384 protein-coding genes, 5 tRNA genes, 8 pseudogenes and 1 riboswitch (1 of these 398 running past the window's edge) are annotated in these 444,142 nt (G+C 70.3%); of the genes and pseudogenes, 135 read left to right on the top strand and 262 right to left on the bottom strand.

All coding sequences use genetic code 11. The annotated features are described in order from the left end of the window. Positions 1 to 3 precede the first annotated feature (3 nt). From OHB13_RS27885 to thyX, 3 genes are all read right to left on the bottom strand, one after another. The gene (locus OHB13_RS27885) at positions 4 to 1,689 is read right to left on the bottom strand and encodes a ribonuclease J (RefSeq protein ID WP_328378865.1); all 1,686 of its coding nucleotides are present in this window, start codon (positions 1,687 to 1,689) and stop codon (positions 4 to 6) included. A 108-nt stretch (positions 1,690 to 1,797) separates the two neighbouring features. Beyond that, a complete protein-coding gene (gene dapA, locus OHB13_RS27880) occupies positions 1,798 to 2,697 on the bottom strand; it encodes a 4-hydroxy-tetrahydrodipicolinate synthase (protein ID WP_266852397.1) in 900 nt (299 codons plus the stop codon). 178 nt (positions 2,698 to 2,875) lie between these two features. Beyond that, entirely contained in the window at positions 2,876 to 3,616 is a 741-nt protein-coding gene (gene thyX, locus OHB13_RS27875; RefSeq protein ID WP_328378864.1) for an FAD-dependent thymidylate synthase, read from the bottom strand. A gap of 198 nt (positions 3,617 to 3,814) precedes the next feature. Between thyX and OHB13_RS27870 the strand changes: the two genes are divergently transcribed. Next, a complete protein-coding gene (locus OHB13_RS27870; RefSeq protein WP_328378863.1) occupies positions 3,815 to 4,054 on the top strand; it encodes a hypothetical protein in 240 nt (79 codons plus the stop codon). Positions 4,055 to 4,147: 93 nt separating this feature from the next. Beyond that, a complete protein-coding gene (locus tag OHB13_RS27865; RefSeq protein WP_328378862.1) occupies positions 4,148 to 4,708 on the top strand; it encodes a hypothetical protein in 561 nt (186 codons plus the stop codon). A gap of 59 nt (positions 4,709 to 4,767) precedes the next feature. On the opposite strand, the gene OHB13_RS27860 is transcribed toward OHB13_RS27865, so the two are convergent. The 5 genes from OHB13_RS27860 to rpsO form a co-directional block, all read right to left on the bottom strand. Continuing rightward, positions 4,768 to 5,220: a tetratricopeptide repeat protein gene (locus tag OHB13_RS27860; RefSeq protein WP_328378861.1), complete on the bottom strand. Its 453-nt coding sequence runs from the start codon at positions 5,218 to 5,220 to the stop codon at positions 4,768 to 4,770. 4 nt (positions 5,221 to 5,224) lie between these two features. After that, positions 5,225 to 5,980: a 4-hydroxy-tetrahydrodipicolinate reductase gene (gene dapB / locus OHB13_RS27855; RefSeq protein WP_328378860.1), complete on the bottom strand. Its 756-nt coding sequence runs from the start codon at positions 5,978 to 5,980 to the stop codon at positions 5,225 to 5,227. A gap of 66 nt (positions 5,981 to 6,046) precedes the next feature. Then, positions 6,047 to 7,471, bottom strand: a complete 1,425-nt coding sequence (locus OHB13_RS27850; RefSeq protein ID WP_266852403.1) for a M16 family metallopeptidase — start codon at positions 7,469 to 7,471, stop codon at positions 6,047 to 6,049. Next, entirely contained in the window at positions 7,468 to 9,681 is a 2,214-nt protein-coding gene (locus tag OHB13_RS27845; protein ID WP_266860655.1) for a polyribonucleotide nucleotidyltransferase, read from the bottom strand. Before OHB13_RS27845 ends, OHB13_RS27850 begins: the two co-directional genes overlap by 4 nt. 328 nt (positions 9,682 to 10,009) lie before the next feature. After that, complete coding sequence (gene rpsO, locus OHB13_RS27840) at positions 10,010 to 10,300, bottom strand: 30S ribosomal protein S15 (RefSeq protein ID WP_250297433.1); 291 nt, start codon at positions 10,298 to 10,300, stop codon at positions 10,010 to 10,012. Between the two features lie 313 nt (positions 10,301 to 10,613). On the opposite strand from rpsO, the gene ctaD reads away from it, so the two are divergent. The 10 genes and pseudogenes from ctaD (at position 10,614) to OHB13_RS27795 (ending at position 23,010) form a co-directional block, all read left to right on the top strand. Then, the gene (gene ctaD, locus OHB13_RS27835) at positions 10,614 to 12,344 is read left to right on the top strand and encodes an aa3-type cytochrome oxidase subunit I (RefSeq protein ID WP_266852404.1); all 1,731 of its coding nucleotides are present in this window, start codon (positions 10,614 to 10,616) and stop codon (positions 12,342 to 12,344) included. 58 nt (positions 12,345 to 12,402) lie between these two features. Continuing rightward, entirely contained in the window at positions 12,403 to 12,744 is a 342-nt protein-coding gene (locus OHB13_RS27830; RefSeq protein WP_328378859.1) for a hypothetical protein, read from the top strand. A gap of 120 nt (positions 12,745 to 12,864) precedes the next feature. Next, a complete protein-coding gene (locus OHB13_RS27825; protein WP_266852406.1) occupies positions 12,865 to 13,161 on the top strand; it encodes a DUF397 domain-containing protein in 297 nt (98 codons plus the stop codon). 312 nt (positions 13,162 to 13,473) lie between these two features. Beyond that, a pseudogene (locus OHB13_RS38800) lies at positions 13,474 to 13,596 on the top strand (SCO5717 family growth-regulating ATPase); the annotation flags it as partial. Between the two features lie 144 nt (positions 13,597 to 13,740). After that, on the top strand, positions 13,741 to 16,872 hold the full coding sequence (locus OHB13_RS27820; RefSeq protein ID WP_443063007.1) for an AAA family ATPase: 3,132 nt from the start codon (positions 13,741 to 13,743) through the stop codon (positions 16,870 to 16,872). 177 nt (positions 16,873 to 17,049) lie between these two features. Next, positions 17,050 to 18,978, top strand: coding sequence for an ABC transporter substrate-binding protein (locus tag OHB13_RS27815; protein WP_328378857.1), 1,929 nt, complete (start codon positions 17,050 to 17,052; stop codon positions 18,976 to 18,978). Positions 18,979 to 18,981: 3 nt separating this feature from the next. Further along, positions 18,982 to 20,052 carry an ABC transporter permease gene (locus OHB13_RS27810; protein WP_266852409.1) on the top strand — a complete coding sequence of 357 codons (1,071 nt, stop codon included), beginning with the start codon at positions 18,982 to 18,984 and terminating at the stop codon, positions 20,050 to 20,052. Further along, complete coding sequence (locus tag OHB13_RS27805) at positions 20,049 to 20,954, top strand: ABC transporter permease (RefSeq protein WP_266852410.1); 906 nt, start codon at positions 20,049 to 20,051, stop codon at positions 20,952 to 20,954. The genes OHB13_RS27810 and OHB13_RS27805 overlap by 4 nt, the downstream gene beginning before the upstream one ends. Beyond that, the gene (locus OHB13_RS27800; protein ID WP_405756099.1) at positions 20,900 to 22,009 is read left to right on the top strand and encodes an ABC transporter ATP-binding protein; all 1,110 of its coding nucleotides are present in this window, start codon (positions 20,900 to 20,902) and stop codon (positions 22,007 to 22,009) included. Before OHB13_RS27805 ends, OHB13_RS27800 begins: the two co-directional genes overlap by 55 nt. Then, complete coding sequence (locus OHB13_RS27795; protein WP_328378855.1) at positions 22,006 to 23,010, top strand: ABC transporter ATP-binding protein; 1,005 nt, start codon at positions 22,006 to 22,008, stop codon at positions 23,008 to 23,010. Before OHB13_RS27800 ends, OHB13_RS27795 begins: the two co-directional genes overlap by 4 nt. A gap of 150 nt (positions 23,011 to 23,160) precedes the next feature. On the opposite strand, the gene OHB13_RS27790 is transcribed toward OHB13_RS27795, so the two are convergent. Beyond that, the gene (locus tag OHB13_RS27790; RefSeq protein ID WP_328378854.1) at positions 23,161 to 24,345 is read right to left on the bottom strand and encodes an MFS transporter; all 1,185 of its coding nucleotides are present in this window, start codon (positions 24,343 to 24,345) and stop codon (positions 23,161 to 23,163) included. Between the two features lie 59 nt (positions 24,346 to 24,404). On the opposite strand from OHB13_RS27790, the gene OHB13_RS27785 reads away from it, so the two are divergent. Then, positions 24,405 to 25,370: an ArsR/SmtB family transcription factor gene (locus OHB13_RS27785; RefSeq protein WP_328378853.1), complete on the top strand. Its 966-nt coding sequence runs from the start codon at positions 24,405 to 24,407 to the stop codon at positions 25,368 to 25,370. A gap of 26 nt (positions 25,371 to 25,396) precedes the next feature. Here the strand turns inward: OHB13_RS27785 and OHB13_RS27780 are convergent, their stop codons facing one another. The 9 genes from OHB13_RS27780 to rimP all read right to left on the bottom strand — a co-directional run bounded on the left by OHB13_RS27780 (position 25,397) and on the right by rimP (position 37,159). Then, the gene (locus OHB13_RS27780) at positions 25,397 to 26,350 is read right to left on the bottom strand and encodes a bifunctional riboflavin kinase/FAD synthetase (RefSeq protein WP_266852414.1); all 954 of its coding nucleotides are present in this window, start codon (positions 26,348 to 26,350) and stop codon (positions 25,397 to 25,399) included. Between the two features lie 48 nt (positions 26,351 to 26,398). Next, complete coding sequence (locus tag OHB13_RS27775) at positions 26,399 to 29,920, bottom strand: serine protease (protein ID WP_328380408.1); 3,522 nt, start codon at positions 29,918 to 29,920, stop codon at positions 26,399 to 26,401. Positions 29,921 to 30,142: 222 nt separating this feature from the next. Next, positions 30,143 to 31,042: a tRNA pseudouridine(55) synthase TruB gene (gene truB / locus OHB13_RS27770; RefSeq protein ID WP_266852415.1), complete on the bottom strand. Its 900-nt coding sequence runs from the start codon at positions 31,040 to 31,042 to the stop codon at positions 30,143 to 30,145. Beyond that, a complete protein-coding gene (gene rbfA / locus OHB13_RS27765; RefSeq protein ID WP_328378852.1) occupies positions 31,039 to 31,518 on the bottom strand; it encodes a 30S ribosome-binding factor RbfA in 480 nt (159 codons plus the stop codon). Before rbfA ends, truB begins: the two co-directional genes overlap by 4 nt. A 26-nt stretch (positions 31,519 to 31,544) precedes the next feature. Further along, positions 31,545 to 31,841, bottom strand: coding sequence for a DUF503 domain-containing protein (locus tag OHB13_RS27760; RefSeq protein ID WP_266852417.1), 297 nt, complete (start codon positions 31,839 to 31,841; stop codon positions 31,545 to 31,547). Positions 31,842 to 31,996: 155 nt separating this feature from the next. Next, entirely contained in the window at positions 31,997 to 35,098 is a 3,102-nt protein-coding gene (gene infB / locus OHB13_RS27755; RefSeq protein ID WP_328378851.1) for a translation initiation factor IF-2, read from the bottom strand. Between the two features lie 147 nt (positions 35,099 to 35,245). Beyond that, complete coding sequence (locus OHB13_RS27750) at positions 35,246 to 35,524, bottom strand: YlxR family protein (protein WP_266852421.1); 279 nt, start codon at positions 35,522 to 35,524, stop codon at positions 35,246 to 35,248. Positions 35,525 to 35,645: 121 nt separating this feature from the next. Next, a complete protein-coding gene (gene nusA, locus OHB13_RS27745; RefSeq protein WP_266852423.1) occupies positions 35,646 to 36,659 on the bottom strand; it encodes a transcription termination factor NusA in 1,014 nt (337 codons plus the stop codon). Positions 36,660 to 36,661: 2 nt separating this feature from the next. Then, entirely contained in the window at positions 36,662 to 37,159 is a 498-nt protein-coding gene (gene rimP, locus OHB13_RS27740) for a ribosome maturation factor RimP (RefSeq protein WP_266852425.1), read from the bottom strand. 181 nt (positions 37,160 to 37,340) lie between these two features. On the opposite strand from rimP, the gene OHB13_RS27735 reads away from it, so the two are divergent. Genes OHB13_RS27735 through OHB13_RS27725 form a run of 3 tightly spaced genes read left to right on the top strand, consistent with a single transcriptional unit; the run spans position 37,341 to position 39,210 of the window. Then, a complete protein-coding gene (locus OHB13_RS27735; protein WP_328378850.1) occupies positions 37,341 to 37,859 on the top strand; it encodes a hypothetical protein in 519 nt (172 codons plus the stop codon). Further along, positions 37,859 to 38,311, top strand: a complete 453-nt coding sequence (locus OHB13_RS27730) for a ferritin-like domain-containing protein (protein WP_266852427.1) — start codon at positions 37,859 to 37,861, stop codon at positions 38,309 to 38,311. Before OHB13_RS27735 ends, OHB13_RS27730 begins: the two co-directional genes overlap by 1 nt. Next, on the top strand, positions 38,308 to 39,210 hold the full coding sequence (locus OHB13_RS27725; protein ID WP_328378849.1) for an aminoglycoside phosphotransferase family protein: 903 nt from the start codon (positions 38,308 to 38,310) through the stop codon (positions 39,208 to 39,210). The genes OHB13_RS27730 and OHB13_RS27725 overlap by 4 nt, the downstream gene beginning before the upstream one ends. Positions 39,211 to 39,308: 98 nt before the next feature. Here OHB13_RS27725 and OHB13_RS27720 read toward each other — a convergent pair whose 3' ends face one another. The 11 genes from OHB13_RS27720 to OHB13_RS27670 all read right to left on the bottom strand — a co-directional run bounded on the left by OHB13_RS27720 (position 39,309) and on the right by OHB13_RS27670 (position 56,125). Continuing rightward, entirely contained in the window at positions 39,309 to 41,003 is a 1,695-nt protein-coding gene (locus OHB13_RS27720; protein ID WP_328378848.1) for a proline--tRNA ligase, read from the bottom strand. Between the two features lie 69 nt (positions 41,004 to 41,072). Continuing rightward, positions 41,073 to 41,654 (bottom strand): GNAT family N-acetyltransferase, encoded by a 582-nt coding sequence (locus tag OHB13_RS27715; RefSeq protein WP_328378847.1) that lies wholly within the window; start codon positions 41,652 to 41,654, stop codon positions 41,073 to 41,075. A gap of 30 nt (positions 41,655 to 41,684) precedes the next feature. Beyond that, on the bottom strand, positions 41,685 to 42,530 hold the full coding sequence (locus tag OHB13_RS27710) for a GNAT family N-acetyltransferase (protein WP_328378846.1): 846 nt from the start codon (positions 42,528 to 42,530) through the stop codon (positions 41,685 to 41,687). A gap of 297 nt (positions 42,531 to 42,827) precedes the next feature. Then, positions 42,828 to 43,982 carry a flavodoxin-dependent (E)-4-hydroxy-3-methylbut-2-enyl-diphosphate synthase gene (gene ispG, locus OHB13_RS27705; RefSeq protein WP_266852437.1) on the bottom strand — a complete coding sequence of 385 codons (1,155 nt, stop codon included), beginning with the start codon at positions 43,980 to 43,982 and terminating at the stop codon, positions 42,828 to 42,830. 163 nt (positions 43,983 to 44,145) lie between these two features. After that, positions 44,146 to 45,450, bottom strand: a complete 1,305-nt coding sequence (locus OHB13_RS27700) for a M50 family metallopeptidase (RefSeq protein ID WP_328378845.1) — start codon at positions 45,448 to 45,450, stop codon at positions 44,146 to 44,148. Beyond that, positions 45,447 to 46,706: a 1-deoxy-D-xylulose-5-phosphate reductoisomerase gene (gene dxr, locus OHB13_RS27695; protein WP_266852441.1), complete on the bottom strand. Its 1,260-nt coding sequence runs from the start codon at positions 46,704 to 46,706 to the stop codon at positions 45,447 to 45,449. Before dxr ends, OHB13_RS27700 begins: the two co-directional genes overlap by 4 nt. A gap of 106 nt (positions 46,707 to 46,812) precedes the next feature. Further along, positions 46,813 to 48,075 (bottom strand): 3-phosphoshikimate 1-carboxyvinyltransferase, encoded by a 1,263-nt coding sequence (gene aroA, locus OHB13_RS27690; protein ID WP_328378844.1) that lies wholly within the window; start codon positions 48,073 to 48,075, stop codon positions 46,813 to 46,815. Between the two features lie 102 nt (positions 48,076 to 48,177). After that, positions 48,178 to 50,115 carry an acyl-CoA dehydrogenase family protein gene (locus tag OHB13_RS27685; protein ID WP_328378843.1) on the bottom strand — a complete coding sequence of 646 codons (1,938 nt, stop codon included), beginning with the start codon at positions 50,113 to 50,115 and terminating at the stop codon, positions 48,178 to 48,180. A 238-nt stretch (positions 50,116 to 50,353) separates the two neighbouring features. Then, positions 50,354 to 51,799, bottom strand: coding sequence for an aldehyde dehydrogenase family protein (locus OHB13_RS27680; RefSeq protein WP_266852447.1), 1,446 nt, complete (start codon positions 51,797 to 51,799; stop codon positions 50,354 to 50,356). Between the two features lie 257 nt (positions 51,800 to 52,056). Next, positions 52,057 to 53,643, bottom strand: coding sequence for a PucR family transcriptional regulator (locus OHB13_RS27675; RefSeq protein WP_328378842.1), 1,587 nt, complete (start codon positions 53,641 to 53,643; stop codon positions 52,057 to 52,059). 103 nt (positions 53,644 to 53,746) lie between these two features. Next, the gene (locus OHB13_RS27670; protein ID WP_328378841.1) at positions 53,747 to 56,125 is read right to left on the bottom strand and encodes an ATP/GTP-binding protein; all 2,379 of its coding nucleotides are present in this window, start codon (positions 56,123 to 56,125) and stop codon (positions 53,747 to 53,749) included. A gap of 222 nt (positions 56,126 to 56,347) precedes the next feature. On the opposite strand from OHB13_RS27670, the gene gabT reads away from it, so the two are divergent. After that, positions 56,348 to 57,679 (top strand): 4-aminobutyrate--2-oxoglutarate transaminase, encoded by a 1,332-nt coding sequence (gabT, locus tag OHB13_RS27665; protein ID WP_266852453.1) that lies wholly within the window; start codon positions 56,348 to 56,350, stop codon positions 57,677 to 57,679. Positions 57,680 to 58,021: 342 nt separating this feature from the next. Further along, positions 58,022 to 58,603 (top strand): phosphatase PAP2 family protein, encoded by a 582-nt coding sequence (locus tag OHB13_RS27660; protein WP_328378840.1) that lies wholly within the window; start codon positions 58,022 to 58,024, stop codon positions 58,601 to 58,603. Here OHB13_RS27660 and OHB13_RS27655 read toward each other — a convergent pair. From OHB13_RS27655 to OHB13_RS27620, 8 genes and pseudogenes are all read right to left on the bottom strand, one after another. Beyond that, a pseudogene (locus OHB13_RS27655) lies at positions 58,554 to 59,573 on the bottom strand (chitinase); the annotation flags it as partial. The gene OHB13_RS27660 and the pseudogene OHB13_RS27655 sit on opposite strands and share 50 nt — an antisense overlap. Before the next feature lie 212 nt (positions 59,574 to 59,785). Further along, positions 59,786 to 60,253: a hypothetical protein gene (locus OHB13_RS27650; RefSeq protein WP_266852457.1), complete on the bottom strand. Its 468-nt coding sequence runs from the start codon at positions 60,251 to 60,253 to the stop codon at positions 59,786 to 59,788. 150 nt (positions 60,254 to 60,403) lie between these two features. Continuing rightward, complete coding sequence (locus OHB13_RS27645) at positions 60,404 to 61,822, bottom strand: NAD(P)/FAD-dependent oxidoreductase (protein ID WP_328378839.1); 1,419 nt, start codon at positions 61,820 to 61,822, stop codon at positions 60,404 to 60,406. Positions 61,823 to 61,879: 57 nt separating this feature from the next. Then, positions 61,880 to 62,689 carry an ABC transporter permease gene (locus tag OHB13_RS27640; RefSeq protein ID WP_266852461.1) on the bottom strand — a complete coding sequence of 270 codons (810 nt, stop codon included), beginning with the start codon at positions 62,687 to 62,689 and terminating at the stop codon, positions 61,880 to 61,882. Then, positions 62,689 to 63,621 (bottom strand): ABC transporter permease, encoded by a 933-nt coding sequence (locus OHB13_RS27635; RefSeq protein ID WP_266852463.1) that lies wholly within the window; start codon positions 63,619 to 63,621, stop codon positions 62,689 to 62,691. The genes OHB13_RS27640 and OHB13_RS27635 overlap by 1 nt, the downstream gene beginning before the upstream one ends. Then, positions 63,618 to 64,772 (bottom strand): ABC transporter ATP-binding protein, encoded by a 1,155-nt coding sequence (locus OHB13_RS27630; protein WP_328378838.1) that lies wholly within the window; start codon positions 64,770 to 64,772, stop codon positions 63,618 to 63,620. Before OHB13_RS27630 ends, OHB13_RS27635 begins: the two co-directional genes overlap by 4 nt. Positions 64,773 to 64,856: 84 nt before the next feature. After that, entirely contained in the window at positions 64,857 to 66,104 is a 1,248-nt protein-coding gene (locus tag OHB13_RS27625) for an ABC transporter substrate-binding protein (RefSeq protein ID WP_266852467.1), read from the bottom strand. Positions 66,105 to 66,122: 18 nt separating this feature from the next. Further along, complete coding sequence (locus OHB13_RS27620; RefSeq protein ID WP_328380407.1) at positions 66,123 to 67,628, bottom strand: gamma-aminobutyraldehyde dehydrogenase; 1,506 nt, start codon at positions 67,626 to 67,628, stop codon at positions 66,123 to 66,125. Positions 67,629 to 67,804: 176 nt separating this feature from the next. Here OHB13_RS27620 and OHB13_RS27615 point away from each other — a divergent pair, with 176 nt between their 5' ends. Beyond that, positions 67,805 to 68,365, top strand: coding sequence for an NADAR family protein (locus tag OHB13_RS27615; RefSeq protein ID WP_328378837.1), 561 nt, complete (start codon positions 67,805 to 67,807; stop codon positions 68,363 to 68,365). Between the two features lie 164 nt (positions 68,366 to 68,529). Here the strand turns inward: OHB13_RS27615 and OHB13_RS27610 are convergent, their stop codons facing one another. Then, a complete protein-coding gene (locus tag OHB13_RS27610) occupies positions 68,530 to 69,381 on the bottom strand; it encodes a DUF4190 domain-containing protein (RefSeq protein WP_328378836.1) in 852 nt (283 codons plus the stop codon). Positions 69,382 to 69,489: 108 nt separating this feature from the next. Between OHB13_RS27610 and OHB13_RS27605 the strand changes: the two genes are divergently transcribed. After that, a complete protein-coding gene (locus OHB13_RS27605; RefSeq protein WP_328378835.1) occupies positions 69,490 to 70,515 on the top strand; it encodes an adenosine deaminase in 1,026 nt (341 codons plus the stop codon). A 33-nt stretch (positions 70,516 to 70,548) separates the two neighbouring features. Then, on the top strand, positions 70,549 to 71,247 hold the full coding sequence (locus OHB13_RS27600; protein ID WP_328378834.1) for a glycerophosphodiester phosphodiesterase: 699 nt from the start codon (positions 70,549 to 70,551) through the stop codon (positions 71,245 to 71,247). A 107-nt stretch (positions 71,248 to 71,354) separates the two neighbouring features. Here OHB13_RS27600 and OHB13_RS27595 read toward each other — a convergent pair whose 3' ends face one another. Next, entirely contained in the window at positions 71,355 to 72,533 is a 1,179-nt protein-coding gene (locus tag OHB13_RS27595; protein ID WP_266852477.1) for an ABC transporter substrate-binding protein, read from the bottom strand. 196 nt (positions 72,534 to 72,729) lie between these two features. After that, the gene (locus OHB13_RS27590) at positions 72,730 to 74,169 is read right to left on the bottom strand and encodes a gamma-aminobutyraldehyde dehydrogenase (RefSeq protein ID WP_328378833.1); all 1,440 of its coding nucleotides are present in this window, start codon (positions 74,167 to 74,169) and stop codon (positions 72,730 to 72,732) included. A gap of 261 nt (positions 74,170 to 74,430) precedes the next feature. Here OHB13_RS27590 and OHB13_RS27585 point away from each other — a divergent pair, with 261 nt between their 5' ends. The 5 genes from OHB13_RS27585 to OHB13_RS27565 all read left to right on the top strand — a co-directional run bounded on the left by OHB13_RS27585 (position 74,431) and on the right by OHB13_RS27565 (position 79,514). Beyond that, positions 74,431 to 74,934, top strand: a complete 504-nt coding sequence (locus OHB13_RS27585) for an Lrp/AsnC family transcriptional regulator (protein WP_266852481.1) — start codon at positions 74,431 to 74,433, stop codon at positions 74,932 to 74,934. A 2-nt stretch (positions 74,935 to 74,936) separates the two neighbouring features. Next, positions 74,937 to 76,298 (top strand): aspartate aminotransferase family protein, encoded by a 1,362-nt coding sequence (locus OHB13_RS27580; protein ID WP_266852483.1) that lies wholly within the window; start codon positions 74,937 to 74,939, stop codon positions 76,296 to 76,298. Between the two features lie 238 nt (positions 76,299 to 76,536). Beyond that, the gene (locus OHB13_RS27575) at positions 76,537 to 77,274 is read left to right on the top strand and encodes an ABC transporter ATP-binding protein (RefSeq protein WP_328378832.1); all 738 of its coding nucleotides are present in this window, start codon (positions 76,537 to 76,539) and stop codon (positions 77,272 to 77,274) included. Beyond that, positions 77,256 to 78,353 (top strand): hypothetical protein, encoded by a 1,098-nt coding sequence (locus OHB13_RS27570; protein WP_266852487.1) that lies wholly within the window; start codon positions 77,256 to 77,258, stop codon positions 78,351 to 78,353. Before OHB13_RS27575 ends, OHB13_RS27570 begins: the two co-directional genes overlap by 19 nt. A gap of 54 nt (positions 78,354 to 78,407) precedes the next feature. Continuing rightward, on the top strand, positions 78,408 to 79,514 hold the full coding sequence (locus OHB13_RS27565) for an LOG family protein (protein WP_266852489.1): 1,107 nt from the start codon (positions 78,408 to 78,410) through the stop codon (positions 79,512 to 79,514). 9 nt (positions 79,515 to 79,523) lie between these two features. Here the strand turns inward: OHB13_RS27565 and OHB13_RS27560 are convergent, their stop codons facing one another. The 11 genes from OHB13_RS27560 to rpsB all read right to left on the bottom strand — a co-directional run bounded on the left by OHB13_RS27560 (position 79,524) and on the right by rpsB (position 90,926). Next, the gene (locus OHB13_RS27560; RefSeq protein WP_266852491.1) at positions 79,524 to 80,003 is read right to left on the bottom strand and encodes an SRPBCC family protein; all 480 of its coding nucleotides are present in this window, start codon (positions 80,001 to 80,003) and stop codon (positions 79,524 to 79,526) included. 158 nt (positions 80,004 to 80,161) lie between these two features. Beyond that, positions 80,162 to 81,193 carry an ABC transporter ATP-binding protein gene (locus OHB13_RS27555; RefSeq protein ID WP_328378831.1) on the bottom strand — a complete coding sequence of 344 codons (1,032 nt, stop codon included), beginning with the start codon at positions 81,191 to 81,193 and terminating at the stop codon, positions 80,162 to 80,164. Then, positions 81,193 to 82,806 (bottom strand): ABC transporter permease, encoded by a 1,614-nt coding sequence (locus tag OHB13_RS27550; RefSeq protein ID WP_328380406.1) that lies wholly within the window; start codon positions 82,804 to 82,806, stop codon positions 81,193 to 81,195. Before OHB13_RS27550 ends, OHB13_RS27555 begins: the two co-directional genes overlap by 1 nt. Before the next feature lie 74 nt (positions 82,807 to 82,880). Further along, a complete protein-coding gene (locus tag OHB13_RS27545; RefSeq protein WP_443062973.1) occupies positions 82,881 to 84,005 on the bottom strand; it encodes a thiamine ABC transporter substrate-binding protein in 1,125 nt (374 codons plus the stop codon). A 248-nt stretch (positions 84,006 to 84,253) separates the two neighbouring features. Next, on the bottom strand, positions 84,254 to 85,360 hold the full coding sequence (rlmN, locus tag OHB13_RS27540) for a 23S rRNA (adenine(2503)-C(2))-methyltransferase RlmN (protein WP_328378830.1): 1,107 nt from the start codon (positions 85,358 to 85,360) through the stop codon (positions 84,254 to 84,256). Positions 85,361 to 85,484: 124 nt separating this feature from the next. Further along, positions 85,485 to 86,147 (bottom strand): histone deacetylase, encoded by a 663-nt coding sequence (locus tag OHB13_RS27535; RefSeq protein ID WP_328378829.1) that lies wholly within the window; start codon positions 86,145 to 86,147, stop codon positions 85,485 to 85,487. Between the two features lie 132 nt (positions 86,148 to 86,279). After that, positions 86,280 to 87,380 carry a phosphatidate cytidylyltransferase gene (locus tag OHB13_RS27530; protein WP_266852498.1) on the bottom strand — a complete coding sequence of 367 codons (1,101 nt, stop codon included), beginning with the start codon at positions 87,378 to 87,380 and terminating at the stop codon, positions 86,280 to 86,282. Beyond that, entirely contained in the window at positions 87,380 to 87,937 is a 558-nt protein-coding gene (gene frr / locus OHB13_RS27525) for a ribosome recycling factor (protein WP_164266826.1), read from the bottom strand. The genes OHB13_RS27530 and frr overlap by 1 nt, the downstream gene beginning before the upstream one ends. Before the next feature lie 183 nt (positions 87,938 to 88,120). Beyond that, the gene (gene pyrH / locus OHB13_RS27520) at positions 88,121 to 88,903 is read right to left on the bottom strand and encodes a UMP kinase (RefSeq protein WP_266852500.1); all 783 of its coding nucleotides are present in this window, start codon (positions 88,901 to 88,903) and stop codon (positions 88,121 to 88,123) included. A 157-nt stretch (positions 88,904 to 89,060) separates the two neighbouring features. Next, positions 89,061 to 89,897: a translation elongation factor Ts gene (gene tsf, locus OHB13_RS27515; RefSeq protein WP_266852502.1), complete on the bottom strand. Its 837-nt coding sequence runs from the start codon at positions 89,895 to 89,897 to the stop codon at positions 89,061 to 89,063. 93 nt (positions 89,898 to 89,990) lie between these two features. Continuing rightward, positions 89,991 to 90,926: a 30S ribosomal protein S2 gene (rpsB, locus tag OHB13_RS27510; protein WP_266852504.1), complete on the bottom strand. Its 936-nt coding sequence runs from the start codon at positions 90,924 to 90,926 to the stop codon at positions 89,991 to 89,993. 276 nt (positions 90,927 to 91,202) lie between these two features. On the opposite strand from rpsB, the pseudogene OHB13_RS38795 reads away from it, so the two are divergent. After that, positions 91,203 to 91,808: pseudogene (locus tag OHB13_RS38795) on the top strand (peptidoglycan DD-metalloendopeptidase family protein); the annotation flags it as partial. 240 nt (positions 91,809 to 92,048) lie between these two features. On the opposite strand, the gene OHB13_RS27500 reads toward OHB13_RS38795, so the two are convergent. From OHB13_RS27500 to proS, 18 genes are all read right to left on the bottom strand, one after another. Next, positions 92,049 to 92,606, bottom strand: coding sequence for a TetR/AcrR family transcriptional regulator (locus OHB13_RS27500; RefSeq protein WP_328380404.1), 558 nt, complete (start codon positions 92,604 to 92,606; stop codon positions 92,049 to 92,051). A 73-nt stretch (positions 92,607 to 92,679) separates the two neighbouring features. Next, entirely contained in the window at positions 92,680 to 93,516 is an 837-nt protein-coding gene (gene whiG, locus OHB13_RS27495) for an RNA polymerase sigma factor WhiG (protein WP_266852506.1), read from the bottom strand. A 208-nt stretch (positions 93,517 to 93,724) separates the two neighbouring features. Then, a complete protein-coding gene (gene dprA, locus OHB13_RS27490; protein WP_328378828.1) occupies positions 93,725 to 94,894 on the bottom strand; it encodes a DNA-processing protein DprA in 1,170 nt (389 codons plus the stop codon). Beyond that, entirely contained in the window at positions 94,891 to 96,507 is a 1,617-nt protein-coding gene (locus tag OHB13_RS27485) for a YifB family Mg chelatase-like AAA ATPase (RefSeq protein WP_328378827.1), read from the bottom strand. Before OHB13_RS27485 ends, dprA begins: the two co-directional genes overlap by 4 nt. After that, entirely contained in the window at positions 96,507 to 96,866 is a 360-nt protein-coding gene (locus tag OHB13_RS27480) for a YraN family protein (RefSeq protein ID WP_266852512.1), read from the bottom strand. The genes OHB13_RS27485 and OHB13_RS27480 overlap by 1 nt, the downstream gene beginning before the upstream one ends. Positions 96,867 to 96,950: 84 nt before the next feature. Further along, the gene (locus OHB13_RS27475; protein WP_003965949.1) at positions 96,951 to 97,259 is read right to left on the bottom strand and encodes a DUF2469 domain-containing protein; all 309 of its coding nucleotides are present in this window, start codon (positions 97,257 to 97,259) and stop codon (positions 96,951 to 96,953) included. 54 nt (positions 97,260 to 97,313) lie between these two features. Then, positions 97,314 to 97,802 (bottom strand): NUDIX hydrolase, encoded by a 489-nt coding sequence (locus tag OHB13_RS27470; protein ID WP_266852514.1) that lies wholly within the window; start codon positions 97,800 to 97,802, stop codon positions 97,314 to 97,316. After that, the gene (gene lepB, locus OHB13_RS27465) at positions 97,792 to 98,541 is read right to left on the bottom strand and encodes a signal peptidase I (RefSeq protein WP_328378826.1); all 750 of its coding nucleotides are present in this window, start codon (positions 98,539 to 98,541) and stop codon (positions 97,792 to 97,794) included. The genes OHB13_RS27470 and lepB (OHB13_RS27465) overlap by 11 nt, the downstream gene beginning before the upstream one ends. 45 nt (positions 98,542 to 98,586) lie before the next feature. After that, positions 98,587 to 99,585, bottom strand: a complete 999-nt coding sequence (lepB, locus tag OHB13_RS27460) for a signal peptidase I (RefSeq protein ID WP_328380403.1) — start codon at positions 99,583 to 99,585, stop codon at positions 98,587 to 98,589. Then, on the bottom strand, positions 99,500 to 100,570 hold the full coding sequence (gene lepB / locus OHB13_RS27455; RefSeq protein ID WP_328378825.1) for a signal peptidase I: 1,071 nt from the start codon (positions 100,568 to 100,570) through the stop codon (positions 99,500 to 99,502). Before lepB (OHB13_RS27455) ends, lepB (OHB13_RS27460) begins: the two co-directional genes overlap by 86 nt. Next, on the bottom strand, positions 100,563 to 101,330 hold the full coding sequence (lepB, locus tag OHB13_RS27450) for a signal peptidase I (protein WP_328378824.1): 768 nt from the start codon (positions 101,328 to 101,330) through the stop codon (positions 100,563 to 100,565). Before lepB (OHB13_RS27450) ends, lepB (OHB13_RS27455) begins: the two co-directional genes overlap by 8 nt. Before the next feature lie 33 nt (positions 101,331 to 101,363). Further along, entirely contained in the window at positions 101,364 to 101,714 is a 351-nt protein-coding gene (gene rplS / locus OHB13_RS27445) for a 50S ribosomal protein L19 (RefSeq protein WP_164265897.1), read from the bottom strand. A gap of 131 nt (positions 101,715 to 101,845) precedes the next feature. Then, positions 101,846 to 102,667, bottom strand: a complete 822-nt coding sequence (trmD, locus tag OHB13_RS27440; protein ID WP_328378823.1) for a tRNA (guanosine(37)-N1)-methyltransferase TrmD — start codon at positions 102,665 to 102,667, stop codon at positions 101,846 to 101,848. After that, a complete protein-coding gene (gene rimM, locus OHB13_RS27435) occupies positions 102,667 to 103,212 on the bottom strand; it encodes a ribosome maturation factor RimM (protein WP_266852525.1) in 546 nt (181 codons plus the stop codon). The genes trmD and rimM overlap by 1 nt, the downstream gene beginning before the upstream one ends. Positions 103,213 to 103,331: 119 nt before the next feature. Further along, a complete protein-coding gene (locus tag OHB13_RS27430; protein WP_164265900.1) occupies positions 103,332 to 103,571 on the bottom strand; it encodes an RNA-binding protein in 240 nt (79 codons plus the stop codon). Positions 103,572 to 103,573: 2 nt separating this feature from the next. Next, positions 103,574 to 104,020 carry a 30S ribosomal protein S16 gene (gene rpsP / locus OHB13_RS27425; RefSeq protein WP_266852527.1) on the bottom strand — a complete coding sequence of 149 codons (447 nt, stop codon included), beginning with the start codon at positions 104,018 to 104,020 and terminating at the stop codon, positions 103,574 to 103,576. A gap of 163 nt (positions 104,021 to 104,183) precedes the next feature. Next, positions 104,184 to 104,777, bottom strand: coding sequence for a hypothetical protein (locus OHB13_RS27420; protein WP_266852529.1), 594 nt, complete (start codon positions 104,775 to 104,777; stop codon positions 104,184 to 104,186). A 319-nt stretch (positions 104,778 to 105,096) separates the two neighbouring features. Beyond that, positions 105,097 to 106,542, bottom strand: a complete 1,446-nt coding sequence (gene proS / locus OHB13_RS27415) for a proline--tRNA ligase (protein ID WP_266852531.1) — start codon at positions 106,540 to 106,542, stop codon at positions 105,097 to 105,099. A gap of 220 nt (positions 106,543 to 106,762) precedes the next feature. Here proS and OHB13_RS27410 point away from each other — a divergent pair, with 220 nt between their 5' ends. Then, positions 106,763 to 107,605: a methyltransferase domain-containing protein gene (locus tag OHB13_RS27410; RefSeq protein ID WP_266852533.1), complete on the top strand. Its 843-nt coding sequence runs from the start codon at positions 106,763 to 106,765 to the stop codon at positions 107,603 to 107,605. A 114-nt stretch (positions 107,606 to 107,719) separates the two neighbouring features. Here the strand turns inward: OHB13_RS27410 and ffh are convergent, their stop codons facing one another. From ffh to nsdA, 5 genes are all read right to left on the bottom strand, one after another. Next, on the bottom strand, positions 107,720 to 109,264 hold the full coding sequence (ffh, locus tag OHB13_RS27405; protein WP_266852535.1) for a signal recognition particle protein: 1,545 nt from the start codon (positions 109,262 to 109,264) through the stop codon (positions 107,720 to 107,722). Positions 109,265 to 109,421: 157 nt separating this feature from the next. Next, entirely contained in the window at positions 109,422 to 111,869 is a 2,448-nt protein-coding gene (locus OHB13_RS27400; protein WP_328380402.1) for a [protein-PII] uridylyltransferase, read from the bottom strand. Between the two features lie 42 nt (positions 111,870 to 111,911). Beyond that, positions 111,912 to 112,250 carry a P-II family nitrogen regulator gene (locus OHB13_RS27395; RefSeq protein WP_327295004.1) on the bottom strand — a complete coding sequence of 113 codons (339 nt, stop codon included), beginning with the start codon at positions 112,248 to 112,250 and terminating at the stop codon, positions 111,912 to 111,914. Then, positions 112,247 to 113,635, bottom strand: a complete 1,389-nt coding sequence (locus OHB13_RS27390; RefSeq protein ID WP_328378822.1) for an ammonium transporter — start codon at positions 113,633 to 113,635, stop codon at positions 112,247 to 112,249. Before OHB13_RS27390 ends, OHB13_RS27395 begins: the two co-directional genes overlap by 4 nt. 393 nt (positions 113,636 to 114,028) lie before the next feature. Then, positions 114,029 to 115,504, bottom strand: a complete 1,476-nt coding sequence (nsdA, locus tag OHB13_RS27385) for a transcriptional repressor NsdA (protein ID WP_328378821.1) — start codon at positions 115,502 to 115,504, stop codon at positions 114,029 to 114,031. A gap of 428 nt (positions 115,505 to 115,932) precedes the next feature. Between nsdA and OHB13_RS27380 the strand changes: the two genes are divergently transcribed. Next, on the top strand, positions 115,933 to 116,589 hold the full coding sequence (locus OHB13_RS27380) for a bifunctional DNA primase/polymerase (RefSeq protein ID WP_328378820.1): 657 nt from the start codon (positions 115,933 to 115,935) through the stop codon (positions 116,587 to 116,589). Positions 116,590 to 116,806: 217 nt separating this feature from the next. Here OHB13_RS27380 and ftsY read toward each other — a convergent pair whose 3' ends face one another. After that, positions 116,807 to 118,027: a signal recognition particle-docking protein FtsY gene (ftsY, locus tag OHB13_RS27375; RefSeq protein WP_266852545.1), complete on the bottom strand. Its 1,221-nt coding sequence runs from the start codon at positions 118,025 to 118,027 to the stop codon at positions 116,807 to 116,809. Positions 118,028 to 118,220: 193 nt separating this feature from the next. On the opposite strand from ftsY, the gene OHB13_RS27370 reads away from it, so the two are divergent. Together OHB13_RS27370 and OHB13_RS27365 are read left to right on the top strand one after the other, a co-directional pair. Next, positions 118,221 to 119,690 (top strand): purine-cytosine permease family protein, encoded by a 1,470-nt coding sequence (locus tag OHB13_RS27370; protein WP_328378819.1) that lies wholly within the window; start codon positions 118,221 to 118,223, stop codon positions 119,688 to 119,690. 61 nt (positions 119,691 to 119,751) lie between these two features. Beyond that, complete coding sequence (locus tag OHB13_RS27365) at positions 119,752 to 120,732, top strand: LLM class flavin-dependent oxidoreductase (protein WP_266852549.1); 981 nt, start codon at positions 119,752 to 119,754, stop codon at positions 120,730 to 120,732. A 52-nt stretch (positions 120,733 to 120,784) separates the two neighbouring features. Here OHB13_RS27365 and OHB13_RS27360 read toward each other — a convergent pair whose 3' ends face one another. From OHB13_RS27360 to OHB13_RS27345, 4 genes are all read right to left on the bottom strand, one after another. Next, on the bottom strand, positions 120,785 to 122,203 hold the full coding sequence (locus OHB13_RS27360) for a sugar porter family MFS transporter (protein ID WP_328378818.1): 1,419 nt from the start codon (positions 122,201 to 122,203) through the stop codon (positions 120,785 to 120,787). Between the two features lie 147 nt (positions 122,204 to 122,350). Continuing rightward, entirely contained in the window at positions 122,351 to 126,169 is a 3,819-nt protein-coding gene (locus OHB13_RS27355) for an AAA family ATPase (RefSeq protein ID WP_328378817.1), read from the bottom strand. 233 nt (positions 126,170 to 126,402) lie between these two features. Then, complete coding sequence (locus OHB13_RS27350; RefSeq protein ID WP_164267867.1) at positions 126,403 to 126,618, bottom strand: hypothetical protein; 216 nt, start codon at positions 126,616 to 126,618, stop codon at positions 126,403 to 126,405. Between the two features lie 391 nt (positions 126,619 to 127,009). Further along, positions 127,010 to 127,291, bottom strand: coding sequence for an acylphosphatase (locus tag OHB13_RS27345; protein WP_266852558.1), 282 nt, complete (start codon positions 127,289 to 127,291; stop codon positions 127,010 to 127,012). A 133-nt stretch (positions 127,292 to 127,424) separates the two neighbouring features. Here OHB13_RS27345 and OHB13_RS27340 point away from each other — a divergent pair, with 133 nt between their 5' ends. Continuing rightward, a complete protein-coding gene (locus OHB13_RS27340; protein ID WP_328378816.1) occupies positions 127,425 to 128,312 on the top strand; it encodes a CAP domain-containing protein in 888 nt (295 codons plus the stop codon). A 69-nt stretch (positions 128,313 to 128,381) separates the two neighbouring features. Here the strand turns inward: OHB13_RS27340 and mutM are convergent, their stop codons facing one another. The 9 genes from mutM to OHB13_RS27295 form a co-directional block, all read right to left on the bottom strand. Beyond that, positions 128,382 to 129,296 carry a bifunctional DNA-formamidopyrimidine glycosylase/DNA-(apurinic or apyrimidinic site) lyase gene (mutM, locus tag OHB13_RS27335; protein ID WP_328378815.1) on the bottom strand — a complete coding sequence of 305 codons (915 nt, stop codon included), beginning with the start codon at positions 129,294 to 129,296 and terminating at the stop codon, positions 128,382 to 128,384. A gap of 130 nt (positions 129,297 to 129,426) precedes the next feature. After that, positions 129,427 to 130,230 carry a ribonuclease III gene (rnc, locus tag OHB13_RS27330; RefSeq protein WP_266852564.1) on the bottom strand — a complete coding sequence of 268 codons (804 nt, stop codon included), beginning with the start codon at positions 130,228 to 130,230 and terminating at the stop codon, positions 129,427 to 129,429. Between the two features lie 19 nt (positions 130,231 to 130,249). Further along, a complete protein-coding gene (rpmF, locus tag OHB13_RS27325) occupies positions 130,250 to 130,423 on the bottom strand; it encodes a 50S ribosomal protein L32 (protein WP_030753522.1) in 174 nt (57 codons plus the stop codon). Positions 130,424 to 130,425: 2 nt separating this feature from the next. Continuing rightward, positions 130,426 to 131,070 carry a YceD family protein gene (locus OHB13_RS27320; RefSeq protein ID WP_266860673.1) on the bottom strand — a complete coding sequence of 215 codons (645 nt, stop codon included), beginning with the start codon at positions 131,068 to 131,070 and terminating at the stop codon, positions 130,426 to 130,428. A 183-nt stretch (positions 131,071 to 131,253) separates the two neighbouring features. Then, entirely contained in the window at positions 131,254 to 132,363 is a 1,110-nt protein-coding gene (locus tag OHB13_RS27315) for an ATP synthase F0 subunit B (RefSeq protein ID WP_266860675.1), read from the bottom strand. Positions 132,364 to 132,482: 119 nt separating this feature from the next. Continuing rightward, positions 132,483 to 132,974, bottom strand: coding sequence for a pantetheine-phosphate adenylyltransferase (gene coaD, locus OHB13_RS27310; RefSeq protein WP_266860677.1), 492 nt, complete (start codon positions 132,972 to 132,974; stop codon positions 132,483 to 132,485). A 26-nt stretch (positions 132,975 to 133,000) separates the two neighbouring features. Continuing rightward, positions 133,001 to 133,585 carry a 16S rRNA (guanine(966)-N(2))-methyltransferase RsmD gene (rsmD, locus tag OHB13_RS27305; protein WP_328378814.1) on the bottom strand — a complete coding sequence of 195 codons (585 nt, stop codon included), beginning with the start codon at positions 133,583 to 133,585 and terminating at the stop codon, positions 133,001 to 133,003. Positions 133,586 to 133,678: 93 nt separating this feature from the next. Further along, positions 133,679 to 135,892, bottom strand: a complete 2,214-nt coding sequence (gene recG / locus OHB13_RS27300; protein WP_328378813.1) for an ATP-dependent DNA helicase RecG — start codon at positions 135,890 to 135,892, stop codon at positions 133,679 to 133,681. 161 nt (positions 135,893 to 136,053) lie between these two features. Beyond that, positions 136,054 to 137,760 (bottom strand): DAK2 domain-containing protein, encoded by a 1,707-nt coding sequence (locus tag OHB13_RS27295; RefSeq protein ID WP_328378812.1) that lies wholly within the window; start codon positions 137,758 to 137,760, stop codon positions 136,054 to 136,056. Positions 137,761 to 138,006: 246 nt separating this feature from the next. Here OHB13_RS27295 and rpmB point away from each other — a divergent pair, with 246 nt between their 5' ends. Continuing rightward, positions 138,007 to 138,192, top strand: coding sequence for a 50S ribosomal protein L28 (gene rpmB, locus OHB13_RS27290; RefSeq protein WP_015036441.1), 186 nt, complete (start codon positions 138,007 to 138,009; stop codon positions 138,190 to 138,192). 156 nt (positions 138,193 to 138,348) lie between these two features. Here the strand turns inward: rpmB and thiD are convergent, their stop codons facing one another. Further along, positions 138,349 to 139,140, bottom strand: a complete 792-nt coding sequence (thiD, locus tag OHB13_RS27285; protein ID WP_266852574.1) for a bifunctional hydroxymethylpyrimidine kinase/phosphomethylpyrimidine kinase — start codon at positions 139,138 to 139,140, stop codon at positions 138,349 to 138,351. Further along, on the bottom strand, positions 139,137 to 140,102 hold the full coding sequence (locus tag OHB13_RS27280) for a thiamine-phosphate kinase (protein WP_328378811.1): 966 nt from the start codon (positions 140,100 to 140,102) through the stop codon (positions 139,137 to 139,139). Before OHB13_RS27280 ends, thiD begins: the two co-directional genes overlap by 4 nt. A 283-nt stretch (positions 140,103 to 140,385) precedes the next feature. Between OHB13_RS27280 and OHB13_RS27275 the strand changes: the two genes are divergently transcribed. Then, on the top strand, positions 140,386 to 140,619 hold the full coding sequence (locus OHB13_RS27275; RefSeq protein WP_266852578.1) for an Lrp/AsnC family transcriptional regulator: 234 nt from the start codon (positions 140,386 to 140,388) through the stop codon (positions 140,617 to 140,619). A 19-nt stretch (positions 140,620 to 140,638) separates the two neighbouring features. Next, positions 140,639 to 141,109, top strand: a complete 471-nt coding sequence (locus tag OHB13_RS27270; protein ID WP_328378810.1) for a DUF3515 domain-containing protein — start codon at positions 140,639 to 140,641, stop codon at positions 141,107 to 141,109. A 19-nt stretch (positions 141,110 to 141,128) separates the two neighbouring features. Here the strand turns inward: OHB13_RS27270 and OHB13_RS27265 are convergent, their stop codons facing one another. Genes OHB13_RS27265 through OHB13_RS27255 form a run of 3 tightly spaced genes read right to left on the bottom strand, consistent with a single transcriptional unit; the run spans position 141,129 to position 144,077 of the window. After that, positions 141,129 to 142,292, bottom strand: coding sequence for a D-alanine--D-alanine ligase family protein (locus tag OHB13_RS27265; RefSeq protein WP_328378809.1), 1,164 nt, complete (start codon positions 142,290 to 142,292; stop codon positions 141,129 to 141,131). 34 nt (positions 142,293 to 142,326) lie between these two features. After that, on the bottom strand, positions 142,327 to 143,328 hold the full coding sequence (locus OHB13_RS27260) for an NAD(P)H-dependent glycerol-3-phosphate dehydrogenase (RefSeq protein ID WP_266852583.1): 1,002 nt from the start codon (positions 143,326 to 143,328) through the stop codon (positions 142,327 to 142,329). Beyond that, complete coding sequence (locus OHB13_RS27255) at positions 143,325 to 144,077, bottom strand: lysophospholipid acyltransferase family protein (protein WP_266852585.1); 753 nt, start codon at positions 144,075 to 144,077, stop codon at positions 143,325 to 143,327. The genes OHB13_RS27260 and OHB13_RS27255 overlap by 4 nt, the downstream gene beginning before the upstream one ends. 148 nt (positions 144,078 to 144,225) lie before the next feature. Between OHB13_RS27255 and cofC the strand changes: the two genes are divergently transcribed. After that, the gene (cofC, locus tag OHB13_RS27250; protein WP_266852587.1) at positions 144,226 to 144,921 is read left to right on the top strand and encodes a 2-phospho-L-lactate guanylyltransferase; all 696 of its coding nucleotides are present in this window, start codon (positions 144,226 to 144,228) and stop codon (positions 144,919 to 144,921) included. Between the two features lie 38 nt (positions 144,922 to 144,959). Beyond that, complete coding sequence (locus OHB13_RS27245) at positions 144,960 to 145,172, top strand: hypothetical protein (RefSeq protein ID WP_266852589.1); 213 nt, start codon at positions 144,960 to 144,962, stop codon at positions 145,170 to 145,172. An 82-nt stretch (positions 145,173 to 145,254) separates the two neighbouring features. Here OHB13_RS27245 and OHB13_RS27240 read toward each other — a convergent pair whose 3' ends face one another. From OHB13_RS27240 to leuC, 4 genes are all read right to left on the bottom strand, one after another. After that, complete coding sequence (locus OHB13_RS27240) at positions 145,255 to 145,914, bottom strand: HU family DNA-binding protein (RefSeq protein WP_328378808.1); 660 nt, start codon at positions 145,912 to 145,914, stop codon at positions 145,255 to 145,257. Positions 145,915 to 146,039: 125 nt separating this feature from the next. Then, on the bottom strand, positions 146,040 to 146,285 hold the full coding sequence (locus OHB13_RS27235) for a hypothetical protein (protein WP_266852593.1): 246 nt from the start codon (positions 146,283 to 146,285) through the stop codon (positions 146,040 to 146,042). Between the two features lie 104 nt (positions 146,286 to 146,389). Further along, entirely contained in the window at positions 146,390 to 146,983 is a 594-nt protein-coding gene (leuD, locus tag OHB13_RS27230) for a 3-isopropylmalate dehydratase small subunit (RefSeq protein ID WP_328378807.1), read from the bottom strand. Positions 146,984 to 146,988: 5 nt separating this feature from the next. Continuing rightward, the gene (gene leuC, locus OHB13_RS27225) at positions 146,989 to 148,413 is read right to left on the bottom strand and encodes a 3-isopropylmalate dehydratase large subunit (RefSeq protein WP_266852596.1); all 1,425 of its coding nucleotides are present in this window, start codon (positions 148,411 to 148,413) and stop codon (positions 146,989 to 146,991) included. A 171-nt stretch (positions 148,414 to 148,584) separates the two neighbouring features. On the opposite strand from leuC, the gene ndgR reads away from it, so the two are divergent. Beyond that, the gene (gene ndgR, locus OHB13_RS27220; RefSeq protein ID WP_164265352.1) at positions 148,585 to 149,301 is read left to right on the top strand and encodes an IclR family transcriptional regulator NdgR; all 717 of its coding nucleotides are present in this window, start codon (positions 148,585 to 148,587) and stop codon (positions 149,299 to 149,301) included. 138 nt (positions 149,302 to 149,439) lie between these two features. Here ndgR and OHB13_RS27215 read toward each other — a convergent pair whose 3' ends face one another. Next, complete coding sequence (locus tag OHB13_RS27215) at positions 149,440 to 149,955, bottom strand: DUF4188 domain-containing protein (protein ID WP_328378806.1); 516 nt, start codon at positions 149,953 to 149,955, stop codon at positions 149,440 to 149,442. 105 nt (positions 149,956 to 150,060) lie between these two features. On the opposite strand from OHB13_RS27215, the gene OHB13_RS27210 reads away from it, so the two are divergent. After that, on the top strand, positions 150,061 to 150,702 hold the full coding sequence (locus OHB13_RS27210; RefSeq protein ID WP_328378805.1) for a MerR family transcriptional regulator: 642 nt from the start codon (positions 150,061 to 150,063) through the stop codon (positions 150,700 to 150,702). Between the two features lie 117 nt (positions 150,703 to 150,819). Here OHB13_RS27210 and OHB13_RS27205 read toward each other — a convergent pair. The 9 genes from OHB13_RS27205 to OHB13_RS27165 all read right to left on the bottom strand — a co-directional run bounded on the left by OHB13_RS27205 (position 150,820) and on the right by OHB13_RS27165 (position 154,755). Further along, positions 150,820 to 150,892 (bottom strand) — tRNA-Glu (locus tag OHB13_RS27205). 57 nt (positions 150,893 to 150,949) lie between these two features. Next, positions 150,950 to 151,021 (bottom strand) — tRNA-Gln (locus tag OHB13_RS27200). An 8-nt stretch (positions 151,022 to 151,029) separates the two neighbouring features. Next, positions 151,030 to 151,102, bottom strand: a tRNA-Glu gene (locus OHB13_RS27195). 61 nt (positions 151,103 to 151,163) lie between these two features. After that, positions 151,164 to 151,236: transfer RNA gene (locus OHB13_RS27190), tRNA-Glu, on the bottom strand. A gap of 55 nt (positions 151,237 to 151,291) precedes the next feature. After that, positions 151,292 to 151,363, bottom strand: a tRNA-Gln gene (locus OHB13_RS27185). An 85-nt stretch (positions 151,364 to 151,448) separates the two neighbouring features. Beyond that, on the bottom strand, positions 151,449 to 152,168 hold the full coding sequence (locus tag OHB13_RS27180) for an HAD family hydrolase (protein ID WP_328378804.1): 720 nt from the start codon (positions 152,166 to 152,168) through the stop codon (positions 151,449 to 151,451). A gap of 9 nt (positions 152,169 to 152,177) precedes the next feature. After that, complete coding sequence (gene gltX, locus OHB13_RS27175; RefSeq protein ID WP_443062972.1) at positions 152,178 to 153,701, bottom strand: glutamate--tRNA ligase; 1,524 nt, start codon at positions 153,699 to 153,701, stop codon at positions 152,178 to 152,180. Then, positions 153,694 to 154,479 carry a fumarylacetoacetate hydrolase family protein gene (locus OHB13_RS27170; protein ID WP_266852605.1) on the bottom strand — a complete coding sequence of 262 codons (786 nt, stop codon included), beginning with the start codon at positions 154,477 to 154,479 and terminating at the stop codon, positions 153,694 to 153,696. Before OHB13_RS27170 ends, gltX begins: the two co-directional genes overlap by 8 nt. An 81-nt stretch (positions 154,480 to 154,560) precedes the next feature. Further along, positions 154,561 to 154,755, bottom strand: coding sequence for a hypothetical protein (locus OHB13_RS27165; protein ID WP_266852607.1), 195 nt, complete (start codon positions 154,753 to 154,755; stop codon positions 154,561 to 154,563). Between the two features lie 589 nt (positions 154,756 to 155,344). On the opposite strand from OHB13_RS27165, the gene OHB13_RS27160 reads away from it, so the two are divergent. The 8 genes from OHB13_RS27160 to OHB13_RS27125 all read left to right on the top strand — a co-directional run bounded on the left by OHB13_RS27160 (position 155,345) and on the right by OHB13_RS27125 (position 166,106). After that, positions 155,345 to 159,352 carry a nitrate- and nitrite sensing domain-containing protein gene (locus OHB13_RS27160; protein WP_443062971.1) on the top strand — a complete coding sequence of 1,336 codons (4,008 nt, stop codon included), beginning with the start codon at positions 155,345 to 155,347 and terminating at the stop codon, positions 159,350 to 159,352. 9 nt (positions 159,353 to 159,361) lie between these two features. Next, positions 159,362 to 159,775: a roadblock/LC7 domain-containing protein gene (locus OHB13_RS27155; RefSeq protein WP_164260060.1), complete on the top strand. Its 414-nt coding sequence runs from the start codon at positions 159,362 to 159,364 to the stop codon at positions 159,773 to 159,775. A 119-nt stretch (positions 159,776 to 159,894) separates the two neighbouring features. Then, on the top strand, positions 159,895 to 160,302 hold the full coding sequence (locus OHB13_RS27150) for a DUF742 domain-containing protein (protein ID WP_164259976.1): 408 nt from the start codon (positions 159,895 to 159,897) through the stop codon (positions 160,300 to 160,302). Then, positions 160,283 to 160,864, top strand: coding sequence for a GTP-binding protein (locus OHB13_RS27145; protein ID WP_164259978.1), 582 nt, complete (start codon positions 160,283 to 160,285; stop codon positions 160,862 to 160,864). Before OHB13_RS27150 ends, OHB13_RS27145 begins: the two co-directional genes overlap by 20 nt. Before the next feature lie 363 nt (positions 160,865 to 161,227). Further along, entirely contained in the window at positions 161,228 to 164,467 is a 3,240-nt protein-coding gene (locus OHB13_RS27140; protein ID WP_328378802.1) for a sensor histidine kinase, read from the top strand. Between the two features lie 10 nt (positions 164,468 to 164,477). Beyond that, a complete protein-coding gene (locus tag OHB13_RS27135; RefSeq protein WP_164260062.1) occupies positions 164,478 to 164,891 on the top strand; it encodes a roadblock/LC7 domain-containing protein in 414 nt (137 codons plus the stop codon). Positions 164,892 to 164,980: 89 nt separating this feature from the next. Next, positions 164,981 to 165,544, top strand: a complete 564-nt coding sequence (locus tag OHB13_RS27130) for a DUF742 domain-containing protein (RefSeq protein WP_266852614.1) — start codon at positions 164,981 to 164,983, stop codon at positions 165,542 to 165,544. Further along, entirely contained in the window at positions 165,525 to 166,106 is a 582-nt protein-coding gene (locus OHB13_RS27125) for a GTP-binding protein (RefSeq protein WP_014048542.1), read from the top strand. The genes OHB13_RS27130 and OHB13_RS27125 overlap by 20 nt, the downstream gene beginning before the upstream one ends. Before the next feature lie 102 nt (positions 166,107 to 166,208). On the opposite strand, the gene OHB13_RS27120 is transcribed toward OHB13_RS27125, so the two are convergent. The 5 genes from OHB13_RS27120 to OHB13_RS27100 form a co-directional block, all read right to left on the bottom strand. After that, positions 166,209 to 166,415 (bottom strand): acyl-CoA carboxylase subunit epsilon, encoded by a 207-nt coding sequence (locus OHB13_RS27120; protein WP_328378801.1) that lies wholly within the window; start codon positions 166,413 to 166,415, stop codon positions 166,209 to 166,211. Between the two features lie 55 nt (positions 166,416 to 166,470). Beyond that, on the bottom strand, positions 166,471 to 168,054 hold the full coding sequence (locus OHB13_RS27115) for an acyl-CoA carboxylase subunit beta (protein ID WP_266852618.1): 1,584 nt from the start codon (positions 168,052 to 168,054) through the stop codon (positions 166,471 to 166,473). Positions 168,055 to 168,272: 218 nt separating this feature from the next. Further along, positions 168,273 to 170,675 carry a polysaccharide lyase 8 family protein gene (locus OHB13_RS27110; protein ID WP_328378800.1) on the bottom strand — a complete coding sequence of 801 codons (2,403 nt, stop codon included), beginning with the start codon at positions 170,673 to 170,675 and terminating at the stop codon, positions 168,273 to 168,275. Positions 170,676 to 170,882: 207 nt separating this feature from the next. Continuing rightward, the gene (locus OHB13_RS27105; RefSeq protein WP_328378799.1) at positions 170,883 to 174,740 is read right to left on the bottom strand and encodes an endo-alpha-N-acetylgalactosaminidase family protein; all 3,858 of its coding nucleotides are present in this window, start codon (positions 174,738 to 174,740) and stop codon (positions 170,883 to 170,885) included. Positions 174,741 to 174,851: 111 nt separating this feature from the next. Then, positions 174,852 to 175,361: a hypothetical protein gene (locus tag OHB13_RS27100; protein WP_328378798.1), complete on the bottom strand. Its 510-nt coding sequence runs from the start codon at positions 175,359 to 175,361 to the stop codon at positions 174,852 to 174,854. A 384-nt stretch (positions 175,362 to 175,745) separates the two neighbouring features. Between OHB13_RS27100 and OHB13_RS27095 the strand changes: the two genes are divergently transcribed. Next, positions 175,746 to 176,354: a YceI family protein gene (locus OHB13_RS27095; protein WP_266852626.1), complete on the top strand. Its 609-nt coding sequence runs from the start codon at positions 175,746 to 175,748 to the stop codon at positions 176,352 to 176,354. Here OHB13_RS27095 and OHB13_RS27090 read toward each other — a convergent pair whose 3' ends face one another. Further along, on the bottom strand, positions 176,355 to 176,912 hold the full coding sequence (locus OHB13_RS27090) for a CGNR zinc finger domain-containing protein (RefSeq protein ID WP_328378797.1): 558 nt from the start codon (positions 176,910 to 176,912) through the stop codon (positions 176,355 to 176,357). Positions 176,913 to 176,950: 38 nt separating this feature from the next. On the opposite strand from OHB13_RS27090, the gene OHB13_RS27085 reads away from it, so the two are divergent. Beyond that, entirely contained in the window at positions 176,951 to 178,102 is a 1,152-nt protein-coding gene (locus tag OHB13_RS27085; protein WP_328378796.1) for an MFS transporter, read from the top strand. 5 nt (positions 178,103 to 178,107) lie between these two features. Here OHB13_RS27085 and OHB13_RS27080 read toward each other — a convergent pair whose 3' ends face one another. Next, positions 178,108 to 178,821, bottom strand: coding sequence for a TetR/AcrR family transcriptional regulator (locus tag OHB13_RS27080; protein ID WP_328378795.1), 714 nt, complete (start codon positions 178,819 to 178,821; stop codon positions 178,108 to 178,110). Between the two features lie 106 nt (positions 178,822 to 178,927). Here OHB13_RS27080 and OHB13_RS27075 point away from each other — a divergent pair, with 106 nt between their 5' ends. Beyond that, positions 178,928 to 179,665: an SDR family oxidoreductase gene (locus OHB13_RS27075; RefSeq protein ID WP_266852634.1), complete on the top strand. Its 738-nt coding sequence runs from the start codon at positions 178,928 to 178,930 to the stop codon at positions 179,663 to 179,665. An 84-nt stretch (positions 179,666 to 179,749) separates the two neighbouring features. Then, the gene (locus OHB13_RS27070) at positions 179,750 to 179,956 is read left to right on the top strand and encodes a 4-oxalocrotonate tautomerase family protein (RefSeq protein WP_266852636.1); all 207 of its coding nucleotides are present in this window, start codon (positions 179,750 to 179,752) and stop codon (positions 179,954 to 179,956) included. Between the two features lie 52 nt (positions 179,957 to 180,008). Here the strand turns inward: OHB13_RS27070 and OHB13_RS27065 are convergent, their stop codons facing one another. Further along, the gene (locus OHB13_RS27065; RefSeq protein WP_328378794.1) at positions 180,009 to 180,446 is read right to left on the bottom strand and encodes an ATP-binding protein; all 438 of its coding nucleotides are present in this window, start codon (positions 180,444 to 180,446) and stop codon (positions 180,009 to 180,011) included. A 111-nt stretch (positions 180,447 to 180,557) separates the two neighbouring features. On the opposite strand from OHB13_RS27065, the gene OHB13_RS27060 reads away from it, so the two are divergent. The 4 genes from OHB13_RS27060 to OHB13_RS27045 all read left to right on the top strand — a co-directional run bounded on the left by OHB13_RS27060 (position 180,558) and on the right by OHB13_RS27045 (position 183,745). Then, positions 180,558 to 181,379, top strand: coding sequence for a helix-turn-helix domain-containing protein (locus OHB13_RS27060; protein ID WP_328380400.1), 822 nt, complete (start codon positions 180,558 to 180,560; stop codon positions 181,377 to 181,379). Beyond that, the gene (locus tag OHB13_RS27055) at positions 181,379 to 181,606 is read left to right on the top strand and encodes a DUF397 domain-containing protein (RefSeq protein ID WP_328378793.1); all 228 of its coding nucleotides are present in this window, start codon (positions 181,379 to 181,381) and stop codon (positions 181,604 to 181,606) included. Before OHB13_RS27060 ends, OHB13_RS27055 begins: the two co-directional genes overlap by 1 nt. Before the next feature lie 65 nt (positions 181,607 to 181,671). Beyond that, positions 181,672 to 182,865 carry a phospholipase D-like domain-containing protein gene (locus OHB13_RS27050; RefSeq protein WP_328378792.1) on the top strand — a complete coding sequence of 398 codons (1,194 nt, stop codon included), beginning with the start codon at positions 181,672 to 181,674 and terminating at the stop codon, positions 182,863 to 182,865. A 178-nt stretch (positions 182,866 to 183,043) separates the two neighbouring features. Further along, positions 183,044 to 183,745 (top strand): hypothetical protein, encoded by a 702-nt coding sequence (locus OHB13_RS27045; protein ID WP_328378791.1) that lies wholly within the window; start codon positions 183,044 to 183,046, stop codon positions 183,743 to 183,745. A 150-nt stretch (positions 183,746 to 183,895) separates the two neighbouring features. Here the strand turns inward: OHB13_RS27045 and OHB13_RS27040 are convergent, their stop codons facing one another. Next, positions 183,896 to 185,344 (bottom strand): MFS transporter, encoded by a 1,449-nt coding sequence (locus tag OHB13_RS27040; RefSeq protein WP_328378790.1) that lies wholly within the window; start codon positions 185,342 to 185,344, stop codon positions 183,896 to 183,898. 414 nt (positions 185,345 to 185,758) lie between these two features. On the opposite strand from OHB13_RS27040, the gene OHB13_RS27035 reads away from it, so the two are divergent. From OHB13_RS27035 to OHB13_RS27020, 4 genes are all read left to right on the top strand, one after another. Beyond that, positions 185,759 to 186,505: a GntR family transcriptional regulator gene (locus OHB13_RS27035; protein ID WP_328378789.1), complete on the top strand. Its 747-nt coding sequence runs from the start codon at positions 185,759 to 185,761 to the stop codon at positions 186,503 to 186,505. A gap of 143 nt (positions 186,506 to 186,648) precedes the next feature. Further along, on the top strand, positions 186,649 to 187,836 hold the full coding sequence (locus OHB13_RS27030) for an adenosine deaminase (RefSeq protein ID WP_266852649.1): 1,188 nt from the start codon (positions 186,649 to 186,651) through the stop codon (positions 187,834 to 187,836). A 645-nt stretch (positions 187,837 to 188,481) separates the two neighbouring features. Beyond that, entirely contained in the window at positions 188,482 to 189,732 is a 1,251-nt protein-coding gene (locus OHB13_RS27025; RefSeq protein ID WP_328378788.1) for a globin domain-containing protein, read from the top strand. Continuing rightward, a complete protein-coding gene (locus OHB13_RS27020; RefSeq protein ID WP_401601690.1) occupies positions 189,729 to 190,556 on the top strand; it encodes a pyridoxamine 5'-phosphate oxidase family protein in 828 nt (275 codons plus the stop codon). Before OHB13_RS27025 ends, OHB13_RS27020 begins: the two co-directional genes overlap by 4 nt. 66 nt (positions 190,557 to 190,622) lie before the next feature. Here OHB13_RS27020 and cimA read toward each other — a convergent pair whose 3' ends face one another. From cimA to ureA, 6 genes and pseudogenes are all read right to left on the bottom strand, one after another. Next, positions 190,623 to 192,236: a citramalate synthase gene (gene cimA / locus OHB13_RS27015; RefSeq protein WP_328378787.1), complete on the bottom strand. Its 1,614-nt coding sequence runs from the start codon at positions 192,234 to 192,236 to the stop codon at positions 190,623 to 190,625. 450 nt (positions 192,237 to 192,686) lie between these two features. After that, positions 192,687 to 193,959 (bottom strand): annotated as a pseudogene (locus OHB13_RS27010) (MFS transporter); the annotation flags it as partial. Positions 193,960 to 194,056: 97 nt separating this feature from the next. Next, a complete protein-coding gene (locus OHB13_RS27005; RefSeq protein WP_266852656.1) occupies positions 194,057 to 194,668 on the bottom strand; it encodes a TetR/AcrR family transcriptional regulator in 612 nt (203 codons plus the stop codon). Between the two features lie 76 nt (positions 194,669 to 194,744). Further along, on the bottom strand, positions 194,745 to 195,758 hold the full coding sequence (locus OHB13_RS27000) for an agmatine deiminase family protein (RefSeq protein ID WP_328378786.1): 1,014 nt from the start codon (positions 195,756 to 195,758) through the stop codon (positions 194,745 to 194,747). 96 nt (positions 195,759 to 195,854) lie between these two features. Next, the gene (locus OHB13_RS26995; protein WP_266852660.1) at positions 195,855 to 197,519 is read right to left on the bottom strand and encodes an urease subunit alpha; all 1,665 of its coding nucleotides are present in this window, start codon (positions 197,517 to 197,519) and stop codon (positions 195,855 to 195,857) included. After that, positions 197,512 to 198,213 carry an urease subunit gamma gene (gene ureA / locus OHB13_RS26990; protein ID WP_328378785.1) on the bottom strand — a complete coding sequence of 234 codons (702 nt, stop codon included), beginning with the start codon at positions 198,211 to 198,213 and terminating at the stop codon, positions 197,512 to 197,514. The genes OHB13_RS26995 and ureA overlap by 8 nt, the downstream gene beginning before the upstream one ends. Before the next feature lie 161 nt (positions 198,214 to 198,374). On the opposite strand from ureA, the gene OHB13_RS26985 reads away from it, so the two are divergent. Next, positions 198,375 to 199,823: a cytosine permease gene (locus tag OHB13_RS26985; protein WP_328378784.1), complete on the top strand. Its 1,449-nt coding sequence runs from the start codon at positions 198,375 to 198,377 to the stop codon at positions 199,821 to 199,823. 11 nt (positions 199,824 to 199,834) lie between these two features. Further along, on the top strand, positions 199,835 to 201,046 hold the full coding sequence (locus OHB13_RS26980) for an amidase (protein ID WP_328378783.1): 1,212 nt from the start codon (positions 199,835 to 199,837) through the stop codon (positions 201,044 to 201,046). A 128-nt stretch (positions 201,047 to 201,174) separates the two neighbouring features. Here the strand turns inward: OHB13_RS26980 and OHB13_RS26975 are convergent, their stop codons facing one another. Together OHB13_RS26975 and OHB13_RS26970 are read right to left on the bottom strand one after the other, a co-directional pair. Beyond that, the gene (locus OHB13_RS26975; RefSeq protein WP_266852667.1) at positions 201,175 to 202,281 is read right to left on the bottom strand and encodes a branched-chain amino acid aminotransferase; all 1,107 of its coding nucleotides are present in this window, start codon (positions 202,279 to 202,281) and stop codon (positions 201,175 to 201,177) included. Between the two features lie 228 nt (positions 202,282 to 202,509). Beyond that, positions 202,510 to 203,550: a 3-isopropylmalate dehydrogenase gene (locus tag OHB13_RS26970; RefSeq protein ID WP_266852669.1), complete on the bottom strand. Its 1,041-nt coding sequence runs from the start codon at positions 203,548 to 203,550 to the stop codon at positions 202,510 to 202,512. 129 nt (positions 203,551 to 203,679) lie between these two features. On the opposite strand from OHB13_RS26970, the gene OHB13_RS26965 reads away from it, so the two are divergent. Beyond that, on the top strand, positions 203,680 to 205,260 hold the full coding sequence (locus tag OHB13_RS26965) for a purple acid phosphatase family protein (RefSeq protein ID WP_328378782.1): 1,581 nt from the start codon (positions 203,680 to 203,682) through the stop codon (positions 205,258 to 205,260). 117 nt (positions 205,261 to 205,377) lie between these two features. Here the strand turns inward: OHB13_RS26965 and OHB13_RS26960 are convergent, their stop codons facing one another. Further along, the gene (locus tag OHB13_RS26960; RefSeq protein ID WP_203599203.1) at positions 205,378 to 205,515 is read right to left on the bottom strand and encodes a hypothetical protein; all 138 of its coding nucleotides are present in this window, start codon (positions 205,513 to 205,515) and stop codon (positions 205,378 to 205,380) included. Between the two features lie 261 nt (positions 205,516 to 205,776). On the opposite strand from OHB13_RS26960, the pseudogene OHB13_RS26955 reads away from it, so the two are divergent. Then, positions 205,777 to 206,103: pseudogene (locus tag OHB13_RS26955) on the top strand (PadR family transcriptional regulator); the annotation flags it as partial. Positions 206,104 to 206,250: 147 nt separating this feature from the next. Here OHB13_RS26955 and OHB13_RS26950 read toward each other — a convergent pair. The 10 genes and pseudogenes from OHB13_RS26950 to OHB13_RS26905 form a co-directional block, all read right to left on the bottom strand. After that, positions 206,251 to 207,273, bottom strand: a complete 1,023-nt coding sequence (locus tag OHB13_RS26950; protein ID WP_328378781.1) for a hypothetical protein — start codon at positions 207,271 to 207,273, stop codon at positions 206,251 to 206,253. Beyond that, positions 207,264 to 207,941 carry a hypothetical protein gene (locus OHB13_RS26945; RefSeq protein WP_328378780.1) on the bottom strand — a complete coding sequence of 226 codons (678 nt, stop codon included), beginning with the start codon at positions 207,939 to 207,941 and terminating at the stop codon, positions 207,264 to 207,266. Before OHB13_RS26945 ends, OHB13_RS26950 begins: the two co-directional genes overlap by 10 nt. Positions 207,942 to 208,009: 68 nt before the next feature. Further along, a complete protein-coding gene (locus OHB13_RS26940) occupies positions 208,010 to 208,336 on the bottom strand; it encodes a hypothetical protein (protein WP_328378779.1) in 327 nt (108 codons plus the stop codon). Between the two features lie 28 nt (positions 208,337 to 208,364). Beyond that, positions 208,365 to 208,871, bottom strand: coding sequence for a hypothetical protein (locus tag OHB13_RS26935; protein WP_328378778.1), 507 nt, complete (start codon positions 208,869 to 208,871; stop codon positions 208,365 to 208,367). A 23-nt stretch (positions 208,872 to 208,894) separates the two neighbouring features. Further along, entirely contained in the window at positions 208,895 to 210,688 is a 1,794-nt protein-coding gene (locus OHB13_RS26930; RefSeq protein WP_328378777.1) for a hypothetical protein, read from the bottom strand. Between the two features lie 246 nt (positions 210,689 to 210,934). Beyond that, entirely contained in the window at positions 210,935 to 212,185 is a 1,251-nt protein-coding gene (locus OHB13_RS26925) for a hypothetical protein (protein WP_328378776.1), read from the bottom strand. 159 nt (positions 212,186 to 212,344) lie between these two features. Continuing rightward, positions 212,345 to 214,927, bottom strand: coding sequence for an NACHT domain-containing protein (locus tag OHB13_RS26920; RefSeq protein WP_401601656.1), 2,583 nt, complete (start codon positions 214,925 to 214,927; stop codon positions 212,345 to 212,347). A gap of 288 nt (positions 214,928 to 215,215) precedes the next feature. After that, positions 215,216 to 215,854, bottom strand: a pseudogene (locus OHB13_RS26915) (DUF4291 domain-containing protein); the annotation flags it as partial. 162 nt (positions 215,855 to 216,016) lie between these two features. Further along, a complete protein-coding gene (gene pruA, locus OHB13_RS26910; RefSeq protein WP_328378774.1) occupies positions 216,017 to 217,657 on the bottom strand; it encodes an L-glutamate gamma-semialdehyde dehydrogenase in 1,641 nt (546 codons plus the stop codon). A 48-nt stretch (positions 217,658 to 217,705) separates the two neighbouring features. After that, entirely contained in the window at positions 217,706 to 218,632 is a 927-nt protein-coding gene (locus OHB13_RS26905; RefSeq protein WP_266852716.1) for a proline dehydrogenase family protein, read from the bottom strand. 194 nt (positions 218,633 to 218,826) lie between these two features. On the opposite strand from OHB13_RS26905, the gene OHB13_RS26900 reads away from it, so the two are divergent. Then, positions 218,827 to 220,062, top strand: a complete 1,236-nt coding sequence (locus OHB13_RS26900) for a PucR family transcriptional regulator (RefSeq protein WP_328380398.1) — start codon at positions 218,827 to 218,829, stop codon at positions 220,060 to 220,062. Positions 220,063 to 220,094: 32 nt separating this feature from the next. Here OHB13_RS26900 and cynR read toward each other — a convergent pair whose 3' ends face one another. Continuing rightward, complete coding sequence (gene cynR, locus OHB13_RS26895) at positions 220,095 to 221,012, bottom strand: transcriptional regulator CynR (protein WP_328378773.1); 918 nt, start codon at positions 221,010 to 221,012, stop codon at positions 220,095 to 220,097. A gap of 191 nt (positions 221,013 to 221,203) precedes the next feature. Between cynR and OHB13_RS26890 the strand changes: the two genes are divergently transcribed. The 3 genes from OHB13_RS26890 to OHB13_RS26880 all read left to right on the top strand — a co-directional run bounded on the left by OHB13_RS26890 (position 221,204) and on the right by OHB13_RS26880 (position 223,004). Beyond that, positions 221,204 to 221,812, top strand: coding sequence for a carbonic anhydrase (locus OHB13_RS26890; RefSeq protein ID WP_328378772.1), 609 nt, complete (start codon positions 221,204 to 221,206; stop codon positions 221,810 to 221,812). A gap of 147 nt (positions 221,813 to 221,959) precedes the next feature. After that, positions 221,960 to 222,430 (top strand): cyanase, encoded by a 471-nt coding sequence (gene cynS / locus OHB13_RS26885; RefSeq protein WP_328378771.1) that lies wholly within the window; start codon positions 221,960 to 221,962, stop codon positions 222,428 to 222,430. 73 nt (positions 222,431 to 222,503) lie between these two features. Beyond that, positions 222,504 to 223,004, top strand: a complete 501-nt coding sequence (locus OHB13_RS26880; RefSeq protein ID WP_328378770.1) for a nucleoside deaminase — start codon at positions 222,504 to 222,506, stop codon at positions 223,002 to 223,004. Positions 223,005 to 223,116: 112 nt separating this feature from the next. On the opposite strand, the gene OHB13_RS26875 is transcribed toward OHB13_RS26880, so the two are convergent. The 7 genes from OHB13_RS26875 to OHB13_RS26845 form a co-directional block, all read right to left on the bottom strand. Next, positions 223,117 to 223,704 carry a TetR/AcrR family transcriptional regulator gene (locus OHB13_RS26875; protein ID WP_328378769.1) on the bottom strand — a complete coding sequence of 196 codons (588 nt, stop codon included), beginning with the start codon at positions 223,702 to 223,704 and terminating at the stop codon, positions 223,117 to 223,119. Between the two features lie 98 nt (positions 223,705 to 223,802). Further along, positions 223,803 to 225,395 carry a phosphoglycerate dehydrogenase gene (gene serA / locus OHB13_RS26870; RefSeq protein ID WP_328378768.1) on the bottom strand — a complete coding sequence of 531 codons (1,593 nt, stop codon included), beginning with the start codon at positions 225,393 to 225,395 and terminating at the stop codon, positions 223,803 to 223,805. 223 nt (positions 225,396 to 225,618) lie between these two features. Beyond that, complete coding sequence (gene ilvC, locus OHB13_RS26865) at positions 225,619 to 226,620, bottom strand: ketol-acid reductoisomerase (protein WP_327295079.1); 1,002 nt, start codon at positions 226,618 to 226,620, stop codon at positions 225,619 to 225,621. A gap of 152 nt (positions 226,621 to 226,772) precedes the next feature. Further along, positions 226,773 to 227,300: an acetolactate synthase small subunit gene (gene ilvN, locus OHB13_RS26860; RefSeq protein ID WP_266852732.1), complete on the bottom strand. Its 528-nt coding sequence runs from the start codon at positions 227,298 to 227,300 to the stop codon at positions 226,773 to 226,775. Between the two features lie 20 nt (positions 227,301 to 227,320). After that, positions 227,321 to 229,207: an acetolactate synthase large subunit gene (locus OHB13_RS26855; RefSeq protein ID WP_328378767.1), complete on the bottom strand. Its 1,887-nt coding sequence runs from the start codon at positions 229,205 to 229,207 to the stop codon at positions 227,321 to 227,323. A gap of 216 nt (positions 229,208 to 229,423) precedes the next feature. Further along, a complete protein-coding gene (locus OHB13_RS26850) occupies positions 229,424 to 232,276 on the bottom strand; it encodes a putative bifunctional diguanylate cyclase/phosphodiesterase (RefSeq protein WP_328380397.1) in 2,853 nt (950 codons plus the stop codon). 298 nt (positions 232,277 to 232,574) lie between these two features. Then, on the bottom strand, positions 232,575 to 233,513 hold the full coding sequence (locus OHB13_RS26845; RefSeq protein ID WP_328378766.1) for a 2-hydroxyacid dehydrogenase: 939 nt from the start codon (positions 233,511 to 233,513) through the stop codon (positions 232,575 to 232,577). Positions 233,514 to 233,559: 46 nt separating this feature from the next. On the opposite strand from OHB13_RS26845, the gene OHB13_RS26840 reads away from it, so the two are divergent. The 3 genes from OHB13_RS26840 (at position 233,560) to OHB13_RS26830 (ending at position 236,181) form a co-directional block, all read left to right on the top strand. Then, positions 233,560 to 234,552 (top strand): aldo/keto reductase, encoded by a 993-nt coding sequence (locus OHB13_RS26840; RefSeq protein ID WP_328378765.1) that lies wholly within the window; start codon positions 233,560 to 233,562, stop codon positions 234,550 to 234,552. 137 nt (positions 234,553 to 234,689) lie between these two features. Continuing rightward, the gene (locus OHB13_RS26835) at positions 234,690 to 235,886 is read left to right on the top strand and encodes a PQQ-dependent sugar dehydrogenase (RefSeq protein WP_443062970.1); all 1,197 of its coding nucleotides are present in this window, start codon (positions 234,690 to 234,692) and stop codon (positions 235,884 to 235,886) included. A gap of 67 nt (positions 235,887 to 235,953) precedes the next feature. Continuing rightward, on the top strand, positions 235,954 to 236,181 hold the full coding sequence (locus OHB13_RS26830; protein ID WP_328378763.1) for a DUF6191 domain-containing protein: 228 nt from the start codon (positions 235,954 to 235,956) through the stop codon (positions 236,179 to 236,181). 61 nt (positions 236,182 to 236,242) lie between these two features. On the opposite strand, the gene OHB13_RS26825 is transcribed toward OHB13_RS26830, so the two are convergent. The 5 genes from OHB13_RS26825 to OHB13_RS26805 all read right to left on the bottom strand — a co-directional run bounded on the left by OHB13_RS26825 (position 236,243) and on the right by OHB13_RS26805 (position 243,227). Then, complete coding sequence (locus tag OHB13_RS26825; RefSeq protein WP_328380396.1) at positions 236,243 to 239,341, bottom strand: helix-turn-helix transcriptional regulator; 3,099 nt, start codon at positions 239,339 to 239,341, stop codon at positions 236,243 to 236,245. A gap of 116 nt (positions 239,342 to 239,457) precedes the next feature. Further along, the gene (locus OHB13_RS26820; RefSeq protein WP_266852746.1) at positions 239,458 to 239,631 is read right to left on the bottom strand and encodes a hypothetical protein; all 174 of its coding nucleotides are present in this window, start codon (positions 239,629 to 239,631) and stop codon (positions 239,458 to 239,460) included. 209 nt (positions 239,632 to 239,840) lie between these two features. Continuing rightward, positions 239,841 to 240,452, bottom strand: coding sequence for a hypothetical protein (locus OHB13_RS26815; protein ID WP_266852748.1), 612 nt, complete (start codon positions 240,450 to 240,452; stop codon positions 239,841 to 239,843). A 35-nt stretch (positions 240,453 to 240,487) separates the two neighbouring features. Next, entirely contained in the window at positions 240,488 to 241,042 is a 555-nt protein-coding gene (locus OHB13_RS26810; RefSeq protein ID WP_266852750.1) for a GNAT family N-acetyltransferase, read from the bottom strand. Beyond that, entirely contained in the window at positions 241,020 to 243,227 is a 2,208-nt protein-coding gene (locus OHB13_RS26805) for an MMPL family transporter (protein ID WP_328378762.1), read from the bottom strand. The genes OHB13_RS26810 and OHB13_RS26805 overlap by 23 nt, the downstream gene beginning before the upstream one ends. A gap of 163 nt (positions 243,228 to 243,390) precedes the next feature. Between OHB13_RS26805 and OHB13_RS26800 the strand changes: the two genes are divergently transcribed. Then, the gene (locus tag OHB13_RS26800) at positions 243,391 to 243,777 is read left to right on the top strand and encodes an RNA-binding S4 domain-containing protein (RefSeq protein ID WP_266852754.1); all 387 of its coding nucleotides are present in this window, start codon (positions 243,391 to 243,393) and stop codon (positions 243,775 to 243,777) included. 72 nt (positions 243,778 to 243,849) lie between these two features. On the opposite strand, the gene OHB13_RS26795 is transcribed toward OHB13_RS26800, so the two are convergent. From OHB13_RS26795 to OHB13_RS26760, 8 genes are all read right to left on the bottom strand, one after another. Beyond that, positions 243,850 to 245,106: an SLC13 family permease gene (locus OHB13_RS26795; protein WP_328380395.1), complete on the bottom strand. Its 1,257-nt coding sequence runs from the start codon at positions 245,104 to 245,106 to the stop codon at positions 243,850 to 243,852. A 161-nt stretch (positions 245,107 to 245,267) separates the two neighbouring features. Continuing rightward, complete coding sequence (gene gatB / locus OHB13_RS26790) at positions 245,268 to 246,776, bottom strand: Asp-tRNA(Asn)/Glu-tRNA(Gln) amidotransferase subunit GatB (RefSeq protein ID WP_266852755.1); 1,509 nt, start codon at positions 246,774 to 246,776, stop codon at positions 245,268 to 245,270. 16 nt (positions 246,777 to 246,792) lie between these two features. Beyond that, positions 246,793 to 247,035, bottom strand: coding sequence for a hypothetical protein (locus OHB13_RS26785; RefSeq protein ID WP_266852757.1), 243 nt, complete (start codon positions 247,033 to 247,035; stop codon positions 246,793 to 246,795). Continuing rightward, the gene (gene gatA / locus OHB13_RS26780; RefSeq protein ID WP_328378761.1) at positions 247,032 to 248,540 is read right to left on the bottom strand and encodes an Asp-tRNA(Asn)/Glu-tRNA(Gln) amidotransferase subunit GatA; all 1,509 of its coding nucleotides are present in this window, start codon (positions 248,538 to 248,540) and stop codon (positions 247,032 to 247,034) included. Before gatA ends, OHB13_RS26785 begins: the two co-directional genes overlap by 4 nt. 3 nt (positions 248,541 to 248,543) lie before the next feature. Beyond that, positions 248,544 to 248,840: an Asp-tRNA(Asn)/Glu-tRNA(Gln) amidotransferase subunit GatC gene (gene gatC / locus OHB13_RS26775; protein ID WP_266852761.1), complete on the bottom strand. Its 297-nt coding sequence runs from the start codon at positions 248,838 to 248,840 to the stop codon at positions 248,544 to 248,546. A 316-nt stretch (positions 248,841 to 249,156) separates the two neighbouring features. Beyond that, positions 249,157 to 251,322: a putative bifunctional diguanylate cyclase/phosphodiesterase gene (locus OHB13_RS26770; RefSeq protein WP_328378760.1), complete on the bottom strand. Its 2,166-nt coding sequence runs from the start codon at positions 251,320 to 251,322 to the stop codon at positions 249,157 to 249,159. A gap of 294 nt (positions 251,323 to 251,616) precedes the next feature. Beyond that, positions 251,617 to 253,797, bottom strand: a complete 2,181-nt coding sequence (gene ligA, locus OHB13_RS26765) for an NAD-dependent DNA ligase LigA (RefSeq protein ID WP_328378759.1) — start codon at positions 253,795 to 253,797, stop codon at positions 251,617 to 251,619. Positions 253,798 to 253,830: 33 nt separating this feature from the next. Beyond that, entirely contained in the window at positions 253,831 to 254,835 is a 1,005-nt protein-coding gene (locus OHB13_RS26760) for a methionine synthase (RefSeq protein WP_266852766.1), read from the bottom strand. 98 nt (positions 254,836 to 254,933) lie between these two features. On the opposite strand from OHB13_RS26760, the gene OHB13_RS26755 reads away from it, so the two are divergent. Further along, positions 254,934 to 256,307, top strand: a complete 1,374-nt coding sequence (locus tag OHB13_RS26755; protein ID WP_328378758.1) for an outer membrane protein assembly factor BamB family protein — start codon at positions 254,934 to 254,936, stop codon at positions 256,305 to 256,307. 99 nt (positions 256,308 to 256,406) lie between these two features. Here the strand turns inward: OHB13_RS26755 and OHB13_RS26750 are convergent, their stop codons facing one another. Continuing rightward, positions 256,407 to 257,105, bottom strand: a complete 699-nt coding sequence (locus OHB13_RS26750) for an SDR family oxidoreductase (RefSeq protein WP_328378757.1) — start codon at positions 257,103 to 257,105, stop codon at positions 256,407 to 256,409. A gap of 7 nt (positions 257,106 to 257,112) precedes the next feature. After that, complete coding sequence (locus OHB13_RS26745; protein ID WP_266852771.1) at positions 257,113 to 257,652, bottom strand: TIGR00730 family Rossman fold protein; 540 nt, start codon at positions 257,650 to 257,652, stop codon at positions 257,113 to 257,115. A 61-nt stretch (positions 257,653 to 257,713) separates the two neighbouring features. Between OHB13_RS26745 and OHB13_RS26740 the strand changes: the two genes are divergently transcribed. Continuing rightward, positions 257,714 to 258,037, top strand: coding sequence for a DUF427 domain-containing protein (locus tag OHB13_RS26740; protein ID WP_266852773.1), 324 nt, complete (start codon positions 257,714 to 257,716; stop codon positions 258,035 to 258,037). A 125-nt stretch (positions 258,038 to 258,162) separates the two neighbouring features. On the opposite strand, the pseudogene mnmA reads toward OHB13_RS26740, so the two are convergent. Further along, positions 258,163 to 259,290 (bottom strand): annotated as a pseudogene (gene mnmA, locus OHB13_RS26735) (tRNA 2-thiouridine(34) synthase MnmA); the annotation flags it as partial. Positions 259,291 to 259,351: 61 nt separating this feature from the next. On the opposite strand from mnmA, the gene OHB13_RS26730 reads away from it, so the two are divergent. Beyond that, positions 259,352 to 260,002 (top strand): N-acetylmuramoyl-L-alanine amidase, encoded by a 651-nt coding sequence (locus OHB13_RS26730; RefSeq protein ID WP_328378755.1) that lies wholly within the window; start codon positions 259,352 to 259,354, stop codon positions 260,000 to 260,002. Between the two features lie 167 nt (positions 260,003 to 260,169). Here the strand turns inward: OHB13_RS26730 and OHB13_RS26725 are convergent, their stop codons facing one another. The 3 genes from OHB13_RS26725 to OHB13_RS26715 all read right to left on the bottom strand — a co-directional run bounded on the left by OHB13_RS26725 (position 260,170) and on the right by OHB13_RS26715 (position 261,907). Continuing rightward, on the bottom strand, positions 260,170 to 261,333 hold the full coding sequence (locus tag OHB13_RS26725; protein WP_328378754.1) for a cysteine desulfurase family protein: 1,164 nt from the start codon (positions 261,331 to 261,333) through the stop codon (positions 260,170 to 260,172). Between the two features lie 72 nt (positions 261,334 to 261,405). Further along, positions 261,406 to 261,684, bottom strand: coding sequence for a DUF4190 domain-containing protein (locus OHB13_RS26720; RefSeq protein ID WP_328378753.1), 279 nt, complete (start codon positions 261,682 to 261,684; stop codon positions 261,406 to 261,408). Between the two features lie 49 nt (positions 261,685 to 261,733). Next, positions 261,734 to 261,907 carry a hypothetical protein gene (locus tag OHB13_RS26715; protein WP_266852782.1) on the bottom strand — a complete coding sequence of 58 codons (174 nt, stop codon included), beginning with the start codon at positions 261,905 to 261,907 and terminating at the stop codon, positions 261,734 to 261,736. Positions 261,908 to 262,036: 129 nt separating this feature from the next. Between OHB13_RS26715 and OHB13_RS26710 the strand changes: the two genes are divergently transcribed. Continuing rightward, positions 262,037 to 262,663 carry a TetR family transcriptional regulator gene (locus OHB13_RS26710; protein ID WP_328378752.1) on the top strand — a complete coding sequence of 209 codons (627 nt, stop codon included), beginning with the start codon at positions 262,037 to 262,039 and terminating at the stop codon, positions 262,661 to 262,663. A gap of 173 nt (positions 262,664 to 262,836) precedes the next feature. Here OHB13_RS26710 and OHB13_RS26705 read toward each other — a convergent pair whose 3' ends face one another. The 11 genes from OHB13_RS26705 to OHB13_RS26655 form a co-directional block, all read right to left on the bottom strand. Beyond that, the gene (locus OHB13_RS26705) at positions 262,837 to 263,673 is read right to left on the bottom strand and encodes a thioesterase family protein (protein ID WP_328378751.1); all 837 of its coding nucleotides are present in this window, start codon (positions 263,671 to 263,673) and stop codon (positions 262,837 to 262,839) included. 23 nt (positions 263,674 to 263,696) lie between these two features. Next, positions 263,697 to 264,359, bottom strand: coding sequence for a trimeric intracellular cation channel family protein (locus OHB13_RS26700; RefSeq protein WP_328378750.1), 663 nt, complete (start codon positions 264,357 to 264,359; stop codon positions 263,697 to 263,699). 62 nt (positions 264,360 to 264,421) lie between these two features. Beyond that, the gene (locus tag OHB13_RS26695; RefSeq protein WP_328378749.1) at positions 264,422 to 265,813 is read right to left on the bottom strand and encodes a M1 family metallopeptidase; all 1,392 of its coding nucleotides are present in this window, start codon (positions 265,811 to 265,813) and stop codon (positions 264,422 to 264,424) included. A gap of 122 nt (positions 265,814 to 265,935) precedes the next feature. Continuing rightward, positions 265,936 to 267,378 (bottom strand): dipeptide ABC transporter ATP-binding protein, encoded by a 1,443-nt coding sequence (locus OHB13_RS26690; protein ID WP_328378748.1) that lies wholly within the window; start codon positions 267,376 to 267,378, stop codon positions 265,936 to 265,938. Continuing rightward, positions 267,375 to 268,469 carry an ABC transporter ATP-binding protein gene (locus OHB13_RS26685; protein ID WP_266852794.1) on the bottom strand — a complete coding sequence of 365 codons (1,095 nt, stop codon included), beginning with the start codon at positions 268,467 to 268,469 and terminating at the stop codon, positions 267,375 to 267,377. Before OHB13_RS26685 ends, OHB13_RS26690 begins: the two co-directional genes overlap by 4 nt. Further along, on the bottom strand, positions 268,466 to 269,476 hold the full coding sequence (locus OHB13_RS26680) for an ABC transporter permease (protein WP_266852796.1): 1,011 nt from the start codon (positions 269,474 to 269,476) through the stop codon (positions 268,466 to 268,468). The genes OHB13_RS26685 and OHB13_RS26680 overlap by 4 nt, the downstream gene beginning before the upstream one ends. A 94-nt stretch (positions 269,477 to 269,570) precedes the next feature. Continuing rightward, complete coding sequence (locus OHB13_RS26675; RefSeq protein WP_328378747.1) at positions 269,571 to 271,316, bottom strand: ABC transporter substrate-binding protein; 1,746 nt, start codon at positions 271,314 to 271,316, stop codon at positions 269,571 to 269,573. Between the two features lie 46 nt (positions 271,317 to 271,362). After that, positions 271,363 to 272,361, bottom strand: a complete 999-nt coding sequence (locus tag OHB13_RS26670; RefSeq protein ID WP_328378746.1) for an ABC transporter permease — start codon at positions 272,359 to 272,361, stop codon at positions 271,363 to 271,365. Positions 272,362 to 272,698: 337 nt separating this feature from the next. After that, entirely contained in the window at positions 272,699 to 273,469 is a 771-nt protein-coding gene (locus OHB13_RS26665) for an enhanced serine sensitivity protein SseB C-terminal domain-containing protein (RefSeq protein WP_328378745.1), read from the bottom strand. A 224-nt stretch (positions 273,470 to 273,693) separates the two neighbouring features. Next, the gene (locus OHB13_RS26660) at positions 273,694 to 274,443 is read right to left on the bottom strand and encodes an enhanced serine sensitivity protein SseB (RefSeq protein ID WP_328378744.1); all 750 of its coding nucleotides are present in this window, start codon (positions 274,441 to 274,443) and stop codon (positions 273,694 to 273,696) included. Between the two features lie 127 nt (positions 274,444 to 274,570). After that, positions 274,571 to 275,266, bottom strand: a complete 696-nt coding sequence (locus OHB13_RS26655; protein WP_328378743.1) for an ABC transporter ATP-binding protein — start codon at positions 275,264 to 275,266, stop codon at positions 274,571 to 274,573. Positions 275,267 to 275,412: 146 nt separating this feature from the next. After that, positions 275,413 to 275,508: riboswitch (glycine riboswitch) on the top strand. A gap of 140 nt (positions 275,509 to 275,648) precedes the next feature. Between OHB13_RS26655 and gcvT the strand changes: the two genes are divergently transcribed. From gcvT to OHB13_RS26635, 4 genes are all read left to right on the top strand, one after another. Further along, positions 275,649 to 276,764, top strand: coding sequence for a glycine cleavage system aminomethyltransferase GcvT (gcvT, locus tag OHB13_RS26650; RefSeq protein WP_328378742.1), 1,116 nt, complete (start codon positions 275,649 to 275,651; stop codon positions 276,762 to 276,764). 67 nt (positions 276,765 to 276,831) lie between these two features. After that, the gene (gene gcvH, locus OHB13_RS26645) at positions 276,832 to 277,212 is read left to right on the top strand and encodes a glycine cleavage system protein GcvH (RefSeq protein ID WP_266852807.1); all 381 of its coding nucleotides are present in this window, start codon (positions 276,832 to 276,834) and stop codon (positions 277,210 to 277,212) included. A 17-nt stretch (positions 277,213 to 277,229) separates the two neighbouring features. Next, positions 277,230 to 278,492: a serine hydroxymethyltransferase gene (glyA, locus tag OHB13_RS26640; RefSeq protein WP_266852809.1), complete on the top strand. Its 1,263-nt coding sequence runs from the start codon at positions 277,230 to 277,232 to the stop codon at positions 278,490 to 278,492. Positions 278,493 to 278,664: 172 nt separating this feature from the next. Next, a complete protein-coding gene (locus OHB13_RS26635) occupies positions 278,665 to 280,032 on the top strand; it encodes an L-serine ammonia-lyase (RefSeq protein WP_266852811.1) in 1,368 nt (455 codons plus the stop codon). Positions 280,033 to 280,060: 28 nt separating this feature from the next. Here OHB13_RS26635 and OHB13_RS26630 read toward each other — a convergent pair whose 3' ends face one another. The 3 genes from OHB13_RS26630 to OHB13_RS26620 form a co-directional block, all read right to left on the bottom strand. Next, on the bottom strand, positions 280,061 to 280,543 hold the full coding sequence (locus OHB13_RS26630; RefSeq protein WP_401601579.1) for a GtrA family protein: 483 nt from the start codon (positions 280,541 to 280,543) through the stop codon (positions 280,061 to 280,063). A 370-nt stretch (positions 280,544 to 280,913) separates the two neighbouring features. After that, positions 280,914 to 281,543 (bottom strand): dihydrofolate reductase family protein, encoded by a 630-nt coding sequence (locus tag OHB13_RS26625; protein ID WP_328378741.1) that lies wholly within the window; start codon positions 281,541 to 281,543, stop codon positions 280,914 to 280,916. A gap of 241 nt (positions 281,544 to 281,784) precedes the next feature. After that, positions 281,785 to 282,381, bottom strand: a complete 597-nt coding sequence (locus OHB13_RS26620) for a TetR family transcriptional regulator (RefSeq protein ID WP_328378740.1) — start codon at positions 282,379 to 282,381, stop codon at positions 281,785 to 281,787. Between the two features lie 55 nt (positions 282,382 to 282,436). On the opposite strand from OHB13_RS26620, the gene OHB13_RS26615 reads away from it, so the two are divergent. Continuing rightward, positions 282,437 to 283,660, top strand: coding sequence for a beta-ketoacyl-[acyl-carrier-protein] synthase family protein (locus OHB13_RS26615; RefSeq protein ID WP_328378739.1), 1,224 nt, complete (start codon positions 282,437 to 282,439; stop codon positions 283,658 to 283,660). Positions 283,661 to 283,741: 81 nt separating this feature from the next. Further along, the gene (locus OHB13_RS26610; protein WP_266860691.1) at positions 283,742 to 284,299 is read left to right on the top strand and encodes a glycoside hydrolase family 25 protein; all 558 of its coding nucleotides are present in this window, start codon (positions 283,742 to 283,744) and stop codon (positions 284,297 to 284,299) included. Positions 284,300 to 284,360: 61 nt separating this feature from the next. Here the strand turns inward: OHB13_RS26610 and OHB13_RS26605 are convergent, their stop codons facing one another. Together OHB13_RS26605 and OHB13_RS26600 are read right to left on the bottom strand one after the other, a co-directional pair. Then, positions 284,361 to 285,020 (bottom strand): NADPH-dependent F420 reductase, encoded by a 660-nt coding sequence (locus OHB13_RS26605; protein ID WP_266852819.1) that lies wholly within the window; start codon positions 285,018 to 285,020, stop codon positions 284,361 to 284,363. Positions 285,021 to 285,033: 13 nt separating this feature from the next. Continuing rightward, on the bottom strand, positions 285,034 to 285,180 hold the full coding sequence (locus OHB13_RS26600) for a hypothetical protein (RefSeq protein ID WP_328378738.1): 147 nt from the start codon (positions 285,178 to 285,180) through the stop codon (positions 285,034 to 285,036). A gap of 300 nt (positions 285,181 to 285,480) precedes the next feature. Here OHB13_RS26600 and OHB13_RS26595 point away from each other — a divergent pair, with 300 nt between their 5' ends. Further along, positions 285,481 to 286,701: a glycoside hydrolase family 64 protein gene (locus tag OHB13_RS26595; RefSeq protein ID WP_328378737.1), complete on the top strand. Its 1,221-nt coding sequence runs from the start codon at positions 285,481 to 285,483 to the stop codon at positions 286,699 to 286,701. Positions 286,702 to 286,790: 89 nt separating this feature from the next. Here the strand turns inward: OHB13_RS26595 and OHB13_RS26590 are convergent, their stop codons facing one another. Then, positions 286,791 to 287,003 (bottom strand): EF-hand domain-containing protein, encoded by a 213-nt coding sequence (locus tag OHB13_RS26590; RefSeq protein ID WP_266852822.1) that lies wholly within the window; start codon positions 287,001 to 287,003, stop codon positions 286,791 to 286,793. 64 nt (positions 287,004 to 287,067) lie between these two features. Further along, positions 287,068 to 287,991 carry a MerR family transcriptional regulator gene (locus tag OHB13_RS26585; protein ID WP_328378736.1) on the bottom strand — a complete coding sequence of 308 codons (924 nt, stop codon included), beginning with the start codon at positions 287,989 to 287,991 and terminating at the stop codon, positions 287,068 to 287,070. Between the two features lie 57 nt (positions 287,992 to 288,048). Between OHB13_RS26585 and OHB13_RS26580 the strand changes: the two genes are divergently transcribed. Then, complete coding sequence (locus OHB13_RS26580; protein ID WP_328378735.1) at positions 288,049 to 288,711, top strand: GNAT family N-acetyltransferase; 663 nt, start codon at positions 288,049 to 288,051, stop codon at positions 288,709 to 288,711. A gap of 53 nt (positions 288,712 to 288,764) precedes the next feature. On the opposite strand, the gene OHB13_RS26575 is transcribed toward OHB13_RS26580, so the two are convergent. The 6 genes from OHB13_RS26575 to OHB13_RS26550 form a co-directional block, all read right to left on the bottom strand. Further along, the gene (locus OHB13_RS26575) at positions 288,765 to 289,979 is read right to left on the bottom strand and encodes a YncE family protein (RefSeq protein ID WP_266852828.1); all 1,215 of its coding nucleotides are present in this window, start codon (positions 289,977 to 289,979) and stop codon (positions 288,765 to 288,767) included. Next, positions 289,976 to 290,776 (bottom strand): polysaccharide deacetylase family protein, encoded by an 801-nt coding sequence (locus OHB13_RS26570; RefSeq protein ID WP_328378734.1) that lies wholly within the window; start codon positions 290,774 to 290,776, stop codon positions 289,976 to 289,978. The genes OHB13_RS26575 and OHB13_RS26570 overlap by 4 nt, the downstream gene beginning before the upstream one ends. 308 nt (positions 290,777 to 291,084) lie before the next feature. Continuing rightward, a complete protein-coding gene (locus OHB13_RS26565; RefSeq protein WP_266852832.1) occupies positions 291,085 to 291,609 on the bottom strand; it encodes an ATP-binding protein in 525 nt (174 codons plus the stop codon). Positions 291,610 to 291,830: 221 nt separating this feature from the next. After that, positions 291,831 to 292,598 (bottom strand): enoyl-CoA hydratase/isomerase family protein, encoded by a 768-nt coding sequence (locus tag OHB13_RS26560; RefSeq protein ID WP_266852834.1) that lies wholly within the window; start codon positions 292,596 to 292,598, stop codon positions 291,831 to 291,833. A 161-nt stretch (positions 292,599 to 292,759) separates the two neighbouring features. After that, positions 292,760 to 294,016, bottom strand: a complete 1,257-nt coding sequence (locus tag OHB13_RS26555; RefSeq protein ID WP_328378733.1) for a L,D-transpeptidase — start codon at positions 294,014 to 294,016, stop codon at positions 292,760 to 292,762. A 206-nt stretch (positions 294,017 to 294,222) separates the two neighbouring features. Then, positions 294,223 to 295,425, bottom strand: coding sequence for a L,D-transpeptidase (locus tag OHB13_RS26550; protein WP_328378732.1), 1,203 nt, complete (start codon positions 295,423 to 295,425; stop codon positions 294,223 to 294,225). A 150-nt stretch (positions 295,426 to 295,575) separates the two neighbouring features. Here OHB13_RS26550 and glgX point away from each other — a divergent pair, with 150 nt between their 5' ends. Continuing rightward, entirely contained in the window at positions 295,576 to 297,861 is a 2,286-nt protein-coding gene (glgX, locus tag OHB13_RS26545; RefSeq protein ID WP_328378731.1) for a glycogen debranching protein GlgX, read from the top strand. 48 nt (positions 297,862 to 297,909) lie between these two features. Here glgX and OHB13_RS26540 read toward each other — a convergent pair whose 3' ends face one another. Genes OHB13_RS26540 through OHB13_RS26525 form a run of 4 tightly spaced genes read right to left on the bottom strand, consistent with a single transcriptional unit; the run spans position 297,910 to position 301,571 of the window. Beyond that, entirely contained in the window at positions 297,910 to 298,551 is a 642-nt protein-coding gene (locus OHB13_RS26540; RefSeq protein WP_266852841.1) for a response regulator, read from the bottom strand. Beyond that, positions 298,541 to 299,851, bottom strand: a complete 1,311-nt coding sequence (locus OHB13_RS26535) for a sensor histidine kinase (RefSeq protein WP_328378730.1) — start codon at positions 299,849 to 299,851, stop codon at positions 298,541 to 298,543. The genes OHB13_RS26540 and OHB13_RS26535 overlap by 11 nt, the downstream gene beginning before the upstream one ends. Before the next feature lie 35 nt (positions 299,852 to 299,886). Next, positions 299,887 to 300,672 (bottom strand): ABC transporter permease, encoded by a 786-nt coding sequence (locus OHB13_RS26530; RefSeq protein ID WP_266852845.1) that lies wholly within the window; start codon positions 300,670 to 300,672, stop codon positions 299,887 to 299,889. Continuing rightward, entirely contained in the window at positions 300,669 to 301,571 is a 903-nt protein-coding gene (locus OHB13_RS26525) for an ABC transporter ATP-binding protein (protein WP_266852847.1), read from the bottom strand. The genes OHB13_RS26530 and OHB13_RS26525 overlap by 4 nt, the downstream gene beginning before the upstream one ends. 184 nt (positions 301,572 to 301,755) lie before the next feature. Here OHB13_RS26525 and OHB13_RS26520 point away from each other — a divergent pair, with 184 nt between their 5' ends. The 3 genes from OHB13_RS26520 to OHB13_RS26510 all read left to right on the top strand — a co-directional run bounded on the left by OHB13_RS26520 (position 301,756) and on the right by OHB13_RS26510 (position 308,079). Beyond that, complete coding sequence (locus tag OHB13_RS26520) at positions 301,756 to 303,543, top strand: ABC transporter ATP-binding protein (RefSeq protein WP_328378729.1); 1,788 nt, start codon at positions 301,756 to 301,758, stop codon at positions 303,541 to 303,543. Next, positions 303,540 to 305,438, top strand: a complete 1,899-nt coding sequence (locus OHB13_RS26515; RefSeq protein WP_328378728.1) for an ABC transporter ATP-binding protein — start codon at positions 303,540 to 303,542, stop codon at positions 305,436 to 305,438. The genes OHB13_RS26520 and OHB13_RS26515 overlap by 4 nt, the downstream gene beginning before the upstream one ends. Positions 305,439 to 305,706: 268 nt before the next feature. Next, positions 305,707 to 308,079: a hypothetical protein gene (locus tag OHB13_RS26510; RefSeq protein ID WP_328378727.1), complete on the top strand. Its 2,373-nt coding sequence runs from the start codon at positions 305,707 to 305,709 to the stop codon at positions 308,077 to 308,079. 191 nt (positions 308,080 to 308,270) lie between these two features. Here the strand turns inward: OHB13_RS26510 and OHB13_RS26505 are convergent, their stop codons facing one another. The 8 genes from OHB13_RS26505 to OHB13_RS26470 all read right to left on the bottom strand — a co-directional run bounded on the left by OHB13_RS26505 (position 308,271) and on the right by OHB13_RS26470 (position 316,573). After that, positions 308,271 to 309,635: a TfuA-like protein gene (locus tag OHB13_RS26505; RefSeq protein WP_328378726.1), complete on the bottom strand. Its 1,365-nt coding sequence runs from the start codon at positions 309,633 to 309,635 to the stop codon at positions 308,271 to 308,273. A gap of 8 nt (positions 309,636 to 309,643) precedes the next feature. Further along, positions 309,644 to 310,900 (bottom strand): YcaO-like family protein, encoded by a 1,257-nt coding sequence (locus tag OHB13_RS26500; protein ID WP_328378725.1) that lies wholly within the window; start codon positions 310,898 to 310,900, stop codon positions 309,644 to 309,646. After that, entirely contained in the window at positions 310,897 to 311,586 is a 690-nt protein-coding gene (locus OHB13_RS26495; protein WP_328378724.1) for a nitroreductase family protein, read from the bottom strand. The genes OHB13_RS26500 and OHB13_RS26495 overlap by 4 nt, the downstream gene beginning before the upstream one ends. Beyond that, the gene (locus OHB13_RS26490) at positions 311,564 to 313,309 is read right to left on the bottom strand and encodes a TOMM precursor leader peptide-binding protein (RefSeq protein WP_328378723.1); all 1,746 of its coding nucleotides are present in this window, start codon (positions 313,307 to 313,309) and stop codon (positions 311,564 to 311,566) included. The genes OHB13_RS26495 and OHB13_RS26490 overlap by 23 nt, the downstream gene beginning before the upstream one ends. Then, on the bottom strand, positions 313,306 to 313,962 hold the full coding sequence (locus OHB13_RS26485; RefSeq protein ID WP_328378722.1) for a TOMM precursor leader peptide-binding protein: 657 nt from the start codon (positions 313,960 to 313,962) through the stop codon (positions 313,306 to 313,308). Before OHB13_RS26485 ends, OHB13_RS26490 begins: the two co-directional genes overlap by 4 nt. After that, positions 313,941 to 315,128 (bottom strand): YcaO-like family protein, encoded by a 1,188-nt coding sequence (locus tag OHB13_RS26480; protein ID WP_328378721.1) that lies wholly within the window; start codon positions 315,126 to 315,128, stop codon positions 313,941 to 313,943. Before OHB13_RS26480 ends, OHB13_RS26485 begins: the two co-directional genes overlap by 22 nt. 202 nt (positions 315,129 to 315,330) lie before the next feature. Then, a complete protein-coding gene (locus OHB13_RS26475) occupies positions 315,331 to 315,492 on the bottom strand; it encodes a hypothetical protein (RefSeq protein ID WP_266852864.1) in 162 nt (53 codons plus the stop codon). 232 nt (positions 315,493 to 315,724) lie between these two features. Next, on the bottom strand, positions 315,725 to 316,573 hold the full coding sequence (locus OHB13_RS26470) for a sulfurtransferase (RefSeq protein WP_328378720.1): 849 nt from the start codon (positions 316,571 to 316,573) through the stop codon (positions 315,725 to 315,727). A gap of 391 nt (positions 316,574 to 316,964) precedes the next feature. On the opposite strand from OHB13_RS26470, the gene OHB13_RS26465 reads away from it, so the two are divergent. The 3 genes from OHB13_RS26465 (at position 316,965) to OHB13_RS26455 (ending at position 321,610) form a co-directional block, all read left to right on the top strand. Beyond that, positions 316,965 to 318,995, top strand: a complete 2,031-nt coding sequence (locus OHB13_RS26465; RefSeq protein ID WP_328378719.1) for a M4 family metallopeptidase — start codon at positions 316,965 to 316,967, stop codon at positions 318,993 to 318,995. A gap of 189 nt (positions 318,996 to 319,184) precedes the next feature. Beyond that, the gene (locus tag OHB13_RS26460) at positions 319,185 to 320,816 is read left to right on the top strand and encodes a M4 family metallopeptidase (RefSeq protein WP_328378718.1); all 1,632 of its coding nucleotides are present in this window, start codon (positions 319,185 to 319,187) and stop codon (positions 320,814 to 320,816) included. Between the two features lie 116 nt (positions 320,817 to 320,932). Beyond that, positions 320,933 to 321,610: a response regulator transcription factor gene (locus OHB13_RS26455; RefSeq protein WP_328378717.1), complete on the top strand. Its 678-nt coding sequence runs from the start codon at positions 320,933 to 320,935 to the stop codon at positions 321,608 to 321,610. Here OHB13_RS26455 and murJ read toward each other — a convergent pair. After that, the gene (gene murJ, locus OHB13_RS26450) at positions 321,594 to 323,189 is read right to left on the bottom strand and encodes a murein biosynthesis integral membrane protein MurJ (protein WP_405756078.1); all 1,596 of its coding nucleotides are present in this window, start codon (positions 323,187 to 323,189) and stop codon (positions 321,594 to 321,596) included. The two genes, OHB13_RS26455 and murJ, sit on opposite strands and share 17 nt — an antisense overlap. 276 nt (positions 323,190 to 323,465) lie before the next feature. Between murJ and OHB13_RS26445 the strand changes: the two genes are divergently transcribed. Then, positions 323,466 to 324,797, top strand: a complete 1,332-nt coding sequence (locus tag OHB13_RS26445) for a sensor histidine kinase (RefSeq protein WP_328378716.1) — start codon at positions 323,466 to 323,468, stop codon at positions 324,795 to 324,797. Between the two features lie 114 nt (positions 324,798 to 324,911). Here OHB13_RS26445 and glgP read toward each other — a convergent pair whose 3' ends face one another. Beyond that, positions 324,912 to 327,539, bottom strand: a complete 2,628-nt coding sequence (gene glgP / locus OHB13_RS26440) for an alpha-glucan family phosphorylase (protein WP_328378715.1) — start codon at positions 327,537 to 327,539, stop codon at positions 324,912 to 324,914. A gap of 805 nt (positions 327,540 to 328,344) precedes the next feature. Here glgP and OHB13_RS26435 point away from each other — a divergent pair. From OHB13_RS26435 to glgB, 4 genes are all read left to right on the top strand, one after another. After that, positions 328,345 to 330,393, top strand: coding sequence for an alpha-1,4-glucan--maltose-1-phosphate maltosyltransferase (locus OHB13_RS26435; protein ID WP_328380393.1), 2,049 nt, complete (start codon positions 328,345 to 328,347; stop codon positions 330,391 to 330,393). After that, on the top strand, positions 330,390 to 332,096 hold the full coding sequence (treS, locus tag OHB13_RS26430) for a maltose alpha-D-glucosyltransferase (RefSeq protein ID WP_266852872.1): 1,707 nt from the start codon (positions 330,390 to 330,392) through the stop codon (positions 332,094 to 332,096). Before OHB13_RS26435 ends, treS begins: the two co-directional genes overlap by 4 nt. Positions 332,097 to 332,386: 290 nt before the next feature. Then, entirely contained in the window at positions 332,387 to 333,832 is a 1,446-nt protein-coding gene (locus tag OHB13_RS26425; RefSeq protein ID WP_328378714.1) for a maltokinase N-terminal cap-like domain-containing protein, read from the top strand. Continuing rightward, complete coding sequence (gene glgB / locus OHB13_RS26420) at positions 333,829 to 336,216, top strand: 1,4-alpha-glucan branching enzyme (protein WP_328378713.1); 2,388 nt, start codon at positions 333,829 to 333,831, stop codon at positions 336,214 to 336,216. Before OHB13_RS26425 ends, glgB begins: the two co-directional genes overlap by 4 nt. Before the next feature lie 118 nt (positions 336,217 to 336,334). On the opposite strand, the gene OHB13_RS26415 is transcribed toward glgB, so the two are convergent. From OHB13_RS26415 to OHB13_RS26400, 4 genes are all read right to left on the bottom strand, one after another. Then, on the bottom strand, positions 336,335 to 338,599 hold the full coding sequence (locus OHB13_RS26415) for a HelD family protein (RefSeq protein WP_328378712.1): 2,265 nt from the start codon (positions 338,597 to 338,599) through the stop codon (positions 336,335 to 336,337). Between the two features lie 184 nt (positions 338,600 to 338,783). Then, a complete protein-coding gene (gene trxA / locus OHB13_RS26410) occupies positions 338,784 to 339,116 on the bottom strand; it encodes a thioredoxin (protein ID WP_328378711.1) in 333 nt (110 codons plus the stop codon). Further along, positions 339,113 to 339,532: a MerR family transcriptional regulator gene (locus tag OHB13_RS26405; RefSeq protein WP_266852881.1), complete on the bottom strand. Its 420-nt coding sequence runs from the start codon at positions 339,530 to 339,532 to the stop codon at positions 339,113 to 339,115. The genes trxA and OHB13_RS26405 overlap by 4 nt, the downstream gene beginning before the upstream one ends. A gap of 62 nt (positions 339,533 to 339,594) precedes the next feature. Next, positions 339,595 to 341,187, bottom strand: coding sequence for an MFS transporter (locus OHB13_RS26400; protein WP_266852883.1), 1,593 nt, complete (start codon positions 341,185 to 341,187; stop codon positions 339,595 to 339,597). Positions 341,188 to 341,307: 120 nt separating this feature from the next. On the opposite strand from OHB13_RS26400, the gene OHB13_RS26395 reads away from it, so the two are divergent. Beyond that, positions 341,308 to 341,943, top strand: coding sequence for a TetR/AcrR family transcriptional regulator (locus tag OHB13_RS26395; protein ID WP_328378710.1), 636 nt, complete (start codon positions 341,308 to 341,310; stop codon positions 341,941 to 341,943). Positions 341,944 to 342,038: 95 nt separating this feature from the next. On the opposite strand, the gene OHB13_RS26390 is transcribed toward OHB13_RS26395, so the two are convergent. Then, positions 342,039 to 343,847 (bottom strand): DUF2207 family protein, encoded by a 1,809-nt coding sequence (locus OHB13_RS26390; RefSeq protein WP_328378709.1) that lies wholly within the window; start codon positions 343,845 to 343,847, stop codon positions 342,039 to 342,041. A 167-nt stretch (positions 343,848 to 344,014) separates the two neighbouring features. Beyond that, entirely contained in the window at positions 344,015 to 345,046 is a 1,032-nt protein-coding gene (locus OHB13_RS26385) for an alcohol dehydrogenase catalytic domain-containing protein (protein WP_266852886.1), read from the bottom strand. A 352-nt stretch (positions 345,047 to 345,398) separates the two neighbouring features. On the opposite strand from OHB13_RS26385, the gene OHB13_RS26380 reads away from it, so the two are divergent. Beyond that, positions 345,399 to 345,980 carry a DNA-3-methyladenine glycosylase I gene (locus OHB13_RS26380; protein WP_328378708.1) on the top strand — a complete coding sequence of 194 codons (582 nt, stop codon included), beginning with the start codon at positions 345,399 to 345,401 and terminating at the stop codon, positions 345,978 to 345,980. Positions 345,981 to 346,026: 46 nt separating this feature from the next. On the opposite strand, the gene OHB13_RS26375 is transcribed toward OHB13_RS26380, so the two are convergent. Continuing rightward, positions 346,027 to 347,478: a cation:dicarboxylate symporter family transporter gene (locus tag OHB13_RS26375; protein WP_266852890.1), complete on the bottom strand. Its 1,452-nt coding sequence runs from the start codon at positions 347,476 to 347,478 to the stop codon at positions 346,027 to 346,029. A gap of 95 nt (positions 347,479 to 347,573) precedes the next feature. Here OHB13_RS26375 and OHB13_RS26370 point away from each other — a divergent pair, with 95 nt between their 5' ends. From OHB13_RS26370 to OHB13_RS26345, 6 genes are all read left to right on the top strand, one after another. Beyond that, on the top strand, positions 347,574 to 349,151 hold the full coding sequence (locus tag OHB13_RS26370; protein WP_328378707.1) for a sensor histidine kinase: 1,578 nt from the start codon (positions 347,574 to 347,576) through the stop codon (positions 349,149 to 349,151). Positions 349,152 to 349,206: 55 nt separating this feature from the next. Beyond that, positions 349,207 to 349,881, top strand: a complete 675-nt coding sequence (locus tag OHB13_RS26365; protein ID WP_266852894.1) for a response regulator — start codon at positions 349,207 to 349,209, stop codon at positions 349,879 to 349,881. A 161-nt stretch (positions 349,882 to 350,042) separates the two neighbouring features. After that, positions 350,043 to 351,410: an extracellular solute-binding protein gene (locus tag OHB13_RS26360; protein WP_328378706.1), complete on the top strand. Its 1,368-nt coding sequence runs from the start codon at positions 350,043 to 350,045 to the stop codon at positions 351,408 to 351,410. Then, positions 351,407 to 352,360 carry a carbohydrate ABC transporter permease gene (locus OHB13_RS26355; protein WP_328378705.1) on the top strand — a complete coding sequence of 318 codons (954 nt, stop codon included), beginning with the start codon at positions 351,407 to 351,409 and terminating at the stop codon, positions 352,358 to 352,360. Before OHB13_RS26360 ends, OHB13_RS26355 begins: the two co-directional genes overlap by 4 nt. Then, complete coding sequence (locus OHB13_RS26350) at positions 352,360 to 353,205, top strand: carbohydrate ABC transporter permease (protein WP_266852900.1); 846 nt, start codon at positions 352,360 to 352,362, stop codon at positions 353,203 to 353,205. The genes OHB13_RS26355 and OHB13_RS26350 overlap by 1 nt, the downstream gene beginning before the upstream one ends. Before the next feature lie 108 nt (positions 353,206 to 353,313). Then, positions 353,314 to 353,988, top strand: coding sequence for a helix-turn-helix domain-containing protein (locus OHB13_RS26345; protein ID WP_328378704.1), 675 nt, complete (start codon positions 353,314 to 353,316; stop codon positions 353,986 to 353,988). A gap of 34 nt (positions 353,989 to 354,022) precedes the next feature. On the opposite strand, the gene OHB13_RS26340 is transcribed toward OHB13_RS26345, so the two are convergent. After that, on the bottom strand, positions 354,023 to 355,048 hold the full coding sequence (locus OHB13_RS26340; protein WP_266852903.1) for an ATP-dependent 6-phosphofructokinase: 1,026 nt from the start codon (positions 355,046 to 355,048) through the stop codon (positions 354,023 to 354,025). Positions 355,049 to 355,291: 243 nt separating this feature from the next. Between OHB13_RS26340 and pta the strand changes: the two genes are divergently transcribed. From pta to pyk, 3 genes are all read left to right on the top strand, one after another. Beyond that, positions 355,292 to 357,391: a phosphate acetyltransferase gene (gene pta, locus OHB13_RS26335; RefSeq protein ID WP_328378703.1), complete on the top strand. Its 2,100-nt coding sequence runs from the start codon at positions 355,292 to 355,294 to the stop codon at positions 357,389 to 357,391. Continuing rightward, complete coding sequence (locus OHB13_RS26330) at positions 357,388 to 358,593, top strand: acetate kinase (protein WP_328378702.1); 1,206 nt, start codon at positions 357,388 to 357,390, stop codon at positions 358,591 to 358,593. The genes pta and OHB13_RS26330 overlap by 4 nt, the downstream gene beginning before the upstream one ends. Positions 358,594 to 358,674: 81 nt before the next feature. Further along, positions 358,675 to 360,108: a pyruvate kinase gene (pyk, locus tag OHB13_RS26325; protein ID WP_266852908.1), complete on the top strand. Its 1,434-nt coding sequence runs from the start codon at positions 358,675 to 358,677 to the stop codon at positions 360,106 to 360,108. Positions 360,109 to 360,224: 116 nt separating this feature from the next. Here the strand turns inward: pyk and OHB13_RS26320 are convergent, their stop codons facing one another. Further along, positions 360,225 to 360,980: an AraC family transcriptional regulator gene (locus tag OHB13_RS26320; RefSeq protein ID WP_328380392.1), complete on the bottom strand. Its 756-nt coding sequence runs from the start codon at positions 360,978 to 360,980 to the stop codon at positions 360,225 to 360,227. A 77-nt stretch (positions 360,981 to 361,057) separates the two neighbouring features. Here OHB13_RS26320 and OHB13_RS26315 point away from each other — a divergent pair, with 77 nt between their 5' ends. Next, positions 361,058 to 361,912 carry an NAD(P)H-binding protein gene (locus tag OHB13_RS26315; protein ID WP_328378701.1) on the top strand — a complete coding sequence of 285 codons (855 nt, stop codon included), beginning with the start codon at positions 361,058 to 361,060 and terminating at the stop codon, positions 361,910 to 361,912. 72 nt (positions 361,913 to 361,984) lie between these two features. On the opposite strand, the gene OHB13_RS26310 is transcribed toward OHB13_RS26315, so the two are convergent. Continuing rightward, complete coding sequence (locus OHB13_RS26310) at positions 361,985 to 363,148, bottom strand: nuclear transport factor 2 family protein (RefSeq protein WP_328378700.1); 1,164 nt, start codon at positions 363,146 to 363,148, stop codon at positions 361,985 to 361,987. A gap of 122 nt (positions 363,149 to 363,270) precedes the next feature. Here OHB13_RS26310 and OHB13_RS26305 point away from each other — a divergent pair, with 122 nt between their 5' ends. Continuing rightward, the gene (locus tag OHB13_RS26305) at positions 363,271 to 364,161 is read left to right on the top strand and encodes a LysR family transcriptional regulator (protein WP_328378699.1); all 891 of its coding nucleotides are present in this window, start codon (positions 363,271 to 363,273) and stop codon (positions 364,159 to 364,161) included. A gap of 67 nt (positions 364,162 to 364,228) precedes the next feature. On the opposite strand, the gene OHB13_RS26300 is transcribed toward OHB13_RS26305, so the two are convergent. From OHB13_RS26300 to OHB13_RS26260, 9 genes are all read right to left on the bottom strand, one after another. After that, positions 364,229 to 364,807: a dihydrofolate reductase family protein gene (locus tag OHB13_RS26300; protein ID WP_328378698.1), complete on the bottom strand. Its 579-nt coding sequence runs from the start codon at positions 364,805 to 364,807 to the stop codon at positions 364,229 to 364,231. A 134-nt stretch (positions 364,808 to 364,941) separates the two neighbouring features. Then, positions 364,942 to 365,775: a hypothetical protein gene (locus tag OHB13_RS26295; RefSeq protein ID WP_328378697.1), complete on the bottom strand. Its 834-nt coding sequence runs from the start codon at positions 365,773 to 365,775 to the stop codon at positions 364,942 to 364,944. A 123-nt stretch (positions 365,776 to 365,898) separates the two neighbouring features. Then, positions 365,899 to 367,017 (bottom strand): zinc-dependent alcohol dehydrogenase, encoded by a 1,119-nt coding sequence (locus OHB13_RS26290; protein ID WP_266852920.1) that lies wholly within the window; start codon positions 367,015 to 367,017, stop codon positions 365,899 to 365,901. 54 nt (positions 367,018 to 367,071) lie between these two features. Continuing rightward, positions 367,072 to 367,869, bottom strand: a complete 798-nt coding sequence (locus OHB13_RS26285; RefSeq protein WP_328378696.1) for an SDR family NAD(P)-dependent oxidoreductase — start codon at positions 367,867 to 367,869, stop codon at positions 367,072 to 367,074. Beyond that, a complete protein-coding gene (locus OHB13_RS26280; protein ID WP_328378695.1) occupies positions 367,866 to 369,269 on the bottom strand; it encodes a sugar porter family MFS transporter in 1,404 nt (467 codons plus the stop codon). Before OHB13_RS26280 ends, OHB13_RS26285 begins: the two co-directional genes overlap by 4 nt. A gap of 640 nt (positions 369,270 to 369,909) precedes the next feature. Next, on the bottom strand, positions 369,910 to 371,286 hold the full coding sequence (locus OHB13_RS26275) for a hypothetical protein (protein ID WP_405753866.1): 1,377 nt from the start codon (positions 371,284 to 371,286) through the stop codon (positions 369,910 to 369,912). After that, positions 371,255 to 371,842 carry a DUF6114 domain-containing protein gene (locus tag OHB13_RS26270; RefSeq protein ID WP_266852925.1) on the bottom strand — a complete coding sequence of 196 codons (588 nt, stop codon included), beginning with the start codon at positions 371,840 to 371,842 and terminating at the stop codon, positions 371,255 to 371,257. Before OHB13_RS26270 ends, OHB13_RS26275 begins: the two co-directional genes overlap by 32 nt. Before the next feature lie 93 nt (positions 371,843 to 371,935). Beyond that, positions 371,936 to 372,580 (bottom strand): DUF6230 family protein, encoded by a 645-nt coding sequence (locus tag OHB13_RS26265; protein WP_266852927.1) that lies wholly within the window; start codon positions 372,578 to 372,580, stop codon positions 371,936 to 371,938. Between the two features lie 611 nt (positions 372,581 to 373,191). After that, positions 373,192 to 374,169, bottom strand: a complete 978-nt coding sequence (locus tag OHB13_RS26260; RefSeq protein ID WP_328378694.1) for a tetratricopeptide repeat protein — start codon at positions 374,167 to 374,169, stop codon at positions 373,192 to 373,194. Positions 374,170 to 374,563: 394 nt separating this feature from the next. Between OHB13_RS26260 and OHB13_RS26255 the strand changes: the two genes are divergently transcribed. After that, a complete protein-coding gene (locus OHB13_RS26255; protein ID WP_266852931.1) occupies positions 374,564 to 375,187 on the top strand; it encodes a TetR/AcrR family transcriptional regulator in 624 nt (207 codons plus the stop codon). A 100-nt stretch (positions 375,188 to 375,287) separates the two neighbouring features. Here the strand turns inward: OHB13_RS26255 and OHB13_RS26250 are convergent, their stop codons facing one another. Together OHB13_RS26250 and OHB13_RS26245 are read right to left on the bottom strand one after the other, a co-directional pair. Beyond that, entirely contained in the window at positions 375,288 to 376,295 is a 1,008-nt protein-coding gene (locus OHB13_RS26250) for a GDP-mannose 4,6-dehydratase (protein WP_328378693.1), read from the bottom strand. Then, entirely contained in the window at positions 376,292 to 377,440 is a 1,149-nt protein-coding gene (locus OHB13_RS26245) for a UDP-N-acetylglucosamine--N-acetylmuramyl-(pentapeptide) pyrophosphoryl-undecaprenol N-acetylglucosamine transferase (RefSeq protein ID WP_328378692.1), read from the bottom strand. The genes OHB13_RS26250 and OHB13_RS26245 overlap by 4 nt, the downstream gene beginning before the upstream one ends. A 64-nt stretch (positions 377,441 to 377,504) precedes the next feature. On the opposite strand from OHB13_RS26245, the gene OHB13_RS26240 reads away from it, so the two are divergent. Both OHB13_RS26240 and OHB13_RS26235 read left to right on the top strand, forming a co-directional pair. Beyond that, complete coding sequence (locus OHB13_RS26240) at positions 377,505 to 378,236, top strand: response regulator transcription factor (protein WP_328378691.1); 732 nt, start codon at positions 377,505 to 377,507, stop codon at positions 378,234 to 378,236. After that, positions 378,233 to 379,636, top strand: coding sequence for a sensor histidine kinase (locus OHB13_RS26235; protein ID WP_328378690.1), 1,404 nt, complete (start codon positions 378,233 to 378,235; stop codon positions 379,634 to 379,636). Before OHB13_RS26240 ends, OHB13_RS26235 begins: the two co-directional genes overlap by 4 nt. 19 nt (positions 379,637 to 379,655) lie before the next feature. Here the strand turns inward: OHB13_RS26235 and OHB13_RS26230 are convergent, their stop codons facing one another. From OHB13_RS26230 to OHB13_RS26195, 8 genes are all read right to left on the bottom strand, one after another. Beyond that, a complete protein-coding gene (locus OHB13_RS26230; RefSeq protein ID WP_266852941.1) occupies positions 379,656 to 380,513 on the bottom strand; it encodes an ABC transporter permease in 858 nt (285 codons plus the stop codon). Continuing rightward, positions 380,473 to 381,498 carry an ABC transporter ATP-binding protein gene (locus tag OHB13_RS26225; RefSeq protein ID WP_328378689.1) on the bottom strand — a complete coding sequence of 342 codons (1,026 nt, stop codon included), beginning with the start codon at positions 381,496 to 381,498 and terminating at the stop codon, positions 380,473 to 380,475. The genes OHB13_RS26230 and OHB13_RS26225 overlap by 41 nt, the downstream gene beginning before the upstream one ends. Beyond that, the gene (locus tag OHB13_RS26220) at positions 381,495 to 381,950 is read right to left on the bottom strand and encodes a MarR family winged helix-turn-helix transcriptional regulator (RefSeq protein ID WP_266852945.1); all 456 of its coding nucleotides are present in this window, start codon (positions 381,948 to 381,950) and stop codon (positions 381,495 to 381,497) included. Before OHB13_RS26220 ends, OHB13_RS26225 begins: the two co-directional genes overlap by 4 nt. Before the next feature lie 110 nt (positions 381,951 to 382,060). Beyond that, positions 382,061 to 383,761 carry an acyl-CoA mutase large subunit family protein gene (locus OHB13_RS26215; RefSeq protein WP_266852947.1) on the bottom strand — a complete coding sequence of 567 codons (1,701 nt, stop codon included), beginning with the start codon at positions 383,759 to 383,761 and terminating at the stop codon, positions 382,061 to 382,063. Between the two features lie 82 nt (positions 383,762 to 383,843). Beyond that, positions 383,844 to 384,182: a DUF3817 domain-containing protein gene (locus OHB13_RS26210; RefSeq protein ID WP_266852948.1), complete on the bottom strand. Its 339-nt coding sequence runs from the start codon at positions 384,180 to 384,182 to the stop codon at positions 383,844 to 383,846. Between the two features lie 155 nt (positions 384,183 to 384,337). Continuing rightward, entirely contained in the window at positions 384,338 to 384,844 is a 507-nt protein-coding gene (locus OHB13_RS26205; protein WP_266852950.1) for a MarR family winged helix-turn-helix transcriptional regulator, read from the bottom strand. Between the two features lie 97 nt (positions 384,845 to 384,941). Then, positions 384,942 to 385,235 (bottom strand): MTH1187 family thiamine-binding protein, encoded by a 294-nt coding sequence (locus OHB13_RS26200; RefSeq protein ID WP_328378688.1) that lies wholly within the window; start codon positions 385,233 to 385,235, stop codon positions 384,942 to 384,944. Beyond that, entirely contained in the window at positions 385,232 to 385,579 is a 348-nt protein-coding gene (locus OHB13_RS26195; protein WP_328378687.1) for a DUF3817 domain-containing protein, read from the bottom strand. Before OHB13_RS26195 ends, OHB13_RS26200 begins: the two co-directional genes overlap by 4 nt. A 159-nt stretch (positions 385,580 to 385,738) precedes the next feature. Here OHB13_RS26195 and OHB13_RS26190 point away from each other — a divergent pair, with 159 nt between their 5' ends. The 4 genes from OHB13_RS26190 (at position 385,739) to OHB13_RS26175 (ending at position 388,436) form a co-directional block, all read left to right on the top strand. After that, positions 385,739 to 386,377, top strand: a complete 639-nt coding sequence (locus OHB13_RS26190) for an AIM24 family protein (RefSeq protein ID WP_266852954.1) — start codon at positions 385,739 to 385,741, stop codon at positions 386,375 to 386,377. After that, entirely contained in the window at positions 386,377 to 387,027 is a 651-nt protein-coding gene (locus OHB13_RS26185) for an AIM24 family protein (RefSeq protein ID WP_266852956.1), read from the top strand. The genes OHB13_RS26190 and OHB13_RS26185 overlap by 1 nt, the downstream gene beginning before the upstream one ends. Next, on the top strand, positions 387,024 to 387,800 hold the full coding sequence (locus OHB13_RS26180) for an AIM24 family protein (protein ID WP_328378686.1): 777 nt from the start codon (positions 387,024 to 387,026) through the stop codon (positions 387,798 to 387,800). The genes OHB13_RS26185 and OHB13_RS26180 overlap by 4 nt, the downstream gene beginning before the upstream one ends. 162 nt (positions 387,801 to 387,962) lie before the next feature. Beyond that, positions 387,963 to 388,436: a MarR family winged helix-turn-helix transcriptional regulator gene (locus tag OHB13_RS26175; RefSeq protein ID WP_266852960.1), complete on the top strand. Its 474-nt coding sequence runs from the start codon at positions 387,963 to 387,965 to the stop codon at positions 388,434 to 388,436. Between the two features lie 9 nt (positions 388,437 to 388,445). Here the strand turns inward: OHB13_RS26175 and OHB13_RS26170 are convergent, their stop codons facing one another. Next, positions 388,446 to 389,327, bottom strand: coding sequence for a carbohydrate kinase family protein (locus tag OHB13_RS26170; protein ID WP_328378685.1), 882 nt, complete (start codon positions 389,325 to 389,327; stop codon positions 388,446 to 388,448). A gap of 220 nt (positions 389,328 to 389,547) precedes the next feature. Here OHB13_RS26170 and OHB13_RS26165 point away from each other — a divergent pair, with 220 nt between their 5' ends. The 7 genes from OHB13_RS26165 (at position 389,548) to OHB13_RS26135 (ending at position 395,665) form a co-directional block, all read left to right on the top strand. Then, entirely contained in the window at positions 389,548 to 390,300 is a 753-nt protein-coding gene (locus OHB13_RS26165; protein WP_266852963.1) for a GntR family transcriptional regulator, read from the top strand. Beyond that, on the top strand, positions 390,297 to 391,283 hold the full coding sequence (locus OHB13_RS26160; protein ID WP_328378684.1) for a carbohydrate kinase family protein: 987 nt from the start codon (positions 390,297 to 390,299) through the stop codon (positions 391,281 to 391,283). The genes OHB13_RS26165 and OHB13_RS26160 overlap by 4 nt, the downstream gene beginning before the upstream one ends. Then, on the top strand, positions 391,267 to 391,995 hold the full coding sequence (locus OHB13_RS26155; RefSeq protein ID WP_328378683.1) for a hypothetical protein: 729 nt from the start codon (positions 391,267 to 391,269) through the stop codon (positions 391,993 to 391,995). The genes OHB13_RS26160 and OHB13_RS26155 overlap by 17 nt, the downstream gene beginning before the upstream one ends. A 1-nt stretch (position 391,996) precedes the next feature. Continuing rightward, positions 391,997 to 392,311: a hypothetical protein gene (locus OHB13_RS26150; protein WP_328378682.1), complete on the top strand. Its 315-nt coding sequence runs from the start codon at positions 391,997 to 391,999 to the stop codon at positions 392,309 to 392,311. Positions 392,312 to 392,344: 33 nt separating this feature from the next. Further along, positions 392,345 to 393,229, top strand: a complete 885-nt coding sequence (locus OHB13_RS26145; RefSeq protein WP_266852971.1) for a BtpA/SgcQ family protein — start codon at positions 392,345 to 392,347, stop codon at positions 393,227 to 393,229. Between the two features lie 413 nt (positions 393,230 to 393,642). Then, positions 393,643 to 394,215 carry a TenA family protein gene (locus tag OHB13_RS26140; protein ID WP_266852973.1) on the top strand — a complete coding sequence of 191 codons (573 nt, stop codon included), beginning with the start codon at positions 393,643 to 393,645 and terminating at the stop codon, positions 394,213 to 394,215. 175 nt (positions 394,216 to 394,390) lie between these two features. Continuing rightward, positions 394,391 to 395,665, top strand: a complete 1,275-nt coding sequence (locus OHB13_RS26135) for an MFS transporter (protein WP_266852975.1) — start codon at positions 394,391 to 394,393, stop codon at positions 395,663 to 395,665. A gap of 54 nt (positions 395,666 to 395,719) precedes the next feature. On the opposite strand, the gene OHB13_RS26130 is transcribed toward OHB13_RS26135, so the two are convergent. Both OHB13_RS26130 and OHB13_RS26125 read right to left on the bottom strand, forming a co-directional pair. Next, positions 395,720 to 397,150 (bottom strand): sensor histidine kinase, encoded by a 1,431-nt coding sequence (locus OHB13_RS26130; protein WP_328378681.1) that lies wholly within the window; start codon positions 397,148 to 397,150, stop codon positions 395,720 to 395,722. Continuing rightward, positions 397,147 to 397,809 (bottom strand): response regulator transcription factor, encoded by a 663-nt coding sequence (locus OHB13_RS26125; protein WP_266852979.1) that lies wholly within the window; start codon positions 397,807 to 397,809, stop codon positions 397,147 to 397,149. The genes OHB13_RS26130 and OHB13_RS26125 overlap by 4 nt, the downstream gene beginning before the upstream one ends. Positions 397,810 to 397,943: 134 nt before the next feature. Between OHB13_RS26125 and OHB13_RS26120 the strand changes: the two genes are divergently transcribed. Next, a complete protein-coding gene (locus OHB13_RS26120) occupies positions 397,944 to 398,561 on the top strand; it encodes a PepSY domain-containing protein (protein ID WP_328378680.1) in 618 nt (205 codons plus the stop codon). On the opposite strand, the gene OHB13_RS26115 is transcribed toward OHB13_RS26120, so the two are convergent. The 3 genes and pseudogenes from OHB13_RS26115 to OHB13_RS26105 all read right to left on the bottom strand — a co-directional run bounded on the left by OHB13_RS26115 (position 398,497) and on the right by OHB13_RS26105 (position 402,292). After that, on the bottom strand, positions 398,497 to 399,780 hold the full coding sequence (locus tag OHB13_RS26115; protein ID WP_328378679.1) for an MFS transporter: 1,284 nt from the start codon (positions 399,778 to 399,780) through the stop codon (positions 398,497 to 398,499). The genes OHB13_RS26120 and OHB13_RS26115 overlap by 65 nt on opposite strands. A gap of 279 nt (positions 399,781 to 400,059) precedes the next feature. Beyond that, a pseudogene (meaB, locus tag OHB13_RS26110) lies at positions 400,060 to 401,010 on the bottom strand (methylmalonyl Co-A mutase-associated GTPase MeaB); the annotation flags it as partial. 82 nt (positions 401,011 to 401,092) lie between these two features. Then, the gene (locus OHB13_RS26105) at positions 401,093 to 402,292 is read right to left on the bottom strand and encodes an acetyl-CoA C-acetyltransferase (protein ID WP_266852984.1); all 1,200 of its coding nucleotides are present in this window, start codon (positions 402,290 to 402,292) and stop codon (positions 401,093 to 401,095) included. Between the two features lie 134 nt (positions 402,293 to 402,426). Here OHB13_RS26105 and mce point away from each other — a divergent pair, with 134 nt between their 5' ends. From mce to OHB13_RS26070, 7 genes are all read left to right on the top strand, one after another. Beyond that, positions 402,427 to 402,915, top strand: a complete 489-nt coding sequence (gene mce, locus OHB13_RS26100; protein WP_266852986.1) for a methylmalonyl-CoA epimerase — start codon at positions 402,427 to 402,429, stop codon at positions 402,913 to 402,915. A 177-nt stretch (positions 402,916 to 403,092) separates the two neighbouring features. Next, on the top strand, positions 403,093 to 406,812 hold the full coding sequence (scy, locus tag OHB13_RS26095; RefSeq protein WP_328378678.1) for a polarized growth protein Scy: 3,720 nt from the start codon (positions 403,093 to 403,095) through the stop codon (positions 406,810 to 406,812). A gap of 114 nt (positions 406,813 to 406,926) precedes the next feature. Beyond that, positions 406,927 to 407,865, top strand: a complete 939-nt coding sequence (locus OHB13_RS26090; protein ID WP_266852990.1) for a cellulose-binding protein — start codon at positions 406,927 to 406,929, stop codon at positions 407,863 to 407,865. A 240-nt stretch (positions 407,866 to 408,105) separates the two neighbouring features. After that, positions 408,106 to 409,131 carry an ABC transporter ATP-binding protein gene (locus OHB13_RS26085; RefSeq protein WP_328378677.1) on the top strand — a complete coding sequence of 342 codons (1,026 nt, stop codon included), beginning with the start codon at positions 408,106 to 408,108 and terminating at the stop codon, positions 409,129 to 409,131. Between the two features lie 2 nt (positions 409,132 to 409,133). After that, the gene (locus OHB13_RS26080) at positions 409,134 to 409,901 is read left to right on the top strand and encodes an ABC transporter permease subunit (RefSeq protein WP_328378676.1); all 768 of its coding nucleotides are present in this window, start codon (positions 409,134 to 409,136) and stop codon (positions 409,899 to 409,901) included. Between the two features lie 151 nt (positions 409,902 to 410,052). Next, positions 410,053 to 411,171 (top strand): ABC transporter ATP-binding protein, encoded by a 1,119-nt coding sequence (locus tag OHB13_RS26075; protein ID WP_328378675.1) that lies wholly within the window; start codon positions 410,053 to 410,055, stop codon positions 411,169 to 411,171. Beyond that, the gene (locus tag OHB13_RS26070) at positions 411,168 to 412,034 is read left to right on the top strand and encodes an ABC transporter permease subunit (protein WP_266852998.1); all 867 of its coding nucleotides are present in this window, start codon (positions 411,168 to 411,170) and stop codon (positions 412,032 to 412,034) included. The genes OHB13_RS26075 and OHB13_RS26070 overlap by 4 nt, the downstream gene beginning before the upstream one ends. Positions 412,035 to 412,061: 27 nt before the next feature. Here the strand turns inward: OHB13_RS26070 and OHB13_RS26065 are convergent, their stop codons facing one another. After that, a complete protein-coding gene (locus tag OHB13_RS26065; protein WP_266853000.1) occupies positions 412,062 to 412,394 on the bottom strand; it encodes an ATP/GTP-binding protein in 333 nt (110 codons plus the stop codon). Positions 412,395 to 412,775: 381 nt separating this feature from the next. Between OHB13_RS26065 and OHB13_RS26060 the strand changes: the two genes are divergently transcribed. Continuing rightward, positions 412,776 to 413,807 carry an LLM class flavin-dependent oxidoreductase gene (locus tag OHB13_RS26060; protein WP_328378674.1) on the top strand — a complete coding sequence of 344 codons (1,032 nt, stop codon included), beginning with the start codon at positions 412,776 to 412,778 and terminating at the stop codon, positions 413,805 to 413,807. Positions 413,808 to 413,879: 72 nt separating this feature from the next. On the opposite strand, the gene OHB13_RS26055 is transcribed toward OHB13_RS26060, so the two are convergent. After that, positions 413,880 to 414,272: an SCO5389 family protein gene (locus OHB13_RS26055; RefSeq protein ID WP_164267472.1), complete on the bottom strand. Its 393-nt coding sequence runs from the start codon at positions 414,270 to 414,272 to the stop codon at positions 413,880 to 413,882. A 213-nt stretch (positions 414,273 to 414,485) separates the two neighbouring features. Between OHB13_RS26055 and nucS the strand changes: the two genes are divergently transcribed. Further along, on the top strand, positions 414,486 to 415,157 hold the full coding sequence (gene nucS / locus OHB13_RS26050; RefSeq protein WP_164267471.1) for an endonuclease NucS: 672 nt from the start codon (positions 414,486 to 414,488) through the stop codon (positions 415,155 to 415,157). A 129-nt stretch (positions 415,158 to 415,286) separates the two neighbouring features. On the opposite strand, the gene OHB13_RS26045 is transcribed toward nucS, so the two are convergent. The 4 genes from OHB13_RS26045 to OHB13_RS26030 all read right to left on the bottom strand — a co-directional run bounded on the left by OHB13_RS26045 (position 415,287) and on the right by OHB13_RS26030 (position 420,168). Then, the gene (locus OHB13_RS26045) at positions 415,287 to 417,869 is read right to left on the bottom strand and encodes an ATP-binding protein (protein ID WP_328378673.1); all 2,583 of its coding nucleotides are present in this window, start codon (positions 417,867 to 417,869) and stop codon (positions 415,287 to 415,289) included. Positions 417,870 to 418,082: 213 nt separating this feature from the next. Further along, complete coding sequence (locus OHB13_RS26040) at positions 418,083 to 418,406, bottom strand: STAS domain-containing protein (protein ID WP_266853008.1); 324 nt, start codon at positions 418,404 to 418,406, stop codon at positions 418,083 to 418,085. Positions 418,407 to 418,553: 147 nt separating this feature from the next. Beyond that, positions 418,554 to 419,402 (bottom strand): 3-hydroxyacyl-CoA dehydrogenase family protein, encoded by an 849-nt coding sequence (locus OHB13_RS26035; RefSeq protein ID WP_266853010.1) that lies wholly within the window; start codon positions 419,400 to 419,402, stop codon positions 418,554 to 418,556. A gap of 130 nt (positions 419,403 to 419,532) precedes the next feature. Then, on the bottom strand, positions 419,533 to 420,168 hold the full coding sequence (locus tag OHB13_RS26030; RefSeq protein WP_266853011.1) for a TetR/AcrR family transcriptional regulator: 636 nt from the start codon (positions 420,166 to 420,168) through the stop codon (positions 419,533 to 419,535). A 101-nt stretch (positions 420,169 to 420,269) separates the two neighbouring features. Between OHB13_RS26030 and OHB13_RS26025 the strand changes: the two genes are divergently transcribed. The 3 genes from OHB13_RS26025 to OHB13_RS26015 are packed head-to-tail and all read left to right on the top strand — an operon-like array spanning position 420,270 to position 422,411. Then, positions 420,270 to 421,052 carry an ABC transporter ATP-binding protein gene (locus tag OHB13_RS26025; protein ID WP_328378672.1) on the top strand — a complete coding sequence of 261 codons (783 nt, stop codon included), beginning with the start codon at positions 420,270 to 420,272 and terminating at the stop codon, positions 421,050 to 421,052. Positions 421,053 to 421,064: 12 nt separating this feature from the next. Continuing rightward, complete coding sequence (locus tag OHB13_RS26020; protein ID WP_328378671.1) at positions 421,065 to 421,814, top strand: ABC transporter permease; 750 nt, start codon at positions 421,065 to 421,067, stop codon at positions 421,812 to 421,814. 24 nt (positions 421,815 to 421,838) lie between these two features. Further along, entirely contained in the window at positions 421,839 to 422,411 is a 573-nt protein-coding gene (locus tag OHB13_RS26015) for a cob(I)yrinic acid a,c-diamide adenosyltransferase (protein ID WP_328378670.1), read from the top strand. Between the two features lie 116 nt (positions 422,412 to 422,527). Here OHB13_RS26015 and OHB13_RS26010 read toward each other — a convergent pair whose 3' ends face one another. The 21 genes from OHB13_RS26010 to thrC all read right to left on the bottom strand — a co-directional run. Continuing rightward, a complete protein-coding gene (locus OHB13_RS26010; protein ID WP_266853019.1) occupies positions 422,528 to 422,974 on the bottom strand; it encodes a DUF2550 domain-containing protein in 447 nt (148 codons plus the stop codon). A 118-nt stretch (positions 422,975 to 423,092) separates the two neighbouring features. Beyond that, positions 423,093 to 423,467, bottom strand: a complete 375-nt coding sequence (locus OHB13_RS26005) for a F0F1 ATP synthase subunit epsilon (RefSeq protein WP_266853021.1) — start codon at positions 423,465 to 423,467, stop codon at positions 423,093 to 423,095. Positions 423,468 to 423,594: 127 nt separating this feature from the next. Further along, on the bottom strand, positions 423,595 to 425,049 hold the full coding sequence (atpD, locus tag OHB13_RS26000; protein WP_266853023.1) for a F0F1 ATP synthase subunit beta: 1,455 nt from the start codon (positions 425,047 to 425,049) through the stop codon (positions 423,595 to 423,597). Continuing rightward, complete coding sequence (locus OHB13_RS25995; RefSeq protein WP_266853025.1) at positions 425,049 to 425,966, bottom strand: F0F1 ATP synthase subunit gamma; 918 nt, start codon at positions 425,964 to 425,966, stop codon at positions 425,049 to 425,051. Before OHB13_RS25995 ends, atpD begins: the two co-directional genes overlap by 1 nt. A gap of 20 nt (positions 425,967 to 425,986) precedes the next feature. After that, complete coding sequence (atpA, locus tag OHB13_RS25990; RefSeq protein ID WP_266853027.1) at positions 425,987 to 427,582, bottom strand: F0F1 ATP synthase subunit alpha; 1,596 nt, start codon at positions 427,580 to 427,582, stop codon at positions 425,987 to 425,989. Positions 427,583 to 427,713: 131 nt separating this feature from the next. Next, positions 427,714 to 428,529: a F0F1 ATP synthase subunit delta gene (locus tag OHB13_RS25985; protein ID WP_266853029.1), complete on the bottom strand. Its 816-nt coding sequence runs from the start codon at positions 428,527 to 428,529 to the stop codon at positions 427,714 to 427,716. Continuing rightward, positions 428,526 to 429,071 carry a F0F1 ATP synthase subunit B gene (locus OHB13_RS25980; protein ID WP_266860699.1) on the bottom strand — a complete coding sequence of 182 codons (546 nt, stop codon included), beginning with the start codon at positions 429,069 to 429,071 and terminating at the stop codon, positions 428,526 to 428,528. Before OHB13_RS25980 ends, OHB13_RS25985 begins: the two co-directional genes overlap by 4 nt. Positions 429,072 to 429,116: 45 nt before the next feature. Then, positions 429,117 to 429,362: an ATP synthase F0 subunit C gene (gene atpE, locus OHB13_RS25975; RefSeq protein ID WP_266853030.1), complete on the bottom strand. Its 246-nt coding sequence runs from the start codon at positions 429,360 to 429,362 to the stop codon at positions 429,117 to 429,119. 73 nt (positions 429,363 to 429,435) lie between these two features. Further along, positions 429,436 to 430,242 (bottom strand): F0F1 ATP synthase subunit A, encoded by an 807-nt coding sequence (atpB, locus tag OHB13_RS25970; RefSeq protein ID WP_266853032.1) that lies wholly within the window; start codon positions 430,240 to 430,242, stop codon positions 429,436 to 429,438. A gap of 307 nt (positions 430,243 to 430,549) precedes the next feature. Beyond that, positions 430,550 to 430,993 carry a hypothetical protein gene (locus tag OHB13_RS25965; RefSeq protein WP_266853034.1) on the bottom strand — a complete coding sequence of 148 codons (444 nt, stop codon included), beginning with the start codon at positions 430,991 to 430,993 and terminating at the stop codon, positions 430,550 to 430,552. Positions 430,994 to 431,301: 308 nt separating this feature from the next. Beyond that, a complete protein-coding gene (locus tag OHB13_RS25960) occupies positions 431,302 to 432,684 on the bottom strand; it encodes an MraY family glycosyltransferase (protein ID WP_266853036.1) in 1,383 nt (460 codons plus the stop codon). A gap of 94 nt (positions 432,685 to 432,778) precedes the next feature. Further along, positions 432,779 to 434,035 carry a serine hydroxymethyltransferase gene (gene glyA, locus OHB13_RS25955; protein WP_266853038.1) on the bottom strand — a complete coding sequence of 419 codons (1,257 nt, stop codon included), beginning with the start codon at positions 434,033 to 434,035 and terminating at the stop codon, positions 432,779 to 432,781. Positions 434,036 to 434,144: 109 nt separating this feature from the next. Beyond that, positions 434,145 to 434,792: an arsenate reductase/protein-tyrosine-phosphatase family protein gene (locus tag OHB13_RS25950; RefSeq protein ID WP_266853040.1), complete on the bottom strand. Its 648-nt coding sequence runs from the start codon at positions 434,790 to 434,792 to the stop codon at positions 434,145 to 434,147. Next, the gene (locus tag OHB13_RS25945) at positions 434,789 to 435,436 is read right to left on the bottom strand and encodes an L-threonylcarbamoyladenylate synthase (RefSeq protein ID WP_266853042.1); all 648 of its coding nucleotides are present in this window, start codon (positions 435,434 to 435,436) and stop codon (positions 434,789 to 434,791) included. The genes OHB13_RS25950 and OHB13_RS25945 overlap by 4 nt, the downstream gene beginning before the upstream one ends. Before the next feature lie 65 nt (positions 435,437 to 435,501). Further along, entirely contained in the window at positions 435,502 to 436,347 is an 846-nt protein-coding gene (gene prmC, locus OHB13_RS25940) for a peptide chain release factor N(5)-glutamine methyltransferase (protein WP_266853044.1), read from the bottom strand. Between the two features lie 25 nt (positions 436,348 to 436,372). Then, on the bottom strand, positions 436,373 to 437,452 hold the full coding sequence (gene prfA, locus OHB13_RS25935) for a peptide chain release factor 1 (protein ID WP_328378669.1): 1,080 nt from the start codon (positions 437,450 to 437,452) through the stop codon (positions 436,373 to 436,375). Between the two features lie 106 nt (positions 437,453 to 437,558). Then, positions 437,559 to 437,786, bottom strand: a complete 228-nt coding sequence (gene rpmE, locus OHB13_RS25930) for a 50S ribosomal protein L31 (protein ID WP_266853047.1) — start codon at positions 437,784 to 437,786, stop codon at positions 437,559 to 437,561. Positions 437,787 to 437,967: 181 nt separating this feature from the next. Further along, positions 437,968 to 439,071, bottom strand: coding sequence for an LCP family protein (locus OHB13_RS25925; protein ID WP_328378668.1), 1,104 nt, complete (start codon positions 439,069 to 439,071; stop codon positions 437,968 to 437,970). 411 nt (positions 439,072 to 439,482) lie between these two features. Continuing rightward, the gene (gene rho, locus OHB13_RS25920; protein ID WP_328378667.1) at positions 439,483 to 441,582 is read right to left on the bottom strand and encodes a transcription termination factor Rho; all 2,100 of its coding nucleotides are present in this window, start codon (positions 441,580 to 441,582) and stop codon (positions 439,483 to 439,485) included. Between the two features lie 373 nt (positions 441,583 to 441,955). After that, positions 441,956 to 442,873 carry a homoserine kinase gene (gene thrB / locus OHB13_RS25915; protein ID WP_266853053.1) on the bottom strand — a complete coding sequence of 306 codons (918 nt, stop codon included), beginning with the start codon at positions 442,871 to 442,873 and terminating at the stop codon, positions 441,956 to 441,958. A 399-nt stretch (positions 442,874 to 443,272) separates the two neighbouring features. Further along, positions 443,273 to 444,142, bottom strand: partial view of a threonine synthase gene (gene thrC, locus OHB13_RS25910; RefSeq protein WP_266853055.1) — the 3' portion only. The gene runs 204 nt beyond the window's last position; the window shows 870 of its 1,074 coding nt (coding positions 205-1,074); the start codon falls outside the window, past its right edge — the gene reads right to left on this strand; it ends in the stop codon at positions 443,273 to 443,275.

The following is a 444,142-nucleotide window of genomic DNA, read 5'->3' as shown; positions in this document are numbered from 1 at the left end:
CTGTCAGACCTCGACGACGACGGGAAGGATCATCGGGCGCCTGCGATAGCCGTCCGAGACCCACTTGCCCACCGTGCGACGGATCAGCTGCTGGAGCTGATGCGGCTCCAGAACGCCGTCCTGGGCCGACTTGTTCAGGGCGTCCTCGATCTTCGGTACGACGGCACTGAACGCACCGTCGTCGATGCCGGAGCCCCTGGCCTGGATGTGGGGGCCGCCCACGATCTTGCCGCTGGAGCTGTCGACCACGATGAAGACAGAAATGATGCCCTCGTCGCCGAGGATGCGGCGGTCCTTGAGGTGGGTCTCGGTGACATCGCCGACCGAGAGGCCGTCGACGTACACATAGCCCGCTTGGACCTTGCCGACGATTCTCGCCTTGCCGTCGACCAGGTCGACCACGACGCCGTCCTCAGCGATGACGATGTGGTCCTTGGGAACACCCGTCTTCGCGCCGAGCTCGGCGTTGGCGCGCAGATGGCGCCATTCGCCGTGCACCGGCATCAGGTTCTTCGGGCGGCAGATGTTGTAGAAGTACAGCAGCTCGCCGGCCGACGCGTGGCCCGAGACGTGGACCTTGGCATTGCCCTTGTGGACGACGTCGGCTCCCCAGCGGGTGAGCCCGTTGATCACGCGGTAGACCGCGTTCTCGTTGCCCGGGATGAGCGACGAGGCCAGGATCACGGTGTCGCCCTGGACGATCCGGATCTGGTGGTCCCGGTTGGCCATCCGGGAAAGGGCGGCCATCGGCTCGCCCTGCGAGCCGGTGCAGACCAGCACGACCTCGTCGTCCGGAAGGTCGTCGAGCGTCTTGACGTCGACGACCAGACCCGCGGGGACCTTCAGATAGCCCAGGTCACGGGCGATACCCATGTTCCGGACCATCGACCGGCCGACGAACGCCACCCTTCGCCCGTACTCGTGCGCCGCGTCGAGGATCTGCTGGATGCGGTGCACATGGCTGGCGAAGCTGGCCACGATGATGCGCTTCTGGGCGTTGGCGAAGACCGTGCGCAGGACATTGGAGATGTCGCGCTCGGGCGGCACGAAGCCGGGGACCTCGGCGTTCGTCGAGTCCGAGAGGAGAAGGTCGATGCCCTCTTCGCTCAGCCGCGCGAAGGCGTGCAGGTCGGTGAGGCGGCCGTCCAGCGGCAGCTGGTCCATCTTGAAGTCGCCGGTGGCGACGGCCATGCCCGCCGGGGTGCGGATCGCGACCGCGAGGGCATCGGGAATGGAGTGGTTGACCGCGATGAACTCGCAGTCGAAGACCCCGATGCGCTCGCGCTGTCCCTCGGTGACTTCGAGGGTGTACGGGCGGATCCGGTGCTCCTGGAGCTTCGCCTCGATGAGCGCCAGCGTCAGCTTGGAGCCGATCAGCGGGATGTCCGGCTTCAGCCGGAGCAGATAGGGCACACCGCCGATGTGGTCCTCGTGGCCGTGCGTGAGCACGATGCCCTCGACGTCGTCGAGACGGTCCTTGATGGTGGTGAAATCGGGCAGGATCAGGTCGATGCCCGGCTGCTCCTCCTCGGGGAAGAGCACGCCGCAGTCGACGATCAGCAGCCGGCCTCCGTATTCGAAGACCGTCATGTTCCGGCCGATCTCGCCGAGACCGCCGAGCGGGGTGACGCGCAGGCCGTTCTTCGGAAGCTTCGGCGGTGCGCCGAGTTCAGGATGCGGATGACTCAAAAGACTCTCCTCACCACACACGCCACGTACCTGAGGCACGTGGCGCGCATGATTCGTGCACTTGCAGTTGTCAGAGTGATCTTGCGTATTCAGTTGTGAAGTCTGTGTTTAAAGTTCTACCCCGCCGGCGGCAAGATCGATCTTGAGCTGGGCCGTTTCCTCAGGGGCAAGTTCCACCAGAGGAAGCCGGAGCGGTCCGGCAGGCAGGCCCTGGAGGCCCAGCGCGGCCTTCGTCGTGATCACTCCCTGCGTCCGGAACATGCCGGTGAAGACGGGCAGCAGACGCTGGTGGATCTCGGTCGCCTTCTGGACGTCGCCCGCGAGGTACGCCTCCAGGAGGGCTCGCAGCTCAGGGGTGACGAGATGGCCGACGACGGAGACGAATCCGCACGCGCCCACCGAGAAGAGCGGCAGATTCAGCATGTCGTCGCCGGAGTACCAGGCCAGGCCGCTGCGCGCGATGGCCCAGCTGGCACGGCCGAGGTCGCCCTTGGCGTCCTTGTTGGCCACGATGCGCGGGTGCTCTGCCAGCCTGACGATCGTCTCGGTGTTGATCGGCACACCGCTGCGGCCCGGAATGTCGTACAGCATGACGGGCAGCCCGGTGGAGTCCGCGATGGCGGTGAAGTGCCGGAGCAGGCCTTCCTGCGGCGGCTTGTTGTAGTACGGCGTCACGGCGAGCAGGCCGTGCGCGCCCGCGGTCTCGGCCGCTCGGGCCAGCTCCAGGCTGTGCCGGGTGTCGTTGGTGCCTACACCCGCGATGACGTGAGCACGGTCTCCGACCGCTTCCCGTACCGCCCGCACGAGGTCGTTTTTCTCCGCGTCGCTGGTGGTCGGGGACTCGCCCGTGGTGCCGTTGACGACCAGGCCGTCATTGCCTGCTTCCACCAGATGGGTGGCAAGCCGCTGCGCGCCGTCGATGTCGAGCGCGCCGTCCGCCGTGAAGGGCGTGACCATGGCGGTGAGGACCCGCCCGAAGGGGGTCTGCGGAGTGGAGATCGGAGCCATGGGTACCACGCTACTCGCTGCTCAGTGCGGCGCGTCCCCTCGGGGGACGGGAGCTACGGAGCCCGGCACTGCCTGCTCGGGGGTTCAAGCAGTGCCGGGTCCGTTTGATCAGCCTAGATGAACTTCACCAAAGGGTGCAATCCGGACACCTCACGCGGCCCAGTCGCACATGCGTGCCCTATGGGGCGACCCGTCCGTTGGCATTGAAGGCCGCATGAGTCAGCGGCATGAGCTTGTTCCAGTGCTCTTCCATCTGCTCCCCGACCATCTCGATCTCCCGCTGCGGGAAGGACGGCGTCCGCGCCAGCTCGTGCTGCGTGCGCAGGCCGAGGAAGTGCATCAGCGACCGGGCATTGCACGTCGCGTACATCGACGAGAACAGGCCGACGGGCAGCACCGCCCTGGCCACCTCGCGGGCCACGCCGGCGGCCAACATCTCCTGGTAGGCGTCGTAGGCCTGCCGGTAGGAGTCCTCCATGACGCGACCGGTGAGCTCCTGCTGGGCCGCGGTGCCCTCGACGAACTCGTACTTGCCGGGACGGCCCTGCTGGACCAACTTGCGGGACTCGCCCGGTACGTAGAAGACCGGCTCCAGCTCCCTGTAGCGGCCGGATTCCTCGTTGTACGACCAGCCGACGCGGTGCCGCATGAACTCACGGAACACGAAGATCGGGGCGCTGATGAAGAAGGTCATCGAGTTGTGCTCGAAGGGACTGCCGTGCCGGTCCCGCATCAGATAGTTGATGAGCCCCTTGGAGCGCTCGGGGTCCTTCCGGAGCTCTTCGAGCGACTGCTCACCCGCCGTGGAGACTCGGGCCGCCCACAGCACGTCCGAATCGCTCGCGCTGTGCTTCACCAGCTCGACGGTGACGTCGCTGCGGAAGCTCGGCTTGGGGTCTGAGGTGGGAGTGTCACTCACCGGCGGGGTCCTTCCAGTTGCATCGCTCGGGCGGCGCCCACTCTACGGCGCGGCACCGACAACCAGGACCGGACGAACCGTCAGCAGAAAAGTTCTGCCCATTCGTGGAAATCGGGCACCGATCGGCCGCTCTGGACGTCTGAATCAGTGGAACCAGAGTGGAACCGAAAGTCTCGTGATCCAAGGAGAAGTGCCCCTATGTTCCGCCGGCGAGAGGCCGTCCCGTTCGCATTCGTCGCTGACGCAGACCGCTTCCGTAGCAACATCGAACCGCCGCCCCGTCAACGCCCCACCGCAACCCAGCTCGCCGGCCGTGCGCTCGTCGGCCTCACCGTCGTCGCAGGTATCGCGGGCTCGCTGCTGTTCGGTCTGCCTGCTCTGGCAGCCGATCAGACGCCCGCACAGACACATCAGTCCGAAGCAGCCCACGACCACTGACTCGTCCGGACCCCTGGGGTGGTCGGGCGATGATCTCATCGGTAGCCTCACCGGGCACAGCCAATCGAGCGTGCTTGTGAGTGAGGATCAGTCGTGCCCCTGCCTTTCCTGACGGCCGACCGCGCGTTTGACGCAGCCGCCGAGAATGCCGACGACGTCGCGCTGCCGTTCGACGACCACGACCAGTGGCGCCGCCCCTACCGCCCGGGGCCCTGGCGGGTCGGGGCGGCAGCCGTGTTGCTGCTGCTCGCCTCGTTCATCCTGCTGGCGGCGATGATCATCGCTTTCGCCGGCGCGGTGTCGGGTGCGGGCGTCACCCTCGCCCTCGGCCTCGTGGTCGTGGCCTGCGCCCTGCGGCTGCTGCGGATGGGCACCTGGGTGAGCAGGCACGGAGTGCGGCGGGTGGGCTTCTTCAAGACGGTCACCGTGCCGTGGGGCCGTACCGCGGCCGTACGCACGGTGCAGCAGCCGGTCCGCTGGCTGGGGCTGCCGCGCACGGTGCAGGGCGAGGCGCTCCTGCTCGTACAGCGCAGCGGTGAGCAGCTGCCGCCGCTGCTCACCGACCACAGTGCCGACTTCCTGGCACGCCACGAGGCCTTCGACCGCGCGGCGGACACGGTCGAGGCCTGGGGTGCGGAGTACCGGCTCGGCTGAGCGGGCCGCCGGGATCAGCAGCCCGGCCGGGCGGATGCCCCCGGCGACACGCAGGCCCGTCAGATACTGACGGGCCTGCCCGCATGCAGGGCGATGGCACGCTGCATGGCCTTGCGGGCGCGCGGGGTGTCCCTGGCGTCCTGGTAGGCGACCGCGAGGCGGAACCAGCAGCGCCAGTCGTCCGGGCTGTCCTCGGTCTCCTCCTTGCGGCGGACGAAGACCCGGTCGGCCGAGTCGCGGTCGATCCGGCCGCTGGGCGTACGCACCAACTCGTCGACGGGCAGGCCGCCTTCGGCGTCCAGTTCGGCGGCGAGCCGGTTGGCCCGCCGGACGAACTGGGTGTTCTTCCACAGGAACCAGATGCCGATCAGCGGCAGGATCAGCACGGCCACGCCGAAGGTGACCGTGAGCAGCGTGCCGTTCTCGATGAGCAGCACGCCCCGGCTGCCGACCAGGACGAAGTAGAAGACCAGGACGGCGGCCGTGACGAGGTAGGTGATCTTTGCGCGCATCGGGTCAGCTCAGATCGAGGAAGTGTTCCAGGCCGAAGGTGAGGCCGGGGGTGGTGACCACGCGGCGCGTGCCGAGCAGGATGCCCGGCATGAAGCTGCTGTGGTGCAGGGAGTCGTGCCGGATGGTGAGGGTCTCGCCCTCACCGCCCAGGAGCACCTCCTGGTGGGCCAGGAGGCCGCGCAGCCGTACGGAGTGCACCGGGACGCCGTCGACGTCGGCGCCGCGGGCACCGTCCAGTGCGGTGCTCGTGGCGTCCGGCTGCGGGGCGCAGCCGGCCATCTCCCGGGCGGCCGCGATGAGCTGAGCGGTGCGCTGCGCGGTGCCCGACGGGGCGTCCGCCTTGTTCGGGTGGTGCAGCTCGATCACTTCGACGGACTCGAAGAAGCGCGCTGCCGCCTGGGCGAACGTCATGGTGAGCACGGCACCGATGGAGAAGTTCGGGGCGATGAGGACGCCCGTCTCCGGGGAGGCGTCGAGCCAGGAGCGGAGCTGCGCGACGCGGTCGTCGGTCCAGCCCGTGGTGCCGACGACGCCGTGGATTCCGTTGCGTACGCAGAATTCCAGGTTGCTCATCACCGAGTCGGGATGCGTCAGGTCGATGGCCGCCTGGGCACCGGACACGGTGAGCGCGTCGAGCTCGTCGTCACGATCGAGGGCGGCGACCAGTTCCAGGTCGTCGGCGGCGTCGACGGCCCGTGCGGCTTCGGAGCCGATACGGCCCCGGGCGCCGAGGACCGCGACGCGCAGCTTGCTGCTCATGCTTGCTCTTCCTTCATCGCTCGCGTTTCACACGTCATGGCTGACGCGTTTCACAGACGGTTCGGCTCAGGAGACCGCTTCGTGGAGGCGGTCCGCCTGCTTGTCCTTCAGCGGCCCGATCACCGACAGCGAGGGGCGCTGTCCCAATATGTCGTGGGCGACCGCGCGGACTTCATCCGGGGTGACCGCGGTGATCCGCTCCAGCATCTCGTCGACCGACATCTGGGTGCCCCAGCACAGTTCGCTCTTGCCTATGCGGTTCATCAGCGCCCCGGTGTCCTCCATGCCGAGCACCGTGGAACCGGCGAGCTGGCCGACCGCGCGGCGGATCTCCTCGTCGGTCACCCCTTCGTTCGCGGCCCGGTCGAGCTCGTCCCGGCAGATCTTCAGGACGTCGTGGACCTGGTTGGGGCGGCAGCCCGCGTAGATGCCGAAGAGACCGCAGTCGGCGAAGCCCGAGGTGTACGAGTACACGCTGTAGGCGAGGCCGCGCTTCTCCCGTACCTCCTGGAAGAGGCGGGAGCTCATTCCGCCGCCGAGCGCGGTGTTGAGGACGCCGAGCGCCCACCGCCGGTCGTCGGTCCTGGCCAGGCCCGGCATCCCGAGGACGATGTGCGCCTGCTCGGTCTTGCGGTTCAGCAGGTCGACGCCGCCCGCGGAACGCAGGATGCGGGAGCCGGAGCGCGGGTCCACCGGTACGGCGTCGGTACGGGACAGCGCGCCCGCGCGCTCGAACGCCTCGCTGACCTGGCGTACCACCGTGTCGTGGTCGATGTTGCCGGCGGCGGCGACGACGAGGTGGGTCGGGTCGTAGTGCTTCTTGTAGAAGCGGGCGATCTGGCTGCGGCTGAGCCCGTTGACGGTGTCGACGGTGCCGAGGACCGGGCGGCCGAGCGGGGTGTCGCCGAACATCGTCTGTGCGAAGAGGTCGTGGACGACGTCGCCGGGGTCGTCCTCGGTCATCGCGATCTCTTCGAGGATGACGCCGCGCTCGGCCTCGACGTCCTCGGCGGTGATCAGCGAACCGGTCAGCATGTCGCAGACGACGTCTATGGCCAGCGGCAGATCACTGTCCAGGACCCGGGCGTAGTAGCAGGTGTACTCCTTCGCCGTGAAGGCGTTCATCTCGCCGCCGACCGCGTCGATCGTGGCGGAGATGTCGAGGGCGCTGCGCTTCTCGGTGCCCTTGAAGAGGAGGTGTTCCAGGTAGTGGGTGGCTCCGTTGAGGGACGGCGTCTCATCCCGGGATCCGACGTTCGCCCAGATCCCGAATGTCGCCGAGCGCACTGAGGGGACGGTCTCGGTGACGATGCGCAGACCGCCGGGGAGGACGGTCCTGCGGACCGTGTCGCTGGGTGCTCCGGCGTTGCTCACGTTTCCGTCCTTGAATGCACTGCTGCCGTTCTCGTCCGTGAGGTGGCTCTGGGTACGGGCGACGGCCCGCGCCTCCGATGAGGTGCGGGCCGTCGTCACGGAACTACGGGACGTCACTTGTCGGCGTCGTCCTTCTTCTCGTCTTCTTCGCCCTCGATGACGGGGACGAGGGAGAGCTTGCCGCGGGAGTCGATCTCGCCGATCTCGACCTGGACCTTGGAGCCGACCGCGAGCACGTCCTCGACGTTCTCCACGCGCTTGCCACCGGCGAGCTTGCGGATCTGCGAGATGTGCAGCAGGCCGTCCTTGCCCGGCATGAGCGACACGAACGCACCGAAGGTCGTGGTCTTGACGACCGTGCCCAGGTAACGCTCGCCGACCTCCGGCATGGTCGGGTTGGCGATCGAGTTGATCGTGGTGCGCGCGGCCTCGGCCTGCGAACCCTGCTGGGCACCGATGTAGATGGTGCCGTCGTCCTCGATCGTGATGTCGGCGCCGGTGTCCTCCTGGATCTGGTTGATCATCTTGCCCTTGGGGCCGATGACCTCACCGATCTTGTCCACCGGGATCTTGACGGTGATGATCCGCGGGGCGTTCGGGGACATCTCGTCCGGGACGTCGATGGCCTCGTTCATCACGTCGAGGATGTGGAGGCGTGCGTCACGGGCCTGCTTCAGCGCGGCGGCCAGGACCGAGGCGGGGATGCCGTCGAGCTTGGTGTCGAGCTGGAGCGCAGTCACGAACTGCTTGGTACCGGCGACCTTGAAGTCCATGTCGCCGTAGGCGTCCTCCGCACCGAGGATGTCGGTGAGGGCGACGTAGTGCGTCTTGCCGTCGATCTCCTGCGAGATGAGGCCCATGGCGATACCGGCGACGGCGGCCTTGAGGGGCACACCGGCGTTCAGCAGGGACATGGTGGAGGCGCAGACCGAGCCCATGGACGTCGAGCCGTTGGAGCCCAGCGCCTCGGAGACCTGGCGGATCGCGTACGGGAACTCCTCGCGCGTCGGCAGCACCGGCACGATGGCGCGCTCGGCGAGCGCTCCGTGGCCGATCTCGCGGCGCTTGGGCGAGCCCACGCGGCCGGTCTCACCGACGGAGTACGGCGGGAAGTTGTAGTTGTGCATGTAGCGCTTGCGGGTCACCGGGGAGAGGGTGTCCAGCTGCTGCTCCATGCGGAGCATGTTGAGGGTGGTGACGCCCAGGATCTGGGTCTCGCCACGCTCGAAGAGCGCCGAGCCGTGCACGCGCGGGATGGCCTCGACCTCGGCGGCGAGCGTACGGATGTCCGTGACGCCGCGGCCGTCGATGCGGACCTTGTCCTTGATGACGCGCTCACGCACGACGGACTTGGTCAGCGCGCGGTACGCGCCGGAGATCTCCTTCTCGCGGCCCTCGAACTTCGGGAGCAGCTTCTCGACGGCGATCTCCTTGACGCGGTCCAGCTCGGCCTCGCGCTCCTGCTTGCCGGCGATGGTGAGCGCCTTGGCGAGCTCGGTCCTGACCGCGGCGGTGAGCGCCTCCAGGACGTCGTCCTGGTAGTCGAGGAAGACCGGGAACTCGCCGGTGGGCTTGGCGGCCTTGGCGGCGAGGTCGGACTGGGCCTTGCAGAGCGCCTTGATGAAGGGCTTCGCGGCTTCGAGACCGGCGGCGACGACCTCTTCGGTCGGAGCCTCGGCGCCGTCCTTGACGAGCTGGATGGTCTTCTCGGTGGCCTCGGCCTCGACCATCATGATCGCGACGTCGCCGTCATCGAGCACGCGGCCCGCGACGACCATGTCGAAGACGGCGTCCTCAAGCTCGGTGTGCGTCGGGAAGGCGACCCACTGGCCCTTGATCAGAGCGACGCGGGTGCCGCCGATCGGGCCGGAGAAGGGCAGGCCGGCCAGCATCGTGGAGCAGGAGGCGGCGTTGATCGCGACCACGTCGTACAGGTGGTCGGGGTTGAGCGCCATGATCGTCTCGACGATCTGGATCTCGTTGCGCAGGCCCTTCTTGAAGGAGGGGCGCAGCGGCCGGTCGATCAGGCGGCAGGTGAGGATCGCGTCCTCGGAGGGGCGGCCCTCGCGGCGGAAGAAGGAGCCGGGGATCTTGCCGGCCGCGTACTGCCGCTCCTCGACGTCCACCGTGAGGGGGAAGAAGTCGAGCTGGTCCTTGGGCTTCTTGGAAGCGCTGGTGGCCGACAGCACCATGGTGTCGTCGTCCAGGTACGCCACGGCGGAGCCGGCGGCCTGCTTGGCCAGGCGGCCCGTCTCGAAGCGGATGGTGCGGGTGCCGAAGGTTCCGTTGTCAATAACGGCCTCGGCGTAGTGGGTCTCGTTCTCCACTAGCGTTTTCTCCATACTCGTCGTCTTTCGTCCCCCAGCCCGTGTGGCGGGGAACGGGGCGGAGAAGCGCTCCATGGTTGCGGGGCCGGTCTTCGATCGAAGCACCCGGGTGATGTTCCCGGGGGCCACTACCGAGGACCGGCGGCGGCTGGAGGGCGCTTCCCCTCGTTCGGTACTGCAGCATTCGGTACTGCGGTTCTACGTACTCGGTACTGCCGTGCACACCCAGGTTACTGAGCCAGGTCCGGGTTCCGCACGTACAGCGGCCGCACGTACGGCAAAGGGAGCGGTCCCCAGGAAATGGGGCCCGCTCCCTCGCACAACGTTCTTACTTGGCGCCGCCGGCCGCACCGCGGCGGATGCCGAGGCGGTCGACCAGCGCACGGAAGCGCTGGATGTCCTTCTTGGCCAGGTACTGGAGAAGGCGGCGACGCTGGCCGACCAGGATCAGCAGACCCCGGCGGGAGTGGTGGTCGTGCTTGTGCATCTTGAGGTGCTCAGTCAGGTCCGAGATGCGGCGCGAGAGCATGGCGACCTGAACCTCGGGGGAACCGGTGTCGCCTTCCTTCTGGCCGAACTCGGTCATGATCTGCTTCTTCGTAGCGGCGTCGAGCGACACGCGTACTCCTCGTGAGTCTTCAGGCCACCGAGTGCCCCAGGTCGAATACTCTGGGGAGCTTCCGTAACTCGGGAGGCGGGGATCCGCTGGGCGCAGCCTCCAGGTCATCCGGAGGCGCGTACACAGACGGCCGTCACACAGCGTATCAGCCTTTCCGAGTCGGCCGGCCCGGCCCCCGGGCCCCGTCCGTAGACCCGAACGGCTCAAGCCGCGCGCCACGCCACACCGCCTCAGAACCCTTCGGCGTGAGCTGCGCCATGCTCCTGTGCTGTCCAGCCCGTCAGGGCGCGACCACAGCAGCAGGAGCACCGCAGTGACGACGAGGGCCACCGAGGATTCACCCACGTCCGATGACGATTACGACAGCGAGGTACCGGTACGCCGCAGGCGTCCCGGAAGCATCATCGTCAGCTGGGCGACCACGACCGATCACAAGACGATCGGCACGATGTATCTGGCCACATCGTTCGCCTTTTTCTGCATCGGCGGCGTGATGGCGCTCCTGATGCGTGCCGAGCTGGCGCGGCCCGGTACGCAGATCGTGTCGAACGAGCAGTTCAACCAGGCGTTCACGATGCACGGCACGATCATGCTGCTGATGTTCGCGACGCCGCTCTTCATCGGCTTCACCAACTGGATCATGCCGTTGCAGATCGGGGCGCCCGATGTGGCGTTCCCCCGGCTGAACCTCTTCGCCTACTGGCTGTATCTGCTGGGCGCACTGATCGTGATGGGCGGCTTCCTCACCCCGGACGGGGCGGCCGACTTCGGCTGGTTCGCGTACTCGCCACTGACCAGCACGGTCCACTCCCCCGGGGTCGGCGCGGATCTGTGGATCATGGGGCTGGCCTTCCAGGGCTTCGGCACGATCCTCGGTTCGGTCAACTTCATCACCACGATCATCTGTATGCGCGCACCCGGCATGACGATGTTCCGTATGCCGATCTTCGTGTGGAACGCGCTGCTGACCGCCGTGCTCGTGCTGCTGGCCTTCCCCGTACTGGCCGCCGCGCTGCTCGTGCTGGAGGCGGACCGGAAGTTCGGCGCCCATGTCTTCGACGCGGCCAATGGCGGGGCCCTGCTGTGGCAGCACCTCTTCTGGTTCTTCGGGCATCCGGAGGTGTACATCATCGCGTTGCCGTTCTTCGGGATCGTCACCGAGATCATTCCGGTGTTCTCCCGCAAGCCGGTCTTCGGTTACATCGGCCTGGTCGGGGCCACGATCTCCATCGCCGGGCTCTCGGTGACGGTGTGGGCCCACCACATGTTCGTCACCGGCGGTGTCCTCCTGCCGTTCTTCTCCTTCATGACCTTCCTGATCGCGGTGCCGACCGGTGTGAAGTTCTTCAACTGGATCGGCACGATGTGGAAGGGATCGCTGTCCTTCGAGACACCGATGCTGTGGTCCATCGGCTTCCTGGTCACGTTCCTCTTCGGTGGTCTGACCGGTGTCATCCTGGCTTCGCCCCCGATGGACTTCCACGTGTCCGACTCGTACTTCGTGGTCGCGCACTTCCATTACGTGGTGTTCGGGACCGTGGTCTTCGCGATGTTCGCCGGCTTCTATTTCTGGTGGCCGAAGTTCACCGGCAAGATGCTGGACGAGCGGCTCGGCAAGATCAACTTCTGGACGCTGTTCGTGGGCTTCCACGGCACGTTCCTGGTACAGCACTGGCTGGGCGCCGAGGGTATGCCCCGGCGTTACGCGGACTACCTCGCCGCTGACGGCTTCACCACGCTGAACACCATTTCGAGCATCAGCTCCTTCCTGCTGGGGCTTTCGCTGCTGCCGTTCTTCTACAACGTCTGGAAGACGGCCAAGTACGGCAAGCCCGTCATGGTCGACGACCCTTGGGGCTACGGCCGTTCGCTCGAATGGGCGACGTCCTGCCCGCCGCCCCGGCACAACTTCACGACCCTCCCGAGGATCCGCTCCGAGGGCCCGGCGTTCGACCTCCACTACCCCGCGATCAACGCTCTCGAAGCTGCGGGGCACGCGGCGGCCTCCTCCCCCTCGTCAGCAACGGGCGCCGGAGACGAGTAGCCCGGCGGAGAAGAGCGGACGAGAAGAAGAGAAGCGGAAGCGACGGCGAGGAGAAGGCGTGGCAACCGACGAGGACACCGCGCGCGGTCTCGTGCGGATCGAGGGGTACCTGCTGTGGAGCGCGGAGCTGGAGGAGGCCCGACGGCAGGCGGCCCGCTTCGCGGGCCAGTTGCCCTGGCTGACCATCGCCCAGCGGGACGATGTGGAACGCGTCTACACGGCCGACCGGGTGGCCGTCTCCCGGGCCGTGCTCGTACGGATCTCCGACCGGGCGGCCGAACTGCGCGGCGAGTACACGGCGCGCTATGAGCAGTTGAAGCGGCGCTGTGTGTCGGTGACAGTGATGGCAGTCGGTGCGGTGAGCGGCACATATACGGCGATCACACTGCTCAGCCGGTGATCGCCCAGCACCCCTTTACCATCCCGGATCCACGTCGCCCGGAACCCATGAGCGGGACCGGTCCCGCCAAGTAGGGTGAGCGAACAGCTTGTTCGTACGTGGTGAAGGGACCGGGCAGCCATGGCTGACGCACACGACAAGGACCGCAAGGAACGCGAGAAGGAAGAGCTCTACGCCCTCGACATCTCCGGTGTCGAGTGGCAGGGCGCACCCGGCACCTCGGAGCACGAGGAGCGGGTCGAGATCGCGTACCTGCCGGACGGGGCCGTGGCCATGAGGTCGTCCATCGACCACGGAACAGTGCTGCGGTACACGGAAGCGGAATGGCGCGCCTTCGTGCTGGGCGCCCGCGACGGCGAATTCGACCTGGAGCCCGCACCGCACAACGGCGGAACCACGAGCGCCGCCGCGGAGTAGCGAGGGGCGCCGGGGCGACTGCGGCAGATCGATTTTGGGTGGATTTTGGCGCCTTCTTTCCGTTATCGCCGCTGCCTGGTGGCGTAACAGGGCATGATTCGGGCGCCCCTTGACGGAAAGGTCACGCCCGACGGTGCACTCCGTCATGCCGTCCCGGTACGAATGGTGATTAGGCTGGGACGGGGGCACGGGCCAGAACCCGCAAGCGGGGTGTTCGCGTCCTCACGGGGAGAGCCAGGCGGATCGGACGACAACGGTCGCCCCCCATCCACTACGGCACGAGGGTGCTAGAGCACACCAGCGGGAGGCATTGTGAACAGCGATCGGGACGAGATTCGCGGGGGACCGAACACACCCGTCGACGATCAGTCCGACGCGGATCCCGCCGAGACGGGTGAGTTCACCATCGACTACACCCCTCCCGCCTGGTACACGCAGAACGCTTCGGACGCTCAGGCAAAGGAGCCGGCACCGGCCACTCCGCCGCCCGCGCCCGCTCCGACTCCCCCGCCACCCGCTCCGCCAGTGCCTCAGACGCCTCCGGTGTCGCAGGTGCCCCCGGTGTCTCAGGTGCCTCCGGTGTCTCAGGTGCCTCCGGTGCAGCCCACCGGTCCGGTCGGTGGGCCTGCGGCTGTGCCGGGGCTGCCGCTGACCGGAGGATTCCAGCCGAACTGGGGCCCGACACCGGCCGCCGCGGAGAAGGACGAGCCGGAGACGGGAGCCGGACGTCCGGCGGAGCTGGGTGCCGACTCGGTGCCCGGAGCGGACCCGGTGTCCGAGCCCGAACAGGAGCCGGAGTACGGGGCGGAGCAGGTTCAGGAGTCGGAGCCGGAGTCCGAGCCAGTGTCGGTTCTGGCTTCCGAAGGTGAGCCGGCGGACGACGCCGATGCGGAATCCGGCCCGAAGCCATTCGGTGATTCCGCCGGTGATTCCGCGTCCGAGGCCGGAGATGAGCCTGAGCCCGCGTCCGAGCCCGTCGCGCCGGTCGTTCATGACCAGGAACCGGAACCGGTAGCAGCGGAACAGCCCCCGAAGGCTGTGCCCGAGAAGGCAGCCGAGTCGTTCGGTGGGGGTGAGGTGCGGAGCGCGGACACCATGAAGTTCTCCCCCGCCGCGCTGAAGCGTGAGTTCGAGAAGCTCGAAGCGGCCGCGAAGGCCGCGCGGGAGCGGCCCGAGGCCCCTCCGGCCCCCGAGCGGAAGAGCACCCCGCCCGCCCCCGCTCCGACGGCCGGAACGTCCGGTGGAGCCTCCGGTCCCTACCGGTCCGACGCGTTCGCGGATCTCGCCGCCTCGTTCGGCATGCCCGGTGCTCCGCGCGGCACTGACAGCCGGAGTGACTTCGGAGCAGAGTCCGGCGCGGAGTCCGGACCGGCGGCCGGATCCGTTGGAGAGCCCGCCGATGCCGTGCCCGTGCCCACCGACGCGGTCGCGGACGCGGTGCCGCCGCACGTTCCGGACGACCCGGAGCCGCAGGACGCGCCTCCGGCGGCGCCCGCCCAGCCCTGGGCGCCCGCGCCTTCCGCGTCGCCGCAGAGTGAACTGCCGCCGCTGCCGCCCGCGTTCCAGCCCGCCGCGCCGCCGCCCGCTCCGCAGTGGCCGGTCAGCACGCCGAGCGCCGAACAGTCGCAGCCGTACCCCGGGCCGCCCCAGCAGCAGCCGCAGCAGCCGGGTCCGCCGCCCGCGGTCGGTCCGGCGGCTCCCCCGGCCCAGCCGTCCTGGCCCGCGCAGAGCGCCGAGCCGGCCGGCGAGCAGGGTGGTTACGGCTTCCCGCTGCCCGCCGAGCCTGCCCCCCAGCAGGTACAGCAGCCACAGCAGCAGACGCCGGGCACGCCTCCCCCGGCTCAGGCTCCGCAGGGACAGGCCGGTTACGGATTCCCGCAGCCGGCCCCCAACCTGCCCGCACCCCAGCAGCCCCAGCCCGGTTACGGGTTCCCGCAGCAGCCCCGGCCCGCGGAGTCCGCGCAGCAGCCTCTGCCGCCGCAGGCACCTCAGAACCCCCAGGCCCCTCAGCCACCGCACAGCGGCTATGGGTTCCCGCAGCAGGCGCCGCAGGGACAGGCCGGTTACGGATTCCCGCAGCCGACTCCCCATCTCCCCGCACCGCAGCAGCCCCAGGCACAACAGCCACCGCAGCAGCACCCCGAATCCGGCTACGGCTTCCCGCAGCCCGGTGCCCCTGCCCCGAACCTGCCCGCGCAGCAGAACCCGCAGGCCCAGGACCCCCAGCAGGCACAGCAGCAGCCCGGCGCCCCCGTCGACCCCCGTACCGGAGCCGGCTGGCCGCAGCCCGTTGCCCATGATCAGCGGGAGCGTTCCGTTCCCGGTGCGCCGCTGGGGTACACGGCGGCCGTCGAGCTGTCGTCCGACCGGCTGATCCGCAACAAGCAGAAGACGAAGAGCAGTCGCAGCGGCCCGGCCGGTGCCTCGCGCTTCAAGATCGGTGGCAAGAAGGAGGAGGCCGAGCGGCAGCGCAAGCTCGAACTCATCCGGACGCCGGTCCTCTCCTGCTACCGGATCGCCGTCATCAGCCTCAAGGGCGGTGTCGGCAAGACCACCACGACGACCGCGCTGGGCGCCACGCTCGCGACCGAACGGCAGGACAAGATCCTGGCGATCGACGCCAACCCGGACGCGGGAACGCTCGGCAGGCGGGTGCGGCGTGAGACCGGGGCCACCATCCGTGACCTGGTCCAGGCGATCCCGTACCTCAACTCGTACATGGACATCCGCCGGTTCACCTCGCAGGCGCCCTCCGGGCTGGAGATCATCGCCAACGACGTGGACCCCGCCGTCTCCACCACGTTCAACGACGAGGACTACCGCCGGGCCATCGACGTCCTGGGCAAGCAGTACCCGGTCATCCTGACCGACTCCGGTACGGGTCTGCTCTACAGCGCGATGCGGGGCGTACTCGACCTCGCCGACCAGTTGATCATCGTCTCCACCCCGTCCGTCGACGGCGCGTCCAGCGCGAGCACCACGCTCGACTGGCTCTCGGCGCACGGCTATTCGGAGCTGGTCGCGCGGTCGCTCACGGTGATCTCCGGGGTCCGCGAGACCGGAAAGATGATCAAGGTCGATGACATCGTGCAGCACTTCGAGACCCGCTGCCGTGCGGTCGTCGTAGTGCCGTTCGACGAGCATCTGTCGGCGGGTGCCGAGGTCGACCTGGACATGATGCGGCCGAAGACCCGTGAGGCGTACTTCAACCTCTCCGCCCTGGTCGCCGAGGACTTCCAACGCGCCCAGCAGGCACAGGGGTTGTGGACCGGCAGCGGCCAGGCACCCCCTCCGCACATGGCCCCGCCGATGCCCGGCCAGCAGCAGCCCTATCCGCCCCAGGGCCCGCAGGCACCTCAGGGACCGCAAGGGCCGCAACAGCCCTACGGAGGTCAGCAGCCCCCGCAACAGCCCTATCCGCCGCAGCAACAGGGCTGGCAGCAGCAGCCGGTGCAGCCCGGCCAGCAGGGGCCGGGCCAGCAGGGACAGGGGCATCCCGGACAGCCGGTGCAGCCTCCCGCGCAGGGGCAGCCGTGGCAGCAGCAGCCGGGACAGCCGCTCCCCCAGCCGCAGCAGCAGGGCCCCTCGGATCAGCCCGGCCGGCCCGGCCAAGCAGGTCAGGCAGGTCAACCGGAATTGCAGGGGCCCGTGCCGCCCGCCGGGTGGCCTCCGCAGCAGCCCCCGCAGGCACCGCCGGCCCCTCAGCAGTAAGGCGATAAGGGTATAGACCACTGAAGGCCCACACCGTGCGAACGGTGTGGGCCTTCAGACATTTGTGCAGACCAGGCACGGTCTTGGCGACCGTTGACATGTCTAAACCAGCGCTGATAAACCTTCGCTTCACCAGCTGGCGACTCCATGATTCACCCTGACGCGAGGTCAACGCCCATGGACAGAAGAGTTCCGACCGGCACAATCCGGCACCGATCCCGTTCCCGTCTGCTTCTGGCCACCGGTGCGACCGCCTTCGCCCTGGTGGCCGCCGCCGCGACCCCGCTGAATCCTGCTCCCCAGCAGGCACACGCCGCAACAGCCAGGTCCACTTCCGCCGCTGACGCCGACTCAGGCTCCGGCTCCGGCTCCGGCTCCGGCTCCGGCTCCGGCTCAGGCTCCGGTGGCAAGAAGGTCCTCACCGTCGCCGTCAATCAGAGCGTCGACTCGATGAGTCCGTTCCTCGCCACGCGTCTGGTGTCCACCACCGCGCTGCGCCTGATGTACGACTACCTGACCAACTACGACGTCAAGGACGGCCACACCGTCCCGGGCCTCGCCACCGCGTGGAAGCCGTCGGCCGACAAGCTGACGTGGACCTTCACCATCCGTAAGAACTCCAAGTGGTCCGACGGGCAGCAGGCCACCGCCGACGACGCGGCCTGGACGTTCAACAAGATGATGACCGACGGCGCGGCCGCCACCGCCAACGGCAGCTTCACCGCGAACTTCAAGAAGGTCACGGCCCCCGATCCGCAGACGCTGGTCGTGCAGCTGAAGAAGCCTCAGGCCACGATGACAGCGCTCGACGTGCCGATCGTGCCGAAGCACGTCTGGGAGAAGGTCGGGGACTTCTCGAAGTTCAACAACGACAAGCAGTTCCCGGTCGTCGGCAACGGCCCCTTCATCCTCACCGACTACAAGGTCGACCAGTATCTGAAGTTCAAGCCGAACAAGACGTTCTGGCGGGGCGCCCCGAAGTTCGACGAGCTGGACTTCAAGTACTACAAGGACAACGACGCCGCCGTCGCCGCCCTGGAGAAGGGCGAGGTCTCCTTCGTCCAGGACCTCACACCTGCTCAGGCCGCAGCCCTGAAGACCGAGAAGAACATCAAGGTCAACGACGCCCCCGGCCGCCGCTTCTACGCGCTCGCCACCAACCCGGGCGCCAAGGCCAAGAACGGCCAGAAGATCGGCAACGGCAACCCGGCGCTGCTCGACCCCCGGGTCCGCCGGGCACTGTTCGCCGCGACCGACACCAAGACCATCATCGACAAGGTCTTCCAGGGCCATGCCGTCCAGGGCGCCGGCTACATCCCGCCGCGCTTCGCCGGCTACTTCTGGAAGCCGTCCGCGAGCCAGCAGGTCGCCTACGACCCGGCCAAGGCCGCAGCCCTGCTGGACCAGGCGGGCTACAAGAAGAACAGCGACGGAAAGCGCCTCGGCAAGAACGGCAAGCCGCTCAGCTTCCGGCTGCTCTGCCACGCCACCGACCCGAACGACAAGGCCATCGGCCAGTACATGAAGGAGTGGTGGGGCAAGCTGGGCATCGGGCTGCAGATGAGCTGTCTCGACAACGTCTCCGACCCCTGGCTGGCCGGCCAGTACGACCTGGCCTTCGACGGGTACTCGGTCAATCCCGACCCGGACTACGTCCTCTCCATCCACACCTGTGCGGCGCTGCCCGACACGCCCAAGGACACCGGTTCCACCGACAACTTCATCTGCGACAAGAAGTTCGACACCCTCTACGCCAAGCAGGCCGCCGAGTACAACCCGGCCAAGCGCGCCGATCTGGTGAAGCAGATGGAGTCACGGCTGTACGACACCGGGTACATGAATGTCATGGCCTATCCGAACGCGGTCGAGGCGTACCGTACCGACCAGATCAAGTCCATCGACACGATGCCCCAGGCAGCGGGCAACATCTGGGGCCAGGACGGCTACTGGAGCTGGTGGTCGGCGGTTCCCGCCGACCACAGCGCCTCGAAGTCGTCGGGTTCCTCGACGGGGCTCATCATCGGCATCGTGGCAGCAGTCATCGTCATCGGGCTCGGAGGCTTCGTCGCCCTGCGCCGCCGTTCCACCGCGGAAGACCGTGAATAACCCATGAGCGCTGCTAGCACCACTCCGCTCGCGGAGGGTGCGGCCGACGGCCCGGTCCAGGTCAAGACCGGGCCGTCCGGCCCCCGCACCCGTAACGCGACCGCGTATCTGCTGTACGTCGCGGGCAAGCTGGGCGGCGCGGCCGTCTCGCTGTTCGCTGTCCTGGTCACCAGCTTCTTCCTGTTCCGGATCATCCCGGGCGACCCCGTCCGTACGATGACGCACGGCCGTCCGGTCACCCATCAGCAGCTGCTCGCCCTGCGCAAGCAGCTGGGGCTCGATCTGCCGGTCTGGCACCAGTTCACCCAGTACTGCACCAAGGCGCTCAGCGGCGATCTGGGTACCTCGTACCAGTTCCACGCCCCCGTCGGTCAGCTGATCGCGCAGAAACTGCCCGCGACACTGCTGCTCACCGGCGTCGCCGTGGTGATCTACTCCGCGCTCGGCCTCTGGCTCGGCACCCGCTCCGCGTGGGGGCACGGCGGGCTCGGCGACAGGCTCTCGACCGGGGTGGCGCTGACTCTGTGGTCGGTGCCCGCCTTCTGGCTCGGGCTGCTGCTGATCATCGTGTTCTCGGTGGGTATCGGCCCGATCCCGGGGATGTTCCCGACCGGCGGCATGGAGTCCGGCGGTCTGTCGGGCTTCGCGTACGTCACCGATGTGGCGCATCACATGGTGCTGCCGGTCATCACCCTCGTCGCGGTCGGCTACGCGCAGACCCTCCTGGTGATGCGCTCCTCCCTGCTGGACGAGATGGGCAGCGACTATCTGACGACGGCGCGGGCCAAGGGGCTGCGCGACGTTCTCGTGCGCCGCCGGCACGCGGTGCCCAACGCCATGCTGCCGACCATGACCATGGTCTTCATCAACTTCGGGCATGTGGCGGCCGGTTCGATCCTGGTCGAGACGGTGTTCTCCTGGCCCGGCATCGGCGGTCTCTTCTACTCGGCGCTGAGCGTGCCCGATCTGCCGCTGGTGCAGGGGCTGTTCGTGGTCTTCGCGGGCGCGATGATCGTGATGAACCTGCTCGCCGATCTGCTCTATCCGCTGCTCGATCCCAGGGTGGGCCGATGACGACCGCACAACCGACGGCGGGCTCGCTCGCCCGGGCCCGGCAGCGCGACTCCCTGGCCCGCTTCTGGCAGCAGTACCGCACCCACCGGGCCGGGGTCTTCGGGCTGGCAGGTCTCGTCCTCATCGCGGCGATCGCGCTGGCCGCGCCGCTGCTGGTCGGCAGCGACGTGCAGAGTGTGACGAAGGCGCCCGGCACGGCGCTGGAGGATCCGAGCGGGAGGTTCCCCCTCGGCACCGACCAGTTCGGGCGGTCCGTGCTCGCCCTGCTGGTCTGGGGCGCCCGGATCTCGCTCACCGTGGGGCTGCTGGCCGCCGCTCTCTCGGTGGCCATCGGCACCCTGGTCGGGATCATCGCGGGCCACTTCGGCGGCTGGTTCGCGACGGTACTGATGCGGATCACCGACTGGTTCCTGGTGATGCCGACCCTGGTGCTGGCCATCGTGCTGGCGACCGTGCTCGACCACTCGGTCTGGACGGTGATCCTGGCGATCGGCGTCACCTCATGGCCGACCACGGCGCGGCTCGTACGGGCGCAGACCATCGCCGTGGAGTCCCGTCCGTACATCGAACGGGCCAGGGCGCTCGGCGGCGGCCACCGCCATGTGATGACCCGGCACGTGCTGCCCAACGTCACCCCGCTGGTACTCGCGCAGACCACGCTGGGCATCTCGGCCGCCATCCTCACCGAGGCGACCCTGGCCTTCCTCGGACTCGGCGACCCGACGGTGATCTCCTGGGGCGGCATGCTGCAGGATGCCCGCGAGGCGGGCGCGGTGTCCTCGGGGCACTTCTGGTATCTGGCGCCCCCCGGTATCGCCATCGCACTGGTGGCGCTCTCCTTCACCCTCTGCGGCCGCGCCGTGGAGGCCGTGCTCAACCCGAAGCTGGGGGTGGGACGTTGAGCCTCCTCGAAATCAAGGACCTGCACGTGACCTACGGGTCAGGGCCGGCCGCCGTGCCCGCCGTGCGCGGGGTGGACCTGACCGTCGGGGCCGGGCAGAAGCTCGGGATCGCCGGGGAGTCGGGGTGCGGGAAGTCGACTCTGGCGCTGGCGCTGCTGCGGCTGCTGCCCGCGTCGGCGACGCTGAGCGGCGAGATCCTGCTCGACGGCGAGGACGTCCTCACCATGAAGTGGGGGCGGCTGCGGGCCGTCCGCTGGGCGGGCGCCTCCATCGTCTTCCAGGGCGCGATGCACTCCCTCAACGCGGTGCACCGGATCGGCGACCAGATCGCGGAGCCGCTGCTCGTACACCACCAGGCGACCCCGGCCGCAGCTCGCGGGCGCGCCCGTGAGCTGCTGGAGCAGGTCGGGCTGCCCGCGGCGCGGGCCGATGCCTATCCTCACGAGCTCTCCGGCGGGCAGCGGCAGCGCGTGATGATCGCTATGGCGCTGGCATGCGGCCCGCAGGTGATCGTCGCCGACGAGCCGACCACCGCGCTGGACGTGATGATCCAGGCCCAGATCCTGCGGCTGATCGAGCAGTTGGTCACGGACCAGGACATCAGCCTGCTGATGATCAGCCACGATCTGGCGGTGCTCGCCGACACCTGCGACCGGCTGGCCGTGATGTACGCGGGCCGGGTGGTCGAGGAGGGACCGGCGCAGCAGGTGTTCACCGCTGCGGCGCACCCGTACGGCACCGCGCTGTCCGGGTCCTTCCCGCGCATCGGCGATCCCGCGTCCCGGCGTGCCCCGCGCGGACTGCCGGGTGACCCGCCGGACCCGGCCGCGCTGCCGTCGGGCTGTACGTTCCATCCGCGCTGCCCGGTGGCCCTGGACGAGTGCGCGACCAGCGAGCAGGAGCTGCGGGACGCCGGGCCGGGGCGGCAGGCGGCCTGTCTGCTCGTGAAGCCGGGCGCCGGCGCGGTCGCGGAGCCGGGTGACGGCGCGGTCGCCGGGCCGGGTGCCGGCACGATCGCGGAGCCCGGCGCCGAGGAAGCAAGGAGCACCTCATGACCACCCCTCCCCTGCTCAGCACCACCGCGCTGGAGGTCGCCTTCCCCGGCAGGCGCGGAGCCTCCCCGGCGCGCGCCGTCGACGGGGTGGACCTCCATATCGGGCCCGGCGAGATCGTGGCCCTGGTCGGCGAGTCGGGGTGCGGCAAGACGACGCTCGCCCGCACGCTGCTCGGACTCGTACGGCCGACGTCCGGTGAGGTCAGCTTCGCCGGCGAGCCGCTGGACCTCTCCGCCCGCGCCCTCAAGGCGTACCGCAAGCGCGTCCAGCTGGTGCTCCAGGACCCGAGCGGTTCGCTCAATCCCCGGCACACCGTGTACGAGGCGGTGGCCGAGGGCCTGCGGATCCACGGGTTCACGGGCGACGAGCGGGCCAAGGTGTCCGAGGCGCTGTCCCGGGCGGGGCTGCGGCCCCCCGAGCGGTTCTTCCTGAAGTATCCGCACGAGCTGTCGGGCGGTCAGCGCCAGCGGGTGGTGATCGCGGGGGCGCTGGTGCTCGATCCCGAACTGATCGTGGCGGACGAGCCGGTGGCGTCCCTGGACGCGTCGGTGCGCGGTGAGATCCTCGCTCTGCTGCTGCGGCTGCGGGACGAGCTGGGTCTCTCGGCCCTGGTCGTCACCCACGATCTGGGGCTCGCGTGGAATATCGCCGACCGGGTCGCGGTGATGTATCTCGGCCGGATCGTGGAGATGGGTGACGTCGACCGGATCCTCACGGCGCCCCAACACCCGTACACCCAGGCGCTGCTGTCGGTGATGCCGGACGCCCCGACCGATCCGGTGGTCCTCACCGGTGAGCCGCCGGACCCGTCCAGGGTGCCGTCCGGGTGCCGATTCCACGCCCGCTGCCACATCCTCGCCTCGGGCGAGGCGGAGCGTGCGGGGGTCGCCGACGCCTGCCGTACGAAGGACCTTCCGGTGCTGGCGGGCGGCGGGGCGGACGCGGTGGCGTGCCACTGGGCCGCGGCCTCGAAGACCGCGGGGCCGGTTCCGGCCTCCTGAGGCGGTGTCGCGGGGGCGGTAATTCCGGCGTGCCGCCGAGGTGAGCCCGGCAGGGTGCGGAGGTGTTGCGGCAGACCCCGACCCGGCCGGCACCGCCCGCGACCCGGCCGCATCCGGCGCGGACGTGCCCGCACGCCGACAGGTGACGTGTCAGGGAACTGGCACCGCGGTCGCCGGTGCCCGCGTCCGCAGCCCCGGTGTCAGGGCCAGCGTTACGGCGACGGACGCCGCGGCCATCACCGCCATGGCCGTCGCGGCGGAGGTGTGCTGGGCCACTGCGCCGGCCAGGGCGGCGCCCACGCCCTGGAGTGTGAGCATCCCCGAGGTGTGCAGACCGAGCGACTGGCCCTGGATGTCGTCCGGCGTCAGCTCCACCAGACGCTCCATCAGGACCAGGCTCGCCGCGTATCCGGCCGAGGCGAGCACGATGGCGGACACCGCGAGCGGCGGCCCCGGCCGGAGGGCGAACAGCAGATAGGGCGCGGCGAGCAGGAGCAGCAGCGGGGTGGCGAGCCGGGGCCGCCATCGGGGCGGCACGAACCGGCCGACGGCCACGTCCCCGGCCAGCATCCCGGACGCGGCGGCCGCGAGCAGCAGCCCCGCGTGCCCGGGCGCGTACGGCACGAAGACCGACTCGCAGCCCACGATCAGGCCGTTGGGCACCCAGAGCGCGAGGTAGACGTACCGGCGCGGCGCGGACGACCAGATGAGCCGGTTGACGCGCCAGGTCTCCCGGACCGATGGGCGGCCCGCCGACCGGGCCGGCCGGCTGCTGAGGCCGCCGAGCACGACGGCCGCGGCGGACAGGGCGAGAGCGGCGGCGACGAGGAGCGCGCCACGCGGGGACAGTGCGGCGACGAGCACACCGCCGACCGCGAACCCGGCGATCTGTGTGACCCCGGCCACCATGTTCAGCGCCGAACGCCCCAGGACGTACGCCTCCTTGGGGAGAATCTCGGCCAGCAGGCCGTACCGCACTCCGCCGCCCACCGAGCCCGCAAGACCGAGGCCGAACAGCACCGCGAAGGCGGCCCGGAGCGGCAGTCCCGGGAGCGCGAGGACGGCGGCGCCCGCGCCGGCGATCGCCGCGAGGACGGTCTCGGCGGCCCGGGGCGGCAGCCGGTCGGCGGCGGAGAGCAGCGCCACCGCGCCGAGTGCCTGGGCGAAGGAGCCGCCGAACATGCTCAGCGCGGCGAGCAGCGGTGAGTGGGTGGCTGAGTAGACCAGCGAGGCCAGTGCGATGCCGCTGACGGTCGACCCCACGCCCAGGAGCGAGACGGAGACGAAGAGGGGCGTGAACTCCGGTACTCCGAAGAGCTGTCGGTAGGTGCGCATGCGCCGGATTCTGACCGGGTGCCAGGGCCGGAGGTTAATGTTTCGCCGGGGGGCGAAACATGGGGCTGTGGGTCATCGACGCGGACACGCTGGCGCGCAGCCGGTTTGTGATCTCGCAGTTCAGCGAGGCTTTCGCCTGTCTGGTGATGCTGGAGTCCGGGCAGACCGGGCACCCCGGTGAGCAGTCCTGGCTGGCCGTGCACCGGCCCGCCTACCGGGAGTTGCTGGACGCCGACCCGGTGACCCGGCTGCTGGTACGGACGGGTCTGCGGCCGCACTGGATCGCCGACTTCCTGTCGCCCACGCCCCCGTCCGATGACGAGTCGGACTTCCACTGCGAGCTGGCCGGGGTCCGCGCCACCCCGCCGGCCGAGGCCCGCCACGACCTGGCCTTCGGGGCGGGCGGCCGGCTGCCCGCCGCCCTGCACCGGGACGATCTGCCGGACCGCGCGGCCGACCTGCTGGAGTGGGTGTGGACGGAGACCGTGCTGCCGTACTGGCCCCGGCGGCGGCGCCTCTTCGAGGCGGACATCCTGGCGCGCACCCGGCTGCTCACCAAGGGCGGCTGGGCGGCGGCGCTCGACGACATCCGGCCGGGGATGCGCTGGCTGGGCGAGGGGCGGCTGCGGGTCAACCACGGTGCCTATGAGCCGCAGGAGCTCTCGGGCGCGCAGCTGCTGTTCGTGCCGGCGAGCGGGCGCAGCGGCTGGGTCTCGTGGGAGAGGCCGCACCGCTTCTCCGCCGTCTACCCCTGTACGGGACAGCTGTCGGAACCGGAGCGGACAGCCGCACCCGACGCCCTCGGCAGGCTGCTGGGCAGCGGCCGGGCGGGTGTTCTGCTGCTGCTCGACACCCCCAAGAGCACCACGCAGCTGGTCGCGCTCTCGGGCCAGGCCCTGGGGTCGGTGGGCCGCCATCTCAAGGTCCTGCTGGACGCCGGTCTGGTGTTCAGGCGGCGGGCCGGGCGGTCGGTGCTCTACTGCCGGACGACGGCCGGGGATGTGCTGGTGGCGGCGGAGCGCTGAGCGCGCGCCCCGGCCGGGCGCCGCCGTCAGTGCGACTCGTACGCCTCGATCAGCGTCCGGCAGCGCTTCACATCGTCCGCCATCGCCACGAGCAGGGCGTCGATCGAGTCGAACTTCTCCATGCCGCGCACATAGGCGAGGAAGTCGACGGCGACGTGCATCCCGTACAGGTCGAGGCCGACGCGGTCGATGGCGTACGCCTCGACGGTGCGCTCGCTGCCGTCGAACTGGGGGTTGCTGCCCACCGAGATCGCCGCGGGCATCCGTTCGCCGTCTGCGGTCAGCCACCCCGCGTACACCCCGTCCACCGGGACCGCGGTGTGCGGCAGCGTCTCGACGTTCGCCGTGGGGAAGCCCAGCTCGCGGCCGCGCTGCGCGCCACGGACCACCACGCCCTCGACGCGGTGCGGGCGGCCCAGGATCTCGGCCGCGCCCGTCATGTCGCCCTCGGCGACCAGGCGGCGGGTCAGGGTGGACGAGAACGGCTCGCCGCCGCCCGCCTCCCCGCTCACCGAGAGGTCGATGATGTCGACCTCGTAGTCGTACGTCGCGCCCAGCTCGGCGAGGAAACCGACGTTTCCGGCCGCCTTGTGGCCGAAGCGGAAGTTGGGGCCCTCGATGACGGCGCGCGCATGCAACTTGTCGACCAGGACCTTCACGATGAAGTCGGCGGGCGACAGCTTCGAGAACTCGCTGGTGAAGGGGAGGATCAGCTGCGCGTCCACGCCCAGCTCCGCCATCAGTTCGGCGCGGCGGTGGTGCGGCGCGAGCAGCGGCGGGTGGCTGCCGGGGCGTACGACCTCGCTGGGGTGCGGGTCGAAGGTGACGACCACCGAGGGAACGCCCAGCTCACGCGCGCGCCGCACGGCCCGCCCGATGATCAGCTGATGGCCGCGGTGCACCCCGTCGTAGGAGCCGATGGTGACGACGCTGCGCCCCCAGTCCTGGGGAATGTCCTCCAAGCCACGCCAGCGCTGCACTGAGACCGCTCCTCGCCCGAACCCGTGTACATGATCAATGCCCTGCAGTTACGCAGGTCTAAGACTGCCATGTCCGGCGCTCGCGGCGTGCATCGGCATCGGGGCACCCGGCTTCCCGACCGTGCGGCGGGTGTCCGGGCCGACGACTGCGGCCCACTCCTGCGGCGCGCAGGCCAGCCAGTCGGCGAGCTGTCCGGCGAAGACGGGCCACTGTGTGGCCAGTTCGGCCAAGAGCCGGTCGAGGACGGCCGCTCCTTCGGGCGTACGGACCAGCAGCAGTCCGGCGCGGTGGACCAGATCGCGGGTCCGGGGCTCCGCGCGGCGGCCCGCACCCTGCGCCGCGGCCCGCACCAGGGCTTCAAGGGCGGCGAGTCCGTCCCTGGCCTCGTACCGCTCGTACTCCAGGAGTACGTCGAGCAGCTCGGCCCGCATCGCGCGCGATCCCTGGCCCCCCGGCGCGGCGAGCACCGGGGCGAGCGCCGCGCGCACGGAGCTCGGACGGCCCCGCAGCAGACTGGTGACCAGCGGGAAGATGACGGCGCGGGCGGCCGGGCCGTCCTCCAGGCGGCGGTCGACGAACGCGGCGGCATACCCGGCGCCCGCCGGGTGACGGTCGATGTACTCGTGGACGAGCGCGGCGGCGCGGCGGGCCGGGGCAGGGGTGCTGATCCCGGCGAGCGCGCTCAGCACCGGGCCCGCGCTGTCCGGCCGCGCCCGCAGGACGGCCTCGAAGGCGGCGAACACCGGCTCGGGATGGGTGGGCAGGGCGGCGGCGAGCGCCGCGGCGGGCAGCTGCGTCCCGCCGGACTCGAACAGGGCCAGGGCACGCGGCAGATGCCGGGCACGGGTGTGCGGGTCGCCGACGAGCAGGGCCAGTGCGGGGCCGTGCAGCGCACTGTCGCCGGGGCGGGAAAGCAGGGCCAGTGCGGCGTACCGCAGCAGCTCGCGGTCGGCGGCGGTCGTGGCGTGCACTGCGGCGCGCACGGCCTGGCGGGCTGCGGTCGCCCGGCGCTCGGGCCGGTCGTCGTGCGCCCAGCGGTCCACGGCACGGCAGAGCGCGGACGTCTCGTCCTCGGCGAGCGCGGCGAGCAGTTCGTCGGCGCGGGGGTGATCGGTGGCGGCGAGCGCTTCGGCGAGATCGTCGACGGCCAGCCCGCGCCGGGTGTACAGCAGCGCCTGTGCGGCCCCCGCGACGGTGGGCCGCAGCTCGGCGCTGTCGTCGGACGGCAGCAGCCGTTCGTCGCCGAACCAGAGGCACAGCAGCGGCTGTACGGTCCTGGGCTCGGCGGCGAGTCGCCGGGCTGCGGCGTCCAGATAGCGGTCGGCGGTCCGCGCGCCGGGGGCTCCGTCGGCGGGCACCAGCCGCCGCAGGAGGTCGATGCGCCGGCTCTCGCCGAGCCGCAGCCGCTCCCAGAACGCACTGTCGAAAGCGCGGAACCCGCCGAGGCCGCGCGGTCCGCCCGCGCGGACCGACAGGAGGGTGATCCGGTCGGCGAGCAGCCGCAGTACGCCGATGTACGGGCCGGCGTCGGGGACGCGGAGCAGCACATCGGCGAGCAGCCGCGCGGCCCACCACTCCGGGTCGGCGAGCGGCACGGACTCCGCCCCGGTGCCCGCCTCCCGGCTCGGTCGCGGCACGCGCGGCTCCGCGGGCACGTCCTGCATCCGGTCCAGCGCCTCGATCAACTCGCGCAGCCGGCGGCCCAGTTCGTGGTGGCCGTGCCGGCGCCCGAGCAGCAGCAGCGCCTGGACCACCGGCCCGGCCCGGTGCCGGGGCACGGTCGGCGGAGGCCGCACAGCGGCGGCGTCGGTGCGCTCCGGGAACCTGGTGGCGGTCCCGGGCGGTTCCGCCGCGCGGCGGTGCACCAGCGCGTACAGGGCGCCGTCCACGTCGAGGTGCTCGCCCTGCACCCAGTCGGCGAGCTCGCCGTGCGCGAAGCGGTATCCGGCGCCCGCCGGGGTGAGCAGCCCCTCGGTGAGCACGGCCGAAGCCCAGCCGGTACGCCACGGGAAGAGCTCCTCGAAGGAGGCCCGGTCCAGCTCGCCCTGCCCGGGGCCCAGGCAGCGCCGCGCCGCCTCGTGCACCCGGCCCGAGACCCCGGCGGCGAGGCGCCGCACCGCCGTGCCCCGGGGCGCGGGGCGCCGGTCGGCCGCGATCCGTACGGCGGTCCGCAGACAGAGCAGATCCAGGTACGCGGTGAACACGTCCTCACGGGCCGGCCTGCCGTCCACCCCGTCGGGGAGCGCGGCCCGCACCTCGGCGAGCATCCGGAGCGTGAGCGGATGGCCCGCGTCCTCCGGGGCGAGCATCTCCTCGGGGATGCCGTAGCCCTGCCGGGCCCGCTCCGCCTCGTGCGGCGGCAGATCCCCGATCCGCACGCAGTCCGCACCCCGGGGGCCGAGGAGCCCGGCCGCCTGCTCCCAGTACTCGGGACGGCAGGCGACCACCATCCGCACCCCGTGCGCGCCCAGCCAGCGCGTGGTGGCCGCGGCCCACTCCGGCAGCGCGCCGGCCGGCAACGGTGCCATCTCCTCCGGGCCGTCCAGCAGGATGAGCAGGGGCTGACCGGCGGCGGCCGCGAGGCGGGCGATCCGCTCCGGGGTGGCACGGTCCAGCCCGCCACTTCGATCGGCGCCCACGATCCGCCCGGCCTGCCGGACCGTACGGGCCACCGCGTCGGCGACCGAGACATCGGCGGCGCGCAGATCGGCGCCGCGCAGCCAGACCGTGGGGGCGGGCTGCGCGCCACGGGCCCGGCGGGCCGCGAGGGCGGTCAGCTCCGTCGTCCGTCCCGTGCCGGGGGCGCCGACCAGGCCGAGCACGGGTCCGCCGGCCGACTGGAAGGCGTCCAGCGGGGCGGCGATACCGGGCCGCTCGACCGGGTCGTGCCACAGCTCGGCGGAGCCGGCGGCGCCGACCGAGGTGGCGGTCAGCTCCAGGACGCCGGCGAGGTTGAGGTCCTGGCCGTAGCCGGGGACGGTCGCGGCGTTGCGCCGCAGCAGCGGGGCGAGCGCGGCGCCGCGCAGCGGAACAGCGAGGCCGGCCACCGGGTGGTCGCCCCGGAGGGCGGTGCCGACGACTCCGAGCACGGCACCGGTCGACGCGTCCACGACGGGCCCGCCGGCCGCCGCGCTGCCCGGCCGGAGCGCGTCGCTGCCCTGCGTGCCGAGCGCCAGTTCCAGGGCGGCGGCGAGCCGGTGGTGGCGGCCGTCCGCCGCGTAGGTCACCGCGGTCTCGCCCAGGACGCGCGCGGCGCGCCAGCCGAGTGCGGCGACGCGGACATAGGTGCCGGTGCCGACCGTGTCCCGGACGGCCAGCGGCAGGGGTGGTACGCCGAGGTCCTCGCCGCTGAGCAGGGCGAGGCCCAGTTCGGGCAGGGCGGTGATCGCTTCGGACCCGGCACGGCACGTCCGGCCGTCCGCTCCGTGCAGCACGGCTCCGGTGAGGCCGGCGACCACCTCATGGCTGGTCACCACCGTGCCCCGGTCGTCGGCGACGAAGCCGGTGCCCCTCTGCCGTCCCGCCGGATCGCAGATGCGTACCAGCGTCTCCCGGTCCCCGCTTCCCACCCCGCTTCCCATGGTCCGACCGTAGGCGCGCGGTGATCGCCGGGAGAAGGACACCGGCCGAAAGCGCCCCCTTGCGCTCCGGGCATTCACTCCGAGCGCCTGGCCGAACGAGTGAATCCCGGGGCCACGATGGACAGACCCCTTGCGAGGGGGATCGTGGAGCGGGCAAGCGGCCCTGCCCGCTCCACGGTGGGTCGGCCGAAGACGGGCCGGCCGAAGAGATCAGCCGAAGACGGCGAGGCTCTTCGCCTTGCCGTTCTCCTCCTCGACCAGGGCGAGAAGGCGATCGTCGGGACCGAAGGCGGCCACGGCCCCGGCCGGGTAGCCGGGCATGTCGAGACGGACGCCGTTGAGCAGCAGCCTGGCCCGCCTCTCGTCCACGTCCCAGCGGGGGAACGCGGCAGCTGCGGCGTCGGCGGCCGGCATGACGGTCAGCTCCTCCTGGAGCTGGTCCAGCGTCCGGGCCGTGTCGAGCCCGTACGGGCCGACCCGGGTCCGGCGCAGCGCCGTCAGATGGCCGCCGACCCCGGTGGCGGTGCCGAGGTCGCGGGCGATGGCGCGGATGTACGTACCGGAGGAGCAGACCACCGAGACGACCAGGTCGACGACGGGCGTCCCGTCATCGGCGACGGCCGGGCGGACGTCGTACACCCGGAACGAGGAGACCGTCACCGGGCGGGCCGGGATGTCGAACTCCTCGCCGCCGCGCACCCGCGCGTACGAACGCTTTCCGTCGATCTTGATGGCGCTGACCTTGGACGGCACCTGCATGATGGCGCCGGTCTGCTCGGCCACCCCGGCGTCGATGGCCTCACGGGTCACCGCAGATGCGTCGGTGGACGAGGTGATCTCGCCCTCGGCGTCGTCGGTGACGGTGTTCTGGCCGAGCCGGATGGTACCGAGGTACTCCTTCTCGGTCAGCGCCAGATGGCCGAGCATCTTGGTGGCCTTCTCGACGCCGAGGACGAGGACGCCCGTGGCCATCGGATCGAGGGTGCCCGCGTGGCCGACCCGGCGGGTCTTCGCGATCCCGCGCATCTTGGCCACGACGTCGTGCGAAGTGAAGCCGGACGGCTTGTCGACGATGACAAGGCCGTCCGGCACGGTGTTCTGCTGTGTCATGCGGAGGCGTTGTCCCCGTCGTCGTCGCTGGATCCGGCGGCCTCGTCGGTCTCGTCCTCCGGCTTGCGGTACGGGTCGGCGCCGCCGGCGTACGTGGCGCCGGACGACGCCTCGCGCACCTTGGCGTCCGACGCCCTGGCCCGGTCGAGGAGGTCCTCGATCGCCTTGGCGTTCTCCGGCAGGGCGTCCGCCACGAAGGCGAGGGTGGGGGTGAACTTCGTCCCCGCCGCGGCGCCGACCGCCGAGCGCAGGATGCCCTTGGCACTCTCCAGACCGGCTGCCGCGCTCGCCCTCTCCTCGTCGTCCCCGTAGACCGTGTAGAAGACCGTGGCCTCCCGCAGGTCACCGGTGACGCGGGTGTCCGTGATGGTCACGTGCGTGCCCAGCCGGGGGTCCTTGATGCCGCGCTGCAGTTTCTCGGCGACCACCTCCTGGATGAGGTCCGCCAGCTTCTTCGCCCGCGCGTTGTCGGCCACTGGTCCGTCTCCTTCTAGAGCCTTGCTCAATCGTCTTCGTCGCCGTGCAGCCGCCGTCGTACGGACAGCAGCTCCACCTCGGGCCGGGCGGCGACAAGCCGCTCGCACCGGTCGAGTACATCAGTGAGGTGCTCCGTCCCGCCGGACACCACAGCGAGGCCGATCCTGGCTCTGCGGTGCAGATCCTGGTCGCCGACCTCAGCCGCGCTCACCGCGAACTTGCGCTGGAGTTCGGCCACGATGGGCCGGACGACGGAGCGTTTCTCCTTCAGCGACCGTACGTCGCCGAGCAGGAGATCGAAGGACAGTGTCCCTACATACATGCATGTCCGGATGTCCCGCCGGTTCGGGGTCGCGCCCCGCCAACCGCTTGGCGGGGACATCCAGAACCGTACACGCAACGGCCGGGGCCGCTCGACGGATATAACTCCCGCCGAGCGGCCCCGACTGACGCTGCACGGATCAACCGCGATACGGATCAGCCGCGGGGCTTCTCGCGCATCTCGTACGTCGCGATGACGTCGTCGATCTTGATGTCGTTGAAGTTGCCGAGGTTGATACCACCCTCGAACCCTTCGCGGATCTCGGTGACGTCGTCCTTGAAGCGGCGCAGACCGGAGATGTTGAGGTTCTCCGCGATGACCTTGCCATCGCGCAGCAGGCGCGCCTTCGTGTTGCGCTTGACCTCGCCGGAGCGGACCAGCACACCGGCGATGTTGCCCAGCTTGGACGAGCGGAAGATCTCGCGGATCTCCGCCGTGCCGAGCTCGACCTCTTCGTACTCCGGCTTGAGCATGCCCTTGAGGGCCGCTTCGATCTCTTCGATCGCCTGGTAGATGACCGAGTAGTACCGGACGTCCACACCTTCGCGCTCGGCCATCTGCGCGGCACGCCCTGCGGCGCGCACGTTGAAGCCGATGACGATGGCGTCGGAGCCGGTCGCCAGGTCGATGTCCGACTCGGTGACCGCACCCACACCGCGGTGCAGGATCCGGATGTCGACCTCTTCGCCGACGTCGAGCTGGAGCAGCGAGGATTCGAGAGCCTCCACCGAACCGGACGCGTCGCCCTTGATGATGAGGTTGAGCTCCTGGACCAGACCGGCCTTGAGCGCCTCGTCCAGGTTCTCCAGGGAGAACCTGACGCCCTTGCGGGCGAAGTTGGCGTTGCGCTCACGGGCGGCACGCTTCTCGGCGATCTGACGGGCCGTACGGTCCTCGTCGACCACCAGGAAGTTGTCGCCGGCACCCGGGACGTTGGTGAGACCCAGTACGAGGACGGGGGTCGAGGGACCCGCTTCCTCAAGGTTGTTGCCGTTGTCGTCGAGCATCGCCCGGACCCGGCCGTACGCGTCGCCGACGACCATGGTGTCGCCGATGCGCAGCGTGCCGCGCTGGACCAGGACGGTCGAGACAGCACCGCGGCCCTTGTCCAGGTGGGACTCGATCGCAATACCCTGCGCGTCCTGCTCCGGGTTGGCCCGCAGGTCGAGCGAGGCGTCGGCGGTGAGGACGACGGCCTCCAGGAGGGAATCGATGTGGAGACCCTGCTTGGCGGAGATGTCGACGAACATCGTGTCGCCGCCGTACTCCTCGGCCACCAGACCGAACTCGGTGAGCTGACCGCGCACCTTGGTCGGGTCGGCACCCTCGACGTCGATCTTGTTGACCGCGACGACGATCGGCACACCGGCCGCCTTGACGTGGTTCAGCGCCTCGATCGTCTGGGGCATCACACCGTCGTTGGCCGCCACCACGAGGATCGCGATGTCGGTCGACTTCGCACCACGGGCACGCATGGCGGTGAACGCCTCGTGACCCGGGGTGTCGATGAAGGTGATACGGCGGTCCTCGCCGTTGACCTCGGAGGAGACCTGGTAGGCACCGATGTGCTGGGTGATGCCGCCGGCCTCGCCCGCGATGACGTTCGTCTTGCGGATCGCGTCGAGCAGCCGGGTCTTACCGTGGTCGACGTGACCCATGACGGTGACGACCGGCGGGCGCGAGACGAGAGCCTCTTCGCCGCCCTCGTCCTCGCCGAACTCGATGTCGAAGGACTCGAGCAGCTCGCGGTCCTCCTCCTCCGGGCTGACGATCTCCAGGACGTAGTTCATCTCGTCCGCGAGGAGCTTCAGCGTCTCGTCGGAGACGGACTGCGTGGCCGTGACCATCTCGCCGAGGTTCATCATCACGGCGACGAGCGACGCCGGGTTGGCGTTGATCTTCTCCGCGAAGTCGGTGAGGGAGGCACCGCGCGACAGCCGGACGGCCTGTCCGTTGCCGCGGGGCAGCATGACACCGCCCACCGACGGGGCCTGCATGGCCTCGTACTCCTGGCGCCTCTGCCTCTTCGACTTGCGGCCTCGGCGGGCGGGCCCGCCGGGACGGCCGAAGGCACCCTGTGTGCCACCGCGGCCACCGGGGCCGCCGGGACGGCCCGCGAAACCGGGACGTCCACCGAAGCCACCGCCGGGAGCACCGCCGCCGGGACGGCCGCCGAAGCCACCGCCGCCGCCGGGACGACCGCCGCCGCCGGGACCTGCCGGACGACCGGCGAAGCCGCCGCCGCCCGGACGGGCGCCGCCGCCGGGACGGCCTGCGCCGCCGCCGGGACCACGACCGCCACCGCCGGGACCGCCACCGGGACGGGGGCTGGCAGCCGGACGCTGCGGCATCATGCCGGGGTTGGGACGGTTACCGCCGGGGGCGCCGCCAGGCCGCGGGGCGCCGCCCTGCGGACGGGGCATACCACCGGGGCTGGGACGGGCGCCGCCCTGACCCTGGCCCTGGGGACGCGGAGCGCCACCGAGACCACCCTGCGGGCGCGGGCCGCCGGGGCGGTCCTGGCCGCCGCCGGGACGCGGGGCGCCACCGGGACGGGGTGCCTGCGGGCGGGCCATACCGGTGGAACCACCGGAGGTGAACGGGTTGTTGCCCGGACGGGGACCGGACGGACGGTTGCCGCCGGGGCGCGGGGCGCCCTGACCGGCCGGCCGTGCCGGACGCTCGCCACCGCGGCCACCGTCACGCTGACCGCCGGCCGGGGCCGGACGGGCGTTCGTGGGACGGGGGCCGGGGGTGGCACCCGAGGGACGCGGGGTCTGCGGCGCCGTCGGCTGGGCCGGTGCGGGCGCCGAGAACTCGGCTGCCGGGACCGGAGCCGCCGGAGCGGGCTTGGCCGCGGGCTTGGGGCCCGGACGCGGACCGGCCGGAGCCGGCGCCGATGGGGTGCTGGGGGCGCTGCTCTGCGGAGCCTCGGCGGCGGCCGGCTTGGGGGCCGGGGCACCGGGCTTCGGGGCAGCAGGACGGGCCGCGGCGGCCGGGGACGGCGCCGCGGGCGTGGAACCCGCACGGGGTGCGGGAGAGGGCGCGGCCTTGCGGGGCGCGCCGGGCTTGGCAGCGGACTTGCCGGCGTTGCCGCCGGGCCCCTGCAAAGCGTCAGTCAACTTGCGTACAACCGGCGCCTCGATCGTCGAGGACGCCGAACGTACGAATTCACCGAGTTCTTGGAGCTTGGCCATGACGACCTTGCTCTCAACTCCGAACTCCTTGGCGAGTTCGTATACCCGGACCTTAGCCACTTCGCTCCTTTTAGGTCCGGGTTACCGCCGGACCGTCGCTACTTCATGGGCGTACTCATCGCGTACTCATCGAGTGCTCATCGCAATCTCGACCTACTTCCAACTCGCGAGGTACCTGACCGCACGGGGACCCGTGCCGTTCACTTATTACGGTGCTGCCTGCCCGACATACTGGTTCAGTTCCGCGCTGTCGAGCGGACCCCTGACCTTGAAGGCCCTGGAGAACGCCCGCCGGCGGACCGCCAGGTCGAGGCAGACCGAGGCGGGGTGCAGATACGCACCCCGGCCGGGCAGCGTACCGCGCGGATCAGGGGCGCATTTGCCCTCAACCACGACGATGCGCAGCAGTTCGCTCTTGGCCGTCCGCTCCCGGCATCCCACGCAGGTTCGCTCAGGGCACGCTCGGTCGACTGTCCGGCCAGACACGTTTAAGTCTACCTCCCCGTAACGACCCCACCCGATTGGGGCAGGAATCGAACGGATGTTGTCTTGAAGTTCTCCGGAATCGTGCAGTTACGGTCCCGGCCGCGCAGCCGGGACCGGCGGCTCAGGCCTCGCCGTCCCGGCTGTCGGACGGACCGCCATCCGGCTCGGTGTCCGGGCGGATGTCGATGCGCCAGCCGGTCAGCCGGGCGGCGAGGCGGGCGTTCTGCCCCTCCTTGCCGATGGCCAGCGAGAGCTGGTAGTCCGGGACCGTGACCCGCGCCGAGCGGGCGGCGAGGTCGACGATCTCGACCTTGCTGACCCGGGCCGGCGAGAGCGCGCTGGCGACCATCTCGGCCGGATCGTCCGACCAGTCCACGATGTCGATCTTCTCGCCGAGCAGCTCGGCCATGACGTTGCGGACGCGGCTGCCCATCGGGCCGATGCAGGCGCCCTTCGGGTTGAGCCCCGACCGGGTCGACCGTACGGCGATCTTGCTCCGGTGACCGGCCTCGCGGGCGATGGCCTCGATGACGACCGAGCCGTCCGCGATCTCCGGGACCTCCAGCGCGAAGAGCTTCTTCACCAGGTTGGGGTGGGTACGGGAGAGGGTCACCGACGGGCCGCGGACGCCCTTGGCCACCCGGACCACGTATGTACGCAGCCGCAGCCCGTGCGAGTAGGTCTCCCCGGGCACCTGCTCCTGCACCGGCAGGATCGCTTCCAGCTTGCCGATGTCGACCAGCACGTTCCGCGGGTCCTTGCCCTGCTGGACGACCCCGGCGACGACATCGCCCTCGCGCCCGGCGTACTCGCCGAAGGTCAGATCGTCCTCCGCGTCCCGCAGCCGCTGCAGGATGACCTGCTTGGCCGTGGTCGCGGCGATCCGGCCGAAGTCGGACGGGGTGTCGTCGAACTCCCGGGCCTCCTGGCCCTCTTCGAGGTCGGCCGGGTCCTCTTTCGCCCAGACCGTCACATGACCGTTGTCGTGGTCGAGGCGCACGCGGGCGAGGCGGCGGCTTCCCTCCGTGCGGTGGTAGGCGATGAGGAGGGCCGACTCGATCGCCTCGACCAGCAGGTCGAAGGAAATCTCCTTCTCCTTCGCCAAGCCCTTCAGAAGCTTTACGTCGATGTCCATGGCTACGCCTCCTCTTCCTTCTTGTCCTTGCGGTTGAATTCCAGCTCCACACGTGCCTTGGCGATCTCCGCGAAGTCCACCCGGCGGGCGGTCGGCTTGCGCCCCTTCACGCCCGGCACTTCGAGGTCGAGGCCGTCGGCGTCCACCGCGAGGATGCGCGCGACCACCTCGTCGCCCCCGGTCAGCGTCAGCTTGGCCAGGCGGCCGGTGGCCCGTACGTAGTGGCGGTGCTCCGTCAGCGGACGGTCGGCGCCCGGCGAGCTGACTTCGAGTACGTACTCGCCGTCGCCCATCACGTCGCTCTCGTCGAGCTTCTCGGAGATGGCACGGCTCAGCTCGGCGCAGGTGTCGAGCTCGACGCCGTCGTCGGAGTCCACGGTGATCCTCAGTACGCCACGCCGGCCTGCCCGGGAGACTTCGATCTCTTCCAGATCCAGGTCCTTGGCGGCGACGAGCGGTTCCAGCAGCCCGCGCAGCCTCTCGCTCTGGGTGGTGCTCATCCGGGTGACTCCTCGGCCGCGTGTGCTGTTGTGGGATCGTCGCGTTTCTCGATCGCCGCGTGTCTGATCGTCGCGTGTCAGATCAAAGGGTATCCGGTCGCCAGGGGTGTTGCCGTCCTCGCTGTGTTGACCCGCAGGTACGCTCGCCTGCGCTGATCACTTCGGGCCGAGGGAGAGACACGTGCTGGGCACGGGGACCACACGCAGGAGTGTGCTGGGCGCGACGGCGGCTGCCGGCGCCGCACTCCTGACCGGCTGTTCGGAGCGGTCCGCCGCCCACCGTACACACGGCGCGGCCGCCCCCGGCACCGGGACGGTGCTCAGGCAGCGCTCCGCGCGGACCAGCGGCGCCCTGCTCGCGCTGTACGACGCGGTGCTCGCCCAGCACCGGGACGAGGCGACGGAGAAGCTGGCGGGCCCGCTGCGGGACGCCGTGGCGCTGCATGTGAAGGCGCTGGCACCGCCCGCCGGGGCCACGCCGTCCGGCGCCTCCCGCAAGGCGTCGCCCGCACCGGCGCCGCCCGCGGTGCCTGCCGACCGCAAGGCCGCTCTGAAGGCTCTCGCGGCGGCCGAGCGGCGGGCCACCGACGCCCACACCGCGGCACTCGCCGACGCCCCGCCGGAGCTGGCCAGGCTGCTGGCCTCGGTCGCGGCCGCTTCCGCCGTCCACGCGTATCTGCTGACCCAGGGGGACCACTGATGAGCGCACGCGAAGCGGCGCAGGCCGCACTGGCCGCCGAGCACGCGGCCGTGTACGGGTACGGCGTCGTCGGCGGCCGGGTCGCTCCGGCGCGCAGGACCGAGGCGCGCCAGGCGTACGACGCCCACCGCGCCCGGCGCGACGCGCTGGTCAGGACCGTGCAGGACCTGGGCGGGAAGCCGGTTGCGGCGTCGGCGGCCTACGCGCTGCCCTTCGAGGTGGCGGGGCAGGACGACGCGGTCCGGCTCGCCGCCGTTCTGGAGGACCGGGTGGCCGATGTCTACTCCGACCTGGTGCGGGCCGCACAGGGGCCGCTGCGGCACGAGGCGGCGCTGGCCCTGCGGGAGGCCGCCGTGCGGGCTGCACGGTGGCGCGGCGACGGCAGCGTAGCCTTTCCGGGGCTCGCCGAGCGGGCCGCAGGGGCTGCCGGAAAGGGAACCACGCACGCATGACTTTCGAACCGCCGCAGCGGCTTGTCCGGGCGCTCGGCGAGACGTACGGGGACGCCGCCGCCACCGACTGGCTCGGCCGGATTCAGACTGATATGCAAGGGGCCCTCGACGTACGGGAGTTGACTGCCGAGCGGGTGCAGGCCCCGGGCGGCCGGAGCGCCCTGATCGTGCTGGTGCGCCGCACCGACGGGACCCATGCGGTACTGAAACTGGCTCCGCCCTTCGCCCGGCCCGATCTGGAGCGGGCCGCACTGGCGCACTGGAACGGCTGGGGCGCCGCGCAGCTGCTCGACGACGCTTCCCCGGGCGACACCGCTCTGCTGCTGGAGCGTCTGCACCCCGAGGTCTCGCTGCACTCGCTCCCGGAGGCCAAGGCTCTGCTGGAGGCCGCGGGCACGGTGCGCAAGCTCTGGGTGGCGCCGCCGGACGGGCACGGTTTCGAGACGGTGGCCGAGCGGACCGCCCGGCAGGCCGAGGCGATGCGCGCGACGGCCGAGCCGCTGGTCGTCCCGCTGGTCGACGCGGCACTCACGGCACGCGACGAACTGCTCGCTCCGGCTCCCGAGAGCGTGCTGCTGCACGGCAATTTCCGCCAGAGCAAGGTGCTCGCGGGCGAGCGCAACCCGTGGCTCGCGGTGGGCCCCGACCCGGTGGTCGGCGAGCGGGCGTACGACCTGGCCCGGCTGGTGCGCGACCGGGTCGACGACCTGGTCGCCGCCGCTGTCGGCCCCTCCACGGTGCGGCGCCGGGTGAACCGGCTGGCGGACTCACTGGAGGTCGAGCACGCGCGGCTGCACGGCTGGACACTGTTCCGGGCGGTGGAGTCGGGGGTGCGAGCGGTCGCGGCGGGACGCCGGCAGGACGGGGAGCTGCTGCTGGAGTTCGCGGGCTGGCTCTGAGCCGCTCCGCCGGGCACGGGGCCGGGCGGGCCTGAGCTTCCGCCCCGGCCCGCCCGGTCCCGTACCTTCCAGCTGCTCGTCCTCAGAACTCCGGTGACTCAGCCGGCCAGCCGCTCGATCGCCTCGGCGACCGTGAGCTCCTCGCGCTCGCCGGTGCGCCGGTCCTTGAGTTCGAGGACGCCGTCCGCAGCCCGGCGGCCGGCGACCAGGATCTGCGGGACGCCGATCAGCTCGGAGTCGGTGAACTTCACCCCGGGAGAGACCCCGGCGCGGTCGTCGACCAGCACCCGTACACCGGCCGCACCCAGCTTCTCGGCGACGTCCAGGGCCAGTTCGGTCTGGAGTGCCTTGCCCGCGGCGACGACGTGCACGTCGGCCGGTGCGACCTCCTTGGACCAGCACAGCCCCTTGTCGTCCGCGGACTGCTCGGCGAGTGCCGCCACGGCGCGGGAGACGCCGATGCCGTACGAGCCCATGGTGACCCGGACCGGCTTGCCCTGCTGGCCCAGCACGTCGAGCTGGAAGGTGTCCGCGTACTTGCGGCCCAGCTGGAAGATGTGGCCGATCTCGATCGCACGGTCCAGCTTGAGACCCGTGCCGCAGGACGGGCAGGGGTCGCCCGGCTCGACGACCACCACGTCGAGGTAGTCGTCCACCTCGAAGTCGCGTCCGGCGACCACGTTGCGCGCGTGCTTGCCGGGCTTGTTGGCGCCGGTGATCCAGGCCGTACCGGCCGCGACCCGCGGATCGGCGATGTAGCGGACCTTTTCGAGACCCTGCGGGCCGACATAGCCGCGTACCAGGTCGGGGCGGTCCTCGAAGTCCTCGGCGGTGACCAGCTCGACCACGGCGGGGGCCAGGTGCTCGCCCAGCTTGCCGAGGTCCACCTCGCGGTGGCCGGGCACGCCGACGGCGACGATCTCGCCGTCGACCTTCACCAGGAGGTTCTTCAGGGTCGCGGACGCGGGTACGCCGAGGTGCGCGGCCAGCGTCTCGATCGTCGGGGTGTCGGGGGTGTCCAGCTCCTCGACGGCGCCGTGCTCGGTGGCGTCCACCGCGGGGGCGGTGAAGGTGACCGCCTCGGTGTTGGCCGCGTAGTCGCACTGCGGGCAGTCCACGAAGGTGTCCTCACCGGCGGCGGCCGGGGCCAGGAACTCCTCGGAGGCCGAGCCGCCCATGGCACCGGAGACGGCCGAGACGATCCGGTGGTCGAGACCGAGGCGCTCGAAGATCCTGATGTACGCCTCGCGGTGCAGCCGGTAGGACTCGGCCAGGCCCTCGTCCGTGGTGTCGAAGGAGTACGAGTCCTTCATCTGGAACTCACGGCCGCGCAGCACGCCGGAGCGCGGACGCGCCTCGTCCCGGTACTTCGTCTGGATCTGGTACAGCATCACCGGCAGGTCCTTGTAGGACGTGCACTGGTCCTTGACGGTCTGGGTGAAGATCTCCTCGTGCGTCGGGCCGAGGAGGTAGTCGGCGCCCTTGCGGTCCTTGAGGCGGAAGAGCAGGTCGCCGTACTCCTCCCAGCGGCCGGACGCCTCGTAGGGCTCCCTGGGCAGCAGCGCGGGGAGCAGGACCTCCTGCGCGCCGATGCCGTCCATCTCCTCGCGCACCACGCGGGAGACGTTGTCGAGGACCTTCTTGCCCAGCGGCAGCCAGGTCCAGATCCCGGCCGCGTTGCGGCGTACGTAACCGGCGCGGACCAGGAGCTTGTGGCTGAGCGTCTCCGCGTCCGCCGGGTCGTCGCGCAAGGTCTTGACCATCAACCGGGACATGCGCTGGACCTGGGCCATGGTGACTCTCCTGCTTGGCTGTGTTTTCCGGGGGACGCCCCCCGGACCCCCGTAAGTGATGTCAGGAGGTTAACCGGGCCCGGCGGGCGGGCGGAAATCGGTTGCGGGGGCGGGCCCGGGGCGGAGCAGCGGGAGCGGGGCGCCCATCACCGCGTACGGCATTCCCGCGCTGGGGAAGTGGACCTGCCGCGCGAGGTCCGTGTACCCCAGCGAGCGGTAGAGGCCGCGGGCCGGGGACTCCCGGTCGATGGCGGAGAGGATCGAGCGCGGTTCGGCGGCGCTGTCGGTGATCGCGGTGATCAGCGCGCGGCCGGTGCCCCGGCCCTGGAAGCCGGGGTGGACGTGCAGTTCGGTGATCACGAAGGAGTCGTCGAGCCAGAAGTCGGTGCCGGTGGAGCGCAGATACGGCTCGACCACCGTGGACCACCAGTGGGCGCGGCTGTTGGGCATCCCGTACACGAAGCCGACCAGGCTGCCGTCGGGCGCCGTCGCGCCGAGTGCGCGGGCGCCGGGGTTCTGTAGATGGCGCAGCACGATGTGGCGGCGTACGGCGACCTCCGCCTCGCTGAGGCCGAACGCGAGGGCCTGTACGGCCAGCGCTTCGTCCACTCGTCCGGCGAGATCGACCGGCCCGACCACTGCGTCATCCATGGTCGGCACCCTAACCTCAGAACTCCGGTGTCAGAACAGGACGCTCATGAAGGCCCCGACCTCACGGAAGCCGACCCTGCGGTAGGCAGCGCGCGCCGCGGAGTTGAAGTCGTTGACGTACAGGCTGACCACGGGGGCCACATCGGCGAGCGCGTAGCGCAGGACGGCGGCCATGCCCGTCTCGGAGAGACCGCGGCCGCGGAACTCGGGGGCGACCCAGACGCCCTGGATCTGGCAGGCCAGTGGAGTGGCGGCGCCGATCTCGGCCTTGAAGACGACCTGGCCGTTCTCGATCCGGGCGAAGGAGCGGCCGGAGCCGACGAGTTCGGCGACGCGTGCCTGGTAGAGCAGTCCGCCGTCCCCCGCCATCGGGGAGACCCCGACCTCCTCGGTGAACATGGCCACACAGGCGGGCATGATCACTTCCAGCTCGTCCTTGCGGATGCGGCGGACGAGCGGGTCGGGCGCGATGTCGGGCGAGGGCTGCTCGGTGACCATCATGGGCTGGTGGGCGCGGACGTCGCGGGCGGGGCCCCAGCTCGGTTCGAGCAGCCGCCACAGCAGCGCGGTGGACTCGGCGGGGCCCACGATGGAGGAGCAGCGGCGGCCGGCCCGGCGAGCGCGTTCGGCGAAGGCGCGTACGGCATCGGGGCCCGCGCAGATCGGGACGAGGTTGGCGCCGGAGTAGCAGAGCGAGCGGAGCCGGCCCCCGGTGTACCAGCCCCACATCTCGCCGCCGAGCCGCCACGGGTCGAGTCCGGCGACCTGGACGCGGGACGTCACGAAGGCGTTGACCACGGGATCGCTGTGCAGGATCTCAAGCGCCGCGTCGAGTTCGCCGGGTTCGAGGACCCGGGTGGTGGTCTGCGTCAACACAAGGGTCGCTCCAACGCTCCTTCGGGGCAATGTCACGGCATCGCGCTTCTTGCTAGCGTTGCAGCGCGTCTGTCCGGCGTCGGTCACGGCTTGACCGTCGCGTCACCGCGAGAAGCCCATCGGGGCGTAGTCACACGGTATGGCTATCTGCTGGTCTCCGAACTGTACCCGGAGATGGATCGCAGCACCGCTCGCGCGGGAGAGGCCCTGCCTGCGGAGGGTCCTGTCCCGCGCGCCGCCGGAGCGGTTCGGCCGACATGGTGGTTCAGCTCATGAGCGGCTCAGCCGGGAGAGCTATCAGCTGACGGAGACCGCGGGCTCGCCGGAGGCGATGCCGTCGCGTTCCATCTGCTCGGCGATCTTCATGGCCTCCTCGATGAGGGTCTCGACGATCTTCGACTCCGGGACGGTCTTGATGACCTCGCCCTTCACGAAGATCTGGCCCTTGCCGTTGCCGGACGCCACACCCAGATCGGCTTCGCGCGCCTCGCCCGGACCGTTGACGACACAGCCCATCACGGCGACGCGCAGCGGGACCTCCATGCCTTCGAGTCCGGCGGACACCTGGTCGGCCAGCTTGTACACGTCGACCTGGGCCCGGCCGCAGGAGGGGCAGGAGACGATCTCCAGGCGGCGCTGCCTGAGGTTGAGCGACTCCAGGATCTGGATGCCGACCTTGACCTCCTCGGCGGGCGGCGCCGAGAGCGAGACCCGGATGGTGTCGCCGATGCCCTCACTGAGCAGCGCGCCGAAGGCCACGGCGGACTTGATGGTCCCCTGGAAGGCCGGGCCCGCCTCGGTCACACCGAGGTGGAGCGGGTAGTCGGACTGTGCGGCCAGCTGCCGGTAGGCGTTGACCATGACCACCGGGTCGTTGTGCTTCACCGAGATCTTGATGTCGCGGAAACCGTGCTCCTCGAAGAGCGAGGCCTCCCACAGCGCCGACTCGACGAGCGCCTCGGGCGTCGCCTTGCCGTACTTCTTCAGCAGCCGCGCGTCCAGCGAGCCCGCGTTCACGCCGATCCGGATCGGCGTCCCGGCGTCGGAGGCCGCGAGCGCGATCTCCTTCACCTTGTCGTCGAACTGCTTGATGTTGCCCGGGTTCACCCGCACCGCGGCGCAGCCGGCGTCGATCGCCGCGAAGACGTACTTCGGCTGGAAGTGGATATCGGCGATGACCGGGATCTGCGACTTCTTCGCGATGGTCGCCAGCGCGTCCGCGTCGTCCTGCGTCGGGCACGCCACCCGCACGATCTGGCAGCCGGAAGCCGTCAGCTCCGCGATCTGCTGAAGCGTCGCCCCGATGTCGGAGGTCCGCGTCGTGGTCATCGACTGCACGGAGACGGGTGCGTCTCCTCCGACGGCCACCGTGCCGACCTGAATCTTGCGGCTGATCCTCCGGTCGGCGAGCTTGGTCGGAACGTCCGGCATTCCGAGAGAAATCGCAGTCATGCGCAGTGCATCCCCAAGGTGTGGATCGAGGTCCCGGAATCTACGGGCTTCGGCCACCGAGATTACGTCACCCGGGGCGGCACACGAACATCCGCGCTCATAAACCACCCAAAGGTGAGCGGCCGCACACCAAGGGTGCGCGGCCGCTGTTTTCCGGCTGTTCTCAGGTGATTTTGACCGGGTTGACGATGTCGGCCACCAGCACGAGCAGCGTGAAGCAGACGAAGACCCCGGCGACGACGTACGCGACGGGCATCAGCTTCGCGACATCGAACGGGCCCGGGTCGGGCCGCTTGAAGACCTTGGCCAGATTGCGCCGCAGTGCCTCCCACAGGGCCCCCGCGATGTGCCCGCCGTCCAGCGGCAGCAGCGGCAGCATGTTGAAGAGGAAGAGCGAGAGGTTGAAGCCGGCCAGCAGGAACAGCATCATCGCCAGCTGGTTCTGCGCGGGCACGTGCAGCGTCATGACCTCGCCGCCGATCCGGGCCGCGCCGACCACGCCGACCGGCGAGTCGGCCTTGCGCTGACCCCCGTCGAAGGCGGCGTTCCAGAGGTCCGGGATCTTGGACGGCAGGGCGACGATCGAGTCGACGCCGTTGCCCACCATGTCGCCCATCCGGCCCACCGACGCGCCGAAGGACAGCGGCTTGATCTCGGTCTGCGCGGCGAAGCCGAGGTAGCCGGCCGGTACGTACTTGTCGGGGACGACGTCCCCGTTCGAGTCCTTGCGGGCCACCATGTTCTTGGCGAGCTTGGCGTGCAGTGTCTGCTGCTTGCCGTCGCGTACGACGGTGATGGTGGCCGGGCCGATGGTGTCGCGGATGTGGTCGGACAGCTGGGCCCAGGTGGAGACCTTCGCACCGTCGAAGGCGACGATCTTGTCGCCCTCCTTCAGGCCCGCCGCCCTGGCGGGCGAGACCGGGTCGCCCTTCTCGCAGGTCTGGCGCTTCTCGCTCTGCGAGATGACGCACTTCTGCACGCCGGCCACCTGCGTGGTCTGCGTCTCGAAGCCGAAGGACATCGCGACGCCCATGAAGATCACGACCGCGAGGATCAGATTCATGAAGGGGCCCGCGAACATCACGATCACGCGCTTCCACGGCTTGCGGGTGTAGAACAGCCGCTCCTCGTCGCCCTCCTCCAGCTCCTCGAAGGCCGCGGACCGCGCGTCCTCGACCATGGAGCGCCAGGGGGAGGTGGACCGGGACTCGATCCTGCCGTCGGGTCCCGGCGGGAACATGCCGATCATGCGGATGTAGCCGCCGGCCGGGATCGCCTTGAAGCCGTACTCCGTGTCGCCCTTCTTCCGCGACCAGATGGTCGGGCCGAATCCGACCATGTACTGCGGGACGCGGATACCGAAGAGCTTCGCCGTCGAGAGGTGGCCCAGCTCGTGCCAGGCGATGGAGAAGAGCAGCCCGAAGACAAAGATGACGATCCCGATGACCGTCAACACGATCGTGGTCATGCGCGAGCCTCCGCTGTGGCCTTCTGGGCGAGTTCACGGGCCCGGGCGCGTGCCCAGGTCTCCGCTTGCAGGACGTCCGCGACCGTCAGAGAAGTTCCCGTACGGGGCTCGCCATGCTCGGCCACGACTGCCGTGACCGTATCCATAATCCCGTTGAAGGGCAGCTTTCCGGCCAGGAAGGCGTCGACGCACTCCTCGTTCGCCGCGTTGAAGACCGCGGGGGCCGTGCCGCCCAGGGCTCCGACATGCCGGGCAAGTCCGACGGACGGGAAGGCCTCGGTGTCCAGCGGGAAGAACTCCCAGCTGGACGCCTTCGTCCAGTCGAAGGCGGGAGCGGCGTCCGGGATCCGCTGCGGCCACCCGATGCCGACGGCGATCGGGCCGCTCATGTCGGGCGGTGTGGCCTGCGCGAGCGTCGAGCCGTCGGTGAACTCGACCATGGAGTGGACGTACGACTGGGGGTGCACGACGACCTCGATGCGGTCGAACGGGACGTCGTACAGCAGATGCGCCTCGATGACCTCAAGGCCCTTGTTGACCAGGGTCGCCGAGTTCACCGTGATGACGGGCCCCATGGCCCAGGTCGGGTGGGCCAGCGCCGCGTCGGGTGTGACGTCCGCCAGTTCGGCCCTGGTCCGGCCCCGGAAGGGTCCGCCGGACGCGGTGACGATCAGCTTGCGCACATCGGCGCGCTTGCCGGACGCCAGCGCCTGGAAGAGCGCGGCGTGCTCGGAGTCGACCGGGATGATCTGGCCGGGCTTCGCCAGCGCCTTCACCAGCGGGCCGCCGACGATCAGCGACTCCTTGTTGGCGAGGGCGAGCGTGCGGCCCGCGGTCAGGGCCGCGAGGGTGGGCGCGAGGCCGATCGAGCCGGTGATGCCGTTGAGCACGGTGTGGCAGTCGGACGCGGCGAGTTCGCTCGCGGCCTCGGGCCCCGCCAGGATCTCCGGGAGCGGCTCCGTGCCGTACTGCGCGCCCAGCGCCTCACGCAGCGCGGGCACGGCGTCCGCACGGGCGACAGCGACGGTACGGACACCGAGCCGGCGCGCCTGCTCGGCGAGCAGGGCGACCCGCCCGCCGGCGGCGGAGAGCGCCGTCACCCGGAAGCGGTCGGGGTTGCGCAGCACCAGGTCGATGGCCTGGGTGCCGATGGACCCGGTCGAGCCGAGGACGACGATGTCCCGGCGTCCTTCGACGGGGTCGAAGACGATGTGCGGGTCGGCGAGGATGGCAGGGCTGTCGCTCATGCCCCCCATTGTTGCCGCATAAGGCGGGCGTCAGGACAGTGAGCCCCGGTTCCGGCGCGCGGGAGTTGTCCGGGCGGTCGGGCCGTCGGTACCCCTCCGCCGCGGCGCGGGCGCTTCACCAGGAGCGCCGCAGCTCCGCGAAGGCCTCGTGGAAGCCGGGGAAGGTCTTCCGTACACAGCCGGGGTCGTCGAAGGTGATGCCGGGCGTGCGCAGGCCGGTGACCGCGAACGACATCACGATGCGGTGGTCGCCGTGCGTACGGATCCGGGCGGGCCGCGGCGTGCCCGGCCGGATCTCGATCCAGTCGGGTCCGGTGGCGGCCTCGATGCCGAGCGCGCGGAGGTTCTCCGCGCACGCCTCCAGCCGGTCGCACTCCTTCACCCGGGTGTTGCCGACGTCCTCGATCCGGACCGGCCCGGACGCGTAGGGGGCGATCGCGGCCAGGGTCGGCATGGTGTCGGAGATGTCACGCATGTTCACGGTGAGCCCGCCGAGCGTGCCGGGCCCGGTGACCGTGGTGCCGCTCGCGGTCGTACGGACGTCGGCGCCCATCCGGCCGAGCACCTCGACGAAGCGCAGATCGCCCTGGAGCGCGCCCGCGCCGAGGCCGGGCACGGTCACCGTGTGTCCGGTGACGGCGGCCGCGGCGAAGAAATAGCTGGCTGTGGAGGCGTCGGGCTCGATGGCGTACTCGGTGGCGCGGTAGCCGCCGGCCGGCACCGTGAACACGTTTCCCTCCCGGGCCACCGTGACGCCGAAGTCACGCATCATCGCGAGCGTGATGTCGATGTACGGGGCGGAGACGAGGTCCGTGACGGTGATGCGCAGCCCCGTCCGGGTGAGCGGGCCGAGCATCAGCAGCGCGGTGAGGTACTGCGACGACTGGCCCGCGTCCAGGGTCAGTTCGCCGCCTTCGATGCCGCGGGCCACGATCCGCAGCGGGTGGTGGCCCTCCGCCCCGTCGTGGCGGAGGTCGACGCCCAGCTCCTGGAGTGCGCGGGTGAGCGGGGCGAGCGGGCGGCGGCGCATCTGTTCCGACGCGTCGAAGCGGTACGTGCCTCCCCCTGCGCCCGAAGGGCCGGATATGTGCCCCCGGCCGGCGGCGGCGAGGGCGGGCAGGAAGCGGGCCGTGGTGGCGCCGTCCCGGCAGTAGACATCGGCGTCGGCGGCTCCGGGCCCGGCCGGGCGGCCCTCGACGCGCCAGGCGTCCGGACCGCGCTCCACCGCGTATCCGAGCCGGGTCAGGCCCTCGGCGAACCCCTCGGTGTCGTCGGAGACGAGGGGGCGCAGGAGCGTGGTGGTGCCGTCGGCCGCGGCGGCCAGGAACAGGGCGCGGGCGGTCACGGACTTGGAGCCGGGGATCTGGGTCACGGTCACGTGCGGACATTCTGCCGTGCGCACGTGACCGGGGTGGGGGCGGTCCACGATCCGGCCGTGGACCGCCCCGGCGCCCCTCACGGGCGCGGTGTGCCGCCCGGTTCAGCGGATGCGGCGGTGGACGTTGTCCGCGGTGGAGGGTCCCGGGGCCGCGTCGGCGATCCAGGGCCCTTCGCCCGAGGCGTCGACGATGCCCTGTTCCAGCCAGGTGTACGTCCCGGAGAGGACACCGGACACGACCTTGCGGTCCAGTTCGTCGGTGTTCGCCCAGAGCCGGCCGAAGAGCTCGTCGACGCGGATACGGGCCTGCTGACAGAAGGCGTCGGCCAGTTGGTACGCCTCCCGGCCGTGGTCGTCCGACGAGCGCAGCAGTTCGGCGCGTACGCACGCGGCGCTCATCGCGAAGAGCTCGGCGCCGATGTCGACGATGCGGCCCAGGAATCCCTGCTTCGTCTCCATCTTCCCCTGCCAGCGCGACATGGCGTAGAAGGTCGAGCGGGCCAGCTTCCGGGCGGAGCGCTCGACGTACCGCAGCTGGGCGGAGAGGTCAGGGTGCCCGTACGGATGGAACGCCGCGTAGCTGCCGGGCAGTTGTCCGGGGCCGGCGACGAGCTTCGGCAGCCAGCGGGCGTAGAACGCGGTGGCCTGCGCCCCCGCCTTCGCCTTGTCCTGCAGGGTGGTGTCGGGGTCGATCAGACCACCGGCGACGGAGAGATGGGCGTCGACGGCCTCCCGGGCGATCAGCAGGTGCATGATCTCCGTCGAGCCCTCGAAGATCCGGTTGATGCGCATGTCCCTGAGCATCTGCTCGGCGGGCACCGGCCGTTCGCCGCGGGCCGCCAGGGAGTCGGCCGTCTCGAAGCCGCGGCCGCCGCGGATCTGGACGAGTTCGTCGGCGATCAGCCAGCCCATCTCGGACCCGTACAGCTTGGCGAGCGCCGCCTCGATCCGGATGTCGTTGCGGTCCTCGTCGGCCATCTGGGAAGAGAGGTCCACGACCGCTTCGAGCGCGAAGGTGGTCGCGGCGATGAAGGAGATCTTGGCGCCGACGGCTTCGTGACGGCCGACGGGCCTGCCCCACTGCTCCCGCTCGCACGACCACTCGCGGGCGATTTTCAGACACCACTTGCCGGCGCCGACACACATCGCGGGCAGCGAGAGCCGACCGGTGTTGAGGGTGGTGAGGGCGATCTTGAGGCCGGCGCCCTCGGGTCCGATCCGATTCGCCGCCGGGACGCGGACCTGGTGGAAGCGGGTGACGCCGTTCTCCAGGCCGCGCAGCCCCATGAAGGCGTTGCGGTTCTCGACGGTGATGCCCGGCGAGTCGGCCTCGACGATGAAGGCGGTGATGCCGCCCTTGCTCTCCGCCGTCCTGGGCACCCGCGCCATCACGACGAGCAGGTCCGCGACGACGCCGTTGGTCGTCCAGAGCTTCACGCCGTCGAGGACGTACGAGTCACCCTCCCGGACCGCCGATGTGGCCAGCCGGGCAGGGTCGGAGCCGACGTCCGGCTCGGTGAGCAGGAAGGCCGAGATGTCGGTGCGGGCCAGCCGGGGCAGGAAGGTGTCCTTCTGCTCCTGGGTGCCGAACTGCTTCAGCGGCTGCGGGACCCCGATCGACTGGTGGGCCGAGAGCAGCGCGCCGACGGCCGGGCTGGCCGAACCGACAAGCGAGAGCGCCCTGTTGTAGTACACCTGGGTGAGGCCGAGGCCGCCGTACCTGGTGTCGATCTTCATGCCGAGCGCGCCGAGTTCCTTGAGCCCGTTGACCGTCTCGTCGGGGATCCGGGCCTCGCGCTCGATCAGCGCGCCGTCGATCCCGGTCTCGCAGAAGGCGCGCAGCTTCGCGAGGAAGGCCTCGCCGCGCCGGGCGTCCTCGGCGTCGGGCAGGGGATGCGGATGGATCAGATCGAGCCGGAAGCGGCCGAGGAACAGCTCCTTGGCGAAGCTCGGTTTCCGCCAGTCCTGTTCACGGGCGGCCTCGGCGACCTGGCGCGCCTCGCGCTCGGTGACCCTGGGCTTGTCGAGTGGTGCGGTCATGAGGGGTACTCCTCACCGCGGATGTCGGGTGGACACACCTGCCCGCAACGAGGCGGTGCTAGTCGTCGCTACTCTCCGTGTGTACCCCATTACCCGCACCACGGCCACCCCTCGCGTGCGTGAGGGGTGGCCGGCCGGGGGCGAGTGCGTCCGATCGGGTCGGATCGGTTCCGCCGGTCCGGATCAGCTCCGTGGGCCGATCCGGATCAGTCCGCCCGGTTCAGAGGGCGAGGCCCGTTCAGAGGGCGAGGCCCGTGAAGACCATGACCCGCTCGTAGGTGTAGTCCTCCATCGCGAAGCGCACGCCCTCACGGCCGACGCCGGACTGCTTGGCGCCGCCGTACGGCATCTGGTCCGCGCGGTACGAGGGCACGTCACCGACGATCACACCGCCGACCTCCAGAGCGCTGTGGGCGCGGAACGCCGTCTGCACGTCGTGCGTGAACACGCCCGCCTGCAGGCCGTACTTCGAGTCGTTGACGGCGGCGAACGCCTCCGCCTCGCCCTCGACCCTGGTGAGCGTCAGGACCGGGCCGAAGATCTCCTCGCAGGCGACCGTGGTGTCCGCGGGGACGTCGGCGAGCACGGTCGGCGCATAGCTGGCGCCGTCCCTGGAGCCGCCCGCGAGCAGCTTGGCGCCCGCCTGTACCGCCTCGTCGACCCAGGACTCGACCCGCCTGGCCGCGTCCTCGCTGACCAGCGGGCCGACGTCGGTGGCCGCGTCGGCGGGGTCGCCGGTGGCCTGCTGGGCGACGGCGTCGACGATCTTCGGGACGAGCCGGTCGTACACCGAGGCGTCGGCGATCACACGCTGGACCGAGATGCAGGACTGGCCGCCCTGGTAGTTCGAGAAGGTCGCGATGCGCGCGGCGGCCCAGTCGAGGTCCTTCTCGGACGCGTAGTCGGCGAGGACCACGGCAGCGCCGTTCCCGCCGAGCTCCAGGGTGATGTGCTTGCGCGGGACCGAGTCCATGATCGCGAAGCCGACCTTGTCGGAGCCGGTGAAGGAGATGACCGGGAGCCGCTCGTCCTGGACGAGGGCGGGCATCTTGTCGTTGGCGACCGGCAGGACCGACCAGGAGCCCGCGGGCAGCTCGGTCTCGGCCAGCAGCTCGCCGAGGATGAGACCCGAGAGCGGGGTCGCCGGGGCGGGCTTGAGGATGATCGGCGCGCCGACCGCGATGGCGGGGGCGATCTTGTGGGCGCAGAGGTTCAGCGGGAAGTTGAACGGCGCGACACCCAGGACCGCGCCGCGCGGGAAGCGGCGCGTCAGCGCGAGGCGGCCGGCGCCGCCCGCGTCGGTGTCGAGGCGCTGCGCCTCGCCGCCGTTGTAGCGGCGGGCCTCCTCGGCGGCGAACCGGAACACCGATACGGCGCGGCCGACTTCGCCGCGGGCCCACTTGATGGGCTTGCCGTTCTCGGCGGTGATCAGCTGCGCGATCTCCTCCGTGCGCTCGACCAGACGGCGGGAGACGTGGTCCAGGGCGGCGGCGCGGACGTGGGCGGGCGTCGCGGCGAACTCGTCCCGGACGGCGTGCGCGGCGGCGACGGCCTCCTCGACCTGGGCGTCGGTCGGGACGGCGACCGTACCGACGTGCCGGCCGTCCCAGGGGGAGGTGACATCGAAGGTGTCATCGCCGGTGGCCTGGCGGCCGGCGAGCCAGAAGGCGTGGGTGGAGGTCATGTGTTCCGGCCCTTCCGTGGTGTTGGTTGGTGTCCCCACGGTAGGGGTGCGGGGGCGGCGCTGTGTTTGTCCGGCGTGGAGTAGTGCCGGCCTCCGGTGTGCCGGAATGTCTGACGCTGAGCGGCGCGTTCCGGGCGGCGCCCCGGCGCACGACAGGGCGCGCTCCGGGAGCCGCCCCCGTACCGCAAACAGCGCGCGCTCCGGGCGCCGGTCCAGCCGCCCGTCCGGCAAGCCCGTGCGCCGCCCGGCCGCCCGTCTCAGGGCATGCTCGTGGCCTTCAGCGCCAGCCAGAGCTCCATCCGTACGTCCGGATCGTCCAGCGACCGCCCCAGGATCTCCTCCACCCGCCGCATCCGGTACCGCAGCGTGTGCCGGTGCACCCCCAGGTCCGCGGCGGCCGCGTCCCACTGGCCGTGGTGCGCGAGCCAGGCGCGCAGGGACGCCACGAGGTCGCCGCGGCCGGTCGCGTCGTGCTCGTGCAGCGGGCGCAGCATCCCGTCGGCGAAGGCCCGTACCGCGTCGTCGGCGAGCAGCGGCACCACGGATCCGGTGGCCAGTTCCTCGTGTTCGACCAGGACCCGGCCACGCCGGCGGGCGACCGAGAGCGCCTGTTCGGCCTGGCGGTACGCGGAGGCGGCGGCGATCGTGCCGGCCGGGGCGGACTGCCCGATGACGACCTGGTCGTCGTCGGCCGCGGAGCCCGCGGCGCCCGCGGGGTGCAGGGCCTCCGCCTGGGCCTGGCCGGCTTCGATCCGCTGGGCGTAGGCCGTGCAGGCCGTGACCGCGGCCCCGCCGTCGGTGGCGAGCACGACGAGACGCTCACCCTCGGGCACGACGAGCACCATCTCGCCCGCGCGGGAGGCACCGGCCTCCAGCGACTCGGCCAGTTCCTGGAGCGCGCCGGACGTGCCCTCGGCGATGAGCAGCCGGTACGGGGCGTCGAGCAGACCGTTGTAGAGGTCCCCCGCGACCGTGCGCGCGTGGTCGGGCTCCCCCGCGAGCAGCATCCGCAGCACGGCCGCGCCCAGCCGGTCCTCGGCCGCCCGCAGGGACCGGGAGCGTTCGGTGGTCAGGGTGAGCAGGGCGATGGCCGAGTGCACCGCGTACCGCTCGGCGGTGCCCAGCGGGGCGCCCGTGCCGACGGCCAGCGCGCCGTGCGGGCGGCGGCCGGTGCCGAGGGACTGGAGTTCCACGCGGTCGTCGGAACCGCCGACGACGGCGCTCGCGGGCGCCGGGCGCTCGCCGAGCCTGGCGACGTCCGATGTGAGCCGTGCGGCGCGGCGGGCGGCCCACTCGGGGGCGACGGCCACGACGGTGCCGGCCGCGTCGTACAGGGCGGCCCAGCCGTTGACGTGCGACGCGAGCCGCACCAGCAGGTCACCGGGGCCGTCGCCGCTCAGCGCGGCCCGGGTCAGCTCGCGCTGGGCCTCGAAACCCGCGGTGACCGAGCGGTACTGGTCGGCGGCGATGGCGGCCGACACCGCCTTGCTGATGGCCAGGAACGGCGTGCGCCGGGGCACCTCCAGGAGCGGCAGGCCCTCCTCCTCGGCAGCGGCGACCAGCATGGGCGGGATGTCCTCGTAGTGGACGCCGACGGCGAACCCGAGCCCGACGACTCCGGCCTTGGCGAGCCGCCGCACGTACCGCCGCATCGCCTCCTGGTCCCCGGTGTCCAGCGTCATCGCGGTGATGAGGAGGAGCTCGCCGCCCTCCATGTACGGGACGGGGTCGGCCAATTCGCTGACGTGGGCCCAGCGCACCGGCGTCTCCAGATGGCCCTCCCCCGCACGCACGGTGAGCTTGAGCGTGGAGTGGTGGACGAGCGAGGCAAGGGTGGGCGGCATGGGGGGACCGTAGGACCTTCGGCTGAAGAATGAGTGAGAACTACGCCGCCCCGTATGAACGGCTACACCAATTCTGCCAGGGCGTACGGGTCCCCGCGCCGGATCAGCCCCGCAGATCCACCAGAAGGGGCGGCGCGTGCTCGCCGCGCACCGTCCTCAGCGAGAGCACCGCGTGGCCCGCGGGCACCGAATGGGCCAGGTCGGAGGCCGACCAGCGCTCCCGTTCGACCCTCCGTACGGTGACCGCGTCCGTCGTCACCGCCTTTCCTGTGACGAGTTTGCGGAAGGAGTGGATCGCCCGGGTCAGCGGCTGGTCGGCGAAGACCGTGCGCTGAGTGACGTCCCTGGTCTCCACCCATTCGGTGCCCCAGGCCTCGGCGAAGGACCTGCCCTCCCAGGTGGTCACCCCGGAGAACGCCATCCGGCAGCCGACCGCGCCGAGCAGCGCGGTGTGCAGGTCGTCCGGGACGTCGCTCAGGCTGCGCAGGGCGAGGACGGCTCCGGCGTGCGCGGAGCGCAGCCGCTGGATGGAGCGGACCGAGTCCGCCGTGACGGTGCGGGTGGCGTCGTCGAGGACGAGGCAGGCGAAGAGCGAGCGGTCGGCGCGGGCCGCCGCGCTCGCGGTGAACTGGGCGAGGACGAGCCGGGCGAGGACCCGGGACGCCTCCGCGTGCGCCCGTTCCGGGAGGTCGATCCGGACCCGTACGGGGTGTTCGAGCGAGCGCAGCGAGAAGGGCCTCGACGTACCCGAGGTGTCGAAGAACCCCGCGAAGGCCGGCCGGTCGAGGGAGGCGACACGGTCGGCGAGCGCCGGGCCCGGGTCGCCCGGCGCCCCGGACTGCCGTGCGCGGGCGTCGAGTTCGCGCTGCAGGCCGAAGTGGCCGCCCGCGTCGAGCGCCTCGCGCAGGGTGGCCAGCGCGGCCGGCACCCCGTCGAGGAGTTCCCGCAGGTCGGGCACCGACGGGAAGCGGCCGTGGGCCGCCAGGTAGGGGCCGAGCAGCTGGGCGAGCGCGGTGGCCGCGCGCCGGCTGTCGACCTCGGGGAGGTCGCCGGTGAACGCCTCGGCGAGTACGGCGGCGGCCTCGTCGGGGTCGGTCGCACCGCCGTAGAGGTCGAAGTCATGGACGGACGAGGGGTCGCCGGGTTTGACCACGACGTCGTACGCGTCGTCGGGACCGAGCTGGGTGCCCGCCGCCGCCACCGCGATGACGGCGGCCTGGCCCGCGAGTGCCTGGAGGGCGAGGGACTCCACCACGGGCCGCACCAGGTCGCAGGTCTTGCCCGCGCCGGGCGGGCCGACGGCCAGCAGCGAGGTGCCGAGCAGTTCCGGTTCGAGCGCGAGACCGCTGCCGCGCCTGGCGTACGGGTTGCGCTCGCCGGGGTCGACCGTGCCGAGCCTGACCTGGCGCACGAACAGGTCGTGCCGCGCCGCGCGCACCGGCAGGTCGCGGGCGCCCGAGGGGTGCACGCACGCGGCGGCGCCGCTCCGGCGCACCGCTTCGGTGAAGGACCCGAGCCGGCCCGGGTCCGCCTGGACGGAGCGCCAGGCGCGCCGGACCCGGGTGTAGTCGACGTCGTTCATCCGCCCGGAGCGCACCTCGTCGGAGAGCCGGTCGGCGAGTTCGGTCAGCCCCTGGGCGCGCAGCTCGGGCCAGTCGGCGAGCGCGGGGGCCGAGGGGTCCTGGGCCGCTGTCCGACCGGTGTCCGCCGGCGCGTGCTCCTGCGGTGTGCGCTGCTGCGGCAGCTGTCCCGGGCGCAGCAGGGTGCGCCAGCGGCCGAGCCGGGCGAACGGCCAGACGACGGCCAGGGTGATCAGTCCGTACAGCGTGTACTGCATGGCGGCCGCCGCGAAGCGGTCGCCGCCACCGGCCAGCCAGGACTGCGGGAGCAGCCAGACGATCATGGTGAGCCCGGGCAGAGTGTCCGTCCAGACGAGAATGCAGACGAGGAGGGCGAGGGCGGCGGCGGCCGTCGCACGGGCACGCGGGCCGCGACCCTCGACGGCGCGCTCGAAGGCCCCGTGCCAGTTCCCGAGCCGACCGAAGCCGTAGAGGAGCACACACGCGATCAGAAAGCGGTAGACCCTCAGCGCGTTCTCGGCGCCCTGCGGAGCCGGTTCGCCCATCCGCTGGCGGCTCCACCAGTCCCCCGGTGTGAACAGTTCCAGCGGGACGCGCCAGTAGGGGATGTAGCCGTTGTTCCAGAGCGACCAGACCAGGATGCAGGCGAGCAGCGAGATGACCGCCCCGCTGAGCAGCGTGCGGCCGGGTACGTGCTGGGACTCCGGGGGGCGCTCGACATGGCCGTACGCCCAGACGCCCGGCCCTTCCCGGTGGCGCGGGGCCGCCAGCCAGTCGGTGAGCACCGGTCCTGTCGCAGGTGCGTAGCTGGGCGGTGGCGGGACGGCCGGCGGCCCGGCAGGGCGCGGCACGGGACCGGCCCCCCGGGTGCCGCGTGCGTCGTACGTACCTTCGGTGTCCATGACCCCTGCCCCCTGACCAGCCAGGTCTGCCCTGTGCGGTGCGCCTCGGTATCGCGCCTCAATCTAGTGCCACGTGCCCGCTACCGGGTGTCATCACGCTGCTATGTCCGTCGCGGACAACGACACACCCGGACCACTACCGAACGGAGCATGCCGCCCTCCGGGACGCACCCCTAGCCTGCTTGAGAGGAAGCGTCCGATTTCGTCCCACAGGAGTCCCCCATGACCGCTGTTCCGCAGGAGCGCCGCGTCGTCACCGCCATCCCCGGCCCGAAGTCGCAGGAGCTGCAGGCCCGTCGCAATGCGACGGTCGCCGCGGGTGTCGGCTCCGTGCTGCCGGTCTTCACGACCCGCGCGGGCGGCGGCATCATCGAGGACGTCGACGGCAACCGACTCATCGACTTCGGTTCCGGCATCGCCGTGACCTCCGTGGGCGCGTCCGCCGAGGCCGTCGTGCGCCGGGCGTCCGCGCAGCTCGCCGAGTTCACCCACAGCTGTTTCATGGTGACCCCGTACGAGGGGTACGTCGAGGTCTGTGAGGCGCTCGCCGAGCTGACGCCGGGCGACCACGCCAAGAAGTCGGCGCTCTTCAACTCCGGCGCCGAGGCCGTCGAGAACGCCGTGAAGATCGCCCGTGCGTACACCAAGCGCCAGGCCGTCGTGGTCTTCGACCACGGCTACCACGGCCGCACCAACCTCACGATGGCGCTGACCTCGAAGAACATGCCGTACAAGAACGGCTTCGGCCCGTTCGCGCCCGAGGTCTACCGGGTGCCCGTGGCGTACGGCTACCGCTGGCCGAGCGGCCCGGAGAACGCCGGTGCCGAGGCCTCCGCCCAGGCCATCGACATGATCAACAAGCAGATCGGCGCGGACAACGTCGCCGCGATCATCATCGAGCCGGTCCTCGGCGAGGGCGGCTTCATTGAGCCCGCCAAGGGCTTCCTGCCCGCCGTCGCGCAGTTCGCCAAGGACAACGGCATCGTCTTCGTGGCGGACGAGATCCAGTCCGGCTTCTGCCGCACCGGCCAGTGGTTCGCGTGTGAGGACGAGGGCATCGTCCCCGACCTGATCACCACCGCCAAGGGCATCGCGGGCGGTCTGCCGCTCTCCGCGGTGACCGGCCGCGCCGAGATCATGGACGCCGCGCACTCCGGCGGTCTCGGCGGTACATACGGCGGCAACCCGGTCGCCTGCGCCGGCGCGCTCGGCTCGATCGAGACGATGAAGGAGCTGGACCTCAACGCGAAGGCCCGGCGCATCGAGGAGATCATGAAGGCACGGCTGACGGCCGTCCAGGAGAAGTACGACATCGTCGGCGACATCCGGGGCCGTGGCGCGATGATCGCGGTCGAGCTGGTCAAGTCGGGCACGAAGGACCCCAACCCGGAGGCGACCGCCGCTCTGGCCAAGGCTTGCCACGCGGTGGGTCTGCTGGTCCTGACCTGCGGCACCTACGGCAACGTGCTGCGTTTCCTGCCCCCGCTGGTCATCGGCGAGGACCTGCTGAACGAGGGCCTGGACCTGCTGGAGCAGGCCTTCGCGGGCGTGTGACCTCCAGTAACGGTCGGGGCATGTGAAGAACGTGTGGGGGGGCGATGGCGGGATGCGATTCCAGCTGTCGGCCCCCTTTTCCCTGCCGTACGGTTCTGACAGATGAGAGAAACACCTCGCTCACGGATGACTGTGAGCGATCCCAGGCAAGGGCCTCCCCAGCTCGCGCCTGGTTGTGCCTTCGCGCACACCACCGGAGCTTCGGGCTCCGGGTCTCCTCACCGATCGGATGGCCGCCCGCCCCACACCCCCCGGGGCGCGCGGCACACCGGTCCAGGCGGCCGCCCCGGAACTACCCCCCCTGTTCCCGGGCGGCCGGCTACTCTCTCCCGGCTGCGACGCGTGCTGTTCTCCGCGCTCGGCTGCGTTCTCCTCTTCGCACTCATCACCTGGCAGGTCATGGCCCGCGGGCCGCTGCTGCGGCTGGATGTGCGCGTCGACCACCACATCGTCGGCACGGGCCCCGGATGGCTCAGCGGCGGACTCTCCGACCTGGGCAACACCGAGGTGGCCCTGCCGGTCCTGGTGCTGGCGATGGCGTACGCCCTGTGGCGGGGCAGCAGAAGGGACGTCCTGGTGGCCGCCCTGGCGATGGCCTCGGTGCCGGCCCTGGTGGTACCGCTGAAGCTCTGGACGGCACGGTCGGGGCCGCTCGACCCGTCCACCGGGTACTTCCCCTCGGGCCACTCGGCCACCGCGATGGTGGCGTACGGAGGGGCCGCGCTGCTCCTCATGCCGTACGTCCGGCGGAACTGGCCGGTGCCCGTCGCCGTAATCCTGACGGTGGCGACGGGCACCGGTCTTCTCCTGCACGGCTACCACTGGCCTCTCGACGTGCTGGCGAGCTGGCTGCTGTGCGGGGCCCTGCTGCTGGTCACTGCCAGCTGTATGCGTCGAAGTTCTTCGCAAACTCCTGATTGTTGAACAGGTCCCAGTTGACGGACCAGGCCATCAGCCCGCGCAGGCCCGGCCAGCTGCCGTGGGGGGTGTAGGAGCCGCAGCCGGTCTTCTTCGTCAGACAGTTGAGCGCCGCGTCCACATCGGCAGTCGAGGTGAAGCCGTTGCCCGCGTTCACCGAGGCCGGCAGGCCGATGGCCACCTGGTCGGGTCGGAGCGGGGCGAACATCTTCGTGGTGTCGCCCGCGACCGGGAAGCCGGTGAGCAGCATGTCCGTCATGGCGATGTGGAAATCGGCGCCGCCCATGGTGTGGTACTGGTTGTCGAGGCCCATGATCGGGCCCGAGTTGTAGTCCTGGACGTGCAGCAGCGTCAGGTCGTCGCGCAGGGCGTTGATCACCGGCAGATAGGCGCCGGCGCGCGGGTCCTGGCCGCCGAACGGGCCCGATCCGTAGAACTGGTACCCGAGCTGCACGAAGAAGGTCTCCGGCGCCATCGTCAGTACGAACGTGTCGCCGTACTTGGCCTTGAGCGTCTTCAGCGCGGAGATCAGATTGACGACGACCGGGGTGGTGGGGTTCCGGAAGTCCGTGTCGCCGGTGTCCAGGGAGAGCGAGTGGCCCTCGAAGTCGATGTCCAGGCCGTCCAGTCCGTACTCGTCGATGATCTTCGAGACGGAGGCGACGAAGGCGTCGCGGGCCGCCGTGGTGGTGAGCTGCACCTGGCCGTTCTGGCCGCCGATGGAGATCAGCACCTTCTTGCCGGCCGCCTGTTTGGCCTTGATCTCGGCCTTGAACTCGTCGGCCGACTCGACACCGGGACACTCACTGACCGGGCACAGGTTGAAGCGGATGTCGCCGGACGTGGGGGACGTCGGCTCGCCGAAGGCCAGGTCGATCACATCCCAGGAGTCGGGTACGTCGGCCAGCTTCGTGTAGCCGGAACCGTTGGCGAAGCTGGAGTGCAGATAGCCGACCAGGGCGTGCGCGGGCAGGCCGGCGGCCGCCGCTCCGGGGCCGGCGGCCTGGGAGGTCTGCGCCGTACCGGCGAGTGCGCTCAGCGCGAGTGCGGCCGTGGCGAGCATGGCTGAGCCGAGTCTTGGGCGTTTCACAACTGCCTCCGGACATGGGGGGATTGAGGTGCGAAGCGCGCCCAACATGGTCCAGACCAATTGGACTGTCAAGGCTTCACACACCCGCCGGCGGTGGTTCAGACCAGTCCGTCACCAATGTCGCCCGCCCGGAGCGCGGCGGCCTCGTGCATCGCCATCTCCAGCAGCGCCGGATCGGTGAGCGTCCCCTCGGCGTCCGGCGGGACGAGCCAGCGCACCCCGCCGGACGCCCGGCCGGGCTGCGGCACCACGATCCAGGTGCCGTTGCCGACGCCCCGCACGCCGGTGCCGATCCAGCGCGCGGCCGTTCCCGGCGGCACGAAGAAGCCCATGCTGGACTCCCCGAAATCCGCCAGCACCGGTCCCGGCCGGTCGATGAGACGGGACAGCACGTCCAGGGTCGGATAACCCAGCTCCCCGGGAACGATGAGCACATCCCAGCGCACCCCGGCGGGCAGGAGCGCCACCCCGTGCGGGTCGCGCTCCCACGCCCGCCGGCACGCGCCGGGATCCGGCGCCACCGAAGCGAGCCACTCCACTGCGGTCCTTGCCCCCGAGCCAGCCATCGCCCGGCCTCCATTCGTGTACGCGCGGTTTCCTGCGTGCACGGGGAGAGAGCGGGGGCGGGGCACTTCATGACGCGGGTTCGGACAATCAATCGCAGTGAACTGGGTCACAGTCCGGGCGGTCGGGCCGGGGCCGTGGGACCGGCCGGATCAGGAGTCGAATCCGAGGCCGAGCCGGTCCATCGACTTGAGCCAGAGATTGCGCCGGCCGCCGTTCTCGTCAGCCCGCGCCAGCGACCACTTCGTCAGCCCGATCCCCGCCCAGGCGAACGGCTCGGGCGGGAACGGCAGCGGCTTGCTCCGCACCATCTCCAGACGGGTGCGCTCCGTCTCGGCCCCCGAGAGGAGGTCGAGCATCACATCGCCGCCGAACCGGGTGGCTCCGACACCGAGACCGGTGAAGCCCGCCGCATAGGCGACACGGCCGCCGTGCGCCGTACCGAAGAAGGCCGAGAACCGCGAGCAGGTGTCGATCGCGCCGCCCCACGCATGGCTGAAGCGGACCCCTTCGAGCTGCGGGAAGCAGGTGAAGAAGTGCTCGGCGAGGGTCAGATAGGTGGCAGGGCGCTGGTCGAGTTCGGCGCTCAGCCTGCCGCCGTACGGATAGATCGCGTCGTAGCCGCCCCACAGGATGCGGTGGTCGGCGGTCAGCCGGAAGTAGTGGAACTGGTTGGCGCTGTCGCCGAGCCCCTGCCTGCCCCGCCAGCCGATCGACGCCAGCTGCTCGTCGGAGAGCGGCTCGGTCATCAGCGCGTAGTCGTAGACCGGGACGGTGTACGGGCGTACCCGCTTGACCAGCGAGGGGAAGATGTTCGTACCCAGCGCCACCTGCCCGGCGAAGACCCTGCCGTACGGGGTACGGACGGCCATCCCCGGTCCTGAGCGCACCAGGTCGAGACCTCGGGTGCGCTCGTACATCCGGACGCCGAGGTCCGCGCAGGCCCGCTTGAGCCCCCAGGCCAGCTTGGCCGGATGCAGCATCGCGACGCCGCGCCGGTCCCAGAGCCCGGCGAGGAAGGTCGGGGAGTCCACTTCGGCCCGCAGGGCGTCCTGGTCGAGGAACTCCAGTCCCTCGAAGCCGAGTTCGGCGGTCTCCCGGTGCCAGTCGCGCAGCTCGTCGGCCTGGTGCGGCCGGGTGGCGACGTCGATCTCGCCGGTGCGCTCGAAGTCGCAGTCGATCCCGTACCGGGCGACGGCGTCCTCGATAGCGTCGAGGTTGCGTGCGCCCAGCTGCTCCAGTTGCTTGATCTCGCCGGGCCAGCGTTCGAGACCGTTGGCCAGACCGTGGGTCAGCGATGCGGCGCAGAAGCCGCCGTTGCGGCCCGAGGCGGCCCAGCCCACCTCGTGGCCCTCGATGAGGACCACGTCGAGGCCGGGGTCGCGCTCCTTCGCGAGGAGTGCGGTCCACAGACCGCTGTAGCCGCCCCCCACCACGAGGAGGTCGCAGCTGACGTCCCCGGTGAGGGCCGGCAGGACGGCGGGCTTGCCGGGGTCCTCCAGCCAGAACGACACCGGCTCGGCGTCGGCGAGCGATGCGGCAAGGGCACGGGTCATGGCAGCTGGGGCCATGGGTTCCACTCCTTCGGGTCCTGCTCGGTGCGGGTCCTGCTCAGCACGCTGTGCTGTTCAGTGCGCTGTGCTGTTCTTCCGGCGGTTGCTGATGAGCTGGCCGCCGAGTACCACCAGCACCGCGATGACGAACATCGCCGTGCCGATGACGTTGATCTGTACAGGGGTACCGCGCTGCGCCGATCCCCAGACGTACATGGGGAAGGTCACGGTCGACCCCGCATTGAAGTTGGTGATGATGAAGTCGTCGAAGGACAGCGAGAAGGCGAGCAGCGCGCCCGCCGCGATCCCGGGTGACACGATCGGCAGGGTGACCCGCAGGAAGGTCTGCACCGGGCTCGCGTAGAGGTCGCGCGCGGCTTCTTCCAGCCGCGGGTCCATGGACATCACCCGGGCCTTGACGGCCGTGACCACGAAGCTCAGGCAGAACATGATGTGCGCGATGAGGATGGTCCAGAAGCCCAGCTGGGCACCCATGTTGAGGAACAGGGTGAGCAACGAGGCGGCCATCACGACCTCGGGCATGGCCATCGGCAGGAAGATCAGCGAGTTGATCGCGCCGCGCGCCCGGAACCGGTAGCGGACCAGCGCGAAGGCGATCATCGTGCCGAGCACGGTGGAGCCGATCGTGGCCCAGACGGCGATCTCCAGCGAGAGATTCAGCGAGCCGCAGATGTCGGCGACCCCGCAGGGGTCCTTCCAGGCGTCCAGCGAGAACCGCTGCCAGCTGATGTTGAAGCGCCCGTTGGGCTTGTTGAAGGAGAAGACCATCACGACGACGTTGGGCAGGATCAGATACGCGAGGGTGATCAGCCCGGCGACGGTGATGAGATTGCGGCGCAGCCACCGCGTGGAGTTCCTCAGCATCAGACCAGGTCCTCCGTGCCGGCTCGGCGGATGTAGACGGTGACCATGATCAGCACGATCGCCATGAGGATGAAGGAGAGCGCGGCCGCCGTCGGATAGTCGAGCACCCGCAGGAACTGCGACTGGATGACGCTGCCGACCATCTTGGTGTCGGTCGAGCCGAGCAGTTCGGAGTTGACGTAGTCACCGGCGGCCGGGATGAAGGTGAGCAGGGTGCCGGAGACGACGCCCGGCATGGAGAGCGGGAAGGTCACCTTGCGGAAGGTGGTGGCCGGGGTGGCGTAGAGGTCGCCCGCTGCTTCGTGCAGCCGTCCGTCGATCCGCTCCAGTGAGGTGTAGAGCGGCAGGATCATGAACGGCAGGAAGTTGTAGGTGAGTCCGCAGACCACGGCCATGGGGGTGGCCAGCACCCGGCTGCCGTCGGTCCAGCCGAGCCAGCTGGTCACGTCGAGGATGTGCAGGGTGTTCAGGACGCCCACGACCGGGCCGCCGTCGGCGAGGATCGTCTTCCAGGCGAGCGTGCGGATCAGGAAGCTGGTGAAGAACGGCGCGATGACCAGGATCAGCACCACATTGCGCCAGCGGCCCGCCTTGAAGGCGATGAGGTACGAGAGCGGGTAGCCGAGCAGCAGACAGAGGATCGTCGCCGTGCCCGCGTACAGCAGGGAGCGGATGAACTGCGGGTAGTACTCGTGCAGCGCGTCCCAGTACGTCTGGAAGTGCCAGGTGACCTGGAAGCCGTCCTCCAGCGAACCGGTCTGCACCGACGTCGACGCCTGGTAGATCATCGGCAGCGCGAAGAAGACCACCAGCCAGATGATGCCGGGCAGCAGCAGCCAGTACGGTACGAGCCGCTTGCGGACCGGGGGCTTGCGTACGGCGCCGGCCTCCTCCGCGGGGGCCTCGGCGAGCGGGGCCTCGGTGACGGTCACGCGGCCTCCTCCGTACCGGCGCCCGCCTTGCCGGCGTCGACCGCCTGGTCGGCGTCGAGGCCGAAGGAGTGCCCGGGGTTCCAGTGCAGGACGACGTCCGCGCCCGGCGAAAGACGGGAGTCGCGCTCGACGTTCTGTACGTAGACCTCAAGACCGGGGCAGACCGGGCTGTCGATGACGTACTGCGTGGAGACGCCGATGAAGCTGGAGTCCGCTATGCGTCCGCTGATGCGGTTGCGGCCGTCGGCTATCTCCGCCGCGTCGTCCGCGTGCACCAGGGCGATCTTCTCGGGCCGCACCCCGACGAGCAGCTTGTCACCGGCGCTGGTGGCGGCCTTGCACCGGTCGGCGGGCAGCCGGAGCTCGGCCCCCGACGCCAGGACGGTGATGTCGGCCCCTGCCTCGGCGACTTCGGCCTCGATGAGGTTCGAGGTGCCGAGGAAGTTCGCGACGAAGGTGGTGTTCGGATTCTCGTACAGCTCGGCGGGGGCGCCCAGTTGCTCGACCCGGCCGCCGTTCATCACCGCGACGGTGTCGGCCATGGTCATGGCCTCCTCCTGGTCGTGGGTGACATGGACGAAGGTGATGCCGACCTCGGTCTGGATGCGCTTGAGTTCCAGCTGCATCTGGCGGCGCAGCTTGAGGTCGAGAGCGCCGAGCGGCTCGTCGAGCAGCAGCACCTGCGGGTGGTTGATGAGCGCCCGTGCGACGGCGACGCGCTGCTGCTGGCCGCCGGAGAGCTGGTGCGGTTTGCGGTGCGCGAAGTCCCCGAGCTGGACGAGGTCGAGCATGTCGCCGACCTGCTTCTTGACGGACTTGATGCCGCGCCTGCGCAGCCCGAAGGCGATGTTCTCGGTCACGTCGAGGTGCGGGAAGAGCGCGTACGACTGGAAGACCGTGTTGACCGGGCGCTTGTACGGGGGCAGGTCGGTGACGTCCCGGTCGCCGAGCCGGACGATGCCGGTGGTCGGGTCCTCCAGGCCGGCGATCATCCGCAGGGTGGTGGTCTTCCCGCAGCCGGAGGCGCCGAGGAGCGCGAAGAAGGAGCCCTGCGGGACGGTCAGGTCCAGTGGGTGCACCGCGGTGAAGGACCCGTAGGTCTTGCTGATCCCGGCGAGGCGGACGTCGCCGCCTTCATTCGTCTGTGTCATGGATACGGTCCCGGGGGGTTCGTGGGAACAGAGGGAGAACTGAGGGAACAGAGGGAGAACTGGGGGTGGTCGCGCGGGCCGGGGTCAGGCCCCGATGAGCCGGGAGAACTTCTCCTCGTACGCCGCGTCCTCCTTGCTGGAGAGCGAGCGGAAGACGTGCGACCGGGCGGCCATCGCCTTGTCGGGGAGGATCAGCTGGTTGGCCGCCAGCTTGGGGTCGATCTTCGCGAGCTCCGGGCGGATACCGTCCACCGGGGAGAGGTAGTTGGTGTACGCGGTGAGCTTGGCGGCGACGGCGGGCTCGTAGTAGTAGTCCATCAGCCGCTCGGCGTTGGAGGTGTGGCGGGCCTTGGCCGGAACCAGCATGTTGTCGCTGGATGTCAGGTAACCGGCTGCGGGGATCGCGTACTTGACGTGCGGATTGTCGTTCTGGAGCTGGGTGATGTCACCGCCCCAGGCGACACAGGCCGCGATGTCGCCCTTGTCCAGGTCGCTGATGTAGTCGTTGCCGGTGAAGCGGCGTATCTGCTTGGTGTCGACGCCCTTCTGGAGACGGCCGATCGCGGCGTCGAAGTCGGCGTCGGTGACCTTCGCCGGGTCCTTGCCCATGTCGAGCAGCGTCATCCCGACCGAGTCGCGCATCTCCGAGAGGAAACCCACCCGCCCCTTGAGCTTGGGGTCGTCGAGGAGCTGGGTGATGGAGTCGACCTTGCGGCCGCCGGTCGCCTTCGTGTTGTAGGCGATGACGGTGGGGACACCGGCCCAGGGGTACGAGTAGACGCGGCCGGGGTCCCAGTCGGGGTTGCGGAACTGTTCGGAGAGGTTCGTGTACGCGTGCGGGAGCAGCGACGCGTCGAGCCGTTCCACCCAGCCGAACCGGATCAGCCTGGCGGCCAGCCAGTCGGTGAGGATGATGATGTCCCGTCCGGTGTCCTGGCCGGCCGCGAGCTGTGGCTTGATCTTGCCGAAGAACTCGACGTTGTCGTTGATGTCCTCGGTGTAGTTGACCTTGATCCCGGTGCGCTTGGTGAACGCCTCCAGGGTGGGCCGGTGCTTCCCGTCGTCGGAGACGTCCACGTACTCGGTCCAGTTGGAGAAGTTGATCACCTTCTCCTTGGCCGAGTGGTCGGTGGAGGCCGGGGCCCCGCCGTCGCGTTTGGCCGCGGGGATGCCGCAGCCGGTGAGAGCGGCGAGGCCACCGAGGGTGAGAGCGCCGGCGCCGGTGGCGCGCAGCAGCGACCTGCGGGCGACGGACCCCCCGCCGCGGGCCAGGGTGCGGCGCGCGGCGGCCAGCTGGGCCGGGGAGAGACGGTCTGGCTCGAACTGCTCCATGGGCTCGGTGCCCTTTCTTTATCGGTCCCCGAAGATCGTGCGGTGCCAGTCCTTGCGGGCCACCGCGGTGTTGTCGTACATGACGTGCTTGACCTGTGTGTACTCCTCGAACGAGTACACGGACATGTCCTTGCCGAAGCCGCTTGCCTTGTAACCGCCGTGCGGCATCTCGCTGATGATCGGAATGTGGTCGTTGACCCACACGCAGCCGGCCTGGATCTCGCGGGTCGCCCGGTTCGCCCGGAAGACGTCCCGGGTCCAGGCGGACGAGGCCAGTCCGTAGGGGGTGTCGTTGGCGAGGGCGATGCCCTCGTCGTCGGAGTCGAAGGGCAGGACGACCAGGACCGGGCCGAAGATCTCGGCCTGGACGATCTCGCTGTCCTGGGCGGCGTCGGCGATCAGGGTCGGCAGGTAGTAGGCGCCTTCGTTCTCGGGCGCCCGGCCGCCGGTGACCACGCGCGCGGTGTCCCTGGCCCGGTCCACGAAGGCCGCGACCCGGTCGCGCTGGGCGTAGCTGATCAGCGGGCCGATGTCGGTCGACTCGTCGAAGGGGTCGCCGAGGCGGAGGGTGCCCATCAGTTCGGCGACGCCCTCGACGAAGGCGTCGTACAGCGGGCGCTGGACATAGGCGCGGGTGGCGGCCGTGCAGTCCTGGCCGGTGTTGATGAGCGAGCCCGCGACCGCGCCGTGCACGGCGGCTTCCAGATCGGCGTCGTCGAAGACCAGGAAGGGGGCCTTGCCGCCGAGTTCGAGGTGGATCCGCTTGACGGTCGCGGTGGCGATCTCGGCGACGCGCTTGCCGACCGGCGTCGATCCGGTGAACGAGGTCATGACCACGTCCGGGTGGCCCACCAGGTGTTCGCCCGCCACGGCGCCGAGGCCGTTGACGATGTTGACGACCCCGTCGGGGATGCCCGCCTCGGTCGCGGCCTGCGCGAACATCAGCGAGGTGAGCGGGGTGATCTCGGCGGGCTTCAGCACGATGGTGTTGCCCGCCGCGATGGCCGGGAGGACCTTCCAGGCGGCCATCTGGAGCGGGTAGTTCCAGGGGGCGATGGAGCCGACGACGCCGATCGCCTCGCGACGGACGTACGAGGTGTGGTCGCCGCTGTACTCACCGGCCGACTGGCCCTGGAGGTGGCGGGCGGCGCCCGCGAAGAAGGAGGCGTTGTCGACGGTGCCCGGCACGTCGAACTCGCGGCTCAGCTTGATCGGCTTGCCGCACTGGAGGGATTCCGCGTACGCGAACTCCTCGGCGCGCTCGGCGAGAACGGCCGCGAAGCGGTGCAGCGCGTCGGAGCGCTCTCCCGGGGTGGCGCCGGACCAGCCGGGGAAGGCCGCGCGGGCCGCGGCGACTGCGGCGTCGACGTCGGCGGTGCCTGCGAGGGCGTAGCTGAGGACCACCTCACCGGTGGCGGGGTTCACGACGTCCTGGGTCCGCCCTGAGGTACCGGGGCGCAGCTGCCCGTCGATGTACTGTGCGCCGGCCGCGAAGCGGTCCCGCACCTGGAAGCTGTTGACCATCGTGCTCTCTCCGTAGCTCAAGCTCGAATTGAGTGCCGATCCTGGCAGAGCGATAGTTCATCAACAAGTGATTCCGTTGTTTCCTTTTGGTTACGCAACGGAATCGGTCGACCATGTGTCGCGTGGGCCGGAAAATCCACGACGGAGTGTCAGTGGCGGCTGCCAGACTCCCGTGCATGGAACGCATCGAGGCGCTGGCCAGGCAGGCGGGCAACGGGGAGCGGATCAAGTTCCTGCACTTCTGGGGGCACACCGCGCGGCGGGACGGCAGCATCGGGCCGAGCTGTCTGAGCCAGTGGTATCCGTCACCCTTCGTGGTCGACGGCGTGCGGTATGCCACGGCTGAGCACTGGATGATGGCGGCCAAGGCACGGCTCTTCGGCGACGCGGAGGCGGAGCAGGCCGCGCTGACGGCGACGAACCCCGCACTGGCCAAGAAGGCGGGGCGGCTGGTGCGCGGTTTCGACGACGGGACATGGCAGCGCGAGCGGTACGGGATCGTGGTCGAGGGCAGCGTGCACAAGTTCGGCGCGGACGCGGCGCTGCGCGAGTTTCTGCTGGCCACCGGGGACCGGGTACTGGTCGAGGCCAGCCCGATGGACCGGGTGTGGGGCATCGGGCTCGCGGCGGACGACGAGCGGGCCGGTCAGCCGGACCGCTGGCGCGGGCTCAATCTGCTGGGGTTCGCGCTGATGGACGCCAGGGAGCGGCTGCGTACGGCCGTCGCTGCGGGCTGACGCGCGGCCTGACGCTGCGGGCCGCCGGCCGGCAGCGGGGCTGCGTGCCGCCGTCGGCGCTGCCCGGGCGAGTGGGGCCGCCCGGGACAGATCTCAGTGCCCCGTGTCTCCGTGACCAGGTCCCGGTGGCCGTGTGTCAGTGGCCAGGCCTCAGTGACCAGGCCTCAGTGGTCGGCGCCGACGATCAGCGAGCTCGGGTAGGTGCTGCCGTCGCTGCCGTAGTCGGGGGTGGTGTGAGGGCTCTGCGAGATGCCCCAGATCACCACGCTGAGAAATGCGGCGCTGACCACGATGCCGATGGGTCCCAGGATGATCCCGGCCAGCGCCATCCCCCCGTTGTTCGCCTCACCGCGGTTGGCCCGCTTGCGGCCGAGGATGCCGAAGATCAGGGCGAGCGTCCCCAGGATGATGCCGAGCCCCCAGGCGCAGAAGATGACCACGCTGAGGATGCCGAGCACCAGCGCGGCCACCCCGTAACCGTTGGCGGGGGCCTGTTGCATGGTGTTCCAGCCACCCTGTCCGCCGTACCCCGGGTACCCGGGATAGCCGTAGGCGGCGGGTCCCTGCGGGCCGGGCGCGGCACCCGGATAGGACGGGTAGCCGTACAGCCCGGGGGCACCCTGCCCCGGCCCGTTCGGCGCGACCGGCGGGGGCGGTACGGATCCGGGGGGCGGATATCCGGGCGGCGCGAACCCCGGAGGCACGGAGCCCTGCGGCCCCGGGCCCGGCGCCTGCTGCCCGGCGCCCTGCTGACCGGAGCCGAACTGGCCGGGTCCCTGCTGCCCCGGGATGTGCGGGCCCGGCGTCTGCTGCCCTGGAGACGGCTGCACGGAGCCGGGCTGTCCGATGCCCCCGGCCCCCGGCAGGTCCGTGACTGTCTGCTGATCGTGCACCGGGCTGCTCGGCGCCTTCGGCTGGTCCGTCTGCTTGTCCAGCGGCACTTTCGGCCCGGGCGGCGCCCATGGGTCTCTCGGCGGCTCGGGGTCCCCCGAAGGGCGTGGTGCGTTGTCTGACATGGGCCTCCCCCATCCTCAGCTCGTCATGCTAGAGCCTGTGTGCGAGGCACGGTTCCCCGCCTACGATGTTCTCCGACCAGCAGAACTCGCCGTACCCGGAGGACCCCGATGCCCGACCTGCGCCCCTTCATCGCGGGACTGCCCAAGGCGGAACTGCATGTGCACCATGTCGGGTCCGCGTCGCCCCGCATCGTCGCCGAACTCGCCGCGCGCCACCCGGACTCCATAGTTCCGGCGGACCCCGAGGCGCTCGCCGACTACTTCACCTTCACTGACTTCGGGCACTTCATCCAGGTCTACCTCTCGGTGGTGGACCTGATCCGCACCCCCGAGGACGTACGGCTGCTGACCTTCGAGGTCGCACGGGACATGGCCCGCCAGAACATCCGGTACGCGGAGCTGACCATCACCCCGTTCTCCTCCACCCGCCGGGGCATCCCCGAGCAGGCCTTCATGGAGGCGATCGAGGACGCCCGCAAGGCGGCCGAGGCCGAACTCGGCACCGTAATGCGCTGGTGCTTCGACATCCCGGGCGAGGCCGGACTCGACTCGGCGGCCGAGACGACCCGGCTCGCACTCGATCTGCGTCCTGAGGGGCTTGTCTCCTTCGGACTCGGCGGTCCCGAGATCGGTGTGGCCCGCCCGCAGTTCAAGCCCTACTTCGACCGGGCCCGCGCGGCCGGACTGCACTCGGTGCCGCACGCCGGTGAGACGACCGGCCCGGAGACCGTCTGGGACGCGCTGCACCACCTGGGCGCCGAGCGCATCGGCCATGGCACCAGCTCGGTCCAGGACCCGAAGCTCCTCGCCCACCTGGCAGAACAGGGCATCGCGCTGGAGGTCTGCCCGACCTCCAACATCGCGACCCGGGCCGTCCGCACCCTCGATGAGCACCCGCTCAAGGAGATGGTGGACGCCGGGGTGCTGGTGACCATCAACAGCGACGACCCGCCGATGTTCGGCACCGATCTCAACAACGAGTACCTGGTCGCGGCCCGCCTGCTCGGGCTGGACGAGCGCGGCACCGCCGAGCTCGCGAAGAACGCCGTCACGGCGTCGTTCCTCGACGCGCCGGGCAAGGCGAAGCTGGCCGCCGAGATCGACTCGTACACCGCGGAGTGGCTCGCCCGGTAGCCGCCCGCGGCGGCGGTCGGCGAGGATGACCCCATGCGTACCGTCACTGCCGTGGGTCATCGCGGCGATCCCTACCTCTTCCGTGAGAACACCCTGCCGTCCGTCCGCTCGGCGCTCGAACGGGGCGCCGACGCGGTGGAGATCGACGTCCGGCTGACCCGGGACGGTGTGCCGGTCCTGCTGCACGACGCGACCCTGGAGCGGCTGTGGGGCCACGAACGGCCACTCTCCCGGGTCACGGCTGACGAGCTGCGCGGGCTGACGGCCGGCAGGGTGCCGACGCTCCGCGAAGCGCTGATGGCGGTCGGCAGCCACCGCCTCATGATCGATCTGCCGGGCGCCACTCCGGAGGCGGTGCGCACGGTCGTCGGTGTGGTCCACGAGTGCGGGGCGGGCGACCGTACGTACTACTGCGCGGGGCCCTCCACCATGCTGGCCGTGCGCGAGGCGGACCCGGCCGCCGAGATCGCCATGACCTGGACGACGCTCACCCCGCCGCGTCCCGCCCTGCTCGACACGGTGAAGCCCCGCTGGCTCAACTACCGCTTCGGGCTGCTGAGTCCGGAACTCTGCGAGCGCGTACACCGCGACGGGCTGCTGGTCTCCGCGTGGACCCCGGACACCGGGCGGTCGATGCGCCGGCTGATCGGCTTCGGCGTCGATTCGATCACCACCAACCGCATCGACGCCCTCCGCACGGTCCGCCGCCGGACGCGCACCGGGCGGCCCTGACCCCTACGGAACCCTCCCCCGGGGCACCGTACTGGCGATGCCGGGCCGTACGTTCCGGGAGCGGCCGCCGCACCACGTGCGAACCCCCTGCGACCTGAAGGGGCCGCCTACAGACCCACGATCTCGTTCCAGCGCTTCGCGTACTTGACCCGCTCCGCCGATGTGAGGTCCCGGGCGATGGCGAGGCGCTTGCGCATCTTGTCGTCGGGGAAGATCAGCGGGTCCTCGGCGAGGTCCGCCAGTTCCTTGTCCTTCGACGAGGCCAGCACCTCGCGTGCGGCGGGGACCGGACACACGTAGTTGACCCAGGCGGCCAGCTTCGCCGCCACCGCGGGCTCGTAGTAGTAGTCGATCAGCTTCTCGGCATTGGCTTTGTGACGCGCGAGGTTGGGGATCATCATGGACTCCGCCCACAGCTCGCCGCCCTCCTCGGGCACCACGAACTCGATGTCCGGGCTGTCGGCCTGGAGCTGGATCACATCGCCCGAGTACGCCTGGCAGGCGAGCACATCGCCGGTGGACAGGTCCTTGATGTAGTCGTTGCCGGTGAAGCGCCGGATCTGCTTCTGCCGTACGAGCTTCTCGACCTGGTCGCACATGGTGTCGAAGTCATGGGCGGTCCAGCGGGTGATGTCGGCGCCGTTGCCCTGCATGAGCAGGGCGAACGCCTCGTCGAGCCCGGAGAACAGGGTGACCTTGCCGCGCAGGTCGGGGGCCCAGAGGTCGCTCAGGTGCTTGATCTCGTGGCCGACCTTGCGCCGGTTGTACGCGATGCCGGTGATCCCGGACTGCCAGGGCACGCTCTGCTTGCGCCCCTTGTCGAAAGCGGGTGAGCGAAGCTGCGGGTCGAGGTACTTGGCGACGTTCGGCTGCTTGGCCCGGTCCATCTCCTCGACCCAGCCGAGCCGCACGAACCGGGCGGCCATCCAGTCGCTGATGACGATCAGGTCCCGGCCGGTCTGCTGGTGGTTCATCAGCGCCGGGCTGATCTTCCCGAAGAACTCGTCGTTGTCGTTGATCTCCTCGGTGTACGTGACCTTGATCCCGGTCCGCTTCTCGAAGGTGTCCAGCGTGGGCCGCTTGGACGGATCGTGGTCGTCGGTGTCGATGTAGAGCGGCCAGTTGGCGAAGACCAGGCTCCTGTCCTGCGCCGATGTGTCGCGTCCCGCCCGCTCCCCCGGCTTCACATACGCCGCGGGGACCCCGCATCCGGTGAGCGCGGCCAGCGCGCCCACCGCGCCGGAACCACGGAGGAGGGAACGCCGGGAAACACCAAGATCTGCCATGCGCCCACCTTCACCTCCGGCAGCGGCGGCGGGCAATGGACGCTGCGTACGGAGCACCGGCCCCGGCCGCGACACCTTGTCGGGGCCCGGCGCCCGAGGGACGTACGGACGCACGCCGCCCCCGCACGGCGGACCGTACGGGGGCGGCGCAAAAGGGACGGAACAGCGGCGGAACAGGCGGGGGAGGCGGGGGTGTTCAGCCGTCCAGCGACGTCATCACGTGCTTGATGCGCGTGTAGTCCTCGAAGCCGTAGGCCGAGAGGTCCTTGCCGTAGCCGGACTTCTTGAACCCGCCGTGCGGCATCTCGGCGACGAGCGGGATGTGGGTGTTGATCCACACACAGCCGAAGTCGAGGTTCTTGGACATCCGCATGGCGCGGGCGTGGTCCTTGGTCCACACCGAGGAAGCCAGCGCGTACTCCACGCCGTTGGCGTGCGCGAGGGCCTCCGCCTCGTCCTGGAACGACTGCACGGTGATGACCGGGCCGAAGACCTCCTGCTGGATGATCTCGTCGTCCTGCTTCAGGCCGGACACGACGGTCGGGGCGTAGAAGTACCCCCGGTCGCCGACCCGGTGGCCGCCGGCCTCGACCTTGGCGTGTGCGGGCAGCCGGTCGATGAAGCCGCTGACCTGGGCCAGCTGGTTGGCGTTGTTGAGCGGCCCGTACAGCACGTCCTCGTCGTCCGGCTGTCCGGTCTTCGTGTCGGCCGCGGCCTTGGCGAGCGCCGTGACGAACTCGTCGTGGACCGAGGCGTGGACCAGCACCCGGGTGGCCGCCGTACAGTCCTGCCCGGCGTTGAAGTACCCCGCGACCGAGATGTCCTCGACGGCCTTCGCGATGTCCGCGTCCTCGAAGACGACGACGGGGGCCTTGCCGCCCAGCTCCAGGTGGACCCGCTTGACGTCCTTGGCCGCGGACTCGGCGACCTGCACGCCGGCCCGTACCGACCCGGTGATGGAGGCCATCGCGGGCACGTTGTGCTCGACCATCGTGCGGCCGGTGTCACGGTCGCCGCAGACGACGTTGAAGACGCCCTTGGGTGCGACGGCCCCGATGATCTCGGCCATCAGCACCGTGGAGGCGGGCGTGGTGTCGGAGGGCTTGAGGACGACGGTGTTGCCCGCGGCGAGCGCCGGGGCGAACTTCCACACGGCCATCATCATCGGGTAGTTCCACGGCGCGACCTGTGCGCAGACACCGACCGGCTCGCGCCGGACGATGGAGGTCAGCCCCTCCATGTACTCACCGGCCGAGCGGCCCTCCAGGAGCCGTGCGGCGCCCGCGAAGAAGCGGATCTGGTCCACCATCGGCGGGATTTCCTCGGTGCGGGTCAGCCCGAGCGGCTTGCCCGTGTTCTCGCTCTCGGCCGCGATCAGGTCCTCGGCCCGCTCCTCGAAGGCGTCGGCGATCTTCAGCAGTACGCGCTGGCGCTCCGAAGGCGTGGAGTCGCGCCAGGCGGGGAACGCCGCGGCCGCGGCCTCCATGGCGGCGTCGACATCCGCCTGTCCCGAGAGCGGGGAGGTCGCGTAGACCTCGCCCGTGGCCGGGTTGACCACGTCGATGGTCCGGCCGTCAGCGGCGTCCCGGAACTCCCCGTTGATGTAGTTACGCAGCCGGCGCAGCTCGGTGGTCACAGTGGTTCTCCCTCTCCGATGCCCGATGGATAGAGCCTGTTGGTCCTGGCCCCACGGATGGTGCCCGGTCGATGTCCGGTTGATGCCCGATGGATGCCCGGTGGATGTTCCGAAGGGTGTCCCGATGGGTGAGACACCACCCTAATCGCAAAGACGACGCTTTCGACATACCCAGGCACCCCGAACTTCGGATTCAGTTCCCAAAATGGCTTTCGACAACGAATTACATCGCTCTGGGGCTTGCATGACGGGCGAGACCTCATGCACAGTGTGGGCGTGGCCAGTCGCAGCGCAGATTCCAGAAACGGGAACGGCACCCCTCCGATCGACGCCGTCTCCCTGGCGATCATCGAACAGCTCCAGCAGGACGGCCGGCGGCCCTACGCCGCGATCGGGAAGGCCGTCGGCCTCTCCGAGGCGGCGGTCCGCCAGCGAGTGCAGAAACTCCAGGACCAGGGCGTCATGCAGATCGTCGCCGTCACCGACCCGCTCACCGTGGGGTTCCGGCGGCAGGCGATGGTCGGCATCACGGTCGAGGGCGACCTCGACCCGGTGGCCGACGCGCTGGCCACCATGAACGAGGTCGACTACGTGGTGATGACCGCGGGCTCCTTCGACCTCATGGTGGAGGTCGTCTGCGAGGACGACAACCACCTGCTCGAACTGATCAACAAGCGGATCCGCGCGCTCCCTGGCGTGCGGGCGACCGAGAGCTTCGTCTACCTCAAGCTGAAAAAGCAGACCTACCAGTGGGGCACCCGATAGTCATGAGCAAGGACCTGAGCCAGACCGCGTACGACCACCTGTGGATGCACTTCACGGACATGTCGTCGTACGAGAACGCGCCCGTTCCCACCATCGTGCGTGGCGAGGGCACCTACATCTACGACGACAAGGGCAAGCGCTACCTCGACGGCCTCTCCGGCCTGTTCGTGGTCAACGCCGGCCACGGCCGCCACGAGCTGGCGGAGACCGCGTACAAGCAGGCGCAGGAGCTGGCCTTCTTCCCGATCTGGTCGTACGCCCACCCGAAGGCCGTCGAGCTGGCCGAGCGCCTCGCGAACTACGCGCCCGGCGACCTGAACAAGGTCTTCTTCACCACGGGCGGCGGCGAGGCCGTCGAGACCGCCTGGAAGCTGGCGAAGCAGTACCACAAGCTCACCGGCAACCACCAGAAGTACAAGGTCATCTCCCGCGCGGTCGCCTACCACGGCACCCCGGCGGGCGCTCTGTCCATCACCGGGCTGCCCGGCCTGAAGGCCCCCTTCGAGCCGCTGGTCCCCGGCGCGCACAAGGTCCCCAACACCAACATCTACCGCGCCCCGATCCACGGCGACGACCCGGTGGCGTACGGCCGCTGGGCCGCCGACCAGATCGAGCAGGAGATCCTCTTCGAGGGCCCCGAGACGGTCGCCGCCGTCTTCCTGGAGCCGGTGCAGAACGCCGGTGGCTGCTTCCCGCCGCCGCCCGGATACTTCCAGCGCGTGCGCGAGATCTGTGACAAGTACAACGTGCTGCTCGTCTCCGACGAGGTCATCTGCGCCTTCGGCCGCCTCGGCACGATGTTCGCGTGCGACAAGTTCGACTACGTGCCGGACATGATCACCTGCGCCAAGGGCATGACGTCGGGCTACTCCCCGATAGGCGCGTGCATCATCTCCGACCGGCTGGCCGAGCCGTTCTACCGCGACGGCAACACCTTCCTGCACGGCTACACCTTCGGTGGCCACCCGGTCTCGGCCGCCGTCGGCATCGCCAACCTCGACATCTTCGAGCGTGAGGGCCTCAACCAGCACGTCCTCGACAACGAGGGTGCCTTCTACTCGACGCTGCAGAAGCTCAACGACCTGCCGATCGTCGGCGACGTCCGCGGCAACGGCTTCTTCTACGGCATCGAGCTGGTCAAGGACAAGGCGACCAAGGAGACCTTCAACGAGGACGAGACCGAGCGCATCCTCTACAACGCCGTCTCCAAGGGCCTGTACGAGGCCGGTCTGTACTGCCGGGCCGACGACCGCGGCGACCCGGTCGTCCAGCTCGCGCCGCCGCTGATCTCCGACCAGTCGACGTTCGACGAGATCGAGTCGATCCTGCGCACGGTCCTCACCGAGGCCTGGGCGAAGATCTGACCCCGCACCGGCCCCTTCCGTCCGGATCACCCCGCTCCCTGGCCGGCTGATCCGACGGAAGTCCCGTGTGACACCGCGGCCCGGCGGCACCCGTACGAGTGGATACGGGTGCCGCCGGGCCGCGTGCTGTCCGCACACCCCGGTCCCGAGTCCCTACGGTGCCCAGTGACCTATCGGCTCCTCCCGCCGTTTTTCCGAGCGGGAACCGACATCAGATCTGAACCGAGGTGTGCTCGCCATGGTGACCCCACCGGACAACGACGTGCTCTGGGCGCGCTCCGCGCACTACTCCCACAGCGGCTCGCCCGCGATCACCGGTGTCTCGCTCGGTGTGCGTGACGCGGAGATCCTCGCGGTGCTCGGCCCGCGCGGCAGCGGCAAGACCACGCTGCTGCGCTGCCTCTCGGGCCAGCTCGTCCCGCAGCAGGGCGAGGTGTGGTTCAACAGCAGCCCCGTGCACACCCTGGGCCGGGTGGCACGCGAGCGGCTGCGGGTCACCCGGTTCGGCTGGATCGACCCCGAACCCCGGCTCGTACCCGAACTGACGGTCTGGGAGAACACGGCCCTGCCGCTGCTGCTGAACGGCGCTTCGCAACGCGCCGCGAAGCAGACGGCCCTCCAGTGGCTGGACCGCCTCGACCTGGGGGCGTACGCCGGCAAGCGCCCGCACGCCCTGCTCCAGGCACAGCGCCAGCGGGTGGCCGTCGCCCGCGCGCTGGCCGCAGGGCCCGCGGTGCTCTTCGCCGACGAGCCCACGGCCGTCCTGCACGGCGCGGAGGGCACCCAGCTGCTGCGCATGCTCGTCACCGCGGCCCGTTCGCACGGGATCACCGCGGTGCTCGCCACCCATGACCCCGAGGTCGCCGCCTGCGCCGACCGCACGGTCCTGCTCAAGGACGGCCGCCGCACCGCATCACTCAGCGGCATGGGCGCTACCAGTGACGAGGGGCGCTCCGCGTGCTCGCTCTCCGTCTAGCCCGCGGCTCCGGACCGCTCGTCCTGCTGCGGAGACTGCTGGTCGCGGTGGCCTCGGCCGGTGTCGGGCTGCTGCTGCTCCGCGTGCTCGATTACGCGGTGGGGCACCCGGCGCGGCCGTCCGGCGCCGGACTGCGGCTGCTCTGCTGCCTGGTCCCGCTGGCGGCGACGGTGCGTCTCGCGGCGGCGGTGGCCCGCACCGATCCGAGCATCCGCCCGAGCGACGGGGCCACGGCCGCGGGGCTCGGCCCGGCCGGGCGCGCCGTGCTCTCAGCAGTGTCCGCCGCGCTCACCTGCGCTCTGGGCAGCGGGGCGGCGCTGCTGCTCTTCCTCCATCTGCACGGCGGCGCCGCCCGGCTGCCGGGAGCGGCCGGCCCGCTCCCGATGCCGGCGGCTCTGCTCCTGCTGGCGTCGGCCCCCATCGCCGCCGCCGTGTGCAGCGCCTGGGCCGTGCGGCACCGCAGGCCCGTCCGGGAGGGCACCGCCCCGCGGGGGCTGGCCCGGGGCGTGGTGCTGGTCGCTGCGGGGCTGGCGGCCGAGGCGTACGGACGCAGCCGGGCAGGGGGCCACGAGCTGTCCGGCCGTTTCGGTGGCAGCTCGGCGGTCCTGGCGGCCGGCTGGTCCCTGACCGCGCTGGGGCTCGCCGTCGTGGCCCCCGCCCTGACCCAGGTGTGCGGGCTGCTCCTGCAGTCCGTACGGCCCGGGGTGGTGCGCCTCCTCGCGGGCCGGGTGCTCCAGGCGGAAGCCCACCGGATCGGCCGGCCGCTCGGCGTGTGCTGCGCGGTGGCCTCGGGGATCGTCGCCGCTTCCGCGCTGCACGGTGCGGGCACCCGGCTCGCGGGTCCGCTGACCCTGCTGGGCGCCGCGCTCGTCGTGGCCTGCTCGGCCGCCACCCTGCTCAGCGCCGCCGTCGAGGCCCGGCAGGACCGCGCGGCCACGACGGCTGCCCTGCTGCGCGGATGCGCCCCGGCGGGGGTGCTGCGGTCGGCCGCCGTGCTGCGCCCTGCCGTCCTGCTGGCGGTGTTCACCCCGGTGACCTGGGGGGTCGCGGTGCTCGCCGCGACGCCCCTGTCCCGGTGAAGGCGAACCCTGTCCCGGTGAGAGGGGGCAGGGCCGCCCCCCTACGATGACCGGATGCCCACCACACCTGAGCGTGACCGCGAGATCGAGACGCTGGACGAGTTCGACCGGGCCGTCGCCCGGGGCCCGCTCGGCGGCTGCCGCGTCCAGGCCGTCGACCTGACGGACCGCACCGACGCGCTGCTCTCCGCGGACACATCGGGCGCCGTCTTCCTGGGCTGTCCCATGCACCCCGAGGCCGAGTCCGCGGTGGGCGCGGCGGGCGCACTCGTCTTCCCGCCGGTCCCCGGCCTGCCCTTCGCCCCGTACCGCGGGCTGCTGTACTCGGCGGACGAACTGTTCGCGGGCCTGTCCGACGGCCGGTACGAGGACACCCCGGATGCCCGCGCGTACGCCTGGTTCCGGCGGACCGCGAACAACGGCGACATATTCGCGTCGATGCTGCGCTCCATCCATGACGACGCGATCTCGGACGCGCTCGACGAACACCTCGACAGCGCCCGGGTGGTGGGCGTGATGGGCGGCCACGCCATGGCCCGCGGCACGGCGGAGTACGCGGGGGCGGCACGGCTGGGCCGTACGCTCGCCCGCACCGGTCTGACCGTCGCCACCGGCGGCGGCCCCGGTGCCATGGAGGCCGCCAACCTCGGAGCGTACGCCGCGCCCTTCCGCGACGGAATGCTGGACGAGGCGCTCGAACTCCTGGGCAAGACACCGTCGTTCAGCCCGTCCGTCTCCGAGTGGGCGAGCGCGGCCTTCGAGGTGCGCGGCCGCTGGCCGGACGGTGGGGACTCGGTGGGCATCCCCACCTGGTTCTACGGCCATGAGCCGCCGAACGCCTTCGCCGGGCACATCGCCAAGTACTTCGCCAACGCCACCCGCGAGGACGGCCTGCTGGCCCGCTCGACCGCGGGCGTCGTCTTCCTGCCCGGCGCGGCCGGGACCGTCCAGGAGATCTTCGACAACGCGACCCCGAACTACTACGGATCGCGCGGCGAACCGTCCCCGATGGTCCTGGTGGACCGCGCCCACTGGACCTCGGAACTGCCTGCCTGGCCGCTGCTCCGGGCGCTGGCGAAGGGCCGGGCGATGGAGTCCCGTATCGCTCTGGTCGACACGGTGGACGAGGCGCCCGAAGCCCTGGCCCGGATGGGCTTCTGACGCCGGGGTTCAGCCCCTGTCCGGCCCGGCCAGCACCTGGGCGAGGGAGTCGAAGAAGATCTCCCAGCCGCCTCGCGCGTTCTGGTACTGCTCCGCGCTGAGGTTGCCGCCGCCCTGGTGGAAGACCATCTCGGTCCGGCCGCCCAGATCGGCGAAGGTGACAGTGACGATCTCGCCCTCGACGTCCTCGGGCGCTCCCGCGTCCTTCAGGGTGAGGACCAGCCGCTCGGGGGCGCCGATCTCGCGGTAGACGCCGTGGAACGGCATCTCGCCGTGATCCGGCACGACCAGCACCAGGCTCCATTTGCCGCCGGGGCGGACGTCCATGGTGACCCGGTCGATGGGGGCCTCCGCGTCACCGCCGTACCAGGCGGCGAACTGCTCGGGCGTGGTCCAGGCCCGGAATGCCTGCTCGCGCGGTGCGTCCAGGACGCGGGTGATGGTGATGCCGTCGGCCGCCCCGCCCGCGGTGTTCTTCTCGGTGCTCATGGTGTCCTTCCAGTGCCCATGGTGTCCTCGCCTTCGGAGGTCACTCAGATGTTCTCCCGGGCGGCCGGAGCTGTCCTGCCGGAGCTGTGCCGCCGGAGCTGTGCCGCCGGAACACCCGGCCCGGTGAGCGCCGCGGATGAGACGCCCCGGACGCGCCCTCAGTCCTGGTCCTGTGCGGCCAGCAGGACCACATCCGCCGCCTCGAAGACCGCGCCCACCGTCTCACCCACGCCGGGCGCCGTCAGCAGCGGACACTCGGCCTCCAGCTGCGGTCCGTGCTCCGGGCTGAGGAGTACGGCCACGTGGCTGCCCCGGAACGTGCGCGCCTCCACCGTGCAGCGCAGCCCCTCCTGCGGCGCCGCGAACCGCACACCGCCGGGCCGCACCAGCAGCCGGCCCTCCCCCTGCGGAGTTCCCTCCGGCACCGGAATCTTGCCCCAGGGGGTGTCGGCCGCCCGGCCGGTGACCGTCGCGGCCACCACGTTGTCGAAGCCGAGGAACCGCGCGACGAACTCCGAAGCCGGCCGCTGCCAGACCTCCAGCGGGGTGCCGGCCTGGGCGATCCGCCCGTCCCGCATCACCACGACCCGGTCGGCCAGCGCGAAGGCCTCACCCTGGTCATGGGTGACGGCGAGCACGGTCGTACCCAGCCGGCCGAAAAGCCCGCGCAGTTCCACGACGAGTCGCTCGCGCAGGCTGCGGTCGAGCTGGCCGAGCGGCTCGTCGAGCATCAGCAGTTTGGGGCGCGGGGCCAGCGCCCGGGCGAGCGCGACGCGCTGCTGCTCCCCGCCGGAGAGCGCACCCACCGCCCGCCGCCCGGCGCCGGGCAGACCGACCAGCTTCAGCAACTCCTCGACCCGGTGGTCCTGTTCGGCCCGGGGTACGGAGCGCATCCGCAACCCGAAGGCCACATTGCTCGCGACGTCACGCTGCGGAAAGAGCTGGTGGTCCTGGAACATCAGGCCGACACCGCGCCGGTGCACCGGCACCCCGCTCTGCTCCGCCCCGTCCAGCAGTACCCGCCCGGCGGAAGCGGGCTGGAGACCCGCCACCACCCGCAGCAGCGTCGACTTGCCGCTTCCGCTGGGGCCGAGCACACAGACCGTCTCGTGCTCGGCGACCGTCAGATCCACCGCGTCCAGCGCCACCCGCTGCCCGAAGCGGACCGTCACACCGTCCAGTTGCAGCATCAGAACTCTCCAGAGCGGTCGGTACGAATGCGTTCGAGCACCAGCAGCGACACGGCGCACACCAGCATCAGAATCGTGGAAAGCGCCATCGCCTGCCCGTAGTTGAGCTCACCGGCCCGCCCCAGCAGCCGTGCCACCGCCACCGGGAGCGTCGGGTTGTCGGGCCTGGCGATGAAGACCGTCGCCCCGAACTCGCCCAGTGACACGGCGAACGCGAACCCGGCGGCGACCAGCAGCGCCCGCCGCACCATCGGCAGGTCCACCTCGCGCCAGGCCCGCAGCGGCGAGGCGCCGAGTACCGCCGCGGCCTCCCGCAGCCGCCCGTCCACCGCGCGCAGCACCGGCAGCATCGTCCGTACGACGAAGGGCACGCCCACCAGCGCCTGGGCGAGCGGCACCAGGATCCAGGACGACCGCAGATCCAGTGGCGGCTTGTCGAGGGTGATCAGGAACCCGAAGCCGACGGTGACCGCGGACACCCCGAGCGGGAGCATCAGCAGGGCGTCGAACCCGCGCACCAGCCGTCCGGCCCGCCGGGTGAGCGCCGCGGCCGCGAGTCCGCCGACAACCAGGGCGATCCCGGTCGCGGCCAGGGCGTACTGCACGGAGTTCCAGATCGCGTCGACCGGCGGAACCAGGAACGTACCGCCGCCGGCCCCCTGCGACTGGAGCGCCCGGTAGAACGTGAAGCCGTAGCCGCCGGGGCCGTCCAGCGAACGCGCGACCAGGACCCCGAGGGGCAGCAGGATCAGTACGGCGATCACCGCGAGCACCCCGCCGACCAGCGCCCACTGGCCCGCGCCCCGCGGACGGCGCGAGGTCTGCGCCGGGTCCACCAGGCTCAGCGCGGTCTCCCGGCGCCGCACGGTCCAGGCGTGCAGCGCCAGGATCGCTCCGACCGCGGCGAACTGCACCAGCGTCAGCACGGCCGCCGTCGGCAGGTCGAGCAGTTCGGCGGTCTCCCGGTAGATCTCCACCTCCAGCGTGGAGAAGGTGGGTCCGCCGAGGATCTGCACCACACCGAAGGAGGTGAAGGTGAAGAGGAAGACCATCAGTGAGGCAGCGGCCACCGCAGGCGTCAGCGCCGGCAGGGTCACCCGCCGCCAGGCGGCGAACCGGGAGGCGCCGAGCACCCGCGCGGCCTCCTCCTGGCGCGGGTCGAGCTGCGACCAGAGGCCGCCCACGGTCCGTACGACCACCGCGTAGTTGAAGAAGACATGCGCGAGCAGGATCGCCCAGACGGTCGTGTCCAGGCGTACGCCCCACAGCTCGTCGAGCAGCCCACCGCGCCCGAGCAGGGCGAGGAACGCCGTCCCGACGACGACGGTGGGCAGCACGAAGGGCACCGTCGCCACCGTGCGCAACAACTGCTTGCCGGGGAAGTCGAAGCGGGCGAATACATACGCGCCCGGGAGCGCGATCAGCAGCGTCAGCCCGGTGGACGCGCACGCCTGCCAGGTGGTGAACCACAGGACGTGCAGGATGTCGGGCTGGCTCAGCACCTCGCCGATCCGCCCGAACTGCCAGCTGCCGCCCGCCTTGAGGCCGCGGCCGACGATGGCTGTCACCGGGTACGCGAAGAAGACCGCGAAGAACGCGAAGGGCACGGCCATCAGCGCGAGCCGCACCGCCGTCCGGCGCCGGGCCGCCCCGGTCGCGGGCGGCGGCCCGGCCTGCACCGCGGGTGCTACTTCAGGACGATCGAGGACCACGACTTGACCCACTGATCACGGTTCTTGGCGATCGTGCCGGGTGCGACGGTCTCGGGCGCGGTGACCTTCGCGCCGAACTTCGTGAACACCGCGGGCTCCTTCGCGCCCTTGACCACCGGGTCCACGAACATGTTGAGCGGCATGTCCTCCTGGAACTTCTTGCTGATCAGGAAGTCGATCAGAGCCTTGCCGCCCGCCTCGTTCTTCGCGCCGTCCAGCAGCCCGGCGAACTCGATCTGCCGGAAGCAGGTGGAGGTGGCGACGCCGGTCGGGGCGGTCTTCGGCTGCGGCTTGGCGTACAGCACCTCGGCGGGCGGGCTCGACGCGTACGAGACGACGAGCGGCCGGTCGCCCTTGGCCTTCTTGCCGCCAGCCGAGCCGGAGAAGTCGTTGTTGTACGCCTGCTCCCAGCCGTCGTCGACCTTGACACCGTTGGCCCGGAGCTTCTTCCAGTACGCCTGCCAGCCGTCGTTCCCGTACTTCGCGACCGTGCCGAGCATGAAGCCGAGCCCGGGTGAGGACGTGGCCACGTTCTCGGTGACCAGCAGGTTCTTGTACTGCGGCTTGATCAGGTCGTCGAAGCTGCGGGGCGGGGCGATCTTGTGGTCGGCGAAGTACTTCTTGTCGTAGTTGACGCAGAGGTCGCCGCTGTCGATGGGGGTGACCCGGTGCTTCGCCGCGTCGAGCTGTACCCCGGAACCGACCTGGTCCAGGCCCTTCGCCCGGTACGGCGTGAAGAGGTTGTTGTCGAGCGCCCGCGACAGCAGGGTGTTGTCGACGCCGAAGAAGACGTCGCCGCGGGGGGAGCCCTTGCTGAGGATCTCCTGGTTGAGCGCGGCGCCGGCGTCCCCGCTCTTGAGGACGTGGACGGTGTAGCCGGTCTCCTTCGTGAACTCCTTGAGCACGGCGGGAGATGCGGCGAACGAGTCGTGGCTGACCAGCGTCACGACCTTGGAGTTCTCGGCGCCCGAACCGGAGTCGTCGGAACCTCCGCAGGCGGCGAGCGTCGAGACGCCCAGCGCGGCGGCCAGCGCGGTGACGGTCAGCTTCCGGGTGGTCAGCGTTCTGCCGGACGTACGCGCTCGCTTGGTGGTGCTCACTGATTCCTCCTGGGATGGCATCCAGGAAGAGACGCGGCCCTGCCCGCGGGAGAGCGGGCAGGGCTGAACAGCTTGAGTAGAGACCGAACTTCCTACCCGGAATGACCCGGGCAAGGTCCAGAGGGTCTGCGGCATGGCCGCACTCTCAGCGCTGTGGCGCTCCCCTGTCGGAATATGAAAATGTGCGACCCACGTTACACGGGCCCTGCAACGGCCGGACGGGCCCTGCCGCTGATGCCCCGGTGGTCCTACCGCTCGGCGGCCGCCAGCTGCCCGCACGCTCCGTCGATCTCCTGGCCACGGGTGTCCCGTACGGTCACGGGGACACCGTGCGCGGCGATGGCGGCGACGAACGCCTTCTCGTCCTCCGGCCGGGACGCGGTCCACTTGGAGCCCGGTGTCGGGTTGAGCGGGATCAGGTTGACATGGACCGGCTTGCCCTTGAGCAGCCGTCCGAGCCGGTCGCCCCGCCAGGCGTGGTCGTTGATGTCGCGGATGAGCGCGTACTCGATGGAGACCCGGCGGCCGGACTTCGCGGCGTACTCCCAGGCCGCGTCCAGCACCTCACGGACCTTCCACCGGGTGTTCACCGGGACGAGGGTGTCGCGCAGCTCGTCGTCGGGCGCGTGCAGCGAGACCGCGAGGCGGCACTTGAAGCCCTCGTCGGCGAAGCGCAGCATCGCGGGCACCAGGCCGACCGTGGACACGGTGATCCCGCGCTGCGAGAGGCCGAGGCCGTCGGGCTCGGGGTCGGTCAGCCGGCGGATCGAGCCGACCACCCGCTTGTAGTTGGCGAGGGGCTCGCCCATGCCCATGAAGACGATGTTGGAGAGCCGCGCGGGCCCGCCGGGCACCTCGCCGTCGCGCAGGGCACGCATGCCGTCGACGATCTGGTGGACGATCTCGGCCGTCGACAGATTGCGGTCGAGGCCCGCCTGTCCGGTGGCGCAGAAGGGACAGTTCATGCCGCAGCCGGCCTGCGAGGAGATGCACATCGTCACCCGGTCCGGGTAGCGCATCAGGACGGACTCGACCAGCGTGCCGTCGTGCAGCTTCCAGAGCGTCTTACGGGTGGTGTCGTCGTCACAGCTGATGTGGCGCACCACACTCATCAGGTCGGGGAGCAGCGCCTCCCGCAGCTTCTCGCGCGAGGCGGCCGGGATGTCGGTCCACTCGGCGGGGTCGTGGGCGTACCGCGTGAAGTAGTGCTGCGACAGCTGCTTGGCGCGGAACGGCTTCTCGCCGGTCTCGGCCACGGCGTCCTTGCGCTCGGCGGGCGTGAGGTCGGCGAGGTGGAGCGGGGGCTTCTTGGCTCCGCGGGGCGCGACGAAAGTGAGTTCTCCGGGCTTAGGCATGGTTCATCCAGTGTCGCAGACACTCAGTGGTCCGCCGGGCCGTCGCCCGGAGGCTGTGCAATGGTCGGCGGAGCCGGTCGTCAGGAACGGTGCCGGTGGGCGCCTCCCGGCCGGAGGGCGCCTGTCACTGCCCCATCAGCTCTCTGACCGCTTGTTCCGTCCAGTGGCCGGCCGCCCCGGGCGCCGACGCCACATAGGCAGCCACCGTGCCCGCGTCCCAGACACCGGCCTCCAGCAGGCCGGAGGCGATGTAGCGCACATACGCCGGAGACGGCTCGGTCACCGGCAGGTCGCCCGAGCCCCAGGGGGCGGTGAAGGTGAGCACGGGCAGCCCGTCCACCTGGCCGGGGTGGATGAGCGTCTCGTACCGGCCATTGCCCAGCCTTGCCACGCCGCAGGCGAGCACCTGCGCCAGGTCGAGATCCTTGCCCGGCTCCTTGCCCATCTCCTGAGCGGCGATGTCCGCGAACTGGGACACCGAGACGAGATGGGCACGGCCGAGCACCCGCCCCTCCCCCTGTGGGTCGTAGAAGGCCCGGCCGCCGCCCCAGACAGGTGACCGGGTCGCGAAGTACAGGGTTCCCGGCAGCTCTACCGGGACCGATCGTCCGGGCAGGGACCGATCCCGGCACCCCGGATACTCCGCGTCCGTTCCGGGCAGCCGGCCGCCCTTGATGTAGTACGAGAGCCGGTCCAGGTGCATGTTCGAGCCGTACGAGGCGTACCAGACCCGCGACGGCGACCGGTCATCCGTGCGGCCCGGCTCAATGGGGTGTGCGGTCGTCATACGCGCCACTCCTGAAGGTGAGGGCAGACACCGGAGGGAGGGCCCGCCGTCCTGTGGACGACGCCCCTCCCTCCGGTGAACGCAGGTGAAGACGTAAGTGAAGAGGCAGGCAGAAGACCCGTACCGCCGGTCTCAGGAGCCGACGAAGAGCACCATCAGCAGCCAGACGACGGGTGCGGTGGGCAGCAGGGAGTCCAGCCGGTCCATGATCCCGCCGTGGCCCGGCAGCAGCGTTCCCATGTCCTTGATCCCGAGATCCCTCTTGATCATGGACTCGCCCAGATCGCCCAGGGTGGCGGTGGCCGCGACGGCGAGGCCGAGCAGCAGACCCTGCCACCACTGCCCGTCGTCGATCAGGAACTGCATACACAGGGCGCCCGCCACCATCGCGAAGCTGACCGCCCCGAACAGACCCTCCCTGGTCTTTCCGGGGCTGATGCGCGGCGCGAGCTTGTGCTTGCCGAAGCGCCAGCCGATCGCGTACGCACCCGTGTCGCTGACGACGGTCAGCAGCAGGAACGTGAGCACCCGCCAGGGCCCGTCGTCGGCGGTCAGCAGCAGCGCCACGAACGTCGCGAGGAACGGCACGTAGAACGCGGCGAACACACCCGCCGTGACGTCCCTGAGGTAGCCGTCGGGCGACTCGGTCATCCGCCAGACCAGAACGGCGAGCGCCGTGAGCGCCATGGCGATCCAGGCGCCCTCGGTCCCGCGCACGTACCCGGCGACGACCATGGCGGCGCCGCCCACCGCGAGCGGAATCAGCGGCGCCTTGATGCCCTTGCGCTCGCCGAGCCGGGAGGTGAGCTCCCAGAGGCCGACGACCACGGCGACCGCGATCACGATGACGAACGCGGCCTTCCAGATGAAGAGGGAGGCGGCCACCACCACGCCGAGGCCGAGGCCGACCCCTATCGCCGACCGCAGATCGCGGCCGGCCTTCTTCTTCTCCGGAGGCGGCGGGGCTGGCATGGGCTCCTGCGGCATCTCGTCACGGAACGGGGGGCCACTCGGGCGAGCGGCCCCCCGTTCATGGTCGGCACGGCCGTGCTCGTGACGGCCGCCGTCTTCGGCGTCTCTGCCTGCGTCGGGCACGATGGGCATGGGCCGAGTCTGCTCAACTTCATGCTCGCCGTATGCGGGACCCGCCGGGACAGCGTCCTGGTCGGGGGCGGGTCGCCGTTCCCCGACGGGGTGGCCGCTCTGCGGAGCACCCCAGGAAGAGTCGTTCATCAGACCTCGAGCAGCTCGGCTTCCTTGTGCTTGAGCAGCTCGTCCACCTGCGCGACATACTTCGCGGTGGTGTCGTCGAGCTCCTTCTCGGCACGGCGGCCCTCGTCCTCGCCGACCTCGCCGTCCTTGATCATCTTGTCGATCGTCTCCTTGGCCTTGCGGCGGACGGAGCGGATCGAGATCTTGGAGTCCTCGGCCTTGGTCCTGGCGACCTTGATGTACTCCTTGCGGCGCTCACCGGTCAGTTCGGGGAACGTCACCCGGATGATGTTGCCGTCGTTGCTCGGGTTGACGCCGAGGTCCGAGTCGCGGATGGCCTGCTCGATGTTGCGCAGCGAGGTCTTGTCGAACGGGGTCACCACGGCCATCCGGGCCTCCGGCACGGAGAACGAGGCGAGCTGGTTGATCGGGGTCAGCGCGCCGTAGTACTCCGCCACGATCTTGTTGAACATCGCCGGGTGCGCACGGCCGGTGCGGATCGCGGCGAAGTCCTCCTTGGCGACGACGACGGCCTTCTCCATCTTCTCCTCGGCCTCGAGGAGGGTCTCTTCGATCACCACTTGCTCCTGCATGTCTTGAGTGGGCCCGCGTTCTCAGGCCCTGGAGTAAACCCGCGTCTTGCCCTGCACGGTGTCCGACCGGCAGGTTCTTGTCGGTCCTGTTGGCCTCTCGGCCTCTCGGCCTCTCGGCCTCGTGACCGCGTGGCCCCTTGGCTCTCCTGAGCGGCCGTCCCCCGGTTCTCAGGCCCGGGTGCCCTGGTCGTTCACAAGAGTCCCGATCTTCTCACCCTTGACGGCCCGCGCGATATTGCCCGAGGCCAGCAGCTCGAAGACGAGGATCGGCAGACTGTTGTCACGGCAGAGGGTGATGGCGGTCGCGTCGGCGACCTTGAGGTTGCGGTTCAGTACCTCGCTGTACTCCAGCGCGTCGTACTTCACCGCGTCGGGGTTCTTCTTCGGGTCGGAGTCGTAGACCCCGTCCACCCCGTTCTTGCCCATGAGCAGCGCCTCGGCGTCGATCTCCAGGGCGCGCTGCGCGGCGGTGGTGTCGGTGGAGAAGTACGGCATGCCCATGCCCGCACCGAAGATGACGACGCGTCCCTTCTCCAGGTGACGGACGGCGCGCAGCGGGATGTACGGCTCCGCGACCTGCCCCATGGTGATGGCGGTCTGGACGCGGGAGTCGATCCCCTCCTTCTCCAGGAAGTCCTGGAGGGCGAGGCAGTTCATGACCGTACCGAGCATGCCCATGTAGTCGGAGCGTGCCCGGTCCATGCCGCGCTGCTGGAGCTCGGCGCCGCGGAAGAAGTTGCCGCCGCCGATGACGACGGCGATCTCGGCGCCGTCACGGACGACCGCCGCGATCTCGCGTGCGATGGCGTGCACGACGTCGGGGTCGACACCGAGGCCACCACCGCCGGCGAACGCCTCACCCGACAGCTTCAGCATGAAGCGGCCGTGCCTCTTGACGTCGCCGGTACTGCCGTCGTCGGTCCTGTCGGCGTTTTTGTCGGCCTGTTCCATGGAGATCTCCTCGTGCGCATACGAAGAAGGCCATTGCCGGGGGTCCTTGCGGTTCCCTGTGCGGCAATGGCCTCCTCGTCAGATCTGCGGCCGTCCGGCGCGGACCCGGGCGGCTGCGTCAGACCCTATCGGGGTCTTCGGTGGATCGCGTACAGACTCAGATGCCGACCTTGATGCGCGAGAAGCGCTTCAGGGTGACACCGGCCTCGTCCAGGACCTTCTGGACGGACTTCTTGTTGTCCAGGGCGTACGGCTGACCCAGGAGCGTGGCTTCCTTGAAGAAGCCGTTGACCCGGCCCTCGACGATCTTCGGAAGAGCGGCCTCGGGCTTGCCCTCGGCGCGCGTGGTCTCCTCGGCGACGCGACGCTCGGCCTCCACGACCTCGGCCGGGACGTCCTCGCGGTCCAGGTACTTCGGCGCGAACGCGGCGATGTGCTGCGCGATACCGCGGGCGAGCTCGGCGTCGGCCTTGTCCAGCTCGACCAGGACACCGATCTGCGGGGGCAGGTCGGGCATGGTGCGGTGCATGTACGAGGTCACGTAGGCGCCCGAGAACTGCGCGAAGCGGTCCAGGACGATCTTCTCGCCGAGGTTGGCGTTGGCCTCGTCGACGTACGCCTGGACGGTCTTGCCGGCCTCGATCTCGGACGCGAGGAGCGCCGCGATGTCGGCGGGGGAGGTCGCGGCGACGTGGGCGGCGAGCGCGTTGGCGACAGCCTGGAACTTGTCACCCTTGGCGACGAAGTCCGTCTCGCACTTCAGCTCGACCAGGACACCGGAGGTGTTGTCGTCGGCGATGAGGGAGACGACGGCGCCGTTCTCGGCGGAGCGGCCCTCGCGCTTGGCGACACCCTTCTGGCCCTTGATGCGGAGCGCCTCGACGGCCTTGTCGACACTGCCGTCGGCCTCGTCGAGCGCCTTCTTGCAGTCCATCATGCCGGCGCCGGTGAGCTCACGGAGCTTCTTGACGTCAGCGGCGGTGTAGTTCGCCATGATCGTGAATTTCTCTCTCGAAGTCTGAAAGATCTTACGGGTGAACGGCGGAGGCCCGGAGGCCTCCGCCGTCAACAACCGAACCGGTGAGGGTCAGGCCTGCTCAGCGTCCGCGGCCGGGGCGGCGGGCGCCTCGGCGGCAGGGGCCTCGGCAGCGGGCGCCTCGGTGGCGGCCTCGGCGACCGGAGCCTCGGCGTCGGCGACCTTCTCGGTCTCGGCAGAGGTCTGGACGACCTCGGCGCCGTCCTTCTTCTCACCGTCGAGCAGGTCACGCTCCCACTCGGCGAGCGGCTCGGAAGCAGCCTTCTCGCCCGGCTTCTGGTCGCCGGTCGCAGCGCCGGAGCGGGCGATGAGGCCCTCGGCGACGGCGTCGGCGATCACGCGGGTGAGCAGGGTGACGGAGCGGATCGCGTCGTCGTTGCCCGGGATCTTGTAGTCGACCTCGTCGGGGTCGCAGTTGGTGTCGAGGATCGCGACGACCGGGATGTGGAGCTTGCGCGCCTCACCGACGGCGATGTGCTCCTTCTTGGTGTCGACGATCCAGACGGCGCTGGGCACCTTCTGCATCTCGCGGATACCACCGAGGGTCTTCTCCAGCTTGGCCTTCTCGCGCGAGAGGACCAGGAGCTCCTTCTTGGTGAGGCCGGAGGCGGCCACGTCCTCGAAGTCGATCTGCTCAAGCTCCTTCAGACGCTGAAGGCGCTTGTAGACGGTGGAGAAGTTCGTCAGCATGCCGCCGAGCCAACGCTGGTTGACGTAGGGCATACCCACGCGCGTCGCCTGCTCGGCGATCGCTTCCTGGGCCTGCTTCTTGGTACCCACGAACATGATGGAGCCGCCGTGCGCGACGGTCTCCTTGACGAACTCGTAGGCGCGGTCGATGTACGACAGCGACTGGAGCAGGTCGATGATGTAGATGCCGTTGCGCTCCGTGAAGATGAAGCGCTTCATCTTCGGGTTCCAACGACGGGTCTGGTGACCGAAGTGGACGCCGCTTTCCAGCAGCTCCCGCATCGTGACGACGGCCATGGCCGTACTCCTTGATGTACTCGGTTGTCGCGACCGCAGGTTTGCTGTCGCGCCTGACGCCCACACGCGCCGTGCCACAAGGGACCGAGAGGCGCGTCCATCGACCGCTGATGGGGTGATGGGGGGCGTGCGAAGTCGACCCGGTGACCCGGATCGCCACCAGAAGTGTACGGGACCCGGTGGGCGCCGGGTGACGGCGATGTCCACAACCGGCTGGTAGTCCACAGATACCGGCCATGATCCCCACGGACCCGCGTACTGGGGGACGGTTTCCCCATGCGCCTGAACAAGACCGCCCCGGGCCACGACGCCCGCGAACCGAACGCCCCGGACCGGAGCACCCCGTACCGGGACGCACGGTTCGCGGGATTACCCGTGGCGGTGTGTGCCGTGCTGCCGGTCGCGGTTGCCGTGGTCTGTGCGGTGGCCGCGCTGTGCGCCGCCACCGGTGCCGGGCTGCTGTTCGCCGGGGACCCCGCCCTGCCGGCAAGAAGGTCGGCCATGACGGCAGTGACCGCGCCGACGGCGGTGCCTGCGGCCATGCCCACGCCGGTGCCGACGGCCGTGCCGGTGCCGACGGCGGACCGCAGCTGGCCGGTGGGCGGCCGACCACGGATCGTCCACGGCTGGGACCCGCCCGCCTCTCCGTACGGACCGGGGCACCGCGGAGTCGACCTGGCCGCCGCACCCGGCACACCGGTACTGGCAGCGGCCTCCGGCCGGGTCACGTTCGCGGGCCGGGTGGCCGGGCACGGTGTGCTCACCATCGCGGTGTCGGGCACACCCCTGCGCACCACGTACGAACCGGTGCGGGCACTCGTCGGGACAGGGGACGAGGTCACCGCCGGCCGGCCGGTCGCGGTACGGGAGGACGCGCCGTCCCACTGCCCGTCGGGCTGTCTGCACTGGGGGCTGCTGCGCGGGGACGTCTATCTGAACCCGCTGTCCCTGCTCCCGCCCGGGCTGCTGCACCGGGGACCGTCCAGGCTGCTGCCGGTGTTCGGGGTACCGGAGATCACCGGCGACGCGCCCGGCGCGGGATACGCGGATCACGCAACGGCGGAGGAGCACGGAGCCCGTACGGGAAGGCGTACCGGGCGGACGCACCGCAACCGGCGGGCGTCAGCCCTGGACACCGCCCAGAGCCATCGCGACGGCGGCGTCGGCCACCATGGCGGGGTCCTCGGCCGAACCCGTCTCGATACGCCGCACCGCCGCGTCCACCACCCCCTGGAGCAGCATCGCCGCGAGTCTCGGCTGGTCGTGGTGCAGAGCTTCGAGCGCCTCGACGATCATCGCGATGAGACCGCCGTGCGCGGCACGGATCTTCTCGCGGGCACCCGTATCGAGCTCGCCTGCGGAGATGGCGACCACGGCCCGGTGGCGCTGGTCCCCGACCAGCGCCAGCTGCTGGCGCACATAGGCCTCGACCTTGCCCGCCGGATCAGGGGCCCGCTCCATCGCGGACTCGATCTCAGCCGCCCAGACCGGGAAGTCGACCGCACAGAGCTCTTCCACCACAGCGGCGCGTGAGCGGAAGTACTCGTACACGGAGGAGCGCGCGAGGCCGGTGCGCTCGGCGAGGGCGGGGAAGGTCAGCGCCTCCGTGCCGCCTTCGGAGAGGAGGGTGCGGGCGGCGTCCAGCAGGGCGCTGCGCTGCATGGTTCGGTGTTCGGCCACGGAGGCCGCTCGAATCCTGGGCACGGGCCCACTTTACGGAAGCCCTCTTCGCAGGGACGATTCGCCTGCGGAATCAGCGGCCGACGTCCGACAGCTTGGCGCGAAGCTGGAGGACCGATTTGGTGTGGATCTGGCTGACCCGGCTCTCGGTGACCCCGAGGACATGGCCGATCTCGGCCAGCGTGAGGCCTTCGTAGTAGTACAGGGTGACCACGGTCTTCTCCCGGTCGGGGAGCGTGTTGATGGCGCGGGCCAGCAGCCTGCGCAGCTCGCGGCCCTCGGCCAGCTCGACCGGGTTGTCCGCCGCGGTGTCCTCCAGGGTGTCCATCAGGCTGAGCCGGTCGCCGCCCTCACCGCCGACGTGCAGCAGCTCGTCCAGGGCCACCACGTTCGCCAGCGACAACTGGCTGAAGACCGCGTGCAGTTCCTCGACGGCGATGCCCATCTCGGCCGCCACCTCGACCTCGGACGGAGTGCGGCGCAGCTGGGCCTCCAGCGTGGCGTACGCGCGCTCGACGGCGCGCGCCTTCTGCCGGACCGAGCGGGGAATCCAGTCGAGCGCGCGGAGTTCGTCGATCATCGCGCCGCGGATCCGGGTGATCGCATAGGTCTCGAACTTGATGGACCGCTCGATGTCGAACTTCTCGATGGCGTCGATCAGCCCGAAGACACCGGAGGACACGAAGTCGGCCTGCTCGACGTTGGGCGGCAGCCCCACGCTGACCCGGCCCGCGACGTACTTCACCAGGGGCGAGTAGTGCAGGATCAGCTGCTCGCGCAGCCGTTTGTCGCCCGTCGACTTGTACGACCGCCACAACTCGTCGAGCGAAGACGGCGCGGGGGGCCGAATGTGGCCACGTGCAGCCGGCGGCGCTGCCGCGCGGTCAGACCCGGACGTGTGCTGGGGCATTCGTTGCCTTGAGCCGTTCTGCTGGGACCTGCGTGGGACTTGTTTTGAGCCGGATTCCTGGTGAGCGTAGCGTGACTGGAGCATCGCAGGGTGCGATGAGTACGTCATAGCACCTGTGTGACGTCAACGCGCGAACCGTGTCCGGGAGGTGCTGCCGGACCGCCCCTGCCGAGGCTGCGGCATCACCTTTTCACCCGATTGCCCCAGGTCAAGCATCGCCTCGCCGGGTGTCCGTGATCTGTGGCGCCCTCGGTACCAACTGCCATCCTTCACTTCGCCGTTCAACAAACCCCAACGAGTGGAGTTCGTACAGCCTGGCGAGCGCTTCATCTGCTGTCGTCCCGGCCTCACGGGCCACATCCCGCCCGTCAACCGCGCCGTGGCCGGGAAGCGCCTCCAGGACCCGGGCGGCGACGGGCCCGAGGAGGTCCCGGGGCAGGACCGGGCCGTGTCTGCCGGGTGCGAGATCGCCGATGTCCCCCACCAGCTCGGCGACTTCGGCCGCGTCGGTGACCAGCAGGCCCCCGCCGCGCAGCAGTTCGTGCACACCGGCGGAGAGCCCGCTGGTGACCGGTCCGGGGACGCCCATCGTGTACCGGCCGAGCTTCTGCGCGCTGCGCGCGGTGGCCAGTGAGCCACTGCGGTACTCGGCCTCGACGACCACGGTTCCCCTGGTGAGCGCGGCGATCACACGGTTGCGGAGGATGAAGCGGCTGGGCGTGGGATGGGCGCCCGGTGGCAACTCGCCGATGAGGAGCCCCTGTTCCGCGATCCGCCCGATCATCTCGGCGTGACCGCGCGGGTAGACCGTGTCGACTCCGCACGCCAGCACCGCGATGGTGGCCCCGCCCGCGGCGAGCGCCCCGCGGTGCGCGGCCCCGTCGACACCGAACGCGGCGCCCGACACGACGACCCACCCCAGCTCTGCGAGGCCGGAGCCCAGCGCTGCCGCCATGTGCGCCCCGTAGGCCGTACAGGCACGGGCGCCGACCACCGCCACGGAGCGCAATGCCCATATCCGCAGATGGGGCCGGCCCCGCACCCAGAGTCCGACGGGCCGTGCGTCTCCCAGGTCGTCGAGCTGCACCGGCCATTCCTGATCCCCCGGACAGATGAACCGGCCGCCGCCCGCGGCCGCGGCCCGCAGATCCTGCTCGGGCCGCGCCGCAGCCGCCCTCAGCCGGTAGCCGCCGAGCCGCTTGGCGCTCACCCCGGGGAACACCGCTTCCCCGCTGTTCGCCAGGGTGCGTAGCCGCCGCCACAGCTCCACGGCCCCCAGTTCGCGCAGCAATCGGCCGGCCAGTTCATCGCCCGGCTCGACGATCCGGGTGAGCGCGGCCCGGGCCAGCCGCTCGTCCCCGCCGGCATCGGTACTCATCCGGCGTCCTTCCCTGCGGCGAGCAGCGCCCCGCGGTCCACACCGGTACGCAGCTGGAGAGCCAGCCCGACGTCCTGGGCACCAGGCCGGTCCCGGCCCGCCAGATCGGCGACCGTCCAGGCCACCCTCAGCACCCGGTCGAGACCGCGGGCCGTGAGCAGTCCGCGCTCCATGTCCCGCTCGGCCGCGGCGAGCGCACCCGGCACGGCCGTCCAGCGGGTCCGCAGCTCATGGCCCGGCACCTCGCTGTTGGTGCTCCACGGCGTACCGGCCAGCCGCGCCGCCGCCCGCTCCCGGCCCTCCCGTACCCGTACGGCAACGGCCGCCGACGACTCACCCGCACCGCCCTGTCCCATGAGGTCCGAGCGGCGCACCGGCTCCACCTCGACCCGCAGGTCCACCCGGTCGAGGAGCGGGCCGGAGAGTCTGGACTGGTACCTGCGGACCATCGAGGGCGGGCATTCGCACCCCGAGCCGTTCATCGTGTGTCTGCCGCAGGGACAGGGGTTCGCGGCCAGTGCCATCAGGAATCTGGCAGGCAGCCGCACCACCCCTGCGCTGCGCGCGACCACCACATGCCCGGACTCCAGCGGCTGGCGGAGCGCGTCGAGGACCCGGACGGAGAATTCGGGGGCCTCGTCGAGGAAGAGGACCCCGCGGTGCGCCAGGGAGACGGCCCCCGGCCGGGGCAGGCCGTTACCGCCGCCGATCAGCGACTGCATGGTCGCGGAGTGATGCGGGGCGCAGTACGGCGCGGTCCCGATCAGTGGCTCCCCCGGCGGGAGGATGCCCGCCACCGAGTGGACCGCCGTCACTTCCAGCGACTCGTGCCTGGTCAGCGGCGGCAGGATCGCCGGAAGCCGCTCGGCCAGCATGGTCTTGCCTGCGCCGGGGGGCCCGTGCAACAGCAGATGGTGGGCCCCGGTGGCGGCGACCTCCAGCGCCTTCCTGGCGGCCGGCTGCCCCGCCACATCCGCGAGATCGGGCCCCGACCCCATGCCCGGGGCCAGCCCGGTGCCGGCCCCGGCGCCCGGCACCATCAGCCCGGCCAGCATCGGGTCCGGCCGCCCCGCCACCGGAGCCGCCTCTTCGGGGACCGGTTCGCCGGTCAGTACGGCGATGAGCTGCCGCAGGCTCCGCACCCCGAGCACCTGGACCCCGGGCACCAGTGACGCCTCCCCCGCGGTCTGCTCCGGGACCACGACCTGGTGGTACCCCGCTTCGGCCGCGGCCAGCACGGCCGGCAGGATGCCGCGCACCGGCCTGACCCGGCCGTCGAGCCCCAGCTCCCCGATGAGCACCAGATCGGCGATCTCCTTCGGGTCGATGCGCTCGGCCGCCCCCAGAACGGCGCAGGCGACGGCCAGATCGAATCCGCTGCCGCTCTTCGGTACGGACGCCGGGCTCAGCCCGACCGTGAGCTTCTTCTGCGGCCACTCGGCGCCGGAGTTCACCACCGCGGCCCGCACCCGGTCCCGGCTCTCGACCAGGCTCTTGTCCGGCAGCCCCACCAGCGTGAAGGCGGCGATACCCGGTTCGAGATCCGCCTGGACCTCCACCACCACGCCGTCGACCCCGACCAGCGCGACCGAACACGCACGTGCGAAGCCCATCAGGCCACCCCCCGCACATGCTCGACGAGCGGCGCCCCACGCCTGGGCAGCATGATCCCGATCAGATCGATCCGCACCCCGCCGGGCGGCGCCCCGCCGTTCGCCGCGAGCCAGCACTCGGCGAGGCGTCTGAGCCGCTCGGCCTTGACCGGGGTGACCGCGGCCATCGGATGTTCGAAAGGGCCTTCCCTGCGGGTCTTCACCTCGCAGACGACCAGTGCGTCGCCGTCACGCGCCACAATGTCGATCTCGCCCGACCTGCACCGCCAGTTCCGCTCGACGACAGTCATTCCCGACCCGGCCAGCGTCCTCGCCGCCAGCCCCTCGCCGTACCGCCCGAGTGCCCCCCGTGCGTTCATACCGGCACCACCTCCGGTACCGACTGTGCCGCCCGGGCCGCCACCGTGTGGATCTTGGTGGATTACTCGCCGGTTGTGGACAACTCAGCCACCCGGAAGTTCGAGATCGCTCTTGTTGAGCTCCTCGATGTTCACATCCTTGAATGTCAGTACGCGTACCTGCTTGACGAACCTGGCCGGCCTGTACATGTCCCAGACCCAGGCATCAGCCATCGACACCTCGAAAAAGACCTCGCCCTGTACGGAGTGCACCTGCATCTCGTAGTCGTTGGTGAGGTAGAAGCGTCGCTCGGTCTCGATCACATATTTGAACAGGCCGACGACGTCGCGGTACTCCCGGTAGAGCTTCAGCTCCATCTCGGTCTCGTACTTCTCGAGGTCCTCGGCGCTCATGGCATGTTCCCCTTCAGCCGTGCGTCCCCCTATTGTGCGCCGCTCCCCTGCGCCCTAGACGATTTCCGGGGCCAGGACCACCGGTGCAGCCGGGGGACCCTCGTCGAGCAGCGTGCGCAGCAGCCCGGCGAGCCTGGTCGGATACACCGTCTCACGCGTCGCGGACAGTTCGGCGGAAGTCCACCACCTCAGCCCCGCGACACTGCGCCGCTCCAGTGGGGTCAGCCCGTCCATGGCGGTCGCCGTCTGACTGGTTCGCCCGAGAAAGTACCGTTCATCCTGGTTCCACCGCCGCCCGTCGAACGGGAACGAGCACACCCTGGACCACAGGACCGGGCCGAGCTCCACCGCGTCGATGCCGGTCTCCTCCCGTACCTCACGGAGGGCGGCCTCCTCATGGGTCTCCCCGGCCTCGACGCCTCCGCCGGGGGTGAACCACCAGGTGCTCGCCGGATCGGCGGGCTCGAAGCCGTGCATCAGCAGCACCCGGTCGGCCGGATCGAGCAGGATGACGCGTGCGACCTCGCGCAGCTCAGCCGACACCGACCGCCACCTTCTTCTTGCGGCCGAGACGCTGCGCGAGCGGCCCGTAGACGGCCCCGCCCAGGATCAGCACGACTCCGGCCAGCACAGCCGCCACGATCAGCTTCAGCGGCCCTGGCTGCGAGACCCCGCCGGGCAGCGCGGCGAAGCCCTTCGGCCGCTCCATCATTCCGCCGCTCAGCGGCCAGGCGATGGCGTCCACCCGCGAGGACACCGTCGAGCGCGGCACCGAACCGTGGTCCGCGTCCTGGAGGTGGACGCGCGAGTCCATCGAGTTGGTGCGCTCGTCACCGAGCATGAAGAGCCGGCCCTCAGGCACCTTCACGGTGAAGTCCATCGCGGAGGCCCGCCCCTTGGAGAGCGAATCGGTGTTGAGGTACGGCTCGTTGATTCCCTTGCCGTTCACGGTGAGCCGGCCCTGGGTGTCGCAGCAGGCGACCTTGTCGCCGCCGACTCCGACGACCCGCTTGACCATCGGCATATCGCCCCAGTCGGGGTCCTTGAAGATCACCACGTCGCCGCGGTGCACCGCACCGCTGTCTATTCGCTGCGCCAGCACCCGGTCCCCCACCTGCACGGTCGGGGTCATCGAGTCGGTCGGCACGGTGTACGGCTTGTACTCCACCGCTCCCCAGGCGAACCCTCCGAGAAAGAGCACGCAGCCAACGGCCACGGCCAGACCCGACAGCGCACTGCCGAGCCGGCCGCCTCCGTCACTCGTACGTACTGTTCCGCTCATCCCAGCGCTCCCCCATATCGGAGATCAACAATCTGGGAGCGCACCTTACCCGGCAGTACCCTCGCGGGTCAGCTTGCGCCTGCGCCGGATCACCAGCGGCAGTGCCCCTGCGAGTCCCAGCGCCCCGGGAGCCACGGCACCTGCGGCGTTGATGCCCTTCTGGTCGAAGGTGCTCGGAACACCCAGCCACGACCAGCGGTTGACCGGCCAGGCCACGACGAAGGCCCGTCCGACGACCTCCTTGGTGGAGACCGTTCCGCCACCCGGCAGCTGCTGGTGGTAACGCGAGTCGAGCGAGTCCTGACGGTGGTCGCCCATCACCCAGATCCGGCCCTTGGGCACATGGATCGGCCCGAACGGCTGGTCGTCGCACGGGGTGTTGCCCGGGTAGATGAACGACTTCTCGGAGAGCGCCTTGCCGTTGACGACGACCGGGCCCCCCTTCTTGCACGAAACCGTGTCGCCGCCGACCGCGATGACGCGCTTGATCAGGTCCTTCTCCTCGGCGGACGGCATCAGGCCGATGAAACTGAGGAACTTCTGTGCCACGTTCGGAGTCGGGGTCGGCTCACCTTCGAGCCAGCCGCCCGGGTCGTGGAACACCACGACGTCGCCCCGCTCCGGTTCCGAACCGAACCACGGGGTCAGTTTGTCGACCAGCACCCGGTCACCCCGCTGCAGCGTGTCCTGCATCGAGTCGGAGGGGATCGAGAACGCCTGGACCAGGAAAGTCTTGATCAACAGGGCCAGGACCAGCGCGATACCGATGAGGAGCGGCAGCTCCTTCCAGAAGGAGCGCTGCTTCTTCGGTCCCTTGTTCCTGGTGCTTCCGGTGTTCTCGCCGTCCTCGCCGTCCTCGTCGAAGCCGTCCGGCCCGCCCGGCCCGCCGGGGCCGTTCTGCCGGCCGCCGGCCCTGTGCTGGCCGCCGTCCCTGTCGGAACCGTAGGACCTCCCGCTGTCAGAGGCTTCGGTTCCCGCGCCACCAACGGGCGGCCCGGGCCGGTCCTCTGGTTCTTCGTGTCCGGATCGCGCGCCGACCGCCACGTCCCCCACATCCACTCCTCACTCCGTGCCGTCGCCTGCCTCCGAGGAGACGCAGGCCCACCACTCCCATAACGAGCGGAAGTTCCGCAGGAGTCGGGAGCGGGAAGTTTACGTGCCGATCCTGAGCGGCGAGGCCCGGTGGACCGGAGCCGGGCGGATCCGCGCCGTCCGGACCCGCGGCCCGGGACGCCACCGATGCGAAGGTGGCGGGCTCCTTGAGCCTGCTCCAGTGCCCCACCGGCCAGGCGATGACGACCGCGCGCCCCACCACACCGCTCACCGGCACCGTCCCCTGGTAGGGACCGTCCATGTGGAACCGCGAATCCGCCGAGTTGGACCGGTGGTCGCCCATCACGAAGAGCCGCCCGGCCGGGACCTTCACCTCGAACTTCAGCTGGGAGGGCGGATTTCCCGGATGGAGATACGGCTCGTTCAGCGGGACGCCGTTGACGGTGACCCTGCCGTCCTTGTCGCAGCACTTCACGGTGTCGCCGCCGACCCCGATGACCCGCTTGATCAGGTCCTGTTCGTTGTCCGACGGCAGCAGCCCGATGAAGGTCAGGCCTTCCTTGAGCTGCTTGACGAGGAACGGCGAGCTCTGGGACTTGCTCTCCTCCGGCGGGAGCCAGTGGCCGGGGTCCTTGAAGACGACGACATCGCCACGCTGCGGTTTTGACCCGAACCAGGGGGTGAGCTTGTCCACCAGCACCCGGTCGCCGATCCGGATCGTCTCCTCCATCGAACCCGACGGGATGACGAACGCCTGCACCAGAAAGGTCTTGAGCACCAGCGCGATCACGACCGCCACGACGATGAGGACCGGTATCTCCACCGCCCTGGACCGGCGCCGCCGCCGCTGGACCTTGCGCGCGAGCCTGCGCCGCTCGGCCCTGGTGGGCAGGGCGCGCTCGCCCGTGGGGGCGCCCGTCTCCGGCGTCCGCTCGCCGCTCTGCCCGCTGCCCCGATTTCTCCCCCGGTTACCCATGGCTGCCACCGGCCTCCGGTACCCGGTCGAAGGCTCGGGTCCGCTCCAGCGAGCTCCAGCGGCTGAACGGCCAGCCGATCCGGGCGGCCCGCCCGATCACCTGGCCCACCGGGACCATCCCGCCACCGGGATCCCCGAGATGGTCACGGGAGTCGCTGGAGCGGGAGCGGTGGTCGCCCATCACCCAGAGGGTTCCGGCGGGCACCACGATGTCGAAGGGCACCAGGGAGGGCGGGTTGCCGGGATAGACATACGTCTCGTCCACCGGCTGCCCGTTCACCTTGATCCGCCCGCGCTTGTCGCAGCAGACGACATGGTCGCCCCCCACCCCCACCACACGCTTGACGTAGTCGGTACCGGTGGGCGCGGCAAGACCCAGCGCCGCCGCCGCACCGTGCACCACGCGGGCCACGGGGTTCTGCGCGGGCGCCTCCTGCACGAAGGAGCCGGTGCCGTCGAAGACCACGACGTCCCCGCGCTGCGGCACGTCGCCGAACCTGTACGCCAGCTTGTCCACCAGCACCCGGTCCCCCACCTGGAGCGTGGGCTCCATGGAGCCGCTGGGGATGAGGAACGGCTGCATCACATACGTACTGAGCAGGAGCAGGAACACCATGCAGACCAGGGCCAGCAGCCCGGCCTTGCGCCAGGGCCCCTCGGTCAGCGCGGCGAAACGCACAGAGCGCGACCGCTCTCCCTCCCCGGACGTATCCGGTTCGGGTGAGCGGTCGCGCTCCTTGTGCTGTGCTTCGGTGTCCATCGGGGCCAGAGCTTATCCGGCCGCCCTGTGGACTCAGTGGTCGCGCTTCTCCTTGATCTTCGCGGCCTTGCCGCGCAGCTCACGGAGGTAGTACAGCTTCGCGCGACGGACGTCACCGCGGGTCACGAGCTCGATCTTCTCGAAGATCGGGCTGTGCACCGGGAAGGTACGCTCGACGCCGACCGAGAAGGAGACCTTGCGGACCGTGAAGGTCTCGCTGACGCCCGCACCCTGGCGGCGGATGACGACACCCTTGAACTGCTGGATACGCGAGCGGTTGCCCTCGATGACACGGACGTGGACGTTGACCGTGTCACCGGCGCGGAAGGCCGGAAGGTCGGACCGCAGCGAAGCGGCCTTGACGTCGTTGAGCAGGCTGGACATGATCTTCTGCTTTCTTCGCCGATGCCACAGGTCATCGACGGAATCATCGTGATGAGTTTCGGGAGCTGATCGCGTCGGACGGTCGTCGTTCCCCCTGTGGCAGGGGCGCACGCCGGACGTACAGCAGCGGCCTATTCTTCCACGTCCCCGGGCTCTCGCCCAAATCGCCCTCCGGGCCCCTGCTTCCAGCCCAGGATCGAGAGCATTTCGCGGTCCTTCTTGTCGAAGGACGCGGGGTCGCTGCGCTCCAGCAGGTCCGGCCTGTTGAGATCCGTACGCCGGAACGCCTCGTCCCGGCGCCAGCGCGCGATCTTCCCGTGGTGACCGCTCAGCAGGACGTCCGGAATGGCACGCCCGCGCCACTCGGGCGGCTTCGTGTAGACCGGGCCTTCGAGGAGGTCGGCCATCGCGCCGGTGGCGAAGGAGTCGTCACGGTGCGATTCGGCGTTGCCGAGCACGCCGGGCAGCAGCCGGGCCACGGCTTCCGTGATGACCAGGACCGCGGCCTCGCCGCCGGCCAGGACGTAATCCCCGATGGAGACCTCGTACACCGGCATCCGGGTCGCGTACTCGTCGACGACCCGACGGTCGATGCCCTCGTACCTGGCGGGCGTGAAGACCAGCCAGGGCCGCTCGGAGAGTTCGACCGCGACCTGCTGGGTGAAGGGGCGGCCGCTGGGTGTGGGCACGACCAGGACGGGGCCGGACGCCCCCGACTCGTAACCGGCGGCCAGCACCTCGTCCAGCGCCTCGCCCCAGGGCTCGGTCTTCATGACCATGCCGGGGCCGCCGCCGTAGGGGGTGTCGTCGACCGTGTTGTGCCGGTCGTACGTCCAGTCGCGCAGGTCGTGGACCTGTACGTCGAGCCGGCCGCGGGCGCGCGCCTTGCCGACCAGCGAGACATTCAGCGGTTCGAGGTACTCGGGGAAGATCGTGACGACGTCGAGCCGCATCAGTCGTCGTCCCGGGCGCCGGCGACCTCGGCCCTGCTGTCGTCGATCAGGCCGGGCGGCGGGTCGATGACGGCCCGCTGCTCCTCCAGGTCGATCTCGGTGACGATCTCCTCGACGAAGGGGATCATGACCTCGCTGCCGTCGGGCCGCTCCACGATGAAGAGGTCCTGCGAGGGCAGGTGGGTGATCTCGGTGATCCGGCCGATCTCGGTGCCGTCGGACAGCACCACGTCGAGGTCCATCAGCTGGTGGTCGTAGAACTCCTCGGGGTCCTCCGGAGTCTGCTGCGGGTCGACGTCGGCGATCAGCAGGGTGTTCCGGAGCGCCTCGGCGGCCGTCCGGTCCGTGACCCCCGCGAAGCGCAGCAGCAGCCTCCCGCTGTGCACCCGGCCTGTCTCGATCGTCAGCGGCCCGGTGGCCGCAGGGTCGGTGGCGAGCACCGCGCCGGGACCGAGCCGCAGCTCGGGCTCGTCCGTGCGCACCTCCACGGTGACTTCGCCCTTGATCCCGTGGGCGCGCCCGATCCGTGCGACTACCAGTTGCACGCTTCGCTCCTCATTCTGATGATTCTGCTGGTTCCAGTGTTGCCGCGCGCACCGCGGACGACAAAGGCCGGGGACGGCTTCTCAGCCCTCCCCGGCCCGAGCCGGTGTTCAGCTACTTCTCAGCGGACCTGGTCCACGTCGACGAGGTCGACCCGGATGCCACGGCCGCCGATGGCGCCCACGATGGTGCGCAGGGCGCGCGCGGTGCGGCCGTTGCGGCCGATCACCTTACCGAGGTCGTCGGGGTGCACCCGGACCTCCAGCACCTGCCCGCGACGGAGGTTGCGCGAAGCGACCTGTACGTCGTCGGGATTGTCGACGATGCCCTTCACGAGGTGCTCGAGAGCCTCCTCGAGCATGCTCAGGCCTCGGTCGACTCGGTGGAGTCAGCGGCCGGAGCCGCCTCGTCCGCCTTCTTGTCGGCCTTCTTCGCCTTCGGGGTGATGGCCTCACCCTTCGGCTCGTCGCCCTCGATGGACTTGGCGAACGCCTCGAACGCGGCGCGCTTGTCGGCCTTCGGCTCCGGCTGGAGCAGCGGCGCGGGGGCCGGGAGGCCCTTGTGCGCCTGCCAGTCACCGGTGAGCTTCAGGATCGCCATGACCGGCTCGGTCGGCTGGGCGCCGACGGACAGCCAGTACTGCGCACGCTCCGAGTTGACCTCGATGCGCGAAGGGTTCTGCACCGGGTGGTACAGGCCGATCTCCTCGATGGCCCGGCCATCACGGCGGGTACGGGAGTCGGCGACGACGATGCGGTAGTGAGGCGAACGGATCTTGCCCAGACGCTTCAGCTTGATCTTGACTGCCACGGAAGTGGTGTCTCCTGGTCTTGACGTGGTTGGGCACAACGAGATGCCACGTGGGGTTGCGGTACTCGGGTGCCCGATGGACGCGTCAGCCGGAGGACGAGAGGGTTCCTGTGCGGCTGTCGAGTACAGCTAGCCATTGTGCCATACGTTGCGGCACCCCGGGTCAGCCGGCTGCTGCGACCACTTCCGGGATACGGAAAGCCTTTCCGCAGCCACCGCAGACGATGGGCGCCTGGGCCAGCACGGACGGGACGACCCGGACGTTGCGGCCGCAGTCGCAGACCGCCTTCACCCGCACTCCGCCGCCGGAGGAACCGTGCCGTGCGGCAGGTCCGCGGAAGGAGCGTTTGGTGTCGGCGGCCGTCGCCGCGGTGTGCGCCTTGAGCGCACGCTGCAGTCTTTCGATCGTCTGCCGGTACCTGCGCTTCGCCTCGGGGTTGAGCGAGACCAGCGAGAAGCCGCTGCTGGGATGCGGCTCCTCGGGGTGGTCGAGCCCCATCTCCTCGGCGATCGCCAGGAACCTGCGGTTGTGGTAGCGGCCGGCGCGCGAGGTGTCGCGGACACCTCGCGCGGCGGCGATGCCGTGGACTGCCTCATGGAGCAGTCGCTCGAAGGAGAGTTCAGCGCCGCAGGCGGACGAGGACTCGCCGATCAGGGACTCGGGCGCGGCTAGATCCGGCAGCTCGGGGTGGTACCGCTGAATATCGGCCCACGCCTGCGCCAGCTCTGCGGCGAGGACAGTTGGTGTCGTGCTCACGTCGTGACAACGAGCCGGGGTGCCGCTGTGTTCCTATTCCGGGGCATCCCAAATAATTTGCACCTACCCGTCAGTTGCCCTTGATGCGTCCGGACGAGGGCGGGTGCGCTGATCTGCGGAGAAGCCTCACAGCTCACACCAAGGTGGTACTTAGGGTCTCGTACGCCCCGGCGCGCAGCCATGGGTCCCACGCCGGTTCGCACCTCACCGGCGGGCGCGCAAGGGGCGTTTCGGCCGATTCACCGGCGCACAGGCAGTACGCACGGCCAGTACGAGCGGCTAGGTCCCGTCCGGCCGATCTTCGTGGGCCGGACAGGACCTAGTACGCACGAGCGACCAGAGCGACGTTACCGGGAGCGTCGTCCGACTCCGGCACCGACCCGTCCTCGGCGACCAGACACCGTACGGAGGCCGAGTGCCCGGCGAGTGCGGCCTCGCCCTCGGGGCCGAGGAGGGCCCACGGAATCCTGGCCCAGCCGCCCGCGGCCGCCACCTCGGCGGCCTCACCGGCCGTCCGCACGTCGCTGGTACGGGACTCCCGGCGCTCCCGCGACTCCAGCAGCAACCGGCTCTGCGCCTCTTCGAGCACCGCGGGCAGCAGCCGGGGCAGCTCGTCCAGCCGTACGGACTCCTTGCCGCCGTGACCGTCTGAGGCGTCGGTGGCGTGCGGGTCCACCACCCGGCGGACCAGTACCGCCGTCCCCTCCGCCAGGTCCCGCGGGCCGATCTCGATCCGTACCGGGACGCCCTTGAGCTCCCAGTCGACGGCCCGCCGGCCGAAGGGGATGTCGGTGCGGTCGTCGACGCGGACCCTGATCCCCGCCGCCTCCAGCCGCGCGCCGGTCTCGCGGGCCTTCGCCACCGCCTCGTCTCCCTTGATGGCGACCACCACGGCCTGCACGGCCGCGAGCCGGGGCGGCACCCGCAGGCCGCTGTCGTCGCCGTGCGACATGATCAGCCCGCCGACCAGCCGGGTCGTGGCGCCCCAGGAGGTCTGCCAGACCAGTTCCCGGTCGCCGTCCTTCGACAGGTACTCGGTGTGGAACGCCTTGGCGAAGTTGGTGCCCAGTTCATGGCTCGTGCCCATCTGGAGGGCCTTGCCGTCCCCCATCATGGCTTCGAGCGTCAGGGTGTTGATGGCGCCCGCGAACCGTTCAGCGGCGGTCTTGCGGCCGGGCACGACATCGATACCGAGCACATTGACCATGAAATCCGCGTAGACGTCCCGGTGGATGTACGCAGCGTAGTCATGGGCCTCTTCGCGGCTCGCGTGGGCGGTGTGCCCCTCCTGCCACAGGAATTCCGTGGTGCGCAGGAACACCCTGGGCCGCATCTCCCAACGGACCACATTCGCCCACTGATTGATCAGCAGCGGCAGATCGCGATAGCTCTGCACCCATTTCGAGAAGTATTCGTTGACGATCGTCTCGGATGTGGGCCTCACGACCACCGGCTCTTCGAGCTCCTTACCGCCGGCGTGGGTGACCAGGGCGAGCTCCGGTGCGAATCCCTCGACATGCTCAGCTTCGCGAGTCAGGTAAGACTGGGGGATGAAGAGCGGGAAGTAGGCGTTCTGAGCGCCCGCGGCCTTGATGCGGGCGTCCAGCTCCTGCTGCATCCGCTCCCACAGCCCGTAGCCGTACGGGCGGATGACCATGGTGCCCCGCACCGGGCCGTTGTCCGCGAGTTCGGCCTTGTTGATCAAGTCCTGGTACCAGCGGGGAAAGTCGTCCGCCCGGGGCGTGAGAACGGGAGTCTTTTTCATGGCGCGAATCGTACGGCGAGTACCTCCGGAAGCGTGATTGATTTTTGCTCCCGGAGGCGCACGGTCGGGATGCATATTCCGGGAACGCAAGCATTGCCTCACCACCCCTGGACTTGCGCGCGGATGCGGAGTTCTCTGGCAAAGGGACAGTGCGCGCACATCTGCACGGGGGTTTTGCACACAGGGCACAACTGATCTCTCGGCGAATTGGGGCGCTTCGATGTCATCAACGCTCGTCCGGAACCACCGGTCCGCGGCTGCGACTCCCACTGAGGAAGCGGTCGCCCGTGCCCGCGACTGGGCCGAGATCCAGGAACGGATGCTGGTGCCGCTGTACGAAGCGGTCTACAAGCGGCTGGACGCGGGCAGCGCCACCCGGCTGCTCGGCATCGGCTGCGGCTCGGGGCTCGCCCTGCTCATGGCCGCCGCCCGCGGCGCGAGCGTCACGGGCGTGGACACGCACGCCGAGCGCATAGCGCTGGCCCGGGAGCGGCTGCTCCCCGACGGCCCGGACAGTGCGCCGGGCGCACGGCGCGGTCGGCCCCGGCTGGTGCACGGCAGCCCTGCCGACGCCTCGGCGGTCACGGCGGCGCCGTACAACCTGCTGACCGCTTTCGAGCCGCTGGGCGGCGTCGCGGGTGACCCTGACGGGCTGACCCCCGCCGTCGAGGACGCGGTGCCGCTGTTGGAGCGCGGCAGTGCGGTGGTCCTGACCGGCTGGGGGCCGCCCGAGCGCTGCTCGGCGTCGGCCGTACTGCGGGTCGCCACCCGACTGGCCGATGCCGTGCGCCAGCCGCGCAGGGACGATCTGGAGGAGGTCGCGGCGCGGGCCGGGCTGAAGCTCGACGGGTCGGGGCGGGTCGCCTGCCCGTTCGGCTACGCGGACCTGCGGAGCGCGGTGCGGGGGCTGCTCTCGACCGGACTCTTCGACGCGGCGATACGGGCGACGGACCGGGACCAGGTGAAGAAGGAGGTCGCCGAGGCGCTCCATCCCCATCTGCGGCGCGACGGCACGGTGTGGATGCCGAACATCTTCCGTTATGTGGTCGCCCGGACGGCCTGACCCCCCTGACCGCCCGGCTCCCCCGACCGACGCGAAGCGGCCCGTGCCTCCCGGATGTCGGGGAGGCATGGGCCGCTTCGCCGTACGCACGGGTGCGTGCCGCGCGGGTGTCGGTCAGCCCATGAACTTCTTGAACTCGTCCGGGAGTTCGAAGTTCTTCGCGTCCTGACCGGCCGGCAGGCCCGGCGCACCGCCCTGCTCGCGGCGGGCGGCGGCGGCCTCTTCGTCCGCCTTGCGCTTCATCGGGTTACCGCTCTTGCGCTTGCCCTTGGCCTGCTTCTGCTGCTTCTTCTGCCGACCGGGGCCGCCACCCATGCCGGGCATACCCGGCATGCCCGGCATACCGCCGCCCTGAGCCATCCGCGACATCATCTTGCGCGCCTCGAAGAACCGCTCCACCAGGCTCTTCACGGCGCTGACCTCGACGCCCGACCCCTTGGCCACCCGCGCCCGGCGTGAGCCGTTGATGATCGTCGGGTCCTGGCGCTCGGCCGGGGTCATCGACTTGATGATCGCGGCGGTGCGGTCCACGTCCCGCTCGTCGATGTTGTTGATCTGCTCCTTCATCTGCCCCATGCCGGGCAGCATCCCGAGCAGCTTGGAGATGCTGCCCATCTTCCTGACCTGCTCCATCTGAGCCAGGAAGTCATCGAGCGTGAAGTCCTTGCCGCCCTTGCTGCTCGCCAGCTTGGAGGCCATCTGCTCGGCCTCGGCCTGGCTGAAGGTCTGCTCGGCCTTCTCGATGAGGCTGAGCATGTCGCCCATGCCGAGGATCCGGGACGCCATGCGGTCCGGGTGGAACGTGTCGAACTCGTCCAGCTTCTCGCCGTTGGAGGCGAACATGATCTGCCGGCCGGTGACGTGCGCGATCGAGAGGGCCGCACCACCGCGTGCGTCGCCGTCGAGCTTGGAGAGCACCACTCCGTCGAAGCCGACGCCGTCGCGGAACGCCTCGGCGGTGTTGACCGCGTCCTGGCCGATCATCGCGTCGACGACGAAGAGGACCTCGTCGGGGCTGACGGCGTCGCGGATGTCCGCGGCCTGCTGCATCAGCTCCTGGTCGATGCCCAGACGGCCCGCGGTGTCGACCACGACGACGTCGTACTGCTTGGACTTGGCGAACTCGATCGAGTCCTGGGCGACCTTGACCGGGTCGCCGACGCCGTTGCCCGGCTCGGGGGCGTACACGGCGACGCCCGCGCGCTCGGCGACCACGCTCAGCTGGTTCACGGCGTTGGGACGCTGGAGGTCGCACGCCACGAGCAGCGGGGTGTGGCCCTGGCCCTTGAGCCAGAGACCGAGCTTTCCGGCGAGGGTCGTCTTGCCCGCGCCCTGGAGGCCCGCGAGCATGATCACGGTCGGCGGCTGCTTGGCGAAGCGGAGGCGGCGGGTCTCGCCACCGAGGATGCCGATGAGCTCCTCGTTGACGATCTTGATGACCTGCTGGGCCGGGTTCAGCGCCTGGGAGACCTCGGCGCCGGCCGCGCGCTCCTTGACCTGCTTGATGAAGGCGCGGACGACGGGCAGCGCGACGTCCGCCTCAAGGAGGGCGATACGGATTTCGCGCGCGGTGGCATCGATGTCCGCCTCGCTGAGGCGCCCTTTGCCCCGGAGGTTCTTGAAAGTCGCGGCAAGGCGGTCGGAGAGGGTATCGAACACGGCGGTCGCGGATCCTCGGGTCGGGGGCGGGGGGACGGTTGGACCCCAGGGTATCCGGACCGGGTGGGTCGGGTCTGCCCCTCCCCTCTGTCGGGGGCAGGGGCAGAAGGGGCAGGGCGCGGGACCCGGCCGGCCGGCGCGCGGGCCCCGCTCTCGCTCACTCCCGCAGCCCGGCCTCCAGCTCCCTGGCCAGCCCGGCCGCCTCCTCCGCCGGGAGCGGTTCCCCGTCCTGTCCCGTCACATAGAACGCGTCCACCGCGTTGGCCCCGAGCGTGGAGACGTGAGCGCTGCGTACCGCCACCCCGGCCGTCTCCAGCGCCAGGCCGATCCGGTACAGCAGCCCCGGTGCGTCCTGCGCGCGGACCTCGATCACGGTGGCCAGCCGGGAGCCGGCGGGGGCCACCTTCACCCGGGGCGGCGGCGCCTTGACCCCGCGTCGGCGCGGGTAGGCCGCCTCCCGTTCGGCCAGTCTGGCGCGGACGTCCAGCGATCCGTCCAGCGCCCGTACGAGATCGGCGCGCAGCCTCGTGGCCTGCGGGAGCGATCCGTACTCGGCCGCCACCCGCCAGGTCAGCAGCAGCACCGCCACCTCCGGGCCCAGTTCGGTGGGCAGCTCGACGGCGCGCAGGTCGGCCGCGCGCACGGTCAGCCGGTGCAGCGCCAGCACCCCGGTGACGGCGGGCAGGACGCCGGGCCGGTCGCGGAGCGCGATGAGCAGTTCCACGCCCACCGGTTCCGGGGCGCCGTCCTCCTGCGGTTCCCCGGTCCTGGCATGCAGGGCCAGGACCGGGCCGCCGGTGCGCACCGCCTCGACGGCCAGCCGCTCGTGCTCGGCGCCAGGCGCGCCCGCCTCCGGCTCCTCGGGCACCTCGCCCGCCAGTACCGCGGCGACCCGGCCGACCAGGTCGTCCACGAGCGACGCCCGCCAGGAGGACCAGGCCGCGGGCCCGGTCGCCAGCGCGTCGGCCTCGGTCAGCGCGTGCAGCAGCTCCAGCGTGGCGGCGGATTTCACCGCTCCGGCGACCGAGGTCACGGTCGCCGGGTCGTCCAGGTCGCGCCGGGTCGCCGTCTCCACGAGCAGCAGATGGTGGCGTACGAGGACGGCGAGCACCTCGGCGTCCGCCTGGTCGAAGCCGATCCGGGTGGCCACGTCCCGGGCGATGACTTCGCCGGCCACCGAGTGGTCGCCCGGCCAGCCCTTGCCGATGTCGTGCAGCAGGGCCGCGACGAGCAGCAGGTCGGGCCGGCCCACCCGGCGGGTCAGCGAGGACGCCCGTACGGCGGTCTCGACGAGATGCCGGTCGACGGTCCAGGTGTGCACGGCGTTCCGCTGCGGCCTGCACCGCACCCGCTCCCAGTCCGGCAGCAGCCCGCTGATCAGCCCCTCCGCCTCCAGCGCCTCCCAGACCGGCACCGTGGACTCGCCCGCGCCGAGCAGGGTGACCAGCTGTTCGCGGGCCTCGGCGGGCCAGGGCACCGGGAGCGGGCGTGCGCCGGCCGCCAGCCGGCGCACGGCATGCAGGGAGACCGGCAGCCCGGCCTGCGCCGCCGCGGCTGCCGCCCGCAGCGGCAGTACGGGGTCGCGCTCGGGCCGGGCCGTGCGGGCCAGCACCACCTCGCCCTCCTGCTCCACCACGCCTTCCGCGAGCGGGGTCCGTTCCGCCGCGGCTGTCCTGCCGCCGCCACCGCCGAGCAGGGAGCGCAGCCGGGGGCGTGCGGAGCGCGCGCGCAGCACCCGGTTGACCTCGCGCCAGGTGACGTCGCCGGCGTACGAGATGGTGCGCGCGGCTTCGTACACCTCGCGCAGCAGCACGTCGGCGTCCAGGAGTCCGAGTTCGGCGGCGACCTGGTCCTGTTCCTGGAGCGCGAGCCGTTCGCCGGCGCGCCCGGTCACCAGGTGCAGCGCGTCCCGTACGTCGAGGAGCCGCCTGCGGGCGCCGTCCAGCCCTTCGCGGGGTGCGTCGGCCAGCCAGGACGCGGCGACGGCGCGCAGCGCGGTGGCGTCCCGCAGCCCGCCCCTGGCCTCCTTGATGTCGGGTTCGAGGAGGAACTGCAGCTCGCCCTGGCGCTCGGCGCGCTCCTGGCACAGCTCGTACAGCTCGGGCAGCCGCTTCGGCGCCTGGTTGCGCCAGTCGGCGAGTACCGCCGTCCGCAGCCCGGTGATCAGCCCCTGGTCACCGGCGACGTGCCGGGCGTCCAGCAGCCCGAGCTGGACCTTGAGGTCGTCGCCCGCCGTCCTGCGCGCCTCACCCGGTGTCCGTACCGAGTGGTCGAGGTCGAGCCCCAGGTCCCACACCGGGTACCAGACCCGGTCGGCGAGCGAGGCGATGGCGCCCTGGTCCGCCTTGCCGTCGTGCAGCAGGAGCAGGTCCAGGTCGCTGCGCGGTGACAGCTCGCCGCGCCCGTATCCCCCGACGGCCACCAGGGCCGCGCCGTGCACCCCCGTGGCCTCGGCGGCCGAGGTGAAGAGCGCGCTCATCCACGCGTCGGTCAGCCGGGCCAGGGCCGAACGGCGCGGCGGCCCGGGGTCCGTCTTCTCCTGGAGGAGGGACAGCCGGGCCGCCGCATAACCGCTGGGTCCGGGGTCGTCGGTCTGACCGGTCATCTCGTCGGCACTCGTCACCCGGCAGTTCCCGTCTCTCGTCGTTCAGAGCGCGTCAGGACCGCGTTCGCCGGTCCTGACCCGGATCGCTGTCTCGACCGGAACGCTCCAGACCTTGCCGTCACCGATCTTGCCGGTCCTGGCGGCTTTCACCACCACGTCGATGAGCTGTTCGGCGTCCGCGTCCTCGGCCAGGACCTCGATCCGGATCTTCGGCACCAGGTCCACGGTGTACTCGGCTCCCCGGTAGACCTCGGTGTGGCCGCGCTGGCGGCCGTAGCCGCTGGCCTCGGTGACCGTGAGGCCCTGGACGCCGAAGGCCTGGAGGGCCTCCTTGATCTCGTCCAGCCGGTGCGGCTTCACGACCGCGGTGATGAGCTTCATACGTCCACCTTCTTGTTCGCCGGACCTGCCTTGCCCGTCTTGGCTGCGGTGCCCGCCTTGACCGCGGTGCCCGCCGCGTCGCCCGGGGCGGTCGCGGACGTCCGGGAGCCGCCACCCGCCCCGCTGTAGTCGTATGCCGTCTCGGCGTGTTCGTCCTGGTCGATCCCCGTGACCTCGACGTCCTCGGTGACCCGCATCCCCATGGTCCGGTCGATCAGGAAGGCCAGGCCGGCCGACACGACCAGCGAGTATCCGAGGACCGAGAAGACCCCGATGGCCTGGATGCCGAGCTGGTGGAAGCCTCCGCCGTAGAAGACACCCGCCACGTCGGACTGCACCCCGCCGGTCGCGAAGAACCCGATGAGCAGGGAGCCGACGATGCCGCCGACCATGTGGACGCCGACGACGTCGAGCGAGTCGTCGAATCCGAAGCGGTACTTGAGACCGACGGCCATAGCACACAGCACACCGGCGATGGCGCCGACCGCGATGGCGCCGAGCGGGCTGACCGCGCCGCCGGACGGGGTGATGGCGACCAGCCCGGCCACGGCGCCGGATGCCGCGCCGAGCGTGGTGAAGGAGCCGTGGCGGAACTTCTCGTACGCGAGCCAGGCGAGCATCGCGGCCGCGGTGGCCACCTGGGTGTTGATGAACATCACCGCGCCCACGCCGTCGTCGTTGCCCAGCCACGATCCGGCGTTGAAACCGAACCAGCCGAACCACAGCAGGGCCGCGCCGAGCATCACCAGCGGCAGGCTGTGCGGGCGCATCGGGTCCTTCCTGAAGCCGACGCGCCTGCCGGTCACCAGGATCACGCCGAGTGCCGCAGCGCCCGCGTTGATGTGGACCGCCGTACCGCCGGCGAAGTCGATCACGCCCTTCTTGAAGAGCCAGCCGTCGGACGCCCAGACCCAGTGCGCGACCGGGAAGTAGATGACCGTGACCCAGCCCACGATGAACAGCGCCCATGCGGTGAACTTCACGCGGTCGGCCAGCGCACCGCTGATCAGCGCCGGGGTGATGATCGCGAACATCAGCTGGAAGACGGCGAAGACATAGACCGGGATGGTGTAGCCCGGCCAGAGCTGGGTGAGTCCGATGCCGCTGAGTCCGAGGTAGTCCTTGGACCAGCCGAAGAATCCGTTGCTCGATCCGAAGGCGACGCTGAATCCGTAGAGCACCCAGAGGATCGTGACGATCCCGAGGCTGATGAAGCTCATCATCAGCATGTTCAGGGTGGATTTGACCCGGACCATGCCTCCGTAGAAGAAGGCGAGGCCCGGAGTCATGACCATCACCAGGGCCGAGCAGATGAGCATGAACCCGGTGTTGGCGGACGACAGCTTCGGGGCTTCTGCAGCAAGGGTCATGATGCCTGTGGGCATCGGCGTCTCCTCGTCGTCGGTGCGGCCACCTGCGGGCGGGGGCTGTGGAGAGCGGCGGAACAGCGGCCTGTCATGCGTCAGAGACTGGCGCCGCGCCGTTTCCGCCGATGCCGCGTGATGTTTCACCGCAGTGACGAAGAGGTGGTGCGTGTTACGCCCGGATGACGTGGAGGGCGGGCCCGGGGTCCGGCTCCGCCCCCGCGCACACCACCGGGCGGGTCGAAAACCGGCCACGACGGTCACCCTGTTGACCTGGCGTGGGGGAGCCGAGTCGGGCATCACGGGGTGACTGTCGTGGCCGGGGCCTTTGTTTACTGCTGTCTGTTCACTGCTGTCTGTCTACTGCTGTCTGTTCACTGGCGCTGTGTATCTGTGAGCGGAGCGGCTGGGGCCTCAGACCGCTTCGGCCGTCTCGGGCAGCTGCTCGGCGAGACGTTCGGTGAGGTCGGTGACCGCGGGGATGTCGCCGAAGTCCCTGACCGCCGTGTGGACGGTCTTGCGGAGCCTGGTGTTGACGCGCTCGGAGCGGACGCGTTTGGCGATGTGCAGGGCCTTGGTGGCGAAGCAGGTGGACTGCTCGGGTTCCCGCTTCAGCAGATGGACGGTGGCCATCCCGACGAGGTTCAGCGCGTAGGAACGCTGGTGTTCGTCGTCCTTCTCGAAGAGCGCGACCGCGTTGTCGATGACCGGCTCCGCGAGCGAGGCGTAGGTGGGGCTGCGGCCGGCCACATAGGCGAGATCCCGGTACGAGTGGCCGTTCTCGCCGTTCAGTTCGGCCTCCGAGAAGAAGCGGATCCAGTCGGGCTCCGGCTCGCCGTCGAAGCCCGCGTCGGAGAAGGTGTCCTCGGCCATCCGCACGGCCCGTTTGCACTTGCTCGGCTGGCCCATGTTGGCGTAGGCGCGGGCCTCCATCGCATACAGCATCGCCTGGGTGCGGGGGGTGGCGCACTCGCGACTGCCGTACTGGGCGAGATGGACGAGTTCCAGGGCGTCGTCGGGGCGGCCGAGATGGATCATCTGCCGGCTCATCGAGGACAGGATGTACGAGCCGAGTGGCTTGTCCCCGGCCTCCTTGGCCGCGTGCAGCGCGAGCACGAAGTACTTCTGGGCGGTGGGCTGGAGACCGACGTCGTAACTCATCCACCCGGCCAGCTCGGCCAGTTCGGCCGCGCACCGGAACAGCCGCTTCGATGTGGCTCCCGGCTGGGGCTCCTGCAACAGGTCGGTCACCTCGTGCAGCTGACCGACGACCGCCTTGCGGCGCAGCCCGCCACCGCACTGGGCGTCCCACTGGCGGAACATCGCCGTGGTGGACTCCAGCAGTTCGAGCTCGGGCCGCGAGAGCCTGGACGGTCGCCGTGCGTGGTCGGCGGGCAGTTCCGCGGTGGGCTCGCCCGCGGGCGTGGGCACCAGCCAGCGCTGCATCGGCTCGATGAGCGTCGGGCCCGCGGCCAGTGCGAGCGAGGCGCCGAGGAAGCCGCGCCGCGCGAGCATCAGGTCGCTGCGGGAGAACTCACTGAGCAGCGAGACCGTCTGCGGGCCCGCCCAGGGCATGTCGACTCCGGACACCGAGGGTGACTGGTGCGCCGCGCGCAGCCCCAGGTCCTCGATGGCGACCACGCTGCCGAAGCGTTCGGAGAACAGCTCCGAGAGGATGCGCGGAATGGGCTCACGCGGCTGCTCGCCGTCGAGCCAGCGCCGCACCCGCGAGGTGTCGGTGCTGATGTGGTGCGCGCCCATCTGCCGCGCCCTGCGGTTCACCTGGCGCGCCAGCTCGCCCTTCGACCAGCCGCTGCGCACGAACCACGATCCGAGCCGCTCGTTCGGGCGTTTGCCGGCACCCGTCTCGCCGTCGCCACTGCCGCCCACTGGAACGCCCCCATCCCGCTGAAGCCTCATTACGCCAACCCATATCAGAATGCCGCGAGTTGAGGTTCGCTGTCCGGCGCTTGCGCCCCTTCGAACAGAAAACCGGCTTGCCCCCGGCATACCCGTGAGTGCATCCGACCCGAGGGTTCGTGCACTGAAAGTAATCCTACGATCACGCACCCGGCGAGGGCGATCCCGGAAACGCCACCATTCGCCACCCCTTCGAATGAACGCGCCTGCCGCCAGGCGCGATTGACTTGACACTCGACGATCAGGATCGGGTGGAGCGGTGCACGCCGGGGCGCGTGAATCGTTCCGCACCACCCCCAACGTCACCCCGCACCTCCCCGATCAGGGTGTTTGCAACGCAGGGTGACGGAGAGGCTCCAGGTCGTAACCACCGGCGCGCACGACCCGTTGGAGAGGGCATGGGCTTCACTATCGGCGGCATCCGGGACATCCGCTCCGGCACCCGGCGTCGCGGCCGCACACCGCAGAGCACGGCGGTGGCCGAGTTCACCGGACTCTGGGGCTGGGACGTGGTTCCCGGCGCGCGCGCCGCTGCGGGCAACTGCTCCTGCGGAGAGGCCGGATGCGCGTCACCGGGCGCCCATCCCCTCGGGTTCGCGCCCGAGGTGCCCGCGGGGGCCACCCTCGGTGAAGCGACGAGAGCCTGGTCCCTGACGCCGGGCGCCGCGGTGCTGCTGCCTGTCGGCCGCTGCTTCGACATCATCGACGTTGCCGAGCCCGCGGGGCGCACGGCCCTGATCCGGATGGAGCGCATGGGGCTCCCGCTGGGCCCCGTGAGCGCGACCCCGGACGGCCGGGCCCAGTTCTTCGTCGCCCCGGGCGCCGCCCGCGAACTCCCCGAACTGCTCTACCGGATGGGCTGGGACGATGCGGACCTGGATCTGCACGGCCTGGGTCCCGGCGAGCACATCACCGCCCCGCCCTCGAACCACGCGGGCCTGGGCCCGGCCCGCTGGCTGCGCCCCCCGCCCCTGGAGACGGCGAGCGGACCGCCCCAGGCCCGGCTGCTGCTCGGCACCCTCGCGTACGTCTGCCACCGCCACGTCCCCGCCTGACACGCCTCCCGTGCCGGCCGGCGCCGGCGCGGGACAGCGCGAAGGGCCCCGCCACATCTGCACCGTGTGGCGGGGCCCTTCGCGGTTCTTCCTGCTTCGGACGCCGGGTCCTGGGACGCAGTGGCGTCGTACGGCCGGGTCTTCGGACGCTGCGGCTTCGGACTCTGTGTCGTCGGCCACCGTGCCTTCGGACAGCCGGGGCTTCAGGCGGCCCGGTTCACTCCCCGACCAGCGCGTCCACGAATGCCTCGGGCTCGAACGGGGCCAGGTCGTCCGGGCCCTCGCCGAGGCCGACCAGCTTGACCGGTACGCCCAGTTCGCGCTGGACGGCGATCACGATGCCGCCCTTGGCCGTACCGTCCAGCTTGGTCAGCACGATGCCGGTGATGTCCACCACCTCGGCGAACACCCGCGCCTGCACCAGGCCGTTCTGCCCGGTCGTCGCGTCCAGTACGAGCAGCACCTCGTCCAGCGGTCCGTGCTTCTCCACGACCCGCTTGACCTTGCCGAGCTCGTCCATCAGGCCGGTCTTGGTGTGCAGCCGCCCGGCGGTGTCGATGAGGACGACATCGGCGCCCTCCTTGATGCCCTCCTTCACCGCGTCGAAGGCGATCGACGCGGGGTCGCCGCCCTCGGGGCCACGCACCGTGCGGGCGCCGACCCGTTCGCCCCAGGTCTGGAGCTGGTCGGCGGCGGCGGCCCGGAAAGTGTCGGCCGCGCCGAGCACCACGCTGCGGCCATCGGCCACCAGGACCCGGGCGAGCTTGCCGGTGGTGGTGGTCTTGCCGGTGCCGTTGACCCCGACGACCATGACGACGCCCGGGGTCTCCAGACCGCCCTCGGTCTTGACCTCGCGGTCGAAGTCCGTACCGAGCAGGTTCAGCAGCTCCTCGCGCAGCAGGGCGCGCAGATCCTGCGGCGTACGGGTGCCGAGCACCCTGACCCGCTCACGCAGCCGCTCGACCAGCTCCTGGGTCGGCGCGACACCGACGTCGGCCGTGAGCAGGGTGTCCTCGATCTCCTCCCAGGTGTCCTCGTCGAGGTTGTCGCGGGAGAGCAGGGTGAGCAGTCCCTTGCCGAGCGAGTTCTGCGAGCGGGCGAGCCGGGCGCGCAGCCGTACGAGACGGCCCTCGGTCGGTTCCGGGATCTCGATCCGCGGGGCGACGGGCTCCGCGACGACCGGGTCCTCGACCGCGGCGGGGGCGCCCGCGGCCTCGTCGGCCGGTGGGAGGTCCACCTCCTCGATGGTGCGGCGCGACTCGTCGCGCGGTGGGGCAGCGTCCTCGCCGACCTGGGGTTCGGCGGGAGGCGCTGTGATGGTCGGCGCGCTCGGCGGTGCCGTGGGCAGCTGCTTCTTCTTGCGGCTGCTGACCACGAGCCCGCTGATCGCGCCGACAGCGACCAGGGCGATGACTACAGCAAGGATCACGATTTCCATAACCCACCCAGTATCAGTCACGGCTCAGCGTTCGGTCACGGCCCGGCCGTAGGTCCCTTCGTGGGAACACACAAGGGACTAAATCCTCTATTTGAAATTTTCCCGGCGGCCCTACCATGATGTCGCTATCTACGCGCGTCACATCGTCTTTCCCCCGTCCCCAACTCCCCTCACACGTGCACGGAGTAACTTCATGCCCCACGCCTCCGACGTCGAAGGCGCGGTGGAAACCCGCGGTCTCGAACCAGTCCCGGACACCGAACGCAAGGGCCGTGTCCGCGACCTGATCCCGACCTGGGTCGCCGCCAATATCAGTGTGCTGCTCCTCGCGATGGGCGCGAGTCTGGTCGTCGCCGACAAGCTGAACTTCTGGCAGGCACTGATCGCCGCCTTCGTGGCCCCGGTCATCAGTTACGGTCTGGTCGGCTTCATCAGCATCGCCGGCAAGCGCGGCGGCGCCCCCGGCATGGCCCTGTCCCGTTCGGTGTTCGGCCAGCGCGGCAATCTGCTGCCCGGCTCGCTGATCTGGATCGCCCGCTGGGGCTGGGAGACGATCAACGCGGTGACCGGTGCGTACGCGCTGCTCACCGTGCTGGACATCTGCTTCGGCATCCACAGCAGCACCCCGCTGATCGTCGTGACCCTGCTGCTCTTCGTCGCTGCCACGTTCCTGATCTCGGGCCTCGGCATCAACGCCCTGCACCTGTGCAACAAGTGGTCCACGTATCTCTTCGGGATCTTCTCCGTCCTGGTGCTGGTCTATCTGATCGCCGACACCGACTGGTCCGCCGTGTTCGCCAAGCCCGCCGGTACCACCGCTTCACTGGTCGCGGGCATAGGGCTGATTGCCGCGGGCGGCCTCAGCTGGGTCCCGTCCGGTCCTGACTTCGCCCGGTACCTGCCGCGGCGTGCCTCCGGCGGAGGCATGGTCGGCGCGTCGATCGGCGGCGCGGGCATCGTCGTGCTGCCGATGGTGCTGATGGGCGCCGTGATGGCGGTCTCCACCCCGGACCTCGCGAACGCGTCCGACCCGGTCTCCTTCCTGGGCAAGGTCCTGCCGATGTGGATCGCGGTGCCGTACCTGCTGATCGCCGTGGTCGGCATGGTCCTGATCAACGCGATGTCGATGTACTCGGCCGGCTTCACCGCGCTGACGCTGGGCATCAAGGTGCCGCGCGCCTGGGCGGTCTCCGTGAACGCCGTGATCAGCGTGGTGCTCGGGCTGGTCCTGATGCTGGCGGCGACGAGCTTCCTCGGCTCCTTCGTCGCGTTCCTGTCGCTGCTCGCGGTGGCCTTCTCGGCCTGGATAGGGGTCTTCGGCGCGGACATGCTGCTCGGCCGGAAGTACGACCCGGTGGCCCTGATGGACACCACCCGGACCAGCGCCTACTGGTACCGGGGCGGCTTCAGCCCCGCCGCCGTCGGCGCCTGGCTCGCCGCGCTCATCACCGGGATGCTGTTCACCACGGCGGGCACCGCGGGCTCGGCCTGGTTCAGCGGACCGTTCGCGGACACCTGGCTGGGCCGCAACGGCCTCGGCTGGGTGGTCACCATCCTCGTCTCGGGCGTGCTTTACGCCGTACTCCCGAAGCCGAAGGCGCAGGGCGGCGCGACGGGCCAGGGTCCCGACGCCGACCGTGAGCCCGCGAGTCTACCTATCTGACGCTGCGTCAGCTACCGTCCCCCTTCGCCAGCTCCCACCCGGCGAAGGGGGATTTCCCGTCATGGCCTTCACAGTCGTCAGGTTCAATCTCGTCGATCCGCGGGCGACCCCCGAGTCACTCTCCGCCCGCTATCGCGCCGCCCTGGAGATGGCCGCGTACGCGGACGACCGTGGCGTCGACACCGTCCAGACCGAGGAGCACCACGGCGTCGGCAACAACTGGCTGCCCTCCCCGTTCGTCTTCGCGGGCTCCGTCTTCGGGGCCACCCGCCGGATCGCGGTCACCGTCTCCGCGATCATCGGCCCGCTCTACGACCCGCTGCGCCTCGCGGAGGACATCGCCGTCCTCGACCTGATCAGCGCCGGCCGGCTGGTCACGGTGGCGGGCATCGGCTACCGGCCCGACGAGTACGCGCAGCAGGGCGTCGAGTGGACCCGGCGCGGCCGGCTCCAGGACGAGCTGCTCGATACCCTGCTGGCCGCGTGGACCGGGGAGCCGTTCGCGTACCGCGGGCGTACGGTCCGGGTCACCCCGCGCCCGTACACCACCCCGCACCCGCTGCTGCTCGTCGGCGGATCGTCCCGGGCGGCCGCCCGCCGGGCGGCGCGGCTGGGGCTGCCGCTGTTCCCGAGCGCGTATCTGCCGGAGCTTGAGGCCTACTACCACCAGCAGCGCGCGGAGTACGGGACCGAGGGCTTCTGCATGATGCCGGAGGCCGAGACCCCGCTGCTGCACATCGCGGAGGATCCCGACCGGACCTGGGCCGAGTACGGCGAGTACTTCCTGCACGAGGCGCGCACCTACTCCTCCTGGCAGTCCAAGGACATCCACTCCGCGGTCCGTTCGGCGGCGGAGACGGTGGACGGGCTGCGCGCGGAGGGCGTCTACCGGATCGTCACCCCGGACGAGTGCGTGGCCCTGGCCGAGGGCGGCGCCGGGAGCCTCGTACTGCATCCGCTGTGCGGCGGGATACCGGTGGACGAGGGCTGGCGCAGTCTGCACCTCTTCGCCGAGCGCGTGCTGCCCCGGCTCAAGAGCTGAACCGGGGCGGGCGGGAGCGGGGCACGAGGGCGGGAGCAGGGCAGACCCGGCCTCAGCCCATCTGTTCCAGCGTCTTGCCCTTGGTCTCCTTCACGAACAGCAGCACGAAGGGGATCGAGAGCACAGCGAAGACGGTGTAGATCACGTACGTGGCCGAGAGGTTCCAGCCGGCGAGGCTCGGGAAGCTGGCCGTGATCGCCCAGTTGGCGATCCACTGGGCCGAGGCGGCCACCCCGAGCGCGGCGGCACGGATCTTGTTCGGGAACATCTCGCCGAGGAAGACCCAGACGACGACACCCCACGACATCGCGAAGAAGAACACGAACCAGTGGGCGGCGATGAGCGCGACCCAGCCCTGGGCGGTCGGCAGTTTGCCGCCGACGAGATGGTACGAGAAGGCCCAGGCCTCCAGGGCGAGCCCGATGACCATGCCCACGGAACCGATCAGCACGAGGGGCCTGCGGCCGATCCGGTCCACGAAGATCATGGCGACCACGGTGCCGATGATGTTGATGATGGACGTGGTGAACGAGTACAGGAACGAGGTCGAAGGGTCGATACCGACGGACTGCCACAGGGTCGCGGAGTAGTAGAACGCGACGTTGATGCCGACCAGTTGCTGGAAGGCCGAGAGGCCGATACCGATCCAGACGATGCGTTTGAAGTAGAATCCCCCGCCCAGCAGGTCGCTGAACTTCGACTTGTGCTCGCGCTTCATGGCCAGCTTGATCTCGGCCACCCGCGCGTCGATATCGACGTGCGAGCCCTCGACCTCGGACAGCACCTTCCTGGCCCGGTCCGGCTTGCCCGCCTCGATCAGATAGCGGGGCGACTCGGGGATGGCGAAGGAGAGCAGTCCGTAGATGACGGCCGGGATCACCATGACACCGAGCATGAGCTGCCATGCCTCGACACCGAGCAGCTTCCCCCGCTGGTTGCCGTTCGCAGTCTGGAGGATGCCGTAGTTGACGAGCTGCGATACGGCGATGCCGATGACGATCGCCGCCTGCTGGAAGGACCCGAGCCGGCCGCGGTACGCGGGCGGGGAGACCTCGGCGATGTAGGCCGGACCGATGACCGATGCCATCCCGATGCCGAAACCGCCGATGATGCGCCAGAGGGCCAGGTCCCACAGGGCGAAGGGCAGCGCTGAGCCGACGGCGCTGATGGTGAACAGCACGGACGCGATCTGCATACAGCGGATACGCCCGATGCGGTCGGCGATGCGGCCGGCCGTCGCCGCGCCGATCGCACAGCCGATCAGGGCGACGGCGATGACCTGGGCGAGGGTCCCCGAACCGATGTTGTACTTGTCCCGGATGCCCTCGACGGCTCCGTTGATCACCGAGCTGTCGTAGCCGAACAGGAACCCGCCCATCGCGGCCGCCGCCGTGATGAAGATGACGTGAGCGAGGTGCTCCGGGGCAGCCGGGGCGCCTCCGGCCTGCGGTGTGTTCGCCGTGCTTGTCACATGAGCTCCTCGGGCCCGTCCGCGATGACGGCCATGGGGGTACGAGCCCCTCCAGTTCCGCACAGCTTCCGGGCGCCCACCACTTGAGGACCGGCGCATCTGAGGGCCGCTCAGCCCGGCCGGGACCGATTGCCCGGCGGGGCCCGTTCAGCGGAGACGCTGGCTGATGACCTTGGAGACCCCGTCGCCCTGCATGGAGACGCCGTAGAGCGCGTCGGCCACCTCCATCGTCCGCTTCTGATGAGTGATCACGATGAGCTGGGAACTCTCCTGGAGCTCCTCCATGATCCGGATCAGCCGCTGGAGGTTGGTGTCGTCGAGCGCGGCCTCCACCTCGTCCATCACATAGAACGGACTGGGCCTGGCCTTGAAGATCGACACCAGCAGGGCCACGGCGGTCAGCGACCGCTCCCCGCCGGAGAGCAGCGACAGGCGCTTGACCTTCTTGCCCGGCGGCCGGGCCTCGACGTCCACACCGGTGGTGAGCATGTTGCCGGGGTCGGTCAGGATCAGCCGTCCGTCGCCGCCGGGGAAGAGCCGCGCGAAGACCCCTTCGAACTCGCGTGCGGTGTCGCGGTACGCCTCGGTGAAGACCTGCTCGACGCGTTCGTCGACCTCCTTGACCACCAGCAGCAGGTCGGCCCGCGTCTTCTTCAGGTCCTCCAGCTGCTCGGAGAGGAACTTGTGCCGCTCCTCCAGTGCGGAGAACTCCTCCAGAGCGAGCGGATTCACCTTTCCGAGTTGCTGGTACGCCCGTTCGGCCGACCTGAGCCGCTTCTCCTGTCCGGCCCGGTCGAACGGCACCGGCTGGTTCCGCGGATGGTCGGGATCGTCGGGCAGCTCCTCACCCTCGGCGGCCGGGGACGGCGGCACCGGCTGGTCCGGGCCGTAGTCGGCCACCAGACCGGCCGGCTCCACGCCCAGCTCCTCAAGCGCCCTGGTCTCCAGCTGCTCGATCCGCAGCCGCTTCTCGGCTCCGATCACCTCACCGCGGTGCACCGAGTCGGTGAGCCGGTCGAGTTCGGCCTTGAGGTCGCGGCCCCGGTTCCGCTCGGCGGCCAGCTCCTGCTCGCGCCCGGCCTTGGCGGCCTCGGCGGCGGCCCTCTCCTGCTCGGCGCGGACCAGCGACACCTCGACATGGGCGAGCAACTGGCGCGCCCCGTCGCCGACGGCCGACGCGACCGCTGCCTCGTGGCGCAGCCGGGCGCGGCGCTGCTCGGCGCGCGCCCGGGCCTCACGCTCGGCGCGCGCTCCCCGGTCGAGTGCTTCGGCCCGCCCCGCGAGCCCCTTGACCCTCTCCTCATGGGTACGGGCCTGGAGCCTGGCCTCCATCTCGGTCTGCCGGGCATTGGCCCCGTCGGCGGCCAGCCGGTCCCGTACGGAGGTGTCCGGCTCCTCCTCCATCGGTGACTCCTCGGCCACCAGCAGCCGTTCGGCCAGTTCCTCGGCCTCGCCGGTCGCACGCTCCAGCGCATCCTGGGCCTTGGCTGCGGCCGCCGCCGACCGCTCGGCCTCGCCCGCCGCGCCCCGCGCCTGCCCGGCCAGGCGCCCGAGCTGCTGGGCGACACCGGACTTCTCCCGGTCGGCTGCGCGCCGTAGTTCCGCCAGCTCGTCGACGAGCGCCGCGCACTCCGCGCGCCGGGCTGCCGCGGCGCGCTGCGCGCCGGCCAGCTCGTCGCACCGTACGGCCAGCTCCGCCAGCCCGGCGGCGGCCTCGTCCACGGACGCCTGCACCTCCAGCAGGCTGGGCGCACCGGCGGACCCGCCGTGTGCGAAGTGCGCTCCCAGGACATCGCCTTCGGCGGTCACGGCGGTCAGCCCGGGCCGCTCGGCGATCAGCTCCTCGGCGTCTTCGAGGGTGCCTACGACGACGATGTCGCGCAGCAGTCTCCGCACCCCGGGCAGCAGTTCGGCGGGGCCGCCGACCAGATCGACGGCGAAGGGCGCCGCGAGAGCGAGGGCGGCACGGTCCGGTCCCGGTCCGGTCCCGCCGGACGGGACAGAACCGGCACCGCTGTCCTCGTGGCCTGCGGGCCGGCCTACTGAATGGCCTGCTGCCTGACCGCCGGAATGCCCTCCGGGCCGACCCGCGGGCCGGTCCTCCGAAGCAGCCCCCGCACCGTCGTCGCCATGCCGGGCCTCCGGCACCTCAGGAGCCCCGCCGCCCGGCTGCCCGGGAACGGCCGTACGGACCTGGCCCGGCAGCCCACCGGCGCCGGACTCCCGCACCGGTGCCGCGGCCGTGCCGGGCAGCAGGGTCGCGCGGCCGGCGTCCTGCTTGCGCAACCGGCGGATCGCGTCCACCGCGGTGGCCGTGTCGCGCACCGCGAGCGCGTCGGCCGCCACACCCAGCGCGGCAGCCACCGGGACCTCGTACCCGGCGGCCACCGTCAGCAGCTCCGCGACCGGGCCCAGCAGACCGGCCGGGCGGTCATCGGCTCCGAGCAGCGCCCCGGTGCCGTCCTTGCGGCGCAGCCCGAGCGCCAGCGCCTCGTGCCGGGCCGCCAGCGCGGCCCGCTCCCGCTCGGCGGCCGTGGCCGCCTCCCGGGACGCGGTGAGCGCGGTCTCCGCCTCCGCCAGCGCCGACTTCGCCGCGCTGTGCCGGTCGGCGAGGTCCAGGTCACCGGCTTCGAGCCCGTCGACCTCGGCCTTGAGCTGCTCGTACTCCTGCTGGGCCGCTTCGGCGCGCTCCTGCGCCCCGTCCCGCGCCTCGGCGAGCCGGTCGATCTCGGCCTGCGCCGAACCGGCTCTGCTGCGGGCCGCGTTGACCTGCCCGTTCAGCCGCGCGAGCCCTTCGCGCCGGTCGGCGATGGCACGGGCGGCGTCCCTGAGCCTGCGCTCCTCGGCGGCGAGTTCCCGCTCCAGCTCGGCCCGGTGCGCCGAGGTGTCCTCCAGCGCGCGCTCCGCGGACTCCAGCGCGGCCTCCAGCTCGGCCTCCTGCTCCCGGATCCTGGCGGCCTCGCGCTCCATCATCTCGGGGGACTCGGGATCACGGCCCCGCCGCTCCTCATCGGGGGCGGCGGACGCGCTCTTCACCCGCGCGTCGGCGAGCGAGACCGTACCGCGCACCCGCTCGGCCAGCTGCGACAGCTCGTACCAGGTCTGCTGGGCCCGCTGGAGCCTCGGTGCCAGCTGCCGCACCTCGTCCTCCAAGCCGGCCTCGCGTGCGAGCGCGGCCTTGAGCGCCGTCTCCGCGGTCTCCCGGCGCTCCTTCAGCGCGGCCTCGTCGGCGATCTCGCTCCGCAGCGCCCGGCGCATCGTCACCAGATCGTCGGCGAGCAGCCGCAGCCGCGCGTCCCTGAGGTCGGCCTGGATGACGGCGGCGCGCCGGGCGACCGCGGCCTGCCGGCCCAACGGCTTGAGCTGGCGGCGCAGTTCATCGGTGAGGTCCTGCACCCGCGCGAGGTTGGCATGCATCGCGTCCAGCTTCCGCAGCGCCTTCTCCTTGCGCTTGCGGTGCTTCAGTACGCCTGCGGCCTCCTCGATGAAGGCCCGGCGCCCCATCGGATCCGCGTGCAGTACGGAGTCGAGCTGTCCCTGTCCGACGATGACGTGCATCTCGCGGCCGATCCCGGAATCCGACAGCAGTTCCTGGATGTCCAGCAGCCGGCAGGTGTCGCCGTTGATCTGGTACTCGCTGCCGCCATTGCGGAACATGATCCGGGTAATGGTGACTTCGGCGTACTCGATGGGCAGCACACCGTCGGAGTTGTCGATGGTGAGCGAGACCTCGGCGCGGCCCAGCGGCGGCCGGCCGGTCGTCCCGGCGAAGATGACGTCCTCCATCTTGCCGCCGCGCAGCGATTTGGCGCCCTGCTCCCCCATGACCCAGGAGAGCGCGTCGACCACGTTGGACTTGCCTGATCCGTTGGGCCCCACGACACAGGTGATGCCGGGCTCGAACCGGAGAGTGGTGGCCGAGGCGAAGGATTTGAACCCGCGGAGGGTCATGGCCTTGAGGTGCACGCCGCCGGACTCTACCTTTCACTGCCGGTTTCACCCATGAAGGTGCAGGGCACATCAGACGTTAAAGGAAGCACACGCGGCAGTGCGTGACGGGGCGGGGAGCGACCGGGGGGAAAGAGACAGAAAAGGCAGAAAGAAAGAAGGGACGCCGAAGCGTCCCTTGCATATCCTTGCGCATTGGATCTCAAGCGGCTGTACGGATCAGCCCGGCCGGTACCCTTGTGGGGTGTGGGTCAGGTGAGCGCAGGCTCCGCCTGGGGTACGTCCATGTCGATACCGTCGAGCAACGAATCTCCGTGGTGCTGGACTGCGGCGGCCAGCGCGTCGTTCTCGGACTGAATCCGTACGAGCTCGGATTCGAGGTCCTGGACGCGCTGCTGAAGCCGTCGCATCTCGGAGAGAAGTCGCGGGTCGGAACCGCCGACGTAACCGAGAAGCGCCTTTGCCATGATGGATGGTCCTCCACACTGAGTGACCGACCGAAGAGTGGTGGGTCGTAGGGGGAATCGCACCCGCGGAACTCGGCAGCCTCTGTCTTCTCTGCTGTTTTCTCTGCGTTTCTCGCTGCCGAGCAGCTGAGGTGCGCGGGGCTTCCAGAGTCTCACCAAAAAGTTTGACGGTCAACACGATCACACCCCGTATCGATGGGCAGACCCGGGGGCACACGCCGGACGATGTCCGGTGCGGCTCTCCTGCGGGGCCCAGGGGGCGTGGAGATCATTCCTACTGCGGCAGCCTGGCACGGAGAGCGCTTCTTGGCAACCACCAGGCATTTTCTGCCTCACACATATGTCAGAGGCAGATCGGCGGGGCCCCCGGCCACCGCCGGGACCGGGCGCGTCAGCGGATCTCGAAGGTCTGGTAGATGTGCCGCGGAGTGTCCCAGATCTCACTGACACCGTCGACGCGGCCGGGTGTGTCGGACGACCTCAGCCACTCCAGGAGGAGGTCGCACTTCTCCCGCGGTCCTTCGGCGACGACCTGCACCCTGCCGTCCTCCAGATTGAGGGCGAATCCGGTGAGCCCACCGATCCGCAGGGCGTTCGCCCTGGTGAACCAGCGGAACCCCACGCCCTGGACCTTGCCGCGCACCCAGGCGGCGAGCCGTACATCTTCGTTCATGTCTGCACGCTAACCGGCCAATCACCCCGGCAGCACTTCGCCCCCACGGCCCATCCGCTACAGTCCCTGGCCATTGAGCTTCACCTGTACGGGTGAGTCACGCCGACGCCGAGCACGAGGAAGGGCACCGCGCATGGGACGCCACAGCCGCTCCGCCGCAGCCGGTTCCGCCACCGTTGATGATCCGGCGGCTTCCGGGAACCGGCGGCGGAACCGGGCCCACGGCAAGGGCCGGGGCTCCACACCCCTGCGCACCGGGCTGCTGGGCGTGTCGGCGGCCGTCGCGGTGGGCGCCGTGGCGATGGCATCGGGGCTGCTGCCCGGCGGCGACACCTACACGGTGGGCGGATCGGGCGGCAGTGACCAGGTCCGCGCCGACGGCGTACCCGACCTCCAGACCCAGGGCGGATCGTCGGCCACACCCGCATCGGACACCCCGTCCGCACCGGCCGGTCCGGCAACCGCCCGCGCACACGCCCCGTCGGCCTCGCCGTCCGCGCACAAGCCGAAGGCTCCCGCCGTACCGTCGCAGCGGAAGAAGAGCGCCCCCGCGTCGCCCAGCACGGCACCGGCCCGCACGGCGGCGCCCGGTGCGACGCCCCGGCGCACCGAGTCCGCCCACACCGAAGCGGCCACCAGTGCCGAGAGCAGCGCCGCCGCGGCGGTTCTCAGCCTGGTCAATCAGCAGCGGGCCCAGGCCGGTTGCCGGCCGGTGCGGGCCGATACGGGGCTCGCCTCGCTGGCCGGGGCCTTCAGCGCCGAGATGGCGTCCCGGGGCTTCTTCGACCACACCGATCCCGACGGGGCCACCCCGTGGGACCGGGCGGACAAGGCGGGCGTGAAGGGCCTGGGCGGCGAGAACATCGCACGCGGCCAGGCCGACGCCGCCGCCGTGATGGACTCCTGGATGCACAGCCCGGGCCACCGCGCGAACATACTCAACTGCGACTTCACGACGCTCGGCGTCGGCGTCCACTTCGGCCCGGGCGGGCCCTGGTGGACCCAGGACTTCGGCTACTGAGCCGGTCCGGCCGGTGAGCGGCCGGACCCCGGCCGGGCAACGCGGCCGGGCATTCGCCCGGGCACCGGGTCAGCCGCGCGGTCCGGCGGGCGGGCGCTGGCAGCGCGGGCAGAAGTAGCTGGACCGGTTCATCCAGGGCCGGCGGCGCATGGGGGTGCCGCAGCGGCGGCACGGCTCGTCCTCCCGCCCGTAGGCGTCCAGCGACCGGTCGAAGTATCCGGATTCGCCGTTCACATTGACGTAGAGGCTGTCGAAGCTGGTGCCGCCCACGGCGAGGGCCTGGTTCATCACATCCCGCACATGGCCGAGGAGTTCCGTGGTCCGGGGGCGGGTGAGCGTGGCGGTGGGGCGCTCGTAGTGCAGCCGCGCACGCCAGAGCGCCTCGTCCGCGTAGATGTTGCCGACCCCGCTGATCAGCGACTGGTCGAGCAGGGCGCGCTTGATGGTGGTGCGGCGCAGCCGGAGCGCCGAGTGGAACGCGGCGTCGTCGAACTCCTCGTCCAGCGGGTCGCGGGCGATGTGCGCGATGACGTCGGGCAGCCCGTCGGGGGTGTTCGGGTGCAGCGAGAGCCCGCCGAAGGTCCGCTGGTCGACGAAGCGCAGCTCGGTGCCCTCGATGTCGTCGAACCTGATCCGGATCCGCAGGTGCTTCTCGTCGGGCACCGCTTCGGGCTGGACCAGGAGCTGCCCGCTCATCCCGAGATGGCCGAGGACCGAGTACGCGGCCCCGGGCTCCCCGCCGGTGGAGTCGGCAGCGGCGGTGTCCGTGGCGGGCACGTCCTCCAGCGGCAGCCAGAGGTACTTCCCCCGGCGGCGGGCCACGCCGAACCGGTGTCCGCGCAGAGCCGTGGCGAAGTCATCGCCGCCCGCGGTGTGACGGCGTACCGCTCGGGGGTGCAGCACCTGCACATCGGCGACGGTACGGCCGGAGACCCAGCGTTCCAGTCCGCGCCGTACGACTTCGACCTCGGGCAACTCGGGCACGCTGCTCCTCAGGGGTGGATCACCGGTGAACGGTGAAGAGGCTGAGAGGGACCATAAAAAGAACAATGGAAAAGAACCACGAAAAGAACCGCCCGCCCCCCGGAGGGGACGGGCGGGGAAAGAACCGGCGTCAGGCCGAGGCCGTGCCGGCGGCCGGAGCCGAAGAGGTGTCGGCGTCCTCTCCGTGGGCGGCGGGGGCGGTCTCGGCCGCCACCGCGCGCTCTTCCGCCGCGGCGCTGATCGCACGCCACGCGGACTCCGCCGCCTGCTGTTCCGCTTCCTTCTTGCTGCGGCCGGTGCCGGTGCCGTACGAGACACCACCGACGCGAGCGGCAGCGGTGAAGGTCTTCTCGTGGTCCGGACCGGTCTCACTGACCAGGTACTCCGGGACCCCGAGGCCTTCGCTTGCGGTGAGTTCCTGGAGGCTGGTCTTCCAGTCCAGGCCCGCACCGAGGTTGGAGGACAGCTCGATGAGGGGGTCGAAGAGCCGGTGCACCAGCTCGGACGCCGCTTCGAGGCCCTGATCCAGATAGACGGCGCCGATCACCGCTTCGAGGGTGTCGGCGAGGATGGATGCCTTGTCCCGCCCGCCCGTGCCTTCTTCGCCCCGGCCGAGCCGGATGAAGAGACCGAGTTCGAGCCCACGGCTCACCCCTGCGAGCGCACGCGAGTTCACCACTGCCGCCCGGAGCTTGGCCAGCTGGCCCTCCGGGAGATCGGGGTGGGTGCGATAGAGCGTGTCCGTGACCACCAGGCCGAGCACCGAGTCCCCGAGGAACTCCAGCCGCTCGTTGGTGGGCAGACCGCCGTTCTCGTACGCGTACGAACGGTGGGTCAGCGCACGCACCAGAAGGGCGGACTCGAGTGTGTACCCGAGCCGCCCTTCCAGAAGCGTGTGGGACGAGGCATTGTCCGTCTTGTTGACGTCAGACATTGCGCCTCTCACCAGCCGCTCAGACCTCGAGGACCTGGCGCTTGTTGTAGGTGCCGCAGCTCGGGCACGCGATGTGCTGGAGCTTCGGCTCCTGGCAGCGCTCGCACGCAACCAGGGTGGGGACCGCAGCCTTCCACTGCGACCGGCGGTGGCGCGTGTTGCTGCGCGACATCTTCCGCTTCGGAACAGCCACGGCTACTTCTCCTGCTTCTCGTCGACGCCAGGTTCGGCGCCGTCAACGTTGTCCTTCTCGCCGACCTGGCCGGTCCCGACGAGTCCCTGCAGCGCCGCCCAACGTGCGTCGACGGCGTCATGGTGGTGACCGGGTTCGTCGTCCAGCCTGATTCCGCATTCGGAACACAGGCCGGCGCAATCCTCCCGGCACACCGGCTGCATCGGCAGTGCGAGCACCACCGCATCACGCAGCACTGGTTCGAGGTCGAACAAGCCGTCCTCAAGGGGGGTGATTTCCTCGTCCTCGTCGTCGGCACTGTCAGCCGGGTCCGCCTTCTTGCTGCGGCCCCGGTCGTCGGCTTCGGGGTACGAGAACATCTCCTGGAAATCCGCTTCGAGCTCTCGCTCCAGCGGCTCCAGACACCTTACGCACTCCCCCTTGGCGGCTGAACGGGCGGTGCCTGTGACAAGCACCCCGTCCATGACCGACTCAAGGCGGAGCTGCAGTTCTACGGGAGTGCCTTCCGGCACTCCGATGACCCCGTCGATGCCGAGGTCCTTGGGAGCTGCGACCGAGCGGGTAAGCCGCTGGAGCGCACCGGGACGCCGGCCCAGCTCGTGTGTGTCGAACACGAGGGGGTTGCGGTGGTCGAGGCGGGCGTTCAGGGCTCTTCCTGCTTTCGGATCGCTGAAGACTGGGGAATGAGGCGCCGCCTCGTCGGGAACCGTCCGGAGACCATCGGAACGGGCAGCGCAGATCGCGGAGGTACGGGCGACCGAAGAGCCAGGATACTGGACCGGCCGCCGTAGACCCAATCGGCCCCTTCGGGCCTCCGGGTCCCCCGGCCCTCAGCGCCCCTGTTCGTACTCGCGCAGCTGATCCAGGTTGATCATGCTGGTGTCGAAGAGACTGGTCTCGTCGAGAGCACCCTGCTGCTGGGGGTGGGGCGGCTGCTGGGGATGGGGCGGCTGCATCTGGTCGGGCCCCGGGTAGCCGTACCCGTCCTGCTGGGGCTGCTGCTGGTACGCGTACGGGTCCTGCTGGTACGCGTACTGCTGCTGCTGGTACGCGTACGGGTCCTGGGGCTGCTGCTGGTAGCCGTACGGGTCGTACATCTGCTGGACCGGCTCCTGGACCGGCATGTCGGCGAGGTGCTGCGGCGGCTCGTCCGGCGACAGCTGGGCGGCCATCGGGGCAGGTGACGCCTGGACGGGCACCTGGACGGCCGCCGGGGCCTGCGGCTCCGCCAGGTCCGAGAGGAAGTCGGCGTCACTGCTGTGCCTGCGGCCCATCTCGTCCTGCTCGGCCATGTGCACGCCCAGCTCGTCCGACGCGACCCGGCCGTGCAGTTTCTGCCGGCCGCGCCCCACCGCTTCGAGGGTCTTGGCCATCACGGCCTCGAAGGCTCCGAGCTTGGTGTCGACGTACTCGTCGGCGCGCATCCGGAGCGTCTCGGGGTCCTGGCTGCGCTCCGGCGCCTCCGGGTCCTCGTAACCCTCGTCGTCCAGGCCAGGACCGCGGCCGAGCAGCTTCTCGCGGCCCCGGTCGACGGAGCCGATGGTCTTGGTGAGGACGACTTCGAAGTTCGCCAGCTTGGAGTCGACGTAGTCGTCGGCCTCGGCGCGGATCTCCTCGGCCTCCCGCCGGGCCTCGGCGAGCACCCGGTCGGCCTCGTCCTGGGACTGCCGGGCGACCTCGGTGTCGGAGATGAGGGAGCCGCGCTGGGCGTGCGCCGCCTCGATGATCCGCTCGGCCTCGTCACGGGCCTGCTCGACCAGCTGCTCACGGCCGCCGATCAACTCCTCGGCCTGCGCGAGAGAGCCCGGCAGGGCCTCGCGCACCTCCTGGAGCATCGCCAGCAGCTCGGCGCGGTTGACCACGCAGGAGGCCGACATGGGCATGGACCTGGCACTGCCGACCGTGTCGACGATCTCGTCCAGCTTCTTCTGCACGTCCACCGTGGGCGCCACCTGTTCTTCCGGCCTGGAGACGGACGGGGACGACTGTACGGCCAGTCGGCGCCCGCCCGACACCTGGTGACGGTCCGTCAGTTCAACCCGGCGCCGTCATGCGGCCCTTATCCGGCTTCCCGCTTCTCGCGGAGGCGCTGCGTCAGGGCCTCGGAGACCAGCGGAGGCAGCAGGTGCGAGACGTCCCCGCCCCAGGTCGCGACCTCCTTGACCAGGCTGGAGGAGAGGAAGCTGTAGGTCGGGTTGGTGGGGACGAACAGCGTCTCGACCCCCGAGAGACCGTTGTTCATCTGGGCCATCTGCAGCTCGTAGTCGAAGTCGCTGACCGCGCGGAGGCCCTTCACGATGGCCGGGATGTCGCGCTGTTTGCAGAAGTCGACGAGAAGACCGTGGAACGACTCGACCTCGACGTTCCCGAAATCGGCCGTGACCTGGCGGATCAGGTCCATCCGCTCTTCGACGGAGAACAGGCCGTGCTTCGACTGGTTGATCATCACAGCCACATGCACGACGTCGTACAGCTTGGAGGCACGGCCAATGATGTCGAGGTGTCCATTGGTGATGGGGTCGAATGACCCCGGACAGACGGCGCGGCGCAACTGAAGTCCCTCGCTCCCGGGTCCGGTCATCGTGCGTCTTCGCACGTAGAGGCGGCGCGACCGTACCAAAGCGTGGCCTCGCCGTACCGGCGGGCCCGCAGCGGCTCAAATCCCTTGGGCCACTTGAACTCTCCGCCTCTTGTGCTCCGTTCCACCGTGACGAGCGCGTCGCCGGTGAGCCAGCCCTGAGCACCGATTGTGAGCAGGATCTCGCGAAGATCGTCATCGGTGACGGCGTACGGCGGATCGAGGAAAACCACGTCGTACGGGGAGCCCGGCGCCGGTCCTGTCACGATCTGCTCGGCTTTGCCGGTCCGCACTTCCGCACCGGGGAGACCGAGCGTACGGACGTTGTCGCGGACCGTGGCCACCGCCCGTGCGTCCGCCTCGACGAGCAGCGCATGCGCAGCGCCACGGGAGAGCGCCTCCAGGCCGACGGCGCCCGACCCTGCGTACAGATCGGCGATCCGGGTTCCGTCCAGGGTGCCGAGCAGCGCTTCCCAGGTGGAGAAGAGCCCTTCGCGCGCACGGTCGGATGTGGGGCGGGTGCCGTTGCCCGGCGGTACGGCGAGGCGGCGCCCGCCGGCCGTACCGGCGATCACGCGGGTCATCTCGGTCCTTGTCCTTCTCGGTGGGCGGAACTCAGCAGGTGGAACTCGGTGGGCGGAGCCGGTCCTGGCCGGGCTCCTGTCCCGGCCAGTCTCTCAGCCCTTGTCGAGGTACCGCTCGCGCTCCTGGTCGAGGAGGGCGTCCAGGGCGGTGCGCAGTGCGGGCAGCCGGGTGAGCTCCGGGTCCGCCGCGACGACTTGGGCGGCCTCCTCGCGGGCCGCCGCGATGACCTCCTCGTCGTCGATGACGGCGAGCATCCGCAGCGAGGACCGCACGCCGGACTGGGCCTGGCCCAGGACGTCGCCCTCGCGGCGCTGTTCGAGGTCGATACGGGACAGCTCGAAGCCGTCGAGGGTGGCGGCCACCGCGCCGAGCCTGGCGCGCGCGGGACCCGCTTCATGCGCCTCGCTCACCAGGAGGCAGAGACCGGGCGCCGAACCGCGGCCCACCCGTCCGCGCAGCTGGTGCAGTTGCGATACGCCGAACCGGTCGGCATCCATGATCACCATGACGGTGGCATTGGGCACGTTGACCCCGACCTCGATGACCGTCGTCGCGACCAGGACATCCACCTCGCCCGCCGCGAAGCGACGCATGACGTCGTCCTTGTCGTCCGGTGCCATCCGCCCATGCAGCAGCTCGATGCGCAGCCCCTTGAGCGGGCCGTTCCTGAGCTGTTCTGCGGTCTCGACCACGGCGAGCGGGGGCCGCTTGTCCGCGTCGGCCCCGGCCTCCGCCGCTGCCGCGTCATCGGATCCGGGCTTCCGCTTCTTCGGCTCGTCCTCGCCGTCCCCGATGCGCGGGCACACCACGTACGCCTGGTGGCCGTTCTCCGTCTCCTCACGCACCCGCTCCCAGGCCCGGGCCAGGAAGTGCGGCTTGTCCTTGGCCGGTACGACATGGGTGGCGATCGGGGAACGGCCCGCGGGGAGCTGGTCGAGAACGGAGGTCTCCAGGTCCCCGAAGACGGTCATGGCGACCGTACGGGGAATGGGCGTGGCCGTCATGACCAGCAGATGGGGCGGCTGCTTCCCCTTGCCCCGCAGCGCGTCCCGCTGCTCGACACCGAAACGGTGCTGCTCGTCGACCACGACCAGGCCGAGGTCGTGGAACTGGACCTTGTCCTCGATCAGCGCGTGCGTGCCGATGACGAGCCCGGCCTCACCGGTGACCAGGTCGAGCAGCGCCTTGCGACGGGCGGCCGCGCCCATGGAGCCGGTCAGCAGCACGACCTTCGTGGACTGCTCGCTGCCGCCGAGCATCCCGCCCTCGGCCAGCTCGCCCATCATCTCCGTGATGGAGCGGTGGTGCTGCTGAGCGAGCACTTCGGTGGGCGCGAGCATCGCGGCCTGGCCGCCCGCGTCGACGACCGTGAGCATCGCGCGCAGCGCGACCATGGTCTTGCCCGAGCCGACCTCTCCCTGGAGCAGCCGGTGCATCGGGTGCTCGGTCGCGAGACCCTCGAAGATCTCCCCGGTGACCTTCTGCTGGCCCTCGGTGAGGGTGAACGGCAGCTTGGCGTCGAAGGCGTCGAGCAGCCCGCCCGGTACGGGTTTCCGTGCCACCGCGGGCAGTTGGGTCTCGGCGTACCGCCGGCGGGCCAGCGCGACCTGGAGGACGAAGGCCTCGTCCCACTTCAGCCGGTCCCGCGCAACCGCGACATCGGCCTTCGTCTGCGGCCGGTGCACCTTCAGCAGTGCGTCGGGCAGCGTGGTGAGGCCGCGTCCGTCCCGCAGCGCGGGCGGCAGCGGGTCGGCGGCCTCCTGGGCGGCGGGCAGTACGGCGTCGACCGCCTTGGCGATCTTCCAGGACTCCAGCCCCTTGCAGGCCGGATAGATGGGGATCAGCTGGTTCGCCCAGGCCTCGACGGTGCCCGCGTCGGTGTCGGCGTCCAGCAGTTCGTACGTGGGGTGGGCGAGCTGGAACTTCTGGTTGAACTTGGAGACCTTGCCCGCGAACATCGCACGGCGGCCGGGGAGCAGCTCCTTGTGGGGCTTGTGGATGCCCTTGCCGAAGAAGACGAGCTGCAGTCGGCCGCTGCCGTCGGTGATGTTCACCTCCAGGCGCCTGCCCCTGCCCTGGTTGAAGGTGAGCACCCGGGCGTCGGCGACCTGGGCGAAGACGGTGACGTGCTCGTCCAGGGGCAGCTCGGCGAGCTGGGTGAGTTCACCGCGCTCGGCGTATCTGCGCGGGTAGTGGTGCAGCAGGTCACCGACCGTGTGCAGGTCGAGGTGCTCGGCCATCACCTTGGCGGTGGGGGCGCCGAGCGTGTTCTTGAGGGGTTCATCGAGCGCGGGCACGCGGTCCATTGCACACCATGGGTCCGACAGCGGGGGTATTTCCCCTCCCCGCCGCCCCCGGCCACGCCCTCGCCCCGTCCCGGGCGGGGCGGATCCGGCCCGCCCGGTGGCCTGCCCGGTGGCCTGCCCGGCGGCCCGCCCGGCGGCCGGTCCCGGTCACCCGACCGCGGTCACTCGACCCCGATCAGCAGGGGCGCCAGCTGCCGGCCGCCGTCGTAGACCACCGTGTCGACCGCCAGGTGCCCACCCCGTACGAACCCTTCGAGCCGGTCGGCGACCGCCACCGGTACCCCGTCGCCCAGGACCAGCGTCACCAGTTCGCCGCCCGCGGAGAGCATCCGGTGCAGCACCGTCTCCGCCGTGGTGGCCAGATCCGCCCCGATCACCGCCACATCGCCGTCGATGAGACCCAGCACGTCGCCGGCCTGACAGATACCGGCCGAGGTCCAGGACTGCCGCTCAGCGACGGCCAGTTCGGCGTAGCGGGTGGCGCCCGCCGCCGCGGTCATCGCGACGACGTTTTCGTCGAACCGCCGGTCGGGCTCGTGCACGGCCAGCGCCGCGACCCCCTGGACAGCTGCCCGGGTGGGGACCAGGGCCACTCGTACGCCCTCCGCCCTGGCCTGTTCGGCCGCCGCAGCTGCCGTGTGGCGCAGTTCGGCGTCGTTGGGCAGCAGCACCACCTCACGAGCGTGCGCGCGCCGGATCGCGTCGACCAGTTCGCCGCTCGCTGGCGGCTCTCCCGGGCGGGCCAGCACGGTGGTGGCACCGGCTTCCCGGCACAGGGCCGCCAGCCCCTCGCCGGGGACGACGGCGACCACCGCGCGCTGGACCTGCTCGGGCGCCGGGGTCCCGGTGGCGCCGAAGTGGGTGATACGGATCCGGTACGGGCGCCCGGCGTCGACTCCGGCCTCCACGGCGGCCCCGGCGTCGTCCACATGGACATGGACGTTCCACAGGCCGTCACCGCCGACGACGACCAGTGAGTCGCCGATGCCGTCGAGCCGGGCGCGCAGCCGGGCCACGGCGTCGTCGTCGGCTTCCAGGAGGTAGATCACCTCGAAGGCCGGGCCGCCTTCGGCCGGGCAGTCGTCGGTGAAGTGCGGGGGCAGGACGGTGGGAGCCCGCCGCCGCTCGGCGGCCGGAGCCTCACCGGAGAACGCCCCGGCCAGCGCGGCGAGCACGTCGACCAGGCCCCGGCCGCCCGCGTCCACGACGCCCGCGCGGCCGAGTACGGCCAGCTGTCCGGGGGTTGCGTCCAGCGCCGCGCACGCTCCTTTGTATGCCGCGCGCGCCACCGCCGTGCAGCCGGCGCCGGTACCGGCTGCCGCGGATGTGCCGGTACGAGCGGCGGCAGCGGCAGCCGCTTCGGCCGCGGCGGTGGCCACCGTCAGAACAGTGCCCTCCACCGGGTGCGCGACCGCCTGGTACGCCGATTCCGCCGCCCGGCGAAGCGCCTCGCTCAGCAGTTCCGCGTGATCATCGTCACCCGCCGGAGCCCCGAGCACCTCGGCCATGCCGCGCAGCAACTGGGCCAGGATCGTGCCCGAGTTGCCGCGGGCCCCGATGAGCGCGCCGTGTGCCATCGCCCGTACCGCGTCCGCCAGCGCGGGGGCCGATTCCCCGCCGGGGGCTCCGTCAGTGGTTCCCGCGTCGGGTCCGGCGGCTCCCACCGTCCCGTGCGCGACGAAGACCGCTTCGACCGCCTGGGCGGCGGATTCCACTGTCAGATAGAGGTTGGTGCCGGTATCCCCGTCGGCGACCGGATAGACGTTGATCGCGTCGATCTCCTCGCGGTCCCTGCCCAGTGCCTCCAGCGCCAGTGAGCACCAGGTGCGGACCACGACGGCATCGATATCGTCGGGCGGCTGCGGCACCTGGAGCCTCCTTGAGCAGCGGGGTTGAACCGCAGGGTAGCCCTCGGCCGGGAAGCGGGCAGCGGAACCCGGACGGGGAAGGGGGCGGTGCCAACCATGGTAGTTTCGTTCCACCGGCGCAGTCGTTGTATGCTGCTTCGGTTGCCCGATGAGAATCGGGCCATTCCTCCGGTACCGCCACTTCAGTCAATGATTCCGGCGCGCCGGAATTCACTGTAAGTGCACCTGAAGTCTTTGGAGTGACCCGTGGCTGCCAACTGCGACGTCTGCGGCAAGGGGCCGGGCTTCGGCAACAACATTTCGCACTCGCACCGCCGTACTCCGCGTCGCTGGAATCCCAACATCCAGCGCGTGCGTGCAGTGGTCGGTCGGACGCCGAAGCGGCTCAACGTCTGCACCTCGTGCATCAAGGCCGGCAAGGTCTCGCGCTAATCTGTGGTTGTTCCCCGCCTGTGCGGGGACTGACCCCGCCGACGTTTCGTCGTAGCGCAGCCCCTTGCGGTTGCCTTGAAAAGCCGGTCCACCTCGGTGGACCGGCTTTTTCGCATTCCCGCACCGATGCCGGACGGCATCGGTGCGGTCAGCCGGTCACCGGCGGAACTGCCAGCCGTGGTCCACCGGGCCGATGCCCGAACCCAGCGGGAATCCGGCGCCGATCGCGCCCGTGACGTACTCCTTGGCCGCGGTCACCGCGTCGGGCACGGCCAGACCGTGCGCCAGCTGCGCCGCGACGGCCGACGCCAGCGTGCATCCGGTGCCGTGCGTATGACGGTTGTCGAGCCGGGGCGCCCGCAGCCAGTGCTCCTCGCTGCCGTCGGTGAGCAGGTCCACCGCGTCACCCGCGAGATGACCGCCCTTGATCAGCACCCACTTCGGCCCGTGGGCCAGCACGGCCGCCGCCGCACGCGGCAGATCGGCCTCGCCCTCCACCTGTACGCCGGTGAGCTGGGCCACCTCGTCCAGGTTGGGGGTGGCGACGGTGGCCACCGGCAGCAGCTGCTTCCGTACGGAGTCCAGCGCCGATGCCGCGAGCAGCGGGTCGCCGTGCTTGGAGACCCCCACCGGGTCGACGACGACCGGGGCCCGTGTCCCGGCAAGCAGCCCGGCCACCGTCTCCACCAGCTCCGCCGACGACAGCATCCCGGTCTTCACCGCGTCGACGCCGATGTCGTCCACGACCGCACGGTACTGGGCGCGTACCGCGTCGGCGGGCAGCTCCCACGCGCCGTGCACGCCCTGGGAGTTCTGGGCGGTGACCGCCGTGAGCACGCTCATGCCGTGCACCCCGAGGGCGAGCATCGTCTTCAGGTCTGCCTGGATGCCCGCGCCGCCGCCGGAGTCCGATCCGGCGATGGTCAGGACCAGTGGTGGCGCCGTCATGACGGGTCCTCCCCGAAGTGGTCCCAGCCGCCCTTGCTGGTCCACGGCGCCCCGTCGACCGTCACATGGGGCAGCGCGGAGGGGTTGGCCACCTCACCGATCACCTTCCAGCGCGCGGGCAGTTTCACGTCCGGCGGGAAGGTCGCCACGATCGCGTGGTCCTCTCCCCCGGTGAGCACCCACTGGAGCGGGTCCACACCGACGGCCTGGCCGATGTCGCTCATCTGCGTGGGGATGTCGATGAGCCCCGCGCGCAGGTCGATCCGGACCTTGCTGGCCTCGGCGATGTGCCCGAGGTCGGCCACCAGTCCGTCGCTGACGTCGGTCATCGCGGTGGCGCCGAGGCCGGCGGCCGCGGGGCCCGCGTGGTACGGGGGTTCGGGGCGCCGGTGCGCCTCCACGAAGGCGCGGGGCGAGCGGAATCCGCGGGAGAGCACCGCGAACCCGGCGGCGGACCAGCCGAGCCAGCCGGTGACGGCAACGACGTCGCCGGGCCTGGCGCCGGACCTGGTGACCGGTTCGTGGTTGCGCAGATCGCCGAGTGCGGTGATGGAGACGGTGATCGTGTCTCCTCGTACGACATCACCCCCGACCACGGCGGCCCCCGCGACCTGGCACTCGTCGCGGATGCCGTCCATCAGTTCGGTGGGCCAGGTGACCGGGAGCTCGGCGGGCACGACGAGCCCCAGGAGTATCGCGGTGGGCACCGCGCCCATGGCCGCGATGTCCGCGAGGTTCTGCGCCGCCGCCTTGCGGCCCACGTCGTACGCGGTGGACCAGTCCCGGCGGAAGTGCCGCCCCTCCAGCAGGATGTCCGTGCTCGCCACGACCCGCCGGTCGGGGGCGGCCACGACCGCGGCGTCGTCGCCGGGCCCCAGCCGTACCGCCGGGGTCGTCGTGAGCCGGGAGGTGAGCTCTCTGATCAGCCCGAACTCCCCGAGCTCCCCCACAGTGCCCTTCATCGCCCGTCGCCTCTCCTCGTGATCCGGACCTCATGTCCGGGCTGTCCGCCGGCCTGCCTGCCAGGGGAGGTGTCCCATATGCCCTGCCTGCCCCGATCGGCCAGCGCTCGCGGGCTCCCACTGCCGTAGGTACCGTCAATCAGGTACGTCAACTCTGTATCCCATACACCCCGTACGCGTGCGACTGCCGGGCGCGGGGGGCTCCCCACCACCCGGAACGACGCGATACCGTGGCGTCCCTTTCTCTCCCCCACATGATCCTCGTGGCCGCCTTGGAGGTTCCGTGGTACAGGCGTACATCCTCATTCAGACCGAAGTGGGCAAGGCGACAGCGGTCGCCGAGCTCGTCGGGAAACTCCCCGGGGTGATCCAGGCAGAGGACGTGACCGGTCCGTACGACGTGATCGTGCGCGCACAGGCCGACACCGTCGATGAGCTCGGCCGCATGGTGGTCGCCAGAGTCCAGCAAGTGGACGGCATCACGCGCACCCTGACCTGCCCGGTCGTCCATCTGTAGCCCCCTCTACGCTGAGCCGGTGAAGACCGATCGCCGCCGGCTCCTGTCCCTTTCCGCCGCCGCCCTGCTGCTGGCGGCCGCGGGCTGTTCCTCGACGGACGACAGCACGTCCGTCGCGGTTCCCGAGCCTCCCGCGGCCCAGATCAAGCTCTGCGGGGCGCTCGACAAGGCGCTGCCGAAGACCGTCGCGGGACTGACCCGCGGCGATCCGGCGCCGAAGTCCGAACTGACCGCCGCTTGGGGGGATGCGGCGATCGTACTGCGCTGCGGGGTCCCGCGGCCCGCCGAGATGGACGACTCCCAGGCCAAGGCCGTGGACGCGAACGGGGTCAACTGGCTGCTGGAGCAGCGGGACAGCGGACCCCGGTTCACGACCACGTACCGCAAGGCCTACGTGGAGGTGACCCTGGGGCAGAAGTACGCCCACGACGTCACCCCGCTCTCCGACTTCGCGGGCGCCATCAGGAAGACGGATCCGTCCAGCCTCTGAGGCCGGCCGGCGCACGGTCTCAGCGCAGGCCCGTCGAGCGGCTGAGTGCGGCCTGGATCAGCCGGTCCACCAGCTCCGGGTAGCCGACGCCGCTCTCCTGCCACATGCGCGGGTACATCGAGATGGGCGTGAACCCGGGCATGGTGTTGATCTCGTTGATGACGAACCCGCCGTCCTCGGTGAGGAAGAAGTCGGCGCGCACCAGACCCTCGCAGGACACCGCGTCGAACGCCTCCACCGCGAGCCGCTGCACCTCGGCGGTCTCCTCGGGCGTCAGCGGTGCGGGCACCATGCCCTCGGCCGACTCACCGGGGATGTACTTCGCCTCGAAGTCGTAGAAGTCGTGCGAGGTGACCGGCGGGATCTCGGCGGGCACGCTCGCCCGCGGACCGTCCTCGAACTCCAGCACCCCGCACTCGATCTCGCGGCCCCGCAGCAGCGCCTCGACCAGCACCTTGGGGTCGTGGCGCCTGGCCTCTTCGACGGCGTCGTCGAGACCGGCCAGTGAGTCGACCTTGGTGATGCCCATCGACGAACCGCCGCGCGCGGGCTTGATGAAGAGCGGCCAGCCGTGCTCGCCCGCGAAGTCCACGATCTTCTTACGGGCGGCAGCCGGGTCCAGGTTCCACTCGCGGGGGCGGATCACCTCGTACGGGCCGACCGGCAGCCCGTACGAGAGGAACACCCGCTTCATGTACTCCTTGTCCTGGCCGACGGCGGACGCGAGGACACCCGCGCCGACGTAGGGCACTCCGGAGAGTTCGAGCAGCCCCTGCAGGGTGCCGTCCTCTCCGTAGGGGCCGTGCAGCATCGGGAAGACCACGTCGACGTCGCCCAGCGCCTTGGGCACCGAGCCCGGCTCGCTGTAGACGACTTCGCGGTTGCCCGGGTCGACGGAGAGCACCACGGCGCCCTCGGCACCCTCGGCGATCGCTTCCACCGACGGCATGGTGCGGTCGGCGATGGCCATCCGCTCGGGATCGTCCGCGGTCAGTGCCCAGCGGCCGTCCGTGGTGATGCCGATGGGCAGTACGTCGTACTTCGTCCGGTCGATGGCGCGCAGGACGGCACCCGCTGTGACCACCGAGATGGCGTGTTCGGAGCTGCGCCCGCCGAAGACAACCGCCACACGCGGCTTACGACGCTGCTGCTCAGGGCTCTGGGATGAGTTCTCGCTGCTCATATCGCGTTGAGGGTACCTGCTGGTACGTATCGAGTCAGCGTCGCTCGGCCTTGGCGCTCCGGGACATCAGTTCCTTCAGCGCGACGACCGGCGCCTTCCCGTTGTGGACGATGTCCACAACCGTCTCCGTGATGGGCATTTCGACGCCGTGCCGGCGGGCCAGATCGGCCACGGATTCACAGGACTTGACGCCTTCGGCCGTCTGGCTGGTGGCCTCGATGGTCTCCTGGAGCGTCATGCCCCGGCCGAGGTTGGTGCCGAAGGTGTGGTTGCGGGAGAGCGGCGACGAGCAGGTGGCCACCAGGTCGCCCAGGCCGGCGAGTCCGGAGAAGGTCAGCGGATCGGCGCCCATCGCCAGGCCCAGACGGGTGGTCTCGGCGAGTCCGCGGGTGATCAGTGAACCCTTGGCGTTGTCGCCGAGGCCCATGCCGTCGGCGATCCCGACGGCGAGGCCGATCACGTTCTTGACGGCGCCGCCCAGTTCGCAGCCGACGACGTCGGTGTTGGTGTACGGGCGGAAGTACGCGGTGTGGCAGGCGGCCTGGAGCCGCTGGGCCACCGCTTCGTCCCGGCAGGCGACGACGGCGGCCGCGGGCATCCGGCCGGCGATCTCCTTGGCGAGGTTGGGCCCGGTGAGTACGGCGACGCGCTCGGCGGGGACCTTGCCGACCTCCTCGATGACCTCGCTCATCCGCTTGGCCGTGCCGAGTTCGACGCCCTTCATCAGCGAGACCAGGACGGTGCCGGGGTGCAGCAGGCCGGTCCAGTCGGCCAGGTTGGCGCGCAGCGTCTGCGACGGAACGGCGAGCACGGTGAACTCAGCGTCGCGGGCGGCCTCGGCGGGATCGGCGGTGGCCCGCACCGACGCGGGGAGTTCGATCCCCGGCAGATAGTCCGGGTTGGTACGGGTGGTGTTGATGGCATCGGCGAGAGCGGCGCGGCGGCCCCAGAGGGTCACCTCGCACCCCGCGTCGGCGAGGACCATGGCGAACGCCGTGCCCCAGGATCCGTTGCCGAAGACGGCTGCTCGCGTCACTTGGTGCCCTCTCCTGCGGCCTTGCGGCGCTCTGCTGCGCGGGCCTTGCGGTGGTCGTACGGTTCGGCGGGGGCCTGCTCGCCGCGCAGGTCCTCCAACAGGGCGGTGACGGCGGCCATGATGGCCTCGGTCGCCTCTCTCAGCACCTCGGGCGTCGGGTCCTTGCCGTAGAACCGCGCCAGGTCCACCGGCGGTCCGGCCTTGACCTGAAGGGTCTTGCGCGGGAAGAAGTGCACCTTCTTCCCGGTGGCGTACGGCGGCATCGCGAGGTTGGCGCCCCACTGGGCCACCGGGATGACCGGGGCCTTGGTGAGGAGAGCCGCCCGTGCGACGCCGCTCTTGGCGGTCATCGGCCACTGCCCCGGGTCGCGGGTGAGGGTGCCTTCGGGATAGAAGGCGACGCACTGGCCCTTCTCAACGGCGGCAACGGCGGCCCGGAAGGCGCCGAAGGCGTTGGAGGACTCGCGGTATACGGGGATCTGGCCGGTGCCGCGCAGCAGCAGTCCGACGACGGGCACCTTGAAGAGCGCGGCCTTGGCCAGGAAGCGGGGCACCTTGCCCGTGTTGTACTGGAAGTGACCGTAGGAGAACATGTCGAGATATGAGTTGTGATTGACAGCGGTGATAAATCCGCCGTCATCCGGAATGTGTTCCATTCCGCTCCAGTCCCGCTTGAACAGAACCAGCAGTGGCGGTTTAGCAATCACCGCCGCCAGGCGGTACCAGAAGCCGATTCTGCGGCCGGACACTCGGACACCTTCCTCTTGTTCCTCTTGAACCTCAACGCTGCCTGGCTGCCGGACGTCACCTGTCGCCCCAGGCCCCCTGCTCTGTCGAGAACACCGTACGCCCGGCCCGGCCCGCCCGGTATCGCGGGCTCGGGCCACAATGGGGCCGATGCCGAACACGGATCGGACCGCCAACTGGTCCCTGGTCGTACCTCTGAAGCCCTTGTCGCTGGCGAAGAGCAGACTCTCGCCGACGGCCTCCGACGCGGTGCGTCCCGGGCTCGCCCTGGCCTTCGCGCAGGACACCGTGGCGGCGGCGCTGGCCTGTTCCGCCGTGCGGGATGTGGCCGTCGTCACCAACGACGCGCTGGCCGCCGCCGAACTGGCCGCGCTGGGTGCCCGGATTGTGCCGGATACGGCAGCGGCGGGGCTGAACCCCGCACTGGCGCACGGCGCGCGTTCCGTCCGCGAGCTGCGCCCCGGGGCCGCCGTGGCCGCGCTGAACGCCGACCTTCCCGCACTGCGCCCGGCGGAATTGCGACGGGTGCTCGACCGGGCGGCGGAATTCCCCCGTGCATTTCTGACGGATGCCGCCGGAATCGGCACGACTTTGCTGACCGCACGGGCGGAAACGGAATTGAGCCCGGCATTCGGCGGGCTGTCACGGGCCCGGCATTCCGCGTCGGGGGCGGTGGAAATACTGCTCGGGGGCGTGGCTTCGGTCCGCCAGGACGTGGACACCGGTGACGATCTGCTGGCCGCGGTGGCGCTGGGGCTCGGCCCGTACACGGCCCGCAGGTACGCGGCGGTCGCCGGGGAGCGGGGGTCCGCCCGCAGCCGGGAGGGGCGTCACGGGACGCCGTAGGACCGACCGGCAATTGCCGATCGGTCTAAGCTGCGCTCATGCAGGCGACCGCGTACACGTACGACTCCGAGACCCGCAGCGGCAGTGTGCTGCTCGACGACGGCACCCCGGTGGATTTCGGTGCCGCGGCCTTCGACGCGGGCGGCCTGCTGCTGCTGCGGCCCGGGCAGCGCGTACGGATCGAGACGGCTGACAACGGCGGCGCGGGCGAAGCCCCGCGGATCACGCTGGTGACGCTCCAGACGCTCTGAGAGCCGCAACACCGACGCCTCAACGCACCGCGGGCCGGACTCCCCAGGGGGAGTCCGGCCCGACGCGTGGGTGGCCTACCGCTTACTTCTTCCTGGCGGTGGCCTTCTTGGCGGTGGTCTTGCGCGCCGTGGTCTTCTTGGCCGGGGCCTTCTTCGCCACGGCCTTCTTCGCCGGCGCCGTCTTCTTCGCGGCCGCCTTCTTGCCGGTGGCGGCCTTCTTCGCCGGGGTCGCCTTCTTCGCGGCCGCCTTCTTGGCGGTGGTGGCCTTCTTCGCCGCGGTGGCCTTCTTGGCCGCCACCGTCTTCTTGGCGGCGGTCTTCGCCGTCGTGGCCTTCTTCGCCGCCGCCTTCTTGGCGGTGGTGGCCTTCTTGGCCGCGGCCTTCTTGACGGTCGTACGGGTGGAAGCACCGCCCGAGAGGCTGCCCTTGGGCGCCTTCTTCACCGCCACGTCGTTCTTCGGGAGCTTCTTCGAGCCGCTGACGAGGTCCTTGAAGCCCTGACCCGCGCGGAAGCGCGGCACCGAGGTCTTCTTGACCCGCACGCGCTCACCCGTCTGCGGGTTGCGGGCGTACCGGGCCGGCCGGTCGACCTTCTCGAACGAGCCGAAGCCGGTGACCGACACGCGGTCGCCGCCGACAACTGCGCGGACGATCGCGTCCAGTACGGCATCGACAGCGTCTGCGGCCTGCTGGCGGCCACCGACCTTGTCGGCAATGGCCTCTACGAGCTGCGCCTTGTTCACGTCTTCCCCTTCGGAGACATTGCCTGAACGAAACTGTCCAGGCTTTTTCGCACGTTAGGCAGATATATACCGCAAATCAAACACGAAACGGTCTAATCACCCTTGTGCCGCAACGAACTCAACCGTCACGGAGATCCACCAAGGGAGTTGCCATCGGGGAATCGACCCTCGTCGAGGTCCTTCATCAGCCGATCCAGCCGCGTTGCTGCATCGGTGAGATCGTGCTTCGCCGCGGCCGTGATGACCAACAGCTTCCGGGACAGCGCCATCCTTACGCCCTCCGGGACTTGCAGTTCACGCACCCTTGCGTGCGCTTCTTTCATTTGTTCGGCGACTTCCGCGTAAAGCTTGAGTTGGTTGTCGCGTTCCATGCGCCGATTGTGCCATCTGGGGCGAGTTGTCGCCCGGCGGGGGCTCAACAAGCGACTGCGCCCCCTGCCGGTCGGCAAGGGGCGCAGTCCTGAAAACGTGCTGCTCAGACCTCAATTGTGCGGGGCTTGAAGGCGGGTCGGGCCGCCTCGTAAGCCGTGATGTCCGCTTCGTTCTGAAGGGTGAGGCTGATGTCGTCCAGGCCGTTCAGCAGCCGCCAGCGGGCGTTCTCGTCCAGCTCGAAGTCGGCCGTGATGCCCTCGGCGAGGACCTGACGGGCCTCCAGGTCAACGGTGATTTCGGCGGCCGGGTCGGCCTCCGTCAGCTTCCAGATGGCATCCACGACCTTCTGGTCGAGAACCACGGTCAGCAGACCGTTCTTCAGCGAGTTGCCGCGGAAGATGTCGGCGAACCGGGACGAGATGACGGCCTTGAAGCCGAAGTTCTGCAGGGCCCACACCGCGTGCTCGCGGGAGGAACCCGTACCGAAGTCGGGGCCCGCCACCAGCACCGAGGCACCAGCGCGCTCCGGGCGGTTGAGCACGAACTCGGGGTCCTTGCGCCACGCCTCGAAGAGCCCGTCCTCGAACCCGTCGCGGGTGACCTTCTTCAGCCAGTGGGCCGGGATGATCTGGTCGGTGTCGACGTTGCCGCGGCGCAGCGGGGCGACCCGGCCGGTGTGCTTGGTGAAAGCTTCCATGGAAATCAGGCCTCCACGAGAGTCGGGGCGTCGGACAGGTCGGCGGGCGAGGCCAGATGACCCAGCAGCGCGGTGGCCGCGGCCACCTGCGGGGAGACCAGGTGGGTACGGCCGCCCTTGCCCTGCCTGCCCTCGAAGTTGCGGTTGGAGGTGGAGGCGCAGCGCTCACCGGGTGCGAGCTGGTCGGGGTTCATGCCCAGGCACATCGAGCAGCCCGCGTGCCGCCATTCGGCGCCCGCCGCGGTGAAGACCTTGTCCAGGCCCTCCTCCACGGCCTGCAGCGCGACCCGCACCGAGCCGGGGACGACCAGCATGCGCACACCGTCGGCGACGCTGCGGCCCTTCAGCAGGGCTGCCGCGCTGCGCAGGTCCTCGATGCGGCCGTTGGTGCAGGAGCCCACGAAGACGGTGTCGACCTTGATGTCGCGCAGCGGCTGGCCCGCGGTCAACCCCATGTATTCCAGGGCCTTTTCGGCGGCCAGACGCTCCGATGCGTCTTCGTACGAAGCCGGGTCGGGGACGCGGGCGGAAAGCGGTGCGCCCTGGCCGGGGTTGGTGCCCCAGGTGACGAACGGGGCCAGTTCGGCGCCGTCGATGAACACCTCGGCGTCGAAGACCGCGTCGTCGTCGGTGCGCAGCGTCTTCCAGTACTCGACCGCCGCGTCCCACTCCGCGCCCTGCGGGGCGTGGTCGCGGCCCTTGAGGTAGTCGAAGGTGGTCTGGTCGGGGGCGATCATGCCGGCTCGCGCGCCTGCCTCGATCGACATGTTGCAGATGGTCATCCGGGCCTCCATCGAGAGCTTCTCGATGGCGGAGCCGCGGTACTCCAGGATGTAGCCCTGTCCGCCGCCGGTGCCGATCCGGGCGATGATCGCCAGGATCAGGTCCTTGGCCGTGACCTCGTCGGGCAGTTCGCCCTCCACCGTGATGGCCATGGTCATGGGGCGGGCCATCGGCAGCGTCTGGGTCGCCAGCACATGCTCGACCTGGGAGGTGCCGATGCCGAACGCCAGCGCGCCGAAGGCGCCGTGCGTGGAGGTGTGGCTGTCACCGCAGACCACGGTGGTGCCCGGCTGGGTCAGGCCCAGCTGCGGTCCGACGACATGGACGACACCCTGCTCGACGTCGCCCAGCGGGTGCAGCCGTACGCCGAACTCCGCGCAGTTCTTGCGCAGCGTCTCCAGCTGGACACGCGAGACCGGGTCCGCGATCGGCTTGTCGATGTCGAGGGTCGGGGTGTTGTGGTCCTCGGTGGCGATGGTGAGGTCGAGTCGCCGCACCGGCCGGCCGTTCTGGCGCAGGCCGTCGAACGCCTGCGGGCTGGTCACCTCGTGCAGCAGGTGCAGATCGATGAAGAGAAGGTCCGGCTCGCCTTCGGCGCGCCTGACGACATGGTCGTCCCAGACCTTCTCCGCGAGTGTCCTACCCATCGCTTTCCCTCCGGCCGGCGTCTTCGCCGGCCCAACTAGAAATCGGGCGCCCCGTCCGGACCCCCGTACCGGGCGGCAACTGCGAGCCGTTGTACGGCCGCCCCTACAGGTTGGCAAGTTCCCTGGAAAATTGAACTTGCGTTTCACAGAGTGAGACGCGAGTATCGTTGCATGGACAACTCTAGCGGCGTCGGCGTTCTCGACAAGGCAGCTCTGGTATTGAGTGCTCTGGAGTCCGGCCCGGCCACCCTCGCCGGACTGGTCGCGGCGACAGGGCTGGCACGACCCACGGCACACCGGCTTGCGGTGGCCCTGGAACACCACCGGCTGGTGGCGAGGGACATGCAGGGCCGGTTCATTCTCGGCCCACGGCTCTCGGAGCTGGCAGCGGCGGCGGGCGAGGACCGCCTGCTCGCCACGGCCGGCCCCGTACTCACGCATCTGCGCGACGTCACGGGCGAGAGCGCCCAGCTCTACCGCCGGCAGGGCGACATGCGGATCTGCGTGGCGGCGGCCGAGCGCCTCTCCGGGCTGCGGGACACCGTCCCGGTCGGCTCGACGCTCACCATGAAGGCCGGTTCGTCGGCGCAGATCCTGATGGGCTGGGAGGAGCCCGAGCGGCTCCACCGCGGGCTCCAGGGCGCCCGGTTCACCGCGACCGCCCTCTCCGGCGTACGGCGCAGGGGCTGGGCCCAGTCGATCGGCGAGCGCGAACCGGGCGTGGCATCGGTCTCCGCCCCCGTACGCGGGCCCTCGAACCGGGTGGTCGCCGCCGTCTCGGTGTCGGGCCCGATCGAACGGCTCACCCGCCACCCGGGCCGGATGCACGCCCAGGCGGTCATCGACGCCGCCGGACGGCTCTCCGAGGCCCTGCGCCGCACCAGCTGACGCGGGGCCCGCTCACACAGGGCCCTTCAGTCACTCCGCTCAGTCACTGCACCGCCCCCTCCCCCACAGCCACTCGCACAACGGCCCGCCCCAGCGTCGTGGCGGCCCAGCACCGCGACAGGCCCAGGACCGGTCAGCTCAGCCCGCCTCGGGCCCCGAGCGCGCGCCGGAGCGGTGCGCGAGACGGTCCGCCGCCGCGCGGCCCCGGCGCTCGATCGGGAGCACACCGGTCGCCGCCGCCAGCCCGAACTCCGGCATATCGGCGTAGATGGACTCGTACGACCCCTCCGGCACGATGTACGTCTCGTGCCACAGCCCCACATGCTGCCGGGACTTCCGCTCCTTGCGGTTGACCATGGCCCACGCCGTGCGGTGGAACATGTCGGGCGCGGCCGCGTATGCGAGCAGCTTCTCCTTCGACTCCCAGTACTGCACGACGTAGTACGTCCGCGGCGAGCCGGTCAGCAGTGTGTGCCCGAGGAGTCCGCGGCTCTTGTCCCTGCCCAACTCCCTGAGCATGCGCGGCATCGCCAGCAGAACCGGCAGCCAGTGGTGCACTCCCCAGAAGTGGTTGATGCGCATCCCGATCAGCAGAATGACCACGTCGCCTTCCGCGGCTGCGGTCATCCGGCCCGGAATCGGCTTGGCGAACATGCAGTGCCCCCTTCGCCATACTGGACGGCAGATATTGGATAGCGTCACTATCCAGTGGTGGGATAGTGGCACTGCCCAAGGGGCGGCGCAAGGGAAGGCACAGGAATGCGACTGTCGGAACTGAGTGAGCTGAGCGGGATCCCGGCCGCGACGATCAAGTACTACCTGCGGGAGCAGCTCCTGCCGCCCGGGCACCGGATCAGCGCGACCCAGGCCGACTACGACGAGAGTCATCTGCGCCGGCTGCGTCTGGTGCGGGCGCTGATCCAGGTCGGCCGGCTCCCGGTGGCGACGGTGCGTGAGGTGCTCGGCCATGTCGACGACGCGTCCCTGGGCCGCACGATCCGGCTCGGCGCGGCCCTCTGGTCGCTGCCGCACGGACCCGAACCGGACGACGAGGCACCGGAGACGGCCACCGCGCGCGCCGAGGTCGACCGGCTGCTGGACCAGTTGGGCTGGGAGAGCGTACGGGAGATCGGCGAACTCTCCCCCGTCCACCGTTCGCTGGTCGCGTCGGTGGCCACCCTGCTGCGGCTCGGCTACCCGTACGAGGTCGGCTACCTGGTTCAGCAGGCCGAGCTGATGTATCAAGTGGCCGTCCAGGACCTGGACATGATGGAGACGCACCCCTCGGAGAAGGAGCAGGTGGAGACAGCCGTCGCGGCCACCGTGCTCTACGAGCCGCTGCTGACCTCGCTGCACAGGCTGGCGCAGGAGGAGGAGTCGGCGCGGCGCTACGGGCTCTGAACCGGCGGGAGTTCGGCCATCGGGCAGCCACGCCGGTGGCGCGGCCAGGCCGTGCAACCCGTCAACCGGCCCATACAGAAAGGCCCTTCACCGAAGTGAAGGGCCTTTCCTGTCCTGTACCCCCGACCGGATTCGAACCGGCGCTACTGCCGTGAGAGGGCAGCGTGCTAGGCCGCTACACAACGGGGGCTTGTACTGCAAGGTGGTTACTGCTGATCTACTGCAGATCTTGCGTGAAGATCTTGCGCTGGGCTACCAGGACTCGAACCTAGAATGACGGTACCAGAAACCGTTGTGTTGCCAATTACACCATAGCCCATGGTGGAGTACCCCCGACCGGATTCGAACCGGCGCTACTGCCGTGAGAGGGCAGCGTGCTAGGCCGCTACACAACGGGGGCCCTAGCGATCCTGCATCAAGTTGATCGGGTGTGACCCTGATCAACTCACGGGAAGGATCTGTACCCCCGACCGGATTCGAACCGGCGCTACTGCCGTGAGAGGGCAGCGTGCTAGGCCGCTACACAACGGGGGCTTGTACTGCAAGGTGGTTACTGCTGATGTACTGCTGGTTTACTACTGGCCTTGCGCTGGGCTACCAGGACTCGAACCTAGAATGACGGTACCAGAAACCGTTGTGTTGCCAATTACACCATAGCCCAATGAAACGCAACCCCTTGGGGGTCTTGTTCATCTCGCGCTGTCCGCTCCGGCCTTCCGGCCCACTCGGGCGGCGCAAGAAGAACATTACCCGAAGGTGGACGGCGCTCCAAAACGGGTATCGCCCCGCAGCAGCCCGGGAAGCTGGCCCAGCGCGGTGATCCGGTCCAGCTCGGGCCGTCCGCCGAGGTCCGCCCGGTCCAGCCAGACCGCCCGCAGTCCGGCCGCGAGCGCCCCGGCGGCGTCGATGTCCGGATGATCTCCCACGTACAGGACCTCCGGCGGGTCGAGCCGCAGGGCGTCACAGGCGGCGTGGAAGGCACCGGGCGCGGGCTTGGCCACCCCCAGGTCCGCCGCGCAGACGAGCACCTCGAACCGGTCCCGTACGCCCAGGGTGCGCAGCTTGCGGTCCTGGTTGTGGGTGGCCGAGTTCGAGAGGAGCCCGTGCCGGTAGTCGGCCGCGAGGGCGTCGAGCGCCGGCACGGCGTCCGGGAAGAGCGACCAGGCCGCCTCGTAGTGCGCCAGGTGCCGGGCGAACCAGGCGTCGGCCTCCTGGTCGCTCAGTTCCGTACCGGTGAAGGACCGGACCCGCTCGCGGCGCTGGCCCTCCCAGTCGGTCTCCCCCGCGGCGAACCTCGCCCAGTGCAGCTCGGTGATCTCCCGCCAACGGCCGAGGGCCTGCTCGACGGAGGTGTATCCGTCGGGCAGGCCCTCGGTCTTCAGATGCTCCGACAGCCCCACACGGTCCGCGGTCGTGTAGTCGAAGATCGTGTCGTCGATGTCCCAGAGGACCGCGCGGATGGGCATGTGTTCAGCTTAGGCGGCCAGCTTCGCCAGTGCCGCGTCGATCCGCTGGAGCGAGCGCTCCTTGCCCAGGATCTGCAGGGACTCGAAGAGCGGCAGGCCGACCGTACGGCCGGTGACCGCGACGCGGACCGGAGCCTGGGCCTTGCCGAGCTTCAGGCCGTGCTCCTCGCCGGCCGCCAGGACGGCCGCCTTGAGCGCCTCGGGGCTGGTCCAGTCGGCGTCCGCGAGCTTGGCGCGGGCCGTGGTGAGCAGGGCCACCGGGTCGCCCTTCATCGCCTTCGTCCAGGACGCCTCGTCCTCGACCGGCTGGTCCAGGAAGAGGAAGTCGACGTTGGCCGTGATGTCCGAGAGGACCGTGAGGCGGGTCTGCGCGTACGGGGCGATGGCCTCCCAGGCCGCCTGGTCGAAGTTCTCCTCCGGCCAGTTGGCGTGCGGGGCGCGCAGCCACGGGGTGCAGGCCTCGGTGAAGGCCGGCACGTCCAGCAGCCGGATGTGGTCGGCGTTGACCGCCTCGGCCTTCTTCAGGTCGAAGCGGGCCGGGTTGCTGTTGACGTCCGCGATGTCGAACTTCTCGACCAGGTCGGCGACCGAGAAGATGTCCTGGTCCGCCGAGAACGACCAGCCCAGCAGGGACAGGTAGTTGAGCAGTCCCTCGGGCAGGAAGCCCCGCTCGCGGTAGAGGTTGAGGGACGCCTCCGGGTCGCGCTTGGAGAGCTTCTTGTTGCCCTCCCCCATCACGTAGGGGAGGTGGCCGAAGAGCGGGATGTCCTTGGCGGCGCCGATGTCGATCAGTGCCTTGTACAGCGCGATCTGGCGGGGGGTCGAGGAGAGCAGGTCCTCGCCGCGCAGCACGTGCGTGATCTCCATCAGCGCGTCGTCGACCGGGTTGACGAGCGTGTACAGCGGCGCGCCGTTGGCCCGGACGATGCCGTAGTCCGGGACGTTCTCCGGGGTGAAGGTGAGCTCGCCGCGGACCAGGTCGTTGAAGGTGATCGTCTCGTCGGGCATCCGGAAGCGGACGATGGAGGTGCGGCCCTCCGCCCGGTACTCCTCGATCTGCTCCGCGCTGAGGTCACGGCAGTGGCCGTCGTACCCCGATGGCCGGCCGGCCTTGCGGGCGGCGTCGCGGCGCTCGTCGAGCTCGGCGGTGGTGCAGTAGCAGTCGTACGCGTGGCCCGCGTCCTGGAGCCGCTTCGCGATGTCCGCGTAGATGTCCATCCGCTGCGACTGGCGGTACGGCGCGTGCGGGCCGCCCTTTTCGTCGGGCCCTTCGTCCCAGTCCAGGCCGAGCCAGCGCAGCGAGTCGAGCAGCTGGTTGTACGACTCCTCGGAGTCGCGGGCCGCGTCGGTGTCCTCGATGCGGAAGACCATGGTGCCGCCGGTGTGCCGGGCGAAGGCCCAGTTGAACAGGGCGGTGCGGACCAGTCCCACGTGGGGGTTGCCGGTCGGGGAGGGACAGAAACGTACGCGGGGGGGCACCCCCTGCCCGTCGAGCGAAGCCGAGAGCTTGGGGGAGTGTGTCGCGTTAGCCACGCTTGATCACCTTGTTGGTGAGAGTGCCGATGCCTTCGATGGAGACGGCGACCTCGTCGCCGACGTTGAGCGGTCCGACGCCGGCCGGGGTGCCGGTCAGGATGACGTCTCCGGGGAGCAGCGTCATGGCGTCGGAGATGTTGACGATCAGATCCGCGATGGAGTGGATCATCTCGCTGGTGCGGCCGAGCTGGCGCTGGTTGCCGTTGACCGTGGCCTGGATGGTCAGGTCGGACGGGTCGAGGTCGGTCTCCACCCAGGGGCCGAGCGGGCAGGAGGTGTCGAAGCCCTTGGCCCTGGCCCACTGCTTCTCGCGCTTCTGGACATCACGTGCGGTGACGTCGTTGGCGCAGGTGTAGCCGAAGACGACGTCCTTGACGCGGTCGTGCGGGACTTCGCGGCACATCCGGCCGATCACCACGGCCAGTTCGGCTTCGTGGTGCAGTTCGCTGGAGAAGGAGGGGTACTCGATGGCGTCGCCCGAGCCGATCACCGATGTGGTGGGCTTGAAGAAGGCGAACGGTGCGTCCGGGACCGCGTTGCCGAGCTCTGCCGCGTGCTCCGCGTAGTTGCGGCCGAAGGCCACGACCTTGTTGGGGAGCACCGGGGGCAGCAGCCGGACCTTGCTCAGCGGGACCTTGACACCGGAGAGCTCGAAGTCCGAGTACGGGATGCCCTTGATGATGTCGAGGACGAGGTCGCCCGAGGGATCGGAGCCCTCGCCCTCGACCACGCCGAAGGCGACATTGCCGTCGATGGAGAATCTGGCGATGCGCACGAGTGCTGTCGCCCCTCACTTACTGGCTGGCTGGAGTTCTGACGCTCCAGGCTAACGCGGGTGGCGAGGGGCTGCCGCGCGTTATTCGGCGGCGGTGACCTGCGCGGGGGCGGGCGCCTCCATCAGGATGGTGCGGCGCGGGTTGGCCGTCACGGCCGGCAGGGTCGCGGCGTGCTCCGGCTGCTCGGGGCGCTGCAGCTGCTCGGCGTCCGTGAGGTGGGCGAGCGTGGTGCGGCGGGGGTTGGCAGTGGTGCGGAACAACGTCGTCGTCTTCATGTGCTTGTGAGGCCCTGTCGGTCGGGCGGCGCCGGGGCGCCGGTTGTCGGATTCGCCATCCCTGTAAAGCGTCAGGCTAAACATCTGATTCCCCGCAGAAGCGTGGGCAGGACAACGATCTAGGTGTGAGTTTGCTCACGAGTTGAGTGATATTTAGGGCATTACGGTCACTCAACTGCCCTGCAACAAGCGGACATTACGCATGTGAACCGTTCATTCCGCCCCTGATCATGGCGACTGGGACACCCCTGACCTGTAAGCAGTACGTAAACAAAAGTCCGATTTCTCCGGGAACAATTTCTACCCCTGGTGATGCGCCGCTCACGCCGTGTCAATAAGGTCACATCCCGGCACACGGGCCTTGTTGGAGATCCGTCGCTGTGCTGGAATTCCACGCACTGCCGCGCAGTCTTTGTGAAAACACAGGCAGGCCGGCGCACGAAGGGCGCGACGCAGCGCCGAGTGGCGGCGGTAAAGGGGGAGAACACGCCGGTCACTGACGACCACCATGGGGCGCGCCGCGCCCCACGACTCGACACCGTTCCGCCGCCTGTGCGGGGGAACGCCTGGTCCAGAGGTTGCGACGCTAGTGCAGGGACGTTTCAAGAGGGATGGCACGGGCTCTCCCCAGGCCCGCCAGGGTCGAGGGGAAGCCGAGGCTGAACAGGAGCCTCGCGGCGGATCCGACCGCGACTCCTCGGCCCAGCACGCCCAGGCCCCCCGAGGACACAGCCAGACCCCGGCCGGCGGCGGTGAGTCCAAGGCCCCGTCCTCGGCTCCGGCCGCGCCGAAGTCCAAGGGCCAGACCGGCCCGGGCTCACGCATGGCTCTGCGCAACTGGCGCATCAGCACCAGGCTCGTTTCCCTGCTCGCACTGCCCGTGGTCGCCGCGACCACCCTGGGTGGGCTGCGGATCAACGACTCGCTGGACAACATGCAGCAGCTGGATCACATGCAGCTGCTCACCCAGATGACCAAGCAGGCGACCGAACTGGCCGCCGCGCTCCAGGAGGAGCGCGACAGGTCCGCGGGTCCGCTGTCGCACGGCGCGAAGGCCACCGACTTCAACGTCGAAGAGCCCCGCAAGCGCACCGACCTCGCCGACCAGGCCTTCCTCAAGGGCACATCGGACTTCGACAGCGCGAACCGCGACAGCTCGATCGAGTCGATCCGCGGCAGCCTCCGGGGCATCGCCACCAAGCTGACCCGTCTCAAGGCCATCCGCGCCGACGCGTACCAGGGCAGCGCCACCACCTCGCAGACGGTCACCGAGTACAGCGAGCTGATCGACTCGCTGCTCAGCCTCTCCCAGGACATGGCCCAGGCGACCGCCAACCCCGAGATGATCAAGCGGACCCGCGCCCTGGCGGCCTTCTCGTCCGCCAAGGAGTACGCGTCGATCCAGCGCGCGGTCATCGCGGCCTCACTGCCGACGAGCAACAAGGGCCACGGCCACCTGGAGGAGAGCGACCGGCTCTTCGCCAAGTCCGCCATGCAGAGCGAGGAGGACGAGCTCAAGTCCTTCAAGCTGGTCTACGCGGGCAACGCGGCGGCCCTGACCGCCCCGCTGGACACCGGTAACCCGGAGATCACCGCCGCCAACCTGTACGCGAAGCACGTCCTGGAGAACAAGGGCGGTCTGGAGAGCCAGACCCCGCGTTCGTACAAGGACTGGTACGACTCGGACAGCAACCGCATCACGGCCATGAACACCATCGAGGCCACGCTGCTCGGCGAGATGGAGCAGAAGGCCCGCGAGCTGCGCAACGACGCCGAGCGCGAGGCGATCGTCAACGCCGCGCTCATCGTGCTCGTGCTGGGTGTCTCGCTGGTCGGCGCCTTCGTCGTGGCCCGGTCCATGATCCGCTCGCTGCGTCGGCTCCAGGACACCGCTACGAAGGTCGCGAGTGAGCGCCTTCCCGAGCTGGTCAAGCAGCTCTCCGAGACCGACCCGCAGGACGTCGACACCTCCGTGGAGTCCGTCGGTGTGCACAGCCGGGACGAGATCGGAAAGGTCGCGACGGCCTTCGACGACGTGCACCGCGAGGCCGTCCGGCTCGCCTCCGAGCAGGCCATGCTGCGGGGCAACGTCAACGCGATGTTCACCAACCTCTCGCGCCGCAGCCAGGGCCTCATCCAGCGCCAGCTCTCGCTCATCTCCGAACTGGAGTCCCGCGAGGCCGACCCGGACCAGCTGTCCTCGCTCTTCAAGCTCGACCACCTCGCGACCCGTATGCGCCGGAACGGTGAGAACCTCCTCGTCCTCGCGGGCGAGGAGCCCGGCCGCCGGTGGACCCGCCCCGTGCCGCTGGTCGACGTGCTCCGCGCCGCCGCGTCCGAGGTGGAGCAGTACGAACGCATCGAGCTGGCGGCGGTGCCCGCGACCGAGGTCGCGGGACGCGTCGTCAACGACCTCGTCCACCTGCTCGCCGAGCTGCTGGAGAACGCCACGTCGTTCTCCTCGCCGCAGACCAAGGTCCGCGTGACCGGTCACGCACTGCCCGACGGACGCGTACTCGTCGAGATCCACGACACCGGCATCGGCCTCTCCCCCGAGGACCTCGCCGCGATCAACGAGCGGCTCGCGTCGCCGCCCACCGTGGATGTCTCCGTCTCCCGCCGCATGGGTCTGTTCGTGGTCGGCCGCCTTTCGCTGCGCCACGGCATCCGCATCCAGCTCCGCCCCTCCGACTCCGGTGGTACGACCGCGCTGGTCATGCTGCCCGTCGATGTCGCGCAGGGCGGCAAGAAGGCTCCGGCCAAGCCGGGTATGCCCGGTGGCCAGCAGCCGCAGCAGCTGGGCCAGTCGCAGCAGAACCAGTCGCAGCAGGGCGCGGGCGCCCCGGGCCGCGCCGGTGCCGGGCTCGGCGCTGGTGCGGGTTCTGGTGCCGGTCTCGGTGCCGGGCTCGGTGCCGGTGCACCGCGCGGTCAGGTCCCGGGTACGGGTCCGCGCGCCGCGCTGCCCGCCCGCGACGGCGACCGTTCGATCCAGCCCGGCGGCCCGCAGCAGCAGGGGCAGCCGCAGGGCGGCTCGGCACCCGCTCCGGCGGTGAACGCGTTCGGCGCGGGGGCGCCCATGCCGCGCAGGGCCGCCCAGGGCGGTCGTGGCGGTCAGGGCGAGACCCCGGGACGCGGCGGCAACGGCCCGCAGCGCCCGCAGCAGCCGGGTGAGGGCATGTTCCAGCCCCCGGCCGGCCGTCAGCAGCAGCTGCCGCCCACCGGTGGCCCGCGCGCGGAGCTGCCCGGCGGCAACCCCGGCGGCCCGCAGTCACAGCCGCAGGCCCGAGGCCCGCAGTCGCAGCAGAACCCGCAGCAGCCGCAGGGTCCGCAGCCGCCGCAGCGCCCGCAGACCACCAGCTGGGGCAATGAACTGCCGCAGCGGGCGGCTCAGGACATGCCGCGCGGCCACGAGGAGCCGGACACCGGCGCGTTCGGTTCCGACCCGTTCGGCCCCGGTACGAACGATTCCGGTACGACCGGCTCCGGCGCCCAGTACCGCCAGCCGTTGCGCCCGCGGCGCCAGTCGGGCGAACGCGCCCCGGCGGACGACCGGTTCGGCAACGACCGGTTCGGCAACGACCGGTTCGGCAACGACCGCCCCGCCGACGACCGGCTCTCCGCCGAGCGCCAGGGCCCCGGCTCCACCGCCGAGTTCCAGCGTCCGGACTTCAACGGTCCGCCCCCCGGGAGCACCGGACGGTTCGAGCGTGCCGACGTCTTCGAGCGCCCGGATGTCCGCGGCCCGCAGCGGCGCCCGCAGATACCCCAGGTGCCGCAGATACCGCAGGCCCAGCAGCCGAACGACCGGTTCCAGCAGGACCGCCCGCAGGACGACCTGTTCCAGCAGGACCGTCCCCAGGACGGCCGGTTCCAGGACGAGCGGTACCCGGCGGAGTCCCGGCAACAGGACCTCCCGTACCAGGACCCGCAGCAGCAGTCGCAGGATCCCGCGTCCACGGCGCAGTTCCCGCGGGCCGAACTGTCGGACTTCGGCGGCTTCAACTCCCCGCGTCCGCCCGCTCCTTCGGAGGGCCGCCCCGGCGGCGCCCCGCAGCAGCGTGACCGTGGCGAGGCCGACTTCGGTGCGCCGCGTCCGCCCGCGCCGCAGAGCCTGCCCGCGCAGCCGCAGTACGACGCGCTGCCGCCGGCCGCCGACCCGGGCGACGGACGTACCCCGCTCTACGACACCCTGGAGACCAACTGGTTCCACGGCGCGCAGTCCGCGAGGACCGCGCAGCCGCAGGAACCGGCCGCTCCCCAGCAGCCCGAGCCGGCCGCTCCCGCGGCACCGCCCCGCGACCCCATGGCCCAGACTGCCCCCGGCAGCAACTGGCGGGCATCGCCCAACGACGAACTCGTACGGCAGGCCGAGCGGGCGAAGAAGCCCGCTGCCGGTGGTGTCACCACATCCGGTCTGCCCCGACGCGTACCGCGTGCCAATCTGGTGCCCGGCACCGCACAGCAGCAGGCCCACCAGGCCGGTCCGCAGGTTTCGCGTGCGCCCGACGACGTACGCGGCCGGCTGACCAATCTCCGGCGCGGCATCCAACAGGGTCGCCAGGCCGGAAACGGCCCCTCTCACCAGCAGGAGCACTAGTTGAGTCCGATGAGCCAGGCGGCGCAGAATCTGAACTGGTTGATCACGAACTTCGTGGACAACACCCCCGGGGTGTCCCACACAGTGGTGGTCTCCGCCGACGGACTTCTGCTGGCCATGTCCGAAGGCTTTCCGCGTGACCGTGCCGACCAGCTGGCCGCGGTGGCGTCCGGGCTGACCTCGCTCACGGCGGGCGCCTCCCGGATCTTCGAAGGCGGCGAAGTCGCCCAGACCGTGGTGGAGATGGAGCGCGGCTTCCTTTTCCTCATGTCGGTCTCGGACGGCTCCTCGCTCGCCGTGCTCTCCCACCCGGACTGCGACATCGGCCTGGTCGGGTACGAGATGGCCCTGCTCGTCGACCGTGCGGGCAGCGTCCTCACCCCGGACCTGCGCGCCGAACTCCAGGGGAGCCTGCTCCACTAGAGACACGCCCCCCACAGGTTCAGCCCGTACGTTCATCAACTACCGTCCGGCCGCATCCCGCCCCCCACCGGCCCAGTCAGACGGCACTCCGTCTCATCGCTGTCACGCCCGGAGGATCCATGACCCCGCCCCCCGCCTCTCACGATCCGTACGGCGTGCTGCACGACGCGTCGTACGACAGTGAGGGCGACCAGCCGCTGGTACGTCCGTACGCCATGACCGGCGGCCGGACCCGGCCCCGCTACCAGCTCGCCATCGAGGCGCTGGTCAGCACCACGGCCGACCCGGTGCACCTCGCGGGCCTGCTCCCCGAGCACCAGCGGATCTGCCATCTGTGCCGTGAGGTCAAGTCGGTGGCCGAGGTGTCGGCGCTGCTCTCGATGCCTCTTGGGGTGGCGCGGATCCTCGTGGCCGACCTGGCGGAGGCCGGCATGGTGGCCATCCACCAGCCGGGCAACGGAGAGGCCGGCGGCACGCCGGACGTGACACTGCTCGAAAGGGTGCTCAGTGGACTTCGCAAGCTCTAGCGGCGGGGCGGCCAGATCGACCACCTCGGCGAAGATCGTGGTGGCGGGGGGCTTCGGCGTGGGCAAGACCACGTTCGTCGGCGCCGTCTCGGAGATCAACCCGCTGCGTACCGAGGCAGTCATGACGTCCGCGTCCGCGGGCATCGACGACCTCACACACACCGGGGACAAGACCACCACCACGGTGGCCATGGACTTCGGACGCATCACCCTCGACCAGGACCTGATCCTCTACCTGTTCGGCACACCGGGACAGGACCGCTTCTGGTTCATGTGGGACGACCTCGTACGCGGCGCCATCGGCGCCGTCGTACTCGTCGACACCCGCCGCCTTTCGGACTGCTTCCCCGCGGTGGACTACTTCGAGAACTCGGGACTCCCCTTCGTCATCGCCCTCAACGGCTTCGACGGACACCAGCCCTACACCCCCGACGAAGTACGCGAAGCCCTCCAGATCGGCCCCGACACCCCCATCCTCACCACCGACGCACGACACCGCGCAGATGCAAAGAGCGGACTCATCACACTCGTCGAGCACGCATTGATGGCACGCCTCAAGTAGTCGTCCTTCTACGGCAGTTGTCGTAGCCGACCTGGGGCGGACTGTGGTCTTTGACACGATCCGCCCCCATGTTCATAACGTTTCGACAGAGAATTCATTCTCGGCGGACACCCGTTGCATCCGCATGGTGCCGCTCTGCTCACATCAGCCCCCGCTTTTGGCGCGGCTCGCTCTTTTTGACCGTTTTATCTGAGGCATACGCCACTCGGAGCGGCGGGTTCCAGCTGTTTGGAGCCACGCCGCCCGACGTGCTGGAATTCGGCGAACTCCCGAGTAGGGCCACCGTTCGACGGCTGGTCCGAGCACGGCACTGAATGATGGACGGCACAGCGCAGGTGCCGACGCCGAGAGGTTGTTGGTCGAGTGAGGCGAAGCAGGAAGAGCTCCGCGGCGGAGCAGGCGCGGGGGAACTTCACACCGCCGCCGCAGTCGGCGACGTCTCCTGCCGGCCGGTCCGGAGCAGCGGCCGGGGGCGGTGACACCGGCGCGAGCGGCAGCCGGCTGGCGCCGCGCAACTGGCGTGTGCCCACCAAGCTCAACGCCATTCTGCTGATTCCCGTGATCGTGGGCCTCGTCATGGGCGGGTTCCAGGTCAAGAGCTCGATCACCACCTGGAACGGCGCGCGCGACGCCGAGCAGGTCGCTCTCGTCGTGGGGGCCGCTTCTGCGTACAGCGAGGCGCTGCTCGAAGAGCGTGACAACAGCGCGGAGCCGCTGCTGTCCAGCCAACGCGACAACTTCAACGTCAAGCGCGCCTACAGCCGCACCGACGAGGCCGCCAAGGCCTTCGACACCGCGGTGAAGAAGCTCCCGAAGACCAAGGAGCTCCAGCGCCGCCTCCAGCTCTTCCGCGCCGAGGAGCCCTCCCTCGCCACGCTGCGCAAGACCGCTTACACCGCGGCGATGGACCCGGTGAAGACCGAAGAGGGCTACGTCAAGGTCCAGCACTCGCTGATGGAGTTCTCCAATGAACTCGGCCTCGGCACCGGCAACATCAACAGCTACGGCCGCACGGTCTACGCGATCCAGCTGGCCCAGGCAGCAGAATCGCTTCAGCGTTCCATCGGTACGCATCTGCTGGTGCGCCCGAGCCAGGACCCCGCGACCTTCCAGGCCCAGGTCGTCGCCTTCAACTCGTACAACTATCTGGAGCAGATCGCCCTCCAGGAGTACGTGTCCGGCGGCACCGAGGAGGATGCCGCCGCGCTGAAGTCGGAGATGGCCGCTCAGGCCGTCAGTGCCAAGAACTACGTCTCCCGGGACAGGGCGGCGGCCAAGAGCGAGAAGAAGCGCTATGTGAACCCGCCGGTCAAGGGCGGGTCCATGTTCGACGGCATCGCGTCCGAGATCGGCAAGGGCCGGACTCCCGCGGCGCTGAAGGCGAAGGGCATCGACTCCGAGTCCTGGGCGATCGCGGCGGGGACCAGGTTCGACGGTTACAGCACGGTCGAGAAGAACCTGGTCGAGAACGCGGTCGGCGACGCGGCGACGATCTCGCACAACGCGAAGAACGACGCCATCACCAACGGCGCCGTCGTCCTGGTCGCCCTGCTGATCGCCTTCATCCTGGCCGGGATGATGGCGCGCCAGATGAGCAGGGCGATGCGGCGCCTGCGCACCGCCGCCTTCGGCGTGGCCGAGCAGCGGCTGCCGATGCTCGTCGACCAGCTCTCGCGTACGGAGCCGGGCCGGGTGGACACCCGGGTCGAGCCCATTCCGATCCACACCCAGGACGAGATCGGCGAGGTCGCCCGCGCCTTCGACCAGGTGCACCGCGAGGCGGTGAGGCTCGCGTCGGAGCAGGCCATGCTCCGGGGCAACGTCAACGCGATCTTCACCAACCTCTCGCGCCGCAATCAGTCGCTCATCGAGGGCCAGCTGACGCTGATCACCGACCTGGAGAACAACGAGGCCGAGCCCGAGCAGCTGGAGAGCCTCTTCAAGCTCGACCACCTCGCGACCCGGATGCGCCGCAACGGCGAGAACCTGCTCGTGCTGGCGGGCGAGGAGCCGGGGCGCCGCTGGAACCAGCCTGTCCCGCTGGTCGATGTGCTCAGGGCCGCCTCGTCCGAGGTCGAGTCGTACGAGCGCATCGAGCTGACCGGGGTCCCGGAGACCGAGATCCACGGGCAGTCCGTCACCGACCTGGTGCATCTGCTCGCCGAGCTGCTGGAGAACGCCACCACCTTCTCCTCGCCGCAGACCAGGGTGCGCGTCACGGCGACCCGGCTGCCGGACGGCCGGGTGATGATCGAGATCCACGACAAGGGCATCGGTCTCACCGCCGAGGACTTCGCGGACATCAACCACAAGCTGGCCAACCCGCCGACCGTGGACGCGGCGATCTCGCAGCGCATGGGGCTGTTCGTGGTCGGCCGCCTCGCCGACCGGCACGGTGTACGGGTGCAGCTGCGCCCCTCGGGCGAGCAGGCGGGCACCACGTCGCTGGTCATGCTCCCGGACGCCATCACGCACGGCGGTGGCGGCGAGCAGCTGCCCGCGGACGACTTCAGCGTCTCGTCGATCATTCCGGAGCAGCAGCCGCGGGAGCAGCAGTCGTTCCCGCAGGCCGCGCAGCGGACGGCCGCCGAACTCGGCTTCGACGACACCCGTTACGGCGACAGCGAACCGCGCCGCCTCGACCCGGTCAACCGCTCGCTGATGCGCGAGGAGCGCCGGGCGGCGCTGGACGGCACGCACGACGGGTCCGGCAGGCCGCTGTTCCGCGACGAGGCTCCGCAGCCGGAGCAGCAGTACGGGCAGGGCGGGCAGCACGCGCAGCACGGCAACGGTTACGCGCAGCAGGCGCAGCAGGGCAACTCCTCTGCGCAGTACGGCCAGGAGCCGCAGCAGGCGCCGTACGACCAGAGCGGTTACGCGGCTCCCGACGGCTACCGGAACGGGGCATACCCGGACTCCGGCCACCCGGTGTCCGACGGCCGGCAGCAGCCGTACGACAGCGCGTTCGAGCCGCAGGCCCATCAGGACGACTGGGCTGGTCAGGCCACGTACCAGGACGGTTTTCGGTCGGCTTACCAGCCGGAGGCGGAATCTGTACAGGGCGCTCCCGCAGCCGCTCCCGAACGCGTAGGCTTCGACCGTCCGGGACCGTCTCCGAGCACCTCCCACGAACTGACCGACGCCGGCCTTCCCCGCCGTGGCGGTCAGCAGGCCCCGAAGCCGGACCCCGGAGCACACCAGCCCGGTCAGCAGAACCCCGGTCACCCCCAGGCCGGTCAGCAGAATCCTGAGGAGCGGAACGACGGGGAAGAGAGCGGGGAGAGCAGCCGTCCGGACGGCTGGCGGTCGTCGAACGACGAGCGCTGGCAGCGGGCGGACAAGCTGCGCGAGCCGAAGGCGGGAGGGGTCACCCCCTCCGGTCTCCCCCGGCGGGTGCCCAAGGCCAACCTGGTCGAGGGCAAGGCTGAAGAGACCCCACAGGGCGGCCCCCAGGTCTCCCGCGCGCCCGAGGACGTCCGGGGCAGGTTGAGCAACCTGCGCCGCGGGGTCCTGCGGGGGCGCAACGAAGGTAGTGACACGAACGGTCAGGCCACCGGGAATCACCACGGCGGTCCTGACAGCACCTACAACCAGGAGCGTTAGTGTGAGCCCGATGAGCCAGGCGGCGCAGAACCTGAACTGGTTGATCACCAACTTCGTGGACAACACCCCCGGGGTGTCCCACACCGTGGTGGTCTCCGCCGACGGACTCCTTCTTGCGATGTCCGAGGGGTTCCCGCGTGACCGTGCCGACCAGTTGGCGGCCGTAGCTTCCGGGTTGACCTCGCTCACCGCGGGGGCGTCCCGGATCTTCGAGGGCGGTCATGTCAACCAGACCGTCGTGGAGATGGAGCGCGGCTTCCTCTTCATCATGTCCGTCTCGGACGGTTCCTCACTGGCCGTTCTCGCTCACCCCGAGGCCGATATCGGCCTGGTGGGTTACGAGATGGCCCTTCTGGTGGACCGCGCGGGCAGTGTTCTGACCCCGGATCTCCGCGCCGAACTGCAGGGCAGTCTTCTCAACTAGCAAACAGACAGTGCGTTTCTCGCCACCGCGCCATAAGGTGCGGTGGCGCAGCCCCACAGGAACAGCGACGGGCAGTTGGAGGAGGAAACGTGGCAACACCCCCAGGCGGTCACCCTTACTACGGTGAGCAGCGGGTTCCGGGCGAGTTCGACCAGAACCGTTTCGACTTTCCCTCCACGCCGGGCAGACACGGCAGGCAGCCGTACCAGCAGCCGGAGCCCCCGTCGCCGTACGACCAGCCGCCGCGCATCCAGCCGGTGCAGCCGCACTGGACACCGCACCAGCAGCCCGACCCGGCTCCGGCTCAGGACCGCAATCCCCTGGTGCGCCCGTACGCCATGACCGGCGGCCGGACCCGGCCGCGTTACCAGCTCGCCATCGAGGCACTGGTCAGCACCACGGCAGAACCGTCGCAGCTGCAAGGGCAGTTGCCCGAGCACCAGCGGATCTGCCGGCTCTGTGTCGAGATCAAGTCTGTTGCCGAGATCTCGGCACTTCTTACGATTCCTCTCGGCGTCGCCCGGATCCTCGTCGCCGATCTGGCGGAGGCCGGGCTTGTCGCCATCCATCAGCCCGGCGGCGACGATGCCGTCGGCGGCCAGCCAGACGTGACACTGCTCGAAAGGGTGCTCAGTGGACTTCGCAAGCTCTAGCGGCGGTGCAGCCCGCTCCACTACCTCCGCGAAGATCGTGGTGGCAGGGGGCTTCGGCGTGGGCAAGACCACGTTCGTCGGCGCCGTCTCGGAGATCAACCCGCTGCGTACCGAGGCAGTCATGACGTCCGCGTCCGCGGGCATCGACGACCTCACACACACCGGGGACAAGACCACCACCACGGTGGCCATGGACTTCGGACGCATCACCCTCGACCAGGACCTGATCCTCTACCTGTTCGGCACACCGGGACAGGACCGCTTCTGGTTCATGTGGGACGACCTCGTACGCGGCGCCATCGGCGCCGTCGTACTCGTCGACACCCGCCGCCTCGCCGACTGCTTCCCCGCGGTGGACTACTTCGAGAACTCGGGACTCCCCTTCGTCATCGCCCTCAACGGCTTCGACGGACACCAGCCCTACACCCCCGACGAAGTACGCGAAGCCCTCCAGATCGGCCCCGACACCCCCATCCTCACCACCGACGCACGACACCGCGCAGATGCAAAGAGCGCGCTGATCACACTCGTCGAGCACGCACTGATGGCACGCCTGCGTTAGCGGGGCCCCAGGCCGTACAGCGAAAGGCGCCCGCACCCTCCGGAGAGGGTGCGGGCGCCTTTCGTCTGCTGTCTGTGCGGTCGGGCCGGAGACCGGCCCGGCTCAGCCCTGCCAGGAGTGCGGGGCCCGGAAGCCCGGGGTGCGCTCCAGGCGGCGCCAGCCGGCCGTGCTGCGGGGCGTGTGCGCCGGGGCCTCGGGCCGGTTGCCTGCGCGGGCCAGCAGGATCGCGGTGATCGCGGCCAGCTCCTCCGGGTCCGCGTGGCCCTTCTCGACGCGGAGCAGCGATGCGGCGGCGGTGGGAGTACTCAAGGTCTTTCCCCTTACTGGGACATACGTGCTGTGGCTGTGGCTGTGGCTCGGTGGCTTACTGCGGCGGGTTGCCGTGCTTGCGCGAGGGCAGGTCGGCGTGCTTCGTGCGCAGCATCGCGAGCGACGCGATGAGGACCTCGCGGGTCTCGGCCGGGTCGATGACGTCGTCCACGAGCCCGCGCTCGGCCGCGTAGTACGGGTGCATCAGCTCGGCCTTGTACTCCTTGACCATCCGGGCGCGCATGGCGTCGGGGTCCTCGGCTTCGGCGATCTGCTTGCGGAAGATCACGTTGGCGGCGCCCTCGGCACCCATCACAGCGATCTCGTTCGTCGGCCAGGCGTAGGTGAGGTCGGCGCCGATGGACTGGGAGTCCATGACGATGTACGCGCCCCCGTACGCCTTGCGCAGGATCAGCGAGATCCGCGGGACGGTGGCGTTGCAGTACGCGTACAGCAGCTTCGCGCCGTGGCGGATGATCCCGCCGTGCTCCTGGTCCACGCCGGGCAGGAAGCCGGGTACGTCCAGGAGGGTGATGATCGGGATGTTGAACGCGTCGCACATCTGGACGAAACGGGCCGCCTTCTCGGACGCCTCGATGTCCAGGACACCCGCCAGGGCCTGCGGCTGGTTCGCCACGATGCCCACGACCTGGCCGTCCATCCGGGCGAGCGCGCAGATGATGTTCCGCGCCCAGCGCTCGTGGATCTCCAGGAAGTCGCCGTCGTCGACCAGCTCCTCGATGACCTGGTGCATGTCGTAGGGGCGGTTGCCGTCCGCCGGTACGAGGTCGAGCAGCTTCTCGGATCGGCGGTCCGCCGGGTCCTCGCTGGGGTGCGAGGGCGGGTTCTCCCGGTTGTTCGACGGCAGCATCGAGATGAGGTAGCGGACCTCCGCGATGCAGGTCTCCTCGTCGTCGTACGCGAAGTGCGCGACGCCGGACGTCTCGGCGTGCACATCGGCGCCACCGAGGCCGTTCTGGGTGATCTCCTCGCCCGTCACCGCGCGGACCACGTCCGGTCCTGTGATGAACATCTGCGATGTCTCACGCACCATGAACACGAAGTCCGTGAGCGCGGGGCTGTAGGCGGCGCCGCCGGCGCACGGGCCGAGCATCACACTGATCTGCGGGATCACGCCCGACGCACGCGTGTTGCGCTGGAAGATCCCACCGTACCCCGCGAGAGCGCTGACGCCCTCCTGGATACGGGCGCCGGCGCCGTCGTTCAGGGAGACCAGCGGCGCACCCGCCGAGATGGCCATGTCCATGATCTTGTGGATCTTCGTGGCGTGGGCCTCGCCCAGCGCCCCGCCGAAGATCCGGAAGTCGTGCGCGTAGACGAAGACCGTGCGGCCCTCGACCGTGCCCCACCCGGTGATGACACCATCGGTGTACGGCTTCTTCGCCTCCAGGCCGAAGCCGGTCGCCCGGTGCCGGCGCAGCTGCTCGACCTCCTTGAACGATCCCGGGTCCACCAGCAGCTCGATGCGCTCGCGCGCGGTCAGCTTGCCCTTCGTGTGCTGGGCCTCGGTCGCTCGCTCACTGGGCCCGCGCCTGGCCTGCTCGCGCAGGGCCAGCAGCTCCGCCACCCGGCCACGTGCGTCGGTGGGCCGGCCCGCGGTCTCGTCCAAAACGGTCATGTTCCGACCCTACGAACTGCGCCAAGAAAACGCGCAGTGCACTTCGCACAGTCTCCGGACCAGTTTCCTGGCCGCCCTGGACAGAAGAGCCCGGCGGCGCAGGCGAAGTGCCAGTCCAGGACCACTCCGGATTGTGGAGTTCCCACAAGAGCTCGGACAAGCTCCGGGAGCGGTGCCAGGACGGGGACGCGAGCGCGGCCGGGCCGTCCGGTGCCCGGTCAGCCGAGGACGACCTCGCAGGCGTGCGTCGCGCCCGCCGTGCCCGGGGTGACCCGCAGCCGCAGCGACCGGCCGGTCGAGACCACCTGCACGGAGGGGTCCGCGCTGGTCACCCGGCGTACCGGCTGCTTCCAGACGATCTCCACCGGCTTCCCGGTCCGCGGCGGCTCGCTGATGTGCAGGGTGGCGGTGCGCCGCTTGCGCCGCACCAGCACGCTCGCCGGAGCCGCGGCGGTGAGCTGCCCCACCGTACCGGGCTGCCAGAAGTTCACCGCGGTCAGCCCGAGTGAGCGTACGGCGACGCCCTGCTGTGCCGCCGTATTGGTCAGTACCTCCAGCCAGCCGCGGTCGGCCGCGCGGGCCGCGAGCGTGCGGGGCGAGGCGCCGGGCATCAGCAGATACGCGTACGAGGCGTCCACCGGGTCCGTGCCGTGGTCGAGCCAGAGGGTCTGGAAGGTGCGGGTCTGCCGCTCGGTCGAGCTGGTGGTGTTGATGTCGTGCCACGCCCCGGTGCGTGCCTCGCGCAGGGTGTGCAGCGCGTCCGTGCCACCGGGGAAGACCCATCCGCCGTGGCCCGCGAGGTGGGCCCAGCGCGGCCGGCCGCGGTCGTCCAGCGTGAACGCGGCCTTGCCGTCGGCTCCGAGGTTGCGGTTGTCGACCACCGTCTCGACCGGGACGCCGTCGGTCGCGGTGATCCCCGCACCCAGGCAGATCACCGTGTCGGCGACGCAGAACCAGGACTTGTGGGCCTGGAGGGTGGAGAGCAGCCCCTTCACCTGCTGGCCGACGGCCGCGAACTCGCCGTCGCTCGCTCCGCCCACCCACTGGACGGCCGGCTTGGCGGCGCCCCACTCGCCGCCCGCCTCATCGGCAAGCCGCTTGGTCGACACGGTGGTTCCGGGCATCCGGTACGGGTCGACGGTCGGCCAGAACCAGTCGGTGTAGTGGTCGTTCGCCTGCTTGCCCGGCCACCAGTAGAGCATTCCGGCGCCGGTGTGCCAGCCGTGCAGGTTCTCGCCGTTGCCGCACTCGTAGTACGAGATCCGCTCGGAGGACATCGAGATGTTCGCCGCCCAGCCGGGGCGGCGGTGCACCGCGCGGTCCATGGAGGCGAAGAGGTTGTGGGCGACCGGTTCCGGGGCCGCCGCCACCGGGGCGGCGGCGACCGCGTGCAGCCGGGAGAGGTCGGCGACGCCGAACTGCGTCGCGGTGAGGATCGGGGTCGTGGTGTCCCGCTCGATCCAGCCCTTGACCATCCCCTGCCAGCGCAGCCGCTCGGCATCGGACGCACCGCCCGCCATGACCGCTATGGCGGCGATCAGCCCCTTCCCGTGGAAGTGGTCGCTGCGCATCACGTGCTGGTCGTCGCTGGCGAGGTAACCGCGGCTGACCGCACGCCCGTTGACGCTGTCCATGGCCAGGCCGTTGTAGATGATGGGCGCGTAGGCGTGCTCGACGCTGTCCAGGATGATCTGCCGGTTGGGGTCGGTGACGTCCCAGGTGGAGCCCGCGAGCAGGGTGAAGAGCCGGCCGAGGCCGTCCAGCATGACCTGGCCGTAGGTGCCCGAGTAGGCGATCGACGTGTGCTGGAGGAACGAGCCGTCGGGGTAGAGCCCGTCGCTCTTGGTGACGTACGGGAAGACGGGCGAGAGCGCGTCGCGGGCCAGCGCGATCTTCTCCGGGGAGCGGCCGTTCACGCCGCGCATGGTGACCGAGCGGCAGAGGTCGACCCGGTTGGCGCCGGTCGATGTGCCGGAGTAGTCGGCGAGCACCGAGTCGGGGATGAAGTGGTCGACGGCCGCGCAGGCGGCCTGGATCTGGCTGTCGGTGAGGTGGCCGTAGAGGGCGGCCACCAGGTCCATCAGCAGCCGGGGGCTGCCGATCTGCCACTCCCACCAGTTGCCGTAGACCGTCGTCGTGGGGTTGTAGATCTTCGCGGAGAGGTGGTCGATGCCGGTGATCACATCGGCGAGCAGCCCGGCGTCGCCGGTGAGCCCGGTGCCGTCCTGGAGGTACGCCTCGGCCATCGTCCACAGCCGGGTGTAGCTCTGGGTGATGCCGGCCGGCGGGTCGAACGGGTAGTCCGCCCAGAGGGACTTGTCCGCCGGGGCCATCGACGCCCGGAACTGCGTGGCGAGTTGGCCGGTCGCCTTGAGCTGGGACGCGTACGGCTCCGCGGTCGCGTCGTAACCGGTACCGAGCGCCAGATCCAGCCAGCGGCCGCGCAGCGTCGCGAACTCGTCGTCGGAGCCCGCGTCCGCAGCCGTGGCCGTTCCGGCAGTCGACGGCGCGGACGCGGCGGACGGGGCCGCGTTCGCGTACGGCACGGCGGTCAGCGTGAGCGCTCCGGCGCCCGCGGTGGCGAGGAAGGCGCGACGGGACCAGGGGGGCAGCGAGGGCACAGGAGACTCCCGGAGACAGGGGGCGTGGATCTGCTAGCCGCTGGTGTAGCAGGGCCTCAACGGCCGGGCAATGGTCTGGACAACATGAACAGAAAGCGCTTGCTCCCGGATCACCTTGAACCGGGAGCAAGCGCTTTCTCGGTCAGCCTTCCACCGGCCGTCGGCCGGCCCTTCCCACCTCCCTCGACCGGCCCCCCGACCGGCCCGTCAGCCGCCGCAGTGGAAGCGGGCGTCGCCCCAGTCCGCGTGATCGTTGCCGGGCCCGTCGCCGCCGTCACCCGTGACGAGGTCGACGTACTTCGCTCCGGTCACATCGGCCGTCAGCGACCAGGCGCCGTCGGCCCCCTTGAGCACCGGCGACTTGACCTTCTCGGTGCCGTCGGCGACCACGCTGAACTGCACGCTGCCGCGCGTCCCCTGCGAACTGTCGAGACCCGCCTGCGCGGTGAAGGACGTGCACCGGCCGCCCAGGTAGTAGCGGATGGTGCCGGGCGACGCGGTGCCGAGCCCCTTGGCGTACACCGTGCCGCCGATGGTCAGCGGTGTGCCGTCGCCCGCCGCCGTCTCGCCGTTGTCCATGTCCTTCTCGGCCGGTCCCCAGCCGTTCTCCATGGACGTCCAGTCGAGATCGCTGGCGTAGCGGTCCTCGGTGGGCGGCGGCGGGAGCGTGCGGACCGAGGCGGACGCGGTCAGCTTCCGGGTGCTGCCGCCGACCGTGTACGAGCCGGTGGAGCGCAGCTCGTAGGGCTGGTACGCCGCGTCGGCCGGCGGGGTGACCTGCCAGGTGCCGGTGGCCTCGGCGCCCGGGGCGACGCTGTCGAAGGTGACCGGCCCCGCGGGCTCGGCCTGCCAGCCGTCGGGAAGGTCCAGGCTCACCGAGACACCGGTCGCCGCGGTCGCCTCGTAGTTGGTGAAGGTGGCCGAGACCTTGTTCTTCGCACCCGGTTCCAGGGTCTGGTCGGCCGGGTCGACGGAGAGCGTGCCGCAGGCGGCCTGTCCGGTTGCCGGGCCCAGGTCGGTCACCGTGAAGTTGTCGAGCACGAAGTCGGCGCCGTCGGGTGCCCCTTCGGACTTGCGCAGCCCGGTGAAGGTGTCCCCGCAGCCGGCCGTGAGCTGCTCGCTGAAGTGCCCGGTGGTCCGCTGTCTGCCGATGGGGGTGCTCCGGGTCTCCACCGATGCGGCGCCGGAGCCCGACGTACGGTCGTAGCCGTCGACCCACGCATAGGCGCCCGCGTCGCTCGACTGGTAGTCGAACCGCACCTGGTACGCGTGGCCTTCGGCCATCGGGACGGTCCACGGCGCGGTCCGGTAGACGAGGCCGGTGTTCTCCTCGTGCGACTTCAGCGACTGGCCGCTGCCGATGACGTCGTCGATGGCCTTCCCGTTCCAGCCTGCCTGTGTGTACGGGGCGTGCTTCTGCGCGATGTGGGTGCGGGGGTCGGTGTCGCCGCCCGCGTCGCCCTTGAGGAAGGGTCCCCAGCCCTGGTCGACGTGTTCGAAGTCCTCGGACGCGACCGTCCCCGCCCTGACCGTCGGAGCGTTCGCCACGACCCGGATGTCATCGAGCCGCACCGTGGCCGCCGAGCCCTTCGCGGCCTCGATCCTGAGCGTGGTGGCGCCGTGCTCCGGTGCGGTGAAGTTGACCGCGGCCCGTTGGAACCAGGTGCCGTGCCAGTCGGATGCGGCGACCATGTTCTTCGCGGTCGACCGCTCGACCACCACCGACTTGCCGCCCGCCGAGAGCGTCGTACGTCTCGACCTGCCGGGCTGCACCTCGATCCAGGCCGATGCGGAGTAGCGGGCCCCGGGCTTGAGGCCCCTGAGCTGCTGGGAGACGGCCGCCGTGCCGCTTCCGGAGAGCGCTGCGCTGTTGCGGCCCTGACCGTCGGTGTCCCGTACGGCGGTGCCGGTCCGCTGCCAGTCGCTCAGCTTCGCGTCGTTGAAGCCGGGGTCCTCGACCTCGGTGTCCTGTCCCCAGCGGGGATCGGCCTGCTTCGGGGCGTGGTCCGGGTAGAGCACGTACGGCTGGCCCGCCGCCGCCGTCAGGGTGATCCGCCCCTTGACCGGCTTGACGGTGCCGGCCCTGGTGCGGCCGTTGTCGGTGAGCTTGTAGACGGTGTACGTCCCGCTCCCCGGCACCTGCCAACTGGTCGTGCCACCCGTCTTGTTGTAGTGGTAGAGCTTCTTGCCGCCGTCCCACGGGATCAGGTAGTCGTTCCCGTCGATGACCTGCCGCCCGTGGTCGTAGACGGCACGCCTGCCGTCCTTGACGGTGCCGGTCACCCCGCCGGTGAAGGTGATGTCGTTGCCGTCCCAGCGGGTGATCTTCTGGTGCTGGAGATATTTGGCGGGGAGGTCCTTCTGCCAGACGGTGTCGTAGAACTTCGTCCAGTCGGTCTCGCCCGTCCAGCCCTCGAACTCCTGGATGGCGGTCTGGCCGAGGACCGGATCGTTGTTCCAGACGTCCTTCTCGTCGTTCCGGATGAACCGGATGATCTTCGAGTTGAGGCCCTTGTTGTGGGCGTCGCCGTAATCCAGGTCATTGGCCCAGTGCGACCAGAGCGTGTCCCGCTCGAACTTGTCCGCCCACTCGGACGCCAGGTTCCAGCCCTGCTGGCGGACGGCCTCGGCGGTCTTGTCGGCGATCCAGCCGTGCGTGTAGTAGACGTCGAGGTAGAGCAGCGAGAGGTTGGGGTCGGTCTCGTTCCGCAGCTGCTGGAGCCGGTCGGTCAGGTCGCCGCTGTTGATGTCGTGGCGCTGGTCGATGTAGTAGCTCTGGTCCAGCCAGTTCCAGCCCTGCGCGCTCTTGTCGACCAGGCTGTCGTCGAAGTGGTGGGCGACCGGGTAGGCCTCGGTGGCGTTGATGTGCGCACCGAACGTGGCGCCCCACTTCTTGCCGTCCTTGAGCAGCTTGTTGAGGTCGGTGAGGCCGCCGGCCCGGGTGTTGTAGTTGCCCCCGTAGTCGGGGTGCGCCGAGTCGTGGCCCTCGGACTGGTAGCCCTTGAGCAGGGCGAGCTGACCGAGGCCGTCGGTGGCGAGCGAGATGCGCTTGACGTCGTCCAGCGTGCGCAGGAAGGGGTGGGTGGCCTGGCTGGCGAAGTTGAACGGGATGTGGGTGATCACCCGGTCCGGGGTCTCGTTCCCGCCCTTGGGCTCGATGCCGATCGTGCGGAACGCGACGGCGCCGTCCTGCCAGTCGACCACCTTGTCGCCGTTGGCGTCCGGCGTGACGACGACCTTCGCCCAGGGCAGGTTGTTCCCGCTCTCCGGCTTGGCGGCGCCGTCGCCACGGTAGGTCCACTGCCCGGACCAGACCCCGACCCGGACGCTGCCGTCGGCCTCCTTCTGCGCCTGGTGCCAGAAGCGGGCCGCGTCGCCGTTGGTGGCGCCGGCCGGCTTGTCGTACGAGGAGTTGGACTCGACCGCTGCGGCCAGCTGCCCGGTGTTGACGATGGCGTAGGTCGCCCCGACCGGTGAGGCGTCGGCCCCGGTGTCCGCCGTGACCTTGCCGAAGACGTCGGCGGTACGGGTCGAGTCCGCGTCGAGCCGGGTGAAGGCGGTGGCGGCTCCCGGGTCGTCGGACCCCACCGAGACCAGATCGTGGCCGGGGATGTCGATCGTCCCGACCCGGAACGCCGCGGTGTCCCGTACGGCGGTCACCCTGAACGTGGTGGCGCGCCCCGAGACCGAGAGCTTCGCGTCGATCTCGATCCCGGGCAGGGCGGCGAAGGTGAGGGTGTACGCGGCGGACGAGGTCCGGACCACGGGTGCGCCCTTCACCTGGACCGGGTACGCCTTGCCGTTGAGGGTGACGGCGGTGACCGGCTGCGTGCTGCCGAGCAGCCGCGATCCGGTGCCGCGGTCGGTGTACGAGACGACTCGCGGGAAGTCCCTGGCGACGGCGACCGAGAGCTGGGCCGAGCCGATGACGGCCTCGCCCCCGACGGCGCCGGTCGCGGGCGCGGCGGTGGCGGAGGCAGAGGCGGACGGGAGGGGCCCGGCCAGGGCGAATACGGCGGAGGACGCGGCGACGAGCGCGCGGACGGATCTGTATCTTCGGGGCATGGTCACTGGGTATCCGCGCCCCGGCCACCGGTCAACGCCCAATGCCCTTGCGGGCAGCGGCAGTCCAACAGCCGCTGCCCGAAAGTCCAAGCCGGTACCGGGCGGCCGGCCTCAGCAGCCGCCGCAGTTGTAGAACGTGACGTCCCAGTGGCTGCCCTCGTCCGCGTACACATTGCCCGCGCCGGACTTCCACTGCGGGTAGCCGTCACCGCGCAGGCCGATGTACGTGAACGTGTTCTTGACGTAGTTGGTCAGGCAGGTGGTCTTGGCGATGTCCAGCTTGTAGCCGTTCCAGTGCGAGTACGTGCCGGACGCGTGGCCCGTCTCGGTGCCTCCCGTGATGTTCATGGCGCAGCCGAGCGCGCCCTTGAGCGTCTGGGCGCCCTGTGCGGTGGCCAGGTTGAGCTGGTCGAAGGAGGTGCAGGTGGCGACGTTCCGGTCGGAGCAGCCACCGGACGACGACCAGGTGATGCCGGACGAGCGGAACATCGACGTGGCCGTGGCGTGACTGATCTTCGTCGCGGCGAAGGCGTCGGTGGCACCTCCGAGGACGCCGACGCCGGGCGCGAAGAGGACACCGAGGACGAGCGCGAGCGCGGCGAGAACCGGGCGGAGTTTCATGGGGGATTCCTCCTGCTGATGACTGCGATGACTGCGATGACTGCATGGAGTGCGATGTCGGCGTTGTCCGCGTTGTCCGTGGGGCTGCTGTGCAGGTGGAGCGGGACAGATAGTGCCGCAGTTCTACGCGCGTCCGCCAGAGGGCCGTCACCGTGCACCGGACACCGGTCCGCGAAGCCGCCCGCACACTCGTCCGCACGCCCGTCCGCGCACCCATCCGCACACCCCGCCGCACACTCTTGACGAAGATGTTGAATTTTGAACCAGATGGCTCTATGGTGAATCTCGTTGAAGGTTAAACAACCTTGGCGAACGCCACCTGTGCACGCACTCCCGCGCTCACGCACCACCCATCACGCACCACCCATCACCCGAGGAGGAGCCATGGCTCTGTTCAACCGCAAGTCCCCCACCGCCCCGGCCACCACCGCCACCCTCCCGGTGGACCCCGCCCTGGCCGCTCTGTCCGGCGACTACAGCATCGACCCGGCCCACAGCGCCATCAGCTTCACCGTGCGCCACGCCATGGTGACCAACGTGCGCGGCTCCTTCACCGAGCACGAGGGCACGCTGCACCTGGACGGCTCCGACCCCTCGAAGTCCACCGCGGCCATCGACATCCGGATCGAGAGCATCGACACCGGCATCGCGGACCGCGACGGCCACCTGCGCAGCGGCGACTTCTTCGACGCCGAGCAGTTCCCGCACATGACGTTCCGCTCCACGCACGCCGAGCAGCTCGGCGGCGACACGTACCGCATCGTCGGCGACCTGACCATCAAGGACGTCACGAAGCCGCTCGCCATCGACCTGGAGTTCAACGGCTCGGCCACCGACGTCTACGGCAACCAGCGCGTCGGCTTCGAGGGCAGTACCGAGATCCTGCGCTCCGACTGGGGCCTGACCTGGAACGCCGCCCTGGAGACCGGTGGCGTCATGGTCAGCGACAAGGTCAAGCTGGCCTTCGACATCTCGGCGATCAAGTCCGCCTGATCACGGACCCGTTGCCGCTCCTCGCCCACGCCGGTGCGCCGCGACCCGTTCGCGGGTGGCGCACCGGCGCGAGCAGTACCGGCGGGCAGGACCACTGCCCTCCACGACGAAGACGTTCCCGCAGCCCGTCGAGGCACAGACGCCGCCCGGCGGGCGCTGGCGGTCCCAGAGGCGGACGGCCAGCGCCAGACAGGACGAGGCGAGGAACCACTCGCCCCACGGCGCGTCGTCATCGCGGTCGAGGTGCGGATGCCAGGGCGTGCTGCCGTCGTGCGAGGTGAGACGGAGGCGGCCGGTGCTGCGTCGCAGCAGCCCGTTCACGGCTGACGCGGCGGCGTCGGCCCCCTCGGCCGCGAAGACCTCGCGCAGCGCGCGGGCGGCGGACCGCAGCTCTTCCATATCGCTTGCGGAGAGCGCGAGTTCACCGGTTTCGCCGTGGGTGTGCAGCACATCGGCCACCTGCCCCGCCGTCGCGGTCTCCAGGCTCAGGACGTTGATCAGAGCGGCGGTCCGCTCCAGGGTCTCGTTCGGGGTGAGCACCCGGCGAATGTAACGCATCTGGCGCAGGATTCGGTTACCTGCGTAACGTGATCGTGATGGAGAAGCGTTACTCACTGGCCCGCTACACCACCGGAGCCGTGGCGGCCCGTACCGGGGACGAGATGTCCGGGCCCGCCCTGCTGCTGGCCGGGCTCGCGGCCACCGGTTCCGCCACGGCCGCATCGGCGGTCCTCGCCGGTCTCACGGTCTCGGCGGCGGTCGGCGGCCCCGTGTTCGGCGTGCTCCTCGACCGTTCGCCGCGGCCCGGCCGCCTGCTGGCCTGCACCCTCACGCTGTACGCCATGGCCCTCGGCGCCCTGCTGCTCAGCCTCGGCCGGGTCCCGGTCGCCTGCACCGTACTGATCGCGGCGGCCGGCGGACTGCTCGGACCGGCGCTCTCGGGCGGCTGGACCTCCCAGCTCCCGCGCGTCGTCGCCCCCGGAGCGCTCCCCCGCGCGAACGCCGTCGACGCGATGACGTTCAACCTCGCGAGCCTGGCAGGGCCCGCCCTGGCCGCAGCGGCCGCCGCTTCGGCGGGCGCGCCCAGCGGTGTGGCCGGGTCGGCCACGCTGATCTGTCTGGCCCTCCCGGCCGCCTGGGCACTGCCCGAACGGAGCGTTACGGAAGGGACTGCCGCACGCCGGCGGGTCCACACCGACCTCACCGCCGGATTCCTCGCCATCGCCCGCTCCCCCACCCTGGCCCGCGCGACCACCGCATCCGTCGTCTCGTGTGTGGGCAGCGGCGCGCTGCTCGCCTGCACCCCGCCGCTCGGCGAACGGGTGCTCGGCGGCGCCGACCGGGGCGCGGTCCTCCTCGGCGTCGCCGCGGTAGCCGCCCTGGCCGCGAACACCCTGCTCTCCCGCCGCCCGGGGCTGCTGCGCCCCGACACGGTCGTCCGGCTCAGCACCGTGGTCCTGGCCGCAGCCCCGGCCCTCGCGGCGACCGGCCGACCGGTGCCGGTCGCCGCGTCGGCCGTTCTCACCGGGATCGGTGAAGGCCCGCAGCTCACCGCCCTGTTCGCGATCCGGCACCGGGAGGCGCCCGCCCGGTTGCGCGGCCAGATCTTCACCACTGGCGCCAGCCTGAAACTCACCGGGTTCGCCATCGGCGCGGCCATCGCCGGGCCGCTCGCCACCTGGTCGCTGCCCGGCGCACTGCTGGCAGCGGCCGGGGTCCAGCTCCTGGCCGCTGCCAGCTCGTTCTGATCCGCTCAGCCGCCTTGGCGGGCGCCCGGCTCGGTGATGCGGGCGAGCCAGCGCAGCAGCAGGGCGGTCTCCACGGGTTCCAGGGCGTCGGTGCCGTTCAGTTCCAGCTGAGCGTGCAGACGCAGAGCCGCCGAGTGCAGGGGGTCGCCCTCGTCGTGTCCGGTCGGCCGGGTGAGCACCCTGGAGAACATGGCATCGCGCATCAGGTGCGAGACCGTGGAGTCACTGAACAGCGCTGGGGCTGCGATGTGGTGGAGCGCGATGCCGACGTTCGCGGACAGGATCAGCTCTGCGGCGGTGCGCGGTTCGGTTCTGAGGGCGCCCACCGCCGCACAGCGGACGAGCGCCGCGACAAGGAGGTCGAACACGCGCTGCCGGGCGGTGGAGTGCGACCAGGGCCGGGGCGTGAACATCAGTTGGTAGAGCGCCGGATGTTCCCTGGCGAAGGCCATGTGACCGTCCCATCCGGCCAGCAGGTCGGTCACCGGGTCCCCGGTCTGCTCCTGGGCCGCTTTGAGCGCGGCGTATCGCTCGTAGCCGTGGTCGGCCACCGCGTCGAGCAGTCCGCGCTTGTCGCCGAACAGCCGGTAGAGGACCGGCTGCGTCACGCCGACGGCCTCGCAGACCGCACGGGTCGCCACGTCGTGGTCCGAAGAACCCGCCAGTTGCTGCAGCGCGGCTTCGATCATCGCCGCGCGGATCGTCGCATCCGCTTCCATGAAATCAACGATACGCGACATGGCTAGCGCCGATAAAGGCGCCGTGCTAGCGTCGCCATATCGTCGATTCCACAAAGGGATATCAGCGATATGGAAAGGATGGCTCATGAACGGGCAGCAGCGTGTCGCCGTGGTCACGGGTGGTTCCCGCGGTATCGGCCGGGCGGCAGCGATCACCCTCGGCTCCCGCGGTTACGCCGTCGCCGTGGGGTTCGCGGGGTCGGCCGACGCCGCGAACCAGGTGGTCGAGACGATCACCGCCGCCGGAGGCCGGGCGATATCCGTGCAGGCCGACGTGGCCGACGAGAACGCGGTCGCGGCGGCGTTCGACTCGGCGGAGAAGGAGTTCGGCGGCGTCGACGTCGTGGTGAACTCCGCGGGGCGGATGGGCCTGTCACCCATCGCTGACCTCGACCTGGCCGTCCTGGACGACCTGTACCGCACCAACATCCGCGGCACCTTCGTCGTGGCGAGGGAGGCCGCACGGCGCGTGCGCGCCGGGGGCGCCATCGTCAATCTGTCCACCTCGGTGGTGGGCCTGCAGTTCCCCGAGTACGGCGCCTACGCCGCCAGCAAGGGAGCCGTCGAGGCGATGACGCTTGTTCTCGCGCGCGAGCTGAGGGGCCGCGACATCACGGTCAACGCCGTCGCCCCCGGCCCCACGGCCACCGAATTGTTCTTCGAGGGCAAGGACGAAGCCACGATCGAACGGCTCGCCAAACAGCCCCCGCTGGAACGGCTCGGCACCCCCGAGGACATCGCCGAGGTCGTCGCCTTCCTGGCCGGCCCCTCGGGGCACTGGGTCAACGGACAGGTCCTGCGCGCCAACGGCGGGATCATCTGACGCCCGGCAGCCACGCTCCGGACCTTTCGCCACCACATCTCTTTTCCCGTTTGCCCAACACCCCATCGGAGAGCAGGAATCACCATGCCTTTCGCCAACCTCAAGGTGCCCGCGGAAACCCTGACGCAGGAGTCGAAGAAGAAGCTCATCGACGCCGTCACCGACGCCTACGCCGATGTCTACGGTGAGCGCGCCCGGGCCACCACCCTGGTGGTCATCGACGAGGTCCCCGACGGGGGCTGGGGCGTGGGCGGCACCGTACTCACGGCCGAAATGCTCGGCAAGAGCTGACCGCCTGCCGGCGCGGCGGGCACCACCGGGCCCGCCGCGCTGCCCGAGCACCTCACGTCACCCTCTGCTCGGATTCCGGGCCGGAAAACAGGCACTGAAACCCGCACCACACCGTCTTGCCCGGGTTCCGTTCCCCCACGCCCCACTTGTCCGCCAGGGCCGCCACGACGAACAGCCCCCGACCGCCCTCCGCCTCGGTGGACTCCTCCGGCACGCGTACCTCGCCCGGACCGCTGTCGTGGATCTCCACATGAAGCAGCCCGTCGCGCTCCAAGTACAGATGCAGCCGAAATCCCCGGCCGGGTGGGACACCGTGCAGCAGTGCGTTGGTGGCCAGCTCGCTCACACAGAGCAGCACATCGTCCGTACGGACCGGAGGGCCCCAGTCGGCGAGCGCCTCGGCGGTGAACTTCCTGGCCCGGGGGACGGACCTGCGCTCCCGCCGGTAGAACGCCTCGCGGAAGTAGGGGAGTTGGAGTTCCTGGTTCATGCACCGACCGTCACGCACTGTGACTAGGGTGAGCCAGTGAGTGAAGGCGTACAGATTCCTGGTACGCCGCGAAACCGGTCATTTACGGCCACGGGCGGGAAGGCAGACGCCATGCACCCGGCGAACAAGCGCAAGAAGAACCCCTCCTGGCACCTGATCGGTGCGCAGCTCAGACACTTCCGCAAACGCGCCCGCCTGACGCAGCCGCAGCTGGCCGACGAGGTGAACGTACACGTCGACACGATCGCCTCCATCGAACAGGGACGGCGGCCGCTACAGCCCGACCTGGCCGACCGGCTGGACCGTGCGCTGGATACGGGTGGGGCGCTGGGGGTCGGCGTGGAGGAGATGCCGGACCGGGAGCGGTTCCCGGCATTCGCACAGGACTTCATCGACTACGAGGAGGATGCGCTGACCCTGCTTTCGTACCAGAACCAGGTCATTCCCGGGTTGCTCCAGACCGAGCGCTATGCACACGCCGTTATCGACAGCCTGTATCCGCCGATCAGTAGCGAGCAGGTCGAAGAACGAGTCGCCGCGCGAATCGACCGGCAGCGGATCTTCGACCGCAGGCCGTGGCCACCCATGATGAACTACTTGATCGAAGAGGTCATCCTGACCCGCCCCCTCGGCGGGAGCGCGGTTCTGAACGAGCAGCTGCGACACCTACGTCGGTGCGCCGAACTGCCTTTCCCGGGGCTCCAGATCGTGCCCACACGGCGGGGGCGGCACGCTGGACTCGACGGCCCGATGGTTCTGCTGGAGACCCCCGAGCACCATCATCTCGTCTACCTCGAAGGCCAGCGCATCAGTGTCCTGGTCGACGATCCAGATGAGGTCAGCATCTATCAACAGAAGTATGGAATGCTGCGTTCGCAGGCTCTCACCCCCGAAGAAAGCCTGAGTCTGCTGGACGATCTGGCAGGAGCGTGATGAGTCTCACCTGGTTCAAGTCCAGCTACAGCGGTGACGAAGGCGGCAACTGCGTAGAAGTCGCCTGCGACTGGCACAAGTCCACGTACAGCGGCAGCGAAGGCGGCGACTGCGTAGAAGTAGCAGCCCACCCCCGCGCCATCCACGTCCGTGACTCCAAGGTCACCGACGGCCCCATCCTGACCGTCGCCCCGCGCGCCTGGGCCGCCTTCCTCGCCGAGCGCTGACGCGTAGCGCTTACGCTCCTCCTCGTCGTCGTGCACCAGGGCACGGCGACGACGAGGAGGTACCCGTGCAGCAGCAGGCGACAGAGGCCGCCCCGCCGGACGTCCAGGGGCGCAAGCAGCGGCTGCGAAGACGGCTGGAGCGGCTGATCGGGATCGCCGCCACCGAGGGAAACGAACTGGTCCCGCTGCGCAACGGCGATGAGATCTTCCCCGCCATGCTGGATGCCGTCCGTACCGCCGAGCACACCATCGACCTGATGACCTTCGTGTACTGGCGCGGGCAGATAGCCCACGACTTCGCGGCGGCCCTGGCGGAACGCGCGCGGGCGGGCGTCCGGGTGCGGCTGCTGCTGGACGGCTTCGGCGCCAAGGAGATCGAGCAGGACCTGCTCGACGCCATGGACGCGGCCGGGGTGCTGGTCGCGTGGTTCCGCAAGCCCCTCCGGCTCTCGCCCTTCAAGCAGAATCACCGTTGCCACCGCAAGGCTCTCGTCGTGGACGAGCACACGGCCTTCACCGGGGGTGTCGGCATCGCCGAGGAGTGGTGCGGGGACGCCAGGGACTCGTCCGAGTGGCGCGACACCCACGTACGGCTGCGCGGGCCCGCCGTGGACGGGGTCGCCGCCGCCTTCGCGCAGAACTGGGCGGAGTGCCACGACGAACTGTTCGACCACCGCGACCGGTTCACGGGGCACGAGCAGCCAGGCGACGCCACTGTCCAGGTCGTGCGCGGCTCGGCCAGCGTCGGCTGGCAGGACCTGCAGACCCTGATCCGCGTGATGCTCACATCGGCGGAGGAGCGCTTCCGGCTGGCCACCGCCTACTTCGCACCGGACACGTACTTCATCGAGCTGCTGCGTGCGACGGCACGCCGTGGCGTACGGGTCGAGATCCTGCTGCCGGGGCCGCACACCGACCAGCGCGCCTGCCAGTTGGCGGGGCGGCACCACTACGCGGCCCTGCTGGCCGCCGGCGTCGAGATCCGCGAGTACCAGCCCACCATGCTGCACACCAAGATCATCACGGTGGACCACGTCGCGTCCCTGATCGGCTCGACCAACTTCAACCGCCGGTCCCTCGAACATGACGAAGAGGTCATGCTCGCGGTCCTGGACGAGACGTTCACCGAGGCGCTGGACGCCGACTTCGACGCCGACCTGAAGCGCAGCGAGGCGATCGATGCCACACGCTGGAGCCGTCGTGCGCTGTCCGAGCGGGTACGGGAGACGGCCGTGCTCCCCATCCGGCGCTTCCTTTGAGTCCGGCCCGTCCGGCCTCTGTTACGAAGTGTGTTACCAAGTGCGGACAGAACCTGGCGAACAACTTCTGACAGGGGTCCATCTCACAAGGTGTAGCGAACAGAAGAGCTGGCAGGCCACCCCGCGGAAGCGGGTGCAGACGCCGGATCCTGACCACAACCCTTGGGGGAGCGCCATGATGACCAGTCGCCGTGCACGCCGTACCGTCCGTTCCGCCGGCCTGGTGGCCGTCGCCGCCGCTGCGGCGTTCTCGCTGACCGCCTGCGGGAGTGGGGACAGCAACGCCGCGGGCCAGGGCACGAAGGACTCGGCCGCCACCTCCGCGTCCCACTCCACCGGGAACGCCGGTGCTGCGGGCGACTCCAAGACCGACGGCTCGAAGGCCGGCGCTTCCAAGGCCGGCGGCTCCCAGGGCGGCGGCGACCAGAGCATCGCGGACAAGAGCGGGACGACGGCCGAGGCGGGGCCGTCCCTGGACCACAGCCAGCGCCTGCCGGACGGCAGCACGGCCAAGATCTACCAGGTGGGTGCCCAGAAGTACCGCGCCGACATCGTCAGCCACGGTTCGGTTCTGGGCTCGATGGTGACGCACAACACCGACGCCGGGCTCGACTTCAACGACATGTTCATCGTGCTCGGGATCGACGGCTCGCTCCACTCCTGGATGGGCGGCGGACACCAGGGTCCGGGCACGTTCACCGTCGCGGGCGACTGGAAGGTCAAGGTCACGGAGCCCGGCGAAGGCCACTACCGCGCCCAGATCATCGGCCATGACGGGGTGGCCGCCACCCTGGACGCCAACGAGCACGACGAGGGCCTCGACGCCAACGGCATCTACATGGTGCTCAGCGCCTCGGGCGTGCTCAGCGCCCACGCGTAACCCGCCATGCCCACTGGGGCGGTGGAGCTGCTCCGGCAGTTCCACCGCCCCGTTGTCGTCAGCGGCCGCGGTGTTGCCAGCGGCCCGGTGTTGTCAGCGGCCCATTGTCGTCAGCGGCCGTCCGGCAACGCGCGGCTCGCGGCGCCGCGTTCAGCCGTGCATGGCGGGCACCGCCACCCGGCCGCCGTCCGGCTGCGCCGCGCCCTTCGGTACGGCCTTGATCGCCACCGTCGTCACCATGGCCACGGCAAGCAGTCCGCACGAGGCCCACAGGGCGGGCCCGTAGCGGTCCGCGCCGTGCGCGCCGCCGCTCGCCGCGACCGTGATCAGCGCGGAGGCGAGCGCCGTCCCGAGTGAGGCGCCGATGCCGAAACAGGCGCCGTTCAGACCGGGCAGCGCGCCCTTCTGGTCGTCGGGGGACGAGAGGACGGCCAGGCCGTTGAGCGCGGTGATGCTCAGGCCGTTGTACGTGATCCCGAGCACCGCGAGCGCGGCGGCGAAGATCCACTGATGGGTCATGAACGGCACCGCGACGACGAACGCGATCAGCGAGCCCGCGGAGCCGAGTACCACGCTGCGGCGCCAGCCGATCCGCGGGCCGAGTATGCCCGCGAGGGGAGCGCCGATCACCCCGATGGCCTGGGCGGGTGTCGCGAACAGCAGCGCCGAGTGGGTCGCGCTCATGCCGTAACCGGCCTGCGGGTCCTGGGTGAACAGCGGCACGGTGAGCGTGAGCGCCCCGAAGGCACCGGCCAGGGTCAGTACGGTCGTGGCCAGCAGCGGCCAGGCGCGGCGCGAGACGAGGAGCTTCGTGTCGATGACGGTGTCCCGGGCGCCCCGGCCGGCCAGGGCGAACGCGACCAGAGAGGCGAGGCCGCCCAGCACACAGATCGCGGTGGGCACCGAGAGCCAGCCCCACGACTCGCCCTGCGCCAGGCCGATCAGTACGCCCGTCAGGCCGATGGCGAGCAGGGACGTGCCGCGCCAGTCCATGCGGCCCTTCGCGGTCGGCGGCGTGGCGGGGACGGTCCGGTACACGGCGAGGGTGCCGGCCACCGACACCACGAGACCGGCCAGGAAGATGCCGCGGAAGCCGACGGTGTCCGCCAGCCGGCCACCGAAGACGGCGTCCACCCCCGCGAAACCACCGTTGACGGCGGTGATGATGCCCGCGGCCCGGCCGAAGCCCTTGGCCGAGAGGGTGTCGTCCAGGGTCAGGAACGCCAGGGTGAACAGGGCGGCGGAGAAGCCCTGGAGGACACGCCCCACGAGGAACACCCCGATGTCGGGGGCCGCCGCGCAGGCGATATCGCCCGCGATGACCAGGAAGCAGCCCAGCAGCATCATCGGTTTGCGGCCGCGGTAGTCGCTGAGCCGGGCCAGGGTGACCTGCCCGATCGCCGCGAACAGGAAGAACAGGGTCTGCGAGAGTCCGACGAGGCCGCTGGTGGTGTGCAGCCGGTGCATGACGTCGGGGAGGGCCGGGCTGAGCATGGTGGCGTTGAGCTGGTAGCCGAGCACGGCCAGGGCCAGCGCCAGCAGCATTCCGGGACGGCTGTCGGACCGTGGTGTCTCCGGGCGGTCGGCACACGACGACATGGCGGCTCCTAGGAGGGGAGGGCGGGGCAGGGAGTACGGAGCGGCCCGAGGGGGCGTCGGCGCACGGCGAGGGCGGAGACGGGGCGGTGGGTGGTGGGCCGGCCCGTCCGTCCGCCGCTGCCGGCCGGTTCCGCCGATGTGTGCGGAGGTGCGGCAGCCGACGCTCCCGGGGCAGCGGCACCGCCGCGCCCGGAACGCTTTCCACGCCCTGTCCGATCACTTGTCAGACAAGGCGTGATGAAGGTCTGGTCTACCCCCGCACTCGAACAGCTGTCAAGGGTTACCCGCGCCCCAGCGATGCCCGACCGGTCCGCCCGGTCGGGCATCAACACCGCAGGCTGTGCCCGCACTGCGTAGGCTGAGCGGCCGGGCGGCGGCAGCCGGGACAGCCCGATCACACCCCAGGAGATGGCTATGGCTGACAGACAACAGCAGCGGCGCCCGGTCGTCGTCCTGTACGAGCGGATCGTGGAAGCGGTCCATCAGGGCATCTATCCGCCCGGATCGCAGCTGCCGACCGAGCCCCGGCTCGCCGCCGACCTGGGCGTCAGCAGGCCCGCGCTGCGCGAGGCGTTGATCCTGCTCCAGGAGGACGGGGTCATCACGGTGCGGCGCGGAGTGGGCCGCACCGTGAACCACCACCCGCCACAGCGCGGCTTCGAGACCCTCAAACCCATGGAGGAGCTGCTCGGCGCGGGTGCGGCGGTCCGTACCGTACGGCTGGCGCAGACCCTGGAGGAGCCGACCGACTTCTCCGCGCAGCATCTGCTGCTGCCCGCCCACGGCGAGGTCCGGTTCTGGGAGAGCATGATCGAGGTCAACTCCCTGCCGTCCTGCCTCGCCCACGAGTGGGCGGCCACCGACGAGACCCTCACGGGTCTCGGCCTCACCCCGGCGCAGGCGCTCGACACCGCGCCCGGCGCACCGTCGACCATGCTCCGGCTGCTGCTGGATACGGGGCGGGGCATGGCGCTGAAGGGGTCGTCCACCATGGTCGCCACGATGCTCGGCAGCCGCCGCGGCGCGCAGTTCGACCGGCCGTCGGACACCCCGGCCGTCCTGGTGACGCAGGTGATCCACGCCGGGCGGACCCCCGTCATCGCGGCCAAGTACATGCTGCCCACGGGGGCGCCGGCGCTGCCCGTCTGGCAGTCGCGCTGACCGCGGAACCCGTCCCGGCCGCCGAACGGCCCCGTACCGCCCGACCGCGCACCCCGTACCGCCCATGTCGGGGGCGCAGGGGCGCACGCCCCCGGGGCGACCCGCGTTCGTGTTCCGGCCCGTCGGGTCTACACTCGCCTCCCATGCACTTGTCAGACAACACATTCCCCAGCGCGGCGCACACCGTCAGCACCGGCAGCCTCGGCCAGGAGCAGATACGGCAGGCGCCGAAGGTCCTCCTGCACGACCACCTGGACGGCGGCCTGCGCCCGGCCACGGTCGTCGAACTCGCCCGTGACGCGCAGTACGCGGGACTGCCGACCACCGACGCCGCGAAGCTCGGCGGATGGTTCCGCGACGCCGCCGACTCCGGCTCCCTGGAGCGGTATCTGGAGACGTTCGCGCACACCTGCGCCGTGATGCAGACCCGCGAGGCGCTGTACCGCGTCGCCGCCGAGGCCGCGGAGGACCTGGCAGCCGACGGCGTCGTGTACGCCGAGAGCCGCTACGCGCCCGAGCAGCACCTCGAAGGCGGGCTGAGCCTGGAGCAGGTCATCGAGGCGGTCAACGACGGCTTCCGCGAGGGCGAGCGCCGGGCAGCGGCGAACGGCCGCCCCATCCGCGTCGGCACCCTGCTGACCGCCATGCGGCACGCCGAGCGCTCCCGGGAGATCGCCGAACTGGCCCTCGCCTACCGCGACTCCGGCGTCGTCGGCTTCGACATCGCCGGGGCCGAGATCGGCAACCCGCCGGAGCGGCACGTCGACGCCTTCGACCACCTCAGGGCCGCAGGCGCGCACATCACGATCCACGCCGGAGAGGTCGTCGGGCTGCCCTCCATCCAGGAGGCGGTACAGCGCTGCGGAGCCCACCGGATCGGGCACGGAGTCCGGATCACCGATGACATCACCGTCGCCGACGACGGCTCGGTCACGCTCGGCCGGCTCGCCACCTACGTACGGGACCACCGCATCGCGCTGGAGGTCTGCCCGACCTCCAACCTCCAGACGGGCGCGGCCTCCTCGTACGCCGGGCACCCCATCGACCTGCTGCGCCGGCTGAAGTTCCGCGTCTGCGTCAACACCGACAACCGGCTCGTCAGCGGCACCACGATGACGCGGGAGTTCCTGCACCTGTCCGACACCTTCGGTTACGGCCTGGACGAGATGGAGTGGTTCACCGTGAACGCGATGAAGTCCGCCTTCATCCCCTTCGACGAACGCCTCGCCCTGATCGACCAGACCATCCGCCCCGGCTACGCCCAGCTGCGCAACCGGAGCCTCAGCCACCTTCCGGCCGCCCGGCCGGCGACGGCCGGCGTCACCGCGTAACACGTCACCGGCGGAGGGCGCCTGCCGCCGCTCTCCGCCGGCCCCCGGGCCGGCCCGGGGGCTTCGCAGATGTGTACCGGCCCCGGGAACGCGGCCCGTTGGCGCCGGCCACCGAGGACGCGGTCACCGCGCAGTCGGCCCTGCCCCGTTCACCACCCACGGCACCGCGCCGCTCACACAGAGCTTCGATATCCGCATCGGCCGGAACGCGCGCTCCACCGCTGTGAAACTGTCCACACTCGTGATGTCCGTACCTGCGGACGAGCGGCTCCCCCTTGCGGCAGACGGCCTGCGGACGATCTGCGGACAGCCTGCGAACGACCTGTGTCCAGCATGTGGACGGGCCTCCGTCGTGCGCGGCTTGCGCAGGGATCAAGCCCTCGCTGTAATGGCTGCCGCAAAGGAACTGCACCTGTCGCTGCCCGGATCCGCCCTGCGGCCGGCAGGCCCGCAGGATCCACGGAGCCGAGGAGTACGGAAGCACATGAGGGACAGACCTGGTCCGACCGGAATACGCGCCGAGGCCGAAGGCCCGTCCGCGTCGCGCCCGACCGCCGGCGCACGGTGAGGGAAGCGCCGCACAGCGGCGGCGGCAGGTGGTTCCGCCGAGGCCCTACCACTCCTCCCGGGCCCATGGCGCCCGGTGTGCGCGCTCCCGAGCCACCTCCCCCGCTCGGCGCGGTGCACGCGGCCATGCCGCCGCCACCGGGGGCGGCGTCCAGCGGCGAACAGGACGCGGCGCTCATACGGGCCAGCCTCGCGGTGGTCGAACCGCAGGTCGAAGAGGTCGCGGTCTACTTCTACGCCATCCTCTTCGCCCGGTATCCGGCGGTTCGCGAGCTCTTCCCCGCCAACATGGATGTGCAGCGTGACCGGTTGCTCCGGGCGCTCCTGCGGATCGTCGAACTCGTCGACGACCCCGAGAGCCTGACCCGCTTCTGTTCCCATCTGGGCCGGGACCACCGCAAGTTCGGTACGCAGAACGCCCATTACCCGGCGGTCGGCGAGTGCCTGCTCGAAACCCTGTCCCGGTTCGCGGGCCCGGCCTGGACCCCGGAGATCGCCGGCGCCTGGGAACGGGCGTACGGGGCGGTCGCGGACACCATGATGCGGGCCGCCGAGCAGGACGCCCAGCACTCCCCCGCGGCCTGGAACGCCCAGGTGATCGGACACGTACGCCACCAGAGCGGCATCGCGGAAATCACCGTGCAGCCCGACCAGCCGTACCCCTACACCGCGGGCCAGTACCTGAGCCTGGAGTCGCCGTGGTGGCCCAGGGAGTGGCGCCACTACTCGCCGGCGCACGCACCGCGCGCGGACTCGGCCCTGACCTTCCACATCCGCGCGGTCCGGGGCGGCCGGGTCAGCCAGGCCCTGGTCGACCACACAGCGGTCGGCGACTGGCTGCGAATCGGCCCGCCCCAGGGGGACATGGCCATCGACCCGGCCTCCCGCGACGATCTGCTCTGTGTGGCGGGCGGCACCGGGCTCGCTCCCATCCGGGCCCTGATCGAAGAGGTGGCACGGCAGGGCATCTCGCACCGGCGCAGTGTGGATCTGTTCGTCGGCGCCAGAACGGCCGAGGAACTGTACGGCCTGGACGACATGCTCCGTATGTCCCAGCGCCACCCCTGGCTCACCGTCCGCGCGGCGGTCTCCGAGCAGAACATCGTGGGACGCACCGGCTCCCTCCCCCAGGTGCTGGCCGAGTTCGGCCCCTGGGACCGGCACGAGGCATACCTCAGCGGCCCCCAGCAGATGATCTCCGCGGCCGCCGACGTCCTGCTCCGCCGCGGTCTCTCACCGAGGAAGCTGCACTACGACCCATGGGGTGCACCCGCACTCGCCTCGTCAATGCGCCGGGCCCTCGCCCAGGAGGAAGACGATCAGCTGTGACCACCTATGACGGGACGTTCGGCTCCCCCGGGGAGCGGATGCTGCAGGACGCGATGGGGACGGCGGACCGTGCCGCCGACTTCTACGACAGGCAGATGCGGCCCTGTCTCACGCCTGCCATGCGTGACTTCATCGCACGGCAGTACATGGTGTTCCTGTCAACGGCGGACGCGCACGGCGAGTGCGACGCGAGTTTCCGGGCGGGGCCGCCCGGGTTCGTCGTCACGCTCGACGACTACACCCTCGCCTACCCCGAGTACCGGGGCAACGGGGTGGTGGCCAGCGCGGGCAACATCACCGAGAACCCGCATCTCGGCATGCTCTTCATCGACTTCACCGAGCATCACATCGGACTCCATGTGAACGGGCGGGCGCAGGTGTACTCGGCGCACGACCACTACGCCCTGTATCCCCATCTGCCCGCCGACACGGCGCCCGGCAGGCAGCCGCAGATGTGGATACATCTGTCGGTCGAAGAGGCGTACATCCACTGCTCCAAGCACATACCCCACCTGGAGCCCGGGAAGCGGCCCCGCGTATCGCCGGATGAACGGCCCAGGGACTCCGAGTACTTCACCGGGGAACGCCGGCCTGCGCCGTACCCGGCGGCTGCGTCCTACCCGGGGCCGGCAGACCCGGCTCCGTCCTACCCGGGACCCGCGGACCCGGCTCCGTACCCGACGCCCGTGCCCGGCTCTGCGGCCTACCCGGCGCCTCCCGCGCCTCCTGCGGCCCCCGCCCATCACGCCGCCGCCCGGGGCGGGAACTCCTCCGAGGCACCGCCACGGACGCGGCGAGAGCGTCTGCTGAATCTTCTGCGCTGACCGGCCGACCGACCGGGCCGGTCGGCGGGCCCGGCCGGCGGGGATTCCTGCTTGCTCCGCCGGTTCCTACTCCGCCGGTTCCACCCCGGCCCGCAGCAGCCCGTACGTGTACGCGTCCTCCAGCGCCTGCCAGGACGCGGCGATCACGTTCTCCGCGACGCCCACCGTCGACCACTCCGCCGCGCCGTCGCTGGTGGTGATCAGCACGCGGGTGGTCGAGTCCGTGCCGTGCCTGCCCTCCAGGATGCGGACCTTGTAGTCCGTCAGCTCCAGCTTCGCGAGCTGCGGGTAGATGCGCTCCAGGCCCACCCGCAGCGCCCGGTCGAGCGCGTTGACGGGGCCGTTGCCCTCGGCCGTCGCGACGATGCGCTCGCTCTTGGCCCACAGCTTCACCGTCGCCTCGTTGGCGTGCGTGCCGTCGGGGCGGTTCTCCACGATCGCGCGCCAGGACTCGATCCGGAAGTAGCGGCGGGCGCGGCCCTCCGCCTCCTCGCGGAGCAGCAGTTCGAAGGAGGCGTCGGCTGCCTCGTAGGTGTAGCCCTGGAGTTCGCGCTCCTTGACGCGCTCGACGACGCGGGCGACCAGCGCGCGGTCGCCTCCCAGGTCGATGCCGAGTTCCTTGCCCTTGAGCTCGATCGAGGCGCGGCCCGCCATGTCGGAGACGAGCATCCGCATGGTGTTGCCGACCTGCTCGGGGGCGATGTGCTGGTAGAGGTCCGGGTCGACCTTGATCGCGGAGGCGTGCAGCCCCGCCTTGTGCGCAAAGGCGGAGACACCCACGTACGGCTGGTGGGTGGAGGGCGTGAGGTTCACGACCTCGGCGATGGCGTGCGAGATGCGGGTCATCTCGGGCAGCGCGCCCTCGGGGACGACCGTCTTGCCGTACTTCAGCTCCAGGGCGGCGACGACCGGGAAGAGGTTGGCGTTGCCGACGCGCTCCCCGTAGCCGTTCGCCGTGCACTGCACATGGGTCGCGCCCGCGTCGACGGCGGCCAGGGTGTTCGCGACGGCGCAGCCCGTGTCGTCCTGGGCGTGGATGCCCAGGCGCGCGCCGGTGTCCGCGATGACCGTGGCCACGACGGCCTGGATCTGGGCGGGCAGCATCCCGCCGTTGGTGTCGCAGAGGACGACGACATCGGCGCCGGCCTCGGATGCCGCGCGTACGACGGACTTGGCGTACTCCGGGTTGACCTTGTAACCGTCGAAGAAGTGCTCGCAGTCGAGGAAGACGCGGCGGCCCTTCGCGCGGAGGTACGAGACCGAGTCGCGCACCATCGCCAGGTTCTCTTCGAGCGTGGTGCGCAGCGCCAGCTCCACATGGCGGTCATGGGACTTGGCCACCAGGGTGATCACCGGGGCGCCGGACTCCAGCAGCGCGTTGAGCTGCGGGTCTTCGGCGGCAGGGGTGTTGGGCCTGCGGGTGGCGCCGAAGGCCACCAACTGGGCGTGCCGGAAGTCGATCTCCTGCCGCGCACGGGCGAAGAACTCCGTGTCGCGGGGGTTGGCGCCGGGCCAGCCGCCCTCGATGAAACCCACGCCGAAGTCGTCGAGGTGCCGGGCGATCGTCAGCTTGTCCGAGACGGTGAGGTTGATGCCCTCGCGCTGTGCGCCGTCGCGCAGCGTCGTGTCGAAGACATGGAAACTGTCGTCGGTGCCCTTGGCCTTGGCCTCTGTGGTCATGCTGATCGACTCCTGTCGGGTGGGTGGATCCGGAATGTCTGGCTCCACTTGCCCCCATCTTCGCTTGCGCCTCGTTCCCGGCCGAGGTGGGGCCTGGAAACGAAAAAACCCTTCGCGGGTGCGAAGGGTTAGCGCGCGGGTCTGGGGCACGGTGGCCGCGCCGTACGGGTTGGTACGGGTGCGGTCACTGCGGACCGGCGCGCCTGCTGCCGATAATCATGGCGAACGAGGACACGGTGGCAGTCTGCCACACCGTCCACTCCCCGTAGAGGGAATCTCACGATGCGGTCAAGCTCCTGGGCGGGCGCGGCGTGGACCGCGCCCGCGGATCCGGGCGCACCGGCCGGGCGCAGCCGGGGCTCACAGGGCGGAAGGGCTTGTCCTTCCCAGGCTTTCCGGGGCACGGCCGGCCGCGCCCCAGGCTTTCCGGGGCACGGCCGGCCGCGCCCGGGACGGTGGTCCGGTTCAGATCGATGTCGCGGGTCTCCCGCATCGTGAGATACACCACCAGTGAAACGGCCGCGCACCCGGCCACGTACCAGTAGAAGCCCGACTCGGCCCCGGCCTTCTTGAACCAGAGCGCCACATACTCCGCGGTCCCCCCGAAGAGCGCGTTGGCCACCGCGTACGGCAGGGCGACCCCCAGCGCGCGGATCCCGGTCGGGAAGAGTTCCGCCTTCACACACGCGTTGATCGACGTGTAGCCGGTGACGATGAGCAGCGCGAGCAGCGCCAGGCCGAAGGCCGGCCAGAACGTGCCCGCGTGCTTGAGCATCGTCATGATCGGCACGGTCAGGAACGTCGAGCCGACCGCGAAGGTGATCAGGAGCGGGCGGCGGCCGATCCGGTCCGAGAGGAGGCCCGCCAGCGGCTGGATGCACATGAAGACGAACAGCGCGCAGAAACTGACCAGCGAGGCGGTCGGCTTCGGCATGCCCGCGCTGGAGGAGAGGAACTTGGTGAGGTAGGTCGTGTACGTGTAGTACGCGACGGTGCCGCCCATCGTGAGCGCCATGACCAGTACCGCCTCCCGGCGGTGCGCCCAGAGCGCCTTGAGCGTGCCCCGGCTCTCGTCCGCCGCCGCCCCGGACTCCGCGTACACCTCGGTCTCCAGGAGCGAGCGCCGCAGATAGAAGACGACGGCCGCGCCGACAGCACCCACGATGAACGGGATGCGCCAGCCCCAGCTGTGCAGCGCGTCCTCGGACAGGGTGCGCTGGAGGACGATCTGCAGCCCCAGGCCGACGAGTTGACCCGCGGTCATCGACACGTACTGGAAGCTGGAGGCGAATCCGCGCCGGCCGGGGGCGGAGGCCTCGGTGAGGTAGGTGGCGCTGGCCGCGTACTCACCGCCGACGGAGAGCCCCTGGAGCAGCCGGGCGACCAGCAGGACGGCGACCCCGCCGTACCCGGCGACCCCGTAGGTGGGGGCGACCGCGATGAGGATCGCCGACAGCGACATCAGGGTGACGGTGAGGGTCAGCGCGGCCTTGCGGCCCTTGCGGTCACCGATCCGGCCGAGCAGCCAGCCGCCGACGGGTCGCATGAAGAACCCGACGGCAAAGATCCCCATGGTGTTCATGAGGTTCGCGGTCTCGTTCCCCTTCGGGAAGAACGCGTCGGCGAAGTACACCGCGAAGGTGGCGTACACGAACCAGTCGAACCACTCGACCATGTTGCCGGCCGAACCGACCCAGACTTTCTTCCACTGCTCTCGTCCCATGGGGATTCACGGTGGCGCAGGCGCCTGACGGCCCACAAGAGGGCAGCACGCAACGATCACGCGTACTTGTGTGCGTTGCGTTCCCCGGACGGCCCGTTCACATCCGCAGGGCGAGCGCCTCGTCGATGAAGTCGCTGACGTGGGCCAGGACTTGGGGCCTTCCCGAACCGGGGAGTGCCATCGCGACATGGGTGCTGAAGCCGTCGAGCAGCGCCCGTATCCGGGTCGCGAACCGCTCGGAGTCGACCGCCCGCAGCTCACCGCGCGACGCCCCCTCGACCAGCAGGGCGACCAGATCGCGGTGCCAGGACAGCTCGATGTCGAGCAGCCGGGCACGGGTGTCGTCGTCGACGCCGTGCGCCCGGTTCCACAGTTCGAGCCAGAGCGACCAGTGCGGATCACGGGGGCCCGCGGGGACGTACAGGTCGATGTAGGCGTCGAGCCGTACGCGGACCGGTACCTGCTGGGCGAGCGCCGCCCGGCGGTCCATGCCGAGCAGCTCCTCGCTCCATTCGAGGGTCTGGAGGAGGAGCTCGTCCTTGGAGCGGAAGTAGTACAGGAGGTGCCCGCTGCTCATCCCGACCTCGCGGCCGAGCCCCGCCATGGTGAGCTTCTCCAGGCCGCCGGTGGCGATGCTGGCCATGGCCGCGGCCAGCAGGCTCTCGCGAGGCGGGGCGTTCTTGCGCGCGCGGGCCGCCGGTTCGTTCATGCCGCCCAGAATATGGGATGCGCCGGCGGCCGCCGCGGGCCCGTCCTTGTCCACTGCTGAGCCTCCTGCCCCGGACCTAGCCGACCAGCGGCTGCTGCTGGGTGATGCAGTGGATGCCGCCGCCGCCGGCGAAGATCGTCCGGGCGTCGACCTGTACGACGGTCCGGTCCGGGAAGAGCTCCTGGAAGACCGCGGCCGCCTCCTTGTCCCGGGGATCACCGAACGAGCAGAGCACCACTCCGCCGTTGCAGAGGTAGTGGTTGATGTACGAGTAGTCGACCCACTCCTCGTCGGCCTTCAGGACGGTCGGGGCCGGGACCTCCACCACCTCCAGCGGGCGGCCCTTCGCGTCGGTCTCCGCACGGAGCTGCGCCACGATCCCCATGCACAGCTCGTGGTCGGGGTGGGCGGGGTCGGGCTGGGTGTGGGCCACGATCACACCGGGCCGCGCGAACGCGGCCACGATGTCGACATGTCCCCGGGTCCCGAACTCGCCGTAGTCGCCGCTGAGTCCGCGCGGCAGCCAGATCGCCTTCGTGGTGCCGAGCCGGGCGTGGATCTCGGCCTCGACCTGGGCGCGGGTCCAGTCGGGGTTGCGCTCCGGGCCGAGCTGGACGGTCTCGGTCAGCAGGACCGTGCCCTCGCCGTCCACGTGGATCGCACCGCCCTCGTTGACCAGCTCCGAGGTGAGGGTCTGCGCCCCGGCCAGGTCGGAGACGTACGCGCCGATCTTGGAGTCGTGCCCCCAGCGGGCCCAGGACTGGGCGCCCCAGCCGTTGAACGTCCAGTCCACCGCGGCCAGCCGGTCGCCGTCGGTGACGAAGGTCGGGCCGATGTCGCGCATCCAGGCGTCGTCCAGGTCGCGCTCCACCAGCTCGATGTCCGGGCCGAGCAGCGCACGGGCATCCGCGGACTGGCCGGGGCCGGTCACCATGGTCACCGGCTCGAAGCGGCGGACCGCCCGAGCCACGGCAGCCCATGCCTCGCGCGCCTGCGCCAGGCCCACCTCGTCGTCGAAGGTGGGGTTGGGGCCGGGCCAGGCCATCCAGGTGCGCTCGTGCGGGGCCCACTCGGGCGGCATACGGAACATGGCGGGTCCTCCGGGGGATCGGTCTGACGCGGATTGAAGGCTGTGCGGTGACAAGCTGCGGTTCGGAGAAAGCGGCGGATCAGGGGGAGGCGGGGATCAGAGGAAGTACAGACGGTTGAGCGAGACCGACTCCGCGGCCTCCGACTCCAGCGGGTCGCCGTCGAGCGTGACGAGACCCGTGCGCTGGTTCACATCCACCTGTCCCGTACGGGAGTTGAGACGCAGGTCGGCCGGACCGATGCCCCGAGTGCCCCGCACGGCGACGCGCCGGCGGCGGGTCGGCATGTGGTCGCTGCCCAGGTCTATGGCGGCCTGCGCCACGAAGGCCACGCCGAGGTCCGCCGCCGTCGCCCCGTAGGAGCCGAACTGCGGCCCGAGGATCAGGGGCTGGCAGGTGTCGGTGGCGGCGTTCGGGTCGCCGGTCACGCCGTACGCCGGGAAGCCCGACTTGAGGACGAGCTGCGGCTTCGCGCCGAAGGAGTCGGGCCGCCACAGCACGATGTCCGCGAGCTTGCCGGTCTCGATGGAGCCGATCTCGTGGGCGAGACCGTGTGCGATGGCCGGGTTGATGGTCAGCTTCGCCATGTACCGCAGGACACGGGCGTTGTCGTCGTCGCCCTCCGCGCCGCGCTCGGCCTTCATCTTCCCGGCCATCGCGAAGGTCCGGCGCACGGTCTCGCCCGCGCGCCCCATGCCCTGCGCGTCGGACGAGGTGATCCCGATCGCGCCCAGGTCGTGCAGGACGTCCTCGGCGCCCATCGTCCCGGCCCTGATCCGGTCGCGGGCCATGGCCGCGTCGCCCGGGAGATCGGTCTTCAGGTCGTGTACGGAGACGATCATCCCGTAGTGCTCGGCGACCGCGTCCCGGCCGAACGGGAGCGTCGGGTTGGTGGACGAGCCGATGACGTTGGGGACCCCGGCCATCTTCAGCACGTTCGGCACATGGCCGCCGCCGCACCCCTCGATGTGGAACGCGTGGATCGTACGGCCGTCCAGAACGCTCAGGGTGTCCTCGACCGACAGGCACTCGTTCAGGCCGTCACTGTGCAGGGCGACCTGGACGTCGTACTCCTCCGCGACGCGCAGCGCGGTGTCCAGGGCGCGGGTGTGCGCGCCCATGTCCTCGTGCACCTTGAAGCCGGACGCGCCGCCCTCGGCGAGCGCCTCCACCAGCGGGGCCCGGTCGGACGACGAACCGCGGGCCAGGAAGCCGATGTTGACCGGCCAGGCGTCGAAGGCGTTGAACGCGTGGCGCAGCGCCCAGGGCGAGTTCACCCCGACACCCCAGACCGGGCCGAACTCCTGGCCGATGATGGTCGTCACGCCGGAGGCGAGCGAGGCCTCCATGATGCGCGGTGAGAGCAGGTGGACGTGCGCGTCGACGGCTCCGGCGGTGGCGATCAGCCCCTCGCCCGAGACGATCGAGGTGCCGGTGCCGACGACGACGTCGACCCCGTCGAGGGTGTCGGGGTTGCCGGCCCGGCCGATCGCCGCGATCCGGCCCTCCCGGATACCGATGGACACCTTGCGGATGCCCTGCACCGCGTCGATCACCAGCACATTGCTGATCACGACGTCGCAGGTGTCGCGTACGGCGGCGGCCTTGAGGTGCAGTCCGTCGCGGGCGGTCTTGCCGAATCCGGCCAGGAACTCGTCGCCGGGCCGCTGGGCGTCGGACTCGACACGGACGGTCAGCCCGGAGTCACCGAGGCGGACCCGGTCTCCGGCGCGGGGTCCGTGCACGGCTGCGTACTCACTCATCGTTCGGCTCCAGTCGTCCGGCTCCCAGATATCCGCAGGCCACCGCGCGGCGCAGGGCCTCTTCCTTCGCGCCGTCCGCGTCCAGCGGCCCGTCGACGAGACCCGCGAACCCGATCGCGATCCGGTCGCCGCCGATCGCGATCAGCTCCACATCGGCGCTCTCGCCGGGTCCGAACCGCACGGACGAGCCCGCGGGTACGCACAACCGCATTCCGTAGGCGGCGGCGCGGTCGAAGTCCAGCCGGGGGTTGGCCTCGAAGAAGTGGAAGTGCGAGGTGACGCTGACCGGCACGGACGCGGTGTTGCGCACGGTCAGCGTCACCTCGGGGACGGGGTCCTGGTAGCCCGGACCGGACAGCACGGCGCCGGGCGCGTCATCGCCGAGCGAGCCGCCGCCGATGGGGTCGGTCACCACGGCGAGCCGCGATCCGTCGTCGAAGACGGCCTCGACGTTCACCTCGGCGACGACATCGGCGACACCGGGCAGCACATCGCCGGGGCCGAGCACCGCGCGCGCCGCCTCGATCGCCTCGGCGAGGCGCCGCCCGTCACGGGCCGCCTCACAGACGGTGTCGGCGATCAGCGCGGTCGCCTCGGGGACATTGAGCAGCAGCCCGCGTGCCCGGCGCGCCCGCGCCAGTTCCGCGGCGCCGAACAGCAGCAGCCGGTCGCGCTCTGTCGGGGTCAGTCTCACGCCCACTCGCTTCCATCGATCGTCCAGTGAACATTGATCATTGTTTAGAACGTCACTCTAACTTCAAACAACGGTTATAGAAAGAACAGAAACCATTGACATGCCAAACCGGAAGGCATCAGATTGAGCGGCACTCAAACAGACGAGCGGAGAGGTACCTCGTGCCGATCGAACAGCGCGGAGTCGACACCATCCCGGACGCGGAGCGAACCAGCGGCCCGCGCGATCTCATCAGCATCCTGCTGGGGTCCAACCTCTGCCTGGGCGTGATCATCTTCGGGTGGTTGCCGGTCTCCTTCGGCCTCGGCCTGTGGCCGGCCGTCACCTCTGTCGTCTCCGGCACCATCGTCGGAACGCTCCTCACCGCACCACTCGCCCTGGTCTCCCTGCGGACCGGCACCAACCTCTCCACATCGAGCGGCGCCCAGTTCGGCGTACGCGGCCGGCTCATCGGCTCGATCGTCGGACTGCTGCTCTCGCTCGGTTATACGTCGCTGACTCTCTGGACCGGCGGCGACGTGATGATCGGGACCCTGTCCCGGCTGACCGGACTGCCGGACAACGGCCTGATGCACGCCATCGTCTACGCGCTGCTCGCCGCCCTCACCGTCACCGGCGCGGTGTACGGGTACCGGATCCTGCTGCGCCTCAGCAAGGCGCTCGCCATCGGTATGACACTCCTGCTGGTGCTGGGGCTCTTCGCGTACGCCCCCCACTTCACCACCGCGGCCGCCCCCCACACCGGGTATCTGCTCGGCTCCTTCTGGCCCACCTGGTTCCTCTCGGCCGTCGCCGCCGGGCTCAGCGGCCCCATCGCCTTCATCACCCTCCTCGGCGACTACACCCGCTATGTCTCGCCACGCCGCCACACCTCGCGCGCCGTCCTGACCGCCACCTGTTTCGGCCTGATACTCGGGCTGCTCGTCCCCCAGCTCTTCGGCACGTACACCGCACTCGCCGCCCGCTCGGCCGTCGACTTCGCGGGGCCGCTCGTCACCGCGTCGCCCGGCTGGTACCTGATCCCGCTGCTGCTCGCGGCGTCCGCGGGGTCGGTCGGCAACGCCGGTCTCATGCTGTACTCGATGGGCCTGGACCTGGACGCGATCCTGCCGCGCGCCACCCGTGCGCGGGCGACCCTGGTGGTGGCCGGTGTCGCCACCCTCTTCGTCTTCGTCGGCCACTTCGCCTGGAACGCCCAGTCGGCGATGACCTCGTTCGTACTGCTGCTCACGGCGATCGGCACGCCCTGGGCGGTGATCACCGTCATCGGCTACGTCCGGTGCCGCGGCCAGTACGACTCGGAGGCCCTCCAGGTCTTCAACCGCCGGTCCAGGGGCGGGGTCTACTGGTACCGCTCCGGCTGGAACGTCCGGGCGTCGGTGGCCTGGGCGGCCGGCGCGGCCGTGGGCCTGTGCGCGGTCTCCACACCGTTCTACGAGGGCCCCCTGCTGCACCTCACCGGCGGGGTGGACTGCAGCTTCCTCTTCTCCGGTGCGATCGGCGGGCTGGTCTACGCCGCCCTCACCCGGCGCACCGCCACGGCCGGCAGTCCGGCGGCGGCCCCGGCGGACCCTTCCGAGACCCCTGCCGGAGCGCTCGCGGAGTTGTAGCGTCATGGCCCATGGAGCGTGAGATACAGGCTTTCGTCCCCGAACCGGGCCGCACCGCACGTATCGCGGCCGAGACGGCGGCAGTCACAGCCCGCTGGCCCGACCCCGCGCACCGGCCGCCCCTCTTCGGCGTCCCGGTCGGCATCAAGGACATCATCCACGTCGACACCCTGCCCACCGGGGCGGGTTCGGCCCTCCCGCCCGAAGCCCTGGCCGGGCGGCCGGCCACCGTTGTCGACCGGCTGCGCGCGGCGGGAGCGGTGATCGCGGGCAAGACGGTGACGGCCGAGTTCGCGGTCCTGGCCCCGGGACCGACCCGTAACCCGCGCAACCTCGCGCACACACCCGGCGGATCGAGCAGCGGCTCGGCGGCGGCGGTCGCGGCCGGGATGGTCCCGCTGGCCGTGGGCACCCAGACGGTCGGCTCGATGATCCGCCCGGCGGCCTACTGCGGGGTGGCCGCCTTCAAGCCGACGTACGGGCGCATCCCGGTGGACGGCGTCATCCCGAACGCCCCGAGCTTCGACACCCTCGGCCTCTTCGCGGCGGACGTGGCAGGGCTGGTGCCCGCGCTCGCGGCGGTCTGCGACAACTGGCACCCGTACGAGCCGCCCACGGGCGCGGACCACCGGCCGCCCGGCCTGCCGGTGCTCGCGGTCCCCGAAGGCCCGTATCTGGAGTGCGCGGAACCGGAGGCACTCGATGTCTTCGCGACCCGGGTGGAGCGGCTGCTCGCGGCCGGGTTCACCGTGCGGCGCATCCCGGTGATGGCCGACTTCGAGCAGGTCAGGGCCCAGCTCTTCACGATGAACCGTTACGAGGTGGCCCGCACTCATGCCGAGTGGTTCGCCGAGTACGGCGCGCTCTACCGGCCCGAGACGGTACGCGCGATCCGGGAGGGCCAGGGCATCACGGAGGTGGAGTACGTCCGGGCACAGCGGGAGCGGGTCGCGTTCCGGGACCGGATGGCCGCGGCGATGGCCGGCACCGACCTGTGGATCACACCGTCGGCGACCGGCCCGGCCCCCGTGGGACTGACCACGACGGGCAGCTCTGTCATGTGCCTCCCCTGGAGCAACGCGGGGCTGCCGTCCCTGACGCTCCCGGCGGGACACGCGGGGAACGGGCTGCCGCTGGGGCTCCAGTGCGTGGGAGCGGCGGGGGACGACGAACGGGTGCTGGCCTGGGGCGCGTTGATCGAGACGGCGCTCGGCGAGGGGTGACCTCAGCCGTCGGTCGCCGGAGGGGCTTGTTCTGCTTCCAAGCCCCTCCGGGGGCACCTCCCAGCGGTAGCTGGGGGAGTTCGAGGAGCGGGGTCCGGGGCGGAGCCCCGGGAGGACAGCCGGGCCGGTCAGCCCAGCGGGTGCATCCACCCGTGCTTGTCCTCGCCGATCCCCCGCTGGATGTCCAGCAGCGCGGCCCGGAGCGCCAGCGTGACCTCGCCGGGCGTACCGTTCCCCTGCTTCCACTCGCCGTCGGCCGACTTCACCGTGCCGACGGGTGTGATGATCGCCGCCGTGCCGCAGGCGAAGACCTCGGTGAGCGAGCCGTTCTCCGTGTCACGGCGCCACTGGTCGATGGAGACCCGGCTCTCCTCCGCTTCGTAGCCGAGGTCGCGGGCGACGGACAGCAGCGAGTCGCGGGTGACACCCGCAAGGAGAGAACCGGTGAGCTTCGGCGTGACGATCTTCGGCTTGCGGCCGTCCCCGCCCCCGTACACGAAGCACAGGTTCATGCCGCCCAGCTCCTCGACCCACTTGTGCTCGACGGCGTCGAGGTAGGCGACCTGGTCACAGCCCCGGGCGGCGGCCTCGGCCTGGGCCAGCAGGGACGCGGCGTAGTTTCCGCCGGTCTTGGCCTCGCCCATGCCGCCGGGCACGGCGCGCACCCGGTCCTCGGACAGCCAGATCGAGACCGGCTTGACGCCGCCCTCGAAGTAGGCGCCGGCCGGCGAGGCGATCACGATGAAGAGGTACTCGTTGGCGGGCTTCACACCCAGACCGACCTCAGTGGCGATCATGAACGGGCGCAGGTAGAGGGACTCTTCACCGCCGTGCGCCGGAACCCATGCCTTGTCCTGCTGGACCAGCGCGTCACACGCGTCGAGGAAGGTCTCGACCGGCAGCTCTGCCATGGCGAGGCGGCGGGCGGAGAGCTGGAAGCGCTTGGCGTTGGCCTCCGGGCGGAAGGTCGCGACCGATCCGTCGGGCTGGCGGTACGCCTTGAGCCCCTCGAAGATCTCCTGACCGTAGTGCAGGGTCATGTTCGCCGGGTCCAGGGAGAGCGGCGCGTACGGAACGAGCTGCGCGTCGTGCCAGCCGCGCCCTTCCGTCCACTTGATGGTCACCATGTGGTCGGTGAAATGGCGGCCGAATCCGGGATGGGCCAGCAGCGCCTCCCGCTCCGCGTCGGACAACGGGTTGGAAGAGGGCTTGAGCTCGATCGGGAGCGTCGTCATGAGTGGTATGTCCTTCACCGGTTGTTTGTGACGGACCGCGCTCACGCCACTACTAGGACGTCCGAGCTTCCCCACATACCGCGGCCCCACGTCCGATTATCGCTCGTGGGTGGCCGCGGATGAAAGGCATGAATGCGGTCCAGGATTCGATGGTCGCACCCGGGGACCGCAAAACACAGCCGCCGGGTGTCTGGGAGACCCGGCGGCTGTGGTGTATCAGTCGACGGGTCAGCCCGCTACTCGTACCGCGAGCGCGTCGCCGATCTGGTCGGTCGTACGCGACTCCGTACCGCGCTCCGCGAGGTCCGCGGAGACCGCGTCCTCGATGCGGGCGGCCTCGGACTCGTGGCCGAGGTGGCGCAGCAGGAGCGCGACGGAGAGGATCGTGGCCGTCGGGTCGGCCTTGCCGGTGCCCGCGATGTCGGGCGCCGAACCGTGCACCGGCTCGAACATCGACGGGAAGGTGCCCGTCGGGTTGATGTTGCCGGAGGCCGCCAGGCCGATGCCGCCGGTCACGGCAGCGGCGAGGTCGGTCAGGATGTCGCCGAAGAGGTTGTCGGTGACGATGACGTCGAAGCGCTCGGGCTGCGTGACGAAGAAGATCGTCGCGGCGTCGACGTGCAGGTAGTCGGTGGTGACGTCCGGAAACTCCTGGCCCACCTTGTCGAAGATGTTCTTCCACATGTGGCCGGCGTAGACGAGGACGTTGTTCTTGTGCACCAGCGTCAGCTTCTTGCGCGGGCGCGCCTGGGCCCGGGCGAACGCGTCACGGACGACCCGCTCGACACCGTACGCCGTGTTCACGCTGACCTCGGTCGCGATCTCGGCGGGAGTGCCGGTGCGGAGGCTGCCGCCGTTGCCGGTGTACGGACCCTCGGTGCCCTCGCGGACGACGATGAAGTCGATGTCCGGGCGGCCGGCGAGCGGGGTGGCCGTGTTCGGGAACAGCTTCGAGGGGCGGAGGTTGACGAAGTGGTCGAAGGCGAAGCGGAGCTTGAGCAGCAGACCGCGCTCCAGGACGCCCGACGGCACCGAGGGGTCACCGATCGCGCCGAGCAGGATCGCGTCGTGCTGCTTGAGCGACTCCAGTTCGGCGTCCGGGAGGGTCTCACCGGTGCGGTGCCAGCGCTGGGCGCCGAGGTCGTACTCCTCGGTCTCCAGCTTCACATCCTGAGGAAGGACCGCGTTCAGGACCTTGAGGCCCTGGGCCACGACTTCCTGGCCGATGCCGTCACCGGGGATCACTGCGAGATTGAGGCTGCGAGACATGACGGCACCCTACTGCGCGTCCCAGGGGATGACATGTGGTGTCCACTATCCGGACATGTGATCTGCTGTACGGGCGCCGTTCACCCGTACGGCAGGAGCGTGTCAGGCCGACCAGGCACCTTGTCGGCCATGGACACACCTCGCTTCGGTATCCCCGAGAAGCTCGCCGGCCGGATGAGCATGGCCGAGCAGCACGAGTACCTTCGCACCCGGCTCAGCCGTCGCGGGGTGCTCCGTACGACCGCGGCGGGTGCCGCGGTCACCGTAGCCGGAACCGGCACCGCGCTGGGCACGCAGTCCGCGTATGCCGCGCCCGCGCCCGCGCACCGCCCCGCCCATTCGACGCCGGCCGTCGACGGTTCGCTGGTCGCGCCGTTCGGCAGGCACCTCGCCTACGGCGCCGACCCCAGGACGCAGATGCGGGTCTCCTGGCAGGTCCCGTTCGCGGTGAAGCGGCCGTACATCCGGATCGGCACCTCGCCGTCGGACCTGAGCCGGAAGATCAGCGCCGAGGTACGGCATCTGACGACGCCCAGCCTGAACGGCGGCAAAATCGCCGCCGCCGAGCAGTTCTACGTGCACGCCGGACTCGACCGGCTGCGGGCGGGGACGACGTACTACTACGGCGTCGGGCACGACGGGTTCGACCCGGCCGACCACCGCAACGTGGGCACCCTCGGCACCTTCCGCACCGCGCCGTCGCGCGCCGAGTCCTTCACCTTCACGGCCTTCGGCGACCAGGGCGTCAGCTACCACGCACTCGGCAACGACCAGCTGATCCTGGGCCAGAACCCGGCGTTCCACCTGCACGCGGGTGACATCTGCTACGCGGACCCGTCGGGCTCGGGCCAGGAGACGGACACGTACGACGCGCGCACCTGGGACCAGTTCCTGGCGCAGACGGAGACCGTCGCGAAGACGGTGCCGTGGATGGTGACCACCGGCAACCACGACATGGAGGCCTGGTACTCCCCCGACGGCTACGGCGGCCAGAACGCCCGCTGGACGCTGCCGGACAACGGCCCCGACCCGGTCAACCAGCCCGGCGTGTACTCGTTCGTGCACGGCAACGTCGGGGTCGTGGCGCTGGACGCCAACGACGTCTCGTACGAGATCCCCGCCAACTTCGGCATCAGCGGCGGCAAGCAGACCCGCTGGCTCGACCGGCGCCTGGGCGAGCTGCGCGCGAACCGCGACGTCGACTTCGTCGTGATCTTCTTCCACCACTGCGCGTTCTCGACGACGAACTCGCACGCGTCGGAGGGCGGGGTGCGCGAGGAGTGGGTGCCGCTCTTCGAGAAGCACCAGGTGGACCTGGTCATCAACGGCCACAACCACGTGTACGAGCGCACGGACGCGATCCTGCGGAACAAGGTCGCGCGCAAGGTCCCGATCGGTGAGCGGACGGACCCGACGCGGGACGGCATCGTGTATGTGACGGCGGGCGGTGCGGGCAAGTCGCTGTACGACTTCCCGGCGCCCGACAGCTACGAGGGACACCTCCACGAGCAGGAGAGCGTGCCCACCTACCACTGGGTCAAGGGCGGTGCGAAGGCGCCCGAAACCGTGGAGTGGTCGCGGGTGCGGTACACCGGCTACTCGTTCCTCGCGGTGGAGGTGACGGCAGGCCCGCAGGCGGCGCTGAAGGTCAGCGCGCTCGCCGAATCGGGCGAGCGCATCGACCACTTCGAGATCCGCCGCGGCCGCTGACCCCGGGCCACCGGCCGTGACCTGATATCTCTTCCACCTCTACCACCGCTTCACGACCGCCCTGTGCCGTACGGCGCGGGGCGGTTGCGCGTGTGCGAAGCGATCAGGGCGGGCAGGTCAGTGCCCGGTGGAGCCGCCGTTGTCACGGCGGTCGAGTGCGCGCTGGAGGGCGGCTGCCGCGTTCTTGCGGTCGGACTCGCCCGAACGTGCTGCGCGGGCGGTGTGACGGACGCGGCGGACTGTCGTCTCGGCCATGGGGATCGACTCCTTGAAGCAAGGGGGATATCGATGCGCCGGAGGAGGCGGGGAGCCGGCGCCGCAGGGGTTACCTGCTTCAGGCGCTGCTCACGACCGCCAGTCGCTGGGTCGAGCGAGACGTTCGGCTCCTCTCAAGCTAAAGGAGCCGCGCTGTCCTGTCTGCACAATTACTCGGACTTCCTACTATCTGAGACGCGATCATGAATCGGCTTCCCCACCTGGACCGCACCCCTACCTGGGCAGTGGTCCACTGCCGGTATGGCCGCAGACCGCAGATCCAGCTGGCTCAAGGGCGTCCTGGACCTCCTCGTCCTCTCCTGCCTCACCGGCGGCGAGAGTTACGGATACGAGATCGCCAGGGCGCTCGCCGCCGCCGGACTCGGCGAGATCAAGGGCGGGACGCTCTATCCGGTACTGAACAGACTGGAGGAGGCCGGTCCCGCCACCGGGGAGTTCCGTGCCACGGAGCGGGGGCCGGGCCGGCGCTACTACCGCCTGACCTGAGCGGGCCGAAAGGCGCTCGCCGAACAGAGCGCCTCCTGGCCGGAGTTCCACGCGGCTGTGCACAGCACGCTGTATCCGGGGGAACCGGGGGCATGCCATGAACAGGGGACATGCCAAGACGGGGTATTCCGACGAACTCACCGCCGCGCCGCGCTCGCGCGACAGGCCCGGAGAGGAGTGGCGGCCACCGTCGCGGACCTCTCGGGCTATCCCGGTACGGGAGGAGGGTCAGCGGTTGACGGCCTGAATCTCCTGAACGGTGACTGGCTGGTCATCGCCGTACTCACCATCGGGAAGGTCGCCTCCCGCGCCCCCGGTTCCTGTCCAGCTGATCTTCCAGGTGGCGGTGGACCGCAGATCGAAGGTGCCGCCGCCGGAAGAGCGCTGGTAGACGACGCCACAGGGCGGAGTCTGGTTTCCCTTCCCTCGCGCATACGGTTCGCCGATGGAACCGTCGCCGTTGATGGCGCACCGACCGGACTCGGGGAGCACCTGTGCGTCGTCGGTGCCGGGGTCCAGGCTGAGCGAGTCCGCCGTGGCCGTCGTCGTCGCCTCGGCGTGGAAGCCGCCGACGTCGAGTGAGGCGGTGACCGAAATGGGTTTGAAATCGGCCTTGTCCAGCCATGCCCAGGTCGGCAGATTGACCTTACTGGCACCGGCCGGAGCGAGACTGACCTTGGTCCCCGGGACCTGCATCTGCTGGTAGGCGAGTCCGGCGAGCGTCTCGGGTTTGATGGCCTCCGGGACGTCGGGAGTCTCACCCTTCTTGACCCAGAAGGGGTCCTTGTCGCACTTCATCTGGTCGGCAAGTGAGGCGTCGTCGTTGAACTGGGGACCCCACCACATCCCCTCTTTCTCCTTGTCAATGTTGTAGTTGTCGCCGGCGTATTTCTGGTTCTGGTCAGAGATTTCCCCCCGGACATCATTGGGGAGGTCCGGGTCATGAACAGCCGAGACATAGACGCCCTGCCGGAACTGCTGAAATTCAGTGGCGGACCACTCCGGGGCGTACCAGCACGCGGGCGGGGTCCAGTTGGAGTCGGTGGAAGCCAACGGGCCGGAATGGCCTCCGCCATTGCCGGACGAGTGGTACTTGATGGATGCCTGGGCGGCGATGGTCTGGTTGGGGTGCTTAGTCCCCTTGGCTCCACTGATGATGTCTTCCGCACTGGCTGGTGCAGCGACTGCCCACAGCATCGAACAACTGATGACCGAAACCAGGACCGGCTTGTGTATCACCTTCACATGCACTGCGCGGCCTCCGCTTGCACCTTGATCTCCTTGGCGCGCCAGAGGCCATTGACGCCGTCCGCAGCACTCATGCCGATCTGCCAGAAGTAGAAGTCCTTGACGCTCTTGGTGGTTCGGGTGACAGCGCCGCTCTTGACGTTCTTGCTGTAGAGCTTCGAACCGTCACTGCAGAAAGTGACAACGGCGGTCTTCTTGCCGTTGACCGACTGCACCTTGGGCTCGTAGTACTTCCTCTCGCCGGTGACGGTCATACCCGCCTCGACATGTTGGGCGATCTGGTCCCGCGCGTACTCCTGGGCAGGGCTCTGGAATTCGGAGTAGAACTTGTACGCAGCATCGTCCTTGTCCTGCTTGACGATTCCGTGCTCGATGGCGCGGATGAAGTTCTCCGCATCACCCAAGGCGGCGGTCTGGCCCGGATCCGTCAGATGGGACACGGGGAACACGAACTTGACGTCTCCAGGAAGCTTCACATCCGGCCGGTCGATACCGGGCGCCTTGCTCGGCGCAGGCTTGCTCGGTGCCGCGGTCTTCTTCGCTCCCCCGCCATCCGCGCCCGCGATCTTGTCGTTGCCCGAGCCCTTGTCCCCACCTCCGCAGCCGGTCAGCAACAGGGCAGCGGCCGCCGCGAAGGATACGGCGGCGGGCAGGGCACGACTGCGGTTCACTGGTAACTCCCGGTGAGGCGAGGGTTCTTTGAGTCAGGGGATCGTACTAGCACCGGCCATACAGACGTTCAGCCCATCCGCCCGGCGAGAATCCGCCGCTCGGTGTCGGCCTCGGCCTCCGTGACCTCCTTGGGGTGAGCGGCGCGCTGGCGCTGCACATCCGCGAGGAAGCCATGCGCCTGCTTGGACAGATCGGTGTTGGCACCGTGCAGATCGCTCCCCCAGGCCCGGGCGTTCTTCCCGACCCAGACTTCCCCCTTCCCGCCGGCCATCTGCTTGTCGGCTGCCTTGAGGGCGTCCGCCACGGAAGCGATGTCCTTGGACACCTCCTTGCAGAGAGCGTCCAGCTCCTGCCAGATGGGGCTGGGGACTTTCTTTTCTGATTTGCCACCCATTGAACCCTCCCAGAGGTTACACGCTTTACTACTGCGCGTTCCGACGAACAGTCACACGGGACGAATTGGACTCAATTTCCTTCGCAACCGCGCCCAGATCAATGCATTTACTTTGTACGTGGAACGCAACCGTCCTGTCGTTGATCGTCGATGGCAGCATCTCGACGCTTATGCCATCTTTTGACGCGGAGCGAGTCCCGCCGGATGCCTTAAAATGCCAATCGATATGAGCCAATCGATTGGCAACCGCATCCGTGAAGTGCTCACGTGACATCTTTTCTGGACTCTTCACCTTGGGGTCGAGAACAGATTCGATGATGTAGATCAGTGAATCATCTCGATCGCCGTCACACCTCTTGAAGTATCCCTGAGCAGGAGACCTGGTCACCGTATCGCCAATGGAATCATAAAGTTTCCAGTAGGATTCCGTCACGGACCGCTGCGAGTCGCTGGCCAGCTTCTTCCCTTCGGCCGAGTTCGGCTCGTCGCGCCCGCCCGAGCAGGCGCTCGCAAACACGACCAGTGTGAGAAACATTGGCAACCATGGACGCTTCATTGCTAACCCGCTATCTTTTCGCCATCGTCGCGACCTTGAGCACGCTGGCCGAATGAATTATGCACCCCTGCAATAGAGAGACCAACTTCAGGATCTTTCAACCAGGCGTTGTATGCTTTCCGCTGCGCCATCTGCTGGTCTGCATTTCCGGACAGCCGCAACACGCCTTCATCATCAAGGAATCCCGGGCAATTGTATTCTTTCGCATACTTCTTCGGATCCCCCAGCTCCTTGTTACTTTCATACTGAGTCGAGGCTTCCTGCTGCCATTCATGATCCCAGCCAATAATTTTTGGCGGATTGGGCGGTTTCGGCGGTTCGCCACCTGACCAGAAGGCCCCCACCGCGAGGCCAATCGCGTCCTTGGCGGCAGCGACAGCTACTGATTTTGCTGCGTCTTGCGGCTCTAGGGCCACATCGAGCGCAGTCTCAGCGACAGTGTTGGCCTGTTCCGTAAATTTCTCTTTCCAGGAATCAGCGCCTTCTTTGTGATCAGCCACCATCTTGTTGTATACGTTACTTGCTTCTTGACTGAAAAACCCTTCAATCATTCCGCTTGCACGCGCGTCTATGGGGTTACCTTTATTTGCGCGGGCAAAATCATCTGCTTGACGCCCGGCATAGACGAGGAGCTTCGCCCCCGTTTTTGGATCCTGCATTGCCTCGGTGGTGAACGCCTGCCAGTCGCTTGCTGCGACAGCAACGTGCCCCTTTCCGAGATCGAGAAGGTGACCGTTGTCTTCATATCCGGGGTCAGTCAGCGCGGTCTGCAGATCGGAGAAGTAATGAGTAATATCCTTGGCGAAAACCGTCTGAACTTCTGAATGCGTGTGCTCGCCCGGATGTTTGGCGTAGTACTGGATGAGCTTCTTGGTGTTGTCTGCGGAAACATCCGCGTCGGCACCCATACCGTCCAGCGTCCCCGCCGCGATGACCCCCGCAAACGCCTTCGCCTGGAAGTCAGGCATCCCCCCGTGGTGATCAGAGTCGTCCTTCATCCACCCCGGAATGCGGTCCATGTTGTCGTGGAGGAACTTCGTGGCGGCCGCAGGCTCCTCGCCCATCGCCTCCCAGACCTTCTCCCCATACATGTAGTTGCCCGGGTTGAGGCACTGCTTGCCGAGGTTCGCCACTACGTCCGACGGGAAGCTGGCATGTCCGACCAGGCCCGAAAGATGCTGGAGGTCCTCGTTGCCGTTCTCGTCCTTGAATGTGGTCCCGTTCCGCATGGCCGTGGCCACCGTCGTAGCGAGGACGGATATGCCGGCGTCCGGGTTACCCGGGTCGTACATCGCCGGGCCGTCCTGGAGCTGATAGAGCGCGGTGTCGCCGAGCTCAGCCATCGCGGCCTTGCAGTAGTCCGGGTCCGTCTCGTTGGCCGCAAGCATCTTCATGTACTCATCAAGGTCCATGTCGCCGTCTTTGTACGCCTTGGCGTCCTTCTTCGCGGCTTTCTGGGCGGCAGCCTGCGTCTTGTACTTGCCCAGTTCGCCCGCTCCGGCTGTGACCATCCCCCCGCCCAGCCCCGCGTCCTTGTCCACCTTCTCCTCGTCCATTGCCAGACTGTGGCGACGCCGGAGCATGGGCAGTTGGCCGTGCGCCCAGGTGAGGTGACCGGTCATCTTCGTCAGGCGGGACGTGTCCATCTGGAGGCGACGCGCGTGGCTCATCCAGCTGTTGATGTGCGGCTGTCCCGCCGCTGCACCGTCACCCGAGTTGGTGTTGACCGACTTGATGAGATCGCCGAGTTTGTCGGGGTTGATGCCTTGGAAATCCTTACCGGCATCCGGATCCATCTACATCCCCCAGTATCGGTGATCAAGCAAGTGAAGGTGGACGAGGCGGAAGCTGCGAGCATGGCAGAGCATCCCCCTCGGACCTCATGACGCTATCTGTCGTGTCCATGGTTTCGCCAGTGCCAACGCCGTTCACGCCGCCCGGCCCGCATACCAGAACGCCCCGGCTCGCCCCGACTTCGCATAGATGTCGGAGCAAATCCGGGGCGCACCCTCGAAGGCTCTTCAGGACCCTGCCCTACGGGCCTACCGCACCTTGGCGCCGTTCCTGCGGCGCAGAGCGAATACCAGGCCGCCGCCCAGTGCCACCGCGACCGCCCCCGCTCCCGTGATCAGCGGGGTGTTGCCGGCGCCGGTCGACGCCATCGTGCCCGTCGCGTCGCCGCCCGTCGTGGATGCGGCACCCGTCGTGGACGCGGTGCCCGTGCCGCCGGTGGACTGGGTGTGGGTGCCGCCCGACGTACCCCTGCCCCCGGTGCTCGGACCGCCGGTCGTGCCCGTGGTCGAACCGCCCGTCGAGGAACCGCCGTTGGAGCCGCCCGACGAGCCGGAGCCCGAACCCGTACCCGAACCGGAGCCCGAGCCCGAGCCCGTGACGTCGATGACGAGCTTCGCCTTGTCGTTGGCGGGGTTCTTGTCGAAGACCGGGTGGATGTCGTACGCCGAGGTGGCCTTGACCTCGCTCGACGTGTCCTTCGCGCCCTTCTCGATCTTCAGCACGAACTTGTACGCGTGGAGCGAGCCCACCTCGTATATGTGGTCGGGCGGCAGGCAGACGTACTTCCGCTTGCCGGGCGCGGAAGGTCCGCTCGGGCCGTCGATCGCGAACGGCTGGCAGTCCTTCGGGACCTCGACGGCCGTCGTGCCCTTGGGGATGTCGACCATCACCGCCGGCTGGTCGTCGCTGGTGTTGTTGTCGATCCAGCCCGGGCCGTCGTTGCGCAGGCCGGCGGTGACCGTGACCTGGTCGCCCGGCTTGCCCTTCGCGGTGTCACCGACCGCGGCGAGGTCGGCCGTGCTGTCCGCGGTGACGGCCAGCGAGCGGTAGCTGAGGGCGGTCGAACCTGACGCCGGGTCGCCGCCTGTGGTGCCCGTGCCGTACTCCACGTTCTCCATCAGCGCCTTCGGCAGCACCTTGAAGTTGATGGGCGTGGTGAAGTGCTGACCGGGTGCGAGGACCTTGTCGAAGTGGCAGAGCGCCACGGACACCTGGTCGCTGTCGGTGGAGTACGTACAGCCGGCGACGTGCTCGGGGAAGGCCAGACCGCGCGTGATCCGCAGCCGCACCGTGACGCCGTCGGCGGCTGCTTTGCCCTGGTTGGTGAAGGTCAGGGAGTCCGTCCGGACCTCGCCCGGCTTCCACGGATCGCTGGACAGCTCGGACACCACGAGAGCCGGGGCGTCCGCGTCGTCGGCATGTGCCTGGACGGCTGGTGCGAGGGCTACGGCGAGCAGGGCTGCAGCCACGGCGGACACGGAGCTGATGCGGTGGCGCAAGGTGATTCTCCTGTATGGGTTCCAGAACGCGTATCAGCCCTTGGATGCTCGAATGACGAATGAAGTTGCCCGCATCCACCGGACCGTCACTAATCCGGCACATTTTCATCACTCGCGTACCCTGCCCGCCCTCACGGGGTCACAGGGGCTCACACCGGCTCACACCGGGACGATCTCGATGCCCTCCGGTACCCCGTCCAGGGTGCGCACCACCCCGCTGCTCACCTGGAGCGTCGTGAGGTGCGGGAAGGCGCTCAGCCAGGTGAGGCCCACCCCCAGGTCGTACGCGAGCCACAGCCTGGTGAGCCGTTCGGCGACGATCCCGTCGAGCAGCTGGTCCGGTGTGAACATCCCGGAGATCTGCACCCGCGACCGTCCGCCCAGCCGGCGCAGCGCGTGCAGCTCGGAGATGTCCGACACGGGGAAGTCCAGTCCGTCCTCGCCGAGATGGGCGATGATCTCGTCCGCGTAGGTGTCGGTGTCATAGCGCCGCCAGGCACCCGCCAGCTGGGAGCGCACAGCCCAGGACGAGCGGTCCCGCATACGGACCAGATACCCGATCGCCCGGTCGTCGGCCACCGATGTGGCGGTGACCGCGAGCCGGTGCGCCTCCTCGTCGGAGACCGTGGCGGGGTCCGGCAGCATCTCCAGGACGATCGGGCCGATCCAGCCGAGCGCGCGGGCCCCTTCGAGCGTGGTCGGCCTGGCCAGGTCCCGGGTGTAGCGGTGGACCCTGGCCCGTACGGCGGGATCGAGTTCCGTCGCGTGTTCGAGGCTGGCCGCGGCGAGCAGTTTGCGGTGCCGGGACTCCACCGGGCGCGCGCCCTTGCGTGCGGCGACCAGTCCGTCCAGCAGGTACGCGCACTCGTCGGGCCTGGCCAGGGCCACCGCCATCCGGATCACCTCCTCCCAGTCGTCCTGGTGGGCGTGGTTGATCAGGAAGTCGAAATCGTGCCGTTCCACGGCGGCGCGGGCGCTCAGATAGTCCTGGAAGGTCCGGTGCACGAAGTCCACCGAGCCGTGCGTGGGCTCGCGCAGCAGGCCCGTCCGGTTGAGGAGATGGCGGTAGATCTCCTCGGGGCCGCCCTGCTCCGCCGCGTGCGGGATGGACGGCAGATACTGGGCGAGAGTGTCCACCGCGACCGAACGGTCCATCTCCGAACGGCCGTTGACGAGCATCCAGTGGGCGAGCTTCTGGAGGAGCTGGACCTTCGGTTCCTGGGTGAGGTCGATGCCGTCGGTGGGGTGCATGTCGCGTTCGCGGTCGCGCCGTTCGAGCAGCATGGACAGTGCGGCGTCGTACAGCGCCTTGCGGCCGCGCGGCAGATAGCCGCGGCGGTCCCGGTGCAGGGCGCAAATCAGTCCGCACATCAGCGGGTTGGTGGCGAGCCGGCCCAGATCGCGGTTGAGCCGGACCGCTCCCAGGAGGGTCTGCTCGTAGTGTTCGAGCCGGTCGAGATCGGTGGCCCCCTCCCGCGCGGCCCGGTGCCAGCGCTGGATGAACGCGGCGACGCCCTCGCGGCTGAGCGGCGAGAGCATCAGCTCGGTGAAGCCCTCTGAGGCCAGCCAGTTCTCCCGTACGGCGGAGGGCCGCGAGGTCAGCAGCCAGACGTTGCCGGGGTAGAGGGCGAGCAGCCGGCGCAGTTCGTGGCGGAGCTGCTCGCGGTCCGCCTCGGACGACTCGTCTATGCCGTCGACCAGCAGCAGCGCCCGCCCGTCGGACATGACACGGTCGGCCCAGCCCGTCGGCTGGGAGCCGGCGCGGGGGTAGCGGGCGGCGGACAGGAAGTCGTCGGGTACCGGGAATCCGCCCTCGCCGAACCGCCGTACGGGCAGCACGAAGGGCACCCGGCCACGCAGCCCGTCCAGCTTCGCGGGCAGGGTGCCGCGCGCGATCGCCACCGCGAGCCACTGCACCAGCGTCGTCTTCCCGGAACCGGCAACCCCGCGCAGCAGCACCCGGTCCCGGCCGGAGAGCGCCTGTTCGGCCGGGAGCGCGGGCTGCGGCGGCGCCGCCCCGGTGACGCCGAACTCCGCCTCCAGGCTGAGGTAGGCGGTGTCCAGCGGCCAGCTGTCCGGCGAGTGGGCGAGCTCGATCCCGAAGATGGTGAGGTGGTTGTGGCCCGCGATGATGTCCCGCGCGTACCGCTCCTCGAACGCGGCGTCCTCGCCGGTCTGCTCGGGAAACCGCCGGGCCAGCGTGTCCATCTGCTCGCTCAGCAGGGCGAGTTGGCGGGTCTGCTCCACGAGGGTCGACGCGACGAAGGTGGAGCGCTGGGTGAAGAAGTGCAGAATGTGCAGACAGGCCGTCTCGACCAGCGCCGCGTGGAACCGCGCTCCGTCGGCGGACAGCTGCCGGTCGGCCCCGGGTTCGGCGGCGCAGAGCAGGCCCGCGAACTCGCTGGTGCCCAGCCGTACCGCCTGGAGATCGTCGATCTCGATCGCGCCCAGCGCGCCCAGCGTCCGGGAGACCGCGTCGGCGACCGCCTGCTCCTCGTCCGCGCCGATGGGCCGCTCCCCCGGTGCGGCGGACCGCAGTGCCCGTCCGACCAGGGTCTCCGCGAGTCCGGCGAGGTCCTGTTCGTCGAGCGTCCGCTTCTCGCCCCGGAACGAGACCAGACCGGATATCCGTACGGGACGGTCGACCACCCCTGCGCCCGGCCCCTCCTGGACGAACAGCTTCTTCACCAGTGGCACGACGACACTTGAGGCAAGTTTAGTGGCGAGTGTTGCGGGATCCACGGCGTTCTCCCCCTGACTGCGGTGCGCCGGCAGGCCGGCCGGCGAGAGGGCCCGGCGCCCGGGTACGGCGGGCGCGCGCCCCGTACGAAGGACGTCGCGCGCCCCCCGAACGGTTCACCGTACGCCCCCTGTTGGGGATGGCCGGGCTTCCGCACGGGGGCCGCCGATGGCACCCGTACCACCCCCGCTGCCCGTACCACCCGCACCGCCGGGCCCGTCCGTACCGCGGTCGGTACCGCGGTCGGTATCGCAGTCGGTATCGCGGTCGGTATCGCGGGGAAGCACGGCCGAGAGCAGCCCGCCGTGCACCGGATACGGCCGCTCGCCGGGCAGCAGCGCCGCCGCTCCCGTCTCGTCACCGGCCTGGACCAGCGCATGGATCCGGTGGACCAGCGGGGTCACATCGGTGATCGACACGGTCCACTCGTCGGCGTACCGGCGGGCGGCGTCACCGGAGAGACCGAGCTGCAGCGAGCGGTACGGCTGCGGCCTGAGCCACAGGTCGCGTTCCGGGTCCCACTGCACACGCGCCGGGGACCGCTTCAACTCCCGCTTCCAGGAGGCCTGATCGGCGTGGACGGCCCGTTCGTACGAGGAGAGGCAGGCGTGCCGCAGCGCCCAGTCGAACCCGGACCTGCTGATCTCGACGGCCAGCACCGTCTCCTGGCCCTCCTTCGCCGCCCAGCCGCAGCGGTACATCATCCACAGGAACGAGGGCTTGATCCAGGTCATCCGGTCGCGCTTCCAGGCCGCGGGGAACCGGCCGTCGCGGGCCGCGGGCAGGCCGATGGACGGGGTGTACGCCTGGTAGACGGTGACCGTGGACTCGGTGTGCAGCGCGCGGATGCGGTGCTTCGGTTCGGTGGCGGGCGGTGCGTCCGTGGCGGGCTGTGCGTGGGTGCCGGGCCCGGTGATCTTCTCTGCCATGCGGCAAGGGTGCGCCGTCACCGCCCGTGCGGGCCACCGGAATTACGGCGACCCGCACGGCACAACGGTCCGGGGGAGCACAGCCCGGCATGGCCCGACATGGATCCGCCCCCTCGCGGCGGGGGACCGGGAGGGGGCGGGGTCTCAGGGGTGAGCCGGGGATCAGCCCTGGTGGGGGTAGGTGTACTCGGTCGGCGGGACCAGGGTCTCCTTGATGGCCCGGGTCAGGGTCCACCGCTGGAGGTTCTGGGGGGCGCCGGCCTTGTCGCAGGTGCCCGAGGCACGGCCGCCGCCGAAGGGCTGCTGGCCGACCACGGCGCCGGTCGACTTGTCGTTGATGTAGAAGTTGCCCGCCGCGTAGCGGAGCTTCTCCATCGTGTGCGCGGCCGCCGCGCGGTCCGACGCGATGACCGAGCCGGTCAGGGCGTAGTCGGAAGCCGACTCCATCTGCTCCAGCATCGCGTCGTACGAGCCGTCCTGGCTGTCGTCGTAGACGTGCACGGCGAGGATCGGGCCGAAGTACTCGGTCGTGAAGACCTCGTTCGCCGGGTCGGTGCACTCGATGACCGTGGGTCGTACGAAGTAGCCGACGGAGTCGTCGTAGGTGCCGCCCGCGATGACCGTGCAGGTCGGGTCGGACTTGGCGCGGTCGATCGCGGCCTTGTTCTTCGCGAACGCGCGGTCGTCGATGACGGCGCCCATGAAGTTCGACAGGTCCGTGACATCACCCATGGTGATCCAGTCGACCTCGGCGGCGAACTCCTCGCGGAAGCCGCTGTTCCAGATCGATGCGGGGATGTACGCACGCGAGGAGGCCGAGCACTTCTGGCCCTGGAACTCGAACGAGCCGCGGGTCAGCGCGGTCTTCAGCACGGCGCGGTCGGCGCTGGGGTGCGCGACCACGAAGTCCTTGCCGCCGGTCTCGCCCACCAGGCGCGGGTAGGTGCGGTACTTGTGGATGTTCTCGCCGACCGTCTTCCACAGGTACTGGAAGGTGGGGGTGGAACCGGTGAAGTGGATGCCCGCGAGGTCACGGTGGTTCAGCGCGACCTCGGAGACCGCGACGCCGTCGCCCGTCACCAGGTTGATGACGCCCTTGGGCAGGCCGGCCTCCGTGAGGAGCTCCATGAGCAGGACGGCCGCGTGGGTCTGCGTCGGGGACGGCTTCCAGACGACCACGTTGCCCATCAGGGCCGGGGCGGTCGGCAGGTTGCCCGCGATGGCCGTGAAGTTGAACGGCGTGATCGCGTAGACGAAGCCTTCGAGCGGCCGGTGGTCCATCCGGTTCCAGACGCCCGGGGAGTTGGCCGGAGGCTGCTCGGCCATCAGGTCACGGGCGTACTTGACGTTGAAGCGCCAGAAGTCGATCAGCTCGCAGGGAGTGTCGATCTCGGCCTGCTGGGCGGTCTTGCCCTGGCCGAGCATGGTCGACGCGGCCATGGTCTCGCGCCACGGGCCGGAGAGCAGCTCGGCTGCGCGCAGGATGATCGCGGCGCGGTCGTCGAAGGACATCGCGCGCCAGGCGGGGGCTGCGGCCAACGCGGCGTCGATCGCGTCCTGGGCGTCGGTCTGCGTGGCGTGCGCACCGGTACCGATGACGGACTGGTGGTTGTGCGGCTGGACGACGGTGAACGGCTCGCCGCCGCCCATCCGCTTCGCACCACCGATGGTCATGGTGAGCTCGATCGGGTTCTCGGCCAGCTCCTTGAGCTTGGCTTCGAGGCGCGCACGCTCCGGGGAGCCCGGGGCGTAGGAGTGGACCGGCTCGTTGACCGGCGCGGGGACCTGGGTCACAGCGTCCATGAGTGCCTTGTCTCCTTTATGTCGAGGTGGGGTGGTCAGCCGGGCAGGTCAGCCCTTGGTGAGCACGGAGCGGCCGAAGAACAGCAGGTTGGCCGGCTTCTCCGCGAGGCGGCGCATGAAATAGCCGTACCAGTCGGTGCCGTACGCCGTGTAGACGCGCATCCGGTGGCCCTCGGCCGCGAGCCGGATGTGCTCGTCACTGCGGATGCCGTACAGCATCTGGAACTCGTACTCGTTCAGTTTGCGCCCGGCCCTGCGGGCCAGCTCCTGGCCGATGGCGATCAGACGCGGGTCATGGGACCCGATCATCGGGTAGCCGTCGCCGTCCATGAGGATCTTCAGGATCCGGACGTACGCCTTGTCGATCTCGGTCTTCACCTGGTACGCGACGGAGGCGGGCTCCTTGTAGGCGCCCTTCACGATGCGGACCCGGCTGCCGGCCGCGGCGAGGCGGCGGGCGTCGTCCTCGGTGCGGAAGAGGTAGGCCTGAATGACACAGCCGGTCTGCGGGAAGTCCTTCCGCAGCTCCTCGTGGATGGCGAACATCGAGTCGAGCGTGGTGTGGTCCTCGGCATCCAGGGTAACCGTGGTGCCGATGGCGGCGGCGGCCTCGACGACCCGGCGGACGTTGGCGAGCGCCAGCTCGTGGCCGCCATCCAGCCCCTGGCCGAACATCGACAGCTTGACCGACATCTCGGCCTTCTCGCCCAGACCGAGGTCCTTGAGGCGGTCGACCAGCTCCAGGTAGGCGTCACGGGCGGCGGTGGCCTGCGCGGGGGTGGTGATGTCCTCACCCACCACGTCGAGGGTGACCTCCAGGCCCTTGTCGGCGGCGTCCTTGATGATCGGGACGACCTGCTCGACGGTCTCACCGGCGATGAAGCGGCCGACGACCTGCTTGGTGCCCGGGGCGGCCGAAATGAACCGGCGCATCTTGTCACTTCGCGCCGCAGCGAGGATCACGGGAGCCAGCACGGAGCACCTCCAACCAAAAGTACGAACGAGGACCGCAGCGGTACGGAAGCGGTATGAACCGAATCGGACCGGTACAGCACGGGGGAACTACTTCGAAACTTAAGGACCGCTCCGATGTTCTGCCATCGACAGCTGTCACGCATCCGTGCCCTGGATCTCAGACATATGTCTGAAGGGGTGGGAGAATGCCAAGCGTGAAGGGTGACTACCAGGAACTGGCCGACGAGATCTCGGCGCTGCTCGGCGCCCCCGCGACCCTGGAGAACCGGGATTTCGGGCTGATCGCCTTCGGTGCGCACAACAGCGAGGACGACAGCGAGATGGACCCGGTCCGTACCCGCTCGATCCTCACCCGGCGGTCCACCCCGGCCGTCCGCTCCTGGTTCGAGGACTTCGGCATCACCCGCGCCACCGGCCCGGTCCGCATCCCCGCCGCACCGGAGGCCGGGGTCTTCCGTGGCCGGATCTGTCTGCCGGTACGCCATCGGGGCACCGTGTACGGATACGTCTGGCTCCTGGACTCCGACCCCGGCCCCACGGACCGCCGGCTGGCCGCGGCGATGGAGGTGACCGCGCGCATCGGCGACCTGCTGTTCGAGGAGGCGCAGGCGGGCGCCGGGCTGTCGCGTGAGTTCCGCGCGGTGCTCACCTCCGAAGCCGGCTGGCCGCGCGACATGGCGGTGGCGGCGCTGCGTACGGCGCTGGGACCGAGCGCGGACGGGCTGCACGCCATGGTGTGCGTGGCGCCCTGGCCGGACGAGGATCCGCCGGTCCGCCCCGTCCCGGCCGCCGCTGCGCTGTGCACCCTGCCGGGAACGGGCCCGGACGCAGGCCCTGGCGGCCCCGGACCCGGTACGGGCGGCCCCGGATCCAGTACGGGCAGCGGCCCGGCCGACGGCGGGGGCCCGGTCGCCGAAAACGCTCCGTACGCCCTGGCGGCGCTGATCAGAGTGCGCAGCGCCGGCACCCTCGACCCGGCGCTGAGTGCCGCGTCGCGCCTCGCGGAGCTGGCGGGGGCCGGGGTCACCGCGGGCGTGGCCCCGGCCCGGCACGGTCTGACCGAGCTGTCGGTGTCCTGGCGCGAGTGCGCGGCAGCCGCCCGCGCCGCGGCGGCCGAGCCACGGTTCGGCCCGGTCGCGGAGTGGGCGTCGATCGGCCCGTACCGCCTGCTGACCGCGCTCCCCCGGGGGCTCGCACGCGACACGGTGGTACGGGACCTCACGACGCCGGCCCATGCCGAACTGGCCCACACCGCCGAGGTGTTCCTCGACTGCGCGGGCCAGGCCGGGCGGACCGCGTCGGCGCTCGGCATCCACCGCCAGACCCTCTACTACCGCCTCTCCCGCATCGAGCAGCTGACCGGCCTCGATCTGGACGAGGGCGAGGACCGGCTCCTGCTGCACATGGCGCTGAAGGGGGCGCGGCTGTAGCGGCTCCGGCGGAAGGTGTTCCGGCGGCTCGGTCAGGCGGGCGTGTAGCCGCGGGTGCGGAGCACTTGCTGGACGACGTCGGTGAAGGCGCGGGACGCGGCGCTCCGGTAGGCGCTCTCGCGCCGGAGCAGTGCGACGGTGCGTTGCGGCAGGGGCGGTTCGAGAGGGACGGGGCGCAGGTGCGGGTGGTCGTGGGTGATGGCGTCGGGCAGGACGGTCGCCAGCCCGGTGCGCCGGACGATCTCGGTGAGCGCCTGGATGGAGTTGGCCTCCACCATGATGCGGGGACTGACCCGTTCCTGGGCGAAGTAGGCGTCGATGTGGCCGCGGGTGGCGAAGTCGCCGCTGAGCAGGGCGAGATGACGCTCGGCGAGGGCTCCGGCGGGCAGCGGCCGTCCGCCGTCGGCGTCGGCGTCGGCCTCGGACCTGCCCGCGCCGATGACGAGGCTGAGGGTTTCGGTGAACAGGGCTGTCGCGGCGATACCGGGCAGATGGGGGCCGTCGAAGGCGATACCGAGGTCGAGACCGTCGGCGAGCAGGGCCGACTCGATGTGATCCTGCGTCATCTCCCGCACGTCCAGGGCGATACCGGGATGACGGGTGTGCAGCTCGGCGATCAGGGGCCCGATCAGATAGGCGGTGAAGGTCGGGGTCACCGCCAGGCGCAGGCTGCCCCGGGAGAGGTCCTGCACATCGGCGACGGCACGTTCGGCGGCGGCCAGGTCTCGTAGCGCGCGGCGGGCGTAGTGCACGTACGCCTCGCCGGCATCGGTGAGGCGTACGGCGCGTCCGGTGCGGTCCAGCAGCTGCACCCCCACAACGCCCTCCAGCTGTTTGATCTGCTGGGACAGGGTGGGCTGGGAGATCCGCAGGTCCTCGGCGGCGCGGGTGAAGCTGCCGTGCTCGGCCACGGCGAGCAGATAGCGCAGATGACGCAGTTCCAGGGCCATGCCTCGACTATAGATGCCATCAATAGGACTGATGGATATTACGTCTTGGACGCTATAGGTCGAGGTCGTGCATGGTGGATCCAGTCAGCGGATCCGGCCGACGGATCCGGTCGACGGATCCGTTCGGCCCACCGGCTGGGCATCCACCGGCCCGGCATTCACCGGTTCGGCATCCATCGAAGGGAGTGGCCATGCACGACCTCACCGAGGGAGTACGGCGCTTCAAGCGGGACAGTTTTCCCCCCAGGGCGGAGCTCTTCGCCCACCTCGCGGACCACCACCGGCCGACGACACTGTTCATCGGCTGCTCCGACGCCCGTGTCCTGCCGGAGCTGATCTGCGCCAGCGAGCCGGGTGAGCTGTTCGTGATCCGTACCGCCGGCAACCTCGTCCCCGCCCACGCCCCGGCCCGCGCCGACGGGATCGCGGCGAGCATCGAGTACGCCGTCACGGTGCTGGGTGTGTCCTCCATCGTGGTCTGCGGGCACTCCGCCTGCGGCGCGATGACCGCCCTGGCCGAAGGCCACGACCTGACCGGCGCCCCCGCGGTCGCCGACTGGCTGCGGCACGCCGCCCCGCCCCTGTCCGCCACCGCGACCGGGGCCGGAGCGGTCACCGTGGACGCGCTGATACGCCGGAACGTGCTCGCACAGCTGACGAACCTGGCCGGCCACCCCTCGGTGGCCCGTGCGCTCGCCGCCGGCACGGTCACCCTGTACGGCTGGCTCTACGACATCGCCACCGGCACTGTCGAAAGGCTCGACCCCGCGACCGGCCGCGGCACCGCACTCGCCGCCTGACCTGCCCCCCCAGCCTCTCCTGATCCCCGACGCAGCGCCGCGCCCGGGATCACCACCCCACCCGAGAACCCGCCGCGCCCGCCCCCGCGGGAAGCAGCACACACAGCTCCCAGCCCCTGGAGAGCACACCGAAAGGAAGACCGGCTCATGATGCACGCCCAGCTGGACCCCACCACCCGTCAGGCCCTGGCCGTCGCCGCCGTGGAGGCCAAGACCCGCAAGGACCTGTCCTGGCAGCAGATCGCCGACGCCGCCGGGCTGTCGCCCGCTTTCACCACCGCCGCCGTCCTCGGCCAGCACGCCCTGCCGGCCGACGCCGCGCAGGCCGTCGCCGAACTCCTCGGCCTGGACGACGACGCGGTGATGCTGCTGCAGACCATCCCGACCCGCGGTTCGATCCCCGAGGGCATCCCGACCGACCCGACGATCTACCGCTTCCACGAGATGCTCCAGGTCTACGGCACCACGCTCAAGGCCCTGATCCACGAGCAGTTCGGCGACGGCATCATCAGCGCGGTCAACTTCCGGCTCGATGTGCGGAAGGTTGCCGATCCGGAGGGCGGCGAGCGCGCCATCATCACCCTGGACGGCAAGTACCTGCCCACCAAGCCCTTCTGACCCGCAGGCCGCAGACCCTCTCCCCCTGGCCCTCCACCCCCACTCCCCCGATTTCACACCTGGAGGAATCCTCATGGACTTCGCGCAGCGCACCATCGACCTCGCCCGGCAGAACGTCGCCGACGGCGGCCGGCCGTTCGCGACCGTCATCGTCAAGGACGGCGAAATCCTGGCCGAGAGCGCGAACAAGGTCGCCCAGACCAACGACCCCACGGCACACGCGGAGGTCCTCGCCATCCGCGACGCGTGCGTGACGCTGGGCACCGAGCACCTGGCCGGCACCACCATCTACGTCTTGGCCCACCCCTGCCCGATGTGCCTCGGGGCGCTGTACTACTGCTCCCCGGACGAGGTCGTCTTCCTCACCACCCGTGACGCCTATGAGCCGCACTATGTGGACGACCGCAAGTACTTCGAACTCGACACCTTCTACGGTGAGTTCGCCAAGGACTACACCGAGCGCCGGCTGCCCATGCGCCACCAGTCGCATGACGGCGCGGTCGACGTCTACCGGTACTGGCAGGAGCTGAACGGCGGCGAGCGCCGCGTGGCCGGGGCCCCCACCGCCGGCTGATACCCCGGGCCGACCGAAGGGACGGCGGGGGCGGTCTCGCCCCGGCCGCACCGGGCACGCAGCCGAGCAGGCGGGACCAGTCCGCCCACAGCGCCCTTGCACGGGCCGGCCGTCAGGCCGGCCCGTGTCCGTCGTCCCCGATGATCGCCCTGAGCCCGTCCGTGAGGTCCCGCGCGGAGGGCGCCGTGCCGGGGTCCATCAGCCACTGGACCATCACCCCGACCAGCAGCGCCTGGTAGACGAGCCCGGCCGTACGGGCCTTCTCCGGCTCGGTCTTCTCGTCGATGCCCTGGAAGTTCTCGGCGAGTCCGCTACGGCCCTCCTGCTGCGGCCCGGCGATCGCCTTGCGCAGCTCGGGCTCGTCATCGATGCGCGAGATCACTTCGAGCTGGAGTTTCCACAGGGCCCGGCTGTCCTCGTACGAGCCGATGACCTTCCCCCAGACCGCCTCGAAGCGCTCGTACGGATCGGCGATGGCCGTGGGATCCACCCCGGACTCCTCGCCGACCGCGTCGCCCCACTCCTCGGTCACCTTGAGGAAGGCCAGATTCAGCAGAGCCTCCTTGGAACCGTAGTGGTAGCCGATGGAGGCCAGATTCGTACCTGAGGCGGCGACGATGTCGCGGGCCGTCGTCCGCGCGTACCCCTTCTCCAGCAGGCAGCGCTTGGCGCCTTCGAGCAGATCCTCACGATGTCCCATGACAGCAGCGTACCCGGCTCACAGACGCCTGTGTAAGACGTATGTCTACGAGCCGGGTACGGCGTGACATGCGGAAATCAGCGGTGACGTACGGGAAATCAGTCGGTCAGGTTGACCGAGCGGGCCGAGGCGGCGCCGATCTCCTCGGAGATCTCGGCCAGCACGGCCGGCGGCACGGTGTCGTCGACGGTGAGGACGACCAGCGCCTCGCCGCCCACGGCCGCCCGCGAGACCTGCATGCCCGCGATGTTCAGCCCGGCCTCGCCGAGGATCTTGCCGACGGCGCCGACCACACCGGGGCGGTCCGCGTAGCGCAGCACGACCATGTGGTCGGAGAGCGCCACGTCCACGTCGTACTCACCGACGGAGACGATCTTCTGGAGGTTCTTCGGACCGGCCAGCGTGCCGGAGACCGAGACCTCCTCGCCGTCCGCGAGGGTTCCCCGGACGGTGACGACGTTGCGGTGGTCGGGCGACTCGGAGCTGGTCGTCAGACGGACCTCGACACCGCGCTCCTGCGCGAAGAGCGGGGCGTTGACGTAGCTCACGGTCTCGTCCACGACGTCCTCGAACACGCCCTTGAGCGCCGAGAGTTCGAGCACCTTGACATCGTGCTGGGTGATCTCGCCGTACACCTCGACGTCGAGCCGGGCGGCGACCTCGCCCGCCAGCGCGGTGAAGATCCGGCCGAGCTTCTCCGCGAGCGGCAGCCCCGGCTTCACGTCCTCGGCGATCACGCCGCCCTGGACGTTGACCGCGTCGGGGACGAGCTCACCGGCGAGCGCGAGGCGTACGGACTTGGCGACCGCGACACCCGCCTTCTCCTGCGCCTCGTCCGTGGAGGCACCGAGGTGCGGTGTGCAGACGACCTGGTCGAACTGGAAGAGCGGGGAGTCCGTGCAGGGCTCCTTCGCGTAGACGTCCAGTCCCGCACCGGCGACGCGGCCCTCCTTGAGGGCGGAGGCGAGCGCCTCTTCGTCCACGATCCCGCCACGCGCGGCGTTGACGATCCGGACGTGCGGCTGCACCTTGTGCAGCGCCTCGTCGCCGATCAGGCCGATCGTCTCGGGGGTCTTGGGGAGGTGCACGGTGATGAAGTCCGCGACTTCGAGCAGCTCGTCGAGCGAGAGCAGCTTGACGCCCATCTGGGCGGCGCGCGCGGGCTGTACGTAGGGGTCGTAGGCGACGATCTTCATGCCGAAGGCCGACATGCGCTGCGCGACCAGGACGCCGATCCGGCCGAGGCCGACGACACCGAGGGTCTTCTCGCTCAGCTCAACGCCGGTGTACTTCGAGCGCTTCCACTCGCCGTTCTTGAGCGCACTGTTGGCCTGCGGGATGTTGCGCGCGGTGGCGACCAGCAGACCGCAGGCGAGCTCGGCGGCGGTGACGATGTTGGAGGTCGGTGCGTTCACGACCATGACGCCGGCCTTGGTGGCAGCGGAGACGTCGACGTTGTCCAGGCCGACACCGGCACGGGCGACGATCTTCAGCTTCTTGGCTGCGGCGACGGCTTCGGCGTCGACCTTGGTCGCCGAGCGCACCAGGATCGCGTCCACGTCGGAGATGGCGGGCAGCAGCTCCGCGCGGTCGGCGCCGTTGCAGTGCCGGACCTCGAAGTCCGGGCCCAGCGCGTCCACCGTGGCGGGCGACAGCTCTTCAGCGATGAGTACGACAGGTTTCGAGCTCACGTTAGTCCTCACAAGTCCGTTGCGGACGGCCGTCCCGACGGCCGCAGGCGGAGGGGCTGGGGCGCGTGGAAGACGCACGACGCTGTGGGCCTGACGCGTATGTCTGAGCAGTGTAGTGGCGCCGCGGCTTACTTATTCCGCCAGTTCGGAAGGATCACCCGTCCGTGGTTGGCCGCAGTGGACAGGGGGCCGTCCCGTCCGGGAGGCCCCCTGTCCTGGTGGCTTACGCCTCGTCGTTGTCGACCCAGCTCATGAGCTTGCGGAGCTCCTTGCCCGTGGTCTCCAGGAGGTGGTTCTCGTCGGCCTTCTTGTACTCGTTGTACTTCTTCAGGCCGCCGTGGTACTCGTCCATCCAGTTCTTGGCGAACGTACCGTCCTGGATCTCGCCCAGGATCTTCTTCATCTCGACCTTGGTCTGGTCGGTGATGATGCGCGGGCCGCTGACGTAGTCGCCCCACTCAGCGGTCTCGGAGATCGACCAGCGCATCTTCTCCAGGCCGCCCTCGTACATGAGGTCCACGATCAGCTTGAGCTCGTGGAGGCACTCGAAGTACGCGATCTCCGGCTGGTAGCCGGCCTCGGTCAGCGTCTCGAAGCCTGCCTTGACCAGCGCGGCGGTGCCACCACAGAGGACGGCCTGCTCGCCGAAGAGGTCGGTCTCGGTCTCCTCGGTGAAGGTCGTCTTGATGACGCCGGCCCGGGTGCCGCCGATGCCCTTCGCGTACGAGAGCGCCAGCGCCAGGCCCTTGCCCGACGCGTCCTGCTCGACGGCCACGATGCACGGAACGCCGCGGCCCTCCTCGTACTGACGGCGGACCAGGTGACCCGGGCCCTTCGGGGCGACCATGCAGACGTCGACGTTGGCCGGCGGCTTGATGAAGTCGAAGCGGATGTTCAGACCGTGGCCGAAGAACAGCGCGTCGCCGTCCTTCAGGTTGTCCTTGATGGACTCCTCGTAGACCTGGGCCTGGATCGGGTCCGGGACGAGGATCATGATGACGTCGGCCTCGGCGGACGCCTCGGCGGGGGTCACCACGCGCAGGCCCTGCTCCTCGGCCTTGGCCTTGGACTTGGAGCCCTCGTGCAGACCGACACGGACGTCGACACCCGAGTCACGCAGCGACAGCGCGTGGGCGTGGCCCTGGCTGCCGTATCCGATGACTGCGACCTTGCGGCCCTGGATGATCGACAGGTCGGCATCGTCGTCGTAGAAAAGCTCGGCCACTGGGATATCTCCTTGGTGTGCAGGTGTTACGGCCCACCGTACGGGGGGCGGGGAGGGGAAGGTTTCCGGGTCTCGCCATGCGAGCGGGCGGGCACCGCGTGATCCGCCGGAACGCGCGGTGCCCGACGGCTCGGAGGCCGCCCGGCGGACTCTCAGGCGCTGCGTTCGAGCGCTCGCAGGCTGCGGTCCGTGATGGAGCGCGCGCCGCGGCCTATGGCGATCGAGCCGGACTGGACGAGTTCCTTGATGCCGTACTGCTCCAGCATCTTGAGCATCGCGTCCAGCTTGTCGGTCCCGCCGGTGGCCTCGATGGTCACGGCCTCCGGTGAGACGTCCACGGTCTTGGCGCGGAACAGCTGGACGATCTCGACGATCTGGGAGCGGGTCTCGTTGTCGGCGCGGACCTTCACCAGGACGAGCTCGCGCTGGATCGCAGCGCCGGGCTCGAGTTCGACGATCTTCAGGACGTTGACCAGCTTGTTGAGCTGCTTCGTCACCTGCTCCAGCGGCAGGTCGTCGACACTCACCACAATGGTGATGCGGGAGATGTCGGGGTGTTCGGTGACGCCCACGGCGAGCGAGTCGATGTTGAAGCCGCGGCGGGAGAACAGGGCGGCGATCCGGGCGAGGATGCCCGGCGTGTTCTCGACCAGGACGGAGAGCGTGTGCTTGGTGGACATGTCGTCGGTCTCTCTCTGTCTCAGTTCTCTTCGCTGTCGCCGAAGTCGGGGCGGACACCGCGGGCGGCCATGACCTCGTCGTTGGAGGTACCGGCGGCCACCATGGGCCAGACCATCGCGTCCTCGTGGACGATGAAGTCGACCACGACCGGGCGGTCGTTGATCGCGTTCGCCTCGGCGATGACCTTGTCCAGGTCCTCCGGGCGCTCACAGCGCAGCGCGACACAGCCCATGGCCTCGGACAGCTTCACGAAGTCCGGGATCCGGGTACCGCCGCTGGCCTTGCCGTCCGCCGCGATGCCGTCGGCGTCGGGACCCGAGTGCAGCACCGTGTTGGAGTAGCGCTGGTTGTAGAAGAGGGTCTGCCACTGGCGGACCATCCCGAGGGCGCCGTTGTTGATGATCGCGACCTTGATCGGGATGTTGTTGAGCGCGCAGGTGGTCAGTTCCTGATTGGTCATCTGGAAGCAGCCGTCGCCGTCGATCGCCCAGACCATCCGGTCCGGCATACCGGCCTTGGCGCCCATCGCGGCCGGGACCGCGTAGCCCATCGTCCCGGCGCCGCCGGAGTTCAGCCAGGTGGCGGGGTGCTCGTACTGGATGAAGTGCGAGGCCCACATCTGGTGCTGTCCGACGCCCGCCGCGAAGATCGTGTCTCCGTCGGCGGCCCGGCCGATGCGCTCGATGACCTGCTGCGGGGAGAGGCTGCCGTCCGCGGGCAGGTCGTAGCCCAGCGGGTAGGTGTCGCGCCAGCGGTTGAGGTCCGTCCACCAGTCCGCGTACCGCTTCTGGGCGGCGTCGCCCATGGTGCCCTCGGTGTGCTCGGCCTGGACGGCCTGGACCAGGTCGGCGATGACCTCGCGGGCGTCTCCGACGATCGGGACGTCCACCTGGCGGTTCTTGCCGATCTCGGCGGGGTCGACGTCCGCGTGGATGACCTTGGCGTCCGGCGCGAAGCTGTCCAGCTTGCCGGTGACGCGGTCGTCGAAGCGGGTGCCGAGCGCGATCAGCAGATCGGACTTCTGCAGTGCGGTCACCGCGGTCACCGCACCGTGCATCCCGGGCATGCCCACGTGCTGCGGGTGGCTGTCGGGGAACGCGCCGAGCGCCATCAGCGTGGTGGTGACCGGTGCCCCGGTCAGCTCGGCGAGCACCTTGAGCTCCGCGGTGGCGTGCGCCTTGATGACACCGCCGCCGACGTACAGCACCGGGCGCTTGGCCTGCGCGATGAGCCGGGCCGCCTCACGGATCTGCTTGGCGTGCGGCTTGGTCACCGGCCGGTAGCCGGGCAGCTCCAGCTGCGGCGGCCAGGAGAACGTCGTCTGCGCCTGCAGCGCGTCCTTGGCGATGTCGACCAGCACCGGGCCGGGCCGCCCGGTCGAGGCGACCTGGAACGCCTCGGCGATCACCCGCGGGATGTCGGCCGCGTCGGTGACCAGCCAGTTGTGCTTGGTGATCGGCATCGTGATGCCGCAGATGTCCGCCTCCTGGAAGGCGTCCGTACCGATGGAGGCGGAGGCCACCTGACCGGTGATCGCGACCAGCGGGACCGAGTCCATGTGCGCGTCGGCGATCGGCGTGACCAGGTTGGTGGCACCGGGCCCCGACGTGGCCATGCACACGCCAACCTTGCCGGTGGCCTGCGCATATCCAGTGGCCGCGTGACCCGCGCCCTGCTCGTGCCGGACCAGGATGTGACGCACCCGGGTGGAGTCCATCATCGGGTCGTACGCCGGGAGGATCGCACCGCCGGGGATGCCGAATACCGTATCGGCCCCGACTTCCTCAAGAGAACGGATGAGGGACTGCGCGCCCGTGACGTGCTCGACGGTGGCGGACGACGGTCCGCCGTTACGGGCCCGCGGCTGCGGGTGGTGGGCCCCGGTGGCCTGCTCGGTCATCGGCATTCTCTTCTCGAAGCTGAGGGTTTTTGCGGGGATTTTCGCGGTGTTCCGGTGGTGCTGGTGCAACAAAAAACCCCCCGTGCCGTGAGGCAAGCGAGGGGAGCGCGTCGGGGGCGTTGAGCGGAGCTGGTGAGGAGCTCTGCTTCAGCCGACGCGCTTTCCAAGTACGAGAATTCGGGTGGTCATGGCACTGACCCTCCTCCCGCCCCCCGGTGACTGTCAAGTGGGTGGGACAGGCGTCTCATTATTTGAACCGGCGAAGGACCGTGTTCCGAGCAGTACCGGCCTGGCCGCACCGCCCGGCAGGGGGAAGCGCGAACGGCTCAGGGAGCGGCGCAGCCGGTACTCGTCCAGTGGCCCGGCGAACGCCATGCCCTGCCCGTGCGTACACCCCATCGCGCGCAGCGCGGTCACCTGTTCGGGTAAGTCGACCCCGTCCGCGACCGACTGCATGCCCAGATCGCAGGCGATGCGCAGCAGCCCGCTGGTGATTTTGTGCAGCCGCGCCGATTCCACCACGCCCTCGACCAGTCCGCGGTCCAGTTTGAGTACGTCGACCGGCAGCCGCCGCAGTGCGTTTATCGCGGCGTAGCCCCGGCCGAATCCGTCCAGGGCGATCCGCACACCATGCCTGCGCAGGACCATCAGACGGCGCTCCAGCTCCTCGAAAGCGATCCTGGGGTCGCTGTCGGCGATCTCGATGACCAGGGCGCCGGAGGGCAGCCCGTGCCGGCTGAGGAGCGCCTCGATGGAGCCGAGCGGCATGGACCTGTCCAGCAGCCTGCGCGCGGAGAGGCGCACGGCCACCGGCACCTGGTGCCCGGCGCCTCCGCGGTCCGCGGCCTGCTCGACGGCCTCTTCGAGCAGCCAGCGGCTGAGCTCACCGGTGCGGGCGCCCTCAGCCATGTCCCCGGTCTCGTGGACCTGGAGGAACTCCGCGGGGGTGAAGAGGATGCCCTGGGTCGACCGCCAGCGGGCCTGGGCCGCGACGGCAGCGATCCGGCCGGTCGTGAGATTCACCACGGGCTGGTGCAGCAGGGCGAACTCGCCGTCGTGCAGCGCGGTACGGAGCCGGGCGGACAGCTCGGATCTGCGGACCACCTCGGCCTGCATCTGCGGCGCGTACAGCTCGACGCGGTTCTTGCCGCCGGCCTTCGCCCGGTACATGGCGAGGTCGGCGTTGCGCATCAGATCGGTCGGGGTGATGCCCGACTCGGCGAAGGCGACGCCGATGGAGGCCGCGACCCGCACCTCGCTGCCCTCGATCCGGTACGGCTCGGAGAGCCGCAGCCGCAGCCGGTCGGCGATCTCGTGGACCTGGGATTCGCGGGCGGGCTGGTCCTGGCCGCCGTTGCCGATGATCAGGGCCGCGAACTCGTCGCCGCCGAGCCGGGCCGCCGTGTCCCCGGACCGGACCGACTCCTGGAGGCGGCGGGCCGCCTGGATCAGCAGTTCGTCACCGGCCTGGTGGCCGATGGTGTCGTTCACCGCCTTGAAGCCGTCCAGGTCGATGAAGAGCACCGCCGTGCCGTGGTCCGTCGCCCTGCGCCCGACGAGCGCCTTGCGGACCCGGTCGGTGAAGAGCGCGCGGTTGGGCAGGTCGGTGAGCGGATCGTGCTCGGCGTTGTGCTGCAACTGGGCCTGGAGCCGGACCCGTTCGGTCACGTCCCTGCTGTTGAAGATCAGGCCGCCCTGGTGGCGGTTGACCGTGGACTCGACATTGAGCCAGTCGCCGGTGCCGGATCTGAAGCGGCACTCGATACGGGTGGTGGGCTCACTGGCGGGTGAGGCGGCCAGAAACCGCCGCACCTCGTGGACCACGCGCCCCAGGTCCTCGGAGTGGATGAGTGAGGCGAGCTCGGAGCCGATGAGTTCTTCGGCATCCCGCCCGTAGACACCGGCGGCGGCGGGGCTGACGTACCGCAGGATGCCGGTGGGTGCGGCGATCATGATGACATCGCTCGACCCCTGCACCAGGGAGCGGAAGTGGTTCTCCTTCTGGGCCAGTTCATGGGTGAGCGCGATGTTGTCGACGAGCATGATGCCCTGCCGTACGACCAGGGCGAGCACGACCGTGCAGCCGGTGAAGACGACCACCCGGTCCACTCTGCGGCCGTCGATCACGTTGTCGAGGATGCCGAGGGTGCAGACGGCGGCGGCGAGATACGGCGTGAGAGCGGACAGCGACCCCGCGATCGGACGGCTCGGGCGGCCCGGATGCCGGATCCCCCTGGGCTCGGGGACCGGGTCGGCCCCGGTGAATCCGGTGGCTCCCAGCCGTGCGGCCCAGGGGGCGTACGCCAGGAGCAGCGACCCCGCGAACCAGCCGGCGTCCAGCAGCTGGCCCGAGTGGTAGTTCGCGCGCAGCAGAGGCGAGGTGAAGAGGGCGTCGGACAGGACGGTCAGGGCGAGCCCCGCGATGGCGGTGTTGATGGCCGAGCGGTTGGCGTTGGACCTGCGGAAGTGCAGGGCGAGCACCATGGACACCAGGACGATGTCGAGGAGCGGGTAGGCGAGCGAGAGGGCCGCGTGGGCCACACTCTCGTGGTTGCCTTCCAGCCGCGCGGTGTGCGCCAGCGCGAGGCTCCAGGAGAGCGTCAGCAGCGAGCCGCCGATGAGCCAGGCGTCCAGCGCCAGGCAGACCCAGCCGGCCCGGGTGACCGGACGCTTGGCGAGCACCAGCAGCCCCACGATCGCGGGCGGCGCGAAGCAGAGGAAGAAGAGGTCGGCGAGGGAGGGGGTGGGCACCGGGATCTGCAGGACGACCTCGTACCAGCCCCACACCGCGTTTCCGCAGGAGGCCATCGCGGAGGAGACCGAGAAGAGCAGCCAGGCGGGCCGAAACCTGATCTCCCGGGTACGCGCGTAGAAGAGGCAGGAGACCGCCGCCAGCGCCGCGGCGAAGCTGAGGCCGAAGTCGCCCATCACAAGGGCCAGTTGCTTGGAACCCCAGTCGAACGCCGAGCCGACCGCATACCCTCCGCACACCACGGCGAGGAGGAGTTGGGAGAGCAGCCCCCCCGGGCCGCCGGAGACCGGCTGCCGGGCGAGCAGCGCCCCCGACGCGCTCACCGCTCCTCCCCCGGAGCCGCTGACCGCGGCATCGCCCGGCACGGGCCGGATCTGTGCAGGGTGGCTCGCCGGGAACGCCGTCGGTGGCCCCGCCGCGTCAGCTGGTTCGTCCATTGGCCGTGCATCGCCCGTCGCCCCCTCGGAATCTGTACGCTCCCCCGCACCGTGACCTTGCGCGGTGGAGCCCCCAACCGGACGATACACCAGTACCGTCACTCAGGGACATAGGGCCTCTACTCTCCGTTACGAGCAGGAGAGTTGTGGGCACACAGCGCATCCAAATGCCTGCAGAACGTGCCTATTCGGTCGTCAGGACGACATTGTCCAGCGGCTCATCCGCGGCGAACCGGGTCAGCTGCGAAGCCAGCAGACGCGTGGCGCGCGGCATGAACGCCGAGGTGGGACCGCCTGCGTGGGGACTGATGAGACAGCCGGGAGCGTGCCACAACGGGTGCCCCGCGGGCAGCGGTTCGGGGTCGGTGACGTCGAGGGCCGCGTGCAACCGTTCCGACTCCAGCTCGGCGAGGAGCGCCTCGGTGTCGACGACGGGGCCGCGCGCGACGTTCACCAGCAGCGCACCGTCCTTCATCCCCGCCAGGAACTCCGCGTCCGCCAGCCCCCGGGTCTGCTCGGTGAGCGGCGTGGAGAGGACGACGACGTCCGCTTCCGGCAACAGTTCGGGCAGATCGGTGAATGCGTGCACTTGACCGCGCTCCGTAGTGCGTGAGGAGCGCGCGACGCGCGCCACCCGCGCGCACTCGAAGGGCACGAGCCGGTCCTCTATGGCGGCACCGATCGACCCGTATCCGACGATCAGTACCGTCTTGTCGGCGAGCGCCGGGCGGAAACCGGACTGCCACTCCTCACGCTGCTGACCGCGCACGAAGTCGGGTATGCCGCGCAGTGAGGCCAGTATCAGGGTGAGGGTGAGTTCGGCGGTCGACGCCTCGTGCACACCGCGCGCGTTGCAGAGCTGCACGCCCGCGGGGAGACGGTCAAGTCCCGGGCGTACGTGGTCGACACCGGCCGAGAGGGTCTGCACCACACGCAGATTCGTCATCGCGCCGAGCGGGCGCAGGGCGACCTCCATGCCCTGCATGTAGGGGACCACGTAGAAGGCACAGTCCGCGGGGTCCGCCGGGTACTGCGGACCGCCGTTCCAGAAACGGTATCGGAGGGCGTCGGGCAGCCCGTCGATCTTGTCGGGCGGGAAGGGGAGCCACACATCAGCAGTCATGACCAGGAGGTTAGTTTGGGGGCGGGAAGAGGGAGGATGCGGCCAGGTGGAGCGCAGGACAATCGGGGCGGCAGCGCTCGAAGTGGGCGCGATCGGGCTCGGCTGCATGCCGATGAGCTGGGCGTACACCGGATCCCAGCAGCGCGGGGACCGTTCGCTGCGTACCGTGCACGCCGCACTCGACGCCGGCTCGACCCTCCTCGACACGGCCGACATGTACGGCCCGTTCACCAATGAACTGATGCTGGGGCGGGTCCTGAAGGAGCGCAGGGCCGATGCCTTCCTCTCCACCAAGTGTGGCCTCCTCGCGGGCGAACAGCACATCGTCGCCAACGGCAGGCCGGGTTACATACGCCGGGCCTGCGATGCCTCGCTGCGGCGGTTGCAGACCGATGTGATCGACCTCTACCAGCTGCACAGGGCCGACCCCGAGGTGCCCGTCGAGGAGACCTGGGGGGCGATGGCCGAGCTGGTCGCCGCGGGGAAGGTGCGGGCCCTCGGTTTCTGCGCGGTCGGAGCGCGCGCCTCCCGGCGCCCCGGCGCACGCCTGCATGACGCGACGGTCGGACAGCTGGACCGGGTCCAGCAGGTTTTTCCGGTGAGCGCGGTACAGGCCGAGCTCTCGGTCTGGTCCCGGGACGCTCTCGACTCACTGCTGCCGTGGTGCGAGGCGCGCGGGGTCGGCTTCCTGGCGGCGATGCCGCTGGGGAACGGTTTCCTCTCGGGCACGCTCACGCCGGGGCAGGGCTTCGAGCCCGACGACATGCGGGCCAGGCATCCGCGGTTCACCGCCGAGATGATGGCGGCGAACCAGCCGGTGGTGGCGGGGCTGCGGCGGATCGCGGGGCGTCATGGGGCGACGCCTGCCCAGGTGGCGCTGGCGTGGGTGCTGAGGCAGGGGCCGCATGTGGTGCCGGTGCCGGGGACCAAGCAGGAGCGGTGGGCCGTGGAGAACGCTCGCGCTGCGGAACTGGTGCCGACAGCAGAGGATCTTGGGGAGATCGCGGAACTGCCGCCCGCACGGGGCTCCTGGGACTGAGTCGTCCCGGTGCCGCCTCTTCTGTACGGCCCGTTCTGTACGGCTCATTCTGTGTGCCCGGGGGACAGGGCTGTGCCGGGGCGGCCCTTTCGGGGCCGAACGGGCGCGGGTGGGAACCGGCGGCGGACCTGCGGTGTATGAACAGTAGCTGTGCTGTCGTCGAAGGGATCAGAACCGTGCAACGTCCAGCTGTGACAGCCGTGTTGGCGTCGGCCCTGCTGTTGTCGGCCGTCGGGTGCTCCTCCGGGGGCGGTGATGAAATCACCGGCACCGGCCGCGCCCCCGGGCCGCACGCACCCGCCTCCGCGTCGGCGTCCCCGTCCAGAGCCGTCCCGCCTGCGAAGGGGACGGTCAAAGTGGTCTCGACCCTCACCACGGGTCTCGACTCACCGTGGGGGGTAGCGGTGCTCCCGGAGGGCGATCTGCTGGTCTCCTCGCGCGATCGGGGGACGATCACCGAGGTCGACGCCAAGACCGGCCGGAAGACCGTGATCGGGAAGGTCGCGGGGGTCGCGCCCGCCGGTGAGGGCGGGCTGCTGGGGCTGGCGCTCTCCCCTTCGTACGCCTCGGACCATCTGGTCTACGCGTACTTCACCACCACGTCCGACAACCGCATCGCGCGCATGTTCTACGACGCGAAGCAGCCGGCAGGACAGCAGCTGGGGGCACCCGACACGGTCTTCAAGGGCATCCCGAAGGGCACCGTTCACAACGGCGGGCGGATCGCGTTCGGACCGGACAAGATGCTCTATGCCGGGACCGGGGAGACCGGCGACCGAGGTCTGGCCCAGGACAAGAAGTCACTGGGCGGAAAGATCCTCCGGATGACACCGGACGGACAGCCGGTGCACGGCGATCCCTGGGCCGACTCCGTCGTCTACTCCTACGGCCACCGCAACGTGGAAGGCCTCGCCTGGGACGCGGACGGGCGGCTGTGGGCCGACGAATTCGGCCAGGACACCTGGGACGAACTCAATCTGATCGGCCCCGGGAAGAACTACGGCTGGCCCGAGGCGGAGGGCAGAGCGGGAAAGGCGGGGTTCACCGACCCGGTGGAGGAGTGGAAGCCGGCGGACGCCTCTCCCAGCGGTCTCGCCTATGCCGAGGGTTCCCTGTGGATGGCGTCCCTGCGGGGTGAGCGGCTGTGGCGGATCCCGCTCAACGGAGACAAGCCATCGGCCAAGCCGCAAGGCTTCCTCCAGGGGAAGTACGGGCGGCTGCGCACGGTGGTCTCCGCGGGCGGGGACAGGCTGTGGCTGGTCACCAGCAACACCGATTCGCGGGGCAGGCCCAAGGCCGGGGACGACCGGATCCTCCAGCTGGAGGTGAAGTAGCCCGGGGTTACGCTGGGGAGGGCTCACCGCACGGGAGTCCGGCCGGGGCTCACCGCAGGGGGTCTGGATGTTCAACCTGATAGAGCAGCTCTTCGCACCCGGGCGCAAGCACACCGAGGACGAGAACAAGCGGCTGGAGCTGTCCCGCGTCGATCTCAACGACGGCGATCCGGGGCGCGGTCCGATAGACCTCGACTCGGGGACAGTGATCATCCGGTCACAGGAGCAGGATCAGAGCCAGGACCGGGACGAGGAGCAGGAGCAGGAGCAGCATCGCCCGGCGTCCGAGTCCTAGGGCCACCGGCACCCGCACCCCCCGCATCCGTACAGCTGCCTGCACCCCCCATCCGTACAGCTCAGAAGGCCCCCTGAGCGGCGGCCTCCGAAAGGACCTCCGCGGTGTCCGTGAAGAGGCGCAGCCGGTGGGTCAGGGCGGCCGCCTCGCCTCGTCCTGTGACGCCCAGCTTGGCCAGGATGTTGGAGACGTGCACGCTCGCCGTCTTGGGTGCGATGAACAGCGTCTCGGCTATCTGACGGTTGGTGCGGCCCGCTGCTACCAGGCGCAGGACGTCCTGCTCACGACTGGTGAGGCCGAAGTCGTCGACAGCGCTGCGCATGTCTGCCGGTGCCGGAGCACCTACGTGGTCCGCGGCTTCGGTGAGGGGGAGTCTGGCGCGCTGTGCGAGCAGCCTGATCTCCTCGGCCAGCGGGCGGGCGCCGAGCCGGTCGGCCGTCGCGAGGCTGCTGCGGAGCAGCTTCGCGGCACGTTCCCGGGCCGCGGGTTCGCGGTCGGAGCCGTGCGCGAGCAGGGCGGCGGCCCAGTGCAGGTGCACCTGCACCAGCTCGTAGGGGCGTTCCAGTGGCTCCAGGGCCCCGGCGGCCGCGCTCCAGTGCTCCGGCCGGTCCAGACCGTCGGCTCGGGCCAGCTCGGCGCTGACATGCAGGGCGTAGGCGCTCCAGAGCGGTACGGGCGTGGCGAGCCGCTTCGCCGTGGAGCAGATGAGTTCCAGGGATTCCGTGCGGCCCGGCTCGGCCGCCGGCAGGCCTCGGGTGTTGGCCTCGGCGGTGGCGGCGGCGAGAACCAGGGGCCAGCCGTAGCGCTGGGTGCCGGGAGGGAACCCCGCTTCCACCGCCCCGGCCAGTACCGCACGGGCCTCGTCCAGCTGCCCCTGGGCGGCCAGAATCCCGAGGCTGAGCCTGGCCAGCGGTATGGAGTGCTGGGGCATCGGGTCATGGGTGCCGAAGTGGGCGTTGGCCGAGGCGAGGTGCCGGGCTGCCTCGTCCTGCTCCCCGCGGAGCAGCGCCAGGTCCGCGAGCCGCAGGCAGACGTTGCCCCGGGGCTTGGCGCTCTGCGCGCACCGGAGCACCCACTGCGCGCACGCCGACGCCTCCTCCCAGCGGCCCAGGGCGAACAGCGAGTCGGTCATGTTGCCCCGGACCCAGGCCTCCTGGTCCCGCAGGCCGTACTTGCCCGCGAGGGCGATACCGGCGGTGCCCACGTCGACGGCCTCGGCGGAACGGCCGATGGACTCCAGGTTCGACATCAGATTGGTGTGCGCGCGGCAGCCTTCGGCGACCAGGCCGAGTTCGGTCGTCCGCTTGAGGGCGGCCCGCATGGTGGTCAGCCCGGTCTCGATGTCGCCGGAGTCGATCAGGAGGCCGCCGAGGGTGAGGCGGGCGCTCAGTTCGATCTCCTCCGCACCGACCAGCCGGGCGTAGTCCACGGCGCATTCGGCCGCGGTCAGGCTGTCGGGTCCCGGTTCGTGGAGCATCGCCCAGCTCGCCGCGGTGGTGAGCACCTGGGCATGGACGGCCGACGGGGGCAGCCCGCGTACCAGCTCCTGCGCAGTGGCGATCTCCCGCCAGCCGTTGCCCCGGGCGAGGCTCTGCTCCAGCTTGGCCCGCTCGGTCCAGAACCAGGCGGCGCGCAGTGCGTCGTCGGCGCCGCCGTCGATGATGCGCAGGGCCTTCTTGGAGATCTTCAGGGACCGTTCACGCTCACCGCAGCAGCGCGCGGCGACCACCGCTTCGGCGAGCAGGTCGAGATAGCGCAGCGCGGACGGCGCGGATGTCCCTGGTTCGTGTCCGCAGGCCGGGTAGGCATCGGCGGAGTCCATCGGCCGCAGCCCGTCCCGTACATCGGCCGGCGCACTGTCCCAGACCTCCATCGCCCGCTCCAGGAGCCGCAGTTGCTCGGAGTAGGCGTGGCGCCTGCGTGCCTCCGCCGAGGCCAGCAGCACAGCGGGCAGGGCCTTCGCCGCGTCGTGCGCGTAGTACCAGTAGCCGGCGAGCCGGGTGGTGCGCGCGTCGGCCCGTACGAGCGAGGGGTCGTTCTCCAGGGCCTCGGCGCAGCGGCGGTTGATACGGGAGCGTTCTCCCGGCAGCAGATCGTCGCTGACGGCCTCGCGTACCAGGGAGTGCCGGAAGCGGTAACCTCCGCCGTCCGGCGCGGCGATCAGGATGTTGGCCCCGACGGCGGCCCGCAGCGCCTCGATCAGATCGTCCTCGGACAGCCGTGTCACGGCGGCGAGCAGCGGATACTCGACGGTCGAGCCGCCCTCGGCCGCGAACCGGACAACCCGCTGGGCGTCGTCGGACAGGGCCTCGACCCGGACCAGCAGCAGATCGCGCAGTGAGTCGCTGATCCCGGAGACCGAGCAGTTGCCTCCGCTGCAGACGGCCAGCTCCTCGACGAAGAAGGCGTTGCCGTCGGAGCGGGCGAAGATCTCGTCGGCCAGCGAGGCCTCCGGCTCGGCGGCGAGGATGCCGGTCAGCTGGAGCCGCACCTCGGACCGGGTGAAACGGGCCAGCTCGATCCGGCGGACCGTACGCAGCCGGTCCAGTTCGGCCAGGAGCGGCCGCAGCGGGTGGCGCCGGTGGATGTCGTCGGCCCGGTAGGTGGCGACGACCACGAGGCGTCCGCTGTTCAGGGTCCGGAAGAGATAGGCGAGCAGATGGCGCGTGGACGCGTCGGCCCAGTGCAGGTCCTCCAGGACCAGCACCACCGTACGGTCGGCGGCGATCCGCTCAAGGAGCCGGGAGGTCAGCTCGAAGAGCCGGGCCGTGCCGTCCTCGTGGTGGGCCTGCCGGCTGGTGTCGCCCAATTCGGGCAGCAGCCTGGCCAGTTCACCCTCCTGGCCCTCCACAGCGGCGGCCATCTCGTCGGGAAGGTGGCGGCGCAGCGCGCGCAGGGCGGTGGAGAACGGGGCGTACGGAAGGCCGTCGGCGCCGATCTCGACACAGCCGCCGACCGTGACGACGGCCCCGGCGCGTTCGGCGCCCTCGATGAACTCCTCGACGAGCCGGGTCTTGCCGACACCGGCCTCCCCGCCGATGAGCAGCGCCTGCGGCTCCCCTCCGGTAGCGCGGGAGAGCGCGTCTCCGAGCACGGCCAACTCATCGGCTCGGCCGACGAATACGGGGCTGACTGAGGTGAACTCCACAGCGCCGAGCATCGCACAGCGGTCCGACAGTGCGGCACCCGATATACGGATGCCGCCTGCCGCGGTGCCGGTGTCCGGCTGCGCACCGTTCATCTGGGCATCAGGCAGCAGGACTCGTGGACGAATCATCACGCCGCGTGGACGAACCGGTCCCGGAGCGATCTCACCGTCCTCTGCGTATCGTGCCGGCCGGAACGGCGGGCTGCCCTGCGGGCCTCCCGTGCCTGTCCCGCCAGCCGCTCGGCCTCGGCCCGGCGGGTGAGTTCGGCGGCGTGGGCCTTCTGGAGCTCGTACTGAATCATGGTGTTCTCCCCTGTGGCGGAAGCCGGTTGTGCGGCGGAAGCCGGTTGTGGCTTCCTTCGATGCCTCGACTTTCGTCGCCCAGGGGGGTCCGCCACATCGGGCGAGTGCCGCATCCTCATGGCGGAGGGGGCCTTAGGCGCTGTACGTGAGTGCTTACGTACGGCCCAGGCCCCCTCGGGGATGCCTTACGGGGTTCTGCCCACCGGTCCTACTGGGTCGGGGCGGGCGCGGTGGCGGGAGCGGTCGGGAGCGCGGCGAACAGGTCGAAGTACATGCCGACGGCGACGATCAGGCCGATGACGGCGACACCGACAGCGCCCCAGGCGACGGCGCGGACCCAGACGGCCTGCGGGCGGATGGGCGAGCTGAAGAACGGGCGGGCCAGGACGAGGGCTCCGACGACCAGTGCCAGCAGCGCGAAGACGCCGTTGACGAGGGCGGTGGTGTGCCAGGAGTCGGCGTAGACCTCGTGGATCTGCTGCGAGGCGCTGGCGCTCTGCGAAAGCTTCAGCTGGCCGGTCAGGGTCTCGCGCTCGGAGAGCACCTTGCCCATCCAGCTGCCGGAGAGCCCGACGAAGCCCAGAGCGGCGGCGACGACGGCAGCCGCGCCAGCGCCGATCCCGGAGCCGGCGGCGGCGGGGCTGCCCGCCGCGAGCTCGGCCTCCGCGGCCTCTTCCTCGGCTGCTGCTTCCGCCGCGGCTTCGTCCACGTCGGTGTCGGTGTCCTCAGCGGTCGCCTCCGCCGCGGCCTCATCGGCCTCGGCGTCCTGCACCTTGGCGGCGGAGTCGTCGGTCGTGTCGGTCTTGGTGGTGGCGTTCATGCGGCGCACGCTAGGCGCCCTTTCTGAGAGCGGGCTTAATGCTCTCTGTGCGCCTTCCACTCAGGCGCCAGGACCGACCAGACCTCGGTGTCGTGCCGGGTTCCCCGATGGGGGTGGTTCTGCCGCAGTACGCCCTCGCGCACCATCCCGAGCCGTTTCGCGACGTTGATGCTCCCGGTGTTCCCGGGGTCGACATGCCACTCGACGCGGTGCATCCCGCGCTCGTGCACCGCCCAGTCGATCAGCACCCCGGCGGCGCGTGTGACCAGCCCCCGGCCCACCGCGGCCGGCTCCAGCCAGCAGCCGACTTCGCAGCAGCCGGTCGCGGCGTCGAACTGCGGGAACAGCACCCCGCCGACCAGCGTGCCGTCCAGCCGGATGCCGAAGAGCCGGCCGCCGTCGGCGGCCTGTTTGTCCGCGAACGACTGGAGGAACGCACGCGCCGAAGGGAGATCCCTGGCGGCGTCCGCCAGCCCGATGTACTGGCCGATGAATTCGCGCCCCCGGTCGATATGGGCCAGGTAGTCCGCGGCCTGCCACGGCTCCAGGAGTCCCAGCTCCGCGCCCTCACCGAGCGATATCGCGAACATGCTTCTCCTCCACCACCGGTGTGTGCTGCGGATGGATTTTCGCACGGTCACCGGTGTCACCGGCGCCGGGCGCCTCGATGCTGATGCGGGGCAGCCGCCGGTCCAGCCAGCCGGGCAGCCACCAGTTCGCCCGGCCGAGCAGGTGCATCAGTGCGGGGACCAGGAGCGTCCGCAGTACGAAGGCGTCGAGCGCCACGGCTGCGGCGAGGGCGATCCCGAACATCGCGATGACCCGGTCGCCGCTCAGCACGAAGGCGAGGAAGACGGAGATCATGATGACGGCCGCGGAGTTGATCACGCGGCTGGTCTCGGCGAGGCCGACCCGGACGGCCCGCCGGTTGTCGCCGGTCTCCCGCCACTCCTCGTACATCCGGCTGACCAGGAAGACCTGGTAGTCCATGGAGAGTCCGAAGAGCACCGAGACCATGATCACCGGCAGGAAGGGCTCGATCGGCCCCGCGCTGCCGAGTCCCAGCAGCTCACTCCCCCATCCCCACTGGAAGACCGCGACGACGACGCCGAAGGCGGACGCCACCGCTGCCACGTTCATCACGGCGGCCTTGAGCGGAATGCCGATCGAACGGAACGCCAGCAGCAGGAGCAGACAGCCGAGCGTGATGACCACGGCGACGAAGAGCGGGAGTTTGCCGATGATCACCTCCGCGAAGTCGTCGTAGCTCGCGGTGACACCGCCGACCTCGACGTCGAGCGAGGTCCGGCTCTCGGCCCGGGGCAGGACATCCGTACGCAGCCGGTCGACGAGGTCACTGGTCTTCTGCGACTGCGGGGCCGAGTCGGGGACGACCGTGATGAAGGCCGTGTCGCCGCTGCTGTTGTAGGTGACCTGGCTCACGGACGCGACGTCCTCGGTCGTACGCAGCCGGGCGGGCAGCTCGTCCAGCGCCACCCGGTCCCCCGCGCCGTCCAGCTTGGCGGCCAGCGTGAGCGGTCCGTTGGCCCCGGGCCCGAATCCCTTGCCGATGAGGTCGTACGCCTCCCGGGTGGTGGAGCCCGCCGGGCTGTTGCCCTGGTCGGACGTGCCCAGGTGGAGCCCCAGGGTCGGCAGCGCGAGGACCAGCATCACGGCCGCGGCGAGTGCGCCGAGCAGTCTGGGGTGCCGCTCCACGAAGGCCGACCAGCGGGCGGCGAAACCGGTGGGCGGATCGGGCTGCGGGCCGCGCTCGGCGAGCCGTGCGCGTTCCCGGCGGCTCAGCGCCCGCATCCCGATGAACGAGAGCAGCGAGGGCAGCAGGGTCACCGACGCGGCCACGGTCAGGACGACCGTGAGAGAGGCCGCGATGGCGACACCGTTGAGGAAGTCCAGCCGCAGGATGAGCATCCCGAGCAGGGCGATGCAGACGGTCGCTCCGGCGAAGACGACGGCGCGGCCCGTCGTGCTCACCGCGTGTGTCACCGCCTCGGCGACCGGCAGACCGCGGCGCAGCGCCTTGCGGTGTCTGGTCACGATGAACAGCGCGTAGTCGATACCGACACCGAGTCCGACCAGCATCCCGAGCATCGGCGCGAAGTCGGCGACGGTCATGGCGTGTCCGAGCAGCTCTATGCCGGCGTACGCGGTGCCGACGCTGACCAGGGCGGTGGCGATCGGCAGCAGGCTCGCGGCGAAGGCGCCGAAGGCGAGGAAGAGCACCAGCGCGGCGACGGCGACCCCGATGGCCTCGCTGAGATGCACGCCGGTGGTCTGGGTGAGCGCGACGGCGCTGCCGCCCAGCTCGACCTGGAGCCCGTCGGCCTCGGCGGCCTTCGCCGTGTCGACGACGGTCCGGGCCTGCTGCACGGTGATCTCGTCGGACTGCGCGTCGAAGGTGAACACGGCGTAGGCGGTGTGCCCGTCGGCGCTGGTCCGCGGCGTCCCGACGGAGGAGATCCCGGGGAGGTCGTCGATCTTGTTGAGGGTCTGCGTCATGCGCTGTTCGACCCCGGACGCGCGCACGCTGCCCTGCGCGGTGTGCCAGACGATGGTGTCGCTGTCGCCGCCCTGGCCGTGGAAGCCCTGGTCGAGCAGGGCGGTGGCCCGCCCGGACTCCGTGCCCGGCACTTCGTAGTCGTTGGAGTACGCGGACCCGGCGAAGCCCGCGGCGGCCGCGGTGCCGCCGAGGGCGAGGAGCCAGAGAAGAACAGTCAGAAGGCGGTGCCTGATGCACCATCGCGCGATGGCTGCCAACGGACTGCTCCCTCGGGATCGACCTGGGTGGTTCGTCGGCCTTTATCGGGAATAAACCGTAAAGAGCAGAGACCTTTAGCGCATTACTCTGACATCGAAACGTGATCCTTTGCCTGTTTCGTGGGGTTAGTCACAAGGGTGCGCGCCGCCGTAGGGTCGGGGTATGGCTGCTGAAGAGGGGACCGTACGGCTCGACACCTGGATCTGGTCGGTGCGGCTCACCAAGACACGCTCGCAGGCCGCTGCGGCCTGCCGCGCCGGTCATGCCCGTCTCAACGGTGAGCGCGTCAAGCCCGCCCACCCGGTGCAGGCGGGCGACGAGGTACGGCTGTTCCACGCGGGACGCGAGCGGATCGTCGAGGTGTCACGCCTGGTGCGCAAGCGGGTGGGTCCGCCGGTCGCGGCCGAGTGCTATGTGGACAACAGCCCGCCGCCCCCGCCCCGGGAGGCCGTTCTCGACATCCCGGTACGCGACCGGGGTACGGGACGGCCGACGAAGCGGGACCGGCGTGAACTGGAGCAATTGCGCGGGGACATCGGACTGCGCTGACCGGTCCGGGGGCGGGTGAACGGAGCGGGCAGCTCCGTGCGGAGCGGCAACCGCACGCCCGGATGGACCGGCTCACACTCCGATGACCAGCAGGGCTCCCCACAGTGCGACGGTCGACACGGCCAGCGTCGCCGGTACGGTCAGCAGGCCGAGCCGGGAGAAGGTGCCGAGCTCGGGCTCCTGTCCGTACTCGTTCATGATGCGGCGCCACAGCAGCGTGGCCAGTGAGCCGACGTACGTCAGGTTCGGGCCGAGGTTCACGCCGATCAGCGCGGCGAGTACCGGTCCGGGCCCGGCGGGGCCGACGACCGGCAGCAGCGCCAGGATCGCCGGCAGGTTGTTGATGGCGTTGGACAGGACGGCGGCGACCCCGGCCACCGCGAGCAGCGCGGGGAGTGTGGCGCCGCCGGGCAGCAAGTGCCCGATCCCGTCGCCCAGTCCGTTGTCGACGACCGCCCGCACGACGACCCCGAGCGCGAGCACGAACAGGCAGAAGAACGGGTTGGCGTCGCGCACCAGGCCGGTGACGGTGGTCCGTCCGAGGCGCAGTGCGCGGACCCCGAGCACGAGGACCCCGGCGAGGGCGGCCCAGACCGGTTCGGCGCCCGCGAAGGAGGTCACCACGAAGCCGGCGAGCGTCAGACCGACCACCACCAGGGTGAACACCGGCGTCTCTGGCCGCTCGGCCGCGTCCGGCGCGTGCGCGGGCGCAGCCAGCTCGGCCGCGAAGAACCGGCGGAAGACGGCGTACTCGACCGCCACCGCGGCCAGCCACGGCAGGGCCATCAGAGCGGCGAACCGGGTGAAGGTCAGACCGCTCGCGGAGAACGCCAGCAGATTGGTCAGATTGGAGACCGGCAGCAGCAGGGAGCCGGAGTTGGCGAGGTGCGCGCACGCGTAGACATGGGGCCGCGGCCTTGCGCCGACCCGCGCTGCTGTCGCGAAGACGACCGGGGTGAGCAGTACGACGGTGGCGTCCAGGCTGAGCACCGCGGTGACCACGGCAGCGACCACGAAGACACCGCCGAGCAACCGCACCGGCCGACCGCCGCACACCCGCGCGACCCGGTCGCCCAGGACGTCGAACAGCCCGTCGTCGGCGCACAGCTGGGAGAGCACGAGCACCGCGGCGAGGAAGGCCACCACGGGCAGCAGGGTGCGCGTCTGGTCCCATGCCTCGGACGGCGAGACCGCGCCCAGAGCCACCACAAGTGCCGCAGCGGGTACGGCGGCTGCCGCCTCGGGCCGGCCCTGCGGACGGGTCACGGCGAAGGCGAGTACGCCCAGGAGCAGCGCTACGGAGAGGATCTCGGCGGGGACGGTGTTCAGGGCGTGCTCCGTGGTGAAAGCGGGCCGGGGCCGCGCCCCGGACCTCCGGCTCCCCCGACGCCGGGGGGATGTGATCGCGGGCCGGGCCTGCGATCACATCCCCCCGGCATCCGTGGAGCAGGGTCCGGGGCGCGGCCCCGTGCGACCGTGCGTTGGGCGGGTCAGCCTTCGGCGCCGAGCTTCTCCAGGATCAGCTCGCGGACGCGCGCCGCGTCCGCCTGTCCCCGGGTGGCCTTCATGACCGCGCCGACGAGCGCACCGGCGGCGGCCACCTTGCCGCTGCGGATCTTGTCCGCGATCGCGGCGTTGCCCGCGATGGCTTCGTCCACGGCGGCGCCGAGCGCGCCGTCGTCGGAGACGACCTTGAGACCGCGCTTCTCGACGACCTCGTCCGGTCCGCCCTCACCGGCGAGCACGCCGTCGATGACCTGGCGGGCCAGCTTGTCGTTGAGGTCGCCCGCCGCGACGAGCTCCGCGACCCGTGCGACCTGCTCCGGCGTGATGGGCAGCGCGGCGAGGTCGCGGCCGGTCTCGTTGGCGTTGCGGGCGAGCTCACCCATCCACCACTTGCGGGCCTGGTCGGACGGTGCGCCCGCGTCGATCGTGGCCAGAATCGGGCCGAGCGCACCGGCGTTGAGGATCGACTGCATGTCGAACTCGGTGACGCCCCACTCCTCGCGCAGCCGGTTGCGGCGCACGCGCGGCAGCTCGGGCAGTGCGCCCCGCAGCTCCTCGACCCAGTCGCGCGCGGGCGCGACGGGGACCAGGTCGGGCTCCGGGAAGTACCGGTAGTCCTCGGCGTTGTCCTTGATGCGGCCGGCCGTGGTGGAGCCGTCCTCCTCGTGGAAGTGCCGGGTCTCCTGCACGATCGATCCGCCGGAACTGAGCACCGCGGCGTGCCGCTGGATCTCGTAACGCGCGGCGCGTTCGACCGAGCGCAGCGAGTTGACGTTCTTCGTCTCGGAGCGGGTGCCGAGCTTCTCGACACCGTGCAGGCGCAGCGACAGGTTGACGTCGCAGCGCATCTGGCCCATCTCCATCCGGGCCTCGGAGACGCCCAGCGCCTTGATCAGCTCGCGCAGCTCGGCGACGTACGCCTTGGCGACCTCGGGGGCACGCTCGCCCGCTCCCTCGATCGGCTTGGTGACGATCTCGATGAGCGGAATGCCCGCACGGTTGTAGTCGAGCAGCGAGTGCGACGCGCCGTGGATACGGCCGGTGGCGCCGCCGACGTGCAACGACTTGCCGGTGTCCTCCTCCATGTGGGCGCGCTCGATCTGCACCCGGAAGGTCTCGCCGTCCTCCAGCTGGACGTCCAGATAGCCGTCGAAGGCGATCGGCTCGTCGTACTGCGAGGTCTGGAAGTTCTTCGGCATGTCCGGATAGAAGTAGTTCTTCCGGGCGAAGCGGCACCACTCGGCGATCTCGCAGTTCAGCGCGAGACCGATCTTGATGGCCGACTCGACGCCGATCGCGTTGACGACGGGCAGCGAGCCGGGCAGACCCAGACAGGTGGGGCAGGTCTGCGAGTTGGGCTCGGCCCCCAGCTCGGTGGAGCAGCCGCAGAACATCTTGGTCCTGGTGCCGAGCTCGACATGGACCTCCAGGCCCATGACGGGGTCGTACGTCGCGAGAGCTTCCTCGTACGACGCGAGTTCAGTGACGGTCACGATGAGACTTTCCCTCTCAGCCCAGCAGGACGTCGTCGTCGCCCAGGCGCTTCAGCTCGCGTACGAGCAGAGCGATGCCGGTGGCGATGGCGGCTGCGGAGACGACGGCGTCGACCAGACGGAGCGTGTCGTTCTCGGTACGGGCCTTCTTGCCCTGCTTGATCACGCTCAGCGCACCGAAGGCGGTGGTTCCGATGGACAGGTACGTACCGGCCTTGGACTTCTTGAATCCCTTGGCCTTGCTCACAACAGCACTCACAATGACGGAGCCTCCTCAAGCAGCGGGTGTCCCCACCTTTCCACGAAGGCGGCCTCGACGGCAGCTCCGACCTTGTACAGCCGGTCGTCCTTCATGGCGGGGGCGATGATCTGCAGGCCGACCGGCAGTCCGTCTTCCGGGGCCAGGCCGCAGGGCAGCGACATGGCGGAATTTCCGGCCAGGTTGGTCGGAATGGTGCACAGGTCGGCGAGGTACATCGCCATCGGGTCGTCGGCGCGCTCACCGATCGGGAAGGCGGTGGTGGGCGTGGTCGGCGAAACGATCACGTCGACGCCGCTGCCCTCCTCGAATGCCTTCTCGAAGTCCCGCGTGATGAGGGTGCGGACCTTCTGGGCGCTGCCGTAGTACGCGTCGTAGTAGCCGGAGCTGAGCGCGTACGTACCGAGGATGATGCGGCGCTTGACCTCGTCGCCGAAACCGGCCTCGCGGGAGAGCGCGGTGACGTCCTCGGCGGACTTCGTGCCGTCGTCGCCGACCCGCAGGCCGTACCGCATGGCGTCGAAGCGGGCCAGGTTGGAGCTGCACTCCGAGGGGGCGATCAGGTAGTACGCGGAGAGCGCCAGGTCGAAGGAGGGGCAGTCCAGCTCCACGATCTCGGCGCCGAGTTCCCTGAGGAGCTCGACGGACTCGTCGAAGCGCTGGATGACCCCGGCCTGGTAGCCCTCGCCGCGGAACTGCTTGACGACTCCCACGCGCAGCCCGGCGACCGAGCCGTTGCGGGCGGCCTCGACGACCGGCGGGACCGGGGCGTCGATGGAGGTCGAGTCGAGCGGGTCGTGCCCGGCGATGGCCTCGTGCAGCAGGGCCGCGTCCAGGACCGTACGGGCGCAGGGGCCGCCCTGGTCGAGGGAGGACGAGAACGCCACCATGCCGTAGCGGGACACCCCGCCGTAGGTCGGCTTGACGCCGACGGTGCCGGTGACGGCAGCGGGCTGGCGGATGGAGCCGCCGGTGTCCGTACCGATGGCCAGCGGGGCCTCGTACGCCGCCAGCGCGGCGGACGAGCCGCCGCCGGAGCCGCCGGGGATCCGGGAGAGGTCCCAGGGGTTGCCGGTGGACCCGTAGGCGCTGTTCTCGGTCGAGGACCCCATGGCGAACTCGTCCATGTTGGTCTTGCCGAGGATGACGACGTCAGCGGCCTTGAGGCGCTTGGTGACGGTCGCGTCGTACGGCGGGAGCCAGCCTTCGAGGATCTTGGAGCCGACGGTGGTCGGGACGCCCTCGGTGGTGAAGATGTCCTTCAGCGCCAGGGGTACACCGGCCAGCGGTCCGAGCTTCTCGCCGTTCGCCCGCTTGGCGTCGACAGCGCGGGCCTGCGCGAGCGCGCCCTCACGGTCGACGTGCAGGAAGGCGTTGACCTTCTCGTCGACGGCCTCGATCCGGGCGAGGTGCGCCTCGGTGACCTCGACGGCCGTGAGCTCGCCGGAAGCGATCTTCCCGGCGATCTCGGCGGCGGTGAGCTTGATGATGTTGATGTCCGTCATGGCTTAGTCCTCCCCCAGGATCTGCGGCACCTTGAAACGCCGCTGCTCCTGGGCTGGGGCGCCGGAGAGGGCCTGCTCCGGGGTGAGCGACGGACGGACCTCGTCCGCGCGCATGACATTCGTCAGCGGCAGCGGGTGGGAGGTCGGCGGTACGTCTTGGTCGGCAACCTCGGAGACGCGGGCGACCGCGCCGAGAATGTCGTCGAGCTGTCCGGCGAAGTGGTCGAGCTCTTCGTCCTTCAGCTCCAGACGTGCCAGCCGTGCGAGGTGGGCGACCTCCTCGCGCGTGATGCCAGGCATGCAGCGATCCTCAGGGGTGAGTGTGTGGATTTTGGCCCAATCCTATGGGGCCGGGGGCCGTGGCCACTAAACGGTTTCACCGGGGACGGCTGCGGAGGCGAATCCGGCGCCGCGGAAAGCCGGGCGCAGGGACGTCTCAAGCCCGCTCGTACGCGGTCCCTGCGGTCCCTGTCCCGCGCGGTCCCTGGGGCGGCACCTCGGTCCCTGTGGTCGAGAAGCAGGGTCCTCGCCGGAGCCCGGGTTACGGGTGTGGGGGCCGGGTCAGGGGCGCTCGGGGTACGGGCGCGGGAGCCGGACCCCGGGGGGGGAGCCCGGGTTACGGGTGCTGGTCCTGCTGCGGTCGCGGGCGGCTGTGCAGCACCACCTGCCCGGACGGCAGCTTCTCCTTCTCCGCGGCGGCCGCAGCCGCGAGCTCGGCCGGCCGCTGCCATCCCCGGGACCCCCGGGCCAGCAGCCATGCCGTCGCCTCGTGCGGCGGCATCGCGGCCGCCACCAGCCAGCCCTGTACGGCGTCGCAGCCCAGATCGCGGAGCCGCTCCCAGGTCTCGTCGTCCTCGACGCCCTCGGCGACGACGATCAGGCCGAGCGAGTGGGCCAGGTCGACCGTACAGCGGACGATCTCGGCGTCCTCGTTGTCCACCGCGAGCCGGGCCACGAACGATCGGTCGATCTTCAGCTCGCTCACCGGGAGCCGCCGCAGATGGACCAGCGACGAGTACCCCGTGCCGAAATCGTCCAGCGACATCTTCACGCCGTGTGCGGTCAGCCCGGCGAGGGTGTCGGCGGCCCGCTGCGGGTCCTCCAGCAGGACATGCTCGGTTATCTCCAGCTGGAGCGCGCCCGGCGGCACCCCGTGCCTGGCCAGCCGGGCTGCCACCGCTCCGGCGAAGCCGGGGGTGTGCACATCGCGCGGCGAGACGTTGACGGCCACCGGGACCTTCAGGCCCTGGAGGCGCCACTTGGCGACCTGGGCCAGGGCCGTCTCCAGGACGTACTCGGTGAGATGCGGCATCAGCCCCGACGACTCGGCGATGGCGATGAACTCGTCCGGGGGGACCCTGCCGCGCTCCGGGTGCACCCACCGGACCAGCGCCTCAAGACCCGCCACCTGTCCGTCGAACCGGACCTTCGGCTGGTAGTGCAGCTCCACATCGCCCGCGTCGAGCGCGCGGCGCAGATCGCCGAGCAGCCCGAGCCGGTCAGGGGTGTTGGAGTCCCGCTTGGACTCGTACACCTCGACACCCGTGCGGTCCCGCTTGGCCTGGTACATCGCCACGTCGGCGCGCTGGAGGAGCCCCTCGGCGTCCAGCGCGTGGTCGGGAAAGACCGAGACGCCGGCGCTCGCCTCAAGGACCAGCGTCAGCCCGTCGAGGTCGAGCGGGGAGCTCAGTTCGGCCACCAGGTGGCGCGCGATGCGCATCACGCTCGTCGCCGAGTCGGCAGCCGGGAGCAGCACGGCGAACTCGTCGCCGCCGAGGCGGGCGACCTCCGCACCGCGCGGCAGTGCGAATCGCAGCCGCTCCGCTATCTGCAACAGCAGCCGGTCGCCCGCGAGATGCCCGAGCGTGTCATTGACCGAGCGGAACCGGTCGAGGTCGATCAGTACCAGTGATGATCTGAATCCGCCGTTCTCCGCCTCCGCCAGCGCGGCCCAGGTCCGCTCCAGCAGCCACTGGCGGTTGGGCAGTCCGGTCAGCGGGTCACGCAGCTGCTCCTCCGCACGGGCCCTGGCGATCCACAGCGTGGAGTCCAGAGCGATCAGCGGCACCGCGAAGAGCGGCAGCAACAGCGGCAGGGACACCGCGACCACGCAGATCAGCGGGGCGATCCCGAGCAGCGCGACGCCGACGAGTCCCTGCCTGACCAGTGCCGTACGGGCGACGGTCGGCAGCCCGCGGCTGGGCGGCGCCGCCGCGGACCAGAGCAGTATCCGCGCGACGACCAGATAGGCGGCGGCCGCCAGCACGATCTCCGCCGCGGACCCGATCCCCCAGGTGAGTGGCTGCCAGGGGTGCGCGACCGTCGAGGTCTCGCCGAAGGCGGCGAGGACGAGGGCGGCGGCGCCGATCCCCAGGATGTCGGACGCGCCGTGCAGCAGCCCCTGCCGCCAGCGGCGGCTGCGAGCAGCCCCCACGAGGACGACGACGGCCAGGCTGACCAGCGCCGCGGGCAGCCAGCCGTACAGCAGCAGGACGGCGAGGGTGAGAGCGGCGCCGGAACCGGTACCGCCCCACCAGCGGTCGCGGCCCAACGCGACCAGATGGCCCACGATGATGCCGGTGAGGACGGCGAGCGCCCAGCCCGCCGTGCCGTCGGGGAACAGCGCGCGGCCGTCTCTGACAGCGGCTAACGATCCGGTCACCAGGACGACTGCGGCCAGTCCCACGACGAACGGGAAGGCGGGCAGCCTCGCCAAGGAGTGAGCGAACTGCGCGAAACCGCGCACCCGCGACTCCGGATCGGCGCTCTCGGTCGGTTTCATGCCCGTCCCTCTCACAGCCGGCAGTGCCCATGCACGTGATGGCCCGCTGTCATGCCGTCACGGCTCATATCTTGTCCCGGACTCGGGAAGAAACTCCAGAGGAAGAATCTCCAGAAGAGCAGGGCAGGCCCATTGCAGCCGTGCGGGACGGGCGCACTCTTCAACAGTAGGCCGCGGAAGGGCCTGACGGGCAGCGTCCTGCAGGTCTTGCCCGAATGCGACCCGACCGTCCCGAACCATCTGCTATGGGCCGAACGGGTGAGCTTGGCCCCACCGTTCACTCCCGCTCCTCCGCTACTCCTCCACCGGCACCGCTGCCTCCCTGGCCGCGTCAGGGCCCTGTTCGAGAAGCACGGCGAAGCCCTCCTCGTCCAGTACGGGGACCTTCAGCTGCATCGCTTTGTCGTACTTCGAACCGGGGCTGTCCCCGACCACGACGAACGCCGTCTTCTTGGAAACGGAGCCGGTCACCTTCGCGCCGAGGCTCTGGAGGGCTTCTTTCGCGCCATCCCGCGTGTGGTGCTCCAGGGTCCCCGTGACGACCACGGTCAGCCCGTCCAGCGGTCGCGGGCCCTCGTCCGCACCGGCCTCGTCCTCCATACGGACCCCGGCCGCCCGCCACTTGCGGAGAATCTCGCGGTGCCAGTCCTCTTCGAACCACTGCTTGAGCGAGGCCGCGATGGTCGGGCCGACGCCCTCCACGGCAGCCAGCTCCTCCTCCGTGGCCTGCTCGATCCGCTCGACCGAACGGAACTCACGTGCCAGCGCCTCCGCTGCCACCGGGCCCACATGACGGATCGAAAGCCCGGTGATCACCCGGGCGAGCGGGCGCTCCTTCGCCGCCGCGATGTTCTCCAGCATGGCCAGGGCGTTCTTCCTCGGCTCGCCCTGCTGGTTGGCGAAGACCGTCGCGATCTTCTCCTCGCCCGTCTTCGGGTCCCTCTTGGGGAGTCCGCTGTCCTGGTCGAGGACGTACGCCTTGATCGGCAGCAACTGCTCGATGGTGAGGTCGAAGAGGTCGCTCTCGTCCTTCAGCGGTGGCTCGGCAGGTTCCAGTGGCTGGGTCAGAGCGGCCGCGGCGACATAGCCGAAGTTCTCGATGTCCAGGGACTTCCGGCCGGCGAGATAGAACAGCCGCTCACGCAACTGGGCAGGGCAGGAGCGTGCGTTGGGGCAGCGGAGGTCGATGTCCGCCTCCTTCATGGCCCGCAGGGCCGTACCGCACTCGGGGCATGCGGCGGGCATCACGAACTCCCGCTCGCTGCCGTCCCTGAGGTCCACGACCGGGCCGAGGATCTCCGGGATGACATCGCCGGCCTTGCGCAGCACCACGGTGTCGCCGATGAGCACCCCCTTGGCCTTCACCACGTCCTGGTTGTGCAACGTCGCGAACTCGACCTCGGAGCCGGCCACGGTGACCGGCTCGACCTGTGCGTACGGCGTGACTCTGCCCGTACGCCCCACGCCGACCCGGATGTTGACCAGCTTGGTGTTGACCTCCTCCGGCGCGTACTTCCAGGCGATGGCCCAGCGCGGCGCCCGCGAGGTGGAGCCGAGGCGCCCCTGGAGCGGGATCTCGTCGAGCTTGATGACGACCCCGTCGATCTCGTGTTCCACGGAGTGCCGGTTCTCGCCGAAGTACGCGATGAAGTCCCTGGCACCCGCGAGGTCGTCAACCACCTTGTTGTGCTTGGCGGTGGGCAGGCCCCACTCGTGCAGCAGCTCATACGCGTGTGACAGGCAGTCGATGTCGAAGCCCTCGCGGGCACCGATGCCGTGGACGACCATGTGCAGCGGGCGGGTCGCGGTGATCTTCGGATCCTTCTGGCGCAGCGAACCGGCCGCCGCGTTGCGCGGGTTGGCAAAGGGTTTGTCACCGGCCTCCACCAGCCGTGCGTTGAGCCCTTCGAAGGCCTCCATCGGGAAGTACACCTCGCCCCGGATCTCCACGAGGTCCGGGATCCGCTCCCCGTGCAGCCGGTGCGGGATGTCCGCGATCGTCAGGACGTTGGGAGTGATGTCCTCGCCGGTGCGGCCGTCACCGCGGGTGGCGGCGCGGACCAGCCTGCCGTGCTCGTACGTGAGGTTGACGGCCAGGCCGTCCACCTTGAGTTCGCACAGGAAGTGGTAGCCCGGCGAGCCGACCTCGCGCGCCACGCGCTCGGCCCAGGCGGCCAGCTCCTCGTCGTCGAAGGCATTGTCCAGCGACTGCATCCGGTCGCGGTGCTGCACGGAGGTGAACTCCGTCTCGTACGCCCCGGCGACCTTCTGGGTCGGTGAGTCCGGAGTCCGGAGCTCCGGGTACTCCTCCTCCAGGGCCGCCAGCGCACGCAGCTGCGTGTCGAACTCAGCGTCGCTGACGACGGGCTGGTCCCTCACGTAGTACCGGAAGCGGTGCTCCTCGACCTGCTCGGCCAGCTGGGCGTGGTTCTCCCGTGCCTCCGCAGGCACCGCACCTTGCTGTTCGACAGCCACCGTCTCGTCCTCCCGTTGATGAAACCGATCCCGCTACTCAGGGTTGTCAGCGAGTGACCTCGCCGCGCGGGCGCAGTGGGCGAGTGCCGTGCGGGCGTACTCGGGTGAAGCGCCCGCGAGCCCGCACGCCGGGGTGAGCACCAGGGACTCGGCGAGAGTCCCCGGATTCAGCCCCAGCCTGCGCCACAGCGTTCTGACACCCATGACGCTACCGGCAGGGTCCGACAATGCGGTGTCAGTGCCGGGCACCACACCGGCGAAGAGCTGGGTACCGCCCTCCACGGCCTCACCGACCGCCTCCTCATCACGCTCGGTGAGGAGGCTGAAATCGAACGAGATACCTGCCGCACCGGCACGCCGCAGCAGGGCGAACGGCACGTCGGGCGCGCAGGAATGCACGATCGCAGGTCCGTCGCCGACCGCCAGCACGTCCCGCAGCGTGCCTTCGACCGCCTGCCGGTCCACGGCCCGGTGTGTCCGGTAGCCGCTGGCGGTCCTGATCTGCCCGCGGAGCACGGAGACGAGTGACGGCTCGTCGAGCTGGAGCACGACCTGCGCGCCGGGCACCCGCCGCCGCACCTCGGCGAGGTGGCCGCGCAGCCCCTCGGTGAGCGAGGCCGCGAGGTCCCGGCAGGCTCCGGGGTCCCCGAGCGCGGCCTCACCGCCCCGCAGTTCGAGCCCGGCGGCCAGCGTCCAGGGGCCGACCGCCTGGACCTTGAGCGGCCCCTCGTACCCCTGGGTGAACTCCTCCAGCGCATCGAGGTCCTCGCCGAGCCAGGAACGTGCCCGCCTGGTGTCGCGCCCGGGCCGGTCGCTCACCCGCCAGCCGCTGGGCTCCACGTGTGCGTACATCTCGACGAGCATCCCGAGGGTGCGTCCGAGCATGTCGGCACCGGGCCCACGCGCCGGCAGCTCCGGAAGAAAGGGGAAGTCCTCGAAGGACCCGATGACGGTCTTCGCACTCTCCCGCGCGTCGCCGCCCGGCATGGACCCGATCCCGGTGGCAGGACCCCAACTGAACTTGCTGTTCTCGCTCACCCCCGAAGGGTACGAGAGGGCCCGGGCGGAACCGGGGCGGCCCGGACGGTGTATGTATCGAGGAACACCATCGCGGACGGACTTCGAGGGGGAGACCGATGAAGGACCGGCTGGACGGCTGGACATGGAATTCCGGCGGCAGTGACACGGAGGCCGATTCGGGGCCCCCTTCGAGGGGTCAGTACGCCGTTCCGCGGATACGGCGGACTCCGGCCGAGTCGGCGCGCGCCTCGGCTGCCTGGATTCATGCCAGATGGATCAAGCTGGTCACCGTCGTGACCGTGCTGGCCCTCGCGACCGGTGGCTGGCAGACATACAAGTACCTCACCCGCTACCACGAGCAAATCAGCGGCACGCACGGCTCCTTCCCCAGCGCACTCGGCACCGCCGCACCCGAGCGGCCGGACCGCGTACTGCCGAGTGGTTCCGGCGCCCCGGTGGGTGTCGTCGGCGGCCTGGTTCTGCACGAGCGGGACAACGGCATAGCGGCGGACAACGTCCGTACCGACCGGACCTACTGGCATTACGGGCGCGAGAAGACCGCTCTGATTTCGGAGTCCGTCGTCAGCGGCGCCGTCGTCCTCTGGTACGAGGACGGACTCGCGGTCTCGGTGGACCTGCACAGCGGCAAGCCCCGCTGGCACACGAAGGTGGCAGGGAAGGTGCGGGATTCCGGAGACAGAGTCTGGCCGTCCGCGAACACCGTGATCATCAACCAGCGGGACCGGTTGATCGGCCTGTCCGGTCGCAGCGGAAAGCAACTCTGGTCCATCGCACCGCCCAAGGGATGCAGGGGATGGGACCATCGGCCACCGCTGGATCTGTCGGGGACCGAGGCATTCGACGCCACCGACTGCTCCGGATCGCTGGACGGGCTGTACGGAGTGGATCCGGCCAGCGGCCGGTCCCGCTGGCACCTCCAGGATCCGTATCTCGACTACGGACGTCTCGGGGACCACACCCTGGTCACCCTGACGCCTGTCGGCTCCCTGGTCACGGTGGATGTGTCGGGGGCGCGGCCCCGGACCCACTCGGCCTTCCTCGCGCACCACCTGGATCTGCGCGCCATAAGTGACGGCATGGTCATTCTCAGCTCCGCCGACGACACCTCATTCACCGCACGGCAGGTGAGCAACGACAGCAGCAGCAAGGCTCTCTGGACCGTGAAGGCGGACAAGGGGAGCGAACTGGGGCTCCCCCGGACGGCCGACAACCGGGTGTACATACCGCAGTACCAGCCATCGGCGAAGGCGAAGCAGAAGAAGACTCATGGTTCGGCGCAACTGCTCGTCCTGGACGCACGGACCGGTCACGAGCTGCACCGAACCGAGCTGCCCGATTCCCTCTACGGGAATCCGGACGACCTCGATGTGGGCATGATGGCCGTCCTCGGAGCGAAGTACGGCGTGGTCAGGGTCGGCTTGAGCGGCTTCCTGGTCTCTCCCGAGGACCAGGTCACCCTGGCGGAATAGCGCCCGGCAGGGTCGGTCGCGGACGATCGGCAGTGTCGATCCGACCGGCCATGGCCGACCAGAAGGAGCGCCCGCCCGCTCCTGCCCCTGCCCCTGCCGTCAGCTTCCCGCCCGGACCGTCACGTCGTTGATCTCCGCGTCGCGCGGGAGGTCCAGGGACGTCAGGATGGTCGTGGCGACCGACTCGGGGTCGATCAGGCCTTCCGGCCGGTACTCCTTGCCCTCCTGCGAGTGGATCTTGGCTTGCATGGGACTCGCCGTGCGGCCCGGGTAGACGGACGTGACCCGGACACCGTTCGCGTGCTCCTCCTGGCGCAGGGCGTCGGCCAGGGCCTTCAGGCCGTGCTTGGCGGCGGCGTAAGCGCCCCACTCCGCATGGGCGTTGAGGCCGGCGCCGGAGTTGACGAAGACGACCTGGCCGCGGACGGCGCGCAGTTGGGGCAGCATCAGCCGGGTCAGCTCGGCCGGCGCGATGAGGTTGGTGTTGAGCTGCTGGTGCCAGGTCGGGGGGCGCAGTTCCGCGACGGGAGAGAGGTCGACGATGCCCGCGATGTGCAGCAGCGAGTCGACCTGCTCCGGCATCGTCTGCTTGCCGAGCGCCCAGGAGATGCGGTCGGGATTCGCCAGGTCGGCGACGAGCGTTTCCGCGCCGGGGAAGCGTCCCGCCAGTTCCTTGGCGCGCCCCGTGTCGCGCGCCACGATGACGAGGTGGTCGCCGCGCTCATGGAGGCGGCGCGCGACGGCCGCGCCGATGCCGGAACCAGCACCAGTGATCACATGTGTAGCCATGGGCCCCATCGTCGCACTACTGGACGCCCTGCGACTCCTCCAGGTACGCCAGCGCGGCCACCCCGTCCTCGGCGAACAAGACCAGGTCAGTGAGGGGAACGGGCAGGAACCCCTCATCCTCCATCCGCTGGAACTGCTGCTTCAGACCGTCGTAGAAGCCGGCCGTGTTCAGCAGCACCACCGGCTTCGCGGTCTTCCCGTGCTTCTTCAGCTCAAGGATCTCGGTGGCCTCGTCGAGCGTGCCGGTGCCGCCCACCATGATCACAACCGCGTCGGACTTGGCGAGCAGCAGCGCCTTGCGTTCGGCCAGATCGGAGGCAATCACCATTTCGTCCGCGTCGGTACGGGCCTTGGCCGCGAGGAAGTCCACCGACACCCCGACGAGCCGTCCGCCGGTCTCCTGTACGGCGTCGGCCACCACCTTCATCAGTCCGCTCTCCGAGCCACCCCAGACCAGGGTGTGGCCTCCCCTGCCGAGCAGTTCGGCGAATTCACGGGCGGGACGGGTGTAGCGCTCGTCGAGATCGGCGGCGGAGAGGAAGACACAGATATTCATGCGTCCACGGTAGAGGCAGCCCGCAGGGAAGAAGTTCCGGCCCGGATGCGCTGAATCACATATGACGACTGGACATCGCATCACCATCGAGCAAGGTACCGAGCATGTACGGGTGGTCCGCGAGGGCCGGGTCCTGGCGGAGAGCCGTCGGCCCCTGCTGCTGCACGAGACAGGGCTCCCGGTGCGCTACTACCTCCCGCCGGAGGACGTGCACACCGAGCTGCTGACCCCCTCGGACACGCACACCCACTGTCCCTTCAAGGGCGACGCGTCCTACTGGTCGCTGCCCGAAGCAGCCGATCTTGTCTGGGCGTACCCGGAGCCGCTGGCCCAAGTCGCCCAGATCAAGGATCACTTCTGCTTCTACGACACCGAAGTGGTCTGAGAAGCAGTGGTCTGAGGAGCGGTGGTCTGAGGAGCGGTGGTCCGAGACGCAGTGGTCCGAGGCGCGGCTGTCTCGGACCCGGCGGCACCGGACGTGGTCGCCCCGGTCTCCCGGGGCGGTGTGGTCCTGGCTGCCCGGTCCGTTGTGGCGATGGTTGCCGAGCCGACGACGCGTGTGCCGTCGTAGAGCACGATCGCCTGGCCGGGTGCCACGCCGCGTACCGGCTCGTCGAACGTGACGTTGAGGGTGCCGCCCACCAGCTCGGCGATCACCGGCGTCTCGCCGCCGTGCGCACGCAGCTGGGCGGTGTACGTCCCGGCCCCGGCCGGGGCGTCGCCGCACCAGCGGGGCTTGATCGCGGTGAGCGCGGTGACGTCCAGGGCCTCGACCGGCCCCACCGTCACGGTGTTGTTCACCGGGGAGATGTCGAGGACGTAGCGCGGCTTGCCGTCCGCGGCCGGGTGGCCGATGCGCAGCCCCTTGCGCTGGCCGATGGTGAAGCCGAAGGCGCCTTCGTGGCTGCCGACCTTCGTACCGGACTCGTCGACGATGTCGCCCTCTGCCTTGCCGCCGAGGCGTGCGGCGAGGAAGCCCTGGGTGTCGCCGTCGGCGATGAAGCAGATGTCGTGGCTGTCGGGCTTCTTGGCGACGGCCAGGCCCCGCCGCTCGGCCTCGGCCCGGATCTCGTCCTTCGTGGTCAGAGTGTCACCGAGCGGGAACATGGCGTGCGCGAGCTGGCGCTCGTCCAGCACCCCGAGGACGTACGACTGGTCCTTGGCCATGTCGGAGGCCCGGTGCATCTCGCGTGAGCCGTCCTCGTTGAGGACGACCGTGGCGTAGTGGCCGGTGCAGACCGCGTCGAAGCCGAGGGCGAGAGCCTTGTCGAGGAGCGCCGCGAACTTGATCTTCTCGTTGCAGCGCAGACACGGGTTGGGGGTGCGTCCGGCCTCGTACTCCGCGACGAAGTCATCCACGACGTCCTCACGGAACCGCTCGGCCAGGTCCCAGATGTAGAAGGGGATGCCGATGACGTCCGCCGCACGACGGGCGTCGCGGGAGTCCTCGATGGTGCAGCAGCCACGCGCGCCGGTGCGGAACGACTGCGGGTTGGCGGAGAGCGCCAGGTGCACACCGGTCACATCGTGTCCGGCCTCGGCGGCACGGGCGGCGGCCACGGCGGAGTCCACACCGCCGGACATCGCGGCCAGTACCCGGAGGGGACGGGGGCGGGGGCTCTGGGGTGTCTGAGTCATAGCCGTACCAGGGTACGGGCACGGGGGAATCCCGCGCTCGCACGGATGCGTTGAGGCACATATGGAAGGTACGGGCGGCGACAGGGACCGGCACGTGGGCAGGCGGACCCTGCTGATCGGCGGGCTGGGCGCCGCGGCGGGTGCGGCGGCGTTGGGCAGGGGTGTGTGGGACCACCTGTCCGGCGGCGGGAAGCCGCACGAGAACGGGGCAGTGGATTTCGCCGGGGCCCAGTGGGCCGCGGCCTCCCCGGCCAACTACCGGCCGGCCGACCGGCCCCATGACTATGCGATCGACCGGGTCGTCATCCATACCGTCCAGGGCAGTTACGCGATGGCGCTCAGGGTCTTCGCCGACCCGGCCCACGCGGCCGCCGCGCACTATGTCGTGCGACGGGACGGAAAGCTGGCGCAGACGGTCCGGGAGCTGGACGTGGCGTTCCACGCGGGCAACCGCGCCTACAACGAACGCAGCATCGGGATAGAGCACGAGGGGTTCGTGGACCGGGCATCGTCGTTCACGGACGCCATGTACCGGTCGTCCGCGCGGCTGACCGCGGACATCTGCACGCGGTACGGGATACCCGTGGACCGGCAGCACATCATCGGGCACGTGGAGGTCCCGGGGGCCGACCACACGGACCCGGGGCCCTACTGGGACTGGGCCTGGTACGTACGGCTGGTGCGAAAGGCGCGGGAGCGGTCCGGAACGTAACGGGGCCGGCCCGGACAGTAACGAGAGGTCGGTCGCGGTCCCGGACCGTGAAGGCCCGGTGCGGACCGTGCAGCGTCCGCCTCAGCTCAGCCCGCCTCAGTTCCGCCTCAGCTCGGTCCGGCCCAGCTCAGCACTCAGCCCGACCCGGCCCAGCGGTCAGTCCCGCCTCAGCTCAGTCCGGCCGACCGGGCCCGCTCCACCGCCGGGCCGATCGCCTCCGCCACCGCCGCCACATCCGCCTCGGTCGAGGTGTGCCCGAGGGAGAACCGCAGGGTGCCGCGGGCGAGATCGGGGTCCGTACCCGTGGCCAGGAGTACGTGGCTGGGCTGCGCCACGCCCGCCGTGCAGGCCGAGCCGGTGGAGCAGGCGATGCCCTGGGCGTCCAGGAGCAGCAGCAGCGAGTCACCCTCGCAGCCGGGGAAGGTGAAGTGGGCGTTGGCGGGCAGGCGGTCCGACGGGTCGCCGCCCAGGATCGCCGTGGGGACCGCGGACCGTACCGCGGCGATCAGTCCGTCGCGCAGCGCGCCGATCTCGCGGGCGAAGACCTCGCGCCGTTCGGCGGCCAGCGTTCCCGCCACGGCGAAGGAGGCTATGGCCGGGGCGTCCAGCGTCCCGGAGCGTACGTGGCGCTCCTGGCCCCCGCCGTGCAGAACAGGCACCGGTGTGTACTCACGGCCGAGCAGCAGGGCGCCGATGCCGTAGGGGCCGCCGATCTTGTGGCCCGACACCGTCATCGCGGCCAGGCCGGACGCGGCGAAGTCCAGCGGGAGCTGGCCGTACGCCTGCACCGCGTCGGCGTGCAGCGGAATGTCGAAGTCGGCTGCCACATCGGCCAGTTCACGGACCGGCATGACCGTGCCGATCTCGTTGTTGGCCCACATCACGGTGGCGAGCGCGACATCGGACGGGTTCCGTTCGATCGCCTCGCGGAGGGATTCGGGGCGCACCCGGCCGTAGCCGTCGACCGGGAGGTACTCGACCGTCGCGCCCTCGTGCTCGCCCAGCCAGTCGACGGCGTCCAGGACGGCGTGGTGCTCGACCGGGCTCACCAGCACCCGGTTCCTGCGCGGATCGGCGTCACGACGAGCCCAGAAGAGACCCTTGACCGCGAGGTTGTCGGCCTCGGTGCCGCCCGCGGTGAAGACCACCTCGCTGGGGCGCGCGCCGAGCGACTCCGCGAGAGCCTCCCGGGCTTCCTCGACGGTACGCCGGGCCCGTCGCCCGGCGGCGTGCAGCGATGAGGCGTTGCCGGTGACGGTGAGCTGGGCGGTCATCGCCTCGACCGCCTCCGGAAGCATGGGAGTGGTCGCAGCGTGGTCGAGGTAAGCCATGGTGCCGACGATTCTACGAGTTCCGGGGTGGGCTCCCCGCCGCGCGTCCCCCGGTGGGCGACCGGTGACCGGTCAGCCGCCGAAGTTCCAGATCACGGCGCCGCTCGAAGTGAAGACGGTGGCCAGGACCACCAGGTCGGCCACGCCGAGTGCGAGGCCGAGGAGGGCACGGCCGCGGCGGGCCGTTCCGCGCCAGAGCGCGAGGCCGGCCAGCACGATGGCTATGGGGCCGAGGACGAGATTCAGGACGAGCAGGCCCAGCAGACCGAGCACGAACGAGGCGACGGCCATGCCGTCGGCGTCCCGGGTGCCGGTCCGGATGCGGGTGCGGGCTGATGCGGTGAGTTCCATGATGCAGCTCCCTTACGTGGTGAGGCGCCGGCCTTGGTGAGGCGCTCGGCTACTTGTCGATGCGCTCGGCGAGGCGCCCGCGACCGAGGCGCTCGCGCACGGCGAACACGGCGAGCCAGCCACCGATGACAGCCGCGGCGATCAGGGACACGGAGAGCGGGAAGTGGGCCACGGCACCCAGCACGACTCCGAAGACGAGGAGAAGCGCGACGAGGGCAATCATCACTGTCCTTTCGGTGCGCCCGGTTCGGCGCACATCCAGATCGGTTGAGTGAACAATTGTGATTACGACTGTTCACTGACTCTGAGTCTACGCTTCCCTTCGACGGAGAACGGTTGTTTACTGAATGGCATGAGTCACACCGCGGGCATCCGTCAGGCCCAGAAGCAGAAGACCCGCCAGGCCCTCCTGGACGCGGCACTCGGGCTGCTGGAGGAGCAGAGCCTGTCCAGCCTCGGCCTGCGCGAGGTGACGCGCGCGGTGGGCGTCGCGCCGACGGCCTTCTACCGGCACTTCCGGGACACCGCCGACCTCGGGGTCTCACTCGTCGAGGAGACCCTCGGCTCGCTGCACGGGCTGATCGCCGCGACGCTCGCGGACACCGGCGACAGCGAGGTGCGGATCGGCACCACGGTGGACCTGATCGCCGCCCTGGTCCACACACACCCCGCACATGTCCGGTTCATCGCCCGCGAACGGCACGGGGGCGTCCAGCCGGTGCGTGCGGCGATAGCGGAGCAACTGCGGCTGTTCACGCGGGAGGTGGCCGCCGCGTTCGCGGGCGAGCCGCGGTCCGAGGGCTGGAGCGAGGACGACCTGCTGATGCTGGCGGGCGTCTATGTGGATCACATGGTGATGACCGCGTCGGTCCTGCTGGAGGCGGCGGAGGACGGCCCGCAGGCCTCGGAGCGGGCGCGGGACATGGCCCGGCGCCAGATGCGGCTGGTCAGCCTCGGCCGGCTGCACTGGCTCGACTGAGGCTCGGCCGAGTGATGACCCCTCGGCCGAGGTACTGAGGTGCCGAGGTACTGAGGTGCCGAGCACGGCCCGACCCCCCCGCTTGCAGCCGGGCCGCCCCGCGCCCCTCCCGGCCAGGACCGGGCGGTGCCACCAAAGGGCAGGAGGTGACCCTCTGTCCCTGGAGGCGTCCCCTACCCCCGCGGCGCCAGCGCCAGTTGCCGGGACTGAGCCACCAGGCGGTCCGCGCTGTCCCAGACCTCCGCGTCCTCCTCCAGGAAGCCCCCGGCGAGGTTGCGCGTGACGATCGACACCCGCAGCGGGCCCGGCGCCGGGCGGCACCTGACGTGGGCGGTCAGTTCGACCGTGGGCACCCAGCCCTTGATGCCGAGTTCGAACGCGGTCGGCGGCAGCGCGTCCACCGTCAGCAGCAGCGAGAGCGGATCGGCGTCGCGGCCGTCGGAGAGTCCGAACCACGCCCGCATCTCGCCCTTGCCGGACGGCGCGCCCACGGCCCACCCGCAGGTCGCCGGGTCCAGCTTCAGCATCAGACGGTCCGTGATCGCGGACGAGCCGGGTATGGGTGCCGGTCCGTCGCCGGAGCCCAGGCAGTGCTCGATGGGCGGGATCGACGGCGGCTTCGCCGTGGTGCGCACATCATCGGAGAGCGCGTCCAGGTCGCCGTACGAGGCGAGCACCCGGATCCGTTCGACCTCGGTGCCGTCCTCCTCGTACTGGAAGAGCGACGCCTGGCCGGTGGAGAGCGTGCGGCCGCTGCGGACGGTCTGGGTACGGATCACCGCGGGGCCCGGACGGGAGGCGGTCACATAGTGCGCGGAGACCGAGAACGGGTCGGGGTGCGGGAGCGCATCGCCGAGGGCGCGGCCCATCAGGGCCAGCAGATATCCGCCGTTGACCGCCTGGATGATGGTCCAGCCCGCGGAGAGCTCCGCGTCGTAGACGCCTTCTTCACGACGGGTGACTGCGGTGTCGCGGTCGAACTCACTGTCCCCGATGGATGCCTGTGCCATGGACAGCACCGTACACCGCAAAGTTACTCGTCGGTAGAGACGGCCGCCGAACGCCGGTGCCAGGCCCGCGGGGCCCGCCAGTGGAAGCGCAGCGCGAGCAGCCGCAGCACGAAGCAGGTGAGCACCGCGATGACGCCCGTGGTGGTGCTCAGCACGTCGAACCGGATGAAGAGGGCCACCATCGCGGCCCCCACCATCGCCGGCACGGCGTACAGGTCGCGGTCCCAGCGCACCAGCGACGGCGTCTCGTTGGCCAGTACGTCGCGCAGCACACCGCCGCCCACCGCCGTGGCGAGGCCCAGCACGGCGGAGGCGGTGAGGCCGAGCCCGTAGTCGTACGCCTTGGTGGTGCCCGCCACACAGAAGAGCCCGAGCCCGGCCGCATCGAAGACGTTCACCCCGGCCTGGATCCGTTCGACCTCCGGATGGAGGAAGAAGACCAGCGCCGCCGCGATCAGCGGGGTGATGAAGTACCCGAGGTCGGTGAAGGCGGCGGGCGGCACCGCGCCGATCACGATGTCGCGGAACAGCCCGCCGCCCAGCGCCGTGACCTCGGCGAACACCGCGATCCCGAAGACGTCGAAGTTCTTCCGGACGGCGAGCAGCGCACCCGAGATCGCGAAGACGAAGATCCCCACGAGGTCGAGCGCGTGCTGGACGGAGGTGTTGAACAGTTCATGGAGCACCCGACAGTTCTACCCCCGACCGCCACCCCTGCCGTGCGGGCCCCGGCTCGCCGCTCCGCGCCCTACAACTCCGGTTTGCCCGAAGTGCGCAGCCACGCGTCGAAGAATCCGCCGAGCCGCTGCCCGGAGATCTTCTCGGCGAGGGCGGTGAACTGCCCGGTGTCGGCGTTGCCGTAGCGGTGCGCCTTCGTCCAGGCCGGGAGCAACCGGAAGAACGCCTTGTCCCCGATCCGGTCGCGCAGCGCCTGGAGCGTCATCGCTCCCCGGTCGTAGACGGCCGACGCGAACATCGTGTCGCGCTGCGGGTCGGCGACCTTCGTCCGCCAGAAACCGGAGCTCGCGGGCGTCGCGTTGTACTCGGCGAGGAAGGCGTCGTGGGCCGAGCGCTTGCCCTGGTGTTCGTCCCAGAGCCACTGGGCGTACGTGGCGAAGCCCTCGTTCAGCCAGATGTCCTTCCACTGCTTCACCGAGACGGAGTCGCCGAACCACTGGTGGGCCAGCTCGTGCACGATCGTCGACTCGTCGCGTACGGCGGAGTAGCTCGGCTTGGACTGGGTCTCCAGCGAGAAGTCCGCCTGCGGCATGTCGTCGACCACCGCGCCCGTCTCCTCGAACGGATAGGGCCCGAAGAGCTTCGACCAGTAGTCGGTGACCTCGGCCGTCACGGCGTACACGTCGACGGCGTTGCTGTTGGCGAGCACCGGGTCGATGGCCACGTAGATCGGCGTGCCGGCGGGTGTCCTGCCGGTCCTGACGTCGAACTTGCCGATCGAGGCGGTGGCGAGGTAGGTGGCCATCTGCCGCGACTCGCGCCAGTGCGAGACGGTCGACGCGCCCTGGGTACGGGTGGAGAGCAGCCGCCCGTTGGAGACCCCGGTCAGCCCCTTGGGCGCCTTGATGGTGATGTCGAAGGCGGCCTTGTCGGAGGGGTGGTCGCTCGAAGGGAACCAGGTGGAGGCGGCGTTGGGCTCACAGGCGACGAAGACACCGTCCTTGGTCTTCATCCAGCCGTAGTCGGACCCGAAGACGATCGGGCCGCTGAGCGCCTGCGGCACACCGCCGTAGACGACCCGCACGGTGAAGGTGCGGCCCTTGCGCAGCGCGCCGGACGGGGTGATGCGTATCTCGTCGCCGGAGCGGGTGAAGCGGGCGGGTCTGCCGTTCACCTCGACCGATGCGACCGTCAGCTTCTGGAGGTCCAGGTCGAAGGAGGAGAGGTTCTGGGTGGCCCGCGCCGTGACCGTCGTACGGCCGTCGAGCCGGCCGGTGTCCGGGTTGTACGCGACATCGAGGCCGTAGTGCAGGGCGTCGAAGCCGCCGTTGCCCAGCTGTGGGAAGTAGGGGTCGCCGATTCCGGCCGAACCGGGTGAGGGTGCCGGAGCGGCGGCGATGACACAGAGGGCGGCCGTCGCGGTGGCGAGTGCGGCCAGACGTGCCGAACGGGAGAGCGCCAAGAGTCTGTCCTTCGTGCGTGTGCCGTTGTTACGGACACGCTGACTCTGCACTCTCCCGTTTAGGCATGTACATGACTTTACCAACTCGTCATGGGCAAGCCCGCGCCACCTCTCGTGGCGGACTACTTCGCGTCGGGCCCGGCCTCGGCCTCCGGATCCACCGCGGTGTCACCCGCCGCGGTGTCCTCCACCGCGGTGTTCTCCGCCGTGGCGCCTTCGACCGAACCGTCCTCGGCTGAACCGTCCTTCGCTGAACTGTCCTTGGCCGGACTGTCCTTCGCCGGACTGTCCTTGGCTGAAGCGCCCTTCGCCGGACCGCCCTTCGCCGACGGCTTCTCCGCCGCCGCGTCCTCGGCCGGCTTCGCCGCGGACTGGTCGGCCGGCTCGGGCTTCGCGACCGAAACCAGCTCGGCCGCCTCCCGCGCCTGCGGCAGCCGCTCCTCGCCCGGCACCTGGTCGGGTGCGTTCTCCGGGTGGTGGCAGGCCACCTGGTGCCCGGTCCGCAGCTGCAGCAGCGGCGGCTCCTGCACCCCGCAGATCTCCGTCGCCTTCCAGCACCGGGTGTGGAACCGGCAGCCGGCCGGCGGCGAGATCGGTGAAGGGACATCGCCCTCCAGCCGGATCCGGTCGCTCCTGGTCCCCTTGCGCCGCGGGTCGGGCACCGGCACCGCCGAGAGCAGCGCCTTGGTGTACGGGTGCATCGGCGACTCGTACAGCGACTTGCGGTCCGCCAGCTCGACGATCTTCCCGAGGTACATCACCGCGATCCGGTCCGAGACATGGCGGATGACGGAGAGGTCGTGCGCGATGATCACATAGGTCAGACCGAGCTCGCTCTGGAGGTCGTCCAGCAGGTTCACCACCTGCGCCTGGATCGACACGTCCAGCGCCGAGACCGGCTCGTCCGCGACGACGAGCTTGGGCCGCAGCGCGAGCGCGCGGGCGATACCGATGCGCTGGCGCTGGCCGCCGGAGAACTCGTGCGGGTACCGGTTGTAGTGCTCGGGGCTGAGGCCCACCAGCTCCAGCAGGCCCTGGACCTCCTTCTTCACGCCGCCCTCGGGCTCGACGCCCTGGAGCCGGAAGGGGGTGCCGACGATCCCGCCGATGGTGTGCCGGGGGTTCAGCGAGCCGTACGGGTCCTGGAAGATCATCTGGACGTCGCGGCGCATCGGCCGCATCTGCCCGGTGGACAGATGCGTGATGTCCCGGCCCTCGAACTCGACCTTGCCACCGGTCGGTTCGAGCAGCCGCGTGATCAGCCGGCCCATGGTCGACTTGCCGCAGCCCGACTCGCCGACGACGCCCAGGGTCTCCCCCGGATACACGTCGAACGACAGCCCGTCCACGGCCTGGACCGCGCCCACCTTGCGCTTGAGCAATCCCTTGGTGATCGGGAAGTGCTTGACCAGGTCGGTGACCCTCAGCAGCGGCTCCGCCCCGGTGTCCTTGGCGGAAGCCGCCGCGGAACCCTTGGACGCCTGCTGCGGAACCTTCGGTGCCTCGGAAGCCCCGGGAGTCTGCGGAGCCTTCTTCTTCTCCGCCTTCTTCTTCTGATCAGTCACAGCTTCGGCGCAATCTCTTCGGTCCAGATCTTTTCCCGCTGCGCCTTCGTCATGTGGCACGCGGAGAAGTGCCCCTCCGTGCCCTCCCGCAGCTCAGGACGCTCGGTGCGGGTGATGTTGTCCTTGGGCACGTCGGCGTACGGGCAGCGCGGGTGGAAGGCGCAGCCGGACGGCACGTTGATCAGGCTGGGCGGGGAGCCCTTGACGGGCACCAGACGCTCGGTCTGCTCACGGTCGATGCGCGGCATGGAGCCCAGCAGCCCCCAGGTGTAGGGGTGCTGGGGCCCGTAGAAGACCTTCTCGGCCGAGCCGCGCTCGATGCAGCGGCCCGCGTACATCACCAGGAGCTCGTCCGCGATCTCGGCGACGACGCCGAGGTCGTGGGTGATGATGACGACCGCCGAGCCGAACTCACTCTGCAGATCGCGGATGAGGTCGAGGATCTGCGCCTGGACAGTCACGTCCAGGGCGGTCGTCGGCTCGTCGGCGATGAGCAGTTCGGGGTTGTTGACCAGAGACATCGCGATCATCGCGCGCTGGCGCATACCGCCGGAGAACTGGTGCGGGTAGTCCTCGAAGCGCCGTTGCGGCTCGGGGATGCCGACCCGGTCGAGCATCTCGACCGCACGCGTGCGCGCGGTCTTCTTGTCGACCTTGTTGTGGACGCGGTAGGCCTCCACGATCTGCGCGCCGATGCTGTAGTACGGGTGCAGCGCCGACAGCGGGTCCTGGAAGATCATGGACATCTTCTGGCCGCGGAGATTGCGGACCCGCTCGGGCCCCGCTCCGATCAGCTCCTCGCCGTCGAGCCAGATCTCACCGGAGATCCGCGCCCGGTCCGAGTTGTGCAGGCCCATGATCCCCAGTGAGGTCACGGACTTGCCCGAGCCGGACTCGCCGACGATGCCGAGCGTCTGACCGGCCTTCAGGTCGAAGCTGACGCCGTCCACGGACTTGACCAGGCCGTCGTCGGTGTCGAAGTGGATCCGCAGGTCCCGCACCGAGAGGAAGCTCTTGGCGTCCTCGGACGGCGCACCGGCCGGGCCGCTCTTCGCGGGCTCGCCGGAACCCTTCTTGCGCACGTCGCTCATGAGAGCCTCACCCGGGGGTCGATCGCGGCGTACACAAGGTCCACCAGCAGGTTGCAGACAACGATGAAGAAGGCGGCCACCAGCGTCACACCCATGACGATCGGGAGGTCGCTGCGGGTCACGCCCTGGATGGCGTAGGCCCCCATCCCCTGGAAGGAGAAGACGGTCTCCGTGATGACCGCGCCGCCGATGAGCAGCGCGAAGTCCATCCCGAAGATGGTGACGAGCGGGGTCAGCGCGGCGCGCAGGCCGTGCTTGACGACCACGTTCCGCTCCCGCAGACCCTTGGCCCGCGCGGTTCTGATGTAGTCCTCGCCCATGGTCTCCAGCATCCCGGCCCGGGTGAGCCGGGCGTAGAGCGCCGAGTACAGGAAGGCGAGGGTGCACCAGGGGAGGATCAGGTTCCAGGCCCACTCCGCCGGATTGTCCGTGAAGGACACGAACCGCAGATCGCCCCAGATCGTCCAGTGGAAGCTGAACAGGGCGAGCGAGACGAGACCGGTGAAGAACATCGGCAGCGAGACGCCGGCCAGTGCCACGCCCATCGCCAGCCGGTCGACGAGCGAGCCCCGCTTGAGTGCGGAGAGCACGCCGGTCGCGACACCGGTGATGACCCAGATGACCGCCGCACCGACCGCGAGCGACAGCGTCACCGGAATACGCTGCTCGATCTCGGGCCAGACGGCCGAGTGGGTCTTGAAGGAGTAGCCGAAGCACGGCGCGTGGCACACCGCGGGGTCGGGCCCGAAGTGGTAGTTCGCGCCGACAACGATGCCCTTGATGAAGTGCCAGTACTGCTCGTAGAGGGGCTGGTCGAGCCCCAGGTTCTTCTTGACCGCGGCGAGCGTCGCGGGGTCGGGGCTCTTGCCCACGAACTGGGCGGCCATGGAGTCGGTCGTCTGCCCGCCGAGGCGGGGGACGAGGAAGAAGATCGCGAAGGTGACTGCGCTGACCACCAGCAGCAGCAACACCGCGGCGAATACGCGTCGGATGATGTACGCAGCCACAGCCGTGCGGCGCCGGGTCGGACGGACGGGGTAGGCCCGTCCGTCCCGGCGCCTTCACCTGCCTTTCAGGGGGTGCTGTCGATGAACAGGTGTGTTACTTGGTCGAGGTCATCAGCGCGTAGTCGTACATGCCGAGGTACGCCTGGCTGACCGTTACGTTCGCCGCCGAGTCCGGGCGGTAGAGCAGGTTCTTGCGGTAGAACAGCGGCACCAGCGAGGCGTTCTCCATCACCATCTGGTCGACCGTGCCCCAGGTGGCGTTGCGCTTCGCGGTGTCCAGCGTCCCGATGCCCTTGACGATCTCCGCGTTGATCTTCGGGTCGTTGAGCTCCATCAGGTTGGTGCCACCGGAGGCCTTGATGGCCTTGCCGTCGACGATCTGGTCGATGTAGCCGAAGCCGGCCGGCCAGTCGGCGCCCCACGCCATCATCATCATTCCGGCGTCGTTCTTGTGGACCCAGTCCGGGACGCCCGCGAAGTCGGTGAAGTACTTGTCCGACGGGAACGTCTTGATGTCGGCGACGATGCCGATCTTCTTCAGGCTCTGCTGGAGCTGCGTGGCGCTGGTGACCTCGTCGGGACGGTCGGAGCGGGCGGTCAGCGTCGTCTTGAAGCCCTTGGGCTTACCGCACTTGGCCAGGTACTGCTTGGCCTTGGCAACGTTGCCCTTGTTGCCGGCAGTCGGGTACAGGTCGAACTTCTTGTAGCCCGAGACACCCGGCGGGATGACGGTCGTCGCCGGGTCACCCCGGACCTCGCCGCCGATCGCGTCGACCATGTCGGCCTTGTCCGCGACGTACTGCACGGCCTTGCGGCAGTCGGCGTTGTCGAACGGCTTCACGTGCACGTTCAGCGCGAGGTACTGCAGCGCGCCGGCGTACGGGTCGTCCGTCTTCGCCTTCTCGGTGGCCTTGGTGATGACCTTCGGCTGGGTCTTGGACTGAAGACCGGTACCGGCGATGTCCGCCGTACTGGTGTCGTTGAGCAGGTGCTCGTCGACGGTCGTCGGCTGGACGTTGAAGTTCAGGACGATCTTGTTCGGCAGCGCCTTGCGGATCGGGTCCGTCTTCGGGTCCCACTGCGGGTTGCGGACCAGCGTCGCGCCCCGGCTCTCGCTGTACGAGGCGAACTTGTACGGGCCCGATGACACGATGTTCTGGACGTACGAAGCGCCCTTGTCGGCCTTCTGCGGCACCGGCGCCGTCTGCGAGAACGAGGCCAGGTAGTCCATGTCCGCGAACGGCTTGTCCAGGTGGAAGACGATCGTGGAGTCGTCCGGGGTCTCGATGGACTTGAGGCCGCCGGGCGACTTGTCCTTGTAGGGACCCTTGTACTTGTCGCCGCCCTTGAGGTACGTGCTGAAGTACGTGGGCCCGTTGGACAGCGCCTCACGGGCGAAGGTCCGCTCGACGGCGTACTTGACGTCCTTCGAGGTGATCACGGAGCCGTCCTGGAACTTCACGCCCTTGCGGATGTGGTACGTCCAGGTCTTGGCGTCCGGCGTGGCCTTGCCGAGGCTCGTCGCCAGGTCGGGCACGATCTTGAGCCCTTCCTTGCCCGGAGCCGGCTTGAAGGTCACCAGTGCACGCGCGTAGAGCCGGGAGAAGTTCTGCACCCAGCCGTAGTACGTGTTGCCGGGGTCCAGGGAGTCCGGGCCACTGGCGTGCTCGTAAGTGACCGTTCCCCCCTTCTTGTCGGTCTTGTTGACGATGCTGGTCAGAGCTGCGTCGGCCTTGGCGTGGCTGCCCCCGCTGCCACTGTCACTGCTCCCGCAAGCGGTGGCAGCGAGCCCCAGCGCTACCGTCGCGGCTATGGCCGCTGCCGTCTTTCTGCTCTTCATGCTGAGGAAAGCCCCCTCGGTTGTCCGGTGTGCGGCATGGCCGCGATTACTTGCCACGGGGGTCGAGTGCGTCGCGCAGCCCGTCCCCCAGCAGATTGAAGGCCAGCACGGTGATGAAGATCGCCAGGCCGGGAATGACCATGAACATCGGGTCGACCTGGTAGAGGTCGACCGCGGTGGACAACATGCCGCCCCAGGAGGCCTGCGGCGGCTGGATGCCCACGCCGAGGAAGCTCAGGGACGCCTCGAAGAGGATGTTGGTGGGGATCAGCAGCGTCGAGTAGACGAGGATCGGCGCGATCAGGTTCGGGAGCAGCTCGCGGAAGAGGATGAAGGGCCCGCGGGCCCCCAGCGAGCGGGCGGCCTCGACGAACTCCCGTTCACGCAGACTCAGCGTCTGCGCCCGGACAATACGGCCCATGTAGGGCCAGTTGAAGAAGCCGATCACGAAGATCAGTACGCAGATACGGAGCGTCAGCCCGCTCAGGCCGAACGCGTTGCCCTGCAACGAGGCGGAGATGGAGATCGCGAAGAGCAGCAGCGGGAACGCCAGGAAGGTGTCCATCAGGCGGCTGATGCCGCTGTCCACCCAGCCGCCGTAGAAGCCGGCCACCACGCCCATGACGACGCCGATGACGACCGAGAGGAGCGTCGACCCCGCCGCGACCACCAGGGAGACCCAGGAGCCCTCGATGATGCGCGCCAGGATGTCCCGGCCCGTCTGCGGCTCCACACCGAGCGGGTGACTCCAACTGATGCCGCCGAAGCTGCCCTTGGGCGCCAGCAGAGCCGGATCGACCAGGTTCTGGTGGAAGTCGTTGGGGTCGAGCCCGAACATCGCCTGGATCGGCTTGGACAGGACGGCGACCAGCACCAGCAGGATCACGACGACCCCGCCGGCCATGGCGACCTTGTCCCGCTTGAAACGCGTCCAGGCGATCCGGCCGAGTGAACGGCCCTCGATCTGGCTCTGCGTGGCCCCCGTGAGTACTGCCTCCGGCTGCGCTTCGGCAGTCGATCCGGTGGTCTCGATCGGTGCGGTCACAGTGCCTTTGACCCCTCCCGGCCGGCGGTGGCCGGCCCGTACCTGCCGCGGTGGCGGCTGCTGTGCATCAAGCGCATCGGGTGATGCCACTGTGCTGAAGTGACGGAATGTGTTCATGACTCGTCGCACAAGGGCACGACGATGCTCAATGCACGGAGTCTTCATCGCGGTTGCGATCACCCGCCAGACCTGAAGGTGAAAGTATGCGCAACCGTGATGCGCTTAATGAGCTTCCGTTATCCGGACGCCAGGACCGGCTGAGCGGAAATCTTCCTCACTAAAGCGCCAGTTCGGACATCACGCCCAACGGCCGCCATTGACGGCCCAATTGGTGCAGTCAGCCTACCGGCGGGTAGCCGTATCCCGCCGCGGGAGAGGGCGCCACATGGGCCTCACGGTCGTAAAAGGGGCGGGAGTTGGCCCGCAGCCACATCCCGACCGGGTCGTACGCATCGGACATCGCCACGGTCGAGACGGGCAGCCCCTCGGGCACCGCGGCGATCGACTGCTGCATCATCGCCCGCACCGAATCCACGGACTGCTGGCTTGTGTCGTACAGATCGAGCCCGATGGCCAGATACGGGGTGCCGAGCGCGGGCTGCACCCAGACGCGGCTCAACGAGCGGATCGCCGGGGTGTGGTGGGCGCTCTGCGTCAGCAGCGCGTAGAACTGCGGGATCTCGATGGCCGGCTCGGATAGCCGCAGTGGCCCGGCCGGCATCCGGTCCAGACCGGTGGCGATGCGCCGCAGATCGGTCCAGGGGATGCCGACACCGCCGCCGGGGGCATGGGGATTGAGCCAGATTCCCCAGTGGTCGGGGTAGAGGGAACGGGCGATGTCACGTCCTGTGACCACCTCGTGCGAACGGTTCCAGCCGGAGACCGCCAGCTCCTGTGCCGACGTCACACACGGGGCGTAACCGAGACCTTCGATCTCCATGTTCCCGTACTGGGCGTCCGGCGACCCGGCCTGGCCGTGCCAGAGCAGCATCCAGACCTGGCTGTCGGCGAGCGCCTGCAGCAGTGCCTCATAGGCGTCGTACCGCCCGGGGGTCACCTGGAGCAGCATCTGCTCGACCTGCCCGGCCGCCGTGCCCGACGCACTCACTCTGGGTCCCGCCCCTCTTCGATCCACCCGTTTTGGTCCACGCGTTGACGTTCCACCCGCCGGGACGCGGCTCGCACGGCCCGGCCCGCACGGAGCCGTTCCGTTCCGTGCGTCCGTTCCGTTCGATCCGTTCGGTGCGCGATTGGTTCCGTGCAATTTCGGCCAGTCGACGTGCCGGCCGTCCCGCGCGTCCCGCACATCCGACCAGCTTAGAGCGACCGGCCCTACAGCACCGGCCCCACGGCGTCGGCCCTGACGTAGAACGGCCTGACCTTGTCCAGCATCCAGTCGGCGACCGGATCCTGCGCCACGTCCAGCAGGACGAGATTGACCGGCCAGGGCACCTCGACCCGGTGCAGCGCCCGGCCGAGCGCGTCCATCGGGGCGTTGCGGCCCGCACCGTCCCAGGTCGCGAACTCGACCCCGACGAAGAGGACCGGGTCGCCGCCCTCGATGGAGGCGAGGGCCCGGCGCGCCGAAAGGACCACGCCCGACTCCTCGAACTCACCGGCGGCGGCGGAGAGGAAGTCGACCGGCTCCTCCTGCCAGTCCGGCTCGAAGAGCCGCACCCGGCCGCCGGTCGCCGGCCCGTCGAGAGAGGTCCGGCCGCTCCGGCACAGTTCGGCCACGGCGGCCGGCGGCAGCGGCATACCGATCGCACCGCCCGGATTCACCACGACGCCCAGCTGCGGCGGCAGCCCGCGGGCGAACTCGACCGCCGGGGCCACCGCGAAGGAGTAGTGCGAGCCGACGCACTGGAGGAACTGCGCCTCGGAGCTGAAGACGGGGACATAGGCCCCGCCCTCGATGTCCACGGTGGGCAGGTCGAGCGAACTGCTGTCCTGCCCTCCGCCGTTGGGCAGCGGGACCCAGAGGTTGCTGCGCCCCAGCACCTCGATCAGCCGGCCGCCCGCGGCGGGGTTCCCGACCGATGCGGTCAGGACCTCTTCGAGCTCATTTCCCGGCCATGCCATGTCCACCGAGGTATCCCCTTCTCACCTGTTCACCTGCCGACCGACCTTAGGGCCTGCCCTCCGGATCATCCCGCCCGATCCGAACGGAGGACCCTGACGGCCTCCCCCACGATAGAGAGTGGCGCCGTCACGCCGCCGCCCCGAACCCGATCCTGCGCAGTGCGGCCGCCGCGTCCCGGTCGAGCAGCACGACCGAACCGCACCCCGCGGGCAGCCGCGCCCGCTCGGCGTTCCGGACCAGCCCGGCGACCGCCCTGCGGTGCCGGGCGAAGGCGTAGGCGGAGACCTTCCGGCCACGCTCCGTCTGACCGGCCAGCGCCACCCCGGGCGCCACGTCGAGCAGCAGCAGGTGCAGGGCGCTCCGGCGCCGCCGTGCCGCCCTGACCAGCAGGGCGCGCACCCAGGAGTGCGTGCCGCAGTCGTGCACGACGACACCGGCACCCGAGCGCAGGACGCGCCACAGCCTGCCGTAGTGGGCGGCCCGGACCAGCGGGCGGTAGCTCCAGTACGGCAGCAGGCCGGGCATCCGGCGCTCCCAGCGGTCCCGGGTGTCCTGCGAGTCGATCCCGCGCGCCCCGGCGGCCCTGCGTAACAACGTGGACTTCCCGCTGCCCGGGAGGCCGGACAGGACCACCACGTCCCCGGCGGCGAACACCAGGCGGTCCGGGCTGCGGCCGGCCCGCCTGCGCAGGTCCCGCACCGCGGGCGGTCTGCGGCCGGCCGCCTCCCGTCCGGGCCGTACGAGCCGCCCGGGCGTCACCCGCGGCCCCCCGGATGTCACTTCGGGCGCCGCATCAGCACGCCGCCACTCCTGCCCCACCATGGTCACTCCCCCTGTGCCACCCCGTATGCCTGCGTATCCCCTGCATACCCCCGCTGAGGAAGTGTAAAGAAAGAGTAATGCGACACCGGTGGGGCGCCGCGCGCGCGGCATGCAATGATGTGCGCGCCAACTCCATACAGGCCGTTCGAATCCGCGCGGGAGAGTTCCCGGTCACCGGCCGGGGCGCCGAAGGAGCAAGTCCCTCCCTTGTAATCTCTCAGGCCCCGTACCGCGCGGACGAGGCAGATCTGAAAAGCGGGCCGCCCTGCGGTCCCACCCAAGGTGCAAGCCGTGCCTCTCAACAGGCGCCGGCGAACCTCTCAGGTTCCGATGACAGATGGGGAGGATTGTCCTCGTCTGTCATGCCCTGGGAGTACCGCATATGAGCCCCACGCCCCGCCTCACAGCACTCGACGCCCTGCACAGGTCGCTCGGCGCGACCATGACCGACTTCGCGGGCTGGGACATGCCGCTGCGCTACGGCAGTGAGCGCGACGAGCACATCGCCGTACGGACGCACGCCGGCCTCTTCGACCTCTCCCACATGGGCGAGATCACCGTCAGCGGCCCGCAGGCCGTGCGGCTGCTCGATCACGCGCTGGTCGGCAACATCAGCACCGTCGGCAACGGCCGCGCCCGCTACACCATGATCTGCCAGGAGGACGGCGGGATCCTGGACGACCTGATCGTGTACCGGCTCGGCGAGCAGGAGTACATGGTCGTCGCCAACGCGGGCAACGCCCAGGTGGTCCTGGACGCGCTCACCGCCCGCGCGGGCGGCTTCGACGCCGTCGTACGGGACGACCGTGACGCGTACGCCCTGCTGGCCGTACAGGGGCCGGAATCCTCCGGCATCCTGAAATCGCTGACGGACGCCGATCTGGACGGGCTGAAGTACTACGCGGGCCTGCCCGGCACCGTCGCCGGCGTCCAGGCGCTCATCGCCAGGACCGGCTACACGGGCGAGGACGGGTTCGAGCTGTTCGTCGCCCCGTCCGACGCCGAGAAGCTCTGGCAGGCGCTGACCGAGGCGGGCGCACCGGCCGGTCTGGTGCCCTGCGGCCTCTCCTGCCGCGACACCCTGCGCCTGGAGGCGGGCATGCCCCTCTACGGCCATGAGCTGACCACCGCGCTGACCCCCTTCGACGCCGGTCTCGGCCGGGTCGTCAAGTTCGAGAAGGAGGGCGACTTCGTCGGGCGCGCGTCCCTGGAGGCGGCCGCCGAGCGCGCGGCGGCGGCCCCGCCGCGCAAACTGGTCGGCCTGATCGCGGAGGGCCGCCGGGTCCCCCGCTCGGGCTACCAGGTCGTCGCGGACGGCCAGGTCGTCGGCGAGGTCACGTCGGGCGCCCCTTCGCCGACGCTGGGCAGGCCGATCGCCATGGCGTACGTCGACGCGGCCCACGCGGAGCCCGGCACGTCCGGTGTGGGCGTGGACATCCGCGGTACCCATGAGCCGTACGAGGTCGTGGCCCTCCCCTTCTACAAGCGCCAGAAGTGACCCACACCATCTCAGCCCGTAAGACCACCGTTCATCAGCACTCCCCCGCATCCAGGAGAATCAGGTCATGAGCAACCCCCAGCAGCTGCGTTACAGCAAGGAGCACGAGTGGCTGTCGGTCGCCGAGGACGGCGTCTCGACGGTCGGCATCACGGAGTTCGCGGCCAACGCGCTCGGTGACGTCGTCTACGCCCAGCTCCCTGAGGCCGGGTCCACGGTCGCCGCGGGCGAGACCTGCGGTGAGCTGGAGTCGACCAAGTCGGTCAGCGATCTGTACGCCCCGGTTTCCGGTGAGATCACCGAGGTCAACCAGGACGTCATCGACGACCCGTCGCTGGTGAACACCGCCCCGTACGAGGGCGGTTGGCTGTTCAAGGTGCGCGTCACCGGCGAGCCGGACGACCTGCTCTCCGCCGACGAGTACGCCGCTCTCTCCGCCGGCAACTAGGGAACTAGGGACTATCGATGTCACTTCTTGACTCCTCCCTCCACGAGCTCGACCCGGACGTCGCCGCCGCTGTCGACGCCGAGCTGGTCCGCCAGCAGTCCACCCTCGAAATGATCGCCTCCGAGAACTTCGCTCCGGTCGCGGTCATGGAGGCCCAGGGCTCGGTCCTCACCAACAAGTACGCCGAGGGCTACCCGGGCCGCCGCTACTACGGCGGCTGTGAACACGTCGATGTGATCGAGACGATCGCGATCGACCGCGTCAAGGCGCTCTTCGGCGCCGAGCACGCCAACGTCCAGCCGCACTCGGGCGCCCAGGCGAACGCCGCCGCGATGTTCGCGCTGCTCAAGCCCGGTGACACGATCATGGGTCTGAACCTCGCCCACGGCGGGCACCTGACCCACGGCATGAAGATCAACTTCTCCGGGAAGCTCTACAACGTGGTCGCGTACCACGTCGACGAGGAGACCGGCCAGGTCGACATGGCCGAGGTCGCGCGCCTGGCCAAGGAGTCCCAGCCGAAGCTGATCGTGGCCGGCTGGTCCGCCTACCCGCGCCAGCTGGACTTCGCCGCGTTCCGCAAGATCGCGGACGAGGTCGGCGCGTACCTGATGGTCGACATGGCGCACTTCGCGGGCCTGGTGGCCGCAGGCCTCCACCCGTCGCCCGTGCCGCACGCGCACGTCGTCACCACGACCACGCACAAGACGCTGGGCGGCCCGCGCGGTGGTGTCATCCTCTCCACCGCTGAGCTCGCCAAGAAGATCAACTCCGCGGTCTTCCCCGGTCAGCAGGGCGGCCCGCTGGAGCACGTGATCGCGGCCAAGGCGGTCTCCTTCAAGGTCGCGGCGACGGACGACTTCAAGGAGCGCCAGCAGCGCACCCTGGACGGCTCCCGCATCCTGGCCGAGCGTCTGGTGCAGGCCGATGTCACCGAGCACGGTGTCTCCGTCCTGTCCGGCGGCACCGATGTGCACCTGGTCCTGGTGGACCTGCGCAACTCGGAGCTGGACGGCCAGCAGGCCGAGGACCGTCTCCACGAGATCGGTATCACGGTCAACCGCAACGCCGTCCCGAACGACCCGCGCCCCCCGATGGTCACGTCGGGGCTCCGGATCGGCACGCCGGCTCTGGCCACCCGCGGTTTCCAGGCCGAGGACTTCTCCGAGGTCGCGGACATCATCGCGGGCGCGCTGAAGCCGGCCTACGACCGGGAGGCGCTGGCCGCACGGGTCACCGCGCTGGCCGAGAAGTTCCCGCTGTACCCCGGACTGAAGTAGGACCGCTCGGTCCGGATCAGTACCGTTTTGTACGAACCACGGGGCACCCCGCACACTGGACAGTGAGCAGGGTGCCCCGCACCGCGTACGCACCCCGCTCACTGCTGTACCGCGCTTCCTCTGCACCACCCCGGCAGACAACGGCGTCTACCAACACCCAAGGAGTTCTCCCGTGGCCATATCGGTCTTCGACCTCTTCTCGGTCGGCATCGGCCCGTCCAGCTCCCACACGGTGGGCCCCATGCGGGCCGCCCGGATGTTCGCCGCCCGCCTGAAGAACGAGGGTCTGCTGGCCCACACCGGATCGGTCCGCGCCGAGCTCTTCGGATCGCTGGGCGCGACGGGTCACGGACACGGCACCCCGAAGGCGGTGCTCCTCGGCCTGGAGGGCGAGTCCCCCCGTACGGTCGACGTCGAGCACGCCGACGAACGCATCGAGCAGATCCGCACCAGTGGCCGCATCAGCCTCCTCGGTGCGCATGAGATCGCCTTCGACTACGACGCGGACCTGATCCTGCACCGGCGCAAGGCACTGCCGTACCACGCGAACGGGATGACGGTCTCCGCGTACGACACCGAGGGCGCCCCGCTCCTGGAGAAGACGTACTACTCGGTGGGCGGCGGCTTCGTGGTGGACGAGGACGCCGTCGGCGAGGACCGCATCGTCCTCGACGACACCGTCCTGAAGCACCCCTTCCGCACGGGCGACGAGCTGCTGCGGCTGACCCGGGAGACGGGTCTGTCCATCTCCGCGCTGATGCTGGAGAACGAGAAGGCCTGGCGCACCGAGGCGGAGATCCGTTCGGGGCTGCTGGACATCTGGGGCGTCATGCAGTCCTGCGTCGCCCGCGGCATGTCCCGCGAGGGCATCCTCCCCGGCGGCCTCAAGGTCCGCCGCCGCGCGGCCAACTCGGCCCGCCAGCTGCGCGCCGAGGGCGACCCCCTGGCGCGCGCCATGGAGTGGATCACGCTCTACGCGATGGCGGTGAACGAGGAGAACGCGGCGGGCGGCCGTGTCGTCACCGCCCCCACGAACGGCGCGGCCGGCATCATCCCCGCCGTCCTGCACTACTACATCAACTTCATCCCCGGAGCCGACGAGGAGGGCATCGTGCGTTTCCTGCTCTCGGCGGGCGCCATCGGCATGCTCTTCAAGGAGAACGCCTCCATCTCCGGCGCCGAGGTCGGCTGCCAGGGCGAGGTCGGCTCCGCCTGCTCGATGGCGGCGGGCGCCCTGGCCGAGGTCCTGGGCGGCTCCCCGGAGCAGGTGGAGAACGCGGCGGAGATCGGCATGGAGCACAACCTCGGCCTGACCTGCGACCCGGTCGGCGGCCTTGTCCAGATCCCGTGCATCGAGCGGAACGGCATGGCAGCGGTCAAGGCGGTCACGGCGGCCAAGATGGCGATGCGCGGCGACGGCAGCCACAAGGTGTCCCTCGACAAGGTCATCAAGACGATGAAGGAGACCGGCGCCGACATGTCGGTCAAGTACAAGGAGACGGCGCGGGGCGGGCTCGCGGTGAACATCATCGAGTGCTGAGAGAGCCTCGGGCAAGTGGGGACCGGGCTCAGGCGTCGGACTCGTCCGGCGCCGCGGGTATCACCCGGAACACCCAGGTTCGGTAGGACCAGAACCTGAAGAGGGTGGCGACTCCGATGCCGATGAACTTGAATACGTTGCTCTGCAGCGGGCTGTCCCAGCCGAAGCCATAGGTCGCCAGATAGAGGATGCCGTTCTCGATCACCAGGCCGATGGCGCTGAACAGCAGGAAGAGCCCCATCTCACGGGTGCAGCCGCTCTTGTCCCGGTCACGGTAGGCGAAGTAACGCAGCCCTGCGTAATTGAAGGCGATCGAGACGACGGTGGCGACCACGCTCGCGCTCACCACCGGTATCGAGGTGGCGTGGCGCACGAGATTGAACACCAGAAGATTGACCGCCACGCCGGACACCCCGACGGCTGCGAATTTCACGACCTCCCGCGCCTTCGGAGGTGGCGCCTTCGGAGGCGGCGATGCCACTCGTACCGCTTGCTCGCCTCTTACGGACATCGGCACAGTTCCTTCGCTTCGCGGGAGGGCTGGGGGGCGATGTTCTGCACCCCACCGCGCTCACACGCGTGATGGGGGCGTGGAGCATGGGGCCGGTGGCGGAACCGGGCATCCGGCACCCGGGCGCTGACTGAGACAGGTGGCTGCCCGGGCCACTCGGCCGGGCTTCCGTACGGGGAGAGCCGTACGGAAGCGGCTGCAGGAGGCAGCCGGCGGCGGTTGTGGTGTGGTGGCGCTCCCTCGTGGGGACGCTCCCCTGTGGGGTTCTGCGCGACACCGTCCCCTCCAGACTCCCACTGGAAGTCGGCCTGTCAAGGCGATCAAGAAGCGGCGGGATCGGGGGGCTGGAGAACCATCGTGACCTGCACCCTCACTCCTGGTCGTCCAGCTGGAACGATCCGTACTCGGGCTTCCCCGCCCGCTCATAGGCGCAGTACTGCACGCCGACGCTGGTCACGCGGGATTCCGTGAGCGTCCAGGCGGCAGGAGCGGCGCCCTCGGCGAAGAGCCGCTTGCCGGTACCGATGATCACGGGATTGACGAGCAGCCGGTACTCGTCGACGAGGTCGTGCCGCTGCAGGGTGCCGATGAGGTCGCTGCTGCCCTGCGTCATGATCACGCCGTCGAGCCGCTCCTTCAGCTCGGCGACGGACTCCTCGGCTTCGCCCTTCAGGAGATGGGAGTTGTGCCACTCCAGGCTGCTCCGGGTGCGCGAGGCGACGTACTTGGGCATGGCGTTGAGTTTCACGGCGATCGAGTCGTTCTCATCGGTGACGCGAGGCCAGTGGGCGGCGAAGATGTCATAGGTCTTCCGGCCGAGCAGGAGGTGGTCGGCCGTCTGCTCGAAGATTCCCGTCATGAGGACCATGAAGTCGTGGTCGACGTACGGGACTTGCCAGCCGCCGTACTCGAAGCCTTCGTCGACGTCCTCGCCCGGGCCGCCCGGGGCCTGCATGACGCCGTCCAGAGTGACGAACGCGGTGACGATCAGCTTGCCCATGATGCTGCCTTCCGAGTGCGAACGGTACGGAAACTGCCTGCACCAGGGTTGACTCCCGGGCCGTCGAGAACTCATCGCCCACTGCCCGGCCGCCCGTGACACCATTCCGGTCCGCGCAGGTCCCGGTGGAGGAGGAGCCAGCGATGGCCAGGATCGTCAGGTCGGTGCACGGCCGCCGGAACGGTGTACGCGCCGGGGCCGTCGTCGTCACCGCCCCGCCTCCGTGCCCGTACGGGCGGGGTCAGCCCGACGGGTCCGGGGAGGGCGGGGCCAGTTTGCGGGCCGTCTCCACCACGTAGGCCCGCAGTGCGTCGGCATCCGGCGAGCCCTCTCCCGCGCCCAGGACCAGGCGGGCCATCTGCGGGAACGCCAGCGGCCAGACCGCCACCCCGATGAGGGCGAGGAACGTGGCAGCGGCGTCCCCCACCAGCCGCCCGCCGGTGGACTCCGCCAGCGCTGCGGCCTTCCGTGCGTACTGCTCCGTGCGCACCTCGTCGTCGGGCAGCGACCGGTCGCCGTAGTACAGGGCCTCCCACATCATCATCCGGGTCAGCTCGGGGTTGCTGCGGTGGAAGTCGTACACCCGTCCCGCGTACTCGCCCGGGTCGCCGTCCGGCAGTCCGACCCGTACCGCGTGGTCGACCACGGACTCCGCGACGACCGCCGCGAACAGCTTCTCCTTGCTGCCGAAGTACCCGTAGATCCGCTCCTTGTTGGCCCCTGCCCGAGCGGCGATGCGGTCGACGCGGGCGCCGCCCATGCCGTGTTCGGCGAACTCCGTGCGGGCGGCGGCCAGCAGGCGGGCGCGGGTCCCCTCGGTGCGGGCGTTTGTCGTCATGGAGAGATCATACGAAAGTTGCCAACCAACTGGATGGTTGGCTACGGTCCCCCGCATGGCGACAAGAACGGATGTCTGGGTCACCGGCCTGGGGGCCACCACGCCGCTCGGCGGCGATGTCCCGCGTACCTGGGCCGCGATGACAGCGGGCGAGAACGGAATCAGCAGCCTGGACGGTGAGAGCTGGGCGCGGCAGTTGCCGGTGCGGATCGGGGCCCGGATGCGCCAGGACCCGGCGGAGTCACTGAAGCGCACCGAAGCCCGCCGGCTCGACCGGTGCGAACAGGCCGCACTCGTCTGCGCCCGCGAGGCCTGGAGGGACGCCGGCGCACCCGAAGTCGACCCGGAGCGCCTCGCGGTCGTGATCGGTACGGGTACCGGCGGCCTGCTCTCCCTGCTCGGGCAGAACCGCGTGCTGGAGGAGTCGGGCCCCAGGAAGGTCTCGCCGCACACCGTCCCCATGCTCATGGCGAACGGCCCGGCCGCCTGGGTCTCCATCGACCTGGGAGCCCGGGGCGGAGCGCACACCCCGGTGAGTGCCTGCGCGTCCGGCGCGGAGGCCATCGCGTACGGCCTCGACCTCATCCGGGCGGGGCGGGCCGACATCGTGGTGGCAGGCGGCTCCGAGGCGAGCCTGCATCCGCTGCCGCTGACCGCCTTCGCGCAGATGATGGCGCTGTCGACGGCCAACGACGATCCTGACGGCGCCTCACGCCCCTTCGACGCCGCGCGGGGCGGCTTCGTACTCGGTGAGGGCGCAGCCGTCCTGGTCCTGGAGAGCGCCGAGCACGCCCGCGCCCGCACCGCGCGGGCGCACGGAGCGGTGGCCGGGGCGGGCACGACGTCCAGCGCGCAGCACATCACCGCGTCCGACCCCGACGGCCAGGCCCGGGCGATCCGCAAGGCATTGCGGGACGCGGAACTCACCCCCGCGGACATCGGGCACGTCCACGCGCACGCCACCTCCACCCCGCAGGGAGATCTCGCGGAGGCGGAGGCGGTCGCGGCGGCTGTCGGCGCCCATCCGGTGGTCACGGCCACCAAGTCCATGACCGGTCATCTGCTGGGCGCCTCGGGCGCGTTGGGTGCGATGGCGGCGATCCTGGCCCTGCGGGACGGGACCGTTCCCCCGACCCGCAATCTGACCCGGCTCGACGAACGGGTACCGCTGGATGTCGTCACCGGCAGTGCCCGCAGCGGGCGTTGGGACGCCGCCCTGGCCAACTCGTTCGGCTTCGGCGGCCACAACGTATCCCTGGTTCTCACATCGCCCAGGTGAGCGAATGCAGTCGAGCCCTCCGGAATGGGTAAGTGGAATATGGAATACCTGAGTTCCACGACACACCGGGAGGCGGTGCCCGTGCTGCACGGCATCGATGTCAGTACGTACCAGTCGTCGTTCGACACCGACGGTCTGGCCTTTGTGTTCATCAAGGCCTCCGAGGGCCACACCTATGTCAATCCACGGCTGACCACACAGACCAAACTGGCGCGGGACGGCGGGTGCGTCGTCGGCTTCTACCATTTCCTGTGGCCCGGCAACATCCAGACGCAGGCCGAGTACTTCGTGAGCAAGGCCCCCGAGAAGGGGGGCGACCTGCTCGCGGTGGACTGGGAGACCACCGGCGACGGAACCCGGGCCAGCAACGCCGAGAAGGACAGCTTCATCCGCGCGGTGAAGAAACTGCGGCCGCACAACCGGGTGCTGCTGTACACGAACCGCGACTACTGGCTGCACCACGACACCACGTCGTACGCCGGGGACGGGCTGTGGATCGCGGACTACACCACGGCGGGCAAGCCCAGGATCAAGGCGACCTGGACCTTCCACCAGTACAGCGACAGCCCGCTCGACAAGGACGTGGCCCACTCGCGCTTCGCGAGCAAGAGCGCGCTGAAGGAGTGGGCCACGCCGTAGGGATCGGCTGCACCGCAAGAAGCCGCAAGAAGCCGCAGGAATCCGCCAGGACCAGCAGGGGTCAGGCCCGGAAGGCGGCGGGGCGCTCGCGCGGTGCGTCGGCGAGCGCCTTGGCGATCCCGTCGGCGTCGGCCGAGAGTCCGTAGACAGGGGTGTCCGGCTGCTGGCGCCAGGAGTCGTCGATGCCGCCCGCGTCGACGGTGTCGAAACCGATCTCGTCGATCAGCTCGCGTACGACCCGCTTGGCGGCCTCGTCGTCCCCGGCGACCGGCAGGGCGAACCGGCCGGAAGCCCCCTGGGGCCGGGCCGCGTCGATGATGTTGTGCGCGTAGATGCCGTTGAACGCCTTGATGACCGGGTGGCCGATCTGCTGCTCGGTCCAGCGGCTCTCCGGGAGCCCGTCCTCGATGGCGTCGATCCGGCCGTCCCGCTCCCGCGGGTAGTAGTTGCCGGTGTCGATCACGGCCACGCCAGGAGCGGCGCCGTCGAGCAGACCGGACGGCAGATCCGGTACGGCCTTCAACGGGATGGTGACCACGACGACCTCGGCACCGTGCGCCGCCTCTGCCACCGGGACAGGGGTGGCGCCCGTCTCCTCGGCGAGATCGCCCAGGGTGTGCGGGCCGCGCGAGTTGGCCACGGACACGTCGTGCCCGAGCGCCGTGAGCCGCCGGGTGAGATTGCCGCCGATGTTTCCGGCGCCGATGATGCCGATCTTCATGATGTGCCCTCCGCTACAGGTGTTCCGGGTGCGGTGCTGTGGTCGTACGGTGCTGTGGTGGTCCGGTGCCGTGGTGGTCCGGTGCCGTGGTCGTACGGCGCTGCGGTCGCCAGGTGCCGTGTTCGTACGGCGCTGCGGTCGCCAGGTGCCGTGTCGTCAACTCGGTGTCGTGCCCTGTGCTGTCGCCCGGTGCGCTGCTCCGCGCTGTCGCATCGGTCGCCAACCTCCGCGCCGTCCGGGCTATTCCGGCGCACGCGCCCGTTCACCCGGACGCCACGCCCGGACGACCGCCGCCCCGCCTTCAAGTGGTGAAGGCAGAAAAGAATATGAGAGCGCTCTCAGCCATAGGTATTGACCTGTCCCCCGAGCCTCGCAACAGTAAGTGCCGTGCGGGAGGCCACCCCCCACAGCACCTCCGCCTCCCGCGCGCTCCGCCCCCCACAGACCACAGGAGACTTGCGTGATATCCCGCAGACTGTTCCTGACCGGCGCCGCGGCGACCGCCACCGCTCTCACCTACCCCGCCTGGGGAAGCGCGCTCAGTCCACGCGCCTCGGCCTCCGCCGCCACCTGCGAACTGGCCCTGGAGAACAAGTCGTTGCCCGGCAACGTCAACGCCTATGTCACCGGCCACGAGCAGGGCACCGACCAGTGGGTCCTGCTGCGCGCCGACGGCAGCGTGTACCACCCGCAGTCACCGTCGGCCCCGCAGACACCGCTGCCGGTCGACTGCGCCATCCCGCTGAAGGCCGCAGGCGCGGGTCCGGTCACCTTGACGCTCCCTCAGATGTACGGCGCCCGCATCTACTTCGTGCGCGACGACACACTCGACTTCTTCCTCAACCCGGGCCCCGCCCTGGTCGAGCCGGCCTTCGCCACCGCCGCGGACCCGAACTACGGCCGCACCTGGTCGTTCTGCGAGTTCACCTTCAACCCGGACCAGCTGTACGCCAACATCTCCTACGTCGACCTGGTGACCGCGGTCCCCATCGGGCTCTCGCTCACGGGCGACAGCGACCACACCGTCGCCCCGCTGCCCGACGGCGCGGTCGACAAGATCGCCGCGGATCTCACCACCCAGGCGGGCAAGGACGGCCAGCCCTGGGACAAGCTGATCATCCGCGGCTCGGACGGCAAGGTGCTACGGGTGATCTCGCCGCAGAACCTGATGGCGTCCGCCTCCCCCGACGCGATGCCGTTCGGCGATCTGTGGACCGGCTATGTGGACCAGGTCTGGGAGAAGTACAGCTCCACCGACCTCACCATCGACCTGCAGGGCGGCAAGGGCAGCCTGAAGGGCCGGGTGAGCGGCGACACCCTCACCTTCGACGGCGGCCACACCTTCACCAAGCCCGACTCGAAGTCCATCTTCACCTGCAACGACGGCCCCTTCGCCAACAATCCGGGTGACCCGGACGACAAGAAGGCGCTGCTCGCCAGGATCGCGGCCGGGTTCAACCGGTCGATCATGCTCACCCACCCCAGCCAGCCGAACGGCACCACGGCTGCCGACTACTACCAGGGCGACGTCACCAACCACTGGGCGCGGGTACTTCACGCCAACTCGCCGATCGGGTACGCCTTTCCGTACGACGATGTGGTCCCCGACGGCCAGCCCGATGTCTCGGGCGCCGCGAACGACGGCAATCCGGTCCGGTTCACGGTGTCCGTCGGGCCCTGACGCAGGACACCGCACGCCGGTCCCCCGTACGACGCGACAGCCCCCCGGCACCGGTGCCGGGGGGCTGTCGCGCTGCTTGTCCGTACGCGCTACTTGTTCAGCGACGCCCAGAACTCCTCGAAGGAGAGCCTGCCGTCACCGTTGGCGTCCTTGGACCTGATGATGGACTGAGCCACGGTCTCGGTCACATGGAAGTCACCGAGCTGCGCCATGACGCTCTTGTACTCGCTCGCCGTGATCCGGCCGTCGCCGTCCACGTCGAGACGCTCGAACGCCTTGCGGGCCTCTTCTTTGTCCGCCACTGGGTCCACCCCTTCTTGGTACGTGCCTGACGGTAGTCAGATTAACCGGCGGGGCGGGACCGCATTACCCGGCGGGGTGGGCCCGCAGGGCGGCGGCCAGCCAGGCGAAGTCCTCGTTGTGCTGGGGCTGCCCCTCCCGGCCGTTGATGACCGCCATCAGCCGCCGGTAGCGGTCCGCCTCGGCGAAGGCGGCGCCCTCCAGCCGCCGGAGCAGCGCGTCCCGGTCCGCGGTGGCGCCGAGCAGCTGGTCCAGGATGCCGGCGGCCTCCGCGGAGCCGGGGGCGACACCGCTCTCGCGGGCGTCACCGGCCAGCCGGGTGACCTGCTCGACGAACCACTGCCGGTCCCCGGTGCCTGCGGCTCCCCCGTCGTCCTGGGCCGCCCGGGTGTTGAACTCGGCCATGGCCCGCATCCGTTGCCGGAAGGCCGGGTCCTGGACCAGCTCGGCGAGCTCCACCCAGGCGTCGACCTGCTCGGGGGTGGGGTCGTCGGGCAACTCCACGACGGTGCGCCGGACCTGCTCCTGGATGCCCGGGGTGATGTCGAGGCCGCCGAACACCTCCTCGGTGAACTCCTCGATGATGCGCTTGCGTTCCACGGTGGACAGCCGTGCCAGTCGGTTCATGAGTGCCATCTCCTCTGCGCCTGACGCGCGTTTCGCGACGGTCGACAACACGGCCCGGTTCAGCCTCAGCGAACGGATCTGCGCGTCCAGGGCCGCCACATGGGCGGCGGCCACGTCGGCGATTCCGCTCTCCCCGGCCAGCACCCGGCGCACCGTGGCGAGACCGAGGCCGAGCTCCCGCAGGGTGCGGACGAGTTCGAGCCGGGCCACGCAGGCGGCGTCGTACAGCCGGTAGCCTCCCGTCGACCGCCCGGCCGGCGGCAGGGCGCCGATGTCCGACCAGTAGCGGATGGTCCGTACGGAGAGCCCGGTACGGCGGGAGAGCTGACCGATCGTGAAGACTTCGGGTCCGTCGTCGTTCATGTCTGCGAGTCTGTTCCTTCCAGCCGCTGGAGACTCAAGCCGAGGAGTTACCCGAAAATGCGTTCGACCGGGAGCGGTGCGTCACGCGGCACTCTGGCTGCCATCCTGACAGCGGCGGCACACGGTTCCTTCCCTCCGGCGGACGGGGCGACGACCGTGATCGCCCAGCCGAACGCCCGGGACGCCGGGGTGCTGGCCCTGACCGCCCACTCGGTGGTCTTCCTCGACGAGGATCCGCAGTGGGTACGCAGGACGCTGGCCGATACCGCGGCGGACCCGCTCGCCGCGGCGATGAACCCGGCCTTCCTGGCCGCGCTGATGACCCGTACCGGCCGCCGGATGAACACCATCGACCTGCTGACGGCCGCACCCGCGCTGCCGGGCGAACCCCCGGTCGCACTGCGGGAGATCAAGGATCCGGACCACCCGAGGGTGGTCCGGTCCCGGACGTTCCGCGACGAGGTCCGGGTGTGGGCGGCTGACGGCGGCGTGCTGATCATGGGACGCGGGGTCGCGGGGCGCCCGGAGGCCGCCATCGAGGTGGACGAGGCGGCGCGTGGCCGGGGGCTGGGACCGCGGCTCGCGGTGGCCGCCCGGCACCTCGTCGAGGGGGACGTCGTATGGGCGCAGCAGTCGCCGGGCAACGCCCGCAGCGTACGGGCGTTCCAGCGAGCGGGGTACCGGCCGGTGGGCTCGGAGGCACTGCTGGTGGCGGGGTGACCCGGGATACCGATGCGGAGTGGACCCGCCCCGCCCGCGTATCCGGAAGTGCCCTAGCGGAAGATCCCGGTGTGACCCAGCGAGTAGCGGCCGGGCTGCGGGTACACCGCGAGTCCGTGCGGGCCGCTGCCGACCGGGATGCGGGCGAGCTGCTTGCCGCTGGTGGTGTCGATCGCGTACACCTCCGCGTTGTAGCGCCCGGTCAGCCAGAGCACCTTGCCGTTGGCCGAGACGCCGCCCATGTCGGGGCTCCCGCCGCCGGGCAGGACCCACTTCTTGATGAGTTTGTCCTGCGGGAAGCTGAAGACCGAGATGGTGCCCTCGCCCCGGTTGGAGATGTACATCTCCTTGGAGTCGCGGCTGATGTAGAGCCCGTGGCAGCCCTTGCCGGTGTGCACCAGCTTCGGGGTGGTGAACTTGTCCGCGGGGAGCACCCACATCCCGTCGGCCATCATGTCGGCGATGTAGAAGGTCCGGCCGTCCGGCGAGATCTTCACGTCCTGCGGCATCGCCCCCTTGAAGGGCAGCTTCTGCTGGCCGACCACCTTCATCTTCTCGGTGTCGACCTTGAGCAGTTCGCCGGAGAACTCGCAGGAGACGATGAAGTACCGCCCGTCGGCCGAGAAGTCCGCGTGGTTGACGCCGGAACACGTCACCGGGAGGGTCTTCTTGATCTTCATGGTGTGCGGGTCGCGGAAGACGAGCTGGCGGTCGAGCGAGGCCATGACGATGGCGTACTTGCCGTTGGGCGTGAAGTAGAGGTTGTACGGGTCGTGGACGTCGAGCGTCTTCCCCACCTTGCCGTTCGCCGGATTGATCGGCGTGAGCGTGTTGCCCCGGTCGTTGTTGACCCAGAGCGTCTTCAGGTCCCAGGAGGGCACGACGTGCTGCGGCTGCACACCGACCGGGATGGTGCGGATGACCTTGTACGTCTTGGGGTCGATCACGTTGACCGTGTTGGAGTTGGTGTTCGGTACGTAGACCAGGGACGGGAACTTCCGCACGACGGGCGAGAGTTTGCCCGGGCGGTCCGCCGCGTACAGGTCCTTGGGGTTGAGGACCGGGGGCATACCGGCCAGTGGCGCGGGTTCCGCCGACTTCGCCGCGGTGCCCCGCTGCGCGGCGGCAGCGGTGGTGGTTCTGGCGGCGGCCGGGTGTGCACGGTGCCCGTGTGCGGCCTCGCCGGAGGACCCGCAGCCGCCGAGTGCGACGGTGAGGCCGGTGGTGACGGTGGCGGCGAACAGCCCGGTGGTGCGTTTGGTGATCATGAGGTCAGCAGCTCCGTAGTCGTCACCGCGTGCAGCCCGCGGCGGTCGAAGGCGTCCAGGATGGCGGGCAGCGCGGCGACCGTGTCCGCGTAGCCGAAGTGCATCGAGACCACCGAACCGGACCGGACAGCGCCGGTGACGTTGCGGACGACCGCCGCGACGCCGGGCGAGGTGAAGTCGAGGGAATCGGTGTCGTACGAGAGCACATGGGGGTACCCCGCGCGTCCCGCGAGCCGCTGGACCAGGGGGGTCGCGTACTGGGTGCGCGAGGGGCGGAACCAGGTGCCGATGGATCCCGTGAGCCGCCGCAGCCGGTCGGCGCAGCCGGTGATCTCGGCGTACGCCTCCTGCTCGCCCATCGCCGAGATGGAGGTGTGGTGGAGGGTGTGGTTGCCCAGGTCGTGACCGCCGTCGAGGATGCGGCGGGCCATCGCGGGATACTCGTCGAGCCAGGTACCGACGGCGAGGACGGTGACCCGTGCTCCGGCCCGTTCCGCCTCGGCGAGCACGGACTTGGCGATGGCGGGCTCGCCCTGGCCGTGGAAGGTGAGCGCGACGCGGGGGCGGCCACGGGGGCCGTGTGCGATCTGGGCCGGCTGCCCGGCGAAGGCGAGGGGTGCCGGGGCATGGAGGGCCCGGGATGTGGCGGGCCCGGAAGGGGAGCGTGCGGGGCGGGCCCCGGCCGGGGAAGGGGCCGCGGCGGGTGCGCCGCCGCCGGAACACCCCGCGGTGAACGCCCCGGCGACGGCCGCGCCGGCTCCTGCCCGCAGTGCGCTGCGGCGGCTTATGTCAGTCACGCGACCATTTAATGAGGAATCACCTGAAGCGGCCCTTTTTGCCTCATCGCACCCGGCAGGGACATAAGGCCATCAGGAGCGGCCGACTGAGGTCCGGGGTCCGGCAATCATCCGCAGAATCTCGCACGCGCTCGTAGATTTACAGGCGGGTTGGTCACTTCACCTGGGATTCACAGCAGCCACGCCGTGATCCGGATGGGTACAACCGGGTGGCATCACGACCGTTCGGGGCCCGCTTCCACGACTGCGGGGCACGACTGCGGGGCACGGGCGCGGGTCACGGGTGCGGGGTTCCACAGGCGCGTACGTCAGGAGGGCTGTCGGTCGGCGACCCGCATCTCGAACCAGGTGGTCTTGCCGCGCGGCAGCAGGTCCACCCCCCAGCGGTCCGAGAGCTTGTCGACCAGGAAGAGGCCGCGCCCGCTGACATCCATCGGCTGGACCGGCATCAGACAGGGCAGCCCGCGGGACGGATCGCGGACCTCCACCCGGATCCAGCCCCGGCGGCGCAGCATCCGGAGCCCGAAGACCCGGGCGCCGGTGTGGCGGACCGCGTTGCCCACGAGCTCCGAGACGAGTAACACCGCGTACTCGGCGGTCTGCGCGGAGAGCCCCCACTGGCGCAGTACGACGCCCCGGGTGAGCCGCCGAGCGGTCGCAGCCGACTCCGGACGGGACGCCAGCCGCACCTCCGCGTCCGTTGGGCTGCCGAACAACTCCAGTGCTTTCAGAGCCTGTTCGTCCTCAACGGCCGGTACCCATCGCGCAGCATCCGCGTGAACGCGCTGCCGCGGCTGCTCCACACCCTCCAGGCCCGCCATGCCCCCCATCATGGCCGCCCGAAGCGGCCTCCGGGGCCGTTCCGAGGGAATCCGCAATTGCATTCCCTCGTCGGGCACCCCACACTTTGGCATATGCACATGGCATTGCAGGGGCCTTCACACCCGTCCTGAGCTGCGCGGATTCCCCCCTCATGAACGAAGTTCAAGGGTCGAGATCGCTCACTCCTTAAGGTTCTCTTAAGGCGCAGCTAATCCACCCAACCGGGTACTCCTCAGCGGAACTTGGCCTTGCCGGGGCCCTCATCGACGAAGCTGCGCATACCCCGTTCGCGGTCCTCCGTCGCGAAGAGACCGGCGAACCAGGTGCGCTCGATGGCCAGTCCGGTGTCGAGGTCCGTCTCCAGACCCGCGTCGACGGACTCCTTGGCGGCGCGCAGCGCGATGGCCGGTCCCTGGGCGAGCCGTGCCGCCCAGGCGTGCGCCTGCTCGTACACCTCGGCCGCCGGGACGACCCGGTCGACCAGACCGAGGGTGAGCGCCTCGGGCGCCTTGACCTGACGGCCGGTGAAGATCAGATCCTTGGCCTTGGACGGGCCGATCAGCCGGGAGAGCCGCTGGGTGCCACCGGCGCCGGGGATCAGACCGAGCAGGATCTCGGGCTGCCCGAGCTTGGCGTTGTCGGCCGCGATACGGAAGTCGGCGCAGAGCGCCAGTTCGCAACCGCCGCCCAGCGCGTATCCGGTGACCGCGGCGACCACCGGCTTGGGGATCCGGGCCACCGCGGTGAAGGAGTCCTGCAGGGCCCGGGAGCGTACGACCATCGCCGCGTGGTCCATGGCCTGCATCTCCTTGATGTCCGCCCCGGCCGCGAACACCTTCTCGCCGCCGTAGAGCACCACAGCGCGTACGTCGTCGCGGTGGGACGCCTCTTCGGCGAGTTCGCGGAGCCGGTCCTGGATCGCGACGTTGAGTGCGTTCATCGGCGGGCGGTCCAGACGGATGGTGCCGACGCCTTCTGAGACTTCGAGGGTGACTGTCATGACAGCAGGTTAACGGTGGCTAACGCGGTGCGGCCCGGTGCACTTGGTCACAGTGCACCGGGCCGTACGGGGCGAGGCCGGAGGGGCTGAAGGCGAGGCGGGTGTTACCCCTTCCGGCCCGTACTGCTTCTTCCAGCCCGTGCTGCTTCTTCCAGTCCGCGTTATTTCTTCCAGTCCGCCCAGGACATGTTCCAGCCGTTGAGTCCGTTGTCCGGCTGGATCGTCCTGTCGTGCGAGTTCTTGACTATCACCACGTCACCGACGATCGACCTGTTGTAGTACCAGGCAGCCGGGGTCTCCTTGCTCCAGCCACCGCGCACGTCGTGCAGGCCGACACAGCCGTGGCTGGTGTTCGCGGCGCCGAACGTACCGCTGGATGCCCAGTAGTTGCCGTGCACGAAGGTGCCGGAGTCGGACAGGCGCATCGCGTGCGGCACGTCCTTGATGTCGTACTCACCGCCGAACCCGACGGTGGCCCCGTTCATCCGGGTCACCGCGTACTTCTCGCTGATGACCATCTGCCCGTTGTACGTCGTGGTCGCCGGGGCACCCGCGCTGATCGGGATGGTCCTGATCAGCTTGCCGTCCTTGACGACCTTCATGGTGTGGTTGTCCGCGTCCACCGTGGAGACCATCGAGCGGCCGACGGTGAACTTCACGGTCTTGGTCTGCTTCCCGTACACCCCGGGCCGGCCCTCGACACCGTCGAGGTCCAGCTTCACCGTCACCTTGGTACCGGCCGCCCAGTACTTCTCGGGGCGGATGTCGAGGCGGTCGTTGCCGAACCAGTGGCCCTCGACCGGTACGGCGGGGTCGGCCGTCACCTTGATCGCGTCCTCGACGTCCGCGGGGTGGGTGATCCCGCGGGTGAAGTGGATCGAGACCGGCATCCCGACACCGACGGTCGAGCCGTCCTCCGGTGTGTACTGGCCGAGGAAGGTGTTCTTCGGCACGAGCGTGGTGAAGGCCGTGTCCTTCGCGGACTCCCGGCCCTTGGCGTCCTTGGCGACCGCGTGCACCTTGAACCTGGTGGCGGCGGGCAGGTGCTGGAGCGGCTGCCAGCTGGCGCCGCCCGCCGCGATACGGCCCGCGACCTCGTTGCCCTTGGCGTCCTTGACCGTGACGGAGGTCAGCCGGCCCTTGTCCGCGGTGACCTTGAGCGCGTCACTGGTGGCCACCGACTCGGCGCCGTCCTTCGGGGCCACCGTCACGACGGCCTCCGACGCCGTGGAACCGGCCTCCTTGCCCGCGCCCTGCTTCGCCTTCTCATCGCTGCCGCCGCTGCCCGAACCGCCGCACGCCGTGACAAGCAGCAACAGCGCACCCAGCAGGAGAGCCAGCAGTCCGGGCCCGCCGCGCCGCGCCCCGCGCGCAGGCCGGCCCCCGGCCGATGTCCCCGATATCGGTCGCCCGTTCAACAAGATGGTGGTCTCCCCTCGCGCACGTTCCGGCTCCGCCGGTGCACGTACCCCCGCGCGCCGTGTCCGCGCGCACTGGTCCACAGAATAATCGCAGCGCGCGCCCGCCGGACTCCCCGCCAATGTCACCGTTCAGTTCCAACCGGGCGCCGCCGCGCAGGTCGTGGGACACGGCGCCTGCGGGCGGAGCTCATGGGGACACGGCTTCAGCCGAGCGCGGAGCCGGCCTTCCAGTGGGCCCAGTCCAGGTTCCAGCCGCCGAGCCCGTTGTCCGGGGAGACCGTCGTGTCCGTCGAGTTGACGACCTCGACCACGTCGCCGATCAGTGTCTGGCCGAAGAGCCAGCCGGCCGGAGAGGTGGCGCTGCCGCCGCGCGCATCGCGCAGCCCGACACAGCCGTGACTGGTGTTGGACGCGCCGAACGTACGGGCGGGCGCCCAGTAGTTGCCGTGCAGGAACGTCCCCGAGTTGGTCAGCCGCATCGCGTGCGGGACGTCCGGGATGTCGTACTCACCGCCGAAGCCGACCGTCCGGCCGTTCATCCGGGTCACGGCGTGCTTCTCCATGACGACCATCTTGCCGTTGTACGTGGTGTGCTTCGCGGCGCCCGCGGTGACCGGCAGGGTCGTCAGGAGCGCACCGTCACGGCGTACCGCCATGGTGTGCGCCGCCGCGTCGACCACCGACACCTGGGAGCGGCCCACCGTGAAGCCGACGGTCTTCTGCTGGGTCCCGTACACCCCCGGCGCCGCCTGTACATCGCGCAGCCGCATCCCGACGGAGACCCGGGTGCCCGGCTTCCAGTACGCGCTCGGCCGGAAGTCCAGACGGCTCCTGCCGAACCAGTGGCCCTCGACCGGAACCGAAGGGGTGGCGGTGACGCGGATCGCCCGCTCCACGGCCGGGCGGTTCTCGACGGGGCGGTTGAAGTTGAAGGAGACGATCATGCCGGTGCCGACGGTGGAGCCGTTCTCCGGTGTGAAGTAGCCGATGAAGCGGTGCGGGGGAACGAACGTGGTGAAGGTGGTGTGGCGGGCCAGGGTGTGACCGTCCCCGTCGGATGCCACCGCGTCCACGGAGTACTCGGATGCGAGCCCGAGCAGGCCGCCGTCCGCCTTCCAGGTCCTGCCGTCGCCGGAGACACTGCCGGGAAGCACCTCGCGGTGGCCGTCGGTGACGCTGTAGACCGTGACCTGTTCGAGCCGCTTCCCGTCCGGTACCCGCACCTCGACCTTGCCGTGCGCCCCGACGCCCTTCGCACCGTCGTCCGGCATCACCCGGATCGCCTCTTCGGGTGCCCGCGGTTTTCCGTCCCAGCCGGATCCGCATCCGGTCGGTCCGGCCAGCAGTCCCGCCCATACCAGCGCGGCCGCGACGCCCGCCCGTGTCCGCTTTGTCAGTTGTCTCACGGACCGCTCAACGACCACCCCCCTGCGGGGGAAACGTGAGATTGCCGGTTGTTGCGGGCAGAACAAGAACGAGGACCATGCGAGGGGCCGCGGCCGGGACGCCGGGGCCCGACGCGCCGCCGGTCCCGATGAGCCGCGGGAGGCCGACAGGTGTCGAGCGCAGCCGAGCAGGAGACCGCACCGGATGCGGTGCAGGAAGCCGTGCGCGACGCGGTGCCCGCGGTGGAGCCGGAAGCCGTGCCGGGCGCCGTGCCCGGGGCGGTGTTCGAAGCCGGGCCGGACGCGGTGACCGTGTGGCCCGGTACGTCCATGCCGCTGGGAGCGCGGTACCGGGTCGGGCCCGACGGGGTCGCCGGTACCAACTTCGCGCTCTGGGCGGGCGGAGCCGAGGCCGTCGAGCTCTGCCTCTTCGACGGGGCGGGCCACGAGACGCGCTGCGAACTGACCGAGCTGACCCATGAGATCTGGCACGGATTCCTGCCCGGGGTCCGGCCGGGACAGCGGTACGGCTACCGCGTCCGGGGCCGGTGGGACCCGTGGACGGGGGCCCGCTGGAACGCGGCGAAGCTGCTTCTCGACCCGTACGCACGCGCCGTGGACGGCGAGTTCCGGCTGCCGCCCGAGGTGTACGGGCACGTCAGGGACTGGCCGGAGCAGGAGGTCGCCGACACCGTGCGCGACGAGCGGGACTCGGCGCCGTACGTGCCCAAGGGCGTCGTCGTCCACGACGACACCCCGGGCGACGAGTGGGCGGACGACCTGCGGCCCAAGACACCGTGGGCGGACACCGTCATCTACGAGCTGCATGTGCGCGGCTTCACCAAGCGGCACCCCGGGATCCCCGAGGAGCTGCGGGGGACGTACGCCGGTCTGGCCCATCCGGCGGCGATCGGCCATCTCGTACGGCTCGGCGTGACGGCCGTCGAGCTGCTGCCGGTGCACCAGTTCGCACACGAGGACCATCTGCTGCGGCGTGGGCTGCGGAACTACTGGGGCTACAACTCGGTCGGCTACTTCGCCCCGCACGCCGGGTACGCGGCGTCCGGCACGGGCGGCCGGCAGGTCGGCGAGTTCAAGCGGATGGTGCAGGCGCTGCACGCCGCCGGGATCGAGGTCATTCTCGACGTCGTCTACAACCACACGGCGGAGGCCGGTGAGCTGGGGCCCATGCTGTCGCTGCGCGGTATCGACAACCGCGGCTACTACCGGCTCCAGGACGACCCGCGCCGGTACGCGGACTACACCGGCTGCGGCAACACCCTGCACGTGGTGCAGCCCCATGTGCTGCGGCTGATCACCGACTCGCTGCGCTACTGGGTCACCGAGATGGGCGTGGACGGCTTCCGCTTCGATCTGGCCGCCGCGCTGGCCCGGTCCTTCCACGACGTCGACATGCTGTCCCCCTTCCTCGCGGTGATCGCCCAGGACCCGGTGCTGCGGCGGGTGAAGCTGATCGCCGAGCCGTGGGACGTGGGCAGCGGCGGCTACCAGGTGGGCGCCTTCCCGCCGCTGTGGACGGAGTGGAACGACCGCTACCGGGACGCCGTACGGGACTTCTGGCGGGGTGCGCTGCCCGACGTACGGGATCTGGGGTACCGGCTCTCCGGCTCCAGCGATCTGTACGCCTGGGGCGGGCGGCGTCCGCAGGCCTCCGTCAACTTCATCACGGCGCACGACGGTTTCACCCTGCGCGACCTGGTCTCCTACCAGCACAAGCACAACGAGGCCAACGGCGAGGACAACCGGGACGGCACCGACGACAACCGGTCGTGGAACTGCGGTGCGGAAGGCGGCACCGACGACCCCGGTGTCAGGGCGCTGCGCCGGAGGCTGCTGCGGTCGCTCCTCACGACGCTGCTGGTGTCGACCGGGGTGCCGATGCTCGTCGCGGGTGACGAGATGGGGCGGACGCAGGGCGGCAACAACAACGCGTACTGCCAGGACAACGAGATCAGCTGGGTCGACTGGACGCTGCTCGACGAGCCGGGCCCGCGGATGCTGCTCAGCCTCACATCCCGGCTGCTGGCGCTGCGCCACGCCCATCCCGTGCTGCGCCGCCGGGCGTTCTTCTCCGGGGCGCGCGCGGGCGACGGGCTGCGGGACCTCGCGTGGTTCACCCCGCACGGCCGGGAGATGACCGAACAGGACTGGTACGCGCCGGCGGCCACGCTCGGGGTCTACCTCTCGGGGGGCGACATCCCCGGCCGGGACGCCAGGGGCGAGCGGATCACCGACGACAGCTTCCTGACGGTTCTGCACTCGGCGGAGCGGCCGGTGGACTTCCTGCTGCCCGGGGCCCCTTGGGCGGACACCTACGAACTGCTCGTCGACACCTCACGGGAGGACCAGTGCGCGGCGCCGGGCACACTGCACCCGGGCGGCGCCGTGCTCACGGTCCCGGCCAGGTCGGTGCTGCTGCTGAAGGTGCGGGCCTGAGGCGGCGGCCCGCGCCGGGCGGGTGTCGGTTTCAGCCCCCGGACAGCCTCAGCCGAGGATCTTGCGGTCGTACGCCACCGCGACCGCCGCTGCCCGGTCCTTGACGTCCAGCTTCCCGTAGATGTGGGTCAGATGGGTCTTGACCGTCGCCTCGCTGATGAAGAGCTCACGCGCGATGTCGCGGTTGGACGTGCCCCTGGCGACCAGCACGAGCACCTCGCGTTCACGTGCGCTCAGCGCGTCGCGTCCCGGCGCTGCCGGGGTGCGCACCCGCGAGACCAGCCGGGAGGCGACCGCCGGGGAGAGCACCGTACGGCCGTCAGCCGCCGCCCGTACCGCGGTGAAGAGTTCGTCGCGCGGGGCGTCCTTGAGCAGATAGCCGGTGGCGCCCGCCTCGATGGCCGGGAGGGTGTCGGAGTCCGTGTCGTACGTCGTCAGGACGAGCACCTTGGCCCGGCTGTTGCGGCGGGTCAGTTCGGCGATGGCGTCCACGCCGTTACCGCCCGGCATCCGCAGGTCCATGAGGACCACATCGGGGTCGAGCCGGCCGGCCAGCTCGACGGCCGCGACGCCGTCGGCGGCCTCGCCGAGCACCTGGAAACCGGGGGCGTCGGCGAACATGCCGCGCAGACCGTCCCGGACCACGGGATGGTCGTCGACGATCAGCAGGGTGATGACATCAGAGTTCATGGCGGACCAAAGGTACGCGAGCCGAGACCGCCGTGCCGTGCCCCGGCTCGGACTCGACCGCCACCGTGCCCGCGATCCGCTCGGCGCGTGCGCACATCCCGCCGAGACCGAAGCCGCCGTCGGTGCTGCGCGGCGGCAGCGCGAGCGGTTCGAAGCCGCGGCCGTCGTCGCGTACGTCCAGCGTCATCTCGTCGTCCATGTACGAGAGGGTGACCCCGACGCGGGAGGCCGCGGCATGCCGCCGGGTGTTGGTCAGGGCCTCCTGGGCGATCCGGAGCAGGGTGGCCTCGACCTCGTCGTGCAGCGGCTCGACGGTGCCGGTGACGGTGAACTCGGCGCGGACGCCCGCCTCCGCCGACCACTCGGCGACCAGCTTCTTCAGCGCTTCGGGGAGCGGGGTCCCGTCCAGGGCGACCGGGCTGAGGTTCTGCACGGAGCGCCGGGCCTCGCCCAGGCTGTGGCGGGCCAGCTCCTGGGCGCGGGCGAGGTGTTCACGGGCGGTGTCCGGGGCCTTGGTGAGGGAGACGACCTGGAGCTGGGTGATGATGCCCGCGAGCCCCTGCGCGATGGTGTCGTGGATCTCGGCGGCCAGCCTGCGGCGCTCGTCGGCGACCCCGGCCTCCCGTGCCTGGACCAGGAGTTGGGCGTGCAGGGCGGCGTTCTCGTCGAGCGCCTGCTGGAGACGGACGTTGGTGTGCTCCAGTTCGCAGATGGTCTCGGTCTGCTGTGTCGCGCGCTCCCCCTCCAGGTTGGCGAAGTGGGTGAAGACGGTGAGCAGGCTGACGTTCACGCCGAACAGCGCACCGAACACCAGCCAGCCCATGGGGCCGTGCGGTGGCAGTCCGCCGGCCTGGGAGCCCGACACGGTGACCGCGCTGGCGAGCAGCCCGATCCGTACCCACCGGCGGGGCAGCAGCCGCTCGGCGCCGAAGTAGCCGGTGACCGCGTAGAACGCGTAGAAGGTGTTCAGCCAGGTCAGGGCGAAGGCGATCGCCCAGCGCAGCAGGTAGTACCAGGTGCCCGCCGTCGAGGGGTCCGGCCGGGTGCGGACCGCGTGGCCCCACCACAGCTGGAGCACGGCCCCTGCCACGGTGAGGGCCGCCGCCGCGACCAGTTCGGACCGGGTCATGTGCAGGGCTCCGGCGGTGGCGCCCGCGGCGAGGGTGCCGATGGCGAGCAGTGCGTACGGGCCCCAGCGGTAGAAGACCGCCCAGCCGACGCCCAGCCTGGAGCCGCCGATCAGGGGCGCGGCGGCCTCCCGGCCGGGCCGGGCGGCGGGGCCGGTCAGGTCCGAAGTCATCCATCCAGTCTGCCCGTACCGGCCCATGGCCGCCGTCACTCCCAACGGAACCAGCGGTTGGCGGCGGCCGACAGCAGCAGCGTCCACAGGGCGAGCACGCCCAGGTGGGTCCAGCCGGGCCAGCCGCCCGTCGCGGCCGTGTTGAGGGCCTGCGCCGCGGCGCCGAAGGGGGTCAGTTCGACGACGTGCGCCATGGCGTCCGGCATCGCCTGGACGGGCAGCCAGACCCCGGCGCAGAACATCATCGGGAAGAAGACGGCGGAGCCGACCGCGTTCGCGATCTTCTGGCTGCGTGACAGGGCGGTCACCAAGGAGCCCATGGCGAGCGCCGCGCAGACCGCCAGGACGAGCGAGAGCAGATAGCCGAGGATCTGCTGGGGCAGGGCGACCTTGAAGGCGATCCGCCCGACGACGAGCAGCATCAGGGTCGAGACGAGTGCCGCGGCGCCGTGCAGGCCCATCTGCGCGGTGAGCAGGGCGTGCGGCCTGAGCGGTGTGGTGGACATCCGGCGCAGGATGCCGCGCTCCCGGTATCCGGTGATCACCTGGGGCATCGCCTGCAGTCCGGCCAGGATCATCGAGAGCAGCACGGTGACCGGGACGTACACGCTGATCAGTGTCTGGCCCCCGATCGAGGAGTCGTGCTCCCGGAAGGACGGGATGGAGCCGAGGATCACCAGCAGGATGGTGGGGAACGCCATGACCCAGAAGAGGGTGGCCGGTTCGCGGCGGAAGAGCCTGAACTCGGAGCGCAGGACGGCGGCGGAAGCGCCGGCCTTGGCAGTGGCCTTCGTACGGGTGGTCGCGGTCGCTGTGCTCATGCTTCGGCTCCCGTCAGGTCCAGGAACGCGTCGTCCAGCGTGGCGTCGGTGACCCGGAGTTGGTGGGCGGTGATGTGGTGCCTGGCGAGCAGGGTGATGACGGCGTTGACCGTCTCGTCGGTGCCTTCGATGACCAGCGCGCCGTCCCGGTGCTGTAGGGAGGCGGCGCCGGGCAGCGCGTCCAGTTCGTCGTCGCCGAGCGGCTGCGAGGGGGTGAAGGAGATGACCGTCGAGCTGGACGAGCGGCGGATGAGGCCGGCCGGTGTGTCGAGCGCGGCGACCCGGCCGCGGTCGATCACGGCGATGCGGTCGCAGAGGCGCTGGGCCTCCTCCATGAAGTGGGTGACGAGCAGGACGGTCACCCCGCTGTCCCTGACGTCCTCGATGAGCTTCCAGGTGTCGCGGCGGGCGCGCGGGTCGAGCCCGGTCGTCAGCTCGTCGAGTACGACCACTTCGGGGTTGCCGATCAGCGCCAGCGCGATGGAGAGCCGCTGCTTCTGGCCGCCGGACAGCTTGGCGAAGCGCGAGTCGGCCTTCTCGGCGAGGCCCAGGCGTTCGGCGAGCGGCCGCCAGTCGGCGGGGTGCGGGTAGAAGGACGCGTAGAGCTCCAGCGCCTCACGGACGGTGATCTTCGGCTGGAGTTCGCTCTCCTGGAGCTGGGCGCCGAGGATCCGCGTCACCCGGTCGTGGTCGGCGACCGGGTCGAATCCGGCCACCCGCACCGCGCCCCCGTCGGGCACCCGCAGCCCCCCGATGCACTCCACTGTCGTGGTCTTGCCCGCGCCGTTCGGCCCGAGAATCCCGAAGATCTCCCCCACCTCGACGGCGAAGGACACCCCGTCTACGGCGGGCTTGCCGCCGTACGCCTTCCGCAGCCCGTCCACTTCGATGATTGCCATGCCCACAGGCTCCCGGGGTACGGCGTCGGGCGGCATCCGTCATCACGCTCGAACAGTCATCAACCGATCGGCTGATACCGGGGTACGACCTCCCGGCGGCCGGGCCGGTGTCCTGTGCCGGGCGGCGCGAACTGCCGCGAAATCCAGTGGGCACTGTCAGTGCCGGACCGTAGGCTCCCGCCCGATGCCCGAAACACATGCAACAGACAGACAACTGTCCGGCGTACGTTCGCTGCTGCGGCTCTGGCCGTATGTGCGACCGGTGCGAAGACGGCTGGCCGCTGCGGCTCTCGTGGGGGTCGTCGCCTCCTGTCTGAGCCTGGTCATCCCGCTCGTACTGAAGTGGATCGTCGACGGCCCGGTGACCGACCGGGACACCCACGGGGTCTGGATCGGCGCGCTGATGCTGTTCGGGCTCGGGGTCGCCGAGGCGCTGCTCTTCGGTCTGCGGCGGTGGCTGGTCGCCCGGCCGCTCTCCTGGGTCGAGGCGTCGATGCGGGCAGACCTCTACCGCCATCTGCAACGGCTGCCGGTGGCCTTCCACGACCGGTGGCCTTCGGGCCAGTTGCTCTCGCGCGGCACGACCGATCTGATGATGGTGCGGATGTTCCTCGCCTTCCCGCTGACGTTCCTCCTGGTCAACGGGGTGACGATCGTGGTCGGTTTCGTCATCCTGCTGGTGCAGCAGTGGACGCTGGGGCTGGTGCTGCTGGCTCCCGCGATTCCGCTGATGATCCTCTGCAAGATCTTCGAGGAGAAGTACTCCAAGGTCGCCAGGGTCTCCCAGGACCAGGTCGGCGACATCACCACGGTCGTCGAGGAGAGCGTGCTCGGCATCCGCATCATCAAGGGCTTCGGACGCCATCGCAGCCAGGCCCTGGCGTTCCGTGAGCTGTCGGGTCGGCTGCGCTCGACGGAGCTGGTCAAGGCCCGGCTCCTGGCGGGCATCTGGGCGGTGATCACCACCATTCCCGAGCTGGCGATCGGCGCGGCCCTCGTCCTCGGCACGATCCAGGTCGCCGACGGGCATCTCTCCGCGGGCACCCTGGTCGCCTTCCTCTCCACCGCGCTCGCCCTGCGCTGGCCGGTGGAGTCGATCGGCTTCCTTCTGGCGATCACCCAGGACGCGTCGACCGCCACCCAGCGGTACTTCGAGGTGATCGACGTGGCCGAGGAGGCGGACGCCGCCGGTCCTGCCACGCTCGGCCCAGGCGGCGCCGGCACCGGCGACGGCCTGCGCTTCGAGGGCGTCGAGTTCCGGTATCCCGACGCCCCACCCGGCACCCCGCCCGTCCTCAACGGCATCGATCTGCACATCCGGCCGGGCGAGACGCTGGCCCTGGTGGGCTCCACCGGTTCGGGCAAGACCACGCTCACCGCGCTCGTACCGCGACTGCACGAGATCACCGGGGGCCGCATCACCCTCGACGGTCAGGACATCACCGCCCTGCCCCGCGAGCGGCTGCGCGAGCTGGTGTCGGTCGCCTTCGAGGAGCCCACCCTCTTCTCCGCGAGCGTCGCCGAGAACGTCCGGATGGGCGACGCGGGCGCCGACGAGGGCGCGCTGCTGCGCGCTCTGTCCACCGCCCAGGCCGACTTCGTGCACGAACTGCCGCACGGCCCGGACACCCAGGTCGGCGAGCAGGGGCTGAGCCTGTCCGGCGGGCAGCGCCAGCGACTCGCGCTGGCCCGCGCCGTCGTCGGGCAGCCGCGCTTCCTGGTGCTCGACGATCCGCTGTCCGCGCTGGACGTGCACACCGAGGCGCTGGTGGAGGCCGCTCTGCGCCGGGTGCTCGCGGAGACGACGGCCCTCGTCATCGCGCACCGGCCGTCCACCGTGCTGCTCGCCGACCGGGTGGCGCTGCTTTCGGACGGACGTATCGACGCGGTCGGCACCCACCACGAACTTCTGCAGTGCAACGCCGAGTACGCTTGGCTGATGTCCGGCGCCGAGGGGGACGGGACCCGATGACCACCACCGTCGACGGCCGGGAGGCCGCGGAACCGGACCCGGGCGAGGGACCCGGCTCAGGACCCGGAGCGGGCCCTGCGGCCGTACCGCAGCAGGCCGGTGACGACCCGTTCGACAAGGACGCGCTGCCCGCCCCGCCCGGCGCGACCGGCGCCCTGCTGCGCTCGCTCGTCGCGCCGCACCGGACGGCGGCGATCGTCTCCGCCGTGCTGATGCTGATCCAGCAGGCGGCGGTGCAGGCCGGGCCGCTGCTCGTCGCGTACGCCATCGACACCGGCGTCCCCGCCTTCCGCGACAACGACCGCGGCCCGCTGATCGCCGTGGCCGTCGGCTACCTCGCCAGTGCGCTGCTCTCCGGAGGCCTGCAGTACGCGTTCGTCCAGGTCTCCGCCCGCGTCAACCAGGGCGCCCTGCTGGACCTGCGGGGCCGGATCTTCCGCCACGCACAGGCACTGAGTGTGGACTTCCACGAGCGCTACACGTCGGGCCGGCTGATCTCCCGCTCCACCAGCGATGTGGAGTCGCTGCGCGAGCTGCTCAGCGACGGGCTCCAGGAGCTGATCGGCGTCGTGCTCTCCGCCGTCTACATCTGCGCGATGCTGCTCTGGCTCGATCCCGGGCTCGGCACGGTGGCCGTGCTGTCGTTCGGGCCGTTGTACCTGCTGATCCGGCGCTACCGGCAGCGGGTCACCGTCGTGTTCAGCCGGCGCTCCACCGCGGTCGCCGCCGTCATCGTGAAGTTCGCCGAGACGATGAACGGCATCCGGCCGGTGCGTGCCTTCCGCCGGGAGCGCGCCAACGACGCGGAGTTCGAGCGGCTCAACCACCACCACGAGCGCGTCAACGGGGACTCCATGCTGGAGATGGCCCGCTATGTGACCGGCTCGCGGATGGTCGCCAACACCGCCGTCGCCTGCATCGTGCTGTGGGGCGCCTACCGGGTCACCCAGGGCGGGCTCGAACTCGGGGTGCTGGCGGCGTCGGTGCTGTATCTGCGCAGGCTGTACGACCCGATCGACCGGCTGGGCATGTTCCTCAACTCGTACCAGTCGGCAGCAGCCTCACTGGAGAAGATCGCCGGACTGCTGGCCCAGGAGCCGACGGTCCCGGCGCCGGTGACCCCGCGTACGCTGCCCGCCCTCGCGTCCGAACACCCGGGCCGCGAGGTCGTGTTCGACGGCGTCCGGTTCGCGTACCGCACCGGCGGTGAGGTGCTGCCGCGCTTCGACCTCACCATCCCGGCGGGCCAGACCGTCGCGGTCGTCGGCTCGACCGGCGCGGGCAAGTCGACTCTCGCCAAGCTGCTGGCCCGGTTCTACGACCCGACCGAGGGCCAGGTCCGGCTCGACGGCGTCGACCTGGGCGATCTGGACGTGCCCGAACTGCGGCGCGGGGTCGTCATGGTGACGCAGGAGGCGTTCCTCTTCTCCGGGACGATCTCCGAGAACATCGCCATCGGCCGGCCCGAGGCCACCGCCGCCGAGATCGAGCGGGCGGCGAAGGCGATCGGCGCGCACGACTTCATCAGCGCGCTGCCGGAGGGGTACGACACGGATGTACGCAAGCGCGGCGGACGGATCTCCGCAGGCCAGCGGCAGCTGGTGGCGTTCGCCCGCGCGCTGCTCGCCGACCCGGCCGTACTGATCCTGGACGAGGCGACCAGCTCGCTGGACATTCCGGGCGAGCGGGCGGTGCAGCACGCCATGGACACGGTGCTGCACGGCCGTACCGCGGTGGTCATCGCCCACCGGCTCTCGACGGTGGAGATCGCCGACCGGGTCCTGGTGATGGAGGACGGCCGGATCGTCGAGGACGGCACCCCGGACTCACTCATCGGCGGAAGCGGACAGTTCGCGGGGCTGCACCGCGCCTGGCGGGAGAGCGTGGTGGGGTGACCCCGCTCGGCGCGGGGATCGGGGAATGCGGCCGACCCGGCCACACCTCCGTGATCCGCACAGGGCTGTGTCCGCCTGCTTCCAGTTCTCCCGCCCCGCCGATCACCGCGAACTGGGACAACCCACCTGAATTCCAGCGCCTCGGGATGCCCGACCCGGCGAAGAATGTTTCGTATCTATCCTTGCGCACTTCTCGCCGACCGTGCCAAAGTGCAGGCCTTCAGAGAAGTTCCGGCCGGAGAAGCCACGTACGCGAGGACGGTGTGGAATGCTCAACAGGAGGAACTACCTTTCCCTACTGGCTGCCGCCGGAGTCGGCGCGAAGATCGCCCTTAAGCCGACACCCTCGCTGGCTCAGCCGATTCCTCCGGAGGTCGGGGGTACGGATGACCAGACAGCCGGATTGTTCCGATCCATACGAGAACTCCATGGCTCTCTACGAGTTTTGACTCGGAAGTATGAGGGCACCACGCTGCGTCAGACCCAGAAGTTTGACGGCGACACGCTGATCGACGACCAGCAGCGGTGGCAGCTGGCATGGGAAACACGGCGCATACCCGGTCGTCAGGGATGGGACGTCACCTTGACGTGCACTTTGGAGCAGGGAGAAGCGGAGCAAACCGCAATCTCGATTGATTTCCCATTCAAGAAGTGGGAGACCGTGAACTACGTGATGATTCCCGGAATTGTCTACAATGGCAATCGTTACCGCGCCATCGGAAATGGATACAATCCAGACTATCCGGCCGACATGTACTACAATCCGCGGGCATCACTGGTGACATCGAATAACCCGCGACTCGCCTTGGACACCTCGGAGTCCTCACAGATCGAGCTGGAAACCTGCGCAACTGCTGCTCCGTCGATGAGCTTCTTCTCGCCCAGGTTCAAGAAAGGATGGATCGTCCTCACTGAGCAAGCCACACGACTGGGCAATAGTGGACTCTCCATCGAGGAGAGCGCGAGCAGGGAAAGCTGCGACTTTCGCATTTCGGCACCTGTCGTGCGTCGGCTCGCGGCCGGTTTCGGCGACTTTCGACCGAGCGGGGACAGTGCGCCGAACTGGTCTGCCGGCGACGCGGTGTCGATTCGCTTCCAGGTTTTCACTTTCGATGCTGACGGAATTCCGGCTCTCCTGCAAGAATTCATGGACGTACGGAAGTCACTGACGGGGGCCACGGTGCCCCGCAACCTGCTCCCAATGAGCAAGCTGGCGGAGCTCGGTACCGACATCTGCCGCGCAAACTTCACCGAGACCAAGGCCGGCAAGTACTACCTCCCGGAAAACTCGAAGGACTTCCAGCTGGGCTGGGTAAGCGGCATGATAAACACCTACCCCATGCTGGCCCTGAATGACGATACAGAACGCAGTAGAGTCGCCGAGGAACTCGACTTCATCTGTTCTCGTATGCAAGGGCGAAGCGGATTCTTCTTCGGCTACATCAGCTCGGACGGCGAAATCCGCTCAGAGAAGTCCCACCCCGATTTTCCGGCAGTACAGGCCATGGTGCGCAAGAACGGGGACGTCCTCTTCTGGCTTATCAAACATTTGATGATCTTGAGGGTGCAGGGACACGGCGAAACCGTCAAGGAGACCTGGGAATCAGCCGCGCGCGATCTGGCCGCGGCCTTCACCCGCACCTGGCGGGAGTGCGGTGAATTCGGTCAGTACATCGTTCCCGAAACGGGCGGGATTGCCGTCTACAACTCGACCGCAGGAGCCATAGCTCCGGCGGGACTCGCCCTGGCGGCAGAATACTTCCGTCGTCCGGACTGGTTGGCCGTGGCCGAGGAAAGCGCCGAATTCTATTACGAGCGCGACGTCAAGTCCCGCGGATTCACCGGCGGCGCATGCGCGGATATCTCACAGGATGCAGATTCCGAAACGTCGTTCGGTCTCCTGGAGACCTTCATGGCGCTTTACCAGTACACGGGCAAGAGCGCCTGGCTGGACCGCGCGAAGGTTCAAGCCGCACTGTGCTCGTCCTGGACGCTTGCGTACGATCCGCTGTTCCCGGCAGGCAGCGATATTGCGCGACTGGGCGGCAGGATGGCCGGCGCCGTTTGGGCAAGTAGTCAGAACAAGCATGCTGCGCCAGGCGTCTGCACCTCCTCCGCCGATCACCTGTTCAAGCTGTATCGAGCAACCGGGCAGAAAAAGTACGCAGAACTCATCAGGGATATCCAGCATGCTCATGCCGAGGCCGTCAATATGCCGGGGCACATTACAACCGACAACTTGATCGGTTCGAGCATGGAACGGATCCAGCCCAGCGACGCCGAGGGCAAGGACAGTATCGGCGAATTCATCCGGACGAGAAACTCCTGGACCGAGACCGACGGCATCTTGATGGCACTCGAACTTCCCGGCATCTACGTCCGGCCCGGGGAAGACGTCCTCTTCACCTTTGACCATGTCGGGGTTGAACGTATCCACGGGAACGGCCGATCCACAGTGCTCCGCCTGACGAACGAAACGCCCTATGCGGCACAGGTGTCGGTGCTGGCGGAAACGGCCCGCCAATCGGCCCGCCCCCTTGGATATACGGCGTTCCTCGGTTGGCCACGAGTCGAAGTTCCGGCCGGCGGGGAGGCTACTGTGAGTGTCACAAGCAATGGCAAGGTCACACGGCACGCCTGATCGGGAGCGGGGCACGTGTCCTCGCCCGGCGGGAAGGCTGTCCGGCGGGTGCTGGGCTCGCGGACGCTCACCTTTTGGTTGCGGGCATCGCGACCCGGGCAGCGGGCCGGAGACCCACCGGCTCACTGCCCGTGTTGCGGAACCGGCGCGGCACCTCTCATACGGGGCAGCACATCCGGGTCCTCAGGTCCTCAGGTCCTCGGCTGGAGCTTGACCAGCGGGTAGTACGGCCGGGCCGCTTCGATCGCGTCCGCGAAGGAGCCGAACCCACGGTCGAGCGCGTGGAATTCGGCTTCGGCGGGCGCGCCGCCCCACTGCTGGACGAGCAGTTCGGCGATCCGCTCGGGCGAGATCCGGTCCACCGTGAAGTCCGGCCTTTCCGCGGTCAGTTCGTCGGTGAAGCGGCGGCAGGCGGCGGCTGTGCGGGCCGCCCGGGCGAATTCCTCGGTGGGTTCCAGATCGTCGAGGAACACCGATTCCCGGCCGGTCCCGGGCTCGGTCTCGAAGCTGCGAGACAGGAACAGGCGCAGCTGGCGCCGCCGGTCGCCGCAGGCCACCTCCTCGTCGGTGAGCCACGGGCGCAGGAAGTCGAAGCCGTCCGGGTGCTCATCCGGATCCGGGTACACCCCGCGATGCACCCCGTGCCTGATCGCGGCGTCGCCCCCGGTCTGCCGGGGACCACAGGATGCGGCGCATTCGCGTGCCAGCAACGCCAGGACCAGGTCGCGGCGGAGCGCCGGGAATCCGGGCGAGAACAGTTGCAGCACCCGTAGCGCTGTCAGACTGCCGGGATGGTCCGGGCGCTCGCCGGGCGGCCGCCTGGCCCGGTCCTCCCAGTCGGCCAGGAACACGGTGCGGGGCACCGGATCGCCGGTACGGTCACCAACCGCGCCGTCGGCACTGTCGCCGCTCCGGCCGTCGGCACACAGCGCCTCGACCAGGGCGAGCGCGTCAGCGCGTTTCACGTCGCGGCGGTTGCGCGCGCAATGGCGGCCGAGTGCGGCCAGTTCCCCGGGATCGAGGCCGCTCGTACCGGCCAGCTCGGGAAACCGCTGATAGGAGCGGAGTGCATACGGGACCGACCGCAGCGCGGCGATGATCCGCTCGGCGGCTTCCGGCGCGCACACTCCGTCCCGTACCGCCGCCGCCAGACAGGCTCGGATGTTGACCAAGGGCTCGGACATCGCGCGGTAGCCGCTTTCGGGCGGGCCGTGCAGCAGGGCGACCTCGTCGTCGGCGTCGAGCCGCCCGCAGCGGTAGTCCTCATAGATCTGCCCGACCCCGCGCATCCCGAAGGTGTCGAGTTCGGCGGCGCGCAGGGCTCCCGTGCTGGCCGCGCCGAGCACCGTGACCCCGCGGTCGAGCAGGGCCAGGATCTCCTTGTGCGGCACCGCCCGGACCTGATGGAAGTAGCCGTCGACGATGCCGACGGTGTCGCCCGCGGTGAGCGGGAGGGCGAGCAGGTCACCGGCGGCGACCGGCGGCCGGACAACGATGCCCGGCGGTGGCACGAACCCGGGTGCCGAAGGTCCGATGAACAGGTGGCGCGTGGTCACGGGCGGCCTCACAGAGCGGCGGGCATCGTCAGCCCGGGGCAGATCACGTGCACGACCGGGACGCCGAGTTCGGGACGGGTGTGGTCGACCACCAGCGGGCTGCGGCCGGTGACGGCGACGATCCGGCCGGCGAGCAGGGCGGCCTCGGCCCGGTGGCCGGGCACCCGCACCGAATCGACGGCGTCGAACCCGGCGTTCGGCCGGTCGTCGGGCGGCGCCGGCGCCGCCGGACCGGCCATGGTCCGGCGCAACCGCGCGTAGAGGCGGTCGTCCAGGTCGTCGCGGGCGCCGGCGATCACCGACACCCGGACCTGGGCGGCTTCGGTGAGCGCCCGGCACAGCGCGACCTGTGCGTCGAGGTGGCAGCCGTAGCCGTAGACCGGCAGCGGGAATCCGTCGCTCACGATGGCCACACTGAAGCAGGGCAGGTTCAGCGGGGTGGCCAGCACGCCGATCCCGACCCGCACCCCGGCCGCCCGGTACCGTTCGAGCAGCCCGGCCGCCGGTCCCGCGACCGTGGCCGGGTCGATGGCGAACGCGGGCCCGGCGGGAGTGTTGCGGTGGATCGCATCGCGTTCGATCACCTCGTACAGGCCGTGCACGATCGCCTCGTAGCGGTTGTTCCCGGCGGCCAGGCCGTTGCTGGTGGGGGCGAACAGCGGCGGGCGCCAGCGCGGGCGGACCCGGCGGTCCAGGCTCAGACACTCCAGCGGCACCAGTGTCCGGCCGCCGTCGTCGAGGCGTACCGCGGCACGCCAGTCGAGCCGGGTGGCTGGGTTGAGGCAGTGCCGGGGGCGCAGGGTGAGTTCGTCGAGCCGGTAGCCGAGGCCGGGTTCCACATCCCCGGCGGTACCGGTGTGGTCGGGCCGGGTGTCCAGGTGCGCGCCGTGCAGGCGTTCGATCGCCTCCATGGCCGCCGACACCTTCGCGGAGATGTGGTCAAGGCCCTTGCCCTGATACACCGACAGGTAGCGGTTGGCCGGGCTGATGGCCTGGTAGACCGGGATGCCGATGTCGTCCAGCCAGGTCACATCGGCGATCCGGCTGACACCGGCGGCCGGCAGCAGCGGGGCGATACGGTCCCAGGTCTGGGCCGGCGGGCACGCACGGTGCGTGCCGGTGAAGTACGCCTTGCCGCCGTCTTCGTCATCGCCGTCGAAAGCGGTCCGGGTGACCACACCGGCGGTTGGACCGTCGGTAGTCGCAGAGTCGGCGGCGGTGGCCGCCCGGACGGCCGCGGCTGCCGAATCGGCGGTCGCGCTCATCGAGTTGCCGGCCGCTGATCGGCGGACGGTCGCGGGGCGGGCGGGGCCTGCTCGGGCGCGGGGTGGCCGAGGGTCAGGCTGAGCAGGTGACGGCGGCCGGGGCCGCCGGCGGCGAAGGCCGCGGTGGACAAGTGCTGGGCGCGGCCACGCAGACATCCGCCGAACCCGCGAGCGATCGCCAACAGCCAGCAGCTGTGGGCCAGTTCGGCGGACCGTACCAGCAGATCGGAGTATCCGGCGACGCCCGCGCGGCGTACCGCGGCCCGCACATCGCCGCCGAACGACAGCACCACGGGGGCGTCGTCGAAGTACGCCGCCGGATCGGGCAGCTCCGGCGCACCGGCCACGCCGGTGTGGCTGCCGTCGGGGGCGACCTCGTACCACCCGCCGGCCAGCCCGTGTACGCGATGGGCCTGCGTCAGCACCGTCAGGTCCGCGGGCGGCCTGGCGGGCCACCGGTCGCGCTCGGCGGCCAGAGCGGTGGCCAGCAGCTCGGACAGGTCGCCGGCGCCGATCGGCCGGTCCGCGAAGGACCGCACCGACCGCCGGGCCGACAGCACCTCCCACAGCGAACCCTCCGGCAGCGGCACCGCCCGGCCGGCCGGACCGGTCACCGGCACCGGCCGGGCGGCGGCGAGTCGCGTGGCGAACTCGTCCATCACGTCACGCTGGTCCAGCAGCGGCATCGCCGGTGTCCTTCCCGTAGAGTCCGATGATTCCCATCGCCAGCTGATCGCCGGGGTTGAGGTCCAGCTGTCCGGCGAGGCCGCCGGTGTCGCCGGACACCAGCTCGGCTTCCAGACCGAGTTCGGCCGCGACCAGCGCGCACTGGGCCAGGGCGCAACCGGCGTCGAGGTGGGCCAGCCGGAAGGCGAAGTCGCCGTACTTGCCGCGCAGCCGGTACACCGCACCGGTGACCACCACCGCCGCCCGCAGCTGCCGTCCGGCCAGACCGGTGCCGCCCAGCAGCTCGGACAGGGACGGTTTGTCGGCGCGAACCGCGATCAGGGTGCCGGCGTCGGCGTCGTATTTGAAGGCGGTGCCCGGCAGTCCCGGCCAGTTCTCGTCGGTGAGCAGGAAGAGCTGGACGGAGCCGCGGTTGCCGCCGCTGGGGCACCACCGCGACGGAAGACTGCCGGGTGCCCCGGTGGTTTCGCGGGGGCCCGCAGTGCGGGACAGCAGCAGGCTGACCGCCTGTTCGTCCAGCAGCCCCGGTGTGCAGGCCGTGCTGTCCGGGGTGGCGAGCCGGCGCCGCGGGCTGGTCGTGAGATCGAGGACGTCGAGCGGGTCGGGCCAGGCCGGGGCTGCGCTGTCGCCCTGGAAGACTTCGTCCGGTGGGCTCTGCAACAGCCATTCGACCGTGTCGAGTTCCTGCTCCGCGCCGGTGCCGATGGGCCCGCACGCACGGCAGCCGGGCTCCGGGGCGACCGTCCAGCGCCGACTGGTGTGATCCGGCAGCGTCAGGCGCCACAGGTCCCGGCGCGGCACCGGATGGGCGGTGCCGGCCAGCACAGCGGTGATCTGGGCGGCGACCAGCCCGGCGAACAGATCGGCAACCGCACCTGGCAGCTCACCGGACGCGTCGCCGGACGGCGTGCTGCCCTCCGGCAACTCCTCCTCCGGCAACTCCTCCTCCGGGAAGGCGCGTTCGTGGCCGGTCCGCAGGCAGTCCGGGCACGCGGTGTGGCCGGGGTGGAAGCGTGGTCCGATCTCGATCGCCGCGATACGGCCGGCCGTACGCCGCACGCTGCACCGCAAGACCTCGCAACCTTCCGCGACACCGATCCGGTACGCCTCACCGACCCGGTCCGCATCGCCGATCCGGTCCGCGACACCGGCCCCGTACGCCTCACCGACTCGGTCCGTCCCGTCGTCGCAGACCACGAGCAGGTTCGCCGGGCCGACCGGTACCGGGGTGCCCTGCGCCACGGTCGTGATCCCACCCACGCCACAGACCCGCAGGTCGTCGGCGATACGCCCGGTCACCACGGCCGGTCCGGTCAGCACGACCCGGCTCATGGCCAGCCGGACCAGCGCGTTCCCCGACCCGCCGTCGGCGGCGGCCACCGGTCCGGTGCGGGACAGATAGTCGGCGACCGTCTCCTCCGCCGTCACCACGCCGGACGGTACGGGTTCGAGCAGTCCGCGGTCGGTCAGCAGCTCCAGGACCGAGGTGAGCTGGGCGGCGTCGAGGCCGAGTTCGCCGGCGATGCCGGCCAGGTCGCGGTCGCCGTCGAGCAGAGTGAACAGCCTCGGCAGCACGTCCGTGGCCGACGCACCGCCGAACAAGTGCCGTCGGCCCACCCCCTCCACGACCAGCCCGCGCTCGGTCGGGACGACCGTGAGCCCGCGACGCAGACGCACGTTGCCGACCCGATGGAGATCCCGCGTGGTCGACGGTGCGCTCATGCCGGAACCCCGTACGGTGTCGTGCCGCCGGCCGGGCGGAGCAGTTCGGCCAGTGCTCCGGTGCGGTCGAGGCCGGGTACGGATTCGGGGGCGCAGCGGGGGCAGCCGTGGCAGTGCAGGACCCGGTGGGAGTCGAGGTTTCCGCTGCGCACACTGAGCGCGACCACTGTTCCGGGGTCGGGCGGCTGGTGCAGCAGGCCGTGTGCCACGCCCGCCGCCGCCCGGGCGTGCTGCGGCAGGAATCCGCGTGGTCCGCACGCGGGGTCGTCCGCGCAGGCCGCCCGGACTGCGGCGGTGATCGCGGACTGGTCGTCGTGCTGGACCCGCCTCGCCAGATAGCAGTCGAAGCAGGGCCCGGCGCCCGGCACCACCCATGGGCCGAGCCGGACGGTCAGGTCCTCGTCGACCACCGGCAGCCACGGCACCCCGTGCTGCCAGGCCGCACGGTCAGCGCTGCGGCACACCTCCGGCATCGGATGCGGAGCAGCCACGACGACCGCGGCCGGCCGGCGGGCGAAGGAGCCCGCCAGGTCGTCCGGACCGATGCGGTACGCGCCGACGATGCCGTCGCACAGCAGCTCGGCCACCCGGGATCCGAAGGCGCCGAGGCCGAGGACCGGCACGGTGCCGGTCACGCGAACGGTTGCGGCCATGGGTTGAGCTCCTCCTCGGAGTGGACGGGGAAGCCCATCGCGGCCGGTGCCCGGTAGAGCCGGGGATGGGCGCGGAACTGGGCCAGCGGCAGCAGCGACATCGGCTGCAGGTCGGGAATGACGACATTGACCGCGGTCAGGCCGACCGAGCGGAGTTCGGCATGGCTGCGGTCGACTGCCAGCACCGGCATGTCGAGTGCCGACAGCCGCTCCAGCAGGGTGTCCAGTGCGGCCTGCGGTGGCGTCGGCAGAGCGGGCGGCGGACGGCGTGGCCCGGCGGCGCTCCCCCGGTGCAGGAAAGCGAATGCTTCGGACCGCTCCGGCACGGCCATGTAGCGGGCGCCGTCGGCGATGTCGGTGAACTCCTCGAAGGACTCCGGCGCACCGGGGCCGGCGTAGACCAGATCACGGATGCTGAGTGTCTCGGCCAGTGCCTTCTCCGCCGCTGCGGACAGGGTGCGGTCGGCCGCACACCCCACCACGTGCCGCGCCCGCGGGTCGTGCTCGGCGATCTGCAGGCAGTACACGGTCGGCACCCCGAGATCGGTGGTCGCGTCGAGCAGCAGGGTGTGCACGAAGTGCCGCTGTGCGGCGGCCAGCAGTCGGTCCAGCATCGGTGAGTGCGCCTCGGCCGGGATCGGCCGCAACGGCATCCGCTGCAGCCAGGTGAGCGCGATCGCGTCGCGTTCGATCACCTCAAGGATGGCGCGGACCACGGCCTCCACCGGATCGGTATGGACGGCGAAGCCGGTGGACAGCTGGTACCAGAACCGTTCCGCCGGTCTCGCGGGGTGCAGGCGGTACGTCGACATCACCGCCGGCATCCATGTCCGTTCCCGCGACACCAGATCCAGGCCCTGGATCCAGCGCACCGGTGCGTCGGCGTCGAACGGGGTGACCGGGCAGGCCGGATGGGCCAGTTCGGCCGCCGAACAACGCGGCAGCCGGGTGGTGTCGAGGACAGGTCCGTCGAGTTCGGCGGCCGTCGCCCACCGGTGTCCGGCCGTGGGCGGCTCGTAGGCCGAATAGCGTTCGGCGGCTTCGGCGATGGCGATCATGCGGGCGTGCGCCGGGTCGTCGAACGCGCGGCCGCAGCCGGTGCTGGGGGAACGGCCGACGCCCAGGCCGGGGCATCCGCTGCCGCCGTCGGCCAGGGAGACGGTCATGCCGGCCAGCCAGCCCTCGGCACGGTTCGCACCGGTGGCCTGAACAACGCCGTAAGGCGACACCAGGTCGTCGAAGCTGTCTGTGGCGCTTACGGCGAGACCTCACTTTGTCTGTGTGCTGGGCGGTGGAGGCAGAGGCAGCTCTGCCTCCACCGTTCCGGCCCGGGTGCGCGCGGCACCGGGCAGGCCGACGGGACGAACGTCAGGTGCAGCAGCCGGCGCAGCCGCCACAACAGCCGCAGCCACCACCGCACTGGCAGTCGGCGGCATAGACGTTGTCCGAGACCAGATCTGCGGACAACTCGTCCCAGGCCTTGGGCGTCACATCGATGACGTCCAGGTCCAGATTCACCACAGGATTCATGAAGTTCTCCCCTTCCTTCGAAGTGCGGCGGACCGAACTCCACCGCGGGCAAGCCTGTCCCCCAGTCTGATGCTGGTACGGGCCCGCCGGTTTCACGATCCCGTGAACTGACCGAAACCAGCGTGGACTTGGTGACGGAGGGAATCGGTGCCGCTGTGGCGCTCCGTCCGGCCGAAGAAGGCGCCGACACCGTCCTGACCTCGTCAACAACGCCGGAACCCCCGACTCCTGCTCAGCCACCTCCGGCCGCCCCCACGACCGGTCGCCCGGACGGCAGCCCCCACTCGCTCCAGGAACCGTCGTACACGGACAGGTCGCGGTATCCGGCGAGTTCGGCCCCCAGGGCCAGGACGCAGGCGGTGACACCCGATCCGCAGCTGAGGATCAGCCGCTCACGTCCGCCCGCGGCCTCGGCGAAAGCGGTACGCAGTCCGGACTCCGGGAACATCCGGCCGCCGTGCTGGATCTCCCCGAAGGGCAGGTTCGCCGCTCCCGGCATATGGCCGCCACGCAGCCCCGGACGGGGTTCGGCGGCCTCGCCGGAGAACCGGTCACGGGCGCGGGCATCGAGGACGGCCGCGGCCGGGTCGGCGAGGGCCGCGGTGACCTCGGCGCTGCCGGCGAACAGGCCCGGACGGGGCCGGGCGATGAAGTCGCCGAGGCGGCACACGGGTTCGGGTCCGCCGCTCACCACCGGCAGCCCTGCCGCCGTCCAGGCGGGCAGCCCGCCGTCGAGTACGGCGGCCCGGTCGAAGCCCATCGCCCGGAGCATCCACCAGGCCCTTGCGCTGGAGTAGATGCCCACGGCGTCGTACACCACGACGGTGTCGGTGTCGTTCACGCCCAGGGCGCGCAGCTCGTCGGTGCAGTGGGAGGCGCCCGGCATGGTGTGCGGCAGCGGGCTCGCGTGGTCGGACAGCGCCCCGTCGATGTCGAAGATCCGGGCGCCCGGGATTGCCGTCCGGTCCTCCCGTACGTGGGACGAGCCCGGTGCGACGGCCCGGTGCGCGCCCACCGATGCGTCGAGGATCACCAGTCCCGGCCCACCGAGCCGGGGCGCGAGCCACTCGACACCGACCAAGGGGCCGGGCAGCGCACCGGCCGACGGCCCGGCCGGAGGACCACCCCCCGTACCACCCGGCGTACCAACCCCCGTACCAACCGGCGCCGGAGCCTCCCCCGGCGAGTTCCCCGCGCTCATCCGGTACCTCCCGTGGATCAGTCAGGACCCGTGCGCCCTGCTCAGGAGCCAGGCTGCCATCCAGCGTGCGCGGGCGCCCACTTGGCCTCTCCAGCAAACATTCCGTATAGCGAACACGACCATGTGGACAACGGACGATTTCCAGCCAACCTTTTGACGCGGTCCTGACACAGGGTCCTCACAGATGTCACTCTCTCCCCGTTCTGCGCACTGCTTGCTCGTCAGGGCGGCTCACCAGGTCGCTCTGTCCACCCTTGCAGAAGGAGTCCGCGTGAGACCCACGCACCGTCGTGCCACCGCCACCGGCGCACTCGTCGCCGCTGCGGCACTGCTCGCCGTAGGAGTACAGGCCGGCACAGCCTCCGCATCACCCGGGAACACCGCCGCTTCCACCGCGGTCACCGGCAAGTCCGCCCCCGGCGCCGCCCCGGCAGCCCTCTCGCCCTCCCAGCGGGCCGAGTTGCTGCGTCAGGCGAACGCCACCAAGGCGGACACCGCCCGGAGTCTCGGTCTCGGAGCACATGAACAGCTCCAGGTCCACGACGTCACCAAGGACCGTGACGGCACCACGCACACCCGGTACGAGCGCACCTACGACGGGCTTCCCGTCCTCGGCGGCGACCTCGTCGTCGACACCTCGAAGGCGGGAGCGACCGAGGGCGTCACCAAGGCGTCCCGCGCGGAACTGAAGAACGTGCACACCAGCGCGGCCGTCGCACCGGCCACCGCGGAGAAGTCGGCGGTGAAGGCCGCTGCCGCGCAGGGGTCGGCGAAGACCTCGGCCGACCGGGCGCCCCGCAGGGTGGTCTGGCTGGCGCAGGGCAAGCCGACGCTGGCCTACGAGACGGTCGTGGGCGGCTTCCAGGACGACGGCACGCCGAGCGAGCTGCATGTCATCACCGACGCCACCACCGGCAAGAAGCTCTTCGAGCGCCAGGCCGTCGAGACCGGCGTCGGCAACACCGAGTACAGCGGCAAGGTCACCCTCGGCACGACCCAGTCGGGGTCGAACTACACCCTGAACGACGGCGCCCGCGGCGGCCACATGACGTACAACCTGAACCACGGGTCCTCGGGCAAGGGCACCCTGTACTCCAACACCACGGACACCTGGGGCAACGGCCTGGCCTCCAACTCGGAGACCGCGGCAGCCGACGCCCACTACGGGGCCGCCGAGACCTGGGACTTCTACAAGAACGTCTTCGGCCGGACCGGGATAGCGGGCAACGGCGTCGCCGCCTACTCCCGTGTCCACTACGGCAACGCGTACGTCAACGCCTTCTGGGACGACAGCTGCTTCTGCATGACGTACGGCGACGGTGAGGGCAACGCCGACCCGCTGACCGCCATCGACGTCGCCGGCCACGAGATGTCCCACGGCGTCACCGCGGCCACCGCCGGGCTCAACTACAGCGGTGAGTCCGGCGGGCTGAACGAGGCCACGTCCGACATCTTCGGTACGTCGGTCGAGTTCTACGCCAACAACGCGTCGGACCCCGGTGACTACCTCATCGGCGAGAAGATCAACATCAACGGCGACGGCACCCCGCTGCGCTACATGGACAAGCCCAGCAAGGACGGCGCATCGGCCGACAACTGGTCGTCCAGCCTCGGCGGACTCGACGTGCACTACTCGTCGGGCCCGGCCAACCACTTCTTCTACCTGCTCAGCGAGGGCAGCGGCAAGAAGACCATCAACGGTGTCAACTACGACTCGCCCACGTCCGACGGTCTGCCCGTCACCGGCATCGGCCGGGACAAGGCCCAGCTGATCTGGTACAAGGCGCTCACCGAGAAGTTCACGTCGACGACCAACTACGCGGCGGCCCGCACCGGGACGCTGGCGGTCGCGAGTGAGCTGTACGGCGCGACCAGTGCCGAGTACAAGTCGGTCGCGGACGCCTGGGCCGCCATCAACGTCGGCAGCAGGCCCGGCGGCGGCGACCCGGGCACGGGCACCGTCTTCCAGTCCACCACCAAGGTCGCCATCCCCGACGGCGGTTCGGCGATCACCTCGCCGATCGCGGTCACGGGCGTGACGGGCAAGGCTCCGGCCACGCTCAAGGTGGACGTCAACATCAGCCACACCTGGCGCGGCGACCTGGTCATCGACCTGGTCGGCCCGAGCGGGAAGACGTACCGGCTGAAGAACTCCAGCTCGTCCGACTCGGCGGACGACGTGGTGGCCTCGTACACGGTCAACGCGTCCACCGAGACGGCCAACGGCACCTGGAAGCTGAAGGTCCAGGATGTCGCCCGGCAGGACACCGGAACGCTGAACAGCTGGAAACTGACCTTCTGATTTCCAGCCACAAAGCCGCCCGGCCGCACTAATGTTCCACCGAACGGCGTTTCGCAGAAACATCGTTCGACTGAATGGCTGTTCAACAGGACAGTGCTGCCCGGGGGACCCCAACCTCCCCCGGGCGGCGCCACCACCCGCACGTCACCCGCATCTTTCCAACCCCCCACCTCTGAAAGGGAAAATCGAGTGACCTCTCACATATCGCGTTCCCAGCGCATCGCCGGTTCGATCGCCGTCGCGGCGCTGCTGGCCACCGGCCTCACCACCCTCTCCACGGCCTCCGCGGGCGCGGCGCCCACGCCGGCCGCCATGGGCGGGCAGGCCCTGGCCCTCTCCACCACCCAGCACGCCGCGCTGATGCGCACGGCGGCGGCCAACACCGCGAGCACCGCGGGGAAGCTCGGCCTCGGCAGCCAGGAGAAGCTCGTCGTCCGGGACGTCATCAAGGACGCCAACGGCACGACGCACACGCGGTACGAGCGCACCTACGCCGGGCTCCCGGTCCTCGGCGGCGACCTCGTCGTCCACACGCCGAAGTCCGGTGCCACCACGGTCACCAAGGCGACCAAGGCCACCATCAAGGTCGCCGGCACCACCGCGGCCGTGAAGCCGGCCGCCGCCCAGCAGAAGGCGCTCGGCGCCGCCAAGTCGGCGGGCACCGCGAAGACTTCGGCCGACAAGGCCCCGCGCAAGGTCATCTGGGCGGCCACCGGCAAGCCCACCCTGGCCTACGAGACCGTGGTCGGCGGCTTCCAGGACGACGGCACCCCCAGCCAGCTGCACGTCGTCACCGACGCCGCCACCGGCAAGAAGCTCTCGCAGTGGCAGGCAGTCGAGACCGGCACCGGCACCAGCGAGTACAGCGGCAAGGTCACCCTGGGCACCACCAAGTCGGGGTCGAACTACACGCTGAACGACGGCGCCCGCGGCGGCCACCAGACGTACAACCTGAACCACGCGACGGACGGCAAGGGCACCCTGTTCAGCAACACCACCGACACCTGGGGCGACGGCACCGCCAAGAACCCGGAGACGGCGGGGGTGGACGCGCACTACGGTGCGGCCGAGACCTGGGACTTCTACAAGGACGTCCTCAAGCGCAACGGCATCGCCGGTGACGGCAAGGCGTCCTACAGCCGGGTGCACTACGGCGACTCGTACGTCAACGCCTTCTGGGACGACAGCTGCTTCTGCATGACGTACGGCGACGGCGAGGGCAACGCCGACCCGCTGACCGCCATCGACGTCGCAGGACACGAGATGTCCCACGGCCTCACGGCGGCGACCGCCAACCTGGACTACACGGGTGAGTCCGGCGGGCTCAACGAGGCGACGTCGGACATGTTCGGTACCTCGGTCGAGTTCTACGCCAACAACGCGTCGGACCCGGGCGACTACCTCATCGGCGAGAAGATCAACATCAACGGCGACGGCACCCCGCTGCGCTACATGGACAAGCCCAGCAAGGACGGCGCATCGGCCGACAACTGGTCGTCCAGCCTCGGCGACCTCGACGTGCACTACTCGTCGGGCCCGGCCAACCACTTCTTCTACCTGCTCAGCGAGGGCAGCGGCAAGAAGACCATCAACGGCGTCGACTACGACTCGCCCACCTCGGACGGCTCCACGGTCACCGGCATCGGCCGGGACAAGGCCATCCAGATCTGGTACAAGGCGCTGACGACGTACATGACCTCGACGACCGACTACGCGGCGGCCCGCACGGCGACGCTCAAGGCGGCGAGTGACCTGTACGGCGCGGACAGCGCCGAGTACAAGGCGGTCGGCTCGGCCTGGACCGGCATCAACGTGAAGTAACAGCAAGGTCGTTGCCCGACCGGTACGACCGCGAAGGCCCCGTCCCCCACCGCACTCCGGTGGGCGGCGGGGCCTTCCGCCGGCCGGCCGGCCGGTCAGCCTCCTAGGCTGCTGCCATGACGGAACCACGACTACGGGTACGCGTCCTGCTCGCCGACGACGAGGCGCTGATCCGCGCGGGGATCCGGGCCGTCCTGGCCGCCGACCCCTCCATCGAGGTCGTCGCGGAGGCGGCCGACGGACATGAAGCAGTCGAACTTGCCCTGAAACACCGGCCGGACGTCGCGCTGCTCGACATCCGGATGCCGCGCCTCGACGGGCTGCGCGCTGCCCGGGAACTGCGGACGGCGGCACCCGACACCGCCCTCGTCATGCTCACCACCTTCTCCGAGGACGAGTACATCGTGCGGGCCCTCGACAGCGGAGTCAGCGGCTTTCTGCTGAAGTCCGGCGATCCCCGGGAACTGATCGCGGGGGTCCAGGCCGTCGCCGGGGGCGCCGCCTTCCTCTCCCCCGAGGTGGCCCGGCGCGTCCTCACCCACCTCGGCACCGGACGGCTCTCCCGCGCGGCGCAGGCCCGCACCCGGCTGGACCCGCTCACCGACCGCGAACGCGAGGTGGTGGCACAGGTCGGCGCGGGGCTCTCCAACGCGGAGATCGCAGCGGAACTCCACGTCGTCGAGGGCACCGTCAAGGCCCATGTCAGTTCCGTACTCGCCCGCCTGGAACTCAGGAACCGCGTCCAACTGGCCATCCTGGCCTACGAGGCCGGACTGGTCACCGGCTCCGGCTGACCTGCCCGATCCGCAGCCCCGGCAGCCCGCGCACCTCGCCGATCCCCCACACCCGTGCGAGCGTCACGAACACCAGCAGCATGGCTCCGCCACCCGCGGCCAGAGGGAGCGCCGCCGCCCCGGCGGGCGGGCCGGGCGGTACCGGGCAGAGCGCTGCCACCACCCACCCGATGACACCGGCCGCGGTCGCCGCCACGACCAGCTTCCCGTAGGTGCGGGCGACCCTGCCGGTGGCCGGCGGGCCACCACCGAGTCTCCGGCGCAGCAGCCGCGCGGTGACCAGCAGCCCCGCCGCGTAGGCGACCCCGTAGGCGGCGGCCATCCCGATGACCGCCCACCGTGCGGGCAGCAGGAGATGGCAGCCGGTGGCCAGCGCGACCTGGACCGCGCCGATCCACAGTGCCGTCAGGAACGGAGTGCGGGTGTCCCCGAAGGCGTAGAAGCCGCGCAGCAGCACATACTGCGCGGAGAACGGAATCAGTCCGGGCCCGAACGCCTGGAGCATCTGCCCCAGCGGCCGGGTGGCGGCGGCGTCGGCGGCGCCGTGTGCGAACAGCAGTTGTGCGAGCTGTGGGCCGAGCGCGAGAAAGAGGAAGGCAGCCGGGACGGTGACGGCGCCGCTGGTCCGCAGGGCGTGGGAGAGGTCGCGGCGCACATCCTCGCCGCGGTGCTCGGCGACGGCCCGGCTCATCCGCGGCAGCAACGCGGTGACCAGCGTGACCGTGACGACGGACTGCGGCAGCGACCAGATGGTCTGCGCGTATGTGTACGCGGTGAAGCCCACTCCGGCCCGGGGCAGCTCCCGGTCGGCTGCGGTGGCGTAGCGGGTCACCACCGTGGCCGCCGCCAGATTGGCCAGGACGAACAACAGCGTCCAGCGGGCCGCTCCGAGGCTCGCCCCCATCCCGGTCCCGCGCCAGTCGAAGCGCGGCCGGAAGCGGAATCCGGCGGCGCGGACGAACGGGACCAGCGCGATCGCCTGGACGGCGAGGGCCACGGTGGTACCGGCGCCCAGCAGGGTCACCTGCGCCCGGCCGATGTCGTGCACCCCGTCCGCCGCCGTCATGACGCCGGCGTACCAGCCGAACACCGCGATCAGCAGGACGTTGTTGAGCACCGGCGTCCACATCATCGCGCCGAACCTGCCCCGGGCGCCGAGTACTTGGCCGAGGATGCCGTACATCCCGTAGAAGAAGATCTGCGGCAGCAGGAACCGTGCGAAGACCACGGTCAGTTCGAAAGCGGCGTGGTTGCCGGGCGTGTCCCTCTGGTACACACCGATGATCTGCGGCGCGGCCCACACGGCGAGCAGGGAGCCGGCCCCCAGCACGGTCAGCGTGAGCGTCACCAGCCGCTGTTCGAAGGCGCGTCCGCCGTCCGGCTGCTCGATCCGGGCGCGGACCAGCTGCGGCACCAGGACCGAGTTGAGCGCCCCGCCGATGATGAGGAAGTACAGACTCGCCGGGACGGTGTTGGCCTGGTTGTACGTGGTGGCGAGGAGTCCCGTACCGAGCGCCCCGGCCTGGAGCACCTGTCTGATCAGGCCGGTGGCCCGGGACACCACGGTCCCCACCGCCATCAGCAGCGCGGGGCGCAGCAGCGCGCGTCGGGCCGGGCCCGGTCTCCTGGCTGCGGCGTGCCGGCCCCGGGCTGCCCTCCCGCTCGGCCGCGTCCCTGCCGCGGGCCCGGTCCCTTCCACGCTGTCTCCCCCGTGCCGAGTCGCTGCCGAGTGGCTCTGTGTGTGCCGCGCCGACGGTAGGCAGTGCGGCCGGCCGGGTTCATGGGGCGAAAGGCAGCCGCCGCCCCCGACTTTCGTCAGGGGCCGGACGGCGGCCCGGTCCGGCAAGCTGGGCACATGCGGAGAGAGCGGATCACCGACCTGGCACTCGGGGCGCTGATCTGCGCGCCCGTGGTGCTGGGGGCCGTGGCGGACGGCGGGGGCACAGGGTGGCGGCCCGCGGCCGGGATCGCGGTGCTCGGGGCGGGCGTCGGGCTGTCCCGCAGGTGGCCGCTGACCGCGCTGCTGCTCGTCATGGCGCTGGGCCTGACCGTCACGCCGAGGCTCTGGACCCCGGAGTACGCGGCTGCCCTGGCGGTCTTCGGCTATCTGGCCGGACGGCGGACCGCGCTGGCCCGGCCCGCGTTGCACGCGTTCGCGGGGACGGCCGCCGCCGGTCTGCTGATCACGCAGGCCGCGCACCTGGATCTCTGGACCTGGTTCGCCGAGCTGTCCACCCTGGCCTTCGTGGTGATGGTCCCCTGGCTGCTCGGCCGGTATGTGCGGCAGTACGCCCAACTCGTCGACACCGGCTGGCTGCTGGCCGGCCGGCTGGAGCGGGAGCAGCGCGTCGCCGCGGACCGGGCGCGGCTGCTGGAGCGCTCCAGGATCGCGGGCGACATGCACGACTCGCTCGGCCACGATCTGTCGCTGATCGCCTTACGGGCAGCGGCGCTTGAGGTCGACCCGTCGCTGGGCGGAAGCCAGCAGAGAGCGGCGGGTGAGCTGCGGGCGGCGGCGGGGGACGCCACCGCACGGCTGCGCGACATCATCGGTGTCCTGCGGGAGAACGACGGGGCGGCGCCGGCCTCGCCGCCGGGCGGGACCGTGACGGACCAGGTGGAGCGGGCCCGCGGGGCGGGGATGGACGTGGAGCTGAGCGGCGACGGGGAGGCGGACGGCCTGGCCCCGATGACCGGCCGCGCGGTCCACCGGACCGTTCAGGAGTCGCTCACCAACGCGGCACGGCACGCGCCGGGCGCACCGGTGGCGGTCCGGCTCGTACGGTCGGATTCGGCCCTGACGGTCACCGTCACCAGCACGGCAGGACCGCCCGGCCCGCCACCTGGCCCGACGGCGGAGGCCGGCCGGGTGGCGGACGCGGTGGAACCGCCCGGCGGCCCGGGCGGCGGTACCGGGCTGGTCGGCCTGGACGAACGGATCCGGCTCGCGGGCGGGGTCCTGCGCCACGGGCCGCTGCCCGGGGGCGGCTTCGAGGTGTCCGCCACGCTGCCCACCGCACCCGGCGCCCCTCCCCCGGTCGCGGACGAAAAGCCGTCGTCCGCACAGGAGTTGGCGAGAGCCAGACAGCAAGTGAGGCGGCGTCTGAAGCAGGCGGTCTGGGTCCCGCTGGCCGCCACCGCCGCACTCGGGGTGCTGATCGGCGCCGTCGGCCTCGCCACCCGGTGAGCGCATTCCCGAACCGCGCAGGTGACGCCGGGAAGCGGAAGAGCCCGGCGCCCCGTAAGAGACGCCGGGCCCGTCCCGATCCTGTGTCAGCTCAGGCGTTCGCCTTCTGAGCTGTCACCTCAGGAGTACGCCCGCACCCTCCCCCGTCGCCGCGGTCGGCAACGCCACGAGTCCCAGCTCGGCGCCGGACGCCAGCAGGTGGTGTGCGGGCAGGATCCGGACGGTGTAGCCGTAGGGGCCCGTACGGTCCAGGGCCAGCGGGCCCTCGTACAGCCGCCGTCCTTCCAGGTCCGGGCCGCCCGCCGGTTTCAGTGCGACGGTCCGCGCGTCCGCGATGCGGTCCTGGTCGTCGACCCGGCCCGACACCGCCTGCACCTCCACGTCGTCGGGCCCCAGCGCTCCGAGCGCGACCTGGACCCGGAGCGAGAGGGTGGAGCCCAGTTCGGCGGTGCCGTCGGCCGCGGTCGGCGCGACGGCCTCCGCGTGGTCGACGTGCACGTCCGGCCAGGCGGTCCGCACCCGCGCCTTCCAGCCGGCCAGCTCCCGGGCCGCGTCGGGCCCGAGCGAGCGGTGGGCGAGGGCGGCGGGCGCGTAGAGCCGCTCGACGTACTCACGCACCATCCGCCCCGCCAGTACCTTCGGCCCCAGGGTGGTCAGTGTGGAGCGGACCATCCCGACCCAGCGCTCGGGCAGGCCGTCGGCCGTACGGTCGTAGAAGCGCGGCGCGACCCGGTCCTCGATCAGCGAGTACAGCGCGGCCGACTCCAGCTCGTCGCGCCGGTCCTCGTCCAGCCCCGAGCCGTCCGCGGTGGGGATGGCCCAGCCGAAGTCCGGCTCGAACCACTCGTCCCACCAGCCGTCGAGCACCGAGAGGTTGAGGCAGCCGTTGAGCGCCGCCTTCATCCCGGACGTACCGCACGCCTCCAGCGGACGCAGCGGGTTGTTCAGCCAGACGTCGCAGCCCGGGTAGAGCCGCTCGGCCATCGCCATGCCGTAGTCCGGCAGGAAGACGATGCGGTGGCGCACCCGCGGGTCGTCCGCGAACCGCACCAGCTCCTGGACCAGCCGCTTCCCGCCGTCGTCGGCCGGGTGCGCCTTGCCCGCGACCACGATCTGGATGGGCCTGTCCGGGTGGAGCAGCAGCTCCGTCAGCCGGTCGCGGTCGCGCAGCATCAGTGTGAGGCGCTTGTAGGAGGGGACGCGCCGGGCGAAGCCGATGGTCAGCACCCCGGGGTCGAGCACCCCGTCGATCCAGCCCAGTTCGGCGTCGGACGCGCCGCGCCCGCGCCAGGACGCGCGCAGCCGGGTCCGCACCTCGCCGACCAGCTGCTCGCGCAGGGTGCGGCGCAGCTCCCAGATCTCCGCGTCGGGAATGCCGGCCACCGCGTCCCAGCGGTCGGCGACGCCCACCGACAGGGCGTGCTCGGTGCGTTCGGCGCCGATCCGGCGGACGGCGGTGCGGGTGATCTCGGGCGCCGCCCAGGTCGGGGCGTGCACGCCGTTGGTGATCGAGGTGATCGGCACCTCGTCGGGGTCGAATCCCGGCCACAGCCCGGCGAACATCTCCCGGCTGACGGCGCCGTGCAGGGTGGAGACCCCGTTGGCGCGCTGGGCGAGCCGCAGGCCCATCACCGCCATGTTGAAGAGGCGCGGTTCGCCGCCCGGGTAGGTCTCCCGGCCCAGTTGGAGCACGCGTCCGGCGTCGACGCCGGGCAGTTCGCCGTCGTCGCCGAAGTGCCGGGCGACCAGGTCCCGGTCGAACCGGTCGATCCCGGCGGGGACGGGGGTGTGGGTGGTGAAGACGGTTCCGGCGCGTACGGACTCCAGAGCGGCGTCGAAGTCCAGCCCGGCGCCCGCGAGTTCGCGGATCCGCTCCAGGCCGAGGAAACCGGCGTGCCCCTCGTTGGTGTGGAACACCTCGGGGTCCGGGTGGCCGGTGATCCGGCAGTACGAGCGCAGCGCCCGCACCCCGCCGATACCGAGCAGCATCTCCTGGAGGAGCCGGTGCTCGCTGCCGCCGCCGTAGAGCCGGTCGGTGACACCCCGCTCGCCCGGCTCGTTCTCCTCGATGTCGGAGTCGAGCATCAGCAGCGGGACGCGGCCGACCTGCGCCTGCCAGATGTGCGCGTGGAGCGAGCGGCCACCGGGCAGCGTGAGGGCGACCGTGCTGGGTGCGCCGTCCGCCTCGCGCAGCAGGGCGACCGGCAGCTCGTCGGGGTCGAGCACCGGGTAGTGCTCCTGCTGCCAGCCCTCGCGGGACAGGGACTGCCGGAAGTATCCGTGGCGGTAGAGCAGGCCGACCCCGATGAGCGGTACGCCGAGGTCGCTGGCCGCCTTCAGATGGTCGCCGGCGAGGATGCCGAGGCCGCCGGAGTACTGCGGGAGCGCGGCGGTGACACCGAACTCGGGTGAGAAGTACCCGATGGCCGCGGGCAGCCCGGCGGGCTGCTCCTGGTACCAGCGCGGTCCGTGCAGATAGGTGTCGAGGCCGGCGGCGGCCTCGGTCAGGTCGCGCAGGAAGCCGGGGTCGGCCGCCAGCTCGGCGAGCCGTGCGGCCGACACCGTGCCGAGCAGCCGGACGGGGTCACCGCCGGCTGCCGGGAAGCCGTCGGGGTCGACGGCTCTGAACAGGTCCTTGGTCCCGGCGTGCCAGGACCAGCGGAGGTTGCGGGCGAGCTCACCCAGGGGGCGCAGCGGCTCGGGGAGGACGGGGCGGACGGTGAATCGACGAATGGCCTTCACATGTTCCACCTTCGCAGGGGAGATGCGCATCCAGGGGACGCACAGCGGTGTGTACGTCCGCACTTCACCCCGAAGGTAACCGTCAGCGCTCCCCGCAACCACGGCGCGAGGCCGCGTCCGCGTGCGCCGGTGCGGCGCTGCCGCGGAGTGCGCCCGGGTGGGTCCCGCCGGGCGGTATGGCCGGTTCTCCCCCCTCGCGTGGGCTTGTGGCACTTCGCACCACGGGTGAGGCTGCTGTGTGACACATCGCCGCGACGCCTGGACCGGAAGGGAGCGCGCCCGGATGGAACGAACCGTCACCTGCCGGGAGCGGCCCGCCTCATGAGGCGCCGTCCGCACCTCCCGTACGCGGTGCAGGACCGGCACCTCCCGTACGCGGTGCACGGCCCGCGCCGGCCGTGCGCCGTGCGCGCCGTGCGTGGCGCGCTCCGTCCGGTCCGGCCGGCCGTGGCGGAGCACGGCGGACTCTGCCAATGGTGTGAAACCGCGGCCACCCGCACGGCCGTGCACGGCCCCTCTGCGACGCGCGGCCCACCTGGTCCTTGCCTTGCACATTACGCACGAGTACTTAACTCAGGAGCCGGATTGCCCACCGGAGGTGTGGGGGAAGGCTCCTCCGGTACCCGCCCGAGCGCATCCCCAGCCCTCACCCCACGCCTCACCACAGCCTGAGTGAACGCGGACAGGAGCGGTCATGCCCGCAGCCCGCAAGCCATCATCGGACAAGCCGGCCAGAGGGACTCTCGCGACGTCCCCGCTGCCGCCGAAGTCCCCGAAGCCGCCCAGGCGGCCGCCCACCGGTCAGCTGATCGGCCGTATCCCGGTGCTCGATGTGCGGCCGCGCGTCGACGGCGGTCGCAGGCCCGCCAAAGCGGTGACCGGTGAGACCTTCCAGGTCACGGCGACGGTCTTCCGTGAGGGCCATGACGCGGTCGCCGCCAATGTCGTCCTGCGCGGCCCGCGCGGCCGGACGGCGCCCTGGGCGCCGATGCGGGAGCTGGCCCCCGGCACCGACCGCTGGGGCGCCGACGTCACCCCGGACCGCGAGGGCCGCTGGACCTACGCGGTCGAGGCGTGGAGCGACCCCGTCACCACCTGGCTGCACACCGCCCGGATCAAGGTCCCGGCGGGCATCGACACGGAGCTGGTGCTCGCCGAGGGCGCCGGGCTGTATACACGTGCGGCGGCCGGGGTGCCGAAGAGCAGGGGCCGCCGGGCGGTCCTCGCGGTGGCGGAGGCGCTGGGCGACACCGCGGCGCCCGCCGCCGACCGTCTCACGGCCGCGCTCGCGCCGGAGGCCGTGGCGGCCCTCGCCCGGTACCCGCTGCGCGAACTGGTCAGTGTGTCGGAGCCGCTGCCGCTCCAGGTGGAGCGTGAGCGGGCGCTGTACGGATCCTGGTACGAGCTGTTCCCGCGCTCCGAGGGCGCTGTGGTCGAGGAGGGCAAGCCGCACGTCAGCGGCACCTTCCGGACTGCGGCGAAGCGGCTTTCGGCGGTCGCGGCCATGGGGTTCGACGTGGTGTATCTGCCGCCGGTCCACCCCATCGGCACCACCCACCGCAAGGGCCCCAACAACGCGCTGACCGCCGGGCCCGACGACGTGGGGGTGCCGTGGGCCATCGGCTCGCCGGCCGGCGGCCACGACGCCGTCCACCCGGATCTCGGCACCCTGGAGGACTTCGACGACTTCGTCGGGCGCGCCCGTGAGCTGGACCTGGAGATCGCCCTCGACTTCGCGCTCCAGTGCTCGCCCGACCACCCCTGGGTGACGCAGCACCCCGAGTGGTTCCACCACCGTCCTGACGGCACGATCGCGTATGCGGAGAACCCGCCGAAGAAGTACCAGGACATCTATCCGATCGCCTTCGACCAGGACATGGACGGACTGGTCACCGAGACCGTCCGCATCCTGCGCTTCTGGATGGAGCACGGCGTACGGATCTTCCGCGTGGACAATCCGCACACCAAGCCGGTGGTCTTCTGGGAGCGCGTCATCGCCGAGGTCAACGTCCGCGACCCGGACGTGGTCTTCCTGGCCGAGGCGTTCACCCGGCCCGCGATGATGCACACGCTGGGCGCCGTCGGGTTCCAGCAGTCGTACACGTACTTCACCTGGCGGACCGGCAAGCAGGAGCTGACCGACTACGTCACCGAGCTGGCCGGGGAGTCCGCGGCGGCCATGCGGCCCAACTTCTTCGTGAACACCCCGGACATCCTGCACGCGTACCTCCAGCACGGCGGCCGCCCGGCCTTCGAGGTCCGTGCGGTGCTCGCGGCGACGATGGCGCCGTCCTGGGGGGTGTACGCCGGGTACGAGCTGTGCGAGAACACCACCGCACGGGCGGGCAGCGAGGACTACCTGGACTCGGAGAAGTACCAGCTGCGGCCGCGCGACTGGGAGTCCGCCGAGCGGGAGGGGCGGACCATCGCTCCGCTCATCACCACGCTGAACGAGTTGCGGCGCCGCCATCCGGCGCTGCGGCAGCTGCGTTCGGTGCACTTCCACCACACCGACAACGACGCGGTGATCGCGTACTCGAAGTCGGTGTCCGTGCCGGCCTGCACGGAGGCCCCGGCAGACGGCTTCACACCGGACGGAGGTACCGCCGGCTCGAACACGGTTCTGATTGTCGTCAACCTTGACCCGCACCACACCCAGGAGGCCACGGTCTCGTTGGACATGCCGGATCTCGGCCTGGAATGGCACGAGTCCGTCCCGGTGCGCGACGAGCTCACCGGCGAGACCTACCACTGGGGCAGGGCCAACTATGTGCGTCTGGAGCCGGGCAGCACGCCCGCGCACATCCTGGTGCTGCGACCGTCCCCGCCGATCGGAGGGTCACCCACATCATGATTGTCAATGAGCCCGTCCACGACAAATTCGAGGACACTCCCACCAAGGACCGTGACCCCGACTGGTTCAAGCGCGCCGTCTTCTACGAGGTCCTGGTCAGGTCGTTCCAGGACAGCAACGGGGACGGCGTCGGTGACCTCAAGGGCATCACCGCCAAACTGGACTACCTCCAGTGGCTCGGCGTCGACTGCCTCTGGCTGCCGCCGTTCTTCAAGTCGCCCCTGCGGGACGGCGGTTACGACGTGGCGGACTACACGTCCGTACTGCCGGAGTTCGGTGACCTCGCCGACTTCGTCGAGTTCGTCGACGCCACCCACCAGCGCGGGATGCGCGTGATCATCGACTTCGTGATGAACCACACGAGCGACCAGCACGAGTGGTTCCAGGAGTCGCGCAAGGACCCGGACGGTCCGTACGGCGACTACTACATCTGGGCCGACGACGACAAGCAGTTCGCGGACGCCCGGATCATCTTCGTCGACACGGAGAGCTCCAACTGGACCTTCGACCCGGTGCGCAAGCAGTACTACTGGCACCGGTTCTTCTCCCATCAGCCGGATCTCAACTATGAGAACCCGGTGGTGCAGGAGGAGATCATCTCGGCGCTGCGCTTCTGGCTCGACCTGGGCATCGACGGATTCCGCCTCGACGCGGTCCCGTACCTCTACCAGGTCGAGGGCACCAACTGCGAGAACCTCCCGCAGACCCATGCGTTCATGAAGCGGGTGCGCGCCGAGATCGACGCGAGCTACCCGGACACGGTGCTGCTCGCCGAGGCCAACCAGTGGCCGGAGGATGTCGTCGACTATTTCGGCGACTTCAAAAAGGGCGGCGACGAGTGCCACATGGCATTCCACTTCCCGGTGATGCCGCGCATCTTCATGGCCGTGCGCCGGGAGTCCCGCTACCCCGTCTCGGAGATCCTGGCCAAGACCCCGGCCATTCCGAAGAACGCCCAGTGGGGCATCTTCCTCCGCAACCACGACGAGCTGACGCTCGAAATGGTCACGGACGAGGAGCGCGACTACATGTACGCGGAGTACGCCAAGGATCCGCGGATGCGGGCCAACATCGGCATCCGCAGGCGGCTCGCGCCCCTGCTGGACAACGACCGCAACCAGATCGAACTGTTCACCGCGCTGCTGCTCTCCCTGCCCGGTTCACCGATCCTCTACTACGGGGACGAGATCGGGATGGGCGACAACATCTGGCTCGGCGACCGGGACGCGGTCCGCACGCCGATGCAGTGGACCCCCGACCGGAACGCGGGCTTCTCGTCCAGCGACCCGGGGCGGCTCTATCTGCCGACCATCATGGACCCGGTCTACGGCTACCAGGTGACGAACGTCGAGGCCTCCATGGCCTCGCCCGCCTCACTGCTGCACTGGACCCGCCGGATGATCGAGATCCGCAAGCAGAACCCGGCCTTCGGCCTCGGTTCGTACACCGAACTCCCCTCGTCCAACCCGGCCGTGCTCGCCTTCCTCCGGGAGTACAAGGACGACCTGGTGCTGTGCGTGCACAACTTCTCGCGGTTCGCGCAGCCGACGGAGCTCGATCTCAACTCCTTCACCGGACGCCATCCGGTGGAGCTGATCGGCGGGGTGCGATTCCCTCCGATCGGTGAACTGCCGTATCTGCTGACCCTCGCGGGCCACGGCTTCTACTGGTTCCGCTTGCGCAAGGACGCCCCCACCGTCTGACGGTGTGCCCGGGGCGCGGCGGTTTCCACCGCCCCGTCCCGGGCACGCTCCCCACAGGTACCGCGCCACTGGTACCGGGGCACCAGCACCCGGCCCACTGAGCCGTAGGTCCTTCCGTTTGGATCAGGCCTGATCCAAACGAAAGGCCCTAGTCCATCTGGTCCATCCTCACCCGCACCGTCCCGCACAGCCGGATTCCCGCCCCCATTGCGTTCAGCATGGGAGGCGACCCCACGCAATCCGGGACACTCTGCGCATCGTGTGGTGTGCCCGGGAAAGGACGCGATGCCATGTCCAAGGCTGCATCCACCCGGAACAGCGTGCGCTCCGCCGGGTCGTCCGGCCCTCTCCGTCTCCTCGACTCGCTCGCCCCCCTGCTGCACGAGTGGCTGCCCAGACAGCGCTGGTTCGCGGGCAAGGGACGGCCCGTCACCGCCTTCACACTGGTCTCGGCCACCGAACTGCTGCCGCTCGGCGCGGCCCCCGGGCTGCTCCATCTGCTGGTCCGCGCCGAACAGGACTCCCCCGCCCCCGCCCACTCGACCGGCGACTGCTACCAGCTGCTGCTCGGCGTACGGACCTCACTGCCGCCGCGCCTCGCCGACGCGCTGATCGGCCGCGCCCGTACCGGACCGCTCGCCGGGTCCGTGCTGTACGACGCGCTGCTCGACCCGCGGCTGACCGGGCTGCTCCTGGAGCGGCTGCGCGCGCCCGGCCGGATCGGGGCGCTGCGCTTCGACCGCGACCCGTCCGCGGCGATCCCCGCCGGACTGCCCGCCCGGCCGCTGGGCGCTGAGCAGTCCAACACCTCTCTTGTCTATGGCGATACGTTCATCCTGAAGGTCTTCCGCCGGGTCCACCCGGGGTCGAACCCCGATCTGGAGCTGCCGCTCGCGCTGGCCCAGGCCGGCTGCGCCCGGGTGCCGGCGCCCGTCGCCTGGTACGAGACGACGGAGCCGGAACCCGCCACGCTGGGTGTGCTCCAGCCGTTCCTCGCCGGGTCCGAGGACGGCTGGCAGCTGGCCCTGCTCGCGCTCTCCGACGGCCATGACTTCGCGGCGGGCGCACGGGCGCTGGGCCGGGCGACCGCCGAGGTGCACGGGACGCTGGCGTCCGCCCTGCCCACCGCGGTGCTGAGCAAACGGCAGATACAGCATCTCGCCGCGGGGATGACGGAGCGCCTGGAGGCCACGGCTCAGGCCGTGCCCGCGCTCGCGCCGTACGTGGCGGGGCTGCGCACCGCATTCGACGCGATCGCGGACCTGGGCCACGCCGGCCGCACCTGGGCCGCCCAGCGCATCCACGGCGATCTGCATCTGGGCCAGAGCCTGCGGGCCAGGGACGGCGAGTGGTCGGTCATCGACTTCGAGGGCGAACCGGCCCGCCCGCTCGCCGAGCGCACCCGCCCGCAGCCGGTGGTCCGCGATGTGGCGGGGATGCTGCGCTCCTTCGACTACGCGGCCCGCACCCACCGCCCCTGGTCCCCGAAGTGGGCGATCGGCTGCCGCGACGCGTACTGCGAGGGGTACGCGTCGGTGGCCGGCGCCGACCCGCGCGCGGAGCCGGAGCTGCTGCGCGCGTACGAGACCGACAAGGCGGTGTACGAGGTCCTCTACGAGGCCAGGAACCGCCCCGACTGGCTGCCCGTGCCGATGGCCGCGATCGAGCGGCTCTCGCTTCCCGAACCCACCGTTTTCCACCGTGCGCCGAAGCTGCCGAGGAGGCCGCCCCAGTGACCGCCCGTCCCCCGTCCCGCACTCCGTCGCCCGCCGAACCCGAGCCCGCCCCGGCCGACTCGGCCGCCCCACCTGTCTCTGCCGCCCCGTCCGCAGCGCCTCCGGAGCCCGCGGCGAACACCGAGCACACAGCGGTCCTGCCCTCCCAGCCGGCACCGGCACCTACAGCGGCGCCGGCGCCGACCGGAGGTGCACGGCCCGTGGAGGCGCTCGACGCCCGGGACCGTGAGCGGCTGCTCAGCGGCGGCCACCACGACCCGCACGCGCTGCTCGGCGCCCATCCGGTCGGCGGAGGCATCGCCGTCCGGGCGCTGCGGCCGTACGCCCGGGCCGTGACCGTGGTCGCGAAGGGGCTCCGCGCCGAACTGCACGACGACGGCCAGGGTTTCTTCTCCGGGCTGCTGCCGCTGCGCACCGTCCCGGAGTACGCGCTGCTCGTCACGTACGACGACACCGAGATCGAGCTCCAGGACCCGTACCGCTTCCTGCCCACTCTCGGTGAGCTCGATCTGCACCTGATCGGCGAGGGCCGCCACGAGGAGCTGTGGAAGGCGCTCGGCGCGCACCCGATGACCGTTCAGGGCGTCACCGGCACCCGCTTCACGGTCTGGGCACCCGACGCGCGCGGAGTGCGGGTCAGCGGGGACTTCAACTACTGGGACGGCGCCGCGTATCCGATGCGTTCGCTCGGTTCGTCCGGTGTGTGGGAGCTGTTCGTGCCGGGCATCGGCGAGGGCGCGCTCTACAAGTTCGACCTGATGCGCCCGGACGGCAGCCACACGCTGCGCGCCGACCCGATGGCGCGGCGCACCGAGGTGCCGCCCGCCACCGCTTCGGTCGTGACGCAGGCGCACCACCGCTGGCAGGACGAGCAGTGGATGACGCACCGAGGGGACCGGCCGGTGCACGAGGCGCCGTTCTCCGTGTACGAGGTCCATCTGCCGTCCTGGCGGCCTGGTCTGACGTACCGCCAGCTCGCGACACAGCTGCCGGCGTACGTCCAGGACCTGGGGTTCACGCATGTGGAGCTGATGCCGGTCTCGGAGCACCCCTTCGGCGGCTCGTGGGGGTACCAGGTCACCGGCTTCTACGCGCCGACGTCCCGGATGGGCACGCCCGACGACTTCCGGTGTCTGGTGGACGCGCTGCACCGGGCGGGTATCGGTGTCCTGATGGACTGGGTGCCCGCGCACTTCCCGAAGGACGACTGGGCGCTGGCGCAGTTCGACGGGTGCCCGCTGTACGAGCACTCCGACCCGGCCCGTGCCGAGCACCCCGACTGGGGCACCCTGGAGTTCGACTACGGCCGCACCGAGGTGCGTAACTTCCTTGTCGCCAACGCCACTTACTGGTGCGAGGAGTTCCATATCGACGGGCTGCGGGTGGACGCGGTCGCCTCGATGCTCTATCTGGACTACTCCCGCGAGGAAGGGCAGTGGTCACCGAACGAGCACGGCGGCCGGGAGAACCCGGACGCGGTGGCCTTCCTCCAGGAGATGAACGCGACGGTCTACCGCCGCAACCCCGGTGTGGTGACGATCGCCGAGGAGTCGACGGCCTGGGACGGTGTCACCCGCGCCACCGACCAGGTCGGCGCGGGCGGCTTCGGCGGTCTCGGCTTCGGGCTGAAGTGGAACATGGGGTGGATGCACGACTCGCTGGAGTACGTGGCCAAGGAGCCGGTGCACCGCAAGTACCACCACAACGAGATGACGTTCTCGATGGTGTACGCGTTCAGCGAGAACTACGTCCTGCCCATCTCGCACGACGAGGTGGTGCACGGCAAGCAGGCGCTGGTCTCGAAGATGCCGGGCGACTGGTGGCAGCAGCGCGCCACGCACCGCGCGTATCTGGGCTTCATGTGGGCCCACCCGGGCAAGCAGCTCCTGTTCATGGGACAGGAGTTCGCGCAGGGCGCCGAGTGGTCGGAGGCGCATGGCCCGGACTGGTGGCTGCTGGACCCGTCGTACGGGGCGGCGCACGACCACCGCGGGGTACGGGACCTGGTGCGCGACCTGAACGCGGTGTACACGGCGGCCCCCGCCCTGTGGCAGCGCGACACCGACCCGGGCGGCTTCGACTGGGTGGTGGGGGACGCGGCGGAGGACAACGTCTTCGCGTTCCTGCGCTACGACGCGCACGGCGCCCCACTCCTGTCGGTCTCCAACTTCTCGCCGGTGGTGCGGCACCAGTACCGGCTCGGGGTGCCGGAATCGGTGCCGGAGTGGCACGAGGTGCTCAACACCGACACCGGTCTCTACGGCGGCGGTGACATCCGCAACGCGGACCCGCTGAAGCCCGAGCCGGTGCCGTACCACGGGCGGCCGTCCAGCATCGGTCTGACGCTGCCGCCGCTCGCGACGGTGTGGTTCAGGCCGGTCTGATCCAGCCGGGCGCGGCCGGACGGGGAGACACACCCCCGGCAGCACGGAGGTACGGAGGTGCGGCGGCGTGGAGCTCACAGCTCACACGCGCCGCGCCTCCTCCGTGTCAGGCTCCGTGTCACGGGCGGGGCTCCGTCGCGCCCGTGAGGCACTCCGGCAGTCCGCCGCGGGTGTGCACGATGCCGGCCCGCTGGGTGGCCCGGGTCAGGGCCACGTACAGGTCGCTCGTACCGCGCGGCGAACCGGTCAGGATCAGGCCGGGCTCGACCACGATCACCGTGTCGAACTCAAGCCCCTTCGCCTGCCGGGGATCGAGCAGGACGACGGGCCGGTGCAGGTCCGGCTCGCCCCCGTCGACGTCCGGGAGTACGGCGGCCAGTTCGCGGTGGAGCACGGCAGGGGCGATCACCGCGAGCCTGCGCTCGTCGGCGCGCTCGTCCGCGACGGCATCGGCCACGGCGCGGGGCAGGTCATCGGTGGCCCGCACCCACGGCGCCACCCCCGTGGAGCGGATGGAGCGCGGCGGCCGGAACGCCGGGTCCGCGGCGCTCGGGACGGCTGCCGCGACCTCCATGATCTCGGCGGGGGTGCGGTAGTTGATGCCGAGCCGCACCTGCTCGTAGCGGTCTTCGACGTACGGGGCGAGCATCGTCGCCCAGTCGCCCACGCCGCCCGGCTCGGCGGTCTGGGCCGGGTCGCCGACCAGCGTCATCGAGCGGGTCGGGGAGCGCCGCATCAGCAGCCGCCACACCATCGGCGACAGCTCCTGCGCCTCGTCCACGATGATGTGGCCGAAGGCCCAGGTGCGGTCGGCCGCCGCGCGTTCGGCGGCGCTGCGGTGGTCGGCCTCCTCGTGGCGCTCGGCCATCCGCTCGGCGTCGATGATGTCGTGCGCCGCGAGCAGTTCGGACTCCTCGTCCTCGAACTCGAAGGACTCGGAGCCCAGCGACAGGTCGAGGACGCCCTGGGCGAACGCGACCTGCTCCTGCCGGGCGGCCTCGGCCGCCGCGCGTACCGCGGAGTCGTCCTCGCCGAGCAGTTCGGCGGCCTCGTCGAGCAGCGGGACGTCGGCCGCCGTCCAGTCACCGCCCTTGCGGCGGATGGCGTCCGCGTCGGCGTCCGGCAGGTGCACCGGGTCGGTGAGGTAGTCGGCGACCACCTGCTGCGGGGTGAGGATCGGCCACAACTCCTCGATGGCCGCGTGCACTTCGGGGCTGGACGCGACGGCCTTGCCGATCTGGGCGAGGTCGTCGGGGCCCAGGAAGTTGGGCCCGCCGTAGGGGTCGGCGCCGAGCCGGTCGGCCAGCTGCGCGGTCAGGTCGTCGATGATCCGGAACGCGAAGTGCGGGCGCGCCAGGTTGTGCGGCAGCAGTGTCGAGCGGGCCCGCTCACGGGCGGTGTCGGCGATGGTCCAGTCGAGCAGCAGATCGCCGTCGTCGTGCGGGATCACCAGGGGTTCGCCGGGCTCCGGCGTGCGCTGGAGATCGCGCACGAAGGCGGCCAGCGCCTCCGCCATCTCTGTACGCCCCTTGACGGCGGCGGCCGCCGGGGTGTCCGTGCCGGTGGCGGTCACTCCGGGGAAGAGCTCCCCCGGGGTGGCGAGCAGCACGCCCGTCTCGCCGAGCGAGGGAAGCACCTCACCGATGTATCCGAGGAAGGCCGGGTTGGGGCCGACGACGAGCACGGCACGGCGGGCGAGCTGGTCGCGGTGCGCGTAGAGGAGGTATGCGGCGCGGTGCAGGGCGACCGCGGTCTTCCCGGTGCCGGGGCCGCCCTCGACGACGAGGATCCCGTGGTGCGGGGCCCGGATGATCTCGTCCTGTTCGGCCTGGATGGTCTGCACGATGTCGTGCATCCGGCCGGTGCGCGCGGAGTCCAGGGCGGCGAGGAGCACCGCGTCGGCGTCGGACCCCTCGTGCCCGGTGCGCTCCGTGTCGGTGAGGTCGAGGATCTCGTCGTGGAGCGCGGTGACGGTCCGGCCATCGGTGGTGAGGTGCCGGCGGCGGCGCAGCCCCATCGGGGAATGCCCGGTGGCTAGGTAGAAAGGCCGCGCGATACGCGCACGCCAGTCGATCACCAGCGGGGTGCGTTCGTTGTTCTCGTCGGCCTCTTCGCGGATTCCGATACGGCCGATGTGGTACCGGGATCCGTCGGTGAAATCAATACGGCCGAAGCAGAGCCCGGATTCCACCGAATTCAGCGCACTGAGCAGACCGGACCGTTCAGCGACCAGCACATCGCGCTCGACACGCGCCTGAAGTCCCTTCCCCACCTGGGCGAACGAGCCCTGGACGGCGGCTTCGGCGCGCTCTCGGAGCGCGTCCAGCCGCTCGTAGAGCCGTGAGACGAATTGCTGCTCGTTCTGCAATTCCTCGGTTGACAATGCAGCTCCTGACGCGATACGGTGCCCTTATAAGTCTTCTTCTGACTCCGCCTCACACAAGGCGATACAAAGACAGGAAGCACCCACTCTACGCGCCGCAATACCCCGGACGTCAATTCGCCCGGGGTATTTTTCCGCTTTCCGCGACAGGACTCCGTGGCAGGTTCCGCGTCAGGTCTCCCTGTCAGAGCACGTCGGCGAGTTCCTGGAGCAGCCGCCGTTTCGGGCGGGCGCCCACCATCGACTTCACCGGCTCCCCGTCGCGGAAGACCATCAGTGTCGGCATCGACATCACCCCGTACCGGACCATCACCTCCGGGTTGCTGTCGACGTCGAGCTGTACGACCTTGAGGCGTCCGGCCTCCTCGCCCGCGACGGCGCTCAGCACCGGCGCGAGCTGCCGGCACGGCCCGCACCAGTCGGCGGTGAACTCGACCAGGACCGGCAGTCCGGCCGCGAGTACCTCGGTGTCGAAATCGGCGTCGGTCACGGCGTCGACGCCCTCTGCGTGGATCATCTCCGGTGTTCCTCCCACTCGTCCCCGTCGGACAGTTCACAGCGCGGCTCCGGACCGCCCGGCAACTCCGCCTCGGCGCGGGCCAGTTCGGCCCCCACCTGTCGGCGGACCCCCTGGAGCTGCCCGATCAGCGCGTCCAGCTCGGACAGCTTGCGCCGGTACACGGCGAGCGAGGCGGGGCAGACGTCTCCGGCCGGGTGCCCGGCGCGCAGGCACTCGACGAACGGCCTGGTCTCCTCCAGGTCGAAGCCGAAGTCCTGGAGCGTCCTGATCTGCTGGAGCAGCCGCAGATCGTCCTCGTCATAGGTGCGGTAGCCGTTCACCGCCCGCCGTGCGGGCAGCAGTTCCCGGGACTCGTAGTAGCGCAGAGCACGGGTGGTGGTACCGGCCCGCTCCGCCAGCTCGCCGATTCGCATGTCCCGACGGTAATCCTTGACGTCGGCGTCAAGGCAAGGAGCAGGGACGGCCCGCGGCGGCCTCAGGCCGCGGTGGTCGCCGGCTCCTCCGCGGGCGCCGCCTCCGGTTCCGTACGCCGGCCGCGGCCCGGGATCAGGACGGCGACCAGCACCGTGCCCACCCCGAGGATCACCGCGCCGACCAGGCTGGTGTGGGCGACCGCCTGCGAGAAGGCGCCGTTCACCGCGTCCACCAGGGCGTGCGCCTGCTCGGGCCCCGCCTTGGCGCCGACCTTCTCGGCGACCGCGAGCCCGGCACCCACCGAGTCCTGCGCGGTGCTCAGCGCACCGGCGGGCAGCTTCCCGCCGACCGTGTCCGCGAGGTGCGAGGAGTACGCGCCGGAGAGCACCGACCCGAGAATCGCGATGCCCAGCGAGCCGCCCAGCTCGATCGAGGTGTCGTTGACCGCGCCGCCGACGCCGAGTTCGGACTCCGGGAAGGCGCCCATGATCGCGTCGGTGCACGGCGAGAGGGCGAGGCCGATGGCCAGGCCGAGCAGGACCAGGGGCAGGACGAACTCCCCGTAGCCCGAGCCCGCGTCGATCCGGGTGAGCAGCGCCAGCGATGCCGTGCCGCCGACCATGCCCGCGGTGACCGTGACGCGCATCCCGAGCCGGGGCGTCAGGATCCCGGTCAGCGCCGAGCCGACGAAGACCGCGCCGGCCAGCGGCAGCATCCGGACCCCGGTCTCGAAGGCGTCGAAGCCCAGGACGAACTGGAGGTGCTGGGTCAGGTAGTAGAAGGCACCGAACACGGCCAGGAAGAAGAGCGCGACGGCGAGATTCGACCCGGCGAACCCGCGGTCGAGGTAGCGCCGTACGTCGAGCACCGGTCGCGGGTGCCGCAGCTCCCACAGCACGAACACGACGAACCCGGCGCCCGCCACGACAGCGGCGGTGACGGCCTTGGCGCCCCAGCCGAAGTGCGGACCTTCAATGATCATGTAGACGAGGGCGCCGACGGAGATCACCGAGAGCAGCCCGCCCACGTAGTCGATCCGGCCGTGGTGGCCTGCCTTCGACGGGGGTACGAGGACGAAGGCGCCGATGATGGCGAGTACCGCGATCGGTACGTTGATCAGGAACGTCGAGGCCCAGCCGTGGTGCTGGAGCAGCGCCCCCGCGACCAGCGGGCCGGCGGCGATGGCGAGCCCGGCGGTGGCCGTCCACAGGACGATCGCCTTGGCCCGCTCGGCGCGCGGGAAGCTCGCGGCGAGCAGTGAGAGCGTGGCCGGCATGATCATCGCCGCGCCGACCCCCATGACGGCGCGGGCCGCGATGACGCCGGTCGCACTGCCGACCAGCGACCCGGCGACCGCTCCCCCGCCGAAGACGACGAGCCCCAGCACGAGCGCGCCGCGCCTGCTGTACTTGTCGCCGATCGCGCCGAGCAGCAGCATCAGCGCCGCGTACGGGACGGTGTAGCCGTCGATGACCCACTGGAGGTCGGCGCTGCTGAGCCCCAGGTCCCGTGTCATGTCGGGGGCCGCGACCGTCAGGGCGGTGTTCGCCATCACGATGATCAGCAGGCTCAGACAGAGCACCAGCAGCGCCCACCAGCGGCGCCGGTACGGCCCTGCCATCTCCGCCACCGGTTGCTTCACCACGAGGTTCATGACGTTCCACCACTCCCGTCCACTGGCACACGCCGACCGCACACGCCAACACCTACTTGCACATCACTGTGCAATTACACGCTGCTGTGCAATTTAGCGCGCTTCCCGGCGCGGTGCAAAATGGGGCCCGTGACTTCCGGACGAGCAGACGCCAACCGCCGCCGCATCCTGGATGTGGCGCTCACCGAGCTGCTGCACGACCCGGACGCCTCGATGGACCAGATCGCGCGCGCGGCCGGAGTCGTACGCCGCACGGTCTACGGCCACTTCCCGAGCCGCGAGGCGCTGATCGGCGCGCTCGTGGACAACGCGACGGCCGCCGTGGTCGAGGCCCACGCCACCGGCCGCGAAGGCATCAGCGACCCGGCCGAGGCACTGGCCCGCGCGACCCTCGCGGTCTGGGAGATCGCCGACCGCTACCGGCTGCTGGTCGCACTGGCCCAGCGCAGCGTGACCATGGCGGGCATCAAACAGCGCCTCACCCCGGTACGGGAGATCTGCACGGCGCTCATCCAATACGGCCTGGACGAGGGCGCGTTCACTTCACCCCTGACCGCGGCGGCCCTGTCGTACGTCCACGAGCAGGCGCTCTTCGGCCTGATGGAGGCCGTCAACGAAGGGGCCCTCCCGGCGGAGGAGGGCGGAGCGGCGGCAGCCAGCACCCTGCTGATGACAGCGGGCGTACCGGCGTCGCGCGCGGCCGCAGTGGTGAGGTCGGCGCTCGGCCGGGGGGACGGCGCGGCGCACGGGGGTTGATGCCGGTCAGCCCCGGCGAAAGGATCAACTCGATTCTGTCGCAGAGGTTTTGCGGTACGCCCGACCACTCACCTACCGCACCCCCGCCCCGGCGCCTACCAGGAGCCGCCTCCGCCCCCGCCGCTTCCGCCACCGACCGAGCCGCTGCTTGACGAGCCCGAGGAGGAATCGGACGGCGGCGACGTACTGGACGTGGCCGCCGCAGAGGTGAGGGAGGCCGCCAGGGCCGAGGTGTGCAGGTGACGGTGGTCGTGCACGGCAGGGTGACCGGGGCGCTGCGCGGAGGCCTCGGCCGCCGCCGACCAGTGGTCCGCCTCGCCCAGGGCCACGGCCCAGCCGGTGTACCTGCGCACATCCTCCTCGCTCATGGTGTCGCCGACGGGCTTGTCGGGATGCGCCAGGTACTTCCGGAAAGCCGCCACGCGCAGCCACTGGCGTGCGCCGTGCGGGGTGAGCGTGTGCATCTCCCAGGCACGGACCGCCAGGGCAAGACCCGCACCGGCGACGACGGCACCCGCCACCGCCCAGCCCCTCCACAGGTGTTCCGGGTGCCCGCTCAGCACCGCCCCTGTGAGCGCCGACGCCAGGCCGGTCAGGGTCGCTGCGACACCTGCCCTGCGTGCCGGGCGGCTGCGGCGCGGCCCGGCCGGGTCGCAGAGGCCGCTGGTTGTTTCCAGCCACTCGCGCAGGTCGGTGTCGAGCCCTTCCCACGCCTTGCCGAAGTAGTAGTCGTAGTGGTCCAGGGTGAGGGAGTCCCGGTTGCCGAAGATGGCTTTCAGCGCATCGCGCGTCATCGCGTCGGCTTCGCGGGACGCCTCCTCCTCGGACCGCTTCCGGGAGAGGACCGGCGCGTCCCGCTGCGAGATGGTGAGCCAGCCCCGCTCGTGCGCGTGCATCAGCAGGGCCACCTTGTGCTCGGGCAGGACACGTCCGGCGAAGAGGACCCCGGCGCGTGCGGCATCGAGGCCCTCCGGCGGCGCGGCGGCCCGCGGCCGGGAGGCGGCGAGACGGCTCAGGTCCACCCTGCGTATGCGCTTGCCGTCCGTCGCGCCCGGCCCGGCCGCCTCCAGCCCGCCCTCGTCGTGCAGCGGGCTCCGCCCGGCCCGCCGCAACAGCATTGCGGTCAGCGCCATCGCGACCAGTGCGGCGGCGGTGCCGTACATCCAGAGCAGCGGCGGGTGTGCACGGCCCGCGGCGCGGGGGATCGCGGCGGACGGCACGGTCTGCGCCGACCGGGACGCGACCCGGCCGCCATCGGCGGAGTACAGAGTGGCCCCCTGCCCGGCCCGCAGCCCGGGCAACTCGGCGACCAGGCTGCCCTGTTCGGGCGCGGACACCGTACAGGAGGCACTGCTGCGGGATCCGGTGCCCCCGCTCACGCACCGGGGGCGGGCCAGGGCGAACGGCGCAGTCACCTGGATCCTGATGTCGTCCAGCGCGACGGCCCAGCCGGCGCCGACCGCGTTCCAGGCGAGGCGGTGTCCGGGCGCCACCCTCGCCAGGGGGTACTCGATGCGGTAGCGGTGCACACCGCTGATCGTCCGGTCGGGGTCACCGATCCTGATCCGCGTCTCATGCTCCGACAGGTACTCCGTCTCGGCCGGAACGGGCCGGCCGTCGACCGTCGCCTTCACATCGGCGATGTCCGAGAGACCGGGCACATCCCGGTAGATACCGTGTTTGTCCTCAAGACCCCGGCCGAAGTCGTAGTCGATCACCTCGGTCACCCGGGCGGTGCCGTTACCGGCGACCGCCGCGACCACCCACAGGCGGGTGACCCGCTCGGTGTTGCCCGCCAGCGAGCCGAGCGCCATCGCGCCGCCCAGCAACACTGCCCCCACCAGCAGCCAGACGGCGTTGGCGCGGCGGCGTCGGCCCGGCGTCAGATGTCTGCTCAGTCTCATTGCCCCCCGATTCATTACGTGCTGACAACGTTGTACTGCCAACCACCCCTCAAATCATGCGCCTTGTTGTTTTGGGTCGCTTTTCCGTCGGCAGGGCGCGGTGGAGTGACCGCACCGTCACCGTCCGCACGGGGCGACGGACGGCGGCACCCCGGAACCCGCCCCGGTCAGCGCCCCGTCGTGAGGACCATCCGGAAGCGTGCTGAGCCCGACATCATCCTGGCGAACGCCTCGTCCGCCTCCTCCAGCGGTGCCTCCTCGGTCCACGAGCGGACGCCGGTCTGCTCGGCGAAGCGCAGGGTGTCCTCGGTGTCCACCGCGGTGCCGGACGCGTGGCCGTAGACCTTCTTCGTGCCCGTGATGAACTGCAGGCCGCTGAACGTCATTTCGTCGGGGGTGGCGCCGACCACGATGAGTTCACCGCGCCGGCCCAGGCCGTCGAAGGTCGCCGTCATCGCCGGGCCGTTGGTGACCGTGGCGAGGACGACCTTCGCGCCGCCCAGCTCCTGGAGTTCGTCGGCGACATTCCCGGCCGTGCTGTCGATGTAGTGCCTGGCTCCGAGGCCGTACGCGAGCTTCGCCTTCTCCGCGCCGCGGGCGATCGCCACCGTACGGAACCCCATCTTCGCCGCGAACTGCACGCCGAGATGGCCCAGTCCGCCGATCCCGAGGATCGCGACCAGGTCACCCGGGCCGGCCGCGCTGCGCCGCAGCGCGTTGAAGACCGTGACGCCCGCACAGGCCAGCGGGGCCGCCTCGACGGAGGTCAGGGCGTCGGGGACGCGGGCCAGGGCGACCGCCGGTACGACGACCGTGTCGGCATAGCCGCCGGGATAGGCGGCGCCGGGAATCTCCAGCCGGTCGCAGTTGATGCCGTCGCCCTCCCGGCAGGCCTCGCAGTAGCCGCAGCTGCCGCCGTACCAGCCGACCGCGACCCGGTCCCCGGTATCCCAGCCCTCGACGCCCGCGCCGAGGGTGTCGATCCGGCCCGCGATCTCATGGCCGGTGGTCACGGGGAACGTCGCTCCGGGCAGCATTCCGCCGGTGATCATCGCGTCGGAGTGGCAGACCCCGCACGCTTCCACCGTGATCCTGACATGGCCAGGTCCCGGTTCCGGGAGTTCGGTGCGTACGAGGGTGAAGGGGCCGCCGGGCTCGGCGACCTGCATGGCGCGGGGAGATGCGGGCGTGGATGTCATGGGGCCTTCCCTGCCTTCCGCGGGGTGGAGGGTGCGACGAGGATCGGGAGCGAGGAGGGGGCGTCGGCGTTCTGTCCGGTTCTGTCCGCCCCTCCCAGTGTGGGCATTCCGCGTCACATCGGCCACGCGCACCGCGCGGCGCGGCTCAGGGCTGCGCGTCGTACCAGGTCAGCAGGGGTGCGGGAGGCGGAGGCAGGCCGGTGCGGAATGGACTCGGGGCCCGTTGTCAGTGGTGGGTGACAGCATGTGAACCGACCGCTCGCAACTCCGTGACCCGACCAATCGGCCACCCGCAACTCCGTGACCCGGACCAACCGCACCCATAGCCCGACCGCGTCTCCAGGGAATCCGTATGAAGCACGCCGAACACCGCTGCGTCTGGGCGGACAGCTCCGACCTGATGGCCGCCTACCACGACGAGGAGTGGGGCCGCCCGTCACACGACGACCGCTACCTCTTCGAATTCCTCGTCCTGGAGGGCGCCCAGGCCGGGCTCTCCTGGTCGACCGTGCTCAACAAGCGGGCCAACTACCGGCGGCTGCTGGACGGATTCGACCCGGTGCGGATCGCAGAGTACGACGAAGGCAAGCTGGCGGAGCTGCTCGGCGACCCCGGCATCGTACGCAACCGGCTGAAGGTCGCCTCGCTGGTCAAGAACGCCCGCGCCTTCCTCGCCGTACAGAAGGAGTTCGGCTCGTTCGACGCCTACCTCTGGCAGTGGACCGACGGAAAAACGGTCGTCAACCGGCCGGGGCCGGGCGACCCCCTTGCGACCAGCACCGAGCTCTCCGACCGGATCAGCAAGGACCTCAAGCGGCGCGGCTTCACCTTCGTCGGCACCACCATCGTCTACGCCTATCTCGAAGCCGTCGGCGTCGTCGACGACCACTGGGCGGGCTGCCCGGCAGCGGCGTCGGTACCGCTGCCGGGCTGAGCCGACCGACCGTGACGAACCGGCCCAGGCTGTCAGCGCCTGACTGTCAGCTCCTGGCCGCCGGCTCCTTGCCGCCGTCCCGGGACGGCGGCACATCCTGCTGTTCCCGGGGCCCGGCGGCCTCGCCGTCCGCAGCACCCTCCGGCCGGTCGTCCATCAGCGTCGCCTCGTCGAACGGCAACCGGCCGGCCAGCACCTCCACCGCCCGTGCCTTGTCGATCTCCTTCGTCCAGGTGCCCACCAGCACCGTCGCGACCGCGTTCCCGGCGAAGTTCGTCATCGCCCTCGCCTCACTCATGAAGCGGTCGATGCCGACGATCAGGCCGACCCCGTCGACCAGGTCGGGGCGGTGCGACTGGAGACCTCCGGCGAGCGTGGCGAGGCCCGCGCCGGTGACGCCCGCCGCGCCCTTCGACGCGACGATCATGAAGAGCAGGAGCGAGATCTGCTCGCCGCCGCTCAGCGGCTTGTCCATCGCGTTGGCGACGAAGAGGGCCGACATCGTCAGATAGATCGCGGTGCCGTCGAGGTTGAAGGAGTACCCGGTCGGGACCGTGATCCCGGCGACCGGCCTGCTCACGCCCAGATGTTCCATCTTCGCGATCAGCCGCGCCAGCGCCGACTCCGACGACGAGGTCGAGAGGATCAGCAGGAACTCGCGGCCCAGGTACTTCAGCAGCATGAAGATGTTCATGCCCGCGATCAGCCGCAGCAGCGCGCCGAGCACGACGAAGACGAAGAGCGCGCAGGTCAGATAGAAGCCGATCATGATGACGGCCAGTGACTTCAGCGCGTCCACGCCGGTCTCGCCGACCACCGCGGCCATCGCGCCGAACGCGCCCACCGGGGCCGCCCACATGATCATGGCGAGGATCCGGAACACCAGCCGCTGGATGTGCTCGATACCGCGCAGCACCGGCCGCCCCGCCGGGCCGATCGCCTGGAGCGCGAACCCGCAGAGCAGTGCGATCAGCAGTGTCTGAAGGACCTGGCCCTCGGTGAAGGCGGAGATCATCGTCGTCGGGATGATCCCGAGGAGGAAGTCCGCGGTGGAATCCCCTCCGCCGGTGGCCTGCGCGGCGCCCGCGTGCCGCACCGCCTCGGTCAGATGCAGCCCGGAGCCCGGCTCCAGTACGTTCCCGACGACGAGGCCGATGGCGAGCGCCACCGTCGACATCACCAGGAAGTAGCCGAGTGCGAGACCGCCGACCGCGCCGACCTTGGCCGCCTTGCGGACCGAGCCGACCCCCAGCACGATCGTGCAGAAGATGATCGGCGAGATCATCATCTTGATGAGATTCACGAACCCGGTGCCCAGCGGCTTGAGTTCGACGGCGACCCCGGGTGCGGCGAAGCCGACCACGATGCCGAGCACCACAGCGGCGATCACCGCGAGATACAGATAGTGCGTACGGTCCCGCTTCTCTGCGGACACGCTTGCCTCCTCGTGCAGGTCCGGTCCACGTCCGGTCCACGTCCGATCCACATCCCTGACCATCCCGGTGGATCCCCGCGACTCTCCAACAGCCTGTGACCGCGGTCACCCTTACGTGCATTTCGTTCACGCATTTCGCAGCGTGCAGACTGTCGGCCATGCGCATACGCACCCCCCGGCCCCGCAGCCTGGCCGGCCAGCTCTTCGCGATGCAGGTCGTGCTGGTCGCGGTGATCGTGGCCGGGTGCGCGGTGTTCAGCTATGTGTCGGACCAGCGCCAGGCCCAGGCGGCCGCCCGGCGCCAGGCCACCGCTGCCGCGACCGCCGTGGCGCTCTCCCCCTCCGTGCGCCGGGCGACCGTCTCCGACGACCCGTCGGCGGTGCTCCAGCCGTACGCCGAGCAGGTGCGCCGCTCCACGGGGGTGGCCTTCGTGACGATCATGGACGTGCACGGGATCCGCTGGACGCACCCCGACCCGGCCCGGATCGGTGAGCACTACCTCGGCCACACCGCGGAGGCGCTGCACGGCAGGACGTACGCCGAGACGTACACCGGCACACTCGGCCCGTCCGCCCGGGTCGTCACCCCGGTCCGGGCCGACGGCAGCGCGCACGGCAGGGTCACGGGACTGGTCAGCGCGGGCATCACCGTGGACCGGATCGACGCGCAGCTCCAGGCGCAGGTGAGTGTGCTGCTCTGGTTCGCGGGGGTGGCCCTCGCGCTGGGCGGCATCGGCACGTACGTCATCAACGCGCGGCTGCGCCGGCACACGCACGGGATGAACCCGGCCGAGCTGAGCCGGATGCACGACTACCACCAGGCCACCCTGCACGCCGTACGGGAGGGGCTGCTGATGCTGGACAGCGGCCGCCGTATCGCGCTCATCAACGACGGCGGCCGGGAACTGCTGGGGCTCGGCGACGACGTGGTGGGCCGCAGCGCCGCCGATCTGGGGCTGCCCGCCCCTCTCACCGGGCTGCTGCTCGCCGACGGGCCCCGGGTGGACGAGGTACATCTGACCGCCGACCGGGTCGTGGTCGTCAACAGCCGCCCGGTCTCGTCGGGCGAGCACCGGGGCACGGTGGTCACCCTGCGCGACCGCACCGAGCTCCAGGCGCTCGCCGGCGAGCTGGACTCGGAGCGCGGTTTCACCCAGGCGCTGCGCGCGCAGGCCCATGAGGCCGCCAACCGGCTGCACACCGTCGTCTCCCTGATCGAGCTGGGGCGGGCCGCGGAGGCGGTGGAATTCGCCACCGGGGAGCTGGAACTGGCGCAGACCCTCACGGACCGGGTGGTGGGCGCCGTGGACGAACCGGTGCTGGCCGCGCTGCTGCTCGGCAAGGCGGCGCAGGCCAACGAGCGCGGGGTCGAACTGGTGCTGGCCGATGACAGTGTCCTGGACGACGGACTGCTGCCCGCCCGCGACCTGGTCACGATCCTCGGCAACCTCATCGACAACGCGGTCGACGCCGCCCAGGGCAGCGAGGGCGCCCGGGTCACCGTGACGGTGCGCGCGGCGGACGGCGAGCTGCTGATCCGGGTCCGCGACACCGGTCCTGGCGTCGCCCCGGGCGACGACGTCTTCCGGCTCGGCTGGTCGACGAAGAGCACCGGCCGGGGCCTCGGCCTGGCCCTGGTCAGGCAGACCGTCCAGCGGAGCGGGGGTACGGTCACGGCGGCGGGCCCGGAGTTCGTCGTCCGGCTGCCGGTCCGACAGGAGGTGACCCCGGCGTGATCAGGGTGCATGAGGTGACCCCGGGTGGGGACAGGGTGCATGGGGTGACCCCGGCGTGATCAGGGTGCTGGTGGTCGAGGACGACCCGGTCGCGGCGGACGCGCACGAGCTGTACGTGGGCCGGGTGCCCGGGTTCACCGTGACCGGAAAGGCCCACTCCAGGGCGGAGGCCGTGCGGATCCTGGACCGCACCCCCGTCGACCTGCTGCTGCTCGACCTGCATCTGCCCGACGGCCACGGCCTCCAGCTGGTCCGGTCGCTGCGCACCGCGGGGCACAGCGCCGACGTCATCGCGGTGACCTCGGCGCGCGATCTCGCCGTCGTACGGGAGGGGGTCTCACTCGGTGTCGTGCAGTACGTGCTGAAGCCGTTCACCTTCGCCACCCTGCGGGACCGCCTGGTGCGGTACGCCGACTTCCGGGGGGCCGCGGCGGGCGAGGCAAGCGGCCAGGAGGAGGTGGACCGGGCGCTCGCCACCCTGCGTACGCCCGAACCGGCCTCGCTCCCCAAGGGGTTGAGCGCGCCGACGCTGGAGGCGGTGACCCGCACACTGCGGGCGGCGGCCGGCGGGGCCACGGCCACCGCGACCGGGGAGGCGGTCGGTATCTCGCGGATCACCGCGCGCCGCTATCTGGAGCATCTGGTGACGACCGGCCGGGCCGTGCGCCGCCCGCAGTACGGGCAGATCGGGCGCCCGGAACTCCAGTACCGCTGGCTGAGCCGGCCGTAGCGGCGCGTACCGGCTTTCCGCACGGCCCGGCGGCCGGCGGGACGGGCGGCCGGGGCACCTCAACAACGTTGTCATGCACAGGCATTGACCTTGAATTGCGGGCCGCCATACCTTCGCCGGGCAGCCGCTGACAGCGGTTCGCGCCAGAGGAGGTCGTGCCCGTGCGCCCCACCGCCCCGCTCATCCTCGCCGCCGCAGCCACCGTCATCGCCGCGGGATCGCTCACCGCCTGCGGCAGTGGTTCCGGCAGCGATCCGGACACCGTCAAGGTCGCCTACAACCGGAACACGGACAACAACGTCCGCTTCAAGGACCAGTTCCTGGATTCCATGAAGAAGCAGTTCGAGAAGGCACACCCCGGCAAGAAGATCGAACTCGTCCCCATCCAGGCGCCGGACGACGACTACGCGACCAAGGTCCAGCAGATGATGCGCTCCCCCAGGACGGCGCCCGACCTGGTCTACGAGGACACGTTCCGGATCAACTCCGACATCAAGGCCGGGTATCTGCGTCCGCTGGACGACTATCTGGCGAAGTGGCCGGCCTGGAGCCATTTCGTGGACACCGCGAAGTCGGCGGCGAAGGCCGGGGACGGGAAGACGTACGGCGTCCCGGACGGCACGGACACCCGCGGGCTCTGGTTCAACAAGAAGCTGTTCGCCAAGGCGGGGCTGCCCGCCGACTGGCATCCGAAGAGCTGGGCGGATGTGCTGGACGCCGCCCGCACCATCAAGAAGAAGCTCCCGGGCGTCATCCCGCTGAACGTCTACACCGGCAAGGCGCCCGGCGAGGTCGCGGTGATGCAGGGCTTCGAGATGCTGCTGTACGGGACCGGCGCCGACCCGCTCTACGACCCGGCGGCGAAGAAGTGGGTCGCCGGGGGCAAGGGCTTCAAGGACGCGCTCAACTTCGTACACACGGTGTACGGCGAGAAGCTGGGCCCCGACCCGTCGGACGCCCTCGACGCCAACATCAACACGACGGTGGGTACCGAGTTGCTGCCCGAGGGCAAACTCGCCATCGATCTGGACGGGTCCTGGCTCGGACAGCTCTGGCTCGGCAACGGCACCAAGAAGTGGCCGGAGTGGAGCACCACGCTCGGGCAGGCTCCGATGCCCACCCAGCGCGGGCAGGCACCCGGCGAGGTCTCGATGTCCGGCGGGTGGACCTGGGCGATCCCGCAGAAGTCCAAGAACGCCGCGCTCGCCTGGGAGTTCATCCAGCAGATGCAGCAGAAGGAGAACGCCGTCCGGTGGGACATCGCCGACGCGCAGATCGCGGTGCGCGACGACGTGGCGGCGGATCCGAAGTATCTGAACTCCATGCCGGGCATCAAGTTCTTCACCTCCCTGGTGAAGAACACCCACTACCGGCCCGCGCTGCCCGTCTATCCGCAGGTGTCGTCCGCGATCGGCGAGGCCCTGGAGTCGGTGACCACCGGTGACTCCACTCCGGCCGGTGCGGCGAAGTCGTACGACGACCAGCTGAAGTCGGTCACCGGCGGCGCGGTCGTCGACAGGACCGGATGAGCACCGCGAGCCGGACGGGCACCGCGCCCGGCACCGTCACGGGCGCCGGGACGGGTACTGGGGCGGGCCCTGGGACCGGCAGTGGGACGGGAGTGCGGCGGCAGCCGGTCCGCTGGCTGCCGCTGGCCCCCGCCACGCTTCTGCTGCTGCTCTTCCTGGCGGGGCCCATCTGTTACTGCGTCTACATCGCCTTCACCGACATGCAGCTCACCGGCTCGTCCCACACGGACTTCGTGGGGCTGGCCAACTTCCGGCGGGCGCTCTCCGACGCGCGGTTCCGTAACGCCGTGTGGCTCACCCTGGTCTTCACCTTCGTCTCGTCGGTCGTCGGCCAGAACACGCTGGGGCTGGCGCTGGCCGGTCTGATGCGCCGCGCCTCCCGTCCGCTCCGCACGCTGACGGGTGCCCTGGTCATCACGGCCTGGGTGCTGCCGGAGATCGTCGCGGCCTTTCTGCTGTACGCGTTCTTCCGCCGCGAGGGCACGCTCAACGCGGTGCTGGGCTGGCTCCATCTCCCGGGCCAGAACTGGCTGTTCACCCTGCCGATCCTCGCCGTGTCGTTCGCCAACGTCTGGCGCGGCACCGCTTTCTCGATGCTCATCTACTCGGCGGCGCTCGCGGAGATCCCCGAGGAGATCACCGAGGCCGCCGAGGTGGACGGCGCGAGCGGCTGGCGGGCGGTGTGGCACATCACGCTGCCGATGATCCGGCGTTCGATCGGCACCAATCTGATGCTCAACACCCTGCAGACCCTCTCGGTGTTCGGACTGATCTGGGCGATGACCCGCGGCGGCCCCGGCGACCGGAGCCAGACGCTGCCGGTCTTCATGTACGACGAGGCGTTCAACAAGAGCCTCATCGGCTACGGCACCGCGGTGGCGCTGCTGCTGCTCCTGGTGGGGTCGCTCTTCTCGGTCGTCTATCTCCGGCTGATGAAGGTGGAGGTCTGATGCCCCCGGTGCACACGGTGCTGTCCCGCCGCACCCGGCGCAGGCTGGCAGCGGACGCGGCGCTGCTCGTGGTGGCCGCCGCGTTCGTACTGCCGCTGGCCTGGCTGGTGCTGGCCTCGTTCGACGACGGGGCGAACCTGCGGGTACGGGTGCCGGCGTCGCCCACCCTGGACAACTTCTCGGCGGTCCTCACCGACGAGATCACCTTCACGCCGATGCTCAACAGCCTGGTGCTCTGCGGCAGCGCGACGGTGCTGACGGTGGTCTGCGCGGTCCTCGCGGCGTACCCGCTCTCCCGCTACCGCTCCCGGTTCAACCGGCCGTATCTGCTCACGATCCTCTTCTCGACCTGTCTGCCGATCACCGCGGTCATGGTCCCGGTGTACGGACTCTTCGTCCAGGTCAATCTGATCGACACGGTGTACGGCACCGCCCTCTTCCTCGCCACATCCCAACTCCCCTTCGCCATCTGGCTCATGAAGAACTTCATGGACGGTGTCCCGAAGGTGCTGGAGGAGGCGGCCTGGACGGACGGGGCGTCCATGGCACAGACTCTGCGGCGGGTGGTGCTGCCGCTGATGGGGCCGGGGGCGACGGTCGTGATGATCTACACGTTCATCATGCTCTGGGGGAACTTCTTCGTCCCGTTCATGCTGCTGCTCAGCCCGGACCAGCTGCCCGCGTCCGTCACGATCTTTACGCTCTTCGGCAACTACGGATCAGTGGCCTACGGTCAGCTGGCGGCCTTCTCGATCCTCTACTCCACGCCCGTTCTGGTGCTGTACATCCTGATCTCACGGCGGCTGGGCGGCGGCTTCGCGCTGGGAGGGGCGGTCAAGGGGTGAGCCCGGGGGGAGGCGAGACGGAGATGGCCTCCCGTACTTTTCTCCACATATCAAGACTGTGTGAACAACCCGTATTCGCGGGACCACACTTGCCCTTACCGTGTGCCCGTGCACCAGACCCCGCCCTTCGATGCTCCCGCCGCACGTCGCCTCCGCGAGGCGCTGGGCATGGCACCCGGCCACGTCGCCTACGGGCTCCGCGCCCAGTACGGACTGCTCGTCACGCCGGATGTGGTGGCCGCCTGGGAACGCGGCCTCCAGTCACCGACCGCACGGGAACTGACGGCGCTCGCCGGGGTGCTGTGGTGCTCCCCCGGTGACCTGCTGATGGAGGCGGTCACCCTGCGCGAGCACCGGCTGGCCCGCGGGATGGCGCCGGAGGACGTCGCCCAGCAGGTCGGCATGGACACCGGGGCGTATCTCAAGGTCGAGGAGTCGGGCCGCTGGCGGGGCAACGAACGCCAGTCGGCCGCGCTCGCCGATGCCCTGTCGCTGACCCCGGCGGCGTTCCTGACCGCGACGGGCCGCGACGGCGAGCTGGCCGGGATCCTGAGCAGCGCGGTAACGACCCGCTGGCAGGCCCACGTCAAAGCCACGGCCAAGCTCGTGCCGCTGCCCCGCACCGAGCTGGAGCGGGTGCTGGAACAGCTGCACTCCGACTACCAGGCGCTGATGGTGGCGACCCTCAACTGGGGGTCCACGGAGTCGGCCGGCACGGGCGACGCGGGGCAGGCGTTCCTGGACGCGATCGTGGTGCGGTTCTGGGAGCTCGCCGGGGACTGAACAGGGGACTGGACAGGGGGCTGGACAAAGGGCCCTAGAAGACCGACTCCGCCTCGTACATCCGGCTCTCGTCGACCGTCTTCAGATGGGTCACCGCGTCCGCCAGCGGCACCATCGCGATGTCCGTGCCGCGCAGCGCCGTCATGTTGCCGAAGTCTCCGCGGTGCACCGCTTCCACCGCGTGCCAGCCGAAGCGCGTCGCCAGGACGCGGTCGTACGCGGTGGGGGTGCCGCCGCGCTGGACATGGCCGAGGATGACCGGCCTGGCCTCCTTGCCGAGCCGGGTCTCCAGTTCGACGGCGAGACGAGTGCCGATACCGGCGAAGCGCTCGTGTCCGAACTGGTCGATGACGCCCTTCTCGTACGGCATGGAGCCCTCCGCCGGGTGTGCGCCCTCGGCGACGCAGATGACCGCGAACCGCTTCCTGCGGGAGAAGCGCTCCTCGACCATCTTCACCAGGTCGTCGACCTCGAAGCGGCGCTCCGGCAGGCAGATGCCGTGGGCGCCGCCCGCCATGCCGGACTCCAGGGCGATCCAGCCCGCGTGCCGGCCCATGACCTCGACGACCATCACGCGCTGGTGCGACTCGGCGGTGGTCTTCAGCCGGTCGATCGCCTCGGTCGCGACACCGACGGCCGTGTCGAAGCCGAAGGTGCGGTCGGTGCCCGAGATGTCGTTGTCGATGGTCTTGGGGACGCCCACCACGGGCATCCCGGCGTCGGAGAGCATCCGAGCCGCGGTGAGGGTGCCCTCGCCGCCGATCGGGATGAGCGCGTCGATGCTGTACCGCTCGGTCAGCTCGGCGCAGTTCTCGGCGGCCTCGCGCAGCCGGTCGCGCTCCAGGCGGGCGGAGCCGAGGATGGTGCCGCCGCGGGCGAGGATGCCGCTGACCGCGTTGAGGTCGAGGGGGCGGTAGTGGCCGTCCAGCAGGCCCTTGAAGCCGTCCTCGAAGCCGATGACTTCGTCGTTGTGCCCGGCCACGGCACGGTGCACGACCGACCGGATGACGGCATTGAGACCGGGGCAGTCGCCGCCCGCGGTGAGGACTCCGATGCGCATCGTGCTGATTCTCCTGCTCCTAGTGGTACCTGCGAGCCGTGCCGATTCTTCCACGGCCGCTCGCCGTGGGGTCGTCGCGGCCGTCCCGTACGCAGGCGTGGACAGGCGGCCTAGCCAGCCCCGAGGGTACTGTCAAGAGGGCGCGCGGGGCCCCGGCGAGCGCCCCCCGGGTCCCGGCGGCGCTGTCCGGGAGGCCCGGAAACACCAGCACGAGGCACATGAGGCAGAGGACGGAGAACACGCGTGACGCGCAGCGTGTACGTGACCGGGATCGACCGCGGCGACGGCCGCCAGGTCGTCGAGCTGGGGGTCATGGAACTCCTCACCCGCCAGGTGGACCGGGTCGGGATCTTCCGGCCGCTGGTGCACGACGGTCCTGACCGGATGTTCGAGCTGCTGCGGTCCCGCTACCGGCTGAGCCAGGACCCGGCGTCGGTGTACGGCATGGACTACCACGAGGCATCCGCCCTCCAGGCCGAGCAGGGCACCGACGAGCTGGTCTCGCACCTGGTCGGCCGCTTCCACGAGGTGGCGCGCGGGTACGAGGTGGTGCTCGTCCTCGGCACCGACTTCGCGGCCACCCAGCTCCCCGACGAGCTGGCCCTGAACGCCCGGCTGGCGAACGAGTTCGGTGCGTCCGTGATCGCCGTCGTCGGCGGCAAGGGGCAGCCGCCCGAGTCCGTACGCTCCGAGACCCGCAACGCCTACCGCGCGTACGAGGCGCTGGGCTGCGACGTCATCACCATGGCGGTGAACCGGGTGGCCCCGGGCGACCGCGCCGAGCTGGCCGCACAGCTGGCCACGCAGCTTCCGGTGCCGTGCTCGGTGCTGCCCGACGAGCCGGCGCTGGCCGCGCCGACGGTCGCCCAGATCAGCCACGCGCTGGGCGGCACCGTCCTGCTCGGCGACGAGGCGGGGCTGGCCAGGGACGCGCTGGACTTCGTGTTCGGCGGGGCCATGCTGCCGAACCTGCTGAACGCGCTGACGCCCGGTTGCCTGGTCGTCACCCCCGGCGACCGGTCGGACCTGGTGGTCGGCTCGCTCGCCGCGCACAGCGCGGGCACCCCGCCGATCGCCGGTGTGCTCCTGACGCTGGACGAGCGTCCCGGTGAGGCGATCCTCAAGCTGGCCGGGCGGCTGGCGCCCGGCACCCCGGTGGTCGCCGTGACGGGCGGTTCGTTCCCGACCGCGGGTGAGCTGTTCGCCCTGGAGGGCCGGATGGACGCGGCGACCCCGCGCAAGGCGGAGACCGCGCTCGGCCTCTTCGAGCGCCATGTGGACACCGCGGAGCTGCTCGACCGGCTCTCGGTGGCCCGCAGCGGCCGGGTCACCCCGATGATGTTCGAGCACGAGCTGCTGGAGACCGCGCGGGCCGACCGCCGCCGGGTGGTGCTGCCCGAGGGCACCGAGGAACGGGTGCTGCGCGCCGCCGACATCCTGCTGCGCCGCGGGGTCTGCGACCTGACGCTGCTCGGTGATCCGGAGACCGTCCGCAAGAAGGCGGCCGACCTGGGCATCGACGTATCGCTCGCCGATGTCACCGACCCGGTGACATCGGAGCTTCGCCAGCGGTTCGCCGAGGTGTACGCGAAGCTCCGCGCGCACAAGGGCGTCACGGTCGAGCTGGCCTACGACGTGGTCGCCGACGCCTCGTACTTCGGCACGCTGATGGTCCAGGAGGGCCTGGCCGACGGCATGGTCTCGGGCGCGGTGCACTCGACGGCCGCCACGATCCGCCCCGCCTTCGAGATCATCAAGACGAAGCCGGACGCGTCGATCGTCTCGTCGGTGTTCTTCATGTGCCTCGCCGACAAGGTGCTCGCGTACGGCGACTGCGCGGTCAACCCCGACCCGGACGACCGGCAGCTGGCGGACATCGCGATCCAGGCGGCGGCGACCGCCGCGCAGTTCGGTGTGGAGCCGCGCATCGCGATGCTCTCGTACTCGACCGGCACCTCGGGCTCGGGCGCGGACGTCGACAAGGTGCGCCGGGCCACCGAGCTGGTCCGGGCGGCCCGGCCGGATCTGCTGATCGAGGGGCCCATCCAGTACGACGCGGCGGTCGAGCCGTCCGTGGCCGCCACCAAACTGCCCGGGTCGCCGGTCGCGGGACAGGCCAGCGTACTGATCTTCCCCGACCTCAACACCGGCAACAACACCTACAAGGCCGTGCAGCGCTCGGCCGGCGCCGTGGCGGTGGGCCCGGTGCTCCAGGGGCTGCGCAAGCCCGTCAACGACCTGTCGCGCGGCGCGCTCGTCGAGGACATCGTCAACACCGTCGCGATCACCGCGATCCAGGCTCAGGGCGAGGGCCGGAGCCGGGCCCAGGAGGGATCCGCATGACCGCCACCCGTGTTCTCGTTCTCAACTCCGGCTCCTCGTCGCTGAAGTACCAGCTGCTGGACATGGCGGACGGCAGCAAGCTGGCGACGGGGCTGGTCGAGCGGATCGGCGAGGCGGCCTCGCGCTGTATGCACACGCTCCTCGCGCACGGCGGCTCCACCCGTGAGCAGAGCGGCCATATCGCCGACCACGCCGCGGCGCTGAAGGCCGTCGCGGCCGAGCTGGACGCCGACGGGCTCGGTCTGGACTCCCCCGAGCTGGCGGCGATCGGCCACCGGGTGGTGCACGGCGGGCTGCGGTTCACCGCTCCGACCGTCGTGGACGACGCGGTGCTCCAGGAGATCGAGCGCCTGGTGCCGGTCGCCCCGCTGCACAACCCCGCGAACATCATCGGCATCCGCACCGCCCGCGAGCTGCGCCCCGACCTTCCCCAAGTGGCCGTGTTCGACACCGCGTTCCACACGACGATGCCGGAGTCCGCGGCCCGGTACGCCATCGACGTGGAGACCGCGGACGCCCACCGCATCCGCCGGTACGGCTTCCACGGCACCTCCCATGCGTACGTCTCGCGGAAGACCGCCGCGCTGCTGGGCCGGACACCCGACGAGGTCAACGTCATCGTGCTGCACCTCGGCAACGGGGCGTCGGCGTCCGCGGTGGCAGGCGGGGTCTGTGTGGACACCTCCATGGGGCTGACGCCGCTGGAGGGCCTGGTGATGGGGACGCGTTCCGGTGACATCGATCCGGCCGTGATCTTCCATCTCACCCGGGTGGCCGGAATGTCCGTGGACGAGATCGACGCGCTGCTCAACAAGAAAAGCGGTCTGGTCGGGCTCTGCGGGGACAATGACATGCGGGAGATCGTCCGCCGGATGGACGAGGGCGACCGGCGGGCGGAACTCGCATTCGCCATCTACATACACCGGCTGAAGAAGTACATAGGGGCTTATACCGCGGTACTCGGCCGGGTGGACGCGGTGGCATTCACCGCGGGCGTCGGCGAGAACTCGGCTCCGGTGCGCGCGGCCGCCGTCGCGGGGCTCGACGGGCTGGGTCTCGCGGTCGACGCCGGGCTCAATGCCGTGCGTTCCGACAAAGCCCGGCTGATTTCTCCGGAGGGTTCCCGGGTGGCTGTGGCCGTGGTTCCGACGGACGAGGAACGTGAAATCGCGCAGCAGGTATACGCCTTGGTGAATGACTGACACCTGAGCACCCTGCCGCCCATTTGTACTTTCCGCCAGACGGAATATTCCGTTGCGAAACAAACCGATAGGATCCGCCTCATGCGCCGTTCCAAAATCGTCTGCACACTGGGCCCAGCCGTCGACTCCTATGAGCAGCTGAAAACGCTCATCGAGGCCGGCATGAATGTGGCCCGTCTGAATATGAGCCACGGGTCCCACGCGGAGCACGAGGAGCGGTACCACCGCGTCCGCAAGGCTTCCCAGGACACCGGCCGCGCCGTGGGGGTACTCGCCGACCTCCAGGGCCCCAAGATCCGCCTGGAGACCTTCGCCGAGGGCCCCGTCGAGCTGGTACGCGGTGACGAGTTCACCATCACCGCCGACGACGTCGCGGGTGACAAGACCATCTGCGGCACCACCTACAAGGGCCTGCCCGGCGATGTCGTCAAGGGCGACCCGATCCTGATCAACGACGGCAACGTCGAGCTCAAGGTCGTCGAGGTCGAGGGCCCCGAGGTCAGGACCATCGTCATCGAGGGCGGTGTCATCTCCGACCACAAGGGCATCAACCTGCCCGGCGCAGCGGTGAACGTCCCGGCCCTGTCCGAGAAGGACATCGACGACCTGCGGTTCGCGCTGCGGATGGGCTGCGACCTGGTCGCGCTCTCCTTCGTGCGGGACGCGAGCGACGTCATCGACGTGCACAAGATCATGGACGAGGAGGGCCGCCGGGTCCCCGTCATCGCCAAGGTCGAGAAGCCGCAGGCGGTCGCCCACATGGAGGGTGTCGTCGCGGCCTTCGACGGGGTCATGGTCGCCCGTGGCGACCTGGCCGTCGAGTACCCGCTCGAAAAGGTCCCGATGGTGCAGAAGCGCCTCATCGAGCTCTGCCGCCGCAACGCCAAGCCGGTGATCGTCGCGACCCAGATGATGGAGTCGATGATCACCAACTCGCGCCCGACGCGCGCCGAGGCGTCCGACGTCGCCAACGCCATCCTCGACGGCGCCGACGCGGTCATGCTCTCCGCGGAGTCGAGCGTGGGCGCGTACCCGGTCGAGACCGTCAAGACGATGTCGAAGATCGTGGTCGCCGCCGAGGAGGAGCTGCTCTCCAAGGGCCTCCAGCCGCTGGTGCCCGGCAAGAAGCCGCGTACCCAGGGCGGTTCGGTGGCCCGTGCGGCCTGCGAGATCGCGGACTTCCTGGACGCGAAGGCGCTGGTCGCCTTCACCCAGTCCGGCGACACGGCCCGCCGCCTCTCCCGCTACCGCACCTGCCAGCCGATCCTGGCCTTCACCACGGACGAGGCGACCCGCAGCCAGCTCGCGCTGAGCTGGGGCGTCGAGGCGTACGTGGTCCCGCACGTGGACAACACCGACGCGATGGTCGAGCTGGTCGACGCCGAGCTGCTGAAGCTCAAGCGCTACAGCGACGGCGACCGCATGATCATCACCGCGGGCTCGCCCCCCGGCGTCCCCGGCACCACCAACATGGTCCGGGTGCACCACCTGGGCGGCGAGGACACCCAGAGCTGACCCCCCGCTCCGTACGGCTGTGGCCCGCACCCCCTCACCGGGGTCGCGGGCCACAGCCGTACGGGGCGGACACCGGTTGGTCTGCCTGCTTCACACGGCTGCTTCACGCGACTGCTTCACGCGGCGCACGGAGTCGTGGCCGGGAGGCGGCCGGCGCGGAAGGCCGCCGGTGACACTCCCATGAGTGTGTGGAAGTCGGCCGTCATATGGGACTGGTCGTAGTAGCCGGTGTCGGATGCGAGGCCCGCCAGCCTCGCGGAGCCCGCCCCGGCCAGCACGGTGCGGACGCGCTGGATCCGGGCGAAGCGCTTGGGCGGCAGACCGATCCGGTCGGTGAACAGATGGCGCAGGTGGCGTTCGCTGACCGACAACCGCCGGGCGAGCGCGGCGACCCGTTCGCCCGTGGTGGACAGCGAATCGACGGCCTCGCGGAGCAGCAGGTCGTGTGCGTCCGTGCCGCGTGACTCCGATCCGTGGTGCAGGCCTTCGAGCAGTGCCTCCTCGATGCTCCGCAGAGCCGGTCCTGGGCCGGTCAGCTCGTTGAGCCGGTGTGCGAGCCGGGTCGCCCGGTCGCCCCACAGGTCGGTGAGCGGTACGGCCCGGTCACGCAGTTCGCTGACCGGGACACCGAACACCGGCCTGGCCGCGCCAGGACGCAGCCGGACCCTGACACACATCGGCAGTTCCTTGCCCGGATGGCAGGAGGCCCGGCTGCGCGGGCCGACCACGCGCAGGTCGCCGTCCCGCGCACCGGTCCTGCGGTAGACCAGTGCGGTGGCGGCGTCGGGCAGGTGCACCAGTGGCAGAGCGCTGTCGGGCCGCATCAGCGTCACGTCCGCGATCCAGGGCCGGAGCGCGGGCGTCGGGATCATCGCGTTCACGCCGGACGCTCCGGGGCACTGCCGATTTTTCCTATAGCCGTGCGGCAGCGGGCGGCAGAGTGCTCGGCATGATCCTTGTAACGGGTGCGACAGGCACCATCGGCACTGAAGTGGTCCGGATCCTGACAGAGCGCGGCGAGCGGGTCAGGGCCATGACGCGGAATCCTCAAGGCGCGCGTCTGCCCGCGGAGTTGGTACAGGCGGTACAGGCGGATTACGGCAACCGTGACTCCCTCGACGCCGCGGTGGCCGGGGCCGACGCGGTCTTCCTGCTGAACGCGCCGGGTCCCTGGATCGAGCAGCACGACCTGGCGATGCTCGACGCCGTACGGTCCCACGGCGTCGGAAGGGTGGTGAAGCTGTCGGCCATCGGCACCGGCGAGAACACCGGGCTCCGGGTCGGCGCCTGGCACCTCCCCGGCGAGCGGGCGCTGCACCAGGGCGATGCGGCCTGGACGGTCCTGCGGCCCAGCAGCTTCGCCACCAACACCCTGCACTGGGCCGCCACGATCCGGGCGGGGCAGCCGGTTCCCAATCCGACCGGCGACGGCGCCCAGGGCGTGATCGATCCACGTGATGTCGCCGAGGTCGCGGTCGCGGCGCTGACCACGCCGGACCACGCGGGCAGGACGTACACCCTGACAGGTCCCGAACTGCTGAGCCTGCCCGACCAGGTGGACGTCCTGCGGAAGGTGCTCGGCCGCCCGATCGAGATCGTCGACGTGCCGCTGGACGTGGTGAAGCAGCAGCTGATCGCCGCCGGCCGGGACCCGGAGTTCGCCGAGGGCGCGGTGCACGGACAGCGGTTCATCGCCGAGGGGCGAAACGCCCGGCTGACCGGTGACGTGACGGCCGTGCTCGGCCGCGCGGCGCGCACCTACGCCACCTGGGCCGGCGACCACCGGGACACGTTCGGCGTATGAGGACTGTCCAGCCGCCCCCGGCTTCCCGTTCACCACCCGCCCCTGCCGGACATGAGTGGGTCCCCCGCTCTCTCAGGAGTGCCGGTGATAGGCCTTGTTGGCGATGCGCCAGCTGTTGACGCGGGCCAGCAGGAAGATATCGGTGAACGTGTCCGCGCCGTGCCGGAGGGTCATGGTGGCGGTCGCGACGGTGCCGTGGACGTCGACTGCGTCGATGCGGCGGGAGCGGGCCGGTTCGTCCGGGGCGGGCCGCCCCTGGAAGAGAGCGCAGTACTCCGCCAGGCGCCACGAGACGAATGCGCCGTCCCGGATTCCCTCGATATGGGCGGTGGGCAGGAACGCGTCGCGGAAGTGGACGGGGTCGCCGGTGGCGTGTCCGCGGATGTACGCACGGAGCGGTTCGAGCACCGCGTCCTCCACGGCGGGGACCGTGGCGGCGACGGCGAAGTCGGCCCCGGGGCCGGCCGGGGTGTGGGCCAGGCCGGCCGCGCCGCGCAGGGGGGTGTCCGACGCGGCGGCCAGCAGGTCCATGTCCTTGGCCAGCGCACCGATGGTGAATTCGGCCGTACCGGCGTCCGGCTGCTCGGCGAGGAAGGAGCGTTTGCGGGCCACGAGCCCACCGAGCTGGCCCAGTTCGAGAACGTCCAGCGCCTGGGCGCGGCTCAGTCCGATGGCGTCGGCCTGCCGCAGTGAGTCGCGCAGCGCGAGTACGGCCCCGGCGAGGCTGTTGTTGGCGATCAGTTTGAGCGCGGCGGCGGTGGAGGCGTCGTCGACGCGTCGTACGGTGCCGAGCGCTTCCAGCACCGGCCGGGCCCGGTCGAGTGCGTCCTGTCCGGCGGCGGCGAGAATCCGCAGGGTTCCGGCGGCGGCAGCCGGTACGGAGCCGAGCACGGGCGCGTGGATGTAGGACGGGCCGCACAGCCGGGCCAGCTCCGACGCCTCGGCGGGAGCGACGGTGCTGGTGTTCAGCACCACCGTGTCCGTGCGCAGCGCGTCGCGGACGTCGTCGAGAACCTGCCGGCAGGCGGGCCCGTCGAACAGTGCCAGGAGTACGAGATCGGCCTTGGCCACGGCTTCGTTCGCGTCGCCGGTCACCTCGGCGGTGCCCGATGTGCGCCCGGAGCGTGTCCAGCCGACGACATCCCAGCCCTGGGCGGCGAGTCGTGCGGCCATCGCGCCGCCCATGCGCCCCAGGCCGAGGACAGCGACGGTGTATGGCGTGTGTGGTGCGGTCATGCACGCAAGAGTGGTGCAGGGCGAAGGCTGCGACAAGCGCAGATTTCGCAGGCCGGCCATGCGAGTTGGGCATACCGTCGGCGTGTGCCGGCTGTGTGTACCGGCTGTGCATACTCGCCTCCATGGAACTGAGTGTGTGGCGAACTTTCGTGACCGTGTGCCGCCTCGGGTCGCTGTCGGCGGCGGCGGCCGAACTCAGCCACACGCAATCGGCTGTCTCCCGGCAGATAGCCGGGCTGGAGCGGCAGATCGGGGTGCCCCTGGTGGAGCGCCATGCGCGTGGTGTGCGTCCGACAGCTGCCGGCGAGGTGTTCCGGCGCCACGCCCTGGCCACGCTCCATGAGGCCGACCGCGCCGTACGTGCCGCACGGGACGTTCGCGACGGGGCGTTCAGCCGGCCGCTGGCCGTCGGCGCCGCGCCCTCGCTGGCCGCCGGGATCGTCCCCGAGGCCATCCGGGCCCTGCTGGAGCAGACCGGGTCCGTCCGCTGGAGCCTGGTCCCCGGTCTGAGCGCGCAGCTGCACCAGCGTGTGATCGGCGGCGATCTGGACATCGCTGTCGTCACTGACGCACCACCGGGGCTGGCCCATGACCCGCGGGTGGAGCGGCGGTTCCTCGGCCTGGACGAGATGGTCGTCGTCCTGCCCGCCGGCCATCCGCAGGCCGGGGAAGGCATGGTGCACATCCGGACGCTGGCCGACCAGACCTGGGCCGAGGACAACGACGGCTCGGCGGCCCTGCTGCGCCAGCACGCGGCCCGTGCCGGAGTCAGCGCCCGCATCGACCTCACCGCGGCCGATCTGCTGGGCAAGCTGGCTCTGGTGGCAACAGGGCACGCCATCGCGCTGATACCCGGGGTGCTGACGTGCGCGCTGCGGGCCGACGTCACCACCGTGGGCCTCGTCGATCCCCCGACCCGCGGCATCTACACGATCGCACCACGCCGTGACCCGCACCCCGCCGCGGAGACCCTCCACAGGCAGCTCGCCACGCTGGTCACGGACCGGCCATGACCAGGGCCTTCGTTGCGATCAGGCCGGGCTCGCGGGCCACAGCCGTGTCCCGCGGGCCGTGTGGGGGTCACTCCGGGCCGGACTCACCGGCCCGCCGGTAGTGCAGCAGGACGACGCCGTTGCCGAAGCTCCGTGACTCCGCCAGGTCGAGACCGGCGAAGGCCCCCGCCGCCGGGAAGAGCGGCGTGCCCCCGCCGATGAGCACCGGGTGGACGTAGATGTGGAACTCGTCGATCAGCCCGTGCGCCATGAAGGACGCGGCGAGACCGGCCCCGCCGAGCGACAGGTCCCCGCCGGGCCGGGCCTTGAGCGCGCGCACCTCGTCGGGGACCACTTCCCGTACGACGGTGGTGTTCCAGTCGGCCCGCTCCAGGGTCCTGGAGTACACGGTCTTGGGCATCTCGCGCCAGATGGCGGCGAACTCCTTCATCGGCTCGCTGATGGACGGGTCGGCGTCCGCGGTCGGCCAGAAGCCGGCCATCAGCTCATGGGTCACCCGGCCGTCCAGGAAGCCGCCGAGCGTCGCCAGGTACGCGTTGACGTGGCGGTGGAGTTCGTCGTCGATCCGGTGCCAGCTGATGTCCCGCCCGGGTCCTTCGCTGTACCCGTCCAGGGACATCGACATCGTCAGGATGATCTTTCGCATCGCGGTCCTCGCAGGGGTCCGGCCGTAACGGAGTCGCCCGTAACAGGATGGCCCGGAACAGGATCGCCCGTAACGGGATCTGCCCGGAATGTCGCGGGGGCCCGGAGAATACGCCCGCCCCGCCCGAAAGCCCGTCAACCCGCCACGGCCGCGGCGGACTCGCCGCCCGGCTGCCGGGAGCGGACGGACGCGGCCACTCCGAGGACCAGCGCGAGGCCCACGGCCAGCAGATGCTCGCGCCCCGCGAGGTTCGGCCTGAGCACCGAAGGGACGACGATCACCGCGGTGGTCAGCAGGGTGAGCACCGGGGCGCGCCGGACCACGGCCAGATAGGCGAAGAGTCCCGCCACGGCGGCGGACGGGCCGGTGTCGAGGACGTGCGCGGTCTCGGGCGGCAGTCCCAGCGGGCCGTGCCCCAGCGCGATCATCACCCGGGCGCCCAGCGTGCCCGCGAGGGACGTGGCGCAGGCGATCAGCAGCGTACGGGTGCGGCCGAGGACGAGTTCGGCGAGCGCGAGAGCAAGAAACAGCTTGGGCAGCCCCGCCCACACGGGCAGCCCGGGGTCCGTGAGGACCAGTGAGACAGGGGTACGCAGCAGGACGAGCGGCAGGGGCAGATCTCCCCGGACCTCGCCGGTCAGCCGTATCGCGACGGCGCCCGTACGGGTCCGTATGAGCTCATGGACGACGATCACCGCGAGGACGGCCAGGATGCCGAGTGCGACGCCGGGCACCCCGCGCCTTCTGAACTCCCGCGCGGGCTCGACCACGATCCGCAGCCACTCGCCGCGCAGCAGGTCCTTGCCGTACGCGGTGAACCGGCTTGCGGCGGCGCGCAGTTGTATTCGCCCGGCGGATCCGTCTGTTCGCACGGCGGGCTCGGGTATTCGCCCCGCGGGCTCCGGTATCCGCCCGGCGGGCCCGCTCCCGTCGTCGCCGGTCGCACGGCAGCCGTCGACAGCCCCCACCGCTCACTCCCCCATGCTCCCCGCCACCCGATGACACGGGCCACGGCCGGGCCCCCGGACGCCCGCACGACTCCGCGATTCTGCCCCACCGGCCCGGTAGTGCGTGGACTGTAGCCGAGGGGGCTACAGCCTGGGGTCGATCACGATCTTACCGACCTCGGTTCCGTCCAGCACGTACTGCTGACCGGGCGCCAGGGCGTTGACGGCCTCTTGGGCCCTGGCCATCGGCAACCGGTGCGTGACCAGGGATTCCGCCGCGGCGCCCAGTCGCTCCACCATCAGAAGGGCGCGGTGGAACGACTCGGGGGTGTAGCCGGAGACCGCCACGAGCCGCGCGTCCTTGGCGAGCAGGTGCCGGTAGGGATTGATGCTGGCCTCGCCCACATCGGAGAAGTGCCCGAGCTCCAGGTAACTTCCCCCCTTGCGAAGGCAGGAGAGACCCTCCGGCAGAACCGCGGGAGCCCCCACACACTCCGCAACCGCGTCGAAGCCCAGGCCGCCCGGGCTGGCGGCGATGGCCAGCCGCACGCGTTCCTCGGGGTCGGGTGTCCCGTCGATGCTGATGGTGGTGTCGGCACCGAGCTCTTCGGCGATGCGCAACCGGCGCTCGGGGCCACCGATCGCGACGATGCGGGCGGCGCCCAGAGCCTTGGCCGCGGCGACCGCGAGCAGGCCGATGGTGCCGGTGCCCTGCACGAGCACACTGTCACCGAAGGCGACACCTGCCCGGCGCATACCTTCCACCGGGGTGGAAGCAGGCTCCGCCAGAACCGCCGCTTCCGGGCTCGCCTCGGTGACGAACACCCGCGCCCTGCTGGAGTTGCACAGCACGTACTGTCCCCAGCCGCCGCCCGCTTGACGCTCTTCGGGGACCGAGAAACCGATGACGTCGAAGTTGTCGCAGTCGGGGACCGGCCGCGCACGGCGGCAGGACGGACAGGTGCCGTCCGGAGTCGCCGGCATCACCACAACCCGGTCGCCCGGCCGCACCGGCCGGCCCGTGACGTCCGTCGTGAAATCGGCGCCCGCCTCGGCAACCGTGCCGACGACCTCGTGACCCGGTGTCACGGGGTAGCGGAATCCGGGAATGTCGCCCTGACAAATGTGCAGGTCCGTGGCACAGACGCCGGAAAGCTCGACGCGTACGAGGAGATTGTCCCGCTGCACCTTCGGCATCGGCTGCTCGCGCACGTCGAGGGCGGCGCCGGGGCCTTCAAGCGTGACTACCTTGTTGGTATTCATTTCTCAGCCTTTCTTGTCCTGCTGCTCATGCGATGAGGTGCTCTGTCGTGCTTCCTACGGCCGGGTCGCCGCTTGTTCCGGGTCGGGGTCCTGCATGAGAGCCGACCTGCCACCGTCGACGAGCAGGCTGGTACCGGTGATGAACCCGGCCTCCTGCTCATCGGCAAGGAAGCGGATGGCCCGCGCAACGTCCTGGGGCATGCCGATGCGCCGCACAGGATGCAACGCCTCGACCCGGGCCCGTTCGCGCGCAGGGTCGGCGAAGCCGCCGAAGTACGTTTCGTTGATCGGGGTGTCGATGTAGCCGGGGCACACCGTATTGACGCGGATGCGCTCCGGCGTCAGTTCCAGCGCGAGCGACTGCCCGAGGGCGACCACTCCTGCTTTCGCGACGTTGTACGGGAAGGAGCCGGCCATGGTGGAGAAGGCGTGGTTCGACGCCACATTGACGATGGCGCCCGGCCGTTCCAAGGAGCGCGCCGCAGCCTTCGAGCACAGCCACACGGCTCGCAGATCGAGGTCCATGGCATGCTGCCACTGCGCGATCGACGTGCCGAGCGTCCCGGTGAAGACGTTCGCCCCCGCGTTGTTGACCAGCACGTCGAGTCGCCCGTACACCGCGTGGGCGGTATCGATCAGGTGCTCAGCGGCCCCCTCCTGCGTGAGGTCGGCCGTGGCGACACCGGCGTGGCCGCCCGCACCACGGATGGCACGCAGCGTCTCGTCGCACTCCTCGCTCCGTATACCGTGAACGACCACGCGGTACCTGCTCGCCGCGAACAGTTCGGCCGTCGCCCGGCCGATGCCGCGGGTCGAACCGGTCACCAGGACGACGCGTTCCGGCGAATTCATTCCACTCCTTCGTTGCCCCGGGGGACGAACGTCCCGTCACGCAGGCTCGACTCGATCTGTTCCAGGGAGCGCCCGGTCGTCTCGGGCACCCGGAACACGACAAAAACGATCGCGGCGACGTTCAGCGCCGCGTACACCCACAGCATTCCGGTCAAGGAGATGCTGTCGACCAGGGTCAGGGTCGTCATGGAGACCAGGAGGTCGGCCCCCCACAAGGTGGTCGCGTGGGCGCTCATCGCCTTGCCCCGTACCGGAAGCGGGAACAGTTCCGACCCCATGAGCCAGGCGACGACCTGCATGCCCAGGCTGTTGAACGCCATGTAGAGCAACATGAACAACATGACCGCCCACCCGGCGTTCCCGGCGAGTGAAGCCGCGCCCATGACGACAAGGCTCAGCGCGGAGCCAGGCAGGGTCCACAGCATCAGCCGACGCCGGCCGATACGGTCCACGGTCATCGCTCCGAGGATCACCATCAGCGTCTCGACAGCACCGACACCGACGGTCCCGAGCAGTGCAGTCGACTCCCCGAACCCGGATTCGGAAAGGAAGGTCGGCGCGTAATAGACGATGGCGTTGATGCCTGTGACCTGCGCGAACAAGGCCACGCCGAGTCCTGCCAGCAGCGCGGGGCGCAGCCATCGCGCGCTCAGCTTCTCCTTGCGTTTCCCCTGCTCAGGAAGGGCGCTGACCTCGCGAAGCTCAGCTTCCGCCTCTTCGGGGCTCGTGCGCAGCCGACGCAGCACGTTCCTGGCCCGCTCGGGTTGACCGTGCGCGACCAGCCAGCGCGGGCTCTCCGGGAGAAAAGCCGTGGCTGCCACCAGCAGCAGCGCGGGGATGACCGCGACCGCGACCATCCACCGCCAGGACCAGGAGCTGTGGGTCGTATAACCGACGACGGCGGACACCAGCACTCCCGCCGCGATGAGTACCTGGTACATCACCACCAACCGCCCGCGCCGGGACGCGGGCGCGATCTCGGCGATGTAGATGGGGATGACCTGAGACGACCCTCCCACGGCCAAGCCCAGGACGAGGCGCGAGCCGATCAGTATCTCGACATCGGGGGCGAGCGCGGAGCCGACGGTTCCGATCGCGAAGACGGCCCCGACCAGCACGGCCGCGAACTTCCGCCCCCGGCGCTCCGACAGCCGGGCCGAAACGAGGGCCCCGACGATGGCGCCGGCCAGGATCGAACTGGTCACGAACTCCTTTCCCTGGGAGCTGAGATGAAAGTCCTGCGTGATGGACAACAGGGCGGTCGAGATGATGCCCGTGTCGTAACCGAAGAGCAGTCCGGCGACCGCCGCCACGCCCGCGGCGACGCCCAGCAGCCGCCCGTCCCCGGATGCCGCGGATTGCTCTGTTGCCTTTGCGACGCTGTCCGGTGGCATTGGCATGGCCTGAACCTTTCGAAGCAATGGTAGTATCAAATGACTATCAGCGCCGGAGTGCGGGAGTCAAGATCCAGTCGCAGTGACTTGAGGACCGGGTTTCCGGTGTTCATGCCCGCGGCAGCAGCCCGAGCCGTTTTCGCGTCGGGCCGGGGCGCGGGCCATCGGCCGCACGACCCCGCGGAAGGCCGCAACGTCCCGGTCAGCAGCGCTACGCCATCAGGCCGGAGGGGATTCCCGGCCCGCTCGCCAGCGGTTCGAGGAGGACGGCGTCAATGAGTGCGGCGAGGGCGGAGCCCTCCGCGGCCGTACAGTCCGGGGACGCGCCCCCTCAGAGCAGTTCTTCCGTATCGGTCCGGGCGCCTGCCAAGATCGCCCGCAGTTCGCGCAGTTGGGCGGCACGGACGGGCGAAGTGAGCCGCCGGCGGATCACCTGCGGATCGTAGAGATTCCATTCAGCCGGCGGTCGCACCGTGATGCCTGCGGGGCCGGCTCGGGGGATCCAGCAGCGCCCTGTCGGGTGACACGCGCTCTCGGGGACGCGAGCGGGCTCGGCGGCCCGCATACGGCTGTGGCCCGCGCCCTCGAAGCAGAGGGTGCGGGCCACAGCCGTTTCCGCGGCTCCCGGACGTTCTCGCCCGGCGGATCAGGCGCCGGTGAAGTAGTTCTGGAGACCTGGCACATGGAGCGTGCCGCCGAACTGGCCGGCCTGCTTCACCGTTACGTTCGTGAAGAACGCAAACGGCACGTTGATCGGCGGCGGAGTGTCCGGGCTGAACGTGATCGGGATGAGGCCGAAGAGGTTGCCCTTCAGCGACTCCGTGTACATCGTCACCTGGCCGTCGCGGATGGTCGACGTCGAGCCCGCCGCGCCCTTCACATGGCCGGTGGCCCCGTTCGGGCCGACGGTCATCTGGTGCAGGTCCTTGATGTCCAGCGAGGACGCCGTGAACTTCAGGACCTTCTTGATCTTGCCGCTGCCCGTCCTGACCTCGACGATGCCCTTGTAGTCCAGGCCGTTGAGGGTCAGCATCGAGCTCTTCAGCGTCCACGGGTCGTCGGGCAGGGCCGGGATGCCCTGTTCCAGATCGGCCGCGGCGAGCGCCTTCGGGTCGGCGGTCGGGCACGGGTAGGACGGCTTGGCGCCGTCCGGGATGGCCGTGTCCTTCTTGGGGTCTAGGCCCTTGGCGTCCGAGGGGAGTTCCTTGACCGTCTTGCCGGCCTCGGCGGCCGCCTCGCGGATCTTCTCGGCGGTCTTGTCGGCCGTACTCTTCGCCGCGCCGGTGACCTTGCCGGCCGCGTCCGCGACGGAGCCCGCTGCCTTCTTGTCCGCTGCCTTCTTCTCGGCAGCCTTCTTCTCGGCCGCTTTCTTCTCCGCGGCTTTCTTCTCCGCGGCCTTCTTCTCGGCCGCGGTCTTGGCCGTCGCGGAGGACGACGGGTCCGGGGACGGGCTCGCGGTGTCCTTGTCCGGGTTGAACAGGTGCTTGAGCGCGTCACCCACACCCAGCGGGTCCAGCGGGTTCTTCGACTCGGTCGCGGCGGGCGACGGGGACGCCTGGTCCGAAGCGGACGAACCCGACGTGGATTGCGTCGACTTCTTCGTGGAGCCGGTCGCCGACGGTGTGGCCGACGGGGACGGGGCGTCAACGGCCTTGTCGTCCTTCTTGGCGTTGGCGTCCTTGGCGTCCGTCTTGGCCTTGTCCGAAGCCGACGGGCTCGGCGAGTCCGACGCGCTGTCCGACGGGCTCGGCTCGTCGGAGCGGGACACACACGGTCCGGACGCGAACGGGATGTCGCCGTGGTCGTCGGCCATCGCCAGCTTGGGGGTGAGACCCATCCCGACGAACACCGCGGTGGGCATGGCCGCCAGGGCTATCGCCTTGCTCGTGGGTATGTGCAGCTTCGTCAGCAGCGACTTCCTGGGGGCCGCGTGACGGCCGCCTCTTCTCTCCGGGAAGTCGTCGCCTTCGGTGGTACTCAGCTGCGCTTCGTCACCCCGCACGGTGCCTCCCACCGTTGGCATCCACTGTCGTGTCCTTGTCATACGCCCGGGACGGCTGCTCCGGGACGGCCGGTGCGTGGCCGAAGGGGAGGAACTCGTCCACGGGAGCGGTGCCTTCGGGCGTGCTTCCGTGCGGAGTCCCGTCCTCGGAACCACCCTGGGCCGGCACCGCCGGGTCGGCGTTGGGCTTCGCGGGCGCCCAGGAGAGCGAGAGCGCCCCACCGACCATCGACAGCAGGAAGCCGACGACGAAACCGCCGATGTTCGCCACCGGGAGGGAGATCAGCGCCAGCAGGATCGCCGCTACCCCCGCGAACGCCTTGACAGCGGCGTGGTACCACATCGTCACACCGAGCGTGACGAGCAGCACGCCGATGATCAGCGACCCGGCACCCGCGGTGGTGGACATCGCCAGCGTCACATTGCCGAGGTGCATGTTGGCGTACGGGAAGTAGGCGATCGGCACGCCTCCCGCCATGGTGAACAGGCCCGCCCAGAAGGGTCGGTTTCCCCGCCATGCGCGGAAGCGAAGCCGCCAGTGGGTGAAATCGCGGGAACCTGTGGACTCGGCGCTCATGGAAAACAGCTCCCTGGTACCGGTGTTGCTCTGAGAAGTAGGGGGTTCGGGCGGCCGCAGCGCCGACTGCGCGCTCCGGCCGCCCGGGTGTGCTTAGTAGCACTCCTGGACGCCCGGCTTGAGCCTCAGGCTCAAGTTGCTGAGCTTGAAAGTGCCGGCCGTGGTCGCCCACGCCGTCTGCTTCACGTGCTTCAGCGTCGCCTCATCGGCGCGCTGCGCGAAGCCGTTCGGATTGACGGCCTTCTCCGTGCCGTGCTCGATGCCCGTCTTGTTCGACGGGTCACCGGCCGCTACACCGATGTCGATGTTCTTGAACGTCGCATCGGCGTCGAGGCTCGCGACATCGAGGTACAGATTCGTCGCCTCGACCGGCTTCTTGGCGTCGGTGCCCGCGTGCAGCTGCAGCGTGACGCTGCCAAGGCCGAACGGCAGGTTGGGTGTGACCACCGACTGGCACATGTTGTTGATCGTGGCGCTGCTGAACCCCGACACGGCCACCGCGTGGGCGGCGCTCTTGCCGTTCAGGTCCTTGCCGGTCGCGACACTGCCGTACTGGACGAAGTCCTGCCCGACCAGCTGGTCGGCACTGACCTTGAAGCTCTGGCCGGACACGCTGAACGAAGCGGCGAGCGCACCCTGCGCGAGGCCGACGCCCACCGCAGCGGTGGCGACCACGCTCGGCACCATGACAAGCGCGAACCGCTTCCATCTGGTTCCGCCACGTACCTGGGAACTCACTTAGTTTCCTCCTTCTCGGACGTACATCTCCGGATCGGGTTCGAAGCCCGTCCTGGGATGGGAGAAGTGCTACGTCCTCGGGAAGGAGAGCGCCCGGTTCAGAAGCGCGAACCGCGTCCGAAGCACCGGCGATCACCCCCGAGCGACAACCACTGGCCACGCCTTCGCGCAACCGCTGGACAGGCCCCGCCGGGTGGCAGGAACCCCCCTGTCCCGCAGCCGGCGCCACTGCCGCCGACCGGCTCGGTGGGGACCCAAGCGGCCACGCCGCGACCGGATGTCGCGCCGGTGCGTGATTGGACCGAGCTTGGCCGATCGTGGTGCATTCGCGGCTGTGACACAAGGGGCTCGTTACCGGCTAGTAACGGCTCGATAACCGAACCGCGACCGGCCGATATCGCGCGGACACACAGGGTGGGGCCGACGTCGGCGCTACATCGGGCGGTAGGCGACCATAACCGGGCAGAAGGAGGTACCTGATTTACTCGGAGTAACAGACGGCCGCAATTGCCAAGCTTTGGCAAAGTACGGCCGTCGGTTATCGCTGTGTCGCCAAATCGTCAGCATCAACCCGCCGACGCCGCGCGTTTAGTGACTGTTCAGAACCCTCGTCAGAACAACACGCGCGCCAGGGCGGAACGGGCGGCGGTCACCCTCGGGTCGTCGGATCCGATCACTTCGAAGAGCTGGAGCAGATGGACCCGTGCGGCCTCGCGGTCGTCACCCACCGTCCGCTGCACCGTCTGGACCAGACGGCCGAAGGCGTCCTCGATATGACCGCCCACCAGATCGAGGTCGGCCGCGGCGATCTGCGCCTTGACATCGGCGGGGCTGTCGGCCGCGTCCTTCCGGACCTGCTGGGGGTCCAGACCCTGGACCCGGCCGAGCAGTTCGGCCTGGGCGAGGCCGAGCTTGGCCTCCTCGTTGGCCGGGTCCTGCGAGAGGACATTCCGGTACGCCTGGACCGCGCTGTCGAAGTCATTGGCGTCCAGCGCCTGTACGGCCGCTTCGAGCAGTGCGTCATAGGGGCCGGCCGGCACCTCGGCGGGCTCGGCGTCCGCGGCGGGCGGCTCCGCTTCCGGGTCCACCGGGATCCCGGTGATCCCGAAGCGCTCCTCGCCGACCTGGATCAACTGGTCGAGGGTCTGCCGGATCTGGGCCTCGGGCGCCGCACCCTGGAAGAGCGGGAGGGCCTGCCCGGCGACCACGGCGAAAACGGCCGGAATCCCCTGGATCCCGAACTGCTGCATCAGCATCTGGTTGGCGTCGACGTCGACCTTGGCGAGCAGGAAGCGGCCGTTGTACTCGACGGCGAGGCGCTCCAGCAGCGGGCCGAGCTGCTTGCAGGGCTCGCACCACTCGGCCCAGAAGTCGATGACGACCGGGACCTCGGCGGAGCGCTGGATGACATCGCGCTCAAAACCGGCTTCGTCGACGTCGATCACCAGCGAGACGGGCGAGACGGGCGCTGCGCCGCCCTGCCTTGCGGTCTCGGCGCGCGCCTGCTCCGCTTTCTGCCGGGCCTCGCCGGCGGCCTTCACTGCGGCGAGGTCGACGACGCCGCTCATGGACATGTTCCTAGGCTGCATACGTACATCCTCCCCCCTCCGCCACTCGTTCAGGAAAGCCGTTCAGGAAAGCTGTCGGCGTAATCCGCCGGTGGTGCGGGCCCGGCCCGTCCGTACACCCCCCGCCGGATGCGGGGCGTACGGACGGACACGGACCATCAGTCCGACCCCGATGAGGGGCCCGGGACAGGCGCAGGGTCCCCACCCTGGCGCCAGTGGCTCTGTTGTGCTGTTGTGTCACCCGGTTGTCGCGTGGTCGTCGCGTGGTGCTCGTGCAGCAGGGGCGCGCTTGCGCCTCTTTACGCTACGAGTCGTAGCGTAACTGGTCGACCGGGAGCAGTGGGCGTAAATTCTCCGACGGTTTCCCGTGATCTGACTCACGGCGGCTGAGCTACTGACCGGTATGGTCGCGGTCATGCCCTTCAGCAAGCCCACCCGAACGGGTCGCCCACGCTCCGCAGAGGCCGATACCGCGATCCTCGTGGCGACCAGAGCCGCGCTGGTCGACCTGGGCTGGTCGAAGCTGACGATGGGCGAGGTGGCGACCCGCGCCGGCGTGGCCAAGACGACGCTCTATCGCCGCTGGTCGCACAAGAACGAACTGGTCGTGGACGCCGTGGCGGTCCTCTTCGACGAACTCGAACTCCCCGACCGGGGCAGTCTGACCGCGGACATCGAGGGCGTGGTGCTCCAGTTCGCCGCGCTCCTCGCGCGGCCCGAGACCAAGACCGCGCTGATGGCGGTGGTCGCCGAGTCGATCAGCGACGAGGCGCTGCGCGCCCGGATCCGCTCGGCCATCGTCGACCGGCAGAAGCGGCTGGTGACCATCGGCCGCGAACGGGCCCAGGCCCGGGGTGAACTCCCCACCGAGGACGACCCCGAGGCCTCGGCCCGGCACACCGACCTGATCTTCGACGTGGTCGCGGGCGCGGTGGTGCACCGGGCCCTGGTGAGCGCGGAGCCGGTGGACGAGGAGTGGGCGCGCGAGTTCACCGTGCTGCTCTGCTCCGGGCTGAGCGCCCCGGCCCCGCCCGCCTGATCCCCCGGCCAGCCTGATCCCCGGTCCGGACCCGGCGGCGGTCCGCCGCCGGCAGGTGCCGCGGTCGGACGTGGGAACGGTCGGCCCGAACGGGTGCCGGTCAGACCTGGTAGCGGTCCGCCGCGAACAGGTGCAGATGCTCCGCGATCCACTCGGATGTCTGCTTCAGCCCGTCGGTGAGCGCGACTTCGGGCTGCCAGCCCGCCCATTCGCGGGCCCGCGAGTTGTCCGAGAGCAGCCGCTGGACCTCGCTGCCCGAAGGGCGGAGCCTGGCCGGGTCGATGACGACCTCGGCGTCCCGTCCGGAGGCCGCGATCAGCGCCTGCGCCAGGTCCCCGATCGAAATCTCCTGGCCGGTACCGAGGTTGACGCTCTCGCCCAGCGCCCGGTCGCAGTCGGCCAGCGCGAGGAAGCCGCGCGCGGTGTCCGTGACATAGGTGAAGTCACGGGTCGGCGTGAGCGAGCCGAGCTTGATCTCCCGGGCCCCGGAGTGGAGCTGGGCGAGGATGGCCGGGATGACGGCGCGCGCGGACTGCCGGGGGCCGTAGGTGTTGAAGGGCCGCACCACCGTCACCGGCAGCTCGAACGCGTGCCAGTGGGACAGCGCCATCATGTCGGCGCCGATCTTGGACGCGGAGTACGGGGACTGCGGCTGGAGCGGGTGCTGTTCGCTGATCGGGGCGGTGAGCGCGGTCCCGTACACCTCGCTGGTGGAGGTGTGCAGAAGACGGCGTACGGAGTGCCGGCGGCAGGACTCGGCGATGTTCTCGGTACCGACGACATTCGTGGCGACGTACGCGCCGGGGGCGTCGTAGCTGTAGGGGATGCCGATCAGCGCAGCGAGGTGGAAGACCGTGTCGCAGCCCGCCACCGCGTCGTCGACGCGGCCCGCGTCCCGGACGTCCCCCGCCACCATCTCGACCTGGGAGCTGCCCAGATGGCGGGCGAGGTGGCCCTTCTCGCCGTACGGCTTGTAGTGGACGAACGCCCGGACCCGCGCCCCCTGCTCCACCAGGAGGTCGACCAGGGTCGAGCCGATGAAGCCCTCGGCTCCGGTGACGAGGACGGTGCGGTTCTGCCAGCTGGACGTGGTCGGCGAGGTGGTCATGGGGTGAACTCCTTTGCGTGGGACAGGCTTGAGTGGGAGAGGACGCGGGCAGCGAGCAGATCGGCCGCCCTGGCGTGGGTGGAGGGGCCGGCTGCACCGCTCATCGCGGCGAGCCGGGCGGGGTCGGCGAGGAGTGGGCCCGCCACTTCGGCGAGCCGCTCCGCCGTCGTCTCCTCGTCGGCGATCAGCACCCCGGCCCCGGCGTCGCTGAGGACGCGGGCGTTGTGGGTCTGGTGGTCGCCCGGCGCGTGCGGATACGGGACGAGGATCGCGGGCACCCCGGTGGTGGCGAGTTCGGCGACCGTGGCGGAGCCGGCCCGGCAGACCACCAGGTCGGCCGCGGCGTACGCGAGGTCCATCCGGTCCAGATAGGGCACGGCGCGGGCGATCCGGCAGCCGCCCTCGTCCGCGAGCCGGGTCCGGGCCGCCTCCAGGGCGGCCGGACCGGTCTTGATGAGCAGATGGACGTCCGTACGCCCCTGCCAGCGGGCCGCGAGTCCGACCGCGGCGGCGGTGAGCCGGGCGGCGCCGAGGCTGCCGCCGTTGACCAGCAGCAGCCGCGCCCCGGCGGGGACACCGAGCGCCCGGCGGGCCTCCGCCCGCAGCGCGGGACGGTCGAGCGCCGCGATCGGTGCGGCGATCGGCATCCCGACCGTCTCCGCGTTCTCGCCGCCCGCGAGGTGGGCCCGGCTGCGGTCGAAGGCCACGGTGAGATGCGGGGTGAGCCGGGCCGCGAACTGGTTGGCGCGGCCCGGCACCGCGTTGGACTCATGGATGACGCTGGGCACCCCGGCCATCCGGGCGCCGAGTATCACCGGCGCGCTGGGGTAGCCGCCCATGCCGACCGCGACATGGGCCCCCTGCTCGCGCAGGATCGTCCGGCACTGCACGCCCGACTTCAGCAGGGCGGCCGGCAGCAGATAGCGCCGGGCGCCGAGCGCCGGGTCGAAGGGGATCATGTCGACGGTGTGCAGCGGGTATCCGGCGCCGGGTATGAGCGTGGATTCGAGGCCGCGTTCGGTGCCGACGAAGGAGATCACCGCGCCGGGTACGGCCCGGCGCAAGGCGTCGGCGAGGGCCAGGCCGGGGTAGATGTGACCCCCGGTGCCGCCCGCGCCGATCACGACGGAGAGTGGTGTGCGCATGGGCAGCACACTCGCGTCGGGGCGTAAGAAGGTTCTAAGAGCCGGGTTTGGCAGGCTTTGCTCCATGAACCCGCATCCGTACTCGCACTCGCAGACGCCGCCCGTGAGCCCCCGGCAGCGAAAGATCCTGGTCGTGGACGACCAGCCGGAGGTACGCGTGGCGGTCGAGGACGGCCTCAGCGTCGAGGGGTACGAGGTGCAGGGCGCGGCCGACGGTCTCGCCGCTCTGTCGGCCGTCGCCGCCTGGCAGCCGGACGCGATCGTGCTCGACGTGATGATGCCGGTGCTCGACGGCCTCGCGGTCTGCCGCCGGCTGCGCGCCGTCGGCGACCGTACGCCGGTCCTGGTGCTGACCGCGCTGGACTCGGTGAGCGAGCGGGTGGACGGCCTGGAGGCGGGCGCCGACGACTACCTGGTGAAGCCCTTCGCGCTCGACGAGCTGATCGCCCGGGTACGGGCGCTGCTGCGGCGGGCCGCGCCGGTCGAGGAGGAACCGGGCGCGCTGTCGTACGGCGATCTGACGGTGGATCCGGAGACCCGCACCGGGCGCCGGGCGGGGCGCCCCATCGAGTTCAGCAGGACCGAGTTCGCCCTGCTCGATCTGCTGCTGCGCCACCCGGGGCAGGTCCTCACCCGGGAGCTGATCCAGGAGCGGGTCTGGGGCCAGGACTTCGGTCCCGACTCCAACTCCCTGGCGGTGTACGTCGGTTACCTGCGCCGCAAGCTGGAGGCGGCGGGTGAACCGCGCCTGGTCCACACCGTGCACGGGGTCGGTTACCGGCTGGACACGGCGTGAGCGCCCGCGGTGACGGGGGCCGCAGCCACCGGGCGCCGTCCCACCGGCTCGGTGCGCGCTGGCGCCGCCGCCGTCCGCTGCGCACCCGGCTCGCCCTGACCGCTTCGGCGGCCGTGGCCCTGGTCGCGCTCGGAGTGTGCGCTGCGGCCTTCTTCGTCGAGCGGTACGAGATCTACCACCAGCTGGACCTCAATCTCATCCAGTCGGCGGCGGTGTCCGGCGGCGGGCGCGGCGGCGGGACGCCCGGGGTGGTCGAGGGCCAGTGCCAGTTCCTGGCGTCGCCCGCCTGCTCACAGATCGTGCCGGCGCATCCGTCGGCGGACCCCGCGAAGCCGTACCTCCTGCCGGTGTCGGGAGCGGTCCGTGAGGTCGCCGCGGGCACCCGCGCACCGTACTTCAGCAACATCACCCTGGAGGGGCGTCCCACCCGGATGCTCACCACCACCTTCGGCCACCGTGAGGCGGTGCAGGTCGCCCTGCGCGCCGACCCGGTGGAGAAGAGCGTGCGGCGCACGGCCCAGCTGCTCGCTGCGGTCGGCGGCGCCGGGGTGCTGATCGCCGCGGCGCTGGGCTACTGGGTGTCGCGCACCGGTCTGGCGCCCGTCGCCCGGCTCACCGGGGCCGCCGAGCGGATCGCGGCCACCCGGGACCCCCGCCACCGCATCGAGCTGCCGCCGGGACCCGCGAGCCGGGAGGACGAGATCACCCGGCTGGCCACCACGTTCAACACCATGCTGGGCGAGCTGGAGCAGTCGGTGACCGCCCAGCGCCGACTGGTGGCGGACGCCTCCCACGAGCTGCGCACCCCGCTCACGGCGCTGCGGACCAACGCGGAACTCCTCGCCCGCGCCGACCGGTTGACCACCGCTCAGCGCGACCGGGCGGCCGGCGCCCTCACCCGGCAGATCCACGAGGTGACGACGCTCGTGAACGACCTGATCGAACTGGCCCGCGACGAGGAGCCCGTACCGCTCGTGGAGAGTGTCCGGCTGGCCCCGCTGGTCGAGCACGCGGTGACGGCGGCCCGCGGCCACTGGCCGGGGATCGCCTTCACCGTGGAGACGGCGGCCGACCCGGCACTGAACGGCGTACCGGCGCGGCTCTCCCGGCTGATTGCCAATCTGCTCTCGAACGCCGCGAAGTTCTCGGGCGACGGCGGTGAGGTCGAGACCGTCCTCACCTCGACGGAACTGACCGTGCGCGACCACGGGCCGGGGATCGCGCCCGATGACCTGCCGTACGTCTTCGACCGCTTCTACCGGGCCCGCGCCGCCCGCGCGCTGCCCGGCTCCGGCCTGGGTCTCGCGATGGCCCGCCAGATCGCCCGAGCGCACGGGGCGGAACTCACCGCGGAGCAGGCACCGGGCGGCGGGGCGCTGTTCCGGCTGCGCCTGCCGTGAGGCCGGGAGGCCGGGGATGCTACCGGGCGAGGCGGCCGAGCAGTGACGACGCGGCGAGCACGCCGAGCGCGGCGGCCACCACCAGCACCGCGTAGTCCAGGCCCAGATGGGCAGGGGTGCCGAGCAACAGCCCGCGCAGGGCGTCGACCTGGTAGCTCAGCGGATTGGCCTTGCTGATCGCCTGGAGCCAGCCGGGCATGATCGCGACCGGGTACAGGGCGTTGGAGCCGAAGAACAGCGGCATGGTGATGGCCTGTCCGATCCCCATCAGCCGGTCGCGGGTCAGCACGATCCCGGCGATGGTCATGGACAGACAGGAGAAGAACGCCGAGCCCAGGATCACGATCACGGCAACGCCGAGCAGCCGCAGCGGGTTCCAGGTCAGGGCGACGCCGAGCAGTGCGGCGATGACGATCACCACGACCGCCTGGATCAGGGCCTTCACTCCGGCGGCAAACGCCTTGCCGGTGATCAGGGCGGCTCTGGGGGTCGGTGTGACCAGCAGTTTGGTGAGGATTCCGGCATCACGCTCCCAGATGATCTGGATGCCGTAGAAGATCGCGATGAACATCGCGGACTGGGCGATGATGCCGGGCGCGAGATAGTCGATGTACGGGATGCCGCCGGTCGGGATGGCTCTGATCCGGGTGAAGGTCTCACCGAAGATCAGCAGCCACAGCGCCGGCTGGACGGCCCTGGTGTACAGCTCGGTGCGGTCGTGGCGCAGCTTCTGCAGCTCGACCAGGCACATGGCCGCGACCCTGGCCGGCACCATCCGCGGGCCGGTGCGCGGCTTCGGCGGGACCAGCAGCAGCCCGAGCCCGGCGCGGGTGGCGTCAGCCGACGCGGGTCGCGGTGCGGCGGGTGGAACGGACATCGCGGAACTCACCTCCCTGCTCGTCGAGACCGCTGCCCGCGACGTCCCGGAAGACGTCCTCCAGCGTGGGTTCGGTGTCCTTGGCGGTGTCCTTGCCGTGGGCGGTGTCCTTGCCGTGTACCGGGTCCTTGCCGTGGGCGGTGGGGGTGCCCTCCGTGGAGGCGGTGGTGGGAGCGGCCGTGGACCCCGCGGGACCCGTTGAGCCTTCGCTCCGGGCGCGGCGGCGCTCCCGCAGGTCGGCTCTGAGCTCTTCGGGGGTGCCGAGCGCCCGTACCCGGCCCTGGTGCATCAGCGCGAGCCGGTCGCAGTACTGCTCGGCCTCGTCCATGTAGTGCGTGGTCACGAGGACGGTCATCCCGGTGGCCTCGCGTACGGCGTCGATGTGCTCCCAGACGCTGGTCCGGGCGATCGGGTCGAGGCCGATGGTCGGCTCGTCGAGAATGAGCAGCCGGGGCGCGCTGACCAGCGCCTGGGCGAGTTCGAGGCGGCGGATCATGCCGCCCGAGTAGGTCTTGGCGAGCCGGTCGGCGGTCCCGTCGAGGCCGACGGCGGCCAGCGCCTGGCCGACCCGCTCGGCCCGTTCGCGCCGGGAGACGTCGAAGACCCGCGCGAACAGCTCCACGTTCTCCCGTGCGGTCAGCCCTGCGTCGGCGGAGAGCTGCTGCGGTACGTAACCGAGCAGGCGCCGCACCGCCATCCGCTCCTTCGCCGCGTCGTGCCCGAACACCCGCACCCGGCCGGCCGGGACCGGCAGCAGGGTGGTGATGCAGCGGATGACGGTGGTCTTGCCCGCGCCGTTCGGGCCGAGCAGGCCGAAGACCTCGCCTGCGGCGACGGAGAGGTCCACACCGTCGACGGCCCTGGTCTCACCGAAGGCGTACTCCAGTCCGCTGCAGGCGACGGCCGCCGCGCTGTCGGTCTCCCCCAAGCCGCCGCTGTCACCGCCCTTGTCGCTGCCCTTGTCGCTGCTCCGGCCGGCGCTCATGAGCCCTCCACTTCCTCGTGCAGGTGCCCGGCGAGCCGGCGCAGCGCGGGGAGCGCCGCCGCCAGGGCCGCCCGGTCCTCGTCGGACAGCCGGGCCACCTGGGCCCGGACCAGCTCGCCACGCCGCGTCTGCCAGTCGCGCAGCCGCTCATGGGCCGCCGGGGTGAGCCGAAGCCGCACCGAACGGCGGTCGTCGGGGTCGCTCTCGCGGGTCAGATATCCGGCCCTGGTGAGCTGGTTGACCAGTGTGGAGACCGAATTTCCCGCCACATAGAGCTCCTTGGCGGCATCCGAGACCCGGATCCCGGGCCGTGCGCCGACCAGCCGCAGCAGCTCGGCCTGTGCCCCCCGCAGGGGCGGCGAGGTGAGCCCGCGCCGCAGCCGCCGCCGGACCAGCCGGTGCACACCGGCCAGCACATCGGCGAGCGAGTCCGGGAACTCGTCGGTGGCCATGAGCCCATTTTAGCTCTGCGTCAGAGGTAACCACCAGTGCGCGACCCGGCACCGGCTCCGGACGGAAACCGGGTGCCCGGGGGCGCCGCCCCCGGGCCCGCCGTCCCTGCTCAGAAGCCCGGCGGCTCCGTGTAGATGCCCCACTCGTCCCGCAGTACCCCGCAGATCTCGCCGAGCGTCGCCTCCACGCGGACGGCGGCCAGCATCGGCTCGATCATGTTCGAGCCGTCCCGGGCGGCCGTGAGCAGCGCGTCCAGGGCGGTCCGTACGCGGGCGTCGTCCCTGGCCGCCTTGCGGACCACCAGCTCCTGGACCTGGTCGCGCTCCACCTCGTGGCTGACGCGGAGGATCTCCAGGTCACCGGTGACCGATCCGTGCAGGCAGTTGACGCCGACGACGCGCTTGTCGCCCTTCTCGACCGAGCGCTGGTACTGGAAGGCGGACTCGGCGATCTCGCCGGTGAACCAGCCGTCCTCGATACCGCGCAGGATGCCCGAGGTGACCGGGCCGATCGGGTGCTGCCCGTCGGGGTGCGCCCGCAGACCGCGCTCCTTGATCTGGTCGAAGATCTTCTCCGCGTCGGCCTCGATGCGGTCCGTGAGCTGCTCGATGTACCAGGAGCCGCCCAGCGGGTCCGCCACATTGGCGACGCCCGTCTCCTCCATCAGCACCTGCTGCGTCCGCAGGGCGATCTCCGCGGCCTGCTCGCTCGGCAGCGCGAGTGTCTCGTCCAGCGCGTTGGTGTGCAGGGAGTTGGTGCCGCCGAGGACCGCGGCGAGCGCCTCGACCGCGGTCCGTACGACGTTGTTGTACGGCTGCTGCGCGGTCAGCGAGACCCCGGCCGTCTGGGTGTGGAAGCGGAGCCACTGCGCCTTGTCGGTCCGCGCGCCGTAGACGTCCTTCATCCAGCGCGCCCAGATCCTGCGCGCCGCACGGAACTTGGCGATCTCCTCGAAGAAGTCGACGTGCGCGTCGAAGAAGAAGCTCAGGCCCGGCGCGAAGACGTCCACGTCCATCCCGCGCGAGAGGCCGAGCTCCACGTAACCGAAGCCGTCAGCGAGGGTGTACGCCAGTTCCTGCGCGGCCGTCGCGCCCGCCTCGCGGATGTGGTAGCCGGAGACCGAGAGCGGCTTGTACGCGGGGATGGCGGCGGCGCAGTGCTCCATCAGGTCGCCGATCAGGCGCAGATGCGGCTCGGGCTGGAAGAGCCACTCCTTCTGCGCGATGTACTCCTTGAAGATGTCGGTCTGGAGCGTGCCGTTGAGCACGGCCGGGTCGATGCCCTGGCGCTCGGCGGCGACCAGGTACATACAGAAGACCGGGACGGCCGGGCCGCTGATCGTCATCGATGTGGTGACATCGCCGAGCGGGATGTCCTGGAAGAGGATCTCCATGTCGGCGGCCGAGTCGATGGCGACCCCGCAGTGGCCGACCTCGCCGAGCGCCTTCGGCTCGTCGGAGTCGCGGCCCATCAGCGTCGGCATGTCGAAGGCGACCGAGAGACCGCCGCCGCCGTTGGCGAGGATCGTCTTGTAGCGCTCGTTCGTCTGCCGGGCGTTGCCGAACCCGGCGAACTGCCTGATCGTCCAGGTGCGGCCGCGGTAGCCGGTGGGGTGCAGGCCCCGGGTGTACGGATACTCACCGGGCCAGCCGATCCGCTCGAATCCCTCGTAGGTGTCGCCGGGCCGTGGCCCGTACACCGGGTCCACCGGGTCGCCGGACAGGGTCGAGAAATCGGCGTCCCGCTTGCGGGCCTTGTCGTACCTGGCCTGCCAGCGACGGCGGCCCTCTTCAATGGCGTGAGCGTCCATACCCACGAATTTACTAGGACGTCCTAATAAATGTCGATGGCAGACCGCCCGCACATCGTGCGGGCGGCGATATTACGCCTTGTTACGCCTTCGCTGCGACCGGGGCCGGCTCGGTGATCCGGGGCTCCAGCTCGCGGGAGATCTTCCGCTCGACGAAGAAGGCCGCGGTCGGGACCGTGCCCGCCAGCAGCACCCAGATCTGCTTGGCGACCGGCCACTTCGCCTTGGAGCCGAGGTCGAAGGCGAAGATCAGGTAGACCACGTACAGCCAGCCGTGCGCGATGCCGACCACGCTGACGAAACCGGTCGCCCCGTTGATGTCCAGCAGGTACTTGGCGATCACGCCGAGGGTCAGCAGGACCAGCAGCACACCGGTGACGTAGGCCATCACGCGGTAGCGGGTCAGCACGCTTCGTTTCATGGAGTCGAGCGTATCCGGGCGCTATGGGCGATCTTCGGCGGGGTTGCCCTTGGGACGGGAGCACCCGCCCAACCCCCGGCGGACCGGCCCACAGGGCCCGGCACGACACAGCACGGCCCGCGACGGCGCTCCCGCGCCCCCGCCGGTCCGGCGCACTACTCCTCGAAGTCGTCCGCCGCCACCCGCAGCGGCCTGAGCATCGAGAAGATCTCGCCGCACCCCTCCGCGTCGTACGCGGACAGCCCGAACTCCATCTTCATCAGATCCGCACTGGCCGCCTCGACGACCTCGCGGCCCTTGTCGGTGATGGAGGCCAGCGTGCCGCGCCCGTCGTTCGGGTTGGGGCGCTTGTCGACCAGGCCGGACGTGACCAGCCGGTCGACGGTGTTCGTCACCGATGTGGGGTGCACCATCAGCCGCTCGCCGATCTTGGACATCGGCAGTTCGCCCGCCTTGGAGAAGGTGAGCAGCACCAGCGCCTCGTAGCGCGCGAACGTCAGCCCGTACGGCTTGACGACCGCGTCGACCTCCGCGAGCAGGATCTGGTGGGCGCGCATGATCGAGGTGATGGCGGCCATCGAGGGCACGGGGCCCCAGCGCTGCTGCCACAGTTCGTCGGCGCGCGCGATGGGATCGAAGGGAAGGCTGAGCGGCTTCGGCACGGCATTGACCCTACCGGCCGGTCATATGACGGTCAGCCCCGTCTCGCCCTTCGGTCCGCGGACCGAAGGGCGGGAGCGGGACGCGAACGGGCCGGAGTCACCCGGCGAGGTGCCGCTCGACCGTCTCCACCTTGGAGGTCAGGCCGTCCGTCACACCCGGCCTGATGTCCGCCTTGAGCACGAGCGAGACCCGGGGGGAGCGCTGCTCGACCACCGCGACGGCGCGCTTGACGACGTCCATGACCTCGTCCCACTCGCCCTCGACCGCGGTGAACATGGCGTCGGTGCGATGCGGCAGACCCGACTCCCGTACGACGCGGACGGCATCGGCGACGTACTCCCCCACGTCCTCACCGACGCCCAGCGGGGTGATCGAGAAAGCCACGATCATGACGCGACCACGCCTTCGCGGCGCGCCCGGGAGGCGATCACCGCGTCCTCGGCCTCGCGGCGCAGCTTGCGCTCGGCGAAGAAGCCGCCGATCGGCACCACGGAGAGCACGAGATAGACGATGCCGGTCTTGGCCGACCACTGGGCGCGCTTCCAGGCATCCGCGCAGAAGACCACGTACAGGATGAAGAGCAGGCCATGGATCCAGCCCAGCACGGGCACCGGGTTGAAGGAGGTGGTGCCCTTGAGCACGACGCCGATCGGCAGGAGCAGGAAGTAGGACACCGCCTCGGGAGCGGCTACCAGCCGGAACCGGCGGAGGGCAGAAGCGGTCTTGAGGTCCACGGGGGAGCAACCTTCCCGGTTGAGGGGCACAGGAGCGATCTTGTGAAAGTACGCACAAGCTTGCCCCATTGTGTCAGTCGCCCTTCTCAGGGCTCCTTCAGGGTGCATATACGCCCAGGGGCGCTGTTCGTGCCCCCTCCGGCCCGTTACCTTCGGACCGTGGCTCAGTTCCGACTCCAAGGCAGCAAGATGCTCGCCGTCGACCTGACAGGCGACGCCGTCAAAGCGAAGAACGGCGCGATGGTCGCCTACGACGGCCAGATGACCTTCAAAAAGATGTCCGGCGGCGGTGAGGGGCTCCGCGGGATGGTGACCCGGCGCCTCACCGGCGAGCAGATGAGCGTGATGGAGGTGCGCGGCAAGGGCACCTGCTACTTCGCCGACCGCGCCACCGAGATCAACCTCGTCGCCCTGCACGGCGAGAAGCTCCACGTGGAGGCGAGCAACCTGCTCGTCACGGACGCGGGGCTGCGCACCGGCACGACCTTCACCGGGCTGCGGGGCGCGTCCCAGGGCAACGGCCTGTTCACCACCACCGTCGAGGGGACGGGGCAGGCCGCGGTGATGTCGGACGGCCCCGCGGTCGTCCTGCGGGTCAGCCCGCAGTACCCGCTGCTGGTCGACCCGGGTGCGTACATCGCGCACACCGGCAGCCTCCAGCAGCACTTCCAGACCGGGGTCAGCTTCCGGACCTTCATGGGCGAGGGGTCCGGCGAGTCGTTCCAGATCCGGTTCGAGGGTGAAGGGCTCGTCTACGTGCAGCCCAGCGAGCGCAGCACGATCGGGGGTGATGTCTGATGCCGTTCACCGAGATCAACTCGAAGATGGTCGAGGCCACGGTGGTGCCGGGCCAGAAGCTCTACAGCCAGCGCGGGGCGATGCTCGCGTACCGGGGCGATGTGACCTTCACTCCGAACATCCAGGGCGGTCAGGGCGGCGTGATGTCCATGATCGGGCGGCGGGTGGCCAACGAGGCGACGCCGCTGATGACGGTGGAGGGCCGGGGCACGGTGATGTTCGGGCACGGCGGCCACCACATCCAGGTGATCTCGCTGGCCGGCGACACCCTCTACGTGGAGGCGGACCGGCTGCTGGCGTTCGACGGTTCGCTCCAGCAGGGCACGATGTTCATGGGTTCGCAGGGCGGGGTCATGGGGATGGTGCGCGGCCAGGTCACCGGGCAGGGGCTGTTCACCACGACGCTCAAGGGCCACGGAGCGGTGGCGGTGATGGCGCACGGCGGGGTTGTGGAGCTGCCGATCACCCCGCAGGGGCCGGTGCATGTGGACCCGCAGGCCTATGTCGCCCACCACGGGGACGTACGGAACAAGCTGTCGGCGGCGCTCGGCTGGCGGGAGATGGTGGGGCGCGGCTCGGGCGAGGCGTTCCAGCTCGAACTGTCCGGCAGCGGCGCGGTCTATGTGCAGGCATCGGAGGAGAAGCTGTGACGGGACCGGTGGTCCATGACCCGATGACGCTGCCGGCCAACGACAACGTCAACAAGTACACCTTCTGTGTGGAACTCAGCGGCAGCCAGTGGTTCCTGCAGAAGGGCAAGATGATCGCCTACTACGGGCGGATCGACTACAACGGCATCGGCAACGGCCGGTTCGACCATCTGCTGCGCAGCAGCTTCCACTCCCCGATGCACGCCGCGGACTGGGTCGTGGCGGAGGGCTCGGGCAAGATGCTGCTCGCCGACCGGGCCTTCGATGTGAACTCGTTCGACCTGGACGACGGCAATCTCACGGTCCGCTCCGGGAATCTGCTGGCGTTCGAGCCGTCGCTGTCCCTGAAGCAGTCGATCGTGCCCGGCTTTCTGACCCTGATCGGTACGGGGAAGTTCGTGGCCGCTTCGAACGGTCCGGTCGTCTTCATGGAGCCGCCGATCCGGGTCGACCCGCAGGCCCTGGTGGGCTGGGCGGACTGCCCTGCGCCGTGCCACCACTACGACCACGCCTATCTGACGGGGGTGCTGGGCGGGATCCGGTCGTTCACCGGCCTGGGGGGTGTGTCGGGCGAGGAGCACCAGTTCGAGTTCGTGGGCGCCGGGACGGTGCTGCTCCAGTCGACCGAGGCGCTGCTGCCCGAGAAGCCGACCGGTTCCGTGCCGAACGAACCGGGCGTTCCCGGTGGGCAGGGACCCCGTTCCGGCCAAAACAGCCCAGGAGCGCGCTTTCCCGGCCAGGTCGGGGATCTTCAGCGCCGCTTCGGGCTGTGAGCGATAGCCTGCGGAGTGTAACGTCGAACATCTGAACCCCCGGCATATGCACCGGATCGGGATCGCCGCCACGATCGGGATCAAGGTGGCGCACTGGCGCGCGCCGGGGAGTGCAACCCCCCATGTTGTCCAATATTCAACTTCTTAGGTAGAATTCTCATTATGGAGACCGAGACGGCCACCCGCTGGCTGAACGATGCCGAGCAGTGCTCCTGGCGCACCTACCTGGACGTGAACAGGCTGCTGACGTACCAGATGGAGAAGGACCTCCAGCCGTTCGGCCTGACGATGAACGACTACGAGATCCTGGTCAATCTCTCCGAGGCCGACGACCGGCGGATGCGGATGAGCGATCTCGCCGCCGCCACCCTTCAGTCGAAGAGCCGCCTGTCGCACCAGATCACCCGGATGGAGAAGGCCGGCCTGGTCCGCAGGGAGAACTGCGAGTCGGACCGGCGTGGCCTGTTCGCCGTCCTCACCGACCTCGGCGGCGAGACCATGCAGAAGGTCGCACCGCACCATGTGGCCTCGGTGCGCAGACACTTCATCGACATGCTGACGCCCGAGGCACTGGCCGGACTGCGCGAGTCACTGACGCCGGTCGCCGATCAGCTGCGGGGGCTGCGCAAGGGGTAGGGCCCCGCCCTACGGCGTCCCGCCACCGGCGAGATACCCGGCGACCGCGGCCCGGTCGGGCAGGCCCGCCCTGGCGCCGGGCGCCGTGCAGGACAGACCCGCCCCGACGGCGGCAAAGCGTGCCGCGTCGACCGGTTCCGCCCCGCGTTCCAGTTCGGCGAGGTAACAGCCCACGAAGCAGTCACCTGCCCCGGTGGCGTCCTGGACCCGTACATCGATGGCCGCTCCGGCCAGGGTGTCACCGGCCGGCGTGTGCAGCCGCCACCCGTGAGCGCCATCGGTGACCAGCAGATGCGTACGGTGCGACACCGCGGCCGCGCCGGCGCCCTGGCCGATCAGCCGCTCCGCCTGCGTACGGCCGATGATCGCGTGCTCGGCCACCGACAGGGCCGCCTCCGCTGCCTCGGCCGACTCGCAGCCGTCCATGTCGACGACCGTGCGCAGGGACGGAGCACCGGCCAGCAGCGGGGCGGCCCAGGGGAACCGGTAGCCGTCGAGATAGAGCCACCCGCCCCCGGCCCGGGAGAGCGACCGCACCACCTCCGCCACATGCTCCTCGGTCACGTCGTCGTCCTGGCTGATCACGGAGCGCTCCCCGTCCGGAGTGACGAGGATGACCGCGGTGGTGAGGTGACCCCGGCGCGAGGTCCACGCCACGTCCACGCCCTGAGCGCCGAGCCCGTCGAGGAAGGCGGTGCTCAGCAGATCCGGCCCCACCACGCCGGCGAACCTGGCGTCGGCCCCCATCCGCGCCGCGGCCGTCGCCGCGTTCGCGCCCATCCCACCGTCATGGCGCCGGATGCCGAGCGCCTGTACGCGGCTTCCGGGCCCCGGGAGGGCGGGAACGTTCACCGTCAGGTCGCTGTTGCCGTACCCGCAGAAGACGATCATGAAAGAAGAGCACCTCATTCGCCGTGGAACTGTCAGTCCGCCGTGACCGGGCCGCCGTGACCGGGCCGCTGCGACCAGGCCAAGTCCCCTTTACGCGCGAGAGCCCGGCGTCACCGAGTCGTCGCCCGGACGGGCAAAGCCGGACACGCAAAGCCCGGACAGGCGAAGTTTTCCAAGCTGACCCGTTGACCAAACGTCATGACGTTCGCATAATTTCGGCATGGCTTGGGATGACGAAGACTTGCTGGACGGCCCCGTACCGAAGTGGCATCAGATCGCCGAGCGTCTGCGATCGGCCATCTCCGACGGCGAGTTCACGGCCGGCGACGCGCTGCCGTCCGAGACTCTGCTCACGCGGCGCTTCGGCATCAGCCGGACCACCGCCCGCAGCGCCCTGAACGAGCTGGAGGGCGACCAGTTGGTCAGCCGCCGGTCGGGAAAGGGCACGATCGTGCTCCCGCCCAAGGTCGAGCAGCCGCTCAACCTGCTGGCCTCGTTCTCGGACGACATGCGGGCCCGCGGCCTGGCGCCGGGCTACCGGCTGGTCTCCGTCACCGTGCTGCCGGTTCCGGCACAGGTCGCCAAGGAACTGGGGCTGTGCGAGGGCGACGAGGCGGTCTGCGTGGACCGGGTGCTGCTCGCCGACGGTGAACCGATCGCGTCCAGCCTGTCGTGGCTGTCACCCCGGATCGTCCCCCCGGCCGACGCACCGCCCGAAGCGGCGCTGCGTAACTCCTCGCTGTACGAGTGGATCGAGCGCACCACCGGTACGCGGATCGGCTCGGGCGAGGAGTACATCGAAGGAGGAGTCGCCGACGCGCAGTTGGCGCAGCGGCTGGCCGTCACCAAGGGCGCTCCGATCCTCATCGCCCGCCGCCGCTCGCTCTCGACGGCCGCCCTCCCCCTGGAGTACGTGGTGATCACCTACCGGGCCGACAGGTACCGCTTCCGGATCGAGCTCACCCGCCCATGAAAAAGACAGCGGTCTTCGTCGGGGACACGGTGTTCGACACCACGATTCGCGTGGGCTCCCTCCCCGCCGCCGACGAGAAAGTGGTGAGCGACCACCTCACCGACTCGGTGGGAGGTGTGGTGACCAACGCGGCCGTCGCGTGCTCCCTCACCGGAACGCCGACCAGACTGGTGAGCTCCGTGGGAACGGACGTGGCGGGCCGCGAGTGCGCCGCGCAGGCGGAGAGCCTCGGCCTCGACTTCCGGCCCGAGGTGTCGGCCGGCGCTTCCAGCCGGGCCGTCATCACGATCGCCGAGGACGGCGAGAAGCACCTCATTCTCGTACCGGGTGCGCGGATGTACCCGTCCGAAGCCGTCTGCCGGCAGCTCTCTCTCGCGCACACCGGGTGGCTGCACACGGCCGTCTACGACCCGGAGGCCGCGCGGACCGTCATATCCCGGTGTGCGGAGAGCGGGGTTCCCTGGTCCGTCGACCTGGAGCCGGCGACGTTCCCGGAAGGGATCGAGACGCTCGCCGACCACATCGACGGCGCCGCCACGGTGTTCTGCAACGCTCATGCCGCGCGTGCCATCGGTCCCGCGGCGGTCCGGACCCTCTTCGAACTGGGCGCCCGCTCCGTGGTGTTCACCGAGGGCTCGCACGGGGCGCGCTGGTGCGCGCCGGGCTGTGCGGAGGTCACCGTTCCGGTCGTACGCGACACCGCCCCGGTGGCGGACACGACAGGAGCGGGCGATTGCCTGGCCGGGTCGTTCGTCGGCATGATGCTCGACACCGGTGACCCGCTCGAATCGCTGCGCTATGCGGTGACGGCGGCCTCCCGCAGCTGCTCGGGGCTGGGCGGCCACCCGTCCTACGCCACGAGGGCCGAGGTGACGCGGCTGCGACGGGCCACCGGCGCACCTGCCGCTTCCGGCAACGCGACACCACTCAACGCACCGGTCACGCCGTCATTCCGAGGAGGTTCGCATGACTCTGCTGAGTGAGGAGACGGAGGTCTTCGAAGCAGCCCCCGGGCAACGGTGCGCCGTACTGTTCCTGGCCCGTCGGCGTACACCGGGTCCCGGGGACGCGGGCCGGTCCGCACGGGCGGTCGCCGAGCAACTCGAAGTGCTCCGGGCGCAGGGCTGGTTGCTCTCGGTCGACGGCATTCTCGCCGGGGGCGGCCGCCGGTCGGAGGACACACCCACCGTGTACGACACGGGGTTCTCCCATGACGTCGATTTCGTCGGCATGTTCGAGGCCCCCACCGCGTCGGACGCCCTCGACGGGACGCTCGCGCTCGAACAGGCGGGGTGGGCGCGTCTGCTGCGGACCGAATGGCTCATCGGGCCGAAGGAGTTCCTGCCCGTGGTCGGCCCCGCGTCCCGGGGCGAGGAGGACGGCTGGGGCTTCTTCGCACTCTGGAAGTGGAACAGCGCCTGGCAGGCCGCCACCGCGGAGGAGCGGCGCGCGTACGACCTGGAGTGCGACGACGCCTTCTCGTCCGACGTACGCAACGGCGCCGCCATCGCCGGCCGGTACCGACTCGACAGCGCGAGCCAGTGGGACCACGTCGGGGTCTGGCGGGTGCCGAGCGTGGCCATGGTGCAGGCGGCGATGCGCGAACACACCCGGGTGGCGGACTTCAAGTTCACCACGTCCCGCCACTACATCGGTCGTCGGACAAGGCTCGACGACGCCTTCCGGAGGAAGTGACATGAACGACGTCGTCTGGCTGCACCACTCCCTGCCCCGCACCGCGTGGTTCGACCTCGAACCCGCGGCCCGGGAGCGGTACGAGCAGGCGTTCCAGGAACAGCGCGACGCGTCGGAACGGCTGGGCGGGAGAGGCGGCGGACGCTTCCACGTCCGTGGACAGAGCGACTACTCCCAGGTGGAGATCTGGTTCTTCCCCACCGCCGAGCAGGCCTTCGACCACTGGTCCCGCCTGGTCACCGCCGGATACACCACCTGTTTTGAGTTCTCCAACCAGGTGGGGCAGGCCGATCCGGCCGACGCCCCCTTCACCTGACTCAATTTCGCCTGACTCAACTGAAAGGACCCCATGAACAACCCGGTTGACAGCACCGCAGACGAGCGAGCGCTCGGTGTCTTCCCGCCGAAGGAGTCGGCTCTGGGCTCGATCTTCGGCACCGACCGCGTGGTCATCGGTGTCGTGCACTGCCCCCCGCTCCCCGGCAGTCCCCACTACCGCGGCGAGCCGCTCGCGGACGTGATCCGGTTCGCCGTGGAGGAAGCGACGGCGTACCAGCAGGGCGGGGTGCACGGACTGATCGTGGAGAACGCCTGGGACCTGCCCTTCCCCAAGCCGGAGGACCAGGGCTTCGAGACAGCGGCGAACCTGGCGGTGATCAGCGACCACGTACGCGAGAAGGTGGGCCTGCCGGTCGGTGTGAACGTCCTGGCGAACGGGGCGCACTGCTCGATAGCCACCGCCCAGGCCGCCCAGTCGGCTTTCGTACGCGTCAACCAGTGGGCGAACGCCTATGTGGCCAACGAGGGCTTCATGGAAGGACTGGCCCCTTCGGCGACGCGCTACCGGGCGACGCTCAGGGCCGAACAGCTCAAGGTGTTCGCGGACGTCCACGTCAAACACGGTTCGCACTCCATCATCGCCGACCGGTCCCTGGCGGAGCAGACGGAGGACGCCGAGTTCTTCGACGCGGACGTGCTCATCGCGACCGGCGGACGCACCGGTGACGAGGCCGCCGAGAGCGAGGTCCGGGGCATCATGGACGCCACCCGGCTGCCGGTGATCATCGGTTCGGGAATGAACGAGGACAACGCGGAACGGCTGCTGTCGCTGTGCCACGGCGCCATCGTGGCCTCGTCGTTGAAGGAGAACGGCCGCTGGTGGGGCCGGGTCGACAGGACGAAGGTCAGGGCCTTCACCCGGCACGCCGAGAAGGCGGGCTACCAACTGCCCTGACGGGCACCACGATCGGCCATTTAATCGGCCATTGAACGGCTGGTGGTCCGTCCGGAGCCACCGGGCGCCCCGCGCCTGTGGGCCGGGCCCACCAGCCAGGCGCCGGCGACCGCACCGCAGCCGCCGGAAGCGGCACAGCACGCGGGATTTCGCAGGCAGCCGTGTTTTTCCGTTCCGGCCGTGTCGGTCCCGGCCAGGAGCGCGCGCCGGCGCGGCCGCTGCCCTGTCTCCGGGCCCGCCGGAATCCACCCACTCACCGGCGGCGCCCGGTTGCGACAGCGGAGGTACGCCCCATGCAAGCGCGACATTCAGAACATTCAGACGCACAGTCGGCGCGGTCCGGCCCCCTCAGCACGTCCCTCAGTACGTCCCTCAAGGAGAGGAACGCGGACGCATGGAACCGGGCGCTCACCATGCGGTTCGTCCGCGACGTCACCCACGACACCGTCAGCGACGCCGTCTTCGCCCGATACCTGCTGTTCGAGCGGGAGTTCGTGGACACCGCGGCCCGCCTCGCGGGCGCGGCAGTGCGCGAGGCGCCCGGCGCCGCCGCGCTGGCCGGGCACGCCCGTACGCTGCACGCCCTGGTGACGGACCAGTACGCCTACTTCACCCGGGCGTTGGAGACCACAGGCGTGCCGGAGGTCGGTCCGCGGGCGCAGGAGCAGGCATCGGTGCTCACCGAGGAGGTCCTGGACGCCGCCGACGCCCTCGGCTATCCGGCCATCGTGACGTGTATGTACGCGGCGGAGTCGCTGTACGAGAACTGGTGCCGCACGGCCGACCACTCACCGTCGGCGCGCAGTGAGATCGCGGACTGGGTCCACCTGCACACGGTCGAACCCTTCACCGCCCAAGTGCGGTTCCTGGAGGCCGAGATCGACGCGCTGGAGATCCTCCCCGAGACGGCGGAGGACCTGGTCAAGGTCTTCGGAAGGGTCCTCGAAGCCGAGATCGGTTTTCACGAGGCCGCCTACGCCGAGTAGGACCCGGCGCACCCCGATCCGGCGCACCCGGGCCGCATGCGCAGCCCGGGCCGGACGGCCGCCGGGCCCGTCCGCGCCATGACGCTCATGAACGCACATTCCTGACTGGCCGACCTGTCCTGGCCGGCGACAGCCACCGCTACTGATCGCTCGGAGAAACACGGAAGGTGGAGCGATGCCGGACGCACACGGACACAGCAACATCCTCGACAGGATCGGCATTCCGCGGAGTCTGGCAGCGGGATATCTGGCTCTGGCGTTCTTCATGATCGGGGACGGTGTCGAACAGGGCTATCTCTCCGCGTTCCTGAACGACCAGGGTTTCGCCGCCCACCGGGTCGCGCTGATGTTCACTCTCTACGGGGTGACCGCAGGGGTCTCCGCGTGGATGGCCGCCGCCCTCTCCGACGTCTTCGGACCACGCCGTCTCATGGCGGTGGGCGTCGCCGTCTGGGTGGTGTTCCACGTCCTGTTCATCACCCTGGGGGTCACGGAGCACTCCGGGGTGATGCTGCTCGTCTGCTACGGGTTGCGCGGGTTCGGGTATCCCCTGTTCGCCTACGGGTTCCTCATGTGGATCGTGCGGACGGCGCGGCCGGAGAAGCTGGGCGTGGCCGTGGGCTGGTTCTGGTTCGCCTACATCGCCGGTTTCTCCACACTGAGCCCGCTGATCGCCAAGGAGAGCATCGCTCTGATCGGGCCGCTGCCGACGCTGTGGTCGGCCCTGCTGGTGATAGCCGTCGGTGCGGTGATCGCACTCAACGTGCACGCCCCGGGCGGGGACCGTCCGGTCGCCCGTCCGGAGGAGGACCCGCTGCGCGGGCTGGTCAAGGGCGTCTCCGTGCTCTGGCAGGAGCCGAAAGTGGCCGCGGCGGGGCTGATCCGGGTCGTGAACGGTGTCTCCCAGTTCGGGTTCCCGGTCTTCCTGCCGGTCTACTTCACCAAGTCCCTCGGGTTCCCGCTCGGCGACTGGCTCACCATCTACTCCGTGATGTACATGGTGAATCTGGGCTGCAATCTGCTCGCCGGATACTGGAGCGACAAGTACGGAGTCACCACCGTGCTCCGGTGGATGGGCTGTGTGGGCTGCGCCGTCACCACCGTGGCCTTCTACTACATACCCACCGCGACCCACAGTTTCTGGCTGTCCCTGATCACCGGGAGCGCGTTCTGCGCCTGCCTGGCCGGATTCTCCCCGATGTCCGCTCTGATGCCGCAGATCGCCCCCCGGCGTACCGGCGCCGCCATGGCCGGGCTCAACCTCGGGGCGGGCCTCGGCACGGCGGCCGGTCCCGCCCTGGTCGGCCTCTGCCTGACACCGCTGGGCGTGGAGGGCGTGATGTGGGTGTTCGGCGCCTGCTACGTCGTCGGCGCCCTGCTCACGGCGTTCCTCAGGCTCCCCGCGCACAAGGGCTCGCCCGTACCCGCCACCGAACTGTCCGCTCCCTGAACGGAAGCACCCGCGGCGCCGGATCCAGTGCGGGCCCGATCCGGACGGAAGGCCCTACCGGGCCCCCCGGACCCCCGGGCCGTCCTGGCTCCGCGCGGCGGACAGGTCCAGGGCGAAGACGGCGCCGTCGCCGACGGTGAGTGTCCCGCCGTGCCGGTGTGCCACGTCGCGGGCGATGGCCAGGCCGAGACCGGCGCCGCCCTCGTCACGGGTCCGGGCGTCGTCGAGCCGTACGAACCGCTCGAAGATCTTCTCGCGCTTCCCGGGAGGCACTCCGGGGCCGTCGTCGGCGACCTCCGCGACGATCCTGCCGTTCCGCTGCCGTACGGACACCTCGACCCCCGAGCGGGCATGGCGCTGGGCGTTGTCCAGGAGGTTGCCGATCACCCGCGCCAACTGCCCGCGCGAGCCCTCCACTTCGAGACCTCCCGCGGCGTGGACCGTCACCGGGACCCGGCCCGTCTGCCGCCGCGACACCTCCTCGCTCACCAGCTCCCCCAGGTCGATCCGCGCGGCACCGGGCCGCTCCCCCGCGTCCAGCCGGGCGAGCAGCAGCAGGTCGGCGGCCAGCTCCTGGAGCCGTACGGTGTCCGCGACCGCGCCCTCGACGTCCAGCAGACCGGGGTGCGCGGCGCCGACCTCCAGCTGGGTGCGCAGACTCGCGATGGGGCTGCGCAGTTCGTGCGAGGCGTCCGCGACGAACCGCCGCTGCCGGTCGACGGACTTCTCCAGCGCGGTGAGGGTCGCATTGGTGGTACGGGCCAGCCGGGCGACCTCGTCGTGCGAACGGGGCTCCGGTACCCGCCGGGCCAGATCCTCGGACGCGGTGATCGCCGCCATCTCCCGCCGGATTCCCTCGACGGGGCGCAGAGCGCGCCGGGTGACCAGCCAGGTGACGCCCGCGACGACCACCAGCAGGGCGGGCAGCCCGACGAGCATCGCGCCGCGGAGCGAGCTGACGGCGCTCTCCTCGGTGGTGAGGGGGGCGCCCGCGTAGACGATCAGAGTGTCGTCGCTGCCGTTGGTCACCTCGACGGCGGCGAACCGGTAGTCGGCGGTGTCACCGTCGACGGTCGCCGTGCCGGAGCTGAAGCGGGCGTCGTCGTGCGAGACCTCACCGCGCGGCGGATCGTCGTCGTCGTGGTCGTGGTCCGCCTTGGAGGCCACCGGATGCACGGCGGTGGTCGCCGTTCCGGTCACCGCTTCCAGGTCGTCGCTCGCGGCGCGCAGCTTGCCGTGCTCGGAGACCACCTGCACCGGATTCTCGTCCGAGTCGGGCAGGTCGAGCTTGTGGAACGGGACGTCGAGCGCCACCTGCGATGCGACGTTCTGGGCGGCGACCTCGGCGCGCAGATCGGTCTGGCCGGTGAGGTTCGACCGCAGGACGAGCAGGAGGGAGACCCCCGCGGCGACCAGCGCGACAGCGACGACGACCGTCGCGCCCAGCGCCGCCCTGGCCCGTACGGAGCCGAAGACGCGCCTCATCCGGCGACCAGCCGGTAGCCCGCGCCGCGCACGGTCTGGATGAGGTCGGCGCCCAGTTTGCGGCGCAGGGCGCTCACGTACACCTCGACGATGTTCGGGTCGCCCTCGTAGGCGAAGTCCCAGACGTGCTCCAGTATCTCCGGCTTGCCGACCACCTCGCCCTGGCGCACGACAAGCTGCTCCAGGACCGCGAACTCCTTTGCCGTGAGGGTGACTTCGGCGCCCGCGCGGTGTACGCGGTGGGTGGCGGTGTCGACGGTGAGGCTCCCCGCGGTGAGCACGGGCGACGGCCGGCCGGCGGCTCGCCTGCGGAGCAGCGCCCTGATCCTGGCGACGAGGACCACATAGGAGAACGGCTTGGTGAGGTAGTCGTCCGCCCCGGTGTCCAGCCCCTCGGCCTCGTCGTACTCGCCGTCCTTGGCGGTCAGCATCAGGATGGGGACGTCATGGCCCGCCGCCCTGAGGGCCGCGCAGACCCGGTAGCCGTTCATCCCGGGCAGCATGATGTCGAGCACGACCAGGTCGTACGGGCCCTCACTGGCCAGGTGCAGTCCTTCGAGCCCGTCGTGCGCGACATCCACGGCGTAACCCTCGGCAGTGAGTCCGCGGGCGAGGGACACCGCGAGTCTCTTCTCGTCCTCCACGATCAACAGGCGCATGGGGACAGCTTCGCAAATGGAAGCTGAAGGGATCTTCAGCAGGCTTCAGGCTGCGTTCAGCACTCCCCCGGCAGATTGGAACCTGTCCGAAGCAGTCGAGCCGGTCACCGCGCCGGCCCCACGGAGGAAACCTCATGAAGCGCAACTACGTCATCGCATGTGTCGCAGCGGCGGCCCTGGCAGCGGGCGGCACGGCCACCGGGGTCGCCCTCGCGGACGGCGGCGGCTCGGGCTCATCCCCGGCTGCCACGTCCACGACGGCGTCGGCACGGGCCGCGAGCACCGCGTCCGGTCCGGCTCGCGCATCTTCGGGCTCCGGCACGGGTGGTGTCGCGACGGTCGACGCGGTGGTCCGCTCGGCCGAGGCGTACGAACCCGGTACGGTCACCTCCGCCGAACTGGACCATGGCCGCTGGGAGGTGGACCTCTACGGCAAGGACCGCGTCTGGCACGAGATCCACCTGGACCGCAGGACCGGCAAGGTCGTCTCGTCGCGCCAGGACGGCGGTGACCAGGACGACCGCAAGGGCGCCCCGGTCACCGCGGTCCGCGCCGCGGCGGCGGCCCGCGGAGCCGTCCCGGGCACCGTCACCTCGGTCGAGCTGGACAACGGCCGCTGGGAGGCCGAGGTGACCGCGCACAACGGCGCCCGGCACGAGGTCTACATCAACCTGACCACCGGCAAGGTCACGTCCGAGCACCTGAACCGGCACCAGCACGACGTCGACGGCGACGACGGGGCCGACGACTGACCCGGCCCAGGACCGGCAGGGCGGACGCGCCGGAGAGCAGGGCGGGAGCCGCCACCAGCGCGAAACAGAGCGCGAGCGGAACCCGCCCGACCAGGACGCCGACGGCCGCTGTACCGCCCGTGGACCCGGCGTTCACGGCGGTGTTGACCCAGGCGCCGGCCCGGGTGCGGGCGTCCGGAGCCGCGCTCTCGTCAGCGATCAGATACGAGGTCGTCAGCGCGGGCGCCACGAAAAGACCGGCCAGAGCGGTGGCAGCACCCAGCACGGGGAGATTCGGTGCGAGCCCGGCACCGGCCAGGCTGAGCCCGAGGCCCGCGGCGAGCAGCGCGAGCCGCAGCCGGGCGGGGGCGTGCCAGCTGACCGCCCCGTTGACCAGCCCGCCGACCACACTGCCGGCGGAGAGCGCGGCCAGCACCCAGGCCACGGCAGCGGGCCTGCCGTGCCGCGCGGCGTCGGCGACCACCAGCAGATCGAGCCCGCCGAGTGCCAGTCCCACCCCCGCGGCCACCACCACGGGCTGCCGGGGCCACCGGGGCCACCGGGACCGTACGCCGGCAGGACCGGTGGGGCCGGGTGGTGAGCCGGCCGGCCGGAGATCTCCGGGCGGTGAACCGGCGCTCTCGCGGTGCGGGCCCGCGGCGACCGGCGACGTCACCAGGGCCACGGTTCCCGCCAGCACCAGGAGAGCGCTGACGGCGACTCCTGCCGAGGGTGAGGCGCAGGCCGTCAGAGCGCCGACGAGCAACGGCCCGGCGACGTAGAGCAGTTCCTCCGCGACCCCGTCCAGGCTGTACGCGCACTCCAGCAGCTCCCGCTCGGGGACGAGCCGGCGCCACAGAGTCCGCATGGTCGGCCCGAGCGGTGGCGTCCCCGCACCGGCGGCCGCGGCCAGTGCCGCGATCAGCGGCGGGGGCGTGCCGGGGTGCCGGGTGGCGGCGGCGAGCACCAGGAGCAGCAGGGCGTAGCAGCCCGCCATCGGGACGAGTGCGCGGCGGGGGCCGTAGCGGTCGACGAAGGCGGCTCTGACGGGCGAGAGGCAGACGCTGGTCGCCCCGAAGAGCGCCATGGCGGTACCCGCGAGCGCGAAGGAGCCCGAGGCGTCCTTGACGGCGAGTACGAGGGAGAGGGAGACCGTCCCGTAGGAGAGACGGCCGATCAGGGCGGCACCGAAGGTGCGGCGGGCGTGCGGGGGCCGCAGGACAGCGGCGTAGGACGGCATGGGGGTTCCTCGGAAGCGGCACGGACAGGACACCGGGTGGTCGGCCGGGTCCTACGCACGGGGGAGGAACATACGGTCACGGTAGCAGGGGCACCCTCAGGTCCGCCTGCCCCGCCGTCGCCCGACTGCCGCCGTCGGTTACCGTCCCGCTCAGCCCGACGGCCTTGCGCACCGCGTCAGTTCGGCCGGCCCTGAGGACCGGCCGTCCACCGCTCAGCCCGACGAGCCCTGCCTGCCGGCCGCCCCGGACGCCCGCTCCGCACCAGCCGCCTCGGACGCCCCCTCCGTCACGGCGTCCACCAGTGCGTCCGCCGCCGCGTACGGGTCCAGGCTTCCTGTGACGATGCGGTCGGCCAGGGCGTCGAGGCGGTGGTCGCCGCGCAGGTCGCCGATGCGTTCGCGCAGGGCCGTGACCGCGATCGTCTCGACCTCGTGGGCCGCGCGTGCTCTGCGGCGCTCGCCCAGGACGCCGTGCTCCTCCATCCAGGCCCGGTGCTTCTCCAGCGCCTCGACCACCTCGTCGACACCCTCGCCGCGCGCCGCCACGGTCTTCACGATCGGCGGGCGCCAGTCGCCGGGGCCGCGCGCCTCACCCAGGCCCAGCATGTGGTTGAGCTCGCGCGCGGTCGCGTCGGCGCCGTCCCGGTCGGCCTTGTTGACGACGTACACATCGCCGATCTCCAGGATTCCAGCCTTGGCGGCCTGGATCCCGTCACCCATTCCGGGCGCGAGCAGCACCACCGATGTGTCGGCCTGCGAGGCGATCTCCACCTCGGACTGGCCGACGCCGACCGTCTCCACCAGGACCACGTCGCACCCGGCGGCGTCCAGCACCCGGATCGCCTGCGGGGCGGCCCAGGCGAGGCCGCCCAGATGGCCCCGGGTGGCCATGGAGCGGATGTAGACGCCCGGGTCGGACGCGTGCTCGGACATCCGGACCCGGTCGCCGAGCAGCGCGCCCCCGGAGAAGGGCGACGAGGGGTCGACGGCGAGCACACCGACCCGCTTGCCTGCCCGCCGGTACGCGGAGACCAGCGCCGAGGTGGAAGTCGACTTGCCGACACCCGGCGAACCCGTCAGCCCGACGACGTACGCGCCGCCGGTCAGCGGGGCCAGCCGCGCCATCACCTCGCGCAGCTGCGGGGACGCCCCCTCCACCAGGGAGATCAGCCGGGCGACGGCCCTCGGCCTGCCCTCACGGGCCTGTTCGACCAGGGTGGGGACGTCCATCTCCACGTTCACAGCTCCGCTCAGTCCGATGCCGTATCCGGCCGGTTCCGTATCCGGGTGCCCGTCGCCGCCCGGACCGCTCCTACTTGGGTACGCGCACGATCAGGGCGTCGCCCTGACCACCGCCGCCGCACAGGGCTGCCGCGCCGACCCCGCCGCCGCGCCGCTTCAGCTCCAGCGCGAGGTGCAGGACCACCCGGGCGCCGGACATCCCGATGGGGTGGCCGAGGGCGATGGCGCCGCCGTTCACGTTCACCTTTTCCGGCGATACCCCGAGGTCCTTCATTGACTGGACGGCGACGGCCGCGAACGCCTCGTTGATCTCGATGAGATCGAGGTCGTCGACGCCGATGCCCTCCTTGCCCAGCGCGTGCTGGATGGCGTTCGACGGCTGGGACTGGAGGGAGTTGTCGGGGCCCGCCACATTGCCGTGCGCACCGATCTCGGCGATCCAGTCGAGCCCGAGCTCCTCCGCCTTGGCCTTGCTCATCACCACGACCGCCGCCGCACCGTCGGAGATCTGCGACGAGGTGCCGGCGGTGATCGTGCCGTCCTTGGCGAACGCGGGGCGCAGCTTGCCGAGCGACTCCGCCGTGGTCTCGGCCCTGATGCCCTCGTCCTGCGAGAAGAGCACCGGGTCGCCCTTGCGCTGCGGGATCTCGACCGGCGTGATCTCGGCCTCGAACAGGCCGTTCTTCTGTGCGGCGGCGGCCCGCTGGTGGGAGCCGGCGGCGAAGGCGTCCTGCGGGGCGCGGTCGATGCCGAGGCGGGTGTTGTGCTTCTCGGTGGACTCACCCATCGGGATGGATTCGAAGGAGTCGGTGAGACCGTCGTACGCCATCGAGTCGAGCATCTCGACCGCGCCGTACTTGTAGCCCTCACGGGACTTCGGCAGCAGATGCGGTGCGTTGGTCATGGACTCCTGGCCGCCGGCCACCACCACGTCGAACTCACCGGCGCGGATCAGCTGGTCGGCGAGGGCGATGGCGTCGAGCCCGGAGAGGCAGACCTTGTTGATGGTCAGCGCGGGGACGTTCATGGGGATGCCCGCCTTGACGGCGGCCTGGCGTGCCGGGATCTGCCCTGCCCCGGCCTGGAGCACCTGCCCCATGATCACGTACTCCACCTGGTCTCCGCCGATACCGGCCCGCTCCATCGCGGCCTTGATCGCGAAGGCGCCCAGGTCGGCACCGGAGAAGGACTTGAGCGAGCCGAGGAGCCTGCCCATCGGGGTCCTGGCTCCGGCGACGATCACGGAGGTACTGCTGTTCGTTCCAGACATGAGGCGCGGCCCCTTGGAAGAGAGTGAACGAGGGTTTACATGAATGTACTGAGCGGTCCTCCGCTCGTCATCGCCCCGCCCATGTGATCGCGCGCACGTTGCGTAACCATGTGTCGGCGCGCTGCACTGGGGGAATGCTGACGCGAATCGACCACATCGGGATCGCCTGCTTCGACCTCGACAAGACTGTCGAGTTCTACCGGGCGACATACGGCTTCGAGGTGTTCCACACCGAGGTCAACGAGGAGCAGGGCGTCCGGGAGGCCATGCTCAAGATCAATGAGACGTCCGACGGCGGTGCCTCCTATCTCCAGCTGCTGGAGTCCGTCCGTGAGGACTCCGCGGTGGGCAAGTGGCTGGCCAAGAACGGTGAGGGCGTGCACCACATCGCCTTCGGCACCGCGGACGTGGACGGCGACTCCCAGGATATTCGGGACAAGGGCGTCCGTGTGCTGTACGACGAGCCGCGCATCGGGTCCATGGGTTCCCGCATCACGTTCCTGCACCCCAAGGACTGCCACGGGGTACTGACGGAGCTGGTCACGGCGGCCGCACCGCACGGAACTGCCGGAGAAGCGGCAGAACCCGGAGAAGGGGAGTCACTGGCTCGTAAGGAGCACTGACCTCCGGATACCCGGGCCGGTAGAGTGGGCGGCTCCGGTCCGGGGCCGGATCGGGGCCTGTGACCCATGCCTCGTCGTTGATCTGACACCATTCCCCCCGGGGGCCCGTCGTCGCTGAGACGGCGGCGCTCGTACGGGAAGAGTGTGTTGCGACCAGGGGACGGATGGGACCGCGCAGTGCGGGGCTACGAACGCCAGGAGAGCCACCGGGCTGAAGACGACCATCTTTCGCGGTTCGAGGCCGAGATGGACCGGCTGAAGACCGAGCGGGAGAAGGCCGTCCAGCACGCCGAGGACCTCGGTTACCAGGTCGAGGTCTTGCGTGCCAAGCTCCACGAGGCGCGCCGCAGTCTGGCGTCCCGTCCTGCCTACGACCAGGCGGACATCGGTTACCAGGCCGAGCAGTTGCTGCGGAACGCGCAGGTGCAGGCCGACCAGTTGCGCACCGACGCCGAGCGCGAACTGCGGGAAGCGCGCGCCCAGACGCAGCGCATCCTCCAGGAGCACGCCGAGCACCAGGCCAGGCTCCAGGCCGAGCTGCACAGCGAGGCGGTCACCCGGCGCCAGCGCCTGGACCAGGAGCTCTCCGAGCGCCGGCAGACCGTCGAGTCGCACGTCAACGAGAACGTGGCCTGGGCCGAACAGCTGCGCGCCCGGACCGAGTCCCAGGCGCGCAGGCTCATGGACGAGTCGCGCACCGAGGCCGAGCAGTCCCTGGCCGCGGCCCGCGCCGAGGCCGAGCGGCTGGTCACCGAGGCCCGCCAGCGCCTCGGCTCCGAGACCGAGTCGGTCCGCAGCGAGGCCGACACCATCCTGCGCAGGGCCCGCGCCGAGGCGGAGCGGCTGCTCACCGCCGCCTCCACCCAGGCGCAGGAGGCCACCACCCACGCCGAGCAGCTGCGTACATCCACGACCGCCGAGTCCGACCAGGCCCGCCAGCAGGCCGCAGAGCTCAGCCGCACCGCCGAGCAGCGGGTCCAGGAGGCCGAGCGCGCGCTGCGCGAGGCACGGGCGGAGGCCGAGAAGGTCGTCACCGAGGCGAAGGAGGCTGCGGCCAAGCAGCTCACCACGGCCGATTCGGTCAACGAGCAGCGCACCCGCACCGCGAAGGCCGAGATCGCCCGGCTCGTCGGCGAGGCGACCAAGGACGCGGAGGCCCTCAAGGCGGAGGCCCAGCAGGCACTTGAGGACGCCCGTGGCACCGCGGAGCGGATGGTCGCGGAGGCGAGCGACAAGGCCAGGACGGCAGCGGCGGAGGACACGGCCGCGCAGCTGGCCAAGGCCGCCAGGACCGCCGAGGAGGTCCTGACGAAGGCCTCCGATGACGCCAGGTCGACCACCAGAGCCGCGGCCGACGAGGCCGAGCGGATCCGCCACGAGGCGGAGGCGGAGGCCGCGCGGCTCAGCGACGAGGCCGCCGAGTCCGCCGAGCAGCTCAAGGGCGCGGCCAAGGACGACACCAAGGAGTACCGGGCCAAGACGGTCGAGCTCCAGGACGAGGCGCGCAGGCTCCGCGGCGAGGCCGAGCAGCTGCGGGCCGACGCGGTCGCCGAGGGCGAGCGCATCCGCGGCGAGGCCCGCCGGGAGGCCGTGCAGCAGATCGAGGAGGCGGCGCGGACCGCCGAGGAGCTGCTGGCCAAGGCGAAGGCCGACGCGGACGAGGTGCGCTCGGGAGCCACCGCCGAGTCCGAGCGGGTACGCGCCGAGGCCGTCGAGCGCGCCACGACGCTGCGCACCCAGGCCGAGGAGACGCTGGAGCGCACCCGCACCGAGGCCGGGCGGCTGGCCGCGGAGGCGGAGGAGCACGCCGAGGAGACCCGCACCCAGGCCGAGGAGGCCGCCGGTGTGCTGCGCGAGGAGAACGAACGCGGCATAGAGGCCCGCAGGGCCGAAGCAGCCGACGAGCTGGCCCGGCTGCACACCGAGGCCGAGGAGCGGCTGAGCGGCGCCGAGACGGCGCTCGCCGACGCCCGCGCCGAGGCCGAGCGGCTCCGCAAGGAGACCGCGGACGAGACCGAGCGGCTGCGCACCGAGGCGGCCGAGCGGGTCCGCACGCTCCAGACGCAGGCCGAGCAGGAGGCCGAGCGGCTGCGCGACGAGGCCGCGGCGGACGCATCGCAGGCACGTGCCGAGGGCGAGAACATCGCCGTACGGCTGCGCAGCGAGGCCACCGCGGAGGCGGAGCGGCTCAAGTCCGAGGCGCAGGACAGCGCCGACCGGATGCGCGCCGAGGCCGCAGCGGCGGCCGAACGCGTCGGTACGGAGGCGCAGGAGGCGCTGGCCGCCGCGCAGGAGGAGGCCAACCGGCGCCGCCGGGAGGCCGAGGAGACCCTGTCGTCGGCCCGTGCGGAGGCCGAGCAGGAGCGGGGCCAGGCGCGCGCCCAGAGCGAGGAGTTGCTGGCCTCCGCGCGCAAGCGGGTCGAGGAGGCGCAGGCAGAGGCGGCGCGGCTGGTCGAGGAGGCGGACCGCAGGGCCGGCGAGCTGGTGTCGGCGGCCGAGCAGACCGCCCAGCAGGTACGGGACTCCGTCGCGGGCCTCCAGGACCAGGCCGAACAGGAGATCGCCGGGCTGCGCTCGGCGGCGGAGCACGCGGCCGAGCGGACCAGGACGGAGGCGCAGGAGGAGGCGGACCGGGTCCGCTCCGACGCACACGCCGAACGGGAGCGCGCGTCCGAGGACGCGAGCCGGATCCGCAGCGTCGCCCAGGAGGAGGCCGAGGCCGCCAAGTCGCTGGCCGAGCGCACCGTTTCGGAGGCGATCGCCGAGTCGGAGAAGCTGCGCTCCGACACCGCCGAGTACGCCCAGCGGATGCGGACCGAGGCCTCCGACACGGTGGCGTCGGCCGAACAGGACGCGGCCCGCGCCCGTGCCGACGCACGCGAGGACGCCAACCGCATCCGCTCGGACGCGGCGGGCCAGGCGGACGCCCTGATCGCGGAGGCTTCCGGCGAGTCGGAGCGGATGCGGGCCGAGGCGGCCGAGACCGTCGGCTCCGCCCAGCAGGCCGCCGAGCGCATCCGGGTGGAGGCCGAGCGGGTCAGGACCGACGCCGCCGCCGCTGCGGAACAGCTGCGCGCCGAGGCCCAGTCGGAGTCCGACCGGATGCTGGACGAGTCCCGCGAGGTCGCGTCCAAGCGCCGCGCGGACGCGGCGGAACAGGCCGACCAGCTGATGTCCAAGGCCCAGGAAGAGGCGCTGCGCACCGCCACCGAGGCCGAGGCGCAGGCCGACACGATGGTCGGGGCGGCCCGCCAGGAGGCCGACCGGATCACCGCCGACGCGACCGTCGAGGGCAACAGCCTGGTGGAGCGGTCCCGTACGGACGCCGACGAACTGCTCGTCGGCGCACGCCGGGACGCGACCGCCATAAGGGAGCGGTCCGAGGAGCTGCGGGACCGGGTGACGGCCGAGATCGAGGAGCTGCACGAGCGGGCCCGCCGCGAGACCGCCGAGCAGTTGAAGTCCGCGGGCGAACGCGTCGACAAGCTGCTGAAGGCGGCCGCCGACCAGCAGGCCGAGGCCGCGGAGAAGGCCAAGGAGCTGGTGTCCGACGCCGAGTCGGAGGCGGCCAGCGTCCGGATCTCCGCCGTCAAACGGGCCGAGGCGCTCCTGAAGGAGGCCGAGCAGAAGAAGGCCGTTCTGATACAGGAGGCCCAGCAGCTCAAGGCGGACGCCGCGGCCGAGTCGGACCATCTCATCGAGGAAGCCACCCACGAGCACGATGTGCTGATGCGCCGTCGGGCGGACATCCAGGCCGAAATCTCCCGTGTCCAGGACGTACTGGAGGCGTTGGAATCCTTCGAGGCGCCGACCGGGAGCGGCAAGACCGCAGACGGCGTCAAGGCGGGCGCGGCGGCGGGCGGAACTCGTCCGAGTGGCAAGCCTTCTGATGGCTAGCCACTCAAAAGGCTGGACATTCTCCAGATCAAACGGGCATCCGCTCGATGACACGCCGCTTCGGCCCCTAGGATTCCCCCTATCACCTCACCGGTCTCATTCGACAGGAACCCCATGAGCGACACTTCCTCCCCATTCGGCTTCGAGCTCGTGCGGCGTGGTTACGACCGCGGTCAGGTGGATGACCGCATTACCAAGCTCGTCGCCGACCGTGACAGCGCTCTGGCACGGATCACCTCTCTGGAAAAGCGCATCGAGGAACTCCACCTTGAGACGCAGAACGCGCAGGCCCAGGTCAACGACGCGGAGCCGTCGTACGCGGGTCTCGGCGCGCGCGTCGAGAAGATCCTCCGGCTCGCCGAGGAGGAGGCGAAGGACCTCCGTGAGGAGGCCCGTCGCGCGTCCGAGCAGCACCGCGAGCTCGCCGAGTCGGCCGCCCAGCAGGTCCGCAACGACGCCGAGTCGTTCGCCGCCGAGCGCAAGGCGAAGGCCGAGGACGAGGGCGTCCGGATCGTCGAGAAGGCCAAGGGCGAAGCGTCCACGCTGCGTTCCGAGGCCCAGAAGGACGCGCAGTCCAAGCGTGAGGAGGCCGACGCGCTCTTCGAGGAGACCCGCGCCAAGGCCGCCCAGGCCGCCGCGGACTTCGAGACGAACCTGGCCAAGCGCCGCGAGCAGTCGGAGCGCGACCTGGCTTCGCGTCAGGCCAAGGCCGAGAAGCGTCTGGCCGAGATCGAGCACCGTGCCGAGCAGCTCCGCCTGGAGGCGGAGAAGCTGCGTACGGACGCCGAGCGCCGCGCCCGTCAGACGGTGGAGACGGCTCAGCGCCAGGCCGAGGACATCGTGGCCGACGCGAACGCCAAGGCCGACCGGATCCGCAGCGAATCGGAGCGCGAGCTCGCGGCGCTCACCAACCGCCGCGACTCGATCAACGCGCAGCTGACCAACGTCCGCGAGATGCTGGCCACACTGACCGGTGCCGCGGTGGCCGCCGCCGGTACGCCGGCCGACGAGGAGTCGGCCTCCCACGGAGTCCCGGCGCAGCAGACCCGCTGAGCCGCTCGACCTGCTCAGCCGCTGAGCCGCAGATACGCTGCCTCTCCCCCGGGGTCGCGTCTCGCTGATCCTCAGTACGTCCGCGGTCCCGCGTACCGCGAGCAAGCCCCCCGTCATTCCGGTGGCGGGGGGCTTGTTGTGCGCCTAACGTGGCTGCGTGCTGCCCTCAGGATCCGCGTGGCCCGGCCGGGGGCAGGGGGAAGGCCGGGCGAACCACCAGAAACGACGAGGCGGAACGCAGTGATCGAACTCTCGGGGCTGACCAAACGCTACGGCGAGAAGACGGCGGTCGACCAGCTGACCTTCAGTGTGCGGCCGGGCATCGTCACCGGCTTCCTGGGGCCCAACGGCGCCGGGAAGTCCACCACGATGCGGATGGTCCTCGGCCTGGACAACCCCTCGGGCGGAGACGTCCGGATCGACGGCAAGCACTACCGGGACCTCAAGGACCCGCTGCGGCACATCGGCGCACTGCTCGACGCCAAGACCATGCACGGTGGGCGCACCGCCCACAACCATCTGCTCTGTCTCGCGCAGAGCAACGGCATTCCGGCGTCCCGGGTCGGCGAGGTGCTGGAGACCGTCGGCCTCTCGGCGGTGGCGAAGAAGCGCGCCAAGGGCTTCTCCCTCGGCATGGGTCAGCGGCTCGGCATCGCCGGGGCGCTGCTCGGCGACCCCGAGATCCTGATGTTCGACGAGCCGGTGAACGGTCTGGACCCCGAGGGCATCCACTGGATCCGCAACCTCATGAAGGCCCTTGCCGGGCAGGGCCGCACGATCTTCGTCTCCTCGCACCTGATGAGCGAGATGGCCCTCACCGCCGACCACCTGGTCGTCATCGGCCAGGGGCGGCTGATGGCCGACACCAGCATGTCGGAGTTCATCGCGGAGAACTCGCGGTCGTACGTACGGCTGCGCTCCCCGCAGCGGGAGCAGCTTTTCGACGTACTGCACGAGGCCGGGTACAAGCCGGTCCCGGCGGGCGACGGCTCGCTCGAAGTGGACGGCACCGCCGCGGCCGACATCGGCGAACTCGCCGCCCGGCACCAGCTCGTCCTGCATGAGCTCAGTCCCCAGCAGGCTTCACTCGAAGAGGCGTTCATGCAGCTCACCGCGGAGTCGGTGGAGTACCACGCACACGGCAGCACCGACAGCCCGCCGCCGGGCGCAGCGCAGCAGCCGGGACAGCAGCCCGGCTGGGGCCAGAACCCGCCGCAGCCCGGACAGCAGCCCAGGTGGGGTCAGAACCCGAAGAGGGGGGCCTGACCATGGCGGCCGCCCAGGTGATGAAGTCGGAGTGGACCAAGATCCGCTCGGTGCAGTCCACGGTCTGGACGCTGGCGAGTGCGCTGGTGGTGACGGTGGCGTTCGGGGCGCTGTTCAGCGCGCTGTCGAACAACCAGTTCAGCAAGTTGAACCGCTCGGACCAGCTCACCTTCGACCCGACGTCGGTGAGTTTCACGGGGATCGTGCTCGGTCAGTTGGCGCTGATCGTTTTCGGGGTGCTCGTGGTGACGAACGAGTACAGCACCGGAATGATCCGGATGTCGCTGGCCGCCGTCCCGCAGCGTGGCACCTTCTACACCGCCAAGATCGTGGTGGCCACGGTCCTGGCGTTCGTCATCAGTGTGGTGACGAGCTTCGTGACGTACTTTCTCGGCCAGGCGCTGCTCGGTGTCCACCGCTCCCACATCGGGGACCCCGGTGTGCTGCGGGCCGTCTTCGGTGCCGCGCTGTACATGACACTGATCACGATGTTCTCGATGGGCATCGCCTCGCTGCTGCGCAGTCCCATGCTGTCGCTGGGCATCCTGATGCCGTTCTTCTTCCTGATCTCCAACATCCTGGGGAGCGTCTCCGCCACCAAGAAGGTCGGCCAGTACCTCCCCGACCAGGCCGGGAGCAAGATCACCCAGGTGGTCCCGGGCAGTAACAGCGCCCCGTACGGGCCCTGGGAGGGGCTGGGCATCATGGCCCTGTGGGTGGCGGCCGCGGTGCTCGCCGGCTATGTGCTGCTGAAGAAGCGCGACGCCTGACGGCCGTTCCCGGGCCCGGTGGCCGGAAGGCGACGACAGTCACGACTTGGCTGGAACCGTCAAGGCCTGGATATCCTCCTCACTCATACGGGGGTGTTCGGCCGAATGCGGCCAGGCCCCGACGACACGAAAACGTCGATGGGGCTGGAGAATGATCGAGGCAGTCGGCCTGACGAAGCGCTACGGCGCCAAGACGGCCGTGTACAACCTTTCCTTCCAAGTGCGGCCCGGCACGGTGACCGGCTTCCTGGGGCCCAACGGCTCCGGGAAGTCGACCACCATGCGCATGATCCTCGGCCTCGACCAGCCGACCTCCGGCCATGTCACGATCGGCGGCCACCCCTTCCGCAAGCTTCCGAACGCGCCCCGGCAGGTCGGCGCGCTGCTCGACGCCAAGGCGGTGCACGGCGGCCGCAGCGCGCGCAGCCATCTGCTCTCGCTGGCACAGCTCTCCGGGATCCCGGCGTCCCGGGTCGACGAGGTGCTCGGCGTCGTCGGCCTCCAGGAGGTGGCCCGCAAGCGCTCCAAGGGCTTCTCGCTCGGCATGGGACAGCGCCTGGGCATCGCCGCGGCCCTGCTCGGCGACCCGCAGGTGCTGCTCTTCGACGAGCCGGTCAACGGCCTCGACCCGGAGGGCATCCTCTGGGTCCGCAATCTGATGAAGTCCCTTGCGGCGGAGGGCCGTACCGTCTTCGTCTCGTCGCACCTGATGAGCGAGATGGCCCTCACCGCCGACCATCTGATCGTGATCGGCCGCGGCCAGCTGCTCTCGGACATGAGCATCAAGGACTTCATCTCGCACAACTCGGCCGACTTCGCGCGGGTCCGCACCCCCGACGTGCCGCAGCGCGAGAAGCTGACGGCCGCGCTCACCGAGGCCGGCGGGCAGGTCATGCCGGAGCAGGACCTCGCGCTGCGGGTGACCGGGCTGCCGCTGGCGCGGATCAGCGACCTCGCGCACGACGCCGACGTACGGCTGTGGGAGCTCTCGCCGCATCAGGCCTCGCTGGAGGAGGCGTACATGCGGATGACGCAGGGGGCCGTCGACTACCGCTCCACGGCGGACCAGCTGTCCGGCTTCGAGCAGCCCGGCCACCCGCTGCCGGTGCCCGCCGAGATGCCGCAGCAGGGCTGGTACGCCCCGCCGCCGCCCGGCCAGAACCCGTACGCCGCTCCCCCGGCCGCCGCGCCCGCGCCGCCCGCCACCGGCCCCGCAGCGCCGCAGGCGACCGCCCCCGCGCCCGCTCCCGCCCCGAAGGACCACCGATGACGACCCCCGCTTCCGCGCCGTTCCAGCCGCCGCAGCAGCAGCCGCCACTGCCCCACCGGACTCCGTCCTACGTGTCGCCGATCCCGGTGACCGACGCACACCTCGGGCACGCCATCGCTTCGGAGTGGACGAAGATCAAGTCGGTCCGCTCCACGATGTGGACGCTCGGCGTGCTGATCGTGCTCGTCTTCGGCATCGGTCTGCTGTCGACGGTCGCCATCAGGTCGTCCGGTTCCACCATGAACGGCACCCCGGTGCTGAGCATGGGGTTCTTCGGCGTGCTGCTCGGCTCCATGTGCGTCATCACGCTCGGCGTGCTGACGGTGGCGTCCGAGTACGGAACCGGCATGATCCGTACGACCCTGACCGCCTGCCCGAGCCGGGCGCGGGTGCTCGCGGCGAAGGCGATCGTCTTCTTCCTGCTGGCGTTCGTGATCCTGCTGGTGACGACCGCGCTCGTCGCGATGTTCCAGTACGCGATGCTCAAGGGGACGGGCGCCCGGACGCCGGACGGCCGGGAGTGGATCCAGGCGACGGTGGGCGTCAGCCTCTATGTCGCCCTGCTGGGGCTGCTGTCGCTGGCCGTCGGCTCGCTCATCCGGCACTCGGCCGGCGCGATCACGGTGATGCTCGGGGTGGTGCTGCTCCCGCTGGTGCTGGCGCTGTTCATGTTCGCGCAGTCGCTGTCCACCCTGCGCGAAAAGCTCTTCGAGTACTCGATCCCCAACCAGCTCAGCGCCTTCTACAGCACCTCGGTCTCCAGCACAGGACCGTCCGGCTGGGAGCCGCTGTGGATCCTGCTCGGGGTGACGGCGGTGGTGTTCGGGGGCGCGGTCGCCGCGCTCAGCAGCCGCGACGTCTGAGACGGCCGGCCAGACCTGCTGAGCTGCTCAGTACTTCGGCGCGTTACGGGACCGCTGCACCCTGGAGGTGCGGCGGTCCCTGGCGTTCCAGCAGGCCTTGTGCCAGTGCCTGCGGTCGTCGACCCCGCCGTACTCGGGCCAGGCCACCACATGCGGCACCCCCGAGGGAATCTCCTGGTCGCAGCCGGGGCAGCGGTAGCGCTTGCCCTGCGCGCTCGCCCCGCTGACCATGCGGACCGACCACTCCTCGCCCTGCCAGGACTCGGTGGCCTGGAGACCGAAGCGGTCCGGCCCCCCACCCCCGCCGACGGACTCGCTCGGCTTCTCGCCCCCACGGGGGCGGTTGCGGCGCGGGGACACGTAACACCTCACGGGGCAGAGCGGACAGTTTCTCGCTCAGTCCAGCCTACGGGCAGCGGAACGCCACATCCGTACTGCTCACCGTGAGAACGTGTAAGCCCCGGGGGCCTGCTTGGGCCCGACCGGCGCATGGGGGGCGGCGTCGCGGGGTCTGGCACGCACGCTCGCGGCGTTGTCGTCGGTCGCCATGGCTCCGCCATTCCTCCCTCCTCCGCCTTGCGACCGCACGCACCAGACCCCGCTCCTTCTCCCGCCCCCCATGCGCCGGTCGGGCTTACCGGAAAATCACAACAACTTTGCGTTGGGCCGTGCCTTTGGCACGTGTCAGGCGTTGTTGCCAGTAAGGGGAGAGTCGCGTCGGCCGCAAGGAGGCAGAAGGCGATGCGTGTTGGGGCATTTGTACTGGCAGCCCAGTTCCCGGGGCAGGGGCAGGAAGAGGCACTGCACCGCGCGGTGCGGTCCGCCGAGGTCGCCGAGGAGTCCGGGCTCGACGCGGTCTGGCTGGCCGAGCACCACTTCGTACCGTACGGGGTGTGTCCTTCGGCCGTGACGCTGGCCGCGATGATGCTGGGCCGCACCCGGCGGATCCAGGTCGGTACGGCGGTGAGCGTACTGCCGACCGTGCACCCGGTCGCGCTGGGCGAGCAGGCGGCGCTGCTGCACATCACATCCGGCGGGCGGTTCAGCCTCGGCGTGGGACGCGGCGGGCCCTGGGTGGACCTGGAGGTCTTCGGCGCGGGGCTCGGCGCGTACGAGAGCGGCTTCCCGGAGTCGCTGGACCTGCTGCTGCGGTGGCTGCGCGAGTCCCGGGTGTCGGCCGGCGGGGAGCGCTTCCGCTTCCGCGAAGTCCCGGTCGTACCACGGCCGCAGGAGCTGCGGTGCGGTGAAGTGCCGGGCCCCGAGGTCGTCGTGGCGTGCACCTCACCGGCCAGTGTGCGGCTCGCCGCCGAGCGCGGGCTGCCGATGCTGCTCGGGATGCACTCGGACGACGAGGAGAAGGCCGACATGGTCGCGCTGTGGCGAACGCACGCGCGGGCAGCGGGAGTTCCGGCCGGGGCCGTGGCGGACGCCGGGCATGTGGCGGCGGGCGTGGCACAGATCGCGGACCGGAGGGCCGACGCGGCGGAGACTCTGGTGAAGGCGATGCCGGGCTGGCTCAAACAGGGACTTGACGCCCATGTGACCGTCGACGGCAGGCATCGCGCGATGCGGGACCCGGTCGCGTACACGGAGATGCTCTGCCGGATCCATCCCGTGGGCCCTCCCCGCCTGGCTGCCGACCGGCTCGCGGCCACGGCGGAGAGGACCGGCATCACACGGTTCGCGATGCTGGTGGAGGGTTCGGGCGATGTAGCGGCCACCGAGGAGAACCTCCGGCTGATCGGAACCGAAGTCCTCCCGCGGTTGCACTGATCCGGTGGAACCGGGCGCTGCCGCTCCGGCAGCCAAGACACCTCCAGTGGTGCGGAGCGGCAGCCCGGCGCGTCAGCAGTCCCTGAGTTCCGGAGACTGGTTCAGCAGCTGACCCCTGATCGAGGTGAAGCGGCCGAGCCGCTCATCGACCGAGGGGTCCAGCGGGAAGACCGCCACACGGTGGCAGTTCTGGAATGCCAGGCGCACCCCGAAATGCCGCTGCAGCGCTCCACGTATCGCGTCACTCGCGAGTGCGCGCAGCAGCTGGCCGCGCGCCTGCTCATTGGGGGGAGGCGTCTGGTTGTCGGCGAACTCGCCGCCGTCGACCTTCAGCTGGACCGCCAGAGAGCTGATCATCTCCCATGCGTAGGGCAGGGAGGTCCGGACGCAGTCGATGAAGTCCGCTTCATCGACCTCGCCTCGCTCGGCCTGTTCGAGTAGGGCCGGTGAGACGTCGAGCGACATGGGTTCTCCTCTCGCGACCCCGGAGTAGCCGGGGCCTTACGGGCAGGTACGGAGAATCGCGACGCAGAGTACACGCGCGACAACCTCCTGCTTCCACGGTATGCGTGTGCAGGCGCCCGCACCAGGAGAATGGGCACACAACCGGCCAATAACGAACGGGGTTGTTCAGGGCGAATCGCGTACAAGCGGCGATGTCGAGTAGCGTTGCCGACCATGCGTCTCGTCATCGCCCGCTGCTCCGTCGACTATGCGGGCCGCCTCACCGCCCATCTGCCGTCCGCTCCGCGCCTGATCCTGGTCAAGGCCGACGGAAGCGTCTCGATCCATGCGGACGACAGGGCGTACAAGCCCCTCAACTGGATGTCCCCGCCCTGCACTCTGAAGGAGGGGACAGGGGACGACACCGGTCAGTGGACGGTCGTGAACAAGGCGGGCGAGAAGCTCATCATCACGATGGAGGAGGTCCTCCACGACTCCTCGCACGAGCTGGGTGTCGATCCGGGGCTCATCAAGGACGGTGTGGAGGCGCACCTCCAGGAACTCCTCGCCGACCGCATCGAAACCCTCGGTGAGGGTCACACTCTGATTCGGCGTGAATACATGACGGCGATCGGCCCCGTGGACATCCTCTGCCGGGACGCTGACGGCGGGACCGTGGCCGTCGAGCTCAAGCGGCGCGGCGACATCGACGGCGTGGAGCAGCTCACCCGCTATCTGGAACTGCTGAACCGGGATCCCCATCTGGCCCCGGTCAAGGGCGTGTTCGCGGCACAGGAGATCAAGCCGCAGGCCCGGGTGCTGGCCACGGACCGCGGGATCGAGTGCGTGGTGCTCGACTACGACGCGATGCGGGGCATCGAGGACGACAAGCTGCGGCTCTTCTGAGGAACGGGAACAGCTGCGACAGCTGAAACGGAAGGCCCCGGCGGATGTCTCCGCCGGGGCCTTCCCCTGTGTCCGTGCCGGCTGGGTGTCCTGTCAGCCGGGGTCCTGTCGGCTGGGTGCCGTGCCGCCTCAGCCCGCCGAAGGGGGCGAGTCGGGCGAGGGGGACGCCGACGCGTCTCCCGGAGGCGTGGACGAACTCCCGCTGTCCACCGGCCCGCTGGAGGCCGTGGAGGGCCGCATGGCGCTCTGGGTCGTCGAGGGGGAATTGGCGGGCGGCGGGTCCTCTGTCGTGGAGTCCGACGGGCTGGGGCTCGGGCTGCCCGGGTCGCTCGGCGACGTGGACGGGCTGCTGGGCGGCGAATGCGAGGGCTTGGTCGGCGGCGTCGACGGCTTCGTGGGCGGCTTCCCGCTGGAACCGGACGGCTTGTCCGACGGTGACGAGGGCTTGCCGCCCGGGGTCGACGCGCCGTCCGACGGTGTCGGGGTCCCGGAGGGCCGGCCGCTGTCGGTGGCGCTCGGGGAGGCGGGGGCCGAGGGGTCGGCGGTTCCGCTGCCGGTCGAGCCGTCGGAGTTCCCCGGCGTGCTCTGCGTGGGCTCGTCGGCGCTCATCCCGTCCTTGCCACCGCCGTCGTTGACGGAGCGGCCGGGCGTGCCGTCCCCGTCCCCGGAGTGGCTGTTGCTCGTCGCGCCGAGGGTCACCACGGTGCCGAGCACTCCGGCGAGCAGCACACCGGCTCCGGCCGCGACCAGATTGCGCCGGGCGCCTCCCAGGACCGTACGGCGCCGGCCGTGCGGAGCGGCGCCCTCCGGGGACACCTGCTGGGTGACCAGCGTGATGTGGTCGTGGGGCGCCGGGGAGAGCGAGACGACCGCGCCCGCCGCGCCCGGACCGACGGGCGTCTGGGCCATGTCCTCGTGTGCGGACGGCAGCACCTCGGCGCCCTGCGGCGGGGTGTCGCCCGGCACATAGCCGCCCAGCGAGGCGGCGCCCGAGCGGTCGGCGATGAGCGCGAGCGCCCTGCGCCCGGCGACCGTACCCGCCTTGTCCGCCAGTGCACCGCGCAGCGCTATGGAGGCCTCCAGCTCGGCCAGCGCCCGGTCCGGGTTGCCGGTGCAGAGCGCCAGTACGCCCAACTCATGGTGGAAGTAGGCCTCTTCGGCGACCTCGCCGGAGAGCCTGGCCGCCTCCTGGCCGGTCCGCAGGGCGCGTTCCCAGGCGCCCCAGTGCAGTGCGGCAGCGAAGGCGGGAGCGGCGCTGCGGGCCAGCAGCACGGCGGCGCTGGGGTGTCCGGCCTCCGAGCCGGGCACGAGTGCGCTCATCGCCGCGAGGACGGCGTCGGCCTCGGCTGCCGCCCGCTCGGGTGCCACCGAGGGGTGCCCGGCCCACCAGGCGTAGTGCTGGGCGGTGGTCAGCGCGTACCCGGCGGAGTCGTCGGCGTATCCACCGGCCTCCAGCTGCTGGACGACGCCGGCGGCCAGCCGGTAGTGCGAACCGGCCGGGGAGAGCAGCCCGGACCCGGCCAGCTCCCCCATCGCCGCGTCGGCGTGGGTGTCGCCGACCAGCGCCGGCAGATGGGCCTGGTGCGGCACCTCGCCGCCGAGCGCCACGGCGAAGGCCAGCGTGGACCGTGCCGCGTCGCTGAGCCGCTCAGCGAGCAGCTGGGCGGGCGCCGCCCCCTGTCCCAGGGTGGGCAGCGGTACCTCGGGGGCATCGCCGGGCGGGCCGGCGGCGGCACCGGAGCCGCCCGGGAAGGCGTCGTCGGTGCTGGGTCCCGGGTAGCCGGGGCCGGCGCGCAGCAGGTCGCGCTGGCGCAGCAAGGCTGCCGCCTGGACGAAGCGCAGCGGCAGCCCCTCCGACTCGAACCACAGATCGCCCGCCCAGTTGGCCTCCTCCTCGGTGAGCGGCCGCTCCACGGCGCGTTCCAGGAGGTCGAGCGAGGCGCTGCGCCCGAGACCGCCGAGGAAGACCTCCTCCAGGTGGGACTCGGGGAGCGGGGCGGTCACCTCCGGGGTCGCGGCGAGCAGGAAGGCGCACTCGGGGGTGGCGTCGAGCAGTTCCTCCAGTGCGGTCCCGCCGAGCTCCAGGTCGTCCAGGACGACGATCGCGCCGATCCCGTTGACCAGGGTGAGCAGCTCGGCCCTGTCGGGCCGGTGCAGCGGGGCCCGGTAGACCGCGGCGAAGAGCCCGTACAGCAGGTCGGCGGCGGTGCGGTGGTACCCGGAGAGCCTGACGACCCCGTCGGGCGCGAAACCGGAGCAGTCCCGGGCCACGGCGTCCAGCAGCGAGGTTCGCCCGGAGCCCGCCGGGCCCGTCAGACGTACGGACCGCCCGCGCGCCAGCAGCCGAACCAGCCGCTCGTGCTCCTCCTGCCGCTCCAGCAGCGGGAGTTCGGGCCCTGCGGGTCCTGGCGGCACCGGCGGGCCCGCCGCGCGCAGCAGGGCCGTGCGCTCCTCGGCGCTGTACCGCTCCGGGGCGCCCGGGTGTTCGCCCGGCGGGCAGTGTTCAATCTCACTGCCGTCGACGGGGTTCACGGTCACCAGGAAGTCGCCGGTGACCAACCGCACGGTGCGGGCGCGGGCGGGCGCCTGCTGCGCGAGGTCGGGCGCGAGCGGGTCCCGCGGCGGTCTGGGCGAGGCCGGCCCTCCGGGCCGCCCCGGACGGTGGCCGGAATCCTGGCCGTACTCGTCCGGTCCGCTCTTCTTCGGATCCATAGGTGAAAGCCCCCAGCTGGCGTTGCGCGCGGTCTGCCTTCCCGGCCTCGCACACCACGCTGTCGCTTCTGGTCCGGCGCCTACCGCACATGGGTTCGTCAATCAGTAGGCGACCGAACCCTAGACCTTCAGCCAGTATCCGTCACCACTCGGGGTCCCCGGCGCCGGGGACGGCCCCCCCGCGGGGGCCCGAGGAGCGGTACGCCGGGTCCGTCAGACGCGGGGCAGGCATTCGGCGGCGATTCCGCCCTCGATGGCCAGAATGCGGTGCAGCCGGGTCGCCACCAGGAGGCGCTGCATCTGCGGCGGCACCCCGCGCAGGACGAGCCGGCGGCCGCATCTCCCGGCGCGCCGGTGGACGCCCATGATCACCCCGAGTCCGGTGGCGTCCCACGAGTCGAGTTCGGTCAGGTCGAGCACCAGATCGCCGACACCGTCGTCGACAGCCGAGTGCAGGACCGTACGGGCGTCCGCCGCGCTGCGAACGTCGAGGCGGCCCCCGACGACCAGCTTGGCGTGGTCGCCCCTGATATGCATATGCGCTCCCCGGGAGTTCTCGGACTCCGTCACGTCTTTCACGTCTGTCACTGAACTGACTGCCCCGCCGGGAAACAAGTTGCCGTCCGTAAGCGAACCGATACCGAATTCACCCAACCGGGTGATCTCAGGGGCGAGCTGTGCGATTCAGTGCTTGTAGAACCCCTGCCCGCTCTTCCGGCCGATGTCACCCGCATCGACCATTCGGCGCATCAGCTCGGGCGGGGCGAACTTCTCATCCTGGGACTCTGTGTAGATGTTGCCCGTGGCGTGCAGCAGGATGTCGACACCGGTCAGATCCGCGGTGGCCAGCGGGCCCATCGCGTGCCCGAACCCGAGCTTGCAGGCGATGTCGATGTCCTCGGCGGTGGCCACGCCCGACTCGTACAGCTTTGCCGCCTCCACGACGAGCGCGGAGATGAGCCGGGTGGTGACGAAGCCCGCCACGTCGCGGTTGACGACGATGCAGGTCTTTCCGACGGACTCGGCGAACTCCCTTGCGGTGGCCAGGGTTTCGTCGCTCGTCTTGTACCCGCGGACCAGCTCGCACAGCTGCATCATCGGGACGGGCGAGAAGAAGTGCGCGCCGACGACCCGCTCCGGGCGCTCCGTCACCGCCGCGATCTTGGTGATCGGGATCGCCGAGGTGTTGGAGGCGAGGACCGTGTCCTCCCGTACCAGCTTGTCGAGCGCGCGGAAGATCTCGTGCTTGACCTCAAGCTTCTCGAACACCGCCTCCACGACGATGTCGGCGTCGGCGGCCGCGTCCAGATCGGTGGTCGTGGTGATCCGTGCGAGAGCGGCGTCGGCGTCGGCCGCCTCCAGCTTGCCCTTCGCGACGAACCGCGCATAGGACGCCTTGATGGCGTCGGTGCCGCGGGTCACGGCCGCATCGGTGACATCGCGCAGAACAACGTCCCAGCCGGCCTGGGCCGACACCTGCGCAATTCCGGAACCCATGAGTCCGGCTCCGATGACAGCGAGCTTCCTGGCCAATTGGCACCCCTTAAACGGCATTCTGCGAACGGCTCTGGGGCGGAGGCTATAGGGAGCCGGGCACCTTGTGGTGGCTAAGAGATGCGCGTCACGTCCCACATGGCGGACATCACACTCCGGGGCGTCACCCTCAGCCCCTTACTGCGTAGTTGAGCACTTTCTCCCCCAGGACCTCTTCCATGTCGTCGAGGAGATCCAGGGCCCGACGGGAGACTTCGTCCGGCGCGTGCCCGGCGATCATCTCGTCACCGATCCACGCCATCAGCGTCGACTGGATCCAGGCGAGCTGACCCGCCACCAGGGTCGGGAGCGTGTCGGAGCCCGCCGCGCCCGTCTCCTCGCGCAGCGCCGTCTCCACATTCGCCAGGGACTGCTGCTGGATGTGCCACATCCGGGAGCGCAGGGAGTGCGCGTCCTGCACGACGCGCAGGAACCGGTCGTAGCCGTCGAGGAGCCCGACCGTGGGCGAGACCGCCGTCACCTGGTCCCGCAGCTCCCGCAGGACCGCGCCCGCCGCCGACTCCCCCGGGTCCCGGCCGCGCACATAGCGCGCGAGCCGGTCCACCACGCCCTTGCTGCGGTCGAGGAACAGGTCCTCCTTGGCCGGGAAGTAGTTGTACACCGTGTTGACGGAGACCTCCGCCGCCTCGGCGACCTCCGCGACGGTCACCTCGTCGAAGCCGCGCTCCAGGAACAGCCCGGTCGCCACATCGGAGATGTACTGCCTGGTCCGGCGCTTCTTGCGCTCCCTGAGCCCCTCAGCCATGCCCGCATCGTATGCGGGCCGCTGGGCACGGTGAAAGCTTGGGGTGACTGCAAAATTTATATCCATTGCAAAAATGCAGCGTCTCTGTTTTTCTGAGTGCCATGCCAATCATCAGTACGTCCGGGCTGGCCCGGACCTTCACCACCAAGGCCGGCCCGGTGGAGGCCGTACGCGGGATCGATCTGACCGTCCGGGCAGGCGAGATCCTGGGCTTCCTCGGACCCAACGGCGCGGGCAAGACCACCACGCTGCGGATGCTCACCACCCTGCTGGCGCCCAGCGCCGGCGCGGCCACCGTCGCGGGCTGCGACCTGGTACGGGACCCGGCGGGCGTCCGCCGGAAGATCGGTTACGTCGCCCAGTCGGGCGGTGTCGACCCCCAGATGTCCGTACGCGAGGAGCTCGTGACCCAGGGCCGCCTCTACCGGCTGAGCCGGGCGCGCGCCGCAGCACGCGCCGGCGAACTCGCGGCCGAACTGGGCCTCACCGCACTGCTCGACCGCAAGTGCGCCTCGCTCTCCGGCGGTCAGCGGCGACGCCTGGACCTGGCCATGGGCCTCACCCACCGGCCGGAAGTTCTCTTCCTCGACGAACCGACCACCGGCCTCGACCCGGGCAGCCGGGCCGATCTGTGGGAGCTGGTGCGCGCGCTGCGGAAGGAACACGGCACCACGGTCATCCTGACCACGCACTACCTCGACGAGGCGGACGCGCTGGCCGACCGGCTGGTCGTCGTGGACGAGGGCACGGTGGTGGCCGACGGCACGCCGGGCGCGCTGAAGCTCCAGTACACCGGGTCCATCGACGCCACCCTCCAGGACGCCTTCCTCGCCATCACCGGCCGCACCGCCGCACCCGAAGAGACCGCCCCCGTAGCCGTGTAGGAGCCCCCTCACATGTTCATGCACGACACCGCGCTGATCTTCGGCCGCTATGCCCGGCAGACAGCGCGCTCAAAGTTCCAGATCCTCTTCGGCGTTCTGATGCCGCTGCTCTATCTGCTCTTCTTCGGCCCGCTGCTGACCGGCCTTCCGCTCGGCTCGCAGGGCGACTCCTGGCAGATCCTGGTCCCCGGGCTGCTGCTCCAACTCGCCCTGTTCGGTGCGTCGTTCAGCGGCTTCGCCATCATCATCGAGAACCAGACCGGAGTGTTCGAGCGGATGCGGGCCACCCCGGTCAGCCGGCTCGCGCTGCTGCTGGGCCGGGTGCTGCGGGACGCCGCGCTCTTCGTCTTCCAGTCCGTCCTGCTGGTCGTGACGGCGCTGGTGATGGGGCTGCGGGCACCGCTGGGCGGCGTACTGATCGGCTTCGCCTTCGTGGGCGTCCTCACGGTGGCGCTCGCCTCGCTCTCGTACGCGCTGGCGCTGAAGGTCTCCAAACCGCACGAGTTCGGCCCGGTCATCAACGCGGTGACCATGCCGTCCATGCTGCTCTCGGGGCTGATGCTCCCGATGGCGCTGGCCCCGGGCTGGCTGAACGTGCTGTCGCACTTCATGCCGTTCCGCTATCTGGTGGACGCGGTACGGGCGGGCTACGTGGGCGACTACACCAGTACGGCGATGCTCTACGGGGTACTCGCGGCCGGGGCGCTGGCAGCCGCCGCCGTGACGGTGGGCACACGTGTCTTCCGCAGGGCCGGCGCCTGACCGAGGCCTACTAGGCTCGGCCGCATGGTCAATCTGACGCGTATCTATACCCGTACCGGCGACAAGGGCACCACCGCACTCGGTGACATGAGCCGGACCGCCAAGACCGATCTGCGGATCTCCGCGTACGCCGACGCCAACGAGGCCAACGCGGCCATCGGGACCGCCGTCGCGCTCGGCGGCCTGCCGGACGAGGTGGTGAAGGTGCTCGTCCGCGTCCAGAACGACCTGTTCGACGTGGGGGCCGACCTGTGCACGCCCGTGGTGGAGGACCCGAAGTATCCGCCGCTGCGGGTGGAGCAGTCGTACGTCGACAAGCTGGAGGCGGACTGCGACCGTTTCCTCGAAGACCTGGAGAAGCTGCGGAGCTTCATCCTGCCCGGCGGCACACCCGGGGCGGCGCTGCTGCACCAGGCGTGCACGGTGGTGCGCAGGGCCGAGCGGTCGACCTGGGCGGCGCTTGAGGTACACGGCGAGGTGATGAACGCACTCACCGCGACCTATCTGAACCGGCTGTCCGACCTGCTGTTCATCCTGGCGCGCACCGCGAACAAGGACATCGGGGACGTGCTGTGGGTGCCGGGCGGCGAGCGGTAGGGACCAGGGGCATCACCATGGCCAACTGGCCTCTTACGTAAGCCAGTTGGCTAAGCCACGTTGACTCTCCCCCAGACTCCGTCCGGGGGACCCCCAACCAACGAGGCCCCTACTTTTCAAGCCACATTGACTCGTTGGCCGGGCGGTGCCGCTTCCAGCCAGGCGAGGAAGCCGGTCAGCGCGTCCTCGCTCATCGCGAGTTCGAGCCGGACACCCTGGTGCGAACACCGCAGCACGATCGCATCAGAAAGGAGCGCCAGTTCCTCCTCGCCCTCCGGCGTACGCCGGGAGACGACTTCGATGGACTGGCGCTCCAGAGTGCGGCGCGGGCGCGGGGCGTAGGAGAAGACGCGGAACCACATGATGCGGTCGCCGCTGTACCGGGCCACCCCGTACACCCAGCCTTTGCCGGATACGTCGGGTTTCTCCGGAAGGTCCCAGCGGACACTGCAGTCGAAAGTGCCCCCGGAACGCTGGATCAGCCGCCGTCGCAGGCCGAAGACGAAGAGTCCCACCGCTACCAGTACGACGACCAGGCCGCACACAAGCAGAGCGAGGATCATCTACACCGACCTCCTCGCCTCATACCGTTAGGGACCTGGTTCTGCATCGCCTCAGCCGCGACCCGGTCCGGATGCTTCCGGACGGGCCGCGGCTGAGGTCAAATCTCGGTGGGAGTCGTCAGTTCCCCGTCACTGCGCGCAGTCGGACGTCGGCGCGCCGCTCGGCGACGGCGTCGTCCTCCGACTTCGCACTCTCCAGCGCACGCTCGGCGCGCTGGACATCGATCTCGTCAGCCAGCTCCGCGATCTCGGCCAGCAGCGAAAGCTTGTTGTCGGCGAACGAGAGGAAACCGCCGTGCACAGCGGCAACGACCGTCCCGCCCTCGCTCGTACGAATGGTCACCGGGCCCGATTCCAGCACACCGAGCAGCGGCTGGTGATTGGCCATGACCCCGATGTCGCCGGACGCGGTGCGCGCGACAACCAGAGTCGCCTCGCCGGACCAGACATTACGGTCCGCCGCGACCAGCTCGACGTGCAGCTCAGCAGCCAAAGGAGGCTCCTCGGGTCACCACCCGGCACTGCTGCCGGGTGTTGGGTCAAAGTCTAATGGGCGTACGGAGAGGGGCGGGACACACCCGCCCCTCTCCAGGAGTCTGATGACTCACATGGGGCAGCGATCAGGAGACGCCGAGCTCCTTGGCGTTGGCCTTGAGGTCCTCAATGCCACCGCACATGAAGAACGCCTGCTCGGGGAAGTGGTCGTAGTCCCCGTCGCAGATCGCGTTGAACGCGGTGATCGACTCGTCGAGCGGCACGTCCGAACCGTCCACGCCGGTGAACTGCTTGGCGACGTGGGTGTTCTGCGACAGGAAGCGCTCGACACGCCGGGCACGGTGGACAGTGAGCTTGTCCTCCTCGCCCAGCTCGTCGATACCGAGGATCGCGATGATGTCCTGGAGGTCCTTGTACTTCTGAAGGACACCCTTGACGCGCAGCGCGGCGTCGTAGTGGTCCTTCGCGATGTAACGCGGGTCCAGGATGCGGGACGTCGAGTCCAGCGGGTCGACCGCCGGGTAGATGCCCTTCTCCGAGATCGGACGGGACAGCACGGTCGTCGCGTCCAGGTGGGCGAAGGTGGTCGCCGGCGCCGGGTCGGTCAGGTCGTCCGCGGGGACGTAGATCGCCTGCATCGAGGTGATCGAGTGTCCACGGGTCGACGTGATGCGCTCCTGCAGCAGACCCATCTCGTCAGCCAGGTTCGGCTGGTAACCCACCGCGGACGGCATACGGCCGAGCAGGGTGGACACCTCGGAACCGGCCTGGGTGTAACGGAAGATGTTGTCGATGAAGAAGAGCACGTCCTGCTTCTGCACATCGCGGAAGTACTCCGCCATGGTCAGACCGGCAAGCGCGACACGGAGACGGGTGCCCGGGGGCTCGTCCATCTGACCGAAGACAAGCGCCGTCTTGTCGATGACGCCGGACTCGGCCATCTCCTCGATGAGGTCGTTGCCCTCACGGGTACGCTCACCGACGCCCGCGAACACCGACACACCGTCGTGGTTGTTGGCGACGCGGTAGATCATTTCCTGGATCAGCACGGTCTTGCCGACACCGGCACCACCGAACAGACCGATCTTTCCACCCGTGACGTACGGGGTGAGAAGGTCGATGACCTTGATGCCGGTCTCGAACATCTTGGTCTTCGACTCAAGCTGGTCGAAGGCCGGGGCCTTGCGGTGGATCGGCCAGCGCTCGGTGATCTCCGACTCGGCCTCGGGGTGGTTCAGGATCTCACCGAGGGTGTTGAAGACCTTGCCCTTGGTGATGTCACCGACCGGCACCGTGATGCCGTTGCCGGTGTCGACCACCGGGGCCTGGCGGACCAGGCCGTCGGTGGGCTGCATCGAGATCGCACGGATCACGCCGTCACCCAGGTGCTGGGCGACTTCGAGGGTCAGCGTCTTGAGCTTGCCGTCCTCGGCCGGGTCAGCGACCTCGACCTTCAGCGCGTTGTAGATCTCCGGCATCGCGTCGACGGGGAACTCCACGTCGACGACCGGGCCGATGACCCGGGCAACGCGGCCCGTGGCGGCGGCGGCCGTCGCCGCCTCGTCGATAGTCGTCGTCATTACTTGTCACTCCCCGCGGTCGCGTCGGCCAGGGCGCTTGAGCCACCGACGATCTCGCTGATTTCCTGGGTGATTTCGGCCTGGCGGGCCGCATTGGCAAGCCGGGAGAGGCTCTTGACGAGGTCCCCGGCGTTGTCGGTGGCCGACTTCATCGCACGGCGGCGGGCGGCGTGCTCGGAAGCAGCCGACTGCAGCAGCGCGTTGTAGACACGGCTCTCGACGTAACGCGGCAGCAGTGCGTCGAGAACGCCCTCCGCCGACGGTTCGAACTCGAACAGCGGAAGCGCATCGGCCTTCTTGTCCGACTGCTCGGCGGACTCGTCCAGGCTGAGCGGCAGCAACCGGTTCTCGACCGGCGTCTGCGTCAGCATCGACTGGAACTCGGTGAAGACGATGTGGAGTTCGTCCAGACCGCCTTCGGCCGTGTCCTGCTGGACCGCCGCGATCAGCGGAGCCGATACCTGCTTGGCATCCGCGTACGTCGGGTTGTCGGTGAACCCGCCCCACGACTCCACGACCTTGCGCTCGCGGAAGCCGTAGTAGGCGACGCCCTTGCGGCCGACGACATAGATGTCGACGTCCTTGCCCTCACCGCGGAGCCGCTCGGTGAGCCGCTCCGCCGCCTTGATGGCGTTGGAGGAGTACCCGCCGGCCAGACCGCGGTCGCTCGTGATGAGCAGAACTGCGGCCCGCGTCGGGTTCTCGGCCTCCGTGGTCAGCGCGTGCTTCGTGTTGGAGCCGGTCGCCACCGCGGTCACCGCACGGGTGAGCTCGGTGGCGTACGGCATTGATGCCTGCACCTTGCGCTGCGCCTTGACGATGCGCGAGGCGGCGATCATCTCCATCGCCTTGGTGATCTTCTTGGTCGCGGTGACGGATCGGATGCGACGCTTGTAGACCCGGAGCTGGGCTCCCATGAGTCAGGTCCCTTCCGTCGTCACTTGGAGGCGCTGACGGCCGGTGCGTCCTCGCCGAGGAGCTTGCCGTCCGAGGTCTCGAACTGCCGCTTGAACGCTGCGACGGCGTCGCCGATCGCGGTCACGGTGTCGTCCGACATCTTGGCGCCCTCGCGGATGGAGGTGAGGAGCTCCTTGCGCTCGCGGCGCAGGTGGTCCAGCAGCTCTTCCTCGAAGCGGCGGATGTCCTCGACCGGTACGTCGTCCATCTTGCCGGTGGTACCGGACCAGACGGAGACGACCTGCTCCTCGACGGGCATCGGCTGGTACTGGCCCTGCTTCAGCAGCTCGACCATGCGCTTACCGCGCTCCAGCGAGGCCTTGGAGGCCGCGTCCAGGTCGGAACCGAAGGCGGCGAACGCCTCCAGCTCGCGGTACTGGGCGAGGTCCACACGGAGCCGGCCGGACACCTGGCGCATGGCCTTGTGCTGGGCGGAGCCACCGACACGGGAGACCGAGATACCGACGTTGAGCGCGGGCCGCTGGCCGGCGTTGAACAGGTCGGACTCCAGGAAGCACTGACCGTCGGTGATGGAGATGACGTTGGTCGGGATGAACGCCGACACGTCGTTCGCCTTGGTCTCGACGATCGGGAGGCCCGTCATCGAACCGGCACCCATGTCGTCGGAGAGCTTCGCGCAGCGCTCCAGCAGACGGGAGTGCAGGTAGAAGACGTCACCCGGGTAGGCCTCACGGCCCGGCGGGCGGCGCAGCAGAAGCGATACGGCGCGGTAGGCGTCGGCCTGCTTCGAGAGGTCGTCGAAGATGATCAGGACGTGCTTGCCCGCGTACATCCAGTGCTGGCCGATGGCCGAACCGGTGTACGGCGCCAGGTACTTGAAGCCGGCCGGGTCGGAAGCCGGAGCAGCGACGATCGTCGTGTACTCCAGGGCGCCCGCCTCCTCCAGCGCACCGCGTACGGACGCGATGGTGGAGCCCTTCTGGCCGATGGCGACGTAGATGCAGCGGACCTGCTTCTTCTCGTCGCCGGAGCGCCAGTTGTCGCGCTGGTTGATGATCGTGTCGACGGCCAGGGCGGTCTTGCCGGTCTGGCGGTCGCCGATGATCAGCTGACGCTGGCCACGGCCGATCGGCACCATCGCGTCGACAGCCTTGTAGCCGGTCTGCATCGGCTCGTGCACCGACTTACGCACCATGACGCCCGGAGCCTGCAGCTCCAGCGCACGGCGGCCGTCGGTCGCGATCTCGCCGAGGCCGTCGATCGGGTTGCCGAGCGGGTCGACAACGCGGCCGAGGTAGCCCTCGCCCACACCGACCGAGAGCACCTCTCCGGTGCGCTGCACCGGCTGGCCCTCCTCGATACCGCTGAACTCACCGAGTACAACAGCACCGATCTCGCGCTCTTCCAGGTTCAGCGCAAGACCGAGCGTGCCGTCCTCGAACTTCAGCAGCTCGTTCGCCATCGCCGAGGGAAGACCCTCGATCTTGGCAATACCGTCGCCGGCCACGCTGACCGTACCGACCTCCTCGCGCGAGGCCGCGTCCGGCTTGTACGACTGGACAAAGTTCTCCAGCGCATCCCGGATCTCCTCCGGCCGGATCGTGAGCTCCGCCATCTGGGTTCCCTGCTCTCCTTGTTGGGCCTGAAGTCTTTGGGGGTCTGGGGGCGGCCCCCAGGAATCTTCTGCAATTTCTGCACGGCCCAACCGGGCCGCTCTTCTTTGTTGTGCAGTGCTGCCGGCAGTTGTCAGCCGGCCAGCCGCCGGGACGCCTCGTCGAGACGTTCGGCGATGGTGCCGTCGATGACCTCGTCGCCGACCCGCACCGAGATCCCGCCGAGGACCTCGGGGTCCACGTCCAGGTTCAGGTGCATCCGACGGCCGTAAAGCTTCGCCAGTGCGGCACCGAGACGCTGCTTCTGCCCGTCCGTGAGCGGCACCGCCGATGTGACAACGGCGACGACACGGTCCCGGCGTGCGGCAGCGAGCTTGGACAGGGTCTGCAGACCCGTCTCCAGGCTACGTCCCCTGGGGTGCGTCACGAGACGCACGACCAGACGCTCGGTCACCGGGTTGGCCCGGCCTCCGAGCAGGCTGCGCAGCAGCTCCGTCTTGGCAGCGACTGTCGCCGCACGGTCGGTGAGCGCGGAGCGCAGTGCGGTGCTCGACTCGACGATCCGGCCGAACCGGAACAGCTCGTCCTCGACATCGTCCAGTGCACCGGCCTGCTGGGCCGCGGTCAGATCGGCGGTGGCTGCGAGCTCCTCCAGCGAGTCGACCAGGTCGCGCGAACGCGACCAGCGGGAGCGGACCATACCGGCGGTCAGGTCGGCGGCGGGGCCGTCCACCTGTCCGGCCAGCAGCCGTCCCACCAGCTCGGCCTTGGCCTCGCCCTCCCGCGCCGGCTCGGTGAGGACCCGGCGCAGGGTCACCTCGCGGTCGAGCAGCCCGGTGACCTGTGCCAGCTGGTCCGCGAGCTGCGCGGCGTCGACCGACGGGGTGTCGGTCAGCGCCTCCAGACGCTCACGTGCAGCGGCCAGCGCCTCGCGGCTCGCACCGTTCATCGCGCGGCCTCGGCCTTCGAAGCGCTGCCCTCAAGGTCGTCGAGGAAGCGGTCGACCGTACGGCTCTGCCGGGCGTGGTCCTCAAGGGACTCGCCGACAAGCTTTCCGGCCAGCTCGGTCGCGAGCTTGCCCACGTCCTGACGGAGCGCGGCGGCCGTGGCCTTGCGGTCCGTCTCGATCTGGGCGTGACCCGCGGCGACGATCTCCTCGCGCTGCCGCTGGCCTTCCGCCCGCATCTCCTCGATGATCGTGGCGCCCTGCTCGGTCGCTTCCTGGCGCAGGCGCGCGGCCTCGTGCCTGGCCTCGGCGAGCTGCGCCTTGTACTGATCGAGCGTCTGGGTCGCCTCGGCCTGAGCCTCGGCCGCCCGCTCCAGTCCGCCCTCGATCGCGTCCTGCCGCTCGTTCAGAGTCTTCTGGATATTCGGCAGAAGCTTCTTTCCGAGGAAGCCGAAGACGATGAAGAAGCAGAGCAGGCCGACAATCAGTTCCGCCGTATCGGGGATGAGCGGGTTCTCGGAGCCCCCCTCCGCCAGGAAGAGCATCATGTCTGAACCTTTCGTCGAATGTGGCTACCGGTCTGCTTCAGATCAGCTGCTGAAGACAAAGGGAACGACCAGACCGAGCAGCGCGAGCACCTCACAGAGGGCGAAGCCCAGGAACATGTTGGTGCGGATGATCGGCATGGCCTCGGGCTGGCGGGCCATGGCCTCGATGGAGTGGCCGAAGACGACGCCGATGCCGATGCCGGGGCCGATCGCGGCGAGACCATAGGCGATGGCGCCCATGCGGCCGGGGACGGTGGAAGCGGCGAGGTTAACAAGGTCGGCAGACATTTTCCGGTCTTCCTATGTGATGCGGTCCGTTGGGAGGATTCCCAGCGGAAGGGCGGTGGGACGTGCAGAAGGGTCAGTGACCCTCTTCGAGCGCTCCGCCGATGTAGATGGAGGCGAGCAGCGTGAAGATATAGGCCTGCAGGAACTGGATCAGTACCTCAAGGGCGGTCATGGCGAGCGCCAGCAGGAACGAGCCGCCTGCGACGGCCGACAGGAGCGACGGCGTCAGCAGGTACCAGCTGGCCACGCTGAACATGACGATCAGCATGTGTCCCGCGAACATGTTGGCCCACAGCCGCACCGCGAGGGTGAACGGCTGAAGAATGACCTTCTGCAGGAACTCCAGGACCACGATGAGCGGCGCGATGGGCTTGGGAAGCCCTTCGAGCCACACCAGGTTCTTGATGCCGCCGGCGAAGCCGTGCTTCTTGAACGTCAGGAACATGTAGGTGACCCACACCAGGAGGGCGAGAACCACCGGGTACGCGAAGCGCGCCGTGGAGGGGAACTGTGCCAGCGGAATGACCGACATCAAGTTCATGATCCACACGAAGAAGAAGATCGAGGTGAGGAAGGGGACGTACTTGTCGCCCTTCTTGCCGATCACTTCCCGCGCGATGCTGCGGGCCACGAAGGTGTAGCCGATCTCGCCGACCAACTGCAGCTTCCCGGGCACAAGCTTCGGCTTGTTGAACGCGGCCCAGAAGAAGCCGACCACGATCAGCATGCAGATGATCGCCAGGAGCATCGGCTTGGTGAAGTCGAAGCTGCCGATGCTGAAGATCGGCTTGAAGTCGAACGAGTGGAGGCCCGGCGCCGGGAACGCGCAGTCCGCATTGATATGGCACCCGCTTTCAGCGAGCAGCGTTTGGGCACTCACCCGTGACTCCTTCGTCGTGACGCATAAGTAACGGCAACCTTGTGTCTCAGCGCGGCTGCTGGAGCCGCTTTTCGGCACTGGGGACGTGGTGGTGTGGCGGTGCCTCCGCGGTCCGCTGGAAGCATCCACCGAGGACCGGGCATCCCGGATTCCGCGCCGTGTTCACAGCTGCCGGGCCGAGTACGCCGCCGGTCGTGAGGGCTGCGTCCTCCTCCGCTCATCAAGCGGGAGGGGCCTTCACTGGAAGCGATTCCGGACGATAGCAGACCGGGACGAACTCCCTTTAGGCCCCCCCTACACCGCATGATCAGGACTCCGTCTTCGCCAGGTCCGCCGTTCCCTTGGCGGGAACGGAAGGCTCGGGATCCACATAGAGCATGCGGCTGGTGAGACTGTGACGAACCTGGCCTCCCACCCATGCCAGCGCGGTGACCAGCAGAGTGAGGGCGAATGCGCGGCCGTTGAACAGTGTCGTGTGACCGAAGGCAACGACGAAGACACCGATGAGCAGGATCTGCACGGCATAGACGAGCAGTCCGGCCGTCATCGCCACCTGGGGCTTGTCCCGGGTGATGCGCATCAGGGCGGCGAACCCGGCCACGAAGAAGACACCGACGACGGCCAGCGCCACCAGCCCGCCGATCAGGCCCTTCTCGCCTGCGACGAACGCACTGACAACAGTGGCGACAATGCCGATGGGGGCAGCGATGATCGTCGAGCCCCGGAGGATCCGGGCGTCGTTGGACGGCATGCGAACAGCTCCAGAAGGAGTTGGGGGGTGGATATGCATGTGGTGACTGACGGCGACTCGTCGATGGTCTTACGTCGATCAGAGGTTAGCGCCGGGAGTTGCGCCGGAAGACAGCTACGGGTGGTCCAAAAGGCCTTCGCATCAAGGCCTTTCAGTGCTCCAACCGGTGGTAGTGAACGCTATCACAAACTATTTGATGAGGTCTTTACCCTGGGAGTGTGCTGCCCGTCACACATGAGAGTGAACCTGCGCGTCTGTGCATGTCCGCCGCCGGTTTGCCTGATATTGGGGCCTGTTGAGCGAAATACTCAACGCCATGTTCCGGCTTCGCGCCGATCAGGGAGCCCGGATCGGGGACCAATTGCGGTAGCCCCGTTGACGCCTGCGGGAATCGGCTCGCTTCCGTTCAAGTCGATATGCGGAACGGGATCTTCCATTTCGAGCGAATTGCCCGACTCGTCATATTCCGCCGCGCCTGCCGTCTCCGGTTCCGTTCCGGCGGCCGCGCGACGGCGCCCGCGGTAGCGGGGCGGGACGAAGCCCTGGGCCCACTTCGGAGCGCGCGGGGTGAAGCGCGGCATGAGCAGCAGTGCGAGACCGACCGCGCTCAGTGCGACGACAGCCAGCAGGATCCAGGTGGACGAGGAGCGCACCGAATAGGCCAGGGCGCCGAAGGCGAACAGGGCCGACCAGAAGTACATGATCAGCACTGCCCTGCTGTGCGAGTGGCCGATCTCCAGGAGCCGGTGGTGGAGGTGACCGCGGTCGGCGGCGAACGGCGACTGGCCGTTCCAGGTACGCCGGACGATCGCGAGCACCAGGTCCGCGAAGGGCACCGCGATGATCGTCAGCGGCATCAGGAGCGGGATGAAGACCGGGAGCATCGCGTGAGTGGCCTCACGTCCGCCGCCGAGGTTGAGGCTCATCGCGTCCGGGTCGACCTGGCCGGTGACCGAGATGGCGCCGGCCGCGAGGACCAGCCCGATCATCATCGATCCCGAGTCGCCCATGAAGATCCGGGCGGGATGCATGTTGTGCGGCAGGAAGCCCAGGCACATCCCCATCAGTACGGCGGCGAAGAGGGTCGCCGGTGCGGCGGCCTCGATTCCGTACCCGTACCAGATCCGGTACGCGTACATGAAGAAGGCGGCGGCCGCGATGCAGACCATGCCGGCCGCGAGACCGTCCAGGCCGTCGACGAAGTTCACCGCGTTGATGGTGATCACCACCAGCGCGACGGTCAGCAGAGTGCCCTGCCACTGGGTGAGCGAGACGGTGCCGACACCGGGGATGGGCAGCCACAGGATCGTCAGGCCCTGCATGACCATCACGCCCGCCGCGATCATCTGGCCGCCGAGCTTGATCAGGGCATCGATCTCGAACTTGTCGTCCAGGACACCGATGATCCAGATCAGTCCGGCGCCGGAGAGCAGCGCGCGCGGTTCGTTCGACAGCGTGAAGACGCTGCCGAGGTTCTGCAGATGAGCCGCGACCAGCAGCCCGGCGCAGAGGCCGCCGAACATGGCGATGCCGCCGAGCCGCGGCGTCGGTTCGCGGTGCACATCACGGGCCCGGATCTCCGGCATCGCCCCGGCCATGATGGCGAACTTCCGCACCGGCCCGGTCAGGAGATACGTCACCGCGGCCGTGACGCAGAGCGTCAGCAGGTATTCACGCACGGGCTGCCCCACAGATATCGCTGGCCATCTCAGCCCCACACCTTAGCTTCGGCCTGCATAAGGTTGAGGACACACGGGTAGCTCCGATGGTTGCACGACAACCGCTCTAGCCCGAATTCGACGGAAATCTCCTGGCCAGTTCGCGGACTTCTTCACGGGTCCCTCGCTCTTCACGCAGTGCGGCCGAGAAGAACCCGGCGATCTCGGCCATCTCCGGCGCCGCCATGCCCTGGGTGGTGACGGCGGCGGTGCCCAGGCGGATGCCCCGCTCGTCACCGTAGGGCAGTGCGCAGGTGTCCAGGACCATCCCGGCCGCCGCCAGCAGGGCCCTGGCGGTCCCGCCGCCGGTGCCCAGCGGCCCCGGGTCCGCGGTGATCAGATGGGTGTCGGTCCCTCCGGTGGTGATCGCGAAGCCCTCGGCGGCCAGCCCGGCGGCGAGCACCCGGGCGTTCTCCACCACCTGGTGCGCGTACGCCGCGAACGCCGGCGCCGCGGCCTCGCCGAAGGCGACCGCCTTGGCCGCGATCGTGTGCATCTGGGCGCCGCCCTGGGTGAAGGGGAAGACGGCCCGGTCGATCCGGTCGGCGAGCTCATCCCCGCAGAGGATGAGACCGCCGCGGGGACCGCGCAGCACCTTGTGCGTGGTGGCGCAGACCACATCGGCGTACGGCACGGGGCTGGGCGCCGCTCCCCCGGCGATCAGACCCATCGGATGGGCGGCGTCCGCGATGAGATAGGCGCCCGCCTCGTCGGCGATCTCCCGAAAGGCCGCGTAGTCGGGGTGACGGGGGTACGAGATGGAGCCGCAGACGATCGCCCGGGGCCGGTGCTGCCGCGCCAGCGTCCGTACCTGGTCGTAGTCGATGAGCCCGCTCTCCGCGTCCACGCCGTACCCGACGAAGTCGAACCAGCGGCCGGAGAAGTTGGCGGGCGAACCGTGGGTGAGATGGCCGCCGTGTGGAAGACCCATGGCCAGCACCGTGTCACCGGGGCGCAGAAGGGCCGCGTACGTCGCCAGGACGGCCGAGGAGCCCGAGTGCGGCTGGACGTTCGCATGCTCGGCTCCGAAGAGCGCTGTGGCCCGCTCACAGGCGATCCGCTCGGCGAGATCGGCCAGCTCACAGCCGCCGTGGTAGCGGGCGCCGGGGTAGCCCTCGGCGTACTTGTTGGCGAGCGAGGAGCCGAGAGCGGCCAGCACGGCGGGCGAGGTGAAGTTCTCGGCTGCGATCAGCTGGAGCGAGGTGGCCTGCCGCTCGTCCTCGCCGAGGAGCACATCGGCCATCTCGGGGTCCTGCCTGCGCAGCGCCTCGAAGCCGGCGGGGTGCGGGCCCGCGGGGTGGGGTGCAGTGGTGGTGACCGGCATCGTGTGCTCCTCGGCGTCCCGTCCAATGTAGGACGGGCCGCGCGGGGGCGCCTGCCGGTGTTCTGCCGTACGGCGGACAGCTCCGCCACACCGTGGGCCGTGGTGGCGCTCAGTGCGGCGCCGCGACCCCCGTGAGCGCCGTGACCACCGGATCCAGTGCCTGGTTGATCTCGTCGCCGATCGACCGGAAGAACGTGATCGGCGCTCCGTACGGGTCGTTCACCTCGTCCGCCTCGACGGTCGGCGCCAGCAGCCACCCGCGGAGCGCGGCAGCGGCCCGGACCAGCGCCCGCGCCCGCTCCACCACGCCCTCGTCGAGCGCGTCCGGCAGCGTCGCCGGGTCTATGGCCCGCACCAGCCGGGTGAACTCCTTCAGCGTGAAGGTCCGCAGCCCCGCGGAGTGGCCCATCGAGATGACCTGAGCCCGGTGGTCGCGGGTCGCGGTGAGGACCAGATCGGCGCGGATCACATGGTCGTCCAGCAGCTCGCGGCCGAGGAAGCCCCCGGCGTCCGCGCCGTAGTCCGCGAGCACGGTCGCCGCGTTGGCCTCCATCGGGGCGCCCTCGTGGCCCCAGGTGCCGGCGGACTCCACGATCAGGCCGTCGCCGAGCCCGGTGCCGAGGCGGTCCGACAGGGCATGGCGGGTCAGCCGCTCGGTGATCGGCGAGCGGCAGACGTTGCCGGTGCTGACGTGGAGGATCCTGAACGTGCCGCCGGAGGCGGACGCGCCTATGCCACGCCCCTCAGGGGCTGTCAATTGGCCACCTCAAGGTCGGGTACCACCTTGCGCAGTTCCTCGGCGGAGAGCGCGCCCGCACGGAGCAGGACGGGGACCGTGCCGGTGACGTCGACGATGGACGACGGGACGTTGCCCGGGGTGGGGCCGCCGTCCAGGTAGACGGAGACGGAGTCGCCGAGCATCTCCTGGGCCGCGTCGCAGTCCTCCGGCGCCGGGTGGCCGGTCAGGTTGGCGCTGGAGACGGCCATCGGGCCGACCTCCGTGAGCAGCTCGATGGCGACCGGGTGCAGCGGCATCCGTACGGCGACGGTGCCACGGGTGTCCCCGAGGTCCCACTGCAACGACGGCTGGTGCTTGGCCACGAGCGTCAGCGCGCCCGGCCAGAACGCGTCGACCAGCTCCCAGGCCTGCTCCGAGAAGTCGGTGACCAGGCCGTGCAGGGTGTTCGGGGAGCCGATGAGGACAGGGCTCGGCATATTGCGGCCGCGCCCCTTGGCGTCCAGCAGATCGACGACGCCCTCGGAGCTGAAGGCGTCGGCGCCGATGCCGTACACGGTGTCCGTCGGAAGGACGACGAGCTCGCCCCGGCGGACGGCGGACGCGGCTTCACGCAGACCGGTGGTGCGGTCGGTCGCATCGTTGGTGTCGTATCGCCGTGCCATTTAGCGAGCCTCCCTGAGCAAAGCCTGAGCCTGAGAAATCTGGTGCGGAACCGGTCCTGCGATCGTCACGGCAGGGCCTTGCGGGCCGTGGCGAACCGGGGCCGGTTGTTCAGGTCGGGGTGGTCGGCCGCGTCGGCCCAGCCCCGTTCCTCGGTGAAGATCCACGGGACCTGGCCGCCCTGGGTGTCCGCGTGCTCGATGACGACGACGCCGCCGGGCACGAGGAGACGGTGGGCGGTGCGCTCGATACCGCGGATCGTGTCGAGGCCGTCCTCGCCGGAGAAGAGGGCCATCTCCGGGTCGTGGTCACGGGCCTCGGGTGCGACGTACTCCCACTCGGTGAGCGGGATGTACGGCGGGTTGGAGATGACCAGGTCGACCTGGCCGTCGAGTTCGGGCAGGGCGCTGAAGGCGTCGCCCTGGTGGACGGTGACCCTGGACCCCTCGGCGTTCTTCCGGGTCCAGCGCAGCGCGTCGTCGGACAGCTCCACGGCGTGCACGCGCGAGCGCGGCACCTCCTGGGCCATGGCCAGCGCGATGGCGCCGGAGCCCGTGCAGAGGTCGACGATGAGCGGTTCGACGACGTCCATCGCGCGTACGGCGTCTATGGCCCAGCCGACGACCGACTCGGTCTCCGGGCGGGGCACGAACACCCCGGGGCCGACCTGGAGTTCCAGATAGCGGAAGAAGGCGCGGCCTGTGATGTGCTGGAGCGGTTCGCGGGCCTCACGGCGGGCGATGGTCTCCCAGTAGCGGGCGTCGAAGTCCGCGTCCTTGACGTTGTGGAGCTCGCCCCGCTTGACGCCGTGCACAAAGGCGGCGAGCTCCTCCGCGTCGAAGCGCGGGGAGGGCACGCCGGCGTCGGCCAGCCGCTGGGTGGCCTGGGCCACCTCGGCAAGCAGCAGGTTCATGCGGTTCTCCAGTACGGGCCGGCTACTACTGGGCGGCGGCGAGCTTGGCCGCGGAGTCCGCGTCCACACACGCCTGGATCACTGCGTCCAGGTCGCCGTCGAGCACCTGGTCCAAGTTGTACGCCTTGAAGCCGACGCGGTGGTCGGAGATCCGGTTTTCGGGGAAGTTGTATGTCCGGATCTTCTCGGACCTGTCGACGGTGCGGACCTGGCTGCGGCGCACGTCGGACGCTTCACGCTCGGCGGCCTCCTGGGCGGCGGCGAGCAGCCGGGAGCGCAGGATGCGCATGGCCTGCTCCTTGTTCTGGAGCTGGCTCTTCTCGTTCTGGCAGGAGGCGACGACACCGGTCGGCAGGTGGGTGATGCGGACCGCGGAGTCGGTGGTGTTGACCGACTGCCCGCCGGGGCCCGACGAGCGGTAGACGTCGATCCGGAGGTCGTTGGAGTGGATCTCGACATCGACCTCCTCCGCCTCGGGCGTGACGAGCACACCGGCGGCCGAGGTGTGGATGCGGCCCTGCGACTCGGTGGAGGGCACGCGCTGCACCCGGTGCACACCGCCCTCGTACTTCAGCCGCGCCCAGACGCCGTGGCCGGGCTCGGTCGCGCCGTTGCCGCCCTTGGTCTTCACCGCGACCTGGACGTCCTTGTAGCCGCCCAGCTCGGACTCGGTGGCGTCGATGATCTCGGTCTTCCAGCCGACGCGCTCGGCGTAACGCAGATACATCCGCAGCAGGTCGCCCGCGAACAGCGCGGACTCGTCACCGCCCGCGCCCGCCTTGACTTCGAGGAGCACGTCCTTGTCGTCGCTGGGGTCGCGCGGCACCAGGAGCAGCCGGAGCTTCTCGGTCAGCGTTTCGAGCTGCTTGTCGAGCACCTTGACCTCGGCCGCGAACTCCGGGTCGTCGTAGGAGAGTTCACGTGCCGTCTCGATGTCCTCCCCGGTCTGCTTCCAGGAACGGTACGTGGAGACGATCGGGGTCAGCTCGGCGTAGCGCTTGTTGAGCCTGCGCGCGTTGGCCTGGTCGGCGTGGACCGACGGGTCCGCGAGCTGTTCCTCAAGCGTGGCGTGCTCGCCGATCAGTTCCTCGACCGCCTCGAACATCGGGGGTTTCCTGCTTTCGTACGTCAAGAAGGGCGCTTCCGGGACGGCAAAAGCGCCGGTCCGGGCGCTCCGGTGAGGAGCGTCCGGGGACCGGCGCAGTAGCTCGCTACTTGGCGGCGGAGTCCGCGGCCTTCTTGCCGAAGCGGGCCTCGAAGCGGGCCACACGGCCACCGGTGTCGAGGATCTTCTGCTTGCCCGTGTAGAACGGGTGGCACTCGGAGCAGACCTCGGCACGGATGCTGCCTTCGGCGAGGGTGCTGTGAGTGGTGAACGAGGCACCGCAGGTGCAGCTGACCTGGGTCTCGTGGTACTCGGGGTGGATGTCGCGCTTCAAGGTGACTCCTAGTTTCGGGAGGGCGCCGGGTCGTGCGGGCGGAATTGTCCGTACGTGAACCGGGGCCAGCGGACCAGTCTGCCAGGAGTGGCCCGCCCGTCAAAATTTCGGACAGTCGGTGAACCGGGGGCGGACCGGATCTATTCCGCCCGCCACCGCGGGATCCGGCTCCCCCGGCTGCTCACGAGCCCGTTACGACCTTGCCGGCCTCGCCCTTGTCGCCCGCGGAGCCCTTGGTGGCGGAGGCCGGAATCGGCTTGTCCTGCTTCAGCGCGGCCCACACCTGCTTGGACTTGGCCTCCAGCGGGATGACGCGGTTGGGGTCCGCCGGGTCGTACTCGACCGGCATCGTCACCATCTTCGTGGAGCCCGCGCCGATGCCCTTGAGGCTGTCGGCGAAGGACGCCAGGCTCTTCACGGAGCTGATGTCCGAGTCGGTGGTGACGGCCTTGGTCGCGGTGTCCGCGAGGCTGTAGAGCTTGTCGGGGCTGCTGAAGATCCCCACGTGCTTGACCTGGGTGATGAGCGCCTTGATGAAGGCCTGCTGGAGCTGTATTCGCCCGAGGTCGCTGCCGTCGCCGACGCCGTGCCTGGTCCGTACGAGACCGAGCGCGTCCTGCCCGTTGAGGGTGTGGGAGCCCGCGGACAGATGCAGATGGCTCTTGTCGTCGTTGATGGCCTTGCTGGTGGTGACCGGTACGCCGCCCAGGTCGTCGATCAGCTTCTGGAAGCCGGCGAAGTCGACCTCCAGATAGTGGTCCATGCGGATCCCGGACATCTGCTCCACGGTCTTCACCGCGCAGGCCGGGCCACCGGTCTCGTACGCCGTGTTGAACATGGCCTCCTGGGCTCCCGGGGCGTTCGCGCCCTTGGAGGTGGTGCAGTCGGGGCGGTCGACCAGGGTGTCGCGCGGTATCGAGACCACGCTGGCCTTCTTGTGGCCCTTGTACACGTGGACGACCATCGCGGTGTCCGAGCGGGCGCCGCCCTCGTCCTTGCCGTACTTGGAGTTGGCGCCGGCCCGTGAGTCGGAGCCGAGCACCAGGATGTCCATCGAACCGTTGTCGACGTTGTGCGGGCGGTCGGTGCCGAGCTGGGCGTTGATGTCGACGCTCTTGAGATTGCCGTCGAGCTTGAAGTAGATGAAGCCGAGGCCACCGCCACCGAGCACGACCACTCCGGCTGCCACCCATGCCGTGATGATCAGCGCCTTCCGGCGCGAGGTGGCCTTCTTGCGGCGTGCGCCGCTGCCACGTATTCGGCTGCCCTTCTGCGGCTCGCCCATGTCCCCTCCAGCTTTCTCGGTGGTCCCGCTACCCCCTGTCCCGAAGTTCAGGCGCGGTCTGTCGTCACTAGTGAGACGACGTTTCTCGCGAAAGAGTTGCACAACGCGCTGTGACTCCGGAGCGGCCCCGACGTCACGGACGGTAGCCGGGATTTCTCCGTAAAAGCGGCCCTCACCTGGGGTTTTCTCTCCGGGGCCGCAGGCTGTCGTGAGCCGGTGCGGGGGCGTGCGCTGTGGCGAAGATCTCGGCGGGCCCGGGAGCGGCACGACGGACGGGTGAGCGGCACGTGAGCGGTGTGTGGAGGCTGTGCGTGGAGACCTGGCGTGCGGGCGGTCCGGCCGCCGTACGCGACTGGCCCGCCGCGTCACTTCCGTGACGGGGCGGGCCAGTTGACGTTCCGTGACGGAAGGTCAGTCGTTGCCGTTGCCGGACGCAGGTGTCGTCTTGGCGATCTGCATCAGGAACTCGGCGTTCGACTTGGTCTTCTTCATCTTGTCCAGCAGCAGCTCGATCGCCTGCTGCGAGTCGAGCGCGTGGAGCACCCGGCGCAGCTTCCAGACGATGGCGAGCTCCTCCGCGTTGAGGAGGATCTCTTCCTTACGCGTACCGGACGGGTCGACGTCCACAGCCGGGAAGATGCGCTTGTCGGCGAGCTTCCGGTCGAGCTTGAGCTCCATGTTGCCGGTGCCCTTGAACTCCTCGAAGATCACCTCGTCCATGCGCGAGCCGGTCTCCACCAGCGCGGTGGCGAGGATGGTCAGCGAGCCGCCGTCCTCGATGTTCCGCGCGGCACCGAAGAAGCGCTTCGGCGGGTAGAGGGCGGTCGAGTCGACACCACCGGAGAGGATGCGCCCGGAGGCCGGGGCCGCCAGGTTGTACGCACGGCCGAGGCGGGTGATCGAGTCGAGCAGCACGACCACGTCGTGACCCAGCTCCACGAGACGCTTGGCGCGCTCGATGGCCAGCTCGGCGACGGTGGTGTGGTCCTCGGCGGGCCGGTCGAAGGTCGAGGAGATGACCTCGCCCTTCACCGACCGCTGCATGTCGGTGACCTCTTCGGGACGCTCGTCGACGAGGACGACCATGAGGTGGCACTCGGGGTTGTTGACCGTGATCGCGTTGGCGATGGCCTGCATGATCATGGTCTTACCGGTCTTCGGCGGGGCCACGATCAGACCACGCTGGCCCTTGCCGATCGGCGCGACCAGGTCGATGATCCGGGTCGTCAGCACACCCGGGTCGGTCTCCAGACGGAGCCGGTCCTGCGGGTACAGCGGGGTCAGCTTCTGGAACTCCGGGCGCCCGCGGCCGGATTCGGCCGCCATGCCGTTCGCCGAGTCCAGGCGGACGAGCGCGTTGAACTTCTCGCGGCGCTCGCCGTCCTTGGGCTGGCGGACGGCTCCGGTGACGTGGTCGCCCTTGCGCAGGCCGTTCTTGCGGACCTGGGCGAGCGAGACGTACACGTCGTTGGGGCCCGGCAGGTAGCCGGAGGTCCGGATGAACGCGTAGTTGTCGAGGATGTCCAGGATGCCCGCGACGGGGATCAGGACGTCGTCGTCGGCGACCTGCGGAGCGTCACCGAACTCCTGGCGCTCACCGCGGCGGCCACGGCGGTCGCGGTAGCGGCCACGGCGGCCGCGGCGGCCTCCGTCGAAGTCGTCCTCGTTCTCGTCGGCGCGGGGGCCGTTGCCGCCCTGGTTGCCCTGGCGCTGGCCGCGCTGGCCGCCGCCCTGCTGGTCGTCGCCCTTGCCGCCGCGGTCACGGCGGTCACGGCCACCGCGCTCGCCACGGTCCTGGCGGTCGCCGCGCTCCTGGCGGTCGCCACGGTCGCCGCGCTCACGCCGGTCACCGCGCTGGCCGCGGTCCTGGCGGTCGCCACGACGCCCCTCAGCGGTGTCGGTGGCCGCCTCCGCCCTGGCCTCCTTGGAGTCCTTGGCGTCGGCCGGCGCATCGGTCTTCACGCCGGTGGCCACGGACTGCTCGGCCTCGGTCTTGACGGCCTTGGTTCCGACGGCCTTGGTCTCGGCGGCGGACGACGTGGCAGCCGTGGGCTCGGGGCTGCCGGCCTGTGCGGTGGCGCGGCGACGGCGCCGCTCACCGGTGGGCTGGTCGTCGTTGGCGGGCTGGCCGGGAATGTCGATCTGCTGCTGGCCCCCGGACTTCTCGGCCGCCGCGGGCTCGTCACCCGTACGGGACTTGGAAGTGGCGCGGCGCTTCGGCTTGGCCTCGGCCGTGTCGGTGCCGCCGGCATCGGCCTTGGCGCTCTTCGGCGCGGACGAACCGGCCTGCGCCTCCTTGATGACCTCGATCAACTGGCTCTTACGCATCCGCGCAGTGCCCTTGATGCCGAGGCCGGACGCGACCTGCTGCAGCTCGGCCAGGACCATGCCGTCGAGGCCGGTGCCGGAGCGGCGGCGCCGTGCGGTGCTGCCGGTGGCAGCACCGGCGGCGGACGCGGCCTCGACAGAGTTGTCGGCAGTCACGCCCATCAGATCGGTGGTGTCGCTCACGAAGGGTCCTTCCCTGGAGCGGGCGTCGGCCTGTCTGGCTCGGCGACCGGTTGTGCTGTCCGACTGCGGTTCTGATCTTGACTGATCGCGAACCGACGCCGGGGCGGTGGTCCGCCGGGGTACGGCGGAGGGCAAGACGTGCATGGGGTCCGGCAGAGGCCGGTTCCGGAGCGTGCTCGAAACTGCTCAGGCAGGCTGTCAGGCAGTTTGGGAGGCTCCCGGAAGAAAAGGCGGTCCCTGATGGGGACACTGAGCACCGCGCCGCAAAGGCGTCGAGTACTGACTTGAGGTTAACACTACCGGATCCAACAAATATTCCCCCTCTCGTTCACCGGCAACCGGACGTGCGTCCAGGCACCCAGTGGCGGGCCGCTCAGGTACCCAGTGGCAGGACGCTCGTACCGGTGGCGTCGAGAGGCAGCCGGTTGGCCGCCCACCCTTCGCCGGCCAGGCGTGCGACCTTGTCGGCCGCACTGTTCTCGACCAGCGCGAGCACTGTGGGGCCCGCGCCGGAGATCACCGCGGGGACGCCGTCCGCCCGCAGTCGGTTGACCAGGGCCACGCTCTCGGGCATCGCCGGGGAACGGTACTCCTGGTGCAGCCGGTCTTCGGTGGCGGCCAGCAGCAGCTCGGGGCGCCTGGTCAGCGCCTCCACGAGCAGGGCTGCGCGGCCAGCGTTGGCGGCCGCGTCCACATGGGGGACGGACCGCGGGAGGAGGCCACGGGCCGTCTCGGTGAGTACCGGCCTGCCGGGGACGAAAACCACCGGAACGATGGAGTCCGCCGGATCCATCCTGATGGCGCGGGCGGTTCCGCCGTCGGTCCAGGCCAGTGTGAAGCCGCCGAGGAGGCAGGCGGCGACGTTGTCGGGGTGGCCCTCGATCTCGGTGGCGAGTTCGAGCAGGGCCTCGTCGTCGAGCTTCTCGGCGCCGCCTATGGTCACGGCCCGGGCGGCGACGATACCGGCGCAGATGGCGGCGGAGGAGGAGCCGAGGCCGCGGCCGTGCGGGATGCGGTTGGCGCAGACGACTTCGAGGCCGCGCGGCTGCCCGCCGAGCAGATCGAAGGCGGTGCGCAGCGACCGTACGAGCAGATGGCTCTCGTCGCGCGGGAGCGTCTCGGCGCCCTCACCGGCGATGTCGACGTGCAGCCCGGTGTCGGCGACCCGGACGACCACGTCGTCGTACAGCCCCAGCGACAGACCGAAGGCGTCGAAGCCCGGTCCGAGGTTGGCGCTGGTGGCAGGGGTGCGCACCCGGACGGCGGCGGCACGGAACGCGGGACCGGCCATCGCTCTGACGACTCTCCTTGTGAGACTGCGAGTCTGGTTTCGACCGCGGGATTGTTACGGGGAATTCCGCTGTGCTTTCCGGGAGAACACTCCCCCGGGACCCCTGGACCGGACAACCCCGACAGGCCGAACGGGCACCTGCGGGCCATCACAGCAGCAACACCGCGGCACATGCGGCGGGGTGGGTTGCCTACAGCTTATCGAAGGAAGGTTCTGTCGCGACATAGGGCGCACAGGAGGCGCACGATGCGTGTCGCACGCTACCCATGCGCTCCGGGCCGGACCAGGCCGCCGGACGGCCCGTCCGGCGGGTGATGCGGCAGCTCAGGGGCACACCTGAAGCACACCCGAAGCACAACCGCACAGCCCGGGGCCCGGTCCGGACGGACGGGCCGGAAGCTACGGGACCAGGCCCAGCCGCTCGGCGGCCACCACGGCGTCGACCGGGACAGTGACCGGCTGCGGGGCTCCCGCGACGGCCCAGTCCGGGTCCTTGAGGCCGTTGCCGGTGACCGTGCAGACGATCCGCTGGCCGGGGTCGACCTTGCCTTCTTCAGCGGCCTTCAGCAGACCGGCGACCGAAGCGGCCGACGCGGGCTCCACGAAGACACCCTCCTGCGAGGCCAACAGCCGGTACGCGGAGAGGATCTGACGGTCGGTGACCTCGTCGATGAAGCCGCCGGACTCCTCGCGCGCGTCGAGCGCGAACTGCCAGGAGGCCGGGTTCCCGATCCGGATCGCCGTGGCGATGGTGGAGGGGTCCTTGACGATCTCGCCGCGGACGATGGGGGCGGAGCCGGAGGCCTGGAAGCCCCACATCCGGGGGGTCCGGGTGGCCATCCTGTCCGCCGCGTACTCCTTGTAACCCTTCCAGTACGCCGTGATGTTACCGGCGTTGCCGACGGGCAGTACGTGGATGTCGGGGGCGTCACCGAGCGCGTCGACGATCTCGAAGGCTCCGGTCTTCTGACCCTCGATACGGGACGGATTGACCGAATTGACCAGCGCCACCGGGTAGTTGTCCGAGAGCGAGCGGGCCAGCGTCAGGCAGTCGTCGAAGTTGCCGTCCACCTGGAGGATCTTCGCGCCGTGCACCAGCGCCTGACCCATCTTGCCGAGGGCGATCTTGCCCTGCGGCACCAGGACCGCGCAGACCATTCCGGCCCGTACGGCATAGGCGGCCGCCGAGGCCGATGTATTGCCGGTGGAGGCGCAGATGACGGCCTGCGCGCCCTGCTCCTTGGCGTGGGTGATCGCCATGGTCATGCC

This window comes from Streptomyces sp. NBC_00440 (assembly GCF_036014215.1).
In the GTDB taxonomy this organism is placed as follows: Bacteria; Actinomycetota; Actinomycetes; order Streptomycetales; family Streptomycetaceae; genus Streptomyces.
The sequence above is the reverse complement of the archived record's forward strand: the minus strand, read 5'-3'. Positions and strand labels throughout refer to the sequence as shown.

Bases quoted from the DNA above. Each gene is read 5' to 3' on its own strand.
- OHB13_RS26280 (WP_328378695.1), bottom strand. From the start codon at position 369,269: ATGCCAATGCCACCGGACAGCGTCGCAAAGGCAACAGAGCAATCCGCG.
- OHB13_RS26930 (WP_328378777.1), bottom strand. From the start codon at position 210,688: ATGGATCCGGATGCCGGTAAGGATTTCCAAGGCATCAACCCCGACAAA.
- OHB13_RS27075 (WP_266852634.1), top strand. From the start codon at position 178,928: ATGAACGGGCAGCAGCGTGTCGCCGTGGTCACGGGTGGTTCCCGCGGT.
- OHB13_RS27040 (WP_328378790.1), bottom strand. From the start codon at position 185,344: ATGTCGTCGTGTGCCGACCGCCCGGAGACACCACGGTCCGACAGCCGT.
- OHB13_RS27625 (WP_266852467.1), bottom strand. From the start codon at position 66,104: ATGGAGCAGTTCGAGCCAGACCGTCTCTCCCCGGCCCAGCTGGCCGCC.
- ilvN (WP_266852732.1), bottom strand. From the start codon at position 227,300: ATGTCCACCAAGCACACGCTCTCCGTCCTGGTCGAGAACACGCCGGGC.
- OHB13_RS26480 (WP_328378721.1), bottom strand. From the start codon at position 315,128: ATGACCGTCTCCCTGGCCGACGGCGGCAGCGGATGCCCCGGCCTGGGC.
- OHB13_RS26375 (WP_266852890.1), bottom strand. From the start codon at position 347,478: ATGGTCAGGGATGTGGATCGGACGTGGACCGGACGTGGACCGGACCTG.
- OHB13_RS27280 (WP_328378811.1), bottom strand. From the start codon at position 140,102: ATGAAGGGCACTGTGGGGGAGCTCGGGGAGTTCGGGCTGATCAGAGAG.
- OHB13_RS27550 (WP_328380406.1), bottom strand. From the start codon at position 82,806: ATGGCCGTGCCCTTCGCGTTCTTCGCGGTCTTCTTCGCGTACCCGGTG.
- OHB13_RS26675 (WP_328378747.1), bottom strand. From the start codon at position 271,316: ATGAAGAGCAGAAAGACGGCAGCGGCCATAGCCGCGACGGTAGCGCTG.
- truB (WP_266852415.1), bottom strand. From the start codon at position 31,042: ATGACACAGCAGAACACCGTGCCGGACGGCCTTGTCATCGTCGACAAG.
- OHB13_RS26055 (WP_164267472.1), bottom strand. From the start codon at position 414,272: ATGTCGCTCGACGTCTCACCGGCCCTACTCGAACAGGCCGAGCGAGGC.
- OHB13_RS26270 (WP_266852925.1), bottom strand. From the start codon at position 371,842: ATGAGCGCCGAGTCCACAGGTTCCCGCGATTTCACCCACTGGCGGCTT.
- OHB13_RS27035 (WP_328378789.1), top strand. From the start codon at position 185,759: ATGGCTGACAGACAACAGCAGCGGCGCCCGGTCGTCGTCCTGTACGAG.
- OHB13_RS26075 (WP_328378675.1), top strand. From the start codon at position 410,053: ATGATCGAGGCAGTCGGCCTGACGAAGCGCTACGGCGCCAAGACGGCC.
- OHB13_RS26045 (WP_328378673.1), bottom strand. From the start codon at position 417,869: ATGGATCCGAAGAAGAGCGGACCGGACGAGTACGGCCAGGATTCCGGC.
- OHB13_RS27585 (WP_266852481.1), top strand. From the start codon at position 74,431: ATGCACAGTGTGGGCGTGGCCAGTCGCAGCGCAGATTCCAGAAACGGG.
- OHB13_RS26485 (WP_328378722.1), bottom strand. From the start codon at position 313,962: ATGGCCGCAACCGTTCGCGTGACCGGCACCGTGCCGGTCCTCGGCCTC.
- OHB13_RS27265 (WP_328378809.1), bottom strand. From the start codon at position 142,292: ATGAGCAGCGAGAACTCATCCCAGAGCCCTGAGCAGCAGCGTCGTAAG.
- trmD (WP_328378823.1), bottom strand. From the start codon at position 102,667: ATGCGGCTCGACGTCGTCACGATCTTCCCCGAGTACCTCGAACCGCTG.
- ftsY (WP_266852545.1), bottom strand. From the start codon at position 118,027: ATGGAAATCGTGATCCTTGCTGTAGTCATCGCCCTGGTCGCTGTCGGC.
- atpD (WP_266853023.1), bottom strand. From the start codon at position 425,049: ATGACGACGACTATCGACGAGGCGGCGACGGCCGCCGCCGCCACGGGC.
- OHB13_RS27235 (WP_266852593.1), bottom strand. From the start codon at position 146,285: ATGGAACGCGACAACCAACTCAAGCTTTACGCGGAAGTCGCCGAACAA.
- OHB13_RS26495 (WP_328378724.1), bottom strand. From the start codon at position 311,586: ATGCCGCTGCTGGACCAGCGTGACGTGATGGACGAGTTCGCCACGCGA.
- OHB13_RS26020 (WP_328378671.1), top strand. From the start codon at position 421,065: ATGTTCATGCACGACACCGCGCTGATCTTCGGCCGCTATGCCCGGCAG.
- OHB13_RS27210 (WP_328378805.1), top strand. From the start codon at position 150,061: ATGCGACTGTCGGAACTGAGTGAGCTGAGCGGGATCCCGGCCGCGACG.
- OHB13_RS27805 (WP_266852410.1), top strand. From the start codon at position 20,049: ATGACGACCGCACAACCGACGGCGGGCTCGCTCGCCCGGGCCCGGCAG.
- OHB13_RS27045 (WP_328378791.1), top strand. From the start codon at position 183,044: ATGACCAGTCGCCGTGCACGCCGTACCGTCCGTTCCGCCGGCCTGGTG.
- OHB13_RS27720 (WP_328378848.1), bottom strand. From the start codon at position 41,003: ATGGCCCAGGTCCAGCGCATGTCCCGGTTGATGGTCAAGACCTTGCGC.
- OHB13_RS26320 (WP_328380392.1), bottom strand. From the start codon at position 360,980: ATGATCCCGACGCCCGCGCTCCGGCCCTGGATCGCGGACGTGACGCTG.
- recG (WP_328378813.1), bottom strand. From the start codon at position 135,892: ATGGACCGCGTGCCCGCGCTCGATGAACCCCTCAAGAACACGCTCGGC.
- OHB13_RS27430 (WP_164265900.1), bottom strand. From the start codon at position 103,571: ATGCTCGAGGAGGCTCTCGAGCACCTCGTGAAGGGCATCGTCGACAAT.
- OHB13_RS27165 (WP_266852607.1), bottom strand. From the start codon at position 154,755: ATGAAGACGACGACGTTGTTCCGCACCACTGCCAACCCCCGCCGCACC.
- OHB13_RS26305 (WP_328378699.1), top strand. From the start codon at position 363,271: ATGGAACTGAGTGTGTGGCGAACTTTCGTGACCGTGTGCCGCCTCGGG.
- OHB13_RS26330 (WP_328378702.1), top strand. From the start codon at position 357,388: ATGACCGCCACCCGTGTTCTCGTTCTCAACTCCGGCTCCTCGTCGCTG.
- OHB13_RS26040 (WP_266853008.1), bottom strand. From the start codon at position 418,406: ATGCATATCAGGGGCGACCACGCCAAGCTGGTCGTCGGGGGCCGCCTC.
- OHB13_RS27605 (WP_328378835.1), top strand. From the start codon at position 69,490: ATGCCCGACCTGCGCCCCTTCATCGCGGGACTGCCCAAGGCGGAACTG.
- OHB13_RS26350 (WP_266852900.1), top strand. From the start codon at position 352,360: ATGCCCCCGGTGCACACGGTGCTGTCCCGCCGCACCCGGCGCAGGCTG.
- OHB13_RS26140 (WP_266852973.1), top strand. From the start codon at position 393,643: ATGCGGTTCGTCCGCGACGTCACCCACGACACCGTCAGCGACGCCGTC.
- OHB13_RS26380 (WP_328378708.1), top strand. From the start codon at position 345,399: ATGAAGCACGCCGAACACCGCTGCGTCTGGGCGGACAGCTCCGACCTG.
- OHB13_RS26965 (WP_328378782.1), top strand. From the start codon at position 203,680: ATGGACACACCTCGCTTCGGTATCCCCGAGAAGCTCGCCGGCCGGATG.
- OHB13_RS26425 (WP_328378714.1), top strand. From the start codon at position 332,387: ATGTCCAAGGCTGCATCCACCCGGAACAGCGTGCGCTCCGCCGGGTCG.
- OHB13_RS26090 (WP_266852990.1), top strand. From the start codon at position 406,927: ATGAGCGACACTTCCTCCCCATTCGGCTTCGAGCTCGTGCGGCGTGGT.
- lepB (WP_328378825.1), bottom strand. From the start codon at position 100,570: ATGGGTAACCGGGGGAGAAATCGGGGCAGCGGGCAGAGCGGCGAGCGG.
- OHB13_RS26060 (WP_328378674.1), top strand. From the start codon at position 412,776: ATGCGTGTTGGGGCATTTGTACTGGCAGCCCAGTTCCCGGGGCAGGGG.
- OHB13_RS26230 (WP_266852941.1), bottom strand. From the start codon at position 380,513: ATGTCCGTTCCACCCGCCGCACCGCGACCCGCGTCGGCTGACGCCACC.
- OHB13_RS26535 (WP_328378730.1), bottom strand. From the start codon at position 299,851: ATGACTTCGGACCTGACCGGCCCCGCCGCCCGGCCCGGCCGGGAGGCC.
- OHB13_RS26275 (WP_405753866.1), bottom strand. From the start codon at position 371,286: ATGCCAACGGTGGGAGGCACCGTGCGGGGTGACGAAGCGCAGCTGAGT.
- OHB13_RS27685 (WP_328378843.1), bottom strand. From the start codon at position 50,115: ATGACCGCACCACTCGACAAGCCCAGGGTCACCGAGCGCGAGGCGCGC.
- OHB13_RS27340 (WP_328378816.1), top strand. From the start codon at position 127,425: ATGGGACGCCACAGCCGCTCCGCCGCAGCCGGTTCCGCCACCGTTGAT.
- OHB13_RS26490 (WP_328378723.1), bottom strand. From the start codon at position 313,309: ATGAGCGCACCGTCGACCACGCGGGATCTCCATCGGGTCGGCAACGTG.
- dxr (WP_266852441.1), bottom strand. From the start codon at position 46,706: ATGGGGGGCATGAGCGACAGCCCTGCCATCCTCGCCGACCCGCACATC.
- OHB13_RS26540 (WP_266852841.1), bottom strand. From the start codon at position 298,551: ATGAACTCTGATGTCATCACCCTGCTGATCGTCGACGACCATCCCGTG.
- ispG (WP_266852437.1), bottom strand. From the start codon at position 43,982: ATGACTGCGATTTCTCTCGGAATGCCGGACGTTCCGACCAAGCTCGCC.
- OHB13_RS26165 (WP_266852963.1), top strand. From the start codon at position 389,548: ATGGCTTGGGATGACGAAGACTTGCTGGACGGCCCCGTACCGAAGTGG.
- OHB13_RS26210 (WP_266852948.1), bottom strand. From the start codon at position 384,182: ATGAAACGAAGCGTGCTGACCCGCTACCGCGTGATGGCCTACGTCACC.
- OHB13_RS26615 (WP_328378739.1), top strand. From the start codon at position 282,437: ATGGCGACAAGAACGGATGTCTGGGTCACCGGCCTGGGGGCCACCACG.
- OHB13_RS27480 (WP_266852512.1), bottom strand. From the start codon at position 96,866: ATGAACGCACGGGGGGCACTCGGGCGGTACGGCGAGGGGCTGGCGGCG.
- OHB13_RS26525 (WP_266852847.1), bottom strand. From the start codon at position 301,571: ATGGCAATCATCGAAGTGGACGGGCTGCGGAAGGCGTACGGCGGCAAG.
- OHB13_RS26400 (WP_266852883.1), bottom strand. From the start codon at position 341,187: ATGAACCTCGTGGTGAAGCAACCGGTGGCGGAGATGGCAGGGCCGTAC.
- OHB13_RS27475 (WP_003965949.1), bottom strand. From the start codon at position 97,259: ATGAGCGCCGAGGACCTCGAGAAGTACGAGACCGAGATGGAGCTGAAG.
- OHB13_RS26120 (WP_328378680.1), top strand. From the start codon at position 397,944: ATGAAGCGCAACTACGTCATCGCATGTGTCGCAGCGGCGGCCCTGGCA.
- OHB13_RS26960 (WP_203599203.1), bottom strand. From the start codon at position 205,515: ATGGCCGAGACGACAGTCCGCCGCGTCCGTCACACCGCCCGCGCAGCA.
- OHB13_RS26580 (WP_328378735.1), top strand. From the start codon at position 288,049: ATGCGTTCGACCGGGAGCGGTGCGTCACGCGGCACTCTGGCTGCCATC.
- OHB13_RS26185 (WP_266852956.1), top strand. From the start codon at position 386,377: ATGCCGTTCACCGAGATCAACTCGAAGATGGTCGAGGCCACGGTGGTG.
- OHB13_RS27245 (WP_266852589.1), top strand. From the start codon at position 144,960: ATGCAGGCGACCGCGTACACGTACGACTCCGAGACCCGCAGCGGCAGT.
- OHB13_RS26845 (WP_328378766.1), bottom strand. From the start codon at position 233,513: ATGACTGCTGATGTGTGGCTCCCCTTCCCGCCCGACAAGATCGACGGG.
- dapB (WP_328378860.1), bottom strand. From the start codon at position 5,980: ATGAGCAGCAAGCTGCGCGTCGCGGTCCTCGGCGCCCGGGGCCGTATC.
- OHB13_RS27760 (WP_266852417.1), bottom strand. From the start codon at position 31,841: ATGTATGTAGGGACACTGTCCTTCGATCTCCTGCTCGGCGACGTACGG.
- OHB13_RS27180 (WP_328378804.1), bottom strand. From the start codon at position 152,168: ATGCCCATCCGCGCGGTCCTCTGGGACATCGACGACACGATCTTCGAC.
- OHB13_RS27400 (WP_328380402.1), bottom strand. From the start codon at position 111,869: ATGACCGGTCAGACCGACGACCCCGGACCCAGCGGTTATGCGGCGGCC.
- cofC (WP_266852587.1), top strand. From the start codon at position 144,226: ATGCCGAACACGGATCGGACCGCCAACTGGTCCCTGGTCGTACCTCTG.
- OHB13_RS26200 (WP_328378688.1), bottom strand. From the start codon at position 385,235: ATGATCGTGGCTTTCTCGATCACCCCGCTGGGCGTCGGTGAGGACGTG.
- rsmD (WP_328378814.1), bottom strand. From the start codon at position 133,585: ATGACCCGCGTGATCGCCGGTACGGCCGGCGGGCGCCGCCTCGCCGTA.
- OHB13_RS26715 (WP_266852782.1), bottom strand. From the start codon at position 261,907: ATGATTGCCCTCGTCGCGCTTCTCCTCGTCTTCGGAGTCGTGCTGGGT.
- OHB13_RS27700 (WP_328378845.1), bottom strand. From the start codon at position 45,450: ATGACCACGATCGTGTTGACGGTCATCGGGATCGTCATCTTTGTCTTC.
- cimA (WP_328378787.1), bottom strand. From the start codon at position 192,236: ATGACCACAGAGGCCAAGGCCAAGGGCACCGACGACAGTTTCCATGTC.
- OHB13_RS26560 (WP_266852834.1), bottom strand. From the start codon at position 292,598: ATGACAGTCACCCTCGAAGTCTCAGAAGGCGTCGGCACCATCCGTCTG.
- OHB13_RS26310 (WP_328378700.1), bottom strand. From the start codon at position 363,148: ATGACCGCACCACACACGCCATACACCGTCGCTGTCCTCGGCCTGGGG.
- glyA (WP_266853038.1), bottom strand. From the start codon at position 434,035: ATGCCGGTCACCACCACTGCACCCCACCCCGCGGGCCCGCACCCCGCC.
- pruA (WP_328378774.1), bottom strand. From the start codon at position 217,657: ATGGACGCTGTGACCCAGGTCCCCGCGCCGGTCAACGAGCCGGTCCAC.
- OHB13_RS26030 (WP_266853011.1), bottom strand. From the start codon at position 420,168: ATGGCTGAGGGGCTCAGGGAGCGCAAGAAGCGCCGGACCAGGCAGTAC.
- pyrH (WP_266852500.1), bottom strand. From the start codon at position 88,903: ATGGAACAGGCCGACAAAAACGCCGACAGGACCGACGACGGCAGTACC.
- OHB13_RS26160 (WP_328378684.1), top strand. From the start codon at position 390,297: ATGAAAAAGACAGCGGTCTTCGTCGGGGACACGGTGTTCGACACCACG.
- dapA (WP_266852397.1), bottom strand. From the start codon at position 2,697: ATGGCTCCGATCTCCACTCCGCAGACCCCCTTCGGGCGGGTCCTCACC.
- OHB13_RS27395 (WP_327295004.1), bottom strand. From the start codon at position 112,250: ATGAAGCTCATCACCGCGGTCGTGAAGCCGCACCGGCTGGACGAGATC.
- mce (WP_266852986.1), top strand. From the start codon at position 402,427: ATGCTGACGCGAATCGACCACATCGGGATCGCCTGCTTCGACCTCGAC.
- OHB13_RS27085 (WP_328378796.1), top strand. From the start codon at position 176,951: ATGGAGAAGCGTTACTCACTGGCCCGCTACACCACCGGAGCCGTGGCG.
- OHB13_RS27610 (WP_328378836.1), bottom strand. From the start codon at position 69,381: ATGTCAGACAACGCACCACGCCCTTCGGGGGACCCCGAGCCGCCGAGA.
- OHB13_RS26300 (WP_328378698.1), bottom strand. From the start codon at position 364,807: ATGCGAAAGATCATCCTGACGATGTCGATGTCCCTGGACGGGTACAGC.
- OHB13_RS26585 (WP_328378736.1), bottom strand. From the start codon at position 287,991: ATGAACGACGACGGACCCGAAGTCTTCACGATCGGTCAGCTCTCCCGC.
- OHB13_RS27620 (WP_328380407.1), bottom strand. From the start codon at position 67,628: ATGGTCAACAGCTTCCAGGTGCGGGACCGCTTCGCGGCCGGCGCACAG.
- gatC (WP_266852761.1), bottom strand. From the start codon at position 248,840: ATGCCTGGCATCACGCGCGAGGAGGTCGCCCACCTCGCACGGCTGGCA.
- tsf (WP_266852502.1), bottom strand. From the start codon at position 89,897: ATGGCGAACTACACCGCCGCTGACGTCAAGAAGCTCCGTGAGCTCACC.
- murJ (WP_405756078.1), bottom strand. From the start codon at position 323,189: ATGGCGGTGGGGACCGTGGTGTCCCGGGCCACCGGCCTGATCAGACAG.
- atpE (WP_266853030.1), bottom strand. From the start codon at position 429,362: ATGTCTGCCGACCTTGTTAACCTCGCCGCTTCCACCGTCCCCGGCCGC.
- OHB13_RS26810 (WP_266852750.1), bottom strand. From the start codon at position 241,042: ATGTTCGCGATATCGCTCGGTGAGGGCGCGGAGCTGGGACTCCTGGAG.
- OHB13_RS26970 (WP_266852669.1), bottom strand. From the start codon at position 203,550: ATGTCTCGCAGCCTCAATCTCGCAGTGATCCCCGGTGACGGCATCGGC.
- dprA (WP_328378828.1), bottom strand. From the start codon at position 94,894: ATGAGTACCGATGCCGGCGGGGACGAGCGGCTGGCCCGGGCCGCGCTC.
- OHB13_RS27350 (WP_164267867.1), bottom strand. From the start codon at position 126,618: ATGGCAAAGGCGCTTCTCGGTTACGTCGGCGGTTCCGACCCGCGACTT.
- whiG (WP_266852506.1), bottom strand. From the start codon at position 93,516: ATGCCCCAGCACACGTCCGGGTCTGACCGCGCGGCAGCGCCGCCGGCT.
- OHB13_RS26625 (WP_328378741.1), bottom strand. From the start codon at position 281,543: ATGGGCAAGCTGATCGTCACCGCGTTCGTCACTCTGGACGGCGTCATG.
- OHB13_RS27870 (WP_328378863.1), top strand. From the start codon at position 3,815: ATGTTCCGCCGGCGAGAGGCCGTCCCGTTCGCATTCGTCGCTGACGCA.
- OHB13_RS26520 (WP_328378729.1), top strand. From the start codon at position 301,756: ATGCCCGAAACACATGCAACAGACAGACAACTGTCCGGCGTACGTTCG.
- OHB13_RS26835 (WP_443062970.1), top strand. From the start codon at position 234,690: ATGAACAGTAGCTGTGCTGTCGTCGAAGGGATCAGAACCGTGCAACGT.
- OHB13_RS26875 (WP_328378769.1), bottom strand. From the start codon at position 223,704: ATGGGACATCGTGAGGATCTGCTCGAAGGCGCCAAGCGCTGCCTGCTG.
- OHB13_RS26980 (WP_328378783.1), top strand. From the start codon at position 199,835: ATGGAGCGTGAGATACAGGCTTTCGTCCCCGAACCGGGCCGCACCGCA.
- nucS (WP_164267471.1), top strand. From the start codon at position 414,486: ATGCGTCTCGTCATCGCCCGCTGCTCCGTCGACTATGCGGGCCGCCTC.
- OHB13_RS26605 (WP_266852819.1), bottom strand. From the start codon at position 285,020: ATGAAGATCGGCATCATCGGCGCCGGAAACATCGGCGGCAATCTCACC.
- OHB13_RS26855 (WP_328378767.1), bottom strand. From the start codon at position 229,207: ATGCCGATGACCGAGCAGGCCACCGGGGCCCACCACCCGCAGCCGCGG.
- OHB13_RS26150 (WP_328378682.1), top strand. From the start codon at position 391,997: ATGAACGACGTCGTCTGGCTGCACCACTCCCTGCCCCGCACCGCGTGG.
- OHB13_RS27615 (WP_328378837.1), top strand. From the start codon at position 67,805: ATGGAACGCATCGAGGCGCTGGCCAGGCAGGCGGGCAACGGGGAGCGG.
- OHB13_RS26125 (WP_266852979.1), bottom strand. From the start codon at position 397,809: ATGCGCCTGTTGATCGTGGAGGACGAGAAGAGACTCGCGGTGTCCCTC.
- OHB13_RS26080 (WP_328378676.1), top strand. From the start codon at position 409,134: ATGGCGGCCGCCCAGGTGATGAAGTCGGAGTGGACCAAGATCCGCTCG.
- OHB13_RS26515 (WP_328378728.1), top strand. From the start codon at position 303,540: ATGACCACCACCGTCGACGGCCGGGAGGCCGCGGAACCGGACCCGGGC.
- OHB13_RS26455 (WP_328378717.1), top strand. From the start codon at position 320,933: ATGACGGAACCACGACTACGGGTACGCGTCCTGCTCGCCGACGACGAG.
- OHB13_RS26385 (WP_266852886.1), bottom strand. From the start codon at position 345,046: ATGACATCCACGCCCGCATCTCCCCGCGCCATGCAGGTCGCCGAGCCC.
- OHB13_RS27595 (WP_266852477.1), bottom strand. From the start codon at position 72,533: ATGGCAGATCTTGGTGTTTCCCGGCGTTCCCTCCTCCGTGGTTCCGGC.
- OHB13_RS27675 (WP_328378842.1), bottom strand. From the start codon at position 53,643: ATGCCGCCCACCCTTGCCTCGCTCGTCCACCACTCCACGCTCAAGCTC.
- thiD (WP_266852574.1), bottom strand. From the start codon at position 139,140: ATGACGGCGCCACCACTGGTCCTGACCATCGCCGGATCGGACTCCGGC.
- OHB13_RS27070 (WP_266852636.1), top strand. From the start codon at position 179,750: ATGCCTTTCGCCAACCTCAAGGTGCCCGCGGAAACCCTGACGCAGGAG.
- OHB13_RS26220 (WP_266852945.1), bottom strand. From the start codon at position 381,950: ATGGCCACCGACGAGTTCCCGGACTCGCTCGCCGATGTGCTGGCCGGT.
- OHB13_RS27730 (WP_266852427.1), top strand. From the start codon at position 37,859: ATGAGCGCACGCGAAGCGGCGCAGGCCGCACTGGCCGCCGAGCACGCG.
- OHB13_RS27810 (WP_266852409.1), top strand. From the start codon at position 18,982: ATGAGCGCTGCTAGCACCACTCCGCTCGCGGAGGGTGCGGCCGACGGC.
- thrB (WP_266853053.1), bottom strand. From the start codon at position 442,873: ATGGCCGGTCCCGCGTTCCGTGCCGCCGCCGTCCGGGTGCGCACCCCT.
- OHB13_RS27600 (WP_328378834.1), top strand. From the start codon at position 70,549: ATGCGTACCGTCACTGCCGTGGGTCATCGCGGCGATCCCTACCTCTTC.
- OHB13_RS26015 (WP_328378670.1), top strand. From the start codon at position 421,839: ATGGTCAATCTGACGCGTATCTATACCCGTACCGGCGACAAGGGCACC.
- OHB13_RS26880 (WP_328378770.1), top strand. From the start codon at position 222,504: ATGGACTTCGCGCAGCGCACCATCGACCTCGCCCGGCAGAACGTCGCC.
- OHB13_RS27155 (WP_164260060.1), top strand. From the start codon at position 159,362: ATGAGCCAGGCGGCGCAGAATCTGAACTGGTTGATCACGAACTTCGTG.
- OHB13_RS27645 (WP_328378839.1), bottom strand. From the start codon at position 61,822: ATGGCCCCAGCTGCCATGACCCGTGCCCTTGCCGCATCGCTCGCCGAC.
- OHB13_RS27080 (WP_328378795.1), bottom strand. From the start codon at position 178,821: ATGGAAGCGGATGCGACGATCCGCGCGGCGATGATCGAAGCCGCGCTG.
- OHB13_RS27650 (WP_266852457.1), bottom strand. From the start codon at position 60,253: ATGGCTGGCTCGGGGGCAAGGACCGCAGTGGAGTGGCTCGCTTCGGTG.
- OHB13_RS27055 (WP_328378793.1), top strand. From the start codon at position 181,379: ATGAGTCTCACCTGGTTCAAGTCCAGCTACAGCGGTGACGAAGGCGGC.
- OHB13_RS26820 (WP_266852746.1), bottom strand. From the start codon at position 239,631: ATGATTCAGTACGAGCTCCAGAAGGCCCACGCCGCCGAACTCACCCGC.
- OHB13_RS27815 (WP_328378857.1), top strand. From the start codon at position 17,050: ATGGACAGAAGAGTTCCGACCGGCACAATCCGGCACCGATCCCGTTCC.
- rpsB (WP_266852504.1), bottom strand. From the start codon at position 90,926: ATGGCCGTCGTCACGATGCGGGAGCTGCTGGAAAGCGGCGTCCACTTC.
- OHB13_RS26215 (WP_266852947.1), bottom strand. From the start codon at position 383,761: ATGGACGCTCACGCCATTGAAGAGGGCCGCCGTCGCTGGCAGGCCAGG.
- OHB13_RS27105 (WP_328378799.1), bottom strand. From the start codon at position 174,740: ATGCCCCGAAGATACAGATCCGTCCGCGCGCTCGTCGCCGCGTCCTCC.
- OHB13_RS26355 (WP_328378705.1), top strand. From the start codon at position 351,407: ATGAGCACCGCGAGCCGGACGGGCACCGCGCCCGGCACCGTCACGGGC.
- OHB13_RS26575 (WP_266852828.1), bottom strand. From the start codon at position 289,979: ATGATCACCAAACGCACCACCGGGCTGTTCGCCGCCACCGTCACCACC.
- OHB13_RS25995 (WP_266853025.1), bottom strand. From the start codon at position 425,966: ATGGGAGCCCAGCTCCGGGTCTACAAGCGTCGCATCCGATCCGTCACC.
- OHB13_RS25985 (WP_266853029.1), bottom strand. From the start codon at position 428,529: ATGAACGGTGCGAGCCGCGAGGCGCTGGCCGCTGCACGTGAGCGTCTG.
- OHB13_RS26720 (WP_328378753.1), bottom strand. From the start codon at position 261,684: ATGGAACTCACCGCATCAGCCCGCACCCGCATCCGGACCGGCACCCGG.
- OHB13_RS26750 (WP_328378757.1), bottom strand. From the start codon at position 257,105: ATGGGGCCCATGGCTACACATGTGATCACTGGTGCTGGTTCCGGCATC.
- OHB13_RS26620 (WP_328378740.1), bottom strand. From the start codon at position 282,381: ATGACGACAAACGCCCGCACCGAGGGGACCCGCGCCCGCCTGCTGGCC.
- OHB13_RS26740 (WP_266852773.1), top strand. From the start codon at position 257,714: ATGACGACTGGACATCGCATCACCATCGAGCAAGGTACCGAGCATGTA.
- OHB13_RS26315 (WP_328378701.1), top strand. From the start codon at position 361,058: ATGATCCTTGTAACGGGTGCGACAGGCACCATCGGCACTGAAGTGGTC.
- OHB13_RS27825 (WP_266852406.1), top strand. From the start codon at position 12,865: ATGGCTGACGCACACGACAAGGACCGCAAGGAACGCGAGAAGGAAGAG.
- OHB13_RS27090 (WP_328378797.1), bottom strand. From the start codon at position 176,912: ATGCGTTACATTCGCCGGGTGCTCACCCCGAACGAGACCCTGGAGCGG.
- OHB13_RS27670 (WP_328378841.1), bottom strand. From the start codon at position 56,125: ATGGACACCGAAGGTACGTACGACGCACGCGGCACCCGGGGGGCCGGT.
- rplS (WP_164265897.1), bottom strand. From the start codon at position 101,714: ATGTCCAGCCTGCTCAACGACGTCAAGGCCGCTTCGCTGCGGTCCGAC.
- OHB13_RS27115 (WP_266852618.1), bottom strand. From the start codon at position 168,054: ATGACCGTTTTGGACGAGACCGCGGGCCGGCCCACCGACGCACGTGGC.
- OHB13_RS26370 (WP_328378707.1), top strand. From the start codon at position 347,574: ATGCGCATACGCACCCCCCGGCCCCGCAGCCTGGCCGGCCAGCTCTTC.
- OHB13_RS25925 (WP_328378668.1), bottom strand. From the start codon at position 439,071: ATGGGCGAGCCGCAGAAGGGCAGCCGAATACGTGGCAGCGGCGCACGC.
- OHB13_RS26995 (WP_266852660.1), bottom strand. From the start codon at position 197,519: ATGAGTGAGTACGCAGCCGTGCACGGACCCCGCGCCGGAGACCGGGTC.
- OHB13_RS26285 (WP_328378696.1), bottom strand. From the start codon at position 367,869: ATGAATTCGCCGGAACGCGTCGTCCTGGTGACCGGTTCGACCCGCGGC.
- OHB13_RS26475 (WP_266852864.1), bottom strand. From the start codon at position 315,492: ATGAATCCTGTGGTGAATCTGGACCTGGACGTCATCGATGTGACGCCC.
- lepB (WP_328378826.1), bottom strand. From the start codon at position 98,541: ATGAGCGGAACAGTACGTACGAGTGACGGAGGCGGCCGGCTCGGCAGT.
- OHB13_RS26115 (WP_328378679.1), bottom strand. From the start codon at position 399,780: ATGCCGTCCTACGCCGCTGTCCTGCGGCCCCCGCACGCCCGCCGCACC.
- OHB13_RS26290 (WP_266852920.1), bottom strand. From the start codon at position 367,017: ATGAATACCAACAAGGTAGTCACGCTTGAAGGCCCCGGCGCCGCCCTC.
- OHB13_RS26800 (WP_266852754.1), top strand. From the start codon at position 243,391: ATGGCTGCTGAAGAGGGGACCGTACGGCTCGACACCTGGATCTGGTCG.
- OHB13_RS27790 (WP_328378854.1), bottom strand. From the start codon at position 24,345: ATGCGCACCTACCGACAGCTCTTCGGAGTACCGGAGTTCACGCCCCTC.
- OHB13_RS26250 (WP_328378693.1), bottom strand. From the start codon at position 376,295: ATGACCACCTCGCCGACCACGTCCAGCTGGCAGAACCGCACCGTCCTC.
- OHB13_RS27535 (WP_328378829.1), bottom strand. From the start codon at position 86,147: ATGACGACCGCACACCCCATTGAGCCGGGCCGCACGGATGACCGGTCG.
- OHB13_RS25965 (WP_266853034.1), bottom strand. From the start codon at position 430,993: ATGCCGTCCAACGACGCCCGGATCCTCCGGGGCTCGACGATCATCGCT.
- pyk (WP_266852908.1), top strand. From the start codon at position 358,675: ATGCGCCGTTCCAAAATCGTCTGCACACTGGGCCCAGCCGTCGACTCC.
- gcvT (WP_328378742.1), top strand. From the start codon at position 275,649: ATGAGCCCCACGCCCCGCCTCACAGCACTCGACGCCCTGCACAGGTCG.
- OHB13_RS26830 (WP_328378763.1), top strand. From the start codon at position 235,954: ATGTTCAACCTGATAGAGCAGCTCTTCGCACCCGGGCGCAAGCACACC.
- OHB13_RS27345 (WP_266852558.1), bottom strand. From the start codon at position 127,291: ATGAACGAAGATGTACGGCTCGCCGCCTGGGTGCGCGGCAAGGTCCAG.
- OHB13_RS27390 (WP_328378822.1), bottom strand. From the start codon at position 113,635: ATGCCCACAGGCATCATGACCCTTGCTGCAGAAGCCCCGAAGCTGTCG.
- OHB13_RS26755 (WP_328378758.1), top strand. From the start codon at position 254,934: ATGAAGGACCGGCTGGACGGCTGGACATGGAATTCCGGCGGCAGTGAC.
- OHB13_RS27100 (WP_328378798.1), bottom strand. From the start codon at position 175,361: ATGAAACTCCGCCCGGTTCTCGCCGCGCTCGCGCTCGTCCTCGGTGTC.
- OHB13_RS27680 (WP_266852447.1), bottom strand. From the start codon at position 51,799: ATGACCTCCACCCACGCCTTCTGGCTCGCCGGCCGCCAGGCCACCGGC.
- OHB13_RS27000 (WP_328378786.1), bottom strand. From the start codon at position 195,758: ATGTTCCGTATGCCGCCCGAGTGGGCCCCGCACGAGCGCACCTGGATG.
- OHB13_RS26685 (WP_266852794.1), bottom strand. From the start codon at position 268,469: ATGAGCGACGTGCGCAAGAAGGGTTCCGGCGAGCCCGCGAAGAGCGGC.
- OHB13_RS26710 (WP_328378752.1), top strand. From the start codon at position 262,037: ATGAGTCACACCGCGGGCATCCGTCAGGCCCAGAAGCAGAAGACCCGC.
- OHB13_RS27580 (WP_266852483.1), top strand. From the start codon at position 74,937: ATGAGCAAGGACCTGAGCCAGACCGCGTACGACCACCTGTGGATGCAC.
- OHB13_RS27575 (WP_328378832.1), top strand. From the start codon at position 76,537: ATGGTGACCCCACCGGACAACGACGTGCTCTGGGCGCGCTCCGCGCAC.
- OHB13_RS27135 (WP_164260062.1), top strand. From the start codon at position 164,478: ATGAGCCAGGCGGCGCAGAACCTGAACTGGTTGATCACCAACTTCGTG.
- OHB13_RS26730 (WP_328378755.1), top strand. From the start codon at position 259,352: ATGGAAGGTACGGGCGGCGACAGGGACCGGCACGTGGGCAGGCGGACC.
- OHB13_RS26135 (WP_266852975.1), top strand. From the start codon at position 394,391: ATGCCGGACGCACACGGACACAGCAACATCCTCGACAGGATCGGCATT.
- OHB13_RS26070 (WP_266852998.1), top strand. From the start codon at position 411,168: ATGACGACCCCCGCTTCCGCGCCGTTCCAGCCGCCGCAGCAGCAGCCG.
- OHB13_RS26530 (WP_266852845.1), bottom strand. From the start codon at position 300,672: ATGAGCACAGCGACCGCGACCACCCGTACGAAGGCCACTGCCAAGGCC.
- OHB13_RS27485 (WP_328378827.1), bottom strand. From the start codon at position 96,507: ATGGGCTTCGCACGTGCGTGTTCGGTCGCGCTGGTCGGGGTCGACGGC.
- OHB13_RS26225 (WP_328378689.1), bottom strand. From the start codon at position 381,498: ATGAGCGCCGGCCGGAGCAGCGACAAGGGCAGCGACAAGGGCGGTGAC.
- OHB13_RS26170 (WP_328378685.1), bottom strand. From the start codon at position 389,327: ATGATCGTCTTCTGCGGGTACGGCAACAGCGACCTGACGGTGAACGTT.
- rimP (WP_266852425.1), bottom strand. From the start codon at position 37,159: ATGAGCACCACCCAGAGCGAGAGGCTGCGCGGGCTGCTGGAACCGCTC.
- OHB13_RS26130 (WP_328378681.1), bottom strand. From the start codon at position 397,150: ATGAGGCGCGTCTTCGGCTCCGTACGGGCCAGGGCGGCGCTGGGCGCG.
- OHB13_RS27725 (WP_328378849.1), top strand. From the start codon at position 38,308: ATGACTTTCGAACCGCCGCAGCGGCTTGTCCGGGCGCTCGGCGAGACG.
- rlmN (WP_328378830.1), bottom strand. From the start codon at position 85,360: ATGCCTAAGCCCGGAGAACTCACTTTCGTCGCGCCCCGCGGAGCCAAG.
- OHB13_RS27410 (WP_266852533.1), top strand. From the start codon at position 106,763: ATGTCATCAACGCTCGTCCGGAACCACCGGTCCGCGGCTGCGACTCCC.
- gcvH (WP_266852807.1), top strand. From the start codon at position 276,832: ATGAGCAACCCCCAGCAGCTGCGTTACAGCAAGGAGCACGAGTGGCTG.
- OHB13_RS27785 (WP_328378853.1), top strand. From the start codon at position 24,405: ATGGGGCTGTGGGTCATCGACGCGGACACGCTGGCGCGCAGCCGGTTT.
- cynS (WP_328378771.1), top strand. From the start codon at position 221,960: ATGATGCACGCCCAGCTGGACCCCACCACCCGTCAGGCCCTGGCCGTC.
- OHB13_RS26940 (WP_328378779.1), bottom strand. From the start codon at position 208,336: ATGGGTGGCAAATCAGAAAAGAAAGTCCCCAGCCCCATCTGGCAGGAG.
- treS (WP_266852872.1), top strand. From the start codon at position 330,390: ATGATTGTCAATGAGCCCGTCCACGACAAATTCGAGGACACTCCCACC.
- OHB13_RS27565 (WP_266852489.1), top strand. From the start codon at position 78,408: ATGCCCACCACACCTGAGCGTGACCGCGAGATCGAGACGCTGGACGAG.
- OHB13_RS26725 (WP_328378754.1), bottom strand. From the start codon at position 261,333: ATGGCTTACCTCGACCACGCTGCGACCACTCCCATGCTTCCGGAGGCG.
- OHB13_RS27065 (WP_328378794.1), bottom strand. From the start codon at position 180,446: ATGAACCAGGAACTCCAACTCCCCTACTTCCGCGAGGCGTTCTACCGG.
- OHB13_RS27365 (WP_266852549.1), top strand. From the start codon at position 119,752: ATGGCCTTCACAGTCGTCAGGTTCAATCTCGTCGATCCGCGGGCGACC.
- OHB13_RS27860 (WP_328378861.1), bottom strand. From the start codon at position 5,220: ATGCGCGCAAAGATCACCTACCTCGTCACGGCCGCCGTCCTGGTCTTC.
- trxA (WP_328378711.1), bottom strand. From the start codon at position 339,116: ATGATCCACGCAGAGGGCGTCGACGCCGTGACCGACGCCGATTTCGAC.
- leuD (WP_328378807.1), bottom strand. From the start codon at position 146,983: ATGGAAGCTTTCACCAAGCACACCGGCCGGGTCGCCCCGCTGCGCCGC.
- OHB13_RS25945 (WP_266853042.1), bottom strand. From the start codon at position 435,436: ATGGCACGGCGATACGACACCAACGATGCGACCGACCGCACCACCGGT.
- OHB13_RS26260 (WP_328378694.1), bottom strand. From the start codon at position 374,169: ATGCAGCCTAGGAACATGTCCATGAGCGGCGTCGTCGACCTCGCCGCA.
- OHB13_RS26240 (WP_328378691.1), top strand. From the start codon at position 377,505: ATGAACCCGCATCCGTACTCGCACTCGCAGACGCCGCCCGTGAGCCCC.
- OHB13_RS26630 (WP_401601579.1), bottom strand. From the start codon at position 280,543: ATGTCCGTAAGAGGCGAGCAAGCGGTACGAGTGGCATCGCCGCCTCCG.
- OHB13_RS26395 (WP_328378710.1), top strand. From the start codon at position 341,308: ATGGGGCCCGTGACTTCCGGACGAGCAGACGCCAACCGCCGCCGCATC.
- OHB13_RS26390 (WP_328378709.1), bottom strand. From the start codon at position 343,847: ATGAGACTGAGCAGACATCTGACGCCGGGCCGACGCCGCCGCGCCAAC.
- OHB13_RS27530 (WP_266852498.1), bottom strand. From the start codon at position 87,380: ATGAACGACTCTTCCTGGGGTGCTCCGCAGAGCGGCCACCCCGTCGGG.
- OHB13_RS27030 (WP_266852649.1), top strand. From the start codon at position 186,649: ATGCACTTGTCAGACAACACATTCCCCAGCGCGGCGCACACCGTCAGC.
- OHB13_RS27715 (WP_328378847.1), bottom strand. From the start codon at position 41,654: ATGGATGACGCAGTGGTCGGGCCGGTCGATCTCGCCGGACGAGTGGAC.
- prfA (WP_328378669.1), bottom strand. From the start codon at position 437,452: ATGTTCGAGGCGGTCGAGGAACTGATCGGCGAGCACGCCACGCTTGAG.
- gabT (WP_266852453.1), top strand. From the start codon at position 56,348: ATGACCGCTGTTCCGCAGGAGCGCCGCGTCGTCACCGCCATCCCCGGC.
- OHB13_RS26815 (WP_266852748.1), bottom strand. From the start codon at position 240,452: ATGAACGCCACCACCAAGACCGACACGACCGACGACTCCGCCGCCAAG.
- OHB13_RS26500 (WP_328378725.1), bottom strand. From the start codon at position 310,900: ATGAGCGCGACCGCCGATTCGGCAGCCGCGGCCGTCCGGGCGGCCACC.
- OHB13_RS26145 (WP_266852971.1), top strand. From the start codon at position 392,345: ATGAACAACCCGGTTGACAGCACCGCAGACGAGCGAGCGCTCGGTGTC.
- OHB13_RS27150 (WP_164259976.1), top strand. From the start codon at position 159,895: ATGACCCCGCCCCCCGCCTCTCACGATCCGTACGGCGTGCTGCACGAC.
- OHB13_RS27060 (WP_328380400.1), top strand. From the start codon at position 180,558: ATGCACCCGGCGAACAAGCGCAAGAAGAACCCCTCCTGGCACCTGATC.
- OHB13_RS26565 (WP_266852832.1), bottom strand. From the start codon at position 291,609: ATGATGGGGGGCATGGCGGGCCTGGAGGGTGTGGAGCAGCCGCGGCAG.
- OHB13_RS26010 (WP_266853019.1), bottom strand. From the start codon at position 422,974: ATGATCCTCGCTCTGCTTGTGTGCGGCCTGGTCGTCGTACTGGTAGCG.
- OHB13_RS27370 (WP_328378819.1), top strand. From the start codon at position 118,221: ATGCCCCACGCCTCCGACGTCGAAGGCGCGGTGGAAACCCGCGGTCTC.
- OHB13_RS27380 (WP_328378820.1), top strand. From the start codon at position 115,933: ATGGGCTTCACTATCGGCGGCATCCGGGACATCCGCTCCGGCACCCGG.
- OHB13_RS27640 (WP_266852461.1), bottom strand. From the start codon at position 62,689: ATGCTGAGGAACTCCACGCGGTGGCTGCGCCGCAATCTCATCACCGTC.
- OHB13_RS26255 (WP_266852931.1), top strand. From the start codon at position 374,564: ATGCCCTTCAGCAAGCCCACCCGAACGGGTCGCCCACGCTCCGCAGAG.
- OHB13_RS26975 (WP_266852667.1), bottom strand. From the start codon at position 202,281: ATGACGACGCTCCCGATCGAGCTCAAGCCCTCTTCCAACCCGTTGTCC.
- OHB13_RS26025 (WP_328378672.1), top strand. From the start codon at position 420,270: ATGCCAATCATCAGTACGTCCGGGCTGGCCCGGACCTTCACCACCAAG.
- OHB13_RS26825 (WP_328380396.1), bottom strand. From the start codon at position 239,341: ATGCTCGGCGCTGTGGAGTTCACCTCAGTCAGCCCCGTATTCGTCGGC.
- OHB13_RS26405 (WP_266852881.1), bottom strand. From the start codon at position 339,532: ATGCGAATCGGCGAGCTGGCGGAGCGGGCCGGTACCACCACCCGTGCT.
- OHB13_RS26935 (WP_328378778.1), bottom strand. From the start codon at position 208,871: ATGTTTCTCACACTGGTCGTGTTTGCGAGCGCCTGCTCGGGCGGGCGC.
- OHB13_RS26105 (WP_266852984.1), bottom strand. From the start codon at position 402,292: ATGTCTGGAACGAACAGCAGTACCTCCGTGATCGTCGCCGGAGCCAGG.
- OHB13_RS27630 (WP_328378838.1), bottom strand. From the start codon at position 64,772: ATGACACAGACGAATGAAGGCGGCGACGTCCGCCTCGCCGGGATCAGC.
- OHB13_RS25980 (WP_266860699.1), bottom strand. From the start codon at position 429,071: ATGCTCTTCCTGGCGGAGGGGGGCTCCGAGAACCCGCTCATCCCCGAT.
- OHB13_RS26745 (WP_266852771.1), bottom strand. From the start codon at position 257,652: ATGAATATCTGTGTCTTCCTCTCCGCCGCCGATCTCGACGAGCGCTAC.
- OHB13_RS27560 (WP_266852491.1), bottom strand. From the start codon at position 80,003: ATGAGCACCGAGAAGAACACCGCGGGCGGGGCGGCCGACGGCATCACC.
- OHB13_RS26890 (WP_328378772.1), top strand. From the start codon at position 221,204: ATGCACGACCTCACCGAGGGAGTACGGCGCTTCAAGCGGGACAGTTTT.
- cynR (WP_328378773.1), bottom strand. From the start codon at position 221,012: ATGGCCCTGGAACTGCGTCATCTGCGCTATCTGCTCGCCGTGGCCGAG.
- prmC (WP_266853044.1), bottom strand. From the start codon at position 436,347: ATGAACCTGCTGCTTGCCGAGGTGGCCCAGGCCACCCAGCGGCTGGCC.
- OHB13_RS26445 (WP_328378716.1), top strand. From the start codon at position 323,466: ATGCGGAGAGAGCGGATCACCGACCTGGCACTCGGGGCGCTGATCTGC.
- lepB (WP_328378824.1), bottom strand. From the start codon at position 101,330: ATGGACACCGAAGCACAGCACAAGGAGCGCGACCGCTCACCCGAACCG.
- OHB13_RS26770 (WP_328378760.1), bottom strand. From the start codon at position 251,322: ATGAAACCGACCGAGAGCGCCGATCCGGAGTCGCGGGTGCGCGGTTTC.
- proS (WP_266852531.1), bottom strand. From the start codon at position 106,542: ATGAAAAAGACTCCCGTTCTCACGCCCCGGGCGGACGACTTTCCCCGC.
- OHB13_RS26340 (WP_266852903.1), bottom strand. From the start codon at position 355,048: ATGCGCATCGGAGTCCTCACCGCGGGCGGCGACTGCCCCGGTCTCAAT.
- gatA (WP_328378761.1), bottom strand. From the start codon at position 248,540: ATGACGGACATCAACATCATCAAGCTCACCGCCGCCGAGATCGCCGGG.
- OHB13_RS27095 (WP_266852626.1), top strand. From the start codon at position 175,746: ATGGCTCTGTTCAACCGCAAGTCCCCCACCGCCCCGGCCACCACCGCC.
- OHB13_RS26510 (WP_328378727.1), top strand. From the start codon at position 305,707: ATGCTCAACAGGAGGAACTACCTTTCCCTACTGGCTGCCGCCGGAGTC.
- OHB13_RS26660 (WP_328378744.1), bottom strand. From the start codon at position 274,443: ATGGCATGGCCGGGAAATGAGCTCGAAGAGGTCCTGACCGCATCGGTC.
- OHB13_RS26175 (WP_266852960.1), top strand. From the start codon at position 387,963: ATGGAGACCGAGACGGCCACCCGCTGGCTGAACGATGCCGAGCAGTGC.
- OHB13_RS26705 (WP_328378751.1), bottom strand. From the start codon at position 263,673: ATGGCACAGGCATCCATCGGGGACAGTGAGTTCGACCGCGACACCGCA.
- atpA (WP_266853027.1), bottom strand. From the start codon at position 427,582: ATGGCGGAGCTCACGATCCGGCCGGAGGAGATCCGGGATGCGCTGGAG.
- OHB13_RS27795 (WP_328378855.1), top strand. From the start codon at position 22,006: ATGACCACCCCTCCCCTGCTCAGCACCACCGCGCTGGAGGTCGCCTTC.
- OHB13_RS27005 (WP_266852656.1), bottom strand. From the start codon at position 194,668: ATGAACGAACCGGCGGCCCGCGCGCGCAAGAACGCCCCGCCTCGCGAG.
- glyA (WP_266852809.1), top strand. From the start codon at position 277,230: ATGTCACTTCTTGACTCCTCCCTCCACGAGCTCGACCCGGACGTCGCC.
- ndgR (WP_164265352.1), top strand. From the start codon at position 148,585: ATGGACAACTCTAGCGGCGTCGGCGTTCTCGACAAGGCAGCTCTGGTA.
- OHB13_RS26245 (WP_328378692.1), bottom strand. From the start codon at position 377,440: ATGCGCACACCACTCTCCGTCGTGATCGGCGCGGGCGGCACCGGGGGT.
- nusA (WP_266852423.1), bottom strand. From the start codon at position 36,659: ATGGACATCGACGTAAAGCTTCTGAAGGGCTTGGCGAAGGAGAAGGAG.
- OHB13_RS26155 (WP_328378683.1), top strand. From the start codon at position 391,267: ATGACTCTGCTGAGTGAGGAGACGGAGGTCTTCGAAGCAGCCCCCGGG.
- OHB13_RS27215 (WP_328378806.1), bottom strand. From the start codon at position 149,955: ATGTTCGCCAAGCCGATTCCGGGCCGGATGACCGCAGCCGCGGAAGGC.
- leuC (WP_266852596.1), bottom strand. From the start codon at position 148,413: ATGGGTAGGACACTCGCGGAGAAGGTCTGGGACGACCATGTCGTCAGG.
- OHB13_RS26655 (WP_328378743.1), bottom strand. From the start codon at position 275,266: ATGGTGGGGCAGGAGTGGCGGCGTGCTGATGCGGCGCCCGAAGTGACA.
- OHB13_RS27555 (WP_328378831.1), bottom strand. From the start codon at position 81,193: ATGCTGCAACTGGACGGTGTGACGGTCCGCTTCGGGCAGCGGGTGGCG.
- rnc (WP_266852564.1), bottom strand. From the start codon at position 130,230: ATGTCTGACGTCAACAAGACGGACAATGCCTCGTCCCACACGCTTCTG.